Annotated in this window: 353 protein-coding genes, 3 pseudogenes and 1 riboswitch (1 of these 357 running past the window's edge); of the genes and pseudogenes, 135 read left to right on the plus strand and 221 right to left on the minus strand. The window is 70.9% G+C overall.

Annotated elements, in window-relative coordinates; genetic code table 11:
* The 7 genes from CU044_RS22915 to CU044_RS22945 form a co-directional block, all read right to left on the minus strand.
* Positions 1-856 carry the 5' portion of a type II secretion system F family protein gene (locus CU044_RS22915; protein WP_129770595.1) on the minus strand. 86 nt of this gene lie to the left of the window's left edge, so the window shows 856 of its 942 coding nt (coding positions 1-856); it begins with the start codon at positions 854-856; its stop codon lies off the left edge, out of view.
* Positions 857-952: 96 nt separating this feature from the next.
* On the minus strand, positions 953-2,293 hold the full coding sequence (locus CU044_RS22920) for a CpaF family protein (RefSeq protein ID WP_129770596.1): 1,341 nt from the start codon (positions 2,291-2,293) through the stop codon (positions 953-955).
* A gap of 101 nt (positions 2,294-2,394) precedes the next feature.
* Complete coding sequence (locus tag CU044_RS22925; RefSeq protein WP_129770597.1) at positions 2,395-2,775, minus strand: TadE/TadG family type IV pilus assembly protein; 381 nt, start codon at positions 2,773-2,775, stop codon at positions 2,395-2,397.
* A gap of 3 nt (positions 2,776-2,778) precedes the next feature.
* Positions 2,779-3,192 carry a TadE family protein gene (locus tag CU044_RS22930; protein WP_129770598.1) on the minus strand — a complete coding sequence of 138 codons (414 nt, stop codon included), beginning with the start codon at positions 3,190-3,192 and terminating at the stop codon, positions 2,779-2,781.
* 224 nt (positions 3,193-3,416) lie between these two features.
* Positions 3,417-4,673 (minus strand): AAA family ATPase, encoded by a 1,257-nt coding sequence (locus tag CU044_RS22935; RefSeq protein ID WP_129770599.1) that lies wholly within the window; start codon positions 4,671-4,673, stop codon positions 3,417-3,419.
* Between the two features lie 7 nt (positions 4,674-4,680).
* Positions 4,681-5,391: a Flp pilus assembly protein CpaB gene (gene cpaB / locus CU044_RS22940; RefSeq protein WP_129770600.1), complete on the minus strand. Its 711-nt coding sequence runs from the start codon at positions 5,389-5,391 to the stop codon at positions 4,681-4,683.
* Positions 5,392-5,634: 243 nt separating this feature from the next.
* The gene (locus CU044_RS22945; protein ID WP_129770601.1) at positions 5,635-6,504 is read right to left on the minus strand and encodes a hypothetical protein; all 870 of its coding nucleotides are present in this window, start codon (positions 6,502-6,504) and stop codon (positions 5,635-5,637) included.
* A gap of 533 nt (positions 6,505-7,037) precedes the next feature.
* Here CU044_RS22945 and CU044_RS22950 point away from each other — a divergent pair.
* From CU044_RS22950 to CU044_RS22980, 8 genes are all read left to right on the plus strand, one after another.
* Positions 7,038-8,507, plus strand: coding sequence for a hypothetical protein (locus tag CU044_RS22950; protein WP_240045777.1), 1,470 nt, complete (start codon positions 7,038-7,040; stop codon positions 8,505-8,507).
* A 28-nt stretch (positions 8,508-8,535) separates the two neighbouring features.
* Entirely contained in the window at positions 8,536-9,213 is a 678-nt protein-coding gene (locus CU044_RS22955) for a hypothetical protein (protein ID WP_240045778.1), read from the plus strand.
* 9 nt (positions 9,214-9,222) lie between these two features.
* On the plus strand, positions 9,223-9,645 hold the full coding sequence (locus CU044_RS22960) for a DUF3592 domain-containing protein (protein WP_129770602.1): 423 nt from the start codon (positions 9,223-9,225) through the stop codon (positions 9,643-9,645).
* Between the two features lie 165 nt (positions 9,646-9,810).
* On the plus strand, positions 9,811-10,254 hold the full coding sequence (locus CU044_RS22965) for a hypothetical protein (protein WP_129770603.1): 444 nt from the start codon (positions 9,811-9,813) through the stop codon (positions 10,252-10,254).
* Between the two features lie 36 nt (positions 10,255-10,290).
* Positions 10,291-11,034, plus strand: coding sequence for a nucleoside/nucleotide kinase family protein (locus tag CU044_RS22970; RefSeq protein WP_129770604.1), 744 nt, complete (start codon positions 10,291-10,293; stop codon positions 11,032-11,034).
* Between the two features lie 234 nt (positions 11,035-11,268).
* The gene (locus CU044_RS22975) at positions 11,269-12,981 is read left to right on the plus strand and encodes a glycoside hydrolase family 18 protein (protein WP_345790148.1); all 1,713 of its coding nucleotides are present in this window, start codon (positions 11,269-11,271) and stop codon (positions 12,979-12,981) included.
* A 166-nt stretch (positions 12,982-13,147) separates the two neighbouring features.
* The gene (locus CU044_RS38705; RefSeq protein WP_165371955.1) at positions 13,148-13,672 is read left to right on the plus strand and encodes a hypothetical protein; all 525 of its coding nucleotides are present in this window, start codon (positions 13,148-13,150) and stop codon (positions 13,670-13,672) included.
* Between the two features lie 107 nt (positions 13,673-13,779).
* Complete coding sequence (locus CU044_RS22980) at positions 13,780-15,639, plus strand: tetratricopeptide repeat protein (protein ID WP_275670217.1); 1,860 nt, start codon at positions 13,780-13,782, stop codon at positions 15,637-15,639.
* 4 nt (positions 15,640-15,643) lie between these two features.
* Here the strand turns inward: CU044_RS22980 and CU044_RS22985 are convergent, their stop codons facing one another.
* Positions 15,644-16,957, minus strand: coding sequence for an Nramp family divalent metal transporter (locus CU044_RS22985; protein ID WP_129770606.1), 1,314 nt, complete (start codon positions 16,955-16,957; stop codon positions 15,644-15,646).
* Positions 16,958-17,380: 423 nt separating this feature from the next.
* Between CU044_RS22985 and CU044_RS22990 the strand changes: the two genes are divergently transcribed.
* Positions 17,381-18,931 carry a hypothetical protein gene (locus tag CU044_RS22990; RefSeq protein ID WP_129770607.1) on the plus strand — a complete coding sequence of 517 codons (1,551 nt, stop codon included), beginning with the start codon at positions 17,381-17,383 and terminating at the stop codon, positions 18,929-18,931.
* 282 nt (positions 18,932-19,213) lie between these two features.
* Here CU044_RS22990 and CU044_RS22995 read toward each other — a convergent pair whose 3' ends face one another.
* From CU044_RS22995 to CU044_RS23010, 4 genes are all read right to left on the minus strand, one after another.
* Complete coding sequence (locus CU044_RS22995; RefSeq protein WP_129770608.1) at positions 19,214-20,686, minus strand: gluconate:H+ symporter; 1,473 nt, start codon at positions 20,684-20,686, stop codon at positions 19,214-19,216.
* Positions 20,687-20,841: 155 nt separating this feature from the next.
* Positions 20,842-21,270 (minus strand): RidA family protein, encoded by a 429-nt coding sequence (locus tag CU044_RS23000; RefSeq protein WP_129770609.1) that lies wholly within the window; start codon positions 21,268-21,270, stop codon positions 20,842-20,844.
* Positions 21,267-22,031 carry an IclR family transcriptional regulator gene (locus CU044_RS23005; RefSeq protein ID WP_129770610.1) on the minus strand — a complete coding sequence of 255 codons (765 nt, stop codon included), beginning with the start codon at positions 22,029-22,031 and terminating at the stop codon, positions 21,267-21,269. The genes CU044_RS23000 and CU044_RS23005 overlap by 4 nt, the downstream gene beginning before the upstream one ends.
* The gene (locus CU044_RS23010) at positions 22,028-23,185 is read right to left on the minus strand and encodes a sugar kinase (RefSeq protein ID WP_275670214.1); all 1,158 of its coding nucleotides are present in this window, start codon (positions 23,183-23,185) and stop codon (positions 22,028-22,030) included. Before CU044_RS23010 ends, CU044_RS23005 begins: the two co-directional genes overlap by 4 nt.
* Positions 23,186-23,345: 160 nt before the next feature.
* Between CU044_RS23010 and CU044_RS23015 the strand changes: the two genes are divergently transcribed.
* Complete coding sequence (locus CU044_RS23015; protein WP_240045779.1) at positions 23,346-24,716, plus strand: amino acid deaminase; 1,371 nt, start codon at positions 23,346-23,348, stop codon at positions 24,714-24,716.
* A gap of 86 nt (positions 24,717-24,802) precedes the next feature.
* The gene (locus CU044_RS23020; protein WP_129770611.1) at positions 24,803-26,425 is read left to right on the plus strand and encodes a D-aminoacylase; all 1,623 of its coding nucleotides are present in this window, start codon (positions 24,803-24,805) and stop codon (positions 26,423-26,425) included.
* A gap of 93 nt (positions 26,426-26,518) precedes the next feature.
* Here the strand turns inward: CU044_RS23020 and CU044_RS23025 are convergent, their stop codons facing one another.
* Both CU044_RS23025 and CU044_RS23030 read right to left on the minus strand, forming a co-directional pair.
* A complete protein-coding gene (locus CU044_RS23025; RefSeq protein WP_129770612.1) occupies positions 26,519-26,734 on the minus strand; it encodes a DUF397 domain-containing protein in 216 nt (71 codons plus the stop codon).
* Complete coding sequence (locus tag CU044_RS23030) at positions 26,734-27,681, minus strand: helix-turn-helix transcriptional regulator (protein ID WP_240045780.1); 948 nt, start codon at positions 27,679-27,681, stop codon at positions 26,734-26,736. The genes CU044_RS23025 and CU044_RS23030 overlap by 1 nt, the downstream gene beginning before the upstream one ends.
* 124 nt (positions 27,682-27,805) lie before the next feature.
* On the opposite strand from CU044_RS23030, the gene CU044_RS23035 reads away from it, so the two are divergent.
* Genes CU044_RS23035 through CU044_RS23045 form a run of 3 tightly spaced genes read left to right on the plus strand, consistent with a single transcriptional unit; the run spans position 27,806 to position 28,913 of the window.
* Complete coding sequence (locus CU044_RS23035; protein WP_129770613.1) at positions 27,806-28,246, plus strand: ATP-binding protein; 441 nt, start codon at positions 27,806-27,808, stop codon at positions 28,244-28,246.
* Positions 28,243-28,647 carry a recombinase family protein gene (locus tag CU044_RS23040; protein WP_129770614.1) on the plus strand — a complete coding sequence of 135 codons (405 nt, stop codon included), beginning with the start codon at positions 28,243-28,245 and terminating at the stop codon, positions 28,645-28,647. The genes CU044_RS23035 and CU044_RS23040 overlap by 4 nt, the downstream gene beginning before the upstream one ends.
* Entirely contained in the window at positions 28,644-28,913 is a 270-nt protein-coding gene (locus CU044_RS23045) for a hypothetical protein (protein WP_129770615.1), read from the plus strand. The genes CU044_RS23040 and CU044_RS23045 overlap by 4 nt, the downstream gene beginning before the upstream one ends.
* 104 nt (positions 28,914-29,017) lie before the next feature.
* Here the strand turns inward: CU044_RS23045 and CU044_RS23050 are convergent, their stop codons facing one another.
* From CU044_RS23050 to CU044_RS23060, 3 genes are all read right to left on the minus strand, one after another.
* Positions 29,018-29,431: a DNA-binding protein gene (locus CU044_RS23050; RefSeq protein ID WP_129770616.1), complete on the minus strand. Its 414-nt coding sequence runs from the start codon at positions 29,429-29,431 to the stop codon at positions 29,018-29,020.
* Positions 29,413-29,700, minus strand: a complete 288-nt coding sequence (locus CU044_RS23055; protein ID WP_129770617.1) for a hypothetical protein — start codon at positions 29,698-29,700, stop codon at positions 29,413-29,415. Before CU044_RS23055 ends, CU044_RS23050 begins: the two co-directional genes overlap by 19 nt.
* A gap of 101 nt (positions 29,701-29,801) precedes the next feature.
* On the minus strand, positions 29,802-30,149 hold the full coding sequence (locus tag CU044_RS23060) for a DoxX family protein (protein WP_129770618.1): 348 nt from the start codon (positions 30,147-30,149) through the stop codon (positions 29,802-29,804).
* 336 nt (positions 30,150-30,485) lie between these two features.
* On the opposite strand from CU044_RS23060, the gene CU044_RS23065 reads away from it, so the two are divergent.
* The 7 genes from CU044_RS23065 to CU044_RS23095 all read left to right on the plus strand — a co-directional run bounded on the left by CU044_RS23065 (position 30,486) and on the right by CU044_RS23095 (position 37,807).
* Positions 30,486-31,106 (plus strand): HAD family phosphatase, encoded by a 621-nt coding sequence (locus CU044_RS23065; RefSeq protein ID WP_240045781.1) that lies wholly within the window; start codon positions 30,486-30,488, stop codon positions 31,104-31,106.
* Between the two features lie 179 nt (positions 31,107-31,285).
* Complete coding sequence (locus CU044_RS23070) at positions 31,286-32,497, plus strand: pyridoxal phosphate-dependent aminotransferase (protein ID WP_129770620.1); 1,212 nt, start codon at positions 31,286-31,288, stop codon at positions 32,495-32,497.
* Between the two features lie 89 nt (positions 32,498-32,586).
* Entirely contained in the window at positions 32,587-32,973 is a 387-nt protein-coding gene (locus CU044_RS23075) for a hypothetical protein (protein WP_129770621.1), read from the plus strand.
* A 207-nt stretch (positions 32,974-33,180) separates the two neighbouring features.
* On the plus strand, positions 33,181-34,305 hold the full coding sequence (locus CU044_RS23080) for a hypothetical protein (RefSeq protein WP_193564059.1): 1,125 nt from the start codon (positions 33,181-33,183) through the stop codon (positions 34,303-34,305).
* 88 nt (positions 34,306-34,393) lie between these two features.
* Positions 34,394-35,584 carry a toxic anion resistance protein gene (locus CU044_RS23085; RefSeq protein ID WP_129770622.1) on the plus strand — a complete coding sequence of 397 codons (1,191 nt, stop codon included), beginning with the start codon at positions 34,394-34,396 and terminating at the stop codon, positions 35,582-35,584.
* A 17-nt stretch (positions 35,585-35,601) separates the two neighbouring features.
* The gene (locus tag CU044_RS23090) at positions 35,602-37,215 is read left to right on the plus strand and encodes a VWA domain-containing protein (protein WP_240045782.1); all 1,614 of its coding nucleotides are present in this window, start codon (positions 35,602-35,604) and stop codon (positions 37,213-37,215) included.
* Entirely contained in the window at positions 37,202-37,807 is a 606-nt protein-coding gene (locus CU044_RS23095; protein ID WP_129770624.1) for a hypothetical protein, read from the plus strand. Before CU044_RS23090 ends, CU044_RS23095 begins: the two co-directional genes overlap by 14 nt.
* Positions 37,808-37,878: 71 nt before the next feature.
* On the opposite strand, the gene CU044_RS23100 is transcribed toward CU044_RS23095, so the two are convergent.
* The gene (locus tag CU044_RS23100) at positions 37,879-39,726 is read right to left on the minus strand and encodes a phosphoenolpyruvate carboxykinase (GTP) (protein ID WP_129770625.1); all 1,848 of its coding nucleotides are present in this window, start codon (positions 39,724-39,726) and stop codon (positions 37,879-37,881) included.
* Between the two features lie 252 nt (positions 39,727-39,978).
* Here CU044_RS23100 and CU044_RS23105 point away from each other — a divergent pair, with 252 nt between their 5' ends.
* The 6 genes from CU044_RS23105 (at position 39,979) to CU044_RS23130 (ending at position 47,402) form a co-directional block, all read left to right on the plus strand.
* A complete protein-coding gene (locus CU044_RS23105; RefSeq protein WP_129770626.1) occupies positions 39,979-40,707 on the plus strand; it encodes a hemolysin III family protein in 729 nt (242 codons plus the stop codon).
* A gap of 61 nt (positions 40,708-40,768) precedes the next feature.
* Complete coding sequence (locus CU044_RS23110; RefSeq protein ID WP_129770627.1) at positions 40,769-41,392, plus strand: TetR family transcriptional regulator; 624 nt, start codon at positions 40,769-40,771, stop codon at positions 41,390-41,392.
* 73 nt (positions 41,393-41,465) lie between these two features.
* Complete coding sequence (locus tag CU044_RS23115; protein ID WP_240045783.1) at positions 41,466-42,992, plus strand: hypothetical protein; 1,527 nt, start codon at positions 41,466-41,468, stop codon at positions 42,990-42,992.
* Positions 42,989-44,275: a hypothetical protein gene (locus CU044_RS23120; RefSeq protein ID WP_205124103.1), complete on the plus strand. Its 1,287-nt coding sequence runs from the start codon at positions 42,989-42,991 to the stop codon at positions 44,273-44,275. The genes CU044_RS23115 and CU044_RS23120 overlap by 4 nt, the downstream gene beginning before the upstream one ends.
* Positions 44,275-46,140, plus strand: a complete 1,866-nt coding sequence (locus CU044_RS23125) for a tetratricopeptide repeat protein (RefSeq protein WP_129770628.1) — start codon at positions 44,275-44,277, stop codon at positions 46,138-46,140. The genes CU044_RS23120 and CU044_RS23125 overlap by 1 nt, the downstream gene beginning before the upstream one ends.
* The gene (locus CU044_RS23130; RefSeq protein WP_129770629.1) at positions 46,134-47,402 is read left to right on the plus strand and encodes a CHAT domain-containing protein; all 1,269 of its coding nucleotides are present in this window, start codon (positions 46,134-46,136) and stop codon (positions 47,400-47,402) included. The genes CU044_RS23125 and CU044_RS23130 overlap by 7 nt, the downstream gene beginning before the upstream one ends.
* 140 nt (positions 47,403-47,542) lie before the next feature.
* On the opposite strand, the gene CU044_RS23135 is transcribed toward CU044_RS23130, so the two are convergent.
* From CU044_RS23135 to CU044_RS23180, 10 genes are all read right to left on the minus strand, one after another.
* A complete protein-coding gene (locus CU044_RS23135; RefSeq protein WP_129770630.1) occupies positions 47,543-49,303 on the minus strand; it encodes an asparagine synthase-related protein in 1,761 nt (586 codons plus the stop codon).
* Positions 49,304-49,378: 75 nt separating this feature from the next.
* The gene (locus tag CU044_RS23140) at positions 49,379-49,918 is read right to left on the minus strand and encodes a hypothetical protein (protein WP_240045784.1); all 540 of its coding nucleotides are present in this window, start codon (positions 49,916-49,918) and stop codon (positions 49,379-49,381) included.
* Positions 49,881-50,849: a hypothetical protein gene (locus CU044_RS23145; protein WP_193564043.1), complete on the minus strand. Its 969-nt coding sequence runs from the start codon at positions 50,847-50,849 to the stop codon at positions 49,881-49,883. Before CU044_RS23145 ends, CU044_RS23140 begins: the two co-directional genes overlap by 38 nt.
* Positions 50,846-51,883, minus strand: coding sequence for a hypothetical protein (locus CU044_RS23150; RefSeq protein WP_129770631.1), 1,038 nt, complete (start codon positions 51,881-51,883; stop codon positions 50,846-50,848). The genes CU044_RS23145 and CU044_RS23150 overlap by 4 nt, the downstream gene beginning before the upstream one ends.
* The gene (locus CU044_RS23155; RefSeq protein ID WP_240045785.1) at positions 51,880-52,623 is read right to left on the minus strand and encodes a cupin domain-containing protein; all 744 of its coding nucleotides are present in this window, start codon (positions 52,621-52,623) and stop codon (positions 51,880-51,882) included. Before CU044_RS23155 ends, CU044_RS23150 begins: the two co-directional genes overlap by 4 nt.
* A gap of 281 nt (positions 52,624-52,904) precedes the next feature.
* Complete coding sequence (locus CU044_RS23160) at positions 52,905-55,301, minus strand: galactose oxidase early set domain-containing protein (RefSeq protein WP_240045816.1); 2,397 nt, start codon at positions 55,299-55,301, stop codon at positions 52,905-52,907.
* Between the two features lie 116 nt (positions 55,302-55,417).
* The gene (locus tag CU044_RS23165) at positions 55,418-56,692 is read right to left on the minus strand and encodes a glycosyltransferase family 2 protein (RefSeq protein ID WP_129770632.1); all 1,275 of its coding nucleotides are present in this window, start codon (positions 56,690-56,692) and stop codon (positions 55,418-55,420) included.
* Complete coding sequence (locus CU044_RS23170; RefSeq protein WP_240045817.1) at positions 56,689-58,317, minus strand: phospholipid carrier-dependent glycosyltransferase; 1,629 nt, start codon at positions 58,315-58,317, stop codon at positions 56,689-56,691. Before CU044_RS23170 ends, CU044_RS23165 begins: the two co-directional genes overlap by 4 nt.
* Positions 58,318-58,421: 104 nt before the next feature.
* A complete protein-coding gene (locus CU044_RS23175; RefSeq protein ID WP_129770633.1) occupies positions 58,422-59,678 on the minus strand; it encodes a glycosyltransferase in 1,257 nt (418 codons plus the stop codon).
* A 206-nt stretch (positions 59,679-59,884) separates the two neighbouring features.
* The gene (locus CU044_RS23180; protein WP_129770634.1) at positions 59,885-61,945 is read right to left on the minus strand and encodes a thioredoxin domain-containing protein; all 2,061 of its coding nucleotides are present in this window, start codon (positions 61,943-61,945) and stop codon (positions 59,885-59,887) included.
* Between the two features lie 127 nt (positions 61,946-62,072).
* Here CU044_RS23180 and CU044_RS23185 point away from each other — a divergent pair, with 127 nt between their 5' ends.
* The gene (locus CU044_RS23185) at positions 62,073-65,309 is read left to right on the plus strand and encodes a tetratricopeptide repeat protein (RefSeq protein ID WP_129770635.1); all 3,237 of its coding nucleotides are present in this window, start codon (positions 62,073-62,075) and stop codon (positions 65,307-65,309) included.
* A 68-nt stretch (positions 65,310-65,377) separates the two neighbouring features.
* On the opposite strand, the gene CU044_RS23190 is transcribed toward CU044_RS23185, so the two are convergent.
* A complete protein-coding gene (locus CU044_RS23190) occupies positions 65,378-65,626 on the minus strand; it encodes a hypothetical protein (protein ID WP_129770636.1) in 249 nt (82 codons plus the stop codon).
* Between the two features lies 1 nt (position 65,627).
* Positions 65,628-66,509: a mycothiol conjugate amidase Mca gene (mca, locus tag CU044_RS23195; protein WP_129770637.1), complete on the minus strand. Its 882-nt coding sequence runs from the start codon at positions 66,507-66,509 to the stop codon at positions 65,628-65,630.
* A 98-nt stretch (positions 66,510-66,607) separates the two neighbouring features.
* On the opposite strand from mca, the gene CU044_RS23200 reads away from it, so the two are divergent.
* Entirely contained in the window at positions 66,608-67,009 is a 402-nt protein-coding gene (locus CU044_RS23200) for a DUF4307 domain-containing protein (RefSeq protein WP_129770638.1), read from the plus strand.
* A gap of 268 nt (positions 67,010-67,277) precedes the next feature.
* Positions 67,278-67,775, plus strand: coding sequence for a transcription elongation factor GreA (gene greA, locus CU044_RS23205; RefSeq protein ID WP_129770639.1), 498 nt, complete (start codon positions 67,278-67,280; stop codon positions 67,773-67,775).
* A 58-nt stretch (positions 67,776-67,833) separates the two neighbouring features.
* Here the strand turns inward: greA and ilvA are convergent, their stop codons facing one another.
* Complete coding sequence (gene ilvA, locus CU044_RS23210) at positions 67,834-69,087, minus strand: threonine ammonia-lyase (RefSeq protein WP_129770640.1); 1,254 nt, start codon at positions 69,085-69,087, stop codon at positions 67,834-67,836.
* Positions 69,088-69,368: 281 nt separating this feature from the next.
* On the opposite strand from ilvA, the gene CU044_RS23215 reads away from it, so the two are divergent.
* From CU044_RS23215 to CU044_RS23230, 3 genes are read left to right on the plus strand one after another with little or no spacing between them, the layout of a single operon-like run.
* Positions 69,369-69,995 carry a MarR family transcriptional regulator gene (locus tag CU044_RS23215; RefSeq protein ID WP_240045786.1) on the plus strand — a complete coding sequence of 209 codons (627 nt, stop codon included), beginning with the start codon at positions 69,369-69,371 and terminating at the stop codon, positions 69,993-69,995.
* A 32-nt stretch (positions 69,996-70,027) separates the two neighbouring features.
* The gene (locus CU044_RS23225) at positions 70,028-70,540 is read left to right on the plus strand and encodes a sigma factor-like helix-turn-helix DNA-binding protein (RefSeq protein WP_129770641.1); all 513 of its coding nucleotides are present in this window, start codon (positions 70,028-70,030) and stop codon (positions 70,538-70,540) included.
* A gap of 13 nt (positions 70,541-70,553) precedes the next feature.
* Entirely contained in the window at positions 70,554-70,817 is a 264-nt protein-coding gene (locus CU044_RS23230) for a hypothetical protein (protein WP_129770642.1), read from the plus strand.
* A 67-nt stretch (positions 70,818-70,884) separates the two neighbouring features.
* Here CU044_RS23230 and CU044_RS23235 read toward each other — a convergent pair whose 3' ends face one another.
* Entirely contained in the window at positions 70,885-72,045 is a 1,161-nt protein-coding gene (locus tag CU044_RS23235) for a cystathionine gamma-synthase (protein ID WP_129770643.1), read from the minus strand.
* A gap of 144 nt (positions 72,046-72,189) precedes the next feature.
* Here CU044_RS23235 and CU044_RS23240 point away from each other — a divergent pair, with 144 nt between their 5' ends.
* Entirely contained in the window at positions 72,190-73,323 is a 1,134-nt protein-coding gene (locus CU044_RS23240) for a hypothetical protein (RefSeq protein ID WP_129770644.1), read from the plus strand.
* Between the two features lie 69 nt (positions 73,324-73,392).
* Entirely contained in the window at positions 73,393-74,061 is a 669-nt protein-coding gene (gene msrA / locus CU044_RS23245) for a peptide-methionine (S)-S-oxide reductase MsrA (protein ID WP_129770645.1), read from the plus strand.
* Positions 74,062-74,424: 363 nt separating this feature from the next.
* Here the strand turns inward: msrA and CU044_RS23250 are convergent, their stop codons facing one another.
* Positions 74,425-74,790 (minus strand): PH domain-containing protein, encoded by a 366-nt coding sequence (locus CU044_RS23250; protein WP_129770646.1) that lies wholly within the window; start codon positions 74,788-74,790, stop codon positions 74,425-74,427.
* 134 nt (positions 74,791-74,924) lie between these two features.
* On the opposite strand from CU044_RS23250, the gene CU044_RS23255 reads away from it, so the two are divergent.
* From CU044_RS23255 to abc-f, 9 genes are all read left to right on the plus strand, one after another.
* Entirely contained in the window at positions 74,925-75,827 is a 903-nt protein-coding gene (locus CU044_RS23255; RefSeq protein WP_129770647.1) for a phosphorothioated DNA-binding restriction endonuclease, read from the plus strand.
* Positions 75,828-75,927: 100 nt separating this feature from the next.
* Positions 75,928-76,749 (plus strand): hypothetical protein, encoded by an 822-nt coding sequence (locus tag CU044_RS23260; RefSeq protein ID WP_129770648.1) that lies wholly within the window; start codon positions 75,928-75,930, stop codon positions 76,747-76,749.
* A 123-nt stretch (positions 76,750-76,872) separates the two neighbouring features.
* On the plus strand, positions 76,873-77,445 hold the full coding sequence (locus tag CU044_RS23265) for an RNA polymerase sigma factor (protein ID WP_129770649.1): 573 nt from the start codon (positions 76,873-76,875) through the stop codon (positions 77,443-77,445).
* Positions 77,442-78,338: a zf-HC2 domain-containing protein gene (locus CU044_RS23270; RefSeq protein ID WP_129770650.1), complete on the plus strand. Its 897-nt coding sequence runs from the start codon at positions 77,442-77,444 to the stop codon at positions 78,336-78,338. The genes CU044_RS23265 and CU044_RS23270 overlap by 4 nt, the downstream gene beginning before the upstream one ends.
* A 158-nt stretch (positions 78,339-78,496) precedes the next feature.
* Positions 78,497-79,306 (plus strand): ABC transporter ATP-binding protein, encoded by an 810-nt coding sequence (locus CU044_RS23275; protein WP_129770651.1) that lies wholly within the window; start codon positions 78,497-78,499, stop codon positions 79,304-79,306.
* 14 nt (positions 79,307-79,320) lie between these two features.
* Entirely contained in the window at positions 79,321-80,859 is a 1,539-nt protein-coding gene (locus CU044_RS23280; protein ID WP_240045787.1) for a hypothetical protein, read from the plus strand.
* Complete coding sequence (locus tag CU044_RS23285; RefSeq protein WP_345790149.1) at positions 80,856-81,554, plus strand: hypothetical protein; 699 nt, start codon at positions 80,856-80,858, stop codon at positions 81,552-81,554. The genes CU044_RS23280 and CU044_RS23285 overlap by 4 nt, the downstream gene beginning before the upstream one ends.
* A gap of 229 nt (positions 81,555-81,783) precedes the next feature.
* Entirely contained in the window at positions 81,784-83,208 is a 1,425-nt protein-coding gene (locus CU044_RS23290) for a ParB/Srx family N-terminal domain-containing protein (RefSeq protein ID WP_129770653.1), read from the plus strand.
* Positions 83,209-83,429: 221 nt separating this feature from the next.
* The gene (gene abc-f, locus CU044_RS23295) at positions 83,430-85,061 is read left to right on the plus strand and encodes a ribosomal protection-like ABC-F family protein (protein ID WP_129770654.1); all 1,632 of its coding nucleotides are present in this window, start codon (positions 83,430-83,432) and stop codon (positions 85,059-85,061) included.
* A gap of 45 nt (positions 85,062-85,106) precedes the next feature.
* Here abc-f and CU044_RS23300 read toward each other — a convergent pair whose 3' ends face one another.
* The 5 genes from CU044_RS23300 to CU044_RS23320 all read right to left on the minus strand — a co-directional run bounded on the left by CU044_RS23300 (position 85,107) and on the right by CU044_RS23320 (position 90,441).
* The gene (locus CU044_RS23300) at positions 85,107-86,096 is read right to left on the minus strand and encodes a GNAT family N-acetyltransferase (protein ID WP_129770655.1); all 990 of its coding nucleotides are present in this window, start codon (positions 86,094-86,096) and stop codon (positions 85,107-85,109) included.
* A 164-nt stretch (positions 86,097-86,260) separates the two neighbouring features.
* On the minus strand, positions 86,261-86,944 hold the full coding sequence (locus CU044_RS23305; protein ID WP_129770656.1) for an ABC transporter ATP-binding protein: 684 nt from the start codon (positions 86,942-86,944) through the stop codon (positions 86,261-86,263).
* 79 nt (positions 86,945-87,023) lie between these two features.
* On the minus strand, positions 87,024-88,484 hold the full coding sequence (locus CU044_RS23310; protein ID WP_129770657.1) for an ABC transporter permease: 1,461 nt from the start codon (positions 88,482-88,484) through the stop codon (positions 87,024-87,026).
* Between the two features lie 166 nt (positions 88,485-88,650).
* Positions 88,651-89,910, minus strand: coding sequence for an Ig-like domain-containing protein (locus CU044_RS23315; protein WP_129770919.1), 1,260 nt, complete (start codon positions 89,908-89,910; stop codon positions 88,651-88,653).
* Positions 89,911-90,075: 165 nt separating this feature from the next.
* Positions 90,076-90,441 (minus strand): hypothetical protein, encoded by a 366-nt coding sequence (locus tag CU044_RS23320; protein WP_129770658.1) that lies wholly within the window; start codon positions 90,439-90,441, stop codon positions 90,076-90,078.
* A gap of 107 nt (positions 90,442-90,548) precedes the next feature.
* On the opposite strand from CU044_RS23320, the gene CU044_RS23325 reads away from it, so the two are divergent.
* Entirely contained in the window at positions 90,549-90,836 is a 288-nt protein-coding gene (locus CU044_RS23325) for a hypothetical protein (protein WP_129770659.1), read from the plus strand.
* 55 nt (positions 90,837-90,891) lie between these two features.
* Here the strand turns inward: CU044_RS23325 and hutH are convergent, their stop codons facing one another.
* The 5 genes from hutH to CU044_RS23350 all read right to left on the minus strand — a co-directional run bounded on the left by hutH (position 90,892) and on the right by CU044_RS23350 (position 97,507).
* A complete protein-coding gene (gene hutH / locus CU044_RS23330) occupies positions 90,892-92,439 on the minus strand; it encodes a histidine ammonia-lyase (RefSeq protein ID WP_129770660.1) in 1,548 nt (515 codons plus the stop codon).
* A gap of 639 nt (positions 92,440-93,078) precedes the next feature.
* Positions 93,079-94,266: a sensor domain-containing diguanylate cyclase gene (locus tag CU044_RS23335; RefSeq protein ID WP_129770661.1), complete on the minus strand. Its 1,188-nt coding sequence runs from the start codon at positions 94,264-94,266 to the stop codon at positions 93,079-93,081.
* A 93-nt stretch (positions 94,267-94,359) separates the two neighbouring features.
* Positions 94,360-95,160 carry an enoyl-CoA hydratase-related protein gene (locus tag CU044_RS23340; RefSeq protein ID WP_129770662.1) on the minus strand — a complete coding sequence of 267 codons (801 nt, stop codon included), beginning with the start codon at positions 95,158-95,160 and terminating at the stop codon, positions 94,360-94,362.
* Between the two features lie 105 nt (positions 95,161-95,265).
* Positions 95,266-96,405, minus strand: coding sequence for an adenylate/guanylate cyclase domain-containing protein (locus tag CU044_RS23345; RefSeq protein WP_129770663.1), 1,140 nt, complete (start codon positions 96,403-96,405; stop codon positions 95,266-95,268).
* Between the two features lie 223 nt (positions 96,406-96,628).
* On the minus strand, positions 96,629-97,507 hold the full coding sequence (locus CU044_RS23350; protein ID WP_129770664.1) for a biotin--[acetyl-CoA-carboxylase] ligase: 879 nt from the start codon (positions 97,505-97,507) through the stop codon (positions 96,629-96,631).
* A gap of 118 nt (positions 97,508-97,625) precedes the next feature.
* Between CU044_RS23350 and CU044_RS23355 the strand changes: the two genes are divergently transcribed.
* The 4 genes from CU044_RS23355 to CU044_RS23365 all read left to right on the plus strand — a co-directional run bounded on the left by CU044_RS23355 (position 97,626) and on the right by CU044_RS23365 (position 100,388).
* Positions 97,626-99,239, plus strand: a complete 1,614-nt coding sequence (locus CU044_RS23355) for an acyl-CoA carboxylase subunit beta (RefSeq protein ID WP_129770665.1) — start codon at positions 97,626-97,628, stop codon at positions 99,237-99,239.
* Positions 99,240-99,262: 23 nt separating this feature from the next.
* Positions 99,263-99,469, plus strand: coding sequence for an acyl-CoA carboxylase epsilon subunit (locus tag CU044_RS23360; RefSeq protein WP_129770666.1), 207 nt, complete (start codon positions 99,263-99,265; stop codon positions 99,467-99,469).
* 101 nt (positions 99,470-99,570) lie between these two features.
* Positions 99,571-99,699: a hypothetical protein gene (locus CU044_RS40075; protein WP_275670215.1), complete on the plus strand. Its 129-nt coding sequence runs from the start codon at positions 99,571-99,573 to the stop codon at positions 99,697-99,699.
* Between the two features lie 74 nt (positions 99,700-99,773).
* Positions 99,774-100,388, plus strand: a complete 615-nt coding sequence (locus tag CU044_RS23365; RefSeq protein ID WP_193564047.1) for a nucleoside triphosphate pyrophosphatase — start codon at positions 99,774-99,776, stop codon at positions 100,386-100,388.
* Between the two features lie 33 nt (positions 100,389-100,421).
* Here CU044_RS23365 and CU044_RS23370 read toward each other — a convergent pair whose 3' ends face one another.
* Positions 100,422-100,829 carry a RidA family protein gene (locus tag CU044_RS23370; protein ID WP_129770668.1) on the minus strand — a complete coding sequence of 136 codons (408 nt, stop codon included), beginning with the start codon at positions 100,827-100,829 and terminating at the stop codon, positions 100,422-100,424.
* 97 nt (positions 100,830-100,926) lie between these two features.
* Between CU044_RS23370 and CU044_RS23375 the strand changes: the two genes are divergently transcribed.
* Positions 100,927-101,307: a helix-turn-helix domain-containing protein gene (locus tag CU044_RS23375; protein ID WP_129770669.1), complete on the plus strand. Its 381-nt coding sequence runs from the start codon at positions 100,927-100,929 to the stop codon at positions 101,305-101,307.
* Between the two features lie 27 nt (positions 101,308-101,334).
* On the opposite strand, the gene CU044_RS23380 is transcribed toward CU044_RS23375, so the two are convergent.
* Entirely contained in the window at positions 101,335-101,802 is a 468-nt protein-coding gene (locus CU044_RS23380; RefSeq protein ID WP_129770670.1) for a hypothetical protein, read from the minus strand.
* 306 nt (positions 101,803-102,108) lie between these two features.
* On the opposite strand from CU044_RS23380, the gene CU044_RS23385 reads away from it, so the two are divergent.
* The 3 genes from CU044_RS23385 to CU044_RS23395 all read left to right on the plus strand — a co-directional run bounded on the left by CU044_RS23385 (position 102,109) and on the right by CU044_RS23395 (position 106,251).
* Positions 102,109-103,863 (plus strand): biotin carboxylase N-terminal domain-containing protein, encoded by a 1,755-nt coding sequence (locus CU044_RS23385; protein WP_129770671.1) that lies wholly within the window; start codon positions 102,109-102,111, stop codon positions 103,861-103,863.
* A 102-nt stretch (positions 103,864-103,965) separates the two neighbouring features.
* Entirely contained in the window at positions 103,966-104,544 is a 579-nt protein-coding gene (locus CU044_RS23390; RefSeq protein WP_129770672.1) for a TetR/AcrR family transcriptional regulator, read from the plus strand.
* Positions 104,545-104,775: 231 nt separating this feature from the next.
* Positions 104,776-106,251 (plus strand): catalase, encoded by a 1,476-nt coding sequence (locus tag CU044_RS23395; RefSeq protein ID WP_129770673.1) that lies wholly within the window; start codon positions 104,776-104,778, stop codon positions 106,249-106,251.
* A 399-nt stretch (positions 106,252-106,650) separates the two neighbouring features.
* On the opposite strand, the gene CU044_RS23400 is transcribed toward CU044_RS23395, so the two are convergent.
* Positions 106,651-107,724 (minus strand): DeoR/GlpR family DNA-binding transcription regulator, encoded by a 1,074-nt coding sequence (locus CU044_RS23400; protein WP_129770674.1) that lies wholly within the window; start codon positions 107,722-107,724, stop codon positions 106,651-106,653.
* A gap of 214 nt (positions 107,725-107,938) precedes the next feature.
* Positions 107,939-109,378 carry an NAD(P)H-quinone dehydrogenase gene (locus CU044_RS23405; RefSeq protein WP_129770675.1) on the minus strand — a complete coding sequence of 480 codons (1,440 nt, stop codon included), beginning with the start codon at positions 109,376-109,378 and terminating at the stop codon, positions 107,939-107,941.
* A gap of 280 nt (positions 109,379-109,658) precedes the next feature.
* Between CU044_RS23405 and CU044_RS23410 the strand changes: the two genes are divergently transcribed.
* The 4 genes from CU044_RS23410 (at position 109,659) to CU044_RS23425 (ending at position 115,172) form a co-directional block, all read left to right on the plus strand.
* Positions 109,659-110,096: a gamma-glutamylcyclotransferase gene (locus tag CU044_RS23410; protein ID WP_030355792.1), complete on the plus strand. Its 438-nt coding sequence runs from the start codon at positions 109,659-109,661 to the stop codon at positions 110,094-110,096.
* Between the two features lie 178 nt (positions 110,097-110,274).
* Positions 110,275-111,102, plus strand: coding sequence for a purine-nucleoside phosphorylase (locus CU044_RS23415; RefSeq protein WP_129770676.1), 828 nt, complete (start codon positions 110,275-110,277; stop codon positions 111,100-111,102).
* A 120-nt stretch (positions 111,103-111,222) separates the two neighbouring features.
* Entirely contained in the window at positions 111,223-112,884 is a 1,662-nt protein-coding gene (locus tag CU044_RS23420) for a phospho-sugar mutase (protein ID WP_129770677.1), read from the plus strand.
* Positions 112,885-113,108: 224 nt separating this feature from the next.
* On the plus strand, positions 113,109-115,172 hold the full coding sequence (locus CU044_RS23425; RefSeq protein WP_165371957.1) for a serine/threonine-protein kinase: 2,064 nt from the start codon (positions 113,109-113,111) through the stop codon (positions 115,170-115,172).
* Here the strand turns inward: CU044_RS23425 and CU044_RS23430 are convergent.
* The 4 genes from CU044_RS23430 to CU044_RS23445 form a co-directional block, all read right to left on the minus strand.
* Complete coding sequence (locus CU044_RS23430; protein ID WP_129770679.1) at positions 115,162-115,569, minus strand: hypothetical protein; 408 nt, start codon at positions 115,567-115,569, stop codon at positions 115,162-115,164. The two genes, CU044_RS23425 and CU044_RS23430, sit on opposite strands and share 11 nt — an antisense overlap.
* A gap of 102 nt (positions 115,570-115,671) precedes the next feature.
* Positions 115,672-116,358, minus strand: a complete 687-nt coding sequence (locus tag CU044_RS23435; protein WP_129770680.1) for a pentapeptide repeat-containing protein — start codon at positions 116,356-116,358, stop codon at positions 115,672-115,674.
* Positions 116,359-116,500: 142 nt separating this feature from the next.
* Complete coding sequence (locus CU044_RS23440) at positions 116,501-116,752, minus strand: DUF397 domain-containing protein (RefSeq protein WP_129770681.1); 252 nt, start codon at positions 116,750-116,752, stop codon at positions 116,501-116,503.
* Entirely contained in the window at positions 116,749-117,624 is an 876-nt protein-coding gene (locus CU044_RS23445; protein WP_129770682.1) for a helix-turn-helix transcriptional regulator, read from the minus strand. Before CU044_RS23445 ends, CU044_RS23440 begins: the two co-directional genes overlap by 4 nt.
* A 197-nt stretch (positions 117,625-117,821) precedes the next feature.
* Between CU044_RS23445 and CU044_RS23450 the strand changes: the two genes are divergently transcribed.
* On the plus strand, positions 117,822-118,244 hold the full coding sequence (locus CU044_RS23450) for an ATP-binding protein (RefSeq protein ID WP_129770683.1): 423 nt from the start codon (positions 117,822-117,824) through the stop codon (positions 118,242-118,244).
* 4 nt (positions 118,245-118,248) lie between these two features.
* The gene (locus tag CU044_RS23455) at positions 118,249-118,734 is read left to right on the plus strand and encodes an NUDIX domain-containing protein (RefSeq protein WP_129770684.1); all 486 of its coding nucleotides are present in this window, start codon (positions 118,249-118,251) and stop codon (positions 118,732-118,734) included.
* On the opposite strand, the pseudogene CU044_RS39705 reads toward CU044_RS23455, so the two are convergent.
* Together CU044_RS39705 and CU044_RS23460 are read right to left on the minus strand one after the other, a co-directional pair.
* A pseudogene (locus CU044_RS39705) lies at positions 118,715-118,843 on the minus strand (DUF4442 domain-containing protein); the annotation flags it as partial. The gene CU044_RS23455 and the pseudogene CU044_RS39705 overlap by 20 nt on opposite strands.
* Before the next feature lie 71 nt (positions 118,844-118,914).
* A complete protein-coding gene (locus CU044_RS23460) occupies positions 118,915-119,544 on the minus strand; it encodes a PH domain-containing protein (protein ID WP_129770685.1) in 630 nt (209 codons plus the stop codon).
* A gap of 208 nt (positions 119,545-119,752) precedes the next feature.
* Between CU044_RS23460 and deoC the strand changes: the two genes are divergently transcribed.
* The 3 genes from deoC to CU044_RS23475 are packed head-to-tail and all read left to right on the plus strand — an operon-like array spanning position 119,753 to position 123,133.
* Positions 119,753-120,700 carry a deoxyribose-phosphate aldolase gene (gene deoC / locus CU044_RS23465; protein WP_193564060.1) on the plus strand — a complete coding sequence of 316 codons (948 nt, stop codon included), beginning with the start codon at positions 119,753-119,755 and terminating at the stop codon, positions 120,698-120,700.
* Between the two features lie 5 nt (positions 120,701-120,705).
* Positions 120,706-122,205 carry an aldehyde dehydrogenase family protein gene (locus CU044_RS23470; RefSeq protein WP_129770687.1) on the plus strand — a complete coding sequence of 500 codons (1,500 nt, stop codon included), beginning with the start codon at positions 120,706-120,708 and terminating at the stop codon, positions 122,203-122,205.
* On the plus strand, positions 122,198-123,133 hold the full coding sequence (locus CU044_RS23475; protein ID WP_129770688.1) for an aldehyde dehydrogenase family protein: 936 nt from the start codon (positions 122,198-122,200) through the stop codon (positions 123,131-123,133). The genes CU044_RS23470 and CU044_RS23475 overlap by 8 nt, the downstream gene beginning before the upstream one ends.
* Positions 123,134-123,337: 204 nt before the next feature.
* Here the strand turns inward: CU044_RS23475 and CU044_RS23480 are convergent, their stop codons facing one another.
* Entirely contained in the window at positions 123,338-123,757 is a 420-nt protein-coding gene (locus CU044_RS23480; RefSeq protein ID WP_129770689.1) for a hypothetical protein, read from the minus strand.
* A 173-nt stretch (positions 123,758-123,930) separates the two neighbouring features.
* Here CU044_RS23480 and CU044_RS23485 point away from each other — a divergent pair, with 173 nt between their 5' ends.
* The gene (locus CU044_RS23485) at positions 123,931-124,641 is read left to right on the plus strand and encodes a uridine kinase (protein WP_240045788.1); all 711 of its coding nucleotides are present in this window, start codon (positions 123,931-123,933) and stop codon (positions 124,639-124,641) included.
* A 279-nt stretch (positions 124,642-124,920) separates the two neighbouring features.
* Here the strand turns inward: CU044_RS23485 and CU044_RS23490 are convergent, their stop codons facing one another.
* Positions 124,921-125,718, minus strand: a complete 798-nt coding sequence (locus CU044_RS23490) for a SigE family RNA polymerase sigma factor (RefSeq protein ID WP_129770690.1) — start codon at positions 125,716-125,718, stop codon at positions 124,921-124,923.
* Between the two features lie 195 nt (positions 125,719-125,913).
* Between CU044_RS23490 and afsQ1 the strand changes: the two genes are divergently transcribed.
* The 5 genes from afsQ1 (at position 125,914) to CU044_RS23515 (ending at position 130,070) form a co-directional block, all read left to right on the plus strand.
* Complete coding sequence (gene afsQ1, locus CU044_RS23495; RefSeq protein WP_193564048.1) at positions 125,914-126,591, plus strand: two-component system response regulator AfsQ1; 678 nt, start codon at positions 125,914-125,916, stop codon at positions 126,589-126,591.
* Positions 126,588-128,312 (plus strand): HAMP domain-containing sensor histidine kinase, encoded by a 1,725-nt coding sequence (locus CU044_RS23500; protein ID WP_240045789.1) that lies wholly within the window; start codon positions 126,588-126,590, stop codon positions 128,310-128,312. Before afsQ1 ends, CU044_RS23500 begins: the two co-directional genes overlap by 4 nt.
* Positions 128,309-129,037, plus strand: a complete 729-nt coding sequence (locus CU044_RS23505) for a hypothetical protein (protein WP_240045790.1) — start codon at positions 128,309-128,311, stop codon at positions 129,035-129,037. Before CU044_RS23500 ends, CU044_RS23505 begins: the two co-directional genes overlap by 4 nt.
* 157 nt (positions 129,038-129,194) lie before the next feature.
* Positions 129,195-129,776 (plus strand): VanZ family protein, encoded by a 582-nt coding sequence (locus CU044_RS23510; RefSeq protein ID WP_129770692.1) that lies wholly within the window; start codon positions 129,195-129,197, stop codon positions 129,774-129,776.
* A gap of 93 nt (positions 129,777-129,869) precedes the next feature.
* Complete coding sequence (locus CU044_RS23515) at positions 129,870-130,070, plus strand: PspC domain-containing protein (RefSeq protein WP_129770693.1); 201 nt, start codon at positions 129,870-129,872, stop codon at positions 130,068-130,070.
* 100 nt (positions 130,071-130,170) lie between these two features.
* Here CU044_RS23515 and CU044_RS38710 read toward each other — a convergent pair whose 3' ends face one another.
* A complete protein-coding gene (locus CU044_RS38710) occupies positions 130,171-130,518 on the minus strand; it encodes an ATP-binding protein (protein ID WP_165371958.1) in 348 nt (115 codons plus the stop codon).
* Between the two features lie 204 nt (positions 130,519-130,722).
* On the minus strand, positions 130,723-131,856 hold the full coding sequence (locus CU044_RS23525) for an adenosine deaminase (RefSeq protein ID WP_129770694.1): 1,134 nt from the start codon (positions 131,854-131,856) through the stop codon (positions 130,723-130,725).
* Between the two features lie 193 nt (positions 131,857-132,049).
* Here CU044_RS23525 and CU044_RS23530 point away from each other — a divergent pair, with 193 nt between their 5' ends.
* Positions 132,050-132,778 (plus strand): alpha/beta hydrolase, encoded by a 729-nt coding sequence (locus tag CU044_RS23530; protein ID WP_129770922.1) that lies wholly within the window; start codon positions 132,050-132,052, stop codon positions 132,776-132,778.
* Positions 132,779-132,996: 218 nt separating this feature from the next.
* Entirely contained in the window at positions 132,997-134,736 is a 1,740-nt protein-coding gene (locus tag CU044_RS23535; protein ID WP_129770695.1) for an NlpC/P60 family protein, read from the plus strand.
* Between the two features lie 57 nt (positions 134,737-134,793).
* Here CU044_RS23535 and CU044_RS23540 read toward each other — a convergent pair whose 3' ends face one another.
* Entirely contained in the window at positions 134,794-135,807 is a 1,014-nt protein-coding gene (locus tag CU044_RS23540) for a LysR family transcriptional regulator (protein WP_129770696.1), read from the minus strand.
* A 62-nt stretch (positions 135,808-135,869) separates the two neighbouring features.
* On the opposite strand from CU044_RS23540, the pseudogene CU044_RS23545 reads away from it, so the two are divergent.
* From CU044_RS23545 to CU044_RS23555, 3 genes and pseudogenes are all read left to right on the plus strand, one after another.
* Positions 135,870-137,135: pseudogene (locus tag CU044_RS23545) on the plus strand (MFS transporter); the annotation flags it as partial.
* 203 nt (positions 137,136-137,338) lie between these two features.
* Positions 137,339-138,043, plus strand: a complete 705-nt coding sequence (locus CU044_RS23550) for a L,D-transpeptidase family protein (RefSeq protein ID WP_129770698.1) — start codon at positions 137,339-137,341, stop codon at positions 138,041-138,043.
* 80 nt (positions 138,044-138,123) lie between these two features.
* Positions 138,124-139,107: a sigma-70 family RNA polymerase sigma factor gene (locus CU044_RS23555; protein ID WP_129770699.1), complete on the plus strand. Its 984-nt coding sequence runs from the start codon at positions 138,124-138,126 to the stop codon at positions 139,105-139,107.
* A 161-nt stretch (positions 139,108-139,268) separates the two neighbouring features.
* Here CU044_RS23555 and CU044_RS23560 read toward each other — a convergent pair whose 3' ends face one another.
* Positions 139,269-139,559 (minus strand): hypothetical protein, encoded by a 291-nt coding sequence (locus CU044_RS23560; RefSeq protein ID WP_129770700.1) that lies wholly within the window; start codon positions 139,557-139,559, stop codon positions 139,269-139,271.
* Between the two features lie 156 nt (positions 139,560-139,715).
* Complete coding sequence (locus CU044_RS23565; protein WP_240045791.1) at positions 139,716-140,024, minus strand: STAS domain-containing protein; 309 nt, start codon at positions 140,022-140,024, stop codon at positions 139,716-139,718.
* Between the two features lie 69 nt (positions 140,025-140,093).
* Between CU044_RS23565 and CU044_RS23570 the strand changes: the two genes are divergently transcribed.
* Positions 140,094-140,756, plus strand: coding sequence for an HAD family hydrolase (locus tag CU044_RS23570; protein WP_193564049.1), 663 nt, complete (start codon positions 140,094-140,096; stop codon positions 140,754-140,756).
* Between the two features lie 6 nt (positions 140,757-140,762).
* Here CU044_RS23570 and CU044_RS23575 read toward each other — a convergent pair whose 3' ends face one another.
* The 15 genes from CU044_RS23575 to CU044_RS23645 form a co-directional block, all read right to left on the minus strand.
* On the minus strand, positions 140,763-141,347 hold the full coding sequence (locus tag CU044_RS23575) for a Uma2 family endonuclease (protein ID WP_129770702.1): 585 nt from the start codon (positions 141,345-141,347) through the stop codon (positions 140,763-140,765).
* A gap of 122 nt (positions 141,348-141,469) precedes the next feature.
* Positions 141,470-142,747, minus strand: a complete 1,278-nt coding sequence (locus tag CU044_RS23580; protein WP_129770703.1) for a thymidine phosphorylase — start codon at positions 142,745-142,747, stop codon at positions 141,470-141,472.
* Between the two features lie 211 nt (positions 142,748-142,958).
* The gene (locus CU044_RS23585; RefSeq protein ID WP_129770704.1) at positions 142,959-143,363 is read right to left on the minus strand and encodes a cytidine deaminase; all 405 of its coding nucleotides are present in this window, start codon (positions 143,361-143,363) and stop codon (positions 142,959-142,961) included.
* Positions 143,360-144,631, minus strand: coding sequence for an ABC transporter permease (locus CU044_RS23590; protein ID WP_129770705.1), 1,272 nt, complete (start codon positions 144,629-144,631; stop codon positions 143,360-143,362). Before CU044_RS23590 ends, CU044_RS23585 begins: the two co-directional genes overlap by 4 nt.
* A complete protein-coding gene (locus CU044_RS23595; RefSeq protein ID WP_129770706.1) occupies positions 144,628-145,785 on the minus strand; it encodes an ABC transporter permease in 1,158 nt (385 codons plus the stop codon). Before CU044_RS23595 ends, CU044_RS23590 begins: the two co-directional genes overlap by 4 nt.
* A complete protein-coding gene (locus CU044_RS23600) occupies positions 145,782-147,428 on the minus strand; it encodes an ABC transporter ATP-binding protein (RefSeq protein ID WP_129770707.1) in 1,647 nt (548 codons plus the stop codon). Before CU044_RS23600 ends, CU044_RS23595 begins: the two co-directional genes overlap by 4 nt.
* 304 nt (positions 147,429-147,732) lie before the next feature.
* Positions 147,733-148,782, minus strand: a complete 1,050-nt coding sequence (locus CU044_RS23605) for a BMP family ABC transporter substrate-binding protein (protein WP_129770708.1) — start codon at positions 148,780-148,782, stop codon at positions 147,733-147,735.
* A gap of 147 nt (positions 148,783-148,929) precedes the next feature.
* Entirely contained in the window at positions 148,930-150,159 is a 1,230-nt protein-coding gene (locus CU044_RS23610) for an amidohydrolase (RefSeq protein WP_129770924.1), read from the minus strand.
* Between the two features lie 215 nt (positions 150,160-150,374).
* Positions 150,375-150,572 carry a CopG family transcriptional regulator gene (locus CU044_RS40080; RefSeq protein ID WP_129770709.1) on the minus strand — a complete coding sequence of 66 codons (198 nt, stop codon included), beginning with the start codon at positions 150,570-150,572 and terminating at the stop codon, positions 150,375-150,377.
* Between the two features lie 3 nt (positions 150,573-150,575).
* Positions 150,576-150,968: a PIN domain-containing protein gene (locus CU044_RS23620; RefSeq protein WP_129770710.1), complete on the minus strand. Its 393-nt coding sequence runs from the start codon at positions 150,966-150,968 to the stop codon at positions 150,576-150,578.
* Positions 150,965-151,237: a hypothetical protein gene (locus CU044_RS23625; RefSeq protein WP_129770711.1), complete on the minus strand. Its 273-nt coding sequence runs from the start codon at positions 151,235-151,237 to the stop codon at positions 150,965-150,967. Before CU044_RS23625 ends, CU044_RS23620 begins: the two co-directional genes overlap by 4 nt.
* A 60-nt stretch (positions 151,238-151,297) precedes the next feature.
* Complete coding sequence (locus CU044_RS23630; RefSeq protein ID WP_240045792.1) at positions 151,298-152,407, minus strand: hypothetical protein; 1,110 nt, start codon at positions 152,405-152,407, stop codon at positions 151,298-151,300.
* A 4-nt stretch (positions 152,408-152,411) separates the two neighbouring features.
* Positions 152,412-153,338: an N-acetylneuraminate synthase family protein gene (locus CU044_RS23635; protein ID WP_129770712.1), complete on the minus strand. Its 927-nt coding sequence runs from the start codon at positions 153,336-153,338 to the stop codon at positions 152,412-152,414.
* Between the two features lie 9 nt (positions 153,339-153,347).
* On the minus strand, positions 153,348-154,562 hold the full coding sequence (locus CU044_RS23640) for an acylneuraminate cytidylyltransferase (RefSeq protein WP_129770713.1): 1,215 nt from the start codon (positions 154,560-154,562) through the stop codon (positions 153,348-153,350).
* Positions 154,563-154,681: 119 nt separating this feature from the next.
* Positions 154,682-156,004: a DUF6716 putative glycosyltransferase gene (locus CU044_RS23645; RefSeq protein ID WP_129770714.1), complete on the minus strand. Its 1,323-nt coding sequence runs from the start codon at positions 156,002-156,004 to the stop codon at positions 154,682-154,684.
* 208 nt (positions 156,005-156,212) lie between these two features.
* On the opposite strand from CU044_RS23645, the gene CU044_RS23650 reads away from it, so the two are divergent.
* A complete protein-coding gene (locus tag CU044_RS23650; RefSeq protein ID WP_129770715.1) occupies positions 156,213-157,193 on the plus strand; it encodes a glycosyltransferase family 2 protein in 981 nt (326 codons plus the stop codon).
* On the plus strand, positions 157,193-158,560 hold the full coding sequence (locus CU044_RS23655; RefSeq protein WP_129770716.1) for an alpha-2,8-polysialyltransferase family protein: 1,368 nt from the start codon (positions 157,193-157,195) through the stop codon (positions 158,558-158,560). The genes CU044_RS23650 and CU044_RS23655 overlap by 1 nt, the downstream gene beginning before the upstream one ends.
* A gap of 98 nt (positions 158,561-158,658) precedes the next feature.
* Here the strand turns inward: CU044_RS23655 and CU044_RS23660 are convergent, their stop codons facing one another.
* From CU044_RS23660 to CU044_RS23670, 3 genes are all read right to left on the minus strand, one after another.
* Complete coding sequence (locus tag CU044_RS23660; protein ID WP_129770717.1) at positions 158,659-160,791, minus strand: polysaccharide pyruvyl transferase family protein; 2,133 nt, start codon at positions 160,789-160,791, stop codon at positions 158,659-158,661.
* A 71-nt stretch (positions 160,792-160,862) separates the two neighbouring features.
* Positions 160,863-162,422, minus strand: a complete 1,560-nt coding sequence (locus CU044_RS23665; RefSeq protein WP_240045793.1) for a hypothetical protein — start codon at positions 162,420-162,422, stop codon at positions 160,863-160,865.
* A gap of 177 nt (positions 162,423-162,599) precedes the next feature.
* Positions 162,600-163,274 (minus strand): TetR/AcrR family transcriptional regulator C-terminal domain-containing protein, encoded by a 675-nt coding sequence (locus CU044_RS23670; protein ID WP_129770718.1) that lies wholly within the window; start codon positions 163,272-163,274, stop codon positions 162,600-162,602.
* A 29-nt stretch (positions 163,275-163,303) separates the two neighbouring features.
* Between CU044_RS23670 and CU044_RS23675 the strand changes: the two genes are divergently transcribed.
* Positions 163,304-164,860, plus strand: a complete 1,557-nt coding sequence (locus CU044_RS23675; protein ID WP_129770719.1) for an FAD-dependent monooxygenase — start codon at positions 163,304-163,306, stop codon at positions 164,858-164,860.
* Positions 164,861-164,975: 115 nt separating this feature from the next.
* Positions 164,976-165,929: a YafY family protein gene (locus CU044_RS23680; protein WP_129770720.1), complete on the plus strand. Its 954-nt coding sequence runs from the start codon at positions 164,976-164,978 to the stop codon at positions 165,927-165,929.
* A gap of 90 nt (positions 165,930-166,019) precedes the next feature.
* Here CU044_RS23680 and CU044_RS23685 read toward each other — a convergent pair whose 3' ends face one another.
* The 4 genes from CU044_RS23685 to CU044_RS23700 all read right to left on the minus strand — a co-directional run bounded on the left by CU044_RS23685 (position 166,020) and on the right by CU044_RS23700 (position 168,933).
* Positions 166,020-166,532, minus strand: a complete 513-nt coding sequence (locus CU044_RS23685) for a hypothetical protein (protein WP_129770721.1) — start codon at positions 166,530-166,532, stop codon at positions 166,020-166,022.
* Positions 166,533-166,625: 93 nt separating this feature from the next.
* Positions 166,626-167,120, minus strand: a complete 495-nt coding sequence (locus tag CU044_RS23690) for a hypothetical protein (protein WP_129770722.1) — start codon at positions 167,118-167,120, stop codon at positions 166,626-166,628.
* 42 nt (positions 167,121-167,162) lie between these two features.
* Positions 167,163-168,515 carry a hypothetical protein gene (locus tag CU044_RS23695; protein WP_129770723.1) on the minus strand — a complete coding sequence of 451 codons (1,353 nt, stop codon included), beginning with the start codon at positions 168,513-168,515 and terminating at the stop codon, positions 167,163-167,165.
* Between the two features lie 13 nt (positions 168,516-168,528).
* Entirely contained in the window at positions 168,529-168,933 is a 405-nt protein-coding gene (locus tag CU044_RS23700; RefSeq protein WP_129770724.1) for a hypothetical protein, read from the minus strand.
* A 349-nt stretch (positions 168,934-169,282) separates the two neighbouring features.
* On the opposite strand from CU044_RS23700, the gene CU044_RS23705 reads away from it, so the two are divergent.
* Positions 169,283-169,636 (plus strand): DUF4333 domain-containing protein, encoded by a 354-nt coding sequence (locus CU044_RS23705; RefSeq protein ID WP_129770725.1) that lies wholly within the window; start codon positions 169,283-169,285, stop codon positions 169,634-169,636.
* Here the strand turns inward: CU044_RS23705 and CU044_RS23710 are convergent.
* Genes CU044_RS23710 through CU044_RS23720 form a run of 3 tightly spaced genes read right to left on the minus strand, consistent with a single transcriptional unit; the run spans position 169,599 to position 170,883 of the window.
* The gene (locus CU044_RS23710; protein WP_129770726.1) at positions 169,599-169,814 is read right to left on the minus strand and encodes a DUF397 domain-containing protein; all 216 of its coding nucleotides are present in this window, start codon (positions 169,812-169,814) and stop codon (positions 169,599-169,601) included. The genes CU044_RS23705 and CU044_RS23710 overlap by 38 nt on opposite strands.
* 54 nt (positions 169,815-169,868) lie before the next feature.
* Positions 169,869-170,072, minus strand: coding sequence for a DUF397 domain-containing protein (locus tag CU044_RS23715; protein ID WP_129770727.1), 204 nt, complete (start codon positions 170,070-170,072; stop codon positions 169,869-169,871).
* The gene (locus CU044_RS23720) at positions 170,059-170,883 is read right to left on the minus strand and encodes a helix-turn-helix transcriptional regulator (RefSeq protein WP_129770728.1); all 825 of its coding nucleotides are present in this window, start codon (positions 170,881-170,883) and stop codon (positions 170,059-170,061) included. The genes CU044_RS23715 and CU044_RS23720 overlap by 14 nt, the downstream gene beginning before the upstream one ends.
* 129 nt (positions 170,884-171,012) lie before the next feature.
* On the opposite strand from CU044_RS23720, the gene CU044_RS23725 reads away from it, so the two are divergent.
* Positions 171,013-171,477: an ATP-binding protein gene (locus CU044_RS23725; protein WP_129770729.1), complete on the plus strand. Its 465-nt coding sequence runs from the start codon at positions 171,013-171,015 to the stop codon at positions 171,475-171,477.
* Here the strand turns inward: CU044_RS23725 and leuE are convergent.
* From leuE to CU044_RS23740, 3 genes are all read right to left on the minus strand, one after another.
* The gene (gene leuE, locus CU044_RS23730) at positions 171,460-172,125 is read right to left on the minus strand and encodes a leucine efflux protein LeuE (protein WP_129770730.1); all 666 of its coding nucleotides are present in this window, start codon (positions 172,123-172,125) and stop codon (positions 171,460-171,462) included. The two genes, CU044_RS23725 and leuE, sit on opposite strands and share 18 nt — an antisense overlap.
* A 113-nt stretch (positions 172,126-172,238) precedes the next feature.
* Positions 172,239-172,790, minus strand: a complete 552-nt coding sequence (locus CU044_RS23735) for an AAA family ATPase (RefSeq protein ID WP_129770731.1) — start codon at positions 172,788-172,790, stop codon at positions 172,239-172,241.
* Positions 172,791-172,919: 129 nt separating this feature from the next.
* A complete protein-coding gene (locus CU044_RS23740; RefSeq protein ID WP_129770732.1) occupies positions 172,920-173,288 on the minus strand; it encodes a VOC family protein in 369 nt (122 codons plus the stop codon).
* 62 nt (positions 173,289-173,350) lie between these two features.
* On the opposite strand from CU044_RS23740, the gene CU044_RS23745 reads away from it, so the two are divergent.
* On the plus strand, positions 173,351-173,803 hold the full coding sequence (locus tag CU044_RS23745; RefSeq protein WP_129770733.1) for a MarR family transcriptional regulator: 453 nt from the start codon (positions 173,351-173,353) through the stop codon (positions 173,801-173,803).
* Between the two features lie 79 nt (positions 173,804-173,882).
* Here CU044_RS23745 and CU044_RS23750 read toward each other — a convergent pair whose 3' ends face one another.
* Both CU044_RS23750 and CU044_RS23755 read right to left on the minus strand, forming a co-directional pair.
* Positions 173,883-175,484 (minus strand): methylmalonyl-CoA mutase family protein, encoded by a 1,602-nt coding sequence (locus CU044_RS23750; RefSeq protein ID WP_129770734.1) that lies wholly within the window; start codon positions 175,482-175,484, stop codon positions 173,883-173,885.
* A 197-nt stretch (positions 175,485-175,681) separates the two neighbouring features.
* A complete protein-coding gene (locus CU044_RS23755; protein WP_129770735.1) occupies positions 175,682-176,641 on the minus strand; it encodes a class I SAM-dependent methyltransferase in 960 nt (319 codons plus the stop codon).
* Between the two features lie 372 nt (positions 176,642-177,013).
* Between CU044_RS23755 and CU044_RS23760 the strand changes: the two genes are divergently transcribed.
* A complete protein-coding gene (locus tag CU044_RS23760) occupies positions 177,014-177,937 on the plus strand; it encodes a L,D-transpeptidase family protein (protein WP_129770736.1) in 924 nt (307 codons plus the stop codon).
* A gap of 297 nt (positions 177,938-178,234) precedes the next feature.
* Here the strand turns inward: CU044_RS23760 and CU044_RS38715 are convergent, their stop codons facing one another.
* From CU044_RS38715 to CU044_RS23785, 5 genes are all read right to left on the minus strand, one after another.
* A complete protein-coding gene (locus CU044_RS38715; RefSeq protein WP_165371959.1) occupies positions 178,235-179,509 on the minus strand; it encodes a hypothetical protein in 1,275 nt (424 codons plus the stop codon).
* Positions 179,509-180,219 carry an RNA polymerase sigma factor gene (locus CU044_RS23770; protein ID WP_129770927.1) on the minus strand — a complete coding sequence of 237 codons (711 nt, stop codon included), beginning with the start codon at positions 180,217-180,219 and terminating at the stop codon, positions 179,509-179,511. The genes CU044_RS38715 and CU044_RS23770 overlap by 1 nt, the downstream gene beginning before the upstream one ends.
* 379 nt (positions 180,220-180,598) lie before the next feature.
* Positions 180,599-181,207, minus strand: a complete 609-nt coding sequence (locus CU044_RS23775) for a hypothetical protein (protein ID WP_129770737.1) — start codon at positions 181,205-181,207, stop codon at positions 180,599-180,601.
* Between the two features lie 125 nt (positions 181,208-181,332).
* Positions 181,333-181,863 (minus strand): hypothetical protein, encoded by a 531-nt coding sequence (locus CU044_RS23780; protein ID WP_129770738.1) that lies wholly within the window; start codon positions 181,861-181,863, stop codon positions 181,333-181,335.
* 182 nt (positions 181,864-182,045) lie between these two features.
* Positions 182,046-183,671 carry a glycoside hydrolase family 20 protein gene (locus tag CU044_RS23785; RefSeq protein WP_129770739.1) on the minus strand — a complete coding sequence of 542 codons (1,626 nt, stop codon included), beginning with the start codon at positions 183,669-183,671 and terminating at the stop codon, positions 182,046-182,048.
* A gap of 389 nt (positions 183,672-184,060) precedes the next feature.
* On the opposite strand from CU044_RS23785, the gene CU044_RS23790 reads away from it, so the two are divergent.
* The 6 genes from CU044_RS23790 to CU044_RS23815 all read left to right on the plus strand — a co-directional run bounded on the left by CU044_RS23790 (position 184,061) and on the right by CU044_RS23815 (position 189,038).
* Entirely contained in the window at positions 184,061-184,687 is a 627-nt protein-coding gene (locus CU044_RS23790) for a 2-oxo-4-hydroxy-4-carboxy-5-ureidoimidazoline decarboxylase (protein ID WP_129770740.1), read from the plus strand.
* Between the two features lie 219 nt (positions 184,688-184,906).
* Positions 184,907-185,287: a succinate dehydrogenase, cytochrome b556 subunit gene (gene sdhC / locus CU044_RS23795; protein WP_129770741.1), complete on the plus strand. Its 381-nt coding sequence runs from the start codon at positions 184,907-184,909 to the stop codon at positions 185,285-185,287.
* Positions 185,288-185,297: 10 nt separating this feature from the next.
* The gene (locus CU044_RS23800) at positions 185,298-185,789 is read left to right on the plus strand and encodes a succinate dehydrogenase hydrophobic membrane anchor subunit (protein WP_129770742.1); all 492 of its coding nucleotides are present in this window, start codon (positions 185,298-185,300) and stop codon (positions 185,787-185,789) included.
* 19 nt (positions 185,790-185,808) lie between these two features.
* The gene (gene sdhA / locus CU044_RS23805; RefSeq protein WP_129770743.1) at positions 185,809-187,563 is read left to right on the plus strand and encodes a succinate dehydrogenase flavoprotein subunit; all 1,755 of its coding nucleotides are present in this window, start codon (positions 185,809-185,811) and stop codon (positions 187,561-187,563) included.
* Complete coding sequence (locus CU044_RS23810) at positions 187,563-188,351, plus strand: succinate dehydrogenase iron-sulfur subunit (protein ID WP_129770744.1); 789 nt, start codon at positions 187,563-187,565, stop codon at positions 188,349-188,351. The genes sdhA and CU044_RS23810 overlap by 1 nt, the downstream gene beginning before the upstream one ends.
* 111 nt (positions 188,352-188,462) lie before the next feature.
* A complete protein-coding gene (locus CU044_RS23815; protein WP_129770745.1) occupies positions 188,463-189,038 on the plus strand; it encodes a hypothetical protein in 576 nt (191 codons plus the stop codon).
* Between the two features lie 74 nt (positions 189,039-189,112).
* Here CU044_RS23815 and CU044_RS23820 read toward each other — a convergent pair whose 3' ends face one another.
* The 6 genes from CU044_RS23820 to CU044_RS38720 all read right to left on the minus strand — a co-directional run bounded on the left by CU044_RS23820 (position 189,113) and on the right by CU044_RS38720 (position 193,702).
* Complete coding sequence (locus tag CU044_RS23820) at positions 189,113-190,186, minus strand: nucleotide disphospho-sugar-binding domain-containing protein (RefSeq protein WP_240045794.1); 1,074 nt, start codon at positions 190,184-190,186, stop codon at positions 189,113-189,115.
* Positions 190,187-190,317: 131 nt separating this feature from the next.
* The gene (locus CU044_RS23825) at positions 190,318-190,740 is read right to left on the minus strand and encodes a VOC family protein (protein ID WP_129770747.1); all 423 of its coding nucleotides are present in this window, start codon (positions 190,738-190,740) and stop codon (positions 190,318-190,320) included.
* A 161-nt stretch (positions 190,741-190,901) separates the two neighbouring features.
* Positions 190,902-191,852 (minus strand): virginiamycin B lyase, encoded by a 951-nt coding sequence (locus CU044_RS23830; RefSeq protein ID WP_275670216.1) that lies wholly within the window; start codon positions 191,850-191,852, stop codon positions 190,902-190,904.
* 29 nt (positions 191,853-191,881) lie between these two features.
* A complete protein-coding gene (locus CU044_RS23835) occupies positions 191,882-192,790 on the minus strand; it encodes an alpha/beta hydrolase (RefSeq protein ID WP_129770928.1) in 909 nt (302 codons plus the stop codon).
* A 334-nt stretch (positions 192,791-193,124) separates the two neighbouring features.
* Positions 193,125-193,307: a hypothetical protein gene (locus CU044_RS23845; RefSeq protein ID WP_129770748.1), complete on the minus strand. Its 183-nt coding sequence runs from the start codon at positions 193,305-193,307 to the stop codon at positions 193,125-193,127.
* Between the two features lie 221 nt (positions 193,308-193,528).
* Positions 193,529-193,702: a hypothetical protein gene (locus tag CU044_RS38720; protein ID WP_165371960.1), complete on the minus strand. Its 174-nt coding sequence runs from the start codon at positions 193,700-193,702 to the stop codon at positions 193,529-193,531.
* A gap of 120 nt (positions 193,703-193,822) precedes the next feature.
* Between CU044_RS38720 and CU044_RS23850 the strand changes: the two genes are divergently transcribed.
* Entirely contained in the window at positions 193,823-194,638 is an 816-nt protein-coding gene (locus CU044_RS23850; RefSeq protein ID WP_129770749.1) for a helix-turn-helix transcriptional regulator, read from the plus strand.
* Positions 194,638-194,838, plus strand: coding sequence for a DUF397 domain-containing protein (locus CU044_RS23855; protein ID WP_129770750.1), 201 nt, complete (start codon positions 194,638-194,640; stop codon positions 194,836-194,838). The genes CU044_RS23850 and CU044_RS23855 overlap by 1 nt, the downstream gene beginning before the upstream one ends.
* A gap of 97 nt (positions 194,839-194,935) precedes the next feature.
* Here the strand turns inward: CU044_RS23855 and CU044_RS23860 are convergent, their stop codons facing one another.
* The gene (locus CU044_RS23860) at positions 194,936-195,910 is read right to left on the minus strand and encodes a superoxide dismutase (protein WP_129770751.1); all 975 of its coding nucleotides are present in this window, start codon (positions 195,908-195,910) and stop codon (positions 194,936-194,938) included.
* A 324-nt stretch (positions 195,911-196,234) separates the two neighbouring features.
* Here CU044_RS23860 and CU044_RS23865 point away from each other — a divergent pair, with 324 nt between their 5' ends.
* A complete protein-coding gene (locus CU044_RS23865; protein WP_240045820.1) occupies positions 196,235-196,915 on the plus strand; it encodes a TetR family transcriptional regulator in 681 nt (226 codons plus the stop codon).
* 122 nt (positions 196,916-197,037) lie between these two features.
* Here CU044_RS23865 and CU044_RS23870 read toward each other — a convergent pair whose 3' ends face one another.
* From CU044_RS23870 to CU044_RS39715, 3 genes are all read right to left on the minus strand, one after another.
* The gene (locus tag CU044_RS23870) at positions 197,038-198,591 is read right to left on the minus strand and encodes an ABC transporter substrate-binding protein (protein ID WP_129770753.1); all 1,554 of its coding nucleotides are present in this window, start codon (positions 198,589-198,591) and stop codon (positions 197,038-197,040) included.
* A 204-nt stretch (positions 198,592-198,795) separates the two neighbouring features.
* Positions 198,796-200,157: a metallophosphoesterase gene (locus tag CU044_RS23875; RefSeq protein WP_129770754.1), complete on the minus strand. Its 1,362-nt coding sequence runs from the start codon at positions 200,155-200,157 to the stop codon at positions 198,796-198,798.
* 79 nt (positions 200,158-200,236) lie between these two features.
* The gene (locus CU044_RS39715; protein ID WP_240045795.1) at positions 200,237-200,500 is read right to left on the minus strand and encodes a hypothetical protein; all 264 of its coding nucleotides are present in this window, start codon (positions 200,498-200,500) and stop codon (positions 200,237-200,239) included.
* A gap of 280 nt (positions 200,501-200,780) precedes the next feature.
* On the opposite strand from CU044_RS39715, the gene CU044_RS23880 reads away from it, so the two are divergent.
* On the plus strand, positions 200,781-202,019 hold the full coding sequence (locus CU044_RS23880) for a D-alanyl-D-alanine carboxypeptidase (RefSeq protein WP_345790151.1): 1,239 nt from the start codon (positions 200,781-200,783) through the stop codon (positions 202,017-202,019).
* Here CU044_RS23880 and CU044_RS23885 read toward each other — a convergent pair.
* Positions 201,967-202,980 carry a YihY/virulence factor BrkB family protein gene (locus tag CU044_RS23885; protein ID WP_129770756.1) on the minus strand — a complete coding sequence of 338 codons (1,014 nt, stop codon included), beginning with the start codon at positions 202,978-202,980 and terminating at the stop codon, positions 201,967-201,969. The genes CU044_RS23880 and CU044_RS23885 overlap by 53 nt on opposite strands.
* Positions 202,981-203,070: 90 nt before the next feature.
* Between CU044_RS23885 and CU044_RS23890 the strand changes: the two genes are divergently transcribed.
* Together CU044_RS23890 and CU044_RS23895 are read left to right on the plus strand one after the other, a co-directional pair.
* Positions 203,071-204,534 carry an FAD-binding oxidoreductase gene (locus CU044_RS23890; protein ID WP_129770757.1) on the plus strand — a complete coding sequence of 488 codons (1,464 nt, stop codon included), beginning with the start codon at positions 203,071-203,073 and terminating at the stop codon, positions 204,532-204,534.
* Positions 204,535-204,611: 77 nt separating this feature from the next.
* Positions 204,612-205,367 carry a decaprenylphospho-beta-D-erythro-pentofuranosid-2-ulose 2-reductase gene (locus tag CU044_RS23895; RefSeq protein ID WP_129770758.1) on the plus strand — a complete coding sequence of 252 codons (756 nt, stop codon included), beginning with the start codon at positions 204,612-204,614 and terminating at the stop codon, positions 205,365-205,367.
* Between the two features lie 87 nt (positions 205,368-205,454).
* On the opposite strand, the gene CU044_RS23900 is transcribed toward CU044_RS23895, so the two are convergent.
* Together CU044_RS23900 and trpS are read right to left on the minus strand one after the other, a co-directional pair.
* Complete coding sequence (locus tag CU044_RS23900) at positions 205,455-206,075, minus strand: 2'-5' RNA ligase family protein (RefSeq protein ID WP_129770929.1); 621 nt, start codon at positions 206,073-206,075, stop codon at positions 205,455-205,457.
* 277 nt (positions 206,076-206,352) lie between these two features.
* Positions 206,353-207,366 (minus strand): tryptophan--tRNA ligase, encoded by a 1,014-nt coding sequence (gene trpS, locus CU044_RS23905; protein ID WP_129770759.1) that lies wholly within the window; start codon positions 207,364-207,366, stop codon positions 206,353-206,355.
* A gap of 241 nt (positions 207,367-207,607) precedes the next feature.
* Here trpS and rocD point away from each other — a divergent pair, with 241 nt between their 5' ends.
* A complete protein-coding gene (gene rocD, locus CU044_RS23910; RefSeq protein WP_129770760.1) occupies positions 207,608-208,813 on the plus strand; it encodes an ornithine--oxo-acid transaminase in 1,206 nt (401 codons plus the stop codon).
* Between the two features lie 74 nt (positions 208,814-208,887).
* On the opposite strand, the gene CU044_RS23915 is transcribed toward rocD, so the two are convergent.
* From CU044_RS23915 to CU044_RS23945, 7 genes are all read right to left on the minus strand, one after another.
* Positions 208,888-210,069 carry a glutathionylspermidine synthase family protein gene (locus CU044_RS23915; RefSeq protein ID WP_129770761.1) on the minus strand — a complete coding sequence of 394 codons (1,182 nt, stop codon included), beginning with the start codon at positions 210,067-210,069 and terminating at the stop codon, positions 208,888-208,890.
* 74 nt (positions 210,070-210,143) lie between these two features.
* The gene (locus tag CU044_RS23920) at positions 210,144-210,431 is read right to left on the minus strand and encodes a hypothetical protein (protein ID WP_129770762.1); all 288 of its coding nucleotides are present in this window, start codon (positions 210,429-210,431) and stop codon (positions 210,144-210,146) included.
* A gap of 167 nt (positions 210,432-210,598) precedes the next feature.
* Positions 210,599-211,495 (minus strand): histidine kinase, encoded by an 897-nt coding sequence (locus CU044_RS23925; RefSeq protein WP_129770763.1) that lies wholly within the window; start codon positions 211,493-211,495, stop codon positions 210,599-210,601.
* Between the two features lie 122 nt (positions 211,496-211,617).
* Positions 211,618-212,229, minus strand: coding sequence for a hypothetical protein (locus tag CU044_RS23930; RefSeq protein ID WP_129770764.1), 612 nt, complete (start codon positions 212,227-212,229; stop codon positions 211,618-211,620).
* Between the two features lie 16 nt (positions 212,230-212,245).
* Positions 212,246-213,676 (minus strand): hypothetical protein, encoded by a 1,431-nt coding sequence (locus CU044_RS23935; RefSeq protein WP_240045797.1) that lies wholly within the window; start codon positions 213,674-213,676, stop codon positions 212,246-212,248.
* Between the two features lie 158 nt (positions 213,677-213,834).
* Positions 213,835-214,266: a hypothetical protein gene (locus CU044_RS23940; RefSeq protein ID WP_129770766.1), complete on the minus strand. Its 432-nt coding sequence runs from the start codon at positions 214,264-214,266 to the stop codon at positions 213,835-213,837.
* A gap of 202 nt (positions 214,267-214,468) precedes the next feature.
* Positions 214,469-215,848: a tetratricopeptide repeat protein gene (locus tag CU044_RS23945; protein ID WP_129770767.1), complete on the minus strand. Its 1,380-nt coding sequence runs from the start codon at positions 215,846-215,848 to the stop codon at positions 214,469-214,471.
* Positions 215,849-216,307: 459 nt separating this feature from the next.
* On the opposite strand from CU044_RS23945, the gene CU044_RS23950 reads away from it, so the two are divergent.
* Positions 216,308-216,511 (plus strand): hypothetical protein, encoded by a 204-nt coding sequence (locus CU044_RS23950; protein WP_240045798.1) that lies wholly within the window; start codon positions 216,308-216,310, stop codon positions 216,509-216,511.
* Between the two features lie 104 nt (positions 216,512-216,615).
* Positions 216,616-217,362 carry a hypothetical protein gene (locus CU044_RS23955; RefSeq protein WP_345790150.1) on the plus strand — a complete coding sequence of 249 codons (747 nt, stop codon included), beginning with the start codon at positions 216,616-216,618 and terminating at the stop codon, positions 217,360-217,362.
* Here CU044_RS23955 and hemC read toward each other — a convergent pair.
* Positions 217,355-218,299 carry a hydroxymethylbilane synthase gene (gene hemC / locus CU044_RS23960; protein ID WP_129770769.1) on the minus strand — a complete coding sequence of 315 codons (945 nt, stop codon included), beginning with the start codon at positions 218,297-218,299 and terminating at the stop codon, positions 217,355-217,357. The genes CU044_RS23955 and hemC overlap by 8 nt on opposite strands.
* A 200-nt stretch (positions 218,300-218,499) precedes the next feature.
* Complete coding sequence (locus CU044_RS23965; protein WP_129770770.1) at positions 218,500-219,963, minus strand: PLP-dependent aminotransferase family protein; 1,464 nt, start codon at positions 219,961-219,963, stop codon at positions 218,500-218,502.
* 170 nt (positions 219,964-220,133) lie between these two features.
* Between CU044_RS23965 and CU044_RS23970 the strand changes: the two genes are divergently transcribed.
* A complete protein-coding gene (locus CU044_RS23970) occupies positions 220,134-220,580 on the plus strand; it encodes a carboxymuconolactone decarboxylase family protein (RefSeq protein ID WP_240045821.1) in 447 nt (148 codons plus the stop codon).
* The gene (locus CU044_RS23975; RefSeq protein ID WP_129770771.1) at positions 220,580-221,302 is read left to right on the plus strand and encodes an isocitrate lyase/phosphoenolpyruvate mutase family protein; all 723 of its coding nucleotides are present in this window, start codon (positions 220,580-220,582) and stop codon (positions 221,300-221,302) included. Before CU044_RS23970 ends, CU044_RS23975 begins: the two co-directional genes overlap by 1 nt.
* A 109-nt stretch (positions 221,303-221,411) precedes the next feature.
* Here CU044_RS23975 and CU044_RS23980 read toward each other — a convergent pair whose 3' ends face one another.
* The 13 genes from CU044_RS23980 to CU044_RS24040 form a co-directional block, all read right to left on the minus strand.
* Positions 221,412-222,383, minus strand: a complete 972-nt coding sequence (locus CU044_RS23980; protein WP_129770772.1) for an ABC transporter substrate-binding protein — start codon at positions 222,381-222,383, stop codon at positions 221,412-221,414.
* Between the two features lies 1 nt (position 222,384).
* Complete coding sequence (locus CU044_RS23985) at positions 222,385-224,436, minus strand: ABC transporter permease subunit (RefSeq protein WP_129770773.1); 2,052 nt, start codon at positions 224,434-224,436, stop codon at positions 222,385-222,387.
* The gene (locus CU044_RS23990; protein WP_193564051.1) at positions 224,433-225,758 is read right to left on the minus strand and encodes a betaine/proline/choline family ABC transporter ATP-binding protein; all 1,326 of its coding nucleotides are present in this window, start codon (positions 225,756-225,758) and stop codon (positions 224,433-224,435) included. Before CU044_RS23990 ends, CU044_RS23985 begins: the two co-directional genes overlap by 4 nt.
* On the minus strand, positions 225,755-227,323 hold the full coding sequence (locus CU044_RS23995; protein WP_129770933.1) for a GMC oxidoreductase: 1,569 nt from the start codon (positions 227,321-227,323) through the stop codon (positions 225,755-225,757). The genes CU044_RS23990 and CU044_RS23995 overlap by 4 nt, the downstream gene beginning before the upstream one ends.
* Positions 227,324-227,462: 139 nt before the next feature.
* Positions 227,463-228,965, minus strand: a complete 1,503-nt coding sequence (locus tag CU044_RS24000; RefSeq protein ID WP_129770774.1) for an aldehyde dehydrogenase family protein — start codon at positions 228,963-228,965, stop codon at positions 227,463-227,465.
* 173 nt (positions 228,966-229,138) lie between these two features.
* Complete coding sequence (locus tag CU044_RS24005; protein WP_129770775.1) at positions 229,139-229,645, minus strand: hypothetical protein; 507 nt, start codon at positions 229,643-229,645, stop codon at positions 229,139-229,141.
* Complete coding sequence (locus CU044_RS24010; RefSeq protein WP_129770776.1) at positions 229,645-229,890, minus strand: helix-turn-helix transcriptional regulator; 246 nt, start codon at positions 229,888-229,890, stop codon at positions 229,645-229,647. The genes CU044_RS24005 and CU044_RS24010 overlap by 1 nt, the downstream gene beginning before the upstream one ends.
* A gap of 188 nt (positions 229,891-230,078) precedes the next feature.
* Complete coding sequence (locus CU044_RS24015) at positions 230,079-231,068, minus strand: malate dehydrogenase (protein WP_129770777.1); 990 nt, start codon at positions 231,066-231,068, stop codon at positions 230,079-230,081.
* Positions 231,069-231,408: 340 nt separating this feature from the next.
* Positions 231,409-232,536 (minus strand): XRE family transcriptional regulator, encoded by a 1,128-nt coding sequence (locus CU044_RS24020; protein WP_129770778.1) that lies wholly within the window; start codon positions 232,534-232,536, stop codon positions 231,409-231,411.
* Positions 232,537-232,832: 296 nt separating this feature from the next.
* On the minus strand, positions 232,833-233,882 hold the full coding sequence (locus CU044_RS24025; RefSeq protein WP_129770779.1) for an XRE family transcriptional regulator: 1,050 nt from the start codon (positions 233,880-233,882) through the stop codon (positions 232,833-232,835).
* Positions 233,879-234,715, minus strand: a complete 837-nt coding sequence (locus CU044_RS24030; protein ID WP_129770780.1) for a peptidoglycan-binding protein — start codon at positions 234,713-234,715, stop codon at positions 233,879-233,881. The genes CU044_RS24025 and CU044_RS24030 overlap by 4 nt, the downstream gene beginning before the upstream one ends.
* A 432-nt stretch (positions 234,716-235,147) precedes the next feature.
* Positions 235,148-235,894, minus strand: a complete 747-nt coding sequence (locus CU044_RS24035; RefSeq protein WP_129770781.1) for a DUF3017 domain-containing protein — start codon at positions 235,892-235,894, stop codon at positions 235,148-235,150.
* Positions 235,895-235,924: 30 nt separating this feature from the next.
* Positions 235,925-236,788 (minus strand): bifunctional methylenetetrahydrofolate dehydrogenase/methenyltetrahydrofolate cyclohydrolase, encoded by an 864-nt coding sequence (locus CU044_RS24040; RefSeq protein WP_129770782.1) that lies wholly within the window; start codon positions 236,786-236,788, stop codon positions 235,925-235,927.
* 268 nt (positions 236,789-237,056) lie between these two features.
* On the opposite strand from CU044_RS24040, the gene CU044_RS24045 reads away from it, so the two are divergent.
* Positions 237,057-237,662 carry a proline-rich domain-containing protein gene (locus CU044_RS24045; protein WP_129770783.1) on the plus strand — a complete coding sequence of 202 codons (606 nt, stop codon included), beginning with the start codon at positions 237,057-237,059 and terminating at the stop codon, positions 237,660-237,662.
* A 207-nt stretch (positions 237,663-237,869) separates the two neighbouring features.
* Here CU044_RS24045 and purH read toward each other — a convergent pair whose 3' ends face one another.
* Together purH and purN are read right to left on the minus strand one after the other, a co-directional pair.
* Positions 237,870-239,462, minus strand: coding sequence for a bifunctional phosphoribosylaminoimidazolecarboxamide formyltransferase/IMP cyclohydrolase (purH, locus tag CU044_RS24050; protein ID WP_129770784.1), 1,593 nt, complete (start codon positions 239,460-239,462; stop codon positions 237,870-237,872).
* Positions 239,459-240,094, minus strand: coding sequence for a phosphoribosylglycinamide formyltransferase (gene purN / locus CU044_RS24055; protein ID WP_129770785.1), 636 nt, complete (start codon positions 240,092-240,094; stop codon positions 239,459-239,461). Before purN ends, purH begins: the two co-directional genes overlap by 4 nt.
* A gap of 273 nt (positions 240,095-240,367) precedes the next feature.
* On the opposite strand from purN, the gene CU044_RS24060 reads away from it, so the two are divergent.
* Positions 240,368-241,402, plus strand: coding sequence for a hypothetical protein (locus CU044_RS24060; RefSeq protein WP_129770786.1), 1,035 nt, complete (start codon positions 240,368-240,370; stop codon positions 241,400-241,402).
* Here the strand turns inward: CU044_RS24060 and CU044_RS24065 are convergent.
* On the minus strand, positions 241,392-243,254 hold the full coding sequence (locus CU044_RS24065; RefSeq protein WP_129770787.1) for a DUF6350 family protein: 1,863 nt from the start codon (positions 243,252-243,254) through the stop codon (positions 241,392-241,394). The two genes, CU044_RS24060 and CU044_RS24065, sit on opposite strands and share 11 nt — an antisense overlap.
* A 218-nt stretch (positions 243,255-243,472) precedes the next feature.
* On the opposite strand from CU044_RS24065, the pseudogene CU044_RS40220 reads away from it, so the two are divergent.
* Positions 243,473-243,529 (plus strand): annotated as a pseudogene (locus CU044_RS40220) (hypothetical protein); the annotation flags it as partial.
* A 411-nt stretch (positions 243,530-243,940) separates the two neighbouring features.
* A complete protein-coding gene (locus CU044_RS40225; protein WP_345790152.1) occupies positions 243,941-244,825 on the plus strand; it encodes an RNA polymerase subunit sigma-70 in 885 nt (294 codons plus the stop codon).
* A 164-nt stretch (positions 244,826-244,989) separates the two neighbouring features.
* Here the strand turns inward: CU044_RS40225 and sucD are convergent, their stop codons facing one another.
* The 6 genes from sucD to CU044_RS24100 form a co-directional block, all read right to left on the minus strand.
* Positions 244,990-245,901: a succinate--CoA ligase subunit alpha gene (sucD, locus tag CU044_RS24075; protein ID WP_129770789.1), complete on the minus strand. Its 912-nt coding sequence runs from the start codon at positions 245,899-245,901 to the stop codon at positions 244,990-244,992.
* Positions 245,902-245,921: 20 nt separating this feature from the next.
* Complete coding sequence (sucC, locus tag CU044_RS24080) at positions 245,922-247,097, minus strand: ADP-forming succinate--CoA ligase subunit beta (protein ID WP_129770790.1); 1,176 nt, start codon at positions 247,095-247,097, stop codon at positions 245,922-245,924.
* A 252-nt stretch (positions 247,098-247,349) separates the two neighbouring features.
* Complete coding sequence (locus tag CU044_RS24085; RefSeq protein WP_129770934.1) at positions 247,350-248,579, minus strand: VWA domain-containing protein; 1,230 nt, start codon at positions 248,577-248,579, stop codon at positions 247,350-247,352.
* Positions 248,580-248,587: 8 nt separating this feature from the next.
* The gene (locus CU044_RS24090; RefSeq protein ID WP_129770935.1) at positions 248,588-250,999 is read right to left on the minus strand and encodes a DUF5682 family protein; all 2,412 of its coding nucleotides are present in this window, start codon (positions 250,997-250,999) and stop codon (positions 248,588-248,590) included.
* Between the two features lie 83 nt (positions 251,000-251,082).
* Positions 251,083-252,198: an AAA family ATPase gene (locus CU044_RS24095; RefSeq protein ID WP_129770791.1), complete on the minus strand. Its 1,116-nt coding sequence runs from the start codon at positions 252,196-252,198 to the stop codon at positions 251,083-251,085.
* A 196-nt stretch (positions 252,199-252,394) separates the two neighbouring features.
* Positions 252,395-252,829 (minus strand): MmpS family transport accessory protein, encoded by a 435-nt coding sequence (locus CU044_RS24100; RefSeq protein WP_129770792.1) that lies wholly within the window; start codon positions 252,827-252,829, stop codon positions 252,395-252,397.
* 131 nt (positions 252,830-252,960) lie between these two features.
* Here CU044_RS24100 and CU044_RS24105 point away from each other — a divergent pair, with 131 nt between their 5' ends.
* Both CU044_RS24105 and CU044_RS24110 read left to right on the plus strand, forming a co-directional pair.
* Positions 252,961-254,316: an SWIM zinc finger family protein gene (locus tag CU044_RS24105; RefSeq protein WP_193564053.1), complete on the plus strand. Its 1,356-nt coding sequence runs from the start codon at positions 252,961-252,963 to the stop codon at positions 254,314-254,316.
* 104 nt (positions 254,317-254,420) lie between these two features.
* Positions 254,421-256,142 carry a DUF5691 domain-containing protein gene (locus CU044_RS24110; protein ID WP_240045799.1) on the plus strand — a complete coding sequence of 574 codons (1,722 nt, stop codon included), beginning with the start codon at positions 254,421-254,423 and terminating at the stop codon, positions 256,140-256,142.
* Positions 256,143-256,155: 13 nt separating this feature from the next.
* Here CU044_RS24110 and CU044_RS24115 read toward each other — a convergent pair whose 3' ends face one another.
* Positions 256,156-256,647: a cobalamin B12-binding domain-containing protein gene (locus CU044_RS24115; protein ID WP_240045800.1), complete on the minus strand. Its 492-nt coding sequence runs from the start codon at positions 256,645-256,647 to the stop codon at positions 256,156-256,158.
* 411 nt (positions 256,648-257,058) lie between these two features.
* Here CU044_RS24115 and CU044_RS24120 point away from each other — a divergent pair, with 411 nt between their 5' ends.
* Together CU044_RS24120 and CU044_RS24125 are read left to right on the plus strand one after the other, a co-directional pair.
* On the plus strand, positions 257,059-257,991 hold the full coding sequence (locus CU044_RS24120) for an alpha/beta fold hydrolase (RefSeq protein WP_129770793.1): 933 nt from the start codon (positions 257,059-257,061) through the stop codon (positions 257,989-257,991).
* Between the two features lie 248 nt (positions 257,992-258,239).
* Positions 258,240-260,024 carry a M23 family metallopeptidase gene (locus CU044_RS24125; protein ID WP_240045801.1) on the plus strand — a complete coding sequence of 595 codons (1,785 nt, stop codon included), beginning with the start codon at positions 258,240-258,242 and terminating at the stop codon, positions 260,022-260,024.
* A gap of 104 nt (positions 260,025-260,128) precedes the next feature.
* Here CU044_RS24125 and CU044_RS24130 read toward each other — a convergent pair whose 3' ends face one another.
* The gene (locus CU044_RS24130) at positions 260,129-262,699 is read right to left on the minus strand and encodes an ATP-dependent DNA helicase (RefSeq protein WP_129770795.1); all 2,571 of its coding nucleotides are present in this window, start codon (positions 262,697-262,699) and stop codon (positions 260,129-260,131) included.
* A 261-nt stretch (positions 262,700-262,960) separates the two neighbouring features.
* Positions 262,961-263,124, plus strand: a riboswitch (cyclic di-AMP (ydaO/yuaA leader).
* Here CU044_RS24130 and CU044_RS24135 point away from each other — a divergent pair.
* Complete coding sequence (locus tag CU044_RS24135; RefSeq protein ID WP_129770796.1) at positions 263,123-264,358, plus strand: C40 family peptidase; 1,236 nt, start codon at positions 263,123-263,125, stop codon at positions 264,356-264,358. It overlaps the preceding riboswitch by 2 nt.
* 39 nt (positions 264,359-264,397) lie before the next feature.
* Here CU044_RS24135 and CU044_RS24140 read toward each other — a convergent pair whose 3' ends face one another.
* Positions 264,398-264,751 carry a hypothetical protein gene (locus CU044_RS24140; protein ID WP_129770797.1) on the minus strand — a complete coding sequence of 118 codons (354 nt, stop codon included), beginning with the start codon at positions 264,749-264,751 and terminating at the stop codon, positions 264,398-264,400.
* A 248-nt stretch (positions 264,752-264,999) separates the two neighbouring features.
* Here CU044_RS24140 and CU044_RS24145 point away from each other — a divergent pair, with 248 nt between their 5' ends.
* Both CU044_RS24145 and CU044_RS24150 read left to right on the plus strand, forming a co-directional pair.
* Positions 265,000-266,037, plus strand: coding sequence for a C40 family peptidase (locus tag CU044_RS24145; protein WP_129770798.1), 1,038 nt, complete (start codon positions 265,000-265,002; stop codon positions 266,035-266,037).
* Between the two features lie 117 nt (positions 266,038-266,154).
* Positions 266,155-266,532 carry a hypothetical protein gene (locus tag CU044_RS24150; protein WP_129770799.1) on the plus strand — a complete coding sequence of 126 codons (378 nt, stop codon included), beginning with the start codon at positions 266,155-266,157 and terminating at the stop codon, positions 266,530-266,532.
* A 65-nt stretch (positions 266,533-266,597) separates the two neighbouring features.
* Here the strand turns inward: CU044_RS24150 and CU044_RS24155 are convergent, their stop codons facing one another.
* Together CU044_RS24155 and CU044_RS24160 are read right to left on the minus strand one after the other, a co-directional pair.
* Positions 266,598-267,320: a response regulator transcription factor gene (locus tag CU044_RS24155; protein ID WP_129770800.1), complete on the minus strand. Its 723-nt coding sequence runs from the start codon at positions 267,318-267,320 to the stop codon at positions 266,598-266,600.
* 89 nt (positions 267,321-267,409) lie between these two features.
* On the minus strand, positions 267,410-268,705 hold the full coding sequence (locus CU044_RS24160; RefSeq protein ID WP_129770801.1) for an ATP-binding protein: 1,296 nt from the start codon (positions 268,703-268,705) through the stop codon (positions 267,410-267,412).
* Between the two features lie 240 nt (positions 268,706-268,945).
* On the opposite strand from CU044_RS24160, the gene CU044_RS24165 reads away from it, so the two are divergent.
* The gene (locus tag CU044_RS24165; protein WP_129770802.1) at positions 268,946-270,301 is read left to right on the plus strand and encodes a PspC domain-containing protein; all 1,356 of its coding nucleotides are present in this window, start codon (positions 268,946-268,948) and stop codon (positions 270,299-270,301) included.
* 156 nt (positions 270,302-270,457) lie between these two features.
* On the opposite strand, the gene CU044_RS24175 is transcribed toward CU044_RS24165, so the two are convergent.
* The 3 genes from CU044_RS24175 to guaA form a co-directional block, all read right to left on the minus strand.
* The gene (locus tag CU044_RS24175; protein WP_129770804.1) at positions 270,458-270,976 is read right to left on the minus strand and encodes a DoxX family protein; all 519 of its coding nucleotides are present in this window, start codon (positions 270,974-270,976) and stop codon (positions 270,458-270,460) included.
* Positions 270,977-271,175: 199 nt separating this feature from the next.
* Positions 271,176-272,441: a hypothetical protein gene (locus CU044_RS24180; protein ID WP_129770805.1), complete on the minus strand. Its 1,266-nt coding sequence runs from the start codon at positions 272,439-272,441 to the stop codon at positions 271,176-271,178.
* A gap of 150 nt (positions 272,442-272,591) precedes the next feature.
* Positions 272,592-274,178, minus strand: a complete 1,587-nt coding sequence (guaA, locus tag CU044_RS24185) for a glutamine-hydrolyzing GMP synthase (protein ID WP_129770806.1) — start codon at positions 274,176-274,178, stop codon at positions 272,592-272,594.
* 333 nt (positions 274,179-274,511) lie between these two features.
* Between guaA and CU044_RS24190 the strand changes: the two genes are divergently transcribed.
* The gene (locus CU044_RS24190) at positions 274,512-274,793 is read left to right on the plus strand and encodes a chorismate mutase (protein WP_129770807.1); all 282 of its coding nucleotides are present in this window, start codon (positions 274,512-274,514) and stop codon (positions 274,791-274,793) included.
* Between the two features lie 345 nt (positions 274,794-275,138).
* Here the strand turns inward: CU044_RS24190 and CU044_RS24195 are convergent, their stop codons facing one another.
* The 6 genes from CU044_RS24195 to CU044_RS24220 all read right to left on the minus strand — a co-directional run bounded on the left by CU044_RS24195 (position 275,139) and on the right by CU044_RS24220 (position 288,217).
* The gene (locus CU044_RS24195; protein ID WP_240045823.1) at positions 275,139-276,965 is read right to left on the minus strand and encodes a GMC family oxidoreductase; all 1,827 of its coding nucleotides are present in this window, start codon (positions 276,963-276,965) and stop codon (positions 275,139-275,141) included.
* 96 nt (positions 276,966-277,061) lie between these two features.
* Positions 277,062-278,726, minus strand: coding sequence for a succinic semialdehyde dehydrogenase (locus CU044_RS24200; RefSeq protein WP_129770809.1), 1,665 nt, complete (start codon positions 278,724-278,726; stop codon positions 277,062-277,064).
* A 153-nt stretch (positions 278,727-278,879) separates the two neighbouring features.
* Positions 278,880-280,568, minus strand: a complete 1,689-nt coding sequence (locus CU044_RS24205) for a serine/threonine-protein kinase (protein ID WP_129770810.1) — start codon at positions 280,566-280,568, stop codon at positions 278,880-278,882.
* A 70-nt stretch (positions 280,569-280,638) separates the two neighbouring features.
* Complete coding sequence (locus CU044_RS24210) at positions 280,639-282,474, minus strand: serine/threonine-protein kinase (RefSeq protein ID WP_275670218.1); 1,836 nt, start codon at positions 282,472-282,474, stop codon at positions 280,639-280,641.
* Between the two features lie 182 nt (positions 282,475-282,656).
* Positions 282,657-285,956, minus strand: a complete 3,300-nt coding sequence (locus CU044_RS24215) for a protein kinase (RefSeq protein ID WP_129770811.1) — start codon at positions 285,954-285,956, stop codon at positions 282,657-282,659.
* Between the two features lie 323 nt (positions 285,957-286,279).
* The gene (locus tag CU044_RS24220; RefSeq protein WP_129770812.1) at positions 286,280-288,217 is read right to left on the minus strand and encodes a protein kinase; all 1,938 of its coding nucleotides are present in this window, start codon (positions 288,215-288,217) and stop codon (positions 286,280-286,282) included.
* Between the two features lie 199 nt (positions 288,218-288,416).
* Between CU044_RS24220 and CU044_RS24225 the strand changes: the two genes are divergently transcribed.
* Positions 288,417-289,586 carry a serine hydrolase domain-containing protein gene (locus CU044_RS24225; RefSeq protein WP_129770813.1) on the plus strand — a complete coding sequence of 390 codons (1,170 nt, stop codon included), beginning with the start codon at positions 288,417-288,419 and terminating at the stop codon, positions 289,584-289,586.
* Positions 289,587-289,620: 34 nt separating this feature from the next.
* Here the strand turns inward: CU044_RS24225 and CU044_RS24230 are convergent, their stop codons facing one another.
* Complete coding sequence (locus CU044_RS24230) at positions 289,621-291,342, minus strand: glycerol-3-phosphate dehydrogenase/oxidase (protein ID WP_129770814.1); 1,722 nt, start codon at positions 291,340-291,342, stop codon at positions 289,621-289,623.
* 264 nt (positions 291,343-291,606) lie between these two features.
* On the opposite strand from CU044_RS24230, the gene CU044_RS24235 reads away from it, so the two are divergent.
* Together CU044_RS24235 and CU044_RS24240 are read left to right on the plus strand one after the other, a co-directional pair.
* The gene (locus CU044_RS24235) at positions 291,607-292,869 is read left to right on the plus strand and encodes a nucleotide sugar dehydrogenase (RefSeq protein WP_129770939.1); all 1,263 of its coding nucleotides are present in this window, start codon (positions 291,607-291,609) and stop codon (positions 292,867-292,869) included.
* A gap of 94 nt (positions 292,870-292,963) precedes the next feature.
* Positions 292,964-293,458: a hypothetical protein gene (locus CU044_RS24240; RefSeq protein WP_129770815.1), complete on the plus strand. Its 495-nt coding sequence runs from the start codon at positions 292,964-292,966 to the stop codon at positions 293,456-293,458.
* Between the two features lie 106 nt (positions 293,459-293,564).
* Here CU044_RS24240 and CU044_RS24245 read toward each other — a convergent pair whose 3' ends face one another.
* The 4 genes from CU044_RS24245 to CU044_RS24260 form a co-directional block, all read right to left on the minus strand.
* Entirely contained in the window at positions 293,565-294,689 is a 1,125-nt protein-coding gene (locus CU044_RS24245; protein ID WP_129770816.1) for a GuaB3 family IMP dehydrogenase-related protein, read from the minus strand.
* Between the two features lie 101 nt (positions 294,690-294,790).
* Complete coding sequence (gene guaB / locus CU044_RS24250) at positions 294,791-296,293, minus strand: IMP dehydrogenase (RefSeq protein ID WP_129770817.1); 1,503 nt, start codon at positions 296,291-296,293, stop codon at positions 294,791-294,793.
* Between the two features lie 198 nt (positions 296,294-296,491).
* Positions 296,492-297,067: a sigma-70 family RNA polymerase sigma factor gene (locus CU044_RS24255; RefSeq protein WP_030351487.1), complete on the minus strand. Its 576-nt coding sequence runs from the start codon at positions 297,065-297,067 to the stop codon at positions 296,492-296,494.
* A 251-nt stretch (positions 297,068-297,318) separates the two neighbouring features.
* Entirely contained in the window at positions 297,319-297,930 is a 612-nt protein-coding gene (locus tag CU044_RS24260) for a response regulator transcription factor (RefSeq protein ID WP_003948568.1), read from the minus strand.
* A 424-nt stretch (positions 297,931-298,354) separates the two neighbouring features.
* Here CU044_RS24260 and CU044_RS24265 point away from each other — a divergent pair, with 424 nt between their 5' ends.
* Positions 298,355-298,723 carry a WhiB family transcriptional regulator gene (locus tag CU044_RS24265; RefSeq protein WP_129770818.1) on the plus strand — a complete coding sequence of 123 codons (369 nt, stop codon included), beginning with the start codon at positions 298,355-298,357 and terminating at the stop codon, positions 298,721-298,723.
* Positions 298,724-298,797: 74 nt separating this feature from the next.
* Here CU044_RS24265 and CU044_RS24270 read toward each other — a convergent pair whose 3' ends face one another.
* Positions 298,798-299,688 carry a LysR family transcriptional regulator gene (locus CU044_RS24270; RefSeq protein WP_129770819.1) on the minus strand — a complete coding sequence of 297 codons (891 nt, stop codon included), beginning with the start codon at positions 299,686-299,688 and terminating at the stop codon, positions 298,798-298,800.
* 81 nt (positions 299,689-299,769) lie between these two features.
* Here CU044_RS24270 and CU044_RS24275 point away from each other — a divergent pair, with 81 nt between their 5' ends.
* Both CU044_RS24275 and CU044_RS24280 read left to right on the plus strand, forming a co-directional pair.
* Positions 299,770-300,465 carry an MOSC domain-containing protein gene (locus CU044_RS24275; RefSeq protein ID WP_129770820.1) on the plus strand — a complete coding sequence of 232 codons (696 nt, stop codon included), beginning with the start codon at positions 299,770-299,772 and terminating at the stop codon, positions 300,463-300,465.
* Positions 300,466-300,518: 53 nt separating this feature from the next.
* Positions 300,519-301,292, plus strand: a complete 774-nt coding sequence (locus tag CU044_RS24280) for an SDR family oxidoreductase (RefSeq protein ID WP_129770821.1) — start codon at positions 300,519-300,521, stop codon at positions 301,290-301,292.
* 122 nt (positions 301,293-301,414) lie between these two features.
* Here CU044_RS24280 and groL read toward each other — a convergent pair whose 3' ends face one another.
* The 4 genes from groL to CU044_RS24300 form a co-directional block, all read right to left on the minus strand.
* Complete coding sequence (gene groL / locus CU044_RS24285; protein WP_129770822.1) at positions 301,415-303,040, minus strand: chaperonin GroEL; 1,626 nt, start codon at positions 303,038-303,040, stop codon at positions 301,415-301,417.
* Positions 303,041-303,132: 92 nt separating this feature from the next.
* Complete coding sequence (gene groES / locus CU044_RS24290; RefSeq protein ID WP_023539274.1) at positions 303,133-303,441, minus strand: co-chaperone GroES; 309 nt, start codon at positions 303,439-303,441, stop codon at positions 303,133-303,135.
* A gap of 202 nt (positions 303,442-303,643) precedes the next feature.
* A complete protein-coding gene (locus tag CU044_RS24295) occupies positions 303,644-304,096 on the minus strand; it encodes a hypothetical protein (protein WP_129770823.1) in 453 nt (150 codons plus the stop codon).
* The gene (locus tag CU044_RS24300) at positions 304,093-305,049 is read right to left on the minus strand and encodes a polysaccharide deacetylase family protein (protein WP_240045802.1); all 957 of its coding nucleotides are present in this window, start codon (positions 305,047-305,049) and stop codon (positions 304,093-304,095) included. Before CU044_RS24300 ends, CU044_RS24295 begins: the two co-directional genes overlap by 4 nt.
* A gap of 116 nt (positions 305,050-305,165) precedes the next feature.
* Between CU044_RS24300 and CU044_RS24305 the strand changes: the two genes are divergently transcribed.
* Positions 305,166-306,476 (plus strand): class I SAM-dependent methyltransferase, encoded by a 1,311-nt coding sequence (locus CU044_RS24305; protein ID WP_129770825.1) that lies wholly within the window; start codon positions 305,166-305,168, stop codon positions 306,474-306,476.
* Positions 306,477-306,538: 62 nt separating this feature from the next.
* Here the strand turns inward: CU044_RS24305 and CU044_RS24310 are convergent, their stop codons facing one another.
* The 4 genes from CU044_RS24310 to CU044_RS24325 all read right to left on the minus strand — a co-directional run bounded on the left by CU044_RS24310 (position 306,539) and on the right by CU044_RS24325 (position 309,552).
* Positions 306,539-306,904, minus strand: a complete 366-nt coding sequence (locus tag CU044_RS24310; protein WP_129770826.1) for a hypothetical protein — start codon at positions 306,902-306,904, stop codon at positions 306,539-306,541.
* A gap of 71 nt (positions 306,905-306,975) precedes the next feature.
* On the minus strand, positions 306,976-307,635 hold the full coding sequence (locus tag CU044_RS24315) for a hypothetical protein (RefSeq protein ID WP_129770827.1): 660 nt from the start codon (positions 307,633-307,635) through the stop codon (positions 306,976-306,978).
* Positions 307,636-307,729: 94 nt separating this feature from the next.
* Complete coding sequence (locus CU044_RS24320) at positions 307,730-308,491, minus strand: SDR family NAD(P)-dependent oxidoreductase (protein ID WP_129770828.1); 762 nt, start codon at positions 308,489-308,491, stop codon at positions 307,730-307,732.
* 47 nt (positions 308,492-308,538) lie between these two features.
* Positions 308,539-309,552: an aldo/keto reductase gene (locus CU044_RS24325; RefSeq protein ID WP_129770829.1), complete on the minus strand. Its 1,014-nt coding sequence runs from the start codon at positions 309,550-309,552 to the stop codon at positions 308,539-308,541.
* Positions 309,553-309,778: 226 nt separating this feature from the next.
* Here CU044_RS24325 and CU044_RS24330 point away from each other — a divergent pair, with 226 nt between their 5' ends.
* Both CU044_RS24330 and CU044_RS24335 read left to right on the plus strand, forming a co-directional pair.
* Positions 309,779-310,675: a helix-turn-helix transcriptional regulator gene (locus CU044_RS24330; RefSeq protein WP_129770830.1), complete on the plus strand. Its 897-nt coding sequence runs from the start codon at positions 309,779-309,781 to the stop codon at positions 310,673-310,675.
* A 33-nt stretch (positions 310,676-310,708) separates the two neighbouring features.
* Positions 310,709-311,230: a potassium channel family protein gene (locus tag CU044_RS24335; RefSeq protein WP_129770831.1), complete on the plus strand. Its 522-nt coding sequence runs from the start codon at positions 310,709-310,711 to the stop codon at positions 311,228-311,230.
* Between the two features lie 22 nt (positions 311,231-311,252).
* Here CU044_RS24335 and CU044_RS24340 read toward each other — a convergent pair whose 3' ends face one another.
* The 4 genes from CU044_RS24340 to tsaB all read right to left on the minus strand — a co-directional run bounded on the left by CU044_RS24340 (position 311,253) and on the right by tsaB (position 313,906).
* Positions 311,253-311,516 (minus strand): hypothetical protein, encoded by a 264-nt coding sequence (locus tag CU044_RS24340; RefSeq protein WP_129770832.1) that lies wholly within the window; start codon positions 311,514-311,516, stop codon positions 311,253-311,255.
* Positions 311,513-312,640 carry a tRNA (adenosine(37)-N6)-threonylcarbamoyltransferase complex transferase subunit TsaD gene (gene tsaD, locus CU044_RS24345; protein WP_129770833.1) on the minus strand — a complete coding sequence of 376 codons (1,128 nt, stop codon included), beginning with the start codon at positions 312,638-312,640 and terminating at the stop codon, positions 311,513-311,515. Before tsaD ends, CU044_RS24340 begins: the two co-directional genes overlap by 4 nt.
* Entirely contained in the window at positions 312,633-313,112 is a 480-nt protein-coding gene (gene rimI / locus CU044_RS24350; protein WP_129770940.1) for a ribosomal protein S18-alanine N-acetyltransferase, read from the minus strand. The genes tsaD and rimI overlap by 8 nt, the downstream gene beginning before the upstream one ends.
* Positions 313,113-313,252: 140 nt before the next feature.
* Positions 313,253-313,906, minus strand: coding sequence for a tRNA (adenosine(37)-N6)-threonylcarbamoyltransferase complex dimerization subunit type 1 TsaB (gene tsaB, locus CU044_RS24355; RefSeq protein WP_129770834.1), 654 nt, complete (start codon positions 313,904-313,906; stop codon positions 313,253-313,255).
* Positions 313,907-314,009: 103 nt separating this feature from the next.
* Here tsaB and CU044_RS24360 point away from each other — a divergent pair, with 103 nt between their 5' ends.
* Positions 314,010-314,567, plus strand: coding sequence for a L,D-transpeptidase (locus CU044_RS24360; protein WP_129770835.1), 558 nt, complete (start codon positions 314,010-314,012; stop codon positions 314,565-314,567).
* Positions 314,568-314,628: 61 nt separating this feature from the next.
* Here the strand turns inward: CU044_RS24360 and CU044_RS24365 are convergent, their stop codons facing one another.
* The 7 genes from CU044_RS24365 to glmS all read right to left on the minus strand — a co-directional run bounded on the left by CU044_RS24365 (position 314,629) and on the right by glmS (position 322,215).
* The gene (locus tag CU044_RS24365; RefSeq protein WP_129770836.1) at positions 314,629-314,886 is read right to left on the minus strand and encodes a hypothetical protein; all 258 of its coding nucleotides are present in this window, start codon (positions 314,884-314,886) and stop codon (positions 314,629-314,631) included.
* 201 nt (positions 314,887-315,087) lie between these two features.
* On the minus strand, positions 315,088-315,714 hold the full coding sequence (gene tsaE / locus CU044_RS24370) for a tRNA (adenosine(37)-N6)-threonylcarbamoyltransferase complex ATPase subunit type 1 TsaE (RefSeq protein WP_129770837.1): 627 nt from the start codon (positions 315,712-315,714) through the stop codon (positions 315,088-315,090).
* A complete protein-coding gene (locus CU044_RS24375; RefSeq protein ID WP_129770838.1) occupies positions 315,686-316,942 on the minus strand; it encodes an alpha/beta hydrolase in 1,257 nt (418 codons plus the stop codon). The genes tsaE and CU044_RS24375 overlap by 29 nt, the downstream gene beginning before the upstream one ends.
* 155 nt (positions 316,943-317,097) lie before the next feature.
* On the minus strand, positions 317,098-318,261 hold the full coding sequence (gene alr, locus CU044_RS24380) for an alanine racemase (RefSeq protein ID WP_129770839.1): 1,164 nt from the start codon (positions 318,259-318,261) through the stop codon (positions 317,098-317,100).
* A 149-nt stretch (positions 318,262-318,410) separates the two neighbouring features.
* Positions 318,411-319,877: an NAD(P)H-hydrate dehydratase gene (locus CU044_RS24385; RefSeq protein ID WP_129770840.1), complete on the minus strand. Its 1,467-nt coding sequence runs from the start codon at positions 319,875-319,877 to the stop codon at positions 318,411-318,413.
* Between the two features lie 72 nt (positions 319,878-319,949).
* Positions 319,950-320,318 carry a holo-ACP synthase gene (locus CU044_RS24390; RefSeq protein WP_129770841.1) on the minus strand — a complete coding sequence of 123 codons (369 nt, stop codon included), beginning with the start codon at positions 320,316-320,318 and terminating at the stop codon, positions 319,950-319,952.
* Positions 320,319-320,367: 49 nt separating this feature from the next.
* A complete protein-coding gene (gene glmS, locus CU044_RS24395; protein WP_129770842.1) occupies positions 320,368-322,215 on the minus strand; it encodes a glutamine--fructose-6-phosphate transaminase (isomerizing) in 1,848 nt (615 codons plus the stop codon).
* Between the two features lie 131 nt (positions 322,216-322,346).
* Here glmS and coaA point away from each other — a divergent pair, with 131 nt between their 5' ends.
* Together coaA and CU044_RS24405 are read left to right on the plus strand one after the other, a co-directional pair.
* Positions 322,347-323,342, plus strand: a complete 996-nt coding sequence (gene coaA / locus CU044_RS24400) for a type I pantothenate kinase (RefSeq protein WP_129770843.1) — start codon at positions 322,347-322,349, stop codon at positions 323,340-323,342.
* Positions 323,343-323,370: 28 nt separating this feature from the next.
* Positions 323,371-324,330, plus strand: coding sequence for a DUF389 domain-containing protein (locus tag CU044_RS24405; RefSeq protein WP_129770844.1), 960 nt, complete (start codon positions 323,371-323,373; stop codon positions 324,328-324,330).
* Positions 324,331-324,456: 126 nt separating this feature from the next.
* Here CU044_RS24405 and glmM read toward each other — a convergent pair whose 3' ends face one another.
* The 4 genes from glmM to CU044_RS24425 all read right to left on the minus strand — a co-directional run bounded on the left by glmM (position 324,457) and on the right by CU044_RS24425 (position 328,975).
* Complete coding sequence (glmM, locus tag CU044_RS24410) at positions 324,457-325,824, minus strand: phosphoglucosamine mutase (RefSeq protein WP_129770845.1); 1,368 nt, start codon at positions 325,822-325,824, stop codon at positions 324,457-324,459.
* A 225-nt stretch (positions 325,825-326,049) separates the two neighbouring features.
* Positions 326,050-326,577, minus strand: a complete 528-nt coding sequence (rpsI, locus tag CU044_RS24415; protein WP_030351459.1) for a 30S ribosomal protein S9 — start codon at positions 326,575-326,577, stop codon at positions 326,050-326,052.
* Between the two features lie 42 nt (positions 326,578-326,619).
* Positions 326,620-327,063, minus strand: a complete 444-nt coding sequence (gene rplM / locus CU044_RS24420) for a 50S ribosomal protein L13 (protein ID WP_129770846.1) — start codon at positions 327,061-327,063, stop codon at positions 326,620-326,622.
* Positions 327,064-327,355: 292 nt separating this feature from the next.
* The gene (locus CU044_RS24425) at positions 327,356-328,975 is read right to left on the minus strand and encodes an ATP-binding cassette domain-containing protein (protein WP_129770847.1); all 1,620 of its coding nucleotides are present in this window, start codon (positions 328,973-328,975) and stop codon (positions 327,356-327,358) included.
* Between the two features lie 92 nt (positions 328,976-329,067).
* Here CU044_RS24425 and CU044_RS24430 point away from each other — a divergent pair, with 92 nt between their 5' ends.
* Together CU044_RS24430 and CU044_RS24435 are read left to right on the plus strand one after the other, a co-directional pair.
* Positions 329,068-329,946, plus strand: a complete 879-nt coding sequence (locus tag CU044_RS24430) for a hypothetical protein (RefSeq protein ID WP_129770848.1) — start codon at positions 329,068-329,070, stop codon at positions 329,944-329,946.
* Positions 329,947-330,101: 155 nt separating this feature from the next.
* Entirely contained in the window at positions 330,102-333,272 is a 3,171-nt protein-coding gene (locus CU044_RS24435; protein ID WP_129770849.1) for a glycosyltransferase, read from the plus strand.
* Between the two features lie 29 nt (positions 333,273-333,301).
* On the opposite strand, the gene truA is transcribed toward CU044_RS24435, so the two are convergent.
* The 32 genes from truA to CU044_RS24600 form a co-directional block, all read right to left on the minus strand.
* Positions 333,302-334,213: a tRNA pseudouridine(38-40) synthase TruA gene (truA, locus tag CU044_RS24440; protein WP_129770850.1), complete on the minus strand. Its 912-nt coding sequence runs from the start codon at positions 334,211-334,213 to the stop codon at positions 333,302-333,304.
* A gap of 100 nt (positions 334,214-334,313) precedes the next feature.
* Entirely contained in the window at positions 334,314-334,820 is a 507-nt protein-coding gene (gene rplQ, locus CU044_RS24445) for a 50S ribosomal protein L17 (protein ID WP_129770851.1), read from the minus strand.
* A gap of 120 nt (positions 334,821-334,940) precedes the next feature.
* Positions 334,941-335,963, minus strand: coding sequence for a DNA-directed RNA polymerase subunit alpha (locus CU044_RS24450; RefSeq protein WP_003956430.1), 1,023 nt, complete (start codon positions 335,961-335,963; stop codon positions 334,941-334,943).
* Positions 335,964-336,082: 119 nt separating this feature from the next.
* Positions 336,083-336,487, minus strand: coding sequence for a 30S ribosomal protein S11 (gene rpsK / locus CU044_RS24455; protein WP_003956432.1), 405 nt, complete (start codon positions 336,485-336,487; stop codon positions 336,083-336,085).
* A gap of 65 nt (positions 336,488-336,552) precedes the next feature.
* A complete protein-coding gene (gene rpsM / locus CU044_RS24460; RefSeq protein ID WP_129770852.1) occupies positions 336,553-336,933 on the minus strand; it encodes a 30S ribosomal protein S13 in 381 nt (126 codons plus the stop codon).
* Between the two features lie 187 nt (positions 336,934-337,120).
* Positions 337,121-337,234, minus strand: coding sequence for a 50S ribosomal protein L36 (rpmJ, locus tag CU044_RS24465; protein ID WP_003956441.1), 114 nt, complete (start codon positions 337,232-337,234; stop codon positions 337,121-337,123).
* Positions 337,235-337,289: 55 nt separating this feature from the next.
* A complete protein-coding gene (infA, locus tag CU044_RS24470) occupies positions 337,290-337,511 on the minus strand; it encodes a translation initiation factor IF-1 (RefSeq protein WP_003956442.1) in 222 nt (73 codons plus the stop codon).
* 163 nt (positions 337,512-337,674) lie between these two features.
* Positions 337,675-338,511 (minus strand): type I methionyl aminopeptidase, encoded by an 837-nt coding sequence (map, locus tag CU044_RS24475; RefSeq protein WP_129770853.1) that lies wholly within the window; start codon positions 338,509-338,511, stop codon positions 337,675-337,677.
* A 173-nt stretch (positions 338,512-338,684) separates the two neighbouring features.
* Entirely contained in the window at positions 338,685-339,344 is a 660-nt protein-coding gene (locus CU044_RS24480; protein ID WP_129770854.1) for an adenylate kinase, read from the minus strand.
* A complete protein-coding gene (gene secY / locus CU044_RS24485) occupies positions 339,344-340,663 on the minus strand; it encodes a preprotein translocase subunit SecY (RefSeq protein ID WP_030351449.1) in 1,320 nt (439 codons plus the stop codon). The genes CU044_RS24480 and secY overlap by 1 nt, the downstream gene beginning before the upstream one ends.
* A 255-nt stretch (positions 340,664-340,918) precedes the next feature.
* The gene (gene rplO, locus CU044_RS24490; RefSeq protein ID WP_030351448.1) at positions 340,919-341,374 is read right to left on the minus strand and encodes a 50S ribosomal protein L15; all 456 of its coding nucleotides are present in this window, start codon (positions 341,372-341,374) and stop codon (positions 340,919-340,921) included.
* A 1-nt stretch (position 341,375) separates the two neighbouring features.
* Positions 341,376-341,558, minus strand: coding sequence for a 50S ribosomal protein L30 (gene rpmD / locus CU044_RS24495; RefSeq protein ID WP_066943591.1), 183 nt, complete (start codon positions 341,556-341,558; stop codon positions 341,376-341,378).
* On the minus strand, positions 341,558-342,160 hold the full coding sequence (gene rpsE / locus CU044_RS24500) for a 30S ribosomal protein S5 (RefSeq protein ID WP_030351447.1): 603 nt from the start codon (positions 342,158-342,160) through the stop codon (positions 341,558-341,560). Before rpsE ends, rpmD begins: the two co-directional genes overlap by 1 nt.
* Before the next feature lie 46 nt (positions 342,161-342,206).
* Positions 342,207-342,590 carry a 50S ribosomal protein L18 gene (gene rplR / locus CU044_RS24505; protein ID WP_030351446.1) on the minus strand — a complete coding sequence of 128 codons (384 nt, stop codon included), beginning with the start codon at positions 342,588-342,590 and terminating at the stop codon, positions 342,207-342,209.
* A 3-nt stretch (positions 342,591-342,593) separates the two neighbouring features.
* A complete protein-coding gene (rplF, locus tag CU044_RS24510; RefSeq protein WP_129770855.1) occupies positions 342,594-343,133 on the minus strand; it encodes a 50S ribosomal protein L6 in 540 nt (179 codons plus the stop codon).
* 21 nt (positions 343,134-343,154) lie between these two features.
* Complete coding sequence (gene rpsH, locus CU044_RS24515) at positions 343,155-343,553, minus strand: 30S ribosomal protein S8 (protein ID WP_030351444.1); 399 nt, start codon at positions 343,551-343,553, stop codon at positions 343,155-343,157.
* Between the two features lie 214 nt (positions 343,554-343,767).
* The gene (locus CU044_RS24525; protein WP_003948630.1) at positions 343,768-343,953 is read right to left on the minus strand and encodes a type Z 30S ribosomal protein S14; all 186 of its coding nucleotides are present in this window, start codon (positions 343,951-343,953) and stop codon (positions 343,768-343,770) included.
* A gap of 2 nt (positions 343,954-343,955) precedes the next feature.
* Positions 343,956-344,516, minus strand: coding sequence for a 50S ribosomal protein L5 (gene rplE, locus CU044_RS24530; RefSeq protein ID WP_030351443.1), 561 nt, complete (start codon positions 344,514-344,516; stop codon positions 343,956-343,958).
* Positions 344,516-344,839 (minus strand): 50S ribosomal protein L24, encoded by a 324-nt coding sequence (rplX, locus tag CU044_RS24535; RefSeq protein ID WP_030351442.1) that lies wholly within the window; start codon positions 344,837-344,839, stop codon positions 344,516-344,518. Before rplX ends, rplE begins: the two co-directional genes overlap by 1 nt.
* Before the next feature lie 2 nt (positions 344,840-344,841).
* Positions 344,842-345,210: a 50S ribosomal protein L14 gene (rplN, locus tag CU044_RS24540; protein ID WP_003974257.1), complete on the minus strand. Its 369-nt coding sequence runs from the start codon at positions 345,208-345,210 to the stop codon at positions 344,842-344,844.
* A gap of 121 nt (positions 345,211-345,331) precedes the next feature.
* Positions 345,332-345,622 (minus strand): 30S ribosomal protein S17, encoded by a 291-nt coding sequence (gene rpsQ, locus CU044_RS24545; RefSeq protein ID WP_129770857.1) that lies wholly within the window; start codon positions 345,620-345,622, stop codon positions 345,332-345,334.
* Positions 345,622-345,846: a 50S ribosomal protein L29 gene (rpmC, locus tag CU044_RS24550; RefSeq protein ID WP_129770858.1), complete on the minus strand. Its 225-nt coding sequence runs from the start codon at positions 345,844-345,846 to the stop codon at positions 345,622-345,624. Before rpmC ends, rpsQ begins: the two co-directional genes overlap by 1 nt.
* Positions 345,846-346,265 carry a 50S ribosomal protein L16 gene (rplP, locus tag CU044_RS24555; protein WP_014047785.1) on the minus strand — a complete coding sequence of 140 codons (420 nt, stop codon included), beginning with the start codon at positions 346,263-346,265 and terminating at the stop codon, positions 345,846-345,848. The genes rpmC and rplP overlap by 1 nt, the downstream gene beginning before the upstream one ends.
* Positions 346,266-346,270: 5 nt before the next feature.
* A complete protein-coding gene (gene rpsC, locus CU044_RS24560; protein ID WP_030351439.1) occupies positions 346,271-347,119 on the minus strand; it encodes a 30S ribosomal protein S3 in 849 nt (282 codons plus the stop codon).
* On the minus strand, positions 347,119-347,466 hold the full coding sequence (gene rplV, locus CU044_RS24565; RefSeq protein ID WP_004571827.1) for a 50S ribosomal protein L22: 348 nt from the start codon (positions 347,464-347,466) through the stop codon (positions 347,119-347,121). The genes rpsC and rplV overlap by 1 nt, the downstream gene beginning before the upstream one ends.
* Before the next feature lie 40 nt (positions 347,467-347,506).
* Positions 347,507-347,788 (minus strand): 30S ribosomal protein S19, encoded by a 282-nt coding sequence (rpsS, locus tag CU044_RS24570; protein ID WP_030351437.1) that lies wholly within the window; start codon positions 347,786-347,788, stop codon positions 347,507-347,509.
* Between the two features lie 12 nt (positions 347,789-347,800).
* A complete protein-coding gene (gene rplB / locus CU044_RS24575) occupies positions 347,801-348,637 on the minus strand; it encodes a 50S ribosomal protein L2 (protein WP_129770859.1) in 837 nt (278 codons plus the stop codon).
* Between the two features lie 50 nt (positions 348,638-348,687).
* A complete protein-coding gene (gene rplW / locus CU044_RS24580) occupies positions 348,688-349,005 on the minus strand; it encodes a 50S ribosomal protein L23 (protein WP_129770860.1) in 318 nt (105 codons plus the stop codon).
* Positions 349,005-349,658, minus strand: a complete 654-nt coding sequence (gene rplD, locus CU044_RS24585; RefSeq protein ID WP_129770861.1) for a 50S ribosomal protein L4 — start codon at positions 349,656-349,658, stop codon at positions 349,005-349,007. The genes rplW and rplD overlap by 1 nt, the downstream gene beginning before the upstream one ends.
* A gap of 8 nt (positions 349,659-349,666) precedes the next feature.
* Positions 349,667-350,311 carry a 50S ribosomal protein L3 gene (rplC, locus tag CU044_RS24590; protein WP_030351433.1) on the minus strand — a complete coding sequence of 215 codons (645 nt, stop codon included), beginning with the start codon at positions 350,309-350,311 and terminating at the stop codon, positions 349,667-349,669.
* 14 nt (positions 350,312-350,325) lie between these two features.
* Entirely contained in the window at positions 350,326-350,634 is a 309-nt protein-coding gene (gene rpsJ, locus CU044_RS24595; RefSeq protein WP_003948644.1) for a 30S ribosomal protein S10, read from the minus strand.
* A gap of 593 nt (positions 350,635-351,227) precedes the next feature.
* A complete protein-coding gene (locus CU044_RS24600; protein ID WP_129770941.1) occupies positions 351,228-353,723 on the minus strand; it encodes a GH92 family glycosyl hydrolase in 2,496 nt (831 codons plus the stop codon).
* A 281-nt stretch (positions 353,724-354,004) separates the two neighbouring features.
* Here CU044_RS24600 and CU044_RS24605 point away from each other — a divergent pair, with 281 nt between their 5' ends.
* Entirely contained in the window at positions 354,005-354,253 is a 249-nt protein-coding gene (locus tag CU044_RS24605; protein WP_129770862.1) for a type II toxin-antitoxin system VapB family antitoxin, read from the plus strand.
* Positions 354,254-354,255: 2 nt separating this feature from the next.
* Positions 354,256-354,672 (plus strand): PIN domain-containing protein, encoded by a 417-nt coding sequence (locus tag CU044_RS24610; RefSeq protein ID WP_129770863.1) that lies wholly within the window; start codon positions 354,256-354,258, stop codon positions 354,670-354,672.
* 96 nt (positions 354,673-354,768) lie between these two features.
* Here the strand turns inward: CU044_RS24610 and tuf are convergent, their stop codons facing one another.
* The 6 genes from tuf to CU044_RS24640 form a co-directional block, all read right to left on the minus strand.
* A complete protein-coding gene (gene tuf, locus CU044_RS24615) occupies positions 354,769-355,962 on the minus strand; it encodes an elongation factor Tu (RefSeq protein WP_129770864.1) in 1,194 nt (397 codons plus the stop codon).
* A 160-nt stretch (positions 355,963-356,122) separates the two neighbouring features.
* Complete coding sequence (gene fusA, locus CU044_RS24620; protein WP_129770865.1) at positions 356,123-358,249, minus strand: elongation factor G; 2,127 nt, start codon at positions 358,247-358,249, stop codon at positions 356,123-356,125.
* 38 nt (positions 358,250-358,287) lie between these two features.
* Positions 358,288-358,758, minus strand: coding sequence for a 30S ribosomal protein S7 (gene rpsG, locus CU044_RS24625; RefSeq protein ID WP_030351427.1), 471 nt, complete (start codon positions 358,756-358,758; stop codon positions 358,288-358,290).
* A 2-nt stretch (positions 358,759-358,760) separates the two neighbouring features.
* Positions 358,761-359,132 (minus strand): 30S ribosomal protein S12, encoded by a 372-nt coding sequence (gene rpsL, locus CU044_RS24630; RefSeq protein WP_003948652.1) that lies wholly within the window; start codon positions 359,130-359,132, stop codon positions 358,761-358,763.
* Between the two features lie 294 nt (positions 359,133-359,426).
* Complete coding sequence (locus CU044_RS24635; protein ID WP_129770866.1) at positions 359,427-360,194, minus strand: hypothetical protein; 768 nt, start codon at positions 360,192-360,194, stop codon at positions 359,427-359,429.
* A 249-nt stretch (positions 360,195-360,443) separates the two neighbouring features.
* On the minus strand, positions 360,444-360,920 hold the full coding sequence (locus CU044_RS24640; protein WP_129770867.1) for a helix-turn-helix transcriptional regulator: 477 nt from the start codon (positions 360,918-360,920) through the stop codon (positions 360,444-360,446).
* Positions 360,921-361,173: 253 nt separating this feature from the next.
* On the opposite strand from CU044_RS24640, the gene CU044_RS24645 reads away from it, so the two are divergent.
* From CU044_RS24645 to CU044_RS24655, 3 genes are read left to right on the plus strand one after another with little or no spacing between them, the layout of a single operon-like run.
* A complete protein-coding gene (locus CU044_RS24645) occupies positions 361,174-361,476 on the plus strand; it encodes a WhiB family transcriptional regulator (RefSeq protein WP_129770868.1) in 303 nt (100 codons plus the stop codon).
* Between the two features lie 11 nt (positions 361,477-361,487).
* Positions 361,488-362,288, plus strand: a complete 801-nt coding sequence (locus CU044_RS24650; RefSeq protein WP_240045803.1) for a hypothetical protein — start codon at positions 361,488-361,490, stop codon at positions 362,286-362,288.
* Complete coding sequence (locus CU044_RS24655; protein WP_129770869.1) at positions 362,285-362,482, plus strand: hypothetical protein; 198 nt, start codon at positions 362,285-362,287, stop codon at positions 362,480-362,482. The genes CU044_RS24650 and CU044_RS24655 overlap by 4 nt, the downstream gene beginning before the upstream one ends.
* Before the next feature lie 161 nt (positions 362,483-362,643).
* On the opposite strand, the gene CU044_RS24660 is transcribed toward CU044_RS24655, so the two are convergent.
* Positions 362,644-362,922 (minus strand): hypothetical protein, encoded by a 279-nt coding sequence (locus CU044_RS24660; protein WP_129770870.1) that lies wholly within the window; start codon positions 362,920-362,922, stop codon positions 362,644-362,646.
* A 270-nt stretch (positions 362,923-363,192) separates the two neighbouring features.
* Here CU044_RS24660 and CU044_RS24665 point away from each other — a divergent pair, with 270 nt between their 5' ends.
* From CU044_RS24665 to CU044_RS24680, 4 genes are all read left to right on the plus strand, one after another.
* Positions 363,193-363,600 carry a hypothetical protein gene (locus tag CU044_RS24665; protein ID WP_129770871.1) on the plus strand — a complete coding sequence of 136 codons (408 nt, stop codon included), beginning with the start codon at positions 363,193-363,195 and terminating at the stop codon, positions 363,598-363,600.
* Between the two features lie 143 nt (positions 363,601-363,743).
* Positions 363,744-364,328, plus strand: a complete 585-nt coding sequence (locus CU044_RS24670) for a phage tail protein (RefSeq protein ID WP_129770872.1) — start codon at positions 363,744-363,746, stop codon at positions 364,326-364,328.
* A 140-nt stretch (positions 364,329-364,468) separates the two neighbouring features.
* Positions 364,469-364,759, plus strand: a complete 291-nt coding sequence (locus tag CU044_RS24675) for a hypothetical protein (protein WP_129770873.1) — start codon at positions 364,469-364,471, stop codon at positions 364,757-364,759.
* Between the two features lie 65 nt (positions 364,760-364,824).
* Positions 364,825-365,128 (plus strand): hypothetical protein (locus CU044_RS24680; protein ID WP_240045804.1); only part of this gene is annotated, 304 nt, incomplete at its 3' end.

Raw genomic sequence — 365,128 nt, forward strand, 5'->3', positions numbered from 1 at the left:
GCACCGTTCCCGTCATCTTGTCCAGCGCTCCGGATGACATGGCGTTGATCACCAGCAGGAAGCCGAGTCCGAGCATCGGCACCGCCACGGCGGTGACCTTGATCTGGGAGAGCATGGTCTTGACCTCTCGGCGGGTTTCCTTGCGCTCGTCCAGCGTCTCCGTGAGGTTGCGCAGCGAACTCACCACCTGGCCGCCGGCCCGGCTGGAGAGCACCAGCGTGGTGACGAGGACGACCAGTTCACGTGAGGGCAGCCGGTCGGACAGCTCGCCGAGCGCGTCGTCCATGGACTGGCCGACGGCGAGCTGGTCGGCGACCTTGCGCAGTTCCTCGCCCGCCGGGTCGTCGAGTTCCTCGGCCGCCATCGCCAGCGCGGTACGCAGGGCCAGTCCGGCCTGGGTGGCGTTGGCGAGCACGCGGGTCAGCTCGGGCAGCTGGTTGATGAAGGCTTCCGTGCGCTTGGTGCGCTGCCAGTTGAGGAAGGCGTTGGCGCCCCAGATGCCGATCAGCGCCGCCAGGATGCCGAAGAACTGGGCGAAGATCGCGCCGATGCTGAAGTACAGCGCGAGCAGCCCGGCCACGACGTACACGAAGTACTCGCCGGGGGTCAGATCGAGGCCCGTCACCGCGATCTTGCGCTCGATGCGCTTGCCGAGCTTCGTCGTACGGAGCCACTGGTCGACACCGACGAAGTGCCGGCGGCGGCCGGACACCGTGGAGATCTGTCCCGTCTGGGACATGCGCGCGACGAGTACCTGCCGCTGGGCCTTCCCCGACGAGTAGATGTGCACGCCGATAACAGCGAGCACACAGGTGAGCAGCGTGACGCCGATCGTCAGGAGCGGGAGATTATCCATGTCGTGCGGGACCTTCTCGGTGGACGAGGTGAAGAGTGGACGATGTTGGGGCGGGGCGGCGGGGCCGGGGCCAGGGGCGGGGGGCGTCGGATCGGTTCAGGCCGCCGATTTGCGTACGGCCAGCTCCTCCTCCGCGACAGCGACCCCGAAGGCCGGCGGGACGGGTTCGCTCTTGAGGTAGAGACGGTCGGCGATCCGGCGCGGCAGCGGGTAGTACTCGAACTTCCCGTGCACCCGCCCGTCCGCGGACACCGGCTGGGCGATATAGCGGCAGACGGAGACGATCCGGTACTCCTCGCGGCCGTGTGAGTCCACGATGGCGATCTCGGTCACCCGGCGGGAGCCGTCGGCGTGCCGGGTGAGCTGCACGATGACATCGACGGCGCTGTTGATCTGGTCCTTGATCGCCACGAACGGGATCTCGACCTCCGACATGGAGGCCAGGGTCTGGAGTCGCATCAGAGCGTCCTCGGCGCTGTTGGCGTGGACGGTGGCGAGCGAGCCGTCGTGACCGGTGGACATCGCCTGGAGCATGTCGAGCGTCTCGCCGCCACGGACCTCACCGACGATGATGCGGTCGGGGCGCATACGCAGGGAGTTGCGTACGAGGTCGCGGATGGTGACCTGGCCCTTGCCCTCCACGTTCGAGGGGCGGCTCTCCAGCGTGATCACATGGGACTGCTGGAGCTGGAGTTCGGCGGAGTCCTCGATGGTGACGATGCGCTCGCCGTCGGGGATGAGTCCGGAGAGGGCGTTGAGCAGCGTCGTCTTGCCGGTGCCGGTGGCGCCGGAGACGATCACGTTGAACTTGGCACGCACCAGACCGGACAGCAGGACCATCATCTGCTCGTCCAGCGAACCGAGGCCGATCATCTCCTGAAGGGTGAAGGCCCTCGGGAAGCGCCGGATGGTGAGGATCGGCCCGGTCAGCGAGAGCGGCGGAATGATCACGTTCACACGCTCGCCGGACGGCAGTCGGGCGTCGACCATCGGATTCGCCTCGTCCACACGGCGGTTGACCGTGGAGACGATGCGCTCGATGGTCTGCATCAGCTGCTCGTTGGAGGTGAACCGCATCGGCAGCTGCTCCAGCCGGCCGCCGCGCTCGACGAAGACCTGGTCCGCGCCGTTCACCATGATCTCGCTGATGGAGGCGTCTTCGAGCAGGGGCTCCAGGATGCCGAGACCGAGGGCCTCGTCGACGACCCGGCGGATGAGCTGGGACCGCTCGACGGTCGAGAGGACCGGGCCCTCCCTGCTGATGATGTGGCTCAGGACCCGTTCGAGGCGGGCCCGGCGCTCGGCCGCGGCGAGCGCGGACATCTCGGCGAGGTCGATCTCCTCCAGGAGCTTGGCGCGGTAGACCCCGACGAGGAGACTCTCCTCGCTGTGCCCGTTCGTCGGCTCGGGGCTGTTGATGCGCGCCCGCAGGCTCATGTCCTCAACTCCCAGGTTCTGCTGGTGTGCTCGGGTGGTGCGGTGATGCGGTGGTGATGCGGTGGTCGCGTCCATGACCAGCGTGCGGCCGGACGCCCGGGTCAGTCGAGGGGCATGGTGGCGCTCCTCTTGGCCTTGGGAAGGTCCATGCCGGGCAGGATGGCCGGGATCGTGACCTCCGCGGTGACCGTCACCTCGTCGCCGCTGATGTTCGGATCCGGGATGTTGACCGTCAGCCAGTCGCTCGTCGCGGCCTCGCCGGCCGCTTGAGGTGACAGGTTGACATCGTTGTACGTGGCTGCTCGGGCCGCTGTCCGCGCCGCCGTGCTCGCCTGCGTCACGGCGTACCCGGCCAGCCCGAGCTGGATCGCGGCGAGGGCGAGGACGAGCAGCAGGGTGATGACGCCGACGTATTCGAGGGCGATCTGGCCCTGTTCGCGCGTGCCGCGTTCGCGCGTGCCGCGCGCTGTGCGCTTCACCATGGGTCAGCTCTCCCTTACGGCCGAGGCCTGGCCCGGGACGGTGACCGGGATGTTGAAGCCGGGGAAGAGCACCGGCACTTCGAGTTCGACCTCGGCCTCCACCAGACCGGTGTCGGGGTCGTCCGAGCAGCTGATCGTGGCGCTCCAGGCCCCGGGAAGGTTCTCGGTCCCGGCCCGCTCGCAGGCCGCGGCGAGCGTCTCCGTCTCGGCGACCGTGCCCGCCCGCACCGCCTCGTCCGCCGCGTTGCCCGCGAGCGAGAAGGTGTAGCCGACCAGGGCGGCCTGCCAGAGCAGGATCACCGTGCCCAGGATGATCGGCACCATGCCGACGAACTCGACGGCGAGCTGCCCCCGGTCGTCACGAAGCCGCGCGCCACGAAGCCGCGCGTCACAGAGCCGCGCGCCACGAAGCCGCACAGAGCGCAGCCACGCGCCCCGCGACCGGTCACCACGCAGGCGGTCGCCCCGCGGACGGCCGCCACACAAGCGCTCGCCACGCAAGCGCTCGCCGTCGCTCGGCCGCTCAGCGCGCGAGCCGCCGTCGCCCGGCCGCGCGGCCGGGCCCTCTCCGTATCGTCGTACGTCTGCTCTTGGGACACTCATGCTTCAACGCTCCCCCTCCGGCGGGTGGGCTGGCCTCATCAGTCGTGCTGCTTCGATCGTCCGCGCAGGACCCCGACCGATCCGCGGTCTCCCTTGAACTTGCTGCTTTTCTCCCCGCCTTCGGGCGTTTTCACCAGGCCCAGTTCCCCGGCCAGCCCCCACATCGCCTGCTTCACCGTGGACCTGGACTCCAGGTCCTGCATCCGGCCGGCGTCGACCGCGGACTGCAGTTCCTTGAAGTTGGCCGGGATCGTCACGCGCGCGACACGGGTGCTGGTGATCCGTTCGATCAGCGGCGGCTGGATCTCGGTGTTGCGCGTGTGGCGGTTGACGACGATCACGGTCTCCTCCGCCTTGCGGATCTGGAGCCGGTCCCACAGCCGCACCATGCGCTTCGCCGCCCGGACCGACACCACATCGGGGGTCGTCAGCAGCAGGGTGGTGTCGGCCATCTCGATCGCGGCGGCGTTGGCGCTGTTCATCTGGGTGCCGCAGTCGATGATGACGACCTCGTAGCGGTTGCGCAGCGCGCTGACGATCTGCCGTACGGACCGTTCGTTGACCTCCTCGCCGCGCTCCCCCTCCCCCGGCGCCAGCAGCATCCCTATGCCGCTCGGGTGGATGTAGACCGCGTCCTGGAGCACCCGGGGAGATATGTCCTGGATGGTGGCGAGGTCCACGATCGACCGCCGGAACTGCACATCGAGGTACGAGGCGATGTCGCCGGCCTGGAGGTCGAGGTCCGCGAGCGCGGTGTTCATGCCGGACGCCCGCGCCGCCAGGGCCAGCTGGACGGCGACCATGGTCGTGCCCACGCCGCCCTTCGCGCCGCTGACGGTGATGACCGTACCGCCGGGGCCGGTGAACACATCGGCGCCCTGGCCGAGATGGCGCCGTACACCCACCGACCAGGCCGCCGCAGCCTGTACGCGCTGGGCGAGTTCCTCGTACGAGAGCGGCAGTCCGACCAGACCCCGGGCGCCGGAGTCCATCGCGGCCGCGAAGAAGCCGGGACCGGCGTCCGTGGTGACGAGGATGACCCCGACGGCCGGGAAGCGCAGGGCCACTTCCCGGATCAGTTCGAGCGCCGGTACCGGACCGATCCGCTCATGGACCAGGACCACTTCCGGCAGCTCGTCGATCGACTCGGCGGCCAGCCTGGCCAGGGTGTCGATCAGCGAGGTGGAGTCGCCGACCGGTGCGGCCGGTTCGGCGTCAGGGAGCTGACTGAGCAGAGTCGTGATGGACCGGGCGGCGTCGGCGTCCCCGACGACCGGCAGGATTCTGGTGCTCATACGTCCCTCACTTGTCCCCTTCGAGGGTGTAGGTGTTCTCCCCCGGGCGCAGCGTGGTGGGGCTGCCGTCGGCGAGGAGCGCGAGGCGTACGTGCTTCGCGAAGGACTCGGCGTACGCGACGCGCTGGGCGTCCTTGGTCTTCAGCGCGAAGGTGATCGGCACCGCCTTGGTGGCCGCGCTGCGGTTGCTGCTGCTCTCGTCGGGCTGGAGTGCGGTGAGCTTGCCGACCTCGAGGACCTTGGCGTTGGGGACGATGATCCGTGACTGGGCCTGGGCGTCCTTGTTCTCGGCGGCGAAGGTCGCGAAGATGTTGACCAGGTCACCCGGCAGGATCTTCCCGGCGACACCGGTCGACGCGTCGATCATGATCGCGATTTCCTGCTCGTCGTTGGCGAGCGCGGGCCGGTTGACGATCATGTCGTCCTGGAGCAGCGAGCCCTGCTTGAGCTGGGTGACGGCGATCTTTCCGTTGACGACGGCCAGATCGGTCACCGCGTTCTCGGAGAGCCAGCGCTTCGGCATGCTGATCTTCTCGAACTGCCCCTCGGTGAGCGGGGTGTACGGCGCGACGTCCGCCTTCAGCCGGTACGCGGACACCTCGGGTCCGACCTTCGAATTCACGTCGCTGATCACGGAGAGGACACCGGCGAACGCGGCGAAGGCGCAGAGGACCGAGAGAAGAAGGAGTATGACGCCGCGGCGTTGCCGTGAATTCATGGGCGGAGCAACCTCGTTCGGTGACGTGAGTGTGAGGGCGGGGTGTCAGGGCTGAGAAGGAGACCGACGTGTGAAATCGGTGTGTCGAATTGGTGTGTGAAGCGGGAGCGGGGGAGTCTGACGATTGGATCGGGGGTATCGGGAGCCGGGGGAGGAAACGGGGCCCTGGGGCCGGAGGAGCGCGAGGAGAGCGCCCCGGTCGTGAGCGGGTCGTGAGGGGTGCCGCACGCGCGGCGCGTACGCCTAGGTGGATGTTCCGTGGTTCAGGACACCGGCGGCGCCCATTTGGTTCTCCGGCGGTGTCAGTGGAGCCGAACAGAATCCGCAGCGATCACCTATGAGTTCGATGCCGCACCAGGAACACACCTCTCTTCGTACGGAGGAGACCAGCTGATAGAGGACGGAGATGTCCGGCAGGAACGCGGCGAACTCGACCATCTTGGAAGTCCCCCACCAGCGCGGAGAATCCGCCGGGAGAGCACTTTCCTGGATCCCCTGGACGCGCCACGCGGGCGCGAGGGTCTTGGTCACCCAGTCGGACTGCAACTGCCCTTTTCCGACGATGAGTTGGGTCCCGAAGTCGGGGCCCGCGAGTTTTCCGGCTCCGCCGATCTTGATCAGTTGGGGCGACGGGTTGGCGAGCACCCCGAACTGGGATCCGGGCACCCAGGACTTCGCATGGGTCTTGAGACTCACGGGCACCCGGTCGAGCCTGGTCACGGAGTTGAGCTGCGCCCCGGCGTAGATGTAGTGCGAGAGCAGCCGGGCCGCGGAAGCGACGATTCCGGCACTGAAGTCACAGATGGACAATTGCCGCAGCTGGCGCACCAGTACGGCCACGCCGAGCGGCGGCAGATCGAGCTTGAGCAGGGCGATCCGGTCGGTCTCCAGGACCGACCGGACGGTGTGCAGGCGTCGTTCGTGAGCCGCCGTGATCGACGCGGGGTAGAGCGCCACGACGTAGCCGTGCTGCTCCACGAGAACCTGCATGTCGGCGAGCGCGGCGTCCAGTGGCTGGGCGTCGGGTGACTGGAGCAGCGCCGCGGTCGGCGTCTGCTGGTCCGTCGGTGGTAGCACCAGATCAGGACTGGTGACAGCAATCGCGGTCGGCACGCTGGTTCCCCGTTCGGCTCCGGCCGCCGGAGTCCCGACGGCCGCAGTTCTGTCTCCTGCTCCGTGCTTCTGCTTCAGCACTTTATCCACCTCGTACTGCGCAGAGAACACCTATCAGATGACGATGCCAGGGATACGGGTGGCAGCCTCCGGCAAAGCGGGCGAAGCAGTCAGTTGTTCACTGCCGTTTCAATTAATATTCCATTTGGTCGAATTCCGCATCCAATCGCTCCAGTTTGGGCCCGAGTTGGGCCCACGGGCCCACGAACGGGCATCACCGGGGCCCGTACGCTCCCCTTCCGATTCCGTGTGCGAGAGGCACTCGGTCACCGAGGGGGACGGGTCGGATGAGAAGCCGGATCAGACGCCGGATGAGACGCCGGGTGGAGCCCTGGATGACACACGGCTCGGCACACCGCACGGCACACCGCACGGCACATCGGACGGCACACCGGACGGCACACCGGACGGGACGGCGGAAGCCGCCTGACGGCGCTCGTGACCGAGGGGCCACGGCCACCGAGTACGCGGGCGTGATCGTGGTCGTGGCGGCCGTCGTCGGGGCGCTGGTCGGTACGGGAGTCGACCAGACCCTGGCGGACGGTCTGCGCTGTCTGATCACCTTCAGCGGCCCCTGCGACGCGGGCGGCGGCGGTGACCAGGACCGGGCCACGCCCAGGACCGACGCCGACTACGAGCCGCCGCTGTGCCAGATCTCCTCGGTCACCGACAAGGCGGGCGCCAAGGCGAAGGTCCTCTTCATCGAGTGGGGCGAGGAGTACGGCTTCCAGCAGACGACGTTCCAGTCCAACAAGGACCTCAACAAGGACGGCAGGGTTGACGCGAACGACCAGCAGGTCATGATGACGTTCACCGACGCCGCCTCCGTCGCCGCCAAGAAGGACTGGAAACCGGGCGCGAAGATCGGCAAGTTCGGCGCGGACAAGGTCGAGCTGGGCGCCGGGATCAAGGTCACCAACGGCGACACCTGGGTCTTCGACAGTGAGGAGCAGGCCGCGTCGTTCCGTGACGACATCGAGGAACTCAAGACGTACGAGCTGGCCAACCGCAACACCAACGCGCGCGGCGGCGGCCTCGGCAACAGCATCCTCTACCTCTTCGGCAAGGGCCCGATGGCCAAGGAGGAGGAGCTGCGCGACCGGATCGAGGAGAAGCTCGGCAACCGCCACATCAGCTACGGCAAGGTCGGCCTGGAGGCCAGCGCGGCGGGCGGGCTCAAGCTGTCGGCGGGTGACGAGAAGAAGCTGAGCGCCACCCTCGGCGGCACCTTCAAGTTCTCGCCCGAGGTGACCTGGACCGACAACAGCTTCAAGGGCACCAAGGCGTACACGTACAGCGCGGCCGTCGAGTACGGCGGCAAGGTCGGGTACGAGGCCGGGCCCCTCGGCGGGGAGGCCTCCTCGTCCACCACGCAGACCGGCACGATCACCGTCACACACGACAAGAAGACGGGCGAGCTGCTGCGCATCGACATGACCCGCACGGTCGAGAAGGGCGCCACGAAGGACGGCGTGAAGGTCGGCGGGGACAACGGCAAGGACGGCGACGACAAGCGCGGCGGCAGCGGCGGGGCGAAGGGCACCGACGGGGCCACCGGTATCGAGGTCGTCACCAACTCCGTGGTCATCCCGCCCGGCTCCGACGGCGACGAGCAGCGCCGGATCGCGCAGGAGTGGCTGGACGGACACGGCGACAACGCCGCGCCCTTCACCTACATGTTCGACGACCACGCGCCGACGAAGCGCCCCGGCGCGGACGATCCGTTCGGGCGGCTCCTCTTCGACGAGGGGCTCTCCAGCCGGACGAACTACACCGGAAACACGGAGGCCGCGGAGTACGGCTTCGAGCTGAACCTGGGGCTCAGCCTCGGCTTCTCGGTCTCCACCGAGAAGAAGGAGGAGACCCTCGACGAGGCGCGGTTCCTGGGGGCACCCCATGGGGACAGCCGCACCTATCTTCCGTACAGCTACTGTGCGAACTGACCCGGCCGGCGACAGGAGCACACCAGCCATGAGGACACCCGCCATCACCACCCCGACCAGGCCGAACAGCGCGAGCAGCGGAAGCACCGGGAGCAGCCCGAGAGGCGGCGTCGGCGGCGGCCCGAGGAGCGGGAGCGGCCCGGGAAGCGGAAGGACACCGCGCCGGCCGGCCGCCGCTTCCGCCACCGCCGCCGCCTGCGCCGCCGTCGTCGCGCTGGTGGCCGGGTGCGGTACGGACACGACGGCCGGCGTGGTGCCCGAGGGCTGGGGCACGCTGAAGACCTCCGCGGTCACGGTCGCCCACCCGCCCGCCTTCACTCCCCAGAGCGCCGGCGAGCGGAGCACGTACAACGCCGCGGCGGCGACGCTCACCGAGGGCGGCGAGGACGTCGGGATGATCACCGTCCAGCTCGACTTCACCAACGCCGACTCGGTGGACGAGGCGGCGATCGGCGCCGAGGCGGGCATCGCCCTCGGCTCGACGCTGGGGAAGCAGCGCGAGGTCGAGGTCGCGGGGCCCGAGGGCAGGGCGGAGGCGCGGCGCATCGACTTCGAGTTCACCGAGAAGGGCTCCCGGATCAAGGGCGTGATCGTCGCCGGGCTCGACTCCGCGAAGAAGTCCTACGCGGTACGGGTCGACGCGGCCAGGGGAAGACTCGGCGACGGCGACCTGACGAAGATCATCGACTCGATCACCCTCAAGTAGGCGGCCACCATGGACATCCCGGGCGGTGACTACGTCTTCTTCGGGGGCATGACCCTGCTGTTCGGCTGGCTGGCGGCCCACTACGCCCGGCGGCTGGCGGCGGTGACACGCGCGCTGCGGGCGGGCGGCCGGGCGGCCGGTGTGTGCGTACGGATCGAGAGCGAGCCGTACAACCGCTCGGACGCGCGCCGGTACGTCTTCTCCTTCCGCACCCCGGACGGGCGGAGCGTCGAGTTCGAGGATCTGGCGACGGGCGCGGTGCGGGTGGGCTCGCAGGTCACGGTGGCGTACGACCCGGCGGCCCCCGAGCGCACGGCGACGGTCGCGGGGCGCGGCAACTGGCCGCCGGTGGCGCAGTACGTACTGCTGGTGACGGGGTGCGGGCTGGCGGCGGCCTGCTTCGCGGCGGTGCTGGTGTTCACGGCGATCTGAGCGGGGCCGGTGCGGACCGGTCCGGCCGGTCCGGTCCGGGGCACCGCGGCTCCCGGTCCGATCCGGGAAATGAATCGACAGCGAAAACGATCTGAAGAACGATCTGAAGTACGGGGATCTGATGCACGGCGATCTGTTCAGCCATCCGTTCGGAGGCGAGAGGCGATGACGCGGTACGACTATCCGAGGGCGCCCACGCGCCGGGACGGGAGAGGCGGAGCGCCGGTCTTCGCGCTCATGCGCGCCTGGGCGGCCGGCATCGTCATGCTGCTCATCACGGAGTATCTCCAGGCCACGCTGGTCTACGACCACCTGGCCTCGGACGAGAAGCTGGAGACGTTCACCGGCCGTCTGCTGCTGATCCATCTGCCGAACGCCGTCTGCATCGCCGTCGCCGCGTGGGCGGCGGGACGCTTCCACCACGAGCCGTTCCGCGACGCCACGGTGCAACATCTGGCGGCGGTCCTCACCGTGCCGGTGGCCGCTCAGGCGCTGAACATGTCGCTCCAGTGGCAGGACCTGGCGGCCGAGGGGCTGCTGATGTCGAACGCGGTGCTGGTGGTCGGGTGCGTGACGGGCTACGCGGTGGAACGGCTCCAGGAGGACTGAACGTTCCGGCCGCGGCCGCCGAAATACGCTCGGCGCATGACTCCCCAGCGACCCCCTCGGCCCCCGCAAGCCCGGCCGCTCCGGCAGCCCCAGCAACTCCGGCACCTCCTTGAGCGCGCGCGGCGCCTGGCCGCGAACGGTGCGAACGACACGGGCGGCACGGCCGGTCCCGGCCACCGCCGGATCCTCGGAATCGCCGGGCCGCCCGGCGCGGGCAAGACCACCCTCGCCGCCCACATCGCCGGTGCGCTCGGCCAGGACCGCGCGGTCCTGGTCCCGATGGACGGCTTCCACCTCGCCGACACCGAACTGCGCCGGCGGGGACTCCTCGGCCGCAAGGGCGCTCCGGAGACCTTCGACCCGTACGGCTACACCGCACTGCTGCGGCGGCTGCGGACCGCGCGGGCGGGCGAGACGGTGTACGCGCCCGGCTTCGACCGTGAACTGGAGCAGCCGGTCGCGGGGACCATCCCCGTCCCGCCCGACGTGCCACTCGTGATCACGGAGGGGAACTACCTCCTGCTGGACGACGGCCCGGACGGCCCCTGGAGCGAGGTGCGCGGGCTGCTCGACGAGACCTGGTGGGTCGATCTGGCGGACGAGGAACGGGTACGGCGGCTGATCGCCCGCCACGAGCGGTTCGGCAAGCCGCCCGCCGAGGCGGAGCGCTTCGTCCTGGAGTCCGACGAGGCCAACGCCCGCCTGGTCGCCCCCGGCCGGTCCGCCGCCGACCTCGTGGTGACCTTCGCGGACGGCGAGGCGCCGGGGGACGCTCCGTAAACGCGCGTCCGGCCCGGACAGACCAGGCCCGGGAAGGTTCCGGACCGGCCCGGGAAGGTTCCGGACCGGCCCGGGACGGACGGTTCCGGACCGGCCCTGCCCCACCCCTTCGTGTACGACCTGCTGCCACAGGTCTTGACAACTTGATTGGTCTGGACCAGTTTTACGCCCGACGGTGGCCACCGTTCCCCCTCTCACGTACCTCCATCCCCGAAACCCAGCCGGAGGCAGCAAGTGGAACGTGCACCAGGCGGCAGACGACGTATCAGAACCTGGATCGGCGGGACGGTGGCCGTGCTGGCCGCCGGCGCGCTGAGCCTGACCGGGCTCACCGGCACCGCGCAGGCCGCCGACGTCAACGTGGCCAAGAACGCGGGCTTCGAGTCCGGGCTCACCAACTGGACCTGCTCGGCGGGCAGTGGGGCCACCGTCGGATCTCCCGTGCACGGGGGCGCCGCCGCGCTCCGGGCCACCCCGGGCGGCCAGGACAACGCCAAGTGCACCCAGGCGGTCGCCGTACAGCCCAACTCGACGTACACACTGAGCGCCTGGGTCCAGGGCGGGTACGCGTATCTCGGGGCCGAGGGGACGGGCACCACCGATGTGTCGGCCTGGACTCCGGACAGCTCCGGCTGGAAGCAGCTGACCACCACCTTCAGGACCGGCGCCTCGACCAGGTCCGTGACCGTCTACACGCACGGGTGGTACGGCCAGAGCGCCTACTACGCGGACGACGTGTCCGTCTTCGGCCCCGACGGCGGCGGGGGCGGCGACCCCGAGCCCCAGGTACCCGGTGCGCCCTCCGGGCTGGCGGTCGGCTCGGTGACGTCGTCGTCCGTGACCCTCAACTGGTCCGCCGTGTCCGGCGCGACCGGCTACAACGTCTACCGGGCCGGTACGAAGGTCCAGTCGGCGAGCGGTACGTCCTCGACCGTGACGGGGCTGGCCGCGAACACCTCGTACGACTTCCAGGTGACCGCCACCAACGCGGCCGGTGAGTCCGCGAAGTCCGCGACCGTGACCGGCAGGACCTCCCAGGGCGGCGGCGGCAACCCGGGCCCCGGCGTCCCGAAGCACGCGGTGACCGGCTACTGGCAGAACTTCAACAACGGCGCGGCCGTCCAGAAGCTCCGTGACGTGCAGGCGCAGTACGACATCATCGCCGTCTCGTTCGCCGACGCGACCACCACGCCCGGCCAGATCACCTTCAACCTCGACCCGGCCGTCGGCTACGCCTCCGTCGCCGACTTCAAGGCGGACATCGCCGCGAAGAAGGCCGCGGGCAAGTCCGTGATCATCTCGGTCGGTGGCGAGAAGGGCAGCATCTCCGTCAACAGCGACGCCTCGGCGACCGCCTTCGCGAACAGCGCCTACGCGCTGATGCAGGAGTACGGCTTCAACGGCGTCGACATCGACCTGGAGAACGGCCTCAACTCCACCTACATGACGAAGGCGCTGCGCCAGCTCTCCGCGAAGGCGGGCGCGGGCATGGTGCTGACGATGGCGCCGCAGACGATCGACATGCAGTCGACGGCCGGTGAGTACTTCAAGACCGCACTGAACGTGAAGGACATCCTCACCGTCGTCAACATGCAGTACTACAACAGCGGTTCCATGCTCGGCTGCGACGGCAAGGTCTACTCACAGGGCTCCGTCGACTTCCTCACCGCCCTCGCCTGCATCCAGCTCGAAGGCGGTCTCGACCCCTCCCAGGTCGGCATCGGCGTCCCCGCCTCCACGCGCGGCGCGGGCAGCGGATACGTGGCACCGTCCATCGTGAACAACGCCCTGGACTGCCTGACCAAGGGCACGAACTGCGGCTCCTTCAAGCCGTCCAGGACCTACCCCGGCCTGCGCGGCGCCATGACCTGGTCCACCAACTGGGACGCGACGGCGGGCAACGCCTGGTCGAACGCGGTCGGCCCGCACGTCCACGGCCTCCCGTAGGGCCGTCACACCGTAGACCGCACCACCACCCCGAGCCCCCCACAGGGCCGGCAGCGCCGTCGAAACCCCACCCGACGGCGCTGCCGTGTGTCCGGGGCCGGAGCAATTGCGGTAAGAAGGACCCTCAGATTCAACGGAGTTCGGATTCGGGGATCCGGGGGGATTCATGTTGGCCGAGGCGGTGACGGCGGCAGCGGCGGCCGGTGGGATCGCGGTCGTGGAGGGCGCGGCGTCGGCCGCCGGTACGCAGGCGTGGGAGTCGTTCCGTACGCGCGTCGCGGGCTGGTTCGGGCGGGGCTCCGGGAACGCGGAGCTGGAACGGGTGACGCTGGAGCGGCTGGACCGTACGACGGCGGAGCTGGACGGGTCGGACGAGGCGGGGCAGACGCGCCAGGCGGACCGGTGGGAAGACCGCTTCGTGGACGTGCTGGAGGCCGCGCCGGAGGACCTCAGGGCCGAACTCGCCCAGGAACTCCAGAGGTTCAGCGACGAACTGCGGGCCGAGCTGACGTCACGCGGCCCCGGCACCACGATCACGGGTACGGGCGCGGGCGCCTGGGTCTCCACCGAGAAGGTGGACATCAAGGGCGGCGGCAGCGGCAGCACCGCGGGCGTCATCAACCAGCACTTCTACGGTACGAACGGACCCGCCCCGGTAAACCCTCCCGCGCCGGAGCCGGGCCAGGCCTGACCGGTTCCGGCTTCTCGACGCGGGAGAGCGACCAGATCACTCTCGCGGTCCCGCACGGCACGGCCTCCCGGCGCACGCTGTGGGGCCGGGACGAGCTGCTCGACGAGCTGCTCGCTGTCGTACGGGACGAGGGCCACAAGCAGGACGCCGGGGCGGTCCATGTGATCCAGGGCCTCGGCGGGGTCGGCAAGACGAGCGTCGCCGTGTCCGTCGCCCACCGCCTCCAGCGGGAGACCGACCAGGTCTGGTGGATCGGCGCGCAGGACGCGTCCCGGTTCACCGGCGGCCTGACCGCGCTGGCCCGCCAACTCGGCGTACCGGACGAGGAGATCGCCGTCGGCCGACTGGCCGACCAGCTCTGGCGCCGGCTCTCGGCGCTGGAGGAGCCCTGGCTGCTGGTGGTCGACAACGCGGACGACGCGCGGCTGCTCGACGGCCCGGGGCGGCTGGCGCTGGGCACGGGTCTCGTCCGTCCGCACCGGTCGCCGCGCGGGCTGGTCCTGGTCACGAGCCGCGACGGCCAGCCGGGCACGTGGGGCGATCACGCGGTCCTGCACCGGCTGACGCCTCTCGGCGACGGACACGGCGCGGACGTCCTGCTGGACCTCGCGGGGCCGACGGCAGGCTCACGCGAGGAGGCGGCGGAACTGGCCCGGCGGCTGGGCGGGCTTCCGCTCGCGCTCAACACCGTGGGCCGCTATCTGGCGGCCGTGGGGCAACGCCCGGCGCGCTTCCGGGACGCCGGGGAGACGGCGACCTTCGCGGAGTTCCGCGCGTCGCTGGACGACGGCGGGGCATTCCCGCACCCGGGCACGGCCACGGCGCTGGCGGGCATCTGGCGGATGTCCCTGGACCTGCTGACCGAGCGCGGTCACCGCTGCGTACGGCCGCTGCTGGAGGTCCTGGCCAACTTCGCCGACGCGCCGGTGCCGTTGATCCTGGCCGACCCTGCGGTCCTGGGCGAGGACGAGGCGTTCGAGGGGGTCGGCGGGGCCGAGATCTGGGCCGCGTTGCAGGCGCTGGCGGGGCTGGGGCTGGTGGACCTGGCCGCCGCGAACGGGGTGGACACGGTCGCGCTGCACCCCCTGGTACGGGACGCGCACGGGAGCCCGGGGCGGTACGCGCTGAATGTGCGACTGCTGGGCGAGGCCGCCGAAAGCGACGAGACGGGTCAGCCGGAGGACGTGGAGAGGTGGCCGCTGTGGTCGGCGCTGACGCCGCATGCCGTGCACGCACTGGCCTTCGAGGATGACTCGGACGACGACCGGCTGTTCCTGGAAACCTGTTGGGTAACCAATCTGGTGGCCGGAAGCCTGCGAGCCCAGGGACAGCTGAGCCAGGCCAGAAAGCTGCTCGAAGAACTGGTGTCCCGGCAGGGCGGCACTCTCGGCGAAGACCATTCCGACGCCCTCACGTGCCGCCACAATCTGGCCAGCGTCCTCCATCTCCAAGGCCACCACGATCGAGCACGCACCATCTACGAAGACATCCTCGCCACCCAGCTCAGCACCCACGGAGAAACCCACCCCGGCACCCTCACCATCCGCCACAACCTGGCCAGTGTCCTTCACGACCAAGGTCATCTCGACCAGGCTCGCACCATCTACGAGGACATGCTCACCAACCGGCTCAGCATCCACGGAGCATCCCACCCCGACACCGTCGCCGCTCGCCACGAGCTGGCCCGCGTCCTGCACAACCAAGGCGATCTCGACCAGGCTCGCACCATCTACGAAGACATCCTCACCACGCAGCTCAGCACCCACGGAGAAACCCACCCCGACGCCCTCACCATCCGCCACAACCTGGCCCGCGTCCTGTACAACCAAGGCCACCACGACCTCGCGGCGGCCGAGATGGCGGCCATACTCTCCGTACGAAGGCGCGTAATCGGTCCCGAGCATCCGTACACGCTCGACACGCAGGCATGGCTCGACATCATCAACGCCGCCCGAGGCGAGCCTTGACCCCCTACCAGGGAATGTCCCGCACCTGCTGCACGCACAGCACCACGAACAGCAGCCCCGCCGCCGTCAGCATCACATTGCTCAGGATGCCGTTCCGCCATTCCTTCGGCGTGCGCGACGAGTTGAGCAGCCACACCAGCGTCAGCGCCAGGAACGGCATGAAGAACGCGCCCAGCACCCCGTAGACGACGACCAGGCCGAACGGCTCGTCCAGGAAGAGGAGCGAGATCGGCGGGAAGGTCAGCCAGAGCAGATACGCGCGGAACGGCACGGAGCGTTCGCGCTCGCCGGAGGCGACCTCCTCCGTCGTCTTCCCGGCCTCGTCCGCCGCCGCCCCCACGCGTTCCTTGCGGATCCGCTCCACGAAGTCCGCGAACATCAGGCTCACGCCGTGCCACACCCCGATCAGCGACGAGAACGACGTCGCGAAGAAGCCGACCAGGAACAGCTTCGCCGTGGTCCCGCCGAAGCGGTCCTCCAGGATCGTGCCGAGGTCGATCAGGCCGCGGTCGCCCTTCGTCAGGGCGATCTGGGAGGAGTGCAGCAGTTCGGCGCCGATGATGAGCATGGCGACGACGAAGAGGCCGGTGGTGATGTACGCGACCCGGTTGTCGAGGCGCATGACCTTCATCCAGCCGGTGTTGGTCCAGCCCTTGGCGTTGACCCAGTAGCCGTACGCGGCCATGGTGATCGTGCCGCCCACCCCGCCGATCAGGCCGAGCGTGTAGAGCAGTGAGCCGTCCGGCAGGACCGGGAGCAGGCCCGCGAAGCTCGCGCCGACATCGGGGACGACGCGGATCGCGACGTACACGACGACCACGAACATCACGCCGATCAGGACCGTCATGACCCGCTCGAAGACGGCGTACTGGTTGAACCAGACGAAGACGAGCCCGATCAGGCCCGTGATGACCGCCCATGTCTTGAGCCCCGGCCCGTCGGGGAAGAGCGCGACGATCGGGAGCGCGCTGGAGGACATCGCCGTGGCGCCGTAGACGAAGCCCCAGACGACGACGTACACCGCGAAATACACGGTGGTCCAGCGGCCCAGGCTGCGCCAGCCCTCGAAGAGGGTGCGGCCGGTGGCGAGATGCCAGCGGCCGGCGGCCTCGGCGAGGGAGATCTTGACGACGCAGCCGATGACCGCCGCCCACATCAGGGTGTAGCCGAACTTGCTGCCCGCGATGAGCGTGGCGACCAGATCGCCCGCGCCCACACCGGTCGCCGCCACGACGATGCCGGGGCCGATATACGTCCAACTCGACTTGCGCGGACGGGAGACGGCCTCATCCGTGCCGGTGTCCATGGTGTCTGTCATACGTGTCGTCGCCTCCCGCTTGTCTCCGTACGTGACCCGAGTCACCAAAGCGGGGTGACGGTGATCGCGCAAGAGGGCCTGCGGTGAGGGTTCGGTGGCGGGAGTCCGATCGCGAGGACGGGACCCGGGGCCTGCACGGAGGACAACAGGCGGCCCCGAGGGAGTCATTGATCAACCGGCAAGTGAACACCTTTCAGGGCGGCCCCGACTGGGCCCCTGCGTGGGCCCGTGGGCCTGCGTATAGGCCCTGGCCCCGTCCTTAGGCTGCTGCCCGCTCGGGGGGCACGACGACGGCGTGAGCTGGGAGAACACGTGAAGTACGCCGGTAGGTTCCACAGTTGGTATGGGCAGAGGCATGGGCATGGTGGGGGACGGAGCGACCGGGGACAGAGTGGCGCCGAGTACGCCGCGATGGTCGGTGTCGTGTCACTGGTCGTGGCGGCGATCGTCGGTCTGAGCGTGCCCGCCGACGAGGCGACCGGGCTGAAGAGCGCGGTGTGCCGAATACTTCACCCGCTGAGCGGGGCCGAGGCGTGCTCCTCCGGCGACTACGCGGGCGACGGGAGCGACGGCGGGAACGGGGACGGGGACGGAGGCAACGGCGGAGGCGGGGGTCCCGGCGATCCGTTCGTACCCAACGGCGACCCGTTCGAGCCCGCGCGGTGTCTGCTGTCCCAGGACCAGACCAAGGACACCGTCGTCATCCAGGTGGTCTTCATCAAGATCAGCACCTCGGAGACGGTCAAGCTCCAGCAGTGGTCCGACGGCACCGTCACCCTGGAGCGGGTGACCGAGACCGGAGGCGGGGTCACGGCGAGCATCTCCGCCGGCATCCCCGGGCTGAAGGACTGGGGCGGCAGCGCCAAGCTGAGCGGCACATTCCTGGCGGGCAGCGGCAGCGGCGGGCAGTGGCTCTTCAACAAGAACAAGAGCGGCGATCCCCAGGCGGATCTGGCGGCCAACCTCGCGGACGCACAGAAGTTCGCCGCGTACCTCAAGCAAAACGATGGTTGCCGCTACCAGAGCGGCTACAACCCCGGGGCGGCGATGGGAGCGTGCCAACAGGACGCGGCCTCCAAGAAACCCGATCTCGAACCGGAGCTGGCGCCGGACGTCGACATCACCAAGACCTCGACCGAGGCATCCGGCAGCGTCAGCTTCGGCGGAAAGTTCACGGGCGGCAAGGGCGGCAAATTCTCCGGCGAGCTGGCCTCCGGCACGATGACCGAGGACGTCGTGGTCATGCGTTCCCACAGCGGACCCAACGCCGGGAAGATCACCTTCATCTACACCTTCACTGTCAAGGGCTCGGCCGGCGCGCTGGGGGTCGCCACGGGCGAGAAGATGCAGCAGGTCTCCGTCACCTACGACGCGGCGGCCTACGACGAGGAGGAGAAGAACGGCGACCCGCACCACCCGGAGAAGCTGCTGATCACCACCAGCCAGGAAGCCGGGGAGGGCACCGGCGTCAAGGTCGAAGGAGGCGCCAACGCCGGTCCCCTTCCCGTCACCATCGATGTCGGCGGCGGTGGCGGAAACACCAAGTCACAGATACACACCGAGTCGGCAGAACTCATCCTCGACAACGACGCCGACAGCATCACCGTCGAGGACTGGCTGCGCGGAAACGGCGACCCGGCCAGTAATCCGCTGCCCTCCCCCTCCGACGCCGCCGAAGTACCGGACTCGGACGCCAGCCCCCTCGAACGGCTCCTCCACGACAAGGGAAAACTGAGCAGACTCGACTACAAGGCCAACACCGACTGGTGGAACGCCTCGCTCGGCATCGGCTTCGGCCTCTCCGCCGGACAGGTCTCCCTCGGCTTCAAGCTCTTCGGTATCGAGATCACCCACGAATCCAAGGGGCAGACGATCACCGGCGACCCCACCTACGCCACCGGCCCCAAGAACGGCGGCGCCCGGCCCTGGGTCGAGTGGAAGAACTGCACCCAGACCAAGCCCATCCCCACCTGACGGTTCGTGCGTCGCGATCGTGGCGGCTACGCCGGGGGTGTGGGCCAGGTGTGGAGAATCCGCTCGTCGGTCATCGCGGATGTGCGGGCCGACGGATCCGTCCGCGGCCCGAATCCGTCTGCGTGTCCCGCCCGGCCGTCGTGGCGGCCGTCATCGCCCAGGCCGCCCAGGGACTCAACGGCCAGGTCTGAACACGTACGTCCGAAGCAGCGCCGTCCGCCCGCGGGGGCGGAGGCGCTGCTTCCGCGACACGTCCGGATGACCGGGCTCAGCGGCACATGCCTAGATGACCAGGCTCAGCAGCGCCGCCACGACGAAGCCCGCCACCGACAGCACGGTCTCCAGGACCGTCCAGGACTTCAGGGTGTCGCGCTCCGATATGCCGAAGTACTTCGCGACCATCCAGAACCCGCCGTCGTTGACGTGCGAGGCGAAGATCGAGCCCGCCGAGATCGCCATGATGATCAGGGCGAGATGCGCCTGTGAGAGGTCCTGGCCCTCGACGAGCGGCACGACGATACCGGCCGTGGTGACGATCGCGACCGTCGCCGAGCCCTGGGCGACGCGCAGGACGACCGAGATCAGCCAGGCCAGCAGGATGACCGGCAGGCCGACGTCGTTGAAGGTGTCGGCCAGGGCGTCCGCGATCCCGCTGCCCTTGAGGACCGCGCCGAACACACCGCCGGCGCCGACGACGAGCAGGATGTTGCCGACCGGCTTGAGCGAGGCGGTGGAGACCGTCTCCAGGGACTTGCGGGACCAGCCCCGCCTGATGCCCAGCAGGTAGTACGCGAGCAGCAGCGCGATCGTCAGTGCCACGAAGGGGTGGCCGAAGAACTCGATGACCGAGCGGCCCGTGGACGGGCCGAGGGCGATCGACGAGAAGGTCGCGAGGAGGATCAGGATCAGCGGGGTGCCGATGATGGCGAGGACCGTGCCGAGCGCGACCGGTGTCTCCCTGGGGGTGACGCCCGAGGCGCGCTGCTCGGCGGCGACCGCGGCCTTGGCCTCCTCCGCCGCCTCCACCATGTCCTGCGGGACGTCGACGAAGATGCGCTTCCCGATCCAGGCCGCGTAGGCCCACGCGGCGAGGACGGCCGGGACGCCGACGATGACACCCATCAGGATGACCCAGCCGAGATCGACCTTGAAGAGTCCGGCCGCGGCGACCGGGCCGGGGTGCGGCGGCAGGAAGGCGTGGGTCATCGAGAGCCCGGCGAGCAGCGGCATCGCGTACAGCAGGATCGATTTGCCGGACCGCTTGGCGGCGGCGTACACGATCGGCGCGAGCACGAAGATGCCGACGTCGAAGAAGACCGGGATACCGAAGACGACACCGGTGACGCCCATGGCGAGCGGGGCGCGCTTCTCGCCGAAGAGGTTCAGCAGCCGGGCGCTCAGCACCTCGGCGCCGCCGGACACTTCGAGGATCGCGCCGAGCATGGTGCCGAGTCCGATGATGATCGCGACATGGCCGAGGATGCCGCCCATCCCGGTCTCGATCATCGAGACGGCGGCGGACTTCTGGACCGTACCGAAGAGTTCGGTGACGGAGAGGCCCGCCGCGAGGCCGACGGCTATGGAGACGCCGAGCAGCGCCACGAAGGGCTGGAGCCTGACCTTGATGATCAGGAAGAGGAGCAGGACGATACCGAGGGCGGCGACGGTCAGCAGACCGGCGGTGCCGTCGATCAGGAGCAGCAGACCGCCTGTGTGGGGCGGGGTCTCCGGTGGTGCGTCAGCGGCGAGCAGCATGGGGAGCCTCTGGTCGTGGGCATGGGGGGATCACGACACGGCGCCCGGTCGGCGGGCGCCGTGACGTACGGCTGCGTGGGTACGCGTAAGTCGTTCAGCGGTGTGGGTTTCCCGGTACGGGGACGGGGACGAGGAGGACGGGCCGGGGCGACGGCTCAGCCGAGGACGGCCAGCGCGTCGATCTCGATCAACAGCCCCTTGGGCAGGCCCACATACACCGTCGTACGGGCGGCGGGCGCTTCCTTCAGACCCTGCTCGCCGAAGTAGGTGTTGTAGATCTCGTTCATCTCGGCGAAGTGGTCCACGTCGGTGAGGTAGACGCGCACCATCATGACGTCGTCCCAGCTCGCGCCGCCCTCCTCCAGGATCGCCTTGACGTTGGCGAAGGTCTGGAGGGTCTGCTCGCGCAGGGTCGGGCCCGCGACGGTGGGTGCCTGGCCCTCGACGGCCGGGAGGAAGCCGACCTGGCCCGCGACCTGGAGGATGTTGCCCTTGCGGACGCCGTGCGAGAACTTCGCCGGCGGGGTCGTGTGGGTCGACGGGGTCAGCGCGGTCTTGGCGGTCGATCCGGTCTTGTCGGTCATGAAGCGTCCTTGCTGGGATAGGTGGTGCCTGAGTACTCCCCGCTGATCGCGTCGGCGGTACGACGCACCAGCGGGAGCAGGGTGAGGAGTTCCTCCGCGGTGACGACGACATTCGGCGCGGAGACCGACATGGCGGCGACGACCCGGCCGTCCGCACCGCGGATGGGTGCGCCGACGCAGTTGATGGACTCCTCGTGGCCGCCGAGGTCGGTGGCCCAGCCCTGTTCGCGTACGGTCGCCAGCTCCTTGAGGAAGGCGGCGGCGTTGGGGCTCGAACGGGGCGTGTACAGGGGGTAGTCGAGGCGTTCGGCGAGCGCGCGGCGCTCCGCCTCGGGGAGGTCGGCGAGCAGCAGTTTGGCGACGGCGGCCACGGTGATCGCCACCGGTTTGCCGATCCGCGAGTACATCCGGACCGGATAGCGGCTCTCGACCTTGTCGATGTAGACGACTTCGCCGTCCTCGTACACGGCGAGATGGACGGTGTGGCCGCACTGGCCGTTGAGCGCGACGAGATGGGAGTGGGCGATGTCGCGCATGTCGAGATTCTCGACGGCCTCATGGGCGAGCGCGAAGAGGCGTGCGCCGAGGCGGTAGCGGTTGTCCTGCTGGCGGTAGACGAGCCCGTGCTCGTGGAGCGTACGGAGCAGCCGCAGCGCGGTGGACTTGTGGACGCCGAGCCGGTCGGCGACCCTCCCGAGGTCGGCGGGGCCCTGGGCGAGCAGCGGCAGAATGCTCAGTGCCCGGTCGACGGTCTGGCTCATGGGGTACGTACCTCCTGCTCCGTGGCCGCCGTCCACCCGGGGCCGAGACGAAGTGTGCCCCAGGCGGCGTCGTCGAGGTCCACGAGCCGGTCGGCGTCCACCCGCGAGGGGGGCGTGCCGAGGTCTCCGGGGACGGTGAGGGTCGCCGCGGCCATCAGGTGACCGTGCCGGAGCCGGTCGGCGGCGGGCAGACCGCGGAGGGTCGCGGAGAGGAATCCGGCGGCGAAGGCGTCCCCGGCGCCGACGGGCGCGACGACATCGACGCGCAGCGCGGGTACGGACGTGACGGTGTCGGCGCCTCCGTCCGGACCGCTGCCCACGCCCCCGTTCGCACCCCCGTCCGGACCGCTGCCCACGCTCTGGCCGGCACCCCCGTCCAGGCCGCTGTCCACGCCTGCGCCGGCGCCGCCCGCGTCGCGCTCGTACACCGTCGCCCCCGCGCTCCCCCGCTTCACCACCAGCGTCGCCGGCTCCGGGAGCGCGGCCCGGATCGCGTCCCCGCCGTGCAGGCCCCACGCCTCGGCCGCCTCGTCCTCACCGACGAAGACCAGATCGGCGCCCCGGGCGAGCTCCAGCAGCACGCGGGCGCCCGAGCCGTCGCGCCAGAGCCCCGGCCGGTGGTTGACGTCGAAGGAGAGCAGCGGGCGTCCCGGCGCGCGGGCGGTCAGCTCACGCATCAGGGCGAGGCAGTCGTCCGAGAGCGCGGCCGTGATGCCGGACACGTGCAGCACGCGCCCGGCCCACAGGTCGTCGTACGACAGGGTCCCCGGCGCCATCGCGGAGGCGGCGGAGCCCGCACGGTAGTAGGCGACCTCGTGCGCGTCGGTGGCCCGGTCCGTCGCCGTACGGAAGTAGACGCCGGTGGGCCGGTCCGGGTCGCGGCGTACGCCCGAGGTGTCGACCCCGTACGCGGCGATCGCGTCGACGAGATGATCGCCGAAGCCGTCGGCGCCGACCCGGCTGACCCACTTGACGGTGTGCCCGGCGGCGGCCAGCGCGCAGGCGACATTGGACTCGGCGCCGCCGATCGTACGGGCGAAGGAGGGGACGTCGGCGAGGCGGCCCGGGAGCGAGGGCAGGAAGGTGACCATGGATTCACCGAGGCAGACGACATCCACGCCGGGGTGGAGGTCCGTGTCTACGGTTCCGGTCACTCTGGGGCTCCTCGCCGCTCGACCGACCTGCGTCGGTCACCGTGACGGGTCACCATTGACCCGCTGTCGGCTCGGATGTTAGACAGCCCTCAGCGATATGCGCAATGGCCATTGCATGTACTGCAACGAGCTGCAATGAGATCGACATAGGGGAGGCTCCATGGCCGCAGGCCGACGAACGGACGAGCTGAACGGGATGGACGAGCCGGACGAGCTGAACGGGCTGAACGGGCTGAACGAGTCCACCGGGCCCGGCAGGCTCAAGGGACTCAAGGAGCTGAGCGACGAGCGCGTCGACCACCGCTTCAAGGCCCTCCCCCCGGACGCCGACGGCCTCACGGTCGGCGCCCTCGCCGCCGAGCGCCGCTCCCTGTTCACCGGTGGCTTCACCACCCCGGTCCTCGCCCTCTCCGCCGAGTCGGTCGAGCACAACCTCGCGCTCCTGGAGACCTACTCCGAGCGCCACGGCCTCGCCTTCGCCCCGCACGGCAAGACCTCCATGGCGCCGCGGCTCTTCGCGCGCCAGCTGGAGCACGGCGCCTGGGGCATCACCGCCGCCGTGCCCCACCAGGTCCGCGTCTACCGGGCGTTCGGCATCCAGCGGATCTTCCTCGCCAATGAAGTGGTCGACGCGGCGGCGCTGCGCTGGCTCGCCGCGGAGCTGGACCGCGACCCCGGCTTCCGCTTCGTCTGCTACGTCGACTCCGTGCGCGGTGTCGAGCTGATGGACGAGGCCCTGCGGGCCGCCGGAGCCGGCCGCCCGGTGGCGGTCGTGGTCGAGCTGGGCGCCGGCGAGGGGGCGCGTACCGGCGCGCGTACGGAGGCGGAGTGCGCGGCCGTCGCGGACGCGGTGGCGGCCGTACCGACCCTGCGGCTGACCGGGGTCGCCGGTTACGAGGGCGAGGTGCCGGGAGCGGACGGCGAGACGGTCCGCGCCTGGCTGCGCCGGCTGGTCGCGCTGGCGGCCGAGTTCGACGCGGCGGGGCGGTTCGGGGACGCGGACGAGATCGTGGTCAGCGCGGGCGGCAGCGCCTGGTTCGACGCGGTCGCCGATGTCTTCGCGGAGATCCCCGCCCTCTCCCGGCCCGTGCTGAAGCTGCTGCGCTCCGGCGCGTACGTCTCGCACGACGACGGCCATTACCGCCATCTCACCCCCTTCAACCGCGTCCCCGAGGAGGGGTCCCTCCAGCCCGCCTTCCGGCTCTGGGCGCAGTGTGTCTCCCGTCCGTCGGCCGGACAGGCGTTCGTCAACGCCGGGAAGCGGGACGCGGCGTACGACCTCGATCTGCCGGTGGCGCAGGTGGTGCGGGACGGCCGCACCGGCGAGATCCGTCCGGCTACGGGGATCACGGTGACGGGCCTGTCCGACCAGCACGGCTGGCTGACCACCGCGCCGGAAGCCGCCCTGGAGGTCGGCGACTGGGTGGGGATGGGGCTGTCCCACCCCTGTACGTCGTTCGACAAGTGGCAGCTGATCCCGCTGGTGGAGGCGGACGGCACGGTCATCGACCTCATCCGCACGTTCTTCTGACCGCTGCCGCCTGAACCCCGAACCCTGAACCCTGACGACCTCCGACCTCCGACCTCCGACCACCGACCACCGAGGGGCCTTCGCACATGGATCTCGTCATTCGCGACGTACGGGTCGTCGACGGCACGGGCGGCCCTTCGTACCGCGCCGATGTCGGCGTCCAGGACGGCCGTATCGCGGCGATACGGCGCGAGGGCGAGCCGCGCCCGTCCGGCGCCCGCGTCCTGGACGCCGCCGGGCTCGCCCTCTCCCCCGGCTTCATCGACATGCACGCGCACAGCGATCTCGCCCTGCTGCGCGACCCCGACCACTCCGCGAAGGCCGCGCAGGGCGTCACGCTCGAAGTGATCGGCCAGGACGGGCTGTCGTACGCGCCCGTGGACGACACGACCCTCGCACAGGTCCGGCGCGCGATCACCGGCTGGAACGGCGACGGTTCGGACATCGACTTCGACTGGCGGACGGTCGGCGGCTATCTCGACCGGCTCGACCGCGCCTTCGAGGGCCAGGGCTTCGACGGCGGGGGCATCGCGGTCAACGCCGCGTATCTGATCCCGCAGGGCACGGTCCGTATGTACGCGGTCGGCTGGGACGACCGGCCCGCGACGGACGCCGAACTCGCCCGTATGAAGCGGCTGGTGGCCGAGTCGATGGAGCAGGGCGCGGTCGGGATGTCCTCGGGGCTGACCTACACGCCCGGGATGTACGCGAACGACTCGGAGCTGGCCGAGCTGTGCCGGGTGGTGGCGCGGTACGACGGCTACTACTGCCCGCATCACCGCTCGTACGGCGCCGGCGCGCTCCAGGCGTACGAGGAGATGGTGACGCTCACCCGGGACGCGGGCTGCGCCCTCCATCTCGCCCACGCCACCATGAACTTCGGCGTGAACAAGGGCAGGGCGCCCGAGCTGCTCACGCTGCTCGACGAGGCCCTGGACGCGGGCGCGGACATCTCGCTCGACACATACCCGTACACCCCCGGGTGTACGACGCTCGTCGCGATGCTGCCCAGCTGGGCGAGCGAGGGCGGCCCCGACGCGATCCTGGAGCGGCTGCGCGACGAGGCGACCGCCGAGAGGATCCGCCACCACATGGAGGTCATCGGCGCGGACGGCTGTCATGGCGTGCCCATCGAGTGGGACACCATCGAGATCTCCGGTGTCTCGGCGCCCGGTCTCGCGGACCATGTCGGCAGGACGGTCGCGGACTCGGCGGCGCGGGCGGATGAGGCCCCGTGGACCACGGCCCGCCGGCTGCTGATCGAGGACCGGCTCGGCTCGACGATCCTCCAGCACGTGGGGCACGAGGAGAACGTCCGGCAGATCATGCGCCACCGCGTCCACACGGGCGGCAGCGACGGCATCCTCCAGGGCGCGAAGCCGCATCCGCGCGCCTACGGCACGTTCCCGCAGTATCTGGGCCGGTACGCACGGGAGTTGGGCGTCCTGACCCTGGAGGAGTGCGTGGCCCACCTCACCGGCCGCCCGGCCGCCCGGCTCCGCCTCCCCGACCGGGGCCTGGTCCGCGAGGGCTACCGCGCGGACCTGGTCCTCTTCGACCCGGACACCGTCGCCGCGGGCTCCACCTTCGAGGAACCGCGCACGCTGCCGGTGGGCATCCCGCACGTACTGATCGACGGCAGGTTCGTGATCGAGGACGGCCGCCGCACGAACGTCCTGGCGGGCCGCGCGGTACGCCGCACACCCTGACGCAACGGTCTCCGCCGACCGGCGGCGAAGAGCGCCCGGCTCACCACGGTGGCCGGGCGCTCCTGGTCATGGACGAACCGCGTGCGACCGCGATCAGTGGAACTCGCCGTCCGCCGCGCCGCGCACGAACGCCTGCCACTCGTCGGCGCTGAACAGCAGGGCGGGCCCGCCGGGGCTCTTGCTGTCACGCACGGCACGACCGCCGCCGAACGGCACGGCAACCTCCACACAGTTGCCGTTGGCTCCCGAATACGAGGACCTCACCCACTCCAGCCCAGCGGCCGAAACGGACTCGATGTACGGCTTCATCAGCTATCCCATTTCTTGATGGCGCCTTGGATGAGCGCCCTTGACTTGGTGACATTCGCCGCGGCCATATTGAGACGACGGAACAGTGTCGTATACGTCTCGACCTCGGCCGGTTCTTCGAAGTACGTCGTACTGGTCGGAGAATCCGCGTAGATGATGTCGGTCTCGGCCGAGGCCGGGAAACTCATGATGACGAACGGGCCGAAGAGACAGGCGTTCATGGGGTCCTCGTCCGGCAGCACCTGCAACTGGATGTTCGCCTGCCGGCTGTCCTCCACCAGGGCTTCCAGCTGCGCTTTCATCACGGCGGAGCTGCCGACGCGATGGCGCAGCGCGCCCTCCGAGATGATCACCCACAGCTGAAGCGGATTCTTGCGGGTCAGGATGGTCCGGCGCTCGCTCCGGACGTTGATCAGTACTTCCACCTGTTCGGGCGTGACGTCCGGCGCCTGCAACTCGATGAGCGCCTTCGTGTACTCCGGAGTCTGCAACAGCCCGGGGATGAGATTGGTCTCGACGTTGTAGATCTCCGACGCGTCCCATTCGACGGCGACGTACGCCGCGTACCCGGCGTCGACGACATTGGCGTAGCGCGACCACCATCCCTTCTGCTTCGCCTCGCGCGACAGGAGTTCGATGTCGTTTCGCTCGTCGGGGTCGGTGACGCCGTAGGCGTCCATGAGGGCACGAAGATCCGGCAGCCGGATTCCGGACTGCGCGTTCTCGATCCGGCCGACCTTCGATTCGGCTGATCCGAGCACCTTGGACGCGTCGGCGTGCGTCAGCCCGGCCGCCGTTCGCAGATCGCGAAGACGTCTGGCCAACCGTCGTTGACGCATCGTCGGGTTGCTGTTGATGGGCACGTTCGGGCCGCCTCCTCGTACTTCTTGCAGGTCAAGTGTGCCGCCCGTCAACTGTGAGGGCAACAAGCTTTCGACGTGTACCAAAGTGGGTACTTGACACTTTGCCGGGGTCGAGGTGCAGAGTACTCACCATGGCGTCTCGTGACTCTACGAATCAGACACGTGAGGCACGTCATCGCCACCCGAACCCGCCCCCCAGGGAGTGGCAATGACCATTCAGCGAACGAAGCTGACGCAATATCGCCGTTATCGACCGGCAGTAGCGATCGCCCGTACACACGCTCGTGAGTTAGCCGAGAAGTGGGAACTCCTCGAAGTACGTGACTCCCTGGAGATGGCAGTCTCCGAACTGGTCACCAACGCGGTGGTGCACGGCCGCGCCGCGAAGGGCAGCCGCGTCACGGTGACGTACCGCCTGCACGAAGACCGTCTCCGGGCCGAGGTACGCGACTGGGCGAGCGGCATGCCCAGGATCAACCGCCAGTCTCCGCGCGGTGTGTACGCCACCGGCGGCCGTGGCCTCCAGGTGGTCGCCGCGATCACCGATCGCTGGGGCGTGATTCCCCGCGTCATCGGCAAGAGCGTGTGGTTCGAGTTCAAGCGGATTTCCGCTCCCACGGACGCGGCCTTCGACGGAGAAGCGTCATGAACCCCGAAACGGACGAGCAACGGCCGCTGGCCTACGGCTATATGCGCGTCTTCTCCGACGCGGACGACCACGAGGCCTATGCGCTCGAACGGGACATGAAGCGCTTCGCGGACGAGCACGGCCTGCGACTGACCGCCATCTACCACGAGTTCGTTCCCGGTTCGCTCGACGCCTTCAACGAGCTGGTCGAAGTGCTCCGGTCCACCGGCGCGGTCCACGTCATCCTCCCGTCCCCACACGCTCTCTGCGAGAACGACGTGCTCCGGAACGCGCTGCTCGACCGGCTGGAGTTCGGCTTCTCGGCCGAGGTGCACGTACTGGACGAAGAACGTCCCCGCCCAGCGGATCCGACCGACACCGCGCTCACGCGGCGCGTCCTGGAAGGACTGCGCGAACTGTGACGACGAAGACCGATGGTGATCCGATCCACCGTGTCGGTTCGCTGGTACTGCGTACGGACTCCGGTGACGACAAGCCCGAGGCGCGGTTCATGGTGGAGTGCGAGGACTGCAACGAAACCTCCGACCCGGTGGACGACGTCCGGCGGATCACCGAAGCGTGGGCGCTGAACCACACGGCGGAGAACCCGGGTCATGAGCGATACCAGCTCACCACTCATCAGTTCTGGCGCGTGACCCGTGGACCGAGCCGCCCACGGCGACGGTAGACGCCCGCAAGACGAATGCCCCGGCGACCACATGACGCACATGCCGGTCGCGGGGGCATTCCGGGCGTCCTCGGATCGCTCAGGCCGAGGCCGGCCGCCACACCTCAGACGGCCACGAGCGCCACGCGCGCCCCGCAGAGCTTGGACATGTCATCCACATCCGAGGTGAGCATCACCACCGGACCGGGCTGATGCATCGCGGTGACGGCGACCATCGCGTCCAAGGCGTACTTGTGTCCGTGCAACCCGGTCTCCTGGAGCAGTTGAGCCGCTTCCTTGGACCACCCCACGCTCAGCGGCTCCAGACGCACTTGAGAGAGGACGTAGTTCCAGCGAGCGTGCTTGATACGCCCATGCTGGACCTCGATGAGAGTCGCACCGCTGACAACACGGTCCGCGCCACGGTCGACCGCCGACCGCACCAGATTCATCACAGCCCGGTCCTGCTCCAGGTAGAGCGAGAGCCCTTGGCTGTCGAGCACCAGACTGCCCCCACCCGTCAGACGGCCTCGCGCCACTCCCCCTCCCGCTGCTCGGCCCGCGCCCAGACGTCCGCGGCTTCCTGCTTCTCCACGGGGGTGAAGGCGCCGTGCTCCCGCTCGTACTCCTCCAGATACGCCGATGTCGCCTGATTGCGCAGATGTTCCTCAACAGCCGCGGCCACTATGGCGGACACACCACGGCCACCCGCGCTGTCGCGCAGTGCCCGCACAGTGCCCTCGGGCAGCGACACGCTGATGGCCTTCGCCGGCCCTTCACCGATACCTGGTCCCGTTCGCTCATCCATGAGAGCAAGTTTAACAAACGATTTCATAAAGGGATCGGGCTCCATGACCACGCACGCGGCCGTCGCGGCGCGGAACGCTTCCCGGCGCGCCGGGATCGCCCTCAGGCCGAGGCCAGCCGCAGCACCAGCGCGGCGACGGCGAGCAGGAAGAGGACGACGACCGGCGCGATCGCGTAGTCCTTGGCCCGCAGGTGTGTGACGGCGGCGCCGATGAAATAGAGGACCACGCCGATCGCGGCGGCGGCGCCGAGCAGCGGCACCCAGAGTCCGACGACCAGGCCGACGGCGCCCGCCGCCTTCAGCGTGGCGAGGCGCGGCAGCCAGCTCTCGGGGACGCCGAGGCCGAGCATCGAGCCGACGATCTTCTCCTGCCGGGTGAAGGTACCGACGGCGGAGCCGGTCAGGGCGACGGCGAGCAGGATGCCGACGACGGCATAGGCGATGAACACGATGACCTCTCGGAAGACATAGGGGGCAACCGCCGGGCGCGGGGCGCGGGCTCATGAGGACCGGCCGGGCGGGGCGGGCAGGGCAGAGCTGCCACCGGCCGGGACCCGGCCGATTTCCTTCAGTACCTTACTTTAAGTAAGCGCGAATGACCAGAGCCCCGCACCACCCGGGCACCCACCGCGGCGACGGCAGGACACCACCGCCAATGCGCGCGATCGAACATCACACACGTTCGCAAGATTGCGTTTCAAACACGCGTGATGTTCAATGTGGGACATGAGCGCAGACCGACGCACCGGCCACGGCCGGTGTCACCGTGCGGAAGGGGTGACCGCGTGACTGACACGGTCCTCTTCGACCTGTTCGGCGTCATCGCGCGGCATCAGTCCCCGGCGGGGCAGGACCGGCTGACCGCGACGGCGGGCGTGCCCGCCCCGGCGTTCTGGGAGACCTACTGGGCACTTCGTCCCCCCTATGACCGCGGCGAGGTGACCGGTCCCGAGTACTGGCGCCAAGCGGCCGGCCTCCTCGGCACCCACTTCGACGACCGCCGGATCGCCGCTCTCGTCGAGGCCGACATCGCCAGTTGGAACGCCGTCGACGACGACATGGTGGCCCTGGTCGGCGAGTTGGCGGCGGCCGGCCGGCGGATCGCGCTGCTGTCCAACATCCCCGAAGAGCTCGCCGTTCACTACGAGGAGCAGCACCGCTGGCTGAAGCACTTCGAGGTACGTGCCTTCTCCTGCCGCATCGGCCACGCCAAGCCGGAGCCGGGTGCCTACGCATGGTGCCTCCGCGCCCTGGGCCTCGAACCCGGCCGTGTCCTCTTCGTCGACGACCGCGACGAGAACATCCGGGCCGCCCGCGCCGCCGGCATGCACGGCCACCTCTTCACCACCCCCGCCCGCCTGAGGGAAACCCTCGCCCAGCGGGACGCCGCCGAGCCGCGATCGTGAGCAGCACGCCCTCCCGGCCCGGCCCCGTCCCCACCCCCTGACCGCAGAGGTCCCGGCTCCTGACATCCGGGGCCTCTGCTTCTCCCGCGCGCTGTTCGCGGCGCGGTGGGGGGCGAAGTGGTTCGGACGTGGCCAAAACCACCGAGCACCCCCGCCCGCGGCGCCGTAAGGTGGCCGCCATGCAGGTCATCCAGTCGACGAAGCTCGCCAACGTCTGTTACGAGATCCGGGGCCCGGTCCTCGATGAGGCGATGGCGCTGGAAGCAGCGGGCCACCGCATCCTCAAGCTCAACACCGGCAACCCCGCGGCCTTCGGCTTCGAGTGCCCGCCGGAGATCCTTGAGGACATGCTCCGCAACCTGTCCGGCGCGCACGGCTACGGCGACGCGAAGGGGCTGCTGTCCGCGCGGCGCGCGGTGATGCAGCACTACCAGACCAAGGGCATCGAGCTGGGCGTCGAGGACATCTACCTCGGCAACGGCGTCTCCGAGCTGATCCAGATGTCGATGCAGGCGCTGCTGGACGACGGCGACGAGGTGCTCGTACCCGCTCCGGACTACCCGCTGTGGACCGCGTCGGTCTCGCTCGCGGGCGGTACGGCCGTGCACTACCGCTGCGACGAGCAGGCCGACTGGATGCCGGACCTCGCCGACATCGAGCGGAAGATCACCGATCGGACCAAAGCGATCGTGATCATCAATCCGAACAATCCGACCGGCGCCGTGTACGGCGAGGAGATGCTCGGCGCGCTCACCGAGATCGCCCGCCGCCACAACCTGATCGTCTGCTCCGACGAGATCTACGACCGGATCCTCTACGACGGGACCACGCACACCCCGACCGCCGCCGTCGCGCCCGATCTGCTCACCCTCACCTTCAACGGGCTCTCCAAGAACTACCGGGTGGCCGGGTTCCGCTCCGGCTGGCTGGCGGTCTGCGGGCCCAAGGCGCACGCCGCGTCGTATATCGAGGGGCTGACGATCCTGGCCAATATGCGGCTGTGCGCCAATATGCCGTCGCAGCACGCGGTGGCCACGGCGCTGAACGGCCGGCAGTCGATCCAGGATCTGGTGCTGCCGGGCGGCCGGATCCTGGAGCAGCGGAACACCGCGTACGACCTGCTCACCTCGATCCCGGGCGTGACCTGCGTGAAGCCCAAGGGCGCGCTCTATCTCTTCCCCCGGCTCGACCCCAAGGTCTACAAGATCAAGGACGACCGGGAGATGGTGCTCGATCTGCTGCGCGCCGAGAAGATCATGGTCGTGCACGGTACGGGGTTCAACTGGCCGGAGCCGGACCACTTCCGGATCGTGACGCTGCCCGCGGCCCAGGACCTGGCCGACGCGGTGACCAGGATCGGCACGTTCCTGGAGGGGTACTCCCAGCCGTGACCCGGGCTACCGACATTCTCCGGACTGCACTCAACTTTAGACTGAATCCAAGGTAGGATGGTCTCCTGACCATGCCAGGAGGCCCTCCCATGTACGAGCCGATCCGTACCAAGTCGGTCCACGCGCTGGCCGACACCGCCGACTTCCCCCACCGCACCCGCGAGGAAGAGCTGAACATCCAGCTCGCCGGGCATCTCTCCGCGCTGCTCGCCGTCACGGACGAGCTGGGTCTCGACGAGGCCGCCGAGTCCATCGCCGCGCAGATCGCCAGGCTGCGCGGGGCCCCTCCGGCCCGGCACGCGGCGCTCACCGGCGCCGATCCGGCCGCGCTGCACCGCCGCGCGCTCGCCCTCGCGGGCCGCGCCCTGGTCGTCGCCGCCTCGCGCGCCGACACCGCCGCGGCGATCCTCTCCGCCGAGCGCATGGACGCGCACACCGCCGCGCTGCGCGAACCGCGGCTCGTCGCCGCCCACTGACGGCCCCGGTCCACGGGCCGCGGAGGCGCGCGGACCGGGCGCCACACACGACGCGGCGCCGCCCCGGCCCGGCCCCGGCCTGACCTTGGATCCGGCCCGGCCCCGGTCGCGTCCGGATGAAGAGATCCCTCCGGTGATGAACGGATCCCTCCGGTTCCGCACCGGGATGGGCCCTTCACCGTACGTACATCCAACTCACCCCAGAACATAGGCTTCTGGGAGCACGCTTCCCTCGTGAAACGCATCGTGGGAATCGTTCTGGCGGTGCTGCTGATCGGCGGCGTGGCAGCGGCCGTCGTAGCAGGCCGGGAAGACGCGGGAACGCGCACGGGAACGGGCACGGCAACGAAGACCGTGCGGGGTGTGATCGGTTCGGAGAAGAGCGAGTTCTTCGCCGATCCGGATGTGGTGAAGGCCCTGGCGGACAAGGGCCTCACCGTCAGGACGGAGACCTCGGGCTCCTGGGCCATGGAGGAACTGCCCCTCAAGGGCTACGACTTCGCTTTTCCCGCCTCCGAGGCCCCGGCCACGGCGCTGGACACGAAGTACAAGGTGCCGGGCAGCCCGCTACGGCCCTTCTACTCGCCGCTGGTCGTCGTCGCGCACCGCCCGGTCGCCGAGGTCCTGGCGCGCAACGGGCTGGCCGCCCTCGACGGGAAGCCGGGCGCGGCAGCGCGCGGCACGCTCCGGATGCGCCCGTTCCTCGACGCGGTCCGCGCGGACCGTACCTGGCAGCAGCTCAAGGGCGCCTCGGCGCACGCCGAGCTGAACGGGACGGTGTTCATCAGCAGCACCGACCCCGAGACCTCCAACTCCGGCGCGCTCTATCTCGCCGCCGCGTCCTTCGTCGCCAACGGCGGACTCGTCACCGACGCCGCCGGGGTCGGCCGTACGGCGCCGCTGCTCAGGAAGCTGATCGCGCCGCAGGGCGCCCAGCAGACCAGCTCCGACGCGCCGTTCCGTGACTTCATCAGCGGCGCCGGCAATCCGCTGGTGCTGGTGTACGAGTCGCAGGTCGCCTCGCTGCTGCTCCAGAAGCAGGACGTCGGGGACCTGGTGGTGCTCTATCCGGACACCACGGTCAACAGCGCCCACACGCTCGTCCCGCTCACCGGCGAAGGCCGCGCGCTCGGCGAGCTGCTCACTAAGGACAAACGGCTGCGCGAGCTGGCGGTACGCCATGGCTTCCGCCCGCAGGGAGCGGCGGCCGAGTTCACCGCGGCGACCGCGGCCCACACCGACTATCTCAACCAGACGCTGGCCGGCGTCCACCAGGCGCCCGTGCCCACCACCGAGTGGCTCCAGGCGATGGCGCGGCGGAGCCGGTCCTGATGCCGTCCTTCCCGGCACCCGCACCCGCACCGGCACCGGCACCGGCACCGGCACATGCTCAGGCTCGGCTCATATTCAGGGGGACCAGATGACCACAGAGAACACGGCGGGCGCGCCGAGCGAGCTGATTCTCACGCCGCCCGAGCCCGTCGCCCCGATACGTTCCGAACAGGCGGCGGGACTGGTACCGATCGACGCCTCCGTACGCGAGGAGATGACCCGGCGCGCCACGGACTACGTCGGCTCGCTCGCCGGTCTGGACGCGCGCTCGCCCGAATTCACCACGCGCGTCGGGGAGATCGCGGCCCTCGGCTCCGGTGAGATCCGGGGCGCCGCCCAGCAGTCCAACCGGATGCTGGACCGTACGGTCCGCTCGCTCGCGTCCGGCGGCGAGGACGCGCAGTCGCGGGTGTCGTCCTCGCTCGTCGAACTGCGCCGTACGGTCGAGGACCTGGACCCGCGCGACACCCCGGGCAAGTGCGCGCGCAAGCTCCTCTCCAGGCTGCCCGGCGGCAACAGGCTGCGCGACCACGCCGCCAAGTACGCCTCCTCACAGGCCACCTTGAACCGGATCGTCAGCTCGCTCAGGGGCGGCCAGGACGAACTGCGGCGCGACAACGCCGCGCTGCACACCGAGCGCACCCGCCTGTGGGAGACCATGGGCAAACTCCAGGAGTACGCGGTCCTCACCGACGCGCTCGACACCGCGATCGAGGAGCGCGTCGCGGCGGCCGAGCTGATCGACCCCGCGCAGGCCGACGCGCTGCGCGCCGATGTCCTCTTCCCGGTCCGGCAGAAGCACCAGGACCTGCTGACCCAGCTCGCGGTGTGCGCGCAGGGCTATCTGGCGATGGATGTCGTACGGCGCAACAACGAGGAGCTGATCAAGGGCGTCGACCGGGCCGCGACCACCACGGTCTCGGCGCTGCGGATCGCCGTGATGCTGGCCTCGGCTCTCGACAACCAGCGCAAGGTGACCGAGCAGGTGAACGTGTTGCGCTCGACCACCGAGGACCTGATCCGGGGCAACGCGGAGATGCTCGCCACCCAGAGCGGGGAGATCCAGCGCATCGCGGCGGACCCGGCGGTCGGGGCGGAGACGCTGCGGTCGGCGTTCCAGCAGATCTACCGGACGCTGGACGCGATCGACACGTACAAGATCCAGGCGACGGAGTCGATGGCGACGACCGTGGAGTCGCTGACGGCGGAGCTCCGGATCGCGAGCACGCATCTGGAGCGGACCCGGTCCGCCGGCGCGCTGGAAGGCGGTCTGAAGTGACGGGAAGACGGCCTTCGGTGAGACGACGGCCGAGGCTGACGGCCGCGCTGATCGCGGCGCTGCTCACCGCCACCGCCACCGTCACCGCCTGCTCGCCGGGCGGCGGTTCGAAGGATCCCCGCAACGACGGCGCGGACACCGCGTACCACCCCGGCACCCTGCGGGTGCTCGCCTCCAGCGAACTCGCCGACATGCGGGGCGTGCTGGACGAGGCGGAGCGGAGGACCGGGGTGAAGGTACGGCCCACCTGGACCGGCACGCTGGACGCCGCCGAGCTGATCGCGTCCGGCAGGGCCGACGGGAAGTACGACGCGGTGTGGCTGTCGTCCAACGACTATCTGCGGCTGCACCCGGGCACGGCCGAGCGCCTCAGCAACGAGACCTCGGTCATGTCCTCCCCCGTCGCCCTCGGCGTCAAGGCGGCCACGGTCGCGCGGCTCGGCTGGCGGCCGGACGAGGTCACCTGGTCACAGGTGCACCAGGCGGTGCGGGCCGGGAAGCTGACGTACGGGATGACCGACCCCGTACGCTCCAACTCCGGTTTCTCCGCGCTGATCTCGGTCGCCTCCGGGCTGTCGGGCGCGCAGGCCGCGCTGACGGACGCGGATGTGCGCCGGGCGGCGCCCAAGCTCAAGGAGTTCTTCACCGGGCAGAAGCTGACCTCCGGTTCCTCCGGCTGGCTGGCGACCGCGTACACCCGGCGCGGCAGCGTGGACGCGCTGGTCAACTACGAGTCGGTGCTGCTCTCCATGAACCGCGACAGCCATACCGGACTCACCGTGATCCGCCCGAAGGACGGCGTGGTGACCGCCGACTACCCGCTGACGCTGCTGACGTCGGCGCCCCAGGAGGCGCGGGAGTCCGGCCAGGCCCTCACCTCGTATCTGCGCGGCCCGGAGGCACAGCGGGCGCTGACCGAGGAGACGTTCCGCCGCCCGGTCGTCCCGTCGGTGAGGCCCGCGGCGGGTCTCGGCACCGAGAAGCGGCGCGAACTGCCCTTCCCCGGCTCGCGTTCGGTCGCGGACGGGCTGCTCGACGCGTACGAGAACCAGCTGCGCCGGCCCTCGCGCACCGTGTACGTACTGGACACCTCGGGTTCGATGGAGGGCGAGCGGCTGTCCCGGCTCAAGGCGGCGCTGGCCGGGCTCACGGGCACGGACGAGTCCGCGACCGGGGAGCGCTTCCGGGACCGGGAGGAGGTGACGCTGATGCCGTTCGGCTCGTCGGTGAAGCGGATCCGTACGCATACGGTGGACCCGGGCGACCCGGCCACCGCGCTGGACGGGATCCGTGCGGACGCCGGTTCGCTGACCGCGTCCGGCGACACGGCGATCTACAGCAGCCTGCGGGAGGCGTACGCGCGGCTGGGCGCGGGCGGCGCCGACGCCTTCACCTCGATCGTGCTGATGACGGACGGCGAGAACACCGCGGGCAGCGGTCCCGCCGACTTCGACGCCTTCTACGCGGGGCTGCCGGAGGACCGGCGGGCCACGCCCGTCTTCCCGATCCTCTTCGGCGACTCGGACCGCGCGGAGCTCGGGCATATCGCCGAACTGACGGGCGGGCGGCTGTTCGACGCGACGCGCGGCTCGCTCGACGGGGCCTTCGAGGAGATCCGTGGCTACCAGTAGATTCCTCAGGTACGTGGAGTCCCGGAAGAACCTCACCGGCGGCGCGGCAGGGCTGGCGGGACTGGCCCTCACCTTCACCGGACTCGCGGGCGCGTACTGGCCGGTGGTCGTCGCCGGGCTGTACGGGGCGGGCGCGCTGCTCGCCCCGCCCGAGCGCCCCGACGCGCCGCCCTTCACCGACCCTTCCGAGCAACTGGACGAACTGCGCGGCGACTTCGAGCAGCTCATGGCCTATCTGGGCGAGGTGGACCTGCCTCCCGCGGCGGCCGGCCGGCTGGCGGAGCTGACCGAAACGCTGGCCGCCCTGCTGGAGCCCGGCTGGGTCACGGACGCCCTGGCCGTGGACCCGGAGGCGGTCCACACCCTGTCCAGGGCGGTCCGCCAGGACATCCCGGAGTCGGTGGACACCTTCGTACGCACCCGCTGGTGGACCCGCCTCCAGCCGGGCACCGAGCCGCCGGAACGCCATCTGGAGCGCCAGCTGACGGTGCTGCACGACGAGGCGCACGCGCTGGCGACGGCGCTGCGGGAGGCGGAGTCGCGCAGACAGGAGACACATACGCGGTACTTGGAGGACCGGGGCAAGCACTGACGTACCCCCGGAGCCGTGCGGGGGCTCCGGGGGTACGGGGCAGCGGGTGCCGGTGCGTGGCCGCGTGGGCGTCAGCCCAGGCGCTCGACCAGGGCGTGGTACTCGTCCCACAGTTCCTTGGGCGCGTGGTCGCCGAAGGTGTTGAGGTGCTCGGGGACGAGAGCCGCCTCCTCGCGCCAGACCTCCTTGTCGACCGAGAGCAGGAAGTCCAGCTCGGGTTCCGACAGCGCCAGGCCGTCGGTGTCCAGGGCCTCCTTGGTCGGCAGGATGCCGATCGGGGTCTCGACGCCCTCCGCCGTGCCCTCCAGCCGCTCCACGATCCACTTCAGGACGCGGCTGTTCTCACCGAAGCCGGGCCAGACGAACTTGCCCGCCTCGTTCTTGCGGAACCAGTTCACGTAGTAGATCTTCGGCAGCTTCGACTCGCGTCCCTCCCGCGCGGCGTCCGAGCCGACCTTGACCCAGTGGCCCATGTAGTCGCCCATGTTGTAGCCGCAGAACGGCAGCATGGCGAACGGGTCGCGGCGCAGCTCGCCGACCTTGCCCTCGGCGGCCGCCGTCTTCTCGGAGGCGACGTTGGCTCCGAGGAAGACGCCGTGCTGCCAGTCGAAGGACTCGGTGACCAGCGGTACGGCGGAGGCGCGACGGCCGCCGAAGAGGATCGCCGAGATCGGGACCCCCTTGGGGTCCTCCCACTCGGGCGCGATGATCGGGCACTGCCCGGCCGGGACGGTGAAGCGGGCGTTGGGGTGGGCGGCGGGCGTGCCGGACTCCGGTGTCCAGTCGTTGCCCTTCCAGTCGGTGAGGTGCGCGGGCGGCTCCTCCGTCATGCCCTCCCACCAGATGTCGCCGTCGTCGGTGAGCGCCACGTTGGTGAAGACCGAGTTGCCCCACATGGTCTTCATGGCGTTGGCGTTGGTGTGCTCGCCGGTGCCGGGCGCGACACCGAAGAAGCCCGCCTCGGGGTTGATCGCGTAGAGCCGCCCGTCCTCGCCGAACCGCATCCAGGCGATGTCGTCGCCTATGGTCTCCACGGTCCAGCCGGAGATGGTGGGCTCCAGCATGGCGAGGTTGGTCTTGCCGCACGCGGAGGGGAAGGCCGCGGCGACGTACTTCGACTCTCCCCGCGGGGGCGTGAGCTTGAGGATCAGCATGTGCTCGGCGAGCCAGCCCTCGTCACGCGCCATGACGGAGGCGATACGGAGCGCGTAGCACTTCTTGCCCAGCAGGGCGTTGCCGCCGTAGCCGGAGCCGTACGACCAGATCTCGCGGGACTCGGGGAAGTGCGAGATGTACTTGGTGGAGTTGCACGGCCACGGCACATCGGCCTCGCCCTCGGCGAGCGGCGCGCCCAGCGTGTGGACCGCCTTCACGAAGAAGCCGTCGGAGCCCAGCTCGTCGAGCACCGGCTGTCCCATGCGGGTCATGGTGCGCATGGAGGCCGCGACATACGCGGAGTCGGTGATCTCGACGCCGATCGCGGAGAGCGGTGAGCCCAGCGGTCCCATGCAGAACGGCACGACGTACATCGTCCGGCCGCGCATCGAGCCGCGGAAGACGCCGTCGTCCCCCGTGAAGATCTCGCGCATCTCCGCCGGCGCCTTCCAGTGGTTGGTCGGGCCCGCGTCCTCCTCCTTCTCGGAGCAGATGAAGGTGCGGTCCTCGACGCGTGCCACGTCGGAGGGGTCCGAGGCGGCGTAGTAGGAGTTCGGCCGCTTGACCGGGTCGAGTTTCGTGAAGGTGCCCTTGGCGACGAGCTCCTCGCACAGGCGCTCGTACTCGCTCTCGGACCCGTCGCACCAGACCACCCTGTCCGGCTGCGTGATTCCTGCGATCTCGTCGACCCAGGAGATCAGCTCCTGGTGGTTGGTGGGGACGGTGCTGGTGCTGGTGCTGGGAGCCGCGATGTCGCGCGCCACGATCGCTCCTTGATGAGGGTTCTTTGAGGTTGTGCCCCTTGGGGGCTGCGACCCGGATGCTTCGTAGCCGCTCATCCGGTGCCGACCGCACTCATTTGATCATCCGACTGATCCGCCCATCTGTCCAGAGGGCCTCACACGTGAGCATCGCCACTCGTACGGCACGCTTACGTCATCTCGACGGCACGCACATGGCACCCCGGATCTTTCGTACCGGGGCGTAACTTACGGCCCCGTAGGTAGCATGAGCTCATGACTAACGCCGCTCCCGATCCGCTCGACAGCTCCCCGCGGACAGCCCTCCCGCACTCGGAAGGGGGGCCGGTCGAGATCCAGCTGCCGAGTCCGGTCAAACCGAAACTGCGCGGCTGGCTGCACGCGGGGATGTTCCCCGCCGTGCTGATCGCGGGGCTGGCCCTGATCGTCCTGACCGACTCGACCCGCGCGCGGGTCGCGTGCGGGATCTACGTCTTCACAGCGTGCCTGCTCTTCGGCGTCAGCGCGATATATCACCGCGGCACCTGGGGCCCGCGCGGCGAGGCCGTCCTGCGCCGGCTCGACCACGCCAATATCTTCCTGATCATCGCGGGCACGTACACCCCGCTGACCATGCTGCTGCTGCCCGACTCGACCGGCCGGACCCTGCTCTGGGCCGTGTGGGCCGCCGCCGCCGCGGGCATCGCCTTCCGGGTCTTCTGGGTCGGCGCGCCGCGCTGGCTCTACACCCCGTGCTATATCGCGATGGGCTGGGCGGCCGTCTTCTTCCTGCCCGACTTCATGCGCGCCGGCGGGATCGCCGTGCTCGTACTCGTGGTCGTCGGCGGGCTGCTCTACAGCGCGGGCGGCGTGATCTACGGACTGAAGCGCCCCAACCCGTCACCGCGCTGGTTCGGCTTCCACGAGGTGTTCCACTCCTTCACCCTCGCCGCGTTCGCCACACACTTCGTCGGCATCTCGCTGGTGGCGTACCAGCACTCCTGACGGAGACGGATCCCGGGCCGCACAGGGTCCGGGAGCCCCGGGATGCCCGACAATGAGAAGCATGGCCGCCATCTCTCACACCCCTCTCACGGCGCAGCAGCCCCAGCTCGGCCTGCGTGAACGCAAGAAGCTCAGGACCAGGACCGCGATCCGCAGGGCCGCCTTCGGGCTGATCGCGGAGCAGGGGTACGAGGCGACGACCATCGAGCAGATCGCGGAGGCGTCGGAGGTCTCCCCGTCCACCGTCTTCCGGTACTTCCCGACCAAGGAGGACATCGTCCTCACCGACGACCACGACGCGGTCATGGCGTCCGTACTGCGCTCCCGGCCGGCCGGGGAACCCCCGCTCGAATCCATCCGGTTCCTCCTCGACCGGACGCTTCAGTCCATCCTGGCCACCGAGTACGACGAGGCGATACAGCGTACGAAGCTGATGGTCGAAGTCCCGGCCGTCCGTGCCAGGATGACCGAGACCATGTCGGAGTCGGCGAAGCTCCTCGGCGATGTCCTCGCGGAGCGCACCGGCCGCGCCCCCGACGACCTGGAGCTGCGGCTCTTCATCGCGGCCATGCTGAGCGTGGTGCGCGAGGTCACCCTCTACTGGGGCGAGCACGGCAACCAGGACGATCTGCGCGTCCTGGTCGGCCACGCCCTGGACAGCGTCGCCGACGGGCTGCGCCTCTGACCGGTACGGGGTACGGGCGGGACCTGCCGATCCCAGGTTTGGCACCGCCCGACCGCCCTCCTAGCCTGAGGTCATGCGGACAGACGCGGCGCGGGGGACGGGCAGCGGGACGGCCAACGGGGCGGCCCGGGAGACGGGCGGGGGAAGGGGCAGGGGCACGGAAGCGGGCACGGAGGTGCTCCAGGCGCGCACTCCCCCGCGCGGCACCCGCCCCCGGGCGATGGTCCTGGACGAGATGTGGCGCGAGCTGGACGGTGTCGGTCCGCTCAGCGGCCCCCAGGGCGGCCCGCTCAGCCGTACGGTGAAGCTCCTCCTCGATCCGCTGGTGATCCGCCCCGTCCTCCATCCGCAGTGCGCGGGCCCGTTGGTGAGCTCCGAGGGTGCGGCGCTGCTCGCCACGCTCCTCCATGCCTCCGCCGACGCACTGCGCGCCACGGCCGCGTGGTTCACCCTGCTCAAGCGGGTGCGCCGGGGGATGCGGATCACCGAGGGCAACCCTCAGGACCTGTACTTCCAGCTCTGCTTCGAACTGGCCACGACCGAAGGCCCGCCCGCCCCGGCGACCGGGGAGCGGACCGCCGAGGAGGCGCTGCGCGAGACGCACGGCTCGGCCCAGGGGCGTACGACACAGGCGCTCAGGGAGTATCTGACCGATCCGGCGCACACCAGCGCGCTGACCGCCGCGCTCGACGCGGCGTGGGCGGCACGGACCGCCGGCCCCGCGCCCGCGACCCCGGCGGAGATACGGGCCGTACTCGACGGCTGCCCCGCCGGAGTCCTGGGCGCGGGCGCCGGGGCCGCGTTGGCGCGGCTGGTCGCGGACCACGCGGGCACGGCGGCGGGCCGGGCCCTGTGGGGTGCGCTGCCGGAGTCCGCGCCCCCGGCCAGGGAACTGGGCCTGACCAGACACCCGCTGCCGGTCGGACCCGGTCTCGGCGGCGGCTCGGCCTCCACGTCCGCCCTGGGGCTGCCGTTCGACCGTACGGTCCACGAGCGTGTCTTCACCGTCCTCCAGACGTCGAGCGACCGCGCCGCGCTCGCGCCCGTACCCGAACTGGTCCGCCGGGAGATCGCCCGCAGCTGCGCTCCCTGGGCGCTGACCGACGAGTCGCTGCGCGTCGCCGCCACCGTGGGGGTCCATCTCGCCCTGGGACTGCGCCCGTTGGGCGGGGAGCCCGGAGCGGGCGGCGGGACCGGCGCGCACCGGGCGGTCAACAGCCGCTGGCGCCGCGAGGCTTACGTACTCCGGGCCCGCCGACTGGCCATCGACACTTCCGACCCCGCTGACCCCGCTGACACCTCTGACACCTCCGGCGCGACCGGCACCTCCGGCGCGCCCGGCCCTGGTGGCAACCCCGCCGATGTCGCCGAGCCGCTCGCGCGGATCGCGCGGGAGCTGCGCACCCCGTGGCGGGCGTATCTGCGGCGGCTGTGGGTACGGCTGCACGGACGCGATGTACGGGACGCCCCGATGACCGGCGTCGAGGAGCTGTGGAACGTGCTCGACGGCGTGGCCCGTTCGGTGATCCTCGACCACCGGGGCCGGGTCAGACACGCGCTCAGCGCCCACCCCGCCGCATCCGAGAGGACAGCCTCATGACCGCCGCCGCCGTACGGATCGGACACGCCGAGGGCGGGCTGCTGCGCGTCATCACACCGCCGCCCGGCGACGGAGACCACGCGCCGAGCGTGCTGGATCCCGCGCCGGGGGTGGACGTGACCGTGCTGGAGGTGGCGGGCGGGCTGCTGACCTGGAGCGTGCTCGCGCTGGATGCCGTGCCCGTGGCGGTACTTGACGATGTCGAGGCGGCCCAGGAGTGGGTCTGGGCCGTGTACGGCGAACAGGTCGCGCTGGCCCTGGCCGCGGACACGGTCACGGACGCGGACGCGGACGCGGTCCCTGTCGCGGAGCCGGCACCCGGGCGGCCCGCGCCGGACGGGGCACACGAGATGCCCGGGGCGCCCGCCGTACCCGTACTGCCTGTACTGCCCGTACTGCCGGCGCTGCCCGCGCTGGTGGCGAGCGCCCGCCGGCTGGCCTTCGCGCACTGGGCGGCGCGGTGGTGGCCCGCCTCGGTGATCGATGACATCCCGCCGCTGGACGAGCGGCTGCTCGACCGGGAGATCGGCGACCTGACCGAGGAGTGCGACCTGCTCTTCGCCGGCTTCGAAACGGCGGACTCCCGCTCGCCGGACGCCCCGGATGACCTGGACACCCCCGACGCCGGGTCCCCCGCCGTCCAGGAACCGCCGCGCGCGACCGACTACGCGCTCGCCGCCGGCCCCGCGCCCGGGAAGGGCGGTCCGGCGGGCAGTCCGGCGGGCGGTCTCACGCTGGCGCGCGGCACGGGCGGTTCCGACTGGCGCCGCTATCCGCCCGGCCTGGTCGACGCCTCCGAACGGGCCGTCTCCTGGGAGGTCGTACGGGCCGCCGCGCGCACCACGGTCTCGGTCTCCGTCGTGGCCGCGCCAGGACCGGCCACCGTGCCGGGCGAGCTGGCACCCCGCGCGACCGTCGGCGGCGCGGCCGATCCGCTCGATCTCCCGCTGCGGCGGGTGGACGACGCCTGGCGGGGGGACGCCCCGTTCGACACCGTACGGACCGGAGGCGCGGCCCCGGGCGGCGCGGGTCTGGCCGTCGACATCTACCTCCCGGGGTTCGGCGCGCCCCGGCCGCACGACCGCTACGGCGACGGCGACGGGGACGGGGCCGGGGCAGCGGCCGAGGTACGGGCCCGGGTAAGGGCGCTCGTCCGGTCACGGCTGGCCAGGGCCACGGACGAGGCCACGGACGGGGACGGGGACAGGGACGGGGACGGCGGCGCCTTCGGGCCGCTGCTCCGCACGGAGATCGCGGCGGCGACCGCCGAAACGGACTTCTGATGACGACCGCCGACCCCGGCCCCGGCCTCGGCCCCGAGCCCGGCCCCCTCCCCGGCGACCCGGACGACGAGGAGCTCGCCCGCGTCGCCGCCCTCATCGACCAGGGCAACGACGCGTTCCTCCAGGGCGAGTTCCGTACCGCACACGCCGTGTTCGACCAGGCCGTCGACGCCGCCGCGCCGTTCGACCAGGCCCTCTATGTCCGTACCAGCGCCCTGGTCAACCGGGCGAGCGCGGCCGACCGGCTGGGCGACCACCCGGCGGCGGTCGCCTCGTACCGCGAGGCACTCGGCCTGTGCGACCGGCTGGCGGAAGCCGTCACGGGTGACGCGGCGGGCACGCGCGTCGTCGTGGTGCTCCGGGCCGGGGTCCTGGTCAATCTGGCCCAGGCCCTCCAGAACACCGGGGACTTCGACGCGGCGCAGACATCACTGGAGCGGGCCCGCGCGCTCCTCGTCGCCACCCCGGAGGACGGAACCGAGCAGGGGGCCGCGGACGGAACCGAGGCCGGAATCGAGGCCGGAATCGAGGCCGGAATCGGCGAAGGCAACGACACGGACACCGCCGAGCTGCTCGTCGGCTGTCTGGTCGCGCTCACCGCCCTCACCATCCAGCGCGAGCAGTGGGCCAGGGCGCACGAGCTGGCGACCGAGTCCCTGGACGTGGTGACACGCCATCACCCCACGCTCGCCGGGAGGCCGTTGCTCAATCTGGCCACGGTCCACGAGGCCACCGGACGGCCGGATCTCGCCGAGGACTTCGCGCGCCAGGCCGTCGCCGCGTTCCTGGCCTCGGACACCCCCGCCGGAGTCGCCGAGGCACGGCAGAGCCTGGGCCAGACGTATCTGCGCTCCGGCCGCCTCGACGAGGCGGAGGAGGTGCTCACGGAGGCCCAGGAGTACGTCGAACGGGCCGGTATGGCCGCCCAGTCCGCCCTCGGCCTCGACCTGCTCGGGCTGCTGGCCGCGCTGCGCGGGGACCCGGTACGGGCCGATGAGCTGTACGTACGGAGCATCGCGCGGTTCGAGGAGTCCGGGGCGGTGGTCGCCGCCGCCGAGGTACGCGTACGGCTCGCGGCCGTCGTGCACGCCGAGGGCCGCCACGAGGAGAGCGAGGCCCACATCCGGGCCGCCCTGTCCGTGTTCGCCGCGGGCGGGCTCGGACTGCGCTGCGCCCAGGCGGACTTCTTCCACGCCACGCTGCTGGAGGACCGCTGGGTCAACGGGCCGGGCACGTCCCCCGACCCCGCGCTGCTCGGCCGGGCCGTCGGGCTGGCCGTTCCGGCGGCGCTCGCCATCGACGCGGTGCGGTTCACGCTGGCGAGCGGGCAGCAGCGCGAGCGGTGGACCCGGGAGTTCGCGGCCCCCGCGATGGGGCTGGCGTTCCGGCTCGCCGTCAGGGCCGGCGCCGCCGACCTGGTGGGCGAGCTGATCGAGTCGCAGTGCGCCGGGACCCCGCTGATGGACCGCCCACCGGACGCGAGCCCGGCCGACAGCCGAGCGGACCCGTCGCTCGCGCCCCCGCTTTTCCTGGGCCCCTCGGCCTTCTTCGGCCCCGCAGCCTTCCCCGGCCCCGCAGCCTTCCCCGGCCCCTCGGCTTTCCCCAGCCCCGCAGCCGACGGGCGACCCGACCCCCGGCAGCCCGGCCCCCGGCAGCCCGGCCCCCGGCAGCCCGGCCCCGCGGACACCTTCCGGCTCGGCACCGCCCTCGCCTCGGTCGCCGCGAGCGCCGGCCTGCGGGTCTCGCCGCCGCCCCGGCTGGCGCTGCACCCGACGGGACCGGTGGCGCTCGATCCGTACATCAGCCAGGCCGAGACCCGCTACGGCGGCCGGATCCGTGACGAGCGGGTGGTGCCGACATGGTGAGTACGCGGCCCCTCGCGGACCGCCCGACGGCCCTGGTGCGGATGGCGGACGCCGGAGATCTCTATATCTCCTGGCGGTGGACCCACGATCTGTCCGCGACGGGCATCGGACGGGTACCGGCCGCTCAACTCGCCTCGACGCTGGCGGCGTTGGAGGACGCCCTGCCGGGCGAGGCACTCGGGCCCGCGCTGACGACGGGCGCTCTCGCCTCGTACGAGAAGGAACTCGCCCTCGCCGAGACGCTGTCGCGCACGCTCCTGCCCTATGGACTCGCCAAGCAGTTGTACGAGCTGTACCGGCGCGGGATACGCCCCCAGCTGCGCATCCAGCCGTCGCCGCGCGTGGCGCAGGTCCCGTGGGAGCTGCTGGCGCCCGACCCCGGGGTGCGGCTGGTGGAGATCGCGGACATCAGCCTGCTGGCGCCGGTGAGTATCGTGCACGCCCCCGCCCGCCCGTCCAGACCGTGGGCGGACACCCGGCGGCTGCCGGTCGTGGGCGTCCTCGATCCACGGGTGCCGGGGTTCCGCGCGGACTCCGCCCTGGGCTCGGTGCTGGGGCGGATGCGGGCGGACGCGCCGGTCGCGCGGAGGGTGGGACGCTACGTGGCCGAGGGCCGCTGGTGGCCCGCCGTGGACGATCCGGTCGAGGCGTTCCGCCGTACCGACCTGGACAGGGACCGGCTCGGTGCGGCGCTGCGCGCGGGCGCGTCGCGGCTGCTGTACGTCGGCCATGTGACCGCCGCGGCACCGGGTTCCGGGCAGAGCGAGAACGCGCGGTTGCATCTGGCCTGTACGGCCGAGACGGCCGGCTTCGCCGATCCCGTACGGGCCCATCGCCCGCTGTCCGCCAAGGACTTGCTGCTGGGGACCCATGGTCTCGACAGCGCCCCGGAAGCGGGCGGGACACGCTGGCCGATCCCCAGCCGGGTCGCGCTCATCGCCTGCGAGAGCGGCGGCGATCTGCGCTTCGGCGAGGCGCTGGGCCTGGCCACCGCGATGATCCACGGCGGCGCCGAGACCGTCACCGCCGGCCGCTGGACGCTCCCCACCGATCTGGCCTTCCACCGCCTCGCGGACGCCGACCCGTCGGCGCGCCCGCTCCAGGACGCGGTCTGCGCGATCGACGCGGCGCACGAGCGGGAGGACGCGGTCCTCGCCCATGGCGACTGGCAGCGCGAGCGGCTGGCCGCCTGGCGGGAGCTGCGTACGGTCGAGCACTCCCCTGTTCTGTGGGGCGCTTTCGCCACGATCAGCACGGTCTGACCGGCGGGGGCCGGAGGCTGACGCCCTTCCTCCGCCTTCCTCAGCGGAGGCGGGGCGTCGGCGTGAGCGTGGGCGTCAGACGCGCCCCAGTCGTACCGCACTCGACCCGGTGCTCGGCCCGGTGGCCAAGGGGGCCTCCATCAGCTGACGTCGTACGCGCGCAGCCACAGTTCGAGGGTGAGCACGAGCCACAGTTTGCCGCCCTGCCTGGGCAGCAGCGTGCCCTCTCCGCGCATCCACGCGCGCACCGTGTCCGGCCGGAACAGCCCGCGGGCGCGCGCCTCGCGGCCCAGCAGCAGATCGCCCGCCAGCTCCCGCAGCGGTCCGCCGAGCCACTGCTGCACCGGCACCCGCATACCGCTCTTCGGCCGGTCCACGACCGTGTCCGGCAGCAGATCCCGTACGGCCTCCTTCAGCACCCACTTCTCGACCGCCCCGTTCAGCTTCCACCGGGGCGGCGTGGCGAAGGCGTGGTCCACCACCCTGCGGTCGAACAGCGGGGCGCGGCCCCGGATCCCCTGGGAGGCGGTGAGCCGTTCGACCTTGGTGAGGATGTGATGGGCGCCCTTGGTGCGCAGATTGCAGTGCAGCAGCTGGTTGAGCAGGTGGTCCATCCTGCCGTCCCGGGCCGCGGGCCGCAGATACGGGGCGACGAACCGCTCCGGGGCCGGCGCGGTGGCCAGGGCGTCCAGCGCGTCGGCGGTGAGCAGCTCGGGCAGGTCGGTGAAGCATTTGCGGTACGAGCGCAGGTACGCCGTCTCGCGCGCGTCCTGGGCGTCGCCGCCCGCCACCTCGCCGCGGTGCATCTCGTACACCAGCATGGGCAGGTTCTTCGGCCCGCCGAACACCGGGTCGCCGCCCTCCCCGTTGAGCACGACCCGGGGCCCGTCGCCCGCCACGGCCTCGGCGAGCATCAGATTGGGCACGGTCAGCGGATCGCCGACGGGGCTGTCGAGCAGCGCGGCGGCCTCCGCGAGCCGCGCGGCCACGGCGTCGCCCGACACGGTGAGGACGCGGTGACGGGTGTGGCAGTGCTGGGCGACCAGACCCGAGTAGCCCAGCTCATGGGGGAGTTCGTCGCCGAAGCTGATGGAGTACGTGTGCACGGGATGGGCGTGCAGTTTGGCGGCGAGCGCGGTGACCAGCGAGCTGTCGACCCCGCCGGAGAGCAGCACGCCGACGGCCTCGGCCTCCGGCAGCCGGCGTGCCGTCGCCTCCTCCAGCAGCGCGCGCAGGCGCAGGGCGTAGCTCTCGGGCGGCGCGCCGTCGTCCTCGATCAGCTCCTGGGGCTCCCAGTAGTGCTCCTCCGTGACGGCTCCGTCCACCGCGAGCCGCAGACAGCGCCCGGGGAGCACTTCGCGTACGCCGCGCAGCAGCGTCTCCTCGCCGGGGAGGTAGGCGAAGGTCAGGAAGGAGCGTACGGCGGCCAGTTCGAGGCCGGTGCCGAGCGCGGGCCAGCGGCGCAGGGCGCGCAGCGAGCTGGACGCGGCCCAGCAGCCGTCGGCGCGGGCGTAGAACAGCGTGCGGGCGCCCATGTGGTCGCGGAGCAGGACCAGTTCCCCGGTCTCGTGCACGGCGAGCGCGAACATGCCTTCCGCCGCCCGGATCCCGGCGGCGCCGAGCCGTACCCAGCAGCGCAGCAGCAGTTCACCGTCCGGGCAGTCGGGCGGGGCGGGGGCACCGGCGCCGGCGAGCGCCGCGAACAGCTCGGGCCGGTTGTGGAGGGTGACCTCGCCGACGGCGGTACGGCCGTACGCGGTGAACGGGCCGGTGGCATGGCCCGGTTCGTCCTGGACCAGCGCCGCGCCCGGCGCACCGGCGCCCACGGCGGCGCCCATCGCCGCGAGATGTTCCGCCGCCCGTTCGGGTGTCGCCGCCAGGCAGGCGCAGAAACGCGCCATGGTCGCCCCCTCCTCTCCGTTCCCTCTCGGTCCTTCTCGGTCCTTCTCGGTTGGCCGGACCGTCAGCCGGCCGGGCTATCCGAAGTCGTCGTCGCTCCAGCCGCCGTCGTCGTCGGAGTTCCATCCGTCACCGGAGTCCCAGTCGCCGCCGTCGCCACCGCCCGCGTCCCCGCCGCCGGAGGAGTTCTGGGCCGCCGCCTGCTGCTGTTGCTGCTGCTGCCGCAGTTCCTCCTCCTCTTCGGGTGTGAGTTCCTCGGGCGGGAGCTGGGCGGCCGTGACGGCGAGGGCGACAAGCCCGAGCCCGCCCAGCAGCGTGCCCATGCGCCCGCCGAACGAGGTCTTGTTGACCAGCAGCGTCTCGCCCCGGTCCCAGACCGTACGGCCGTAGCCGATGTCCCGGCCGTAGGTCACCCTACCGTCGGAGTACCGGCGCTTGATGATGCGTCCGCCGAGCTGTTCGTCGGTGCCGGACGCGCCCTGGTTGTCGTGCCAGCGCACGCGCGTGCCGCCTTCGCGCCGCCGCCACTCCTCGCGTCCGTCCTCGTAGCGGCGGTGGACGCTGCCGTCGGCGAGCAGCTCATCCCTGTACGGGGTTTCGCGTGGCCGGTTTATCACCTTGAGTCCTCGTATCCCCTGGTCGGTTCGTCGGCCATGTCATGAATCCCGCCGTACGCAGCTCACGCAGCCCGGTCCACACCGAGTGGCCGGGCGTCCTCGGTCCGCGTACGAGCCGCAGTACGGTGCGCAGCAGCCGGGCCGGTGAGACGGACTCCACCTCGGCGAAGCGCCCGTCGGCGAGCCAGTCCCGCTCGCGGGGTCCGAGCGCGGCGGGCAGCGTCAGCGGGCCTGGTCCCTGTGCCAGCACCTGTGCCGGGCCGCGCGGCGAGATCAGGTGGAGCGCCGTGGCATGCCGGGGTACGAGGCCCATCGAGGAGACCCGTACGCCGGGGACCGCGTCGCGCACCCGGCCGGTGAGCGCGATGCCGTCCACGCTCGCGTCGTGCAGGACGTGCACGGTCGCGCCGTCGACCCTGCCGAGCCCGGTCACCAGCCGGGGGTCGAGCGGCAGGTCGTCGGCGGCGAACACCGGGCAGGCGGCCTCCAGGTGCACATCGTTGGCGAGGAGCATCCGCGCCACCTGGCGGCTCTGGCAGACGAGCAGCCGGGGCAGTCCGTAGTCGTAGAGATCGGGCGCGGAGGGCGCGGAGGGCGCGGAGGGCACGGAGGGCACGGACGGTCCGCGAGGGGCATCGGCCGAAGCCGGGACCGGGACCGGAGCAGGAGCCGGGAGCGGGGCCAGCAGCCCCGGCACCGCGCCGTGCCGCCGCAGCGCCTCCTCGAACCGCTCGTACCGCACGGGCGGCGCGGGCGTCAGCGGAAGCCTGCGCGGGGCCGCGTGCGACGGGCGCAGAACGCGGCACATCTCGTAGTACAAATGACGCTCGGTGAACCGGATCCGGCCGGGCGCGCCCGCGCGCGCGACGGCGGTGGCGAGAGCACGGTCGAGCAACCGGTCGCCGATGCTCACGGCGACACGTGGGGTCATCGGCCGTCCTCGCCCGGCCAGGTGAGGAACCCGACGGACTCCGCCTTCCGCCGCTCAGGATCCGGACCGGTCGCGGCGCCGACGCGTTCGACGGTCCTGCTGACGGCGGCGAGGAGCTTGGCGGGCCGTACGGCGACGAGGGAGACGGTCCAGCCCCTGGCCAGCCAGTTCAGCTCGGCCTTGGTGAGCGTTCCGCTCTCGCCCAGCCACTTGATGAAGTCCGACGTCGGCTTGTCTCCGCGTCTCGCCGGTGCGCCCGGCGTCTGCATGACGGCGCGCGGCGGCAGCCCCGCGTCGATCACCGTACGGCCGGGCAGCGCCTCACGCGTCCGTATGGCCAGTCGGCAGCCGGGCGCGCTCGCGTCGTGCAGGACGACGACGGGCATCTCCTCGGGCAGCCGGTCGAGTTCGGTGGTGACGGCGACTCCGTACCGCTCCGGTAGCCCGTTCGCGACCAGGAAGGCGGCGATGGCCCGGTCCGGGCAGAGCAGTGCGACACGCGCCCCCTCCGGCACATACAGGCGGCGGTACGGGAAGTCCTCCACGACCCCGGGCGGGAGCGAGCCGTACACCTCCTTCCAGTTGGACATCAGAACACCGCGGAAGCCGCTGAGCGGATGCGTCGTCGGTTTCCTCTTGCCGAAGATCAGGGCGGAGAGCATGCCGATGGCGAAGATGAGGACGAGGACGGAGCCGAAGATGGTGAACCCGCCCATGTCCTCCGCACTCAGTCCGACAACGACCATGACGACGCCCACCAGCAGCGGAACCCACAGGCAGCCCAGGGCTTCCACGACCGGGCTGTCGCTCGTGTCCGATGTCGCCCTGGGCAGCGCCGGGGCCCCGAGCTGGTCGACGGAGATCTTCAGCCGGCCGTCGTCGGTGAGCTTCGCGAGCAGGCGGCGGAGCCGCAGGTCGCTCAGCCTCATCGAGTTGCCCTTGGGGTCCAGGGCGAACCGGCGCTTGCACCCGGAACACGTGCGGTTGGGCCGCTCCCTGTAGAGCAGGTTCTTCTCGCAGAACGGGCAGATCATCGTGGGCCCTCCAGTACGGACGCGGCGCGCCGGAGTCCGGCGGCGAGACGCTCCCGCACGGTGGTGGCGCCGATGCCCCGAACGCGCTGGATACGTTCGATGTCGCGCAGCGCGGCGGCCAGCAGCCCGTAGTCGGTGCCCACCCGGGTGACGGTGCCGAGTCCGCCGCGGCCGTGTGCCACGCGCCGGTCGCCTGCCGTGGCGCGGCGCTCGGCCTCGTCCGCGGTGATCGCGTAGTCCTCGTGGTCGATACCGAAACCGGTCTGGGCGGCGAGCATGTTCAACGGCTTCGCGCCGCGGTTGGCGAAGGAGTGGGGCATCATCCCGGGGATCCGGATCATGGCCCCGGGAGAGAGCCGGATCTCGGTGACCCGGCCGCGCGCCGCGTCGTAGAGACCGCAGGCGGCGTGACCGAGGCTGAGCACGACGTGCTCGCCGCCGTGCGCGTGCGGAGTGACGGCGCTGCGCGGGCCGACGACCCCGAGCTTGAACGTGGCGTTGGACGGGCGCTCGGGCGAGGTGTGCGCGTCACCGACGAGGTAGTGGGCGAACTGCCCGTCGTCGAGGAAACGCGGGAAATCCTCGCTCGGGCCCAGCTCGCGCGCCCCGTTCCGGTCGGCGAACAGCACGCTGCCCCCGGGCTTGAGATGGAACAGCTCCACTCCGTGGGGCAGGTCGCGCGAGAGCCGCTCCATACCCCGCAGCCCGGGTGTGCCGGATCCGGTTTCCACGTCGGACATCAACGCCCCCCTCGCGTCGTGGACCACGATCGCATCGTAGAACCACGACCGGGAATACCTGGAGCAGATGATATGGCGGAGCACTGACATCACGATGAAGTACGGTCTCCGCGTGCGCGGTTGAGGTCGCGGCGCCGCGCACGCGGTGACCGGCCGCAGCCCCGCCGGCCGCAGCCCCGCGCACGCGGTGACCGTCCGGCGCGCCGCGCACGCGGTGACGAAAGTCCGGTCCGGGGTCCGCGTACGCGAGACGTCGCCCCGGGATCAGCGGCGCCCCGGGGTCAACGGCGCCGCACGTCCCCCTTCCCGCACGCCACTCCGTCGCCGTCCGGGTCGAGCCGGAGCGGATCGTCCCCGCCGTTGACCTTCAGCCGCCCGTAGTCGTTCGCCGCGAGCCAGTCGCAGCGCGCCCTCGTCGTCGCCGCCTCCGTACTCCCCCGGCCGCCCTGACTCCCCCGCACCGTCTCGGGGAAGACCGTCGGTACGCAGACGTTCGCCGAGCCGTAGTGCCGGTCGCATCCCGCGACCTGCGGGCTCACCGGCGCCGAGGTCCGCTTCTTCCGCGGTTTCCCGGGGCTCTTCGCGAGATCCCCGGCGAAGTCGTGGACGTGCGCCGACTCCGCCGCCTTGTCGGCGAGCGCCGCCGGACCGCCCAGACGCACCCACTCGGCCACCGACGGAACGCCGTTGGCGTCGACCGCGAACAGCATGTACCAGCCGGGGGGCGCCAGATTCGGGTTGCTCGTGACATTGAGGTCGACGTTGTTCCCGTCCACCGAGAGCGGCAGGTCCACGAACCGCTGGTTGGGGTCGGAGGAGTGGGTGACCGCGGCCGGCCGGATCAGTTCGGCCTTGGCGATCGGCCGGTCGACCGTGATCCGCTGCGTATCGCCGTACAGCCACTGGTTGTCGATCAGTGACGTGATCCGCGGGCGCGGTCCCTTGAGGAGATACGGCGGGGTGTAGAGCGACACCCGGTGGTTCCAGGAGCCGTTGCCCGGGTTGTCGCCGGTCGTCATCACCCGGCCGTCCGGCAGCAGGAACGCCGAGGAGTGGTAGCCGCGCGCCTCCGGGTCCACCGCGACCGGATCGAAGGTGTCCGTCGCCGGGTCGAACAGCGAGGACTCGTAGACGGGGTTGGCGCGGTTGTGCAGCGCGCCGCCCGTCTCCAGGACCTTGCCGTCGGGCAGGAGCACGGCGGAGCCGTACATCTTGCCCTGTGCCCCGGTCTGCGGCTGCGGTCCGTTGCCGAGGTCGACCGTGCCCTGCGGCAGCAACGGGCCCGGTGTGTAACGGGGGTTGGGCTGCTTGAGGTCGATGAGATCCGTCAGCCGGTTGGCCTCCGGATTGGAGTCGATATTGCCGCCGCCGATCGTCAGCACCCGCTGGTCCTGCGCGGGCGGCAGCAGCACGCTCGCCGACTGGTCGCGCTCGTCCTTGTTCTGGAGACCCGCGATCCCGGTCACCGTGTTGGCGTCGTAGTCGTAGACCGACGAGCCGGTGCCGGGCGTGCCGTTGCCGAAGACATGGCTGCCGGAGTAGAAGAGCCGCCCGTCCTGCATCAGGATCATCGACGGGTACAGGCCCCAGTACGACCAGGTCTGGTTGACCTGTCCCATCGGCAGCCACTTGTCCTGCGCGGCCGACCAGCGCTCGGCCGTCACCGAACCGCTGGAGTCCTCGCGCAGCCCGCCGAAGGACATCACATCGCCATTGCCCATGATCGTGGCCGACGGATACCAGTGCCCGTCGTTCATGTCGTTGGTCCTGGTGTACGTCTCGGTGGCGGGGTCGAAGACGTACGAGTCCTTGTAGCCCTGGTAGCCGACCGTGCCGTCCGCCGACGGATAGCCCTTGTTGCCGCTCATCACCAGCACCCGGCCGTCGGAGAGCTGGACATGGCCGGAGCAGAACATGTCGTCGGGGGTGGGGACCGTACGGTACGAGCCGTCCGCCGGGTCGTACACCGCGGAGGTGAACGTACCGGCCTCGAACATCTCCGGGTCGTTGCCGGAGCCCGCGATCAGCAGCACCTTGCCGTTGTGCAGCACCACCGAGTGCATCGAACGCACCGGGTTCTCCGTCGGCAGCACCTGCCAGCGGCCGTTGGCGCACTCCTCGGCGGTCCCGGTGCACTCCGGTTCCACGGGCGGCGGGGCGACCTCCTCCATCACATAGTCATCGGTGGTCACACTGCCCGTGCCGTACACCGACACGCCCCAGGTGATCCGGTCGGTGCCGGGCGGAATGACGGGCGTACGGACCTCGGCCCGCTGGTAACCGGCGCTGAGGTCAAGGGTTTTGAGATCGGTCCAGTACTGCCAGCCCGCCGTGGCGTCATGGCGGAAGAGCGTGATCGCGGCGTCGGGTGTCGTCGACTTGTACCAGAGGGACAGGTCGTACTGCCGCTCGGGCACCACCACGGGCGCGCACTCCGCGGACTCCGTGATCAGCGCCTTGCGGTCGCCCTCGGTCCGGCGGGTCAGCGCGACTCTCAGCGCCGCGGTGCCGGAGCGGGCGTCGGCGACGGTGTCGAAGGAGAAGTCGTTGTCTCCCCAGCCGGACCGCTCCCAGCAGTACGGCAGGGCGTCCGTACCGGGCGGGCCCGGCGTCTCGAACCCGGGGTTCTTGACGAGGTTCACCCCGGCCGCGGCGGGCTGCTGGGTGGCGTACAGCATGCCGCCGGTCAGCGCGAGGAACGTGAGGAAGGCGGTACGACGCGACAGGCGGAAAGGGAAGGGGCGCGATGTACGGAATGCACGCGACGTACGGAAACGGCGTGGAGCGACAGGGCTCATCGGCGCACGCTCCCCTCGGTACGGGCGGCCACCGCCGCACGGTTCGTCGCGCGGCGAGCCGCACGGCCCGCCCCGCGCCCCGCCCGCTCCCGCTTCGGCTCACGCCTCGGCTCCCGCTTGGGCAGATAGACCAGCGCCTCCGTGCCCACGAACCGCAGCACGAACGTCGCCAGCAGCGCGCACGCGGTCGCCGTCAGCACCCCCATCCCGAGCTGTGCGACGAACAGCGCGATCAGCGGGATACGGAGCAGCAGGTCGGCGTTGGCGAGCAGCGCGAACCGGCCCACCCGGTCCGCCCAGTGCCGGTGCGCCCGCCGGTCGCGGAAGAGCAGCACCTCGATCAGGAGGAAGTTCCACAGGACCCCGAACTGGTTGGCCACCACCTCGGCCGGCAGATAGTGCACCCCGGCCGCCGTGAGCCCGTGCAGCGCGAGCAGGTTCGGTACGAAGCCGGTGAGCCCGATCAGTCCGAAGGCGATCATCCGGGCGAGCGGGGCGGCCGTCCGCAGCTCCACGAGGTGGCGCAGGAAGCGCAGCCCCTCCTTCGCCGTCGACTTCGACTCGCCCGCGAACCGGTCGCGGAAGACGAACGGCACCTCGGCCGGCTGCTCGGGCCGGCAGCGTACGGCCAGCTCCAGCAGGATCTTGTAGCCGAGCGGTCGCAGCGCCTCCGCGGTGACGGCGGAGCGCCGGATCGCGAAGAACCCGCTCATCGGGTCGCTGATTCCGCGCAGCCCGGCCGGGAAGAGCCCCTTGGTCAGCCAGGTCGCCGCGCGGGACACCGCGACGCGGTAGCCGCCGGCCAGCCCGGCCCGGCTGCCGCCCTCGATATAGCGGCTCGCGACGACGAGATCCGCGGAGGTCCGCTCCCCGGCCGCGACCAGCTCGGGGACGAGCGCGGGCGGATGCTGGAGGTCGGCGTCCATGACGACGATCCAGTCGGACCCCGCGGCCCTGAGCCCTTCGACGACCGCACCGCCGAGACCTCCCTCGGGCTTCTCCCGGTGGATCACGCTCACCGGGAACGGGCAGTCCTGCGCGGCGGATTCGATGACCTCGGGGGTGTCGTCGGTCGAGTCGTCGACGAAGATCACCTCGCAGGGCAGCCTGGCCGGTACGGCGTCGGTGAGCTGCCGCAGCAACTCCCTTACGTTCCCCGACTCGTTGAAGGTCGGGATGATGACGGTGACGGCGCCGGGCTCGGCGACGACGGTCGCCTCCAGCTCCGGTTCACCGCGCTCCCCGGCACCGATGGGGGGAAGAATGCTCATCGCTCGTCGCCTCCCGCGATCCGGTCGCCATCCGTGCTCACCGTGCGTCCCGCGCTTCCCGTACGCCCCGCGCTTTCCGCGCTTCCCGTGCTTCCCGTGATCCGCCGGATCTCGATCCGGTCCTCGCCGTCCCCGAAGACGGCGACAGCGGTCGAGTGCTCCAGCGCGTCCCGCACCTTGGGCAGATCGCGCGCGTCGCGCCGTACGGTCGGGGACGCGACCACATAGTCCAGATCGCGCCAGCCGTCGGGCATGGTCTTCGTGACGGCCGGGTCGAGGTCGGCCTTGTAGAACCAGATCGCGCCGAGCCCCGGTTCGTATCCGGCGTGCACGAGGTCCAGCCAGAGCGCGTCGTCGACCAGCACCCGGGCCCGGGACGGGTCGGGCACCTCGGTCGCCATCCAGGAAGCGGCCTGCCGGTAGGGGGCGTTGGCGTCGGCCGTCAGCGCCGTGCGATCGCCGTCGTACCACCGGGGTACGACGACGGCCAGCGCGCTCGCGGCGAGCGCGGCCAGCGCCGTCCAGCGGACGGCGGTGAGCGTACGGCCCTCCCGCGGCCCGCGCCGTCGGCGCAGGATCGCGTGGGTGACGGACGCGGCGCCGCCCGCCAGCACCAGCGCCAGGAACGGCAGCGCCTGGATGACGTACATCGCGGGCAGATAGCCGGACGGGCGCAGGGCGACCAGGGTGAGGATCACCACGGCCAGCGCGGGCCCCGCGAGCGCCCGCGCGGTGACCGACCAGCGCAGGGTGACCACCAGCAGGACGGCGCCCGCGATCCCGCCGAGCGGCAGCACCCGGTCGTAGTACAGCCAGGACTGGAGCACCCCGTACGAGCCGCTGCCCGGGTCGAGCACGAAGCCGGAGCCGGGCCTGCTCATCTGGAACGCGATGCCGTCCCAGAGCGAGACATGCCCGCCGCCGGGCAGCAGTTCCCCCTTGAGCAGGGCCATCAGCGGATAGCAGAGGCCGACCAGCGCGCAGGCGGTGATCGCGCCGGTCACCGCGAACTTCCGGGTGTCGCGATGGCTGTGCCGCCACAGGGTCACCAGCAGCGCGGGCAGGATGACCAGCATGGTCTCCTTCGTGAGCACCCCGACGGCGGCGGCGATTCCGGCCGCGAAGTGGTGCCAGAGATGCCGGCTGGGCGAGGCCGCGAGGCAGAACGCGAGCAGTATCCACATCACGGCGATGTTGTCGAGGAAGATCTCCCGCTGGAGCACCACGGAGAGCGGGGAGAGCCCGAACAGGGCCATCGCCAGCCCGGCGGCCCAGCGCGGCAGCCAGAGCCGCCTGGCCAGTACGTAGAGGAAGACCGCGCTCGCCGCGCTGACCAGCAGCATCGCGAAGCGCATCGGGGCGACCGTCATCGTCTCGGGCGAGAGGAGCGAGGGCAGCCAGGTCAGGAAGGCGATCTGCATCCAGCCGAGCGGCGGATGGTCGTACCAGTAGGTGTAGTGGGCGAGGCCCTTGCCCTCCTGGACGGCCCAGGCCTGGGCGAGATAGGTGCCCTCGTCGTCGCTGAGCGTCGGATAGTGCTGGATGTTCCAGCCCTGGACCAGCAGGATCGCGACGAGGAGCGCCCCGCACAGGAGCAGATCGGCGCGGGAGCGGCGGAAGCGTATGACCGGCCGGACGGTGAGCCGCGTCCTGCTGACGCGGCGGGCATGGCCGGGCCGCGCGGTGACGGCGGTCGGCTGCCCGGTCGTCACCGTGGGGAGGGTGGAGGTCACGCGTGGACGTCCTCTCGGATGAGATGCGCGCCGACATGACTGGTCAGCTCCCAGTCGCTGCGCCCCCGGTGCTCGCGCCAGACGGCGCGGACCGCCGCGCCCGCGAGGAGCACCTGGTAGATGGGGCCGCCGACGATGAGCTTCAGATAGTGCGAGAGGCGGACCCGCAGTCCGTACTGCTTGCCGAAGTCATGGAGCCCGACGACCTCGAAGACGAAGGTCACCATGGCGGTGACCAGCGGCAGGAACGTCACGAACGCGACCGTGACCGGTACGTCGAGCAGGAGCGCGATCGCCACGTTGAGCGGGATGATCAAGCCGGTGAACGCCTGGAGGAACGGGGTCATCAGCGTGTAGCGGGCGAGCATCCGCTGTCCGCGCGTGGGCAGTTGGCGCCAGTCCTTCTTGCGGTACACCTGAAGGAAGCCCTGGTTCCAGCGGGTGCGCTGTTTGAGCAGGGAGACGAGCGAGCCCGGGGTCTCCTCGCGGGTCACCATGTCGGAGTCGTACGCGACGACGACCTTCTTGCCGACGCTGGAGAGGCGTACGCCCAGATCGCAGTCCTCGGCCAGGCAGTTCGGGTCCCAGCCGCCCGCCTCGCGCAGGACGTCGGTGCGGACGAAGACGGTGTTGCCGCCGAGCGGGATGAAGCCCTTCTGGGCGTGCAGATGGAGCCTGCTGCGGAACCAGAAGAAGTACTCCAGGCAGTTGCGCAGGCTGTACCAGCTGGAGTGGAAGTTGATCAGCTGGACGCCGCCCTGGACGACATCGGCGCCGGTGGTGCGGAAGGCGTGGTCGACGTGGGTCAGCAGCTCCGGGTGGACCTGGTCCTCGGCGTCGAAGACCCCGACGACCTCCCCGGTGCAGTACGGCAGCGCCGTGTTGAGCGCCTTGGGCTTGTTCTTGGCCTCATGGGTGTCGACGACGACCCTGACCCGGTGGGGGTCGCGGGCGGCGGCCCGTTCGGCGACCGCCGCCGTCTCCGGGTCGTCGTGCCCGACGATGACGATGATCTCGAACCTGCTGTGGCCGGACTCCAGCAGCCGCTCGACGGTGTGCTCCAGCACGGCCTGTTCGTGACGGGCCGGCAGCAGCAGCGAGAACGAGCCCTCGCGGCCGCCGTCGGGCCGGTCGAATCTGGTCGCGGCGAGCGTTTCCGGCGTACGCCAGGCATGCATCTGCCACCAGAGCGTGAACGCGGCCATCCAGAACAGCGCCAGTGAAATGGCAGCGATGAATACGGACGTGAACACATGGCCCCCCTCGGCCAGGGCAGGCCGCGGCAGGCCCCCCTGGCCGTCGGCTGACCCCTGCATCCCCCTCGTGCGCACAGTCCCCCCGTGCGCACCTGTTGTGACTCTTGTGGAGACAATAAGGGGGACCTGTGACAGCCGGAGGGCTGATTGGGTGAATACTGCGTTTCAGTCCGATTCACCATGCGTCGGAAATCAGCCATACGTTACTCGAAAACGCCCAACTCTCCCTTTAGTGCGCTTACTTCCGTCATCGGCGCGGCACAGACGAACCTCCGGCAGACATAGGCGGCGGCCTCCCCGCCGACCAGCGGACGGTCCGCCAGCAGCGGGAACTCATCGCTTCCGGCCACTCCCGCCGCGACGACGGCGCCGGGCGCGGTGCCCAGCAGCGCCGTACGGTGCAGCGCGCTCCGCTCCGGCCCGGTCCCGGCCGCCACGCTCCCCGCCGGTCCCGGCTTTTCCACGACCGCGATCTCGCGCGGCCCGTCGAGCAGCGCCTCGGCCACCGCGAGCCCCCAGCCGATGAAGCGCGGCGCCCTCGGCCCGAGCGCCTTCACCACCCCCAACGCCCCTTCCGCGGCGGTGCGATGGGCCTCGGAGCCGGTGTGCGCGGCATACGAGAGAAGCGCCCCGGCGGCGGCCGTCCAGCCGGACGGCGTGGCGTTGTCCGTGGGGTCCTGCGGGCGCCTGATCAACTGTTCGGCGTCGTTCGCCGTGTCGTACAGCGTCCCGCCCTCGGCCACGAACCTGTCGAGCACAATGTCCAGCAAGAACCCGGCGAATTCCAGCCATGTCCCCTCACCGGTGACCCCCGCGAGCGCCAGGAAGCCCTCGGCGACATCGCCGTAGTCCTCCAGCACCCCCGCGTTGGCGCCGGTGCGGCCGTCCTTCGACGTACGGGCGAGCCGTGCCGCGTCGTCCAGATGCACCCGCACCAGCAGATCGGCGGCCTCGGTGGCGCGTTCCACCAGATCCAGCCGGTCGAAGTAGGCGCCGGTCTCGGCCAGGGCGGCGATCGCGAGCCCGTTCCAGGCGGCCACGACCTTGTCGTCCCGTCCCGGTTTCGGCCGCCCGTCGCGCGCCGCGAGCAGCCGCCGCCGTACGGAGGCGACCCGCTCGGCGTCCGCCACCCCGCCGTCCAGCGGCAGTTGCAGCACGGACGCGCCCTCCTCGAAGGTGCCCTCCTCCGTCACCCCGAAGTACCGCGCGGCGAACGCGGCGTCGGACTCCCCCAGCACCTCGCGCAGCTGGTCAGGCGTCCACACGTAGAACGCGCCCTCGACATGCGCGCCGCTGCCGTCGTCACTGTCCGCGTCCAGGGCCGAGGCGAACCCGCCCTCCGCCGTGCGCAGTTCCCGCACCATGAAGTCGGCCGTCTCCAGCGCCACCCGCCGGGCCAGATCGGATCCCGTGGCCCGCCACAGATGCGCGTACACCCGGCACAGCAGCGCGTTGTCGTACAGCATCTTCTCGAAGTGGGGCACGGTCCACTCGCGGTCCACCGAGTAGCGGGCGAACCCGCCGCCGAGCTGGTCGTAGATCCCGCCCCTGGCCATCGCCTCACATGTGTCGGCGGCCATCTGGAGCGCGCCCTCCGCGCCGGTACGGGCGTTGTGGCGCAGCAGGAACTCCACGGCCATGGACGGCGGGAACTTGGGCGCCCCGCCGAACCCGCCCCGCACCGCGTCGTACTCCCGCGTCAGCCCCAGCAGCGCCTGCGCCAGCTCCTCCTCACCCGGCACCCCGTCCCCCCGGTACGCGAGCGACCGCCCCGCCAGCTCCCCCACGATCCGCGCCGCGACCTCCGTGACCTCCCCGCGCCGGTCCTTCCACGCGGCACTGACCCCCTCCAGGACCTGCGGGAAGGACGCCATGCCGTGCCGGGGCGCGGGCGGGAAGTACGTACCGAAGTAGAACGGCTCCCCGTCCGCCGTCAGAAACACCGTCATGGGCCACCCGCCCTGCCCGGTGGCCGCCTGAACCGCCTCCATGTACACGGCGTCCACATCGGGCCGCTCCTCGCGGTCGACCTTGACGCTGACGAAGTGGGCGTTCATGTACCGGGCGGTCGTCTCGTCCTCGAAGCTCTCGCCCGCCATCACATGGCACCAGTGGCAGCTGCTGTACCCGACGCTCAGCAGCACCGGCACATCCCGCCGCCGCGCCTCCTCGAACGCCGCGGGCGACCAGGGCCACCAGTCGACGGGGTTGTCGGCGTGCTGGAGGAGGTACGGGGAGGTCTCATGGGCCAGTCGGTTCGCCATGCGCCCCATCCTGCCCCAGCCCGCGGGAGACCGCGGAAGACACACGCGCCCGCGGGCTCCCCTCGCGCTCGCGCCGCCCGCACAGGACAATGTCGTCTCTCACCCATGCTCTCGGAGGGGGACGCATATGCGGGAAAGCCACCGGGCCGAAGCCGAGAGGCTGTTGGTACGTGCCGTGGAGGAAGAGGTACGGCGCTCCGGCGGGCGGACCGAAGGGAACACACTGCTGGCACGCGGGCGCGGCGCCCTGGATGCCATGGCGGCGGGCGCGGACGAGGAGTACACCGCGTACGTGCGGGCGCTGGACGCGGAGCGGGCCGAACGCCCGGCGCTGTCGGAGCGGTTCAGCAGGCAGTCCCTCGGCACGCCCGTGCTGGTCACGTCGGTCGCGGCGGTCGCCGCCGTCGGCGCGGACGTCGCGCTGGGCACCGCCACGGGCATCGCGTTCGGCGCCGGGGCCGTCGTGGCGGTCGCCGGGGCCGCGACCACCGTCGCCAAGGTGACCGCCTCGCACTGGCCGGCCGCGCACCGCAGGGCCGGGGCCGCGGGCCAGCCGGGCGGCACCGAGCAGTTGCGGCTCCAGTGGCTGACGGCGCTGGAGGTACGGGGCATCCGCCCGTTCCTCGACCAGCAGCGGGTGCTGACCTCCGCGACCCGGCGCACCACCAAGAAGCCCACCGTCGTGCCGCAGTTGCGCGGCGGGGACCGCAGCGCCGCCGCCCGCAGGCGCAGTGTGCTCGAACGGTCCTTCGGTCATCTGCCGGAGCCCGACGGGCCGTTCGCCGGGCGGCGCGCGGCGATGGCGCAGATCGCGCAGTGGGTGCACGCGGCCCGCGTCTCGACGGAGACGAAGCCGACGGTCGTGGTGCTGTACGGCGCGCCGGGTTCCGGCCGCACCGAGCTGGCCGTACGCGCCGCTCATCAGCTCAAGGACCAGTTCAGGGGCGCGTGCGTGGTCGACCTGCGCGGCGGCGGCACCTTCGAGGCACCGCTGTCGACCCGCGACGCGCTGCTGCATCTGCTCAACCGGCTGGGCGCGCCCCGCGAACAGCTGCTGTTCCGCGAGGGATCCTCCCCGGAGCAGCAGGTACGGCGGCTGAGCGAGCTGTACCACCAGCATCTGACGGGCCTGCCGGTGACGGTCGTCCTGGACGACGCCTCCGATCCCGAGCAGGTGCGGACGCTGGTGCCCGAACGGTCCGACAGCCTGGTGCTGGTGACGGCGCGCGAGCGGCTCGATCTGCCGGACGACGTACCGGCCTGGGTGCACCAGCTGCCCGTCGAACCGCTGGACACGGCGGGCGCCGAGGAATTGCTGCGGGCCGTGGCCGAACCCTCCGCCGCGTCGGCGGAGGGACCGTACGACGCGCAGTCCACCGACCGCGTGGCCGAGTTGTGCGGCGGCCTGCCGCTCGCGCTGCGGATCGCCGGATCCTCGCTCGGGGAGCGCACGGCGCAGCGACTGGCCACGGACCTCGACGCGTACGGCCCGGTCGAACCGGCCGAACGTGCCCTGTGGGTGCGCTACACCGACCAGAGCGACCAGGCCCGCAGGCTGCTGCGCCGCCTCGCGCTGGCCGGCCGCGCGTCCCTGGGCGTGGCAGCGGCGGCGGCGCTGCTGGCGACGGACGAGCAGGAGGCCGGCCGGCCGCTGGCCGAGCTGTCCCGGGCGGGGCTGATCGACCACGTACGGGCGGGCCGCTACCGGCTGCACGACGTCGTCAGGATCTTCGCGCACTCACGGCTGCGGGACGAGGAGAGCGCCGAGGACCGTACGGCCGCCCAGGAGCGGCTGATCCGGAACTACGGCGAGCTGGCCGACTCCGTGATCCGGCTGGTCGACGGCAAGACCTCCACCCGCGCGGACCTCTTCAAGACGGCGGCAGGAGCGCACGGCTTCTCCTCGCTGGAGTCCGCGCTGCGCTGGCTGGACGACGAGTCGAGCTTCATCACGGCCGCGCTGCGGCACGCCGAGGGCGTCGACCAGCAGGCCGTACTGAACCTGCTGGGCGCGCTCTGCGACTACTGCCTGCTGCGCGGCGACCTCTACCGGCTGGGCGAGATCAACGAGCTGACCCAGGCGGTGGGCCAGGGGCTGCTGCTCCGCTCGGTCCAGTGGCGTACGGGCATCGCGGCCCGCCAGCTCGGCGAGCTGGACAAGGCGCGTACCACCCTGACCACGGTCGTCGGTCTCTACCGGGAGGCGGACCACGACGCGGGCGCCGCCCGCGCGCTGTGCTCGCTCGGCATCACCCTGCACCACCAGGGCAATCTGACCGAGGCGTCGGCGAAGCTGCGCGAGGCGCTCGCGCTCCAGTCCCCCGAGCCGCTGGCCGGCGACCGCGGCTGGACGCTGCACGCCCTGGCGGCCGTCGAGCGCGACCGGGGCTCGGTGGCCGAGGCGCTCACGCTGCTCTCCGGCGCGCTCGTACTGCACCGTGAGAACGAGTCCCTGCACGGCGAGGCGTGGACGCACTTCCAGCTGGGCCAGTTGTATCTGCGGCTGGGCGATGTGGCGCGGGCGGAGGCGGAGCTGCGCGCGGCCCTCGATCTGTACGGCAGGACCCGCGACGGCCGCGGCGAGGCCTGGGCGATGACCCAGCTCGCCCGCACCCGGCTGGTGGACGGCGACCCGGCCCCGGCGGTCGGCGAACTGCGCGAAGCCCTCGCCCGCCACCGCGAGAACGAGGACGCGCGCGGCGAGGCGTGGACGCTCTACTACCTGGGCCAGGCGCTGGAGGAGACCGGCGACCGCGACCAGGCGGTACGGGAACTGGAGCGGGCGCGCACGATGTTCTCCCGGATGCGCGACGTGTACGGGCTGGCCTGCGCCCGGCACCACTCGGGCCGGGTCACCCGCGACCAGCGCGCCGCCCAGACCGGCAACCTCCGCAACTCCGGCTTCGCCCGCCAGCTGCTGACCGACGCCCGCGCGGACTTCCGCCGTATCGGCGTCGCCCACGGCGAGGCCTGGACCTGTCTGGAGCTGGCCATCATCGACGCCGGCAACAACCGCCCCGGCCAGGCGCTCCAGCTCTGCGACGAGGCAACGGCGCTCTTCGCCTCGTACGACGACCACCGCGGCGCCGACTGGTCCCGCTTCCTGCGCTGCACGCTGCTGCCGTACGCCTCGGCGGGCGGTATCGACGTGGGCTCGGTGGTCGCGGAACAGGAACTGTCCGACCTCTCCGCCGCCGCGCATCCGGCCCGCGACGGCAAACTCGCGGAGTCCGTGACGACGCTCGGCGTCATGCTGGGCCGGGGCGTACGGCTGGAGGACGGCTGGCAGGCATGGCAGCTGGGAATGGTGCCGAACCGCCACGCGCGCGAGGTGATGGGCGTGCCGGTGACGGCGGCCGGGTAGCCATCGCGTCCGGCCCCTTGACGCCCGCGGGCGTCAAGGGGCGGGGCGTGCAGCCGGCCGGTGCCGCGCTACTCGCCGCGCGGGGCGGCGGACGTCGGCTCGCTCTTCGCGGACCGCGCGGACGCGGCGGGCGCCTGCGCGGGGGCCTCCTCGAAGTTGACCTTGCCCATGTGGCGGTTCATCGACTTCATCAGCAGCCACACGCCCCCCGCCATCACCGCGAACACGATGAACCCGAGCACACCGGGCGTCACCTTGTTCTCGTCGAGCTCCTTGGCGAGAGGAGCCGCGAACGCCATCGCCTGAGTCGCATACATATCAGCCATTGTCGCGGATGCCCGCGAACAGGTCGCTCTCGGGGAGGGATGTATCGACGAGCGACTTCGCGAGCTCGTACTCCTCGGTCGGCCAGACCTCCCGCTGGATGTCCATCGGGATACGGAACCAGCCCCCGTCGGGGTCGATCTGGGTGGCGTGCGCGATCAGCGCCTTGTCCCGGATCTCGAAGAAGTCGGCGCACGGAACATGCGTGGTCAGCGTCCGCTCCACCCGCTCGATCTCCTTCCACCGCTCCAGCCACTCGCCGTACGGGGACTCCAGGCCCCGGGCGAGCAGCGCCTCATGGAGCGCGACCGTACGCGGCCGGTTGAAGCCCTGGTTGTAGTAGAGCTTCTCCGGCTGCCAGACGGGACCGAAGTCGTCCTCCGGGTACTTCTCCTTGTCCGCCGCGGACTCGAACGCCACCATCGAGATCTTGTGGGTCATGATGTGGTCCGGGTGCGGATACCCGCCGTTCTCGTCGTACGTGGTGATGACCTGCGGCCGGAACGACCGGATCAGGCGTACGAGGCGGCCCGCCGCCTCGTCCACGTCCGCCAGCGCGAAGCAGCCCTCGGGCAGCGGCGGCAGCGGGTCGCCCTCGGGCAGCCCCGAGTCGACGTACCCCAGCCACTCCTGCTTGACGCCGAGGATCTCGCGCGCCTCGTCCATCTCCTTCTTGCGTACCTCGTGGATGTGCTCCTGGATATAGGCGTCGCCCTGGAGCTTGGGGTTGAGGATGGAGCCGCGCTCGCCTCCCGTGCAGGTCACGACCAGCACGTCCACCCCCTCGGACACGTACTTGGCCATGGTGGCCGCGCCCTTGCTCGACTCGTCGTCGGGGTGGGCGTGAACGGCCATCAGCCGCAGCTGCTCAGTCAAGACTCGATCCTCAGTGATGTGTCGCATCGGACGGCTTCTATAGTGACGGATATCGGGCGGCGGAAATTCCGGCTTGCCCGAGTCCGAAAGGAACGATCATGGCCGTGGTGCGCGAGGAGCCTCCCCGAGGCCGTTACGGCCGCTCGGCGGACCAGCGCGCGGACCGCGGACTGAAGGTCGTCGGCGCGGTGCTCGGCGTCGCGATGCTCGGACTGATCGGCTGGTTCGGCTATCACTACGTGGTCGAACGGAGTGTCTCCGGCGAGCTCATCAAGTACAAGAGGATTTCCGCCACCGCGGTCGAGGCGCATCTGGAGGTCCGCAAGGACCGGGACGCCAGCGGCAGCTGTACGTTGCGCTCCCTCGCGGAGAGCGGCGCGGAGGTCGGCCGGCTGGACGTGCGCTTCGGTGCGGGCGAGACGCGGATCGACCGGGTCGTCACGGTGCGTACCACGGGCAGCGCCACCAGTACCGAGCTGCTGGGCTGCACGTCGGACTGAGTCCCGCCCCGGGTCCTGCCCCGACGGGCGCCCGGCCTCCGGACGGACGGCCCGGCCTCCGGACGCCGGAAGCGGGCGACACGAGCGCGGTGACCCGCCGCCCGCGCCCCTGATGGACCGCGCTGACCTGCGTTGATGTAATTCTGATGGCATTCGTCCTCCCCCTCGCGCCTCGAAATTGTTAGGCTCGTGGTTTCGCCCACCCGAGAAGGCACATTCTTCTGGGTAGGGCGTTGCTTTGTATTCCCGGTACCTACGAGGAGCACCTGTGACCCAGACCAGTGAGAACGTCACCTGGCTCACCCAGGAGGCGTACAACCAGCTGAAGACCGAGCTGGAGTACCTGTCTGGTCCCGCGCGCACGGAGATCTCTATGAAGATCGCGGCGGCCCGTGAAGAGGGCGATCTGCGGGAGAACGGCGGGTACCACGCGGCCAAGGAGGAGCAGGGCAAGCAGGAGCTCCGCGTGCGCCAGCTGACCCAGCTCCTGCAGAACGCGAAGGTCGGCGAGGCCCCGGCGGACGACGGGGTCGTCGAGCCCGGCATGGTCGTGACGATCGCCTTCGACGGAGATCCTGACGACACCCTGGACTTCCTGCTGGCCTCGCGTGAATACGCCAGCTCGGACATCGAGACCTACTCGCCGCAGTCCCCGCTGGGCAGCGGTGTGAACGGCAAGAGGGTCGGCGAGAACGCGGAGTACGAGCTGCCCAACGGCAGGACCGCCTCCGTGAAGATCCTCGACGCCAAGCCCTACCAGGGCTGAGCACGGGCCGGTACACCCACGGGTGTACCGGCCCCTACGCTGAACGGCGCCGTTGGCCTCAGCCCAGGATCGTGTAGCCCGCCTCCCGCAGCGCCGCCGCCACCTCCGTGCAGTGCGCGGGACCCTTGGTCTCCAGATGCACTTCCACGTCCGCCTCCGTCAGCCCGAGCCGCGGATCGGTCCGTACATGGCTCACATCGAGCACATTGGCGTCGGCGACCGACAGCACGCCGAGCATCGTCGCCAGCGCGCCCGGCCGGTCCGTCACCCGCAGCCGCAGACTCAGATAGCGCCCGGCCGCCGCCATGCCGTGCCGCAGGATCCGCTGCATCAGCACGGGGTCGACGTTGCCGCCCGAGAGCACCGCGACCACCGGCCCGTGGAAGGAGCCCGGGTCGCTGAGGAGCGCGGCCACCGGGCTCGCCCCCGCCGGTTCCACCACCAGCTTCGCCCGCTCCAGGCAGAGCAGCAGGGCGCTGGACAGCTCGTCCTCGGAGACCGTACGCACCTCGTCGACCAGCTCCTGGACCAGCTGGAACGGGATGTCGCCGGGCCGTCCCACCTTGATGCCGTCCGCCATCGTCTGGGGTGACTCGACCGCCATCGGGCGGCCCGCGGCGAGCGAGGGCGGATACGCGGCGGCGCCCGCCGCCTGGACCCCGATCACCCGGACATCGGGGCGCAGCGACTTCACCGCGAGGGCGATGCCCGCGGCCAGCCCGCCGCCGCCGATCCCGACGACGATCGTCCGTACCTCCGGGCACTGCTCCAGGATCTCCAGGCCGACCGTGCCCTGTCCGGCGATGATGTCCGGGTGGTCGAAGGGGTGGATGAAGACCGCGCCGGTGTTCCTGGCGTACTCCTGGGCGGCGGCCAGCGTCTCGTCCACGACCTGTCCGTGCAGCCGTACCTCCGCGCCGTAGTCGCGGGTCGCCGCGACCTTCGGCAGGGGCGCTCCGACCGGCATGAACACCGTCGACCGGACGCCGAGGAGGGTGGAGGCGAGCGCGACGCCCTGCGCGTGGTTGCCGGCGCTGGCCGCGACGACGCCCGCCGCGCGCTCCTCCGGGGAGAGGCAGGCGATCCGTACGTACGCGCCGCGCAGCTTGAACGAGCCGGTCCGCTGGAGGTTCTCGCACTTGAAGAGAACGGGTGCGCCGACCAGCTGCGTCAGATAGCGGCTCCCCTCCATCGCGGTCATCCGCGCGACGTCGGACAGCATCTTCTGGGCCCCTCGGATGTCATCGAGCATCAGGGGGTGGGAGGGGTGGTGCGCGGGGCGAGGCACCGGGCGGGACGTACCGAAGCTCATGAGAGCCAGTCTCGCAGCTCACCGGCCGGAGGGCCGTCGGCGTCCACGGCCGGCCGTCCGCGTCCACCCGTGCCCCGGACCCGGGGCACGTACGGGCTGGGGTTTCGCCGGGGCATATACGGACTGGGTTTCGCCGGGGCATGTGCGGCCCGAGGTTTCACCCGGCAGGTACGTCCTCGGTTTTCGCAGGGCAGGTACGGTCCAAGCCGTCGCCGCGTACTCTGTCCCCCACCAACCGACCCCCGTACGAGAGAGCCCCAGCCATGCCCCCCATTCAGGACATGACTTCCGCTGCGTCGGTCTCCAGGGAGACGGCCTCCGAACCCTCGGACGACGCCGGCCTCCTCGATGCCCTCCAGCACCAGGTGGCCGTCTTCGCCCGGCGGGCCGAACAGACCCGGCTCGGTGGTGTGGGCCAGGTCCGCAACTCGATGGACCGTGCCGCGTACCTGCTGCTCAACCGGCTCGACCGGGAAGGTCCGATGGGCGTCAAGGCGCTGGCCGCCGGGATGGGCATCGACTCCTCGACCGTCACCCGGCAGGTCGCCCCGCTGGTCGACACCGGCCTCGTCAAGCGCACCTCGCATCCGGAGGACGGCCGCGCGGTCGTGCTCGAACTGTCGGCGCGCGGACTGGCCCGGCTCGAAGAGGTCCGCTCGTCACGGCGCGAGCTGATGGCGCAGGTCACGGGCGGCTGGACGGAGGAGGAGCGGAACTCCTTCACCACCCTGCTGACCCGGTTCAACGGCGCGCTGTCGGCGCGCGCGGCCGGGCTGCCCTCCGGTGAGGGCGGTACGGACGAGCCGGACGCGGGCGACCGCGCGGCCGGGGAGGCCGCCCAGGACGCGGAGCAGGGCGCGGGGCAGGGCGGGCAGGGTGTGCGCCGGGGCGCGGATACGCCCTCTTGACCCTGGGCACCTGACTGGCCTCATATGAGGTCGTGCGAGAGCGGCGGGCTGTCCTGGATCGCCGCCGCGCCCGGGAGTTCGAGGCGTTCGCGGCGGGCGCGGCCGGCCGGCTTCTGCATGCGGCCGTACTGCTCACCGGCGAGCCGCCCGACGCCGCCCCACGGGCCCAGCGCCTGCTGGTCGTCGCGCTGTCCCGTACGTACGCGGAGTGGGACCGGCTCAGCGGCGACGACGGCGAGGACCCGTACGACCGTGCCCGCCGGGAGCTGGTGCTGCGCTTCGCCCGCGAGGCCGCCTGGCGCGACCCGGCCCGGCGCGGCCGCCGGGCGAGCGGCGTGCTCGGGGTGCTCGGCCCGCAGGAACGTGTCGTGCTGGTGCTGCGCCTGTACGAAGGGCTGGCCGAGGAACAGATCGCGGCGCTGATCGGTCTCCCTGAGGAGCGGGTCCGCGTGATCTGCGCACGGGCGATCGCGGCGATACGGGAGCCGTCGCGGCGGAGCGGGACGCGGCCGGGCCCGTCCGGGCCGCGGGAGGCGGGCCCATGAGGCGCACCGGGCCATGAGGGGCACCGACCGCAAGCGGGCCGAGGTGCTGCGGATGATGCTGGACGCGGCACGCCCCGACGTACCGGCCGACATCGTCCGCCGCGCCACCGAACGCGGCGCCCGGCTCCTGCGCAGGCGCCGGGCGGCGCGGCGGGCGTTCTGGACGCTGCTGCTCGTGGCGCTGATCGTGTTCGGCGTCTGGGCGTCGACCGCGCATCCGTGGTCGGCGCCGCCGACGGAGACGACACCGCCGCTGGAGGACTGGTACGGCTGGTGAAGCCCCCCAGCGACGGTCGGACCATCGGCTGCCAGCTGCCAGCAGCAGCCTGCGGTGGAAAGGCCGCTCAGCCCAGCGCCTGCTGGAGATCGGCGAGCAGATCGTCGGCGGACTCGATCCCGACGGAGAGCCTGACCAGGTCGGAGGGCACCTCCAGCGCCGAGCCCGCCGCCGAGGCGTGCGTCATCCGGCCGGGGTGCTCGATCAGGGACTCGACCCCGCCGAGGGACTCCCCGAGCGTGAACAGCTTCGCGCGGTCGCAGACCGCGACCGCCGCCTCCTCGCCGTCCTTGACCTGGAAGGAGATCATCCCGCCGAACGCCTTCATCTGCTTGGCGGCCACCTCGTGCCCCGGGTGCTCGGGCAGCCCCGGGTAGAGGACCTTGGAGACGCGCGGGTGCGCGGTGAGCATCTCGGTGATGCGCGTGGCGTTCTCGCTGTGCCGGTCCATCCGTACGGCGAGGGTCTTGATGCCGCGCAGCACCAGCCACGCGTCGAAGGGACCGGCGACGGCACCCATCGCGTTCTGGTGGTAGGCCAGCTCGTCCGCGAGCTCCGCGTCGTCGACGATCAGCGCGCCGCCGACGACATCGGAGTGCCCGCCCATGTACTTCGTCGTCGAGTGGACGACGACGTCGGCGCCCAGCGCCAGCGGCTGCTGGAGGTAGGGGCTGGCGAAGGTGTTGTCGACGACGAGCTTCACCCCGGCCGAGCGCGCGATGCCGGCGAGCTGGGCGATGTCGGTGATGTTGAGGAGCGGGTTCGAGGGGGTCTCGACCCAGATCGCCTTCGTACGGGGGGTGAGCGCGGCCTGTACCGCCGCCGCGTCCGAGGTGTCCGCGACCGAGAAGTCCACGCCCCAGCGGGAGACGACCTTGGCGAAGAGCCGGAAGGTGCCGCCGTAGGCGTCGTTCGGGATCACGACATGGTCGCCGGGCGCCAGCAGCGTACGCAGCAGGCAGTCCTCGGCGGCGAGCCCGGACGCGAAGGCGAGCCCGCGCCGGCCGCCTTCCAGGGCCGCGAGGTTCTCCTCCAGCGCGGTACGGGTGGGGTTGGCGCTGCGGCTGTACTCGTAACCGCCGCGCAGGCCGCCGACGCCGTCCTGCTTATAGGTGGACACCTGGTAGATCGGGGGGACGACGGCGCCGGTGAGGGGGTCGGCGGTGTTGCCCGCGTGGATGGCGCGAGTCTCGAAGTGATGCGGCTCGCTGGTGTGCTGGTGGGTCATGGGTCCTGAGGGTATCGCCGGTTCGCCTCACGGCGGGGCGCCTTCGGCGGTGCGCGCCCGGCGGGGGTCGCGGGGCGCGGGCCGGTGGTCGCTCCGTGGGGGTAGGGGCGGGGGCGGGCATTCGGCATCCGGGACAATGGGGCCATGGAGATTCTCTGGTTCCTGATCGCGATGGGCCTGCTGGCCGCGGTCATCGTTCCGTTCGTCCGGCGCGGCAGGGGCGGTATCCGCCAGGTCGCCCCGGGATCGCCCGATGCCGCCGACCCGGCCGCGTACGGCTTCGTACGGCAGGAGGCGCTGGACGTGCGGCTGCCGGGCCCCGATCAGGACCTCCTGGACGTACTCGACGTCGTACAGCGCACGCAGGACTGGCGGGCCGCCGCGCAGCTGCTCGCGGGCACCGCGAAGGAGGGCGAGGTGCGCTGGCAGCGCGTGCAGGCGTTCGCCGGGGCGGCCTCGCTGGAGCTTCAGGCGGCGTCGGCGGGCTCGCCGGTACAGGAAGGGCAGCGCCCGGCGGGCGGCGCGTGGCTGCGGGCCTGGCGTGCGGAGTCACCGAAGGACGCGGGCGGCGCGGCGGTGCACGCGGAGTTCCTGGTGCAGCAGGCGTGGCGGTCCTCGGCCGCCGGGACCGATGAGTTCCGGATCATCCTGGAGGAGGCCCGTACGGTGTGCGGCGAGGCGGCCCTGCTGGCGCCCGGCGACCCCGTGCCGTACATCATCGAACTGGCCGTGGCCCGTGGGCTCGGCTACTCCCCGGAGCAGTTCGACCAGCTGTGGGCGAAGGTGATCGACCGCGCTCCGGCGCACATGGGGGCGCATCTGGCGGCGCTGCACTACTGGTGCGAGAAGTGGCACGGCTCCCGCGGGGAGGCCGACCGGTTCGCGACGGCGGCGGCCGCGCGCGCGCCGCAGGGCTCGCTGCTGGCGGCGCTGCCGCTGTTCGCGGTGTACGAGCACCTCCCCGAGGTCAATCTCGTGCAGGGCTTCTACCAGAGCGCGGTGGTCAAGAAGGCGGTGGAGGGAGCGCTCTTCGCGGTCCACGCGGCCCGGCAGGACGACCCGATGCTGCCGCACGTACGGCATCTGCTGATCCTGTTCCTCGTACGGTCCGAGCGCTGGGCCGAGGCGATGAACCAGCTGGTACGGGTGGACGGCCATGTCGGGGCGCTGCCGTGGACGCACGACGGCGACCCGGCGGCGGAGTACACGGTGTACCGGGCGCTGGCGGTGGCGGGGTACGAGGCGAACGGCGGCAGCCCGGCGACGCTGCCGCAGTGAGGTGGCCCCCGGAATGTCCGGGGGCCGTCGTACGTTCCTCTGAGCAGGACACCACATCTGAGGAGAGCCATGTTCCTGCGCCGCACCCCCGAGCTCCCCACCCCCGAGCAGGCCCTGCGTGGCCGCCCGGAGCCGACGTTCGCGGTCCCCTCCCGCCACACGGTCCTCGGCAACCCCTTGCTGGGCCCGTATCCGCAGGGTCTGGAGATCGCCGACTTCGGCCTGGGCTGTTTCTGGGGCGCGGAGCGTACGTTCTGGCAGAAGGAAGGCGTCTGGACCACGCTGGTCGGGTACCAGGGCGGCTCCACGCCGAACCCCACCTATGAAGAGGTCTGCTCGGGCCTGACGGGCCACACCGAAGCGGTCCGCGTGGTCTACGACCCCAAGGTCGTCTCGTACGCCGACCTGCTGAAGCTCTTCTGGGAGTCCCACAACCCGACCCAGGGCTTCCGCCAGGGCAACGACGTCGGCACGCAGTACCGCTCGGCGGTCTACACGCACTCCCCGGCCCAGTCCGAAGCGGCGGAATCCTCCCGCGCGGCCTACCAGAAGGTCCTGACGGGCAACGGCTACGGCACGATCACCACGGAGATCCTCCCGGTGGAAGGCCGCACCTTCTACCCGGCGGAGGCCGAGCACCAGCAGTACCTGGACAAGAACCCGGCAGGCTACTGCGGGCTCGGCGGCACGGGCGTCTCCTGCCCGATCGGCGTGGCCCCGGTCTCGTCCGGCGAGTAATCCGACGCGTCGGGCTCCACGAGACCGAACCCGAGGTGAAGGCCTGGCTGGACTGGCTGCCGCGCGAGCACTACCGCGCGGTGGAACGCGAGCGTGAGTGCGGGATACCACACCTCGTGGACGATTCCCGAGGAGCATCGGGCCGACCCGGCCTACGTCGGGGCCGGGGCCGCCATCGCTCTGGGACAGGCGGTCCACGACCGCCGCACGGCGTGGGGGATCGATCAAGCCGCGCTCGCCGAACGGACGGACCTGTCCCTGAAGGACATCGAACGGATCGAGGGCGGCGGAACGACCCCCCACACTCCCGTTGCCGCGTGCTCTCGCGGTGGCACTGGACGCGAAGCTGGACGTATCCAGGGCCTAGCGGGCCACGAACTGGGTCAGGATGGCCTGTACCTCGTAGATGTCGACACCCTTCGTGAACGTCTTCGTGATCGGCGCGGGGTTGCTGGAGATCCAGATCTTCAGCTCCGCGTCGAGGTCGAACGTGCCGGCCGTCTCCACCGCGAAGTGCGTGATGCTCCTGTAGGGGATGGAGTGGTACTCCACCTTCTTGCCGGTGATCCCCTGCTTGTCGACGAGGATGAGCCTTCGGTCGGTGAAGAGCATGGTGTCGCGGATCAGCGTGTACGCGGCGTGTACCTGTTCGCCCTGGCCCAGGAGGCGCGCGTAGTCCTGCTGCGCCGCCGCCGGGTCGACCGTGTGCGCGTTGCCGAACAGTGCCATAACTGGACCCCCATACTTGGAAATTACCTGATCTTCGGACTATACCGGCCGCCCGATCCGTCAGCCGCCGTCATCTCCGACCGGCGACCGGGCGGTGTCATCCCTGCGTGTACCCCGCAATACAGTCCCCTGTCATGGACTGGATCGAACGAGTGGGAAACCTGCGTCAGTGGACGCAGAACGGAGAACGCGCCCCGCACAAACCCCTGTTGCTGCTGTACGCGCTGGGGCGGTTCCAGCGGCGGCCCGACCAGTCGCTGCGCTACTCGGACATCGAGCACGACCTCCGGGAACTGTTGCAGGACTACGGCCCCACCCACCGGACCTCGCCCGCCTACCCGTTCCACCATCTCGTCAGCGACGGCGTCTGGGAAGTACGTACCGAGCAAGGGGCGGACAGCCCCGGTACGGGGGTCCGCGTGCTGCGGGAGAGCGGTGCGGAAGGGCGGCTGGTTCCGGGGCTGCGGGACGCGCTCGGCTCGGACTTGGCGCTGCTCGGGCGGCTCGCGCGCCTGCTGCTGGACGTCCACTTCCCGCCGTCCCTCCACTCGGACATCGCCGCCTCCGTCGGACTCGACCTCGATCTGGCGGACGGCGCGCCGCGTGCCACCGGGCCCGCCGACGCGCGACGGCGTGCGGTCGAGCTGAGGGGGAAGGTGCTGGTGGCGTACGAGTACCAGTGCGCGTTCTGCGGCTTCGACGGGGCGATCGGCCGCGTGCCGGTCGGGCTGGAGGCCGCCCACGTCCGGTGGTGGGCCTTCCTGGGCCCGGACGAGCTCTCCAACGCACTGTGCCTGTGCTCCCTGCACCACAAGCTCTTCGACAGAGGCGTGCTGGGCTTGGACGCCGGCCGACGGATCACAGTCTCCCGCGAGTTCGTCGGCCGTAGCGCCGCGGCCCGGACCCATGTGCTCGACCTCACCGGCCGGGGGCTCATCGGCCCGCAGAACGGCAGTCCCCGGGTCGCGTCCGAGTACATCCAGTGGCACACAGCCCAGGTGTTCCGCGGCGAAGCACGCATGGCTGAGCCCGCGTGACCGCGAGCACATCTCATCCAGCCGACCGGCGCGGGCCACGCCACCCGGCGTGGGTTCACGCCCACTTCACGCCCCCCGTCCCGGCGGATAACTTGAGCCCATGTGCGTCTCGACGGACCAGGCGGAGTTCTCAGGCACCACCCTGTACGCCGGGCGGCTGCATCACGCGGCGCACGGGCTGATTCATGTCCTCGGGTATCAGAACACCGCGGCCAGTCTCGCCGTCGGGCCCAACGCCATGCTGCTGCACCTGCCCGCGCGGCAGATGTCCCGGGAGAACTTCATCTCGGCGGGGCGCACTCCGGACGTGCTCAGCCGGATGGTCGACGCCGTACGGCCGGTTCCCGCCGCGGGGTGGGGCGGGATGGCGTGGATGGGGTGGGACTCCGGGCGGGTCGAGGTGTTCGACCACGACATCTACACCGTGCTCCTCGCCACCGATCCGACACTCCTCGAATCCGCCCTGATACAGGTGCCGTTACGCAGACGGCCGCGCCTCAATCCGCTCCTGCTGGAGTTCTACGCGGCCCACTACCCCGGCCACTCCATCGCCGTGTGCTGCTTCGACAACGCCGAGGCGGAGCGGGCGAAGCCGCTGCTGATGTGGTACCGGCCGACGGCCCCCGACCGGCTGACGCTGCCCGCGCTGGACTGTCATACGGGCGAGCCGCCCGACCTCGACGCCGATGTTCCCGTGGACCATTGGGTGCTGCTGGGCACCGATGAGGCGCCGGAGGGCTGGGGGGAAGCCGTCGATTATCCGCCCGGGATGCGCCACCAGTTGCGGCAGTATCTGCCGGACACCGTCATGGGGTCCTACTTCGGCGGGCGTTCCCTCCCCAACGGCGACTTCGCCATCACCCACGACGATCTGCTCGCGGGCGACCTGGACCGCATACACCGGCTCCGGCCCCACGCCTGAGTCCCCGTTCCCTGAGTCCCCGCCCCCGAAGTCCCCGGCCCCGAAGTCCCCGGCCCCCGCCGGGATGTGACACAGGGCACACCGGATGGAAAACCTCACGCGCGACGCGTACGTCTAGCCGGTGTGGGATTCAGCGGGAAGACACCAGCGGAGCTTGACGAGGAGAGACTCGTCAAGCTCGTCGCCAAGGGCGACCGCGCCGCGTTCGAGGAGCTCTACCGGCGTACGGCGCCGTGGCTGGCGGTGCGGTTGCGGCGGCGGTGCGCCGATGAGCAGATCGTCGCCGAGGTCATGCAGGAGACGTATCTGGCGGTATGGCGCGCCGCGAGCGCGTTCGCGGGGGCCGCGGTCGGCGGCACCGCCGTCGGGTGGCTGTGGACGATCGCGGCGCGCCGGCTCGTCGACGCCTTCCGCAGGCGCGCGCACCAGGCACGGCTGCCCGCCGCCGTGACCGCCGACGCCACCAGGCCGGCCGTCGCGCCCGCCGCCGAGGACGAGGTGCTGGCGGCGGCCGTCGGCGGGGAGGTCGGCGACGCGCTGCGGCGGCTCGCGCCCGAACTGCGCGACGTGCTGCGGGCCATGGTGCTCGACGGGATGACCGTACGGGAGACCTCCGTACTGCTCGGGGTGCCGGAAGGAACCGTCAAGACCCGCGCGCGGCGGGCACGGAGAGCGATGCGGGAGGCGCTGTCATGAGCGCGGAGGACCAGGTGGAACACCCGTCGGAGCGGCTCATCGGCCGGTACGCACGAGGGGACACAGAGGATACGGGCGGCGGTACGGGCCGCACGGAAGCCGAACGGCGGGGCGGGGCGAGCGGCGCCGGCCTCGCGCACGACGAAGTGTGGGCGCTCGAAGCCCATCTGGAGTCCTGTGCGCGATGCCGCGCCCGCCTCGCCGCGGTCACCCGCGACGCCGCCCCGGCCGTGACCGCCCTCGTCGACGGAGTCTGGGCCGAGCTGACGCCGGAGCTCGCGGCGATCGCGCCGATGCCGCAACGCCGCCGGTGGGCCCTGCCGCTCTCGGCCTGGGCCTCCCCCGTGATGGTGCCGTGGCTGTTCGTGACCGTCCTCGTCACCCTGACCGCCGTGATCCTCGACAGCCTGAACAACCTCAACGACCAGGGCGTCTCCTTCGTGCTGCTGCTGGCCCCCGTACTGCCCGTGCTGGGGGTCGCCGCCTCCTGGGCGCGCGGCCTCGATCCGGCGTACGAACTGATCGCGGGCACCCCGCGCGCCGGGCTCCAACTGGTGCTCCGGCGCACGACATCCGTACTCGTCGTGGTGATCTCCGCGCTGCTGGTGGCCGGTTGGGTGACCGGCGCGGGCGTCGCGCAGTGGCTGCTGCCCTGTCTGGCGTTCACCACCGGCGCGCTCGCGCTCGGCGGGCTGATCGGGGTGACCCGGGCCGCGATCGGGCTGGTGGCGGTCTGGGCGGCGGTGATCGTGGCGCCGACGGTGGCCGTGAGCCGTACGCCCGTGGTCCTCCACGCGGACGCCCTGCCCGTATGGGGCGCCGTGTTCGCGCTCGGTCTGGTGGTCGTGATCGCCCGCAGAGGCGCGTACACCCTCCTCGGCATCCACCGCTGACACAGCCGCGCCCATGAGACGCCCGTACTCACGAGACACCCGTGCTCACGAGACAGCCGTATTGACGAGACAGCCGCGCCACCGCCCCACACACACGCTCACCTCAACGTGCGACACACACGCGAAAGGGCCTTCCCCATGACCGAAACGGTGACGACATGACGCGCGGCGTGACCGCCGCCGAAGTGGCACCGCGGACCTACGCCTGGGAGATCCGGGCCGAAGGACTGCGGGTACGAGCCGGTGGCCGCAAGATGGCCGTCAACGGCCTCGATCTGGACCTCGGTGCCGGCGTCCACGGTCTGCTCGGACCCAACGGCGCCGGCAAGACCACCCTCATCCGCGCGCTCGCCACCGTCCTCCGGCCCGCCGGAGGCACCCTCGAACTGCTGGGCACACCCGCCGACGCGCAGACCGGCCGGCGCGAGCTGCGCCGCCGTATCGGTTATCTGCCGCAGGAGTTCGGGTACTACCGGCGCTTCACCATCCGCGAGTTCGTCGAGTACATGGCGTGGCTGAAGGAGGTGCCCCACGAGGAGATCCCCGGGGCGGTCCAGCGCGCCATCGAGCGCGTGGGCCTCGCGGACCGCGCCGACGACCGGATGAAGACCCTCTCCGGCGGCATGGTGCGGCGCGCGGGCATCGCGCAGGCGATCGTCAACGACCCGCAAATCCTGCTGCTCGACGAGCCGACGGCCGGGCTCGACCCGGCGCAGCGGCTGCGCTTCCGCGAGCTGCTGCACCAACTCGGCACGGACAGCTGTGTGGTCGTCTCCACGCATCTGGTCGAGGACGTCGCGGCGGCCTGTACGGACGTGGTGCTCGTCGCGGACGGCGCGCTGGTGTTCCGGGGCACCCCGGAACAGCTCGCCGACGCGGGCGGCACCGATCACCCGGGCGACAGCCCCATCGAACGTGGCTACGCGGCGCTGCTCATGCGCTCCGAGCCGGGAAGAGGTACGTGGTGAGCCCGGAAGCCCCCGTGGGCCCCAAGCCCCCCGCGCGGTCCGACACCCCCGCACGGTCCGACACCCCCGCACGGTCCGAGACCCCCGCGCGGCAGGTGCGCGCACGCCGCAGCGGTACAGGCCGGATCCTGCGCATCGAACTCCGCCGCTCGGCCGCCCCGTTGGCCGGCGTCCTGCTTCTGATCGTCACGCTCGCCCTCCTCCAGCTGGTCAGCGGGCCGTGGTGGAAGGGCGCCGAGAGCTGGACGCAGCAGTGGACCTCCACCGCCTGGTGGGAACGGTTCACGATGGTGCTCATGTGGCCTCTGGCGGTGACCGCCGGGGCGGTGCAGGGGATACGGGACCGGCGCTCCGGTACGTCCGAACTCCTCGCGGCCACACCGCGCCCCCGATGGCACCGCGCCACCACGACCGCGGGCGCGTTCGCGCTCACACTGACCGCCGCGTACATGCTGGTGTTCCTCTACGGCGGGGTGCGGGTGCTCGCCAACGACGGTTACGCCCATCTCGGCTGGCTGCCGATCCTGGCGGTCGGGTTGCTGGCCCTGGTCGCGGGCGCTCTGCTGGGCATGGGGATCGCCAGGACCGTACCGTCCGCGCTGACCCCGCCGGTGCTCGCGCTGGGATCCCTGATGGCGGTGCTGATCGTGCACGACACGGTCACCGGCGACCTGGTGCCGAACCGGATCGTGCTCCTCTCCCCCGCGCTCTCCCAGGTGTACAGCGCGTTCCTGACCGTCACGTGGCGCGTCCACGCGGGCCAGGCCCTCTGGCTGCTCGGACTGGCGGTCACCGGGTTCCTCCTGCTCGTGGCCCGGAAGCCGCGCGCCCGGCTGCTCGCGCTGCTGCCCGTGGTGCTGGGCGCGGCCGTCGCCGTACCGCTCCTGCCCGCCGACCACGCGCGCAACTACGCACTCGACAAGGCGGCGACGGCGCTGGTGTGCGAGGGCCGCGTCTGCGTGACGAAGCTGCACGAATCCCGGCTGGCCGCGCTCAAGGGCCCCGGCGAGGAGGCTCTGCGGCTGCTGGGGCGGCTGCCCGACCCGCCGTCGGCGGTGCGCGAGAGCGTCGATCCGTGGCCCGTGGACAAGGAGGCGTCCCCGCCCGCGAGCGCCGTACCCGCCAACGCCGTACCCGCGAACGCCGTACCGGCCGATGTCGTACCCGTTGACTTCGGGGCGCAGGCTCTCGACGGCGCGCCGAAGGACGAGTACACCCGCACCCTGCTGGCGGGCGCCGGCACGGCGCCGTGTTTCGACGCGGACACGAGCGACCCGACCGAGGAGCAACGGCAGGCGTCCTACGAGACCAAGGTCGTACGCGAACTGGCCGCGCGGACGGTGGCCGCCGCCTGGTTCACCGGTGATCTCAAGCCGCTGCGCGGCACCGCCTGGCCGCGCGCCGACATCGACGCGCTGGCGGGGCCCGCCTGGGACGCGCTGTGCACCCTGCCGCCCGACGCACAGCGCGAGCGGATCACGGCGCTGCGGACGGCCGCGCTCTCCTGCGACGGTGACCTGCTGGACGTCCTGAAGAACGGCGGTCCTCGGTGAAACAGCGACAGCCGGAACGACAGGCGGCGCCCCCTGCCCATCGGCCGTCCGCGCGTGGGGCTTCCGCCGGGCAGCCGTCCACCCGTGGGCCTTCCGGCCGACGGCCGTCCATCCGACGGCCGTCCACCCGCTGGCTGACGCTGTACGCGCGCTCCCGCCAGGTCCCCGCGTCCCTCGCCGCCGCTCTGATCGCCACCGTCGCCACCTGGTCGCTCACCCGGGGGGCCGGATCCGATGATCCGAGGACCCGGATTCTGCTCCTGACCTCCGTGGTGGCGGCGGCCGCGGTCGGCCTGAGCGGGCAGGACCGCGCGCTCGACCGTACGGCGGCGATCCGCTGGGCGCCCCGGCGCGCGGCCCATGTCCTGCTCATCGGGATGCTCGCAGGAGCGCTGCTGCTCGCCTTCCTGACCGCCGGTGACGAGCCGGTGCGGGCCGGGACCCTCCTGCGGAACAGCGCCGGGTCGGCGGGACTCGCCGCGATCGGGGCGGCGCTGTGGGGCGGCCAGTACGCCTGGACGCTGCCCTTCGGCTGGTGCGCGGCGGCGCTGTTCGTACCGTCCACGGACTCGGTCACGTCCCAGGTCACGACCTGGCTGATCCAGCCGTCCGGTACGACCGCCGCCGACTGGACGGCGCTCGTTCTCGCGGTGGGCGGTGGGCTGTTCTACGCGCTGGCCGGACCCAGGCGCTGAACCGGCGTTGTCCGGCGCTCACTACGCCGGACGGACGCCACACCGAAGCGGCGCCGGCCGGACAACGCCCCGCCCGGACACCCCGCCTCGACGCCACCGTTCACCCGCCCGACACCTTCGCGATGGCCGAAAGCCGCCGGACGGTACCCCGAGAGGTGAGTGGATATGCGCTGACCCACCACGCCTCGCGCAGGGGCGTGGTCCCGTGACCACACCAACTGGAGACCGTATGACCGCCTCAGCCCGTACGCAGCACCGGCCTGACAGCCCGCGCCCCGCACGGGCCGGCGGGCGCCCCGGCGGCGCGGCGCGCGGTCTGGCCGCCGGACTGGCCGCGGGCGCGTTCGCGCTGGGCGGTGTCGTCGCGAGCGGCTCCCCCGTCAGCGCGGCCCCCACGGCCCCGGCGGGAACGGGAACGAAGCACGCCGCGCTCAAGGCCGAGGCCGGCGACCTCCTCGATGTCACGCTCGACCAACTGCGCCCCACCCAGCCCTCCGTGGGCTTCGACCAGATCTACTACAAGCTCGGCCGCTACAGCGGCACCAAGGACGAGCAGAACGGCGACGTCAACAAGCGCTTCGACGACTGGTGCGAGACCAACGGCCAGGAGGAGGCGGCGACGGTGCCGCCGGGCGCCACGCTCTCCGACCCCACCAGCTTCACCTGCACCGTCCCGGTCGGCCAGGAGACGGACGAGACGCGCGCCGCGATGAAGACGGTCGTCATCGGCCCCGGCGGCGAGCTGTATCTCACCGACGGACACCACTCCCTGACGTCCTTCCTGGAAACGCCCGACGGCGGCGCGAAGACGCACATCCGGCTGCGCGTCGCCGCCAATCTGAGCGGCCTGTCGCCCGCCGCCTTCTGGCAGACCATGCGGGAGAAGAAGTGGGTCTGGCTGCGCGACGAGAACAACGACCCCATCACCACCGACCAGCTCCCCCAGCGCCTCGGTCTGGCCCGCTTCCATGACGACCGCTACCGCAGCCTCGTCTACTTCACGCGCGACATCGGCTACCAGGCCCCCGAGGCCGCCGCGGAGTACCTGGAGTTCCTGTGGGGCACCTGGCTGCGCGAGCGCGTGAACCTCGACACGTACGACCTCGACTCCCCCGCCTCCTATCTGACCGCGATCCGCGCCGCCTCCGAGGCGATGTCGGGCACGGCCGGTGACACCGTCATCGCCGACGGCCGCACCGCCGACGAGCTGGGCCGGATGCCGGAGTGGAACGCCGGGAAGAAGCCGACCGGCGGCGAGTTCGGCAAGCTGAGCGCCCCGATCTCGGACGACAAGCCCGGCAAGCTCGCGTACGCGCTGGACTTCCGCGGCCGGATCGCGGCCACGCCCGCCTGCACGAAGACGCTGACCGGCAAGCACACCGGCCCGCTGGTCGTCTCCTCGGGCGTCCTCTGCCTGAACGGCACGCGTCAGACCGGCCCCGTCGTGGTCACCTCGGGCGCGAGCCTGGTGGCGACGGGCGCGGACATCACCGGTCCCGTCCAGGCGGCCGGAGCCCACACGGTCCAGTTCTGCGGCACCTCGCTGACCGGTCCCCTCTCCGTGGTCGACACCAAGCGGCAGCTGACCCTGTCAGGGCCCGGCTGCACCCTGAACACCCTGAACGGCCCGGTCCAGCTGGTCGGCAACCCGTAACAGCACAGGCGCCCGTGACGGCACAGGGGCCCGTGACGGCGCGGGCATCCGTGACGGCGCGGGCGCCCCGTCGGCACCCGTAAATCCCCTGGGCCGCGCCGAAAGGCGCGGCTACAGTGGACGGCATGTTCGCGCACTACTACTTCCTGTGATTCCGGACCCGCTCCCCAGGTCCGACACTGCTCAGCCCTGCACAAGGGCGTGACGATCCAGGAAGAAGCATGCGCGAACGCGCTCAATTGGCGATGAAAGACGTGTCCAAGGCGTATGGCGACCGGTCGGTTCTCGACCAGGTGTCACTGACCGTACGTCCCGGCGAAAAGGCCGGAGTCATCGGGGAGAACGGCTCCGGCAAGTCGACACTGCTGCGGCTGCTCGCCGGGGCCGAACGGCCCGACGACGGCGAGGTCACCGTCCGCTTTCCCGGCGGCGTCGGTCATCTCGCCCAGACCCTCGCCCTCGATCCCGGCCACACCGTCCAGGACGCCGTCGACGCGGCCCTGGCCGAGCTGCGCGCCCTGGAGCGCCGGATCGCGGCGGCCGAAGCGGCCCTCGGCGAGGCCGGGCCTGACGAACTGGCCGCCTACGGGGAGCTGTTGGCGGCCTACGAGGCACGTGACGGCTACCGCGCGGATGCCCGCGTCGACGCCGCGCTCCACGGCCTCGGACTCGCCCGGGTGGCCCGGGACCGCACCCTCGGCTCGCTCTCCGGCGGCGAGCGGTCCCGGCTGGCGCTGGCCTGCGTCCTGGCGTCGGCGCCCGAACTGCTGCTGCTCGACGAGCCCACCAACCATCTCGACCTCCGCGCGAGCACCTGGCTGGAGGACCAGCTCAGGGCGCATCGCGGGACGGTGCTCGCCGTCACCCATGACCGGGCGTTCCTGGAGCGGATCGCGACGACGATCCTGGAGGTCGACCGGGACACCCGTACGGTGACCCGGTACGGCGACGGCTGGCACGGCTACCGGACGGCGAAGGCGGCGGCCCGGCGCCGCTGGGAGCAGGACCATCTGGAGTATCTGGACGAGCTGGCCCGTACGGAGGAGCTCGTCGAGGCCTCCGGCCGACGGCTCGCGGCCACCGGCAAGGACCCGCGCCAGGGCTTCGGCAAGCACCGCCGCTCGCACGAGGCGAAGCTGTCCGGGCAGGTCAGGGCGGCGCGGGAGCGGTTGTGGCGGCTCAAGGAGAGCCCGGTACCCGCGCCACCCGAGCCGCTGCGGTTCACGGCCACGCTCGCGTCCGGCGGCGCCGGGGAAACGAAAGGGACGGCCACCGAGGGAGCGGTCGCCGAGCTGGACGACGTGGTGGTCGGCGGCCGGCTGACGGTGGCCGGTCTGCGGGTGAAGGCGGGCGAACGGCTACTGGTGACCGGCCCCAACGGCGCGGGCAAGACCACACTGCTCCGGATCCTGGCCGGTGAACTGCGCCCGGACAGCGGCGCGGTGCGCCACACGGGCCGGATCGGCTATCTGCCCCAGGACCTGCCCGCCGTACCGTCCGGGCTCCCACTGCTGCACGCCTTCGCCACGGGCCGCCCCGGGCTCCCGGAGGAGCACGCGGACGAGCTGCTGGGCCTCGGGCTGTTCCGGCCGGACGACCTCGGCGTACCGGTCACGGCGCTCTCGGTCGGCCAGCGGCGCAGACTGGAACTGGCCCGGCTGGTGACCCGCCCCGCCGATCTGCTCATCCTCGACGAACCGACGAACCATGTGGCGCTCAGCCTGGTGGAGGAGCTGGAGGAGGCGCTCACGGCGTACGAAGGAGCGGTGGTGGTGGTCTCACACGACCGCGGCTTCCGCGCCCGGTTCACGGGCGGCCGGCTGGAACTGCGGGCGGGCCGTGTCGTGAGCTGATCCGCCCCGCGAGCCGGCGGGCGGGCATCGCGACGGGGAGGAGCGTCAGAGCTTCGCCTGGAAGATTCCCGCCGGCCGCTCCCGCCGGTAGCCGAGTGACTCGTTCATCGCGAGTATCGACGTGTTGTCGTCGGCGACGGTGGTACGGATCTCCCGTACGTCCGGGTGCAGTTCGCTCAGCCGGCCCAGCAGATGGCGTTTGACGGCGCGGCCCAGGCCCCGGCCCCGGTGGGTGGGGACGACCACCGTGTCGTACTGGAGCGCGCGGGTGTCCGAGGGGGCGGTCAGGACCAGCTCGGTGTAAGCGACGACGGCGTCGTCCCGCTCGGTGTCGAGGACTGCCGAGGTGAGGACGACGCCGCCGCGCTGTTCGATCAGCCGGGCCGCGGTCCGTACCCGCTCCACGTCCCAGCTCGGTGTCCGTTCGTCCAGCTGTCTGCTGGGCCCCGATACGTCACGTCTCGCGTCATGCGCGCGGGCGAACGCCTCGGCCGTCCCGTCGGGCACCTCGCCCGACCAGCCCTCGAAGCGCAGCCCCTCCGGCAGCGCGGGCTGCGGCACCTCCTCCAGCGCCTGGGAGACGCGCTGCACGTACCAGCCGAGCCGCAGTACGTTCGTGAAGCCGAGGCTGTCGACGAACGCCTCGCCCGCGCCGCCGAGTTCGAGGACGGTCGAGACGGAGGAGCGCCCCTGGTCGGCGAGTTCGGCGCGTATCGCCGTCCAGAGCGTCGCCCCGATGCCGCGCCGCCGGGCGTCGGGACGTACCACCAGGGCGTCCAGGAAGGCGGTGTGCCGGTTGGCCTCGTCGGTGAACAGCAGCAGCGAGGCGACGCCCTCGTACGAGCCGTCCTCCCCCACCGCCGCGAGATGAACGTTTCGCCCGCTCACCGGCGGGACCCGCAGCTTTCCCGCGGTCTCCGTCCTGCTCGGCTCCGGCGCGGAGGCCGGCAGATCGCGGACATGGGCCGCGCTGATCACCGCGTGCCAGGCATCGGTCTCGGCGTCCGAGGGCGGGCTTCCCAGAGTGATCAGCATGGATCGAACCTACGCGTACGAGGAGGGTGACGCCCCCGACTTAAGGAGACGTCCGGGCGGAACCTGGCCGTACGTCCGGGGCCGTACGTCCGCGGCCTTACGGCCAGGCCCGTACGTCCGGGCCGTACGGTCCGGCGCACGTGCGCCGCCAGGACCTGGCGGCGTCAGGCCGCGGCGTTCTCGGTGATCGTGACCCGTCCCTTGCGGATCGTGGCGAGCCGTGGAGCGCGGCGGGCGATCGAGCTGTCGTGAGTGACCATGATGAAGGTCAGACCGTGCTCTTTCCAGAGGCCCTCCAGCAGTTCCATGATCTCGTCACGCATCGACTCGTCGAGATTTCCCGTGGGTTCATCGGCGAGCAGCACCTTCGGCCGCTTGACGAGCGCGCGGGCGATCGCGACCCGCTGCTGCTGGCCGCCGGAGAGCTCGCCGGGCACATGGCCGAGCCGCTCGCCGAGGCCGACGGAGCCGAGCGCCTCCGCCGCGCGTTCGCGCCGGGCCGCGCCTTTGAGGCCGAGCGGCACCAGCGCCGTCTCGACGTTCTCCTGCGCGGTCAGCGTGGGGATGAGGTTGAAGCTCTGGAAGACGAAGCCGATGCTCTCCGCCCGCACCTTGGTGAGTCTGGCCTCGGGCAGCCGGGCCAGATCCACCCCGTCGAGTTCGACGCTCCCCTGCGTCGGACGGTCGAGGCCGCCGAGCATCTGGAGGAGCGTGGACTTTCCCCCTCCGGTCGGGCCCTGGATGACGAGCCGGCCGCCGTCCTCGATCGTCAGATCGACGCCGGCGAGCGCGTCGACGGTCTTCTTGCCGCGCGAGTAGCGCTTGGTGACGCCTCTGAGCTGGTACACGGTGCGACTCCTGCTGTGCGAAATCCTGTTGCTGCGGAACCTGCGGAACCTGCGAAATGCTGCGGGAAGGGGAACGGGGCTACTCGACGCGGCGCAGGGCGTCCGCGGGCCGCAGCCGGGAGGCCCGCCAGCCGCCGAAGCCACCGGCGATCAGACCGCCCGCGACCGCCAGCCCCACGGCGATACCGATGGTCGAGACGGAAACGGGCGCGGTCAGGGCGATGTCGAGCGCCTTGGACGCGGTCTGCCGCACAGGGCCGCCCCCGCCCCCGGGACCGCCGCCGGCGAAACCGCCGCCCCCTCCGCCGCCCGCGGCGCCGAGCTGCGCCGTCAGGGTCGGGCTGATGGCGGTGACGAGATAGGCGCCGCCGAGACCGAGGGCGATGCCGAGCACCCCGCCGAGCAGTCCGTTGACGAGCGCCTCGCCGACCACCTGGCGGGTGACCCGGCCGCTCTTCCAGCCGAGCGCCTTGAGCGTGCCGAACTCCCGTACCCGGCGGCTGACGGCCGAGGAGGTGAGCAGCCCCGCCACCAGGAAGGCCGCGATCAGCACGGCGACGGAGAGCCACCTGCCGACCGTCGTGGCGAGGTCGGAGGCGGTGGACAGGGAGCCGGACACGGTGCCGGCGAGATCGGCGGAGGTGGTGACCGTCGTGTCCGGGATGTTCTTCTGGATGGCGGACTTGACGCTGTCGATCTGCTGCGAGTCGGCGGCCTTGACGTAGACCGTGGTGACCTTGTCCTTGGAGTCGGCCAGGGTCTGGGCCTTCTTCAGCGGGATGTACAGGTTGGCGGCGGAGTCCCCGCTGTCCGCGGTGGCGACGCCGACGATGGAGAACTTCGTACCGGAGATGGTGACGGTCTTGCCGACCGCGAGGCTCTTCTCCTTGGCGTACGCGCTGTCGACGACCGCGACCGCCGTGTCCGTCTCGGTGCTCTTGAACGTACGGCCCGCGGTGATCTTGGACGAGGTCAGCGGGCCGAGCGCGGGCGCGGCGACATCGGTACCGAACACCGAGTAGGAGTCGACGTCGAACGCGGCGCCGCCGCCCCGGACCTGTCCGCCGCCGGAGCCGCCCGCTCCGCCCTGGCCTGTCCGGCCACCGCCCTGCGGCGGGGCGATCTCGCCGGGCTTGAACTCCCCGTTGACCTTGAGCACGGTCAGGCTGAGCCCGCCGACGGCCTCGTCCACCCCGTTCTGGCCGCCGACCTCGGTGACGGTCGAGGAGGCCAGGGTCTGGAAGCCCTGCACCATCACCCGGTCACTGCTCTGTTCGGCGCCGGTGTCGCCGTCGGCGTCGAACTCGAAGCGCCGCCGGCTGGTGTCGCCCTCGCCGGGCGGGGCCGCGGCCTTGGTGACGGTCATGTCGGTGCCGAGCCCGTACAGCGATTGCAGGACCTTGTCCTGGGCCTGGCTCATGCCCGAGGAGACGGAGCTGACGACGATCACCAGTGCGATGCCCAGGGCGAGCCCCGAGGCGACGACGAGCGCCGCCTTTCTGCGACGGCGCAGCTCGCGCCTGAGGTAGGTGAAGAACATGCGCCGAAGCTAGGTGCCCGGTGTGATGAAGAGTTAAGGGCCGGGTGAGAGCGGGATGAGAACGCGAACGGCGGCGGCACCTCGATGAGGTACCGCCGCCGTTCACCCGCGGACTCGGACCGGCCGGGCGAGTCGGTTCGGGTCGGGGCCTGCCGACCCGCGTCGATCAGGCGGCCGAACCGGCCTGCCAGTCGGACCAGTTCATGTTCCAGCCGTTGAGGCCGTTGTCCGGGGCGATGGTCTTGTCGGCGGAGTTCTTGACGACGACCACGTCACCGATGAGCGAGTTGTCGTAGAACCAGGCGGCCGGCTGATTGGGGTCGCCGGCGCCCTTCACGTCCTTCAGGCCCACGCAGCCGTGGCTGGTGTTGACGTTGCCGAACGCGTTGCCGCCCCAGTAGCTGCCGTGGATGAAGGTCCCGGACGTGGACAGCCGCATGGCGTGCGGGACGTCCTTGATGTCGTACTCGCCCTTGCCGTCGTCGTCCGTGAAGCCGACCGTGGCACCGTTCATCCGGGTCTCCTTGAACTTCTCGGAGATCACCATCTGGCCGTTGTAGGTCGTGTTCTCGGGCGAGCCTGCCGAGATCGGGATGGTCTTGAGCGTCTTGCCGTCGCGCACGACGGTCATCGTCTTGCTCTTGACGTCGACCGTGCTGACCTGGCTGCGGCCGATCTGGAAGGTGACCGTCTTCTGCTGGACGCCGAAGACGCCGTCGGCGCCCTCGATCCCGTCCAGGTTCAGCTTGAGGGTGACCGTGGAGCCGCCCGTCCAGTACTGCTCGGGGCGGAAGTCGAGGCGCTGCTGGTTGAACCAGTGGCCGACGACCTGCTGGCCGCTGCTCGACGTGACGGTGATGCCGTCCTGGACGGCCTTCTTGTCGGTGATCGCCTTGTCGAAGTTGATCGAGACCGGCATACCGACGCCGACCGTGGAACCGTCCTCGGGGGTGAAGTTCCCGATGAAGCTGTTGCTCGGCGAGACGGTGGTGAAGGAGGAGTTCTCATGGGCCTCGCGGCCCTTGGCGTCCTTCGCCGTCGCGGTGATCTTGTACGAGGTGGAGCGCTCCAGCTGCGCGTCCGGCTTCCAGCTCTTGGCGTCGGCGGCCAGGGTGCCCTTGACGGCGGTGCCGTCCGCGGTGGTCATGGTCACGCTGGTGAGGGTGCCCTTGGTGACGGTGACCTTGGCGTCGTTGTTGATGCCCACATTCGTCGCGCCGTTCTTGGGCGCGATGGATATCTGGGCCTGCGAGGTCTCCTTGGCGGCCACCTCGTCCGCCTTGGCCTGAGCCGACGCCCCGCTGTCCGAGGGGGCCTTGTCCGTCCCCTCGCTACAGGCCGAAAGCACCAGTAGGCCGCCGAGCACCGCGGACGCGGCCGCGAGGCCCTTGCGCCGCTTGCTGTCCCTCATCACACGCTTCTCCATCATCGCCGCTTGCCCTGCCGATAACACTTAAGAACACCTGTACCGGTTCGTCCGGTTCCACATCCGCCGAGGATGTGGTGAACGCCACTCGCCCCGGGGAAATGCGCGAGCCCCGGCCCGTCGGTTAGGGCGGACCGGGGCTTACCAGAGTGACACGCCTCCGGTCTACATCCGACCAGCTCCGACCTCACCCTCGACCCCGGCCTCTTCGCCGTCGTCCTCGTCGTCCTCGTCGAGGGCCCACTCGACCGCGTCGGGGTCGTAGTCGATCAGTTCGCTGGTCCAGGAGGCCTGGGCCAGCTCGATCCCCGGGACCTCCTTGACGAGGTCGAAGGGCTCCACCAGATACGCGAGGGCCTCCGCCTCATCTTCCCGGACCGCGGACCGGGCATGCGCCCGCTCGTCGTCCGGCATGGACTCGTCCGCGCCGATGCGGTCGAGGGCGGCGGCGCTCAGTCGCTGAGGGTCATCGACCTCCAGCACCAATTCCACCTGTACCCGAACATACCGTGATGTCTCAGAATCGCTCATACGACGGAGGGTAAGCTCCCGACCCCACGACTTTCCCGCGACCCGCTGCTATCACTAACATCACCGCACCCAGCCAATTCGGCGTTGTCACAAGGGGGATCGATCACGTGTCCGTCGCGCGCCGACCGCTCCTGACAGCTACCGCCGCCGGCACCCTGCTCTGCGCCCTGTGGTTCGTGCCCTCAGCGAAGGCCACCGAGGAGCAGAACGGTCCGCGGGAGCAGTCAGCCTCATCCGCTCAGGGCCTCACCGCCGGGGAATCCGAGCCACTGACCCTCGCCGACACGGGCGGCGTGGACACCACGCCGTATCTGGTCGGCGGGAGCCTCTGTCTCGGCATCGGCGCGGGGTTCGTCGCGTACTCCATCCGCAGAAGTGTCCGCGCGTCGCTCTGAGACGCGCACGTACGGAGGGGCCGCCGGGCCGTGACCGGGCGGCCCCTCCGGCGTCTCAGGCCAGCGGCCCGGTCACCGGCTCGACCGCGGCGACGAGCCCGCCCCCGCGCACGAACGCGTCGGCCCCGGCCAGATCGGGCGCGAGGAAGCGGTCGGGCCCCGGCCCCTGGACGCCCGCGGCGCGCAGGCCGTCGATGGCCGCCTGGGAGGCGGGCGCGGGCGTCAGGCCCGTACGCAGCTCGATCGCGCGCGTCGCGGCGTACAGCTCGACGGCGATCACGCGGGCCAGGTTGTCGACGGCGGTACGGAGCTTGCGCGCGGCCGACCAGCCCATGGAGACATGGTCCTCCTGCATCGCGGAAGACGGGATCGAGTCGACCGAGGCCGGCACCGCGAGCCGCTTCATCTCACTGACCAGGGCGGCCTGGGTGTACTGGGCGATCATCAGCCCCGAGTCGACCCCCGCGTCATCGGCGAGGAAGGGCGGCAGGCCGTGCGAGCGGTTCTTGTCCAGCAGCCGGTCCGTACGGCGCTCCGCGATGGAAGCGAGGTCGGCGGCGGCGATCGCCAGGAAGTCCAGCACATACGCCACCGGGGCGCCGTGGAAGTTGCCGTTGGACTCCACCCGGCCGTCCGGGAGAACGACGGGGTTGTCGACCGCCGACGCCAGCTCCCGGTCGGCCACGACGCTCGCGTACGCCAGCGTGTCCCGGCCCGCGCCGGCGACCTGCGGGGCACAGCGCACGGAATAGGCGTCCTGGACCCGGGGAGCCGCGTCCTGCTGGAAGTGACCCGTCAGCCCGGACCCCGCGAGCACCCGCAGCATATTGGCGGCGCTGGCGCCCTGGCCCGGGTGCGGGCGGATGGCGTGCAGCTCGGGGGCGAGGACCTTGGCGGTACCGAGAAGGGCCTCCAGGCTCAGCGCGGCGGTGATGTCGGCGGAGGTGTAGAGCCGCCGCAGATCGGCGATCGCCATGACCAGCATGCCGAGCATGCCGTCGGTCCCGTTGAGCAGGGCGAGCCCTTCCTTCTCCCGCAGCTCCACCGGCTCGATCCCGTGCGCGGCGAGCAGCTCCCCCGCGGGCCGTACGACACCGTCGGGGCCCTCCGCGTCGCCCTCGCCCATCAAGGTCAGCGCGCAGTGGGAGAGCGGCGCGAGGTCCCCGGAGCAGCCGAGCGAGCCGAACTCGTGCACCACCGGCGTGATCCCCGCGTTCAGCACGTCGGCCATGGCCTGCGCCACGAGCGGGCGCACGCCGGTGCGCCCGGAGGCCACGGTCTTGAGCCGCAGGAACATCAGCGCCCGCACGACGTCCCGCTCGACGAGGGGCCCCATCCCGGCGGCGTGCGACCGGACGATATTGCGCTGGAGCTGGGCCCGGAGCTCCGGACTGATCCACCGGGTGGCGAGCGCCCCGAACCCGGTGGACACCCCGTACACCGGCTCGGGCTTGGCGGCCAGCGCGTCCACGACCTCGCGCGCGACGGCGAGCGCGTCCAGGGCCTCACCGGAAAGCTCAACCCGGGCGCGGCCCCTGGCCACGGCGACCACATCCTCGGCGATCGTCCCGGACGTCCCCAACACCACAGTGTGCATATCCATATTCAGGAGCGTACGGACTGAATCGCAGAGTGTCACTAGTCGGCGGTACGCCTCCGGCGGGGGTTGCGGTGTGCGCCTGCGGCGCGGGGGCCGGTGGGTGGTGCCGGGGGCCGGGGTCTCCGGAGGTACATGTCCGGACGGCATGATTTACGGCGCGACTCCGGCCGGTCGATGGTTCGGGCGTCCGTGCGCCACACATCACGCTTCAGTGTCCGGACACGCACCTCCTCCGCCCCCGACCCCCTTCCCGCCGGTGGTCGCCTGCACCCGCCGCCCTGGTGGGGGTATGGGGGCGGGAGGATGCCGTCGTCTCCCCCACCCGCCCCCGCGCACGGACGCGCCAGTCCGTGACGGGCGGTGAAGGGGGGCGCGCAGGGGGCGTGTCCGGGACGTAGAGCGTGATGTGTGGCGCACGACCGCCCGTGTCCTGACTGTGGCCGGGGTCGCGCCGTAAATCATGCAGTCCCGGACGCGAGCCCCGGAGCGCCTCCCGGCAACAACCCGCAGACCGACCACCGGCCCCAGCCGAAACGCACCCGTACCCGCGCTCCCCGCCGGAGGCGTACCGCGCCACCCGGCAACAACCCGCACACAACCACCGGCCCCAGCCAAAGACAACCGACCCCCCGGACCCGTCGACTACGTCGACCCTGGCGCGTCGCGGAAGCGCCGTCTCTCCCCCCGCTCCGGCGCCGGCGCGTCCGCCAGTCTCAGTACCGCCCCGTCCCGCCCCGCCACCACCGGCCCGCCCTCCCGCCCCGCCACCACCGGCCCGCCCTCCCGCGCCGCCTTCGCCCGGTACTGCGCCGCGTCCGCCAGCCGGAACAGCCGTCGCGCCGACCCCACCTCCCCGATCGGGTCCCCCGTCGAAGCGATCCCGCACGCCACGCCCTCCCCCAGATCCAGCCCGGCCGCCCGCTCGCACACCTCGGCCGCCACCGCCAGCACCTCGTCCGACGTCGGGCCCACCGTCAGCAGACAGAACTCGTCCCCGCCCAGCCGCGCCACCAGCGCGCCGGGAAGCCGTGCGCCGCACACGGACAGGAGCGTGGCGAACCGTTCCAGCAGACGGTCACCGGCCGCATGGCCCTGGGTGTCGTTGACCTTCTTGAGGCCGTTGAGATCACAGACGACGAGGCTGACGACGGCCCCCTCCTCCTGGTACCGGACGATCGCCTCGTCGAGCCGTACGTCGACCGCGCGCCGGTTCGCGAGTCCCGTCAGGGGATCGGTGAAGGCGAGCCGGCGGACCTCTTCGAGCCGTTCCGTCTGGGCGATCCCCGCCGCCACCACCGACGCGATGACGGTGGCGAAATCCGCGTCGGCCGCGTCGAACAGCGGCGCCTCCGGGGGCCTGGCCACATACAGCTCGCCCCACGCCCGCCCGTGCAGCACGATCGGCGCGACGACGCAGCAGCCGCGGCCCCGCCTGCGCAGCGCGGCCACGCGCTGGTGGTTGTAGCCGGGCCCGTCCGGGCCCTCCGACGCCTGCGCGACCGCCGGCCCGGCCGCGGTCTCGACCCAGGCCTGCGGCCCGCCGCCGCCCGCCCACCGCCCGTGCAGGAACTCCGCGATCTCGGGAAACTCATGGACGGGATACGTCTCGTCCTCGGGGAATTCCTCCTCCCCGTCCACCCGTGCCCCCGCGTTCACGAGCACCTTGAGGCGGCCGAGATCCCGCTCCCATACCGAGAGCGCCCCGAAGCTCCCCCCGAGCGCCTCCAGCGCGCCCCGCGCCGCGGCCCGCCAGGACTCGATCGCTGTTGGGGCCGCCGCCATCGCCTGAGACAGTCGCACTATGGCGCGCAGTCGCCCATCCACTCCCATCGCCCCACCTTAAGACGGTTTGACGGGATTTGATCATCTGGATCGATGGGTGATCATGACGGGTTCACCCGTACCGCGCGCCGCGGCGCGCGCTCACTCACCGGGCCACTGCGGCGTGCGCTTCTCGTTGAACGCGGCGACCCCTTCCGCCCGGTCTCCGGAGAACGCGACGGACCGCCACGCGGCGTCCTCGACCTCCAGCCCCGCCCGCAGGTCGAGCCCGTGCCCGAGCCGCAGCGCGCGCTTGGCGGCGCGCAGGCCGACGGGCGAGTTGGCGGCGATACGGCCGGCCAGGGCCAGGGCCTCGTCCCGGTCGGCGCCCTCGTCCACGAGCTGGTCGACCAGCCCCAGCGCCGCCGCCTCGGCCGCGGCCACCCGCCGTGCCGTGAAGACCAGTTCCGCGGCGCGCGCGGCGCCGACGCGGCGCGGGAGCAGCTGCGTACCGCCGCCGCCGGGGATCACCCCGACCGACACCTCGGGCAGTCCCACGACCGCAGTGGGGTCGGCGACGATCAGATCGCAGGCGAGCGCCAGCTCGAAGCCGCCGCCCAGCGCGTAGCCGTGCACCGCCGCGATCGTCGGCATCGGCAGTTCCAGCACGCCGGCGTACGCGGCCCGCGCGGTCGGGCGCTGGCGCACGAGTTCGGCGTCGCTGAGGGAGTTGCGCTCCTTGAGGTCCGCGCCGACACAGAAGGCCCGCGCGTGGGTGGAGGTCAGCACCGTGACCCGGACGTCCCGGGCGGCGCCGAGCGCGGCGCACGCGGCCCCGAGGGACCGGGCCAGCTCGCTGGAGACGGCGTTCATGGCCTTGGGCCGGTCCAGGACCAGTTCGGCGACATGACCGTGCCGCCGTACGACGACGAACTCCCCGAACCTCTGCTCAGTCTCCGTCACGACCGCACCCTCCCGGTTAACGACAGTTCACCTTGGTCGGACCGATCCTAGGGGGGCGGCCTGGCGGGGAGCCGCACCGGGCCTGGAGGAGCTGGACTCGACTAGCTAGGTGTTCCGCCGCCCCATCAGCCACGGCTCCACCACACCCAGTCCCCGCACCGGCCGCTGCCACATCGGCTGGAGCCCGAAGCGGTACGAGGGCAGCGCCGCGCCCTCCTTCTCGGCCCTCGCCGCCTGCGCCTCGGAGGCCGGGGCGTCGCCCGTGCGGATCAGCTCCTCCGCGAACGCGCCGTCGACCAGCACCGTGTCCTTCGGCGCTATGGAGGTCAGCCGGCTCGCGAGGTTCACGGTCGTGCCGAACACGTCGCCCATCCGCGTCGTGACCGTCCCGAACGCGATCCCGACGCGCAGCGCCGGCATCGAATCGTCGTGGGTCATGGTCTCTATCAGGCGCAGCGCTATCTCCGCGGCCGTTCCCGCGTCGTCCGCCGCGAACAGGACCTCGTCGCCGAGGGTCTTGATCAGCCGGCCGCCGTGCGCGGCGACGAGGTCGGCCGCGGTCGTCTCGAACGCCTCGACCAGCTCGCCGAGTTCCTCCTCCTCCAGCCGCCGGGTCAGCCGGGTGAACCCGACGAGGTCGGCGAAGCCCACGGCGAGCCGACGGTCGACCATCTCCTCGTCGTCGGCGGCCTGGACGACGCGGCCGGTGGCGGCGGCGAGCTGACGCCGCCAGACGTAGACGAGGAACTCCTCCAGCTCGGGCAGGAGCAGCTCCACCAGGGGGTACGTGACTTCCGTACGGGTCATCCCCGGCTCGGGCGGCTCGATGAGCCCCTCCAGGAACGAATCGATCTGCCACTCCGCCAGCCGGGCGGTGGTCTGTCCGGTCGAGCGGGCGACCTGGATCGCCATCGGCTCGCTGAGCAGCCCCGCTTCCACCAGACCGGCAAGCCGTCGCAGCGCCAGGACGTCCGCCTCCGTGAACGCCTTGGCCTGGCCGACGTCCGCGAAGCCCATGGCCCGCCAGAAGCGGGAGGCGAGGTCCATCGAGACGCCGGCGGTACGGGCCGCCTGGAAGGGGGTGTAGCGGCGTTCGGCGCCGAGGATCAGCTGTTCGAGGCGGATGGCCAGCGGATCGTCGGACGGCTCGGCCGTGTGGTCGACGACATGGTGGGGGTTGGGGTGTACCGAAGAGTCCGACGACGGCTGCGCGTCCTCGCCGGAAGTCGAATCGTCGACGGTCACCAGCCGCCTCCTGCCCGTTCCCTGCGCACTGCCCTGCCGATCTGTCGTGGACCGCCTCAACGATACGGCAGATGTGCTCTGGCTCACGTATCGCGTGAGCAACCTGGATCCGGGTGCGACGGTCCGGTCACGGGGCGTCGCCGGTGGCCGCCCCGGCGACCGCGCCATGTGCGTCGCGCATATGCCTACGCCGGAAGACGTCCCCGTACGGGCAACGCGCGCCTCAGGAGGCCGGCCGAAGATGGACGATGTCGCCCGCCCCGACCGGATGCCTGACGCCGTCCTCGGTCGCGACCACCAGCCGTCCGTCGCCGTCCACGGCCACCGCCTCGCCCACCAGCTCACGGTCGCCCGGCAGGACGGCCCGCACCGAGCGGCCGAGCGTCGCGCACCCCGCCGCGTACGCCTCCTGGAGCCGGCAGAGCCCCGGATCGCCGCCCGCCTCGCGCCACTCCCCGTACCACCGCTCCAGGGCCCGCAGGACGCCGCGCAGCAGGGTGTCGCGGTCGAGGGACACCGCGTTCGCCAGGGCCAGCGAGCCGGCCGCCGGTACGGGCAGTTCCGCCGTGTGCAGCGAGACGTTCACGCCCACACCCACCACGACCGCGTCGTCCCCCGCGCGCTCGGCGAGGATCCCGCCGGCCTTCCGCTCCTCGCCGTCCACGGTCACCAGCAGGTCATTGGGCCATTTGAGTGCCGTGTCGACGCCCGCGGCCCGCGCCAGCCCGGTCGCCACGGCCACTCCGGTCAGCAGCGGCAGCCAGCCGTAGCGGTGGACGGGTACGCCGGGGCCCGGCCTGAGCAGTACCGAGAAGAAGAGCCCGGAGCGCGCGGGCGCGGACCACCGGCGGTCCAGCCGGCCGCGGCCCGCCGTCTGCTCCTCGGCGATCAGTACGGTGCCCTCCGCGGCTCCCGGTGTGCCGTCCGCCCCCGCCATGGCCCGCGCGGCCAGATCGGAGTTGGTGGATCCGGTGGCGGCGACCACGTCGAGCGAGCTCCACAGCCCGCCGGGCCGGATCAGCCCGCGGCGCAGCGCGCGCTCGTTGAGCGGGGGGCGTTCGAGGTCGGACCAGCGGCTCTCTGGTGCATGGGGATCCGTCATGCAAGCCACCCTAGGTGTGGCCAACACCGCACTGCCGAACGGTATCGGCGCCGATACCCTACGGATCAGTAGCACCCGGAACACCCGCATCCGTGACCCCGCAGGGAGCCGCATCCCGATGTCCGAGCCGGAAAACGCCCGAGGAATCCCCCACGGAACCGCCGCCCACACCACCGCGGGAAAGATCGCGGACCTTCAGCGGCGTATCGAGGAAGCCACGCACGCGGGTTCCGCGCGCGCCGTGGAGAAGCAGCACGCCAAAGGCAAGCTGACGGCCCGCGAGCGGGTCGATCTGCTGCTGGACGAGGGCTCCTTCGTCGAGCTGGACGAGTTCGCCCGGCACCGCTCCACCAATTTCGGCATCGAGAAGAACCGCCCGTACGGGGACGGGGTCGTCACCGGTTACGGCACGGTCGACGGCCGTCCGGTCTGTGTCTACTCGCAGGACTTCACGATCTTCGGCGGCTCGCTCGGCGAGGTCTACGGCGAGAAGATCGTGAAGGTCATGGACTTCGCGCTGAAGACCGGCTGTCCGGTCATCGGCATCAACGACGGCGGCGGCGCCCGGATCCAGGAGGGGGTGGCCGCCCTCGGCCTCTTCGCCGAGATCTTCCGCCGCAATGTGCACGCCTCGGGTGTCGTACCGCAGATCAGCCTGATCGTCGGCCCGTGCGCGGGCGGCGCGGTCTACTCGCCCGCGATCACCGACTTCACGGTGATGGTCGACCAGACCTCGCACATGTTCATCACGGGCCCCGATGTCATCAAGACGGTGACCGGCGAGGACGTGGGCTTCGAGGAGCTGGGCGGCGCCCGTACGCACAACACGACCTCCGGCGTCGCGCACCACATGGCGGGCGACGAGAAGGACGCCATCGACTACGTCAAGTCCCTGCTGTCGTATCTGCCCTCGAACAATCTGTCCGAGCCGCCCGCCTTCCCCGAGGAGGCCTCGCTGGAGCCGACGGACGAGGACCGCGAGCTGGACACGCTGATCCCGGACTCCGCGAACCAGCCGTACGACATGCACGCGGCCATCGAGCACGTACTGGACGACGCCGAATTCCTGGAGACGCAGGCGCTGTTCGCGCCGAACATCATCACGGGCTTCGGCCGGGTCGAGGGCTTCCCGGTCGGGATCGTCGCGAACCAGCCGATGCAGTACGCGGGCTGTCTGGACATCAACGCCTCCGAGAAGGCCGCGCGTTTCGTCCGTACCTGCGACGCCTTCAATGTGCCGGTGCTGACGTTCGTCGACGTCCCGGGGTTCCTGCCGGGGGTCGACCAGGAGTACGGCGGCATCATCCGGCGCGGCGCCAAGCTGATCTACGCGTACGCCGAGGCCACGGTCCCGCTGATCACGGTGATCACCCGCAAGGCCTTCGGCGGCGCCTACGACGTCATGGGCTCCAAGCATCTGGGCGCGGACCTCAACCTGGCCTGGCCGACGGCGCAGATCGCGGTCATGGGCGCGCAGGGCGCGGTCAACATCCTGCACCGCCGCACGATCGCCGCGGCCGGTGACGCGACGGCGCAGGAGGAGACGCGCGCCGAACTGATCCAGGAGTACGAGGACGCTCTGCTCAATCCGTACGTCGCGGCCGAGCGCGGCTATGTCGACGCGGTCATCATGCCGTCGGACACCCGGGCACACATCGTCAAGGGCCTGCGTCAACTGCGGACGAAGCGGGAAAGTCTGCCTCCGAAGAAGCACGGCAACATCCCCCTCTAGGACACCGGGAAGGGCGCCGAACAGTGATCAAGGTTGTACGAGGAAATCCGACCCGGGAAGAGCTGGCCGCCGCACTCGCGGTGGTGCGGGCCCGCGCCGCGGCGATGGCGGACTCGCCGTCGGACGCGGCCCCGCCCCCCGCCGAGTGGTCCGCCCCGACGCGGATCGCCCGCCGCCGGCTCCCGGAGCCGGGCCCGCGGGCGTGGGCGCGTACGTACTGGCCCGGCTGACCACCGCCCCAGGGCCGGGCGCGACGATAGGCCACCGGGTCCGCCGCGCCTGAGTACACATACTCAGGCGCGGCGGACCCGGTGGCCGGAGTATCGGTCCCATGCTGTGGTCCGACCCGGAGAACGAGCCCCCCAGGGAGATGCGCGACGCGCAGCTCATGCTGCGCCGCGCCGGTGTGGTGCTCGCGCTGGCGGTGCTGCTGGCGATGCTCGTGCTCGGCCTCCGCTGACCGCCTCAGGCCGGCCGCCCGCTGACCGCCTCCCGCGGACCTCCCCCGTACCGGCCGGACACCGCGGACCTACGATGGCCCGCATGACCGATCAGCGCCGCCGGCTCGTTCTGGCCTCCGCCTCCCCCGCCCGTCTCGGACTGCTCCGGCAGGCCGGGCTCGCCCCCGAGGTGATCGTCAGCGGCGTCGACGAGGACGCCCTCTCCGCCCCGACCCCCGCCGAACTGGCGCTCGTTCTGGCCGAGGCCAAGGCCACCGCCGTGGCCGCGCTCCCCACGACGGCCGGCGCGCTGGTCGTCGGCTGCGACTCCGTCCTCGAACTCGACGGCGAGGCGTTCGGCAAGCCCGCCGACGCCGAAGAGGCCACCGCCCGCTGGAAGTCGATGCGCGGACGGGCCGGAATCCTGCGGACCGGTCACTGCGTGATCGACACGACGACCGGCCGCCGTGCCGCCGAGACCGCCTCGACCACGGTCCGCTTCGGGAATCCGACGGACGCCGAGATCGCCGCGTACGTCGCCTCCGGCGAACCCCTCCACGTCGCGGGCGCCTTCACCCTGGACGGCCGCTCCGCGCCCTTCGTCGACGCGATCGACGGCAGCCACGGCAATGTCATCGGCCTGTCGCTGCCCCTGCTGCGCCGGCTGCTCGGCGAGCACGGCGTCACCATCACCGACCTGTGGGCCTGAACCGGCCCCACCGGCGCCTGTCGAGTCCCCTGATCAGTCGAGGACCGCGGTGGCTTCGACCTCCACCAGATGCTCGGGCACGTCCAGTGCCGCGACGCCGATCAGCGTGCCCGGCGCCAGCGGCGTGATCCCCAGCTTCGCGGTGGCACGGGCCACTCCCTCCAGGAACAGGGGCATCTTGTCGGGGGTCCAGTCGATGACGTAGACGGTCAGTTTCGCCACGTCCTCGAAGGAACCACCGACCTCGGCCAGGGCGGTGCCGACGTTCAGATAGCACTGTTCGACCTGAGCCGCGAGGTCACCTGCGCCGACCGTGACCCCCTCGGCATCCCAGGCGACCTGTCCGGCGATGAAGACCAGCTTCGATCCGGTCGCGACCGACACCTGCCGATAGACATCGATTTCCGGCAGTCCGCCGGGGTTCACCAGAGTGATGGCCATGCTCTCCGCTCCTCGTGGTCTCTTGTGGTTACTGAAGAACCGTAGGAGAGTGAGCGCCGACGTGGAAGAACGCACTTTTCAGTGACTGGGGAACCTGATGGTGACCAAGCAGTTCGACGGCTCGCCCGACGAAGCCGACCTGAGGCGCGCGGACTCGCTGGCCCGGGAGATCTTCTCGGATGTCGCCAACAAGTGGGCGCTCCTGATCATCGAGGCGCTCGGCGAAGGCACCCTGCGCTTCGGCGAGGTGCGGAACGGAATCGAGGGCATCAGCCACAAGATGCTCACCCAGAACCTGCGCATGCTGGAGCGCAACGGTCTGGTCGACCGGACCGTGCACCCCACCGTGCCGCCGCGGGTCGAGTACACCCTCACCGAACCGGGCCGGGCACTGCGGGAGACGGTCGGCCGAATGTGCGACTGGACCCATCAGTACCTCGGCCACATCGAGTCCTCCCGCAGCCGCTTCGACGCCTGACCGGGCACGCGCGGGCCGCGGCCGGACTCAGGCGGCGGCCGGCCCGTCGTCCGCGGCCGCCCGCTCGGGTTCGTACCCCACCAGCACCAGCACGATCAGCCCCAGCACGACCATCATGAGCGCGAAGGCGCTCCACCCCACCAGCCCCACCGTCACCGCGCCGAGCACCCCGTGCACGACCGCGCAGCTGATGAGCGCGACCCTGCCGAACCGGCCCGGAGTGCGGTCCTTGATGCCGGTACGCACCAGAATCGCCGCGATGAGTACGAGATAACAGCCGAGGACACCGCCCATCACCCACGTACCGAGAGACATGGCGGACGGGTCGAGTCCGGCCAGGGACATCCGCTGATTGTCGACAACCGTCGCGAGCACGCCGTTGACGAACACGACGCCGACCGCCTCGAACAGCAGTACCGCCGCGGCCACCCAGGCCACCGGTCTGCGCGCCACGGCGCCACCCTCTTCCCCTGTTACCGGTAGTACGCAGGACATCGCGAACGCTACTAACCGGTAAACCTCCGGACAAGGGCCCCGGCAGGTGCAGAGAATCATTCGGCCATTCGTAGGGACTCCACAAAGAATCGCGATCCGCCGAGGGGTACTCGGACAGAGAGCTGGACCACATCCGAGCGCTACTGTGCGACGGGGGATCCCGGCGTACCGTGGTGCCACAAGGGATTTCGCCTTCTGAACGAGCCTCGAACCACGCGCCGTGTGGGCAAGGTCACCATGGGGGACGGATCCATGGGGCGTGTCGGCAGTCCCTAAACTCAGCTTGTTTTCAAGGAGGGAGCCATCGTGCGCAAGGTGCTCATCGCCAACCGTGGCGAAATCGCTGTCCGCGTTGCCCGTGCCTGCCGGGATGCCGGGATCCAGAGCGTAGCCGTCTACGCGGACCCGGACCGGGACGCCCTGCACGTCCGCGCGGCCGACGAGGCGTTCGCCCTGGGCGGTGACACCCCGGCAGCCAGCTATCTCGACATGGCCAAGGTGCTTCAGGCGGCCAAGGACTCCGGCGCGGACGCGATCCACCCCGGCTACGGATTCCTTTCCGAGAACGCCGAGTTCGCTCAGGCCGTGCTGGACGCCGGGCTCACCTGGATCGGCCCGCCGCCGCAGGCCATCCGCGACCTCGGCGACAAGGTCGCCGCCCGCCATATCGCCCAGCGCGCCGGCGCCCCGCTGGTCGCCGGCACCCCCGACCCGGTCTCCGGCGCCGACGAGGTCGTCGCGTTCGCCAAGGAGAACGGCCTGCCGATCGCCATCAAGGCGGCCTTCGGCGGCGGCGGACGGGGCCTCAAGGTCGCCCGTACGCTCGAAGAGGTCCCGGAACTGTACGAGTCGGCCGTCCGCGAGGCCGTCGCCGCCTTCGGCCGCGGCGAGTGCTTCGTCGAGCGCTACCTCGACAAGCCCCGCCACGTCGAGACCCAGTGCCTGGCCGACTCCCACGGCAACGTGGTCGTCGTCTCGACCCGCGACTGCTCGCTCCAGCGCCGCCACCAGAAGCTGGTCGAGGAGGCCCCCGCGCCCTTCCTCTCCGACGCCCAGAACGCCGAGCTGTACGCGGCGTCCAAGGCGATCCTCAAGGAGGCCGGCTACGTCGGCGCGGGCACCGTCGAGTTCCTCGTCGGCACCGACGGCACGATCTCCTTCCTTGAGGTCAACACCCGCCTCCAGGTGGAACACCCGGTCACCGAAGAGGTCACCGGCATCGACCTGGTCCGCGAGATGTTCCGCATCGCCGACGGCGAGGCCCTCGGCTACGGCGACCCGGCCGTGCGCGGGCACTCCTTCGAGTTCCGCATCAACGGCGAGGACCCGGGCCGCGGCTTCCTGCCCGCCCCCGGCACCGTCACCACCTTCGCCCCGCCCACCGGCCCCGGAGTCCGTCTGGACGCGGGCGTCGAGTCCGGCTCGGTCATCGGCCCCGCCTGGGACTCCCTGCTCGCCAAGCTGATCGTCACCGGCGCCACCCGCGAACAGGCCCTCCAGCGCGCCTCCCGCGCCCTGAACGAGTTCACGGTCGAGGGCATGGCCACGGCGATCCCCTTCCACCGCAAGGTCGTCACCGACCCGGCCTTCACCTCCGACCCGTTCACCGTCCACACCCGCTGGATGGAAACGGAGTTCACCAACGACATCCCGCCCTTCGCGGCCCCCACCGACGCCGAGACCGACGACGAGCCCGGCCGCGAGACCGTCGTCGTCGAGGTCGGCGGCAAGCGCCTCGAAGTCTCCCTGCCGTCCAGCCTGGGCATGACCCTGGCCCGCACCGGCCTCGCCGCCGGCGCCAAGCCCAAGCGCCGCGCCGCCAAGAAGTCCGCCTCGGCGGCCTCGGGCGACACCCTCGCCTCCCCGATGCAGGGCACCATCGTCAAGGTCGCCGTCGAGGAGGGCCAGGAGGTCAAGGAAGGCGACCTCGTCGTCGTCCTCGAAGCCATGAAGATGGAGCAGCCCCTCAACGCGCACCGCTCCGGCACGATCAAGGGCCTCGCCGCGGAAGTCGGCGCGTCCCTCACGTCCGGCGCGGCCATCTGCGAAATCAAGGACTGACCGACCGGACAGGACCTGGGCCCCGCCCGAGCAGATCGGGCGGGGCCTCGGCGTATGCGGTGGCATCCTTGACGCCACGGGCGGAGACAGAGAGGACCCCCAATGGCGAGCAGTACGGCACACGCACTGCCCCGTCCCATGCGCGCCGACGCGCGCCGCAACTACGAGCGCCTGCTCACGGAGGCCCGCCGCAGCTTCGCGGAACACGGCACGGACGCCTCCCTGGAGGACATCGCGCGCCGCGCGGGCGTCGGCATCGGCACGCTCTACCGGCACTTCCCGAACCGCCACGCGCTGATGAACGCGGTCTTCCAGGAAGCGCTCGCCTCCCTCATCGACCGCTCCCGCGAACTCGCCGGGTCGGACCAGCCGTGCGGCGCCCTGGTCGAATGGCTGGGCACGCTCATCACTCATGCGGGTGAGTACCGCGGGCTCTCGCAGGCGCTCATGTCGGCCTCGCACGACAAGAGTTCGGCGCTGTCGCAGTGCAGCGTGCCGATGCGAGAGGCGGGCGGGCGCCTCCTGGAACGGGCGCAGCGGGCCGGGCACGTACGGCAGGAGGTCTCGATCGATGACCTGCTGCAACTCACGAACGCGATCGCGCTGGCGGCGGAACAATCGTCGGACCCGAGCCTGGGCGAACGCCTGCTCAAACTAACGCTGACGGGCCTACGGCCCTGAGGGCCGTTGTCCGGTTCTTCGGCCGGTGCCGGTGACGCCTCCCGGCGGCCTGAGGGACACTGAATCAATTCGTTTACACATTCGATGACACGGGGGGAATGCGCCCCCGTGGAATCCGCCTCAGTGTGGTGTCGCGTTGCGAGCGGGTGATTTTCCTACCATCATCTCGACCTGGGCGGCACTCCTGTGATTTTTCGTGGACTGCACTCCCCGCGAGCACAGGAGAAAGAGATGAGCGATCAACCACCCGCCACGACTACGGATGCTGGATGTCCCGTCGCCAGCGACGAGTTCTCACTCTCGGCCGGAACCAACGGCCCCGTCCTGCTGCAGGACACCTACCTGATCGAAAAGCTGGCGCATTTCGTACGCGAGCGTGTCCCCGATCGCGTATATCACGTCAAGGGCGGCGGCGCCTTCGGCTATTTCGAGGCGGCCGCGGATGTCACCGAGTGGACCAAGGCCGGCTTCCTCAGCCAGGTCGGCAAGCGCACGCCGGTGCTGATCCGCTTTTCTTCGGTGGCAGGCGAAGAAGGCTACCCGGACTCGGACCGCGACGTGCGCGGCTGGGCTCTGAGGTTCTACACCGAGGAGGGCAACTACGACCTCGTCGGCAACAACACGCCGGTCTTCTTCGTACGTGACCCCATGAAGTTCCCCGACTTCATCCATTCGCAGGAACGGATGCCCGACACCGGCTTGCGCAGCAACAACATGCAGTGGGACTTCTGGTCGCTCTCGCCCGAGTCGGCCCACCAGGTGACGGTCCTCATGAGCGACCGCGGCACGCCGCGCACCTGGCGGCATATGAACGGCTTCAGCAGCGACACCTATATGTGGGAGAACGCGGGCGGCAAGAAGTTCTGGGTCAAGTACCACTTCAAGACCGAGCAGGGCATCCAGAACTTCACCGACGCCGAAGCCAAGGCGATGCGCGCCGAGGACCTCGACTGCCACCGGCGCGACCTGTGGGAGGCCATCGCCGGCGGAGACCATCCGTCCTGGCGCCTTGAAATGCAGATCATGCCCTACGAGGACGCGGCCGACTACCGCTTCAATCCCTTTGACGTGACCAAGGTCTGGCCGCACGCGGACTATCCGCCGATCACCGTCGGACGTCTGGTACTCGACCGCAACCCCGAGAACTTCTTCGCCCAGATCGTGCAGGCCGGATTCGACGTGGCGAATTTCGTCCCGGGCATCGGACCCAGCCCTGACCGGATGGTATTGGCGCGAATGTTCGCCTACGGTGACTCAAGCCGCTACCGCACCGGCCCGAACTACGCGCAGCTACCCGTCAACCAGCCGCTCAACGAGGTGCACAACTACAATAAGGACGGCCCGATGCGCTTTCGCCATAGCGGGAGCCGGCCGGTCTACGCACCCAACAGTTACGGCGGCCCCAAGGCCGATCCGCAGCGCTACCGCGATCCGAGCTGGTTCGTGGAGGCCGCGGAGATCATGCGCACAGCGTACGAAGCGCACAGGGACGACGACGACTTCATCCAGCCCGGCACGCTCTACCGCCAAGTGATGACGCAGACCGACCGGGACCATCTGGTCGACAACATCGTCGGGCACCTGAGCCAAGGCGTGGAGCGTCGCATCCAGGAGCGCGCGGTCAACGACTACTGGGCAAAGGTTGATCCCGACCTCGGCGCGCGCGTTGCCAACGGCCTGGGGACGCCGAAGCCGAACAGGCCATAGATACCACGTACGCCCTCGCAGCCCGTCACCGACGACCCAGCCGGTACGCGGGGGCAGGCTGCACCGTCCCGCATCCCACCACCGGGCCAGTACCGGCCGGGTGGGGCTGGGTGACCGCCAGGGGGGGAGGGGGTCGAGGTCGGAGGAGGTGCGTGTCCGGACGTAAAGCGTCGCAACTCGCGCGAAGCGCGGTGACCACGCGACGGAGTCGCACATCGACCGCAGCGCAGTCCGGACACGGACCTCCGGAGGCCCCGGCACCCGGCACCACCCACCGGCCCCCGCGCCGCAGGCGCACCACGCACCCCGCACCCCGCGCCGCAGGCGCACCGCACCACCGGCACCCGCCGAAACGCGCCCCTACCCACGCCCCCGCCGGAGGCGAACCGCGCCGGAGAGTTACCGCCGCCGCAAGTCCGCCACCCGCGCCCTCTCCCCCGGCTCCTGCGCCGCCAGCGACGCCGCCGCGCTCCGCAACTGCGGGCCCGGCCCCCCGTTCCCCGGCCCCTGTCCCGGACCCGGCCCCGCCGCATGCGTGCGGCGCTGCCCCGGAAGCGGTACGTCACGACGCGACTGCCGCCCCGCCGGATGCACCTCACCGCCCGAGCCGCCGGACCCCGCGACGGCCCCGGACCCCGTACCGGCCGCACCCCCGGACGCCCCGCCCGCGGAACCGCCGGCTCCGCCGGCCACCCCGCCGGCCACCGCGATCTGCACCCCTTGGTCCGCCAGCGCCTGAAGCTCCGTCGCCGCGCGGTCATCATGCGCCGGCGGCTCGTCGGTCACCAGCCTGCTGATGAGATCCGTCGGCACCGTCTGGAACATCGTGTCGGTGCCCAGCTTCGTATGGTCGGCGAGCACCACGACCTCCGCCGCGGCCTGCACCAGCGCCCGGTCGACGCTCGCCGAGAGCATGTTGGACGTGGACAGCCCGCGCTCGGCGGTCAGCCCGCTCCCGGACAGGAACGCGCGGGTGACCCGGAGCCCCTGGAGGGACTGCTCCGCCCCGCTGCCGACCAGCGCGTAGTTCGAGCCGCGTAACGTGCCGCCGGTCATGACGACTTCGACCCGGTTGGCATGCGCGAGCGCCTGCGCGACGAGCAGCGAGTTGGTGACGACGGTCAGGCCGGGGATCCGCGCGAGCCGACGGGCCAGCTCCTGCGTGGTCGTACCGGCGCCGACGACCACGGCCTCGCCCTCTTCGACGAGACTCGCGGCGAGATCGGCGATGGCCGTCTTCTCCGCCGTTGCGAGATGGGACTTTTGCGGAAAGCCGGATTCTCGCGTGAATCCGCCCGGCAATACCGCACCGCCGTGCCGGCGGTCGAGGAGTCCTTCGGCCTCCAGCGCCCGCACGTCCCGCCGTACGGTCACTTCGGAGGTCTGGACGACGCGGGCGAGCTCACGGAGCGACACGGCCCCGTTGGCGCGCACCATTTCGAGGATCAATTGGCGACGTTCTGCAGCGAACACGAAACTGACAGTAACCCCAACCGCCGTCTACTTTCAGCAGTTTGCGCCGAATAACAGAAGTTGTACACAGACGGGTACGCACGGTGGTATAAGGCCGCGTCAGCAGCGGCAAAGCCCGTGCGGACCACGGCGACGCGCTCACGAACGGCGCCTTCACGCAGGCGAACCGCGGCGCCTCCGCGCCCCGCGGCGCACCCCGCGGAGCGCCCGTCCGTCAGCCCTCCTCGCCGGTCTTCCGGGTGTGCAACTGCCGTGCCACCTCGGCGATCGAGCCCGACAGGGACGGGTAGACGGTGAAGGCGTTGGCGATCTGCTCCACGGTCAGGTTGTTGTCGACGGCGAGCGCGATGGGATGGATCAGTTCGCTGGCGCGCGGCGAGACGACGACCCCGCCGACGACGATCCCGGTGCCGGGGCGGGCGAAGATCTTGACGAAGCCGTCCCGGATGCCCTGCATCTTGGCGCGCGGGTTGCGCAGCAGCGGCAATTTGACGCCGCGCGCGTCGATCTTGCCGGCGTCGACGTCCGCCTGGCTGTAACCGACGGTAGCGATCTCCGGGTCGGTGAAGACGTTCGACGAGACGGTCTTGAGGTTGAGCGGGGCGACCGCGTCGCCCAGGAAGTGGTACATCGCGATCCGGCCCTGCATGGCCGCGACCGAGGCGAGGGCGAAGATCCCGGTGACGTCACCGGCGGCGTAGACGCCCGGCGCGGAGGTGCGGGAGACCCGGTCGGTCTTGATGTGGCCGGACTCCTTGACCAGGACGCCGGCCTCCTCCAGTCCCATGCCCGCCGTGTTCGGGATGGCGCCGACGGCCATCAGGCAGTGCGTACCGGAGATGACCCGGCCGTCGGAGAGGGCCACCTCGACCCGGTCGCCCACGCGCTTGGCGGCCTCGGCGCGGGAGCGGGACATCACGTTCATGCCGCGGCGCCGGAAGACGTCCTCCAGCACGCCGGCGGCGTCCGGGTCCTCGCCGGGCAGTACGCGGTCACGGGACGAGACGAGCGTGACGCGCGAGCCGAGCGCCTGGTAGGCACCGGCGAACTCGGCGCCGGTGACACCGGAGCCGACCACGATCAGTTCCTCGGGCAGCTCGTCGAGGTCGTAGACCTGCGTCCAGTTGAGGATGCGCTCGCCGTCGGGCTTCGCGTCCGGGATCTCGCGGGGGTGCGCGCCGGTCGCGATCAGCACGGCGTCGGCGGTGAGCGACTCCTCCGTGCCGTCCGCCGCGGTCACGATCACCTGGCGCGAGCCATCCACGGCCTGCCGTCCGTCGAGACGCCCGCGCCCGCGCATGACCCGCGCGCCGGCCCGGGTGACGGAGGCCGTGATGTCGTGCGACTGGGCCAGCGCGAGCCGCTTCACACGCCGGTTGACCTTGCCGAGATCGACCCCGACGACGCGGGCCTTCTGTTCGAGGGGAGGGGTGTCGTCCGCGACGATGATGCCCAGTTCCTCGTACGAGGAGTCGAAGGTGGTCATCACCTCGGCCGTCGCGATGAGGGTCTTCGACGGTACGCAGTCGGTCAGCACCGACGCGCCGCCGAGTCCGTCGCAGTCGACGACGGTCACTTCGGCGCCGAGCTGGGCCCCTACGAGAGCCGCCTCGTAGCCGCCGGGGCCGCCACCGATGATCACGATCCGGGTCACGAAAAAGTCCGCCTCGCGTTGTCAACCCGGCCCGTCTGCCACCCCGGCCGGGGTTCCGGGGGGAGCCCCGGGGGATGCAGTCGTACTCCATTGTCCCGCACGCTTCAAGTACCTTCCCCCCGGGGTGCCCGGCGGCCTTCTTCATGAGGGCTCGGTTCGCCTCCGGAAAGACCGCGCCCCGGACGGGAGAGCCACCCCTCGGGGAACCCGGTGGCGCCCGGAGGCGAACCGAGCCCTCAAAAAAACAGCCCACGCCCGTACCTCCCGTACCCTCGACCCCATGTCGCTCTACGCCGCGTACGCCGGCAACCTCGACGCGCGGCTGATGACCCGCCGCGCCCCGCACTCCCCGCTGCGCGGCACCGGCTGGCTCAACGGCTGGCGGCTCACCTTCGGCGGCGAGCAGATGGGCTGGGAGGGCGCGCTGGCCACGGTCGTGGAGGCGCCGCGTTCCCAGGTCTTCGTCGCCCTGTACGACATCGCCCCGATGGACGAGGACTCCATGGACCGCTGGGAGGGCGTGGGGCTCGACATCTACCGCCGTATGCGGGTACGGGTGCACACCCTGGACGGCGAGGAGCCGACCTGGATGTACGTCCTGAACGGCTATGAGGGCGGTCTCCCCTCGGCGCGCTATCTGGGCGAGCTGGCCGACGCGGCGGAGTCGGCGGGCGCCCCCCACGACTACGTGATGGAGCTGCGCAAGCGCCCCTGCTGACGGGGGCGGACGGGCGGGCGAACCGCGCGGGGCCTCCGGGGGAACCGGGGAAGAACCGGGCGGGAATCGGGGAAGCGGCGCACGGCCGCTGTTTTCGTTGGAAACGACAACACAACGATGTCATGACCGTGCGACGACCATCTACGCGCGTAGGGCATGACCGGCTACCCTCATCCGCGTGAACGCATCTGTTATCCCGGCCAACGCCGACGGATCCGACCCCCTGGCCGCCGCCGACGCCGCCGCCACCCGCCTGCGCGAGCTGACCGGCGCCGAGACCCATGACGTCGCCCTGGTGATGGGCTCCGGCTGGGCACCGGCGGTCGACGCGCTCGGCACGCCCGAGGCGGAGTTCCCCGTCACCGATCTCCCCGGCTTTCCGCCGCCGGCCGTGGCCGGTCACGGCGGCAGAATCCGCTCGTACCGGATCGCCGAGAAGCGCGCGCTGGTCTTCCTGGGCCGCACGCACTACTACGAGGGCCGCGGGGTCGCCGCCGTCGCGCACGGCGTACGTACCGCGGTCGCCGCGGGCTGCAAGACCATCGTGCTGACCAACGGCTGCGGCGGACTGCGCGAGGGCATGCGCCCCGGCCAGCCCGTGCTGATCAGCGACCACATCAACCTGACGGCCGTCTCCCCCATCGTCGGCGCCAACTTCGTCGACCTCACGGACCTGTACTCGCCGCGGCTGCGCGCGCTGTGCAAGGAGATCGACCCGGCCCTCGAAGAGGGGGTGTACGTGCAGTTCCCCGGCCCGCACTACGAGACGCCGGCCGAGATCAACATGGTCCGTGTCCTGGGCGGCGACCTCGTCGGCATGTCGACCGTCCTGGAGGCCATCGCGGCCCGCGAGGCGGGCGCCGAGGTGCTCGGCATCTCGCTGGTCACGAATCTGGCCGCGGGCATCTCGGGCGAGCCGCTCAACCACGAGGAGGTCCTCCAGGCGGGCCGCGACTCGGCGACGCAGATGGGCGCCCTGCTCGCCCAGGTGCTCCAGCGCGTCTAGGTCCTCTCCGGCAATGTTTGCCCGGTCGCGGCACTAGGTCACGTCCGAGCCGGGAATGACATCCCGCCGGGGCCATGCCGTCGGCCCCGGCGTCACAGCTACCAGGAGGTGCCCCCCACCGTGCAGGACGCCACGTATCAGGACCTCGTCGCACGGGCCGAGGCCTGGCAGGCCGAGGATCCCGACAGCGACACCCGCGAGGAGCTCGGCAAGATCATCGACGCCGGGGACACCGCCACCCTGGCGGAACGGTTCGCCGGCACGCTCCAGTTCGGCACCGCCGGGCTGCGCGGCGAACTGGGCGCCGGGCCCATGCGGATGAACCGCGCGGTGGTCATCCGCGCCGCGGCAGGTCTCGCCGCGTATCTCAGGGCCCAGGGCCATGGTGACGGGCTGGTCGTCATCGGATACGACGCCCGCTACAAGTCCGCCGACTTCGCCCGGGACACCGCGGCCGTGATGACCGGCGCCGGGCTGCGCGCCGCCGTACTGCCCCGGCCGCTGCCGACGCCCGTACTGGCCTTCGCCGTACGGCATCTCGGCGCCGTCGCCGGGGTGGAGGTCACCGCCAGCCACAACCCGCCCCAGGACAACGGCTACAAGGTCTACCTCGGCGGCGGCTCGCAGATCGTGCCGCCCGCCGACGGCGAGATCGCGGCCCGGATCGCCGCGGTCGGCCCGCTGGCCGGCGTGGCCCGGCCCGACGACGGCTGGGAGATCCTCGGCGACGACGTCCTGGCCGCGTATCTGGCACGTACGGACGCGGTCCTGACCCCCGGCACGCCCCGCACCGCGCGCGTCGTCCACACGGCGCTGCACGGCGTCGGTACGGAAACCCTCCTGGCGGCCTTCGCCCGCGCCGGCTTCCCCGAGCCCGCGCTCGTGGCGGAGCAGGCCGTGCCCGATCCGGCCTTCCCGACCGTCGCGTTCCCGAACCCGGAGGAGCCGGGCGCGATGGACCTGGCCTTCGCCACCGCCCGGCGCGTACGGCCCGACCTGATCATCGCGAACGACCCGGACGCGGACCGCTGCGCCGTCGCCGTCCCCGACGACACGGCCGTCAGCGGCTGGCGGATGCTGACCGGCGACGAGGTCGGCGCGCTCCTCGCGGCCCATCTCGTCCACAAGGGCGCGACGGGCACCTTCGCCGAGTCGATCGTCTCGTCCTCGCTGCTCGGCCGGATCGCCGGGGCGGCGGAGCTGGGTCACGAGGAGACGCTGACCGGCTTCAAGTGGATCGCCCGCGTCGAGGGCCTGCGGTACGGGTACGAGGAGGCGCTCGGCTACTGCGTCGACCCGGACGGCGTCCGCGACAAGGACGGCATCACGGCCGCGCTGCTGGTGGCGGAACTGGCCTCCGAACTCAAGGCCAAGGACCGTACGCTCAGCGACCTGCTGGACGATCTGGCCGTCACCCACGGCCTGCACGCCACGGACCAGCTGTCGGTCCGCGTCCGGGACCTGTCCCTGATCGCCGCCGCGATGCGCCGCCTGCGCGAGACTCCGCCGACGGAGCTGGCCGGCCTGAACGTCGCCTCCGCCGAGGACCTCACGCGCGGTACGGACACGCTGCCCCCGACGGACGGCCTCCGCTACCACCTGGAGGGCGCGTACCGTGCCCGCGTCATCGTCAGGCCGAGCGGCACCGAGCCCAAGCTGAAGTGCTATCTGGAGGTCGTGATCCCGGTCGCGGACGCGACGGCCCTGACGGCGGCACGGGACACGGCCACGGCGACGCTGGCGGCGATGAAGCGCGACCTGGCGGCGGTCGCCGGCATCTGACCGTTCCGTCGTACCGGGCCGTCGTACGCGGCCGTCGTATCCGGCTGTCGTACCCGGCTGTCGTACGCGGGCCCGCCACAGGCCACTTGTCCGGCGGCGGATCCCAGCCCCCCGCCCCGCGCGGGCGCGTACTCCCAGTAATGTGGCTGACTTCGCAGGGATCCGACAGACAGCCGCGGTGCCGCGACCGGCACCAGGTTCGGCGGGGGTACGTGGTGGAGGCGTTGAAGGCGTTGCGTGCCGGGGACCCCGAGCAGGTGGGGCCCTACCGTCTCGTGGGCCGGCTCGGCTCCGGCGGCATGGGCAGCGTGTTCCTGGGGCGTTCGCGGGGCGGGCGCATGGCGGCCGTCAAGGTGGTCCGCCCGGACCTGGCCGAGGACCCGCAGTTCCGCCGCCGGTTCGTCCGGGAGGTCACCGCGATCCAGCGTGTGAACGGCGCCTTCACCGCGGGTGTGGTCGACGCCGATCCCGACGCCACTCCGCCCTGGCTGGCGACGGTCTACGTACCGGGAATGGCGCTGAGCGAGGCCGTCGCCGCGCACGGCCCATGGCCGCCGGGGCGTGTCCTGACGCTCGGTTCGGGGCTGGCCGAGGCGCTGGGGGCGATTCACGCGGCGGGGGTGGTCCACCGTGACCTGAAGCCCTCGAACATCCTGCTCGCCCACGACGGCCCGCGCGTGATCGACTTCGGCATCTCCGTCGTCAGCGACGCCAGCGCCCTGACCCAGACCGGGGTGATGGTGGGCACCCCCGGCTTCATGTCCCCCGAGCAGCTGACGGACGACCGCGTCAGCCCGGCCAGCGATGTGTTCTCCCTCGGTGCGGTCCTCGCGTACGCGGCGACGGGAGCCGGGCCGTTCGGCACGGGGTCGGCGCACGGGCTCCACTACCGAACGGTGCACGAGAGGCCCGGCCTGGAGCACCTTCCGCCCGGCCTGCGGCCCTTGGTGGAGCACTGCCTGGCCAAGGACCCCGGCCAACGCCCCACCGTGGCCGAGCTGATGCACCACCTGTCCGGGGCCGGGGCGTACGCCGCGCCTCCGCCGGCCCACGGCTGGCTCCCGGAACCGGTCGCCAGGACCCTACAACTCAAGGCCTCCACCGCCCAGTTCATCGACACGCCGCCGTCCACGGCACTCCCCTCGTCCCGTATGACCCGCCGCCGGGCGCTGCTCGGCCTCGTGGGGGCCACCGCCGCGGCGGGGATCGGTTACGGCGTCTGGCGGTCCTCCGGCACCGACGACGACATGGATGCCGGCACCTCCGCGCCCGAGGAGACCCCGACGGTCCCCCAGCGGCCCGGCACCCCGCGCTGGAAGTCCACGGTCGCCGCAGGCGACGGCCGCGACGACGCCGACGGGGCGCTGGCCGTGGCCAACGGCATGGTCTACTTCCCCGGCCGGAAGAGCCTGTACGCGGTCTCGGCCGACCAGGGCGGCGACCAGTGGACCCACACCACCGGCGCCACGGACGGCACGCTCGTGCCCACTCCGGCCGTGACCGACGACACCGTCTGCGTCGTGGTCGGCGACGTCCTGCGCGCGCTGCACGCGGCCACCGGCGAGCGGAAGTGGGCCTCCTCCGAACTGGACGTCGCCGACGCGGCCCCGTCGGCGTCCGACGACACCGTCTGCTTCCTGGGCGGCAGCGGCTCCTCCACCGTGCTGTACGCGGTGTCCGCGTCGACCGGGAAGATCCTGCTGGAGACCTCGGCCGACCTCGAATACGCCGAATCCGCGCGCATAGCCGACAGCACGGTCTACACCAGCAGCGGCGGCGCCCTGTACGCGTACGACCCGGCCACCGGGAAGCGGACATGGAAGCACCTGACCTCGGCCGTCCGGATCTCGGACGTGGCCGTGGCCGGTGACTCCGTCTACTTCACGGTCTTCGGCGAGAACGGCACGTCCGTGTCGGCGGTGTCCACGGGCGGGCAGGAGAAGTGGCTGACCGCCGCCGAGGACGGCGGCGCGTTCCAGGGCCCCCCGGTCGTGTCCGGCGACACGGTCTACGTCTGCGGCAGGACCACCCTGTACGCCTGGGACGCGAAGACGGGTGCCCCGAAGTGGAACACCCCCTTCGGCACCGAGATCCACCCCGCCCCGAGTGCCGGCAACGGCACGGTCTGCGTGGCGGCCGGCACCACCCTGCACGCGCTCCACGCGGCCACCGGCAAGAAGAAGTGGGACTTCCCCGCCGGCGAACAACTCCGCACGGGCCCCTTGGTCTCCGGCCCCACGGCCTACGCGACGGGCGCCTCGGGCACGCTCTACGCGATCACGGCGTAGGCCCCCGCCACCCCGGGCTCCCCTCGTCGACCACGGGGCGCGCGGGCGCCGGAGCGATCACGCTGCTGGCGCTCGGTGGCCGGCCGCCACGCAGGCCGATGCGCCGGCCGGTGGCGGTGTCCTCCGTGGTGGTGGCCCAGTTGGCGGGGCTGGCCGTACAGCCCAGGAGGGCAGGGGGCCGGCGGCCCTTGAGCGGATCCAGGCGGGCGGCGGTTTCGAGGCGGCCGGCCACATCGTCCGGATCGAGGTCCGGTAGCGGGTGGCGTACGAGCTCGATCCGGACGCTGTCCGGCGTCGAGTCGTCGGCTCGGTGCTGTTCGGCCTCGTCGGCAGTCAGGGGCGTCCAGTCCGTCGCCGGGGACGATGGCGTCGTCGTCGTAGCCGGGCTCGCTGCCAAGCGGCCGGACCGGTGTGATGTCGCACCGGCCGTGTATGTCGTCGAACGTGTCGAATACGAGTCGCGGGCCCATGGCTGTGCCTCCCGAGGGCAGATGCGGGGCTACGTGTCGTCGAGGTCTTCGCCGAAGGTGACATCCAGCTCGACGGCGAGAGCCTCGGCCAGCTGGAGTGTCTGGGCCCGGTCGATGACGATCTGCTTGAGCGAGGTGACGCCACGGAGCTGGGACAGGTCGCTGCCCCGAAGGTCGAGGCCGCGGTACTTCCCGCCGTCGAACTCGGTCAGCCGCAGATCGCTGTCGTCGATCAGGGCGGCGCCCAGATCGACGGCGCTGAAAATGGCCTCCCGCAGCGAACACCTGGCGAAGATCACGGGCCCGACGGCCCGGACGCGAGTGAGGGTGCTGTAGTCCAACGTGCAGTTCTCGAACAGCACGTTGTCCAGCGTGACGTCTTCGAGCGCGGCGCCCATGAGCTTGCAGCCGCGGAAGGCGGCTCGGCAGATCCTGCTGTCGGTCCACCGCAGGGAGGACAGGTCACAGCCGGTGAACTCCACGGAGTCGACGCGGAGCTTCTCCAGTCGGGTGCGCCGGGCCTTGAGACCGGTGATCCTCCCGTCCATCAGGTGGGTGTCGGCCAGGTCGAGGTCCCGCAGATCGGCGTCGGCGTAGTGGAACTCCGCCACCCGGCCACGGCCGCCCTCCAACGAGGTGACGTGGGAGAGGTAGAGGCCCGGCTCGTTCAGGGCAGGCAGTGTGACGCTCGTGCGGCGGATTGTGCGGGTGTCCATCAACAGCCTTTCAGGGCGGTGGGTCGGTCACCGGTGCTGATGCGCCTCCGCCGCCAAGTCACGGATTACCCCGGACCGTCCGTACCCAACGTGGCTGCGATGGACGCGCGTTCCCGCCTCGGCCGCCGGCGTGCCGTGCCGCTCAGAGTTCGGTGCCGTCGGGGATGAGGTGGTCGTACTGCCCCGCCTTGACGGCCAGGATGTGGGCCAGCATCTCCTTGTCGGTGAACCGCAACGCACCGTCCAGGTCGCGGCGCTTGGTGTCGCCGAAGGCGACGCCGCCGTCGATCGGCATGATCTGAACGCAGCTGTCGCCGTTGCCAGCACTGAACGAAGACTTCTTCCACTCGCCGTTGAGCGGCGCCGTGTAGAGGTCATCCTTCGGATCACTCATGGCAGTTCCTTCTCGATCTCTTCGATGCATCGAATGGTTGCTTCCTGGTCCAACGCGTGGGCAGCCGAGTCGGCGAACCTCCGGCGGGCGCCCCGCACCTCAGCAGGATCGTCTTGGAGAGTCTCGCCGGTGACCCGTTCCTGCGATAGGACACTGCGGTTGTCGGCGCCAGGAAAGTCGATGATGGTGAACAGAGCCGCTGCGATGCTCGGGGCACCCGCGGAGAATGGGATCACTCGCAGAGTGACATTCTGCTGCTGGGCACACGCCACCAGATGCCGGAGCTGCGCACGCATGACCTCCGGTCCGCCGACAACAGCCCGCAGCGCGGACTCCAAGCACAGCGCGTCCACGATCAGAGGGTTTCTGCGGGTGAGGACTTCCTGTCGCCTCAGCCTCGCCTCGACGAAAGTCTCACGGCGCTCCGTGCTCTCGTGTTTCTGGCCGAAGGCGACGATCGCCTCGACGTATTCACGAGTCTGGAGGAGCCCCGGAACGTACGTTCCCGAGTGGAGCGAGATGCGTTCCGCGGCGTCTTCGAGCGAGAGGTATCGGTACGAGTCGCCGCTGAACAGGGCCTGGATCTCGGGCCGTTCGTACCACGTGCGACCGTACGACCTGCCCTGCTCGATCGTCGCGACGATCCCGGCTCGTTCCTCCGGCGTCACCTTCAAGAGCTTGAGCAGCTTGGGGAGTTGTTCGTCCGTGGGGAACGCTCTGCCGCGCTCGATCTTGCCCACGGTGTACCGCGAGACGCCGAGCGCCTGCCCCACCGCTTCCTGCTGGAGACCAGCTTCGACGCGGAGACGCTGTAGTTCCTCGCCCACGCGGCGCATGGCGAAGATCGCGTTCGCATTGACGCTTACAGCCACGAGTCCCCTTCCAGTGGCGTGCTCTCCCGACGCCGTCAGAGTATCGGTCAGTTGACCACCTTATGACTCTCCGAGCTGAGATCCACACGCTGGGTTGCGCAGGGCAAGTCACGTGACTCAAACTGGGCGCGCACGCTGCGGACGCACGTAACCGCAGCGGGCTCGCCCTACATCCGCGCGCCTGAAAGGCGGGGGTTATGGATCAGCGTGGTTACGTCCTGGCAGTAGGGCGCTATCCCTGTACGGCCGTTGCCGTGCCCGAGGCCCGCGCCATAGCCGCCCGCGCCTACGCGCCGTATCCCTGGGTGGACCACGACACCGTCAAGCTGCTGGTCAGCGAGACCGCCACCAACGCCGTGCTGCACGCCGGCGGTGGCGGGTTCGATCTGATCTGCCATGCGCCGTACGACGGCGCGGTCCAGATCGAGTTGCACGACCGGAGCGCACGACACCGCCCCTCCCGCCGCGCGCACGACGCATGGGACCAGCACGGCAGGGGGCTGGAGTTACTGGATCTCCTCGCGCCCGGGTGGTCCGTCGTCAGAACGATGACCGGGAAGGGGCTCATCTTCACGGTGAGAGCGACGGCCCCGTACCCCGCGATGATCAACGAGAGGTGAGGACATGTACGTCGAACTCGGCCGGTCCGAACCGCCCCGCCGCCGGACCGGCGTCGCCGGTTTCTTCACCCGGCGCATCGACGACGAACTGAACGTCCTCCTCATGCCCACCGCCACCGCCGGATCCTGGCAACTGCCGGGCGGCGACGCCCAGACCGACGAGTTCATGCACGAGGCGTACGTGCGCGAGATCGCGGAGAAGACCGGCCTCTCTCCCGCCGCACCCGAGGAAATCCTCGTCGTGGACCACGTACCCAGAGGCGTCACCGAGGCCGAGGGGCTCGATGTCGTCTTCAAGGGCGCGGACGTCGTCCCGTACGGCCCGGAACCCCACACGGCCACCGCGTACCGGTGGGCAACGCTCAAGGAGACGGACGCCCTCTGCCTCGGTCCGGAGCGCGACCGTATCCATTCCGCCCACGAAGCCTGGCTCACCGGCCGGACGGCCTACCTCATCTGGGGCGAGCGCGTCACCGGCCGCCGCCCCTGACCGCGCCGTCCACGCGGATCAGTGTCTGCCGGCCGGCCGCGATGAGCTTGGACCGGCCTTCTCGTACGCCGAACACGTCCAGTCGGCACACGGTCAGGGTGCGTCCGGGCCCCGCGCCGCAGGCGCACCACGCCCGCCGCAGGCGCACCGCGCCACGCCCCCGCCGGACGGCGCCCCGCGTCAGCCGATCAGCAGCAGCACAATCAGTACGATCAGCCCCGCCGCCGCCGGCGCCAGCACCTCGTACGCCCACCGCACCGTCGGCTCCCCCTGCGCCGACGGCCGCGACTCCGCGCCGTCCGACAGTTCGCGCAGATCCGCGACCGTACGGTCCGCCTGAGCCATCCGGACCTCGGCCGCACCCGCACCCGAGCCCGCACCGCCGGACGCCCTGCCGGAGGCACCCCGCAGCTGCGCCCTGTTCGCGCGCTTGCGCTGGCGCAGCGAGACCGGGACGGCCCACAGCTGGAACTTCCTGCCGTCCTCCGTCAGGGCCTCGCAGGAGAACTGGGCCCGTACGGTCGAGACCGCCCCCCACGGCAGCGTGATCGTCCGGAACGGGTTCCTGATCCGCAGCCGGTCGGCGTTCGCGTAGACCGCCGGGCGCAGGCTGAACGCGATCACGAGCGGTACGAGGAACAGCATCGCGGCGAGGGCCAGCCAGGGCGTGCCGCCCGTCCCGCGGAAGAGCGCGTCGCCGCCGATCCAGAGGGTGAGCGCGAGCAGCAGGCCGCCGCCGACCATCCCGCCGGACGACCGGAAGACGCGGTCGGCGTGGGTCGGCTCGGTGGGCTGCTCGGGGCTCGTCATACGTCCGATTCTGCCGCATGCCCGGAACGTGCCTCCACGCCCCCGGTGGGAACCGACGGCAACCGGCGGGAAGCAGCGAGAAGCAGCGGCAACCGGCGGCCAACGGCGCGCACCACCCGCGACGGTCACATCTCGGGAACGGCTCCCCCTCGCGGCCCTCACCCCCTGTACAGGCTGCTACGCGCGTAGATATGCTCATCTGGTGACCATGCCCACCATTACCCCCGCATTCGCTGACGTGACCGCGTCCGACAGCACACTGCGCCGCTTCCTCCACGGGCTCCCCGGCGTCGACGCCGTCGGCCTGGAGGCACGCGCCGCATCGCTCGGTACGCGCTCGATCAAGACCACCGCCAAGGCGTACGCCATCGATCTGGCCATCTCCATGATCGACCTGACGACGCTCGAGGGCGCGGACACCCCGGGCAAGGTCCGGGCGCTCGCCGCCAAGGCCCTCCGGCCCGATCCGACCGACCGTACGACGCCCGCCACCGCCGCGGTCTGCGTCTATCCGGACATGGCGGAGACGGCGGTCGCCGCGCTGGCCGGCTCGGACGTCAAGGTCGCCTCCGTCGCCACCGCCTTCCCGGCCGGCCGCGCCTCGCTGGCCGTCAAGCTCGCGGACACCCGCGACGCCGTGGCCGCGGGCGCCGACGAGATCGACATGGTCATCGATCGCGGCGCGTTCCTCGCGGGTCACTACCTCAAGGTGTACGAGGAGATCCGCGCCGTGAAGGAGGCCGCGGGGGCCGCCCGGCTCAAGGTGATCTTCGAGACCGGTGAGCTGTCCACGTACGACAACATCCGCCGCGCCTCCTGGCTCGGCATGATCGCGGGCGCGGACTTCATCAAGACGTCGACGGGCAAGGTCGGGGTCAACGCCACCCCTGCCAACACCCTGCTGATGCTGGAGGCCGTACGCGACTTCCGCGCGCAGACGGGGGTGCAGATCGGCGTGAAGCCGGCGGGCGGTATCCGTACCAGCAAGGACGCGGTCAAGTTCCTGGTGCTGGTGAATGAGACCGTGGGCGAGGACTGGCTGGACAACCACTGGTTCCGGTTCGGCGCCTCCAGCCTGCTGAACGATCTGCTGATGCAGCGTCAGAAGCTCAGCACCGGCCGCTACTCCGGCCCCGACTACGTGACGGTGGACTGATCACCATGGCATCCGCATCCACATCCGCTTCCGGTTCCGCACTCGGTTCCGCGTTCGCGTACGCTCCCGCGCCCGAATCCCGTGCGATCGTCGACATCGCGCCGTCCTACGGGCTCTTCATCGACGGCGAGTTCACCGAGGCGTCCGACGGCAAGGTCTTCAAGACCGTCAGCCCGTCCACCGAGGAGGTCCTCTCCGAGGTCGCCCAGGCCGGCGCCGACGACATCGACCGCGCGGTCAGGGCCGCCCGCAAGGCGTTCGAGAAATGGTCCGCGCTGCCCGGCGCCGAGCGGGCCAAGTACCTGTTCCGTATCGCGCGGATCATCCAGGAGCGCTCGCGCGAGCTGGCCGTCCTGGAGACGCTCGACAACGGCAAGCCGATCAGGGAGACCCGCGACGCGGACCTCCCGCTGGTCGCCGCGCACTTCTTCTACTACGCGGGCTGGGCCGACAAGCTCGACCACGCAGGGTTCGGCCGGAGGACGACAGACGGAGGAGGCGGGGCCAGCCCCCGCCCGCTCGGTGTCGCCGGCCAGATCATCCCGTGGAACTTCCCGCTGCTCATGCTCGCGTGGAAGATCGCCCCGGCGCTGGCGACCGGCAACACGGTCGTTCTGAAGCCCGCCGAGACGACCCCGCTCTCCGCGCTCTTCTTCGCGGACATCTGCCGTCAGGCCGGGCTCCCCAAGGGCGTCGTGAACATCGTGACCGGTGACGGCGGCACGGGCGCCGCGCTCGTCTCGCACCCGGGCATCGACAAGATCGCCTTCACCGGCTCGACCGCCGTCGGCAAGGCCATCGCGCGCGAGATCGCCGGTACGGGGAAGAGGGCCACGCTCGAACTGGGCGGCAAGGGCGCCAACATCGTCTTCGACGACGCCCCCATCGACCAGGCCGTCGAGGGCATCGTCACCGGCATCTTCTTCAACCAGGGCCAGGTCTGCTGCGCGGGCTCGCGGCTGCTCGTCCAGGAGTCCGTCCAGGACGAGCTGCTGGACTCGCTCAAGCGCCGGCTGGCCACGCTGCGCGTCGGCGATCCGCTGGACAAGAACACCGACCTCGGCGCGATCAACTCGGCCGAGCAGCTGGCCCGGATCACGGCACTGGCCGACGCGGGCGAGGCGGAGGGCGCCGAGCGCTGGTCGCCCGCGTGCGAACTGCCCTCCTCCGGCTACTGGTTCGCCCCCACGGTCTTCACGAACGTCACGCAGGCGCACACCATCGCCCGCGACGAGATCTTCGGCCCGGTGCTGTCCGTGCTGACGTTCCGTACGCCCGAGGAGGCCGTGGCCAAGGCCAACAACACCCAGTACGGGCTGTCGGCCGGTATCTGGACGGAGAAGGGCTCCCGCATCCTGGCGGTCGCCGGCAAGCTCCGGGCGGGTGTCGTCTGGGCCAATACGTTCAACAAGTTCGACCCGACCTCGCCGTTCGGCGGCTACAAGGAATCGGGGTACGGCCGCGAGGGCGGCCGCCACGGCCTGGAGGCGTACCTCAATGTCTGACTCGAAGTCCGATGTGACGCGACTGAGTGTCTTCAAGACCTACAAGCTGTACGTCGGGGGCAAGTTCCCCCGCAGCGAGAGCGGCCGGGTGTACGAAGTGACGGCAGCGAGATCAGCCTCTGACGCGGCGGGCAAGGGCACCTGGCTGGCCAACGCCCCGCTGGCGTCCCGCAAGGACGCCCGTGACGCGGTCGTCGCGGCACGCAAGGCGTTCGGCGGCTGGTCGGGCGCGACGGCGTACAACCGGGGCCAGGTCCTCTACCGCGTCGCCGAGATGCTGGAGGGCCGCAAGGGCCAGTTCGTACGGGAAGTCGCGGACGCCGAGGGCCTGTCGAAGTCGAAGGCGGCCGTGGCCGTCGACGCGGCGATCGACCGGTGGGTCTGGTACGCGGGCTGGACCGACAAGATCGGCCAGGTGGTGGGCGGGGCGAACCCGGTCGCGGGGCCGTTCTTCAACCTCTCCACCCCCGAGCCGACCGGGGTCGTGACCGTACTGGCGCCGCAGGAGTCGTCGTTCCTGGGCCTGGTCTCGGTCATCGCGCCGGTGATCGCCACGGGCAACACCGCGGTTGTCGTCGCGAGCGAGAAGTCCCCGCTCCCGGCGCTCTCCCTCGGTGAGGTGCTGGCCACCTCCGACCTCCCGGGCGGCGTGGTCAACGTCCTCTCCGGCAGGACCGCCGAGATCGCGGCCCCGCTCGCCGCGCACCAGGACGTCAACGGGATCGACCTGACCGGCGCGGACGAGGTCCTCGCCAAGGACCTGGAGATCGCGGCGGCCGACAATCTGAAGCGGGTGCTGCGCCCGGAGGGCGCGGGCCGTACCGACTGGACGGCGGATCCCGGCACCCGCCGGCTGACGGCCTTCCTGGAGACGAAGACGGTCTGGCACCCCACGGGCAGCCTGGGCGCGTCGGGCTCGTCCTACTGACGCTCGTCCTGCTGACGCGTGTCCTGCTGACGCGTGTCCTGCTGACGCGTGTCCTGCTGACGCGTGTCCTGCTGACGCGTGTCCTGCTGACGCGTGTCCTGCTGACGCTCGTCTCGCCGAGGCCCGTCCTCCTGAACCGTCACACGGAGGCCCCGTTTTCCCTCACTCCGGGGGAGAACGGGGCCATCGAGCCATCGACACCGATCACCCCGTCAGCAGGCCCGTCGCCGTGCCCAGCACCGGGCCGAGCACCGGCACGTCCTTGAGCGCCGCGCCCTCGGTCACCGGGGCGGTCAGCGGGGCGGTGGACACCGGCTTGAAGTCGGCGATCTGTGTGCCCACCGCGTTGTCCAGGGGATCCACGCCCGTCTTGGCCAGCGGGTAGAGCTTCAGGTCCGTGAGGGGGCCCAGCACATATCCGACGGAGCCGGTCAGGGCCTTGCCCGCCGCCATGGAGGACTCGGAGAGCTGCTCGCTGGTGTCCGTCGCGGGCGTGGGGGCGGCGGGATCCGCCGCCTGGGCCGCCGTACCGCCGAGGCCGAGGGCCACACCCGCGGCGGTGACGGTCAGACCGGCGCGGAGCAGAGTGCGCCGGGGAGAGAAGGAAGCTGCGTGACGTGCCATGAATTTTCCCGCCTGGCCTGATCGATGAGTAATCGGACTGACACGCAGAGTAGTTGAGGTGGGGGTGCTGATACCAATAAACCCGCCAAACCAGCCGAACCCGGCCCGCCGATCCCGCCCGATCGGTCCCCGGGGGGTTTCCTGAGCAGGTACATGCCTCACACTGGTGTCCCGTGAACTCCGCAACCCTTCCGACCCGAGTCGTGCTGCTCACGGGCCCCTCCGGCTCGGGAAAATCGTCCCTCGCCGCCCGCACCGGTCTGCCCGTGCTGCGCCTGGACGACTTCTACAAAGAGGGCGACGACCCCACGCTGCCGCTGGTGGCGGGCAGTTCGGACATCGACTGGGACTCGGTGCGGTCCTGGGACGCGGACGCCGCGGTCGCGGCGGTCGCGGAGCTGTGCCGTACGGGACGTACGACCGTTCCCGTCTACTCGATCGCGACCAGTTCGCGCGTGGACTCCGAAGCCCTCGACATCCGGCGCACGCCGGTGTTCCTCGCGGAGGGCATCTTCGCCGCCGATATCGTCGCGCGCTGTCAGGAGCTGGGCGTGCTGGCGGACGCGCTCTGTCTGCGCGGCCGTCCGTCGACGACGTTCCGGCGGCGGCTGATGCGGGACCTGCGCGAAGGGCGGAAGTCGGTGACGTTCCTGCTGCGGCGCGGCTGGCGGCTGATGCGGGCGGAGCGCGCGATCGTGGGGCGGCAGACGGCGCTGGGCGCGTACCCGTGCGCGAAGGCGGAGGCGCTGGGCCGGATCGCGGCGGCGGCGGCCGGGCAATGCGTCAGGCCGCGTACCGGGAAGGCCGCGCGCGTCACAAGGTCCGCGCACACCGAAAGGTCCGCGCACACCGAATCGTCACCGACCGCGACCAGCCACCCGTAGGTCACCGCCAGCGCCACCGCGCGCACTCTCACACGCGCACATGGAAGCGGGACCGCACGAGCCCCCCAGGCCCGTGCGATCCCGCTTCCTGTCCCGTGTCCCCCCGGGTATCCCCCGTGATCCCTCGGCGGTCCGGGGAACCCCCCAGCCCCCGGTACGCCCCCCTGCTTCCCCTGTTTCCCTGTTTCCAGGTGTGCTCCCGCCGCCTCCCCCGAGACGGCGGGTCCTGCTTTCCCCCGTACTTCCCCCGTACTTCCCCCGTGCTTCCCCCCACAGCCTTCAGGCGACGAGCTCCCCGAAGGACTCTTCCTCGTCACGGCCGAAGCTGAGGTCCTCGTCCTCGCGCAGCCGACGGAGCGACCGCCAGATGCTCGACTTCACCGTGCCGACACTGATGTCGAGGATCTCCGCGATCTCCGGGTCGGTGCGGCCCTCGTAGTAGCGCAGTACGAGCATCGTGCGCTGGAGTTCCGGCAGGCGGGAGAGCGCCTGCCAGAGCACCGCGCGCAGTTCCGTACCGCGCATCGCGTCGGTGTCGCCCGCCGTCTCCGGCAGCTCCTCCGTCGGATACTCATTGAGCTTGCGCCTGCGCCAGGCGCTGATGTGCAGATTGGTCATGGTGCGGCGCAGATAGCCGCCGACCGCGGCCTTGTCGCTGATCCTGTCCCACGCCCGGTAGGTCGAGAAGAGGGCGCTCTGGAGCAGATCCTCGGCCTCGAACCGGTCGCCGGTCAGGTGGTAGGCCGTCGCGTACAGGGAGGCGCGGCGCTCCTGGACGTACGCGGTGAACGCCGCTTCGGCGTCCGTCCGCCCCGCCAGGACCGTCCGTTCCCCCGTGGCCTCCCCGTACGCGGCCGCCCTGTTACCCCCGTTGCCCGGATTTCCCCCGTTGCCCGCCCGGTCCGAGCGCTCCGTGCGGTCCGCGTCAACGACCGTCATGTACGACGGCTTGTGCTGACGCCCGGCGCCGCGAACGCACCCCCGCCCGTTCACGCCGCCGGACTTCTCGCTGCTCCGCGTGACGTCATGAAGACGCGTGACCACTGCGCTTGAGGTCGTTCCGTGCAGTGCGTTCATCCCGCGCCCCCCGTCGTTGGAGTCTGGATTTCGTTCCGTGTGCCAATGAGCTTGCCGGGGCAGTTTCATGGCCCTGTCCGCCGTCTGTCACAGCCCTGTCACAGGGGACTTCGTGGCTTGTGAAACGCGTGGGGAATGAGTGAGGAGCGCACCGGCGGTCGAACTCCGGTCCCCCCATGGGACAGAATGACCTCCGTGCCTTTCCTGTTGCTGATCGAGGACGACGACGCCATCCGCACGGCCCTCGAACTCTCGCTGTCACGCCAGGGCCACCGAGTGGCCACCGCGGCGACGGGAGAGGACGGCCTGAAACTGCTGCGGGAGCAGCGGCCGGATCTGATCGTGCTGGACGTGATGCTGCCCGGGATCGACGGTTTCGAGGTGTGCCGGCGCATCAGGCGCACCGACCAGCTGCCGATCATCCTGCTGACCGCGCGCAGCGATGACATCGATGTAGTGGTCGGTCTGGAGTCCGGGGCCGACGACTATGTGGTGAAGCCTGTCCAGGGACGGGTGCTCGACGCCCGGATCCGCGCGGTGCTGCGCCGCGGCGAGCGCGAGTCCACGGACTCCGCGACGTTCGGCAGCCTGGTGATCGACCGTTCCGCGATGACGGTCACCAAGAACGGCGAGGACCTCCAGCTCACGCCGACCGAGCTGCGGCTGCTGCTCGAACTGAGCCGCCGGCCCGGCCAGGCGCTGTCCCGGCAGCAGTTGCTGCGGCTGGTGTGGGAGCACGACTACCTCGGTGACTCGCGGCTGGTGGACGCGTGTGTGCAGCGGCTGCGCGCGAAGGTGGAGGACGTGCCGTCCTCGCCGACCCTGATCCGTACGGTGCGCGGCGTGGGATACCGGCTGGACACGCCTTCGTGAGTGACGTACCCAGGCGGCACCGGCCGGGCGGCGGCCCGCCGGAGGACGACGCGCACGGCCCGCGCGGCACGCACGAGGTGTCCGCCGGGCAGGACGTGTACGGCGCGCAGGACATGTACGGCGCGCACCTCGGTGAGGGCATCGACCCGTACCGGCGCCCGCGCCGCCGCGCGGGCGGTGAGCCGAGGGCCGGTGCGGCGAAGAGGGCGGTTCTGGCGGGGCTCCGCTGGACCAGTCTGCGGCTGCGGCTCGTGGTCGTCTTCGCGGCCGTCGCGCTGACCGCCGCCGTCTCCGCCTCGGGCATCGCGTACTGGCTCAACCGCGAGGCCGTCCTGACCAGGACCCAGGACTCGGCCCTGGAGGACTTCCAGCAGGAGATGCAGAACCGCGCCGCGGAGCTGCCCCTGCGGCCGAGTCAGACGGAGTTGCAGAGCACGGCCGTTCTGATGGCGGGCGAGAGCCCCGGTTACAGCGTGCTGCTGATAGGCACGCGCGACGGCGGCAAACCGATCGTGGGCGTCTCCGATCCGGACACCTTCACGATGGACGACGTACCGAAGTCCCTCCAGGACGCGGTGAACGACAAGCAGAAGCTCACTTCCGGGAACAAGTACCCGTACCACGTCTTCTGGCAGCGCGTGGAGCGCGGCGGCACGCCCTATCTGGTGGGCGGTACGCGGATCATCGGCGGCGGGCCGACCGGGTATCTGTTCAAGTCGCTCGACCAGGAACGTACCGATCTCAACTCGCTCGCCTGGTCACTGGGGATCGCCACGGCACTCGCGCTCGTCGGCTCCGCCCTGCTGGCGCACGCCGCGGCGACGACCGTACTGAAGCCCGTGCAGCGGCTGGGCGAGGCGGCGCGGCAGCTCGGCGAGGGCAGGTTCGGCACCCGGCTGCGGGTGTCGGGCGGGGACGAACTGGCCGATCTCTCCCGTACGTTCAACAAGGCGGCGGAGTCGCTCCAGAAGAAGGTCGCGGACATGAGCGCGCGGGAGGAGTCCAGCCGCCGTTTCGTCGCCGACATGTCCCATGAGCTGCGCACCCCGCTGACCGCGCTGACCGCGGTGACGGAGGTCCTGGAGGAAGAGGCCGACAGCCTCGACCCGATGATCGCGCCCGCCGTGACGCTGGTGGTGAGCGAGACCCGCAGGCTCAATGTGCTGGTGGAGAATCTGATGGAGGTCACCCGCTTCGACGCGGGTACGGCCCGGCTCGTCCTGGACGATGTCGATGTCGCCGACCAGGTCACGGCCTGTATCGACGCACGGGCCTGGCTGGACGCGGTGGATCTGGACGCCGAGCGCGGCATCATGGCGCGGCTCGATCCGCGCCGGCTCGATGTGATCATGGCGAATCTGATCGGCAACGCGCTCAAGCACGGTGGCTCGCCGGTCCGGGTGGCGGTGCGTACGGAGGACGGCTGGCTGGTCATCGAGGTACGGGACCACGGTCCCGGTATCCCCGAGGACGTCCTGCCGCATGTGTTCGACCGCTTCTACAAGGCGAGCGCCTCCCGGCCGCGCTCCGAGGGCAGCGGGCTCGGGCTGTCGATCGCCCAGGAGAACGCGCATATCCACGGCGGTGACATCACCGCGGCCAATGTGCCGGACGGCGGCGCGATGTTCGTACTGCGGCTGCCCCGGGACGACGCGGACGGCACGGAGGCCGCGGAGCGTGACCGCGATCGGGATCCGGGAGAGGAAGGCGACACCCCGTGACGCGCTGGGGCGGGATGACGGGGAGCGGCACGAGCCGGACGCGGGTGGTGGACGGGACACCGCGAGCGGGCCGGACGCGGCGCGCGGGCCGAGCGCGGCGGGCCGGGGTGGCCGCCTTCGGGCGGCTCGCGGGTGTGGTCGCGCTCGCCGCGCTCGCCGCCGGGTGCGGCATCAGGACCACCTCGGTACCGGTGGACGCGGGACCCGCGCCCTCCCGGAAGCCGTGCGAGATCTCCGGGAAGGACGTCATCACCCAGGCGCGGCCGGGCGTTCCCGTGCGGATCTATCTGGTCTGTTCCTCCGGGCTCGCGCCGGTGGAGCGTGCGGCGCGGATCCAGCAGGGCAGGGGCTCCGACGACCGGGTGCTGATCGCGCAGGGGCTGCTCGACGAGCTTCAGGCCGAGCCGTCCGCCGATGAGCGGGAGGCGGGGTTCGGCACGACCGTACGGGGGCCGCTGGTCGTCTCGTCCTCGCGTGCGGGCGACCCCGCCGGGGCGCTGCGGCTCAGCCGTCAGCCGGAGGATCTGCCCGCGACGGCGCTGGCGCAGATCGTCTGTACGTTCGCGGAGAGCGAGGCGACGGACGGGCAGGTCGTGCTGGGCGGGCCCGGCGACTATCCGGCGCGCGCCTATGGCTGCACCCGGGCGACGAAGGCCCAGCCGGACGCGCCGGTGCCGACGCTCGGCCCGGTCTCGACGGCGTCCGCCTCACCGTCGGGTCACTAGGGTCTCTCGTCGGCTCGTCGGCTCGTCGCGGGCCGGACGGGTGATACCCGTCTCACGGCGCTCTTCTTCCACCGCGGGCGGAACCGTTCCCGCCGGCCACCGCGTCTTGGGCTGCGTGCGTCAAGGTCCGGGCGGCAGTGCCGTCATCCACTTCCGTATGGCGGGGTTCGCTCTCCTCCTGCTGCATCTGATGCTGGTGGGATGGGTGACGCTCCGCCCGTTGGACGTCATGTGGGTGAACGCGGCCAATCTGACGCCCTTCGCGGGTATCAAGGCCGATCTGGCGCTGGGGCCCGTCCAGGGCGCCCGGCGCATCGGCGAGGGGCTTCTGCTGCTGGCCCCGCTGGGTGTGCTGCTGCCGATGGTCGACGGCCGTCTCTTCGTCTCCGGGTGGGCCTCGATGGCCCGTACGGTCACGGCGGGCGCGATGATCTCGCTCGGGATCGAGCTGCTCCAGACCGGGGTGCCGGGCCGGGTGGTGGACGTGGACGCGCTGCTGCTCAATACGACGGGCGTGGCCCTGGCGCATCTGGTGGTGGTTCCGGCCGGGCGGGCGCGGCTGCGCCGCGCGCGTCGCTCCCGGACGGTCCCCCGCCGTGTCCCCCGCTTCTCACGTGTCTCCCGCGTCCTCCGCGGGTCGCACCCGGGCGGCCGTGAGAAGGAGTCGGACACCGTCGCGCGGGATGAGGCGCTTCAGGGAACGACCCCGACGATTCCCAGGGTCGGCATCGCTCCGTAGAGCGACGCTCCGGCCCCGGCTCCCGGCGCACCATGGAGACATCGGGGAGCACGATGAGAGAGGCTCCCGAACGGTCTCGCGAAGGAGCCCATCATGGCTGGTCTGGTCCGCCCTCGACACGGACGGATGCTCGGTGGAGTGTGCGCGGCGCTGGCCCAGCGCTTCGGTACGTCCGCGCAGACGATGCGGGTGATCTTCCTCGTCTCGTGTCTGCTGCCCGGTCCGCAGTTCCTGCTCTATCTGGCGCTGTGGCTGCTGCTGCCGGGTGGGAAGACCTCCACGGCCGCCTGGTAACCGACAGCGGACGGCTGACAGCTGACAGGCGCCCGTACACAGAGCGGTGGGGCGTACACCCTGATCCGGGTGTACGCCCCACCGCTGTGTGCGCGCGTGCTCAGCCGCCGAGCGGGATCCCGTTGACGGGCAGTCCCTTGCCCAGGCCGTTCACCGGCAGCCCGCCCACCAGCTGCTGGACGGGGTTGGCCGTCTTCACGGCGTCGATCGCGTACGGCGTGGTCGTCTGGACGGTGGTGAGGGCCAGCCCGGTCGCCGTCAGCACGTCCGGGAGGGGCGCGGGGAGCTGGCCGACGAGGTCCCCCACCGGCAGCGTCTTGGTGACGAGGTCCAGCGCGGCGCCGGCCTGGGGGGCGGCGGGCGCGGCGGCGGCGCTGCCCGCGGCGGTGGCGGCGAAGGCGGCACCGAGGGCGACAGTGCCGAGAGTCTTGATGGCGGACTGCTTCATCTGGAATTTCGTCCTTGCGGAAGGTGAGGCGACGGGAAAAAGAGGGGGAAGGAAGGGAAGGGCAATGGCGAAAATGGGGGGAATTACGAGCGGCTCTCCAAACTAGCCAGCCGCGCACCCGCCCCGCAAACACCCGACAGCGGCCGGGATTCCGTGTTCCCGGCCGCTTCCCCATCCCGGCGATCTCCGCACCGGCAGCAAGAACTAGCTGGTCACAGCGGTCTGCCTGAACAGCCATTCGGACTTCAGCTCGGCATATCCGGGCTTGATCACGTCATTGATCATGGCGAGTCGTTCATCGAAAGGAATGAATGCTGATTTCATCGCATTGACCGTGAACCACTGCATGTCGTCGAGTGTGTAGTCGAAGGCGTCGACCAGCAGCTCGAATTCACGGCTCATGCTCGTGCCGCTCATCAGCCGGTTGTCGGTGTTCACCGTCGCCCTGAAGTGCAGCTTGCGGAGCAGCCCGATGGGGTGCTCCGCGATCGAGGCGGCGGCGCCGGTCTGGAGGTTGGAGCTGGGGCACAGCTCCAGCGGGACGCGCTTGTCGCGTACGTACGCGGCGAGCCGGCCGAGCTTCACCGACGCGTCCTCGGCGACCGCGATGTCGTCGATGATGCGCACGCCGTGGCCGAGCCGGTCGGCGCCGCACCACTGGAGCGCCTGCCAGATCGAGGGCAGCCCGAAGGCCTCGCCCGCGTGGATGGTGAAGTGGTTGTTCTCGCGCTTCAGATACTCGAAGGCGTCGAGGTGACGGGTGGGCGGGAAGCCCGCCTCGGCGCCCGCGATGTCGAAGCCGACGACCCCCGAGTCGCGGTGGCGGTTGGCGAGTTCGGCGATCTCCAGGGCGCGGGCCGCGTGCCGCATGGCGGTGAGCAGAGCGCCGACGCGGATGCGGTGGCCGTCGGCCTGCGCACGCCGCTCGCCTTCCCTGAAGCCGTCGTTGACGGCCTCCACGACCTCTTCGAGGGTGAGTCCGCGCTCCAGGTGCTGCTCGGGCGCGTACCGCACCTCGGCGTAGACGACGCCGTCCTGCGCCAGGTCCTCCGCGCACTCCGCGGCGACCCGGAAGAGCGCCTCACGGGTCTGCATGACGGCGCAGGTGTGGGCGAAGGTCTCCAGATAGCGTTCCAGCGAACCGGAGTCGGCGGCCTCGCGGAACCAGAGGCCGAGTTTGTCGGACTCCTGCTCGGGCAGGTTGTCGTAGCCGGTCTCACGTGCGAGATCGATGATCGTGCCGGGACGGAGTCCGCCGTCCAGGTGGTCATGGAGGAGGGCTTTGGGGGCGCGGCGGATCTGGTCGGCACTGGGCGGACGGAAGGTCTGGCTCGTCATCTCCGCACTCTAACGCCTACGCGCGTAGAGCGTAGGGGGTCGATATGTAACAGTGACCGGGCGGACGGGTGGAGTACACCTCTCCTTCTGAGACTGTTCTGCTATGGGACAGCAAGCGGTTCCCGGGCCGGGGGGACGTACGGCAGGCCGGGACGGTTCGGCGCGCGCGCGTCGCGCGGAGCCACGGGCACGGTTGGGCCGGGCGTTCGGCGCATGTGCCGCGGGGGCGTCGGTGGGGGGCGTGATCCTGGTGCTTCCCGAGGGCGAGCCCGTATCCGACCGGCGCCCCTCCCCCGTCGCGTACGCGCGGATGCTGCCGCTTCTCCGCCACCTCGCCAGGGCGGGCGCCGCCGAGGGGCTGGTCGCGCACGCGGTGCACTACGGCGGACGCGGCTGGAACGGCGCGCAGGCGCGGCTGGCCGCGGACACCGAGTGGGCGGCGGACGAGGTCGTGCGGCGCTACGGCGATGTGCCGGTGTGCCTGGCGGGACATGGGATGGGCGGCCGGGCCGCGCTGCACGCGGCGGGGCACCGAGCCGTCAACTCCGTTCTGGCGATGGCCCCTTGGCTTCCGGAGGACGACCGGGCCGCCGAGCCGGAGCCGGTACGGCAGCTGGCGGACCGTCAGGTCCTCATCATGCACGGCACCACCGACGCGCGCACCGACCCCGAGCTGTCCTACCGGCTGGCCGAGCGCGCCAAGAAGGTCAACCGGGACACCTGCCGCTTCGAGGTCCACTCCGACGGGCACGCGCTGCGCCAGCACCACCAGGAAGTCCTGGCGCTGGCCGCGGACTTCGTACTGGGCGCGCTGCTGCCGCGTACGTACTCCCGGCCGGTCGCGGACGCGCTGGCGGCGCCGCCGCCGCTGGGTCTGCGGATGCCGCTCGCGGCCGGATTCGGGCGGTCGCTGCGGCGGTGAGCCGTGCCTTTCGGCCGCCAGAGCGTGTCTTCAAGGCAGCGCCGTCCGCCCTCAGGGCGGGCGTGGTGGCGCCCGGCACGCGCGCTCGCCGCTGCCCGTGGGCCGGTGGATGCCGGAACTGGGCATCGGGCGGATGTGGCCTCCGAGCGCCACGGGGACCCCGATCGGCGCGCAACCGGCTCTGGTGGGTTCCGCCGCCCGATGCGATCATGCGTTTCATGCCGAATGCCATCCTTCCTCCGGATCCTTCCCGCCTCTCGCGCCGTGGCCTCATCGCCACCCTCGGCACTGCTGTGGCCCTCCCGCTCGTCGCGCCCCCAGCCGTCTCGTACGCCCGTACTCCCGGCGTGGCCCCCGCGGCCGCCGCGGCCCCCGCGGCCTTCGCCGGGACGGCGGGCGGCTCCCTCACCGGAGTCACCATCGCCGGCAACGACGCCTCCGCGTACGCGTCGTTGAGCCTCGGCACGCTGACCGCCGTTCCGCTGTCCGGCACACCGGCCCAGCTCTCCGTACGTCACGGCGACACCGAAGTCGCCCTGTTGACCACGGGGGCACGGACCGTACGTCTGGCCGGCCCGGAGCGGACGTTCGTGGAGAACAAGAAACCGTTCACGGACGACTTCGACCGGGAGAGACCCGCCGACTGGGGCAACTCCCCCGCGGGCGGCGCCTGGTCGACCGTCAACGGCGCCGATACCGATTACACCGTCCGGCCGGGGACCGGGACGATCGTCCTGAGCAGCGCGAACCTCAGCCGGCACGCAACGCTCCTCGACGACATGATCACGGATGTCGACGTCCGCGTGGACGGCTCCTTCGACCGGGCACCCGCGGGCGCGGCCCTGTCGTTCGCCCTGTCCTTCGGTTACCAGGACACCAAGAACCACTGCCGGGCCCGGGTCGTCCTCAACCCTGGCGGCACCGCGGAACTGCGGATCGAACGCGAACAGGCCGACACGACCACGCTGCTGACCCCGGCCGTCGCGCTCCCGAGTTCCTCCGGCACTGTGCCGTGGTCGATCCGCGTACGCCGCACCGGTGACCTTGTCGAGGTACGCGCCTGGCAGACCGCCGGAGCCGAGCCCACCGCGTGGACGGCCAAGGTGACCGACTCCGTGTTCCGCCAGGGGCGCGTCGGGGTACGCGCACTCGCGTCCACGGGCAGCACCAACCTCCCCGTACGCCTGCGCGTCACCCGTTTCCGCGTCACCGAAGGAAGCTGGGCCGTCACGCCGGCCGTCACGCACCGGGAGTGGATACGTCTTCTGCCCGAACCCTTCGACGGCGTATGGACCACAGCCCTCGAACAGACCGTACGGGCCTGGGCGGGGTCGACCGCTCCGGACGTCCTCGCGTACGCCTTCATGTTCGTCGCGGGCGCTCCTGAGGTCCGCTCGGTCGCACTCGGCGGTGCGCGGGTTCTCGGGGAGGCCGGTTACGGGCCGACGGCGGCCGACGGCACCCGGGACGAAGGCGCGGACTTCCATGAGTACATGGGCCTGCCCTGGACCTTCCCGGTCGGCGGCACCAGCCCCGCCCCGGACGACAGTTGGCACGACAACCTGGACTGCTCCGGATACATCCGGATGGTGTACGGCCACCACAGCGGCGTCCCTCTTGCCGCGGGTGACGATCCCGCCAGGACCGCACTGCCCCGCCGTTCCCACGATCAGTCGCTGCGCGCGCCCGGCGTCACTCTCGCGCGGGCCGTCGGCCAACCACCCGCCACCTCTCAACTCCGTCCGGGTGACCTGCTGTTCTTCGATGCCGAAGCGTCCGAGAGCGGGGAGATCGACCACGTCGGGATCTACCTGGGCACCGACCACGCCGACCGCCGCCGCTTCCTCTCCAGCCGCAAGACCCCCAACGGCCCCACCATGGCCGACCTCGGCGGCCCCTCCACTCTCGACGGGGAGGGTCTGTACGCCCGTACCCTCCGCACCGTCCACCGCATCTGAACCACAGCGGTATCGCCGCCAGGGCGTGTCCTGCGGGTCCGCGAACCCCACTCCCTCTCAGTCCGGGAGCAGTTGGCCCCGCCGGGAGAGCAGGAAGCGTTTGAAGGCCGCGACCGGCGGGGTGTCCGGGTGGCCGTCGAGCCAGGCGACGCCGATCTCGCGGGCCGCGCGGGGCGCCGTGACGGTCAGCTCGGCCACCCCGGGGCGGGCCACGGCGGGCGGCGGCAGCAGCGCGACGCCCAGACCCGCCGCCACCAGCCCGCGCAGCGTCTCGGCCTCCTCGCCCTCGAACGCGACGCGCGGCCGGAAGCCCGCCTCGGCACACAGGTCGTCGGTGATCCGGCGCAGCCCGTATCCCGGTTCGAGGGTGACGAACGTTTCGTCGGCGGCCTCGGCGAGGCGCACGCGGCGGCGTCCCGCCAGCCGGTGGTCGTCGGGCACCACCAGCCGCAGCCGCTGTTCGTCCAGTCTGCGGCCGACCAGATCGGGGGCGTCCGGCACGGGTGAGGTGAGACAGAGGTCCAGCTCGCCCGCGCGCAGCCGCTCCAGCATCGCCTCGCCGTAGTTCTGGACGAGCTGGAACCGGACCCGCGGATGGTCGGCGCGGAAGGCCCTGATCAGTGCCGGTACGGTCTCCGAGCCCATGGTGTGCAGGAAGCCGAAGGCGACCTTGCCGGACGCCGGGTCGGCGTCGGCGCGTACGGACTCGGCGGCCCGCTCGACCTCCGCGAGGGCCCGTTCGACGGAGGTCAGGAACGTACGGCCCGCGGGGGTGAGGGAGACCGTACGGCCCTTACGGGCGAACAGGGCGACGCCCAGGTCCCGTTCGAGCCTGACCATCGCCCGGGAGAGCGTGGACTGCGGGACGGCCATGTCCTGGGCCGCGCGGGTCACATGCTCGTGGCGGGCCACTCCCGCGAAGTGGGCGAGCCGGGGCGCGAGGACCGCGGACCAGGAGTCGGGGTCCAGCCCGGCCACGGGTGCCGTGCGGTCCGGGGCTCCCGTGTGATCCATGTCGTGTTCGTAACTGTTCCGTGACAGCCGCCGCTGTGAGCTGGGTTCATGCACCATGGGAACGATTATCGCCATTCCATGCATTGGACGCATGAAGGTGCGGTGCCTACGTTCGAAGCATGCCTTCTGTCAGTACCGGGGCACCCGTCACCGCGGGTGCCTCCGCCGCGCCGTCCGTCGCCGCCGACACCACCGATTCGCTGCTCTCCCCCGGCCGCCCCGGCTACCGCCGGATGAGCTTCGCGCTCTTCGCCGCCGGGATCGCGACCTTCGCCCTCCTCTACTCCACCCAGGCCCTGCTGCCCGCCATCTCCGCCGGTCTCGGTGTGACGGCGAGCCAGGCCAGCTGGACGGTCTCGGCCGCGACGGGCGCGCTGGCGCTGTTCGTCCTGCCGCTGAGCGCGCTGTCCGAGCGGTTCGGCCGCCGCACGCTGATGAGCGTCTCGCTGGCGGTCGCGGTGGCCGTGGGGCTGCTGGTGCCGTTCGCGCCGAACGTGGAGTGGCTGGTGGCGCTGCGCGCCGTACAGGGCGCGGCGCTGGCCGGTCTGCCCGCCTCGGCGATGGCGTTCCTGGCCGAGGAGGTACGGCCGAAGGCGCTGGTCGCCGCGATCGGACTGTTCGTCGCGGGCAACAGCGTCGGCGGTATGAGCGGCCGTATCCTCACCGGCTGGGTCGCCCAGCTGTGGGGCTGGCGGGCGGCGCTCGGCGCGGTCGGGCTGCTCGCGGTGGTGTGCGCGGTGGTGTTCCGCGTCCTGCTCCCGAAGGCACGGAACTTCACGTCGCGGTCGCTGAGTCCGCGCGCGCTGGCGAAGACCGTGGGCGGGCATCTGGCCGATCCGCTGCTGCGCCGGCTGTACGCGATAGGCGCGCTCTTCATGACGGTGTTCGGCGCGGTCTACACCGTGATCGGCTACCGGCTGGTGGAGGCGCCGTTCCAGCTCGCTCAGGGCGTCATCGGATCGGTCTTCCTGGTCTATCTGGTCGGTACGGTCTCCTCGGCGGCGGCCGGACGGCTGGTCGAGCGGCTCGGCCGGCGCGGCGCGCTGTACCTGGCGGTGGGCACGACGGCGGCGGGTCTGCTGCTGTCGCTGGCGGACTCGCTGGCCGCGGTCCTGCTCGGGCTGGTGCTGATCACGGCGGGCTTCTTCGCGGGCCACGCGGTCGCCTCGTCGTCGGTGAGCCGTACGGCGAAGTCCGGCCGCGCGCAGGCGTCGGCGCTCTACCAGTCGGCGTACTACCTGGGCAGCAGCGCGGGCGGCACGCTGGGCGCGATCGCGTTCCACGCGGGCGGCTGGGCGGCGACGGTCGCGCTGGGTCTGCTCGCGGTCCTCGGCGTCGTCTCCCTCACGCTGTACGGCTCGCTCGCGGCGCGCACGGAGCGGCGGCGGTCGCTCGCCGAGGCGCGTGCCGCCGGGACGCGGACCGCCGGGCCCCAGGCCGCCGGGGCGCGTGCCCGGGAGCTCGTCAGCGACTGAGTCGCGCCATTCTGTCCCCTCCGCGCAACTAAGCCCGCGTTTCACCCGTCTAGCCCACAGAACGCGCCTTCCGGATGGCGCGGTTGAGGGAAAGGGATGGGGGACGGAACGGGATGAGACACGCACACATAGGCCGTAACGGCGCTGTGGCGGCGGGCATCACCGCGCTGGTGGTCCCACTGACCGTGGTGCTGGGCGGGGCCTCGCCCGCACAGGCGGCGTCGTGCACCACCAGCACGGGCACGCACCAGAAGCAGGTCGAGAAGTTCCTCGGCCGGCCGGTGGACGGAAAGCAATCGGCCACGGACTGCAAGGCCATCCGCGCCTTCCAGTCGAAACACGGCATCACCCCGACCATCGGCTACGCAGGACCCGTCACCTGGGGCGTGATGGATCTGATGAACAAGCAGAAGGCCGCGGGCAAGAACCCCAACAAGGCGGGCAAGTGCCCGACCAACAAGGGCCGCATCGCCTGTGTCGACCTCTCGCGCCAGCTGAGCTGGATCCAGGACGGCAAGAAGCTGGTGTACGGACCGGTGCCGGTGCGCACCGGGCGTGACGGCTACGAGACCAGGACCGGGCTCAAGAAGGTCTACTGGCGGAACAAGAACCACGTCTCCACGATCTACGACGTGCCCATGCCCTACGCCCAGTTCTTCGACGGCGGGCAGGCCTTCCACCAGGCGAATCTGAGCATGTGGAACCCGCCCGGTTCGCACGGCTGCGTGAACATGACCAAGACGGTCGCCGCGAAGTACTGGTCGCTGCTGAAGAACGGCGACGATGTCTACGTTTACGGCCGTAAACCCGGAACCTGAGCGCATTGTCAGTGCCCTGCGGTAGCTTCCGTGAGACCGGTCTCACAGACTGGTCTCAAGGGGGCGACTGGGGTGACGCGATGAGTGATCTTGCAGCAACAGAGGACCTGGACACCCGGCTGGAGAAGCACCGCACGGAGCTGACGGGCTACTGCTACCGGATGCTGGGGTCGGCCTTCGAGGCCGAGGACGCCGTACAGGACACGATGGTGCGCGCGTGGAAGAGCTTCGAGAAGTTCGAGGGCCGCTCCTCGCTCCGGTCGTGGCTCTACCGCATCGCGACGAACGTGTGCCTGGACATGCTCAACGCGGGCAGCCGCCGGGCCCGGCCGATGGATCTGTCGGGCCCGACGCCGGTGGCCCAGGCGCAGCTGACCTCGCTTCCGGAGAACGTATGGCTGGAGCCCGTGCCGGACGGCCGGGTGCTGCCTTCGGTGGCCGACCCGGCCGAGACAGCGGTGTCGCGGGAGACGATCCGGCTGGCGTTCGTCGCGGCGCTCCAGCATCTGCCGCCGAAGCAGCGGGCCGTGCTGATCCTGCGCGAGGTGCTGGCGTGGAAGGCGAGCGAGGTCGCCGAGCTGCTCGACACGACGGTCGCCTCCGTCAACAGCGCGCTCCAGCGGGCGCGCGCGACGATCGCCGAGTCGGAACCGGCGGCGACGGACGCGGCTGATCCGCTCGACGAGGAGCAGAAGGAACTGCTCGAACGGTATGTGACGGCGTTCGAGGGCTACGACATGAAGGCGCTGACGGCGCTGCTCCATGACGACGCGAAGTTCACCATGCCGCCGTTCGACCTGTGGCTCCAGGGCCACGAGGACATCACCGGCTTCATGCTCACCATCGGCGCGGGCTGCCGGGGTTCACGGCTCCTGCCGACGGTGGCCAACGGCACCCCGGCCTTCGCGCACTACAAACCGGCCGAGTCGGGCGACGGCTTCACCCCCTGGGCGCTTCAGGTCATCGAGATCGAGGACGGCAAGATCGTCACGATGCACTGCTTCCTCGACACGGAGCGGTGGTTCCCGCTGTTCGGTCTGCCGGCGGGGCTGGAGAAGGCGTAGGTCCGTACGGCCGGAGCCGTCCGCCGACGCGGCTGTCCCGCGTCGGCGGGCGCGGGCGGCCGGCGGTGCGCCCGGGGCCGTGACAGACGGCGGTGCGCCCCGGGCCGCAACGGACAACGGTGCGCCTCGTGCCGGGACGGACGATGGTGCGACCTGGCCCGTCAGCGGCGGGCCATCAGCCCGGAGCCGTCAGCCCGGGTCCCCTCTTTCTCGGTCTCCCGCGCGTCCGCCCACCAGCCGTTCTGGCAGACCCGGCCCTGGGGGTCGGTGGCTCCCTCGGCATAGTCCCCGAAGCCCTCGATCTCGCCGTTCGGGCCCTGGCCCCAGCTGGAGTAGTAGTAACGGCATTTGTGCGCCGCCGCGTTGGGCGCGGCCTGGGCCACGGAGACAACTGCGAGGGCGGCCCCGACCACACAGACGGCGACCAGCGCGGCACGCGTGAACGCTCGCATGTCGAGCACCTTTCCTTCGTGGGGCACGGGACCCGCGCCCCGGGATGATGCCCTTCCCGCCGCCGGGCGTCTCCCCACGGACCGCACCGCGAACCACCTGATCAACCGGTGCGCCGCGCATCTAGAGCCTCTTGGTCCTCTGCCTCCCCTGCCTCCCTAAACCGCCATGTCGCCCAGACCCACGAGATCCAGCAGCAGCCGCAACTCCCGCCCGGCGCCCCGCAGGCGGAGCCGGCAGCCCCGTCTGCGGGCGTCGAGCCGGAGCCTGGCGAGCACCTCGACCGCCGCCAGGTTCGGCCGGACGAGACCGTCGACCTCGCAGATCACCTCGGCCGCGCCGAAGTCGTCAGGCCGCGCGGCCAGTTCCCCGTACAGCCGCTCGTACAGCTCCTCGTGGAACCGGGGCACATCGGCCGGCGTGAGGTGGCCGGCGATGACGAGGACGATCGGTTTCGTGGCATCCACACTGGGGAGACCGGTCCGGCGGCCGGAACTCATCGGAGCGGTCCGGGCACACCCCGTACGCTGCGGGGCATGACCCGTGATCCTTTCGAATTGGTGATCTTCGACTGCGACGGCGTCCTGGTGGACAGCGAGCGGATATCCGTACGGATCGACGCCCAGGTCTTCGCCGCGCTGGGCTGTCACTTCACGGAGGAGGAGATCGTCGCGACATTCGTCGGCTCCTCCGGAGAGGTCTTCGACGCGGCGGTCGAGGAGCGGCTCGGGCGCCCGCTGGAACCGGGGTGGTACCGCGCGTACGAGCATCTCTACCAGGAGGCGTTCGACGCCGAGTTGACGGCGGTCGACGGGATCGCGGAGGTGCTGGAGGCCCTGCCCATCCCCTTCTGCCTCGCGTCGAACGGCGGTCATGACGGCATCCGCCGCAATCTGACGACCACCGGCCTCCATGACTACTTCACGGGCCGTGTCTTCAGCGCGGCCGACGTCGCCCGCGGCAAACCCGCCCCGGACCTCTTCCTGCACGCGGCCCGCACCCTGGGCGTGGACCCGGCGCGCTGCGCGGTGGTGGAGGACAGCCCGTACGGCGTCGAGGCGGCACGGGCCGCCGGAATGCGCGCCTTCGGCTACGCGGGCGGCCTGACGGCCCCGCACCGGCTGACCGGCCCCGGCACGGTCGTCTTCGACGACATGCGGGATCTGCCGGGGCTGCTGGCGGGACGGTCGGTCGGCTGATCCCCGTCAGCTGACGGGGAACTCCGTTGTGTCGATGGTGAGATCGAACGGGGGCGGCAGCGTCAGCTTGCCGCCGTACTCGACCGACTGAAGCATGCGGTACGTACCGCCTTCGGGCTCGCCGTAGAGCGTCGCCGTAGGCTGACCCGAATGCCAGGCGTCGAGCAGCAGATAGAGCGGAACGCCGGCCTGGGCGTAGCCGTGGAGCTTGGCGACGCGGTCATGGTTCGCGTTGCCGCGCGAGGTGATCTCGACGACGAGCTTCGCCCGGCTCGCCGGGAACAGATCCCCGGGCGCGGGCCTGTCCTCCTCCGCCGCCACCATCAGGTCGGGGATGTACAGCCCCATACGGCCTGGTACAGCCGCCTCTTGAGTCTGGAAAATGTGCCACTCCTCCGGGATCACGGCGAACAGGCGCCGCTGAATGATGGAAGCGGTGGAATTGTGGTCCCAGGACGGCGACGGTGACACGGTGACGATCCCCTCGATGATCTCCACCTTGCAGCCCTCGGGCGCGTCCGTCTGCTCCCAGGCACGGACGAGGTCGTCCCAGCCCTGATGGGGCTCATGGTCGACAGTGAGTGCGCTCATGGCGGTCTCCATTCGTTTCACCATCGATCCCAGCATGCCGAACGGGACCGGCGGCCGTCCACCGATCCCGTTCACCCGAACGAGGCGTGTACATCAGCGGCCTCCGGCCGCGGGCGCGCAGGTCAGGCGATACGTTCCCGTACCACCGGCGCCGCCTTGAACGCCGTGTCGGACGCCTCGATGTCGTACGTGCCCGTCAGCGCGTCCAGCGCGTAGTCGAACTTCTCCGGGGTGTCCGTGTGCAGCGTCAGCAGGGGCTGGCCCGCCGTGACCCGGTCGCCCGGCTTGGCGTGGAGTTCGACGCCAGCGCCCGCCTGGACCGGGTCCTCCTTGCGGGCGCGGCCCGCGCCCAGGCGCCAGGCGGCGACGCCCACGCCGTACGCGTCCAGGCGGGTCAGGACGCCGGTGGCGGGGGCCGCCACCACCTGGGTCTCGCGGGCGACCGGGAGCGTCGCGTCCGGGTCGCCGCCCTGCGCGGCGATCATGCGGCGCCAGACGTCCATCGCCGAGCCGTCCGCCAGCGCCTTCGCCGGGTCCGCGTCCTTCAGGCCCGCCGCGTCGAGCATCTCGCGCGCCAGGGCGAGGGTCAGTTCGACGACATCGGCCGGGCCGCCGCCCGCCAGGACCTCGACGGACTCGCGTACCTCCAGGGCGTTGCCCGCGGTGAGGCCGAGCGGGGTGTCCATGTCGGTGAGCAGGGCGACGGTCCGTACGCCGTGGTCGGTGCCCAGGCCCACCATGGTGGAGGCGAGTTCGCGGGCGTCCTCGATCGTCTTCATGAAGGCGCCGGAGCCGACCTTGACGTCCAGGACCAGCGAGCCGGTGCCCTCGGCGATCTTCTTCGACATGATCGAGGAGGCGATCAGCGGGATGGCCTCGACGGTGCCGGTCACATCGCGCAGCGCGTACAGCTTCTTGTCGGCGGGGGCCAGTCCGTCGCCCGCCGCGCAGATGACGGCGCCCGTGGTGTCCAGGACGTTCAGCATCTCGTCGTTGGAGAGCAGCGCCCGCCAGCCGGGGATGGACTCCAGCTTGTCGAGCGTGCCGCCGGTGTGGCCGAGGCCCCGGCCGCTGAGCTGCGGTACGGCGGCGCCGCAGGCGGCGACCAGCGGGGCGAGCGGCAGCGTGATCTTGTCGCCGACGCCGCCCGTGGAGTGCTTGTCGGCCGTGGGGCGGGACAGCGCGGAGAAGTCCATGCGCTCGCCGGAGGCGATCATGGCCGCGGTCCAGCGCGCGATCTCCGTACGGTTCATACCGTTGAGCAGGATCGCCATCGCCAGCGCCGACATCTGCTCGTCGGCGACCTCGCCGCGCGTGTAGGCGTCGATCACCCAGTCGATCTGCTCGGGGCTCAGCTCGCCCCGGTCCCGCTTGGTGCGGATGACGGAGATGACGTCCATGGTGATCCTTTCGATGACTGCCGTACGTAGGCGAGAGTATCCCGGAGTCTCTACGCGCATAGATGCGCCTATGGATACGCCTATGGATACGCCTCGTGGTTGCGAGGAGCTTGTACGGCCCCTCCACCGCCGGGTCGGTCGCGGCGGCGGAGGGGCCGGGTTCAGAGGGGCGTGCGGGCACAGGGGCCCGCGTACGCCCGGCGGGCCGTGGTCAGTTCAGGTGGCCGGGACCGAACGCCTGCGGCAGCATCTCGGCCATCGTGCGGAAGCCGTCCGGGGTCTCCAGGACCAGCTCCGGGCCGCCGAACTCGTACAGCAGCTGGCGGCAGCGCCCGCACGGCACCAGCACCTCGCCCGCGCCGTCGACGCAGGTGAAGTGGGTGAGCCGGCCGCCGCCGCTGAGCTGGAGCGCCGAGACCAGACCGCATTCCGCGCACAGCCCGATGCCGTACGAGGCGTTCTCGACGTTGCAGCCGGTGATCGTACGGCCGTCGTCCACCAGGGCCGCGACCCCGACCGGATACTTCGAGTACGGGGCGTACGCGTGGGTCATGGCGGCACGTGCGGAGGCCCGCAGCGCGTCCCAGTCCACCGCCGGTCCGGCCGGTGCGGTCATTTTCCTTGCCCCTTCCGGTACGTCATACCGTCCGCCTTGGGCATCCTGAGCCGTTGCGCGGAGAGCGCGAGGACCAGCAGCGTCGTGACATACGGGGCGGCGTCCACGAACTGGCTCGGCACCTGGTCGGTCAGCCCGTACCAGGCGAAGAGCCCCACCGAGACGGCCGCCGAGATCACCGCGGAGACGTATTTCTTCTTGTACAGCTGCCACGCTACGGCCAGTACGAGCAGGATCGCGAGAAGCAGCAGCATGGCGTGGACGTTCTCGGCGCCGCCGCGCAGCTTGAGGCTGTCGGTGAAGCCGAAGAGCCCGGCGCCGAGGGCCATGCCGCCCGGCATCCAGTTACCGAAGATCATCGCGGCGAGACCGATATAGCCGCGGCCGCCGGTCTGGCCCTCCTGGTAGATGCCGGTGGCGACGATCGCGAGGAAGGCACCGGCGAGACCGGCGAGACCGCCGGAGACGGTGACGGCGATGTACTTGTACTTGTAGACGTTGACACCCAGCGACTCCGCGGCGACCGGGTTCTCGCCGCAGGAGCGCAGCCGCAGGCCGAACGCCGTACGCCACAGCACCCACCAGGTGCCGGGGATCAGCAGCAGCGCCACGATGGTGAGCAGCGACAGATTGGTCACCAGACCGCCGACGACGCCCGCGATGTCGGAGACCAGGAACCAGTGTCTGGCCTGGAGGTCCTGCATCCAGTCGGCGAGCCCGGGGACGGTGATCTCGGTGATGGAGTCGATGCGCGGGGACTGCCTGGAGGAGCCGCCGTCGACCCCGTCGAAGGCGAAGTTGGAGAGATAGCGCGTGGCGCCGACGGCGAGGATGTTGATGGCCACACCGGAGACGATGTGGTTCACGCCGAAGGTGACGGTGACGACGGCGTGCAGCAGACCGCCGAGGCAGCCGCCGATTATGCCGAACAGGACGCCGGCCCACGGACCCCACTGGAAGCCGGCCCAGGCACCGAACCAGGTGCCGAGGACCATCATGCCTTCGAGGCCGATGTTGACGACGCCCGCGCGCTCGGCCCACAGTCCGCCGAGTCCGGCCAGGCCGATGGGGATGGCGAGTTCGAGGGCCCCGGCGACCTGGCCGACGGAGGTGATGTCCTCGGCGCCGCTGATCAGCCGTACGAGCGAGATGAGGGCCAGCGCCCCCGCGACGATCAGCAGGATGACGGGCAGGGAGAGTGTGCGGCGGCCACCGCCCTTCTTGGGGGCGGCGCTGGTGGCTGAGACGGTGCTCGTGCTCGTACTCACAGCGCGGCCCCCTCCTTCTCGGTCTTCTCGGTCTGGTCGTTCTTGGGGTGGGCCTCGGTCGTGAGGGCCCCTCCGGCGGCGAGTTCCGCGCCGACCTTCTGCTGCTGGCGGCGGATTCCGTAGCGGCGGACGAGCTCGTAGCTGACGACGACCGAGATCACGATCAGGCCCTGCATGATCGTGGCGATCTCCTTCTCGTACCCGTACTGGTCGAGGGAGGCCGACGCCTTGTCCAGGAAGGCGATGAGCAGGGCGCTGAAGGCGATGCCGAGCGGGTTGTTCCGGCCGAGCAGGGCGATGGTGATGCCGGTGAAGCCGATGCCGGTCGGGAAGTCGAGGCTGTACGTGTGGGTGTCGCCGAGGAGCGTCGGCATCCCGGCGAGGCCGGCGACCGCGCCCGAGATCAGCATCGAGGTGAGGATCATCTTCTTGGCGTCGACGCCGGAGGCCTGGGCCGCGGTCTCGCTGGCGCCGGTGGCGCGCAGGTCGAAGCCGAAGCGGGTGCGGCCGAGGACGAACCAGTAGATGAGGCCGCAGGCGGCGGCGACGAAGGTGAAGCCGTAGATCTCGCCGGCCTCGGCGCCCATGGAGAGACCGGGGAACCAGCCGGACTCCGGGATGTCGCCGGTGGTCAGGTTGTTGGAACCGGCCGGCTGGACGCCGAAGTTATCGGGCAGGATCAGCCAGGCGACGAGGCTGGTGGCGATCGAGTTGAGCATGATCGTGGAGACGACCTCGCTCACCCCGCGGGTGGTCTTGAGGATGCCCGCGATACCGGACCAGAAGGCGCCGACCAGCATCGCGACGATCACGATCAGCGTGATCTGGAGCGGTCCCGGCAGATCGACGCTGGCGCCGACGAGCGCCGCCATCATCGCGGCGAGCCGGTACTGCCCGTCGACACCGATGTTGAAGAGGTTCATGCGGAAGCCGACGGCGACCGCGAGCGCGGCCAGATAGTACGTGCCGGCCTGGTTGACGATCAGTACCTGGACATCCACGTACGAGGCGGACTCGAACATGATGCGGTACGGCTCGAAGGGGTCGCTGCCCGAGGCGAGCAGCACCACGGTGGTGAGGACCACGGCGACGACCAGCGCGAGCACCGGGCCCGCGAAGCCCAGGATCAGCCGGTCCTTGTCGAACTTCTTCATCGGGCGTCGTCCTCCGGGGGTGCCGCTGCGGCCTGTGGTGCCTGTGCCGTGGGCGCGGACTCCGCCGCCGGCTCGGGCTCTGCCTCCAGGTGACCGGTGGCGGCGCCGGTCATGGCCGAGCCCAGTTCCTCCGGAGTGATGGTGGCGGGGTCCGCGTCGGCGACGAGCCGGCCGCGGTACATCACGCGCAGGGTGTCGGAGAGCCCGATCAGTTCGTCCAGGTCCGCGGAGACCAGCAGGACGGCCAGCCCTTCACGGCGGGCCTCCCGGATCTGGTCCCAGATCTGCGCCTGCGCGCCGACGTCCACACCGCGGGTCGGGTGGGCGGCGATCAGCAGCTTGGGGCTGTGGCTCATCTCGCGGCCGACGATCAGCTTCTGCTGGTTGCCGCCGGAGAGCGAGGCCGCGGTGACCTCGATACCGGGGGTACGGACGTCGTACTCGCGCACGATCCGGGTGGTGTCGGCGCGGGCGGCCTTCAGGTCGAGCAGTCCGCCGCGGCTGTTGGGCTTCTCGGTGACATGGCCGAGGATGCGGTTCTCCCAGAGCGGGGCCTCCAGCAGCAGGCCGTGCCGGTGCCGGTCCTCGGGGATGTAGCCGATGCCGTCCTCGCGGCGCTTGCGGGTGGGCGCGTGCGAGATGTCGGCGGTGTCGAGGGTTATCACCCCGCCGTCGGGGTCGCGCAGCCCCATCAGCGCCTCGATCAGCTCGGTCTGCCCGTTGCCCTCGACGCCCGCGATGCCCAGGACCTCGCCCTGGTGGATGGTGAAGGTGATCCCGTCGAGCACCTCGCGCACCACGCCGTCGGGGTCGGTCGCGGTCAGCCGCAGCCCGTCCACCGTCAGCATCGGTATGTCCGTCACCGTCGACTCGCGGGTCTCCGGCGAGGGCAGCTCACTGCCGACCATCAGCTCGGCGAGCTGCTTGGGAGTGGTGCGCGCGGGGTCGGCGGTGCCCACGGTCGTACCGCGGCGGATGACGGTGATGTCGTCGGCGACCGACAGCACCTCGCCCAGCTTGTGCGAGATGAAGATGACGGTCAGGCCCTCTGCCTTGAGCTCGCGCAGATTGTCGAAGAGCGCCTCGACCTCCTGCGGCACCAGCACGGCGGTGGGCTCGTCCAGGATCAGGATGCGGGCGCCGCGGTAGAGGACCTTGAGGATCTCCACGCGCTGGCGGTCGGCGACCCCGAGGTCCTCGACGAGCGCGTCGGGGCGTACGCCGAGGCCGTACGCGTCGGAGATCTCCTTGATCTTCTTACGGGCCTTCGCGCCGATGCCGTACAGGTTCTCGCCGCCGAGGACGACGTTCTCCAGGACGGTGAAGTTGTCGGCGAGCATGAAGTGCTGGTGCACCATGCCGATGCCGCGCGCGATGGCGTCGGCGGGGCTGGCGAACACGGCCTCCGCCCCGTCGACGGTGATGGTGCCCTCGTCCGGCTTCTGCATGCCGTAGAGGATCTTCATCAGGGTCGACTTGCCCGCGCCGTTCTCACCGACCAGGGCGTGGACCGTGCCCGTGCGGATCGTGATGTCGATGTCGTGGTTGGCGACAACGCCGGGGAATCTCTTGGTGATGCCCCGCAGTTCGACTGCGGGGGGACTGCTGGGCGCACCGCTGGGCGGGCTGCTGGACGCGTTGATGACGCACTCTCCTTGGCGGGAAAGGAGTGAAGGCGGGGGTGAGTGGCAGGCGGGGTGAAGTTATCGCGCCGGAGGGTCGTCTACGCGTGTAGCGCTGCCGAATCGTAAGGCGGGAGGCCGGGGGCGATCTGGGGGTGACCGGGCGGTGACGGGGTGTTCGTACGCCGGGCGGTGCGCCGGGGCGTACGCCGGGCGGTCCTGTGCCGGGCCGGCCGCGGGGGCCGGTGTGCCCGGGGCCCGGGGCGACGGCGTACACCGTCGCTCCGGGCCCGCGGGAGGTACCGCGCGCGACCGGACAGGGTCGTTACGGCGTGGTCTTGACGGTGATCTTGCCGTCCACGACGTCCTTCTTCGCCTTGTCGACCGCGGCGACCACATCGGTCAGCTTGGCGTAGGCCGGGTTGGAGTCGGCCAGGCCGACGCCGTCCTTGTCCAGGCCGTAGCGGACCTCACCGGACTGCGGCGAGCCGTCCTTGACCGACTTGATCAGGTTGAACACCGCGTCGTCGACACCCTTGGTGACCGAGGTCAGGATCTGGTCCTTGTAGGCGGCCAGGCCCTTCTGGGCGTACTGGTCGGAGTCGACGCCGATGGCCCACTTGCCGGCCTGCGCGGTGGCCTCGATCGAGCCGGTGCCGGCCAGACCGGCGGCGGCGTAGACCACGTCGGCCTTCTTGTCGAGCTGTCCCTGCGCGGCGGCCTTGCCCAGGTCGGGCTTGGAGAAGCCGTCGAAGTTCGGGGGCTGGGTCAGGTACTGCGACAGGACCTTGACCGAGGGGTCGGTCTCCTTGACGCCCTGCGTGAAGCCGGCCTCGAACTTCTTGATCAGCGGGGTCTCGACACCGCCGATGAAGCCGACCGTCTTGGACTTGGTGACCTTGGCGGCGGCGACGCCGGCGAGGTACGAGCCCTGCTCCTCGTTGAAGACCATGTTGGCGATGTTCTTGCCGGTCACCGAGGCGTCGTCGATGATGCCGAAGGTGGTCTTCGGGAACTTCGGCGCGACCTTCTTGAGGGCCGGCGCGTACGCGAAACCGATGCCGATCACGGGGTTGTTGCCGGAGCGGGCCAGCTCGGTCAGCCGCTGGACCTTGTCGGCGTCCGACTCGCCCTGGGAGGGCTCGGCGGCGTTGCCCTTTATCTTCAGCTCGGTCTCGGCCTTGGACAGACCGGCGAAGGCGGCGTCGTTGAACGACTGGTCACCTCGGCCACCGATGTCGTACGCGATGGCGGCGCCGGCTTCCTTGGAGTCGGAACCGGCGTCCGACGACGACTTGTTGCCACACGCGGTGGCGGTGAGCGCGAGTGCCGCTGACGCGACACCCACGGTGGCGATCCTGGTGATCCGGCGCAAGGGAGGCTCCTTCAACCTGACCGAAGCGCCTCGGCTGGCGCTGGTTTCGCGGCGATCGTAACGCGCGTAGATGTCAGATAAAGACCTGTACGGAAGCCGTTATCGGATCGTCGCGAACGGAGAGCGAGCCGAAGGTGTCAACGCCGGTTACAAACGGTTGCCGTCGATCAACGCGGCGGCGGTGAAAAGCTCCACGCCGACCTGGATCGCCTGCTCGTCGACGTCGAAATCGCCACGATGCAGGTCGTATCGGGCCTGGCTGCCGGGCGTCCGCACGCCGAGCCGCGCCATCGCGCCGGGCACCTGTTCCAGATACCAGGAGAAGTCCTCTCCGCCGAGGCTCTGTTCGGTGTCCTCGACTGCATACGATCCGCGGCGGGCGGTCTGCGCGGCACGCAGCAGCTCCGCGACGACCGGGTCGTTGACCACCGGCGGCACGCCGCGGACGTACTCGATCTGCGACTTGGCGCGGTGGAGCGTGGCGATCTCGTCGATCGCGGAGTGCACCAGGTCCGGTGCGTCGCGCCAGGCGGCCAGGTCCAGGCAGCGGACGGTGCCGGAGAGCTCGGCATGCTGCGGGATGACATTGCAGGTGTGGCCGGAAGCGATCCGTCCCCAGGTGACGGAGAGCCCGGAGCGGGCGTCGACCCGGCGGGCGAGCAGCGCGGGGACGTCGGTGGCCACCCTGGCGGCGGCGGTGACCATGTCGGTGGTGAGGTGGGGGCGCGCGGTGTGGCCGCCGGGGCCGTCGAGGCTGATCTCCAGCCGGTCGCAGGCGGAGGTGATGGGGCCGGAACGCAGTCCGATCAGCCCGGCGTCGACCTTGGGGTCGCAGTGCACGGCGATGATGCCGCCGACGCCGTCGAGCACGCCGGACTCGATCGCGTCCACGGCACCGCCCGGCAGTACTTCCTCGGCGGGCTGGAAGATCAGCCGTACGGCATTGGGCAGCTGCCCCTGCCGGTCGAGTTCGGCCAGAACCAGCCCCGCGCCGAGCACGGCGGTGGTATGGACGTCATGCCCGCAGGCGTGCGCCCGGTCGGGCACGGTGGAGCGGTACGGGACGCCGGTCTTGGTGTCCGGGATGGGCAGCGCGTCGATGTCGGCGCGCAGGGCCAGCATGGGGCGGGCGGGGTCGGGCGTCCCGATGTCACACATGAGCCCGGTACCGCTGTTGAGCACCCGCGGTACGAGCCCGGCCTGCTCCAGTCTGTGCTTGAGCGCGGCGGTGGTACGGAATTCCTGGTTGCCCAGCTCGGGATGCATATGCATGTCCCGGCGGAAGGCGATCAGCTCGGCACGCAAGGTTTCGGGCAACGTGCCGGGGAGTGCGGCTTCCGCTTCCGCGGGCAGGTCGTTCTCGGATTCGCAGGACATCAACTGGCTCACCTGTTGAAGACTAGGCCCCTTCTGTGATCAACCAGCCCTGGATCAAGAAAATTTCAGCCACACAGGCCAAGAAACCGAGTTCCGGCGTGTGTGAGCTTCGGACAGAGCGGGTATACCGCGCCATCCTCGCGTTCCGAAGCGGCGCCGAGCGGCACTGGAGCGGGTGCGGATCGCCGGGGCGGGAGCCGGCCCGGCCATGACGGTCACGTCGCGTGCCCGCCCAGATCGAAGGTCTCCTCGTCGGTGACGAAGGGCCCGTCACACGCACGGTGAACCCGCGCGATGCGGTGAATGCCCTCACGGATGAGTTCGGCCTCCGATACACCCACGCGGGTCGCGGCTTCCTTGATCAGGGCGAGATCGCTGTCGTCGGCGTGGACGTCGATGCGCTTCAGGGCCATATCTCAGACTTTGATGACGCGGACACCGGAGCCGCAGAGCATCAGGAGATCCTCCGGGTCCGAGGTCAGGACGGTGACCGGGGCGGGCGAGGCCAGTGCGGTGGCCGCCACGATGGAGTCGAGCGCGTATTTGTGGCCATGCAGGCCGGCCGCCGCCAGGAGTCTGCTCGCGTGACGGGCGATGGCTTCCGTGGGCGGGATGATGTTCAAGCGTGAGACGGCGTAGTCGAACCGGGCCTGGTTGACCTTGGGGTCGCGGGCTTCGACCAGCGTGACGGAGCTGAGCACCACGCGCACGTCTTCGGATTCGGACGCGGCCAGCCACTCCGTCAGCTCGGGAGTGCCTCGTACGAGCTTGGACAGCCCTTCGCAGTCCAGGACGAGCGTGCCGCTCACGCGGCGTGCACCGAGCCGCCGGAGTCACCGCGCAGGAGGGCCCGCTTGGCCTCGACCGCTGCCGGGTCGACCGGGCCGTGCTCGGCCTCCGCGTCCTCGATCAGCTCTCGCAGCCGCTCCCGTTCCAGCTGGCGCTGGATGAGGGCTTCGACGTAGGCGGACATGCCGCGCCTGCCCGTGCGCTCCTTGAGAGCCGCGATCGTGCCTTCGTGGAGAGAGACGGACACCGGCCGCGTGGGGCCTTCGCCAGGAACAGGAGGAGTGGCCATACGCCCAGTCTAACAAATTGATTGTTATTGGGGCGCGGCTCCCGTTCCCGGCTCAGTGCCTCAGGCAGGGGAGGGCAGTCTCGGGAGGCGGTGGATGTCGCGGGCCGTGCCCGTCACCCCCGACAGGAAGCCCTGTGCGCGCGGGCTCGCCGTTTCCTTCAGCCATTCCGGGGCGATGTCGCAGACCGCGACACGTACGCCCGTGCCCGCCAGGGCCAGGGGCAGGGTGTGGACCACCGTGGAGGGGAAGCTCAGGACCGTGCTGCCGATCGGGCCGCGACGGGCGATCACTTCCAGGGGGAGGTCCGGGCGGACGATCTCCAGGCCCGTGACCGTGTGGAGGCGGTGCAGCTTGTCCACGTCCTCCCGGCGGTGCGCGAAGTAGCGGGTGGCGCCGTGGGTGCGGGCGAGGGCCGTGACCGCGTCGAGGTACTGGTCCGCGTCGACCACGCCCGTATCGACCAGCGACGTACCGACCATGTCCGCGCCGGCGGCTATCCGGGGCGGCCCGAAGGTCGCCCGGGTCCACTCGAAGCGGTTGGCGGTCACCGTGATGCCGGCCGGGATCTCCTCGACGGGCATCGAGGTGAAGACCTCGACCGTGCGGCCGTCCGACGGGGAGAGCCGGCGCCGCGCGGCCGCGGTGACGGGCGCGAGGACCAGTTCCCGCGGCCCGCGGCTGCCGCGCCGGTGCCAGCGCACCAGCCGTTCGCCGCGGGCGATCTGCCCGATGAACTCCAGCGTGGCCGTGCCGTCGTCCACCACCGTCAGCGCCTTGCCGCTGACCAGCGTCAGCAGCAGTTGTACATAGCGGGAGAACGGGTCTCCGATGACTATCCGGCCGGCCTTGCGGAGCAGCGGGGTCAGTTCCCGCAGCGTCCGCAGGGGCGCCCCCGCACCACCGCGCGCCTCTTGCCAGCGCACGGTGAAACCCTCGTCACGGGCCAGCTCCGCCATCCGGCGGAGCTGGCCGCGCGACATGGGATCGGTGGGCGACAGCACGACGACGGTGAGGGCGTCACCGGTCGCGCTGGCTCGCGCCCACTCCAGCACATTGAGCAGCTGGACCGGGCTCTCCACGAATGCGATCGCGTCGGCGTTCCCGTCGGCGGCGTTACCGCCGACGGTCGCACGAGGGTGCGGGGAGCGGCCCCCGCCGGCACCGGTCATGGCGTCAGACCGCCACCGGCTCGGTGGCCTCGGCGACGACGCCCGCGACGCGGCGGAGCTTCTTCATCGGGCCGAGCTCCGACTCGTAGACCTTCTTGACGCCGTCACCGAGGGACGCCTCGATGGTGCGGATGTCGCGGACGAGGCGCTGGAGGCCCTGCGGCTCGACCGAGGCGGCCTGGTCCGAGCCCCACATGGCGCGGTCGAGGGTGATGTGACGCTCGATGAAGACGGCGCCGAGGGCGACGGCGGCGAGGGTGGTCTGGAGACCGGTCTCGTGGCCGCTGTAGCCGATCGGGACGTTCGGGAACTCGGCCTGGAGCGTGTTGATCACGCGCAGGTTCAGCTCCTCGGCCTTGGCCGGGTACGTGGACGTGGCGTGGCAGAGCAGGATGTTGTCGCTGCCCAGGACCTCGACCGCGTGCCGGATCTGCTTCGGCGTCGACATGCCGGTGGAGAGGATGACCGTACGGCCGGTGGCGCGCAGGGCGCGCAGCAGCTCGTCGTCGGTGAGGGAGGCGGAGGCCACCTTGTGGGCGGGCACGTCGAACTTCTCCAGGAAGGCGACGGCCTCGGTGTCCCACGGGGAGGCGAACCAGTCGATGCCGCGCTTCTTGCAGTGCTCGTCGATGGAGCGGTACTCGTCCTCGCCGAACTCGACGCGGTGACGGTAGTCGATGTACGTCATCCGGCCCCAGGGGGTGTCCCGCTCGATGTCCCACTGGTCGCGGGGGGTGCAGATCTCCGGGGTGCGCTTCTGGAACTTGACCGCGTCGCAGCCGGCGTCGGCGGCGGCGTCGATCAGGGCCAGGGCGTTGTCCAGCTCGCCGTTGTGGTTGATGCCGATCTCACCCGTGACGTAGACCGGGCGGCCGGGTCCCGCGGTCCGCGTGCCGAGGGTGCGCAGGCGCGAGGTGGAGTTGGTGCTCATGGAGCGTCCTTACTTGTTGAGGGTGGGGGTGTGGGGGGTCTGGAGCCCCGGCCCGAGGATCCAGGCGGCGATCTCGCGGATCGCCCCCTCGCCTCCGGGTGTCGTGGTGACGGCACGCGCGGCGGCGCGTACGGCGTCATGGGCACTCGCGACGGCCACCGGCCAGCCGACGAGTCCGAAGCACGGGAGGTCGTTGACGTCGTTGCCGACGTAGAGAACCCGCTCGGGCGCGATTCCGTGCTCGTCGCACCACTGCTTGAGCGCGACGTCCTTGCGGTCGATGCCGTGCAGCACCGGCACCTGGAGCTTGCGGGCGCGGGCGGCGACGACCGGGTTCTGTTCGGTGGAGAGGATGAGCAGCTTCAGTTCGCTGCGGCGCAGCGCGGCGATGCCGAGCCCGTCGCCGCGGTGCACGGCGACCATCTCGCGGCCGTCCGAGTCGACGAAGACCTTGTCGTCGGTCTGGGTGCCGTCGAAGTCGAGGACGACCGCGTCGATGTCGTCGTACGTCGGCAGGACGGCCGGGTCGAGGAGCGGGGCGAGCGCGCGGGCGCGGGCCAGGTCGTGCGGGTCGTCGATCTCCAGGACCCGGGCGGGGTCGGTGGTGACGAGCGCGGTGTGGCCGAAGAAGCGGTGGTTGGCCTCGCGGAAGCCCTCGGCGCGCATCGCGTAGGCGGCGCCGGTCTCCAGGTACTCCTGGGGACGGTCCTGGCGGCGCGGCCGGTTCGACTTGTCGTGGTTGACGCCGTAGCCGCCCGAGGCCCCGGCGTCGGCGCTGCCCGCGCTGTCCCGGCGCCAGATGAAGCCGTGCGTCGGCGCGACGGTCAGCGCGCTGTCCGCGCCGTCCTCGGTGACCGCTCCCGCGACGCCGTCCAGGTCCTCGGCCGTGATGAACGGGCTGGTGCACTGGACGAGCAGGACGACCTCGGCGGTCTTGCCGCGCATCGCGCCGTAGGCGTCCATCGCGTGCAGGACGGCGGCCTCGCTGGTCGCGGTGTCCCCCGCGATCGCGGCGGGGCGCAGGACGACCTCGGCGCCGGCGGAGCGTGCCGCGTCGGCGATGGCCGCGTCGTCGGTCGAGACGACGACGTCGGTCACGCGCCGGGCGGCCAGGCAGGCGCGGACGGCACGGACGACGAGCGGTACGCCGCCGACGGGGGCGAGGTTCTTGGCGGGTACGCCCTTGGATCCGCCGCGTGCGGGGATCACCGCGAGGACGGTCATCTGTTCTCCTTGGTCCGCGGATCGGTCTTCCGCGGCTCGTTCATCTGCGGCTCGGTCATGCGCGGCCCGTTCGTCCGCGGTGTGTGGTGTGGCCGGGTCCTGTGCCGGCGACGGCCCGGTCACAGCTCGCCCATGCGGCGGATGACGGGCGCCACGCGCTGCACGCCGTGGCGGTAGGCGCCGCGCGCGGCGCCCCGTACGGCCTCGCGCACCACGCGCCTGACCCCGCGGACATCGCCCTCGGAGGCCCGCGACGGCAGTGGGGTCCCGTCCACGGCCAGGTGGTAGCGGGCCAGCAGCGGCGGCAGGTAGCCGGGCGCGGTGGTGGCCGTGTAGTACGGGCTGATCTCGGGCAGGTCCGGCCCGTCGAGCAGCTCCGCCACCCGCTGCCGGGCGCCGTCGAAGGCCGACGCGTACGATCCGTCGGCGGCGACGCCCTGCCGGTCGCACCAGACCGCGTCGGGGCGCGGGCGCCCGCCGCCGTCCAGCTGGTCCCAGGACGCCAGACAGCCCGAGCCGATGAAGTGGTGGTTGCCGAGCGGTTCGCGGACCCCGAAGTCGGTGAGGATCGCGGTCGGGATGCGCCGGTGCAGGGACTCCAGCGCGGCCGTCGAGGAGACGGTGACCAGCAGGTCCGTACGGTCGAGGACCTCGCCCATGTTCCCGTACACCATGCGGAAGTTGGGCGGCAGACCGCCGGGCACCTTCTCGGCGAGCCGCTGGTACGGGAACTCCTCCACGTGTGTGGTGTGCTCGCCCGGCTTGCTGCGCAGCTTCAGCAGCACCTCGCGGCGCGGGTGGAGCCTGGCGTGCTCGACGAGGCGCCGCAGCAGGTAGGTGCGGTCGGCGCGGCTCGCCGGTACGGAGGGCTGGGCGGCGAAGACGACGGTGTCGCGGCCCTCCTCGGGGACGTACCGCTCACCGCCGAGGAAGGGCAGCGCGGCCTCGGTGACCGAGGAGGCGTCGGCGCCCACGCCCTCGTAGACGGCGCGGAAGCGCTGCGCGTCGTAGCGCGAGTTGGCGAGGACGACATCCGCGCCGTGCCGCAGCAGCAGCCCGTCCGAGAGCTTCTCGTAGACGACTCCGACGTAGCCGGTGACGATCACGGGCCGGTGGGCCATCTTGAGGGCGGATATCCCGTGCAGCATCGCCTGTACGGCGCCGCCGACGAGGGCGAGGACGACCATGTCGTACGACTCCTCGCGGAGCGTGCGCAGGAAGTCGGTGCCGGTCACCTCGCGCAGGGCGTCCGCCTCCGCGCCGACCTCGGCGAGCTGTCTCGCGGTGGGCGTGGCTCGTCCGCGCAGGAGAAAGCCGCTGAGCTCTATGGAGCGGTCGTCCGGCGCGATGCGGCGCGCGGTGAGCGCGCCCCACTTCCACCGGGTGTCGGAGTCGGCGAGCACGGCGACCCGGACCGCTTGACCGCTGATACGTGATGGCACGACGTGGACGTTAGAAAGCCATTCCGTTTGTCGCCCCAACTCAATGGCAATAAAGGGTTAACAGCACATCTACGAATGGCGACGCGGGCCCGGAACGGACAAAAAACGGCCGGGATGCGGGCGGCTTCACCATTCCGCCATTCTTCGTTCACCTTCCATGCGTCCGGATGTCAGGCGGCATGACTCGGCTCCGCCTAGCGTCACGCAGGTGGTCAAGCTCTCTGTTGTCGTGCCGTTCTACAACGTGCAGACATACGCCCTCGAAACCCTTAGAAGCCTGCGCGCGAACAGCCGCGAGGACTTCCAGTTCCTTCTTGTCGACGACTGTTCGACCGACGGGACCCCGGAGATCCTCGAACAGGCGGCGCGCGACCTTCCGGGGGCGGTCCTCCTCAGACACGAACAGAACGGGGGGCTGGCCACCGCGCGCAATACGGGTCTGGACGCCGCGGACGGGGAGTACGTCACCTTCCTCGACGGTGACGACTGGGTGGCGCCCGGCTACTACGAGCAGGTGCTCGCCTCCATGGAGAGGCTGGGCTGCGACTTCGTCCGTACCGACCACGTCCAGTTCACGGCCAGGGCGCGGACGATCCACCGCGTCCCGGTCGGCCGGCGCGACGAGGTGCTGTCGCCCCGGGACGCGATCCTGCCCGCCGACCGCTCCACCTCGGTCGACTATCCGTACGCCTGGGCGGGCATGTACCACCGCAGGCTCGTCGACCGCGGCCTGGTGCACTTCACGGACGGACTGCGGACCGCCGAGGACCGGCCCTGGATCTGGCGGCTGCACCGCGAGGCGGAGTCCTTCGCCGTGCTCGGACTGCTCGGGACCTTCTACCGGCGCGGGGTCGCCTCGTCGCTCACCCAGATCGGCGACGTACGGCAGCTCGATTTCATCCGCGCCTTCGACCAGGTCATCGAGGAGACCGCGAAAGACGCGGAAGCGGACCGTTTCCTGCTGAAGGCCGTGCGCACCTACTGCGCGATCATTTCCCACCATCTGGCGTCGAAAGAGCGATTCGAACCGGCCGTGGCGCGGCAATTGCGCGCGATGAGCGCCGCCGCTCTGAAACGACTGCCTCAGGACGTCTTGAAGGAAGCGCTGGATTCGATGGACCTGGACCGCTCGGCCCGGCTGCGCCGCCTGCGAAGGCGGCCCCTGGCCGCCGGGAAGGCGGCAGCGTGATGGCGTCGTCGTCCCTCTTTCCGAACGCGTCCGCGGCCGGGCGTACGACGCAGGTCTTCTGCGCCTCCACGCTCTACGGAGCGGCCACGCTGGCCGCCGCGATCGACGCCGGGCTCTTCCCCGCGGTCCACCGCCGACTGCTGGTCGTCTGCAACAACGCGGGTTCGCCCGAACTGACGCCCTCGGTCGACGAGATGCCGGGCTTCGAGCAGCTGCGCGACCGGTTCGACGACCTCGTGTCGTGGAACGAGACGATCGCGCCGTTCCACCCGGGCAGCTGGTCGCCGCGCGCCGACGACGTCCCCCTGTGGGAACGCCATCTGCGGCTGGCCTGGCGGCTCGGGGACGACGACGTACGGCTGGTCGTCGAGTCGATCCAGGTCAACCCGGCGCTCGCGATCGCGCAGATCTTCACCGGCGCGCCCATCGAGGTGTACGCGGACGGGCTGATGAGCTACGGGCCCACCCGCTCGAAGATAGAACCGCTGGTCGGCGAGCGGGTGCGCAGACTGCTGCACCTCGATCTCGTACCGGGGCTCAAGCCGCTGCTCCTCACCGAGTTCGGCGTCGGCCCGGAGCTGGTGCCGACGGACGCCTTCCTGCGCGTGCTGGACGAACTCACCGACGCCGAGCGGAACTTCGACACTCCGTCGGAGCCCCCGGCGCTGCTCCTCGGCCAGTACCTCTCCGCGCTCGGGATCCTCTCCGAGCGCGAGGAGGAGGAGCTGCACATCCGGATGGTGCGGGGCGCGGTCGCCAAGGGCCACACCCAGGTGGTCTTCAAGCCGCATCCCACGGCCCCGGCCGCCTGGTCGCGGCAGCTGGAGCAGGAGGCGAAGAAGCTCGGCGCCGACCTGACCATCCTGGACAGCCCGGTGCTAGCCGAGGTGCTCTACCGGCGGCTGAAGCCCGCGCTGGTGGTCGGCTGCTTCTCGACGGCGCTGTTCACGGCGTCCGCGTTCTACGGCATCCCGGTGGCGCACACGGGCACGGAACTGCTGCTGGAGCGGCTCGCCCCGTACCAGAACAGCAACCGCGTGCCGGTGACGATCGTGGACGCGCTGCTGCCGTCGCTGGACGACGGTGACTCCGTCACCCACCGGCCGGACCCGCTGATCGCGGAGCTGGTCGCGACCGTCGGCTACGCGATGCAGCACCAGATCTACCCGGGGCTGCGCCCCACGGCGGAGAAGTACCTGTCGGAGCATCTCGACACGCACACCTGGCGCTACTTCAAGCGGCGCCGGCTCACGGCGCTGGCGCTGCCCGGCGCGGTCCCGGCGCAGCTGGCCCGTATCCCGCGCAACGCGACGGCCCGGCGGATGGTGCGGCGGGCGCGGAAGCTGCGGCGGGCGGTGCTGCGGTAGCACCGCCGCGGCAGGACGGCGAGGACCCTGGTCGCCGGACGGGACGCGATGTGCCGCCCGTCCGGCGAGGGTCTCCGGCGAGGGCCGGGGGCCGGGGATCAGGCCGTGCGGCCTTCGGGGGTCTGGGCGGTGGTCCCCAGGATCGCCCGCAGCTCCGCCGCGTTCGCCTGCGTGACCTTCCACAGCTCCCGCTGTCTGCCGTGTACGTCGGCGACGGACGCGGCGTGATCGTCCAGCAGCCCGAGCGCCCGTTCCGTCAGCACCGCCCCGAGGTTCTTGTCATGGACGGAGACGCCCCACTCCGGGCGCTCGATGTCGGACAGGAAGTACGCCATCTTGGGGTGCGAGATCAGGCTGATGATCGGCGTTCCGCAGCCGAACGGGATCATTCCCGCGTGCCCCCGCATCCCGATCACCAGCTTCGTACGGGCGTAGAGGTCGCGGATCTCGTCGTTCCCGGAGTCGTACATCGGGATCACCGGCAGCGAGATGCCGTGCTCGCGCCGCAGATCGAACGCGATCCGCTCGTCGTCCACCGAGTGCGCCACGCACTTCACCTCGGCGTGGCCGCCCAGCGCCCGTATCGCCTTGGCCAGTTCGGCGAGGAAGTGCCCGTAGTCATGGCCGAAGCGCAGCCCGGCCCGGTCGTAGGCGGCATTGACCAGGATGGTGTTCTCGCGGTGCGCCGGGTCCGTCCAGCCGTCGACCAGCTGCCGGGTGACGGTGGTCGGGCAGGGCTGGAAGCGCACCTTCTCGTGCAGGTCGGCGGGGAGCAGCGCGCGGACCTTCTCGATCGAACCGTGGTTGCGGAGCCCGAAGAAGGCGGACCGTTCCACGAGCCGGCGCAGACTCGCGTTGAAGCGTTCGCGCCGGTAGGACTGTCCGTCGAAGGCGTTGAAGCCGACCGCGTACACCATCACGGGCACGTCGATCCGGTCGAGCAGCGCGTCGGGGACGTTCCACTGCCAGGCGCTGTTCCCGTTGGGCGCGGTGTCGGGGATGAACAGCCCGCCGCCCCCGATCACCAGCCCGCGCCGGGCGTTGACCCGCTCCAGCGCGGCTTCGTCGAAGAGCCGGTGCGCGTGGATCGAGTGCCAGCGGCGGGGTCCGGTGTCGGGGCCGAAGGTGAGCCGTACGGACTCGGGCAGCAGCTTGTCCCCGGCGTTGCCCTGCTGCGGCATGTAGTACGCGACATGGGCGAGCTGGTCCTCCGCCGCGCCCTCACGCGGGTTCGGCAGCCCGGCGGACGCGCCCGTCGTACGGCGCTGCATCTGCCGCGCGCCCCGGTGGGTGGGGTCGGCGGAGAGCCCGCTCATGGCGTGGCGCTGTGCCGTGGTGTCGTCGCCGTGGATCCAGGCGATCTGGGCCAGCCGCGCGAAGGCGGTGGCGGCGCGCTTGGGGGCGGCGGTGGCCAGCAGCAGCTGGGCCTCGGCCTCCTCGTAGCGGGACAGGCTCATCAGGGCGTGCCCGAACACCTCGTGCGGCCATGCCTCGTTCACCGGGATACGGACCGATCCCAGCAGGTCGGCGGCCTCCTGGAACTCGCCCGCGCCGATATGGGCGAGCGCGACGCGGCGGGCGGTCTCGACGTCTCCGGTGCGGGCGACGTGCGGGGTCCCGTAGTGGACGATCAGATCGTGGTGGGGGGTGCCGTTCAGCGCGAGGTAGGCGGCGTGCAGCTCGGCGTCGGAGAGTTCGTACGCGCTCCGGTCGTCCTGGGAGTCGCCGATCGGGGCCTCGCCGCCGGGTTCCGGGTCCGTCTCCGCGTGGTCGCGCTGGATGACGAACGTGTCGCCGGGCGTGAAGGCGACCGCCCCTTCGCGCAGCCGCAGGAGTGCGCCGAGGTCGCCCCGTACGACCGTGCGCGGGTCGAGGACGATCACGGTGTCGTAGTCCCGGATCACGGTCGCGTAGTCCCGGATCACGGTCGCGTAATCCCGGATCACGGTGGCGTAGTCGCCGGTGCGGAACGCGTCGCCGCGCGGGCCCGTCCCCGCCGGGCGCAGCTCGACGCGCGGGTGGAGCGCGTGGATACGGGCGGCGGAGGCGGCCGGCAGACCGGGCCCGCCGTGCAGGACGACGAAGTCCTCGCACACGCCCGGGTTGGACAGGGCGAGGCTGCGCAGCAGGGTCAGGAGGCCGGGCACGTCGTCGTCGCCGACGACGAACGCGGCGAAGGCGATACGGCGCTTGCCGGTGAGCGAGTCCGCGGTCATGGGGCTCGCGGTCATGGGGCTCGCGGTCGCGGGGCTCGGGGGCACGGGGCTCGCGGTCGCGGGGCTCGGGGGCACGGGGCTCGGGGTCATCTCAGGGAAATCCTCATGTCGTTGACGCTCTGGGCGCGTTCCATGACCCATGCCTTCTCGCTGGTCCGCTCGCGCTCGGAGGTGACGGGTACGCGCATCGCTCCGGGCAGACGGTGGACGCCGCTCTCGTAGAAGTCGAAGCCGAGCAGATCGATCGCCGGGCTGACATCCAGGAAATCAAGGAGCCAGAGGGTGTTGAACCCGCTGGTCGGGACGGACGGCCAGGCGTCCCAGTCGACCCCGCCGAGATGGCGCAGCGGCCAGCGCACCGACTCGTCGGTCACATACCGCTGGGCGCCGGGCACCAGCCGCTCGCGCAGCGAGTAGCTCCACTTCTCCGCGGACCCGCCGAACACCATGCGCGTCGTCACCGGCCGGTCCCAGTTGAAGCCGTGCTCGTGGGCGGTGGCGTGGAGATCGGTGCGCGTGCCGGTGGCCGGCGCGTCGATACGGTACGAGCTGAACCGTACGACCAGGTCGTACGCGTCGATCTCCGGCCCCAGCGAACCGCGCCCGAGGCTCTCGGAGTTGGCCACCAGACAGACGGACTTGCCCGCGATCAGATTGCGCAGCTCACCGACGCCGATCCAGTCGGCCCCGCCGAGGGTGGGATCGGCGAGGGGCGGGCGCATCCGGTTCCTGCGCTGTTCCGCGTAGTGGCCGATGAGTTCCCGCAGCCGCGAGGCGTCGCCGCCGGCGGCGGCGATGCGCAGGTCGAGATACTGGCCGACGGCGTTCTGGAGCTCCCCGACCGGGTGGCGGTCTCGGCCCATGGCGAGCAGCGCGCCGACGAGCCGTGGCTCGGCCTGCTCACGGTCGCCCTTGTCGTGCAGCCGCAGGCCCTCCTCCCACACGTCCCGTACCTCGGTGGCGGAGACGGGCGCGGTCGCGAACTCCTCGGCGCGGGGGCACTCGCGGGCGAGCAGCCGGAGCATGTCCTCCTGCTCCCGGGCGGCCGTCCGCAGCCCGGCGAGGCGGGGGGCGACGCCGTACCAGTCATCGTCGGTGAGCGCGAGGTAGCGCTCGTACGCCTCGACGGCCGCCTGCTCGTCGCCTGCGGCCTCCAGGGTCCTGGCCCGCAGCCGCCAGCCGGCCCGGGAGCTGCCGCGCTCGGCCAGGACGGTGGCGCTGATGAGCAGGGCGAGCGCCGGCTCGTCGCCGTTGCCGCCGTTGCCTCCGCCGCCGTCACCGCACTCCAGGGCCGCGGTTCCGGCGGCGAGCAGCGCGTCGAACAGCTCGTTCCCGGCGGGCTCGGAGGCCGCGGAGGCGTGGGCCGAGGCGTGGACGGTCCGGAGGTGGCGCAGCTTCGCGGCGAGATCGGCGCGCTTGCGGTTGTTCTCGGTACCGGCGGCGGCGAGCCTGTCGCTGTGCAGCGCGCAGGCGCGCAGGCACTCCTCCAGCTCCTTCGAGTCCCTGGAAGGCGTACCGTCCGGCGGCGCGGTGGCGGTGCTTCCGGCGTTTCCGCTCCCTCCGCTCCGTCCGCTCTTCCCGATCCTTGCGTTCTCGGCGTTCTTACCGCCGCGCCATCTCGGCCACAGTCTGCGGGCCTTCGTCATGCTGCTCCCGGCGTCTACTGCCCCACGGACAGATGGTGAGTGGGTGACAGGGTAGGAAATCTCTCCGCCCCGGAGGTGAACTCACACCATCGGTAAGGGGAACGAAACGCTTCGGACATCGGGGGCTGGTAGGGCGACTCTCCGTGGCCGCCGCGACGGAGAGTGACCGGACAGGATCTAGGTGTCTGACGGCCGCACCGTGAGGGCGATCCCCGCCACGACCGCCGCGAGGCCGCTCTCGAAGCCCTCCTCGTGATTGCCGAAGATCTCGTCGCCCGCACCGGCGGCCAGCGGATACGCCGCCAGCCGTTCGGCTCGGGCGGCGAGGTCGATCCCCTCCGCGCCGGCGGCCGCGCCACCGGCCGTGGCCGCGACCGGGAACATCGACTGCTCCTCGATGACGTAACCGATGGTGTAGCTGTACGCGGTGAACCAGGCGCGCGCCGCCGTCCGCGGGGTGAATCCGGACTCGGTGAGCCCGCGCAGATGGGCGTCCATGGTGGCCGCGTAACCGGTGTCCGTGAAGTGCGTACCGCTGTAGACCTTGGCGCCGTCGCGGTACCGCAGCAGATGGCCGCGCAGCCCGCGCATCGCCGCGGTGAGCCCGTCCCGCCAGTCGGGGGCGGCGACGGCGGGCAGGTCGGCCGCCATCCGCCGGAACATCTCGGTCGCCATCTCGTCGAGCAGCGCCTGCTTGTCCTTGAAGTGCCAGTAGAGCGCGGGCGCCTTGACGCCGAGTTCCGCGGCGATGGCGCGCAGGGTCAGCCCTTCGAGGCCCACCTCGTTGAGCAGCCGCAGCGCGGTGCGGGCGACCAGCGTGCGGTCCAGTCGTGTCGTAGCCACCTTGACAATCTAACAGCGTTAAGCGCATCCTCGGCCGCATGGAACTTAACAACGTTAAGGAAGCAGTCGCCGACACCGGCGCCGGTCCTGTCGCGGTGGTCGACGTACTGATCGTCGGAGCCGGCCCGACCGGCCTCGCCCTCGCCTGCGATCTGCGGCGGCGCGGGGTCTCCGTACAGGTCGTGGAGCGGGAGGCGCGCCTCTTCCCCGGATCACGCGGCAAGGGCGTCCAGCCGCGCACGCTGGAGGTGCTGGACGATCTGGGCGTCGTGGAGCGGATGCTCGCGTACGGCGGCCCCGCGCCCGTCGGCATGATCTGGCTGAACGGTGAGCGGCAGGGCGAGCACCGGATGTTCGAGGAGACGCGGCCGACGGCGGCGGAGCCGTACGCGGGCCCGTGGCTGGTGCCGCAGTGGCGTACGCAGGAGATCCTGTACGCGCGCCTGCGGGAACTGGGCGGCGGCGTCGCCTTCGGGACGGCGCTGACCGGCCTCGCGCAGGACGCGGACGGGGTGACGGCTGAGCTGTCGGCCGACGGCGGGGCGGCGGCCGGGGCGACGGCGGCCCGCGCGACGGCGGCCGGGGCGACGGCAGTCGGGGCGTCCGCAGTCGGTACGCCCCCGTCCCGGACCGTCCGCGCCCGGTACGCCGTGGCCGCCGACGGAGGCCGCAGTACCGTACGGAGCCTGCTCGGCATCGGCATGACCGGCGAGACCGTCGACCCGGCGCCGATGCTCGTCGCGGACGTCCGGATCCCCTCGCTGGACCGGCTGAACTGGCATATCTTCCCCGCCGACGACGGCTCGTTCCTCGCCGCGTGCCCGCTCCCCGGCACGGCCGACTTCCAGCTGACCGCCCAGTTCAAGGACGGCTCCGCGCCCGACACCTCGGCGGCGGGCGTACGCGCGCTGGTCGCCGCCCGTACGCATCTCGCCGTGTCCGAGGTCACCGACGTGCTCTGGTCCTCGGACTTCCGCCCGCGCGCGGCGCTCGCCGACCGCTTCCGGGACGGCCGGATCTTCCTCGCGGGCGACGCGGCCCATGTCCACTCCCCGGCGGGCGGCCAGGGTCTGAACACCAGCGTCCAGGACGCCTACAACCTGGGCTGGAAGCTCGGCCAGGTGCTGCGTCACGGCGCCCCGGCGGGCCTGCTCGACACATACGAACAGGAGCGCCGGCCCGTGGCCGCCGACATGCTCGGCCTGTCGACCCGTATCCACCGCGGCGAGGCCCGCCGTGGCGCGGCCACCCGCCAACTGGGCCTCGGCTACCGCGAAGGCCCGCTGTCCACGGGCGCGGCGGGCGCGCTGTGCGCCGGCGACCGCGCCCCGGACGGCCCGCTGCCCGACGGCACCACCGTCTTCGACGTCCTGCGCGGCCCGCACTTCACCCTGCTCGCGGTGGGCACGGCCCCCGAACTCCCGCCGCTGGACCCGGAACTGATCCGGGTGCGCGAGCTGGACGCGTACGCCCCGTACGGCAAGGGCCTGTTCCTCGTCCGCCCGGACGGTTACGTGGGATGGGCGGGCGACGACGCGAGCGGCCTGGCGGAATGGCTCCGGGGAGTGGGGGCATCGGGGGCCCGGTACGCGTGAGACCGGGCGCGCGGGGTCGTACGCGGGGGCGTGCGCGCGGCTCGCACACGGGGCCGTCCGCGCGGCCGGCCGTACGCACGTCAGCCGTACGGCCCCCGGGACATAGGCTGCCCCTGTGATCGGCACCTCGGCGAGACTGCTGCGGCTGGTCTCGCTGCTGTCGACGCGCCCGTCGTGGACCAACGGCGAGCTGGCCGAGCGCATGGGCGTCACCGAACGCACCATCCGGCGGGACATCGCCAAGCTGCGGGACCTCGGCTACCGCGTCGATTCCGAGCCCGGCCCCTGGGGCGGCTACCGGCTCAGCGGCGGCGCCAAGGTGCCGCCCCTGAGCCTGGACGACGAGGAGGCGCTCGCCGTGGCCGTCGCCCTGCGCGAGGCCGCGCTCAGCGGTGTCCTCGGCGGCGACCAGGCCGCGCTGTCCGCGCTGCTCAAGCTCCAGCGGCTGCTGCCCTCGCACATCGCGGACCGCCTCGGCGAGCTGAACGACGCCTTCGTCCACACCCCCCGGCCCGACGACCGTCAGGTCTCCCCCGGCGTACTGCTGGAACTGGCCGACGCGTGCCGGCGCGGCGAACGCCTCCGGCTGTCCTACCGCGACCGGCAGGAGCGGGCCACCGTACGGGACATCGACCCGTACCGTCTCGTACGCACCGGCCACCGCTGGTACGTCGTCGCCCTGGACATCGCGCGCGGCGAATGGCGCACATTCCGCGCCGACCGGGTCGCGGAGGCCCATCCCACCGGGGAGCCGGTGAACCTCGTCGACCCGCCCGACGCCGCCCTGCTCGTCTCCCGCATGCTGACCAGAGGCTATCCGCTCTATGCGACCGTCCGCCTCCCCGTCCCCCTGGACGAGGCCCTGCGGCTCGTTCCGCCCAATCTCGGCACGCACGAGCCCGACGGCGCGAACGCCACCCTCGTCACGATCGGCGGCACCGGCCCCGACGAACTCGCCACATGCCTGCTCAGCGTCGCGACCCCGTTCCGCGTGGTGTCCCCGGACGAGGTACGAGAGGCAGTGCGGCGCCGCCTCCGGGCCCTGCTGGACGAGAACGAGCAGGACTGACTCCTCGCGCTGAGACATGCGAGGAGTCCGAGGTGCCCGAGGAATGCGGTCAGCGGGACAGGCGTCCGGCCGTCGCTCCGGCCGACAAGCTCACAGCTTGCCGCTGATGACTCCGCGCCAGGTCCATCCCGCGCCCAGAACGGCGTCCTGAAGAGGGTCCTTCAGGTCGGAGCTGTCGAAGCTGAACGTCTCGGTCGCTTCGCGGTCGCCGTCCTCGCCCCCGCCGAGCGTCCAGCGCTTCGAGACCGTCTGCACCTGGCCGCGCTGGGCATCGGCCGCGAGGGCCAGCCTGGGGGTGTCGCCGACCCACGAGACCTCGTACTGCTGGTCGAGCGAACGGACTTCGTTCTTCTCCGGGACCAGGCGCATACGGACCTGGAACACCCGGCTCACCTGGGTGCGGACGAAGAAGGTCTGCCAGGCGGGGTCCAGGATGCGCCACTCGGCCACCAGATCGGCACCCTCCTCGCGGCCGTCCCGGATGACATAGGGGACGTCCGGGCGGTTGAGGCCGAGCAGAGCCGCGTGGACCTCGGCGGCGGAGCGCGGGGCGACACCGTCGGCGGGGCGCTTGGTTCCGGTCAGCTTGTCGAAGAGTCCCATGAAATCAACCTATGAGGAGTCGGTTTGCCGGTGCAAGGTCTGCCGGTGCAAGGTCTCCGGGTCACGGTCTGCCGGTGCGAGGGTGCGTCCGCGCTACGAGGCCGCGGTGTCCGGGCGGACCGTGCGCACGAAGTCCTGGAAGTCGCTCACGACGGAGGGGTGTTGGGACGCGGTGGCGGTCAGGACCAGCCGGACCACCGCCCGCTTCTGCGGATCGGCGACGTCCAGCATGGACAGGTACACCTGGGACTGGACGAGGTCGCGGGGTACGCCGCCGACGACGGTCGAGAGGGCCAGCGTCTGCGTGAAACCGGGTGCGTCCGCGGAGCCGATCTCGCGGCGCCCGGCGACCTCGACCGACGTGGTGGCCTGGCCCAGGCGCTCCACGGACGCTTCGGCGATCTCCGCCAGCGTCGCCGTGTCCGGCCGGTAGTCGCCGTCGATCGTGATGTTCGCGTTGAATCCGGCGTCCGGGCGCGGATGCAGCGCGACGAACGCCGCGCCCGGTGCGCCGACTTCATCCGGCCGTGCGGCGCGCCAGCCTTCCGGCAGTTCGAACTCGATCGGTACGGGCAGGGTCGTGGCCATCTCGGGGCCTCCTTACTACGGCAGCGGGTGTGCGAACGTACATCAGAACAGGCCACCGACCGCATTGCCGAACGCCCCGGCCGCATCGCCCACGGCACCGGCCGCGTCGCCGATGGCGTTGGCAGCGTCGCCCGCCGTGTCGGCGATCTTCCCCGGATCGACGGTGACTTCGAAGCCCACCTCGCCGCCGAGCCCGACCGCGACGCCCGTCTTCGCGCCGATGTGCCACTTGCCGTCCGCGCCCTTGCCGAACGTCGCCTCGGCCTCGGCGCCGATCCCGGCCCAGCCCTCGACCGTCGCGCCCGCCCCGATGCCGCCGATGTCCGCGCCGCCTCCGGCGCCGGCCTTCGCGCCGGCGAACGCTTCCGCACCCGCCTGCACACCTTCGAGGCCGACCCCGGCGTTGATGCCGGCCTCGGCGCCCGCCTTGGTCTCCGCCCGTCCGTAGACCCCGACGGGGCCCGCGTCGGCGGTGCCCTTGGCCGAGGCTTCGGCGCCCGCGAAGGCTCCGGCCTCGCCCCTGATGCCCTCGTTGGTGATGCCGCCGGCCGCGGATGCCTTGGCGCCCACATAGGCTTCGGCCTCGCCCGCGAGCTTCATCGGGCCGTTGGTGAGGGAGCCCTCCGCGCTCGCACGGCCGAGGTCGGCGTGCGCCTCGGCCTCCGCCAGCTTGCCGGCCGACGCGTCCGGCCCGGTGGCGGATGTGCCGGTGCCGGGGCCGGAGGCGTCGGACTCGCCCTCGGCGACCCATCCGTCGGGCTTCGTGGCCTTGGGTTCCGGTTTCCCCGCCTTCGCCAGGTCGCCCTCGGCCTGCGCGTTGAACCCGCCGATCCCGATGCCGTCCGTCGAACCGTCGCTCGTCGCGCGGGCCAGCGCCCGCTTCACGCTCTGGTCGGCCTCGTCGACGGCCTTGACCGCCTTGGCGATCTCGTCGGTCCAGCCCTGCGCCTTCTCCCGGGCGTCGGCCTGGAGCCGGGGGTAGTCGGGGTCGTGATGGAGGGCGTACTTCTCCTGTTCGGAGAGGTTGTCGTACCCGACGTAGGTCGCCTTGCCGGAGCTGTCGACCTTGTATTCCTTCTTCTCCGCGTCGCGGACCAGGTCCTTGACCGCCTTCTGAAGGCGGGTCAGCTCGGTGTGCGCGTCCGTGAGGAGGCTGGCGATGGCCAGCGCCTCCTTCTTGGCCGCCCCGTACTCGAAGGCCGTGGCCGAGGCGTACTGCTGCTGCGCGCCGTAGGCGAGCCCCTGCCAGTTCCCGTTGCCGAGAACGCCCTGCACGTTCGTCTCGTAGGCGGTCTTCAGCTCACCGAAGCGCTCACCCATCTTCTTCCACGCCGTGGACACGTCCGTGAGCGAGGACAGGTCGGCCGTCATCACGTCCTGATAGTTCAGCGTCATGGCCGCTCCCCCCTCACATGCCGTCGAAACTGCTGGGGGGCCGTATCGCGTCGGCCTGCGCGCCTACGGCGGTGTCCTGGTTCAGGAGGTTGTTCTTGGCGCCGTGCAGCCCGTTCAACTCCACCTGCAACCGGCCCATCAGCCGGTTCGCCTGCCCTTGCCAGGCGGTCAGCGCGTCGGAGACACCCTGGTCCAAGGCCCAGCCGGAGAGACCTTTCAGCCCGGTGTCCTCCTTCATCAGGGGACTCGCGGGGGCCACCGGGCCGACGAAGAGCGGTCGCACCGCCCCACCGCCCGCCGCCATGCGGGCGGCTACCTGGGTGTCCGGTATCAGGTCCTGTTCCATGTAATTCGTCGCGCGCTTCTTGTCGCTGGACGAACTGGCGAGTACCGGCTCGCCACCGTTCCCGGATCCCATGGGCAACCCCCGTTGCGTTCACGCTTTGAAGCTTGTCGTGAACCTTATCGGTCACTTCCGCGACGGAGACGCCCCACCCGTGGCCTGAAACACCTCATGCACAAGTCATGCACACATGGGGACGTTTGATGGGGTGACGGGGAGAAATGAGGGACGGCGGAGAGAGCCGCGCATCACGCTGAACCGATCCTTCGCCAAGGGGAGTTGCGCGATAGCCTTGCCTCGCACGCAGAGAGCACCCGCCGGGAGTCCGTCAGCCCTGATCCGCCGGCTCACGAGAGCGGACGCGGCCCCCTGCCACGTATGCTTCCTGCCTCTCCCCGCCAAGACCCCCAGACCGGAGTCCACGATGCCCGCAAACCGGCTGTCCGCAGCGACGTCGATCCTCTCGGCCGTAGCCGCCGGCACGCTGCTCGTCGGCTGTTCGGCCTCGGTCGACGTCGGAACGACCACGCCGAAGATGTCCACGGAAAAGCTCGCCACCACGGTCGCGGAAAAACTCGCCGCCACAACGGGCCAGCCCAAGCCGAACATCACCTGCCCCGAGGACCTCGCGGGCAAGGTCGGCACCACCACCCGGTGCACGCTCACGGCGGACGACGGCAGCACGTTGGGCGTCACGGTCAAGGTGACCTCGGTCGAGGGGGATCAGATCAACTTCGACATCAAGGCCGACGAAACGGCGTCCCCGGCCCCGAACTGACCGCCGCGACGAACACGGCCCAGCCGGCCGCCGGAAACACCAGTACGGGGCCGTGCGGGTTCTTGGAGTCGCGGACCGGGACATCGGCGTAGCCGTCGGCTACTTCGAGGCACTCACCCTGACTGCCGCCGCTGTAGCTCGACTTACGCCATCCCACGACGCGCTCAGTGCTGCCCATGTTCGTACTCCTCCACTACGGACCTGATCAGAGTCAGCGACACCCGCGCGGCTCTCACACGGGGAACTCGCCGTCCCTGACCGCCGCGACGAACACGGACCAGCCGACCGCCGGGAAGAACAGCGCGGGGCCGTGCGGGTTCTTGGAGTCGCGGACCGGGATATCGGCGTAGCCGTCGGCTACTTCGAGGCAGTCGCCATTGCTGCCACCGCTGTAGCTGGACTTGCGCCACCCAATGACGTGTTCACTGCTGCTCATGTGCGTATTCCTCCGCTACGGCCCTGATCAGAGCCAGTGACTCCTTATGTGGCAGTGCATCGCCTAGAGCCAGATCGTAGACCGCCTGACAGTTACTCACCAGGGCCGGATCGTCCATCAAGTGGCCTGTACTCAGACCTTCGACATAGGCGACCGGCGCCGCGTCGTCAAAGCTCATCAAGGTGAGCATGCTCTCCATGAGAGCGTGCTCTCCCGCCCCGAACGGCAGCACATGCAGCCTCAGGCGCCCCGCTTCCGTCATGCCCGCGATCTTGCGTAGTTGTTCGGCCATGGCATGCGGGCCGCCCACCCGACGCCGGAGCGCCGCCTCGTCCAACAGGGTCCAAATTACGGGTCCCACTGCTCCCTCAAGGATCTGAGAGCGTTCCATTCGGTTGACAACGCGCTGATCAAGCTCCTCCGCCCGGTGGTTCGGACGGTACGCACGGAACACCGCTCGCGCGTACTCGTCCGTCTGCAACAAGCCCGGGATGAGCGCCAGCCCGTAGTGGCGAATCACCGTTGCCTGGCGCTCCAGTTCAGCCACCACCGCGAAGTGGTCCGCGTACTTGGAGTCGAGATCCTTCAGCCATCGCGCGAAGAACCCGTCCGTCCCCAGCGCCAGATCCAGACGCTTCGCGTCATCCGGGCTCGGCAGTCGCCGCCCCGCCTCGAAGTGGCTGATCAACGTCGGCGAGCACACCACGCCCTCGCTCAGCGCCTCCTGCGTCATGTCCGCCGCCACGCGCCGGATCTTCAGCTCCTCCCCGTACTTCTGCCGAGGCGTCCGTGGTTTGCGGGCGTCCGCCATGGAATCAACTCCCTCACTTGAACTACGCGTTGTCAGGCCGAAACCTCTGGAAGCGTAGCGGCGCAAGCAACACGCTGTGAGTTATTCGTCACAGAACGAAGTGACTCGCGTACGTGTAAGGAGCGTCTGATGGACCTGAACCACGAGCCCCGCGTCGTCGTGCTGCGGTGGAGCAGGCATCCCCGTTGCGTCGGGCTGGCGCGGCTGGAGTTGCGGAAGGCGCTCGTCGGGTGGGGGCTGGCGGCGCTGGAGGACTCGGCCTTGCTCGTTCTCTCCGAACTGCTCACCAACGCCGGGCGTCACGCGCGGGTGTCGCCTGGACGGGAGATCGAGACGCGGTACGTCGCGGAACCCGCCGGTCTGCGGATCGAGGTGCACGACGCCTCGTCCGACAAGCCCGAGCAGCGGATGCCGGACCTGGACGCGTGCGACGGCAGGGGGCTCGTTCTCGTCGCCGCGCTCGCCGACCGGTGGGGTGTCAGTGACCGGAACGGGCCCGGGAAGGTGGTCTGGGCGGAGTGGTCGTACGTCCCCCCGCACCCCGTCTCCCCCGCCGCCCCCGGCGGTCCGCCGCCGTCAGGCGCTGCTCAGTGACAGCTTCACCGCGAAGCCCAGGAACAGCGCGCCCGCTGCCGATGTCATCCCCGCCGAGAGGCGCTTGCGGCGGCGGAAGGTGGCGGCGAGGCGCGTGCCGCCGAAGATCAGGGCCGACAGATAGAGGGCGCTGGCCACGTTCGCGAGGAGTCCCAGCACGACGAAGGACAGCGCCGGGTGCGCGTAGCCCGGGTCGACGAACTGCACGAAGAAGGAGATGAAGAACAGGATCGCCTTCGGGTTGAACAGGCTGATCACCAGCGCCCTGCGATACGGCCGCTCGCCGGGCGTCGGCGAGGAAGAGGAGGCGGACGTGGACTCCACCGCCTCCGCGCGCTCGTGCCGGCTGCGCCACAGCGACCAGGCCGCGCGCATCATCCCGATGGCGAGCCAGGTCAGATAGCCGGCACCGGCGAACTTCACGATGCCGAACGCCAGCTCATTGGCCTGGAGCAGCGACGCGACACCGGCGGCGGAGAGCACCATCAGTATGGTGTCGCCGCACCAGACGCCCGCCGCCGCGGAATAGCCCGCGCGTATCCCGCGCCTGGCCGCGACCGAGAGCACATAGAGCGAGTTCGGTCCCGGCAGCAGAACGATCAGTACGAGGCCCACCAGATAGGTCGGCAGATCAGTCACACCCAGCATGGCCGGAGTGTCGCACATATGGACCAACCGCCCGCACGCGTGTCCCATCCCATGGACTCCTGGCCCCCGGCGAAGACCTCAGAGGGCGCCCGCAGAGCCCTGTTTGGCCACTCTCACGGGATGCGCCTCGTCTCGTCACCCGTCGCCGTGGTGACGCTGAGCCACTCCCGCGCCGCCTGCGGCGTGGCGAGGCGGATGACGTCGAGGGGGGCGAACCGGGGGTCGGCGCAGCGGGTGGCGATATCAGCCCTGCGGCGCGCGTACTGCGACCAGGCCCACCAGGCGGGGTGGTCGGCCGTGAACCAGTCGCCCACGGTTTCGACGTTTCCACCGAAGATCCGGCGGCGGAACAGGGTGCGGGCCACCGACCGGCGCAGGACGCGGCGCATGATCACGGGGCGGGAGTAGTCGAGCCAGACGATGGTGTCGGCTCGGGACCACAACAGGTCTCGGACCTGCGGGTAGCCGTAGGAGTCGAAGATCCAGGAGGGGCCGGAGCTGATCCGCGACACGTCCTCGAACAGGCGTGGGTTCTCCGCCCATTGGGGCCCGGCGATGGCCAGCGCGTCCATCTCGTGGAAGGGGATCGCGACGCGCCCGGCGATCGCGCGGGCCAGCGTGGTCTTGCCCGCACCCGTGCTCCCGGCGACCAGTACTCGTTTCATCGAGGAAACACTCTTCACCTGCGCACTCAAGGTCAAGTGGCTCATCACGGAAGAGGGTGCCGCCGCAGTCCGAAGCTGCCCAGTCCGAAGCTGCCGGGGTCCGAAGCCGCCGGGGTCCGGCCGGTCCGCTCAGGTGCGGTCGTGGAGAGTGACCTGGTACCCGTCGGGGTCGGCGAAGGTGAATGTCCGGCCGAAGGGGCCGTCGACCGGTGCGGAGACGATGGTGTGACCGTCGGCGACGAGAGCGTCGTGAATGGCCTGGACGTCGGTGGCGTGGAGCCAGATCGCGGCACCGATGCCGGGCTGGGCGACGGATGCGAGGTCGGTGCCGGGAACGATGTCGCGGAGTGCGAACGCGATCGGCTTCGTCTCGAAGACGACGGCGTGCGGAGGTCCGGCTTGCGAGCGGACGAGGCCCAGGTACTGCTCGTAGAACGCCTGCGAGGCGTCGAGATCGCGCGCTTGGAGCGAGAGGAAGTCGGGGCCGGTGGCGGGCATGATGATGCTCCTTCTTTTCGTGTCAGCTTTCTGACACAGCCAAGCTATGTCAGAATCCTGACATGAATCAAGACGGTGTCGACCTGGAGACATCACTGGGCTACCTGCTGAAAGAGGCGTCGAGCGTCCTGCGCTCAGCCATGGAGGAGGTGCTGCGGCCGCTCGGGATGAGCGTGACGCACTACTCCTGCCTCGAACTGCTGGCTCAACGACCGGGGTTGTCGAACTCCGAGCTCGCGCGCGGCGCGTTCGTGACACGGCAGTCGATGAACGTACTGCTCCAGGCCCTGGAACGAGAGGGCTACGTGACCAGGCCCGCGGAGGCACCCGTCGGGAAGGTTCTTCCCACGCGGCTCACACCTCGCGGCCGGCGGAGCCTGGAGAAGGCGACCGTGGCCGTCCGGTCCGTCGAGGTCAGAATGCTGGCCGGTATGACCGAGACCGAGCGGTCAGGCGCGTTGCGGATCCTGCGGAGCATGATCCATTCCCTGCGCGAGGGCGACGACGGTCCCTAGCCCGTTCCCCGGCGCGCTCGTTCCCCGGCACGCTCGTTCCCCGGCGCACGTCTCGGCCCGCCGGGGGGGCGGCGAGAATTCAGCGCGCGTCCGTCGGCACGTACGTCCCCCACACCTCCCGCAGCGCGTCACAGACCTCCCCCACCGTCGCCCGCGCCGCCAGCGCCGTCTTCATCGGAGGCAGCACGTTCGCCGTCCCCTCCGCCGCCGCGCGCAGTTCCGCCAGCGCGCCGTCCACCGCCGACCGGTCCCGTTCCGACCGCAGCCGCGCCAGCCGGGCCGCCTGCCGGGCCTCGATCGCCGGGTCGACGCGGAGCGGCTCGTACGGTTCCTCCTCGTCCATGGTGAAGCGGTTGACGCCGACGACCACCCGCTCCCCGCTCTCCGTCTCGCGGGTGACGGCGTACGCGCTGCGCTCGATCTCGCTCTTCTGGAAGCCGCGCTCGATCGCCTCGACCGCGCCGCCCATGTCCTCGACCCGCGCCATCAGCGCGACCGCCGCGTCCTCGACGTCGTCCGTCATGCGCTCGACGGCGTAGGAACCGGCGAACGGGTCGACGGTGGCGGTGATGTCCGTCTCGTACGCCAGCACCTGCTGCGTCCGCAGCGCGAGCCGGGCCGAGGTGGCCGTCGGCAGGGCGATGGCCTCGTCGAAGGAGTTGGTGTGCAGCGACTGCGTACCGCCCAGCACCGCCGCCAGCCCCTGGACCGCCACCCGTACGAGATTGACCTCGGGCTGCTGCGCGGTCAGCTGTACGCCGGCGGTCTGGGTATGGAAGCGCAGCATCAGGGACTTGGGGTCGCGCGCGCCGAACTCCTCGCGCATGACCCGGGCCCAGATACGCCGCGCGGCGCGGAACTTGGCGACCTCTTCGAGCAGCGTCGTACGGGAGACGAAGAAGAAGGAGAGCCGGGGCGCGAAGTCGTCGACGTCCATACCGGCGGCGACGGCCGTCCGTACGTACGCGATCCCGTTGGCCAGCGTGAACGCGATCTCCTGCGCGGGCGTGGCCCCGGCCTCCGCCATGTGGTATCCGGAGATCGAGATGGTGTTCCATCGGGGCAGCCGCGTGCGGCAGTACTGGAAGATGTCCGCCGTCAGCCGCAGCGAAGGTTTGGGCGGGAAGATGTACGTGCCGCGGGCGATGTACTCCTTGAGCACGTCGTTCTGGACGGTGCCGGTCAGGGCGGTGCCCGGCACGCCCTGTTCCTCCGCCACCAGTTGGTGGAGCAGGAGCAGCAGCGCCGCGGGCGCGTTGATCGTCATCGACGTGGAGACCTGGTCGAGCGGGATCCCGTCGAACAGCACGCGCATGTCGTCGACCGAGTCGATCGCGACCCCGACCTTGCCGACCTCGCCGCTCGCGAGCGGCGCGTCGCTGTCGTACCCCATCTGGGTCGGCAGATCGAAGGCGACGGACAGGCCCGTCGTGCCGTGGGCGATCAACTCCCGGTAGCGGGCGTTGGACTCGGCGGCGGTGCCGAACCCGGCGTACTGGCGCATCGTCCACGGCCGGCCGGTGTACATCGACGGATAGACCCCGCGGGTGAAGGGGTACGCGCCGGGCTCGCCGAGCTTCTCCGCCGGGTCCCATCCCTCCAGCGCGCCGGGGCCGTAGACCGGTTCGATGGGCAGACCGCTCTCGGTCAGCCGTTCCCGCCGGACGGGTTCGCGTGCCATCTGCTCTGCTCCCTGCCTCCGCTGACGGACAGTCATGACCGGCCGGTCATGACGGACTGTAGCGGCGGGCGTACGGCGGGAACGGGGCACACGCGGGAACGGCGCGCACCCGGGAACGGGGCATACGCGGGGAACCCGGTCCACCCGTACGTCCCGCACCGGTCGTACCAGTGCGGGACGTACGGTCATACCGGCCCTCAGCCCTGGAGCCGCGCCCTGCTCCGGGCCCGGCTGCGCTGCACCGCGCGGGTGATCACGGGCGGCAGCACATCGATCGCGACACGCCGCACCTTGGACCTGGTCGACCTGCGCCGGGGAGCGGCGGGGGCCGGGGCGGCCGTGGCCGCCGACGCGGCCGGCTCCTCCGGCTCGGGCTCCGGCTCCGGCTCCGGCTCCACGTAGTACTTGGAGAAGGGGAAGTCGGGCGCCTTCATACCGCGCGACCTGAGCCGCACGATCCGGTGCCCGGCCGCCTGCTGGAGGCTCAGATCGCAGTCCGCGCGCTCCTGGGCCATGGCGATCAGTTCGTCCTGGATCGGCTCCGGATCGTCCCAGGTGGCGTACAGCTTCTGGGTGCTCAGACAGATCGGGCGCAGACCGCGGTTGAGCACCGCTTCCCAGGCCGCGATGGAGACGCCGGGGGTGTGCTCGGAGCGGAAGTCGTCGAGGACGACGATGCCGCCGGGCAGCAGGATGTCCCGCGCCGCGCCGATGTCGCCGTACACATGCTCGTAGAGGTGCGAGGCGTCGATATGGACGAACCGGGCCGACTTCGGCTCGACTTCGTCGGAGATCACCGAACTGGGGGCCTGGAGCACCCGCGGCAGCTCGTCGTGGAACGAGAGATAGTTCCGCTCGAACGCCTCCCGGGTCAGCGTCGCGTACGACTTCGCGGTCTCGGCGCCATTGGCCTGGTCGGGCGCCTCGGACTCGAACAGGTCACAGACGGTGAACTTCTCGCCGTCCCGGAGATGGTGGCCGAGGAAGATCGCGCTCTTGCCCATGAAGACGCCGAGTTCCAGCAGATCTCCGCGCTCGCCCCGTTCCTCCTGCCGGGTGAGCAGTTTCTCGAAGAGCACCTGGTCGAGCGGGGGAAACCAGCCCCGGACATCGTTGAGTTCGTTGGGGCGCGGCTTGTCTTCGTACGGGGTCGTCATGAGAGAACCTTCACGAGGAATCATCAGGAATCACGGATGATCGGGAATTACCGAAAAGCACACGAACGCGCGAGCGCACCGATACACCAGCGCACGGACACACCAGCGCACTGACGCACTGGCGGACTTCGGCAGACACGGATCACCGCCGGGCAGCCATGCGCGGGATCATGTCAGTCCGAACGGGCAGCATGGCCGGAAGTACTTTCACTTCGGGGAATCGCCTACTGGAATTCATCTCCCGGCAAGGGAAGATGACTCGGGGGCACGATTCCTCGCCCGCTTGGGCAATCGCCCCCTGCGGAGGACCGTCTGAGGGAACACTGAGGAACACATGCCATGGATCACGGGAGAAACCGGGGGACGCCGAAGATGCTCAGCACATCCGCCCTTCGCAGAGGGCTCGCCACAGCCGCCGTGCTGGCCGCGGGCGTCGGCTGTACGGTGCAGCCGCTCCCCGGCGGAGGGGCGGCCGACGCCAAGCCGGGCACCGTTCCCCTGACGACGGAGTTCACGCCGCCGCCCGTACCGTCGCCGTGGCCGTCGCCCACACCGCCGACGCCCCCCGCCGACGAGACCACGACGGCCCCGGCGCCCACGCCCACGCCGCCCCGGACCTTCACACCGGCCCCGGACCCGACGCCGAGCCGGACCCCGTCCCGGCCCAGGACGCTGATGGCGAACGGCTCGGAGAGCGAGCGGGTACGGGAACTCCAGGCCAGGCTCCAGCAGACCGGTCACTTCGAACTCAACCCGACCGGCTACTACGGCTCCATCACGGTCGACGCCGTCTCCTCCTTCCAGCAGGACCGCGGGCTGACCGCCACCGGCGCGACGGACGCCCTCACCTGGCAGCGGCTGGTCGGGCTGACCAGGAATCCGACCCGTGCCGAACTCCACCCGTCCACCAGCAGGCCGGTCGCCAAGCCCGACCCGGAGTGCATGAAGGGCCGGGTGATGTGCATCAGCAAGAGCAGCCGCACACTTACGTGGATGATCGACGGCAAGGTCAAGTCGGCGATGGACGTGCGCTTCGGCTCGCAGTACACCCCGACCCGTGAGGGCGCGTTCTCGGTGGGCTGGAAGTCACGGGACCATGTCTCGACGCTGTACGACACCCCGATGCCGTACGCGATGTTCTTCAGCGGCGGCCAAGCGGTGCACTTCTCGGCCGACTTCGCGGCCCGCGGTTACGAGGGTGCCTCGCACGGCTGCGTCAATGTCCGGGACGAGAAGAAGGTCGCCTCGCTCTTCGACCAGGTCCGCACGGGCGACAAAGTGGTCATCTACTGGTGACGGGGCCCGGCGCACGGAACGAGAGGTGGCGCGGGCGGGACCGGGGGAACGTGTCCCGCCCGCGCCGAGTGCGCTGAGCCGCAGGTACGGGGGGAACCCCGGCTCTATGCGCGGCCGATGACCAGTCGGCTCACTCTGTACTGCGCCGCGGCCCGCAAAAACGTCACACCTGATCTCCCGGAAGCGTAAAGCTCCAGTTCAGGAGGGTGTGGGGAGCTATTCGTCAGATTCCGTGTCCGCGCCAGAACGGGCCGTGATCATGGCCGGATCCGGCTGCTGGTCCGGCACGCGGTCAGGCTAGTGGCCCGGCGCGGTGGTGCTCGGTGACGGGACCGGCGTCACGCTCGGAGCCGAAGTCGGAGTCGGGGTCGGGAACGGGACCGGGACCGAGGTCGGGGTCGGGGTCGGGACCGGGGTCTGCGTCGGGGGCTCGAACGGCGCGGGCGTCCAGTGCGGGGGCGGCGGGGGTGCTTGGTGTGTGGGCACGCCCGGCGATCCCACGAACCCTCCGCCGCCCCCCTTCCCGCTGTCGCCCTCGCCGTCGTCGCCCCCGTCGTCCTCGCCCCTGCCTCCGTTGCCGAGCTGCCCGCCCTTGTCGCCCTTGCCACCCTTGTCGTTCGGGCCGTTCTTGATGTGGTCGCGCAGGTCACCGTCCAGCAGCCGTGCGCAGAACCGCGCGGCCCCTTCCGGCCCCTTGGCCGCCGACTCCAGGGCCTTCTTGCGCTGCGGGTCCAGGACGCCGTCGCGGTAGGCGCGGCAGGCCTTGACCGTCTTCCTGAACCACTCCCCGGACGCGGTGTCCGGGATACGACCGGGCCACTGGTCCACACCCGGCCCGTTCCCGCCGCCGTCGCCACCGTTTCCGTCCGTCTCGGCGCGGTGTTCGCCCTTGAGCGCACCACCGCCCCCGGACGTGTGCGAGGGCGAGGGCGGAGGCGGCGCGGGCCGTTCCTTCACCGTCCCGCTCGGGGTCTCCGAGGGGGTGGCCGGGTCCCGGCTCCGGTCGGACGATCCGGAGACGAGCGGCTCCGGAGAGGCCACCGAGGAAACGGAGTTGGCGGGGACCGGATCGTGTCCGTCGCCGAAGATCGGGGGCAGTACGCCGACGCCCGCCGCGACCACGATGCCGCCGAGCGCACAGCCGGCCACCGCCGCCGCGAGTCCCCTGCGCATGGGGCGGGCGAACCGCGGCGCGCGTACGGCCCGGGGCGCCAGCGCGATACGTACCGTACCGAGCAGATCCCCGGCGCCCGCGCCCATGGCCCCGCGGCCCCGGACGGCCTCGCCGCCCCGGACCGTCTCGCCGCCCCGGACGGCCTCGCGCGCGCCGGCGCCCTCGGCCACCGCTTTACGGAATGCGGCCAAGGCGGCGGCTTCGCCGGGAAGTTCCTCTTCGGAGGTTTCGTTCGCGTATGTTTCGTTCGCGTATGTGACGGCGCTCATGTCCCGCAGGGCCTGGGCGAGCTGTTCCGACCGCGCCCGGACGTGTTCGTCCCCCGTCTCGACAGGCTCACCGCGCAGCAATCTCTCCGCCGCGTCCCTGTCGAGCCACGGGTCTCGCTCGTCAGCCATCACATGTCCTTCTGCGTCCGCAGGCGCGAATCCGTCACACCCGCGGAGGCCCCGGCTCCGGGCCGCACGGTGCGCTGAGGCGGTACGCCGCCGAGTCCGCCGTCCCGACCCGGGACACCCGGGGACGCGCCGGGAGAAGTGCCGGGGTGCTCGGGGCCGTCGTCGGCGTCGAGCAGTTCGGCGAGGCGTTTGAGTCCGCGGTGGGCGGCCGTCCGTACCGCGCCGGGCCGTTTGCCCAGCGTCTTGGCCGCGCTCTTCGCGTCGAGTCCGACCACCACCCGCAGGACGACGGCCTCGGCCTGGTCCTGCGGCAACCGCGCGATCAGCGCCATCGTCCGGCCGGTGGCGAGTGCTTCCATCGCCTCGTCCGCCGTGTCCGAGTCGGCCGCTTTCCCGGTCAGCTCGGTCTCGTCGGCGCCGATCGCGGGGCGCCTGCCGCGCATCCGTATGTGGTCGAGGGCGCGGTTCCGTGCGATCCGGGCGGCCCAGCCGCGGAAGCGGTCGGCGTCTCCGGTGAAGCGGTCGAGATCGCGGGCGATCTGCAACCAGGCCTCGGAGGCCACGTCCTCGGCGTCCGGCTCACCGACGAGAGTCCGTAGATAGCCCAACAGCCGCGGGTGCACCGCGCGGTACACAGTACGGAACGCGTCCTCGTCCCCGTCCTGTGCCGCGAGCACCGCGGCGGTCAGCTCCGCGTCGTCCCCCAGCACTCCCACAACCTGTCCTGAAATCGCGGCTGGTCACTGGCCACGCCGCCCCACGCGAATCTGCACGCTACGGCCTTCCCGGGCCCGCGTCCATGACTTGTACAACCTGCAACAACCCGCTGACGTTCTGCGGTGTGACAGAAAACGCATCGGTGGCGCTGATATGAGTACGGGGCCGTAACGCGGCTCCGCCGGACGGCGACCGGGGCCTCTCCTGTGGGGGGTGGCGGCCCCGGTCGTCCTCCCCTCGCCCCGTACGAACCACGCACATGCGGGCGAATGGATCCGGTCATCACGAAAGCCGGGCCTGCCGATGGCACTCCTGCCCCTCCGGCCCCACCCGCGTTCACGGCTCCGCGCGTTCGCATCTCCGCGCGTTCGCTCAGCTCCCCGCCCGCGCGCGGCGCGAGACCACCGCGCGCAGCACCCGCTGCCCCTCGGTCGACAGGTCCAGGGCCCGGCGCACCCCGGCGGCCCCCGCCGTCTCGGCGAGGATCTCCAGGATCGCGATCTGGCGCCGCAGTTCACCGGCGGCCAGCGGCCCGATCCCGTCCGTACTCTCCGCGCCGTCCGCCGCGTCCGTCACCGCACCGGTGTCCTCGCGGCACCACGCGAGCCGTTCCGCCGCGGCGGCGGGCCCGTCCTCGCCCACCGGGTCGAACTGCTGGTGGATCTCCAGCGCGACGACGGAGCAGGTGTCCGCCCAGGTCCGCAGCGGACCGGCCGCCCACTCCGAGGGCGCGGCGCCGAGCATGGTCCGTACGAGCGCGGTGGTGACGTCGGGGGCCGCGCCGCATACGGCGTCCAGGGCGTCCCTCGACGCCGACAGCCGCTCCGTCCAGTCCCCTTCGCCGCTGACGACCCCTGCCCACAGCGGTCGCAGGACCTCGGTCTCCTCGGCGAGCAGCGGCAGGCACCGGTCGAGGCAGGCGAGCCCGCTCGCGGCGAGGCCGCGCTCGTCCGCCTCTGCGATCAGCTTCACCAGGCTCATTCACGTCTCCCGTCACGGACGCAGTACTGCCCCCTTGCCCCCTACTGCGTCGAACGGCTGGAATACGTCACTCGTAGATCGTCCGGAACGCACCCTCGGCTCGCTCCGGACCGGCTGAACACGGACTAAACGCGCGGTTTTTCCGGTAAGCCCGGGATTCCGAGCCCGTCGAGCAGGCGGAAGAACAACTCCTCGGCGAATGATTCCGGCCGCTCCAGGCGCAGCACTTCGAGGAGCGTCCCGGGCTCCACGGCGGCGCTCACCGCGCTGCCCGCCTCCGTGGACCAGGCGACGGCCCGGCGTGTCGCGTCCTCCGCCGACAGGAAGAGTTCTTCGAGAAGCATGTCGTTCACGGCGAGATGGCGGGCCATCGGTTCCCGTGCCAGACAGGCGTACCAGGACCCGCTCTCGGGAGCCGCCGCCTCCACCGCCACGCATTCGCTGCCCATGACGAAGCCGAAGAGCACCGGCGATCCCATGGCCCTGGCCAGCCCGCCCATGTCACCGATGTCGGGCTCGCTGGGATGCCGCCACACCTGCCAGCCGTCCGACCGTAGCTGATGGAGCGTCAGATCGTGGCGTACGGCCGCCAGCGCCGGCTGCTCGGCGAGCGGACGCTCGCTCCGGCCCACGACGAAATAGCCCCAGAAACCCATGTTCCGCTCCCCCGTACGTACCCACGCATATGTGGGCTACAGCCTCACCCGGTCCATAAGACACCGGCCCCGCGCGGCACGGATCCACCACAAGGCCGCCACGTCTCGTCCACAACGCGGGGCGCGGCAGGCGCCATCACTCCCGCGCCTGCCGCGCCCCGCCCCGCCGCCGTCTCAGCCGGTCATCCGGCGCTGGACACCTTCGCCGCCAGCGACTGGAACGCGCTCCAGCTCAGCGTCGGTCTGGCCGGGTTCCACAGCTTCTGGGACGTGGCCGCCAGCGGCAGCCTGATCCCGTTCGCCACCTGGTCCTGGGTCTGCGCGTTCGGGAAGTCGCCCCAGACCGCGAACAGACCGCCCTGGATCTGCTTCGAGTACCGCTCGGGCACCGGCGTCGTCCCGCGCAGGACCAGCGGGGTCCACTCCTCGTAGATCCGCTTCCCGGTCGGGTAGACGAAGTTGTTCGGCTGGCCGAGCACGTAGTACAGGTACTCGTCGTTGAAGTTCACGACCTTGCGGCCCTCGTTCAGGTACTCCACGGGAGGCCGGGCCCCGATCTCCCGGCCCGTCCAGTACTGGACCTCCAGGGCGGGATCGGCCTTCACGACACCGCCCCTGAAGAGGCCGTCGTTCCAGACCTTGAGCTTCTTCTTGTACGGAGCGAGCGCCGCGGCCCGGTCGTTCGTCCAGGCGGTCGTCAGATCCTGGACCTTGGCGTTCGGCCCGTACTTCTGGACGGCGAGCTTCGCCAGCTTCGGGTACGACGCCTCGGGGTTCGGCACCACCAGCGCCTGGTACTCGTCCGCGCCGAGGTTCCAGTACGGCCCGTTGAACAGCTGGGCGAACTCGCGGTCCAGTTCATCGATGAGCTTCCCCGCCGCGGGCTGCGAGATGTCGATCGCGCCCTTCGTGGGCACCCCGTTCACGTTGCGCAGCTGGAGCGAGGGGTAGGCGCGCAGGACCGCTCCCAGATGTCCCGGGGAGTCGATCTCCGGGACGACGGTGATGTGCAGCTGTTCGGCCAGCTCCAGGATCTTCTTGACGTCGGCCCGGGAGAGATGCTGCGCGGAGACGATCTCCGGATGGGTCCTGGACTCGATGCGGAAGCCCTGGTCGTCGGAGAAGTGCAGCCCCAGCTGGTTGAGCTTGAGGTCGGCCATCTCGCGCATCCGGGCCTCGATCCAGCCCGGCGTGTAGTACTTGCGGGCGATGTCGAGGTTCAGCCCGCGCTGCGCACGGGCGGGGCTGTCCTGGACGACGCCCTCCGGCATCACGCCGTCGGCGCGTATGGACTGCTTGAGCGTGCGGGTGCCGTAGAAGACCCCGGCCTGGCCGGGTCCGGTGATCCGCACCCGGCCGCCGCTCGTGGTGAGCGTGTACGACTCGGCGGAGCCGCTGCCGCTCTTCAGCGCCAGCTCGACATCGCCGGCCCGCGCCTCGACCGCGCCCCGGTAGCCGATCTTCAGCTCCTTGGCGAGCAGCTTGCCCTCGTCGGCGAGGCCCTCACTGCCCTTGGCTATGACGACCCCGCTGTTCGAGGCGGGTCTCCAGCCGGGACCGCGCGCCGCCTCGTGCTTCCGCACGGAGGGTATGCCGCGCGGCGAGGAGGAGAGCGGATACGACCGTGTGGGTGACGGCGTGGGGCTCACGGCGGAACGGTCCGCCTGGCCCGAGGCGGCCGCCGACCGCGACCGCTCGTCCCCCGGTGCACCGGAACCCGTGCCCGTGGAGCCACACGCCGACACCGAGACGGCGGCGGCCAGTGCGACGACCACTCCGGCGGCTCGGGCACCCTTTGATGGCGACATCACTCAAACCTCCTGTGTGCGGCTGTCCAGCGAAAGTGCGACATGATTACGGCGAAGGTCGCACGGCGGCGTCCATCTCGCGCGTCGAAACTCTCCCATCCGGGTGAAAATCGCGCATCCGTCGGACGTCTTCCCCGGGGCGTCGATAACGTTTACGACGCATTTGCCACTCCGTGCTCAACCGCACCGCGCGTGAGCACGTCTGCCAGTACGCCTGTGCCCGTACGTCTGTCGTCTCATCCGCCCATCGCGTGCCTCACGCACTGCGCGTGTCGCATCACTGTGTCGCACCGCAGCCGTCGCACCGCAGCCGTCCCGCCGCGTTCGAGGAGCCCACGCTGTCCCGCGCGTCCCACACCGGTCATACGACCGGTCATACGACCGGCCCCATGACCTGCCCGACGAACGACCCCGCCGATGGCCGCGCGAACGGCCTCCGCCGTTTCAACGTCCTCCCGCCGGACATCGCGGAGGCCGCGCTGCTCGTCTGCTGCGGCAGCCGTCGGTGGGCCCAGCGGATGGCCGCGCACCGCCCGTACCACGATGTCGACTCGCTGCTCGCGGCCTCCGACGAGGCGAGCTACGACCTCTCCCACGCCGATCTCGCCGAGGCGCTCGCCGCCGAGGCGTCCTCGGGGCCGCCCCACAGCGCGCCGGCCGCGGCCAGGACGGCGCTGCGCGCCGCGCACGCCGCGTACGAGAGCAGCTTCGGACACGCGTTCGTGATCAGCCTCGATGAGCACCGCCCGGAGGAGTACCTCGACCAGGTGCTGGCCGGTATCCGCGCCCGGCTCGCCCACGAACCGGACCACGAGAGATCCGTCTCCGCCGACGAGCTGCGCCGACTCGCCCGGGGACGGCTGGCCCGGCTGCTCGCTTCCGGGCCGGACGGAGCGGCCCGCCGCGCCGCTGCCGGAGCGACGGGCCTCACCGCGGGAGTGGCCGACCTCACCCCGGGGGCGACCGGCCTCACCGCCGGAGCGTCCGGCTCCGCCGCCGCCGGCCCCGCCGCATAGCCCGAGACGGGCATTCAGACCGTCCCGATAGCCCGTCCGTGGCTGTTTGATTGCCTGTTTGATCACACCTATGGGCCCCCGGGCGAACGAACCGACAAGTCGTCGCTACGATGGCCGGGGCCGGTGGACCGTACCCGGCCGGGCGCGACCGACACCACTGTGCTTGATTGAGTAGAAGATGGCGGCCGGCCCCGATCCCCGCTCCCGGAGGGCTTTTCCGTGCCGGCTGGAACGCTGTACCGCGGCCGGGAAGGAATGTGGTCGTGGGTGGCTCATCGAGTCACCGGCGTGCTCATCTTCTTCTTCCTGTTCGTACACGTGCTGGACACCGCTCTCGTCCGTGTCTCACCCGAGGCATACGACGACACCGTCGCCATCTACAAGACGCCGGTCGTGGCGCTGCTCGAGTACGGCCTTGTGGCCGCCATCCTCTTCCACGCGCTCAACGGCCTGCGCGTCATCGCCGTGGACTTCTGGTCCAAGGGCCCGCGCTACCAGAAGCAGATGCTGTGGACCGCCGTGGGCATCTGGTTCGTCCTGATGGTCGGCGCCCTCTACCCCGTGCTCGGCCACGCCGTGCGCGAAGTCTTCGGGAGCTGAGAGTCCGCCGATGTCTTCCAACAACGCAGTCACCGAGACCTCTTCCGCGATCGGCGTCGTCGAGAGCGAGAGCCTGTACGACGTCGACCACCCGGCGCCCGTCATCGAGGCGCCGCGTCAGCGGACCAACAAGACCCCGAAGGCGACCCGCGGCAACTTCGAGATGGCCGCGTGGCTCTTCATGCGGCTGTCCGGCGTCGTGCTGGTGGTGCTGGTCCTCGGCCACCTGTTGATCCAGCTGGTGCTGGACGGCGGCGTGTCCAAGATCGGCTTCGCCTTCGTGGCCGGCCGCTGGGCCTCCCCGTTCTGGCAGGTCTGGGACCTGCTGATGCTGTGGCTGGCGATGCTTCACGGGGCGAATGGCCTCCGTACGATCATCAACGACTACGCGGAGCGCGCGAACACGCGCCTGTGGCTCAAGGGCCTGCTGTACACCGCCACGGTGTTCACCATCCTTCTGGGCTCGCTGGTGATCTTCACCTTCGACCCGAACATCCGCTAAAGCCGGGGCTGACGAGACAATGAAGATCCATAAGTACGACACCGTCATCGTCGGCGCCGGTGGCGCCGGTATGCGCGCGGCCATCGAGTCGACCAAGCGCAGCCGTACCGCCGTGCTGACGAAGCTGTACCCGACCCGGTCCCACACGGGCGCCGCGCAGGGCGGCATGGCCGCCGCGCTCGCCAATGTGGAGGAGGACAACTGGGAGTGGCACACCTTCGACACGATCAAGGGCGGCGACTACCTGGTCGACCAGGACGCCGCCGAGATCCTGGCGAAGGAGGCCATCGACGCGGTCCTCGACCTGGAGAAGATGGGCCTGCCGTTCAACCGCACCCCGGACGGCACGATCGACCAGCGCCGCTTCGGCGGCCACTCCCGTAACCACGGCGAGGCGCCGGTCCGCCGGTCCTGCTACGCCGCGGACCGCACGGGCCACATGATCCTCCAGACGCTGTACCAGAACTGCGTCAAGGAGGGCGTGGAGTTCTTCAACGAGTTCTACGTCCTGGACCAGCTGCTGACCGAGGTCGACGGCGTCAAGGTGTCCGCCGGAGTCGTGGCGTACGAGCTGGCCACCGGCGAGATCCATGTCTTCCAGGCGAAGTCGGTCATCTACGCGTCCGGCGGCACCGGCAAGTTCTTCAAGGTGACCTCCAACGCGCACACCCTGACCGGTGACGGCCAGGCCGCCTGCTACCGGCGCGGACTGCCGCTGGAGGACATGGAGTTCTTCCAGTTCCACCCGACGGGCATCTGGCGCATGGGCATCCTGCTCACGGAGGGCGCCCGCGGTGAGGGCGGCATCCTGCGCAACAAGGACGGCGAGCGCTTCATGGAGAAGTACGCGCCCGTCATGAAGGACCTCGCCTCGCGCGACGTCGTCTCGCGCTCCATCTACACGGAGATCCGCGAGGGCCGCGGCTGCGGTCCCGAGGGCGACCACGTCTATCTGGACCTCACGCACCTCCCGCCGGAGCAGCTGGACGCCAAGCTGCCCGACATCACCGAGTTCGCCCGTACGTACCTGGGCATCGAGCCGTACACGGACCCGATCCCGATCCAGCCGACCGCGCACTACGCCATGGGCGGCATCCCCACCAACGTCCAGGGCGAGGTCCTCGCGGACAACACGACGGTCGTTCCGGGGCTGTACGCGGCCGGCGAGGTCGCGTGCGTCTCGGTGCACGGCGCCAACCGGCTGGGCACCAACTCGCTGCTCGACATCAACGTCTTCGGACGCCGTTCGGGCATCGCCGCCGCCGAGTACGCGGCGAAGAACGACTACGTCGAGCTTCCCGAGGACCCGGCGTCGCTGGTCGAGGCCCAGGTCGAGCGGCTGCGGAACTCCACGGGCAAGGAGCGGGTCGCCACGCTGCGCCTGGAGCTCCAGGAGTGCATGGACGCCAATGTGATGGTGTTCCGCACCGAGCAGACGATCAAGACGGCGGTCGCGAAGATCGCCGAGCTGCGCGAGCGCTACCTGAACGTGTCCGTCCAGGACAAGGGCAAGCGGTTCAACACGGACCTTCTGGAAGCCATCGAGCTGGGCAACCTGCTCGACCTCGCCGAGGTGATGGCGACCTCGGCCCTGGCGCGCAAGGAATCGCGCGGCGGTCACTACCGCGAGGACTACCCGAACCGCGACGACGTCAACTTCATGCGCCACACCATGGCGTACCGCGAGGTGGGCGACGACGGCACCGAGTCGATCAGGCTCGACTACAAGCCGGTCGTCCAGACCCGCTACCAGCCGATGGAGCGTAAGTACTGATGGCTACCCCGACCATGGACAAGCTGGAGGCGCTGGAGGCGGACTCCACCTCCTCGCACCTCATCGCGGTCACGTTCCGGATCCGCCGCTTCAACCCGGAGGTCTCCGCCGACGCCGTGTGGGAGGACTTCCGGATCGACATCGATCCGAAGGAGCGCGTGCTCGACGCCCTCCACAAGATCAAGTGGGACGTCGACGGCACGCTCACCTTCCGGCGCTCCTGCGCGCACGGCATCTGCGGCTCCGACGCGATGCGCATCAACGGCCGCAACCGGCTGGCGTGCAAGACGCTGATCAAGGACATCATCTCCACGGACAAGACCGGGGCCGTCAGCAAGCCGGTCACGATCGAGGCCATAAAAGGGCTCACGGTCCTCAAGGACCTGATCGTGGACATGGACCCGTTCTTCCAGGCGTACCGCGATGTGATGCCCTTCCTCGTCACCAGCGGCAACGAGCCGACGCGTGAGCGGCTCCAGTCCGCCGAGGACCGCGAGCGCTTCGACGACACCACCAAGTGCATCCTGTGCGCGGCGTGCACGTCGTCCTGCCCGGTCTTCTGGAACGACGGGCAGTACTTCGGCCCCGCCGCGATCGTGAACGCGCACCGCTTCATCTTCGACTCGCGTGACGAGGCCGGGGAGCAGCGGCTGGAGATCCTCAACGACAAGGACGGCGTGTGGCGTTGCCGCACGACGTTCAACTGCACGGACGCCTGTCCGCGCGGTATCGAGGTCACGAAGGCGATCCAGGAAGTCAAGCGGGCGCTGATCACGCGCCGCTTCTGAGCGCTGGGTTCCCGAAGGGCTCGTTTCTGTAGGTACGTCATACGGAAACGGGCCCTTCCTGTGTCAGGATCGATCCTGTCGACAGGCCCAGGGGAACGGGGAGATGAAGAGATGACTGAGCCCAATCCGTACGCGGACGGGGAGTACACATGGGGGCCGACACCGGGTACTCCGCCGACCGGTGCGCCGGGGGTCCCGGAGTACGACTTCCCCAACCCGACGCTCGCCGACGGAGCACCGGGCCCCACCGCCGGGTACGGCTACCCCGGCGCCACCCCCGCCCCGGGCTACGGCTATCCGCAGTCCGGCGCCCCGTACCCGGTACCGACCGGCGGTCCCGGAGCGCCGCTGGTGTCGATCGGTGACATCACGGTCGTGGGCGACTCGATCATCACCCCGTCGGGCACGCTGCCGCTGAGGGGCGCGGTCTGGAACGCGACGGACATGTCCCGTACGGAGGAGAAGATCCCGACGCACGCCATCATCCTGGCCGTCGTCTTCTTCGTCTTCTGCCTGCTCGGGCTGCTCTTCCTCCTGATGAAGGAGAAGACGACGACGGGCTTCATCCAGGTCACGGTCACCAGCGGTGGCAAGCACCACGCGACGATGATCCCGGCGAACCACGCGGGCACGTTCCAGATGGTCATGGGCCAGATCAGCTACGCGCGGTCGCTCAGCGCGATGTGACGACGCCGACCGCGGCCCGCCCTCAACTGAATTGATCCATGTGATTGCTGCTGACCACAGGTGACGGCTACCGGCTACGGATGCGTGATCTCCGCGATCACTGTGGCCGCTTGGGGAAGCTCGGCGATCCCGGCCGCGATTTCCCGGGCGCGGTGGCGGTACGTGCCCTCCCCGAGCACTGCCGCCACGGCCGGAGCGATCCCCGCTGCCGAGTCGACCGTGATCGAGGCCCCTGATGCGGCGGCGCGGGCGGCGTTGATGGGCTGGTCGGCGCCCTGGGGCCAGAGCACCATCGGGAGACCGTGCGCGAGAGTGCCGACAACTGTGCCGACGCCTCCGGCGCCCACCACCAGATCGGCCTTTTCGAGCAACTGGTCCAGCGGAACGAAAGGCACGTACCGCACATTCGCCAAGTCGGCTCGGGCCGTCCGGCTCGCGGTGGAATGCCTCAGGGACGAGCCCAGCGTGGCGATCACGTTGACCCCGGTCTCCGCGACCGCCGCCACCGCCGCGGAAAGGGTGTCCGGGTCGGAGAAGATCGTGCCCAGGGTGACGAGCACCGTCGGCTTGTCGCGCTCGGCGAAGTCGGCCAGGTCGAGCGCGACCTCCTTCGGCCGACGGTGGGCCTGGGGCCGGACAGCCCGCACCGGGATGCCGGGGGACCAGTCCGGTTCCTGTAGTTGCCGCGGACACGGGTCGATGTAGCTCGATGCGGCGACCGGGCGAAGGTGCAGCCGCTCGTACCTCGCCTCGGCCACGCGCTCGATCTCATCGGTGATCACAGCGGGCAACGACGGGCCGATGCCGGCTCTGTGCCATCCGACGCCGAGCCGGGCGGCCACGAGCGGACCGACCGCGTCGAACGGCTCGGCGACGACCAGGTCCGGAGTCCAGTCGGTGGCCTGCCCGACGCTCTCCTCGACGGCGAGGTCGACACGGGAGCCGCCGAAGATCTCACCGATGGTCGAGGGCGTGGGATGGAACACATCGGCACCGGTGCGGCGGCCCGCCTCCGCGGAGAACACCTCCGGCATCACGCCCGCGGGGAGGAACTCCACCTCCGGAGGCAGTTCCTCGGCGACCGCGGCCCGGAATTCCCCACTCGACAGCAGCCCCACGGAATGGCCGGCGTCGACCGCCGCCCGCATGAGCGGAACCAGGGGCAATATGTGGCCAAAGGCAGGGGTTGCGCTGAACAACAGTTTCATGGACATCCTCGGAGTTTTCCGAACTGATTCTGGTGACTACGCGGCGGCCCGGATGGCGTAGGCATGTTGGTTCAGCCGTTGTACTGAGCGGCGACGTCCAGGACCCAGGTGACGCCGAAACGGTCGGTGAGCATGCCGTACAGCGGCGCCCACTGCGCAGGCCCCAGTGGACTCACGATGGTCGAGCCCTCGGCGAGCTTGCCCCACAGGGCGCTGATCTCCTCGGCTTCGTCTCCACGCACGGAGACGAAGAACGGGTTCTCGCCCTGGTTCCAGGGCAGCCGCGAGGGCACGTCGTAGGCCATGACGTGGAAGCCGTTGTCGCCGGCCACCTCGCCCCACATCACCTGGTCCGCCTCGCTCTCGTCCTGTACGGCGCCCGCGTCCTTGTAGGTGACCGCGACGGTACGTCCGCCGAAGACGGACTGGTAGAAGTCCAGCGCCTCCCGTGCGGTGCCCCGGAAGTTCAGGTGAGTGGTGGTCCTGACAGACATGACCTGCTCCTTGCTCCATGTGACGAATACGCCGCCGGCCGCCCACGATCCAGCGGCGCCTGCCGCGACCAGGGGCGAGCCTCCCGAACGGCTCGTAGGCCACGATGCCGATAGGAGAGGACAGGGTGTGTCCTCTACTGCCGGGGAACAGATGTCACGCATCACACGTGTACGCGGTGCTCCGGAGCGGGCGGTTCTCCGTCCTGGGGCTCCTGAGGCTCCTGAGGCTCCTGAGGCAAGCGTTCGAGCCGCGCGACCTTTCCCGTTTCAAGGGCCGCCCACAGAGCGCCGTCGGGGCCCAGGGCAATGCCGTGCGGCTCGGACGACGGTGACGGCAGGCCGTACTCGGCGATCTTGCCGCTACCGGTGATGTGGCCAATGCTGTTGGCTCCCCATTCGGTGAACCAGCAGTCCCCGGTGGAGGCCGCGACGATGGCGTGGGGTCTGGCCGTGCGGTCGGGGAGCGGGAACTCCTCGATCGCGCCGTCCACCGAGATCCTGCCGATCTGGCCCGCCGCGATCTCGACGAACCAGAGGGCGGCGCCGTCGCTGGTGATGCCCACGGGTGCAGCGCCCGGGGTGGGGAGCGGGTGGACGACGATGCCTCCGTGGACAGTGATGCGGCCGATGGCGTTCGCCTGGTTGAGGGTGAACCACAGGGCCCCGTCAGGGCCTGCGGTGATCGCCGAGGGATAGGCGCCCGTACAGGGAAGGACGAACTCGGTGATGTCTCCCGTACTGGTGATGCGGCCGATCCGGTCGGTGTTCATCTCCGTGAACCACATCGCGTCGTCCGGACCGGCGGTGATTCCGAAGGGTCCGCTGTCGGGCGTCGGCACGGGGAAGGACTCCGTTTCACCGTCGGCGGTGATGCGGCCGATCCGGTGGTCCTGGGACCGGGTGAACCACAGTGCTCCGTCGGGCCCGGGGGTGATGACCGTAGGGCGACACTCGGACGAGTCCAGGGGGTATTCGTTGAGTTCGCCGTCGAGGGTGAGGCGCGCGACGCGACCGCTGTGCGCGAAGGTGAGCCACAGTGCACCGTCAGGTCCGGCCGCGATGCCGTAAGGCCCAGCGCCCTTGTCTGCCACGGACATTTCGCTGACGGCCACAGCAACTCCTTGCAGGGGTGGGGTGGGGATCAATCGACGTTCCTGACCGGTGCCGCGGCTCGGTCTCGCACCAGATCGAGAATGATCGCGGCGAGGCCAGCAGGCCGGGTCATGGGGATGTTGTGGTTCGAGCTGATGTCGATCAGCCGGCGGCCGGGGACGGCATCGACGACGGCACGCACTTCGTCGCGCCGCGAGGCGTAAAAACCATCCTCGGCCAGCACAATCGTCATCGGACAGGTGAGGCGGTCGTACACCTCGATGCCCGGGAAGACTTCCGCGTCGGGCTCCACGGCGGTGACAGTCGCGATCTCCTCGATGGTCGGTCGCCGTACCCACCGGTTGCCGCGGCGCAGGAAGGAGCGCCGCATGACCACCTCGACAAGTTCGTGCCGTGCTCCGGCGTTCAGCCAGTCCCCTCCGGCCTCCCGCACGCACTGCTCGACATAGGCATGCATCTGGTCGTCGTTCGTTTCCCAGCCGTAGCGGAACATCGTCCGCAAACGGTCCGCCGCCTCGGTGGTCCGCGCAGCGGCATGCTCGGCGAGTGACACGTTACGGTCATCGAGCACCACGCCGTCGACGATGCAGAGGGCAGCCGGTTCCACGAGGCCACTGGCAGTGGCAGCCGTCACCGCGTACCCGCCGGTGGAATGACCCACCAGCACGGGGCGGTCCCAGCCCAGCGCGGTGACAACGCCACCGATGTCCCGCCAGTATTGCTCGGGGCCGGTGGAGTCGAGCGGGGTCTGCCCATGGCCACGCAGGTCGATGGCGATCGGATGACACTCGCTCACCAGACGGGACGCCACATCCGCCCAGGCGGCGGCGTTGTGTCCGCTGCCGTGGACAAGCAGCACCCCCTCGCCGCGACCCCCGAAGTCCACACCTGAGAGGACCCCGTCCACGACGGGGAGTTCGATCGCTGTTCCGATCACCACCACACCCTGACGACCAGAAGCCAACAAGCGCAATTGCTTTTCTCGATGGATGTTCACCGGCGAACCCGCGCCGACCGGACCCGCCCGCCGGGGCGCGACACCGCCCCTCTTCCCCGTCGCCGCGATCGACGACCCCACCGTGCCGGAGGTGCTCGCCGAGCCGGCGGCGGCGCGGGCGGACGAGATGGAAGCCGCCACCGTCAACCAGGAAAGGAGCGCCCTTGACGCCCGACCCGGAGCCGCGAAACTGAAGCCTCAAGGAGCGGCCCCCACCCGCCACGGAACTCCACGGGCGAGCCCGACTGCCCCCGGCCCTCACTCGCACCTGACCTCACGGCATGCGCTTCTGCTCCGGCGGCGGGTGGCCGAAGATCTTCTCGAACAAGACGGCCTCATCCGGTTCCTGGAACGCGCTGAGCAGCGCACGGTGGAGTCGCCGGTACGCGAGGCGCTGCCTCCGTCGTTCCACCAGCCGCGCGACGACGCCGGACCACCAGCGCCACCTTCGCCTCATAGCCCACCACCCCCGCCGACGGACGGCGGCGCCGGCGGCGGCTCGTAGTCCGGGCACATGGGATGGCCGCACTCGCACGGCGGCCACGCGAGCGCCGACGCCGGGGTCAGGTCCGCACCTTCCGCACCTTCCGCACCGGGAACGCTTCCGTACGACGAGGACGCCATCCGTCCCGAACGTGGCGATCAACACGGACAGTCGCCGCCGCGCCTCACTCCCCGTCATGCGACCAACCGCCTGAGTCCGCTTTCCACATGCTCCAGCAGTGCGGGCGTCGGTTCGGTGAAGTCCCGTGGCACCCACCCCGGCACCAACCGCCAGAAGCCCCCTGCCTCCACCGTCGCGGCCAACTCGTCCGGGTCACCCGACCTCGGATCGGTGGCTTGTTCGGTCATGAGAGATGTACCTTCCGTTATCGCACGCTTGCTTTGTGTGTTCAAGCTTCGACGCGCACAAGCGCGTTCACCAGGCATCAGCCCATGACACCGAGTTCGTCATAACGGAGGGGTACGCAGATGACGGCAGAGACCGATGGCCCTGACCCCACCTCGTCACTCCTGGCCTTCTTCGGAAGCGAATTGAAGCGAATTCGCACGGCGGCGGAGGTATCACAGGATGAAGCCGCGATAAGGGCGCACACGACGCAATCCATGATCAGCAAGGTGGAGTCGGCCAAGCGGGTGCCATCGGAGGACTTGGCTTGTGACCTGGACGCAGCGTTCGGCACGGACGGCCATTTCGGACGCCTGTATCCGCTCGTCATCACCTACGCGTACCCGTCGTGGTTCTTGCCGTTTGTCGAGCTCGAACGGGATGCCACGGCCATGCGCGTCTTTGAGAGTCAGATCATCCCGGGACTGTTGCAGACCGAGGACTACGCCCGTGCGATGCTCAGCGCCGTACGGCCGGACAACCTTGACGACTTGGTTGCCGCCCGCATGACTCGGCAGGCGCTACTCGAACGGGATATGCCACCGAGGATGTGGTTCGTCATGGACGAGAACACGTTACGCCGACCGATCGGCGGGGCATCCGTCATGCGGAAGCAGCTTGAACGACTCCTCGAACACGGGCAGGATCCACGTTCGGTAATCCAGGTCGTGCCAAGCTCGGTTGCGGCTCATGCCGGGCTGGCCGGACCATTCACGGTCTTGAGCTTCACCGAAGGTCCAGACGTGCTCTACGCGGATGGCTTCTCACAAGGCCGAATTGCCTTGGATTCGAACGAGGTTGCTGCCGCCTCACACGCTTATGATCTGCTGAGGGCAGACGCTCTGTCGCCCGGGAAGTCCGCCGATCTGATCGGTACGCATCTGAAAGGACTGACGTAATGGCCAGTGCGCCCATGCTGTCCGTCGAGTGGCGGCGCAGCAGCTACAGCACCAACGGTGGCAACTGCGTGGAAATAGGCGTCGGCATCCCCCACACCGTCCCCGTCCGCGACTCCAAGAACCCCGCCGGCCCCATCCTCACCGCCTCCCCCACCTCCTGGACCGTCTTCGTCGCCTTCGCCAAGGCCGCAGCCGTGTGACCCGGCCGCCGGACCGGCTCCCCCAGCCCGTCCGACGGCCGTCGCGTACCACTCAGGCCCGCGCCGCTCAGGCCCGTACCTCTCGGGCCCGCGCCGCTCAAGCCCGTACGCGTGCCACCGACACCACGTCGTAGTCCGTCTCCGGCGTCGGCTCCACCACGTCGAAGCGGGCGTTGGGCAGATAGATGCGGTCCCCGTAGACCGCCGCGGTCGTCGGGACCCGGAAGTTCTCGGGGTCGGTGATCCGGGTGATCGCCGTGCCCTTCGTACCCGCGTCGTCGATCCTCAGCACATCGATGGCGTTCTGCCGCTGCTGCACGGCGTAGAGCGTGTGGCCGAGGAGGAGCAGGCCGTCGCCGTTCGGGAGCCGGGTCGGGCCGAGGTCCACGGCGCGCGCCACTCCGGTGCGGGGGTCGACCCGCATCAGACCGCCGCCGTTGGCGAAGCTGTTGACCACCAGCAGCGCACGGCCGTCCGGGGTCGTGGTGATGCCGTTGGCGGTGATGGCCGTCCCCTGGACCCAGTCGCCGGACAGCGGGACGGTCTCGATCCGGTCCCCCGGCTCTCCGCGCCGGCCGAGCGGGAGTTTGTAGAGCTGCGGCTCGAACGAGTCGGTGAACCAGGCGGCGTCGGGGGTCAGGATCACGTCGTTGACCATCGTGGCGTCCGTGCCCACGGTGAAGGTCCGGGTGATCCCGCCCGTACGGAGATCGGCGATCCGGATCTCGCCGCTCACCCCGCCGCACAGGAACAGCCGGCCCCGGCCGTCGGTCTTGAGCCCGATGACGGGATGGTCGGGGCCCAGCCCCTGGACGACGACCCGGCCGCTGCCCGTCGCGAGACTCGCGCGGTACACGTCACCACGCGCGATCGATCCGATGTAGGCGTACGGCTCCGAGCCGATGGCGATCCCCTCGGGCCGGAAGCCTGCGGGCAGGGGGAAGCCGGTGGGCCGGCGCCTTCCGGTGGTTTCCATGGCGGCTGCCGTACCGCCGAGCGGGGCCAGGAGCGCCGCGCCGCCGATGGCGGCAGCGGCTCCGAACAAACTCCGGCGTGCGAAGGAATGTCGCATGACGAGCGTCCTTCCGAGGAATGGGATGCGTCCCTCGCACCCCATCACACGCTCCGGCCACACGGGGGCTTTGGCCGGAACAGGCCCGCCGACAAGGCCGGTTACGCCCGTCCGCCGTCGCCCCTTCACGTGCGAAGCACCCGCTTCTTCGCATTAGGCTCGGTCGGTGTGAAGGACGCGAAGGACCAGGACGAGAAGGACCAGAAGGACGCACGGGGACGACGGCGCTCCAAGGCGCCCACGGAGCCTACGGGGCCTACGGGGCCCACGGAGCCCAAGCTCTCCAAGGCCCCGGTCCCCAAGAGCGAGCAGACCCGCACGCTCATCCTCGAAACCGCGCTCCGGCTCTTCCAGGAGCGCGGTTTCGACAAGACGACCATGCGGGCCATCGCCGCGGAGGCCGGGGTCTCCGTCGGGAACGCGTACTACTACTTCTCGTCCAAGGAACATCTGGTCCAGGGTTTCTACGACCGGATCGGCGCCGAACACCGGCTGGCGGCGCGGGCCGTGCTCGACCGGGAGACCGATCTGGAGGCGCGCATGGCCGGCGTGCTGACGGTCTGGATCGATGTCGCCGCGCCGTACCACGAGTTCGCCGCCCAGTTCTTCAAGAACGCCGCCGACCCCGAGAGCCCGCTGAGTCCCTTCTCCCCCGAGTCGGAACACGCGCGGGACGCGGCCGTCGCCGTCCACCGCGAGGTGCTGGCCGGTTCCAAGGCGAAGGTTCCGGATGAACTGGCCGACCTGCTGCCGGAGTTGATGTGGCTCGCCCAGATGGGGCTGGTCCTGTACTGGGTGTTCGACCGCTCCGACGGCAGCGAGCGGTCGCGCCGGCTCGCGGAGCGCGGCTCCCGGCTGACCGGCAGGGGCATCGCCCTCTCGCGGTTCCGGGTGCTGCGACCGCTCGTACGGGAAGTGCACGAGCTGTTCGCGGACTTCCTGCCGGGGATGGCGGAGGTGGCCGCGACCCGCGCCGCCTCCCGGAGGCCGGACGACGAGAGCTGACCCGGCCCGGCCCGGCCCGCCGACCGGACACCCCCGCCGGCCCGGCCCGGCCCGAACCTGCCCGAACAGCCCGCCGTCAGCCCACAAGCACCGTCCACAGGCACCACCCACAGGCACCGCCCTCAGAGCCGTCCCAGCTGCCACAGCCGCCAGATCCCGGTCCCGTCCGACAGGTACTGCGCTCCCGTGACGTCGTCACTGCTCAGTACGTAGTCCTTCTTCTGCCACAGCGGCAGCAGCGGCACGTCCTCGGCCACCACCTTCTGGATGGACCTGAAGTCCTGCGAGGCACGGGCACGTTCGCCGTACTGCTGGGTGGACTCGATCAGCCGGTCGACACGGTCGCTCGCGTACCCCGTGTGCAGCGTGGAGTCCCGGCCGACCAGGGGCTGGATGAAGTTGTCCGGGTCCGGGAAGTCCGGGAGCCAGCCGACGGTGTACGCGTCGAACTGACCGCTGCTGTATTCCTTCTGGAAGGCCGTCCACTCCCGCTCGACGATCTTCACCTTGAACAGCCCGGTGGCCTCCAGCTGTTTGCGCAGCTCCGCCGCCTCCGGCGCGGCCGAACCGCCCTCCGCGTGCGCGAGCGTGAACGTCACCGGGGTCTCCACGCCCGCGTCCGCCAGCAGTTCCCCGGCCCGCTCCGGATCCGGCTCCGGATAGGTGTCGAAGAACGGTGTGGTGTGCGAGGTGATCCCCTGCGGGATGGGCGAGTAGAGCGGATCGACCGTCGAGGCGTAGACATTGAAGGCGATCTTGGACCGGTCGACGATCGCGGCGACCGCCTGGCGTACCGCCGTGTCGGCCATCGCCGACCCCTTGCGCACATTGAAGACGAGATTCCGGATCTCGGCGCTGTCGGCCTCGTTCATCCGGACGTCGTCCTTGCTCGCGTCCAGCCCGGCGATCAGCGACGGCGGCAGCTGGCGGTGGGTGACATCGACCGTACGGGCCTTCCAGGCGGCGGCCAGGTCGGCGGACTTCTTGAAGTAGCTGATGTCCACGGGCCCGCCGACCTCGCCGATCGCGCCCCGGTACGCCGGATTGGGCTCCAGGTGCGCCGTGGAGCCGGGGGTGTACGTCTTGAGGACGTACGGCCCCGATCCGTCGGTCTCCGGGCCCGTGCGCAGCCCGTTCGCCGGGTAGCGGGTGTGGTCGACGATCGAACCGGCCCCGGTGGCGACCTTCAGCGGGAACGTCGCGTCGCGCGAGGCGAGCTGGAAGGTGACGGTCAGACCGTCCGCCTCGACCGACTTGAGCGTGGCGAAGAGCGACTGCGGGCCGACATCCGCCTTGATGGCGAGCACGCGGTCGAAGGAGTACTTGACGTCTTCCGCCGTGATGCTGTTGCCGTTGGAGAAGTGGAGATCGTCCCGCAACTCGCAGCGGTAGGTGCGCAGTTCGCTGCCGATGAAACCGCAGGTGCGGGCGGCGTCCGGAACCGGCGTGACCGAACTGGGTTTGAACGTCAGCAATGACTGGTAGATGTTCCCGAACAACGCCCAGGATCCGGCGTCGTACGCACCGGCCGGATCGAGCGAGGTGACCACGTCGGTCGTACCGACGGTGATCGCTTTCTGGTCGGCGTCGCGGGACGGGAGCAGCTGCCAGCCGCCCACCCCCGCGACCACCAGCACAAGAGATGTGATGAGTATCCGCAGACGGATCGGCCGCATGTGCTGTGCCCCTCTATCACGCCCACCCCTGACCGTGATGGCGCTCACCCAACCACAAGGGGTTCATGGGCGGAAGAGGAATGCCGGATCGCACAGGAAACGGTCGTGTTAACCGTGCCGGACAGGGCCTGGGCCCTGCCCGGCGAAGATCGCGGCGACGGTCGGTCGCGGCGACGGTCCCGGCGAAGCTCCGCCGGACAGGCCCTACGCCTGCCGCGAGGCCAGCTCCACGAGGGTGATGTCGGAGGGGGCGCCGACCCGGACCGGCGGGCCCCAGGCGCCCGCGCCGCGCGATACGTACAGCTGGGTGTCGCCGTACCGCTCCAGGCCGGCCACGGTCGGGTTGGCCAGGCCCGCGAGAAGATTGCCCGGCCACAGCTGACCGCCGTGGGTGTGCCCGGAGAGCTGGAGGTCGACGCCGTAGCGCACGGCGTCGTCGATGACGACGGGCTGGTGGGCGAGGAGTACGGAAGCCCTGGTCCGGTCGCGGTCGTCGAGCGCCTTCGCGAAGTCGGGGCCCGCGCCCTCGCTCTCGCCCGCGATGTCGTTGACCCCGGCGAGGTCGAACCCGGGGATCTCCACGCGCTCGTTCTCCAGGGGCCGGAGGCCCAGTTCACGGACGTGGTCGACCCAGGCGTCGGCGCCCGAGAAGTACTCGTGGTTCCCGGTCACGAAGAACGAGCCGTGCCGGGCCTTGAGACCCGCGAGGGGCTCGGCCGCCGGACCCAGGTCCTTGACGCTGCCGTCCACCATGTCACCGACGACGGCGACCAGATCGGGCTGGGTGGAGTTGATGGTGTCGACGATGCGCTGGGTGTGGGCGCGGCCCAGGATCGGTCCGAGGTGGATATCGCTGACGACGGCGATACGGAAGCCATGGGCGCCGCGCGCCAGCTTGGCGAGCGGGACGGTGACGCGCTTGACGCGGGGGCCGCGCAGGACGCCGTACGTGCCGTATCCGACGGTGGCGAGGGCGGCGGTGGCAGCCGCGCCGCCGACGACACGCGAGACGAACAGGCGGCGGGAGGGCCCGGGGACGGGAGCGACGGCAGCGGCGGGAGCGGAAGGGGAAGCGGGTGAGGTGGCCGTGGCGGACGGTTCCGGCAGGTCCGGACGTCCGTCGGATATGTCCATATCAGGACGAGTACCGGAACCCGTGCCCGACCCCGCACCCACCGGCGTACGCGCGACGGCCTCCACCGGGACCTCAGCCCCCGCCGGACCCTCGGCCCCGACCGACGCGTCCCGGCGCTCCAGCAGCCGCCGCAGCAGCGGCCGTACGGCCTCGCCCACCAGCAGCGCCAGCAGCAGGTAGAGCAGCGCCGCCAGCCACAGGAAGCCCGGCCAGGCCAATGCCTGCTGCGCCCAGAAGGGCATCCCCGAGCGCCCCGAGGCCACGGCGCCGACCGACAGTAACGGCAGCACGACCACGGCGACGGTGCCCAGCCTGCGGGCGAGGCCGCCGGGTCTGGTCGTGTCGCGCACCAGGCGCCGCCAGAGATACCAGTGCGCCGCAGCCACCAGCGATATGGCGGCGAGCACCCCCAGAACGGTCACGACGACCACGAACAGGCCCCTTATCCCTTGTCCCAGTTGTTCACGGCGTTCACGGCGGCCGTCACAGCGTTCACGGCGTTCACGGCGTTCACGGCGTCAGATGCTGTTCGCTCCGCTCGCGCCGGAGCGCGCGCACAGAGCGGAACCCGATGACGCCAACGGCCGTCCCCAGAAGAAAGGACGCGACGGCGAGCGTCAGGTGCACCCAGAAGTACCCCGTCGGATCACCGGCGTCGTCAAACGCGAGTCCACTGCCGTCCTGCCACAGGTTCTTGACGAAAGTGATCCAGATGAACCAGCTCCACACCCCGAACGCGAGCAGGAACCAGGACACGGGGCGGTTGAGCTTCATGACTTCAGTATCACCGGGGCCGTCGGCACAACGGCAGCCGGGTCCGGGGAATCCGGGTCCGGGATATCCCAGTCCGGGGAATCCGGGTCCGAAGGGCAGGCGGCCGGACCGGAACGCGGTACCGTCGTACGCGGTAGGGCCAATGGGGCTGTACGCGCCGGGGATGGAGCCGATCAGCCCACCCGGGTCGGCGTCGGTGTCCACGCCATGTACGTTTTCGATCGTGTCCGCTCTGAAAAAGACCGTGTTGACGGTCGCCGCCGCCGCAGTGCTTCCCGTGATGACCGCCGTGCCCGCGTCGGCCGACGGCAAGATCGACGGGCCCGACACCAACGGGCCGAAGCCGCCCGTCTCCATGTCCACGGTCGGCGGGGCCAAGCTCGGCCGGGTGGGTACGCAGGTGAACCTCGGCGCCGGCGCGCCGGTCCTGCCCAAGCAGCTGAGCGGCCGGTCCTGGATCGTCGCGGACGCCGAGTCGGGCGCGGTGCTGGCCTCGCACAACGCCCACTGGCGGCTGCCGCCGGCGTCCACCCTCAAGATGCTCTTCGCGGACACGGTGCTGCCCAAGCTGTCCAAGAACGAGGTGTACAAGGTGGCGCCCACCGATCTCGCGGAGGTCGGCGCGGGCAGCAGCCTGGTCGGCGTCAAGGAGAACCTCACCTACTCCGTCCACGATCTGTGGCTGGGGGTCTTCCTGCGCTCCGGCAACGACGCCGTCCACGTGCTCTCCAAGATGAACGGCGGGATCCCCAAGACCGTCAAGGACATGCAGAAGCACGCCGAAGAGCTCCAGGCCCTGGACACGCATGTCGTGACGCCCGACGGTTACGACGAGAAGAACCAGGTCTCCAGCGCGTACGACCTCACGCTGATCGCCCGCTCCGGACTCCAGAAGAAGGACTTCCGGGAGTACTGCTCGACGGCGTCGGCCAAGTTCCCCGGCGACGTGCAGAAGCCGAAGGAGGGCGAGAAGGTCGAGAAGGACAAGAACGGGGACCCGAAGCGCGACTCGTTCGAGATCCAGAACACCAACCGGCTGCTGACCGGCGCCCCCGGCGTCACCACGTACAAGGGCATCGCCGGAGTGAAGAACGGCAACACCACCCACGCGGGCGCGACCTTCACCGGCGTCGCGGAGCGCGATGGCCGGGTGCTGCTCGTCACCGTCATGAACCCGTCCTCGACGGAGGGCCAGGCGGTCTACCAGGAGACGGCGCGGCTGCTGGACTGGGGATTCTCGGCGGCCGGGAAGGTGAAGCCGGTCGGTGAGCTGGTGCCGCCCAAGTCCGCCCGTACGAAGGCCTCGCCCAACCCCACCGCCGTGGGGGCGGACTCGGCCGGGGCCGGTAAGGCCACCGAGCCCGCCAAGTTCGCCGCCGCGAACGGCGAGGGCACGGGCGGTGTCGGAACGGCTCTCGCGGTCGCGGGCGGGGTGCTGGTCCTGCTGGGAGGCGCGGTGTTCCTCGTCAACCGGCGCTGGCCGCTGCCCGACCTGGTCCGTCGCCGCCCGCGCGGGTAGCCCCGCCCGCGCGGTTGCCGTCACCCCGCCGCTGCTCGGTCTCCGGGCCGGTCCCGGGATCGGCCCCCGGCCCGGTGTCCTGTCCGGTGTCCCCCTCGTCCGCCAGGTCTCCCTTGCCGCGCGTCGCCGTCCAGGCGGCGCAGAACAGCAGCAGCTTCGCCGTGAAGTTGATCCACAGCAGCAGCGCCACCGGCACCCCGAACGCGCCGTACATGCTCTTCGCCGCCACGCCGCTCATATAGCCGCCGAGCAGCAGCTTGAGCAGTTCGAAGCCGACGGCGCCGATGAGCGCGGCGACGATGAGCCGGCGGCGCGGCGGGTGGACGCGCGGCAGCAGCGTCAGTACGTACAGCAGCAGGAGGAAGTCGGCGAGGACCGCCACGACGAGGGCGGCGGTCTGGAGCAGGGCGCCGCCCGCGCCGTTCCCGGGGATGCCCAGCCGGTCGGCGGTCCAGCCGACGGCGGTGGAGCCGAAGCCCGAGGCGCCCAGTGAGGCCAGCCCGACCGCCCCCAGGCCGAGGAGCGCCACCGCGTCCTTGCCCTTGAGCAGGAACGGATTGCCCTCTTCCGCTTCGTCCAGTTCCCAGACGGCGCGCAGGCACTCCCGCATGGAGCCGACCCAGCCGATCCCGGTGAGGAGCAGCAGCGCGCCGGCCACCACCCCGACCGTGCCCGCGTTGGCCACCAGCCCGTTGATGTCCAGCTGTTGGGAGATGCCGGGGACCTGCTTGGCGATGGTGTCCTGCACCTGGTCGAGCTGACTCCGGCTGAGCAGCGCGGCGCCGATCGCGGCACCGACGGTGATCAGCGGGAAGAGCGCGATGAAGCTGATGAAGGTGATGGCGGCGGCCAGCCTGGACCAGTGGACGCGGTCGAGCGTCTCGTACGAACGCCAGGCGTGCGTCCGCATCAGCCTGGCCACGAACGGGCCGACAAGGGGCAGTTTCTTCAGCCAGTCCATGAACGACGTGTACCCGCTGATCGGAAAACAAGCGCGAGCGGCACGACAAAGGCCATAAAGAATGCGGTATGGGGCGATACGGTCACCACCATGTCTGCCGACACCACCCTCGACACCGACGACGCCGCCGCTCTCGACACCGCCGCTCTTGACACGGCGCTCGTGGACGACGACGTCGACCCGTTCGTCTCCCTCACCGGCTGGGGCCGTACCGCCCCGACGACCGCCCTGCTGGTACGCCCCCGTTCGTACGAGGAGGCGGTCGCCGCCGTACGCGCGACCGGAAGCCGTGGCTCCATCGCCCGCGGCCTCGGCCGGGCCCATGGCGACGCGGCGAGGAACGCGGGCGGCGCGATCCTCGACACGATCGCGCTGGACCGGATCCACGCCATCGACGCGGACACGGGCGTCGTCGTGTGCGGCGCGGGCGTGAGTCTGCACCGGCTGGTCGAGGTGCTGCTGCCGCTGGGGTGGTTCGTGCCGGTGATGCCCGGGACGCGCTATGTGACGGTCGGCGGGGCCATCGCCGCCGATATCCACGGCATGAACCACCCCGGGGCCGGTTCCTTCGCCCGCCATGTGCTGTCGGTGGAGCTGCTGACCGCCGACGGTGAGGTGCGTACGGTCCCCCGCGGCACCCCGCTCTTCGACGCGACGACGGGCGGGCTCGGCCTGACGGGCGTGATCCTCTCGGCGACCGTACGGCTGCACCGCGTGGCGACCTCCCTGATGTCCGTCGACACCGAACGGGCCAGGGATCTGGACGATCTGCTCGCCCGGCTCGCCACCTCCCGCCCCCGCCACCGGTACGCGGTCGCCCGGATCGATCTGCTGGCCCGGGGGGCGGCTCTGGGGCGCGCGGTGCTGGTCCGCGGAGAGCACGCGCCCCTGGACGCCCTCCCCGCGCGCGCCCGGCGGCGCCCACTGACTCTGCGCCCGCTCCCCTTCCGGCCGGGAGATCTCACGGCCGCGCCCGCGCTCGTACCGCCGGGGCTGCTCGTACCGCCGGGGCTGCTCGGACGGACGGCGGCCGGGCTCGTCAACGCGCTCGGCTACCGCGCGGCTCCGCCGCGCAGGACCGGGGAGCTGCGGCGGCTCGCGGCGTTCTTCCATCCGCTGGACCGCGTGCCGCACCGGAACCGGATCTACGGGCGCGACGGCTTCGTCCGGTACCAGTTCGTCATCGGACACGGGCAGGAGGAGGCCCTGCGGCGGATCGTGGAGCGGATGGCGCGCCGGGGCTGCCCGTCCTTCCTCGCCGAGCTGAGGCGTTTCGGGGAGCCGGATCCGGGGTGGCTGTCGTTCCCGATGGCCGGGTGGGCGCTGGCCCTGGACCTGCCCGCGGGGCTGACCGGTCTCGGCCCGTTCCTGGACGAGCTGGACCAGGACGTCGCGGCGGCCGGGGGCCGGGTCTGTCTCGCGAAGGACGCCCGGCTGCGGCCGGACGTGCTGGCCGCGATGTATCCGCGGCTGGACGAGTTCCGCGCGCTGCGCGCGGAGCTGGATCCGCGCGCGGTCTTCACCTCGGACCTGTCACGCCGGCTGTCGCTCTAGGCCCCCCTCCCCCTCTCCCTCTCCCCCGTCCCTCCAACTTCCCTGCTGCCCTGCTGCCCCCTGAGGAGCGATTCACGATGAAGGACGCCTTCGGCACCCCGCAGTCCCTGCTCATCCTCGGCGGTACGTCGGAGATCGGGCTCGCCACCGCGCGCCGGCTGATCGCCCGCCGGACCCGTACGGTCTGGCTGGCCGGCCGCCCCTCCGCCGCCCTGGACACCGCCGCCGCCCGGCTGCGGGCCCTGGGCGCGGACGTCCGTACCGTCGCCTTCGACGCCCTGGACCCGGGCTCCCACGAGGAGACCCTCGGCAAGGTCTTCGCGGAGGGCGACATCGATATGGTGCTGCTCGCCTTCGGAGTCCTCGGCGACCAGGCGAACGACGAGGCGGAGCCGCTCGCGGCGGTCCGGGTGGCGCAGACCAACTACACCGGCGCGGTCTCGGCGGGCCTGGTGTGCGCGGGCGCGTTGCAGACGCAGGGGCACGGTTCGCTGGTGGTGCTGTCGTCCGTGGCCGGCGAGCGGGCCCGCCGCGCGGACTTCATCTACGGGTCGAGCAAGGCGGGCCTGGACGCGTTCGCGCAGGGGCTCGGGGACGCCATGTACGGCACGGGGGTGCAGGTGATGGTCGTACGGCCCGGCTTCGTACGGTCGAGGATGACGACCGGCCGGCCGGAAACGCCGCTGGCCACCACACCGGAGGCGGTGGCGGCGGCCATCGAGCTGGGGCTGCGGCGGCGCTCGGAGACCGTCTGGGTGCCGGGGGCGCTACGGGTGGTGATGGCGGCGGTGCGCCATCTGCCGCGCCCGCTGTTCCGCAGGCTGCCGGGCTGAGGCAGAAGGTCAGAGGGCCAGGGAGTCACGGACTCTGGAGCCAGGACTCGTGCACGGGAACCGGGACTCAGGGCAGGAGCTCGGGACTCAGCGCAGGAGCCGTGACTCCGCGCAGGGAGGCGGGCCGCCCGACGGGGGTGTGTCGACGGGGGTGCTCTGTGAGGGCACCCCCGAGACCTCTCCGCCCCCGCCGAACGCGTACTCGTGCAGCTTGCGCCATACGGCGTCCGCGCCCTGTTCGTAGAGCGCGAAGGAGGTGCAGCTCCAGGCCGCGCCGTACTCGGACAGCTCCTCGTAGGCCCGGTCCATCGCCTCCTCGGCGATACCGTGCGCCACCGTGACATGGGGGTGGTACGGGAACTGGAGCTCGCGTACGAGCGGTCCCGACGAGTCCCTGACCCGCTTCTGCAACCAGGTGCAGGCCGACGCGCCCTCGACCACCTGGATGAAGACCACAGGCGAGAGCGGACGGAACGTACCGGTGCCGGACAGCCGCATCGGGAACGGCCTGCCGGCCGACGCGACCGCGGCGAGATGCGCCTCGATCGCGGGCAGCGCCGACGCGTCGACCTCGGTGGGCGGCAGCAGCGTGACATGCGTGGGAATGCCGTGTGCGGCGGGGTCACCGAAGCCCGCACGCCGGTCCTGGATCAGGCTGCCGTACGGCTCCGGGACCGCGATCGAAACGCCGAGCGTTACGGTCCCCACATCGATCTCCTCAGTCCCGTGGTCCATGTGTCGATGGTCTGCGTCTTCGCCGCCGCCCGCCAGTGTGACGGTCGCACCGCCCGGCCCGCCAGCGGCGGCCGGAGCCGTCCGGCGCGACGGTCTTCCGTACCGGTGCACCCCACTGACCTCCGGTGTCTTCGCTCCGCGACGGCGCCCGGCGCCACTTCCGCGCCGGTGCGCCGCCGGTACTCCTCCGTACCGCGCCAGTACTCCGTCGGTGCGTGGCCCGTACTCCGTCAGTGCGTGGCCCGCGCCGTCAGTGCTTGGCGGGGAGGAAGCCGACTCTGTCGTAGGTCTGCGCCAGGGTCTCGGCCGCGACCGCACGGGCCTTTTCCGCGCCCTCGGCCAGGATCGAGTCCAGCGTCTCCGGATCGTCCAGATACTCCTGGGTGCGTGACCTGAACGGGGTGACGAACTCGACCATCGCGTCCGCCAGGTCCGTCTTCAGCGCACCGTAGCCCTTACCAGTGTATTTGTCCTCCAGCTCCGCGACGGTGGTGCCCGTGAGCGTGGAGTAGATCGTGAGCAGGTTGCTCACTCCCGGCTTGGCCGCGGTGTCGAACCGGATCTCCGTACCAGTGTCGGTGACCGCGCTCTTGATCTTCTTCGCGGTGGCCTTCGGCTCGTCGAGCAGGTTGATCAGGCCCTTGGGCGTGGACGCCGACTTGCTCATCTTGATCGCCGGGTCCTGGAGGTCGTAGATCTTCGCGACCTCCTTGACGATGTGCGGCGCCGGGACCGTGAACGTCTGTCCGAAGCGGCTGTTGAACCGCTCGGCGAGATCGCGGGTCAGCTCGACATGCTGCCGCTGGTCCTCACCGACCGGGACCGCGTTCGCCTGGTACAGCAGGATGTCGGCGACCTGGAGGATCGGGTACGTGAAGAGACCGACCGTGGCGCGGTCCGCGCCCTGCTTCGCGGACTTGTCCTTGAACTGCGTCATCCGGGAGGCCTCGCCGAAGCCGGTGATGCAGTTCATGACCCAGGCGAGCTGGGCGTGCTCGGGCACATGACTCTGGATGAAGAGCGTGCAACGCCGCGGGTCGAGACCGGCGGCGAGCAGCTGGGCCGCGGCGAGACGGGTATTGGCGCGCAGCTCGGCGGGGTCCTGGGGAACGGTGATCGCGTGCAGGTCCACGACCATGTAGAAGGCGTCGTGGGTTTCTTGCAGCGCGACGTACTGGCGCACCGCACCGAGGTAGTTCCCGAGGTGGAACGAGCCTGCGGTGGGCTGGATTCCGGAGAGCGCGCGGGGACGATCAGAGGCCATGCTCACCATTCTCTCAGGTATGACCGACAGGTCGGGAACGGAGACGGGAGGGGAGCCGGAACGGATACGGAGCGGATACGGACCGGGGACGGGACGGAGACACGGCCGGGCAAGGTTTCCTCGTCCTCGCCGCGAGCGACGATAGAAAGTGGGGCTGCGCCCCGCCCGTACCGCACAGCTTGTCCCGCGCAGCCCGCACGGCTTGTCCCGCACAGCTGGTCCTGACCGATCGGAGAAACCCGTGTCGACAACGGAGAGTGCCATCGCCTCGGCGGAGGCGCACAGCGCGCACAACTACCACCCGCTGCCCATCGTGGTCGCCTCCGCGGACGGCGCGTGGATGACCGATGTCGAGGGGCGGCGCTACCTCGACATGCTCGCCGGGTACTCGGCGCTCAACTTCGGCCATGCCAACAGGAGGCTCATCGACGCCGCGAAGGCGCAGCTGGAGAGGGTGACGCTCACCTCCCGGGCGTTCCACCACGACCGGTTCGCCGACTTCTGTACGCGGCTGGCCGAGCTGTGCGGCATGGAGATGGTGCTGCCCATGAACACCGGCGCGGAGGCGGTGGAGACCGCCGTGAAGACCGCCAGGAAGTGGGGCTACCAGGTCAAGGGCGTGCCGGACGGCATGGCGAAGATCATCGTCGCGGCCAATAACTTCCACGGCCGTACGACCACGATCGTCAGCTTCTCGACGGACGCGGAGGCGCGGGCGGACTTCGGCCCGTACACGCCCGGCTTCGAGATCGTTCCGTTCGGGGACCTCACCGCGATGGACGCGGCGATGACCGAGAACACCGTGGCCGTGCTGCTGGAGCCGATCCAGGGCGAGGCCGGGGTGCTGATGCCGCCGGCGGGCTATCTCGCCGGGGTGCGGGAGCTGACCCGGCAGCGGAACGTGCTCTTCATCGCGGACGAGATCCAGTCGGGTCTGGGCCGGACGGGGAAGACCTTCGCCTGTGAGCACGAGGGCGTGGTGCCCGACATGTACGTCCTGGGCAAGGCGCTGGGCGGCGGGGTGGTGCCGGTGTCGGCGGTGGTGTCCTCGGCCGGGATCCTCGGCGTGTACCGCCCCGGCGAGCACGGCTCGACCTTCGGCGGCAATCCGCTCGCCTGCGCGGTGGCGCTGGAGGTCATCGCGATGCTGCGGACGGGCGAGTTCCAGCAGCGCGCGGCGGAGCTGGGCGACCATCTCCACCACGAACTGGGCGTGCTGGCGGGCGGCGGCGCCGTGGAGACGGTACGTGGCCGGGGTCTGTGGGCGGGGCTGGACATCGTGCCGTCCCACGGAACGGGCCGGGAGATCTCGGAGCGGCTGATGGACCGCGGCGTGCTGGTGAAGGACACGCACGGCTCCACGATCCGGCTCGCCCCGCCGCTGGTGATCAGCAAGGAGGACCTGGACTGGGGACTGGACCAGCTCAGGGCGGTGCTGGCCGACTAGGGCGTATCCGGTACGTACGTGGTGTCCGCCCGGGGCGTTCCCCGGGCGGACGACGCCACTTCGGACTTCCTCGTCTAGAGGATCACGTGCGGCAGGAAGCGGGCGTACTCGTCGGTGATCAGGCCCGCGGACTCGCGGATGCCGAGGCCCGCCGCCTCGTCCTCGACGACCCACGCGCCGAGCACCACGCGGTTGCCGTCGAAGTCGGGCAGCGGCGCCAACTCCTGGTAGCAGCACGGCTCGTCCCGTAGCACCGGGGGCGCCCCCGGCTCGTGGACGGTGACTCCGGCGCCTTCCCTGCCCAGGAGCGGCTTGGCCACATAGCCGCGGGACGCCGCCAGTTCGCGGGGGCCGTCGAGGTGGGAGGGCAGCAGGTTGGGGTGGCCGGGGTGGAGTTCCCAGAGGATCGCCAGGAGCGCCTTGTTGGAGAGGAGCATCTTCCAGGCGGGTTCGATCCAGCAGGTGGTGCCCGTACCGCCGCCGTTGTCCAGGGTGTCCTGGACATGCGGACCGAAGCGGTCGGTGGTCAGCCACTCCCAGGGGTAGAGCTTGAAGCAGCTGCGGATGAAGCGCAGCCGGTCGTCGACGAAGCGGCCCGACAGCCGGTCCCAGCCGATCTGTTCGACGGACAGCGCCTCCGTGTCCAGGCCCGCCTGCTGGGCGGTCTCGCGCAGATACGCGACCGTCATCAGGTCCTCGCCCAGTTCGTCGCCGTCGGAGTGCGCGAAGTGCACCGGGCCGGGCGGGAGGAGGCCGGACTGCCGTTTCCAGGCGGCGACCAGGCGTTCGTGCAGGGAGTTCCACTGGTCGGCGTGGGGGAAGCGGTCCTCCATCCAGAACCACTGGGCGCTCGCCGCCTCGACCAGTGAGGTGGGGGTGTCGGCGTTGTACTCCAGCATCTTGGCCGGGCCCGTGCCGTCGTAGTGCAGGTCGAACCGCCCGTAGATGGAGGGAAGTTCGGCGCGGCGCCGCCAGGACTCGGCGATCAGCGCGGCGAGCCGGGGGTCGGTGATGCCGAGGTCGGCGAAGCGGTCGTGCTCGACGATATGCGCGGCGGCGCCCAGACACAGCGCGTGCAGCTCTTCGACGACCTCTTCGAGGGCCTCGACCTCGGGCAGCGTGAAGGAGTAGTAGGCGCTCTCGTCCCAGTACGGCCGCAGCGAGTCGTCCGGGTAGCGAGTGAGCGGGTAGATGACGCCCTGTTCCTCGACGATCCGCTGCCAGTCGGGGCGGGGCTCCGTGGTGTGACGTTTCATCAGCGGAGCGCCCTGCCGGTCCTGAGCATCACCGTGCTGGTCCTGAGCGTCACCGTGCCGGTCCGGAGCATCACTCAGCCGCCGCCGGAGCCGGAGGAGGAGCAGCCGAAACCGCCCCGGTCGACGGCCGACTTGTCGAAGCTGCCGCCGTCGACCTTGCCCTTGCTGCTCTTACCGCCGTAGTAGTACGAGCCGCTGCCGCCGCTCTTGCACTCGGAGCTGGGCAGGGTCTGCCGGGTCGTCCGGTCGGCGCACCGTTTGTCCGGGTCCGAACCGCAGGACGTGATGGTGACGGCGAGGACCCCCATGCTCCCGAGCACGACCGTGCTCGACCTCAGCCTCCGTTGACGCGTAGCGGCCATGTGCCCGCCCCTTCCCCCGTTGTTGTGAACCACCATAGGTGGCCCCACCACCCTGCCGTAAAGGCGGCCGCGCGGTCTTTCCCGGACGCCGCCGGGGCCGGGCCTGTGCTGGGGCCGGCCTTGCCTCGGGCCGGCCTCTGCCCGGGGCCGGCCTCTGCCTCGGGCCGCTACCGTCCCGCGACGCGCCGGATCTCGCCCTCCGCGGGCAGCAGGTCCGTGATCATCTGCCAGACCCGCTTCGCGTCCGTCCGCACCAGCCGCACCGCGCTCTCGGGGCCGACCTGCCCCGGGGCGACCGGTTCTGCGGGCAGTTCACGGTGCCAGTAGCCCAGCGGGCCGCAGTCCCAGACGCCGAAGCCGCGGACCGCCACGCCGTCCTGGCCGCCGTCCCGGCCCCGCCAGGCCGCGGTCATCCGCCAGCTGGACCGCAGCTCGCCGATCATGTCGGCGAAGAGCGTGAGCGCGGGCTCGTCCAGAGTTCCGGCCGGTTCCGAAGTGCCGGCGGGCTCCGGAGTGCCGGCCGTCTCCCGGGCGGCGGCCGATTCCAGGGCGGCGCGGATGTGGTCCCGTTCCGCACCGCCGGACGCGGCGGCGGGGACGTCCGCCACGCTCCCGACCCCCGCTTCGAGCGTCGCCACGGTGGTCTCGACGACGGCGAGTCCCGCGTCGCGCACGGCCGCGGACTGCTGGAGGTTCACCATGCCCGCCATCGCCCAGACCAGCGTTTTCGGCTCGACCGTCGTGTACTCGGCCTCGCGCTCCCCGGGCCAGGACTGGTGGGCGACCACATGGTCCTCGCCGATGATCAGCCCGTGGTTCAGGGTGCCCTGACGGCCCGTGGCCTCCAGTGAGACGACCACGACGGGGTTGACGAGCGTCTTCAGCACGGGCAGCAGCAGGACGGACAGCTCACCGTCCTGGCCGAGCAGGCCGCACCGCCGCAGTTCGTCCCTGGCCGCGCTGTACTCGTCGGGCACGGGCCGGTCGGTCGCCAGTTCGGTGAGGACGATGACGTGCTCGTCGCTCAGCCGGAAACGGGGCCGGGTGATGTCGTACGAAGGCATGGCGGAACACTCGCTTCACTACTGGTTACTGGTGGTCGGACAGGCCGGGAAGGGGCGGATGGGTCGTCAGGGCTGCGGCGTTCCGGTGCCGTGTTCCGGTGCCGTGTTCCGGCGGAACACGCTCAGGACTGGCTTTCCGCGAAGAGCCGGGTGGACCGCGCGAAGGCGGCCCGTACGGCGCCGCCCCTGGTCAGCGGGGCCCGGTCCACACCGGCGAAGAGCGAGACGATCGCGATGTCCGCGGCGACGGCCCGGCCCGTCACCCGCACCACCAGCTTCTTGCTCGCGCCGATGCCGGACTGCTTGGCCGTGAGGGAGACGCCCGGGTCCTCGTTGTCGGCCTCCCGGCGCAGGACGTACTGCTTCCGGTTGACCGCCCACAGCCGGTAGTGGTCCCCGCCGTAACGGAAGTGCAGGGCGCGGGCCTTGTGCGTGAGCCCGAACCGGTTGCGCCGCAGGTACACCATCGCGTCGCCGACCCTGAGGGTGGACCGGTTGAGCGTCGGCAGGTCCGCCGCCTCGGTGTGGATGCCGCGGGTCTCGAACGTCGCGGTGGGGATGAGCGTGCCGCGCACCTCCGAGACCACGCTGCCCGGGGTCGTCTTCCTGGGCAGCGGGCAGGTCAGCACGATCTCGCCGAACTCCGGGGACGAGCCCCGGTAGCCCGCGCGCCGTTCGTGCGTGCGGCCCTCCTTCCAGAATTCCAGCGTGATCGGGGCGGTGGCGGTATGCATCGGTCTTCGGTCTCCTTCAGTCGAACGGGTTGAGGGCGCTGCCGAGCTTCTTCGCCCCACCGGCGATACCGTCCCCGATGTCGGACGCCTTGTCGCCGACCCAGTCCCCGGCCTTCTCGATTCCCTTGCCGATGGCCTCGTGGTTGTCCCAGATCAGGGCGCCCGCGTAGGCCGCGCCGGTGCCGACGGCCAGGCCGAGCGTCACCGGGTTGGGCGCGACGGTCAGAGCCGTCATCGAGGCGCTGAACGCGGTCCCGGTGAGGTCGGTCGCGAACTTCGACGGGTCGGCCTTGATCATGTCGGTGTCGTACGTCGCGAGGTTCGCGACGCCGTACGCCGTCGACGCGACACCGCCCACCACGCCCGCCCCGCGCAGCCAGCCGGCCGCCTTCGCGGCGTTCGCCAGGCCGCCCTGCGAGGCCACCCGGGCCAGGTTGGCCTCGGAGGCGGTCGGCATGAAGTAGGCGCCGTTGCGCATGAAGCCGCCGAACATGGCGGCCTCGTCCGATCCGGTCAGGGCCGTGATCATGCCCGGCGGGACACGGGTGAGCAGACTGCCGGGAGCCGCGCCCGCGAGCCGGGTGTTGACCATGCGGCTGAGGAAGGTGCCCGGGGCGTTGGGTATGTCCCCCTTCAACACCTTGACCAGCTTGTACGAGTACAGGCCGGCCGCGGTGAGGGCGCCCGTGAACGCGCCCACCGTGATCGCGCCGTTCGACACCTGCGACACCAGCTTCGCCAGCTCGGGATTGCCGGTGAGACGGGTCATGCCGTCGCGCTGCAAGCGCTTGATGTAGTCGTCGAGGGTCTCGTTGTCGCGCTTTTCGAGCCACGCGAGGTCGAGGCGGTCCTGCTTCTGCTTGTCGTCGGACGTCGCCACCTTGCCGGCGTCGCCGTTGAAGCCGGTGCCGGCCGTCGCGTCGTTCTTGTTGCCCTGGCCGTCCTTGACCACGGCCTCCAGGTCCTTCTTCAGGTCCGCGTCGGCGTCGTCGACCGCCTTGACGCACCCCTTGATGTACTCCGCCCAGGACTGCTCGCTCGCCCGGATGCTCGTGGCGTAGTCGGGGTCGTGCCGGGTCGCCGCGCGCTCGGCCTCGGTGAGCGACGCGTAGTCGAACGCGACGTTGCCCTGCTCCGAGACCTTCATACCGGCCTTGACCGCGTCCGCGCGGGCGTTCTCCAGCTGTTTCTTCAGCTCGGTGAACTGCTGGTGCGCGTTGCGCAGCAGGGTCGCGGTCGCCTTCGCCTGGGTCTGCGCGGCCTGGTACTCGTAGCGGGTCGCGGCGAAGTTGGTCTCCGCCCGGACGGAGCTGTCGCCGAGCCAGGTGCCGTCCATCGTGATCTTCTGCACGCTGTCGCGGTAGCGCTTCTCGACCTTGTGGAACTCGTCGGCCATCTCCTGCCACTTGTCGGCGGCGGTGTTCAGCCCACCGAAGTCGGTGGTCATGACATCGTGATACGTCAGCATGCTGGTTTTCCCCCGTGAGACGACGCGGACGCGTCACGCGGTCCGGACATCAGGAGTCCGTACATCAGGAGCCCGTACATCGGGCGTCCGGACATCAGGGCACGGCGTGACGGTACGTCGGTACATCAGAACGTCAATCAGTACTTCTCGAAGTTCGACGGGATGCCGCTGATGGTGCCGCGGCGGTCGACATCGGTCTGGGTGAGGATGGTCACCGTCGACCGCAGGGCGCCCTTCTCCGTGTTCAGCCGTCCCACGAGAGTCTTCACCTGGCTCTCCCAAGTGGTCTGCACCGTCTTCAGCCCGGTGGCGGTGGCCCAGCCGGAGAAGGCGCTGACCGCGGAGGTCATCGAGGTATCGGCCCAGTCGCCGGCCTTCTTGGTGTTCGGCTGGAGTTCCGTCTCGATGGTGTTCGCCGCCGCGCGCTTCTGGGCGGGCGTCGAGGCGAGGTTGGGGGCGCCGAGACCCGGCAGCGGTGCGGCGGGACGGTCCGCGTCGGGGACTCTGTTGAGCTGCATGGAGGCGGCGGTACCGCCCTGTGCCGGAGCCCAGCCCTGCTCGAATGCCATCCGTAACCCCCCGGTTTGCGGTGCCGCGATCAAGATTTCGCAGTGGGATTGTATAACTCCGGTCCTCGCGGGCCGCTTTCGGGGAACTGTCACGTCCGATACGCGAGTTACGAGAGGTACGGGAGTTTCAGCGGCTGAGGCTCGTGCGGCGTAGCTGGATGAGCCCGGCCTTGAAGCGCCCCCCGGAGCCGCGAGGACGGGGCTACTCCGGGCTCGCGTCCCTGCTACTTGGGGACAGATGGCGGGGCTCACGGGGTCGCTGTACGCCACGAGAGCGCTCAAGAAGTTGACGAGCAGCTGGATTCGAACGGTAGGGCGCGAGAAGAGAGGGGATCCTGGAGATCTGGCCGTCAATCCGCCCCGAGTGGATTCCCGGGTAGGCATCTAAAGCCCTATTCCATGAGGCACAAGCCGCCTCAAGGTGCCCCAATTCCAGTTGCCTTTCGGCCAGCATCGCACCGAACTTAATTTCCGATCTCTTACTGTCAGTGGTGTCCCGCAAGCGAAAGTGGTCGTGAAGGGACTCAACACTCCCCTTCACATCGCCCAGAGCGTGCCTGACTTCTGATGTGGCATACGCCAACGTTGCCGAGCTGAATCCCCCGAACGTTCCGAGTTGACTTTCCGCCTGATTTACAGCACGTTCTGCCTCGCGCAGACTGTTCAGTGCGTTTGCCTTTTCTCCTGCCAGTGCGTACGAGTGCGCTTGCTGCCCGGCGATAAAAGCTCGCATTCGGGGGCCGGACTCGGGGGATGCCTCTGCGGCCGCGTTCGCGAGTCGTGCCGCCGCTGTGCCGTGGCCCAGATTTGCGGCCTGTACCGACATGCCGCGCAGGACATGGCAATACGTCATGTGGTCTCCGCTGGCCCCGGCGAGCTCCAGACTCTTTACGTAATATTCCTGGGCTCGACCATGCGCCCCCTCATCCACCGCCATCCATCCGGTCAGATAGCAGAGAAAAGACGCGGCGGACATCATCGATTTACGGGTTTCGTCTGATGCGCTCGCTTTCAGATATGGGGCAACCGTGTTGACCAGGAAAGCGGCAGCCATGGGGCGCGCATAGCGCCCGCCGAATTCATCGTCAAGGTCCGACAACCGGTCGGTCATTGCCGTTACCGCCTGGACTTCCGAGTGTCCGATGCGTCGCTGTGGATCAGTTCTGAGGGCATCCATTCGCCCCACCACATCGGGCCAGCCCGGAATAGTGAGCGCCACAGAGAAAAGCCCTGCGCCGAGGACGGCTCGGCGGGACGGGTCCATGTCTTCCCTCCCCAAATCAAACAGCCCCTCCACGGTACCTACGGGCTGTTTCAACTGATCGGGTGACGAGGGAAAGCCTGCCTCACTGGACGTGACGGGCCGGTGAAGTCTCCTGGCCAAGGCTTCGAGGGCGAGCGGGCGGACTGCTTCTTTGGGCATGTGCCCCTGTAGCCACTGGTGGACCGACGCGGGTGTGTACTTGAGCGGCGTGCCCCGCTCGGTCCGGATGCGGTTGACCGCTTGGGCGAACTGACGCAGAGTCCATCCGCTCTCGCGGTAGAGCCGCTCCAGCCCGGCGTTCGGCTGTCGTGTCGTCATTGGCCCCAACTCCCGTGCCCTCGCCGCTTGACGCTCTTGATTTCCGGTCGCTTCCCCACGGTACCGCTGTGCGTAACGGAACGGTTGCCTAGTGCGAGCACGGCAACCACAGGGCCGTATACAGAAAGGGCAACCGATGGCGGACCGGACACTTCAACCAGGCAGCAGCGTTGCGGAGTTGGTCGCACAGGTCGATTTGAGCGGCTTCCACCGCCTACTGCCCGCCGAGCCTGCCCCGTATCCCGGTTGCCCCGTGTGTGCCGCGCTGGTCGGGCAACGCGCGGAAGCACGTTTCGGGCGCGGATCGCTGACGGTGTGGGAGTGCGACCGTGAGCTTCGGACGCACCCGCACCGGCGGTCGGGTGACTACACGTGAGGCGCACCCCCGTCGCTCCGCAGCGATACCAGGTCCGCCGACTTCCCGCGGCTTCCCCGAGCCTTGATGACCTGGTGGTCGGCATGGCCGTCTACGACTCAAGGTCTGAACTCGTCGCCGTGATCGACGCCTTCTACGGAGCGGTGGTCAAGCTGATCCGTCCTGCGGGCTTCACCTGGGAGTCGCGACGCGTATCGGTCCGACCTGCGACCGAGTACGAGAAGAACCAGCTCAGAGCACTGGAGAGACATCACCGGCAACAGCTTGCCCGTGACGAGCCGACATGACCACCTCACCGTGCGGCGGTATGGCGACCCTTCCCATGCCCACGGTCACGGTCGCTCGGATTCCCGCTGTGCTGCACGAATGCGCCGCCCTCGGCATCAGGTCCGTGAAGCTGTTCGCCGAGTCCGCCGGGCGGGACGCCACGGGGAAAATCTCACTCGAACCCGACGCGCTCATGTCTCGCGCCATCCACGCGTGCAAGGAAGCGGAACCGCACATTGCGGTCATGACGGAGACGTGCCTCTGCTCGTACACCACCGATGGAGTCTGCTACCTCACCGACCAGCACGGGCGGCCGGACGTTTCCGCAACGGTGCACGTAACAGCCTCACAGGCCGTGGTCCACGCGGAAGCGGGGGCGGACATCGTCGGGCCCGCGTCCATGCTGCTCGGCACAGTCGGGGCCGCCCGCCACGCGCTGGACGAGACGGGACACGAGGGAGTGTCCGTCATGCCTCACGTCATCTTCTGGTCGAGCCTGTACGACGGATTCCGGCTCACCATGGGGGCGACTCCCAAAGCAGGAACCAACCGGGAATTCCAGATCAACCCGTGCCCCGCTGACCAGTTCGTTGACACTGCCTTACGCATGGAGGCGGACGGAGCCGACATGATCCTTCTGGAGCCCGCGCAATTCACAACGGATGTGCTCGCCACACTCCGGACGCAGACACGAGCGCCGCTGTTCCCGTTCTCGGTCTCCGGTGAGTACAAGGCGCTTACCCGTGTGGACTCCGAGACGGGGCGGCGGGACGTGCGCCTGCTGATGGAACTCTTCACGATGTTGAAGCGCGCGGGGGCATCCGCGAGCATCACGTACGCGGCGCTCGATATCGCGCGCCGACTCAGCTAGCCGCGAGGGCGGCCCGTACCCCGTCAAGAATGGCACGCGCACCCTGGTCGATCAGATCGGCGGCCAGGGTCGCACCGAGCTTCTCCGGCTCGTCGGACGGACCGGTGAGCGCACCCGAAACACGCTGCTGACCGTCCAGTGACGTCACCTGTCCGAACAGCTTGAGAGCTCCGTCCGGCAGGGTCTCGGCATACGCACCCACAGGCACACTGCACCCGCCGTGCAATGCGGCGAGCAGAGCGCGCTCCGCCCGTACCTGACTGTCGACACCCACGTCGCCGACCGTGGACAGGAGCTCGCGCAGCGGGGCGGAATTCTCGTCGTTACGGACCTGAATCCCGAGTGCGCCTTGACCAGGGCTGGGCGGAAAGAGGTCGAGCGGCAACACTTCCGCGATCGCGTCATCCAGGCCGAGCCGGTGAAGCCCCGCCGCTGCGAGGACCACCGCGTCAAGCCCCATGGTCTCGATCTTCTTCAGGCGAGGCGGAACGTTGCCCCGGATCGGGATGATGTCGAGATCGGGCCGCACCGCGAGGAGCTGCGCGATCCGGCGAGGAGCGCCCGTTCCGACCTTCGCCCCCTTTCGGAGTCCGGCGAGGGTCGAACCGCACAGCGCATCCCTCACGTCCTCACGTCCCGGCGGTGGCACCAGCACGAGCCCGCGCGGGTTCGCCGTGGGAAGGTCTTTCAGCGAATGGACAATGACGTCCACGTCACCACGGCACAACGCCGCTTCCTGCTCGGTACTGAAAGCCGATCCGCCGCTGACCGCGGACACGCTCGACAAGAGCGACTTACGGTCCTTGTCGCCCCCTTCGAGGATCACCCGATGCGTGAAAGCAGTCTCTGGGAATCGCTCGCGCAGCGGGCGCAGATACTCCCGTACTTGCGCTTTGGCAAGGTTGCTCGCGCGCGAGCCGACGAGGTACTGAACCACGGTGACCAACTCCCCGAGCCTGACAACGTGTCATCAGGCTATGACTCCGTACAGCGTGCTCATACAGACACAGGGTCGGCATAGGCACGTGGGCGAGCGGCCGGAGTTGAACGGACTTCGCGCGCCACGCCCTTTACGGCGGCCCTTTACGGCGGCGACGGCGCGGCGGTTACTGCCCGGCGGTTACTGCGCCGTCCGGCTCACGGCAGCACACGGCACAGCGCGTCCAGCGCGCCCGTCCACGCGCTGTCCGGCGGGGTGGCGTAGCCGACCACCAGGGCGTCGCGCCCCGGCGGCGCCGAGGGGTGGGCGAAGCGGGACAGGCCCTCCACCGCGAGTCCCTGCCAGGCCGCGGCCTCGACCACCGAGCGTTCGGTGCCGGGCGGCAGTTCGAGGACGGCGTGCAGGCCGGCCGCGATCCCGGTCACGCTGATACCGGGCGCCCGGTCCGCCAGCGCCGCCACGAGCTGGTCGCGGCGGCGCCGGTAGCGCAGCCGCATGGAACGGACGTGACGGTCGTACGCGCCCGAGGCGATGAACTCCGCGAGCGTGAGCTGGTCCAGCGCGCTCGTCGCCCACTCGGCCTCGCCCTTCGCCGCCGCCACCTCTCCGACCAGCTCGTCGGGCAGCACCAGCCAGCCGAGCCGCAGCCCCGGCGCCAGGGACTTGCTCGCCGTGCCGAAGTACACGACCCGCTCGGGGTCGAGCCCTTGAAGGGCGCCGACGGGCTGGCGGTCGAACCTGAACTCCCCGTCGTAGTCGTCCTCCAGGATCAGCCCGCCCGTACCGCGTGCCCAGTCCACGGCCGCCGCGCGCCGGTCGGGGTGGAGCGCCACGCCGGTCGGGAACTGGTGCGCGGGCGTCAGCAGCACCGCGCCGACGCCACGGGCGCCCGCCGGATCCGGCGGGTCGGCCAGGTCCTCGGTGCGCGTGCCGAGCGCGTCCAGGGCGAGCGCGGGGGTCCGCAGCCCGGCTCCGGTCAGCAGGTCCCGGTGCATGTCGAGGCCGTACGACTCGGTGGCCACCGCCCGCACCCGGCGCGCGGTCAGGACCTTCCCGAGGAGCGTCAGCCCGTGGAGGAAGCCGGCGCAGACCACGATCCGCCCGGGGTCGGCGTACACACCGCGCGCCCGCGCCAGGTAGTCGGCGAGGACGGTACGCAGCTCGGTCCGGCCCCGCGGGTCGCCGTACCCGAAGGCTTCGTGCGGCGCGGCCGTCAGCGCGCGGCGGGCGGCCGTGAGCCACTGCGCCCGGGGGAACGAGGCGAGGTCGGGGGTGCCCGGCAGCAGGCTGTACGCGGGCCCGCGGCGGACCGGCCGCGTTCTGGGCGCGGCGGGCGCGGGTCTGCGGGGCGCGGCGCGCCTGGCCACCCGGGTCCCGGAGCCCTGCCGCGCGGTGAGCCAGCCCTCGGCGACCAGCTCGGCGTACGCGTCGGCGACGGTGTTGCGTGCGATGCCCAGGTCGGCGGCGAAGGAGCGGGAGGACGGCAGGCGGGTGCCGGGCGCGAGACGGCCCGTGCGGACGGCGTCGCGCAGGGCGTCCATGAGCCCTGCGCGCAGCCCGGAGCCGGGTCCGGAGCCGGGTCCGGAGCGTGATCCGGAACCGTGCAGCTCCAGATGCAGATCGACACCGGCGATCCGCGCATTGGCCCAGGAATACGTCATGGAAGTGGACCATACCGGTGTGCCACTGGGCGCGTAGCGTCGTACTCATGACGACGACAGACATGACAGACACGACGACGACAGGCACGGCGACGACGGGCGCGGCGAACGAGCCCACGGGAGCCGAGGGGGCCAAGGGATACGCCCCGGAGCACAGCCCCCGCCTGGACATGGCCAAGCTCGCCCCCGAGGTCTACAAGGCCATGGTCCGGCTGGACGCGGCGGCCCGGCGGGGCGTCGATCCGACCCTGCTCGAACTGGTCAAGATCCGTGCCTCCCAGCTCAACCACTGCGCGTTCTGCCTCGACATGCACTCGAAGGACGCGCTGGCGGCCGGCGAGTCGGTGGAGCGGATCATTCAGCTCAGCGCCTGGGAGGAGTCGCGGCACTTCTACACGCCGAAGGAGATCGCGGCGATCGAGCTGACCGAGGCGGTCACCGTGCTGACCGACGGTTTCGTGCCGGACGAGGTGTACGAGAAGGCCGCGGCCCACTTCGACGAGACCGAGCTGGCCCATCTGATCTCCGCGATCACGGTGATCAACGCCTGGAACCGGTTCGGGGTGACCACCCGGATGGCCCCGGGCCACTACACGCCCGGCCAGTTCAAGCACTGATGACTGCCGTGGCCTTCCGCGCCCTGCACCACGGCCGCGCCGCCGCCGACCCGCTGGTCCTGCCGGGCCCGTGGGACGCGGCCAGCGCCCGCGTCTTCGCCGACGCGGGCTTCCCCGCCCTCGCCACGCCGAGCGCGGGGGTCGCGGCCTCGCTCGGTTACGAGGACGGCGCGACCCCGCCCGACGAGATGTTCGCCGCGATCACGCGCATCGCCCGCGCCGTCTCCGTACCCGTATCGGCGGACGTGGAGGACGGCTACGGCCTCTCCCCCCGCGAACTGACCGGCCGCCTGCTGGACGCGGGCGCGGTCGGCTGCAATCTGGAGGACTCCTCGGACGGTGCCCTCAAGGACCCGCACCGGCACGCGGACTGGCTGGCGGAGGTACGGGCCGCGGCGGGCGACGCCCTCTTCATCAACGCGCGCGTCGACACCTTCATCCGGGGTGTCGACGACCCGGCGGAGGCGGTGGCGCGGGCCCGTCTCTATGTGGCGGCGGGCGCGGACTGCGTCTACCCGATCGCCGCGCCACCCGGGAAACTGCCCGCGCTCCGGGCGGGCATCGAGGGCCCGCTCAACACCATCGCCCTCCCGACGGGCCCGCCCCCGGCCGAGCTGGGCCGACTGGGCGCGACCCGCGTCACCTTCGGCCCGCTCCTGCAACGACGCGCGACGGCGGCGCTCAGGGAGATCACGGACCACCTCCCCCGCCCGGCCGCCTGAGACGCCGGACTGAGCCCCGGCGCCCGCCCCCGGCAGCCGGACCGGGTTGCCGGTATATGGGCGGGCGCGCCCGACGACATGCCGGTCCGTCGTCGGGCCACCAGTCCCGCTACTTCTTCGTGAGCCACTTCTTCCAGGTCGGGCCATTCGTCGCGACCCACTTCGCGGCCGCTTCCTCCGGGGACAGCTTCTGCTCCGCGATCATCAGGGCGACCTCGTTCTGCTGCTCGGTCGTCCAGGTGAAGTTCTCCAGGAACCGTGCCGCGCTTCCGCCCTTCTTCGCGAAGTCCGCGTTGAGGAACTTCTGGAGCGGGGTGTGCGGGTAGGCGCAGGCGACCTTCTCGGGGTCGGCGTCGCAGCCCTCCTTGTACGCCGGGAGCTTCACCTCCGTCATCGGCACCTTCTGGAACAGCCACTGCGGCTTGTACCAGTAGGTGAGGAAGGGCTTCTTCTCCTTGGCGAACTGCTTGATCTGGGTGATCTGCGCCGCCTCCGAGCCCGCGAAGACGACCTGGTAGTCCAGATCCAGGTTGTTCACCAGCGCCTTGTCGTTGGTGACGTACGACGGTGAGCCGTCGAGCAGTTGGCCCTTGCCGCCGCTCTCCGCGGTGCGGAGCTGGGAGGCGTACTTGTCGAGGTTGCGCCAGTCCGTGACGTCCGGGTGCCGCTCGGCGAAGTACGTCGGTACGAACCAGCCGATGTGGCCGGTGACCCCGAGGCCGCCGCCCGGCGCGATCGTCTTCTTCTCGTCGACGTACCGCGCTTCCTGATCCGGGTGGCCCCAGTCCTCCAGGATCGCGTCGACCCGGCCCTGGCTGAGGGCGTCCCAGGCGGGGACCTCGTCGATCTGGACGGTGTCCACGCGGTAGCCCAGTTCGTGTTCGAGCAGATACGACGCCACGGCCACATTGGCCTGCGCGCCGACCCAGGACTGCACGGAGAGGGTGACGGTCTTCGCGCCCTGCGCGTTGGCGTACGGGGACGCCTGCTTGGTCATGTCGGCCGCGCCGCAGCCGGTGACCGCGAGCAGGGCGCCCGCCGAGGCGAGGGCCAGAGCGGCGTGTGTACGGGTACGGGCCATGTCAGGCCGCCTTCCTGGTCCGGCCGGTACGGCGTGGCGTACCGGCCTGCGCACGGCGCTCCGTGGGCTGGGTCACCCGGTCGAGCATCAGACCGAGACAGACGATGGCCGCGCCCGCGACCAGCCCGGTCGCCAAGTCGCCCTGGGCGAGCCCGAACACGACGTCGTACCCGAGCGCCCCGCCGCCCACCAGACCGCCGATGATGACGACGGCGAGCACCAGGACGACGCCCTGGTTGAGCGCGAGGCGCAGCGCGGGCCCCGCGAGCGGCAGTTGGACCTGGCGCAGCTGCTGACCGCCGGTGGCGCCGAGCGAGCGTGCCGACTCCATGGCGGCGGGGTCGACCTGGCGCAGGCCCTGGGTGGTGATACGGACGACCGCCGGCAGCGCGTACACGACGGCGGCGGCGACCGCGGGCGCGCGCCCGACGCCGAAGAGCGCGACCACCGGGATCAGGTACACGAACTGCGGCAGGGTCTGGAAGACGTCCAGTACGGGCCTGAGCAGCGCTTCCACCCGTGAGCTGCGGGCGGCCGTGATGCCCGCGGCGAAACCGATGACGAGGGTGACGGCGACGGCCGCCAGCACCTGCGAGAGCGTGTCCAGCGACGGCTTCCACACTCCGAGGACGCCGATCGCGGCCATGGCGAGTACGGCGGTCAGCGCGGTCTGCCAGGTGCCGATCAGCAGCGCGAGGGCGGCGACGAGCAGCAGCACCGCCCACCAGGGCAGGGCCTGGAGGCCGCCGCGCAGCGGGTCGAGCACCCAGGTGGTGAAGTGACCGGCCCAGTCGGCGGTGCCGCCGATGACGGGGACTCCGGAGTACAGATGGGCGGTCATCCAGTCGACGGCCCGGTTGACGGGCTCGGCGATGTTGACGGTCCAGGTCTCGGGCCAGTCGAGCCGGTCCGCGAGACGTCCGGCGATCGCCACGAGGACGGTCGCCAGGGCCGCGAGGGCCCAGCCGAGCCGGCCGCCCATGCCGCGGTCTCCCGCACCGGGACCGGCGCTCGACCCGGCCCCCGTACCGGAACCGGCCGTACCGGTACTCGCCGTACCGGAACCCGCCGCCGCCGTCGTACGGTCCAGGACCACCGCCAGCAGGACGATCGGCAGCCCCGCCGCCAGCGCCGCGCCCACATCGACCGAGGCCAGCGCCTGGTACACGCGGTCGCCGAGTCCCCCGGCGCCGATCACGGACGCGATCACGGCCATCGAGAGCGCCATCATGATCGTCTGGTTGAGGCCGAGCAGCAGTTGCTTGCGGGCGAGCGGCAGCCGGGCGGTCAGCAGCCGCTGCCGGGCGGTCGCACCGAGCGAGGCGACGGCCTCCATCACCCCGCGGTCGGCCTCGCGCAGTCCGAGCGCGGTCAGCCTGGCCATCGGCGGAGCCGCGTAGACGACGGTCGCGAGGACCGCCGCCGGCACGCCGATGCCGAAGACCAGCACCACGGGCAGCAGATACGCGAAGGCGGGCAGGACCTGCATCGTGTCGAGCAGCGGGCGCAGCGCCCGGTACAGCCGGTCGGAGAGCCCGGCGGCGAGGCCGAGCAGGGCGCCCAGCACCACGGACGCGGTGACGGCGACCACCATGAGAGCAAGCGTCTGCATGGTGGGCACCCACATACCGAGCACGCCACAGACGGCGAACGACACGGCGGCGGTGAGGGCGAGTCGTACACCCGCGACCCGCCAGGCGATCAGCCCGGCCGCCGCGGTGACCCCGGCCCAGCCGGCCGCGAGCAGCAGCAGATACACGCCGCGCACGGCGAGCACGACCGCGTTGCTGATGTGCCCGAAGAAGTAGAGGAAGAGCGGGTGGCTGTCGCGGTTGTCGATGATCCAGTCGCTGGCGCCGCCGAGCGGGGCCGACAGATCCACGGTCAGCGCGGCGGGCCAGGCGGTGCCCGGCCAGCGGGTGAGGGCCAGGGGTACGAGGACCGCCGCGAACACGGCGAGCGGCAGCAGTCTGGTGAGCGCGCGGCCGAAGGGCGAGGAGAGCACGGCGGACGGGCCCCCGCGCTCGACGGGCGCGGTGGTCGCGGCGGTCATCGGAGCGCCGCCTTTCCGGCCTCCGCCCTCGCTCCGGGAGATCCGGGTGATCCTTGGGCTCCGAGTGATCCGGGGGCTCCGGGCCGCGCCCCTGACGCTCCTGAACCCGCAGGCCCCGCGCCCCCCGTTTCCGCGCTTCCGCCCGTTTCCGTCGTACCCGCCACCACGTTCAGCAGGCGCTCGCGGTCGACGACACCGAGCAGCCTGCCCCCGTCGACCACCCGCGCCGCCGCGTCCCCGGAGCGCGCCACGGCCTCGATCGCCTCGGAGACGGTGGCGGTCGGCGCCAGCGCGGGCCCGGAGTCGGCGTCGCCCGCCAGCGGGCGCCGCATGGCGGCCCCGACGGTGATGACCTGCTCGCGCGGTACGTCACGGACGAAGTCCCGTACGTACGCGTCGGCCGGCCGGCCCACGATCTCCTCCGGCGTGCCCAGCTGTACGACACGGCCGTCACGCATCAGCGCGATCCGGTCGCCGAGACGCAGCGCCTCGGTCAGATCGTGCGTGATGAAGACCATCGTGCGGTGCTCCTCGTGGTGCAGCCGGATGACCTCCTCCTGCATGTCACGGCGGATCAGCGGGTCGAGCGCGCTGAACGGCTCGTCGAAGAGCAGTACCTGGGGGTCCACGGCGAGCGCGCGGGCCAGCCCGACGCGCTGCTGCTGACCGCCGGAGAGCTGGCCGGGACGGCGGTCCTCCATCCCGTCGAGGCCGACCTTGCCGATGACCTCGGCGGCCTTCTCTCGGCGCTGGGTCCGGCCCATGCCCTGGATCTCCAGGCCGTACGCGACGTTGTCGAGGACCGAGCGGTGCGGCAGCAGCCCGAAGTGCTGGAAGACCATCGCGGCACGGTGGCGCCGGAGTTCGCGCAGCCGGGCCCTGTCCATCGACAGCACGTCCTCGCCGTCGATGGCGACCGCGCCGGCCGTCGGCTCGATGAGCCGCGTCAGACAGCGGACGAGCGTGGACTTGCCGGAGCCCGACAGCCCCATGACGACGAACACCTCGCCCTTGCGGACGTCGAAGGAGACGTCGCGTACGGCGGCGGTGCAGCCGGTACGTTCACGCAGCTCGGCGGCGGAGAGCGAGGCGAGTTCCGGGTCGCCGGGCACCCGCTCGGCCTTGGGGCCGAAGACCTTCCAGAGGTCGCGTACGGCGAAGACCGGCGGCCGTTCCGACACCTCGCTCTCCGTACCGGGCGGGGTGAGGTCCTTGCCCGCCAGGTCGTCTCCGTGTGCCGTCTCCGCCGCTGTCGCCGCGTCGCTCATCGGCTGCGCGTCGCTCGTCGGTTGCGCGTCGCTCATCGGTTGCGCGTCGCTCATCGCTTCGGGCCCTTCTGGTCGTCATGAGCCTCGTCGCGGCCCTCGGTCAGCAGCTGGGCGCACTTCTCGCCGACCATCAGGACCCCGATCATGGGATTCACCGCCGGCATCGTCGGGAAGACGGACGCGTCGGCGATACGGATGGCCTCCAGCCCCCGGATTCTCAAGTCGGGTGCCACCACGGCCTGTTCATCGCCGACGGCGCCCATCCGGCAGGTGCCCGCCGGGTGGTACACCGTGTGCGCGCACTTACGGGCGTACTCGCTCAGCTCCTCGTCGGAGGTGACCTCGGGCCCCGGACAGACCTCCCGCTTCAGCCAGCCCGCCAGCGGCTCGGCGGCGGCGACCCGGCGCGCGATCCTGATGCCGTCGACGAGGGTCCGGCCGTCGTAGTCGTCCTCGTCGGTGAAGTAGCGGAAGTCCAGGGCCGGTTTGACCTCCGGATCCGCGCTCGTGAGGTAGAGCCGGCCGCGGCTGCGCGGCTTGGGGATGTTCGGGGTCATCGACACGCCGTGCGCGGGGCGCTCGTACCCGAGCCGCTCCGGATTGTCCGTGAACGGGATCTGGTAGAAGTGGAACATCAGGTCGGGCCCCTCGGCCGCCGGATCGCGCCGGACGAACAGCCCCGCGTCGGAGTCCATCGCCGAGTTCTCGGGGATCGGCCCGTCGGTCTCCCAGACGATCACCGACTCGGGGTGGTCGAGGAGGTTCTCCCCGACGCCCGGCAGATCGTGGACGACGGGGATGCCGAGCTTCTCCAGGTCGGCGCGCGGCCCGATGCCGGAGTGCAGCAGCAGCCGAGGGGTGTCCACGGCCCCCGCGCAGACGAGGACCTCACGCCGGGCCTCGATCAGCCGCTCCTCGCCGTCCGCCGTCCGTACGCGCACACCCCGCGCGCGCGTGCCCGCCAGCTCCAGCCGGAACGCCCAGGTCTCCAGCAGCAGACGGAGGTTCGGCCGGCCGAGGAAGGGGTGCAGATACGCGACGGACGCGGACGACCGCTTGTTGTTCTCCGGGTGGTACGCGAGGTCGAAGAAGCCGGCGCCTTCGTGGAAGGGCTTCTTGTTGAAGCCCTCGACGCGCGGAACGTCCAGCGCCGCGCGTGCCGCGTCCACGAAGTCACGGGCGATGGGGTTACGGTCCCGCTCGTCCACCGGCACGATGTTGTTCCGCAGCCGGTTGAAGTACGGGTCCATCGCGGCGGAGTCCCAGCCCTCGGCCCCGGCCGCCGCCCACTCGTCCCAGTCGGACGGCAGCGGCTTGAAGGCGATGAGCGTGTTGTGCGAGGAGCAGCCGCCCAGCACCCGGGCCCTGCTGTGCCGGATGTGCGAGTTGCCGCGCGGCTGTTCGGTCGTCGGGTAGTCGTAGTCCAGCTCACCGCCGAGCAGTCCCATCCAGCGCCGCAGCGTCAGCACGTCCTGGCGGTCGACGTCGGAGGGGCCGCCCTCGATGACGGCGACGGTGATGCCCGGGTCCTCGGTGAGGCGGGAGGCGATCACCGATCCGGCGGTGCCGCCGCCGACGACGACGTAGTCGTACACGTCGTCGTGCGCCTCGTCGTTCACGGCATCGTGTACGGACTCGGACTCGGACTCGGGCTTCGGGTCAGGGGCGACCGTTGATCCCATGGCTGGATCTGCTCCTCTGCTTGCGGTGGTGCGGGGCTCTCCGTGAGCGGCGCGGGACTGCCGGGCTGTCCGGCTGTCAGCCCGCGAACCAGCGGACCGGGCGCGGCGCCAGGTTCTGGTAGATGTGCTTGGCCTCGCGGTACTCGGCGAGCCCCGCCGGCCCCAGCTCCCGTCCGATGCCGGACTTGCCGAAGCCGCCCCACTCCGCCTGCGGCAGATACGGGTGGAAGTCGTTGATCCAGACCGTGCCGTGCCGCAGCCGTCCCGCCACGCGCCGCGCGCGCCCCGGGTCCGCGCTCCAGACGCCGCCCGCGAGCCCGTACTCGGTGTCGTTGGCGAGGGCCACGGCCTCGTCCTCCGTACGGAAGGTCTCCACCGTCAGCACGGGCCCGAAGACCTCTTCCCGTACGACCCGCATCTCCCGGTGGCACTGGTCGAGCACGGTCGGCTCGTAGAAGTAGCCCTCGGCGGGCCGGACGTCCGACGGCTCCGGCCGCTTGCCGCCGGAGCGCAGCACGGCTCCCTCGCCCAGCGCGGAGGCGACGTACTCCTCGGTCTTCGCCAGCTGCCGCGCGGAGACGAGCGGTCCGCACTCCACGCCCTGCTCCGTACCGCGTCCGAGCCGGATCCGCGCGGCGCGGCGGGCGAGTTCGCCGACGAAGCGCTCGCGTACGGACTCCTCGATGATCAGCCGCGCACCGGCGGAGCAGACCTGGCCGCTGTGGATGAACGCGGCGTTCAGCGCCTGGTCGACGGCGGTGTCGAACCCCTCGTCGGTGGCGCAGGCGTCCGCGAAGACGACGTTCGGGTTCTTGCCGCCGAGTTCGAGGGCGACCTTCTTCACGCCGGGCGCGGCGGCGCGCATGACCTGCGTACCGCTGCTGAGCCCGCCGGTGAACGAGACGAGGTCCACGTCCGGGTGTTCGGACATCCGGGCGCCCACCGGATCGCCCGCGCCGGTCACCAGATTGGCGACGCCGGGCGGCAGGCCCGCCTCGGCGAGCAGGTCGATGAGGTCGACCGTGGTGAGCGGGGTCAGCTCGCTCGGTTTGACGACGAAGGTGTTGCCCGCGGCGAGGGCCGGGGCGATCTTCCAGCTCGCTTGCAGCAGCGGGTAGTTCCAGGGGGTGATCAGCGCGCAGACGCCGACGGGTTCGTGGACGACCACGCTGTGGACGGTGTCCGAGCCGGCGTCGACGACCCGGCCGCCGCTCTCGTTCATCACGAGATCCGCGAAGTAGCGGAAGGCGTCGGCGACGCAGTCGACGTCGACGCGCCCCTCCTCCAGCGTCTTGCCCGCGTCCCTGCTCTCCAGCAGCGCTATCTTCTCGCGGTTGCGGATCAGCAGATCGGCGGTCGTCCGCAGCAGCCGGGCCCGCTCGGCGACCGGGGTACGGGGCCACGGGCCCTCGTCGAAGGCCGTGCGCGCGGCGGCGATCGCGGCGTCGGCATCCTGGGCGCCGCCCTCGGACACGACGGCGAGGACCGTCCCGTCGGCGGGGTCGAGGATGTCTCGTGTGGCGCCGGAGGCGGATTCACGCCACTTTCCGTCCACATGAATCGTCTGTTGTGCCGACACGTCGTGTATCGCCTTCCATCCCGGAGCATTCACCACCAGCAAGAACTGGCGATCCGGGCGCCTGCCCCGAGGCGCGGAAAGCATGCGTACCGGGTGACCGAAAGTGCTCCGGGTCACCCGGCCGGGACATGTCCGCCGGTCCGCACCCCCGTGTCGGACCGGCGGTTCGCCGGTCACTCCTCGTCGGGCTCGTCCCGTACGGTCAGTCCGGCCACCCACAGAGGCATCAGCCAGTGCGGGACCAGGACCCCGATCAGTACGGGACTGACCAGCGCCTCGACCCGTACGTCCCCGAGCCAGCCGAGGAAACCGATGCCGACGGCGGCGACCAGCAGCAGGACCGAGGTCAGCCGGTGGGCGCGCGCGAGGACGCGGTCACGCTCCCTGAGCTGACGCTCGTCCAGCGCACGGCCGCGCAGCTCCAGCAGTCCGCGCGTGGCGCCATTGATCACGCCGGTCGCGAGGCACCACGGCAGCAGCACTCCGAGGAGGACGAAGACGGGCCACATCCGGTCGGCGAAGACCATGAGGGTCCAGCCCGAGACACCCACCGCGGTCAGGGCGATATGCGCGCAGACGACGGCGCGCCTGCGCGCGGCCGTCGCGTAGAACGGCCGCCCCTCGCGCCGGTTCATCACCGCGTACATCCGCCGGTCGTACTTCGTCAGTCCTGTGGTCATCACTGCTTCCTCCCGTAGACCTCGTCCGTGAGCGGGCTGAAGGGGTCGAGGGAGAACAACGCCTCCACGGGGAGGCGGAAGAACCCCGCGATCCTCAGCGCCAGGTCGAGGCTGGGGTTGTACTGACCCCGTTCGATATAGCCCACGGTCTGGTAATGGGCCCCGACCGCCTCGGCCAACTGCTGCCGGGACACTTTCCGTTCGGCCCTGACGACTGCCAGCCTGTTGTGCACCTGCTCGCTCATGTATAAGAAGTACTACATTCGAGGGGAGGTACGCAACAACTCGCGCGCGTCCACCGAGGAGGTGAGAGGTGAGAGGTGAGGGGTGAGGGGTTGAGGGGTGAGGGGTTGAGGGATCGCGAAAGGCCCTGGACCGCGGAGTACGCGATCCAGGGCCTTGGGCCTCGGGGTGAGTCAGACGGTGAGTGGGATCAGATCAGACCCAGCTCGCGCACCGCGTCGCGCTCCTCGGCCAGTTCCCGCACCGACGCGTCGATCCGGGTCCGCGAGAAGTCGTTGATCTCCAGGCCCTGGACGATCTCGTACACACCGTTCTTGGTGGTGACGGGGAAGGAGGAGATGAGCCCCTCCTCGACACCGTAGGAGCCGTCCGACGGGATACCCATGGAGGTCCAGTCGCCCTCGGCCGTGCCGTTGACCCAGGTGTGGATGTGGTCGATGGCGGCGTTGGCGGCGGAGGCGGCCGAGGAGGCGCCACGGGCCTCGATGATCGCCGCGCCGCGCTTGGCGACGGTCGGGATGAAGGTGTCGGCCAGCCACGCCTCGTCGTTGACGGTCTCCGCGGCGTTCTTGCCGGCGATCTCCGCGTGGAAGATGTCCGGGTACTGCGTGGCGGAGTGGTTGCCCCAGATCGTCAGCCGCTTGATGTCGGAGACGGCGGCGCCGGTCTTCGCGGCGAGCTGCGAGATGGCGCGGTTGTGGTCGAGGCGGGTCATCGCGGTGAAGCGCTCGGCCGGTACGTCGGGCGCGGCGGCGCGTGCGATCAGCGCGTTGGTGTTGGCCGGGTTGCCGACGACGAGGACCTTGATGTCGTCAGCGGCGTGGTCGTTGATGGCCTTGCCCTGCGGCTTGAAGATGCCGCCGTTGGCGGCGAGCAGGTCACCGCGCTCCATGCCCTTGGTACGGGGACGGGCGCCGACCAGCAGCGCCACGTTGGCGCCGTCGAAGGCGACGTTCGGGTCGTCCGTGATCTCGATGCCGCTGAGCAGCGGGAAGGCGCAGTCATCCAGCTCCATCGCGGTGCCCTCGGCGGCCTTGAGGCCCTGCGGGATCTCGAGGAGACGCAGCTTGACCGGCACGTCCGAGCCGAGCAGATGACCGGAGGCGATGCGGAAGAGCAGCGCGTAGCCGATCTGGCCGGCCGCGCCGGTGACGGTGACATTCACGGGAGTGCGGGTCATGGCGATCTCCGTAAGACAGCTGGCGGTGGGGGTCCCTGCCCCTGGTGCGGGACATCTCCCCATCGCTGAACTGAATCTTGACGTGAAGAGATATCCAGCGGTCAGGCTATCCGACCCGGGAGACCCCACACCCACGCACCCTTGTGGCGCGGCTCACGACGGGGGCGGGACGGCGTGGCGCGGTGGCACGCGGGACGTACGAGGGAGCGCCGGGGAGGGATGGGCGCCGGGAGCGAACGCCGGAGGTGGTGCCCGGGAGGAACGAGACGGCGCGGAGGGCAGTCGCCGGAGGAACGGGGCTGGCGCCGGGCCGGGCCGGGCCGGGCCGGGCCGGGCCCCGTCACCGTACCGGGGTGCAGCCCGTCTCGCCCGAGGCGAGCGTCGCGCATGCCTTGGCGCCCGCGGCCTCCGGTGCGGCGACCATCGGGGTGTAGGCGTTCGTGGCCGTCTCGACCTCGCCGGTCTGGCCGCTCGTCTCCCCGCCCGCGGTGATCCGCACCTCGTCGCCCACGACCGCCTGGGTGATCCGGGCCCAGGCCGCCGAACACGTCTTGCTGTAGCGGACCTCGATCAGGGTCGTACCGACGGTCGCGCTGGAGACGGTCTCAACGAACTCGCCGCCGCAGCCCATCTCTTCGGGGTCCTTCCCGGTGCAGGCGTCGCCGCCGCACTTCACTCCGGCCGGCAGTACGGGGGCGCTGCCGGACGCCGAAGGCGACGGGGATTCGGCGACCGTCCGCTCACCGCTGTCACCGCCGATGCCGGTCAGCAGCAGCGCGGCGGCTATCACCAGCGCCGCGCCCACGGCACTCGCGACGAGGACCGTCATCCTGCGCCGGCCGCGCTTCGCGCCCGCCGACGGCGGTCCGGCGGGAGACGGGCCTCCCGGTCGCGGCGGACCGCCGGGACCCCGCTGCTGCGGTACGGAGGGCGCCCCGGGCCCGCGCATGACACCGAAGTCGACGGTCGCACCGGCGGAGTGGCCCCCGGGACCTCCCGGGCCACTGGTGCCGACGGCCCCGCCCGACCTGCCCGATCCGCCCGATCCGCCGGGTCCGCCGGGTCCGCCGGGTCCGCCCGACCCGGCCGACCGGGCCGACTTGCCGGACCCGCCGACCGGATTCTGGCCGAACTCCCCGAGCGCCGAACGCGCCTGGGAGATCCGTATCGCCTCCATCGTCATGTCGTGGCGCATCTCGGACCGGCTCCAGGCGCGCTCCGCCAGCTCCCACATCGTGGTCAGATGCCCCTGATGCGTGCCGGTCACCTCTGCCAGCGCGACGATCGCGCCCTTGGGCGCGAGCAGCCGCCCGTTCAGATAGCGCTCCCACGACGTCTTGCTGTAGCCGGTCCTGTCGGACACGGCGGCGATGCTCAGACCACTGCGGTCGACAAGTCCGCGCAACTGGCTCGTGAACTCGCTGACCTCCGGATCGAGCCCCTCCGGTAGCGCCTTCCAACGAGGCATCTGCGCCTCCCCCTTGTCCCCCCCGCACGTGCTGGATGTGCCCCGCGCTGTCATCCCCCGCCGCCGCTGCCCTCCCCGGCAGTCGACAGCGCGCAGGAGCATTCGTGACAGTTCTCGCGCCCCGTTGCGCGCCCCCGTACCGAACCCCGCACAGTCTCGCATCCGTTGTCCGCTGATCACACCATGGCGGAATGGCCACTTCCGCGCCATCCGTACGGCGGTCGACGCACAAGTCGACGATCAAGCCGGGCGCACAAGTCGACGCGCAAGTCGACGCGCAAGCGGACAGCGGGGGTTCACGGCGTGGGTACCCGGGGCGCCAGGCCCAGACACTCCTGTTCACCGCCGCCTTCGGGCAGGAGACAGGCCCGCGCCTCGGACGGATCGTCGGCCGGCACCATCGGCGTCACGAGATAACGTCCGGTGTCCCGCCGGGCGACCGCCGCGATCTGCTGTTCCCGCCGGCCCGGTACGGTCAGCACGACCCGGTCCCCCACGCGCAGCCCGGTCGCCCGCACCCACACCGTGCGGCACGTTTCGCCGTACCGCAGTTGCAGCCGCTGGCCGCCCGTCGCGGTGAGCGAGCCGAGCGTGGTCATCGCGCCTTCGACACCGCACTGCATGGGCGCCGGATCCTCGCCTTCGCACGCCGGACCGGTACAGCCGGGCCGCAGCGGGCCGGCCATGCTCCACACCACGTCCTCGGGGACGTCCCGCCGCACTCCGCCGTCGCCCGACAGCCAGGCCGCGAGCACCGTCGCCACGGTGACGACGGCCACCACGGCCGTCGCGGCGAGCACCGCGGTACGGCGTCTGCCGCGCGGCGCCCCTCCCGGCGGCGATGGCGTCGGTGATGCCGGTGGCGTCTTCGGCGTCGCCGCCGAGCCCGTCGGTCCCGCCGGTCCGGCCGGCCCCCCTTGTCCTGTCTGTGCAGGTATGGGGGACGGCGGGGAAAGCCCTCGTGCGGCCCCGACTCCGGCCCCGGCTCCGGCTCCGGCTTTTGCTCCGGCCCCGGTGTCCGCGGCGGCCCGGCCGCTCCACGCCGCGTCCGCCAACTCCCAGAGCGCGAGCAGCCGTCCCGGGGGCTCGCCCGCCAGCGCGCACAGGGCCGTCACCGCCTGCCGCGGCAGGGGCTTCGTACCGTTGAGATAGCGCTGCCAGGACGACTTGCTGTACGGCGTACGCCCGGCGAGCGCGACCAGGCTCAGCCCCGTACGGGCCCGGAGCGCGCTCAGCTCGCCCGCGAGCCGCTCGCACTCCGCCGCCGGCTTCTCCGCCCCCGGCTTCTCCACCGTCCGCTTCTCCGCCCCCGGCTTCTCGGCCGCGTTCTCCAACGCGCCGCTCACCGGCGTAACTCCGCCCAGGTGTCGGGCCCCACGATGCCGTCGCTCACCAGCTTCCGCGCCTTCTGGAACTCCTGTACGGCGGACTCCACGCCCGGACCGTAGAGCCCGTCGACCTCGCCCGGGTCGAAGCCGTGCCGCTGCAATTGGCACTGCACCTCGACCACGTCGGGTCCACTGCCGTTGATGCCGACCAGCGCTTCGACGGTGGTGCTGTGCCCGGCATAGGCCGCGCCGTCCTTACGTCCCGCGTGGTCGCAGTCGTACGTACGGCCGGGCCCGTACGTCACCTGCTTCGCGGTCTCCTCGCCCCCGCCCCCGTCCCCGCCGGCCACCAGCAGCCCCGCCGCGAAGGCCACGGCCGCGGCCGCGAGCGCACCGGCGAGCGCGTACCGTAACGGCACCCGCCGAACGGACGGACGCGACCCGGGTTCCGGGACACCGGGCTCCGGGACACCGGACGTTCGTGTCCTGGGCCGCTCGTCCGCGACCGCCGCCGCGCCCGACTCCTCCCCCTCGCCCACCGCACCTGTCCCCGCGGCGGGCTCGGCGACGGGCTCGGCAGCCGGCTCGGGCGGTTGCCGTTCGGCCACTTCGTGCAGGACGAGCAGCTTCGTCGGATCCGTTCCGCAGACCTTGGCCAGTTCCTCGACGGCCTTCCGGGGCACCGGCTGTTTTCCGTTGAGATAGCGCTCCCAGGAGGAGCGGCTGTATCCCGTCTTCGCCGCGAGCGCGGCGAGTCCGAGGCCGGAGTGGTCCTTCAACCGTCTCAACTGAACGATCAGTTGGCGGTCCTTCTCGGGCAGTTCTGACGGGAGCGATTTCCAACGCGGCATGTCCACCTCATGCGTGATCGGACCCCTTCGGGGTTCCACGTCCCCTTTCCTCCCCGCGAACGACGGCCTCGCAACACCCGGTTCCGCGGGCGGCAGCGAGCCGCCGCCATCCGGCCAGGCCGCCACACCGCCACAGCAGGCTCGCGGCGTCCCACGACGTCCCACGGGGTGCGGCGTTCCCGCAGGTCAGGGTCGCCCGCGTCCCACAGATGCCCGGTTCGACGGGCATGCCTGGCGGCGGTACGAGGTGACGCGGAACAGTCTGTGGTGCACACCGGGCGGCGCGGTCCACCCCGCGCCGCCCTTACGTGGTCACGGAACCGGCGCGCACACGGACGGTGGTCCGTCCTCCTCGGGGGAGAGGACGGGCCGCCGTCACGAGGCGGCGTCACGGACCGCCGTCAAGGGGCAGCGTCACGGCCGCTGCACCCGCTACGGCACCGTCGAGTGGACGACGTCCTCCAGGAACGGGATCTCCAGCCACGGCTTGGGCTGCGTCATCAGGCTGAGCAGCACGATCGCGAGACCCAGCAGGCCGTACGTGAGCATGTCGGTGAAGCGCGACCGTACGGCCAGCATGCCCACGGAGGGCAGCACGCGGCGCAGGACGGCGCCGCCGATCAGGGCGATGCCGATCAGGATGGTGCCGATCCGGAACGCCTCCGCGAAGGGGTGCGTACCGACGATCAGTAGTCCGAGACCGGTCGTCCCGAGGACGCTGAGCAGGGGCCACTGCCGGGCGGGCGCCGGGGCGTCCGAGGGCGCGGCCCGGCCGCCGCCCTCGGGCCGTGCGGTGTCCCGGGTGAGCGAGAACCGCCGGTCGTGCTGCTCCGAGGACCCGGTCCCGTCCGAAGCACCCGGGGCGTCTGCCGTGCCCGGGGCGCCGGCCGTGCCGGGGGTATCGGTCACGTCCGGGGCGTCGGCCGTGTCCAGGGCATCGGACAGGGCGTCGGTCACGTCCGGGGCCGCCGAAGCGTCCGTACGCTCCGCGCCCGTCGTCCTCTCAGCGGCCCCCGCACCCCCCGCGGCCACCGTGTTCTTCGTCACGGTGTCGGCGCCGAGAGCGCCCGCGGCCACCACCGGCCCCGGCTCCCTGACCGCCTGTCCGTCGGTCTCCGGCGCCTGCCGTGTCCCGCGCCGCGACCGGGCCGCGTCGCCCGCGCTCGTTCCAGCACCCATCAGTGGCGCCCCTTTCCGGTTCGGCTGCGTTCAGCCCGCGTCCGCGACGGCGCGTTCGGCCGCCTCGACCACATTGACGAGCAGCTGGGCTCGCGTCATCGGACCGACGCCGCCCGGGTTCGGCGAGATCCAGCCCGCCACCTGCGCGACGTCCGGGTGGACATCGCCGACGATCTTGCCGTCACCGTCCCGGCTGACCCCGACGTCGAGGACGGCCGCGCCCGGCTTCACGTCCTCGGGCTTGATGATGTGCGGCACCCCGGCGGCGGCCACGATGATGTCGGCCTGCTTGAGGTGCGCCGACAGATCGCGCGTGCCGGTGTGGCACTGCGTGACCGTCGCGTTCTCCGACTTACGGGTCAGCAGCAGCGGGATCGAGCGCCCGACGGTGATCCCGCGGCCCACGACCACGACATGCGCGCCCTTGATCTCGACGCCGTGGTGACGGAGCAGCTGAATGATGCCGTACGGGGTGCAGGGCAGCGGACCCGTCTCGTTGAGCACCAGCCGGCCGAGGCTCATGGGGTGCAGCCCGTCGGCGTCCTTGACCGGGTCCATCAGTTCGAGCACCCGGTTGGTGTCGATGCCCTTGGGCAGCGGCAGCTGCACGATGTAGCCGGTGCACTCGGGGTTGGCGTTCAGCTCCGCGACCACGGCCTCGATCTCCGCCTGGGACGCGGTGTCGGGCAGTTCACGCTGGATCGAGGCGATACCGACCTGGGCGCAGTCGCGGTGCTTGCCGTTCACGTACCAGCGGCTGCCGGGGTCGTCACCGACCAGCAGCGTGCCGAGGCCGGGTGTGACACCCCGCTCCTTGAGGGCCGCCACGCGGGCGGTCAGATCGGACTTGATCGCGGCTGCGGTGGCCTTGCCATCGAGAATCTGGGCGCTCATACCCCCATCCTCGCGGATGACCCCTCCCCGGTTCCAATTCGCTGCCCATCCTGAGACGACCTGGGAGTTCGCCCGCCCTGTCGCGGGCGCCGGGCGAGGTTGCGCTTGCACAACGCCCGCCCATGGCGACTGGACAAAATAAGAGGTAGATAACACGATTGCGGGCGCAGTACGCGGCCGTCGACGGGGGGCAGACCGCTCACTTCTGAGAAGTTCCTCCGCCACGTGGGTCGCACCGTCCCCGCATTACCAACGGAGGAACCCCGCCATGAGCTTCGGCGACCCCAACAACCCGTACGGCCAGCAGCCGCAGCCCGGATCCGGCCAGCCCCAGGGTCAGCCGGGCTACGGCTACCCGCAGGGCCAGCCGCAGCAGCCCGGCTACGGCTACCCGCAGGCGCCGCCGGTCCAGCCGTACGGCGGTGGCTTCCCGGGCGGTCCCGGAGGCCCGCTGGAGATGCCGGGCGGCGTCAAGGCGGCCCGCGTGATGCTGTGGGTGATCTCCGGTCTCTGCCTGATCGGCACGTTCATCTTCTTCGGCTCCGCCGCGTCGCTCAACGCGGCGAAGGACAGCACGACGCTCCAGAACGACTCGCAGTTCCAGGACCTCGTGGATGGTTCGAGCGGCTTCCTCTACGGCCTCGGCGCGCTGGCCCTGGTGTGGCTCGTTCTGTCGGCCTTCCTCGCCATCAAGGTCAAGACCGGTGGGAGCGGCTTCCGTACCGCCCTCATCGTCTACGGCGTCGTGACCGCTCTGATCGCCGTCTACCCGTTCACGGTGTTCGGGATCGTGCACCTCGTGCTCGCCATCCTGATCGCCGTCTTCGCCGGGAAGTCCGACGGCGCCGCGTGGTTCAACCGCCCGCGCTACTGACGCCACGCAGCGCACCGGGCAGCGCGGCGAGCGGCGCACCGGGCAGGAATGAAGGCCGTAATACCCGTCCCCCAGCGGGTTTTACGGCCTTCCTGCGTTTCTGCTGTCCTGCTTGCCCACTTGCTTGCCTGCCGGTCTGCTTGCCTGCCCGGCCTGTCTGTCCGTCCGCCGCCGAAAGGGCTCAGCGGAAGGACTCAGTTGAAGGACTCAGTGGAAGAAGTGGCGCGTCCCCGTGAAGTACATCGTCGCGCCCGCCTTCCGCGCCGCCTCGACGACCAGCTCGTCACGGACCGAACCGCCCGGCTGCACCACCGCCTTGACGCCCGCGTCCAGCAGGATCTCCAGCCCGTCGGGGAACGGGAAGAACGCGTCGGACGCGGCGTACGAACCACGCGCCCGCTCCTCGCCCGCCCGCTCCACCGCGAGCTTCGCGGAGTCGACGCGGTTGACCTGGCCCATACCGACCCCCACCGACGCCCCGCCCTTGGCGAGCAGGATCGCGTTGGACTTGACCGCGCGGGACGCCTTCCAGGCGAAGGCCAGTTCGCGCAGCTCGGCCTCGGAGAGCGCCTCGCCGGTCGCGAGGGTCCAGTTCGCCGGGTCGTCGCCGTCGGCCTGGAGCCGGTCGGTGACCTGGAGCAGCGCACCGCCGTCGATCGGCTTGACCTCGACGGGCGCGGACGGGCCCTCGGGGCAGCGCAGCACACGGATGTTCTTCTTGCGTGCGAGCACCTCGACCGCACCGTCCTCGTAGCCGGGCGCCACGATGACCTCGGTGAAGATCTCGGCGACCTGCTCGGCCAGCGCCACGGAGACGGGCCGGTTGACGGCGATCACCCCGCCGAAGGCGGACAGCGGGTCGCAGGCGTGCGCCTTGCGGTGCGCCTCGGCGACATCGTCACCGATCGCGATGCCGCACGGATTGGCGTGCTTGATGATCGCGACACAGGGCTCGGCGTGGTCGTACGCGGCACGGCGCGCGGCGTCCGTGTCCGTGTAGTTGTTGTACGACATCTCCTTGCCGTGCAGCTGCTCGGCCTCGGCGAGGCCGCCCTCGGCGCTGGTGTAGAGCGCGGCGGGCTGGTGCGGGTTCTCGCCGTAGCGCAGCACGTTCTTGCGCGTGTACGTGGCGCCCAGGAACTCCGGGAGGACCGCCGCCGCGGAGCCGCTGCCGGACACGGCGTCGGCGTCCGCCGCCGTGTAGCTGTCCGCGAACCAGGAGGCCACGGCCACGTCGTACGCGGCCGTGTGCTGGAACGCCTCACCCGCGAGCCGCTTGCGGGTCGTCAGGTCGAACCCGCCGTCCCGTACGGCGCCGAGGACGTCCCCGTACCGCTCCGGGCTGGTGACGACCGCGACCGAGGGGTGGTTCTTGGCCGCGGCGCGGACCATCGAGGGCCCGCCGATGTCGATCTGCTCCACGCACTCGTCGGGGGTGGCGCCGGAGGCGACGGTCTCGCGGAACGGGTAGAGGTTCACCACGACCAGGTCGAACGGCTCGATGTCCAGCTCGGCGAGCTGCTCGCGGTGCGAGTCGAGCCGCAGGTCGGCGAGGATGCCGGCGTGGACGCGCGGGTGCAGCGTCTTGACCCGGCCGTCCAGGCACTCGGGGAAGCCGGTCAGCTCCTCGACCTTCGTGACCGGCACCCCGGCGGCGGCGATCTTCGCGGCGGTGGAACCGGTCGAGACCAGGGTGACGCCCGCCTCGTGCAGCCCGCGGGCCAGCTCTTCCAGACCCGTCTTGTCGTAGACGCTGACCAGCGCTCTGCGAATGGGGCGCTTCGTACCTTCGGCGCTCACTGGATCGTTACCTTTCGTCCCTCAATGCGATAGCCGTGCCGGGCGAGACGCCCCACGACCTCGACGAGCAGGCGTCGCTCGACTTCCTTGATGCGCTCATGGAGAGCGTCTTCATCGTCCTCGTCCCGTACCTCGACCACGCCCTGCGCGATGATCGGGCCGGTGTCGACACCGTCGTCGACGAAGTGGACTGTGCAGCCGGTGACCTTCGCTCCGTAGGCGAGCGCCTCGCGCACACCGTGGGCACCGGGAAAGCTGGGGAGCAGCGCGGGATGGGTGTTGACGAACCGCCCGCCGAAGCGCGCGAGGAACTCCTTCCCCACGATCTTCATGAAGCCGGCCGAGATCACCAGATCGGGTTCGTACGCCGCGGTCGCCTCGGCGAGCGCCGCGTCCCAGTCGTCACGGCTCGGGTGGTCCTTCACCCGGCACACGAACGTGGGAAGCCCGGCGCGCTCGGCGCGCTCCAGACCCGCGATGGAACCGCGGTCCGCGCCGACGGCCACGATCCGCGCGCCGAAGGCCACCGGGTCGTCCCCGATCGCGTCGAGCAGGGCCTGCAGATTCGTACCGGATCCGGAGACCAGGACCACGAGCCGGGCCGGGCGGGCGGAGGAGGGCGGGGAGGCCACGGCGGGGCGCCTTTCTGGAGCGAGCACAGCCTGTGCGAGCGGCTGCTTGAGTCGTCGTACGGTTTTGTGTGGTCGTACAAACGAATCACGTCCCCCGATACGGGGAACTCTACGAAGAAGCCGACCGTCAGCAACGATACCGGCACACCGAGCGGCCCCCACGGGACGGGGGCTTGGCCGGGAGGTAGCGTCTGGGGACAGGGTTCGTCTCCGGGACGGACCATACGAGACAAGACCCCCGCGCACTGGGTCTGAGGGGAAGACGTTCACCTGATGCCGGACCGACGCCGCCGCACGGCACTCCACCTCCCGCAGCCTTCTGGGCCGGTGCTGCTGCCGCGGGAACGCCAGTCCTCTTCCACCGGGCCTTCCGGTGCCTCCGGGCACTCCGGGACGGACGCCCCCGGGACCTCCGGGACACCAGGGACTCCAGGGACCTCCGGGACGGCGGGGCCGGAGTCCTCGGGCGCCGGTTCGCCGGGCTCGTCCTCCTCCGGGTCTTCCTCACCGGGCTCGTCCGCGCCGGGCTCGTCCGCGCCGGGCTCCGGCGAGGACAATCCGTTCGCGCCGCCGCCCGAGGGCAGGCCCGACCAGCCGTGGCAGCCCCGCCGTCCCGAGCACGGCGGTGACGCGTCGAACGACGGCTCCGGCTCGGGGCGAGGCGGCTGGGGCAGTCAGTGGAGCAGCCGTCAGCCCGGTCGCTCCCAGGGCGGCTTCGGCAGCAGGCCGGGCAGCCAGAACGGACAGAACGGCCAGGGCTCCGGCAAGGACGGGCCCGACGGAGGCCGGGGCGGACTGCGCTGGGACCCGACGGACCCGGCCCAGCGCCGCGCCCGCTACGCACTGCTCGCCGGGATGTGGGCCTTCTTCTTCGCGCTCTTCGACTTCCCGGAGATCGCGCTGCTGCTCGGGGCGCTGGCGCTGTACTGGGGCATCAGCTCGCTGCGCAACAAGACCAGGAGGCCGTCGTCGGACACCGACGGCACGGCGGCCGACGGCTCGTCCGCGGCGGCGGTGCGGGCGGGCGGAACCACGACGGGACAGCAGGGACAGCTGACGCAGACGGCACAGGCGGGACAGGCCGGAGCGCCCGTCGCGACGTCGAGCAGGCCGCAGACCTCCGCGGCGGTGAGCGGGCTGGTGACGGCCGTCATCGCCCTGGCGATCGTGGCCACGACGTTCACCGTGCAGCTGGTCTACCGCGACTACTACACGTGCGTGAACGACGCCCTGACGACGACGGGCCAGCTCTCCTGCAACGACCTGCTGCCCGACTCGCTGGTGCCGGTCTTCGGCGTCAAGGAGTAGTCCCTCCCGGATCCTCGTCCGTGTCGGAGCCGCCTTTCCTCAGGGAGGGCGGCTCCGCCGTGAGCGGCCCCGGCGTGGCCGGGAAGTCTGCCATCAGACCACCCGACGCCTCCTTGAACGCCGCCCAACGCGCCTCCCGCGCACCGCGCTCGTGCCAGGCCTCGGCCGGCAGGAAGTCGTACGGCTCGAAATCGGGATCGAACGCTTCCTGCGCCCCGGCTCCCGTAGCGCCCGTAGCGCCCGTGCCACTTGGACTGCCGGTGCCACTCGCACCGCCCGCACCTGTCGTACCCCCCGCACCCGCGCCCGCCCCGGCCTTCGCCACGTCCAGCGCGTCCAGGATGTCCAGGCCGCCGATCGCCTCTCCCCCCTCCGACGCGGCGCGTGGACCCGGCGCCGCCGCGCCCGCACCACGCCGTCCCGCCGGTCGCCGCCAGGGTGCCCGCCACCACGCCCCTTCCGGAGTACCGGATTCCGTGCCCCCGGACCCCGCCCCGGTCGCGGTCCGGTCGCCCGCCCCGGTCGCGGGCAGTGGTTCGGCCGCCGGCAGGTCCTTCGGGCGCCGCTCCCGGAGCCGCCAGAGCCGCAGCAGCAGCGCCGCCGGTACGCCGAGCGCCACCGTCCACGCCAGCGCCGCGGCGCCCGTCAGCCACCACACGGGGCCGAAGGCCGCCAGCCTTCCGCTCCCCAGTGGTCCGCCCGCGAGCCCCGCCAGGACCGCCGTCAGCCCCGCGCACACCACGCCCCCGAGCGCCGCCGTGAGCGCCGTCCCCCGCGCGCTCCACGCCTCTTCCCGCAGGGCGAACGGGGGCGCGGCCACCCGTACCGTGAACCAGGCGACAGCCAGCCCCGCGACGGCCGGGACACCGGCCGCGGCCCAGTTCAGCGGCGTGCCGGGACCGTCCGGCACGGCGGCGAGCAACGGGAACGACGGCAGCGCGGGGGTGCCCACGACCCCGAGCGGTGTGGCCGTCGCTGTCGTACCGAGCGCGAAGCCGGGCCCCAGGCCGTACGCGGCGCCCCAGACCGCCGCGTTCGGCACCAGCGCCAGCCCCAGCAGCAGCACGGCGACCCGCCCCGACCAGTCCCCCGCGAGCTGGACGAACGAGGTGTGTGCCGGATCTCCGTGCCAGACCAGCGAGGCCCCGACCAGGAGCGCGCCGCCACCCACCAGCAGCAGGCAGGCCGCCGCGCCCGACCGCCCCGCGACGGCGACCCCCCGCCGCCCGGCCGGCGCCCAGAACGTCTGGGCCAGCGCTCTCCGTACCGCCCCGGGCAGCCCCTGTGGCAGGGGGAGGCGCGGGCATCCGTGCGCCGTCCATGCCCCGGCCGCCGCCGAGAGCACCGTCAGCACGGGCAGCGTGAGCGCCGCGCGCAGCGGATGCGCGGTGAGCGCGCCGCCCCCGGCATAGAGCACGGCGGAGGCGCCGACCAGCAGATATCCCCCCGACACGGTGCATACGGCGCCGAGCCCGGTGAGCTGGGGCCGTCCCTCGTCGGGTTCGAGGGCGTCCCGCGCGGCGCGGTACGCCAGCCAGGCCGGCAGACCCATTAGGAGCAGCGGTACGACTCCGATGGGCGCGGGATTCCCGGAGAGGGTGTCCGGGCGCACCAGCTCGACGCCATGGCCCAGCAGCCAGAGCCCGGCCGCGATACGCAGAGCGCCGCCCGCACCGCTGTCGGGGAACGGTGAAGTGATCCACATCGCCATCACCAGCACGGCGATCGCGCCGAGCCCCAGGCCCGCGGCGAAGGCTCCGCGGAGTACGGCGGAGGTGAGCGTCGCGGCCCTACCACGCTCAAGGGCCGCGGCCGAGGACAACGGCGCACTGTGTTCGGTCAATTGGGTCACGACGTCATGCTGCCCATGACGCGCATCTAATTCGCGCAACAGGCGAATAGTCGCCGTGTCGCCCAATATACGTTTATGCGCTTTATTGCCCAGAACCGTGCTGCGGGGAGCCCCACATGACGCAGAAGACCACGCAGAGCACCGCACGAGGCACCAGGGCCGGCGCCCCGTCGCTGCCCGCCCCCGAAGAGCGGCGAAGACTGCGCGAGTCGAAGCCGATGACCGAGAAACAGGCCGCCGCCGCGGTGGGCGTCACACGGTCGACGCTCAGGTCCTGGGAAACCGGGCGCAGGGCTCCGCGCGGACGCAAAGGGGAGTTGTACGCGAGGCTGCTGGCCGGGATCGCGGCGGAGCTCCGGGAGAACGCGGAGCAGGAGGAACGGGCCAGGAGGGAGGCCGCGAGAGCGGCCGCGCAGCGGTCCGCGGCGCGGAGCAGGAGTCCATCCACGCCCACGAGGACCACGGGTGCGGCGCGGGCCGCCGGGGCAGCGAGAGCCGCCGGGACAGCGAGGGCCGCGGGTACGGCGAGAATCGCGGGTACGGCGAGGGCCGCCCCGGCGCCCGCGGCCGGTGCCGCACCGCGACCCGCGACCAGCACCGCCGGGCCCGGCCGCAGGGCGAAGGCGAACGCGCGCACGAACACGGCGACAGCGAACCGGGTGCCGGCGAGCGCGGCGACAGCGAGCATGACCGGATCGGGTGCGCCCGCCCCTGATGTGCGCAACACCGACTGGCCCAACCCTCCCGCCGTCGGGATCGAGCCCCGCACGCCCGACGAGGCCTTCGACGCCCTGTACGCGTTCACCGCGCCCGTCCTCGTACGCCAGGCGTATCTGCTCACCGGGCGGCGGGCCCTGTCCCAGAGGTCCGTCGAGCGCGCCTTCCATCTCGCGTGGGCGCACTGGCCCGAGGTCGCGGTGGACCGGGACCCGGCGGGCTGGCTGCGGGCCACCGCGTACGAGTACGCGATGTCGCCCTGGCACCGGCTGCGCAGCCCCCGGGAGCGCCCGGATCCGGTCGCGCGCGAACAGGAAGAACCCGATCAGCGGGCGCTGCGCGAGACGCTGCTGAGTCTTCCCGCGTCGTACCGCCGCACGCTGCTGCTCTACGACGGGCTCGGCCTCGATCTGCCGGAGACGGCGGCCGAGACCGAGGCGAGCACCCCGGCCACCGCCCACCGGCTGCTGAACGCGCGCGAGGCGGTCGCCGCGCGGTTGCCCGAACTGACCGACACGCGGCTGCTTCAGGAGCGGCTCGGCACGCTCGTCCGGGCGACGACGCCACCGCCGCTCGGGGAGGCGCCCGCCGTGAGGTCCGGCTGCGAGCGGCGGGCCCGGTTCTGGACGCGGGCCGCCATCGCCTTCACCGTGCTGATCGTCGGGGCGACGGGGTTCACCCTGGCCACCGCGCCGACGCGGTACGAGCCGAGGCCGTCGCCGGGCGAGCGGGTCGGCGGTGTTCCGGTGACCGGCGGTCCGCCCCGGCTGAGCAAGCAGGACATGATGCTGCGCGACAAGCTCCGCCGCGCACCGGCGACCGGCCCCCACCGGCTCGTACCGCAACCGCTCTGACCGGCGGCCGGCCGGGAACGCGCGTGGGCCCGCACCCGGGAGAGGGTGCGGGCCCACGCGCGTGGTGCCGTACAGACCTGCGGAAGACGCCTGTGGAGACGGCCTACGGCAGACGGGTCCACGGGAGACCGGCCTCGGCAGACCGCCCTACGGGAGGCGGATGCTCAGCCCGCGAGGATGGCGCGGGCGAGCCCGGCCGTCTCGGTCGGCGTCTTGCCGACCTTCACGCCGGCGGCCTCCAGGGCCTCCTTCTTCGCCTGGGCGGTGCCGGAGGAGCCGGAGACGATGGCGCCGGCGTGGCCCATGGTCTTGCCCTCGGGCGCGGTGAAGCCCGCGACGTAGCCGACGACCGGCTTGGAGACGTTCTTGGCGATGAAGTCCGCCGCGCGCTCCTCGGCGTCGCCGCCGATCTCGCCGATCATCACGATCAGGTCGGTCTCGGGGTCGGCCTCGAACGCGGCGAGCGCGTCGATGTGCGTCGTACCGATGACCGGGTCGCCACCGATGCCGACGGCCGAGGAGAAGCCGATGTCACGGAGCTCGTACATCATCTGGTAGGTCAGCGTGCCGGACTTGGACACGAGACCGATCCGGCCGGGCTTGGTGATGTCGCCCGGGATGATGCCCGCGTTGGACTGGCCGGGGGTGATCAGACCGGGGCAGTTCGGGCCGATGATCCGGGTCTTGTTGCCCTTGCTGCCCGCGTACGCCCAGAAGGCGGCGGAGTCGTGCACCGCGATGCCCTCGGTGATCACGACGGCCAGACCGATCTCGGCGTCGATGGCCTCGATGACGGCGGCCTTGGCGAAGGCCGGCGGCACGAAGACGACGGACACGTCGGCGCCGGTCTTCTCGATGGCCTCGGCGACGGAGCCGAAGACCGGTACGGAAACTGTGCTTGATTCGCGCGTCTCCGACACGACGTCGAAGTCGACGGACGTGCCGGCCTTGCGCGGGTTCACACCGCCGACGATGTTGGTGCCGTCAGCGAGCATGAGCTTGGTGTGCTTCATGCCGGTGGCGCCGGTCATCCCCTGGACGATGACCTTGCTTTCCTTGGTCAGGAAAATAGCCATGGTGTTGGAGTCCCTGTCCCTTACTTCGCAGCCGCGAGCTCGGCGGCCTTGTCGGCCGCGCCGTCCATGGTGTCCACGCGCTGCACGAGCGGGTGGTTGGCGTCGGACAGGATCTTGCGACCCAGCTCCGCGTTGTTGCCGTCCAGACGCACGACCAGCGGCTTCGTGACGTCCTCGCCCTTGGTCCTGAGCAGTTCGAGAGCCTGGACGATGCCGTTGGCGACCTCGTCGCACGCGGTGATGCCACCGAAGACATTGACGAACACGGACTTGACGTCCGGGTCGCCGAGGATGATCTCCAGGCCGTTCGCCATGACCTCGGCGGAGGCGCCGCCGCCGATGTCGAGGAAGTTGGCCGGCTTCACGCCGCCGTGGTTCTCACCGGCGTACGCGACGACGTCGAGGGTCGACATGACCAGACCCGCGCCGTTGCCGATGATCCCGACCTCGCCGTCGAGCTTGACGTAGTTGAGGTTCTTGGCCTTGGCCGCGGCCTCCAGCGGGTTGGCGGCGGCCTTGTCCTCCAGCGCCTCGTGCTCGGGCTGGCGGAAGTCGGCGTTCTCGTCGAGCGAGACCTTGCCGTCGAGCGCGATGATCTTGCCGTCGCCGGACTTGATCAGCGGGTTGACCTCGACGAGGAGGGCGTCTTCCTTGATGAAGACGGTCCACAGCTTCTGCAGGACGTCGGCGACCTGGTCGGCGATCTCGGCCGGGAACTTCGCGGCGGCGACGATCTCGGCGGCCTTCTCGGGCGTGCAGCCCTCGTTGGCGTCGACCGGGATCTTGGCGAGCGCGTCGGGGTTCTCCTCCGCGACGACCTCGATCTCCACGCCGCCCTCGACGGAGGCCATGGCCAGGAAGGTGCGGTTGGTGCGGTCCAGCAGGAAGGAGACGTAGTACTCCTCCGCGATGTCCGCGGTCTGGGCCAGCATCACCTTGTGGACCGTGTGGCCCTTGATGTCCATGCCCAGGATCTGACCGGCCTTCTCGACGGCGTCCGCCGGGTCGGCGGCCAGCTTCACGCCACCCGCCTTGCCGCGCCCGCCGACCTTGACCTGCGCCTTGACGACGGCCTTGCCGCCGAGCCGCTCGGTCACCTCGCGAGCCGCGTCAGGCGTCGTGATGACTTCACCGGCCAGCACCGGTACACCGTGCTTGGCGAAGAGGTCCCTCGCCTGATACTCGAACAGGTCCACGCGTGTCCGTCCCTTTGTCTTTTAAACCGCAGCCTGGTGATCGCGGGTTCGTTGTCTGCGTGGGCGTGCCGCGAAGGGCAACGTGACTGCGCTGTCACAGAGGGAGGCGTACTCGCTGTCCGGTACGCGGCATGTCCGTCTCGCAGGTTATCCCCGTGGGCGGTAGGTCCCTAAATCGCAGATCACAGATGAGCGGTGATACCTGTCACAGAGCGGTGATACCCGTCACACCCACCCCGGAAGCCTTCCGCGTCACCGGGAGATCGCCCCGTTCGGCAGCTCCTTGTCCGGTATGGGAAGGGGGCGCTTCTCGATCGCCGCCGCCATCACCTCGGGGAAGAGATCGGGGGTGCAGGCGAAGGCCGGCGCACCGAGCGCGGCGAGGGCCGCCGCGTGCTCGCGGTCGTACGCGGGCGCTCCCTCGTCGGACAGCGCGAGCAGTGTCACGAATTGCACGCCCGACGCCTTCATCGCCGCGACCCGCTTGAGCATCCCGTCGCGTATCCCGCCCTCGTAGAGGTCGCTGATCAGTACGACCACCGTGTCGGCGGGCCGGGTGATCCGCGACTGGCAGTAACTGAGCGCGCGGTTGATGTCGGTGCCGCCGCCGAGCTGGGTGCCGAACAGGACATCGACGGGGTCGTCGAGCTGGTCGGTGAGATCGACGACGGCGGTGTCGAAGACCACGAGCCGGGTGGCGAGGGAGCGCATGGAGGCCAGGACCGCGCCGAAGACGGAGGCGTAGACGACGGAGGCCGCCATGGAACCGGACTGGTCGATGCAGAGGATGACCTCCTTCTTCACGGACTGCGCGGCGCGGCCGTAACCGATCAGCCGCTCCGGGACCACCGTGCCGTGTTCCGGCAGGTAGTTCTTGAGGTTGGCGCGGATCGTACGGTCCCAGTCGATGTCCCGGTGGCGCGGCCGGCTGAGGCGCGCGGACCGGTCGAGCGCGCCGGTCAGTGTCGCGCGGGTGCGGGTGGCGAGCCGCTTCTCGATGTCCGCGACCACCTTGCGCACGACCGCGCGCGCCGTTTCCTTCGTCGTCTCGGGCATCGCCTTGTTGAGCGACAGCAGTGTGCCGACGAGATGGACGTCCGCCTCGACGGCCTCCAGCATCTCCGGCTCCAGGAGCAGTGCGGCGAGCCCGAGCCGGTCGATCGCGTCGCGCTGCATGACCTGGACGACGGAGCTGGGGAAGTACGTACGGATGTCACCCAGCCAGCGGGCGACGGAGGGCGCGGAGGCACCGAGGCCGGCGGAGCGGTTGGTGCCGCCCGCGTCGCCCTTCTCCTTGCCCGTGCCGTAGAGGGCGGACAGCGCGCCGTCCATCGCGGCGTCCCGGCCGGTGAGCGCGCATCCCGTCCCGTCGGCGCTCTCCCCGCCGAGCACCATCCGCCAGCGGCGCAGCCGCTCGTCGGCGGCGGTGCTGTCGGTCGCGATGCCGTTGCCGATGCCGTCGATGCCGATACCGCCGCTCATCCCGTCGCTCATCCCGTCGCCTCCAGAAGATCGTCGCTGTTGTCGGCGCCGCCGCTGCCCTCGGCTCCCAGCAGCAGGCGGAGCACCGGCAATACGGCGTCCGCGCGCGCCTCGTCGAGCCCGGGGCCGAAGCCGGGCGCGGCGGCCTCGGGTGCCACCGGGCCGCCGTTCGCTGGCCCGCGTCCGACCAGCTCGCCCAGCGTGCGCCGGACGCCCGGCTCGTACGCGGAGAACGTGCGGCGCAGCAGCGGCAGCACATCCGTGAACGCCTCGGCCGACACCCCGGTCAGCCAGGCGTCCACCAGGCCGAGGAGGCGTTCGTCATGGACCAGGAGCATGCCTCCCGCGCTGCTCGCCGCCTGCGGGCGCCCGGTCCCGGACGCTCCGCCGACGAAGCCCTCGATCCAGGCCGCGGCGTCGGTCGGCGGGGTGCCGGGCGACAGCGCGAGGCCCATGAACCGCGCGGCCTCGTCCTCGGCGAGCCGTCCGTCGTCCAGCAGCAGCCGGGCGGCCCGGCCCCTGATCACCCCGGGGACGGTGTCCCGTCCCGCGAGCGTGCGGAGGACGGCTCCCCAGCGCCCGGCCAGATCCCGGCCGTGGCCGTCCGGGAGGAGGCCGATCGCCGTGTGGACGCGGTCGAGATATCCGCGCATCTCGGCCGCTCCGTCCGCGTCGAGCCCGGCGCAGGCGGGCGGCAGCCCGACGCAGATCCGCTCGGCGAGCCCCGCCGCCACATCGCCGAGCGCCCCGGTGTCGGTGGAGCGCACGTCGCCGTAGCGCAGCGAGCGGGCCAGCGCGGGCAGTGCCTGGGCGAGCCGGCCGACATCGGCGTCGAGCGCGGCGCGGTCGGCGAGGGCCCGCATCACCACGGGCAGGGCGTCGGGAAGCGCGGCCAGCAGACAGCGCTCGGCCAGCGCCGTGATCTCGGCGAGCGCGGTCGCCGCGAGGGCCCGCGACCCGGCCTTGGCGGTGGCGGCGGAGAGCACGGTCGTGCCCCATACGCCGGCCTCGGCGACCCGTACGTACAGCTCGGGCTCCCAGCGCAGCCGCCAGCTCTCCCGGAACGTGCCGGTGCTCGGCCGCGCGACGAGCGGTTCGCCCCAGTCGATACCGAGCAGCCGCAGCCGGTGCAGGAGCCTGCCGCGCTCGGCGTCCAGCTCCTTGCGGAGGTCCAGATCCAGCTCGCGCTCCAGCGCCTCCGGCTTGAGCCGCAGTGTGCGCTGGAGCGCGGTGAGATCGCGCTGGAGCGGCACGGCGGGGGCCGTGTCGGGGACCTCGCCGAGCACCTCGCCGACGATGAGCCGGTCGTGGATGAGGCCGAGCGGCACATCCGATCCCTCGCACATCACCGCACGGACCGCGTCGGTGGTCTCGGTCAGACCGGCGAGCGGACGCCCGCGCATGGCGGCCAGTGTCTCGGCGAGCCGTACCGCCTCGATGACATGAGCGGAGGAGACGGTCCTGTCCTCCTCCCGGAGCAGGCCGGCGACCTTGGTGAGCCAGCGCTCCACGGGGCGGTCGGGCACGCCGAAGAGATGTCCGTACCAGCCGGGCGAGTCGACGCCCGCGCCATAGCCGCTGTGCCGGGCGAGCCTGCGATGGGTCCAGGGCACCCACGTCATCCCGGTCTTGACCTTGGGCAGCCCCTTCAGCAGCGCGCGGTCCGCGGCGACGGTGGTCTTCCGGCCGAGCGCGGGCACATGCCAGGCGCCGCAGACCACGGCGACGCCGTCGTCCCCGAACTCCTTGCGCGCGGTCCTGAACTGGAGACGCATATGGGCTTCGCGGACGAGATCGCGCCGGGGTCCGCCGTCGCCGTACTCCTCGCGCAGCGCGCCCATGGCCTCGGCGACCGCCGCGAACGGTGCGAAGGGGTCGTCCGCGCCGTCGGGTCCCCGGTGCTCGATGACGTCCTCCCACCACCGCTCGGGGTCGTCGTACCCGGCGGCCTCGGCGAGGACGGCGAGCGGATCGATCCGTACGCTCTCGTCGTCCCGGGATCCGTCGCCTTCGCCCTCGCCCTCGGATTCGGACACGGACACGGACTGAGACTCGGACTCGGACTCGTCGGCATGGACGCCGACGTCGGCGGATCCGTCGTCCGCCGCGGCGAGCGCCAGTGAGTGTGCCGCCGGCAGGTCGATGAACCGGGCCGGTACGTCATGCGCCAGCGCCCAGCGGATCGCGACCCACTCCGGGGAGAACTCGGCCAGCGGCCAGAAGGCCGCGCGCCCCGGATCGTCCACGGCGTGCGCAAGGAGCGCGACGGGCGGTCGCATCGCCTCGTCGGCGGCGAGCGCCAGCAGCGCGTCCCCCTCGGGCGGGCCTTCTATGAGGACGACGCGGGGCGCCGCCGCGTCGAGCGCCGCCCGTACCGCACGCGCGGACCCCGGCCCGTGATGCCGGACCCCGAGCAGCAGCGGTCCGCCCGCGCCGGATCCGTTCCTGACCGACGTACCCGCGCCCGCGCCCCCGCTCGCCGCGCCCGGCGCGCGCGTCGTGGTCACGCGCTCACCTCGCGGCAGGCACGGTAGAAGTCCTTCCAGCCGTCGCGCTCGCGGACCACCGTCTCGACGTACTCCTGCCAGATCACCCGGTCCGCCGCCGGGTCGCGGACGACGGCGCCGAGAATGCCCGCCGCGACATCGCCCGGCCGCAGCACGCCGTCCCCGAAGTGGGCGGCGAGCGCGAGGCCGTTGGTGACCACGGAGATCGCCTCGGCCGTGGAGAGCGTCCCCGAGGGGGACTTGAGTTTCGTCCGGCCGTCGGTCGTGACGCCGTCGCGCAGTTCACGGAAGACCGTGACCACCCGGCGGATCTCGTCGATGCCCTCGGGTCCGGTCGGCAGATCGAGCGAACGGCCCATCTGGTCGACGCGCCGGGAGACGATGTCGACCTCGGCCTCCGGGGTGGCGGGCAGCGGCAGGACGACGGTGTTGAAGCGGCGGCGCAGCGCGCTGGAGAGGTCGTTGACCCCGCGGTCGCGGTCGTTGGCCGTGGCGATCAGATTGAACCCCCGGACGGCCTGCACCTCTTGGCCCAGCTCGGGGACCGGCAGGGTCTTCTCGGACAGGATCGTGATCAGCGAGTCCTGCACATCGGCGGGGATACGGGTCAGTTCCTCGACGCGCGCGGTCATGCCCTCCGACATGGCCCGCATCACCGGGCTGGGCACCAGCGCGTCGCGGCTGGGGCCGTGGGCGAGCAGCTGCGCGTAGTTCCAGCCGTAGCGGATCGCCTCCTCGGGCGTACCGGCCGTGCCCTGCACGAGCAGGGTCGAGTCACCGCTGACGGCCGCCGCCAGATGCTCGGAGACCCAGGTCTTGGCGGTGCCCGGCACGCCGAGGAGCAGCAGCGCCCGGTCGGTGGCGAGCGTGGTGACCGCGACTTCGACGATCCGGCGCGGCCCCACGTACTTCGGTGTGATCACCGTCCCGTCGGGGAGCGTGCCACCGAGCAGATACGTGGCCACGGCCCACGGCGACAGCCGCCACCTGACGGGCCGCTGCCGGTCGTCGGCCGCGGCCAGCGCCTTCAGCTCGTCGGCGAACGCGTCCTCGGCGTGCGGGCGCAGCGCCTCCTCGGTCCCGGCGGGCGCGGTGGTTTCGGGCATGGTCATGGATCCCCCTCCAGATCGGTCGACCGGATGTGAGATCCACGGTGCACCACGCCACTGACAATCGGCCGTCGTCGCGGGGGGCCGGGCGGGCGTCGCGGGCGGGGCGGGGCGTACGCGGACGCGCCCGCGTACGAGGGGAGTTGCCCAGCCGCCGACGCCCGGCGATCGTTGCCCGGTGCCCGCGGCCCCGCGACCGTCAGCCGGCGATCGGGGAGACCGCGATGCAGCCGCCCGCCGCGGCCTTGCCCGCGTCGGTCTCCTCCTTGATGACCTCGCCCTTGTAAATGATCTTGCAGGTGACCTCGGCGCCGGCCGCGTCCAGGGCGGTCGGCATGACGCCGGGCGGCATGATGCCGCGCAGCGTGACCGTCTTCTTCCAGGGCAGCGTGGGCTTCTCGACCGTCTCGATCTTGGGCTCCATGGCCTCGCCGCCCCCGCCGTGGTAGTCGATCGTGTCGATGTTCTTGCCCGTGACCTCGTAGGTGACCTCGTAGGTCTCGTTGACGGCCTTGTCGACCTCGTCGGTCACGGCCTTGTCGACCCGCTCCGCGGCCTCGGAGCAGGCGCCGAGGCCCAGCGCGAGGCCGGTGACGGCGAGGGTGGTGAGGGCGGCGCGGACGGTGCGGTTCATGAGTGATCCCCCGGTTCGTGGCATAGGAAGCTCGCACGATATAGCAAAGGCAAGGCAAAGTCATTCTGCCCGTTGTTCGTTGAATACGCAGGTCAGAGCGATTGTCAGTGGGGCGTTCTAACGTCGTGGACATGAATCAAACGGGGGTGCGCTGGACGACGGAACAGGTGCTCGCTCTGGCTCCTGACGACGCGTCACGGAAAGCGGGCAACAAACTGGGCACGGCCGGGCCGTGGTCGGAGGCGGGCTGCGGCTCCGCGGGGGCCGTGTGGGGCCTGTGCAAGGGCAGCGGCAGTAAGCCGTATCAGACCATTGTGGACACAACGGGCCCCGCTTACAAGTGCAGTTGCCCGAGCCGGAAGTTTCCGTGCAAGCACGCGCTGGGGCTGCTGCTGCTCTGGGCGGTGGACGAGCGGAGCGTGCCGGAGACGGCGGAGGAGCCCGGCTGGACCGCGGAATGGCTCGAAGGGCGCCGGAATCGGGCCGAGGAGCGGCCCGCGGGGGAAGCCGGCGCGGCCGGATCCGGGAAACCGGCCGATCCCGAGGCCGCGCGGCGCAGGGCGGAGCGCAGGGCCACCAGGATCAGCGCGGGCGCCACGGAGCTTGAACAGCGGCTGGCGGATCTGCTGCGCGGCGGGCTGGCCTCGGCGGAGCAGTCGGGATACGGGCTGTGGGAGGAGACGGCGGCCCGGATGGTCGACGCTCAGGCACCGGGGCTCGCGGGCCGGGTGCGGGAGCTGGGGGCGATCCCCGGCTCGGGACCCGGCTGGCCGGTGCGGCTGCTGGAGGAGTCCGCGCTGCTGCATCTGCTGACGACGGCGTGGCTCGGCCGCGACCGGCTGCCGGAGCCGCTGGCGACGACGGTCCGTACGAGGATCGGCCTCCCGTCACCGGCCGACGGCCCGGCGGTCAGGGACCACTGGCTGGTCCTCGCCCAGTACGACTCCTCGGACGGCAAGCTCGTGACCCGCCGGATCCGGCTGTACGGACGGGACTCGGGGCGTTCCGCGCTGGTGCTCGCCTTCGGCGCGGCGGGGCGCTCCCCGCAGCTGGGGCTGCCGGTGGGCCTGATGATGGAGGCGGAGATCACCCCGCACGGGGGCGGGGGGCAGCTACGGGCCGACTGGGGACAGCAGTTCGGCGCCCCGGCCCCGATCCCGGGACCGCCGCCCGGCGGCTCCACGACAGCGGCGATCGAGGCGTACGGCGCGGCACTGCGCGCGGATCCCTGGCTGGACGCGTGGCCGGTGACGCTGACGGAGGTCATACCCGTGCCGGCGCCGGGCGGCGGCTGGCAACTGGCCGACGCGGACGGGGAATCCGCGCTGCCGATCACGGGCTCGGCTCTCGCGCGGCCCGGTCTGTGGAAGCTGGCCGCGCTGTCCGGCGGCGGTCCTGTGACGGTCTTCGGCGAGTGCGGCCACCGCGGCTTCCTGCCGCTCGCGGCCTGGTCCGAGGACGTACGCGGGCCGGTCCTGCTCACCTGACGGTCCCGCGACCACTCACCCACCGGCCCCGCTCCCCCGAAGATCCCGCTCACCTGACGGTCTCGACAGGACCTGGCCGACCCGCGCCGACAACGGAGGGCTTCATGACGGACACGACTCGCACCATCGACCCGGCCGGCCCCACCGGCACGACCCGCGTCACGACGCCCTGGGAAGGGCTCGTCACCTCCGCACTGCTCGGTACGGAGCGCCGCACCCCGCCCGCGGAGATCCTGACCCCGGGCAAGGAGGCGCCGGTGGCCCTGCTGGACGCCGCCGCGCTGCACACCGTACGGCGCAGGGCGGGGCTCCTTCCGGCGCGCGCCGCGGACCGCCCGGAGCCCGCGCCCCACGACGGCCGCGCACCGTTGCCGGAGGCGGCCGGAAGACGGCTCACCCAGCTGCTGGCCGACCGGACGACATCCTCGGGCGGCGGAGGACGGCGCGGCGCGGCCCCCGACCTCACCGAACTGCTCCCCCAGTGGCTCGCCGCCGCCAATGAGCACGGCTATCGCGCGCCCGCCGCCGTACTGCCCGCGCTGCTCGACGCGGCCCGCGCGCGTACCGATCTGCGGCCGCAGGCGCTGACGTTCGCCGGGCCGCGCGGGCTCTGGCTCGCGCGGTTCAACCCGGAGTGGAAGTTCGCGCTGCGGGGCGCGTCCGGCGGCGCCCTGCTGCCCGACCCACAGGACGGCAACGCTGTCCGACTGCTCTGGGAGGAGGGCCTGTTCGCCGAGCGGGTGGCGCTGCTCGCCGCCGTACGCGCCCAGGACGCGGAGGCTTCCCGGGCGCTGCTCGCCTCGACCTGGTACACGGAGCGCGCCGAGGACCGGCTGATGTTCCTCGACTCGCTGCGTACGGGGCTGTCCGGGACGGACGAGCCGTTTCTGGAGCGGGCCCTGTCGGACCGCAGCCGCAACGTCCGCCATACCGCCGCCGAGTTGCTCTCCGCGCTGCCCGGCTCGGCCCTCGCCGGAAGGATGGCGGCCCGCGCGGCGACGTGCGTGAGCATGGACCGTACGGGCGGCGGCCAGGTCGTCACGGTCGAGGCGCCGCACGAATGCGACGCGGACATGCAGCGTGACGGCGTGGTCCCGGCCCCGCCCGCCGGCCGGGGCGAACGGTCCTGGTGGCTGGGCCAGTTGGTCGAGGCGGCCCCGCTGGCCATATGGCCCGCCAGGCTCGGCGGCCGTACCCCGGAGGAGATCGTCGCACTGCCCGTCCTGGACGACTGGGCCGACGAACTGCACGCCGCGTGGTGCCGGGCGGCCGTACGGCAGCGGGACGCGCGGTGGTCCACCGCCCTGCTGGGCGCCCCCGCCGCCTCCCCGGCCGCCGGTCCCGGCACCTCCGGCACCTCGTCGCTGGCGGAACGGGCGAAGCTTCTCGCCACGCTGCCGCCCGCCGAACGGGCCTCCTGGGTGGCCTCGTTCATAGCCGCCCATGGTCTCTCCGAGGCGTTCCAGCTGCTCGGCGTCTGCGCGGTGCCCTGGGCGGAGCCGCTCGGCCGGGCGGTCGTGGACGCGCTGGACATCGCCCGGGACGCGGGAAGCTACCCCTGGAGCTTCAGCGGGGTCATGGGGCTCGCCGAGCGATGCCTCGACCCCGCGGAGGCGAGCCGGCTGGAGCTGCTCACCGCGACCCAGGACGAGCCGGAAGACGCGTCACCGGGCGCGGGCGGCTACTGGTCGGAAGCCTTCCGGCGGCTGGTCTCCACGCTGCGTCTGCGCGCGTCGATGCTGGCCGAACTCGACGGGCGCACCGCGCTCACCGGCCCCGGCCACCCCGACGACCCCGACCAGTCCACCGGACCGACGGCGCTGTGAGCGGCGCCGCGCCTCACGCGCCCGCGGGCCGGCGGACGTGGGCGTTGATCCACGCGACGATGGAGGTCGTCGTCGCCCCCGGGGTGAAGATCTCGGCCACGCCCAGCTCCTTGAGCGGGGCGATGTCCGCCTCCGGGATGATGCCGCCGCCGAAGACCTTGATGTCCGCCGCGTCCCGCTCCTTGAGCAGCGCGATGACCTTCGCGAAGAGCGTGTTGTGCGCCCCGGAGAGGATCGAGAGGCCGATCGCCTCGGCGTCCTCCTGGATCGCGGTGTCCACGATCTGCTCGGGTGTCTGATGGAGCCCCGTGTAGATGACCTCCATCCCCGCGTCCCGCAGCGCACGCGCGATCACCTTGGCGCCGCGGTCGTGTCCGTCGAGTCCCGGCTTCGCCACCACCACCCGGATCGGGCCGCCGGCCACCTGCGCTCCGCTCGTCGTCCCGTCCTGGCTCCGCGACTGATTCCCCGGATCCTGGTTCTCCGGATGCCAAGCCACACCCATTACTGCCTCCACATACCGACCGCACTGTCATTGGCACGGGTCCCCGCGCCCCGGTCCGGTCGGGACCGGGCGCACGGAGGTGAACGAACGTTATCCACAGCATCCCGCACGCGGCCGTTTCGCGGAGGTCCGCGAGGGGGAAATCACACGTGGGACATGTTCGCTTTGTGTCGTTCCGGCATGACTCGGCCTACCCGGCCGGGTAGGGGACGACCACAAGGGGAGCCGCAAAAGGAGTCGCCACACGGGCGCCGTTCCACCGTGCCGCCAGCCGCGCGGCGCGGTGGCACGGCTCGCGTGTACCGGCCCCGGGCACTTCGGCGTGCCGGAAGCCATCGGCCCACCGGGCGGCGCCCCGTGAGGGCACGCGGGGGCCAGAGCCGCCCCCCGGGTGCCGTTCGGAGGTCGGCCATGAAGGTTTCGCCGTTCTTGCCGCTTTTTCCCTTCGTTCCGCCGCTCCTGCGCCAGGCCGGCCGTGTGTGGCACGCCACGCTTCCCGACGACGCGCTCGACGCGCTCCGGGCCAACGCGCTCGACCTGGCGGTGCTCACCGGCCATCTCGTCCTCTACCCGGCCGGGATCATCCAGGAGCGGCGCGCCGAGCCCCTGCCGCCGGAAACCGCCCAGCTGCCCACCGAGGGCCGCGCCCATCCCCCCGTCGTCCTGCTCCACGGCCTCGTCGACAACCGGTCCGTCTTCGTCCTGCTGCGCCGCTCCCTGGCCCGGCACGGCTGGACCCGTCTCGTCTCGCTCAACTACTCGCCGCTGACCTGCGACATCCGTACGGCCGCCGAGGAGCTGGGCCGCCATATCGAGGAGATCCGTGCCCGCACCGGCCACCGCCGGGTCGATGTGATCGGACACAGCCTGGGCGGGCTGATCGCGCGGTACTACGTACAGCGTCTGGGCGGTGACTCACAGGTACGCACGCTGGTCACGATCGCCACGCCGCACGAAGGCACGGCCGTCGTCCCGCTGGCGGACGCCCACCCCGTCGTACGCCAGATGCGGCCGGGGTCGGATCTGATCGAGGAGCTGCGGCTGCCCGCGCCCGGCTGCCGTACACGGTTCGTGAGCTTCTGGAGCGATCTCGACCAGCTGATGACGCCGGCCCTTACCGCGCGCATCACGCATCCGGATCTTCAGGCGGAGAACGTACTGGTGAGCGGGGTCGGGCATCTCGCCATGACGGTGCACCCCGGAGTCGCGGCCGGCATCCGGCACGCGCTCGAATCCCCCGGACTCATAGGCGAGTCCAGCCTGGACGCCGTCAACTCCGGCCTCGCGCCCGAGGAATCCGCGGAGGACGACCCCCGTTTCGACGGGCCGGCGTCCGTCGCCTGACGCGCGAGACTCTTCGAAATCCCTCTCCCGTCTCGAACGTTTATCGAACGTAAGGCCAAGTCTGCGCCCGTCGTCCGCCGAAACACGGCCGAATGCCCGTTTCAACGGAACGCAAAACCTGCCGAAGATTGTCGCCGTCCTATACCGCCGGGTACAGTCGCGGCCACTGCTTTCACTCAGGGGACCGGTCCATCGGACAGGCTCCCGGAGGAAACCCTGGTTCTGCTGCCGAGGCGAGAGAGAAGTTGGTGAACGACCAGCACGCCCACGCCGGGTACGCCGCATATGACGGCTACCAGAACGGCAGCTTCGAGACCGACCCACTCTTCGGCTCCCTCCCGGACGGCTCGGGCGGATATGAAAGCCCCCAGGCCACGTCCGGCCAGTACGACGGTGCGCAGTGGGACACCGGCGCCCATCAGACGACCGCGACCGCGTACGACGCCTACGCCGCGCCGCAGTACGAGCAGTACGACACCAGCGGCCAGTGGGCCACCGTCACCACCGCGCCCGACCACGGCTATCAGCAGACCCCGGGTATCCCGGGCCAGTCGGCGGAGCCGGACGTCACGGGCCAGTGGGACGCGGATGCCTGGAACCAGGCGAACCAGGCGAACCTGTCACATCAGGCGCATCAGGGTGACCCGCTGAACGGGACTGACGGAACAGGTCAGTTCGACGCCACGCAGTTCGCGTACGGCGTCTCGGACCACACCGTCGCGGCACCGTTCGACCCTGCCGCACCGTTCGCAGGCGCACAGTTCGAGACCGCGCAGTTCGACGCGACGCAGTTCGAGACCGCGCAGTTCGACGCGGGGCAGTTCGACGCGGGGCAGTTCGGGTACGAGCCGACCGCGCAGTGGGCGGCGCCCGCGTTCGACACCGGCGCGTACGACGCCACCGCCTGGAACTCGCCCGACGCGGCGGCCGACGCCCCGTACGACAGCGCGCATGAGCAGTACGGCCAGGACAGCGGCGCGTACGAGCAGTACGACCCCGCCCCGGGCGCGGAGTACGGCGCCCCGGGGCCGGAGCCTGAACACGCCTTCGACGCGGAGCCCGGCTACGGGACCGGGACCGGCACGGGAACCGACGCGCACGCCGAGGCCGGAGGGACCGGGGAGTCCGCAGGGACCGGGACCGGCAAGGCCGGACTCGACGGCGATACGGAAACGGACGCCGCGCCCGAGGCCGAACCGCTGCACATGGCGGAGACGATGACCACTCCCTCCGTGAGCATCCCGCCCCGCGGCGAGCGCCGGGCCGGCGCCGGCCCGAGCGGTGGCCGGGGCCGTCGCCGCACCCCCGCCAAGCGCTCCGCGCTCCTCACGGTCGCCGTCCCCTCCGCCTGCGTGATGGGCGTCGCGGGTGTCGCCGCCGCCTCGGTCAGTGGCCTCGGCGCGGGCGAGGAGCCCCAGGCCGACAAGACCACGACCGCCTCGGCCGCCGATCCCGGCTCCGTGAAGCCCGTGGCCGCGAACAACAAGCTGGACACCCAGCTCGCCGCACTCAACGCCGACGCCCGCGACTTCGGTGACCGGGCCAGCCGTACGCAGGAGCGCATCGACCTCCAGGCCCGGCAGGAAGCGGAGAAGAAGAGGCGCGCCGCGGAGGCGGCCCGCAAGGAGGCCGAGCGGCCCAAGTTCGTCCTCCCCGTCTCGCAGCACGGGCTCAGCGCGCGCTACGGCCAGGCCGGCGTCAACTGGATGTCCATCCACACCGGGATCGACTTCCCCGTGTCGTACGGCACGCCGGTGATGGCCGCGACCGACGGCACCGTACGCACGCAGTACAACAGCGCCTACGGGAACATGGCGATCGTGACCGCGCCCGACGGCACCGAGACCTGGTACTGCCATCTCAGCACCACGAAGATCCGCTCCGGTTCGGTCAAGGCCGGTGACGTGATCGCGTATTCGGGGAACTCGGGCAACTCCACGGGACCGCACCTGCACTTCGAGGTACGGCCCGGCGGCGGCGCCGCGATCGACCCGCTGGCCTGGCTCCGCAGCCACGGCGTCGACCCGACATAACCCGACGTAACGGGCGCCCCGCGTCGGCTACGTTCGCCCCGCGTCCGAACCGATGTCCGACGTAACGGGCGCCCCGCCGGGGCCCGTTACGTCGTCCCGTCCCCTTACAGCTTCTCGACCGGCGCGTACCGCAGCAGCAGCCGCTTGGGCTTCGTGTCCCCGAAGTCGACCGTCGCCTGCGTGTCCGCGCCGGTACCCGTCACCGCCATGACCGTGCCGAGGCCGAACTGGTCGTGCGTGACACGGTCCCCGACCGCCAGCGCGATCACCGGCTTGTCGGTGGTGCGCCGCGTGGCGAAGCCCGAAGGGCCGCCGCCCGCCCTCGACCGCGCGGAGGACGAGGACAGCGAGGACGCGATCCCGGACGTGGGCCCCGCGGGGATCTGCGCGCCGGTCCGCTTCCACTCCAGGTGGTGTCCGGGGATCTCCTCCAGGAACCTCGACGGCGGGTTGTACGAGGGCTGGCCCCACGCGCTCCGCATCGACGACCGGGTCAGATAGAGGCGCTCGCGGGCGCGGGTGATGCCGACGTACGCCAGCCGCCGTTCCTCCTCCAGTTCCTTCGTCTGGCCGAGGGCGCGCATGTGCGGGAAGACGCCGTCCTCCATGCCCGACAGGAACACGACGGGGAATTCGAGGCCCTTGGCGGTGTGCAGCGTCATCAGCGTGATGACACCGGAGCCGTCCTCGTCCTCGTCGGGGATCTGGTCGGAGTCGGCGACGAGCGCCACCTTCTCCAGGAATTCGGCGAGCGTACCGGTCGTGGCGCCCGCACCGGCGGCACCGGGAGCACCGGTGGCGCCGCCCGTACCGGTGGCGTCGGCAGCACCCGCGCCTTCGGCAGCGGCCCCGCCGTCCCCGCCGTCGCCCGCCGCCTCCGCGGCGGCCTGGCCGCGCTCCTGCTCGAACTCCAGCGCCACCGCGGCCAGTTCCTGGAGGTTCTCGATCCGTGTCTCGTCCTGCGGGTCGGTCGAGGCCTGCAACTCCGCCAGATAGCCGGTCCGTTCGAGCACGGCCTCCAGGACCGTCGCGGGTCCGGCGCCGGACTCGACGACCGTACGCAGTTCCTCCATCAGCGTGTTGAACCGCTTGACGGCGTTGGCCGACCGGGCGGCCATGCCGTACGCCTCGTCCACCCGCCGCAGCGCCTGCGGGAAGGTGATCCTCTCGCGCAGCGCGAGCGCGTCGATCATCGCCTCCGCGCGGTCCCCGATGCCGCGCTTGGGCACGTTCAGGATCCGGCGCAGCGGGACGTTGTCCTCCGGGTTGGCCAGAACGCGCAGATAGGCCAGCACGTCGCGGACCTCCTTGCGCTCGTAGAAGCGCACACCGCCGACGACCTTGTAGGGCAGGCCGACCCGGATGAAGATCTCCTCGAAGACACGGGACTGCGCGTTCGTACGGTAGAAGACCGCGACATCGCCCGCCTTGGCCTCGCCCGCGTCCGTCAGCCGGTCGATCTCGTCGGCGACGAACTGCGCCTCGTCGTGCTCCGTGTCCGCGACGTAGCCGGTGATCTGGGCGCCCGCGCCGGCCTTCGTCCACAGATTCTTCGGCCGGCGGCTCTCGTTCCGCTCGATGACCGCGTTGGCGGCGCTGAGGATCGTCTGCGTGGAGCGGTAGTTCTGCTCCAGCAGAATGGTCGTCGCGTCCGGGTAGTCCTCCTCGAACTGGAGGATGTTACGGATCGTGGCGCCCCGGAAGGCGTAGATCGACTGGTCGGCGTCACCGACGACGCACAGCTCGGCCGGATCGTCCTCCTCGCCCGAGGGGCCCACCAGCTCGCGTACGAGCGTGTACTGAGCGTGGTTGGTGTCCTGGTACTCATCCACCAGGACATGCCGGAAGCGCCGCCGGTAGTGCTCGGCGACATCGGGGAACGCCTGGAGCAGATGGACGGTGGTCATGATGATGTCGTCGAAGTCCAGCGCGTTGGCCTCGCGCAGCCGCGCCTGGTACATCCGGTACGCCTCGGCGAGCGTCTTCTCGAAGCCGTCGGCGGCCTGGCCGGCGAAGGTCTCCTCGTCGATCAGCTCGTTCTTCAGATTCGAGATCTTGGCGCTGAAGGACTTGGGCGGGTACCGCTTGGGGTCGAGGTCCAGATCGCGGCAGACCAGGGCCATCAGCCGCTTCGAGTCGGCGGCGTCGTAGATGGAGAACGACGAGGTGAAACCGAGCCTCTTCGACTCGCGCCGCAGGATCCGCACGCAGGCGCTGTGGAACGTCATGACCCACATGGCGTTGGCGCGCGGGCCGACGAGCTGGCCGACCCGCTCCTTCATCTCGCCCGCGGCCTTGTTGGTGAACGTGATCGCCAGTATCTGACCGGGGTGGACGCTGCGGGTGCCCAGCAGATGCGCGATCCGGTGGGTCAGCACCCTGGTCTTGCCCGACCCGGCCCCGGCCACGATCAGCAGCGGGGAGCCGGTGTGCACGACGGCCGCGCGCTGCTCCTCGTTCAGCCCTTCGAGCAGCGCGGCGGGGTCCACGACCGTGCGCGGGGCGCCGTCGCGGTGGTACTGGTCCCGCGTCGGGGGCACGTCGTAGGCACCCTGGAAGAGGTCGTCGGGCACCTGCTCCGCCGCGTGCTCGGCGTCGTCCTCGGGCGGCGGAGGATGCTCGTCGCCGGAGGGCTGGAGGTCCGCCAGGAAACTGTCGTCAAAGAGGCTGCTCATCGCTTTCCGAGTCTAGGCCGCCGCACTGACACCCCGCGCCCGCCTTCGGAATTCCCCGGCCCCCGCCGCCATCACCACAGGCGGCCCCGCGCTCACCCATCGTGACGAACGGACGTCACCGGCCGGTTTCACCCATCGCACCCGCAAATAGTCACGAAAATGTATCGGGCATATCGGCCATCGACCTTCACATCAGCGCCACACTTTGGCTAGCGTGCTCGATCAGGCGGCCCGTACCCCCAACGGCGATCCACGCCAAGCGGGCGGCCCACGCCGAATTCGGACTTTCCTGAAGGAAGTTCGGAACCGGGGACCCACAGTGCACAACCGGGGTGAATCGGGCCTTTCGCTCAAGGTCCGTAGGGCAGCCTTCCGTTCCGCCCGAACCCGACAGCTAACCCGGTAGGCGGTCCACGGAAGGAGATGCCGACCTTGGCGTCGCATCGCAAGCCGCGCAGTCTCAGCGGAGTACGTACCGCTTCTCCCGCCGTCGGGATCACGACAGCCGCGCTCGCCTCGGTCACGTTGCTCTCGGCGCAGAGCGCGGGCGCCGCGCCCGTCGATCCGAAGCCGTCCATGGAGGAGGTACAGAAGAAGGTCGACGATCTGTACCGCCAGGCCGGCAGTGAGACGCAGAAGTACAACCGGGCGAAAGAGGCCACGCAGAAGCAGAAGCGCGCGGTCGACCGGGTGCTCGACGAGGTCGCCAAGCGCGCGGACAAGCTGAACGAGGCCCGGCGTACGCTCGGCTCGTTCGCGGCCGCGCAGTACCGGGAAGGCGCGGTCACCCCGACCGCCGCCCTGCTGTTCGCGGACAGCCCGCAGTCGTTCTTCGAGCAGAAGCAGGTGACGGACCGGCTGACGGAGCGTCAGCGCGGCGTCCTGACCGACTACCAGACGCAGCAGGCCGACGCCGCGAAGAAGCGGCAGCAGGCGTCGAAGGACCTGGAGTCGCTCACCGCCTCGCAGGCCGCGCTGCGTACCAGCAAGCAGAACGTGCAGCAGAAGCTCGGCGCGGCGCGTGCGCTGCTGTCGAAGCTGACCACGGAGGAGAAGGCGCGGCTGGCCGCGCTGGAGCGCAAGAAGGAAGAGGAGGCCCGCCGCAAGGCGGAGGCACGGGCGAAGCAGGAGGCCCGCGCGAAGCAGGAGGCCGAGCGCAAGCGCGAGGAGGAGCGGGCCCAGGCCCCGTCGGCCGGTACGGGCTCGGGCAGCGGCTCGGGCACGGGTACGGGCACGGGCTCCGGCAGTACGGGCACAGGGGCCGGTACCGGCACGAGCGGCGGCACCGGAGCGTCGGACGGCAGCTACGCCACCAAGGCCGCCAAGGTCCTCTCCTTCGCCCGCGCCCAGAAGGGCAAGCCATACGTCTGGGGCGCCACGGGACCCAGCTCGTACGACTGCTCGGGCCTGACCCAGGCCGCCTGGAAGGAGGCGGGCGTGGAGCTGCCGCGCACCACCTGGGACCAGGTGAAGGCCGGCACGCGCGTCGCGACCGAGGATCTGCTCCCCGGTGACCTGGTCTTCTTCTACGACGACATCAGCCACGTCGGGATCTACATCGGCGACGGCATGATGATCCACGCCCCCAAGCCGGGCGCGAACGTCCGCGAGGAGTCGATCTACTACATGCCGATCTACGGAAGCGTCCGCCCCGCCTGACAGCGGCCCCGGGGCCCTGTCAGGTCCAGAGGGGCCCTATCAGGTCCAGAGCGTGGCGATGAAGATGTTGGCCATCGTCAGCCCGCCCACCGCGCCGAACAGCGGCTTCGGGGCGGTCTCGTCGTCGCGCTTCACGTACACCACGGCGAGGATCACGACCAGCACCGCGAGCTTGATGCCGACCTTGATGTTGTTCACCGTCTGGTCGTCGGCCTGGTTGAGGCCCACCAGGGCCACGCCCGTGACGAGCATCGTCAGCGCGCCGTGCAGCATCGCCTTGTTGAAGCGGGCCGTCCCCGTGCTCATCGACTTCATCTGAGTGAGGAAGCCGCCGAGCAGCGAGGCTATGCCGATGATGTGGAGCGCGACGAAGACATTGATGAGTACGTCCATGCCCGGACCCTATCGAGGGCCATATCACCACCGAGCGGCGAGGTGGGGCTCTGTTCCGATATCGGTCGGGTCCGGACGGAAAGGGCTTCCGCGACCGCGATCATGCCGGTCACAACCCGGCCCTGTTCTGCCACCTCTCGCCAATACCGGCCATGCCGAGGCCGGACTGTGACCTTGCGCCCTAGCGTCCTTCTCCTGGCGACCGGCCATGACCCACCGTGACCGACTAGGGAAGAGGATCCACCCCCGTGGCAGCGCACCGAAAGCCCAGACAGCGCACGCTCACCGGCCCCGCCGGCCGTACCGCCGCCACCCTCGCACTCGCCGGGGCCGCGACCGTCACCGCCTTCGACGGCCCCGCACACGCCGAGCCCCAGCTCACCCCGGCCCAGGTCAAGGCCAAGGTCGACGCGCTGTACGAGCAGGCCGAGACCGCCACCGAGCGGTACAACGGGACGAAGGTGAAGGCGGACAAGGCCCGTACCGCGCTCACGCAGCTGCGGGACGAGGCCACGCGCGGGACGGAACGGCTCAACAACTCGCGCAACGCGCTCGGATCGATCGCCTCCGCGCAGTACCGGGCCGGCGGCCTCGACCCCGCCGTACAGCTCGCGCTCAGCTCCTCGCCCGAGGAGTACCTGGAAGGGGCCTCGCTCGCCGAACGGGCCGGGTCCCGGCAGGCCGCCAGGATCACCGCGATCCGCAGGGAACTCGCCCGCATCGCCGAACTGCGCGCCCGCGCCGACGGCCGGCTCACGGAGCTGAGTGCCTCCCAGTCCGAGCTGGCCCGGCACAAGTCCGCCATCCAGGAGAAGATCGGCTCCGCCCAGCGGCTGCTCGACCGCCTCACCGCGCCGCAGCGCGCCCAGTACGACCAGCGGGGCGGTCACGACCAGGGCGCCGCGTCCCCGGCACCCGGCGCGGTGCGGGCGCCGAACGCCCGCGCCGCCGCGGCCGTCGCCTACGCCTACGGAGCGCTCGGCAAGCCGTACGTCTGGGGCGCGACCGGACCCGGTGCCTTCGACTGCTCCGGGCTCACCCAGGCCGCCTGGCGCGCCGCGGGTGTCTCCCTCCCCCGCACCAGCTACACCCAGATCGCCACGGGACAGCGGGTCTCACGCGGCGATCTCGCCCCCGGTGACCTGGTGTTCTTCTTCTCCGGCATCAGCCATGTCGGGATCTATGTCGGCGGCGGGCAGATGATCCACGCCCCCCGGCCGGGCTCGGCGGTCCGGCTGGCGCCGCTCGACCAGATGCCGTTCGCCGGCGCCAGCAGGCCCGCCTAAGGCGTGTCTTCACAGTCCCGCAACTCCGGAGTCGCCGAACGGCCCACACCGGAGTGCCGGTTACCCCTCCCCGGGTCACGATGGGCGCAGCATCCCGTCTGCCCTGAAGGGGGAGCCGTGAGACGAGCCAACGCCGTCAGAGGAACGGTTCTCGCCGTCGGCGCACTTTTCGTCCTGGCGCCGGTCGGCCTCACTCCGCGGGGGTGCGGCGATCTCTCCGGCGGCCGGCTCTGTATCGAGGGCCCGGTGGGCGGCGTGGGACCGTTCACCGTGCGCTACGAGCAGTTCCAGGGCCGGCCCGGTGTCGCCGTACGCCTCGGCTACCAGCGCAAGGACGACCGGATCACCGCGTTCCCCGGCTGGCTGGGCACCCAGCAGACCTGGCACGGCCGCGCCGAACGGACCGGCAGGCTCAACACCGCGCCGGGCGAGTGCATCCGCGGCGTGATGGAGTACCGGGACCGGACGTACGTCACCGAGTGGCACTGCTCGTAGACCTCGTGGCCCGGACGGCGCGTGGACCGGACGGCGCGCCGTCCCGGACCGGACGGCGCGGAGGCTCAGACCAGCCTGCGCGCCGTCGCCCACCGCGTCAGCTCGTGCCGGTTGGAGAGCTGGAGCTTCCTCAGCACCGCCGAGACATGGGACTCGACGGTCTTCACCGAGATGAAGAGCTGCTTGGCGATCTCCTTGTACGCGTACCCGCGCGCGATCAGCCGCAGCACCTCGCGCTCGCGCTGCGTCAGCCGGTCCAGGTCCTCGTCCACCGGCGGCGCGTCCGTCGAGGCGAAGGCGTCCAGGACGAAGCCGGCCAGCCGGGGCGAGAAGACCGCGTCGCCCTCCTGCACCCGGAAGATCGAGTCGACCAGGTCCGTGCCGGTGATCGTCTTGGTGACATAACCGCGGGCGCCGCCCCTGATCACCCCGATCACGTCCTCGGCCGCGTCCGAGACCGACAGCGCCAGGAAGCGCACGGGACGCTCGACGGCGCCCATCATCGGTGCGCAGCGGCGCAGCACCTCCACGCCGCCGCCGCCCGGGAGATGAACGTCGAGGAGCACGACCTCGGGCCGGGTCGCCGTGATGACGGTGACCGCCTGGTCGACATCGGCGGCCTCGCCGACGACCTCGACGCCCGTCTCCTCCGTACGGCCGATCTCGGCCTGCACTCCGGTACGGAACATCCGGTGGTCGTCGACGAGCACGACCCGTACGCGCCGGCCGTCCGCCGCCGGGCCGCCGCTCTCCGCACCGGTGGCCCCGGCCTGTGCGCCCTCGCTCATGGTCTCTGTCCCTCGCCCTAGTCGTTCGCCGCTGATACACACCGCTGGTGCGGGCCGCTCGCACGGGCCGCGGGCCCCGGCACCCGCCCTCAGTCTGCCCGTTCCATCTCCAGCTCGACCTCCGTGCCGCCGCCGGGCACCGAACGCAGCCGCGCCGTGCCGCCGTTGCGCTGCATCCGGCCGATGATCGATTCCCGTACGCCCATCCGGTCGGCCGGCACCGCGTCCGGGTCGAAGCCGGGGCCCCGGTCGCGTACGGAGAGGAAGACCGTACGGCCCTCCACCTCCGCGAAAACCTGTACGGCACCGCCCTCGCCACCGTACTTGGCGGCGTTGACCATCGCCTCGCGCGCGGCCTGCATCTGCGCGGCCAGCCGCTCGTCGAGCGGGCAGTCGCCCACGACCACGACCTCGATCGGGACGCCGTGGTAGTCCTCGACCTCCGCCGCGGTGCGCTTCACCGCCTCGGCGAGGGTGGTGGGTTCGTCCTCCTCGTCCTTGCCCGTGCCCTCGGGTTTGTAGAGCCAGGCGCGCAGCTCCCGCTCCTGGGCGCGGGCGAGCCGGCGGACCTCGCCCCCGTCGTCGGCGTTGCGCTGGATGAGCGTGAGGGTGTGCAGCACGGAGTCATGGACGTGCGCGGCGACCTCGGCCCGTTCCTGCGCGCGGATACGCATCAGCCGTTCCTCGGAGAGGTCCTGCGTCATCCGTACGAGCCAGGGCCCGGCGAGCAGGGCGACACCGGCCATGACCGCGATCGCCCCGGTCAGGATGTTGCCGAACTGGGCCGCCGCGCCGCGCACCACCATGAAGACGGTCAGGCCGAGGCCGACCAGCGCGACGCCCGCGAGACCGCGGGCGAGCTGGAAGATCCGGGGGCGTCTGCCGACCTCGGTCCAGCGGGCGCGGCGCGCGTTGTCCGCCTGCCGCCAGACCAGGACGACGCCCGCGCCGATCAGCAGGGTGGGCCATATGTAGCGGTCGGCGTTGTTGCCGCCCAGATTGACGTTGCCGACGAAGACGGACGCGCCGATCAGCAGCGCGACGAGCGCGAAGATCTGGCCCGCGTCGGGTTTGCGGAGCCGCCGCCGGCCGTCCGGGCGGGTCTCGAAGAGGGTGCGCGGTTCGGCCGTCGTACCGCCGACACCGAGCGGTACGACGATCCAGAAGACGGCGTAGAGCAGCGCGCCGAGGCCCTGGGCGAAGAGGAGGCCGAGGAAGACCAGCCGTACCCAGACGATCGGCAGCCCGAGATGCCCGGCCAGCCCGCGCGCGACACCGCCGAGCATCCGCCCGTCCACGCTGCGGTAGAGCTTGCGCGGAGCCGGTTCCTCGGGCAGGGGGGCGCGGGAGGCTGAGGTCGCGGCGCGTGGCGGGGCGGCTGGCATGTCATCGATGGTCACATGGCGCGGTGTGGGGGGACATCAGGGTCGGACCCCTGAGGCGACCCTGAGACCTGGGGATACCAGAGGGGTCACTGAGGGTGCCCGGGGATGTCCGGGGAGTGCTCCCAGGCGCCCCTGGGGCCGCCCGAGGCGCTCCCTAGGGGCGTGGCCTGGGTCAATATCAGGGACAGACCGGGGTCGGGGCCGCTGGAGCCCACGCCCGCGCGCCGTCACCATGGACGTATGACCCAGCCGTCCCCCGCGCCGCCTGCCGCGCCGCCCCCGGCACCGGCCCCCGGCACCGGCTCCGGCCCCGCGCCGTCCCGTCCTCCGGCCCCGGACCTGCGGCGGAGCCACCGGCAGAAGATGGTCGCCGGGGTGTGCGGCGGTCTCGGGCGGTACTGCGACATCGATCCGGTGATCTTCCGGATCGTGATCGGGGTGCTCACGGTCACCGGCGGCATCGGGCTGATCTTCTACGGCTTCGCCTGGCTGATGATCCCGCTGGACGGCGAGGACGAGAACGAGCTCCGCAGACTGCTGTCGGGCCGGGTCGACGGCTCGTCGCTGATCGCCGTCCTGCTCGCGCTGGTCGGCTGCGGACTGCTGCTGTCCATGCTGGGCGACGACGGCACGCTCTACTTCGCCACGATGCTGTCGATCGCGGTCGTGGGCTCGGCCGTCTGGTCGCAGCGCCGCCGCCTCACCGCGCCCGCCGGCGTGTCCCCCGACTCCGCGACGGCGCACGCCACGGCGGAGGCGCCCCCCGAGACCCAGGCGCCGCCGGCGCCGGGCGGCGCCCCCTCGTGGTGGCGTGATCCGATCGTCAAGGACGGCACCACGGGCCGGGTCCCGGGCCGCCCGGCCGAGGCGGACTATCTGTGGGGCCCGCCGGAGGTCGCCGAGGGGCGCCGGGAGCGGCGTGACGGCACGGCTCCGCTGCCGATACGGACGCCACGCCCCCGGGGCCCGCGCGGGATCAGCGGCACCGTATTCCTGCTCGCGCTGCTGGCGGGCGGGCTCGGCACGGGCCTGACGTGGGACAGCCATCCGTTCGGCCCGAGCCTGGAGATCGGTCTGGCCGCCGCGCTCGCGGTTCTCGGGCTGGGGCTGGTGGTCAGCAGCTTCCTGGGCCGTACGGGCCTGGGCACGATCTTTCTGGCGATGGTCACGGCCGGGCTGCTCGCGGCGAGCGCGGCGGTGCCCGAGGACATCACCACGGAGTGGGGCCGCCGGCAGTGGACCCCGGCCGCCGTCGCGTCCGTGCAGCCCCGGTACGAGCTGGGTTCGGGCGTCGCCACCCTCGATCTGACCGGCCTCGCCGTCCCCGAGGGGCAGACGGTCCGTACGTCCGCCGAGGTGGGCGCCGGGCAGCTCAAGGTCGTCGTACCGGAAGGAGTGACGGTGAGGGTGCGTGCCACGGCCGGCTTCGGGGACATCAGCCTCCCCGGGGAGCCGCCCGACGAGGTGAACATCTCCCCGGACCAGTCGCGGCAGCGCACGCTGTCGCCGCGCGCCGGGTCCGCTCCGGCGGGGGCACTGGAGCTCCGGCTCGAAATCGGCGTCGGCCAGGTGGAGGTGACCCGTGCTGCGTCATGACTTCAGACCGGGCCGGCTGTTCGTGGGGCTGACGATGCTCGGCACGGCCGTCCTGTACGCGGGCGACGGCGCGGGCACCTGGCACACGCCGTGGTTCGTGGCCTTCCCGCTGGTCTTCTGCGGCCTCTTCCTGGCGTCCGTCGTCGCCTGGACGCACTACCGGATACGCCGCCGCCGGTTGGCCAGAACGGCATCCAGCGAGAACACCGGCGCACCGGCCAGCACGAGCGGCAGCCAGGCCATGAGATAGGCGAGATCGTTGCCGTAGTAGTACGGGGTGCTCTGCCAGCTGACCGTCAGCCACAGGCTCAGCGAGATCAGGGCGCCGCCGAACGCGGCGAGCCGGGCGAGCACCCCGAACAGGGTGCCCAGACCCACGGCGAGTTCGCCGAGGGCGATGGCGTATCCGAACCCCGACGGGCTCTTGAGCGCCAGATCCACCAGCGCGGGGATGGCCGAGCTGTCCCGGACGGCCCGCATCATCTCGCCGACGGACCCCGTGCCGGTCGCCGAGAAGAAACCGCTCTGGGTGAGTTTGTCGATCCCCGCGTAGATGAAGGTGACGCCGAGGAAGATCCGCAGCGGCAGGAGCGCGTAGCGCGAGGCGTTCTCGCGCCACCCCGTCCGCTCGTCACCGAGCCGCCCATAGGTGTCCGTCCGGTAGCCATGCGTCATCGCTGGTCCGCCTCTCCTGTCCCACGCCGCTGCCGCGGGGGCGACTGTCCCCGCGTGCCCTGTCCATGCATACGCATCAGGACACGTCCGGCACTCAGTGAACCAGCCAACAGCCTGTCGGAATCGGACAGTCATCAACAGACTCTGAACGGTAAGCGGCCGGATACGTTCACTTCCCGACCGGACCGTCATGACAGGTTTAATCCATGACCTCGACGATCACCCGGTTGGTCTCGATTCCTGCCGCCGTCACGACCTGCACCTCGACCGGGCCCGGCTCCACGTCCACCGGTACGGGCACGGTCAGCGAGGTGTCCGACGGATTGGCGAAGCCGCCGGGTACCGGTACCAGCGGGACATGGACATGGACCGCGCCGATCCTGACGACCATCCGGGCCAGCCGGTCCGGGGTGCCCGCGCCCGGCGGCACGAATCCGGCCCCGCGGATCTCGATGTCGTCGCCGGTACGGATCGGGGCGTCGAGATCGCCCGCCTCCCTGGCCCGTACCACCGACAGGACGACGGGCCGGCCGCCCTCCGCGTACTTGCCCGCGAAGTAGGTGGCGGCGGAGACTCCGACCAGCAGCGCCAGCGCCCAGGGCAGATCGGGCAGTTGCTCGGGCCGGCGGGCCAGCCGGACCGCGGAGAAGACCACCGCGACGGCGCTCACCAGCGTGTACTGCACATCCGTGAAGCTGCCGCGCCCGGCGTCGTCACAGAGCAGGTCGGCCAGCCGCGGCCGGTCCGCCCGTACCTTCTGGAGCCGCTGGCCCAGGACCCGTACGGCCACCACCCGGCGTACGACGACGGCGATGGCGCACACCACGGCCAGTACGGTCACCATGCCCGCGCCCCGGGCCAGTTCGAGGCCGGCGATCAGCTCGTCGCGCCGGCCGTGCCCGGAGGCGCCCGCCAGCTGGAGGGCGAGGACGAGCACGGAGAAGACCGCGAGCAGGACCCAGGCGGAGGCGACGGTCCGTGAGGTCGACAGCCGGTTGTCCTCGCCGATCAGCGGCGCGAGCAGGCCGCCGCGGCTCCGGTGCAGCCAGGCGGCGGCGGACAGCAGCCCCGCCACGACGAGCGCGGCGAGCAGTCCGGCCGTACGCGCGAGCGTCCAGCCGGCCCCTATCGCGGTCACGGACTGGACCAGCACGAGCAGGACGACCCCGCCCCACACCACCAGCAGCGTCCGCCGCCGGACCGCGTGCAGCCAGGCGTCGCCCGCCTCACGGCTGCGGTCGGCCACCGCGTTCGCGGACTGGGTGAGTTCGTCGGAGACCCACTGGCGGGAGGCCGCCGCCGAGTACGCCACCGCGGCGGGCAGCCCCTGTCCCGCGGCCAGTTCGTCCCGCTTCACCAGGAACGCGGCCACCGCCCGCCGGTGCCCCTCCCGGGCCCCGTGCGGGCAGTCCCCACACATACAGCCCCCGCCGTGCGCGCCCTGCCTCGCCTCTTGCACCGCCACGCCGAACGCCCGCCTTCCCCGCCCCGCCCACCGAACTCCCTTGCAACGCAAGGAAAATTCTGCCGTACGAAGGGCAACCCGCGCGCCGTAGAGGCGGTCGGAACGGGTGACAACAGCGTTACGGTGTTGACTCAGGAGGCGCGCCGCGCGTCACTCCCACTCGATGGTGCCCGGCGGCTTGCTCGTCACATCGAGGACCACGCGGTTGACCTCCGCGACCTCGTTGGTGATCCGCGTGGAGATCCGCGCCAGCACGTCGTACGGCATCCGCGTCCAGTCGGCGGTCATCGCGTCCTCGGACGAGACGGGCCTGAGCACGATCGGATGGCCGTACGTACGCCCGTCGCCCTGCACACCCACGGACCGCACATCGGCCAGGAGGACCACCGGGCACTGCCAGATGTCCCGGTCGAGCCCGGCCGCGGTCAGCTCCTCGCGGGCGATCGCGTCGGCGTCGCGCAGCAGGTCGAGCCGCTCGCGCGTGACCTCGCCGACGATCCGGATGCCGAGACCCGGTCCGGGGAAGGGCTGGCGCTGGACGATCTCGTCCGGCAGCCCCAGTTCCTGGCCGACCATCCTGACCTCGTCCTTGAACAGCTTGCGCAGCGGCTCGACGAGCTCGAACTCGATGTCGTCGGGGAGCCCGCCGACATTGTGGTGGGACTTGATGTTGGCGGTGCCGGTGCCGCCGCCGGACTCGACCACGTCCGGGTACAGCGTGCCCTGGACGAGGAACGCGACGTCCTCGCCCTCCGCGCCCGCCTCGGCGACGATCTCGGCCTGCGCCTGCTCGAAGACCCGGATGAACTCCCGGCCGATGATCTTCCGCTTCTGCTCGGGGTCGGAGACCCCGGCCAGCGCGGTGAGGAAGCGCTCCTCCGCGTCGACGACCCTGAGCTGCACCCCGGTGGCGGCGACGAAGTCCTTCTCGACCTGCTCGGTCTCGCCCTTGCGCATCAGCCCGTGGTCGACATACACGCAGGTCAGCTGGGAGCCGATGGCCTTCTGGACAAGGGCGGCGGCCACGGCCGAGTCCACCCCGCCCGACAGCCCGCAGATCGCGCGCTTGGTGCCGACCCGCTCACGGATGAGGGCGACCTGCTCGTCCACCACATTGGCGGTGGTCCAGGTCGGCTCGATACCGGCGCCCCGGTAGAGGAAGTGCTCCAGGACCTGCTGGCCGTAGGTGGAGTGCATGACCTCGGGGTGGTGCTGCACCCCGTACAGCTTCTTCTCGTCGTTCTCGAACGCGGCGACGGGGACGACATCGGTGGAGGCCGTGACGGTGAACCCGGCGGGCGCGGCGGAGCAGGCGTCGCCGTGCGACATCCAGACGGACTGCTCGGCCGGGGTGCCCTCGAAGAGGGTGGAGCCGGTCTTGGAGACCCGCAGCTCCGTACGGCCGTACTCCCGCGCTCCCGTGTTGTCGACGGTGCCGCCGAGCGCGGTCGCCATCAGCTGGAAGCCGTAGCACATGCCGAAGACGGGGACGCCGGCCTCGAAGAGCGCGCGGTCGACGCTCGGGGCGCTCTCCGCGTACACGGAGGACGGGCCGCCGGAGAGGATGATCGCCCGGGGGTTCCTGGCCAGCATCTCGGCCACCGGCATCGAGGACGGGACGATCTCGCTGTAGACCCGTGCCTCACGGACGCGGCGGGCGATGAGCTGGGCGTACTGCGCGCCGAAGTCGACGACGAGTACGACGTCGGGAGCGGCGGCGGGGGGTGCTGCTGGCACGGGGGCGGCCTTCCGGCGGTGATGGAACGTGGGATGTCGCTGTGCCAATTCTAACGGCGGGCGGACACCGGCCGGGGACGGCCGCTCGTCTCACCATCCGGACCCGCTGTGCCCCGCGCGGGTGGGCGGGGTCCATACTGTCCGTATGCACACACAGCTGACCTTCGTCTTTACCTATGGCACCGGCCCGTCCGGCTGCCATGGTCGTGCTGCTTGAGCTGACAAGCGACTTCCCAGGCGCCCCGGGCCGACAAGGCCCGGGGCGTCTGTCGCGTTCGGGGCCGTGTGGCCGCCGGGGCCGTTCATCCCCCGAGCCCCCGAGAAGGAACCCCAATGACTGTCACGGAGAACACCGGCGCCCGTACCGAAGGGGCCGCCACGCTCATCGGAGACGCGCGCGAGCGCATCGACGCGCTGGACGACCGGATCATCGGTCTCATCCAGGAACGGATGGCGGTCTCGGCCGTCGTCCAGGAGGCGCGGCTGACCTCCGGTGGCCGCCGGGTCCATCTCTCCCGCGAGATGGAGATCCTCGGCCGCTACCGGGAAGCCCTCGGCAAGCCGGGTACGGCGCTGGCGATGACCCTGCTGGAGCTGAGCCGGGGCCGCATCTGAGTTCGGATGCCGCTCTCACCCGTACGGCGCGTGACCGGGTCCCGCGAGGCTTCGTTGGACCGTGCGTCCGCGCCCAGCCAGGGGCGGTGAGCGTGCAGAAAGAACAGAGGAAGAGCAGAGGAAAGCCACGCGTGGCTCCGCCCGGGGCGTGCGGCGTACCGCAGGTGCGCCGTGGGACCTCGCCCCGGCGTTCGTGACCGGTCGGCAGGGGACAGCAGCCCGGTCACCCAGGGGCGGCCGGTTCCGGGGACGCCCGGAACCGGCCGTCCTTCGTACGGCTCCCACCGGCCCGGCTCCACGCCTCCTGCGCGCCCGCTCTACGCCCGCTCGATTACGCCCGCTCTGCTACGCCCGCTTGGGCGGGACCTCCGGCATCGCCACGAACGGCAGCCGCAGCGCCCCGAACGCCTCCTCCGGCACGGCCGGGGACACCGGCGCGACCGGATCCTGCCTGACGTACGCGGCCCCCTGCTCGGGGCGCGGGTCGGGCTCGCCCTTGTTCGGCCAGAGCGACATCGCGCGTTCGGCCTGGGCCGTGATCGTCAGGGACGGGTTCACCCCCAGGTTCGCCGAGACCGCGGAGCCGTCGACCACCGAGATGCCGGGGTGCCCGTACAGCCGGTGGTACGGGTCGATCACGCCCTCCTCAGCGGAGGCCCCGATGACACAGCCGCCCAGGAAGTGCGCGGTCAGCGGCGTACCCATCAGCTCGCCCACATTGCTGCCCGCGAAGCCGTTGATCTCCTCCGCGATCAGCGTCGCGGCCCGGGTCGCCTCGGGTATCTGCTTCGGGTTGGGGGCGCCGTGCCCCTGGCGCGCGGTGAGCAGCCCCTTTCCCACGCCGCCCGGTTTCCGGTAGGTGGTCAGGGAGTTGTCCAGCGACTGCATGACGAGACCGATGATGGTCCGCTCCGACCAGCGGCGGTTGGAGAGCGAACGGAGCACCAGCATGGGGTGCCTGGCCGCGTTCCCGAGCCAGCTCCGCACCCGCCGCTCGCCGTACGGCACCTGGAGGAGCGTCAGCACGCCCATCGCGTTGGAGCGCTTGCCGTAGCGCACCGGCTCGATATGGGTGGTGTCGTCCGGGTGGACCGAGGAGGTGATGGCGACACCCCGGGTGAAGTCCACCTTCGGCGCCCCGTGCCGCGCGCGGTAGCGCCGGTCGTCGGTCTGCGCGCCCACCAGGGCCTCGGAGTTGGTGCGGGTCAGTTCGCCGAGCCGGGCCGAGAGGCGCGGCAGCAGTCCGCGGTCCCGCATGGTGTGCAGCAGGGTCTGGGTGCCGTACGTACCGGCGGCGATCACGACCCGGCGGGCGCGCAGGACTCGCGCCCGGCCCTTCCGGCGGCCCTTCCCGCGCGCTCGCGTGGGCACGGTCGTGACGCGGAAGCCGCCCTCCCCGTCCTCCGTCACCGCGACCACCGAGGTCATCGGGTGGACGACCGCCCCGGCGCGCTCGGCCAGATACAGGTAGTTCTCGTTGAGGGTGTTCTTGGCGCCGTGCCGGCAGCCCGTCATGCACTCGCCGCACTGCATGCAGGCGGTGCGCGCGGGGCCCGCCCCGCCGAAGTACGGGTCGTCCGCGGCCGACCCGGGCCGGGTCCTCGCCGTACCGTCCGCGTCCTGGCCGTCCCCGAAGAAGACCCCGACCGGCGCGAGATGGAAGCTGTCGCCGACGCCCATCGCCTCGGCCGCCGCTTTCAGATGGACGTCCGAGGGGGTCATGGTCGGGTTGAGCCGTACGCCGAGCATGCGGCGCGCCTGGTCGTAGTACGGCTTCAGCTCCCGCCGCCAGTCGGTGATGGCCGCCCACTGCGGGTCCTCGAAGAACGCGGCGGGCGGCACGTACAGCGTGTTGGCGTAGTTGAGGGAGCCGCCGCCGACCCCGGCGCCCGCCAGCACCATCACATTGCCGAGGAGATGGACGCGCTGGATGCCGTACAGCCCGAGGGCGGGGGCCCACAGGTAGTTCTTGAGGTCCCAGGAGTTCTTGGGGAGGGTGGCGCGGGTGAAGCGGCGGCCCGCCTCCAGGACGCCGACGCGGTACCCCTTCTCGGTCAGCCGCAGCGCGGAGACCGAGCCGCCGAAGCCGGAGCCGACGACGATCACGTCGTAGTCGTACGCGGAATCGTCGTACGCGGCGTCGTCGTACTGTCCGTCGCGGCCGTCGCGCACCGCGTCCTGATGCTGGGCATGGCTGTCCTGTGCCACTGGCTCTCCTCATTGAGACCGTGTGCCGAACTACCGCGTCACGAACAGGCGCGTCATGGGCTATCGCAGCCGCAGCGCCTTCATGACCCGCAGACTGTGGCTCATCAACGTCGCGTACTTCTCGTCGTCCATCCCCAGGAACGGCGCCATGGGCAGAATCCGCTGCTGCGCGACCGTCTGGGCCTCGGTGAACTTGAGGATCCCCTCGGAGCCGTGCCTCCTGCCGAGACCGGAGTCCTTCATGCCGCCCATCGGCGACCGCACGCTGCCGTACGTCGGCGCGTATCCCTCGTTGATGTTGACCGTGCCGGTGCGCAGCCGGGCCGCGACCGCGTGGCCGCGCCGGGAGTCCTTCGTCCACACGCTCGCGTTGAGGCCGTACGGAGTGGCGTTGGCGAGGCCGATCACCTCGTCCTCGTCGCCGAACCGGTAGACGGAGACGACCGGGCCGAACGTCTCCTCCGCGCACACCGCCATCGGCGCCTCGACCCCGTCCAGGATGGTCGGCTCGTAGAAGAGCGGCCCGATGTCGGGGCGCGCGACCCCGCCCGCGATGACCGTGGCGCCCTTGGCGACGGCCTCCTCGACATGGCGGGTGACCGTCTCCAGCTGGCGTGCGCCCACCAGGCAGCCCATGTCGGCGCCGTACGCGAGGGAGTTGCCGAGCCGCATCGCCTTCGTACGGGCGGCGAACCGCTCCAGGAACGCGTCGGCGACCGAGTCATGGACGTACAGCCGCTCGATGGAGATGCAGAGCTGTCCGGCGGAGGAGAAGCAGGCACGCACCGCGCCCGCCGCCGCCTTCTCCACATCGGCGTCCGCGAGGACCAGCATGGCGTTCTTGCCGCCGAGTTCGAGCGAGACGCCGACGAGCCGTTCTGCGGCTCCCCTGGCGACCTCGCGGCCGGTACGCGTCGAGCCGGTGAAGGAGACGTAGTCGGCGTGCCTGACGACCTCAGGACCGATGACCGGTCCCTCGCCGAGGACGACGAGGAAGACCTCGGGCGGCAGCCCGGCCTCGATCAGCAGATCGCGGGCCCACAGCGCGGTGAGAGCGGTCTCCGTGTCGGGCTTCATCACGACGGCGTTGCCCGCCACGAACGCGGGCAGCGCGTCGCCTGCGGACAGCTCCAGAGGGTAGTTCCAGGGCGCGATCTGGCCGATGACCCCGCGCGGCTGACGCAGCTCGGTGACCTTCGTCAGGGCCGGTACGACGCCGGTGTGGCGCTTCGGCCGCAGATACGAGGCGGCGGCGCGTCCGTAGTGCCGGGCCTCGACGGCCAGCCCCTGCACCTCTTCGTGCGCGTGCGGCCTGGCCTTGCCGGTCTCCAGCTGGATCAGGTCGAGCACCTCGGCCTGGCGCTCCAGCAGGAGATCGTGGAAGCGGAGCAGCACCGCGGCCCGCTGCCGGACGGGCAGCGCCGCCCAGAGGGGCTGGGCGGCGCGGGCGCGTTCGAAGGCCGTCGCCACGTCCTCGGGCGTGGACTCGGGCAGCTCCGCCAGCCGTTCCCCGGTGAAGGGGGTGTGGTTGGCGGTACGGCCCGAGCCGACCACGCCGCGGATGAGCCGGGCGACCACCTCGGGGGTGACCACGTCGGCCGCGGTGCGCGCGCCGGCCGGGGCGGCGGCCACCGGATTGGTGCCGGGACTCCCGGCGGTCCCGTTGGTCCCGGTGGCGTCATGGACGGTGGTGGGGGTGGCGGCGGGGGCCTGCGAGTCCGTCATGAGGGCGAGCGTATGCGGCGATCCCGGCTTTGGGTACCCGTCGGTAACAGCTTTTCGCCGGGTACCCACACCACGCCAGCGATCGCTGGCACATAACCCCTGATCAGCGGTTCACGGCGGCCCTGGGCAGCGACGACCGACTGCCGGAGGCGGCTACGACTCCCCGAGGTCGAGATGGCCGGCGACCGTCGCGTACAGCTCCTCGCCGTCCTTCACCGCCGCACCCTGCGCGGGCATGGACACCCTCAGCCGCAGATAGGTGCCGTCCGCGCCGGGGATGATGAGTTCGTGCCAGCGGTAGCGGACGGGAAAGTCGTCCGAATCGCTGTAGTCGGTGTGGTCGACGACCAGCTCGAAGCCGCGTTTGCCCTGGTGCTCGACGTCCTTGCTGGTGACCTTGGCGTCCTTGATCTCCGTACCGTTGTCGCCCCCGCGCTCGTAGTGCGTCGTCCAGGCGTCCGCCTTCGGCTCGGGGAGATCGTCGTCCGGCAGCTTCTGTTTCCGCTCGAAGAAGATACGGAAGACGCCGCTGGGGTCGTTGTACGTGACTCCGGTGTCATCGGTCAGCTGCTCACGCCGGTAGTCGTCGGGGACGCCGACCTTGGCGCGGAGGATCTCGTTCTCCGGGCGGATCCCCCAGCCCTCGGGGAGCCCGCCGCCGCCGAACGGGTTGGCGAGCAGCAGGACGAGGGCGACGGCCACGGCCAGCACACCCGCGCCCAGTCCGTACCGCGCGGGGCGGCTCTGCCGGAGCACCGGCGGCACCCAGCCGCCCAGGCCCGTGGCGGCGGGCTCGGGACGGGCGTCGGAGTACGGCCGGGTGGTGGCCGGCGGGCGCGCCACCGACTCCAGGACCGCCCGGATCTCCGCCGCGTCAGGCCGCGCCGCCGGATCCTTGCCCAGCAGCCGCATCACGAGCGTGCCGAACGCCCCCGAGCCGCGCGCGGGCATCTGCGGCTCCGCGGACAGCACGGCCTGGAGCGTGGCGGGAACGTTGGAGCGGCGGTACGGCGACATGCCCTCGACCGCCGCGTACAGCACCACGCCGAGCGACCACAGGTCCGACTCCGGCCCCGGCTGCCGGCCGAGCACCCGCTCGGGCGCGATGAACTCGGGCGAGCCGACGAACGCGCCGGTCTCGGTCAGCCCCTGCTCGCCCTCCACCTGGGCGATCCCGAAGTCGCTGAGGACGACCCGGTCGCCGCGCCCGAGGAGCACGTTGTCCGGCTTGACGTCACGGTGCAGTACGCCCTTCTCGTGGGCGGCCGTGAGCGCGTCCAGTACGGCGAGTCCGATACGGGCCGCCTCGCGCGGGTCGAGCGTGCCCTCCTGGAGCCGGTCGGCGAGCGACTGACCGCGCACCAGCTCCATCACGATCCACGGCTTGGCGTCCTCGATCACCACGTCGTGCATGGTGACGACGGCGGGGTGCTCGATCCTGGCGGCGGCGCGGGCCTCTCGCTGCATCCGCAGATACACGCGCTCCCGGTCGCGCTCGCCCACGTTGTCCGGAACCCGCGGCTCCTTGATCGCCACGTCGCGGTCCACGACCTCGTCGTGTGCCAGCCAGACCGTGCCCATCCCGCCGTGTCCGAGCCGGGAGACCAGCCGGTAGCGGCCACCGAGCGCGCGCCTGGCCGCCGGATCGGCGGCGGGCGCGGGCGCCACGGGGGACGCGGGGCCGGGTACGGGCGCGGGTGCTCGCGGGGCCCGGACGGCCTGCGTGGGCGGATATCCGGTCGCGTCCCCCGGCCCCGCGTCCGGCGGCGGCACCCGCGGTGCGTCCGGCGGCCTGAGTTCATAACTAGTGGGCTCGTCCACCCGTCCCCCGTCGTTGCTCATGTACGTATCCTCCGCGCATCCTCACGAAGCGCGGGCGCGGCGCGATCGCGGTCGCGGTCGCGCGGCCGTTTCACCGGCCGTTCTCGATCGGCGGCGCCTGCCAGCTGCGCAGCACGGCGTCGAACTGCTTGCGCGTCGTCGCCCAGGTCTCCTCGGGACCGGCCATGTAGATCGCGTACTCCGTACTGCTGTCCTCCGAGTAGTAGATCTGGTCGATCGCGTGCCGCTTGCCGGGGTTTCCGGTGTTCTCGGTCCAGGTGAACTCCCAGATCGCGGCCTTCGCCTGATCGCGGTAGTTGTTCGGGGCCAGCTTGACCCTGGCGTACTCCGGGAACTTCTGGACGGACTTCTCCATGCTCAGCATGTGCATGTACGGATTCTCGAAATCGGGGGTGCCGACGCTGATCCGTATGAGGTGACGGCCGTTGTCCGGCGTGAAGTCGATCTGGTTGCCGTCCATCTGGCGTTCCCAGCCCTCGGGGACGTTGAGGCTGAAGCCCTCCTCGGCCTCGACACGCGTCCAGCCCTCGGGTGCGGTCCCGCTGCCGGCGTCCTTCCCGTCCGCCGCACCGTCGGTCGTGGTGCCGTCTGCCACACCGTCATCCGTCGCGCCGTCATCCGCCGTACTGTCATCCGCCGTACCGTCACCCGGCTCGCCGCCACTGCCCTCTGCCGGGCCGTCGCTCACGGAGGGGCTGCCCGCGTTGTCGGCTGAGGCGCCGTCGTCGGCGAGCTTCAGGGCGGCGAAGCCGGCGCCGCCGCCGAGGACCGCCGCGGCGACCACGGCGATGAGCGTTGTACGCCAACGGCCCCGGCGGGCACGGCCCGCCGTCGTGCCCTGCGCTGCCGGAACGGTCGGGGAGCCCGACGCGGGAAGGGTCGCGGGGCCGCCGACGGATGCCGGGCCGGTGGCCGCTACTGGACCGGTGGCAGCGGTCGCGGGGCCCGCCGACGCGAAGGGCGGCCCCGCGGGCTGCTGTTGCTGCGGCTGGGGCTGGGAGGCAGGCGGCAGCGGCTGCGAGGCGGTCGACTGCCGCTCCCCGTACGGCAGCTGACGGGTCGGCGTGTGCTCCTCGGCCCCGGCCGATGTCCGGCCCTCCGCCACCTCGCGCAGCAGGCGCTCGCTCTGCTCCGCGTCGGGCCGCCCGTCCGGGTCCTTGCGCAGCAGCGCGGCGATGACGGGCGCGAGCGGACCCGCCTGGTCGGGGTGGTCCGGCTCGTCCGTCACCACGGCCTGCATGGTGGACAGCGGCGAGCTCCGGCGGAACGGCGAGACCCCCTGCACCGCCAGGTACAGCGTCACCCCGAGCGACCAGAGGTCGGAGGCCGGGCCGGGATCGCCGCCCCGTACCCGTTCGGGAGCCAGATAGTCGATGGAGCCGACGAGTTCGCCGGTCCTGGTGATGGTCGAGTCGCCCTCTATCGCCGCGATCCCGAAGTCGGTGAGCAGCACCCGGCCGTCGCGCGCGAGCAGGACGTTGCCGGGCTTCACATCGCGGTGCAGCACCCCGGCCGCGTGCGCCGCGCGCAGCGCGTCGAGGACCGCGAGACCGATTCTGGCGGCCTCGCGGTGGTCCATCGGGCCGGACTCCTTCGCGGCGTCGGCGAGCGAGGGGCCGTCGACGTACTGCATGACGATCCACGGCCGGCCGTCGTGCTCCAGCACATCGTGGACGGTGACGACACCCGGGTGGCTGATCCGGGCGGCGGCCCGCGCCTCCTTCTGCGTCCGTTGGTGCAGTACGGCCCGGTCGGCCTCGGAAACATAGCGCCCTGCGGTCAACTCCTTTATGGCGACGACCCGGTGGAGCACCTCGTCATGTGCCCGCCACACCTTGCCCATGCCGCCGCTGCCGATGGATTCGGCCAGCCGGTAACGCCCGGCGAGCAGCGGCCCCGCGGCCACCGCGTCCCTGCCCGCGCCCGTGCTCGTTCCCGTGCCCTGTGTCTGCTCCACGTCCCAGCCCCGCTTCCTTGGGGTCACAGATTACGGAGGGGACCTGGGGACGCGGAACCTCGGGTCGGTCACGGAAACCGCACTGTGATGCGTGACCAGCGTTGCACAGGGCACAAGTTGGGACTCATGCCTCAGTCGGTGACCCGGTAGGCCTTGATCGCCTGTTGGTAGATCTCGTCGACCTTGTCCCGCTGTCCGTCCGGGCCGATGACCTGGATGACGTGGTAGCGACCGTCGATGATCATCGCGAGGTTCCGTACGAAGACCGCGCGCCCGCTGCTGTCCGTCCAGGTGTACTGACCCTCCGCCATGGCCTGTCGGCCCACGTCGATCCGGCGTACGCCGGAGGCGCTGGACCAGGACGAGTCGCGGAACGGCTGGAGTTCCCGCTCCTTGTCGCGCTGGTAGGCGACCGGGTCGCCGCCGTTCTCCGCCACACTGTCCCGGCCGGGAACGGCGATCAGCGTGAAGTCGCCGCCGACATAGCGGACTTGCCCGCTGTCGTTGATGGGGCGGCGCTGCCAGCTCTTGTCGACCCCGATCCGGAAGCCCTCGGGGTCCGCGCGCAGGACATAGCCCGCGGCGAGATCGACATCTGATCCCGAGGTCTGGGGCGCCGAGGCATTGGGCGGCGCCGATCCGGAGTTGTCCGGAGCCGGTGATTCCGGCGCGCCGGTCGCGCTGGGGCTCGCCTCACCGACGCTCTGGCCCTGCTGCGTATTCGCCTTGGGCAGGAACATCACGGCGTAGACGATGGCCGCCACGAGCAGCAGCAGTATCAGGATCAGCAGGTTGCGGCCGAGGGAACGGGGGCCGCGGCCGGCACCCTTCCCGCTCTTCCCCCGCTGCCCGCCCCTGTCGAACCTGTCCGGACCGTCGAACCCATCGAACTCGTCGGACCTGTCCGGCCTGTCGAACCGCTCCGGCCTGGCCGCCCGCTCGGGGCCGTCCAGCAGCCGGTCCAGGCGTTCCGTACGCTCGTGGGGCGCGTCGGCCCGGAGCGCGTACTCGTTCTCGTTCTCGCGCTCGTGCTCCCGCTCCTGCTCGTACTGCCGTCGCTCGTCAAGACCGGCGCCGCCGCCCTTCTCCTTGCGCTCCTTGCCCTTCTTGTGGCGGTGGCGTCCGCCCAGGTCGCGGCCACGCCAGCGGCGCCTGCGCACCAGCTCGCCCCGGCGGCGCACGATCGGCAGCCGGGTCTCGTCCGCCGGCAGCGGTACGACGTCCAGACCGGCCTCCGGCTCGGGCGCCGACCGTACGAGCGAGCGCAGCCAGCCGCGCAGCTCCTCGAAGTCCGGCCGCTCGGTGGGGTCCTGACGCAGCAGTGACTCCACGACGGGGCGCAGCGGTCCGCACTCCTCGGCGAAGGCGGGCGGCTCGGCGCAGACGAGCTGCACCAGCTCGATGGCGCTCTCTTCGGGGTACGGGGCATGGCCCTGCACCGCGCGGTACAGCAGCGCGCCGAGGGCCCACAGGTCGGTGGCGGGCCCGATGGGCGGCGCCAGCTGCCAGTTCTCGTGGACGGGACCGGCCTGTTCGGGCGCCCAGCGCTCGGTGACGGCGCCGACGACCGCGATACGGGCCTGCCGGGCGCGCTCGGCGGCGAGCGGGGTGGCGGGGCCTCGGTACGCGGGCAGGGCGCCGCTCGCGACTATCTCGTCCCAGCGCCCGGCGCCCGCGCCCTGCCCGGTGACGGCGGGCAGCTGGGCGGACTGGCGCTGCGAGTCGGCGCGGAACGCGTCGCGCGCCCCGCCGGCCTGCCAGTTGCCGCTTCCTCCGGCGCTGCCGCTGCCGGGCCCGGAGTACGGGGTGTCGCCGCCACGGGCGACGAGGGCACCGGAATCGGCGTCGGATCCGAACCCGAATCCGGAACCGGAACCGGACCCAGTGGAACCAGCCGTGGAACCGGAACCGGAACCGGAATCGGAACGGCCGGATGGCAGCGCGGGAATGCCCGCCGTGCCACCGGCGGACGTACCACCGGCGGATGTCCCGCCGCCGCTCGCGCCGGAGCCGCCGCCGAAGGGGCCCGCCGAGTCCGGGCCGTACGGGCTGCCGCCCGCCGGTACGGAGCCCGAGGCGTCGTTCCAGGGCGCCGGGCCGTCGCGCCAGATACCGGCCAGATGGGCGCGGTAGGGGGTGGGCGGGTCGTCGTCCTCGTCGATGTCGGCGTCGGCTTCCGCGAAGGTGCGCGGCTGTGCCCACCAGTCCGGCTCGGGGCTCGCGCCCTGCGGGCCGCCGCCGGGACCGCCCCGGGGCGGCTCCTGCGCGCCCGCCCCGGTGGTCGCGCCGCCCGTACCCGCCGGGGTGCCCGTACCCGTCGTACCGCCCGAGACTCCCGGGACGGCCGGGACGCCCGTACCGCTCGTACCGGAGCCCTGGTCCTCAGTGGCGCGCGCGGCGGCGCGCGCTCCCGCGCGGTACGCGGCGATGGCTCCGGCGCGCGCGGCGCGGATGTCGCCCGAGGCGCTGCCGCCCGGCAGCGCCGGCCGGCCGCCGTACGGCGCCGGGATACCGGGGGTGCCGTGGTGCGGACGCGGCATCGCGCCGGACGTACCGGACGAGGTGCCGTCGTCGTACGGACTGTCCGCGCCCCGGCCCGTCCCCAGCGCGGCGCGGCCCGGCGCACCGGGCACCCCCGCCGTCGGCCCGGGGTCGTACGGCAGGGCGGTCGCCGGCGAGCCGGACAGCCCTTCCGCGGGCGCGTACTGTCCGGGCGGCCCGAGCCGCTCGTAGCCCCCCTGCTGTTCCTGCGCCCCCAACTCCTCGTGCGGCGCGTGGGGGTCATGGAGTCCGTGCCGCTCCGGCGGTTCCTGGTGGTCCGGCTCCTCGAACCGGTCCGGCGGTTCGGGCACCGGCGCGTATCCGCACAGCGCCTCTTCCGCCGCGCCCGCGGCGAGCCCGGTCAGCACCACGCGCCCGTCGTCGCAGACGAGCACCGTACGGACGGTGATGTTCCGGTGGGTCCAGCCGTGCGCGTGGACCACCCGCACCGCGGTGAGCACGTCGGAGGCGATCTCGGCGGCCCGGAAGGGGTTCAGCGGACGCTCGGCGAGCAGCGCGGCGAGCGGTCTGGCCGCGACCAGTTCACTCACTATCCACAGCGAACCGGCCTCCGCGAACACGTCGAAGACCTGGTCGAGCCGGGGGTGATCGGGGATCTGGGCGGCGCTCTGGGCCGCCTCGATGGCCCGCCGCACCGCCGGATCCGTATGCCTGCGTGCCGAACGCCCCGAGGCCCGGCGCGGCGCCGCGGCGCCGTCCGCGTCCACCACCTCCGCGTCCACGACCTCCGGCAACGGCACCTGCCTGACGAGGACTTCCTGCCCGCTGTACGTATCGAAGGCCCGGGTCTCGACAAGGTCGTACTCATCGGAGGGTGGCAACGGCAGGCGATAGCGGTCGGCGAGCACCCGTCCCGCGTAGTCGTCCACAACGCCTCCCCACCACACGCCGTCTTCCGGTCCCGGAGACTCGCGAAACCGCCAATTCCGGTCGTTTACCGGCTCATTGTGGATGCGTACGGTTCGCGAGCTCTCACGATACGTGGCCGCGGGCCAACATGCCGCCGGGTCGCGGCAACCCACTGCGTAACGTTCCGTTCTCGTACGCCGAACTACCCACCACAGCGGCCGGAACTCATCACTCCGCCCATGGGATCGCGGGCCGGTTCAAGCGGGCCGATCGAGCGGTCCGGCCGAGGCCACCGCCGGGGCCGCCACCCGGGCCGGCGCTCAAGCTCCGGCCGGGCCGCCGCTCAGGCCGTCGGCTTGAATGTCGCGAACGCCGTCTCGCGCAGCGTCTCGCACTCCTCGTCGCTCCACTCGCCCGCCTCGCAGCTGACCATGATCGAGTAGCCGCGCTTGGAGTCGATCTTGAAGCCCCGGTTGAGGACCCTGATCCGCTCGCCGCTCTGATCGCGCTCGAACTCCCAGTCGGCGACGGTCTTGTAGCCGTTGTAGTCGACCTTCTTGATACCGCGCAGCTTGTAGTTGTCGCTGCTGCCCCTGACCGCCGACTGGAGTCCCTGCCAGGCGGCCACCGCGTCATCGGTCGGGCTGTCGTTGAAGTCGATCTGGACCCTGGGGAAGTCCCCGTCCTCGCTGTAGATGCCGCCGGAGTTGGCTCCCGCTATGCCGGTTCTGTGGAACCCCTCGGGCATCGCCATCGAGAAGTGGAAGCGGTCGTCGGTGACCTTGGCGTAGCCGTCGGGCAGCGCGTCGCCCTTCTTCCCGCCGCCCTCCTTCCCGCCGCCCGAGTCGCCCGGCGAACCGGAACCGGAATTGTCGGTCCCCTGCCCGCTCGTGGCGGCGGTGTCCCCCTTGCCGTCCCCCTTGCCGTCCCCCGCCGCGCTCGTGCCCGGCGCCGGGCTCTGCCCCTTGCCGTCGCCCGATCCGTCCTTGCCGGCGGTGGCCCCGGCCGAGGCGGCCGAGGTGTCCTTGCCCTGGCCGTCCCCTGACGCGTCGTCGGAGTTCCCGTTCAGCGCGACGATCAGGACCGTGGAGATGAGCGCGAGCGCGGCGACGACCGCGATGATCACCAGCGTGCGCCGGGGCACCACATCGGTGAGCGAGGCGCGCGGCGGCGCGGGCCGCGGCGGCTCCCCGGGCTCCGGGGCCGGCCGGGCGTCGGACGCGCCGGCCGCCGCGTTCCGTACGGAGCGCAGCGCGCCGCGCACCCGGTCCGCACCCGTCTCCCCGGTGGAACCGCGCGCCGACTGCGCGGCCGGGGCGTCGCCCGGCACCGGCGGCAGCGGCACGACGCGGGTCGCGTCCGGCGCCGGTTCCGGAGCGTGCCGGGGCTGCTCGGGCGCGTCGATGATGTCCTGGAGGAGCGCACGCGCACCCGCGTCGTCGAGCCGCTGCTCGGGGTCCTTGGCGAGCAGCCCGTAGATGACCTCTTCGAGCGGGCCCGCGTTCTTGGGCGGATCGACCGGCTCGGTCATCACGGCGGTCAGCGTGGCGATGGCGGAGCCCTTGTCGTACGGAGGGCAGCCCTCCACCGACGCGTACAGCAGCCCGCCGAGCGACCAGAGGTCGGCCGCGGGTCCCGGCTTGTGGCCGCGGGCGCGCTCCGGCGAGATGTACGAGGGGGCGCCGACGAGCATGCCCGTCGAGGTGACCGACGGGTCGCCCTCGACCTGGGCGATACCGAAGTCGGTGAGGACCACGCGCCCGTCCTCGGCGATCAGCACATTGGACGGTTTCACATCGCGGTGCAGGATGCCCTCGCGGTGCGCGGAGCGCAGCACGTCGAGGACCGCCAGCCCGACCTCGGCCGCCCGCCTGGGCGTCAGCAGCCCGTCCTCCCGGACGGCTTCGGCGAGCGACTTGCCCTCGACCAGTTCCATGACGATCCAGGGCCGGTCGTCCTCGTCCACGACGTCATAGACCGTCACCGCGCCGCTGTTGCGGATCCGCGCGATCGCCTTGGCCTCGCGCAGCGTGCGCGTGATCAGCCTGCGCTTCTCGTCCTCGTCGATGCTGGAGGGAAAGCGCAGTTCCTTCACCGCGACCGTACGGCCGAGCGTCTCGTCGAGCGCCCGCCAGACCGTGCCCATGCCACCGCGCCCGAGCACCCCGTCGAGCCGGTACCTGCCCGCGAGCAGGCGCCCTTCCGGAGTGCCGTCGGCGCTCTTCCTCGCGTCCTGCTGGGGCTCCTGCGCCGTGTCCCGCGACTGCTCCGACTGCGACATGCGTCCCCTCTGCGATCCCTGATCCTGGCCCGCGACTCCACCCGCCCGCACGGTGCCGTAACGCGCCCTGGCAGAGGCTTCATTGTCCCTCACTCCGGGACCGTCACCGCTCCCGGGTCCGGCGTCCGCCAGGATGGTGCCGGAGGAAGGGATCCCCACCATGCCACTACTCCGGACCCGGTTGACCACCCTGCTGGTCATGAGCCTGTTCGGTTTGGGCACATGTGTGTCAGACACCGATGTGACGGATGTGCCCGGCGGGGCGGATGTGACCCGTACCGAAGCAGCCCGTCCCGAAGCGACCCGGCCCGAAGCACCCCGTGCCGCCCCCTCCCTTACGGAGAGACCGCCCGCTTCGTCTCAGCCCTCACACACATCCGCTGTCCTCCCCCTGCTGGTCTCCGACGGCCGCGCGCCCGGCGCCGCCCTGGTCTCCCGCACGCTCTCCTCCTCCCGCTTCGAGTCCGCCGGCTCCGGAATCCGCCGCACCGACCGGTTCCGGGCCGGCAGCACCACCAAGACGCTGGTGGCGACGGTCGTCCTCCAACTCGCCGCCGAGGGGCGGCTGCGCCTGTCCGACACCGTCGAACACCATCTGCCGGGGCTGGTCCGCGGCCACGGCAACAACGGCCGGCTGCTCACCCTGCGCATGCTGCTGAGCCACACCAGCGGGCTGTACGACTACACCGCCGCCGTCTCGGCGCCCGCCCCCACCACCCCCCGGGCGGCGCTCCGTATCGCGCTCACGCGCGCACCGGCGCCGCTCGGCTCGTATCGGTACTCCAATACGGATTACGTCCTGCTCGGCCTCGTCGTCAAGAAGGTGACGGGCCGTTCGTACGCGGACGAGGCCAGGGACCGCATCATCGTTCCCCTCGGCCTCACCGGCACCTCCTTCCCCGGCGACCGGACCACGCTTCCCTCCCCGCACGGCCGCGCGTACACCCGGGATCCGGACTCCGGCGGCGCCCGGCGCGATGTCACCGAGCTCGACCCGCGTCCGGCGGGCGCGGCCGGTGAGCTGATCTCCACGCTCGACGACCTCGACCGCTTCTACTCCGCCCTGCTCGGCGGCCGGCTGCTCGCCGCGCCCCAGTCGCGCGAGCTGCTGGACACCACCGCCGCGCACGGCGCCTACGGCCTGGGCATCTACCCGCAGCGGCTCTCCTGCGGTCTCACCGTCTGGGGCCACAACGGCCGGATCTCCGGCAGTTACGTCCGTACGGCCACCACCGCCGACGGCCGACGCACCCTCACCTTCCGCGTCAACACGGACGCGATCCCGGACGAATCACTCGAATCGATCGAACAGACCCTGCTGGACGCGGAGTTCTGCCGTTCCGGAAAGGCCCCTCGGACTCGACCCTGAGGGGCCCCTCCGGCCGCGCACCGGCCACGGCGCGTCAGATCGGCACGATGTCCGGCGCGCCGAGCCGCGCCGCGTCCGCCGTCTGGTCGTCCGGCTGCCGCTGCGACTCCCGCTCCGCCTCCACCCGCTTCTCGTAGTGCTCGACCTCCCGCTCGATCCGGTCCTTGTCCCAGCCGAGGACGGGCGCCATCAGCTCCGCGCACTCCCGGGCGCTGCGGGTGCCCCGGTCGAACGTCTCGATGGAGATCCGCGTACGCCGGGTCAGTACGTCGTCGAGATGGCGCGCCCCTTCGTGCGAGGCCGCGTAGACGATCTCGGCGCGCAGGTAGTCGTCGGCGGCGGCCAGCGGCTGACCGAGGCCAGGGTCCGCGGCGATCAGTTCGAGCAGCTCCTCGACGAGCGTCCCGTACCTGTTCAGCAGATGCTCCACCCGGGCGACATGGATCCCGGTCCGCGCGGCCATCCTCGCCCGCGCGTTCCACAGCGCGTGATAGCCCTCGGCGCCGAGCAGCGGCACGTCCTCGGTGACGCACTCCGCCACCCGCTGGTCGAGGCCGTGCACCGCCTCGTCCACCGCGTCCTTGGCCATCACCCGGTATGTCGTGTACTTGCCGCCGGCGACGACCACCATGCCGGGCACCGGATGGGCGACCGTGTGCTCGCGCGACAGCTTGCTCGTGGCGTCCGACTCCCCGGCGAGCAGCGGGCGCAGCCCCGCGTAGACGCCCTGTACGTCGTCCCTGCTCAGCGGCGTGTGCAGCACCGAGTTCACGTGTTCGAGGAGATAGTCGATATCGGCGCTGGAGGCCGCCGGATGGGCCTTGTCCAGATCCCAGTCCGTGTCCGTGGTGCCCACGATCCAGTGCCGGCCCCAGGGGATGACGAACAGCACCGACTTCTCGGTCCGCAGGATCAGCCCCGTCGACGAGTGGATCCGGTCCTTGGGCACGACCAGATGGATGCCCTTGGAGGCCCGGACGTGGAACTGCCCGCGCTCGGCGATGAGGGCCTGGGTGTCGTCCGTCCAGACCCCGGTGGCGTTGACGACCTGCTTGGCCCGGATCTCGTACTCCCCGGCCCCTTCCCCGTGCGCGCTCTCCACGTCCCGCACCCGCGCCCCGACGACCCGCTCCCCCTCCCGCAGGAAGCCTATGACCCGCGCCCGGCCGGCCACATGCGCGCCGTAGGTCGCGGCCGTGCGCACCAGCGTGGCCACATAGCGCGCGTCGTCCATCTGCGCGTCGTAGTACTGCAACGCCCCGACCAGCGAGTCCTTCTTGAGGCAGGGCGCCACCCGCAGCGCGTTGCGCCGGGAGAGATGGCGGTGGACCGGCAGCCCGCGTCCATGCCCGGACGAGACGGACATCGCGTCGTACAGCGCGACGCCCGAGCCGGCGTAGAGCCGCTCCCAGCCCTTGTGCTGCAAGGGGTAGAGGAACGGCACCGGCTTCACCAGATGGGGAGCCAGCTTCTCCAGCAGCAGCCCGCGTTCTTTGAGGGCTTCGCGTACGAGCGCGAAGTCGAGCATCTCCAGATAGCGCAGGCCGCCGTGGATCAGCTTGCTCGACCGGCTGGAGGTGCCGGACGCCCAGTCCCGCGCCTCGACGAGGCCGGTCGCGAGACCTCGGGTCACGGCATCGAGGGCGGTCCCCGCGCCGACCACGCCCGCGCCCACTACCAGTACGTCCAGTTCACGCTCGGCCATCGCCGCGAGCGCCTGGCCGCGCTCCGCAGGTCCCAGTGTCGCTGTTCTCACCGCTGCCTCCCGTCGTCCCCCGTGTGGTCGGGCTCACACCATCGATTCTGTCCGCACTCCACGACTTCAGCCACCGCCTGTGGATAACACCGGTCACACAGCTGTCGACGAATGACGCCATCCCTTGCGCGAAACGGACTTCCCCGGCCACGCCATGCCACATAACGGTCATATTTACGCCTAGTCTGACATTGCGCGTGCCCATTCTGTCCACAGGGCTTGCGTTCTCTGTCCACTCCGGCTATGGGAAGGGCGGTCATCGCCGTGCCCGCAGATCTCGCCGTCATCGGACTCGGTCATCTCGGCCTGCCCCTCGCCCAGGCCGCCGTGGCCGCCGGTATCGACACCATCGGCTACGACACCGACCCCCGGCCCGTCGCGGAGCTGGCCGCCGGCCATTCCCCGGTCGACGGACCGCTCACCGCCTCGGACGTACGCCGGATGCTCTCGGGGGGCTTCCGGCCGACCACCAACCCGACCGATCTCGGCCGGGTCCGTACCGCCGTGATCTGCGCGCCCTCCCCGCTCGGCGCCGACCGCACGCCCGATCTGACCGCGATCGGCGACGCGGCCCGCGCGCTGGCCGCCCGGCTGCGCCCGCACACCACCGTCCTGCTGGAATCACCCGTCGCGCCCGGCACCACCGAGGGCTTCCTCCGCACCGTCCTGGAAGAGGGCTCCGGACTGCGCGCCGGACGCGACTTCCATCTCGCGTACTCCCCCGGCCGGCTCGACCCCGGCAACCGCACCCACGGCATCGCCAACACCCCCAAGGTCATCGGCGGGCTCACCCCCGCCTGCACCGAATCGGCGGCGGCCTTCTACAGCCGCCTCACCGACAAGGTCGTCAGGGCGCGCGGCCCGCGCGAGGCCGAGACCGTCAAGCTCCTCGAAACCAACTTCCGGCACGTCAACATCGCCCTGGTCAACGAGATGGCCGTGCTCTGCCACGACCTCGGCGTCGACCTCTGGGACGTCATCCGCTGCGCCGAGACCAAGCCCTTCGGCTTCCAGGCCTTCCGGCCGGGCCCCGGCGTCGGCGGCCACGGCGTACCGCTGGACCCCAGCTATCTGCCGCACGCGGGCCGCACCCCGGGCCATCCGCTGCGGATGGTCGGCCTCGCCCAGGAGATCAACTCCCGGATGCCGCAGTACGTCATCCAGCGCGGCGCCACCCTCCTCAACGAGCACGGCAAGTCCGCCCGCGGCGCCCGCGTCCTGCTCCTCGGCGTCACCTACAAGCCCGACCTCGCCGACCAGGAGAGCTCACCGGCCACCGAGATCGCCTGCCGGCTGATGGATCTGGGCGCCGTCGTCAGTTACCACGATCCGTACGTCCCGGACTGGCGCGTACGCGAACTCCCCGTGCCGCGCGCGGACTCGCTCTACGAGGCCGCCGCCGACGCGGACCTGACCGTGCTGCTCCAGCACCACCGCACCTACGACCTCCAAGGTCTGGCGGTCAAGGCGCAGTTGCTGCTGGACACCCGAGGAGCGAGCCCGGCGGGCGCCGCGTACCGCCTGTGAATCCGGTACGGGAATGTCCGACCTGACTGCTACTGTCCAGGGCCATCGAGCGCAGGTCATGCGCACGACACTTTCCCTGGGGGGGATCTTCAGCATGAGTCAGTCCGTTCCACCACCCGGCAACCCCTTCGCCGGCGGCGCCGTCCCGCCCGGCCCGTACACCCCGCCCCCGCCGCCCGCGCCCGCGCGCGACAACCTCGCGCTCGGTCTGGTGGCGGCCCTGGTCGCCGCACTCGTCGCCGGCGGGGTCTACGGCGGGATCGCCGGGGCCATCGAGCGCGAGATCGGCTTCGCCGCCATCGGTGTCGGCTTCCTGACCGGGTTCGCCGCGGGCAAGGTCGGCGGGTCCAACCCCGTACTGCCGGTCGTCGGCGCCGTCCTGTCCCTGGGCGCGGTCTACCTGGGCCAGCTCCTCGGCATCGCGATCATCGTCGCCAAGGAACTGAACGTGTCCACGACGGACGTCTTCCTCGACAACTTCGGTCTGCTGACCGAGGCGTGGAACGAGGGCAAGGACGTCATGACGTTCCTGTTCTTCGCGCTCGCCGCCTTCGCGGCCTTCTCGGGCGCCAAGAAGGCCGCCGAATAAGGGCGGTCGGACACGACGGCCCCTCACGACACCGCACGCGACAGCGAGATGCCCCGGACCGCGCGACGCGGCCCGGGGCACTTCCGCTTCACGCGCCCGGCGATCCTCAGCGGCGGTGCTGCGAGTCCGCCACCGTCACCTCGACGCGCTGGAACTCCTTCAGCTCGCTGTAGCCCGTCGTCGCCATGGCCCGCCGCAGCGCGCCGAAGAAGTTCATCGACCCGTCCGGGATGCGCGAGGGGCCCGTCAGGACCTCCTCCGTCGTCCCGACGATGCCCAGATCCACCAGCTTGCCGCGCGGCACGTCCTCGTGGACCGCCTCCATGCCCCAGTGGCGTCCCTTGCCCGGCGCGTCCGTCGCCCGCGCCAGCGGCGAGCCGATCATCACCGAGTCCGCGCCGCACGCGATCGCCTTGGGCAGATCGCCCGACCAGCCGACCCCGCCGTCCGCGATGACATGCACGTACCGGCCGCCGGACTCGTCCATGTAGTCCCGGCGGGCCGCCGCCACATCCGCGACGGCGGTCGCCATCGGGACCTGGATGCCCAGCACATTGCGGGTGGTGTGCGCGGCGCCGCCGCCGAAGCCGACGAGCACGCCCGCCGCGCCCGTACGCATCAGATGCAGGGCCGCGGTGTACGTGGCGCAGCCGCCGACGATGACCGGCACGTCCAGCTCGTAGATGAACTGCTTCAGGTTCAGCGGCTCCGCGGCCCCCGACACATGCTCGGCGGAGACCGTCGTACCCCGGATGACGAAGATGTCGACCCCGGCGTCCACCACGGCCTTGGAGAACTGGGCGGTGCGCTGCGGCGAGAGCGCGGCCGCCGTGACCACGCCCGAGTCCCGCACCTCCTTGATGCGCTGCCCGATCAGCTCTTCCTTGATCGGCTCGGCGTAGATCTCCTGGAGCCTGCGGTTGGCGGTCGCCTCCTCAAGACCGGCGATCTCGTCGAGCAGCGGCTCCGGGTCCTCGTACCGGGTCCACAGACCCTCCAGGTTGAGCACCCCCAGACCGCCCATCTCGCCGATCCGGATCGCGGTCCGCGGGGAGACGACGGAGTCCATGGGTGCGGCCAGGAACGGCAGCTCGAACCGGTAGGCGTCGATCTGCCAGGCGATCGAGACCTCCTTCGGGTCCCGGGTGCGCCGGCTCGGGACGACGGCGATGTCGTCGAACGCGTACGCCCTGCGGCCGCGCTTGCCGCGCCCGATCTCGATCTCAGTCACGATGTGTGGCCTTTCCCTCTACGTCTGCCCGTCCAGTATCCCCGACGCGCCCGTGAGGGGCGGTCCCGGAATCCGGGGCCGCCCCTCACGGAAGCGCTCGTTCAGTTCGCGGTGTAGTTCGGTGCCTCGACCGTCATCTGGATGTCGTGCGGGTGGCTCTCCTTGAGGCCCGCGGACGTGATCCGTACGAACCGGCCCTTGCGCTCCATCTCGTCGATGGAGGCGGCGCCCACGTACCCCATGGTCTGGCGCAGCCCGCCGACCAGCTGGTGCAGGACGGCGGCGAGCGGACCGCGGAAGGGGACCTGGCCCTCGATGCCCTCGGGCACCAGCTTGTCGTCCGAGGAGACCTCGGCCTGGAAGTAGCGGTCCTTGGAGAACGAACGCCCCTGGCCGCGCGACTGCATCGCGCCGAGCGACCCCATGCCCCGGTACGACTTGAACTGCTTGCCGTTGATGAACTGGAGTTCACCCGGCGACTCCTCGCACCCCGCGAGCAGGCTGCCCAGCATGACCGTGCTGGCTCCGGCGGCGAGCGCCTTGCCGATGTCGCCCGAGTACTGGAGGCCGCCGTCGCCGATCACCGGGATACCGGCCGCCTGACAGGCCACCGCCGCCTCGTAGATCGCCGTGACCTGCGGGACCCCGATACCGGCGACCACGCGGGTGGTGCAGATCGAGCCGGGCCCCACACCGACCTTGACGCCGTCCACGCCCGCGTCGATCAGCGCCTGGGCGCCGTCGCGGGTGGCGACGTTGCCGCCGATGATGTCCACCGCGACACTCGACTTGATCTTGGACATCCAGCTGAGCGCGTTGCTGTTGTGGCCGTGCGAGGTGTCCACGACGAGGAAGTCCACACCCGCCGCGACCAGCGCCTGGGCCCGCTCCAGCGCCTCCGGGCTGGCGCCCACGGCGGCGCCGACCAGCAGCCGGCCCCCCGCGTCCTTGGCCGCGTGCGGGTACTTCTCCGCCTTGACGAAGTCCTTGACGGTGATCAGGCCCTTGAGGATGCCCGCGTCGTCGACCAGCGGAAGCTTCTCGATCTTGTGCCGGCGCAGCAGCTCCATCGCGTCCACACCGGAGATGCCGACCTTGCCGGTGACCAGCGGCATCGGGGTCATCACCTCGCGCACCTGGCGCGAACGGTCCGCCTCGAAGGCCATGTCCCGGTTGGTGACGATGCCGAGCAGCTTGCCCGCACGGTCGGTGACCGGGACGCCGCTGATCCGGAACTTGGCGCAGAGCTGGTCGGCCTCGGCGAGCGTCGCGTCGGGGTGCACCGTGATCGGGTCGGTGACCATGCCGGACTCGGACCGCTTCACCAGATCGACCTGGTTGGCCTGGTCGGCGATGGAGAGATTGCGGTGCAGCACACCGACGCCGCCCTGCCGCGCCATGGCGATCGCCATCCGGGCCTCGGTGACCTTGTCCATCGCCGCGGACAGCAGCGGGATGTTCACCTTGACGTTCCGCGAGACCAGAGAGGCGGTGTCCACCTGGTTCGGCAGCACTTCCGAGGCCCCCGGAAGCAGCAGTACGTCGTCGTATGTCAGCCCGAGCGTCGCGAATTTCTCGGGCACTCCGTCGACGTTTGCAGTCATGACACCTTCCCCAAATGGCCTTGATCGGTGCGGATGTCCATGCTAACGGGCTTCGCGGGCCGCTCATTCCACGATCGAGATCACCGATCGGCTTCGTATGTTCATACGTTTGGATGCCTCCAGTTACCGCTCACGGCATCCGCGGGGCCGGTCCCGGGGCAGTCACCGGACGGGAAAGCACCCGCCGACCGCCCCGGCTCACTGCTCGGCCAGCGCCCGCAGCCTGCTGAGCGCACGGTGCTGGGCGACCCGTACGGCGCCCGGCGACATCCCCAGCATCTGCCCGGTCTCCTCGGCGGTCAGCCCGACCGCGACCCGCAGCACCAGCAGCTCGCGCTGGTTCTCCGGCAGATTGGCGAGCAGTTTCTTGGCCCACTCCGCGTCACTGCTGAGCAGCGCGCGCTCCTCGGGCCCCAGGGAATCGTCCGGCCGCTCGGGCATCTCGTCGGACGGTACGGCCGTGGATCCCGGGTGCCGCATGGCGGCCCGCTGGAGATCGGCGACCTTGTGCCCGGCGATGGCGAAGACGAACGCCTCGAAGGGCCGGCCGGTGTCGCGGTAGCGCGGCAGGGCCATGAGGACCGCGACACAGACTTCCTGGGCGAGGTCCTCCACGAAGTGCCGCGCGTCACCGGGCAGCCGGTTCAGCCGGGTACGGCAGTAACGCAGCGCGAGCGGATGGACCCGGGCCAGCAGATCGTGCGTCGCCTGTTCGTCGCCGTCGACGGCACGGTGAACGAGCGCACCAATCACCGTGGTCTCGTCATCGCGCATCGGACCATGGTGCCTTGGTGGCTGCTGATCGGTGGCACCGCGTCCATAGTTGTGCACCGAAGCGTTATGAGCGGGTGCGGCAGAACTCATTTCCCGCGCTCTCCCCTCGCGCTCGTCCGACTCGTCCCCGAGGAACTCCACATCTCAAGGATGCGGCATCGCGCGGGAAACGGGTGTGTACGCGCGTACGTTGCTCCGCCCGCCGGGTCCTGGAGTGACAGAACCGGCCGACGGGCGGAGCGCTGAGGCTGTCAGCGGACGAGGCCCCAGCGGAAACCGAGCGCCACCGCGTGCGCGCGGTCCGAGGCGCCGAGCTTCTTGAAGAGCCGCCGGGCGTGCGTTTTGACCGTGTCCTCGGAGAGGAACAGCTCACGGCCGATCTCCGCGTTCGACCGGCCGTGACTCATGCCTTCGAGCACCTGGATCTCACGTGCGGTGAGCGTGGGCGCGGCGCCCATCTCGGCCGAGCGGAGCCGGCGCGGCGCGAGCCGCCAGGTCGGGTCGGCGAGCGCCTGGGTGACGGTCGCGCGCAGTTCGGCACGCGAGGCGTCCTTGTGGAGATAGCCACGGGCACCGGCGGCGACCGCGAGCGCGACTCCGTCCAGATCCTCGGCGACCGTGAGCATGATGATCCGGGCGCCGGGGTCGGCCGAGAGCAGCCGGCGGACGGTCTCGACACCGCCCAGCCCCGGCATGCGTACATCCATCAGAATCAGATCGGACCGGTCGGCACCCCAGCGGCGGAGGACTTCCTCGCCGTTGGCCGCGGTCGTCACGCGCTCGACACCGGGCACGGTCGCGACCGCGCGGCGGAGCGCTTCTCGGGCAAGCGGGGAGTCGTCGCAGACGAGGACGGATGTCATGACCGTCCTCCGCAGCTGATGCGCGTCACCTTGAGCCTCCAGGCTGGGTACATATCGTCACCTGTGCGATTGACGCTCTCGGACATGCGCCCGAGCGCTCATTCTTTCAATCGCCTCGCACATTCAACGACGGTCACTCGAAAGAGTTACGGGTCCGACGAGCCCCTTCGACACTCCCTGTGAGGGGTCGCACACGGAGCAGAGCGCAAGGGGTTGACCGGTACCCAATCGGAGGTATGCCCCATTTAGCGGCTTTTCTTCACTTTTACTGGTGTCTGTGGCTAGATTCGCAATGAGTCATATTTACATCTACTTACATAGTAGATGTACGGTCGTGAGCACCGGTGTGAGTACGCGCCGGGCTCGTACCCGGCGTCCAAGCGGCCCGTATCCGCCTCAGCACGGTTTCAAGGGGACATGAGCAATGGCAGATTTCTCCCGCCTTCCCGGACCGAACGCAGACCTGTGGGACTGGCAGCTCCTCGCGGCATGTCGGGGTGTCGACAGTTCGCTCTTCTTCCACCCGGAGGGGGAAAGAGGCGCGGCGCGAAGCGCGCGTGAGAACTCGGCGAAAGAGGTGTGCATGAGGTGCCCGGTCCGCGCGGAGTGCGCGGCCCACGCCTTGGCGGTGCGGGAGCCGTACGGCGTGTGGGGCGGCCTGACGGAGGACGAACGCGAGGAGCTGATGGGGCGGGCGCGGACCCGGCTCATCACGGCGTCGACCTCGGGTCACGGCGGCACCGGCGCGGGCCACGGACACGGCCACAGTCACGGGGGCCACGAGAACGGCTGAGTGACCTCCGCCCATAGAGAAGAAACGTTCCTTCAAGCAACGCCGCACCTCCCGCGTCCCGCCCGCGTGCTCCGTCACCGCGCGCCGGCCAGGACCAGCTGATCCAGCGTCGCCGCCACGGCCGGGACCCGCGCCAGATCGGGCAGTGTCAGCGCGACGATCTCCCGGTGGACACAGGGCTCGACCGCCAGCACACGGACGCCTTCGGTGCGTACGGACTCCATCGCCAGCTCCGGCAGCACCGCCACCCCCAGCCCCGCCGCGACCAGGCCGATCACGGCCGGATAGTCATCCGTCGCGAAGTCGATCCGGGGCGTGAATCCCGCCGCCTCGCAGGCGTCGACCAGTTGAGTACGGCAGCGCGGACAGCCCGCGATCCATGATTCGGCGGCCAGCTCGGCGATCGCGACCGTACCCGCGTCCGCGAGCCGGTGCCCCTCGGGGACCAGACCGACGAGCCGGTCGACGAGCAGCGGTCGTACGGCGAGGTCGTCCCACTCGGCATCGGAGCCTCCGTAGCGGAACGCCAGCGCCACATCGCACTCGCCGTCCCGCAGCATCGCCGCCGAACTCGGCGGCTCGGCCTCGACCAGTGAGACCCGCGTGCCCGGATGGGCCGCGCGCAGAGCGGCCAGGGCGGTCGGCACCAGTGTGGAACTGCCGCTGGGGAAGGACACCAGCCTGACCCGGCCGGCCCGCAGCCCGGCGATGGCCGCGATCTCCTCCTCCGCCGCGGTGAGTCCGGCGAGGATGCCCGTGGCGTGCCGTACGAGCGCCTCACCGGCCTGCGTCAACCGCATCTCGCGGCCGGTACGCACGATCAGGGGGGTGCCCGCGGACGATTCGAGCGCCTTCATCTGCTGGCTGACGGCCGGCTGCGTACAGCCCAGCTCACGCGCCGCCGCGGAGAAGGAGCCGGTGGCGGCCACGGTGCGCAGGACACGGAGATGACGGGCTTCGATCACCCTTCGACTATAAGCGGTGCTTTGGGGTAATGCTCAATTACGGGTGGAACGTTTGGGATGGGGACGGATAACGTGGCGCGTATGAAGCTTCTGACCGTAAATGTGGGGCGGCCGACAGCCGTGGAATACACGGACAGCCCGGGTGGGGTCACCGGCATCGACAAGCGTCCGGCGGACGGTCCCGTACGGGTGGCGGATCCCGGGCCCAGGGGCGAGGGCGCGAGCGGGGTCGCCGGTGACACGGTCTGCGATCTGCGCCACCACGGCGGCTCCGACCAGGCGGTGTACGCGTTCGCGCGGGAGGATCTGGACTTCTGGGAGCGGGAGTTGGGACGGCCGCTGGCCAACGGCGCCTTCGGGGAGAACCTCACCACATCCGGTCTGGACGTCATGGGCGCCAGGATCGGCGAGCGCTGGCGGATCGGCGCCGATGTGGTGCTGGAGACGACGAGCGGGCGGATTCCATGCCGTACGTTCCAGGGCTGGCTCGGCGAGAAGGGCTGGGTGCGGCGGTTCACCGGGCAGGCCGTGACCGGTGCGTATCTGCGGGTCATCACCCCCGGCGAGATCCGCGCGGGCGATCCGATCGAGATCGTCCACCGGCCGGACCATGACGTGACGGTGGCCCTGGCCTTCCGCGCCGCCACCACCGAGCGGGAGCTGCTGCCCCGGATCCTCGCCGCCGGTGACGCCCTGCACGCCGGGGAGTTGAGGGCGGCGCGGGAGTACGTCGAGAAGTACGGCGCGGGGGACACGGCGGGAAACGCCGCGAAGTAACCCTTTCCCGGGCATCGTCGGGTCCGCTCGCGCAGGCACTAACGTGCCTGCCTATGACGACTGCTTTGATTACCGGCGCGACAGCGGGGATCGGTGCCGCCTTCGCTCGGCGGCTGGCCGCGGACGGACACAATCTCGTCCTCGTGGCCCGCGACACCGAGCGTTTGCGTGTCCAGGCCACCGAACTGCACGACCGGCACGGCATCGAGGCCGAGGTGCTGACCGCCGACCTCTCCACCGACGACGGGATCGCCTCGGTGGAGAAAAGGCTCTCGGACCGCAAGCAGCCGGTCGATCTGCTGGTCAACAACGCGGGGTTCGGCAACAAGGGACGGTTCCTCGACGTCTCGATGGCCGACGAACTGACCATGCTGAAGGTGCACTGCGAGGCCGTGCTGCGGCTGACCTCGGCGGCGGCCCCGGGGATGAAGGCGCGCGGCCGGGGCGGAGTCGTCAATGTGGCGTCCGTGGCGGCGTTCGTACCGCGCGGGACGTACGGCGCCTCGAAGTCCTGGGTCGTGCAGTTCACCCAGGGCGTCGCGCGGGATCTGGCCGGGACGGGGGTGCGGCTGATGGCGCTGTGCCCCGGTTTCGTGCGGACCGAGTTCCATGAGCGGGCCGGGATGGGCACGGACAACATCCCGGGCTGGATGTGGCTGGACGCGGACAAGCTGGTGGCCGCCGCGCTGGCGGACCTGGCGCGCGGAAAGACCGTGTCCGTACCGGATCCGCGCTACAAGGCGCTGATGGGAGCGGTGAAGCTGGCTCCGCGCGGACTGCTGGGCGGGATCAGCTCGAAGACGGGCCGCAAGTACGGCCCGTCGTAGGCGCCGCCGGTTGACGGCCCGCCGGTTGACACCGGTTGACGCCGCCGGAACGCGCCGAGGCCCGGCACCCCCGCGAAGGGGTGCCGGGCCTCGGTGCGTTCGTCCGGCAGGACGTCTGTGCCTCAGTGGCTGTGGCCGTGGCCGCCGTGACCCGCGTCGGCCTCTTCCTCGGCCGGCTTCTCGACGACCAGGGTCTCGGTCGTGAGCAGCAGCGAGGCGATGGACGCGGCGTTCTCCAGGGCGGAGCGCGTGACCTTGACCGGGTCGATGACGCCGGCCTTCACCAGGTCGACGTACTCGCCGGTCGCGGCGTTGAAGCCGTGGCCCTTGTCCAGCTCCGACACCTTGGAGGTGATGACGTAGCCCTCGAGACCGGCGTTCTCGGCGATCCAGCGCAGCGGCTCGACCACGGCGCGGCGGACGACCGCGACACCGGTGGCCTCGTCGCCCTCCTTGCCGAGGTTGCCGTCGAGCACCTTGGCGGCGTGCACCAGAGCGGAGCCACCACCGGAGACGATGCCCTCCTCGACCGCGGCGCGGGTCGCGGAGATGGCGTCCTCCAGACGGTGCTTCTTCTCCTTCAGCTCCACCTCGGTGGCGGCGCCGACCTTGATCACGCACACGCCGCCGGCCAGCTTCGCGAGGCGCTCCTGGAGCTTCTCGCGGTCCCAGTCGGAGTCCGTGGACTCGATCTCGGCCTTGATCTGGTTGACGCGCCCGGCGACGTCGGCGGAGTTGCCGCCACCGTCGACGATGGTCGTGTCGTCCTTGGAGATGGTGACGCGGCGGGCGGAGCCCAGCACGTCCAGACCGGCCTGGTCGAGCTTGAGGCCGACCTCCTCGGCGATGACGGTCGCACCGGTGAGGGTGGCGATGTCGCCGAGCATGGCCTTGCGGCGGTCACCGAAGCCGGGAGCCTTGACCGCGACGGCGTTGAACGTGCCGCGGATCTTGTTGACGACGAGGGTGGAGAGCGCCTCGCCCTCGACATCCTCGGCGATGATCAGCAGCGGCTTGGAGCCACCCGCCTGGATGACCTTCTCCAGCAGCGGCAGCAGGTCCTGGATGCTGGCGATCTTGCCCTGGTGGACCAGGATGTACGGGTCGTCGAGGACGGCCTCCATCCGCTCCTGGTCGGTCACCATGTACGGGGACAGGTAGCCCTTGTCGAAGGCCATGCCCTCGGTGAAGTCCAGCTCCAGACCGAAGGTGTTGGACTCCTCGACGGTGATGACACCGTCCTTGCCGACCTTGTCCATCGCCTCGGCGATCAGCTCGCCGACCTGCTCGTCCTGGGCGGAGAGCGCGGCGACGGCGGCGATGTCGGACTTGTCGTCGATCGGGCGGGCGGTCGCGAGGAGCTCCTCGGACACGGCCTTGACCGCGGCGTCGATGCCCTTCTTCAGGGCGGCCGGGGAAGCGCCCGCGGCGACGTTGCGCAGGCCCTCGCGGACCAGCGCCTGGGCCAGCACGGTGGCGGTGGTGGTGCCGTCACCCGCGATGTCGTTGGTCTTGGTCGCCACCTCCTTCACCAACTGGGCGCCGAGGTTCTCGTACGGGTCGTCGATCTCGACCTCGCGGGCGATCGTGACACCGTCGTTGGTGATGGTCGGGGCGCCGAACTTCTTGTCGATGACGACGTTGCGGCCCTTGGGGCCGATCGTCACCTTCACCGTGTCGGCAAGCTTGTTGACGCCGCGCTCGAGGGCGCGACGGGCGTCCTCGTCGAACTTCAGGATCTTCGCCATGGGAGCTTCTCTGTCCTCTCAATGAACTGCGCCCCTGTCCGCCCGGCAATCGCAGGGGGGCCAGGGGCGCAGTCCAAAAGCAATTAGGTGAATTACTTCTCGATGATCGCGAGTACGTCGCGAGCCGAGAGGACGAGGTATTCCTCGCCGCTGTACTTCACTTCGGTGCCGCCGTACTTGCTGTACAGAACGACGTCGCCGACGGAGACGTCGAGCGGAAGCCGCTCGCCGTTCTCGAATCGGCCCGGGCCCACAGCCAGGACGACGCCCTCCTGGGGCTTCTCCTTGGCGGTGTCCGGGATAACCAGGCCAGAGGCCGTGGTCTGCTCGGCGTCGAGCGGCTGGACCACAATGCGGTCCTCGAGCGGCTTGATGGCAACCTTGGTGCTGGCGGTCGTCACGATCCGACCTCCCCCTTCGGAGATCTCACGGGGTTAACTGTCTGAGGGTGGCGACCAGATAGATCCGTCGTCGCGGGTGCCGGACCTGCCAGTCGCGCTTTGGCACTCTCCAGTGGGGAGTGCCAGACCTGAGACTATGACTGCGATTAGCACTCGGTCAAGCGGAGTGCCAATGAGCGCGGTCGTGGCGGATCTTTCCCACCTACGGAAACGCGGCTCCGGGGGCCGGGGTTCCGTACGAACCCGGCAGGACCGAGGGGCAGTGCCGGAGCGGTGGCGACGGCGGCGAGGGCGTGGACAGCAGCGGGGACGGCGGCGCGATCGGGTGCGCGAGCGGCGGTGCCGGCGACGGCGCGGGCGACATCTCGTGCAGCCCGCAGACGGGGCGTACGGGAGCGCCCGGCCCGGACGGGTCCACGGACGCGCCCGTGGACGGGTCCGTGGACGGGGTCATCGATCCCGGGCCCGGCCCCGGCAGCGGCACGGGCACCCGGGACGGGACCGAGTCGTGCGGGCTCACCCCCTGCGCCGCCTTGCGGCCGAGCCGTTCGATCGGGTCCATCGGGTCCATCGCGTCGGCCGACTGCGCGCAGCCGGCCGCGAGGAGCGCACCGGCGGCCAGCACCCCGGCCAGCAGCCGGTGCGCGGGTCTCATACGTAGTCCTCCAGCTTGCCGACGGCGTATCCCTTGTCCGTGACGACCTTCATCACATGGCGGATCATGTCGGGCATGGTGCCCTTCCACTCGTCCCGCCCGCGGAAGTGGGTCAGGATGATGTCACCGGGGTGCATGTCCCGGTCCCACTCGCGCCACTCCATGTGGTCGGGATACGCCTCGGACGCCCAGATCGGCGCGGCCTTGATCCCGCACTCCTTGGCGGCGCGCAGCGTGTCGGCGTTGTAGTTGCCGTACGGCGGCCGGAAGAGCGTGGGCCGCTTCCCGTAGTTCTTCTCCAGCAGGTCCTGCTGGCCGCAGATCTCCCGCTTCTGCTCCTCGTACGACAGGCCGGGCATGTACGGGTGGTTGAGGGTGTGGTTCTGGATGGCGACCCCGCGGTCCCGCATCTGCTTGAAGTAGCCGTAGTTGTCATTGATGACGTAATCGCTGAGGAAAGCGGTGTACGGGATCTTCAGCTCGCTCATCATCCGCAGCAGTTCGGGGTCCTTCTCCGAGCCGTCGTCCATCGTCAGGAAGACGACCTTCTTGCCGTCGACCGGGACGGTGGTGAACAGCGGTGGCAGGTCCTCACCGCCCTCGACCTCGAAGCCCTCGCGCGTGCTGATGTCCGGCTTGACCGCGGGCGGCCGGGGCGCGGGCAGGGGGGTGCTCGCGAGCCCCCACTTCTTCGCCGCGACCGCGCGCACGGCCTGCGTGCGGCGTACGTTCTCGGGCGCGTAGAGCGCGTCCAGTTCGGCCGCCTTCAGCTCGTGCGGCGCCCCGGCGGCGGCCTGGCCCGGCTTCCCGGCGGCGGACGCGCCGTGCGCGGACTTCACCGGTTCGCCGGATCCGGCGGCGCATCCCGAGCCGAGGGCGGCGACCAGCAGTGTGACCAGGACCGTACGGCCGCGCCATCGTCCGCATCCCGGTGCACGGTATGCGGCTTGCATGATCGTTTCTTCTTTTTGTCGTACTAGCTGCATGGCGTCGCATCCTGTCAGCGCGCGGAGCCTCCGCGCGCCCGACACCGCCGCCCCGGCGCGTACCGTCCCCCGGCTGGCCCACAATGGACCGGGTGACCGACCGCGCCTCCTCTCCCGCCGCCTCGCCCCCTCCCGTTCCGGCTCCTCCCACGCCGCTCCTCGCGCCCCTCCTCTCCGCCGAGGGACAGGCCCTGCTCGCCGAACTGCGCGACCACGATCCGGCCCAGGAACTCGCCCTCGCCACGCGGCTGCGCCGTGAACACCCGGCCGAGCTGGTGTCGGCGGCGCTGGCGCAGGCGCGGCTGCGCCAGCGCGCGGTGGCGAAGTTCGGCGCGGAGGACGCGTACCGCATGTACTTCACGCCGAACGGTGTCGAGCAGGCCACGCGCGGCAGCGTCGCCGCCCACCGGGCCGCCCGGTTCCGCGCCCTCGCACCGGGCGCCCGGGTCACGGACCTCTGCTGCGGCATCGGCGGCGACGCGATCGAGCTGGCCCGCGCGGGCCTCGCCGTGACCGGGGTCGATCTCGACCCGCTGACCTGCGAGATCGCCCTCACCAATGTGCGCACCCTGGTGCCGGACGGCCCGCCCGTCGCGGTGACCCGGGCGGATGTCCTGGAGTACGACACGACCGGGGCCGGCGCCCTCTTCATCGACCCCGCGCGGCGCGGCGGCCGGGGCAGGATCTTCGATCCGGAGGCGTACTCACCGCCGCTGTCCTGGGCGGTCGACGCGGTACGCGGAACCGGCGCGGGCGCGGTCAAGATCGCGCCCGGCATCCCGCACGAACTGATCCCCGACGACTTCGAGGCCGAGTGGATCTCGGACGGCGGTGACGTGAAGGAAGCCGTGCTCTGGCACCGGCGCGAGGCCGAGCGCGGGCGCGGGGATGCGAACAGGGACGACGGGGACGGAGTCGGGCGCGGGGGCCAGGAGAGCGTCGTCCCCGGTACGCGCCGTGCCACCCTCCTGCCCTCCGGCGCCACCCTCATCGGCCGCGGTCTGCCCGACCCGGCGGTGCGGCCGGTCGGGCGTTTCCTGTACGAGCCGGACGGCGCCGTCATCCGCGCGCATCTGGTCGCCGAGGTCGCCGAGGACCTGGACGGCGGGCTGATCGACGAGACGATCGCGTACATCACGGCCGACGAACCGCGCCCGACCGCGTTCGCCACGGCCTACGAGATCACCGACCAACTCCCCTTCGGGCTCAAGAAGCTGAAGGCTCTGTTGCGCGAGCGCGAGGTCGGCGTGCTCACCGTGAAGAAGCGCGGCTCGGCAGTGGAGCCCGAGGAGTTGCGCCGGCGCCTCAAACTCAGAGGTCCCCACGCGACGACGGTCTTCCTCACCAGGGTCGCGGGCGCGCCGACGATGCTCATAGGTCATCCGGTCGCGTAGGCCTCGCGTGCCCGCCCGGGTCAGCTCCGGCCCGTCGACTCCGGCCCGTCAGTTCAGGTCCGTCAGTTCAGGTCCGTCAGCTCGTCCGCGTAGATCTGTGAGAGCGGCTGCGGGCCGATGTACTGCTGGCAGTTGCACTGCCGGCGCTCGTACCGCAGGGGCTTCTTGTTCTCGTCCCACTCCATCGGCACCTCCACGTCCTCGTGGCACTTGCCCCGCCGGTCGTGCTTCGCCAGATGGTGCGAGCAGCCGCACACGGGCTCCGGGGGCTTGTTGGCCTGCTCGATGGCCAGCCGTTCGTGCTCCTGGAGCTTGAGGCGCTCAATTCTTCGTTCGTGCCGGGTCCGCAACGCTGTACGGCCCGTGTCGGTCATCCAGCCGAAGCCGCCCACGAGGAAGAAGACGAAAATCCACCAAACCCATTCCATCCGCCGCCCCTTAACCCTGAATGGCGCATGCGTTCCCTCTTCAGGATAGGACGGACACGGTAAGACCGGCCTCAGCGATGCGCGCCTCCGCCGCCACGGATCAGCGCCGGCCTCATCAACCGCCCTGACCAGCACTGATGCCTGACCGACGGGACCAGCCCGAGCAGACCGGTCACCAGGAGGGTCCCGCCGAGCCCCAGCGCGTACGCCGTCTCACCCAGCGTGACCGATTCGCGGCCGGTCGCGCCCCCGCTCACGGCCTCGGCCAGGGCCCGGCCCGTCGCCCACACCCCCACCAGACACAGCAGCACCGAGGGCAGCAGCCACATCACGGACCGCCGGTGCGCGCCCACACGGAGGTCCGTCACACGTTCCGGGGCCGACTCCGCCCAGGCGGCCAGCCGCTCCCGTATGAGACGGCCCCGGCTCAGCCAGAAGCCGACCGCGACCGCCGCCGGGACCAGGAGGACCGCCGCGAGGCCCAGCAGGACCACTCCGGTCATCAGACCGAGACCGCCGCCCTCGAAGCTCTGGATCGCCGCCCCGACGGCCGCCCAGCCGACCACGGCGAGCGCCCCTGCCAGCCAGAGCGCCACCAGGCGTCCGAGGGAGAGACCGCGTCTGCTCAGCTCCACCATGGCCTCGGCCCGCTCGGCGAGCCGCGCGGCGTGATCGGGCCACGGGCCCGGCTCCTCGGGCGGGGGCGGCGGCAGCGGAGCGCGGCTGATCATTCGCCAGAGGTTAGCGGTGCGCAGCGGCGCCGACGGAGCGGGGTCGGACGCGGGGCCCGGCGAGGCGCCAGGGGCCCCGCGCGGGCGGGTCCGGTCAGACCTGTTCCGTCGGCCTGATCAGCATCTCGTTGACCGCCACCCGGCGCGGCCGGGTCACGATGTACTCGATCGCGTCCGCGATGTCCTCCGGCCGCAGGCTCTCCATCCCGCCGTACCAGGCCTCGATGGTGTCGCGCACCCCGTCCCCGAGGTGGTGGGTCAGCTCCGTGACCACCGCGCCCGGCTCCACCGCGCTCACCCGTACGTGCTTGCCCGCCAGCTCCTGGCGCAGCGCCTCGCTGACCGCCGCCACCCCGAACTTCGTCAGGTTGTAGACCGCCGCTCCGGCGGTGGCCACCCGTCCCGCGACGGAGCTGATGTTCACCAGGTCGGCGACCCCGCGCGGCCCGTCGGCGGCGGCCGACACCAGGTGCGGCAGCGCGGTGTGCGTCACGCGGAGCAGCGCCGACAGATTGAGGTCGACCATCCGCTGCCACTCCGTGACCGGGGTGTCCAGCGCGGGCCCGAGCAGCATCACGCCCGCGTTGTTCACGACGGTGTCCAGGCGGCCCAGTTCCTGCACGGCCCGGGTGACGACCGCCTCGCCCTCGCCCGCCCGGGTGATGTCCGCGCCGAACGCGTGCGCGCTGCCGCCCGCGTCCCGGATACGGGCCACGAGATCGTCGAGCCGGTCCTTCCGGCGGGCCACGACGGCGACCGACGCGCCCTCGGCGGCCAGGGACAGGGCCGTCGCCTCACCGATACCGCTGCTCGCGCCGGTGACCAGCGCGACCGTTCCGTCCAAGCGTCCGCTCATGTTCTGTTCCGCTCTCTTTCCCTCTGGGTCCGTCGCGTCCGTAGTCATCATTCGCGGGTGTCCGAGACCCAGTTCGGGTCGTCGTTGTCCGAGCGGCGCCCCACCACGCCCTCGGCCAGCCCGCTCAGCAGTCCCAGCTGCTCCCCGTCGAGAACGACGTCCAGCGATCCGATGTTCTCGTCGACCCGGGCGGCCCGCCGCGTACCGGGGATCGGCACCACCGGCAGTCCGAACCGCTCCCCCTGTGCACGGAGCCAGGCCAGCGCCACCTGCGCGGGGGTGGCGCCCAGCTCGGCCGCGAGGCCCCGGACCGCGCGTACGACGGCCTGGTTGCGGTCGAAGGCGTCCGCCGAGAAGCGGGGCAGCCCCGCGCGCCAGTCATCGGCCAGCGCGGCCCGGTCCGTGAGCGTGCCGGTGAGGAACCCGCGCCCCAGCGGGGAGTACGGGACGAACCCCACGCCCAGTTCGGCCGCCGTCGGCACCACCGCCCGCTCCACATCGCGGCTCCAGAGCGACCACTCGCTCTGCACGGCCGCGATCGGATGCGTGGCGTGTGCCCGCCGCAGTTCGTCGGCGGTCACCTCGGACAGTCCCAGATGCCGGACCTTGCCCTGCGCGACCAGCTCCGCCATGGCCCCGACCGTCTCCTCGACGGGGACGGAGACATCGCGGCGGTGCAGGTAGTACAGATCGATGGTGCCGACGCCCAGCCGCTCCAGCGTCGCGTCCGCGGCGGCCCGTACGTACGCGGCGTCACCGCGCGTCGTCATCCCCTCCGTGCCCATGCCGGACTCGCCGAGGACGATGCCGAACTTGCTGGCCACGGTCACTTCCGCGCGCCGCTCGGCGAGGAGCCGTCCGACGAGGCGCTCGTTCTGTCCCGCGCCGTACACATCGGCCGTGTCGATGAACGTCACGCCACGGTCGAGCGCGTGGTGCAGGGTGGCCAGGGACTCCGACTCCTCGGCGTGGCCGTAGACCTCGGACAGGCCCATCGCTCCGTAGCCGAGCGCGCTGACCGCGAGCCCGTCGCCGAGTGTGGTGGTGGGGACGTGCGTCATCGCTGTGTTCCTTGAGGGGTCGAAGAGGGGCTGGGGCTGGGGCGGAAGGGCTGGACGGTGCCGGCCGCCGCTCCTTCCACACAACCACCGCGCATCGCCTCCCGCACCACCTCGGCCGCACCCTGCCCGGACCGGACATGGCCGGACCCGGGCCCTCCCCGACCAGGTCTGACAGACCCACCTTCACCCGCCTGTACGTTCCACTCGTGCGGCTACAGTCGTACGAATGGAGCGCAACGCGGAACTGCGGGATTTCCTCCGCACCAGGCGCGCCCGGATCACCCCGGAGCAGGCCGGCGTACAAGCGCATCCGGGCCCGCGCCGGGTGCCCGGTCTGCGGCGCGAGGAAGTGGCCTATCTGGCGGGCGTCAGCGCCGACTACTACGGACGCCTGGAGCAGGGCCGCCATCTCAACATCTCCGACAGCGTCCTGGACGCCGTCGCGCGCGCCCTGCGGCTGAACGCCGTCGAGCGCGACCATCTCATCGAGCTGGCCAGGCCGCCCCGGGGCCACTCCCGCCGCAGATCACCCGCCACGCAGCGGATCAGGCCCGGACTGCTCGCCCTGCTGGCGACCCTCGACCACGTACCGATGTTCCTGATCGGTCACCGGATGGACGTCCTCGCCTCCAACCAGCTGGCGCACGCGCTGCTCACCGATTTCGACGCGCTGCCCGCCGGTGAGCGCAACTTCGCCCGCTATGTCTTCCTCGACCCCACCGCGCGCGAGCGGTACGCGGAGTGGGCGGAGATGGCGGAGGACTGCGTCGCCAATCTGCGCCGCTACAGCGGCCTCTTCCCGCACGATCCCCGACTGGCCGCGCTGATCGGCGAGTTGTCCGTCCAGGACGCGGACTTCCGGCGCTGGTGGGCCGATTACAACGTCCGGTACGCGACACACAGGACGAAGCATGTACGGCACCCCGCGGTCGGTGACCTGGTCCTCCACTGCGAGACGCTGACCTTCCCCGACGAGCCCGACCAGCTGCTCAACCTCCTCAGCCCCGAACCGGATTCGGCCTCGGCCCAGTCACTGCGGCTGCTCGGCTCCCTCAGCGCGCCCTCGGTTCCCGTGAACGCTTCCGCGAGTGTCAGACGGACCGGGCAGGGCACGGCCGGGTAGTTTCGGGGCGATCGAGCCGAACGAGGTCCGCCCATGCCACCGCTGTCCTTCGCGTACCTGCTGAGACGGCTGCTGGGCAGTGAGCGCTGGCAGCGGCTGCATGTGAGAGCGGCGGCGTGGGCTTCACTGGCCGTCGTCGTCATCCTGCTGGCCGGCTCCTGGATCATCGTCCCGTTCGAGGTGGCGGCGCCGCACGCGACCATCACGTCCTTCCCCCTCGCCCTGTGGTGGTCGATCGAGACGGCGACCACCGTGGGGTACGGGGACCTGTATCCCGTCACCGCGCCGGGGCGCGTCATCGCCAGTGTGGTGATGCTCGCCGGGATCTCCGTGTTCAGCATCGTGACGGCGTCCGTCGCCACCTGGTTCGTCGGCGGGGCCGCCCGGCACGCGCGCCAGCTCGCGCTGGCCGTCGAACACGCGGAGCACGAGGGAAGGGCGGGGGTCTCGGAGGAGACACGCGCCCTCCACGAACGCTTCGACCGGCTGGAGCGCCTGCTCATGGCCCGCGGCGGCCCCGCGCCCCCGGAGGATCCCCGCGCGGGGGACCCCTGACCTGACCGGCCCCCACCGCCGGCTATTCCGCCGTGACCGACTCGAAGCGCCAGCGGTGGGGTGGGCGGGCGAGGAGGTCCGGGGGCGGGGACGGGAGTTCCGGGAGTTCCGCGTCGTAGGGGGCGTCCCACCAGGTGATGACCAGGACGCGGTCCTGGGGGGCGCGCAGCAGTTCGCGGCGGAGGGGGGCGTCCGGCAGGTCCCGCGACCGCGACCGCGCCCACTCCAGCAGCTCCGCGCCCCGTCCGGGTGCCGCTTTCGCCTCCCACATCAGCGCGACCGTCATGAGTACAGGTTGTCCTTCGCCACTTCGTGCACATGGTCGTGATCGTGCGGGTACTGGTGCTGGTGCTGGTGGTCATGCGTCTGCCCCGGCACGTGCGGTTCCGTCACCGGCAGCGACGAGTCCGCCGACAGCTCCCAGTCCGACGCCGGCCGGTTGCGCGCCACCATCTCCGCGCCCAGCGCCGCCACCATCGCGCCGTTGTCCGTGCACAGCCCCGGGCGCGGCACCCGCAGCCGGATGCCCGCCCGCTCGCAGCGCTCCTGCGCGAGCGCGCGCAGCCGGGAGTTGGCCGCGACGCCGCCGCCGATCATCAGATGGTCCACGCCCTCGTCCTTGCAGGCGCGGACGGCCTTCCGGGTCAGTACGTCGACCACCGCCTCCTGGAACGAGGCCGCCACATCCCGTACGGGCACCTCCTCGCCCGCGTTCCGCTTCGCCTCGATCCAGCGGGCCACCGAGGTCTTCAGGCCGGAGAAGGAGAAGTCGTACGGCGCGTCGCGCGGTCCTGTCAGTCCGCGCGGGAACGCGATCGCGGACGGGTCGCCCTCCCGCGCCAGCCGGTCGATCACCGGGCCGCCGGGGAACCCCAGCTGGAGCACCCGCGCGATCTTGTCGAACGCCTCGCCCGCCGCGTCGTCGATCGTCGCGCCCATCGGCCGTACATCGGCCGTGATGTCCGGCGCGAGCAGCAGCGAGGAGTGGCCACCGCTGACCAGCAGCGCCATGGTCGGCTCGGGCAGCCGGCCGTGTTCGAGCTGGTCGACGCAGATGTGGGAGGCCAGGTGGTTCACCCCGTACAGCGGCTTGCCCAGCGCGTACGCGTACGTCTTCGCCGCCGAGACCCCGACCAGCAGCGCGCCCGCGAGACCGGGGCCCGCGGTCACGGCGATCCCGTCCAGATCACGCGCGGAGACCCCCGCCTCCTTCAGCGCGCGCTCGATCGTCGGCACCATCGCCTCCAGATGCGCACGGGAGGCGACCTCCGGCACCACACCGCCGTAGCGCGCGTGCTCGTCGACGCTCGACGCGATGGCGTCGGCGAGCAGGGTCGTCCCCCGTACGATCCCGACGCCGGTCTCGTCGCAGGAGGTCTCGATACCGAGGACGAGGGGTTCGTCAGCCATGGGTCTCAGTTCCTTGATGGGTCTTCACGTGGTGGCGCATGACGAGCGCGTCGACATTGCCCGGCTGGTAGTAGCCGCGCCGGAATCCGATCGGCTCGAAGCCGAACCGCTCGTACAGCCGCTGCGCGCGGAGGTTGTCCACCCGCACTTCGAGCAGTACCTCCTCGCACTCGAAGGCGGTGGCGTGCTGAAGCAGATCGGTGAGCAGCCGGGAGCCGAGGCCGGTGCCCCACTGGTCGCGGACGGCGGCGATGGTCTGTACGTCGCCGAGTCCGCCGGCCGCGGCGAGGCCCGCGTAGCCGACGATCCGGGCGCTGCCGGGCTCCGCCGTCTCGGCCACCACATAGCGGCGGGTGGCCCGGGGGCCGCGCGTGTGGGCCAGTTCCGACCAGAACATGCCCGGGGACCAGGCGTCCTCGGGGAAGAGCTCGCGTTCGAGCGCGAGCACCGGCTCGATGTCCCACCAGCGCATCTCGCGCAGGGCGACGACGGGAGCCGCGTCCCCGGCCGCCCCGGCCGCACCGGCCGCACCGGCCGCGTTCACGTCAGCCGCGTTCAGGTCTGCCGCGCTCACGTCGGCCGCAGTCCCGTCGGCCGCATCCGTCGCGTCCGTCACTTCGGTGTGACCACCTTGTAGTTCTTGGGCACCTGCGCGTCCGGCCGGCGCAGATAGAGCGGCAGCGCCGGCAGGAACTCCCCGCCGGAGGCCAGTCTCTCCGCCGCCAGCGAGGCGAGCGCCGCCGCGGACTGGTGCTCGGGGCCGCGGGCGTCCGGGAAGGTGCCGGGGTAGAGCAGCGCCCCCGCGCCGACGGCGGGCAGCCCCGCGACCGCCTCCGCGATATCGGCGGGCCGGTCGACGGCCGGTTCGGTCAGCCGGGTACGGGCGTCGGCGTAGCGCGCCCAGTAGACCTCCTTGCGCCGCGCGTCCGTCGCGACGACGAAGGGGCTCCCGGCCCCGGAGGCGTACGCGAGCCCGTCCAGCGTGCACAGCCCCCGCACCGGCACCCCGAGCGCCGAGCCGAGGGTCAGCGCCGTGACCAGGCCGACGCGCAGCCCTGTGTACGGTCCGGGGCCGACGCCGACGATCACGTCCGTGACCGCGTCCGGTTTCAGCCCGGCCCCGGCGAGGACCCGGTCGACGGCGGGCAGCAGCAGTTCCCCATGGCGGCGCGCGTCGACCTGGCTCTCCTCGGCCAGGACGGAGCTGCCGTCGTGGAGGGCGACGGTGACGGCGGGCGTGGCGGTATCAACGGCGAGCAGAAGCACGCAAACAGCCTACGGCTCCCGGCCCCAAGGCACGGCGCCCCGTCCCGTCAGCCGCCTGCTGCTAACGTCACCACGGAGTCATACGTACGAGAGGTGGATCAAGGTGTCCAGGAGCAGCTCGGGAATCGTGGCCGGGCTCACCGCGGCTGCCATCGCCGTGGTCGGTTTCCTCGCCTACCAGGCGTCGGCGCATGTCCCCGACACCCTCGCCAAGCCCAAGACACCCAGGACAGCCCCCTCCGGCGCAGCCGGGGCCCCCGCGCAGAAACCCAAGAACCCGAACGCCCTGCCCGCGGAGTCGGGCGAGGGCGTACGGGTCGTCTACGCGCTGGCCGACCGGCGCGTGTGGCTGGTGGAGGCGAAGGAGCGGGTGACGCGGACGTTCGCGGTCATGCCGAGCACCGTCAGCCCCGAACCCGGCTCGTACCAGGTGACCTCGCGGTCGGGATCGGTCACGGGCTCGGACGGGGTGCGGATCGAGCATGTCGTGCGGTTCGCGCTCGTCGGCGATGTCGCGATCGGCTTCAGCGCGGCGGTGGACGGCACGCTGTCCAGCCCCGATCCGACGCTGAAGACCGGCGGGGTCAGGATGAAGGTGGCGGACGGAAACGCGATGTGGACGTTCGCGACGGTCGGTTCCAAGGTCGTGGTCGTCCCGTAGACCGGGACGCCTGTCCCCGGGGTTTCCCGGCTGCTCCGCCTTCTTACGCCTTTTACGCCTCTTACGCGGCGTCGCGCTCCCGTGCGGCGTCGCGTCTCCGTTCCCGCTCGCGCAGCGATTCCAGATCCCCGGCCTCGGCCTCCGTGGCCGCCGCCGCTTCGGCGACCGCCACGGCCGACGGCGCGCCCGGCGGCGTGGACACGGCCGCCGCCGACGCGCAGGACGCCAGCAGATCCTTCATGGACACGGACGACGGCGAGAGGGATCTCGTCAGATACGAAGCGGAGCGCGGACGCGGGTCATGTGCTGGCGCCGGCATGGATGCCTCCTGGTGTTCGGGGGCAGGCTAGTTAGGTAGACCTAACCACTTCTCCGTACCATGTCACCACGTACGGCACGGCACGCGCAACATTTTGCCGACGTCTTGTCGGAATGTACGGAGCGGCTGGCCGAATCAGTGGGGTGGCGGGACGGCCCGGCGGGGTGGAGCGGCGGCTCAGCGCGGTGGAGCGGCGGCGGCTCAGTGGGCCAGCGCGGCCAGATCCGCGTCCGACCAGCGACTGCCGAAGCCGGTCAGCGTGACCGTGCGCCGTTCGTCAGTGCCGCCGCCCCCCGGGTCAGCTTCCGTATCCATGTTCGTATCCGCGTCCGTGTGCACGTTCGTGTCCCCGCCCACGGTCCGGTGGATCACCACATGCAGCCGGTCGTCCGACAGCTCCTCGACCTTGCCGTCGCCCCACTCCACGACCACCACGGAGTCCGGCAGCGAGACATCCAGGTCGAGGTCCTCCATCTCGTCAAGGCCCCCGCCCAGCCGGTACGCGTCGACATGGACCAGCGCCGGGCCGCCGACCAGGGACGGATGGACCCGGGCGATCACGAACGTGGGGGAGGTGACGGCGCCACGGACACCGAGGCCCTCGCCGAGGCCGCGGGTGAGGGTGGTCTTGCCCGCGCCGAGTTCGCCGGTCAGCATCACCAGATCGCCGGGGCGCAGGAGGGCCGCGAGTCCGCGGCCCAGCTCCCGCATCCGCTCCGGGCTCTCGACGGTGAGGCGGACGGCGGGACGGTCGGCGGGAGGCCCGGTGGGACGGGCGGGGCGGGTGCCGGGTGCGGCGTCAGCCGCCGGGCTGTGCGGTGCTTCCATGCGTGCCAACGTTAGCCGCTGCCGGCATCGCGCCCACCCGTGCCAGCAGGTCGGCGAGCCGGTCCGTGACGGCCTCCGGATGCTCCAGGATCACCAGATGCCCGGCGTCCGGTACGAGCACCAGCTCCGCGTCCGGCAGCAGATCGCCGATGGCCTCGCTGTGTGTGCTGGGCGTCACCAGATCGCTCTCCCCGGCCAGGACCAGCGCCGGGACATCCAGGAAGACCGAGAGCGCCTGCACCTTGTCGTGATCGGTGAAGGCCGGGTAGAACTCCGCGACCACATCGATCGGGGTCGACTCGATGAGCCGCTCGGCGAACCGCACGACCGCCGGGTCCACGTCCTTCGAGCTGAACGAGTACCGCTTGATCAGGCCCGCGAAGAGATCCGCCGTGGCCCGCCGGCCGCGCTCGACCAGCTCGGCCTGGGAGCCGAGCGCCTTGAGCACGCCGGGCAGGACGCGGCGTACGGCGTTCACGCCCGCGACCGGCAGACCGTAGTTGACCTCGCCGAGCTTCCCGCTGGACGTACCGATGAGGGCGACGCCGACGACCCGCTCCCGCACCAGCTCCGGATACTGGTCGGCGAGGGCCATGATCGTCATCCCGCCCATGGAGTGGCCGACCAGCACCAGCGGGCCCTCGGGCGCCGCCGCGTCGATGACGGTCCTCAGATCGCGGCCGAGCTGGTCGATGGTGACCGGGACCGCGTCGGGGCCCTGCTGGGCGGCGCCGCGCGCGGAGCGGCCGTGGCTGCGCTGGTCCCAGTGGACGGTACGGACGAGTCCGCGCAGGGCGGCGCGCTGGAAGTGCCAGGAGTCCTGGCTGAGGCAGTAACCATGGCTGAAAACGACCGTGACCGGCGCGGGGGTCTTCCGGCCGAAGAGCCTGCGGCGGCGCGGGGCGGTCGCCGGATCCGCGCCGGACGCGGTCTCCGGATCGACCTCGTCGGTCTCGTAGTACAGCTCCGTACCGTCGTCGGCGAGCGCCTTGCCCGGGGTGCCGCGCAGCGCGCCGTACGGTCCCGACGCGTCGAGTGCGAGCCGGGCCCTTCTGCGCATCCCGCGGCCGACGGTCATTCTCTCGATCGCGACCCCGGCCGCCGCACCAGCGGCGATCACGCCTATCGCGGCTCCGGCGACGCCGGCCTTGCGCCAGTTGCCCGTGACCGACGCCACCGAGGCGGCCGCCCTGGCCGCCGCGTCACCCGCCACGCTGCTCTCGCCCACCGTGCGCTCCTCGTCGTTCCCGCCGGATTCTTCCCCGTCGTACTGAGCTCCACCCGGCTGCGGTCACACGGGCCGTTACCCCTTCAACATACTCATTCGGGCAACGCGGCGATTCAGGCCACTCGTTCCCCTCGTTCCGGCCGTCGCGCGGGCTGTCATACGGACCGCTCGTTGAGATAGACGCGCGGGACGCGTGAACCGATGCGTGTGACGATCTCGTAGGCGATGGTGTCCGCCGCCTCGGCCCAGTCCTCGGCGGAGGGCTCGCCGCGGTCGCCGGGACCGAACAGGATGGCGGTGGAGCCCGGCTCGGGGGTGTCGCCGCCGAGGTCGACGACGAACTGGTCCATCGCGACCCGCCCGGCCACCCGCCGCCGCACCCCGCCGACGAGGACGGGCCCGCGGCCGGACGCGTGGCGCGGGATGCCGTCGGCGTAACCGAGGGGTACGAGTCCGAGGGTCGTCTCCCGGGACGTGACGTAGTGGTGGCCGTAACTGACGCCGTGGCCCTCCGGCACCCGCTTGACCAGGGCGACGGAGGCGGAGAGCGTCATCGCGGGCCGCAGGCCGAAGTCCCGGGAGGTGCCCAGCTCCGGGCTCGGCGAGATCCCGTACAGGGCGATGCCGGCCCGTACGAGATCGAAGGACGCCTCGGGGAGCGTGAGCGTGGCCGCCGAGTTGGCGATATGCCGGACCTCGGGTTCGACGCCTTCCTTCTCGGCGTACGCGACCATCTCGTGGAACGCGTCGAGCTGCGCGGCGATGGAGGGATGGCCCGGCTCGTCGGCGCACGCGAAGTGGGACCAGAGCCCGGTGACCCGGACCAGACCTGCGGCCTGGGCGTCGAGCGCGGCGGCCACGAGTTCCGGCCAGTCGGCGGGCTGGCAGCCGTTCCGGCCGAGGCCGGTGTCCGCCTTGAGCTGGATACGGGCGGGGCGCGCCGCCTCGCGCGCGGCCGCCGTCACCTCGCGCAGGGCCCACAGCGCGCTGACGGACATGTCGAGATCGGCCTCGATGCCCTCCCGCCACGGGTCGCCCGGCGTCCAGAGCCAGCACATGACCCGGCTCTCGATGCCCGCCGCGCGCAGGGCGAGCGCTTCGTGCGGGGTGGCCGTACCCAGCCAGGTGGCGCCCGCGTCGAGGGCGGCCCGCGCGATGGGCACCATGCCGTGCCCGTATCCGTCGGACTTCACGACAGCCATCAGTGCGACGTCGGGTCCCACTCGGGAGCGCAGCGCGCGGACATTGCCCCGCAGGGCGGCGAGATCGACTTCGGCCCGCGCGCGGACGCCGGCCGAAGTATGCGTGTTTTCGGTCATCGTGCCCAGTCTCTCAGAGCGGTGTCCGGGGCCGGTGCCGTCGCCCCGCCGCTCAGCACGGCACGACGGCCCGGCACACCACCGCCCGGCACGGCACCCGCCCGGCACGGCACCACCGCCCGGCACAGCGCCGCCCGGCACAGCGCCGCTCAGCCCACGACGTTCCGCCACGCCTCCGGCAGGTTCGCCGCCACGTCGTCCGCCGCCACCGGCGCGTTCCTCGACGCCAGCCGGGCCGAGAGGCCATGGAGATAGGCCGCCGCCGACGCGGCGTCGCGGGCCGGCAGGCCGGCGGCGAGCAGGGAGCCCGACAGGCCCGTGAGGACGTCCCCGCTGCCCGCCGTGGCCAGCCAGGACGTCCCCGTCGGGTTGACCCGGACGGGGACGGCCGGGTCCGGTTCCGCGACCAGTGTCGTCGAGCCCTTCAGCAGCACCGTCGCGCCGTACCGCGCCGCCAGCTCCCGTACCGCCGTCAGCCGGCCCGACTCCACCTCCGCCCTGGCCACCCCGAGCAGCGCCGCCGCCTCCCCCGCGTGCGGCGTGAGGAGGGTCGGGGCCGTACGTCGCCGTACGGTCTCCGCGTCCAGCAGCCGCAGCCCGTCCGCGTCCACCAGCACCGGCACGTCCGTGGCCAGGACGTCCGCCACCGCGGCCTCGGGGCCCGAGCCGTCGCCCAGCGCGTCCCCGAGCCCCGGGCCGACCGCCCATGCCTGGACCCGGCCCGCCTTCGACGGCGGTCCGTCGTGCACCAGCGTCTCCGGGAAGCGCGCGATCACCGCGTCGCCGCGGGGGCCGGCATAGCGGACCGCGCCCGCGCCGCCCCGCAGCGCGCCCGCCACCGCGAGCACCGCCGCGCCCGGATACCGCGCGGATCCGGCCACGACCCCGACCACACCGCGCCGGTACTTGTCGCTCTCGCCCGTCGGCACCGGCAGCAGCCGCGCCACGTCCTCGTGCTGGAGCGCCTCCAGTCCGGGCACGGACGGCAGATGCGGCGCGAGGCCGATGTCCACGAGCCGTACCGCGCCCGCGTGTTCCCTGGCCGGGTCGATCAACAGGCCCGGCTTGTACGTACCGAACGTCACCGTCACATCCGCGCGCAGCGCCTCCCCCGTCACCTCCCCGCTGTCCGCCTCGACCCCGCTCGGCAGATCGACGGCGACGATCACCGCGCCGGAGCCGCGGGCCGCCCGTGCCACCGGTACGGCGTCGGCGCGCAGCCCGCCGTGTCCGCCGATGCCGGTGATGCCGTCCAGCACGAGATCGGCGGCGGCCAGTACGTCGAAGGGGTCGTCGGCGACGCGTCCGCCCGCGCCGAGCAGCGCCGTCAGCCCGCCGTCGTGGGTCCGGCCGGGGGCCAGTTCCACGACGGTGACGGCGGCGCCCCGGCGGGCCAGCCTGGCCCCGGCGTAGAGGGCGTCACCACCGTTGTCCCCGCTGCCGGCGAGCAGGACGACCCGCGCCCCGTACACCCGCCCCAGCAGATCCCGCAGCAGGCCCGCGCAGGCGGCGGCGAGACCCGCGGCGGCGCGCTGCATGAGCGCGCCGTCCGGGAGTTGTGCCATCAGCTCCCGTTCGGCGTTCCGTACCGTCTCCACGCTGTACGCCGTACGCATTCGACCAGCCCTTCCACCCTCGCCCGCTGTCGCCCGCCCACCGTTGCCCGCCGGCGTGCGCCCGCCTACCCCTCAACCCTCCGCGATCACCACGGCCGACGCCACCCCCGCATCGTGGCTGAGCGAGACATGCCAGCTCCGTACGCCCAGCTCCGCGGCGCGCGCCGCGACCGTCCCCCGTACCCGCAGCCGCGGTTGCCCGCTGTCCTCCACGCACACCTCGGCGTCCGTCCAGCGCAGCCCGACCGGCGCGCCCAGCGCCTTGGCCACGGCCTCCTTGGCGGCGAACCGCGCCGCCAGGGAGGCCACTCCGCGCCGCTCGCCGCTCGGCAGCAGCAGTTCCTCCTCCGAGAAGAGCCGGCCGGCCAGTTGCGGTGTCCGCCGCAGGGACTCCGCGAACCGGTCGATCTCCGCGACGTCGATCCCCACCCCGATGATCAACTCATGCTCCTTGTCCGGCCGTCGGCCGTATGCACTCCACGCCCACCGCTCACTCCACGGTCACGGACTTCGCCAGGTTCCTCGGCTGGTCCACCTCGTTGCCGCGCGCCGTCGCCAGCTCGCACGCGAAGACCTGCAACGGCACGGTCGCGACCAGCGGCTGAAGCAGCGTCGGCGTGGCGGGGATACGGATCAGATGATCCGCGTACGGCACCACCGCGTCGTCCCCCTCCTCCGCGATCACGATCGTGCGCGCGCCCCTGGCCCGGATCTCCTGGATGTTCGACACGATCTTGTCGTGCAGCACCGAGCGGCCACGCGGCGAGGGTACGACCACCACCACCGGCAGATCCTCCTCGATCAGCGCGATGGGACCGTGCTTCAGCTCACCGGCCGCGAACCCCTCGGCGTGCATGTACGCCAGTTCCTTGAGCTTGAGCGCGCCCTCCAGGGCCACCGGATAGCCCACGTGCCGGCCCAGGAACAGCACCGTCCGCTTGTCCTTGAGCGAGCGCGCCAGGGCCCGTACCGGCTCCATCGTCTCCAGGACCCGCTCCACCTCGCAGGAGATCCGTGACAGGTCCCGGATGACGGCCCTGATCTCGTCGCCCCACTTCGTACCGCGCCGCTGCCCCAGATACAGCGCGACCAGATAGCAGGCCACGAGCTGGGTCAGGAACGCCTTGGTCGACGCGACGGCGACCTCGGGGCCCGCGTGCGTGTAGAGGACCGCGTCCGACTCCCTCGGGATGGTCGAACCGTTCGTATTGCAGATGGCCAGCACCTTCGCGCCCTGCTCCCGGGCGTGCCGCAGCGCCATCAGCGTGTCCATGGTCTCGCCGGACTGCGAGATCGCGATCACCAGCGTGCGCCGGTCCAGGATCGGGTCCCGGTAGCGGAACTCACTGGCCAGCTCCACCTCGCAGGGCATCCTCGTCCAGTGCTCGATGGCGTACTTCGCGATCAGCCCGGCGTGGAAGGCCGTCCCGCACGCCACGATGACGACCTTGTCCGCCTCGCGCAGCACGGCCGCCGGGATACGTACCTCATCGAGCGTCAGCGAGCCCTCGGCGTCGATCCGTCCGAGGAGGGTGTCCGCGACCGCCTTGGGCTGCTCGGCGATCTCCTTCAGCATGAAGTAGTCGTAGCCGCCCTTCTCGGCGGCGGACGCGTCCCAGTCCACGTGGTACGAACGGACCTCGGCCGGCGCGCCGTCGAAGTCCGTCACCACCACGCCGTCGCGGCGCAGCTCGACGACCTGGTCCTGGCCGAGTTCGATGGCGGAGCGCGTATGGGCGATGAACGCGGCGACGTCCGAGGCGAGGAACGACTCACCGTCCCCGACGCCCACCACCAGCGGGGAGTTGCGGCGCGCGCCGACCACCACGTCGGGCTCGTCCGCGTGTACGGCGACGAGCGTGAAGGCGCCCTCCAGCCGCCGGCACACCTGCCGCATGGACTCCGCGAGATCGCCGCACGACGAGAACGCCTCGGCGAGCAGATGCGCCACGGCCTCGGTGTCGGTCTCCGACTCCAGGTCGTGGCCGCGCCCGGCCAGCTCGGCGCGGAGCGCGGCGAAGTTCTCGATGATGCCGTTGTGTACGACGGCGACGCGTCCCGCGTTGTCCAGATGAGGGTGGGCGTTGACGTCGGTCGGGCCGCCGTGCGTGGCCCACCGGGTATGCCCGATACCGGTGGTGCCGCTCGGCAACGGCCGTTCCACCAGCGTCTTCTCCAGGTTGACGAGCTTGCCCGCCTTCTTCGCCGCGGCCAGCCCGCCGTCGGCGAGCACCGCGACTCCGGCGGAGTCGTATCCCCGGTACTCGAGCCGCTTGAGGCCCGCGATGACCACATCGAGCGCCGACTGTCCGCCGACGTAACCCACGATTCCGCACATGTCGGCAGCCTAGGTGCTGACCGGTCGATCTTCGTGGACCAGCGGTGCGCGGGCGTATGCGCCTCCTGCTCCCCCGACCACGTGACCTAGCACACCACCCACGGGGTCCCCGCACCCCCGACAATGGCGGGGTGATCACTTCGCCTCCACCAAGCGCCCCACGACGGGCCGAGCACGGGCCGACCCCGTACGTCGACCTCAGCCGGGCCGAGTGGAGCGCGCTGCGCGACAAGACGCCGCTGCCCCTCTCCGCCGAGGAGGTCGAACGGCTGCGCGGCCTCGGCGACGTCATCGATCTCGACGAGGTGCGGGACGTCTATCTGCCGCTCTCCCGGCTGCTCAATCTCTATGTCCAGGCCACGGCGGGGCTGCGCGGCGCGCTGAACACCTTCCTCGGGGACGCGGGCAACGGGCACGGCGCCCAGCGCGGTACGCCGTTCGTCATAGGCGTGGCGGGCAGTGTCGCCGTCGGGAAGTCCACCGTGGCCCGGCTGTTGCAGGCACTGCTCGCGCGCTGGCCGGAGCACCCGCGGGTCGAACGCGTCACCACCGACGGCTTCCTGCTCCCGATGAAGGAGCTCAAGGCCCGCGGTCTGATGTCGCGCAAGGGTTTCCCGGAGTCGTACGACCGCCGGGCGCTGACCCGGTTCGTCGCGGACATCAAGGCGGGCAAGGACGAGGTCACGGCCCCGGTCTACTCGCATCTGATCTACGACATCGTGCCCGGCGAGCTGCTCACCGTACGGCAGCCCGACATCCTCATCGTCGAGGGCATCAACGTCCTCCAGCCCGCGCTGCCGGGCAAGGACGGCAGGACCAGGGTCGGTCTCGCCGACTACTTCGACTTCAGTGTGTATGTCGACGCCCGCGCCGAGGACATCGAGACCTGGTACCTCCACCGCTTCCGCAAGCTGCGCGAGACGGCCTTCCAGGACCCCGCCTCGTACTTCAGGAAGTACACGCAGGTCTCCGAGGAGGAGTCGCTCGACTACGCCAGGACGATGTGGCGGACCATCAACAAGCCCAATCTCCTGGAGAATGTGGCGCCCACGCGCGGTCGCGCCACACTGGTCCTGCGCAAGGGGCCCGACCACAAGGTCCAGCGGCTGTCACTGCGCAAACTCTGAGGATCCGAAGAGCTGAGGGGCTGTCAGCGTGCTGCATCTGCGTCTGCTGGTACCGGCCGGCCGTACCGACGAGGTCGTACACGCCGTGGAGCGGACCGTCGGCACCGCGCATCTCGTCGTCGTGCCCGGGGCCTCCCGCGATCCGGTGGGCGATCTGGTCACATGCGATGTGGCGCGCGAGGCGTGTGACGAACTGATCGTGGAGCTGCGCGCCCTCGGGATCGACCGGTCCGGTTCGATCTCGGTGGAGAGCATCGACCTGTCGCTGTCGGAGCGGGCGGACGAGGCGGAGGACGAGGCGCCCGGCGAGGGCGCCGACGCCGTGCTGTGGGAGCAGCTGGAGGACGTGACCCACGAGGAGTCCTCGCTCTCCCTCACCTATCTGGCGTTCCTGGCCCTCGCGACGATGATCGCGGCGTGCGGTGTGGTGCTGGACAACGCGATCCTGATCGTGGGCGCGATGGCGGTGGGGCCGGAGTTCGGCCCGCTGGCCGGGATCTGCACGGCGCTGGTGCAGCGCGCCCCGCTGCTGGCGTGGCGTTCGCTGGTCGCGCTGATCGCCGGGTTCGCGGTGGCGATGGGGCTGACGACCGTCTTCGGGCTGGTGATGGACGGCTTCGGGCTCTTCACGGAATCCATGCTGGAGGCCGACCGGCCGAACACCTCGTTCATCTGGAACCCGGACCTGTTCTCGCTGGTGGTCGCGGCGCTCGCGGGCGTGGCCGGGATGCTCTCGCTGACCTCCGCGAAGTCGGGCGCGCTGGTGGGGGTCGCCATCTCGGTGACGACGGTCCCGGCGGCGGCCAACGCGGCGGTCGCCCTCGGCTACGGCGACTTCACGCAGGTGTGGGGCTCGACCCGCCAGCTCCTGCTGAACCTGGCGGGCATCGTGGCCGCCGGGACGCTCACGCTGCTCACCCAGAAGGCGCTGTGGGCGACGCAGCGGGGACGCATACGGCGTACGGGCGTCCCCCGCGCACGGCCCTGACCGGCCCCGGACCGCCCCGTACGGCCCTGACCGGCCCCGGACCGAGGGGGCCCGGAACCGGATGGCGGCCCGCACCCACCATGGGTCCGGGCCGCCGGAGCGTTTCACCGCATCGGCTCAACGCCTTCAGCCGAGCGCCGACTTCACCGCGTCCGCCAGCCGGCTCGCGACCGACCGCGCCTGGTCGATGTCCGCCGCCTCGACCATCACCCGTACCAGCGGCTCCGTGCCCGAGGGGCGGAGCAGGACGCGGCCCGTGGAGCCCAGTTCGTGTTCGGCCTCGGCGACCGCCGACGCCAGTTCGGCGGAGGTCGTCACCCGCGACTTGTCGACGTCGGGCACGTTGATGAGCACCTGGGGCAGCCGTCGCATGACGCCCGCGAGGTCGGCCAGCGTACGGCCCGTCGCGGCGACCCGGGCCGCGAGCATCAGGCCGGTGAGGGTGCCGTCGCCGGTGGTGGCGTGGTCGAGGACGATGACGTGGCCCGACTGCTCGCCGCCGAGGGCGTAGCCGTGCTCCTTCATCGACTCCAGTACGTAGCGGTCACCGACCGCGGTCTCGACGAGATGGATGCCCTCGCGCTCCATCGCGATCTTGAACCCGAGGTTGGACATGACCGTCCCGACCACGGCGTCGCCGCGCAGTGTGCCCGCCTCGCGCATCGCGAGGGCCAGCACGGCGAGGATCTGGTCGCCGTCGACCTCTTCGCCCGCGCCGTCCACGGCCAGGCAGCGGTCCGCGTCGCCGTCGTGCGCGATGCCGAAGTCGGCGCCGTGCTCGACGACCGCGGCCTTGAGCTGGCCGAGATGCGTGGAGCCGCATCCGTCGTTGATGTTCAGCCCGTCCGGCTCGGCGCCGATCGTGATGACCTCGGCGCCGGCGCGGGTGAACGCCTCGGGCGACACCCGGGCCGCCGCGCCGTGCGCCTCGTCCAGGACGACCTTCAGCCCGTCGAGCCGGTTCGGCAACACCGCGATCAGATGTGCCACGTACTGATCGAAACCTTCGTCGTACGAGCGGACCCGGCCGACTCCGCCACCCGTCGGCCGCTCCCAGGGGGCGCCGGTGCGGTGCACGGTGTTCTCGTAGTAGGCGGCCTCGATACGGTCCTCCAGCTCGTCGGCGAGTTTGTGCCCGCCGCGCGCGAAGAACTTGATGCCGTTGTCGGGCATGGCGTTGTGGCTCGCCGAGAGCATCACGCCCAGGTCCGCGCCCAGCACCCCGGTCAGATACGCCACCGCGGGGGTGGGCAGCACACCGACACGCAGGACGTCCACGCCCGCGCTCGCGAGTCCCGCCACGACGGCGGCCTCCAGGAATTCACCGGAGGCACGAGGATCACGTCCGACCACCGCCGTGGGCCGATGCCCCTCGAAGGTGCCCACCTCGGCGAGCACATGCGCCGCCGCGACCGAAAGGCCGAGCGCCAGCTCAGCCGTCAGATCGGCGTTGGCGACACCGCGCACGCCGTCCGTGCCGAAGAGTCGTCCCACAGCTCTCCCTCCGAGAACACCCGGAGCCGGCAATCACCGACATCGCCCCGAGCGAAAAGATTTCGAAAACGCAAACCCATGCAAAGTTTTGAGCGCCTGATGCTTTTATACGCCCGAGTAACCAATAAAACGAACGCCCCGGCAGCACGGAGTGCCGCCGGGGCGTTCGAATGCCGTACAGACCGGCCGGAGAGGCCGTAATGCCGGTACCGGCAAGCGAGCGATTTAGCGCTTGCTGTACTGCGGCGCCTTGCGGGCCTTCTTGAGACCGGCCTTCTTGCGCTCGACCGCGCGGTCGTCGCGGCTCAGGAAGCCGGCCTTCTTCAGCGGGGCGCGGTTGTTGTCCACGTCCGCCTCGTTCAGCGAGCGGGCCACACCGAGACGCAGGGCGCCGGCCTGACCGGAGACACCGCCACCGGAGATACGGGCGATGACGTCGTAGCGGTTGTCGAGCTCAAGCACCTTGAAGGGCTCGTTGACAGCCTGCTGGTGCACCTTGTTGGGGAAGTACTCCTCAAGGGTGCGACCGTTGATCTTCCACTTGCCGGTGCCCGGGACGATCCGGACGCGGGCGATGGCGTTCTTGCGACGGCCCAGGCCGGCCGCCGGCTGCGGGTCGCCGAAGCGGGACGCCAGCGACTCGGAGGTGTACTCACCCTCGACCGGGGTCTCCGACTCGAAGGTCGTCACCTCGGCATACGTCTCTTCCGCCTCAGGCGCTTCGACGGGGGTCTCTGCAGTGGTCTCGGCCACGATGCTCCTCAGATTTCTTTTCGTCTTAGGGGGTGGCCGGAACTACTGCGCGACCTGGGTGATCTCGAACGGGACCGGCTGCTGCGCAGCGTGCGGGTGCTGGTCACCCGAGTAGATCTTCAGCTTCGAGAGCATCTGACGGCCCAGGGTGTTCTTGGGGATCATGCCCTTGATGGCCTTCTCGACGGCCTTCTCGGGGTTCTTGGCGAGCAGCTCGTCATAGCGGACGGAACGCAGACCACCCGGGTAACCGGAGTGGCGGTACGCCAGCTTCTGGGTCCGCTTGTTGCCGGACAGGTGCACCTTGTCGGCGTTGATGATGATGACGAAGTCACCGGTGTCGACGTGGGGCGCGTAGATCGGCTTGTGCTTACCGCGCAGAAGGTTGGCGGCGGTGGTCGCCAGACGGCCCAGGACGATGTCCTGCGCGTCGATGATGTGCCACTGGCGCGTCACATCGCCGGGCTTGGGGCTGTACGTACGCACGGTCGTATGCCTTCGCTTCTTCAGTGATGGGGTCTCCCCCAGCCCCCCAGGGCTGAGGGGACGGGTCCTGTACAGGGACCACCCGGACGATCACGACAGCCCTGGTGGTGCTTCGGGGACGCAACCCGCGCACCTACCGCTGTCCATCGGCCCGGTGGACCGGCGTAAGGGCCCCTCGCGTGAGAACGACCAAGCCAATACGCATAACGAACCAGAAGAATACCGTCGCTGCCCCGTACGGGTCAAAACGGGGGCCCGCGCCCGCGCGGGCCGCGGCCGTCGGCCCCCACGCCTACCGCGCCCGTACCACCCGGCGCTCGTCCCACACCGGCTCCGGCGTCTCCCGTACGACCCCGTCCGAGCCGAATACCAGATACCGGTCGAAGGAGCGGGCGAACCAGCGGTCGTGGGTGACCGCGAGCACCGTCCCGTCGTACACCTCAAGACCGTCCTGGAGGGCCTCCGCCGACTCCAGGTCCAGGTTGTCCGTCGGCTCGTCCAGGAGCAGCGCGGTCGTACCGCGCAGTTCGAGCAGCAGGATCTGGAAGCGCGCCTGCTGGCCGCCCGAGAGCTTGTCGAAGGGCTGGTCGCCCTGGCGCTCCAGCTCGTACCGGCGCAGCACGCTCATCGCACCGCCGCGGTCCTTCGCGTGCTCCGTCCACAGGATGTCGACCAGCGTGCGGCCGAGCAGCTCGGGGTGGGCGTGGGTCTGTGCGAAGTGGCCCGGTACGACGCGCGCGCCCAGCTTCCACCCTCCGGTGTGCCGTACGTCCTCGCCTGCCAGCAGCCGCAGGAAGTGGGACTTGCCGGAGCCGTTCGAACCGAGGACCGCGACCCGCTCGCCGTAGTAGATCTCCAGCGAGAACGGCTTCATCAGCCCGGTCAGCTCCAGGTTCTCGCAGGTCACGGCCCGTACGCCGGTACGGCCGCCGCGCAGCCGCATGGAGATCTCCTGCTCGCGCGGCGGCTCCGGCGGCGCCCCCGCGTCCTCGAACTTCTTGAAGCGCGTCTGCATCGCCCGGTAACGCGAGGCCATGTCGGGGCTGATCGCCGCCTGCTGCCGCAGCCGGTGCACCAGCGCCTTCAGCCGGGCGTGTTCCTCGTCCCAGCGCCGCTTCAGCTCCTCGAAGCGCGCGAAGCGCTCCTTGCGGGCCTCGTGGTACGTACCGAACCCGCCGCCGTGCACCCACACGTCGGAACCGGCCGGGCTCGGCTCCACGCTCACGATCTTCTCGGCGGCCCTGGCCAGCAGCTCCCGGTCGTGCGAGATGAAGAGGACCGTCTTACGGGTCTCCTTCAGGCGCTCCTCCAGCCACCGCTTGCCCGGCACGTCCAGATAGTTGTCCGGCTCGTCGAGGAGCAGCACCTGATCGGGTCCGCGCAGCAGGGCTTCGAGGACGAGCCGTTTCTGCTCGCCGCCGCTCAACGTGCGCAGCTCGCGCCACTGCGCCTTCTCGTACGGGACGCCGAGCGCCGCCGTCGTGCACATGTCCCAGACCGTCTCGGCCTCGTAGCCGCGTGCCTCCGCCCAGTCGCTCAGCGCCTGCGCGTACCGCATCTGCGCGGCCTCGTCGTCGACCGTCATGATGCCGTGCTCGGCCGCGTCCACGGCCGCCGCGGCTTCCCGCAGGCGCGGCTGCGCGACCGAGACCAGCAGGTCACGGACCGTGCGCTCGTCCCGTACCGATCCCACGAACTGCGACATCACACCGAGCCCGCCGCTGACCGTGACCGTGCCGCCGTGCGGCTGGAGCTCCCCCGCGATCAGCCTGAGCAGCGTGGTCTTGCCGGCGCCGTTGGCCCCGACGAGAGCGACGACGGAGCCTTCGGCGACCCGGAACGAGGCGTCGGCGAGCAGCACCCGTCCGTCGGGGAGGTAGTACTCCAGATGCGCGGCCTCAACATGTCCCATGTCCCGCATTGTCCGTGCAGGTCGCGCCGGAGCCCAATCCTTTTCCGATTCCCGCGCGGTTTCCCGGTCACCGGGCGGTCTAAACTCCCGTCATGAGCTTTGGGCAAGGGGGGCCCTCCTGGGGCGGCCCCGGTTCACCGGACCATGACCCGCACGGCACACAGACACCGGACTGGGCCGCTCTCGCGGACGCCTCCGCCGCGCGTACCCGCCGCAAACGCTGGCTGATGATCGGTGGCGGCGTGCTCGCGACCGGCGCGATAGCCGCGATCGTGGCGACCGCCGTCGTCTCCATGAACGGCGGGAACGACCGCGGTACGCAGAACACCGCCAACGAACTGCCCACACCCACCGATCTGCCGGACCGCAGTCCCGAGGCCGAGCCCACCTTCTCCTCGGTCGAGCCGCTGCCGCCGCCGAACCCGAAGGACTACGTCTCCAGCGCCGACAAGGACAAGGCGCCGCTGAGCGCCGGCACCCTCTTCCCCGGCGACAAGGTCACGATGAGCGACCGCGCCTACGCGAAGGGCGCCACGGCCCGCACCACCAACTGCGCGGCGGCGGCACAGGGCGCGCTCGGCTCCATCCTCGCCTCGAACAGCTGCGACCAGGTCATCCGCGCCACGTACAGCAAGGGCGGGGTCGCCGTGACCGTCGGCGTCGCGGTCTTCGAGACGGAGGCGCTGGCGCTGAAGGCCAAGGACCAGGCGAAGGGCGGCATCGCCTCGCTCTCCGGCGCCGGTGTCCCGACCTTCTGCCGGGCCCCCTCGGTCTGCCGCAAGACCACCAACTCGTACGGCAGGTACGTCTACTTCACGGTCGGCGGCTTCACCTCGGGCAAGAACGTCACCACCTCGGACAAGGACGTCTTCACCACCGGGGACGACATCGCGGAGTTCGCCTTCCGCCAGATCCTCGCCCGGGGCAGGGCCCAGGCATCGGCCGCGGCCACCGCGCCCGTCGCCCCGTGACCGGGCCCGTCACCCCCTGACCACCCCCGTCGCCCGGTGACCGCCGGTCGAACACCGCGTCGCCCGTACCGCCTTCGGTCCCGGGCGCGCTCCGCGCTGGGTACAGTCGGCTCGGATTGTGTGGCGCTGGTGAACGTTCAGAGGGCGTGGGGTGGATGACGGTCAAAGTCACCGTGGTGGTGCCGACGTACAACTCGGGAATCCACATCGAGCCACTGGTCGGCTCACTGCTGGGGCAGACCCTGCCCGGCGACGAGTTCGAGGTGCTCTTCGTCGACGACGGCTCGACCGACGGGACCCTGGAGCGGCTGGCGGCCCTGGTCGCCGAGCACGACCACTTCCGGATGGAACGCATCCCCAACTCGGGCTGGCCGGGGAAGCCGCGCAACATCGGCGTGGAGCGGGCCCACGGTCGCTATGTGCAGTTCGCCGACCACGACGACCGGCTGGCGCCCGAGGCGCTGGAGCGGCTGTACGCCATGGCCGCGCGCAACGACTCCGACATCGTCATCGGCAAGGTCGCCAGCAACTTCCGCAGCCGGGGCGTCCCGTACGGTCTGATGACCCGGACCCGGGAGAGCTGCACCGTACGGAACGCGCCGCTGATCGACAGCCTCACCCCGCACAAGATGTTCCGCACCGCGTTCCTGCGCGAGCACGGCATCGCGCACCCCGAGGGGCCCTGGATCCTGGAGGACCAGCTTTTCATGGTCCGCGCCTATCTCAAGGCCTCCGTGGTCTCCGTACTGGGCGACTACGTCTGCTACGCGTACTGGGCCCGTGAGGACGCCGAGAACGCCGGTACGGCCGCCATGGACCCGCGCCGGTACTACGGGAATCTCCGCGAGGTCATGGCGACCGTCGTCGCGGGCACCGGGCCGGGGCCCGAGCGCGACCGGCTGCTGCGCCGCTTCTACCGGGTGGAGATGCTGCACCGGCTGGGCGAGCCGCCCCGCGGCCTGCTGGTCGACCCGCCGTTCCGGGACGACCCGTTCGAGGTGGTGCGCGAGCTGGCCGAGGAGTTCATGACGGACGGCGTGCACACGGGGCTGGCCGCCGTACAGCGGACCAGATCGGCCCTGCTCCGGGAGAACAGACCGGCGGAACTGACCGAGTTCACCCGCAGACAGACGGATCTGAGCGCCCGGTGCGCGATCGAGCGGGCGGGCTGGAGCCGCGACCGGTTCACGGCGTCCTTCACGGCCCGCTTCGCGGGTGAACCCGGCCCCGACGGCGCCCATGACGGGTCCGGTCTGCTGCTGGCCCGGCGCGGGGACCGGTACTTCCTCGCGCCCTCCCTCACCGACGGGGTCCTCTCCGAACCCGTCGACGTGACCGACGAGTTGAAGTCCTTCAAGGCCGATGTGCTGCTGCACCACGCGGAGACGGCCCATGTGTGGCTCCCGGAGCGCGAGACCTCGCTCGTCCTGGAGGAGGAACCCGCCCCGGACGGCCCCGCCGGCTTCGTGCCCGAGGGCACCGTTCTCGTACGGCCCGTCGTCCGCGGCACCGTCGCCATCGACCCGCTGCGCGGCGCGGGCGGCGGCCCCCTGGCCGAGGGCATGTGGGAGGTGCGGATCAGGCTGACGGGCGCGGGCTTCGACCGGTACACACGCCTCGGCGGGAGCACGGCCCCCGGGGAGGTGGCCCTGCCCGCCCCCGGGATCCTCGGCGGGCACGAGATCACCGGCGCCCTCACCGACGACGGGCTGGCCCTGACCGTACGGGCGACCGACGCGGCGCCCGGCCCCCGGCCGCCCAAGGTCAGCGTCGTCGTACCGACCGCAGGAGCCGCGCCGGAGGCCGTCGGGACCACCCTCGCCTCGCTGGCCGCCCAGACCCTCCCGGCGGACGCCGTCGAGGTGATCACCGTGGCGGACGCGGCGCCGGGCACCGATCCCCGTAACGCGGGGACCGACAGCGCGACCGGCGAGTACGTGCTGTACATGGAGCCGGGCGACCGGCTCGGCACGGAAGCCCTGGAGCGGATGTACGCGTACGGCATCGAGCACGACGCCGACATCGTCGCCGGAAAGCTCGCGGGCAAGGGCCGGCCCGTCCCCCGCGAGCTGTTCGTACGGGACCGGCCGCGCGCCACCCTGGCCAAGGACCCGCTGGCCGACAGCCTCACCGCCGACAAGCTGTTCCACCGCGCCTTCCTCGACAGGCACGGGCTGCGCTTCGCCGCGGGCGGATCCGAGCTGGCGGAGCAGGCGTTCACCGCCGAGGCCACCCTCCGGGCGGGCCGTACCGCCGTCCTCGGCGGCTACGTCTGCTACCACTACGGTCCGGGCGGCGCGGGCCCCGCCGTACCGCCCGGGGAGTTCTACACCGGGCTGCGCGCCCTGCTGAAGACCGTCGACGGGCTCGTCGGCCCCGGGGCGGCGCGCGACCGGCTGCACCGGCGCTGGCTGCGCGTGGAGATCCTGGACCGGCTGAGCGGCAGACGCCTGCTGGACCTGCACGAGGACGCGCGGCGCGAGCTGTTCCGGGCGATCCGCGGGGTCGTCGTGGACGGGATCTCCGAGACGTCGGTGGCAGGTCTGCCCGCCGCGCGCCGGGTGGCCGTCGGGCTGATCACCGACGACCGGCTCGACGACCTGGTGGCGCTCGCCGCGTGGGAGTCCTCGGTCGTCTGCCACGCCCGGCTGGACGCGCTCTCCTGGCTGGACGACGGCGGCTGTCTGCGGATCGCCTTCACCGGCGAGCTGCACGGCGCCGACGGCCCTCTGGGCGTCACCGACAGCGGCAGCGGCACAGGCACCGGCGCCGGCACCGGCGCCGGTCCCGACACCGGTACGGACCAGGAGGCCCTCGCCCCGGCCGGTCTCTCCCCGGCCCTGCGGGACCGGCTCGCCCGTGAGCCGCTCACCGGCGGCGCCTCCCCCGCCAAGGCGTCCGTCGTGCTCGTCCTGCGCGAGCGCGCCAGCGGCGCCGAGTACCGGCTGCCCACGAAGACCACCGTCTTCCGCCCCGAAGGCGTGCTGAGCGTCGCGGGGACGGCCCGGCTCGACCTCGCCACGGCGCTGGACGGCGCGCCGCTCGGCGACGGCGTCTGGGATCTGTCCGTACGCCTCACCGCGCTCGGCTGGACGAAGTCCGCGCGGCTCGGCTCCCGGCGCGGGCCCGAGGTGCCCGAGCGGCTCACGCCCGTGCCGCACCCCACCGCGCCGGACCGCCGCGTCACGCCGTACTGGACGAATCCGCAGAAGGATCTGTCCCTGCGCGTCGCGGTCCCCTCGCCGGAGCCCGCACCCGCGCCGGCCACGCCGTCCCGTGCACCGGGACCGCTGCGCCGCCTGGCCCGCCGGCTGCGGAGCAGCTGACCCCGGCGACCGGCCCCGGCAACCGAACCTCAGCAGCAGCCCGCGTCCCCGCCGCCGTCCGCGTACCCGTTCAGGTTCGCGCCCAGCGTCCGCTTGTTGCGCGCCGCACGGTTCCGCTCGCCCAGCAGTTCGTCGGCCGGATAGCCGACCTCCTCCAGGGTGAGCCCGTGCGGCCGTACGACATGCACCGCCGAGTCCCGCACCCCCGTCGCGAGCACCTTCGCCGGCCACTCCACGGGCCGGTGCCCGTCGCCCACGAACAGCAGCGCGCCCACCAGCGAGCGCACCATGTTGTGGCAGAAGGCATCGGCCCGCACGGTCGCGGTGATCACTCCGTGCGCGTCGCGCTCCCACTCCAGCCGCTGGAGCGTACGGATGGTCGTCGCGCCCTCGCGCCGCTTGCAGTACGCCGCGAAGTCGTGCTCGCCGAGCAGCCCGGCGGACGCCGCGTTCATCGCCGCCACGTCCAACGGCCAGTCGTGCCACAGCACATGACCGCGCAGCAGCGGATCCACACCCCCGGGATGATCGGTCACGCGGTACGCGTAGCGCCGCCAGACCGCCGAGAACCGCGCGTTGAAGCCCGGGGGCGCCTCGGTGACCCGCCAGACCCGTACGTCGTGGCTCAGCCGCCCCGCGAGCCGCCTCAGCAGCCGCTCCCGGTGCTCGGCCCACACGTCGTCCGGCAGATCGACGTGCGCGACCTGCCCGCGCGCGTGCACGCCCGCGTCCGTACGCCCCGCGACGGTCAGCTCGTACGTACGCGAGGACCGCGTCACCGTACGCAGCGCGTCCTCGATCTCGCCCTGGACGGTCCGCCGGGTCCGCTGCCTCGCCCAGCCGGAGAAGTCCTTGCCGTCGTACGACAGGTCCAGCCGTATCCGTACGTGTCCGGGCGCCGCGCCCTCGAAGTCCGCGCTGTCCGCACTGTCCGCGCTCAACCGGCTCACCTCACCCACCTGACCCACCTGTCCGTCCTCTCCACGCGGAACGGGCCCGCCCCCCTCAGGGAGCGGACCCGTCCGTCAGTCGTCAGAACGCTCAGGCGTCCTTGGACTCCGACTCGGCCTCGGCGGCCGGCTTGGCGTCCTCGACGGTCTCGGCCGGAGCCTCGTCCTTCTTGAGGGCGTCTTCCTTGACCGCGCGCTTCGTCGCCGCCTCGGCCTCACCGGTGGCCTGCTGCGCCACGGTCAGGGCCTCGACCAGCTCGATGACCGCCATCGGGGCGTTGTCGCCGCGACGGTTGCCGATCTTGGTGATACGCGTGTAACCACCGGGGCGGTTCTCGTACCGCGGGGCGATCTCGGTGAAGAGCGTGTGGACGACGCTCTTGTCCGTGATCGACTGCAGCACCAGGCGACGGTTGTGGATGTCGCCCTTCTTCGCCTTGGTGATGAAACGCTCCGCGATCGGGCGCAGGCGGCGGGCCTTGGCCTCGGTCGTGGTGATGCGGCCGTGCTCGAAGAGCGACTTCGCGAGGTTCGCGAGGAGCAGCTTCTCGTGCGCGGCGCCGCCGCCCAGACGGGCACCCTTGGCGGGCTTCGGCATGTGTATCTCCTTGTGTCTGCACCGGCCGTATCAGGTACCGGTGTCAGTTCCCGCGGGGCGGCTGCCCCGCGGAAGCGCCATCATCGGGGTCCGGGCTGTACCAGCCCCGGGCCCGGGACCTCAGTACTGCTCGGTCTCCACGAACCCGGCGTCCGCGTCGTCGTCGGCGCCGAAGGCGTCCGCCGCGGCGGTCGGGTCGAATCCGGGCGGGCTGTCCTTGAGGGCCAGGCCCATGCCGGCCAGCTTCGCCTTGACCTCGTCGATCGACTTCGCACCGAAGTTGCGGATGTCGAGCAGATCGGCCTCGGAGCGCGCCACCAGCTCACCCACGGAGTGGATGCCCTCGCGCTTGAGGCAGTTGTACGACCGGACGGTGAGCTCCAGCTCCTCGATCGGCAGGGCGAGATCGGCGGCCAGCGCCGCGTCCGTCGGCGACGGGCCCATGTCGATGCCCTCGGCGTCGATGTTGAGCTCACGCGCCAGACCGAACAGCTCGACCAGCGTCTTACCGGCGGACGCCATGGCGTCGCGCGGACGCATGGCCTGCTTGGTCTCGACGTCGACGATCAGCTTGTCGAAGTCGGTGCGCTGCTCGACACGGGTCGCCTCGACCTTGTACGTGACCTTGAGCACCGGCGAGTAGATGGAGTCGACCGGAATCCGGCCGATCTCCTGGCCCACCTGCTTGTTCTGGACGGCGGAGACGTAGCCGCGACCGCGCTCGACGGTCAGCTCCATCTCCAGCTTGCCCTTGCCGTTCAGCGTCGCGAGCACGAGGTCCGGGTTGTGGACCTCGACACCGGCCGGCGGGGCGATGTCAGCGGCCGTGACCAGGCCGGGGCCCTGCTTGCGCAGGTACATCACGACCGGCTCGTCGTGCTCCGAGGAGACGACGAGCTGCTTGATGTTCAGGATGAGGTCGGTGACGTCCTCCTTGACGCCCGGCACGGTGGTGAACTCGTGCAGGACACCGTCGATCCGGATCGACGTGACCGCCGCGCCGGGGATCGAGGAGAGGAGCGTACGCCGGAGCGAGTTGCCGAGCGTGTAGCCGAAGCCCGGCTCCAGCGGCTCGATCACGAACCGCGAGCGGTATTCGTCGACGACCTCTTCGGTCAGCGAGGGACGCTGAGCGATAAGCATGTTTCGGTCCTCCAGTCTTGGCACCCGCTATTTGATGCCAACAGAACAAGGGTACGGGCGGCACGGCACCGAAGCGCCGTACCGCCCGCGAGCCGTTCCCCCGGCGAGGGGGGAAGGGGTCAGACGCGGCGGCGCTTCGGGGGGCGGCAGCCGTTGTGCGGGGTGGGGGTGACGTCCTGGATCGAGCCCACCTCCAGGCCGGTGGCCTGGAGCGAGCGGATCGCGGTCTCACGGCCGGAGCCGGGACCCTTCACGAAGACGTCGACCTTGCGCATGCCGTGCTCCTGCGCGCGGCGGGCGGCCGACTCGGCGGCCATCTGCGCGGCGAAGGGGGTGGACTTGCGCGAGCCCTTGAAGCCGACGTGGCCGGCGGAGGCCCAGGAGATCACGTTGCCCGAGGGGTCGGTGATCGAGACGATCGTGTTGTTGAACGTGCTCTTGATGTGGGCGTGCCCGTGAGCGACGTTCTTCTTTTCCTTGCGGCGCACCTTCTTGGCAGCGCCCTGACGACCCTTGGGGGGCATCTATTTCTCCTACAGGGAGGTGGTCGGTCCTACAGCGAAGACCGCGGATGAGCGTCCGCTGAGGACTACTTCTTGCCCGGCTTCTTCTTACCGGCGATGGCGCGACGCGGGCCCTTGCGGGTACGAGCGTTCGTGCTGGTGCGCTGTCCGTGCACCGGCAGGCCACGGCGGTGACGCAGACCCTGGTAGCAGCCGATCTCGACCTTGCGGCGGATGTCGGCGGCGATCTCGCGACGGAGGTCACCCTCGGTCTTGAGGTTGGCGTCCACGTACTCGCGGATCTTGACGAGGTCTTCCTCGGCGAGGTCGCGGACGCGGATGTTCGGGTCGACGCCAACGGCGGCGAGAGTCTCCTTGGACCGGGTGCGCCCGATACCGAAGACGTAGGTGAGGGCGACCTCGACGCGCTTTTCGCGCGGGAGGTCAACGCCTGCGAGGCGTGCCATTCATGGCTCCTGATGATGTCGGAGGTCTTCCACAGCGTCGTCCTGGCCGTACGGCATACACACCGCACGCATCCAGGTCCCCGGCCTCCGCCGGAGGTGTCGGTCCCACCGCGTGGGAGCCGGACACTGCGTCATTACGAGTTTGCTCGCGTCGCGCGAAGTACTGCGAGAGGCAGGTGGTCTTGCGTCAGCCCTGGCGCTGCTTGTGGCGCAGGTTGTCGCAGATGACCATGACCCGGCCGTGACGGCGGATCACCTTGCACTTGTCGCAGATCTTCTTGACGCTCGGCTTGACCTTCATGGGATTGAGGTTCTCCGGGTCAGTGCGGGCACCCCGTGAGGGATGTCTGCAAGATCTACTTGTATCGGTAGACGATCCGGCCACGCGTCAGGTCGTACGGAGACAGCTCCACCACAACCCGGTCATCGGGGAGGATTCGGATGTAGTGCATCCGCATCTTGCCGCTGATGTGCGCGAGGACCTTGTGACCGTTCTGCAGCTCCACCTTGAACATGGCGTTCGGGAGGGACTCGATCACGGTGCCCTCAATTTCGATGGCACCTTGCTTCTTGGCCACGCTTCGCCCTTCGAATCGGCTACCTTGATCGATTCTGGCAGCCGCATGAAGACACACGGGTACACCAGAGCCGACGCGTCAGTCTACGGGAGCGCACTCGAAAAGACGAATCCGTTGAGTTTGCCCACCGGGGGAGATTCTTAAGCCACCACGGCCGGAGCCCCTAAGCCAGCGGGTCGGGAGCCGTGGTGATGCCCAGCTCGGCGAGCTTCGCCCTGCCTCCGTCGGGGGCGGTCAGGACCAGCGGGCCCTCCTCGGTCAGCGCCACGGAGTGCTCCCAGTGCGAGGACCAGGTCCCGTCGGTCGTGATGACCGTCCACTCGTCCTCCAGCACCTCCGTACGCGGCGTACCGAGCGAGACCATGGGCTCGATCGCCAGGCAGAAGCCGGGGACCAGCTTCGGACCCTTGCCGCGCTTGCGCGAGACATAGTTCAGCAGGTGCGGGTCCATGTGCATCTCGGTGCCGATGCCGTGGCCGCCGTAGTCCTCGATGATCCCGTACTTGCCGCCGCCGGGGCGGGGCTGGCGGCGGATGTACGTCTCGATCGCCCGGGACACGTCCACCAGCCGGTTGCCGGCCCGCATGGCAGCGATCCCGGCCCACATCGACTCCTCGGTCACCCGGGACAGCTCGACCAGCTCCGGAGCGTGACCGGTGCCGACGAATGCCGTGAAGGCCGCGTCGCCGTGCCAGCCGTCGATGATCGCGCCGGCGTCGATGGAGATGATGTCACCGTCCTTGAGGACGGTCGTGTCGTCCGGGATGCCATGGACGACGACCTCGTTGACCGAGGTGCAGATCGTCGCGGGGAACCCGCCGTACCCGAGGAAGTTCGGCTTGGCGCCGTGCTCGGCCAGTACCTCGCGGGCGACCTGGTCGAGGTCCCTGGTGGTGGCGCCGGGCACCGCCGCCGCGCCGGTGGCCGCGTGCACGGCGGCGACGACCAGTCCCGCCTCGCGCATCTTCGCGATCTGCTCGGGGGTCTTGATCTGCACCATGCCTGTGCCTTCCACCTGACTGTGACTGATTCGATACGCACTGCTCGATACGCACTGCTCGATACGTACTGCTTGATACGTCCGCCGCACCCGGACCGCTCAACAGTACGGCCGTGGTGCCCGAAGGACGCCACGGCCGTACTGGTGGTGCTTGCACTGCTGGGGCCCGGGAGCTACGCGGCCCGGCCCCGTTCGAGCGCCGCCATCGCACGCTCGGTCACTTCGGTGACCTTGCCGAGTGCGGAGATCGTCACCACCAGGCCCTGGGCCCGGTAGTGGTCGATGATCGGCTCGGTCTGTGTGTGGTAGACCTCGAGACGGGTCCGCACCGTCTCCTCGGAGTCGTCGTCCCGCTGGTACAGCTCGCCGCCGCAGATGTCACAGACACCCTCCTTCTTCGGCGGGCTGTAGGTGACGTGGAAGACATGCGCGCTGTCGTTGCGACAGACCCGGCGCCCCGCGATCCGCGTGACGACCTCGTCCTCCGGGACCTCCAGGTCCAGCACCGCGTCCAGCTTCACGCCGTCCGTCTCCAGCGCCTCGTCCAGCGCCTTCGCCTGCGAGACGTTGCGCGGGAAACCGTCCAGCAGAAAGCCGTTCGCGGCGTCCGGCTGAGCCATCCGCTCCTGGGCCATCGCGATGGTCACCTCGTCGGGTACCAGGTTCCCGGCGTCCATGTACGACTTCGCCAGCTTGCCGAGGGTCGTGCCCTGGCTGATGTTGGCCCGGAAGAGGTCGCCCGTGGAGATGTGCGGGACCTTCAGGTTCTTGGCGAGGTACGCGGCCTGCGTTCCCTTGCCGGCACCGGGCGGCCCGACGAGGACGATTCGCATCAGCGGAGGAACCCTTCGTAATTACGCTGCTGAAGCTGGCTCTCGATCTGCTTCACGGTTTCCAGACCCACACCCACGATGATGAGGATGCTCGTCCCGCCGAACGGGAAGTTCTGGTTCGCACCGCCGAAGCCTGCCAACGCCATCGTCGGGACGAGAGCAATCAGACCCAGATACAGCGAGCCCGGCCAAGTGATCCTGTTGAGCACGTAGCTCAGATACTCGGCTGTAGGTCGACCTGCCCGGATACCCGGGATGAAGCCACCATACTTCTTCATGTTGTCGGCGACTTCTTCGGGGTTGAAGGAGATGGCCACATAGAAGAAGGCGAAGAACACGATCAGCAGGAAGTACGTGGCGATGTAGTACGGGTGGTCACCCTTGACGAAGTGCGCCTCGATCCAGGTCTTCCACGCGGAGTTCCCACTGGAGAACTGCGCGACGAGCGCCGGGATGTACAGCAGCGACGACGCGAAGATGACGGGGATCACACCCGCCTGATTCACCTTCAGCGGGATGTACGTGGACGTACCGCCGTAGGACCTGCGGCCGATCATGCGCTTCGCGTACTGCACGGGGATCCGGCGCTGCGCCTGCTCGACGAAGACGACCAGGCCCACCATCACGAAGCCGATCAGAATGACCGTGCCGAACTCGATCCAGCCCTTGGCGAGCGTGCCGCTCTCCTTGATGGCCCACAGCGCGCCGGGGAAGCCGGCGGCGATCGAGATGAACATCAGGATGGACATGCCGTTGCCGATGCCCCGGTCGGTGATGAGCTCACCGAGCCACATGACCGCCGCGGTACCCGCGGTCATGGTGATCACCATGGTGACGGTGACGAAGATCGACTGGTCGGGCACGATCTCCGAGGCGACCGGGCAGCCGCTGAAGAGCGCGCCGCTACGGGCGGTGGCGACCAGGCCGGTGCCCTGCAGCACGGCGAGGGCGACCGTCAGATAACGGGTGTACTGCGTGATCTTGGCCTGACCGGACTGCCCTTCCTTCTTGAGGGCCTCCAGCCTGGGGATGACCACGGTCAGCAGCTGCAGGATGATGCTCGCGGTGATGTACGGCATGATGCCGAGCGCGAAGATCGTGATCTGCAGCAGCGCCCCGCCGCTGAACATGTTCACCAGACCGAACAGGCTGTTATTGCCCTTCTGGGCCGCGTCGACACACGTCTGGACATTCTCGTAACTGACGCCCGGTACCGGGACATGTGCCCCGAGCCGGTACAGCACGATGATGGCGAGTGTGAAGAGCAGCTTCTTGCGCAGGTCGGGCGTCTTGAACGCCCGGGCGAACGCGGTGAGCACGGTGCCTCCTGCGACCCCCGCGCTACTGCGTCAGAGGTGACGGTATTGAGGATCGACGGATACGGAACAAGCGGAACCGCGCGGGGAACCCCTGCGGACACACCGCGCGGCGGGGGTCCGGGGGCGAGCCCCCGGCTTCAGTACAGCAACAATGCACGCCACCTTACCGGCGACAGTGCCCCCCTTGGAACGACCAACCGGGGATGCCCCTTTTGAGAGGCATCCCCGGTCGGATGTTCAGGCCATCGAGTTGTCTCAGACGAGCTCGGTGACGGTGCCGCCGGCGGCGGCAATCTTCTCCTTGGCGGAGCCGGAGACGGCGTCAACCGAAACCTGCAGCGCCACGGAGATCTCGCCCTGGCCCAGGACCTTGACGAGGCTGTTCTTGCGCACCGCGCCCTTGGTGACCAGATCGGCCACCGTGACCTCGCCGCCCTCGGGGTAGAGAGCGGAGAGCTTGTCCAGGTTCACGACCTGGTACTCGGTGCGGAACGGGTTCTTGAAGCCCTTGAGCTTCGGGAGACGCATGTGGAGGGGCATCTGCCCACCCTCGAAGCGCTCCGGAACCTGGTAGCGGGCCTTGGTGCCCTTGGTGCCACGACCTGCGGTCTTACCCTTGGACGCCTCACCACGACCCACACGGGTCTTGGCGGTCTTGGCGCCCGGGGCAGGACGGAGGTTGTGGACCTTCAGCGGGTTGTTCTCCGCCATGTCAGTCGACCTCCTCAACGGTCACGAGGTGGCGGACGGTGTGCACCATGCCGCGGAACTCGGGGCGGTCCTCCTTGACAACCGTGTCGCTGACCCGCTTGAGGCCGAGCGAACGCAGGGTGTCGCGGTGGTTCTGCTTGCTGCCGATGTACGACTTCGTCTGCGTGATCTTGAGACGGGCCATTACGCACCCGCTCCCGCACGCGCACGGAGCAGAGCCGCGGGGGCGACGTCCTCGAGGGGCAGACCGCGGCGGGCCGCGATCTCCTCGGGACGCTGCAGGCCCTGGAGGGCCGCCACGGTCGCGTGCACGATGTTGATCGCGTTGTCCGAGCCGAGCGACTTCGACAGGATGTCGTGCACGCCCGCGCACTCCAGCACGGCACGCACCGGGCCACCGGCGATCACGCCGGTACCGGGGGAAGCCGGCTTGAGCAGGACGACGCCCGCGGCCTTCTCGCCCTGGATCGGGTGCGGGATGGTGCCCTGGATACGGGGGACCTTGAAGAAGTGCTTCTTGGCCTCCTCAACACCCTTGGCGATGGCGGCCGGCACCTCCTTGGCCTTGCCGTAACCGACACCGACGGTGCCGTCACCATCGCCCACCACGACCAGCGCGGTGAAGCTGAAGCGACGACCACCCTTCACAACCTTGGCAACGCGGTTGATCGCGACAACGCGCTCAACGTAAGCGGTCTTCTCGGCGGCAGCGCCACCGTCGCGACCCTTCCGGTCCCGCCGCTCGCCGCCACCGGCACCGCTTCCGCGGCGCTGGGGTCCAGCCATTGGATTTACCTCTCTCTGTTACGTCCGCTAGCTCCGGAACCGGGGCTTAGAACTTCAGCCCGGCTTCGCGGGCGGCGTCAGCCAGAGCGGCAATGCGCCCTGCGTACTGGTTACCACCGCGGTCGAACACGACGGCCTCGACGCCGGCGGCCTTGGCGCGCTCGGCGACCAGGGATCCGACCTGCTTGGCCTGGGCGCTCTTGTCGCCCTCGGCACCACGGATCGAGGTGTCCAGGGTCGACGCCGACGCGAGCGTGTGGCCCGCGATGTCGTCGATGACCTGAGCGACCATGTGGCGGTTGGAACGCGTCACGACCAGGCGCGGACGCTCCGGCGAACCGGAGATGCGCTTGCGAACGCGGATGTGACGACGCTTGATGGCAGCGGCCTTGTAGGCCTTGCCCTTAGCAATCTTGACACCGTATGCCATGGCTTACTTACCCGCCTTTCCGACCTTGCGGCGGATGACCTCGCCCGCGTACTTGACGCCCTTGGCCTTGTACGGGTCGGGCTTCCGCAGCTTGCGGATGTTAGCGGCGACCTCGCCGACCTTCTGCTTGTCGATGCCCTCGACGGTGAACTTCGTGGGCGACTCGACCTTGAAGGTGATGCCTTCGGGGGCCTCGATGAGGATCGGGTGGCTGTAGCCCAGGGCGAACTCCAGGTTGGAGCCCTTCGCCTGGACGCGGTAGCCGACTCCGCTGATTTCGAGCGCCTTGACGTATCCCTGGGTCACGCCGGTGATCATGTTCGCCACCAGCGTGCGGGACAGGCCGTGCAGGGCCTTGTTCTGACGCTCGTCGTTCGGGCGCAGCACCTGAAGGATGCCGTCCTCGCCCTTGGTGACCTCGATCGGCGCGGCAACGGTGTGCGAGAGGGAACCCTTGGGGCCCTTCACGGCGACCGTACGGCCATCGATGGTGACGTCCACACCGGCGGGAACCTGGATGGGGAGCTTGCCGATTCGCGACATGAGCTATTCCTCCGTTCCCGACTACCAGACGTAGGCGAGGACTTCCCCACCTACGCCCTTCTTGCTGGCCTGCTGGCCGGTCAGGAGACCGTGGGACGTGGAGATGATGGCCACGCCCAGGCCGCCGAGAACCTTCGGCAGATTGGTGGACTTCGCGTACACACGCAGACCCGGCTTGGAGATGCGCTTGATGCCGGCGATCGAACGCTCGCGGTTCGGGCCGAACTTCAGCTCCAGGACGAGGTTCTTGCCGACCTCGGCGTCCTCGACCTTCCAGCCGGTGATGAAGCCCTCCTGCTGGAGGATCTCCGCGATGTGCGACTTGATCTTGCTGTGCGGCATCACGACGTCGTCGTGGTACGCCGAGTTCGCGTTGCGCAGACGCGTGAGCATGTCTGCGATGGGATCAGTCATGGTCATGAATTGGCCTTCGGCCTCTCTCGCCGGGGTTTCCTGTATGCGCCATCCCTCTCCCCGATCAGAGCCGGGACGGGTGCGGTGCGGGGACCTACGGCGTAGTAAGTCTTAAATGGACGGCGGGCGCCCAACCCCACAAGCCTACGGCATGTGAAGGAGGGCTCCCACCAACCACATTGCTTACCGAGAGCTTCGGGTGGTCCTGAAAAAAGCAGGACTACCAGGAGCTCTTGGTCACGCCCGGCAGCTCGCCGCGGTGGGCCATCTCACGAAGGCACACACGGCACAGGCCGAACTTGCGGTAGACGGAGTGGGGACGGCCGCAGCGCTGGCAGCGGGTGTAACCGCGCACACCGAACTTCGGCTTGCGGGCGGCCTTAGCGATCAGAGCCTTCTTCGCCACGGTCAGTTCTCCTTGAACGGGAAGCCGAGGTGACGAAGGAGGGCACGACCCTCGTCGTCGTTGGTCGCCGTGGTGACCACGGTGATGTCCATGCCCCGGACCCGGTCGATCTTGTCCTGGTCGATCTCGTGGAACATGACCTGCTCCGTGAGACCGAAGGTGTAGTTGCCACGGCCGTCGAACTGCTTCGGGGACAGACCGCGGAAGTCACGGATACGCGGCAGCGCGAGCGACAGCGTACGGTCCAGGAACTCCCACATGCGGTCACCGCGGAGGGTGACGTGGCAGCCGATCGGCTGACCCTCGCGCAGCTTGAACTGCGCGATGGACTTCCGGGCCTTGGTGACGGACGGCTTCTGGCCGGTGATCGTGGTGAGGTCCTTGATGGCACCCTCGATCAGCTTGGAGTCGCGGGCGGCGTCGCCCACACCCATGTTGACCACGATCTTGACGAGGCCGGGGATCTGCATGACGTTCTCGTACGAGAACTCCTCACGCAGCTTTCCGGCGATCTCCTCGCGGTAGCGCAGCTTCAGACGCGGCGCGGTAGTGGTCGCAGTCATCAGATGTCCTCACCGGTCCGCTTGGCAACGCGGATCTTGTTGCCCTCGTCGTCAAAGCGGTAGCCGACGCGGGTGACGACCTTCTTGCCGTCCTTCTCCACGACCAGCTGAACATTGCTGATGTGGATGGGGGCTTCGGTGGTCACGATGCCGCCGGTCTGCGAACCGCGAGCCGTCTGGCCGGCCTTGGTGTGCTTCTTGACCCGGTTGACACCCTCGACGAGAACACGGTCCTGCGTGGGGTAGGCCACGATGACCTTGCCCTGCTTGCCCTTGTCCTTACCGGTGATGACCTGAACCAGGTCGCCCTTCTTGATCTTCATGCTTACAGCACCTCCGGCGCGAGCGAGATGATCTTCATGAACTTCTTCTCGCGCAGCTCACGGCCCACCGGGCCGAAGATACGGGTGCCGCGAGGGTCGCCGTCGTTCTTCAGAATGACGGCGGCGTTCTCGTCGAAGCGGATGTACGAGCCGTCCGGACGGCGGCGCTCCTTGACGGTGCGAACGATGACCGCCTTGACGACGTCACCCTTCTTCACGTTGCCACCGGGGATCGCGTCCTTGACGGTGGCGACGATGACGTCACCGATGCCCGCGTAGCGGCGACCCGAGCCACCGAGAACACGGATGGTGAGAATTTCCTTCGCACCCGTGTTGTCGGCGACACGCAGTCGCGACTCCTGCTGGATCACGTCTATCTCCTGATCGTCTGCCGGTTCCCGGCGGGGCTCCGCGAGTCGACTTGCGTACGTCACTCATGGAGCCCCACCGAGCCTGGCGGAACTGTTCCGAGGGGAAACCCCCTCGGAGGGGTTACTTGGCCTTCTCGAGGATCTCGACGATGCGCCACCGCTTCGTGGCGGACAGCGGCCGGGTCTCCATCAGGAGGACGCGGTCGCCGACGCCGGCGGCGTTCTGCTCGTCGTGCGCCTTGAGCTTGTTCGTACGGCGGATGACCTTGCCGTACAGCGCGTGCTTGACGCGGTCCTCGACAGCGACGACGACGGTCTTGTCCATCTTGTCGCTGACGACCAGACCCTCACGGGTCTTGCGGAAGCCGCGGTCGGTCGTGGCGTTGGTCTCGGTCACGTTGCTCTCAGTCATCAGGCGCTCTCCACCGTCTCGATGCCCAGCTCGCGCTCACGCATCAGGGTGTAGATCCGCGCGATGTCCTTGCGCACGAGCTTCAGCCGCCCGTGGTTTTCGAGCTGACCCGTCGCCGCCTGGAAGCGGAGGTTGAACAGCTCTTCCTTGGCCTCGCGAAGCTTCGCGAGAAGCTCCTCGTTGCCCAGTTCGCGCAGTTCGGACGCCTTGGTCACGGCCGCCATCACGACTCACCTGCCTCGCGCCGAACGATCCGGCACTTCATCGGAAGCTTGTGAGCAGCGCGGGTAAGCGCCTCACGCGCAATCTTCTCGTTCGGGTAGGACAGCTCGAACATCACCCGGCCGGGCTTGACGTTCGCGATCCACCACTCCGGGGAACCCTTACCGGAACCCATGCGGGTCTCGGCGGGCTTCTTGGTGAGCGGACGGTCCGGGTAGATGTTGATCCAGACCTTGCCGCCACGCTTGATGTGACGGGTCATCGCGATACGAGCGGCCTCGATCTGACGGTTCGTCACGTACGCGGGGGTCAGCGCCTGGATGCCGTACTCGCCGAACGCAACCTGCGTTCCACCCTTGGACATTCCGCTGCGCTTCGGGTGGTGCTGCTTGCGGTGCTTGACCCTACGGGGGATCAGCATTTCGGTCAGGCCTCCGTTCCGCCGGTAGAAGAGGACGTCGCCTCAGCGGCCGGAGCAGCGGCGGCGTCGGCCTTGGGGGCCTCGGCTGCCGGGTTCTGCTGCGGCTTGCGGCCACGGCCGCCACGCTCGCCACCGCGGCCACCACGGCCGGCGGGACGGTCGTTGCCACCACCACGGGCCGGACGGTTGCCGGCGCGGGCCGCGGCGTTCTCGGCGCGCACCTCGGCGATGTTCTTGACGTCGCCCTTGTAGATCCAGACCTTCACACCGATACGGCCGAAGGTCGTCTTGGCCTCGAAGAAGCCGTAGTCGACGTTCGCACGGAGCGTGTGCAGGGGCACACGGCCCTCGCGGTAGAACTCCGAGCGGGACATCTCGGCGCCGCCGAGACGGCCACCGCACTGGATCTTGATGCCCTTGGCGCCGGCCTTCATCGTCGACTGCATGCTCTTGCGCATGGCGCGACGGAAGGAGACACGCGAGGACAGCTGCTCGGCGACGGCCTGGGCCACCAGCTGAGCGTCCACCTCGGGGTTCTTGACCTCGAGGATGTTCAGCTGGACCTGCTTGCCGGTCAGCTTCTCCAGCTCGCCGCGGATGCGGTCGGCCTCGGCGCCGCGGCGGCCGATGACGATGCCCGGACGCGCGGTGTGGATGTCGACGCGGACGCGGTCGCGGGTGCGCTCGATCTCCACCTTGGAGATGCCGGCCCGCTCCATGCCCTTCGTCATCATGCGACGAATGGCGACGTCTTCCTTGACGTAGTCCTTGTACAGCTTGTCGGCGTACCAACGGGACTTGAAGTCCGTGGTGATACCGAGCCGGAACCCATGCGGGTTAACCTTCTGGCCCATTACCGGGTTCCTTCCTTGCTGCTGACGACCACGGTGATGTGGCTGGTCCGCTTACGGATCCGGTAGGCACGGCCCTGGGCACGCGGACGGAACCGCTTCAGGGTCGGGCCCTCGTCCACGTACGCCTCGCTGATGACCAGCGAAGAGGCGTCGGTGTGGTCGTAGTTGTGCGCGGCGTTGGCAATGGCGCTGTCAAGCACCTTGCCTACCGGCACGCTCGCGGCCTGCGGGGCGAAGCGCAGGACCGCCTGAGCCTCCGTGGCATCCATGCCACGGATGAGGTCCACCACGCGGCGGGCCTTCATGGGCGTGACGCGGATGTACCGCGCCTGGGCCCTGGCTTCCATGGTTGTCCCTTCGGTGTAAGTCATAGTCAGTCACCCCGCGTTAGCGGCGCTTCGACTTCCGGTCGTCCTTGACGTGGCCGCGGAAGGTGCGAGTCGGCGAGAACTCGCCGAGCTTGTGGCCGACCATGGACTCGGTGACGAACACCGGGACATGGATCTTGCCGTTGTGCACCGCGATCGTGTGGCCCAGCATGGCCGGGACGATCATCGAGCGACGGGACCAGGTCTTGATGACGTTCTTGGTGCCTGCTTCGTTCTGGACGTCCACCTTCTTGATCAGGTGGTCGTCGACGAAGGGCCCCTTCTTGAGACTGCGCGGCATCTAAACCCGCTCCTAGCGCTTCTTGTTCGTCTTGCGGCGGCGGACGATGTACTTGCTGCTTGCCTTCTTCGGCGAGCGAGTACGACCCTCCTTCTGACCCCACGGGCTGACCGGGTGGCGTCCACCGGAGGTCTTGCCCTCACCACCACCGTGCGGGTGGTCAACCGGGTTCATCGCGACACCGCGGACGGTCGGGCGTACGCCCTTCCAGCGCATACGGCCGGCCTTGCCCCAGTTGATGTTCGACTGCTCGGCGTTGCCGACCTCACCGATGGTGGCGCGGCAGCGGACGTCGACCAGCCGGATCTCACCGGACGGCATACGAAGGTGGGCCATGGAGCCCTCCTTCGCCAGCAGCTGCACGGAGGCACCCGCGGAACGGGCGAACTTCGCGCCGCCGCCGGGCCGCAGCTCGATGGCGTGGATGGTCGTACCGACCGGGATGTTGCGCAGCGCCAGGTTGTTGCCGGGCTTGATGTCGGCGGCCGGACCGTTCTCGACACGCGCGCCCTGCGCCAGGCCACGCGGCGCGATGATGTAGCGCTTCTCGCCGTCCGCGTAGTGCAGCAGCGCGATGCGCGCGGTGCGGTTCGGGTCGTACTCGATGTGCGCGACCTTGGCCGGCACGCCGTCCTTGTCGTGACGACGGAAGTCGATCACGCGGTAGGCGCGCTTGTGTCCACCACCCTGGTGGCGAACGGTCACACGACCGGCGTTGTTACGGCCGCCCTTGCTGTGCAGCGGGCGGACCAGCGACTTCTCCGGCGTGGACCGCGTGATCTCGACAAAGTCGGCGACGCTGGAGCCACGACGGCCCGGGGTCGTCGGCTTGTACTTGCGGATACCCATTGTCTCTCAGTCCTCGGAAGAATTCCGGATCCTGGACGTCTCGACCTCCGTCAGGAGGTCGGGCCGCCGAAGATGTCGATACGGTCGCCCTCAGCGAGGGTCACGATGGCGCGCTTGGTGTTCGCGCGCTTACCGAAACCGGTGCGGGTGCGCTTGCGCTTGCCCTGGCGGTTGATCGTGTTGACCCCGGTGACCTTGACCGAGAAGACCGCTTCCACGGCCTGCTTGATCTGGGTCTTGTTGGCGGTCGGCGACACGATGAACGTGTACTTGTTCTCGTCGAGCAGCGCGTAGCTCTTCTCGGACACCACGGGCTTGACGAGAACGTCACGCGGGTCGTCGAAGGTCTTGCTGGTGATCTCGGCCATCAGGCTTCGCTCCCTTCGGTCTCAGCGGCCTTGGAGGGGCCAGACACGAAAGACTCGAAGGCGGCCTTGGTGAAGACCACGTCGTCGGAGACGAGCACGTCGTACGTGTTCAGCTGGCCCGGCGCCAGGATGTGCACCTGGGGCAGGTTGCGGGCGGACAGCCACGCGGCCTCGTCGGACCTCTCGGCGACCAGGAGCACGTTCTTGCGCTCGCTGATCTTGCCGATCAGGGTCCTGGCGGCCTTGGTGGACACCGCGTCCTCGACCAGGCCGGAAACGACGTGGATACGAGAGTGACGGGCCCGGTCGGTGAGGGCACCGCGCAGGGCGGCGGCCTTCATCTTCTTGGGGGTCCGCTGCGAGTAGTCACGCGGCACGGGGCCGTGGACGACGCCACCACCGGCGAACTGCGGAGCGCGGGTCGAACCCTGACGGGCGCGGCCGGTGCCCTTCTGGCGGTACGGCTTCTTGCCACCGCCACGGACTTCGCCGCGGGTCTTGGTCTTGTGCGTGCCCTGTCGGGCAGCGGCCAGCTGGGCGACGACGACCTGGTGGATCAGCGGGATGCTGACCTTCGCGTCGAAGATCTCCGAAGGGAGTTCGACGGTCCCGGCCTTGTCGCCTGCCGGCGAAAGGATGTCAACGGTGCTCATCAGTTACCTCAGGCCCCCTTGGCCGCGGTACGGACCAGGACGAGGCCGCCGTTCGGACCAGGAACCGCGCCCTTGATCAGGAGCAGGCCCTTCTCCGCGTCAACGGCGTGAACGGTCAGGTTCTGGGTGGTGACCCGCTCGTTGCCCATACGGCCCGCCATGCGGAGGCCCTTGAACACACGGCCCGGGGTGGCGCAGCCACCGATGGAGCCGGGAGAGCGGTGCTTGCGCTGGGTGCCGTGACCGGCGCCGAGGCCCTTGAAGTTGTGACGCTTCATGACACCGGCGAAGCCCTTGCCCTTGCTCTTGCCCGTGACGTCGACCTTGACGCCGGACTCGAACGTGGCGGCGGTGATCTCCTGGCCGAGCGTGTACTCGGCGGCGTCGGAGGTGCGGAGCTCCACCAGGTGGCGGCGGGGGGTCACGTCGGCCTTGGCGAAGTGGCCCTTGAGGGGCTTGTTCACCTTGCGCGGGTCGATCTCGCCGAAGGCGATCTGGACCGACTCGTAGCCGTCGGAGTCATTCGTACGGACCTGGGTAACAACGCAGGGCCCGGCCTTGACGACGGTCACCGGGACGACACGGTTGTTCTCGTCCCAGACCTGGGTCATGCCGAGCTTCTCGCCCAGGACACCCTTGATCTGCTTTGCCATCTCTTCCGCGCCTCTCAGAGCTTGATCTCGATGTCAACGCCGGCCGGAAGGTCCAGGCGCATCAGCGAGTCAACGGTCTTGGGCGTCGGGTCGAGAATGTCGATCAGGCGCTTGTGCGTGCGCATCTCGAAGTGCTCGCGCGAGTCCTTGTACTTGTGCGGCGACTTGATGACGCAGTACACGTTCTTCTCAGTGGGCAGCGGCACCGGGCCCGCGACCGACGCACCAGTACGCGTCACCGTCTCGACGATCTTCTTCGCCGAGGAGTCGATGACCTCGTGGTCGTAGGCCTTGAGCCGGATGCGGATCTTCTGTCCCGCCATGGCTGCTTCGTAGTCCTGTCTCTCGTAACGCTCTGGAACCCGGTAGCTCCGCTACTCGCTCCGACCCACGCGGTCGGGCGTGTCGCATCCTCGCCAATGAAAATCTCCCGAAGGAATTTCCCTGCCAAGGGGTGCGGTCGCAATGACCGCGAGCCAGGGCCGGACCGCGATACGCGATCAGCCACCGGGCGCCTGGCCGGAGCCCCGCTCACGCTTCCCGGAAGATTCCCGTACGTCCGTCCCAGCGCTGCCCCGGAGGGCAGTTGGGACGACGAGTACTGTGGGACTCGCTTCCGGTCCTCCCGGCGGGAGGCGCGCAGCATCGGCACTCAACCGAGCAACCTGAACAGTGTGCCATAGGGGCCCTGGCCCTGGCCAATCGCGGCCGGAAAGGGTACCCCACCCCGGGACGGATGAATCAGCGGACCGGCCCGCCGTTCCGGAAAGGGGAGTGCGGAACGGCGCCGGAAGGGCCCTGCGGGGCCGCTGCCGGGCGTCTCCGAGTCGCACGAGGCGTACGAGGGGGCCGGGGCGTACGGGCCCCGGCCCCCTGTCTCTGGCGCTGTCTCGCCCCTACGGGGCTCCACGGGTCGCTACGGGCGGGGCAGTCCGCCTGGCGCGGTGGCCCAGTCCGTGTCGGGCTGGTCCTTCAGCGCGAAGGAGAGCGAACCGCCGGACCGTACCAGTGAGCCGCCGACCCACGAGGCGTTCCGCCGCTCGCCGTTGACCCGGACCTCGTCCACGTACACGTTCGCGTCGGACGCCGCCGGAGCGGTGATCGTGAGGGCGCGCCGCTCCCCCGCCCCCGCGATCACCGCGCGCGGGAACAGCGGACCGGTCAGCAGCAGGTCGGCGCGGCCGGGGGCCTGCGGGTAGATGCCGAGTGCGGCGAACACGTACCACGCCGACATCGTGCCGAGGTCGTCATTGCCCGGAAGCCCGGCGGGACCGGTCCCGTACACCGTGTCGACGATCTCGCGGACGGTCTCCTGGGTCTTCCAGGGCTGTCCGAGCGCGTTGTACAGCCACGGGGCGTGGATACCGGGCTCATTGGTGGGGTCGTAGCGCAGCGCGTCACCGCCGCGGACCGACCAGGAGCCGTCGGGCTTGTGGAAGAAGCCGTCCAGCCTGGCCGCCGCGGTGTCACGGCCGCCCATGGCCTCGGCCAGGCCCTGGACGTCCTGCGGCACCATCCAGGTGTACGTCGCGGCGCTGCCCTGCGCGAAGCCCCGGTCGGAGGCCGGGTCGAAGGGGGTGACCCACGTACCGTCCAGGTTCCTGGCCTGGATGTAGCCCGCGCCGGCGGTGGCCTGGGGGTTGAAGACGTTCTTCCAGTAGCCGCCGCGCTCGCTCAGCTCCTTGTACTCCCGCTCGCGGCCGAGCTGCCGGGCCCACCGCGCGAGCGCGGCGTCGGCGACGGAGTCCTCCAGGGTCTCGGCGGCGCCGCCCCAGCAGTGGCAGGCGTCCTGCGCGGCGTAGCGCGAGTCGAGGTACTGGGCCAGATTGGGCCGCTGCCCCTCGCACTGGCCGGGGCAGCCCGCGTCGGAGAGCCCGTCCGGGTGCGGGACCGTGGCCTGCCGGTAGAGGGAGTCGAAGGCCCCCTCGGCGTCGAAGTTCCGTACCCCCATGGCGTAGAAGGTCGCCAGCGTCGCCGCCGTCGGGTCGCCCGTCATCACATGCGTCGCGCCGCTGATGTGCACCCAGCGGTCCCAGACCCCGTCGTTCTGCTTGGCGAAGTTGAACAGCGACTGGGCGAAGTCACCGGCGACCCGCGGTTCGAGCAGGGCGAGCAGCTGCACCTGGGCGCGGTACTGGTCCCAGCCCGAGAAGTTGCTGTACTGCGCCCCCTGGCCACGCTCCACGCGCCGTGTGACGCGGTCCATGCCGGAGTAGCGGCCGTCGCGGTCACTGATCAGGTTGGGCTGCTGGAGCGCGTGATAGAGCGCGGTGTAGAAGGTGGTGCGCTGCGCCTCGCTGCCGCCCCCGATCCGCACGCCGCGCAGCGTACGGTCCCAGGCCGCCCGTCCGGCGTCCGCCACGTCCGCCACGCTCGCGCGGGGCGCTATCTCCCCGCGCAGGTTGGCCTCGGCGCCCGCGAGGGAGACGTACGAGATGCCGAGCCGCATCCGGACATCGTTGTCACGACCCGTGTCGAAGCTGACGTACCCACCGGATCCCCGGCCGGCCCGGTCCGCGCCGGTGGCGTACCCCTCGCCGCCGCCCGCCGTGGTGGAACCGGCGGACAACCGGTCGTCCTGCCAGGTGCCGACGCCGGAGAAGGCGCGGTCGAAGGAGGCGGTGAAGTAGAGGCGGTAGTAGCTGGTGCGGTTGTTCTCCCCGCCATTGGCACGCCGCCCGCAGAACGCCCCGGTCTCCACCCACCCGGTGACCTTGCGCGCCTTCTCGTCGATGGCGATGTGCGCGTCCTCGCTGCCGTTGAGGGAGTTGGAGACCCGGAAGAGCAGGTTGGCGGGCTTGTCGGCGGGGAAGGTGAAGTCGGCGACACCGGCGCGCTCACTGACCGCGAGATCGGTGACGGCCCCCGAGTCCAGCCCCACCCGGTAACGGCCGGGCTCGGCCTTCTCGTCGGCGTGCGAGAAGTTCGCGGCGTACTTCGCGTCCTTGGTGTCGGCGGACGGCGAGGTGTCGACATCACCGACGAACGGCATGATCGGCACGTCCCCCGCGGCCCCCGGGTGGCAGCCCGCGCCATTGACATGGGTGAGGCTGAAGCCGCGCAGGCGCGTCGTGTCGTACGAGTAGCCGTTGGCCGCGGCGGTATTGGTCTGATCGCCGGCGGTGCTGGTCGGGGACCAGGCGATCATGCCGAACGGCAGATTGGCGCCGGGGTACGTATTACCACCGTTGGCGGACCCGATGAGCGGATCGACGTACGCCACGGGATGCCGTACCGCCCCGGCCGCCGACGCCCCGCCGGACGACGCCGCGTCGGCGGTGGTACCGACGGCGAGCGACGCGACGAGCCCCGCCAGAGCCGTGACCACACCCCCGCCCCGCAGCGCGGACCGGCTCCGGTACCGGCCCCGCCGCCGCTCTCTCTTCCGCTCCTTCTTCCACAACGCTTCCATCGCGCACACGCCCTCTCCCGCTCTGCTGCGCCCATTGAGACCGCTGCGACCCTAGGAGCGCCCGGCGGCCCAGCCCCGTGCGACGGAAAGCACACCGGATGAAGCTTGCGTGAACCGGCCTGCCGGCAAGCACGCACGGCGCCGGGGCCCGCGCCGTGGACAGCCGCGGGGACTGCGGCCCCGGCGACCCGCCGGTCGGTTCGGCGGAGAAGATCCATTGACGTCACTTTGTATGGAGCATGGGTTATCTTTGTATGTGACCCACGCTACGGAGGTGCGCCATGTCCGCCACCCAGATCGATATCGACGATGACGCGCTCACGGAGGCGATGAGGCTGTCCGGGGCCAAGACCAAGAAAGAGATGGTCAACATCGCTCTGCGGGAGTACGCGGAGCGGCGTCGGCGCACCGAGAGGCGGGCGCGGCATCTGGAGAACGCCCAGCTCTGGGATGAAGAAGGGTTCCAGCGGCGTCACGCGGCCGAGAAGGGCACTTCGGACGGGCAGCACTCGCACAAGGGAGCCGCCTGAACGTGATCCGTTATCTCGCCGACTCCACAGCGGTCTGGCGTCTTCAGCGTGACCGCAAGCTCAACGATCTCTGGGGACACGAACTCGACGAGGGAGCGATCGGCTCATGCTCCCCGCAGCGCACGGAGTTCCGGCAATCCGCACGCAGTCTTGACGAGTACGACCAGATGACGGAGATGTTCAAGGACCTGCATCCCGACGTACCGGTTCCCAAGCGTGCATGGGACTGGATCGGGACGGGCCAGTACAGGCTCGCTCAGCGCGGACAGCATCAGAGCCTCTCCGTGGTCGACTGGCTTGTCTGCGCGACCGCGGCACACCACGGGCTGGTGGTCATCCATGACGACAACGACTTCCGTGCGGCCGCCCACATCCTTGCCGACGTAGTGGAGCGGAGCGTCTTCGCGGTCGCCGGGTGAGGGGAAAAAACACAGGGGCCCCGCGCCGCCGTCCTCACGGACGGGGTGCGGGGCCCCTGTTGGATGCTCCGAGGAGCTACCAGGTCAGATCAACGACTACTTGTTGATCTTGGTGACCTGGCCGGCGCCGACGGTCCGGCCACCCTCACGGATGGCGAACTTGAGGCCCTCCTCCATGGCGACGGGCTGGATCAGCTCGACCGTCATGACGGTGTTGTCGCCCGGCATGACCATCTCGGTGCCCTCGGGGAGGGTCACCACGCCGGTCACGTCCGTGGTACGGAAGTAGAACTGCGGGCGGTAGTTGTTGAAGAACGGGGTGTGACGGCCACCCTCGTCCTTCGACAGGATGTAGGCCTGGGCCTCGAAGCTGGTGTGCGGCGTGACCGAACCCGGCTTGATGATGACCTGGCCGCGCTCGACGTCCTCGCGCTTGATGCCACGGAGGAGCAGACCGACGTTCTCACCGGCCTGGCCCTCGTCGAGCAGCTTGCGGAACATCTCGATGCCGGTGACCGTGGTGGTGGTCTTCTCGGTCTTGATACCGACGATGTCGACGGTCTCGTTGACCTTCAGGACACCACGCTCGATACGACCGGTGACGACGGTGCCACGACCGGTGATCGTGAAGACATCCTCGATCGGCATCAGGAACGGCTTGTCGACGTCGCGCTCGGGCTGCGGGATCGACTCGTCAACGGCCTTCATCAGGTCGAGAACGGTCTTGCCCCACTCGGCGTCGCCCTCAAGGGCCTTGAGCGCCGAGACCTTGACGACCGGCAGGTCGTCGCCCGGGAACTCGTACTCGGAGAGCAGCTCGCGGACCTCGAGCTCGACGAGCTCGAGGATCTCCTCGTCGTCCACCATGTCGGCCTTGTTCAGGGCGACAACGATGTACGGAACGCCGACCTGGCGGGCCAGGAGCACGTGCTCCTTGGTCTGCGGCATCGGGCCGTCGGTGGCGGCGACCACGAGGATGGCGCCGTCCATCTGCGCCGCACCCGTGATCATGTTCTTGATGTAGTCCGCGTGACCGGGGCAGTCGACGTGCGCGTAGTGACGCGACTCCGTCTGGTACTCGACGTGCGCGATGGAGATGGTGATACCGCGCTGGCGCTCCTCAGGAGCCTTGTCGATCTGGTCGAAGGCCGAGGCCTCGTTCAGGTCCGGGTACGCGTCATGCAGCACCTTGGTAATGGCGGCCGTGAGGGTCGTCTTACCGTGGTCGATGTGACCGATGGTGCCGATGTTGACGTGCGGCTTAGTCCGCTCGAACTTCGCCTTCGCCACTGGGGTCCTCCTGGAGTGGTTCTGTACGCCTTACTCATCGGCGCCAGGTGATCTTTGCTGGGATGCCGGCCCCCGCGGCGGCCCCGCCATGATCTGGTGGATCCGGCGGAACTGCCCCGGGACGTGCCGGTGACAAGCCTAAAGCGTGGACTCGGAAGAGTTACTCGCCCTTGGCCTTCGCGATGATCTCCTCGGCGACGTTCCGGGGAACCTCGGCGTAGGAGTCGAACTGCATCGAGTAGCTTGCGCGACCCGAGGTCTTGCTGCGGAGGTCTCCGACGTAGCCGAACATCTCCGACAGCGGCACCAGGCCCTTGACGACCTTGGCGTTGGCCCGGTCCTCCATGGCCTGGATCTGGCCACGCCGGGAGTTGATGTCACCGATGACATCGCCCATGTAGTCCTCGGGCGTGGTCACCTCGACGGACATCATCGGCTCAAGGAGCACCGGAGACGCCCTGCGGGCACCTTCCTTGAACGCCTGCGAACCGGCGATCTTGAAGGCCAGCTCCGAGGAGTCGACCTCGTGGTAGCCACCGTCGAGCAGCGTGATGCGGACACCGGTCATCTCGTAACCCGCGAGGATGCCGAACTGCATGGCCTCCTGCGCGCCGGCGTCCACCGAAGGGATGTACTCCTTCGGGATACGGCCACCGGTGACCTTGTTCACGAACTCGTACGAGGTGTCGCCACCCTCGATGGGCTCGATCATGATCTGCACCTTGGCGAACTGCCCGGTGCCACCGGTCTGCTTCTTGTGCGTGAAGTCCACACGCTCGACGGTCTTTCGGATCGTCTCACGGTAGGCGACCTGCGGCTTGCCGACGTTCGCCTCGACCTTGAACTCACGCCGCATACGGTCGACCAGCACCTCAAGGTGGAGCTCGCCCATACCGCCGATGACGGTCTGGCCGGTCTCCTCGTTGCTGTGCACCTGGAAGGAGGGGTCCTCCTCCGCGAGACTCTGGATGGCTACACCCAGCTTCTCCTGGTCACCCTTGGACTTGGGCTCGATCGCGACCTCGATGACCGGCGCCGGGAAGTCCATGGACTCCAGGATGACCGGGCTCTTCTCGTCGCACAGCGTCTCACCGGTGGTGGTCTGCTTCAGGCCCATGACGGCGACGATGTCGCCGGCGCCCACCGACTCGATCTCCTCACGCTTGTTCGCGTGCATACGGTAGATCTTGCCGATGCGCTCCTTGCGGCCCTTCACCGAGTTCAGTACCGCGGTGCCGGACTCCAGCTTGCCGGAGTACACACGGACGAAGGTGAGCTTGCCGAGGTGCGGGTCCCTCATGATCTTGAAGGCCAGCGCGGACAGCGGCTCGTCGACGGAGGGCTTGCGCTTGACGACCAGCTCGGGGTCCTTCACGTCGTGGCCCTCGATGGCCTCGACGTCGAGCGGGGTCGGCAGGTAGCGCACGACCGCGTCGAGCAGGGGCTGCACGCCCTTGTTCTTGAACGCGGTACCACAGAACACCGGGGTGACGGTGGTGCCGTCCGACTTGCCGGAGGCGATGGTGATACGGCGGATCGCCGCGTACAGCTGCTCCACGGTGGGCTCGGTGCCCTCCAGGTACAGCTCCATCAGCTCGTCGTCGTTCTCCGAGACGGTCTCCAGCAGCGTGCCGCGCCACTCCTCGGCCGCCTCGACGTGCGTGGCCGGGATGTCGACGACGTCGTACATCTCGCCCTTGGCGGCCTCGGCGGACCAGACAAAGGCCTTCATCGTCACGAGGTCGACGACGCCCTTGAAGTCGGCCTCGGCACCGATCGGAAGCTGCATGACGATCGGAACCGCGCCGAGGCGGTCCTTGATCATGTCGACGCAGCGGTGGAACTCCGCGCCGGTCCGGTCGAGCTTGTTCACGAAGCAGATACGGGGCACGCCGTAACGGTCGGCCTGCCGCCATACCGTCTCGGACTGCGGCTCCACACCGGCGACACCGTCGAACACGGTGACGGCACCGTCGAGGACGCGGAGCGAACGCTCCACCTCGACCGTGAAGTCCACGTGACCCGGGGTGTCGATGATGTTGATGGTGTGGTCGACGTCGTCGAGCGGCCAGTGACAGGTCGTCGCGGCGGACGTGATGGTGATGCCGCGCTCCTGCTCCTGCTCCATCCAGTCCATCGTGGCAGCGCCGTCGTGGACCTCACCGATCTTGTAGCTCACACCGGTGTAGAACAGGATGCGCTCGGTGGTCGTCGTCTTGCCCGCGTCGATGTGGGCCATGATCCCGATGTTGCGGACCTTGGCCAGGTCAAGCGAAGTGGTGGCCATAAGGCTCAATCTTCTCTCGGTCTCGATGTGGGTAGCGACTACCAGCGGTAGTGCGCGAAGGCCTTGTTGGACTCGGCCATCTTGTGCGTGTCCTCACGCTTCTTGACCGAGGCGCCGAGACCGTTGGAGGCGTCGAGCAGCTCGTTCATGAGGCGTTCGGTCATCGTCTTCTCGCGACGGGCGCGGGAGTAACCCACGACCCAGCGCAGAGCGAGGGTGGCGGCGCGACCGGGCTTGACCTCGATCGGCACCTGGTAGGTGGCGCCACCGACACGGCGGGACTTGACCTCGAGCGTGGGCTTGACGTTCTCAAGCGCGCGCTTCAGCGTGATGACCGGGTCGTTGCCGGTCTTCTCGCGGAGGCCTTCCATGGCGCCGTACACGATCCGCTCGGCAGTGGAACGCTTGCCGTTGAGCAGAAGCTTGTTGATCAGCGACGTGACAAGAGGAGAACCGTAGACCGGGTCGATGATGACCGGGCGCTTCGGGGCGGGGCCCTTACGAGGCATTCTTACTTCTCCTTCTTGGCGCCGTAGCGGCTGCGGGCCTGCTTGCGGTTCTTGACGCCCTGGGTGTCAAGGGAGCCGCGGATGATCTTGTAGCGAACACCCGGCAGGTCCTTCACACGGCCACCACGCACGAGCACGATCGAGTGCTCCTGCAGGTTGTGTCCCTCACCCGGAATGTAGGCCGTGACCTCGATGCCGGAGGTCAGACGCACACGCGCGACCTTACGGAGGGCCGAGTTCGGCTTCTTCGGGGTGGTCGTGAAGACACGCGTGCAGACGCCGCGGCGCTGAGGGGAACCCTCAAGTGCGGGCGTCTTGTTCTTCTCGACCTTGTCCTGCCGGCCCTTCCGGACCAGCTGCTGGATCGTAGGCACTACTTCTCCGGTTTCTGTGTGCCGTCAGTGAAACTAACCTGGAACACCTCCGACCCACGCGGTCGGGTGTGTCGAATACTGCACAGCCTCACCCGGGGGTGAGGAGGGGGCAGATTACGGTGGCCGGTGCTCAAGCTCGCGTGCGGTTGAGGACACGCACAGGAGCCCAGGCACACCCCAGGCACAAGGTCTGAGCGTACCTACCTCATGGACTCCGGTCAAAACAAATGCCGGGCCCCCCGACACGCCGGACGTCCCCCTGGTGAACGGCGGGCGACGGGGGCGCGACGCGGCTCATTGGAGCAGGTCGTCACCGGGGGGCCGGGAACGGTCGCGCCGGGTGCGCCGGGGCGGGGGAAGCATGGGGATGGTCGGCACCTTCGAGCTGCGCCTCTTGTGGACGAAGGCGGGTTTGACGGGCTCGGCTGGCGGGGCGGGCGGGTGCTGCTCCGCATGCGGGGTGGCGTGCGGGTCGGTGTGCGGGTCGGCGCGTTGTTGTTCTGTACGCGGGGCGGTGTGCGGGTCGGCGTGCGGGTCGGCGCGTTGTTCGGTACGCGGGGCGGTGCGCGGACCGGCCTCGGGGGCTTGGGGGCCGTCCCGCCGGTCCGGGTGGTCGCGCGCCGGGTCCCCCCGCGGGCCCTCTTGCGGGCGTTCTCGCGAGCGCTCCGGCGGGCGATCTTGTGGGCGCTCCGGCGGGCGCTCATGCGGGAACGGGATCACCGCCGCCTGTCCGGGAGTGCGCCCGACGAGCCGCAGACGTCCGGTCCTGGCGGCGGCCCGCGACTGCTCCAGCGCTGGTTCGTACTGTTCGGCCGCGTCCCGCCAGCCGCTCGCGTACGCCCTCAGCTCCCGTCGTTCGATCTCCTCGCGCAGCAGTACGACGAGTTCCTCGGGCGCGTGGTCTTCGAGGGACCGGCCGAGGGAGTCGAGGAGCGCCCGGAGATCTCCCGGGGGCGGGAGCAGCGGGCCGCCGGCCCGGATCCTGTCGTCCTTGGTGGTGGGCAGGGAAGGCTGGGGAGGCTCGTCGTCCTCTGCCGCGCGCGTCTCCTCGTCACGTCCCATGGCCTCCCATCCCGCCCATTCCGCCCATGGCGTCGGGGCGGCACAGCCCAGGCACGGCCGCTCAGCCCCGCGTTACCGCCGACAAACCCTCACAAAGAGGTGTTCCGCCTGCACATCCGTAGGTGCGGGGACAGGCCATGACAGTTTATCGGGCACATTCGGTAACGGGCCGGTCAGAAGCGGTCAGTCCGAGGCGGTCAGCCCTGGGCGGCCAGTCCGAAGCGAGCGGCCCGGAGCGGCCCGGAGCGGTCAGTCCGAGGCGAGCGGGATCCGCTCGTCCCGGTCGGCGGCAGCCGCGGCCGGCGCGTTCGCGGGCAGGAACTGTCCGGCGACCCTGACGAACATGTCCCGCTGCTCGACCGGGACGCCGAGGGCGATCGCCGCCTCCTCCAGCGTGAGCGTGCGCGACGCGGAACCGGTGACGGACTCCCCGGCGGGCGCCGCGTACGGCGGATCGGGGAGCGGCAGGTCCTCCTCCGTCAGCCGGCCCGACCGGATCAGCATCTCGCGCACCGGGACCTGAAGAACGTGCGCCAGCCGCCGGGTGGTCTCCAGGTCCGGCATGCTCTGCCGCTGGAGCAGCCTGGTGATGGCGGCCCGGTGCACACCCGCCTCATCGGCGAGGCGGGACTTGCCCCCGCCACGAGGGCTGTCGATGTCGAAACCGCGCCGACGTATCAGCTCTTCGACCCAGGTGGCGAACTGCTCGAGTTCGCTGGAAGTCATGGGTGGTCGCCTCCCTCCGAAGCGGGTAACAGGCTACCGCGCTTGCGCGCACAGAATTACGGCCTTCGTCTGTGCCAATTGTGAGGATTCTGTTGCCGCCAATGCCCTGTCACCTCTGCGCCACCCCTACGTCACCCGGGGCACCGCAGGGAATTATTAGTTGCGCGCTCGCTCGCAACATGTAACTCTGCATCCTCGCCCGGCGCGCCTATGCCACCCGGCCTGCGCCGACTCTGCCGACTGGAGCGTCGCCATGCCCACACCCTCCGAACAACCGCCCCGGACAAGGGAGTTAGCCGGCTGGCGAGCTGCCGCCGCCTGCTCCGGTCTTCCTCCGCAGATCGTCTTCGCCCAGCACGCGTCGACGGCCGGACCCGCCCTCCGCGCCTGCGCACGCTGCCCCGTGGTGCGGGAGTGCGAGGAGGCGGTGGCTCCCGCGGAGAGCTGGTTCGACGGAGTCAGCGCCGGACGGCTGTGGCGGAACGGACGCCCCGTCGCGCTCGGCCGACAGCGAACCCGTCGGCGGGACCGGCGGCAGAAGGGGACGAAGCGCTGATGGAGGACCTCATGCCCGCACCCGCCCACGACACCGACACCGACACCAACGCCAACATCAACGCCGGCACCGACACCGACGCCGCGCTCTGGATCACCCTGCTCGCCCGCCAGTTCCCCGATCTGCTGGACGAACTGGCCCCCGGCCGAGCCACGCCCACGCCCACCCCCGTCACCACACCCGGCCGCCCGGCCCCCGACGCACGACTCCGCGCGGAGCGCCGGGACGCGCTGCGCAATGAGCAGGTGCACGGTCTCGCCGTCCCGGGCCACTCCGCCGCACCCCTGCGCCTGTACGTGTCCGACGCGATCCGCGACATCACCGACGGCGTCGTCGAACTGGACGAGGCCGTGCATCACAAGCTCGGGCTCCCCCGGCCGCGCCGCGCCCAGGTCCCCGAACGGCTGCTGCGTATCGCCGGGTTGCTGGACCGTATCGCCGCCGAACCGGTGCTCGCGCGCCATGTACGCGACGAGGCACGCCGGATGGCCCGCCGTTGCGCCCGCACTCTCGGTGACACCGAACCCATGGTGCGCGTGAACGGCCGCTGCCCGTGGTGCGATTCGGTGTCGCTGCGGGCCTTCCCGTCGCGGCAGGCGGTGCTCTGCGTCAACCCCGCGTGCCGTTGCGGTGAGGACGCCTGCGACTGCGCCGCCGATCCCGCCTTCCGGCACTCCTGGGAGGCGGCGGAGTGGGCCGCGCTCGCCGAGGCCGCGGGCGGCAGCGCGCGGGAGATGAGCGACCGCGTCGAGGAGCGGCCGAGGCAGGACGGGCATGGGCGCGGGCGCGAGGGCGGGGGCGAGGTCCGATGACGGCCGTACCGTACGGCGCCGCCATGATCACGGGTGATCTCGCGGCGACCGAGGCCGGCGTCGCCCCCGCGACCATCAGGAAGTGGGTGCAGCTCGGCCGGCTCGCACCGGCCGGCAAGCGGGGACGCGCTCAGCTCTACCGGCTGGAGGACGTCTTCGCCGCGGAGCGCGCGGCACGCGGACGGCTCCACTGACCCACACCCGGGGATTCCGGAGACAGCTCGGCGGCCACTCCCTTCGCGGGGTGGCCGCCTTCGTCGTTCCCGGTATTCAGGTCCCCGTATTCAGGTCCCCGCACCCAGGTCCCCGTACCCTGGTCCCCGGATCTTGAGCGGGAGGGCTGCCACGGGAGAGATCAGGAGCCGCCGTCGATGTCGTCGGACCGCTCGGGCATCCGCAGAACCCGGGCACCGTCCAGCGAGCCGCCGCCCGCCAGATCGATGGCCTCCTGCCAGCCGCTCGAAAACCCGCGTACCTCCACGTCGACGGCGATACGGGCGCCGACCTTGCCGACGACGGCCGTGAGGGTCCGGGCGACGTCATCGGTGTACGTCCCGGCCTCCCCCGCCTCGGCAGCCACTTCCACGGCCGCGGCCACCACATCCACCAGCCGGTCATGGGCACTGCTCGCCATCGCGCTCCTCCTCACCCGTACCGCCTCTCACGCCCTGCACTCGAATGTTAGTTCGATGATACGCAGCGTAGCGCAGCGATAGCAGTGAAGAGTGAGTCATTGCGAGCGCGAGCGGTTAGTTAGTTGCGCGCTCGCACGTTGTGCGTCACAGTTGGTGCAGCGGCGGAGTTGTGCCCGCATCCCTCCAGGGTGCGACTCCGCCGCTCTCGTATGCCCGCGCTCTGCCCCGCCCTCTGCCCGCCCGCCCCATGCCACCTGGAGTGATCCGTCATGTCCTCTCCCCCGAGCGCCTTTCCCGATGTGCAGGCCATCGTCGTGGACCTCCTCGACGACCGCGCGGAACTGGCCGGCGCGATCGTGGACGAAACCCCGCCGCCGGGCTTCGACGGCACGGCGAAGGCGGTCCTCGTCTCCCGCGTCGGCGGGGCCTGGATCGACGATCTGCATCTGGACCAGCCGCTGATCGAGCTGGAGGTCTACGGCCCCGACAAGTCCACCGCGCACACGCTCGCCAACGCCGCGCGCGCCGCGCTGCTGACCGCGACCGGCCGGGTGTACGGAACGACGACGATCACGGACGTCACCGAGGCCGACGGCCCGCGCTGGCTGCCCGACTACGTCTACGCGGCGGCCAACCGCTACCTCTGCGTGCTGCGCCTCTCCCTGCGTACGGACTGAGCGCGCCCTCCGTTCGCCCCGCCCCACCCCATGGACCGGGCCCCGCCACCGGCGGGGCCTTTGCCGTACCCACGGCAGCCCACCACCCGCCCATTCACCAACCCACTCACTCACTCACCACTCTCACCCATCAGGAGCGATTCATGGCAGGCAACAACTCGTCCGAGATCCGTATCGCCGGAACCGGCCGCATCCTCGTCGCGACGGCCGGCACCCCGGCCCCGACCGACTTCGCCGTCGACTGGGATCCGTCGGTGTGGAAGGACCTCGGCTACACCTCCACCGAGGGCGTCACCTTCAGCAAGAAGGACAAGCTGGACCCGGTCGAGACCTGGCAGGCCATCAGCCCGGCCCGTTTCATCTACGCGGACCGCGACCTGAGCCTGAAGTTCGCGCTGCTCCAGTTCAACGAGGAGACCCTGCCCTTCTTCATGGGCGGCGACCGGGTCACGTCCGTGGACGCCACGGCGAACCCGGGCGTCTACTCCTACTCGGTGCCGGACGGCCCGCAGTTCGACGAGCGCGCCCTCGGCCTGGAGTTCAAGGACGGCTCGGACATCACGTACCGCTTCGTCATCCCGCGCGGCCAGGTGACGGCGAGCGACGACATCAAGCTCGCCCGGAAGGCCGCCGCCTCGCTCGGCGTCACCTTCACCGCGCTGTCCTCGGGCGACACCCAGCCGCTGGCGACCTTCGTGATGAAGGACCCGTCCTACGGCATCGCGTAACCCCTCCGGCCCGGGGGCGGGACCGCGGCGCCGGACCCGCCCCCGGCCACCTCTCCACCCGCACCACCCGCACCGCTCACACCGGTCACGCCGGCCACACCACTCACACCGGCCCACTTCCGTACGGAGATGAGAACCGCATGGCCCGATTCGACGTCAACGCCGCCCGCGCTCAGCGCATGGAGGCCCTTGGCCGTACCTGGTCCTTCGACCTGGACGACGACACCTTCGAACTCCCCACCGAACTCACCCGCGAGACCGCCAAGGCCCTGCGCGGTCTCGACGACAACGATGTGGACGGGCTGCTGGCCCTGCTGATGGGACAGCGGCAGTTCGACCGCTTCGCCCGGCACGACGTCACCATGCAGGACATCGCCGCGATCCTTGAGGCGTACGGCAAGGAGACCGGGCTCGGCCTGGGGGAAGACTGAGCCTCGACGCGTTCGCGGAAGAACACGCCGAGGCGCTGGAAGCCGACCTGCTGCGGCACTACGGCGTGGACCTGCTCGACTGGCACCGCGGCCGGCTCTCCGCCCGCCGGCTCGCGGTGCTGATCGAACACATGCCACGCGACAGCGCGATCTCCCACGCCCTGCACGGCGACGCGGCCGAGTGGACGGTCACCGACTATCTGCTCGCCGCGGCCGTGGACCATCTCGCGGCGGCCAACTGGATGTTCGCCTCCGTCAACACGGACGAGAAGGCGCGCTCAAGAAGGACACGGCGGAAGCGGTGGTCGAGTTGCTGCGGCCGCTGCGGGAGCGGCACGCGGCACTGGCCGCGGACCCCGGTTATGTCGA

It is taken from the genome of Streptomyces sp. L-9-10, from assembly GCF_004151105.1.
Classification (GTDB): domain Bacteria; phylum Actinomycetota; class Actinomycetes; order Streptomycetales; family Streptomycetaceae; genus Streptomyces.

Coding starts and splice junctions, on each gene's coding strand:
- CU044_RS24300 (WP_240045802.1), bottom strand. CDS start 305,049: ATGCAAGCCGCATACCGTGCACCGGGATGCGGACGATGGCGCGGCCGT.
- CU044_RS23215 (WP_240045786.1), top strand. CDS start 69,369: ATGACTTCCGCTGCGTCGGTCTCCAGGGAGACGGCCTCCGAACCCTCG.
- CU044_RS24365 (WP_129770836.1), bottom strand. CDS start 314,886: ATGCCGGCGCCAGCACATGACCCGCGTCCGCGCTCCGCTTCGTATCTG.
- CU044_RS23855 (WP_129770750.1), top strand. CDS start 194,638: ATGGCCAGTGCGCCCATGCTGTCCGTCGAGTGGCGGCGCAGCAGCTAC.
- deoC (WP_193564060.1), top strand. CDS start 119,753: ATGCCCACCATTACCCCCGCATTCGCTGACGTGACCGCGTCCGACAGC.
- CU044_RS23895 (WP_129770758.1), top strand. CDS start 204,612: ATGAAGGACGCCTTCGGCACCCCGCAGTCCCTGCTCATCCTCGGCGGT.
- CU044_RS23320 (WP_129770658.1), bottom strand. CDS start 90,441: ATGAGCGATTCTGAGACATCACGGTATGTTCGGGTACAGGTGGAATTG.
- CU044_RS24160 (WP_129770801.1), bottom strand. CDS start 268,705: ATGCCAGCCGCCCCGCCACGCGCCGCGACCTCAGCCTCCCGCGCCCCC.
- CU044_RS24030 (WP_129770780.1), bottom strand. CDS start 234,715: ATGCCGCGTTGGAAATCGCTCCCGTCAGAACTGCCCGAGAAGGACCGC.
- CU044_RS39715 (WP_240045795.1), bottom strand. CDS start 200,500: ATGAAGCTCAACCGCCCCGTGTCCTGGTTCCTGCTCGCGTTCGGGGTG.
- CU044_RS24640 (WP_129770867.1), bottom strand. CDS start 360,920: ATGACTTCCAGCGAACTCGAGCAGTTCGCCACCTGGGTCGAAGAGCTG.
- CU044_RS23150 (WP_129770631.1), bottom strand. CDS start 51,883: ATGATCTGCCCGTTCTGCGAGAAGAACCTGCTCTACAGGGAGCGGCCC.
- CU044_RS23690 (WP_129770722.1), bottom strand. CDS start 167,120: ATGGCCACGACCCTGCCCGTACCGATCGAGTTCGAACTGCCGGAAGGC.
- CU044_RS24240 (WP_129770815.1), top strand. CDS start 292,964: ATGAGTCAGTCCGTTCCACCACCCGGCAACCCCTTCGCCGGCGGCGCC.
- CU044_RS23635 (WP_129770712.1), bottom strand. CDS start 153,338: ATGAGCACCAACTCCACCTCGCGCCTGCGCACCCTCGGCACGCGGACC.
- CU044_RS23370 (WP_129770668.1), bottom strand. CDS start 100,829: ATGGCCATCACTCTGGTGAACCCCGGCGGACTGCCGGAAATCGATGTC.
- CU044_RS23455 (WP_129770684.1), top strand. CDS start 118,249: ATGTACGTCGAACTCGGCCGGTCCGAACCGCCCCGCCGCCGGACCGGC.
- CU044_RS24480 (WP_129770854.1), bottom strand. CDS start 339,344: ATGCGAATCGTCCTCGTCGGGCCGCCCGGTGCCGGCAAGGGAACGCAG.
- glmS (WP_129770842.1), bottom strand. CDS start 322,215: ATGTGCGGAATCGTGGGTTACGTCGGCGGACAGTCGGCGCTCGATGTG.
- map (WP_129770853.1), bottom strand. CDS start 338,511: ATGGTGCAGATCAAGACCCCCGAGCAGATCGCGAAGATGCGCGAGGCG.
- CU044_RS23510 (WP_129770692.1), top strand. CDS start 129,195: ATGGCGGGGTTCGCTCTCCTCCTGCTGCATCTGATGCTGGTGGGATGG.
- CU044_RS23930 (WP_129770764.1), bottom strand. CDS start 212,229: ATGCATACCGCCACCGCCCCGATCACGCTGGAATTCTGGAAGGAGGGC.
- CU044_RS24200 (WP_129770809.1), bottom strand. CDS start 278,726: ATGACGGACTCGCAGGCCCCCGCCGCCACCCCCACCACCGTCCATGAC.
- rpsE (WP_030351447.1), bottom strand. CDS start 342,160: ATGGCTGGACCCCAGCGCCGCGGAAGCGGTGCCGGTGGCGGCGAGCGG.
- CU044_RS24220 (WP_129770812.1), bottom strand. CDS start 288,217: ATGTCGCAGTCGGAGCAGTCGCGGGACACGGCGCAGGAGCCCCAGCAG.
- rplP (WP_014047785.1), bottom strand. CDS start 346,265: ATGCTGATCCCCCGTAGGGTCAAGCACCGCAAGCAGCACCACCCGAAG.
- CU044_RS24100 (WP_129770792.1), bottom strand. CDS start 252,829: ATGAACCGCACCGTCCGCGCCGCCCTCACCACCCTCGCCGTCACCGGC.
- CU044_RS23870 (WP_129770753.1), bottom strand. CDS start 198,591: ATGCGGCCGATCCGTCTGCGGATACTCATCACATCTCTTGTGCTGGTG.
- CU044_RS23985 (WP_129770773.1), bottom strand. CDS start 224,436: ATGACCGCCGCGACCACCGCGCCCGTCGAGCGCGGGGGCCCGTCCGCC.
- rplR (WP_030351446.1), bottom strand. CDS start 342,590: ATGGCATACGGTGTCAAGATTGCTAAGGGCAAGGCCTACAAGGCCGCT.
- CU044_RS24130 (WP_129770795.1), bottom strand. CDS start 262,699: ATGAGCAGCCTCTTTGACGACAGTTTCCTGGCGGACCTCCAGCCCTCC.
- CU044_RS23550 (WP_129770698.1), top strand. CDS start 137,339: ATGAGACACGCACACATAGGCCGTAACGGCGCTGTGGCGGCGGGCATC.
- CU044_RS24435 (WP_129770849.1), top strand. CDS start 330,102: ATGACGGTCAAAGTCACCGTGGTGGTGCCGACGTACAACTCGGGAATC.
- CU044_RS23935 (WP_240045797.1), bottom strand. CDS start 213,676: ATGACCACCGACTTCGGTGGGCTGAACACCGCCGCCGACAAGTGGCAG.
- trpS (WP_129770759.1), bottom strand. CDS start 207,366: ATGGCCTCTGATCGTCCCCGCGCGCTCTCCGGAATCCAGCCCACCGCA.
- CU044_RS23230 (WP_129770642.1), top strand. CDS start 70,554: ATGAGGGGCACCGACCGCAAGCGGGCCGAGGTGCTGCGGATGATGCTG.
- CU044_RS23310 (WP_129770657.1), bottom strand. CDS start 88,484: ATGTTCTTCACCTACCTCAGGCGCGAGCTGCGCCGTCGCAGAAAGGCG.
- CU044_RS23580 (WP_129770703.1), bottom strand. CDS start 142,747: ATGGACGTCATCTCCGTCATCCGCACCAAGCGGGACCGGGGCGAGCTG.
- CU044_RS22925 (WP_129770597.1), bottom strand. CDS start 2,775: ATGGTGAAGCGCACAGCGCGCGGCACGCGCGAACGCGGCACGCGCGAA.
- CU044_RS23390 (WP_129770672.1), top strand. CDS start 103,966: ATGGCGAGCAGTACGGCACACGCACTGCCCCGTCCCATGCGCGCCGAC.
- CU044_RS24655 (WP_129770869.1), top strand. CDS start 362,285: ATGACGGCCGTACCGTACGGCGCCGCCATGATCACGGGTGATCTCGCG.
- CU044_RS23980 (WP_129770772.1), bottom strand. CDS start 222,383: ATGGCCCGTACCCGTACACACGCCGCTCTGGCCCTCGCCTCGGCGGGC.
- rplX (WP_030351442.1), bottom strand. CDS start 344,839: ATGAAGATCAAGAAGGGCGACCTGGTTCAGGTCATCACCGGTAAGGAC.
- CU044_RS23825 (WP_129770747.1), bottom strand. CDS start 190,740: ATGTCTGTCAGGACCACCACTCACCTGAACTTCCGGGGCACCGCACGG.
- CU044_RS24040 (WP_129770782.1), bottom strand. CDS start 236,788: ATGAGCGCCCAGATTCTCGATGGCAAGGCCACCGCAGCCGCGATCAAG.
- CU044_RS23490 (WP_129770690.1), bottom strand. CDS start 125,718: ATGAACGCACTGCACGGAACGACCTCAAGCGCAGTGGTCACGCGTCTT.
- CU044_RS23300 (WP_129770655.1), bottom strand. CDS start 86,096: ATGCTGATCACTCTGGGAAGCCCGCCCTCGGACGCCGAGACCGATGCC.
- CU044_RS23480 (WP_129770689.1), bottom strand. CDS start 123,757: ATGGCACGTCACGCAGCTTCCTTCTCTCCCCGGCGCACTCTGCTCCGC.
- CU044_RS23025 (WP_129770612.1), bottom strand. CDS start 26,734: ATGAAGCCGTACATCGAGTCCGTTTCGGCCGCTGGGCTGGAGTGGGTG.
- CU044_RS24295 (WP_129770823.1), bottom strand. CDS start 304,096: ATGAGACCCGCGCACCGGCTGCTGGCCGGGGTGCTGGCCGCCGGTGCG.
- CU044_RS24205 (WP_129770810.1), bottom strand. CDS start 280,568: ATGAGCAACGACGGGGGACGGGTGGACGAGCCCACTAGTTATGAACTC.
- CU044_RS23925 (WP_129770763.1), bottom strand. CDS start 211,495: ATGCCTTCGTACGACATCACCCGGCCCCGTTTCCGGCTGAGCGACGAG.
- CU044_RS23815 (WP_129770745.1), top strand. CDS start 188,463: ATGACTGAGCCCAATCCGTACGCGGACGGGGAGTACACATGGGGGCCG.
- CU044_RS24110 (WP_240045799.1), top strand. CDS start 254,421: ATGACGGACACGACTCGCACCATCGACCCGGCCGGCCCCACCGGCACG.
- CU044_RS23760 (WP_129770736.1), top strand. CDS start 177,014: ATGCTCAGCACATCCGCCCTTCGCAGAGGGCTCGCCACAGCCGCCGTG.
- CU044_RS24325 (WP_129770829.1), bottom strand. CDS start 309,552: ATGACGCACGTCCCCACCACCACACTCGGCGACGGGCTCGCGGTCAGC.
- CU044_RS23710 (WP_129770726.1), bottom strand. CDS start 169,814: ATGGGCAGCACTGAGCGCGTCGTGGGATGGCGTAAGTCGAGCTACAGC.
- CU044_RS24155 (WP_129770800.1), bottom strand. CDS start 267,320: ATGAGCGAGGGCGCACAGGCCGGGGCCACCGGTGCGGAGAGCGGCGGC.
- CU044_RS23355 (WP_129770665.1), top strand. CDS start 97,626: ATGTCCGAGCCGGAAAACGCCCGAGGAATCCCCCACGGAACCGCCGCC.
- CU044_RS23525 (WP_129770694.1), bottom strand. CDS start 131,856: ATGACGAGCCAGACCTTCCGTCCGCCCAGTGCCGACCAGATCCGCCGC.
- CU044_RS23970 (WP_240045821.1), top strand. CDS start 220,134: ATGGCCAAGCTCGCCCCCGAGGTCTACAAGGCCATGGTCCGGCTGGAC.
- rplD (WP_129770861.1), bottom strand. CDS start 349,658: ATGAGCACCGTTGACATCCTTTCGCCGGCAGGCGACAAGGCCGGGACC.
- CU044_RS24085 (WP_129770934.1), bottom strand. CDS start 248,579: ATGAGCGGCGGTATCGGCATCGACGGCATCGGCAACGGCATCGCGACC.
- rplO (WP_030351448.1), bottom strand. CDS start 341,374: ATGGCGGAGAACAACCCGCTGAAGGTCCACAACCTCCGTCCTGCCCCG.
- CU044_RS23575 (WP_129770702.1), bottom strand. CDS start 141,347: ATGAGCGCACTCACTGTCGACCATGAGCCCCATCAGGGCTGGGACGAC.
- CU044_RS24275 (WP_129770820.1), top strand. CDS start 299,770: ATGAAGCTTCTGACCGTAAATGTGGGGCGGCCGACAGCCGTGGAATAC.
- CU044_RS23380 (WP_129770670.1), bottom strand. CDS start 101,802: ATGTCCTGCGTACTACCGGTAACAGGGGAAGAGGGTGGCGCCGTGGCG.
- rpmD (WP_066943591.1), bottom strand. CDS start 341,558: ATGGCCCGTCTCAAGATCACGCAGACGAAGTCGTACATCGGCAGCAAG.
- CU044_RS23160 (WP_240045816.1), bottom strand. CDS start 55,301: ATGCTGTACGCCACCCAGCAGCCCGCCGCGGCCGGGGTGAACCTCGTC.
- CU044_RS24675 (WP_129770873.1), top strand. CDS start 364,469: ATGGCCCGATTCGACGTCAACGCCGCCCGCGCTCAGCGCATGGAGGCC.
- rimI (WP_129770940.1), bottom strand. CDS start 313,112: ATGCGCTGGTGGGACATCGAGCCGGTGCTCGCGCTCGAACGCGAGCTC.
- CU044_RS24605 (WP_129770862.1), top strand. CDS start 354,005: ATGTCCGCCACCCAGATCGATATCGACGATGACGCGCTCACGGAGGCG.
- rpmJ (WP_003956441.1), bottom strand. CDS start 337,234: ATGAAGGTCAAGCCGAGCGTCAAGAAGATCTGCGACAAGTGCAAGGTG.
- CU044_RS23740 (WP_129770732.1), bottom strand. CDS start 173,288: ATGCCCGCCACCGGCCCCGACTTCCTCTCGCTCCAAGCGCGCGATCTC.
- CU044_RS24600 (WP_129770941.1), bottom strand. CDS start 353,723: ATGGAAGCGTTGTGGAAGAAGGAGCGGAAGAGAGAGCGGCGGCGGGGC.
- rplV (WP_004571827.1), bottom strand. CDS start 347,466: ATGGAAGCCAGGGCCCAGGCGCGGTACATCCGCGTCACGCCCATGAAG.
- CU044_RS24280 (WP_129770821.1), top strand. CDS start 300,519: ATGACGACTGCTTTGATTACCGGCGCGACAGCGGGGATCGGTGCCGCC.
- CU044_RS40225 (WP_345790152.1), top strand. CDS start 243,941: ATGACCGGATCGGGTGCGCCCGCCCCTGATGTGCGCAACACCGACTGG.
- abc-f (WP_129770654.1), top strand. CDS start 83,430: ATGCGCGAACGCGCTCAATTGGCGATGAAAGACGTGTCCAAGGCGTAT.
- CU044_RS23255 (WP_129770647.1), top strand. CDS start 74,925: ATGGACTGGATCGAACGAGTGGGAAACCTGCGTCAGTGGACGCAGAAC.
- CU044_RS23890 (WP_129770757.1), top strand. CDS start 203,071: ATGTCTGCCGACACCACCCTCGACACCGACGACGCCGCCGCTCTCGAC.
- CU044_RS23790 (WP_129770740.1), top strand. CDS start 184,061: ATGACCTGCCCGACGAACGACCCCGCCGATGGCCGCGCGAACGGCCTC.
- CU044_RS23685 (WP_129770721.1), bottom strand. CDS start 166,532: ATGGGACTCTTCGACAAGCTGACCGGAACCAAGCGCCCCGCCGACGGT.
- CU044_RS24095 (WP_129770791.1), bottom strand. CDS start 252,198: ATGACCATGCCCGAAACCACCGCGCCCGCCGGGACCGAGGAGGCGCTG.
- CU044_RS23165 (WP_129770632.1), bottom strand. CDS start 56,692: ATGAGCATTCTTCCCCCCATCGGTGCCGGGGAGCGCGGTGAACCGGAG.
- rpsM (WP_129770852.1), bottom strand. CDS start 336,933: ATGGCACGCCTCGCAGGCGTTGACCTCCCGCGCGAAAAGCGCGTCGAG.
- CU044_RS24450 (WP_003956430.1), bottom strand. CDS start 335,963: ATGCTTATCGCTCAGCGTCCCTCGCTGACCGAAGAGGTCGTCGACGAA.
- groL (WP_129770822.1), bottom strand. CDS start 303,040: ATGGCGAAGATCCTGAAGTTCGACGAGGACGCCCGTCGCGCCCTCGAG.
- CU044_RS23145 (WP_193564043.1), bottom strand. CDS start 50,849: ATGACCCCACGTGTCGCCGTGAGCATCGGCGACCGGTTGCTCGACCGT.
- rpsS (WP_030351437.1), bottom strand. CDS start 347,788: ATGCCGCGCAGTCTCAAGAAGGGGCCCTTCGTCGACGACCACCTGATC.
- CU044_RS24015 (WP_129770777.1), bottom strand. CDS start 231,068: ATGACCCGCACTCCCGTGAATGTCACCGTCACCGGCGCGGCCGGCCAG.
- CU044_RS23005 (WP_129770610.1), bottom strand. CDS start 22,031: ATGAGCCAGACCGTCGACCGGGCACTGAGCATTCTGCCGCTGCTCGCC.
- CU044_RS23655 (WP_129770716.1), top strand. CDS start 157,193: ATGGCGTCGTCGTCCCTCTTTCCGAACGCGTCCGCGGCCGGGCGTACG.
- CU044_RS24385 (WP_129770840.1), bottom strand. CDS start 319,877: ATGCGTACGGCGTACAGCGTGGAGACGGTACGGAACGCCGAACGGGAG.
- CU044_RS23735 (WP_129770731.1), bottom strand. CDS start 172,790: ATGAAACGAGTACTGGTCGCCGGGAGCACGGGTGCGGGCAAGACCACG.
- CU044_RS23365 (WP_193564047.1), top strand. CDS start 99,774: ATGGCCCGCATGACCGATCAGCGCCGCCGGCTCGTTCTGGCCTCCGCC.
- CU044_RS24260 (WP_003948568.1), bottom strand. CDS start 297,930: ATGACATCCGTCCTCGTCTGCGACGACTCCCCGCTTGCCCGAGAAGCG.
- CU044_RS23240 (WP_129770644.1), top strand. CDS start 72,190: ATGGAGATTCTCTGGTTCCTGATCGCGATGGGCCTGCTGGCCGCGGTC.
- CU044_RS24340 (WP_129770832.1), bottom strand. CDS start 311,516: ATGACGGTCGCGCTGATGTGGGAGGCGAAAGCGGCACCCGGACGGGGC.
- CU044_RS23110 (WP_129770627.1), top strand. CDS start 40,769: ATGGCCGCCATCTCTCACACCCCTCTCACGGCGCAGCAGCCCCAGCTC.
- CU044_RS24175 (WP_129770804.1), bottom strand. CDS start 270,976: ATGACGCATGGCTACCGGACGGACACCTATGGGCGGCTCGGTGACGAG.
- CU044_RS23000 (WP_129770609.1), bottom strand. CDS start 21,270: ATGACCGACAAGACCGGATCGACCGCCAAGACCGCGCTGACCCCGTCG.
- CU044_RS23665 (WP_240045793.1), bottom strand. CDS start 162,422: ATGACGAAGGCCCGCAGACTGTGGCCGAGATGGCGCGGCGGTAAGAAC.
- CU044_RS23810 (WP_129770744.1), top strand. CDS start 187,563: ATGGCTACCCCGACCATGGACAAGCTGGAGGCGCTGGAGGCGGACTCC.
- CU044_RS23570 (WP_193564049.1), top strand. CDS start 140,094: ATGACCCGTGATCCTTTCGAATTGGTGATCTTCGACTGCGACGGCGTC.
- CU044_RS23555 (WP_129770699.1), top strand. CDS start 138,124: ATGAGTGATCTTGCAGCAACAGAGGACCTGGACACCCGGCTGGAGAAG.
- CU044_RS23675 (WP_129770719.1), top strand. CDS start 163,304: ATGGAACTTAACAACGTTAAGGAAGCAGTCGCCGACACCGGCGCCGGT.
- CU044_RS22955 (WP_240045778.1), top strand. CDS start 8,536: ATGAGGACACCCGCCATCACCACCCCGACCAGGCCGAACAGCGCGAGC.
- CU044_RS24665 (WP_129770871.1), top strand. CDS start 363,193: ATGTCCTCTCCCCCGAGCGCCTTTCCCGATGTGCAGGCCATCGTCGTG.
- alr (WP_129770839.1), bottom strand. CDS start 318,261: ATGACCGAAAACACGCATACTTCGGCCGGCGTCCGCGCGCGGGCCGAA.
- rplF (WP_129770855.1), bottom strand. CDS start 343,133: ATGTCGCGAATCGGCAAGCTCCCCATCCAGGTTCCCGCCGGTGTGGAC.
- CU044_RS24140 (WP_129770797.1), bottom strand. CDS start 264,751: ATGGACGTACTCATCAATGTCTTCGTCGCGCTCCACATCATCGGCATA.
- CU044_RS24335 (WP_129770831.1), top strand. CDS start 310,709: ATGCCACCGCTGTCCTTCGCGTACCTGCTGAGACGGCTGCTGGGCAGT.
- CU044_RS22920 (WP_129770596.1), bottom strand. CDS start 2,293: ATGAGCCTGCGGGCGCGCATCAACAGCCCCGAGCCGACGAACGGGCAC.
- CU044_RS23015 (WP_240045779.1), top strand. CDS start 23,346: ATGGCCGCAGGCCGACGAACGGACGAGCTGAACGGGATGGACGAGCCG.
- CU044_RS23395 (WP_129770673.1), top strand. CDS start 104,776: ATGAGCGATCAACCACCCGCCACGACTACGGATGCTGGATGTCCCGTC.
- leuE (WP_129770730.1), bottom strand. CDS start 172,125: ATGCTGGGTGTGACTGATCTGCCGACCTATCTGGTGGGCCTCGTACTG.
- CU044_RS24020 (WP_129770778.1), bottom strand. CDS start 232,536: ATGCCTCGTTGGAAGGCGCTACCGGAGGGGCTCGATCCGGAGGTCAGC.
- CU044_RS23270 (WP_129770650.1), top strand. CDS start 77,442: ATGAGCGCGGAGGACCAGGTGGAACACCCGTCGGAGCGGCTCATCGGC.
- ilvA (WP_129770640.1), bottom strand. CDS start 69,087: ATGAGCTTCGGTACGTCCCGCCCGGTGCCTCGCCCCGCGCACCACCCC.
- CU044_RS22985 (WP_129770606.1), bottom strand. CDS start 16,957: ATGACAGACACCATGGACACCGGCACGGATGAGGCCGTCTCCCGTCCG.
- CU044_RS23625 (WP_129770711.1), bottom strand. CDS start 151,237: ATGGCCACTCCTCCTGTTCCTGGCGAAGGCCCCACGCGGCCGGTGTCC.
- CU044_RS24430 (WP_129770848.1), top strand. CDS start 329,068: ATGAGCTTTGGGCAAGGGGGGCCCTCCTGGGGCGGCCCCGGTTCACCG.
- CU044_RS23440 (WP_129770681.1), bottom strand. CDS start 116,752: ATGAGTGATCCGAAGGATGACCTCTACACGGCGCCGCTCAACGGCGAG.
- CU044_RS23540 (WP_129770696.1), bottom strand. CDS start 135,807: ATGGTGCATGAACCCAGCTCACAGCGGCGGCTGTCACGGAACAGTTAC.
- CU044_RS23070 (WP_129770620.1), top strand. CDS start 31,286: ATGCAGGTCATCCAGTCGACGAAGCTCGCCAACGTCTGTTACGAGATC.
- CU044_RS24105 (WP_193564053.1), top strand. CDS start 252,961: ATGAATCAAACGGGGGTGCGCTGGACGACGGAACAGGTGCTCGCTCTG.
- CU044_RS24135 (WP_129770796.1), top strand. CDS start 263,123: ATGCCGACCTTGGCGTCGCATCGCAAGCCGCGCAGTCTCAGCGGAGTA.
- CU044_RS23755 (WP_129770735.1), bottom strand. CDS start 176,641: ATGACGACCCCGTACGAAGACAAGCCGCGCCCCAACGAACTCAACGAT.
- CU044_RS23375 (WP_129770669.1), top strand. CDS start 100,927: ATGGTGACCAAGCAGTTCGACGGCTCGCCCGACGAAGCCGACCTGAGG.
- CU044_RS23335 (WP_129770661.1), bottom strand. CDS start 94,266: ATGGGAGTGGATGGGCGACTGCGCGCCATAGTGCGACTGTCTCAGGCG.
- CU044_RS24120 (WP_129770793.1), top strand. CDS start 257,059: ATGAAGGTTTCGCCGTTCTTGCCGCTTTTTCCCTTCGTTCCGCCGCTC.
- CU044_RS24305 (WP_129770825.1), top strand. CDS start 305,166: ATGGACCGGGTGACCGACCGCGCCTCCTCTCCCGCCGCCTCGCCCCCT.
- CU044_RS23250 (WP_129770646.1), bottom strand. CDS start 74,790: ATGGCACTGTTCGGCAACGCGCACACGGTCGACCCGGCGGCGGCGCAG.
- CU044_RS23435 (WP_129770680.1), bottom strand. CDS start 116,358: ATGGACACCCGCACAATCCGCCGCACGAGCGTCACACTGCCTGCCCTG.
- CU044_RS23725 (WP_129770729.1), top strand. CDS start 171,013: ATGGACCTGAACCACGAGCCCCGCGTCGTCGTGCTGCGGTGGAGCAGG.
- CU044_RS23235 (WP_129770643.1), bottom strand. CDS start 72,045: ATGACCCACCAGCACACCAGCGAGCCGCATCACTTCGAGACTCGCGCC.
- CU044_RS24660 (WP_129770870.1), bottom strand. CDS start 362,922: ATGGCGAGCAGTGCCCATGACCGGCTGGTGGATGTGGTGGCCGCGGCC.
- CU044_RS24165 (WP_129770802.1), top strand. CDS start 268,946: ATGACCCAGCCGTCCCCCGCGCCGCCTGCCGCGCCGCCCCCGGCACCG.
- CU044_RS24265 (WP_129770818.1), top strand. CDS start 298,355: ATGGCAGATTTCTCCCGCCTTCCCGGACCGAACGCAGACCTGTGGGAC.
- CU044_RS23975 (WP_129770771.1), top strand. CDS start 220,580: ATGACTGCCGTGGCCTTCCGCGCCCTGCACCACGGCCGCGCCGCCGCC.
- CU044_RS23315 (WP_129770919.1), bottom strand. CDS start 89,910: ATGGAGAAGCGTGTGATGAGGGACAGCAAGCGGCGCAAGGGCCTCGCG.
- CU044_RS24255 (WP_030351487.1), bottom strand. CDS start 297,067: ATGCGCGATGACGAGACCACGGTGATTGGTGCGCTCGTTCACCGTGCC.
- CU044_RS24045 (WP_129770783.1), top strand. CDS start 237,057: ATGAGCTTCGGCGACCCCAACAACCCGTACGGCCAGCAGCCGCAGCCC.
- CU044_RS23745 (WP_129770733.1), top strand. CDS start 173,351: ATGAATCAAGACGGTGTCGACCTGGAGACATCACTGGGCTACCTGCTG.
- CU044_RS22935 (WP_129770599.1), bottom strand. CDS start 4,673: ATGAGCACCAGAATCCTGCCGGTCGTCGGGGACGCCGACGCCGCCCGG.
- CU044_RS23055 (WP_129770617.1), bottom strand. CDS start 29,700: ATGGATGAGCGAACGGGACCAGGTATCGGTGAAGGGCCGGCGAAGGCC.
- rplE (WP_030351443.1), bottom strand. CDS start 344,516: ATGACTGCGACCACTACCGCGCCGCGTCTGAAGCTGCGCTACCGCGAG.
- CU044_RS23820 (WP_240045794.1), bottom strand. CDS start 190,186: ATGCGGGCGGCGGTCGACGCCGGCCATTCCGTGGGGCTGCTGTCGAGT.
- CU044_RS23155 (WP_240045785.1), bottom strand. CDS start 52,623: ATGTCCGACGTGGAAACCGGATCCGGCACACCCGGGCTGCGGGGTATG.
- CU044_RS23595 (WP_129770706.1), bottom strand. CDS start 145,785: ATGAAGAAGTTCGACAAGGACCGGCTGATCCTGGGCTTCGCGGGCCCG.
- CU044_RS24190 (WP_129770807.1), top strand. CDS start 274,512: ATGACTGTCACGGAGAACACCGGCGCCCGTACCGAAGGGGCCGCCACG.
- CU044_RS22960 (WP_129770602.1), top strand. CDS start 9,223: ATGGACATCCCGGGCGGTGACTACGTCTTCTTCGGGGGCATGACCCTG.
- CU044_RS23085 (WP_129770622.1), top strand. CDS start 34,394: ATGACCACAGAGAACACGGCGGGCGCGCCGAGCGAGCTGATTCTCACG.
- tsaE (WP_129770837.1), bottom strand. CDS start 315,714: ATGGAAGCACCGCACAGCCCGGCGGCTGACGCCGCACCCGGCACCCGC.
- rpsQ (WP_129770857.1), bottom strand. CDS start 345,622: ATGACTGAGAGCAACGTGACCGAGACCAACGCCACGACCGACCGCGGC.
- CU044_RS23920 (WP_129770762.1), bottom strand. CDS start 210,431: ATGGCCGCTACGCGTCAACGGAGGCTGAGGTCGAGCACGGTCGTGCTC.
- CU044_RS22995 (WP_129770608.1), bottom strand. CDS start 20,686: ATGCTGCTCGCCGCTGACGCACCACCGGAGACCCCGCCCCACACAGGC.
- CU044_RS23785 (WP_129770739.1), bottom strand. CDS start 183,671: ATGTCGCCATCAAAGGGTGCCCGAGCCGCCGGAGTGGTCGTCGCACTG.
- CU044_RS24060 (WP_129770786.1), top strand. CDS start 240,368: ATGCCGGACCGACGCCGCCGCACGGCACTCCACCTCCCGCAGCCTTCT.
- CU044_RS23125 (WP_129770628.1), top strand. CDS start 44,275: ATGACGACCGCCGACCCCGGCCCCGGCCTCGGCCCCGAGCCCGGCCCC.
- CU044_RS38715 (WP_165371959.1), bottom strand. CDS start 179,509: ATGGCTGACGAGCGAGACCCGTGGCTCGACAGGGACGCGGCGGAGAGA.
- CU044_RS23410 (WP_030355792.1), top strand. CDS start 109,659: ATGTCGCTCTACGCCGCGTACGCCGGCAACCTCGACGCGCGGCTGATG.
- CU044_RS23640 (WP_129770713.1), bottom strand. CDS start 154,562: ATGACCGTCCTCGCGGTGATCCCCGCACGCGGCGGATCCAAGGGCGTA.
- CU044_RS23610 (WP_129770924.1), bottom strand. CDS start 150,159: ATGTCCTGCGAATCCGAGAACGACCTGCCCGCGGAAGCGGAAGCCGCA.
- rplB (WP_129770859.1), bottom strand. CDS start 348,637: ATGGGTATCCGCAAGTACAAGCCGACGACCCCGGGCCGTCGTGGCTCC.
- CU044_RS24010 (WP_129770776.1), bottom strand. CDS start 229,890: ATGAGCGAGCAGGTGCACAACAGGCTGGCAGTCGTCAGGGCCGAACGG.
- CU044_RS38720 (WP_165371960.1), bottom strand. CDS start 193,702: ATGACCGAACAAGCCACCGATCCGAGGTCGGGTGACCCGGACGAGTTG.
- CU044_RS23200 (WP_129770638.1), top strand. CDS start 66,608: ATGGCCGTGGTGCGCGAGGAGCCTCCCCGAGGCCGTTACGGCCGCTCG.
- CU044_RS23560 (WP_129770700.1), bottom strand. CDS start 139,559: ATGCGAGCGTTCACGCGTGCCGCGCTGGTCGCCGTCTGTGTGGTCGGG.
- CU044_RS23470 (WP_129770687.1), top strand. CDS start 120,706: ATGGCATCCGCATCCACATCCGCTTCCGGTTCCGCACTCGGTTCCGCG.
- rpsC (WP_030351439.1), bottom strand. CDS start 347,119: ATGGGCCAGAAGGTTAACCCGCATGGGTTCCGGCTCGGTATCACCACG.
- CU044_RS23880 (WP_345790151.1), top strand. CDS start 200,781: ATGACCGCCGTGCCCGCGTCGGCCGACGGCAAGATCGACGGGCCCGAC.
- CU044_RS23915 (WP_129770761.1), bottom strand. CDS start 210,069: ATGAAACGTCACACCACGGAGCCCCGCCCCGACTGGCAGCGGATCGTC.
- CU044_RS23720 (WP_129770728.1), bottom strand. CDS start 170,883: ATGGCGGACGCCCGCAAACCACGGACGCCTCGGCAGAAGTACGGGGAG.
- CU044_RS23115 (WP_240045783.1), top strand. CDS start 41,466: ATGCGGACAGACGCGGCGCGGGGGACGGGCAGCGGGACGGCCAACGGG.
- CU044_RS23035 (WP_129770613.1), top strand. CDS start 27,806: ATGACCATTCAGCGAACGAAGCTGACGCAATATCGCCGTTATCGACCG.
- CU044_RS23105 (WP_129770626.1), top strand. CDS start 39,979: ATGACTAACGCCGCTCCCGATCCGCTCGACAGCTCCCCGCGGACAGCC.
- CU044_RS23700 (WP_129770724.1), bottom strand. CDS start 168,933: ATGGGATCCGGGAACGGTGGCGAGCCGGTACTCGCCAGTTCGTCCAGC.
- CU044_RS23660 (WP_129770717.1), bottom strand. CDS start 160,791: ATGACCGCGAGCCCCATGACCGCGGACTCGCTCACCGGCAAGCGCCGT.
- fusA (WP_129770865.1), bottom strand. CDS start 358,249: ATGGCCACCACTTCGCTTGACCTGGCCAAGGTCCGCAACATCGGGATC.
- sucD (WP_129770789.1), bottom strand. CDS start 245,901: ATGGCTATTTTCCTGACCAAGGAAAGCAAGGTCATCGTCCAGGGGATG.
- CU044_RS23475 (WP_129770688.1), top strand. CDS start 122,198: ATGTCTGACTCGAAGTCCGATGTGACGCGACTGAGTGTCTTCAAGACC.
- CU044_RS23190 (WP_129770636.1), bottom strand. CDS start 65,626: ATGTATGCGACTCAGGCGATGGCGTTCGCGGCTCCTCTCGCCAAGGAG.
- rpmC (WP_129770858.1), bottom strand. CDS start 345,846: ATGGCGGCCGTGACCAAGGCGTCCGAACTGCGCGAACTGGGCAACGAG.
- rpsG (WP_030351427.1), bottom strand. CDS start 358,758: ATGCCTCGTAAGGGCCCCGCCCCGAAGCGCCCGGTCATCATCGACCCG.
- CU044_RS24650 (WP_240045803.1), top strand. CDS start 361,488: ATGCCCGCACCCGCCCACGACACCGACACCGACACCAACGCCAACATC.
- CU044_RS23945 (WP_129770767.1), bottom strand. CDS start 215,848: ATGACGACACGACAGCCGAACGCCGGGCTGGAGCGGCTCTACCGCGAG.
- CU044_RS24225 (WP_129770813.1), top strand. CDS start 288,417: ATGAGCCTGTTCGGTTTGGGCACATGTGTGTCAGACACCGATGTGACG.
- CU044_RS22970 (WP_129770604.1), top strand. CDS start 10,291: ATGACTCCCCAGCGACCCCCTCGGCCCCCGCAAGCCCGGCCGCTCCGG.
- CU044_RS22965 (WP_129770603.1), top strand. CDS start 9,811: ATGACGCGGTACGACTATCCGAGGGCGCCCACGCGCCGGGACGGGAGA.
- CU044_RS23275 (WP_129770651.1), top strand. CDS start 78,497: ATGACGCGCGGCGTGACCGCCGCCGAAGTGGCACCGCGGACCTACGCC.
- CU044_RS23630 (WP_240045792.1), bottom strand. CDS start 152,407: ATGACCGGTGCCGGCGGGGGCCGCTCCCCGCACCCTCGTGCGACCGTC.
- CU044_RS23850 (WP_129770749.1), top strand. CDS start 193,823: ATGACGGCAGAGACCGATGGCCCTGACCCCACCTCGTCACTCCTGGCC.
- CU044_RS23040 (WP_129770614.1), top strand. CDS start 28,243: ATGAACCCCGAAACGGACGAGCAACGGCCGCTGGCCTACGGCTATATG.
- rplW (WP_129770860.1), bottom strand. CDS start 349,005: ATGGCCGAGATCACCAGCAAGACCTTCGACGACCCGCGTGACGTTCTC.
- CU044_RS23130 (WP_129770629.1), top strand. CDS start 46,134: ATGGTGAGTACGCGGCCCCTCGCGGACCGCCCGACGGCCCTGGTGCGG.
- CU044_RS23705 (WP_129770725.1), top strand. CDS start 169,283: ATGCCCGCAAACCGGCTGTCCGCAGCGACGTCGATCCTCTCGGCCGTA.
- CU044_RS23940 (WP_129770766.1), bottom strand. CDS start 214,266: ATGGCATTCGAGCAGGGCTGGGCTCCGGCACAGGGCGGTACCGCCGCC.
- CU044_RS23180 (WP_129770634.1), bottom strand. CDS start 61,945: ATGGCGAACCGACTGGCCCATGAGACCTCCCCGTACCTCCTCCAGCAC.
- CU044_RS38710 (WP_165371958.1), bottom strand. CDS start 130,518: ATGAAGCAGTCCGCCATCAAGACTCTCGGCACTGTCGCCCTCGGTGCC.
- CU044_RS23695 (WP_129770723.1), bottom strand. CDS start 168,515: ATGACGCTGAACTATCAGGACGTGATGACGGCCGACCTGTCCTCGCTC.
- msrA (WP_129770645.1), top strand. CDS start 73,393: ATGTTCCTGCGCCGCACCCCCGAGCTCCCCACCCCCGAGCAGGCCCTG.
- CU044_RS23290 (WP_129770653.1), top strand. CDS start 81,784: ATGACCGCCTCAGCCCGTACGCAGCACCGGCCTGACAGCCCGCGCCCC.
- CU044_RS23450 (WP_129770683.1), top strand. CDS start 117,822: ATGGATCAGCGTGGTTACGTCCTGGCAGTAGGGCGCTATCCCTGTACG.
- CU044_RS23120 (WP_205124103.1), top strand. CDS start 42,989: ATGACCGCCGCCGCCGTACGGATCGGACACGCCGAGGGCGGGCTGCTG.
- CU044_RS23775 (WP_129770737.1), bottom strand. CDS start 181,207: ATGAGCCTGGTGAAGCTGATCGCAGAGGCGGACGAGCGCGGCCTCGCC.
- CU044_RS24310 (WP_129770826.1), bottom strand. CDS start 306,904: ATGGAATGGGTTTGGTGGATTTTCGTCTTCTTCCTCGTGGGCGGCTTC.
- CU044_RS23950 (WP_240045798.1), top strand. CDS start 216,308: ATGGCCGTCTACGACTCAAGGTCTGAACTCGTCGCCGTGATCGACGCC.
- hutH (WP_129770660.1), bottom strand. CDS start 92,439: ATGGATATGCACACTGTGGTGTTGGGGACGTCCGGGACGATCGCCGAG.
- CU044_RS38705 (WP_165371955.1), top strand. CDS start 13,148: ATGTTGGCCGAGGCGGTGACGGCGGCAGCGGCGGCCGGTGGGATCGCG.
- CU044_RS24035 (WP_129770781.1), bottom strand. CDS start 235,894: ATGGGTGCTGGAACGAGCGCGGGCGACGCGGCCCGGTCGCGGCGCGGG.
- guaB (WP_129770817.1), bottom strand. CDS start 296,293: ATGACTGCAAACGTCGACGGAGTGCCCGAGAAATTCGCGACGCTCGGG.
- CU044_RS23860 (WP_129770751.1), bottom strand. CDS start 195,910: ATGCGACATTCCTTCGCACGCCGGAGTTTGTTCGGAGCCGCTGCCGCC.
- sdhA (WP_129770743.1), top strand. CDS start 185,809: ATGAAGATCCATAAGTACGACACCGTCATCGTCGGCGCCGGTGGCGCC.
- CU044_RS24425 (WP_129770847.1), bottom strand. CDS start 328,975: ATGGGACATGTTGAGGCCGCGCATCTGGAGTACTACCTCCCCGACGGA.
- CU044_RS24670 (WP_129770872.1), top strand. CDS start 363,744: ATGGCAGGCAACAACTCGTCCGAGATCCGTATCGCCGGAACCGGCCGC.
- CU044_RS24315 (WP_129770827.1), bottom strand. CDS start 307,635: ATGATCAGCCGCGCTCCGCTGCCGCCGCCCCCGCCCGAGGAGCCGGGC.
- CU044_RS23750 (WP_129770734.1), bottom strand. CDS start 175,484: ATGGCACGCGAACCCGTCCGGCGGGAACGGCTGACCGAGAGCGGTCTG.
- CU044_RS23135 (WP_129770630.1), bottom strand. CDS start 49,303: ATGGCGCGTTTCTGCGCCTGCCTGGCGGCGACACCCGAACGGGCGGCG.
- cpaB (WP_129770600.1), bottom strand. CDS start 5,391: ATGAATTCACGGCAACGCCGCGGCGTCATACTCCTTCTTCTCTCGGTC.
- CU044_RS23585 (WP_129770704.1), bottom strand. CDS start 143,363: ATGACCGCACCGGCCGGACCGGCGGTGGACTGGGACGCGCTGCGGGCC.
- CU044_RS24330 (WP_129770830.1), top strand. CDS start 309,779: ATGGAGCGCAACGCGGAACTGCGGGATTTCCTCCGCACCAGGCGCGCC.
- CU044_RS40075 (WP_275670215.1), top strand. CDS start 99,571: ATGCTGTGGTCCGACCCGGAGAACGAGCCCCCCAGGGAGATGCGCGAC.
- CU044_RS23885 (WP_129770756.1), bottom strand. CDS start 202,980: ATGGACTGGCTGAAGAAACTGCCCCTTGTCGGCCCGTTCGTGGCCAGG.
- CU044_RS24005 (WP_129770775.1), bottom strand. CDS start 229,645: ATGACCACAGGACTGACGAAGTACGACCGGCGGATGTACGCGGTGATG.
- CU044_RS23020 (WP_129770611.1), top strand. CDS start 24,803: ATGGATCTCGTCATTCGCGACGTACGGGTCGTCGACGGCACGGGCGGC.
- CU044_RS23845 (WP_129770748.1), bottom strand. CDS start 193,307: ATGAGGCGAAGGTGGCGCTGGTGGTCCGGCGTCGTCGCGCGGCTGGTG.
- CU044_RS23990 (WP_193564051.1), bottom strand. CDS start 225,758: ATGAGCGACGCGCAACCGATGAGCGACGCGCAACCGACGAGCGACGCG.
- CU044_RS23075 (WP_129770621.1), top strand. CDS start 32,587: ATGTACGAGCCGATCCGTACCAAGTCGGTCCACGCGCTGGCCGACACC.
- CU044_RS24115 (WP_240045800.1), bottom strand. CDS start 256,647: ATGGGTGTGGCTTGGCATCCGGAGAACCAGGATCCGGGGAATCAGTCG.
- CU044_RS24645 (WP_129770868.1), top strand. CDS start 361,174: ATGCCCACACCCTCCGAACAACCGCCCCGGACAAGGGAGTTAGCCGGC.
- CU044_RS23965 (WP_129770770.1), bottom strand. CDS start 219,963: ATGACGTATTCCTGGGCCAATGCGCGGATCGCCGGTGTCGATCTGCAT.
- rpsH (WP_030351444.1), bottom strand. CDS start 343,553: ATGACCATGACTGATCCCATCGCAGACATGCTCACGCGTCTGCGCAAC.
- rpsJ (WP_003948644.1), bottom strand. CDS start 350,634: ATGGCGGGACAGAAGATCCGCATCCGGCTCAAGGCCTACGACCACGAG.
- CU044_RS24635 (WP_129770866.1), bottom strand. CDS start 360,194: ATGGGACGTGACGAGGAGACGCGCGCGGCAGAGGACGACGAGCCTCCC.
- CU044_RS23185 (WP_129770635.1), top strand. CDS start 62,073: ATGCGGGAAAGCCACCGGGCCGAAGCCGAGAGGCTGTTGGTACGTGCC.
- CU044_RS23515 (WP_129770693.1), top strand. CDS start 129,870: ATGGCTGGTCTGGTCCGCCCTCGACACGGACGGATGCTCGGTGGAGTG.
- CU044_RS23800 (WP_129770742.1), top strand. CDS start 185,298: ATGTCTTCCAACAACGCAGTCACCGAGACCTCTTCCGCGATCGGCGTC.
- CU044_RS23350 (WP_129770664.1), bottom strand. CDS start 97,507: ATGACGGATCCCCATGCACCAGAGAGCCGCTGGTCCGACCTCGAACGC.
- tsaD (WP_129770833.1), bottom strand. CDS start 312,640: ATGGCTGACGAACCCCTCGTCCTCGGTATCGAGACCTCCTGCGACGAG.
- rplC (WP_030351433.1), bottom strand. CDS start 350,311: ATGGCAAAGCAGATCAAGGGTGTCCTGGGCGAGAAGCTCGGCATGACC.
- CU044_RS23460 (WP_129770685.1), bottom strand. CDS start 119,544: ATGACGAGCCCCGAGCAGCCCACCGAGCCGACCCACGCCGACCGCGTC.
- CU044_RS24320 (WP_129770828.1), bottom strand. CDS start 308,491: ATGAGCGGACGCTTGGACGGAACGGTCGCGCTGGTCACCGGCGCGAGC.
- CU044_RS23260 (WP_129770648.1), top strand. CDS start 75,928: ATGTGCGTCTCGACGGACCAGGCGGAGTTCTCAGGCACCACCCTGTAC.
- CU044_RS40080 (WP_129770709.1), bottom strand. CDS start 150,572: ATGGCCCTGAAGCGCATCGACGTCCACGCCGACGACAGCGATCTCGCC.
- CU044_RS23535 (WP_129770695.1), top strand. CDS start 132,997: ATGCCGAATGCCATCCTTCCTCCGGATCCTTCCCGCCTCTCGCGCCGT.
- CU044_RS23780 (WP_129770738.1), bottom strand. CDS start 181,863: ATGGGTTTCTGGGGCTATTTCGTCGTGGGCCGGAGCGAGCGTCCGCTC.
- CU044_RS23715 (WP_129770727.1), bottom strand. CDS start 170,072: ATGAGCAGCAGTGAACACGTCATTGGGTGGCGCAAGTCCAGCTACAGC.
- rplQ (WP_129770851.1), bottom strand. CDS start 334,820: ATGCCGAAGCCCGCCAAGGGTGCCCGTCTGGGCGGCGGCGCCGCGCAC.
- rpsK (WP_003956432.1), bottom strand. CDS start 336,487: ATGCCCCCCAAGGGTCGTCAGGGCGCTGCCAAGAAGGTGCGCCGCAAG.